This is a genomic window from Halodurantibacterium daqingense, from assembly GCF_042666235.1.
Classification (GTDB): domain Bacteria; phylum Pseudomonadota; class Alphaproteobacteria; order Rhodobacterales; family Rhodobacteraceae; genus Halodurantibacterium; species Halodurantibacterium daqingensis.
This window is the reverse complement of the sequence record NZ_JBHTFQ010000001.1, coordinates 279,159-666,187: the sequence shown is the minus strand read 5'-3', so window position 1 is coordinate 666,187 and position 387,029 is coordinate 279,159. Positions and strand designations below refer to the sequence as shown.

The following is a 387,029-nucleotide window of genomic DNA, read 5'->3' as shown; positions in this document are numbered from 1 at the left end:
CAAACTTTATTGCAGTCCAAGCCTTCCGGGCGAGACGACAGCGGCGACGTCAAGCCGACGTCAAGCCCCCTGAGCAATGGTCCAAAATCTCGCTTACGATGCATCCTCGCAGGGAAGACGTGTCGCGACCTGCGTCAGGCGCGCAGTTTGCTTCCTGCGCGCCTGTGCCGAACGCCAGCCGCTGCGCTGCCGATACCGGCCGATCAGCCGGCGATACGGGCTGCGAAATCGACCAGGCGGCGTGCCTGATGGGTGATGGCTGCCTTGTTCGCCTCGGTGAACTCGCCCACAGTGTGGCTGTAGCCATAGGGGTTGCCGCCCGACTCGGGAATCGAGCCGTCGGTGTAGCCCGGCGGGACGATCACGGCGCCCCAGTGCATGAACGTGGTATAAAGGCCAAGCAACGTTGCCTCCTGGCCACCGTTCACGTTCTGGGTGCTGGTCATCGCAGTGACCGGCTTGTTCGCCAGGGCACCCTTGGCCCAAAGCCCGCCAAGCGTGTCGATGAAGGCGCGCAGCTGCGACGGCGTGCCACCAAATCGGGTCGGGGCGGAGAACAGATAGGCATTGGCCCATTCCATGTCGTCGGGGGTGGCGACGGGGATATGCTCCATCCGCTCGGCCTGTTCTTTCCAGGCGTCCTGGGTTTCAACCACCTCTTTCGGCGCCGTCTCGGCCACGCGCAGCAGCCGGACCTCGGCGCCGGCGGCCTTTGCCGCCTCGGCCGCGATCTCGGCCATCTGATAGTTCGTGCCGTAGGTCGAATAATAGATGACGGCAAGTTTCACGGTCATGTTCGGGCTCCTTCGCAAATCTGTGCAGAACCTACGCCACCGGCGCCGCGCGCAACATTCCGCAGCGCCGCGCAGCCCATGTGCATGTCTGCACCCCGCCAACGCGGCGGCGCAGGAGTGGTTGCATCGCAGGCCGTTTTCGCCCCCCTCAACCCGGGTCGCGCCAGCGATTGACGATCGGATAGCGCCGGTCCAGCCAGAAGGCGCGCGGGGTAAGCCGCGTCCCGGGCGCCGCCTGGAACCGCTTGTATTCCGAAAGATAGACCAGATGCTCGACCCGCTGGACTGTGGCCACGTCAAACCCCCTTGCGACCAGTTCGGCCACGCTTTCGTCCCGGTCCACCAGCCCTTCAAGAATGGCATCCAGCACCTCGTAGGGCGGCAGGCTGTCTTCGTCCTTCTGGTCTTCGCGCAATTCGGCCGAAGGCGGCTTGTCGATGATCTGCGGCGGGATGACCTCGCCCGGCGGGCCCATCATCCAGTCGCGGTGATTGGCATTGCGCCAGCGGCAGATCGCGAACACCCGGGTCTTGTACAGATCCTTGATCGGGTTGTAGCCGCCCGCCATGTCCCCATAGATCGTCGCATATCCGACCGCGACTTCGGATTTGTTGCCGGTGGTCAGAAGCATCTCGCCGAACTTGTTCGACAGGGCCATCAGCAACAGGCCCCGCAGGCGGGACTGCAGGTTCTCCTCGGTCAGGTCGGGGGCGGTGCCGGCGAAAAGCGGCGCCAGCGCTTCCGTCACCGCCTCATGGGGGCCACTGATCGGAACGGTCTCCAGCCGCGCCCCCAGGGCGCTGGCTGCCGCCTCGGCATCGGCCAGCGACGCGGCGCTGGTATAGCGTGACGGCAGCATCACGCAGCGCAGGTTCCGCGGCCCGACGGCATCGGCCGCAATCGCCGCGACAAGCGCCGAGTCCACCCCCCCCGAGAGACCGAGAAGAACCTTGGCAAAGCCGCTTTTGCGCAGATAGTCGCGGAGCGAGTCCACCATGGCGCGATAGTCCTGCTCCCATTCATCCGGCAACGTCGCCCGCTCGCCTTGCAGGATTTCCCAGCCTGTTTCGCCCCGCCGGAAATCGACATGGGCCAGCGCAGTATCGAAGGCCGGAAGCTGCAGCGCCAGTTGCCCGCCCCGGTTCAGCGCGAAGGATGCCCCGTCGAATACCTGATCGTCCTGCCCCCCCACCATGTTCAGATAGACCAGCGGCAGGCCGGTTTCGACGACGCGCGATACCATCAGGTTCAGCCGCACGTCATGCTTGCCACGGTAATAGGGCGACCCGTTGGGCACCAGCAGGATCTCGGCGCCCGATTCGGCCTGCGCCTCGGCCACGTCCTCGTGCCAGGCATCCTCGCAGATCGGCGTTCCGATCCGCAGCGGCCCGATGCGATAGGGCCCAGAGATCTCACCCGGGGTGAAGACCCTGCATTCGTCAAAGACACCATCATTGGGCAGGTGGTGCTTGTAGATCCGCGCCTGCACCGCACCGCCGGACAGGATGCAATAGGTATTGTGAACGCGCCCCGCCTCGGTCCAGGGCGTGCCGATCCCGATCGCCGGGCCCTCGGCGCAATCGCGTGCCAGTTTCAGGACATGGGCCATCGCATCCGCCACGAAGGCCCGCTTGAGCACGAGATCCTGCGTCTGATAGCCGGTCAGGAACATCTCGGGCAGCGCCAGCATCTGCGCCCCGGCCGCGCGGGCGCTTTCCCAGGCGTTGCGCACCTGCTCAGCATTGCCGGCCAGGTCACCGACTGTCGGATTCAGCTGCGCCAGTGTCAGGCGAAAGGTCTCGGCCATGAAAGTCCCCTGCTTTGGTATCGAATATCTAGCAGCTTGTTGCGCACATGAAAGCCCGGCGGCAAAGTTGCGCCGCCCGGCCTTGCCAGCGCCGCCCCGCCTCCACTAGGCTGCGCGCCAAATGACCGGCAGGGGATACGGGATGATCGGCAAGGGCAGACTTATGATCGGCGGATCGGTGCTTGCGCTCGTGTTCGCGGGACTGGTTCACGCACAATCGGGCGAGATCATCGCAAAGCAATACGAAGACGGCAGCTTCTACGAGGGCACGTTCAAGGACGGGAAGCAGCACGGTCAGGGGCTGTACCGCCTGCCCAACGGCTATGAGTACAGCGGCGACTGGGTCGAGGGCGAGATCTCGGGACAGGGCACAGCGCGATTTGCCAATGGCAGCGTCTATGAAGGCACCTTTGCTGGCGGTGCGCCCCATGGGCGGGGCCGAATGACCTTCCCGGACGGCGGCAGCTACGAAGGCGATTGGGACGCCGGCCAGATGACCGGCGAAGGCCGCATGACCTATGCAAGCGGCCAAGTCTATACCGGCGGCTTTCTGAACGGCACCCATCACGGGCGCGGCGCGCTGGAAGCAGAGGGCGGCTTTCGCTATGAAGGCGACTGGGTCAACGGGGTTCAGACAGGAACGGCCCGCATCGTCTATGCCGATGGCACGATCTACGAAGGCGCGGTGCAGGGCGGCCAGCGCCACGGCCATGGCCGGATGGAGATGGCCGACGGCCTGACCTATGAGGGCAGCTGGGAGAACGGCCAGATCAGCGGCGCCGGCACGCTGACCCAGGCCAATGGCGATGTCTATGAAGGCACCTTCGCCGATGGACAGCGCGAGGGCGAGGGCCGGATCGCCTTCGCCAATGGCGACAGCTATGAAGGTGGCTTCCATCAGGATCGCCGGCACGGCCAGGGGATCTTCCGGTCAGCGGAAGGTTTTGCCTATGAAGGCACATGGGTCAACGGCTGGATGGAGGGCGAGGGCCGCGCCACCTATCCCGACGGGTCGGTCTATGTCGGCAGCTTCGCGCAGGATGCGCCCGACGGGCAGGGAGTCATCACCTATGAGGACGGCGGCAGCTATGACGGAAGCTGGCGCGCCGGCGTGATCGAGGGCCGGGGTATAGCGCGCTATGCGGACGGCATTGTCTATGAAGGCGAGTTTCTTGCCGGACGGCTGCATGGCAATGGGCGGATGACCTGGCCCGACGGCTACAGCTATGATGGCGACTGGGAAAACGGTCAGCGGCACGGCAAGGGCATCGCGGCCTATCCCGACGGCACGATCTACAGCGGCGATTTTGTCGAAGGCGAACGCCACGGCCGCGGCACGATCGAGATGGCCGACGGCTTCCATTATGAGGGCGACTGGCTGAACGGCGAGATCAGCGGCGAAGGTATGGCAACCTATCCGACGGGCGACGTCTATGAAGGCGCGTTTGTCGCGGGGCGGCGTCATGGTGCCGGCGTGTTGCGCTATGCCACCGGTCAGGTGGTCTCGGGTCTCTGGGCCGAGGGCGATCTGGTCTCGGTCACTCCGCTCCCGCCGGAAGGCGCGTCGCCGGCTGGCGGCGCCGACACCAGCCCGGACGCACCGGCCGCAGAGGAAGGCGCGCCGGCCTCGGTCGCGGACTGACCAACGCGGGCGATCCGCACGCAGCGCGTCTCGCACGGCGCCCGGGTCCTACCACGGCACCGGCAGGCCCGCCGAGTCGAAGAATCCGCCGGTCTGCGCTGGTCCGAGAGCGTCGAGAACATCGAGAAGCCTCCCGGCCGCCTCCTCGGGCGTGAGCTTGCCAGGGCGCGGAAAGCTTGCAGTGAAGGGGGTGGCGACCGTGCCGGGGTGAAGCGCGACACACAGCGCCTTCGGATGGCTGCGTGCAAGCTCGATCGCGGCGCTGCGCAGGATCTGGTTCAGCGCTGCCTTGGACGCGCGGTAGGAATACCAGCCGCCCGTCGCGTTGTCGCCGATCGACCCGACCCGCGCCGACAGAACCGCCACCACCGTGCGCCGGTCGCGCGGCAATAACGGCAGCGCGTGTTTCAGCACCATTGCCGGCCCGATCGTGTTCACGGCAAGAACCCGCGCCATCGCCTGCGCATCCAGCGCACGCAGCGACTTTTCGGGCCCCTGCCCTTCAGGGGCAAGCGCACCAGTCGCCACCACAACCGTCTCGATCGGGCCGAGGCGCGAAAGATGGCGGGCAACGCTGTCCTCATCGGTAATGTCGAAGCCGTTCTCTGAACGGGACAAAGGGACGACCTCGTGCCCCCGCGCCCCAAGCTCTGCCGCCAGCGCCCGCCCGATGCCGCCCGACGCCCCCACCACAAGTGCCTTCATGCCCTGCCCTTTCCTGTTCCGGGGTTTTCGCAGCAGGTCACGGCCCGGATCATTTTGCATCTTTTCTTTTGCAGATCGGGGCGGCATAGTCCGGCCCATGGCACGGATTACGCATATCATCGCGTCCAGTGGGGCAGTTCTGCCCCTGAACCGCCGTGGCCTCCTTCTCCTTAGCTGCCTCTGAGCGTGCCTTTGGGCGCGACCGCTCGGAGGTGACCAGCGCCCGGATCCGCAGCCAAGGAAACAAGTGAGACATCCCATGACCACCCCGATTGCCGAACAGGATCAGGTCCTGATCTTCGACACCACCCTGCGCGATGGCGAACAATCGCCCGGCGCAACCATGACCCATGACGAAAAGCTCGAGATCGCGGCCCTGCTGGATGAGATGGGCGTGGACATCATCGAAGCAGGTTTTCCCATCGCCTCGGAGGGCGATTTCGAAGCCGTCTCGGATATCGCGCGCCTCGCCCGCCGATCGGTGATCTGCGGGCTCGCGCGGGCCAATCCCGGGGATATCGACCGCGCCTGGGAGGCGGTGAAACATGCCGCGCGACCCCGGATTCACACCTTCATCGGCACCTCGCCCCTGCACCGTGACATCACCAAGCTGTCGCAGGATGCGATGGCCGAACGTATTCACGCCACGGTCAGCCATGCGCGCAACCTCTGCCCGGATGTGCAATGGTCGCCGATGGATGCAACGCGCACCGAACATGACTACCTGTGCCGGGTGGTTGAAATTGCGATCAAGGCCGGCGCGACCACCATCAACATCCCCGACACGGTGGGCTATACTGCCCCGCGCGAAAGCGCGGCGCTGATCCGCATGCTGCTGGAGCGTGTTCCGGGCGCCGATCAGATCATCTTTGCCACCCACTGCCACAACGATCTTGGCATGGCGACGGCCAACGCGCTGGCCGCTGTCGAGGCGGGTGCCCGCCAGATCGAATGCACGATCAACGGTCTTGGCGAACGGGCCGGCAACACTGCCCTGGAAGAGGTGGTGATGGCCCTGAGGGTGCGCAACGACATCATGCCCTACCGCACCGGTATCGACACAACCAAGATCATGAACATCAGCCGCAAGGTCTCCACCGTTTCGGGGTTTCCGGTACAGTTCAACAAGGCGATCGTCGGCAAGAACGCCTTCCTGCACGAAAGCGGCATCCATCAAGACGGTGTGCTCAAGAACGCCGAGACGTTCGAGATCATGCGCCCGGCAGATATCGGCCTGAACGATACCAATATCGTGATGGGCAAGCATTCGGGCCGCGCAGCACTGCGCGCAAAGTTGCGGGATCTGGGGTTCGAACTGGCCGATAACCAGCTCAACGACGTGTTCGTGCGCTTCAAGGCGCTCGCCGATCGCAAGAAAGAGGTCTATGACGACGACCTGATCGCGCTGATGCAGGACAGCACCACCAGCGCCGAGCATGACACGATCCAGGTCAAGCGCCTGCGCGTGATCTGTGGCACCGAGGGCCCGCAAGAGGCCGAGCTGACCCTGACCATCGACGGCGAGGACCATTCGGTCGATGCGACCGGCGATGGCCCCATCGACGCGGCCTTCCATGCGGTCAAGATGCTGTTCCCGCACAGCGCGCGGCTTCAGCTTTATCAGGTCCATGCCGTAACCGAGGGCACCGACGCACAGGCCACCGTTTCGGTGCGGATGGAGGAGGACGGCAAGATCGTCACCGGGCAATCCGCCGATACCGATACCGTGGTTGCAAGCGTGAAGGCCTATGTCAACGCGCTCAACAAGCTGATCCTGCGTCGGCAAAAGACGAAACCTGCCGCAGAGGCAGGGACGGCCTGACGCCGCACCGCAAGCCTGATCCGGCACGGGCCGGATCGGGAAGGCCGCCTGCGGCATCGCCGGCGCGTAAGCGGAGATTTCGGCCACGCGTCCCGAAGCCTCGGGACGCGTGGCGGGCGCCCGCCTGAAATCCGGAGCCGGGATAGCGGCGTCGGGTGGACGGCCGGGCGAAAATGCGCCACCCGCCGACATGCGGCCCCTTTGCGCTTTGCAGCTTTCCTGCCTATAAGGACCAGGGCCCGCGTCCGAAAGAGTCGCGGGCCATCAATTTTGGCGCATAACGGGAAGTCGGCAGGATGGTTGGGTTTTCAGGTCTGTTTTCGTCTGACATGGCGATCGACCTCGGGACGGCGAATACGCTGGTCTATGTCAAGGGCAAGGGCATCATCCTGAACGAACCGTCGGTGGTTGCCTACCACGTCAAGGACGGCCGCAAGCAGGTTCTTGCCGTGGGCGAGGATGCAAAGCTCATGCTGGGCCGCACCCCGGGCAGCATCGAGGCAATCCGGCCGATGCGCGACGGCGTGATTGCCGATTTCGACGTGGCCGAGGAAATGATCAAGCATTTCATCCGCAAGGTCCATCGGCGCACCACCTTTTCCAAGCCCAAGGTCATCGTCTGCGTTCCCCATGGCGCGACGCCGGTGGAAAAGCGGGCCATCCGCCAATCGGTGCTGTCGGCAGGTGCACGGCGGGCGGGGCTGATCGCAGAACCCATCGCCGCAGCGATCGGCGCGGGCATGCCGATCACCGACCCCACTGGCAACATGGTGGTCGATATCGGCGGTGGGACGACCGAAGTGGCGGTTCTGTCGCTGGGCGATATCGTCTATGCGCGGTCGGTCCGGGTGGGCGGTGACCGCATGGACGAAGCGATCATCAGCTACCTGCGCCGCCAGCAGAACCTGCTGATCGGCGAATCCACCGCCGAACGCATCAAGACCCAGATCGGCACCGCCCGCATGCCGGATGACGGACGGGGCGCAAGCCTTGTCATTCGCGGTCGCGACCTTCTGAACGGCGTGCCGAAGGAGATCGAGATCAACCAGGCGCAGGTGGCCGAGGCCCTCTCGGAAACCGTGCAGGCGATCTGCGAGGCGGTGATGATGGCGCTTGAGGCGACGCCGCCCGATCTTGCGGCCGATATCGTGGACCGGGGCGTGATGCTTACCGGTGGCGGCGCGCTGCTGGGCGAACTGGACCTCAGCCTGCGCGAACAGACCGGGCTCTCGATCTCGGTGGCGGACGAGTCACTGAATTGTGTGGCGCTCGGTACCGGTAAGGCGCTGGAATACGAAAAACAGCTGCGGCATGTGATAGACTACGACAGCTGAGCGCGCCCGATCCCCTCCGGCGGCACTTCAGAACGGAGCTGCTGTGGCAAACGACAAGACAGCGCAGGAACATTACGTTCGTCCGGTCAGGCGTATCCTGATCGGCGGGCTGGCGCTGTGCCTTCTGGCGTTCTTCCTGGTGTGGCGCATCGATAATCCGCGTGTCGAACAGTTCCGCGCCGCCCTTGTCGACCGCATCGTGCCCAACATGGAATGGGCGATGGTTCCGGTAACGCGGACCCTGGGCTTGATCGACAATTTTCGCGCCTATGCGCGGCTTCACGAACAGAACCAGGAGTTGCGGCGCGAATTGCAGCAGATGCGCGCCTGGCGCGAGGCCGCACTGCAGCTTGAACAGAAGAACGCCAAGCTGCTGGATCTGAACAATGTGCGCCTCGATCCGCGGCTTACCCATGTGACGGGCGTGGTGCTGGCGGACAGCGGGTCGCCTTTCCGGCAGTCGGTGCTTCTGAACGTCGGTGCCCGCGACGGCATCCGCGACGGCTGGGCCACGATGGACGGGCTGGGGCTTGTGGGGCGAATCTCGGGGGTGGGACGAACCTCGTCACGGGTGATCCTTCTGACCGATTCCGCCAGCCGCATCCCGGTGACCATCCAGCCTTCGGGCCAGCGCGCGCTTCTGTCGGGCGACAACACCCCCGTTCCGGTGCTGGAGTTTCTGGAGAAGCCGGAACTGGTGCGGCCGGGCGACCGCATCGTCTCCTCGGGCGACGGAGGGGTTTTTCCGGCCGGGCTTCTTGTGGGACAGGTGGCACAGGGGCCCGACCGCCGGCTTCGGGCACGGCTCTCGGCCGATTACGAGCGGCTGGAGTTCCTGCGTGTGCTGCGCAGCCCGGGGCTGGAACGGATCGAGGACCCCGGAAACCTCGTGATACCGATGATCGAACTGCCGCGGCCCGATCTGTTTCCCGATGGGAATGCCGCCGAAGCCCCGGGAGAGACTGCCGATGGCTGAGCAGCTTGCAACGCTGCGCTGGGCCTATCGCGGGCTTTATCTTCTGCTGGCCGCGGCGATCTTCTTCTTCAAGCTTTTGCCCATATCCAGCCTGCCGCTGGGTATTCCGGGGCCGGATGTCATGCTGTGCATCACGCTTGCCTGGGTGATGCGCCGGCCCGATTACCTGCCGGCCGCTCTGATTGCCGCGGTCTATCTGCTTGAGGATCTTCTGTTCATGCGCCCGCCGGGGCTTTGGGCCTTCGCGGTCCTGCTGGGAAGCGAGTTCCTGCGCAGTCGCATGGCGCTTCTGCGCGAGGTGAGCTTTGCGATGGAATGGATCATGGTCGCGACCGTCCTCGTGGCGATGGGCCTTCTGAACCGGCTTGTGCTCACGCTTGCGATGGTGCCGCTGGTCGGCCTGGGCCCGGCGGTTGCGCAGATCGGGATGACCATTCTTGCCTATCCGCTGGTGGTGGCCCTGTCCGGCTGGGCCTTCGGCATGCGCAAACCGGCCACCGGCGAAGTCGATGCTTTGGGGAGACGGCTGTGAGACGGTCACAGAAGGACAATGAGGAAAGCGCGCGCCGGATCACGCGCCGCGCCCTGTTCCTGGGCGGTGCGCAGGCTGCGATCATTGCCGCGCTTGGTGTGCGGCTTCGGCACATGCAGGTCGAAGAGGCCGATCAATACCGGCTTCTGGCCGAGGAAAACCGGGTCAACATCCGGCTCATTCCCCCGGCGCGGGGGCTGATCCATGACCGTAACGGCGTGATCGTCGCAGGTAACGAACAGAACTACCGCATTGTCATCGTGCGCGAGGATGCGGGCGATGTCGAACAGGCGCTGAACCATCTGCGCAGCCTGGTCGCCCTTACCGACGAAGACATCGACCGCACCCTGCGCGAGATCCGCCGCCGCAGCGCATTCGTGCCGATCACCGTGGCCGAGCGGCTGTCCTGGGAAGATGTGGCGCGGGTGGCGGCCAACGCCCCTGCCCTGCCCGGCATCACGCCCGAGGTGGGGCTTTCGCGGCATTACCCCTTTGGCGGCGACTATGCGCATGTGGTGGGCTATGTCGGGCCGGTCAGTGAGAATGATCTGGCGCAGCTGGAAAGCCCTGATCCGGTGCTGCAGATTCCGCGGTTCCAGATCGGCAAGGTCGGTCTTGAAACCCGGCTGGAGGACGCGCTGCGCGGCAAGGCGGGATCGCGGCGGATCGAGGTCAATGCCGTGGGCCGGATGATGCGCGAGCTTGACCGGCAAGAGGGCGAACCGGGCGCGAGCGTACAGCTGACCATAGATGACCGGCTGCAGAATTTCGTTCAGGCGCGTCTTGGGCTGGAAAGCGCCGCCTGCGTGGTGATGGACGTCGATACCGGCGATCTGCTGGCGATTTCCTCTTCGCCCTCTTTCGATCCCAATCTTTTCGTGCGCGGCATCGGTGTCGCGGATTACCGCGCACTGATGGACAATGACCACCGGCCGCTTGCCAACAAGACCGTCCAGGGCGCCTATCCGCCCGGTTCGACCTTCAAGATGGTGACGGCGCTTGCCGCGCTGGAGGCGGGGCTGGTGGGGCTCAATGACACCGTCTATTGCCCGGGCCACATGGATGTTGCAGGGCGGCGCTTTCACTGCTGGAAACGCGGTGGCCACGGGCGCGTGGCGCTTGTCGCGGCGCTGGCGGAAAGCTGTGACGTGTATTTCTATGATATCGCGCAGCGGTGCGGGATCGATCGCATTGCAGAGATGTCCTATCGCCTGGGGCTGGGTCAGCGGCATGATCTGCCAATGTCGGCGATTTCCGAAGGGCTCAACCCGAACCGGCAGTGGAAACGCGAACGTCATGGCCAGGAATGGCGGGTGGGCGATACGGTCAACGCCTCGATCGGACAGGGCTATGTGCTCAGCACGCCCCTGCAGCTGGCGGTGATGACGGCGCGGCTTGCCTCGGGGCGCAGTGTCTCGCCACGGCTGGTGCGGGCCATCAACGGCGTCGAGGAACCGATCCACGCCGGAAGCGATCTGGGCCTCAACCCCGAATTCCTGCGCGAGATCCGGCGCGGCATGGCAGCCACGGTGAACAGCCAGCGCGGAACGGCCTACAGCAGCCGCGTGGAAGACCCGGCGATGCGCCTTGCCGGCAAGACGGGGACCAGCCAGGTGCGCAACATCACCGCGGCCGAACGCGCGCGTGGCGTTGTCCGCAACGAACAACTGCCCTGGAACCGGCGCGATCACGCGCTTTTCGTGGGCTACGCACCCGCCGAGGCACCGCGGATCGCCGTTTCCGTCGTGGTGGAACACGGGATGGGTGGATCGACGGCCGCGGCCCCCATCGGGCGCGACGTGGCGCTTTTCGCCCTCAACGAAGGGCTGCCGCCACTGTCGGCCTATCCGGCCTCGCAACGCACGCGGATCGAGAATGAGCGGCGCGAGCTGGTGCTGCGCCTTCCCGAAACGGCACAAAGCGGGCAGACGCGGGCATGAGTTATCTTGAATATGCCGTCAAGACGGTGCCCACCGGCCTGCGCAAGGTGCTGCACATCAACTGGGCGCTGGTGATCCTGCTGACGGCCATCGCCTCGGTCGGGTTTCTGATGCTCTATTCGGTTGCGGGGGGGCGAATGCATGTCTGGGCCGAGCCCCAGATGGAACGCTTTGCCTTCGGCCTTGTTGCGATGTTTGCGGTCGCCTTCGTGCCGATCTGGTTCTGGCGCAACATTGCCGGCGTCGCCTTTGGCCTGTCGCTTCTGCTGCTGGTCGCGGTCGAGTTCGTGGGCACGGTCGGCATGGGGGCGCAGCGCTGGATCGACCTCGGTTTCATGCGCCTGCAGCCCTCGGAGCTGACCAAGATCACGCTGGTGATGATCCTTGCCGCCTATTACGACTGGCTTGACCTCCGCAAGACCTCGCGCCCCTTCTGGGTGCTGGTGCCATTGGTGCTGATCCTTCTGCCGGTGGCCCTGGTGCTGCGTCAGCCTGATCTGGGCACCGCGATCCTGCTGCTGTTCGGCGGCGGGGTGATGATGTTCCTCGCGGGGGTGCATTTCCTCTACTTCGTGGTGGTCATCGCGTTGGGGGCAGGGCTTGTCGCGGCGGTCTTTACCTCGCGCGGGACGGAATGGCAGTTGCTGAAGGACTACCAGTACCGGCGCATCGACACCTTCCTTGATCCCTCGACCGACCCTCTTGGCGCGGGCTATCACATCAGCCAGGCCAAGATCGCGCTGGGTTCGGGCGGGTGGAGCGGGCGCGGCTTCATGCAAGGCACCCAGAGCCGGCTGAACTTCCTTCCCGAAAAGCACACCGATTTCATCTTCACGACCCTGGCGGAAGAGTTCGGCTTTGTCGGCGCCATATCGCTTCTGTCGCTTTACGTGGCCCTGATCGTGTTCACCGTCGCGGCCGCACTGCGCAACCGCGACCGGTTTTCATCGCTGCTGACACTCGGGGTCTCGGCAACGCTGTTCTTCTACTTCGCCGTCAACATGGGGATGGTGATGGGGCTTGCGCCGGTGGTGGGTGTGCCACTGCCGCTTGTATCCTACGGCGGGTCTGCGATGCTGGTGCTGCTCCTGGCCTACGGGCTGGTTCAGAGCGCGCATATTCACCGACCAAGGGGACGCACATGACCGCCACCGCCTATTTCGCAGCCGGACCTGCACGCTGGGATGCCTATCGCCCGCATCTGGAACAGGCCTTTGCCGAACTGGGTCTCGACGTCTCGCTGGTGAATACGGCGCCCGATCCTGCGGCGATCGACTACATCATCTTCGCGCCGGGGGGCGATGTCGAGGACTTCAGCCCCTTCACCCGGACGCGCGCGGTGCTGAACCTCTGGGCAGGGGTGGAACGCATCGTCGGCAACCCGACGCTGACGCAGCCGCTGTGCCGCATGGTGGACCCTGCGCTGACCGACGGCATGGTGGAATGGGTCACCGGCCATGTGCTGCGTCATCACCTCGGGATCGACGGGCATATCCTGCGGCAGGATGGCGTCTGGCGCGCGGGCGAGGTTCCGCCGCTGGCCCGCGAACGCCCCGTGGCGATCCTGGGGCTGGGAGAGCTGGGCCGTGCCTCGGCCGAAGCGCTGGCCCGCCTGAACTTCCCCGTGCTGGGCTGGAGCCGGTCAGCGCGGACCATCGAGGGCATCGACTGTCATTCGGGCGATGCGGGGCTGGAAGCCGTTCTGCGCCGGGCGGCGATCGTGGTCACCCTGCTGCCGCTGACGCCCGATACCGAAAACCTTCTGAACGCGACCCGGCTGGCATGGATGCCGCGCGGCGCAGTCATCATCAACCCCGGCCGTGGCCCGATCATCGACGATGAGGCACTGCTGGCGGCCCTCGACAGCGGTCAGATCGGCCACGCGACGCTTGACGTGTTCCGCGTGGAACCGCTGCCGGCCGGGCATCCTTTCTGGGCCCATCCCCGCGTCACGGTCACACCCCATATCGCCGCAGAGACCCGCCCGCCCAGCGCAAGCCGCGTGATCGCCGAGAACATTCGCCGCGATCTGGCGGGCGAGCCGTTGCTGCATCGCGTGGATCGGGATCGCGGCTATTGATCCGGCGCCGGCAGCACCTGCAGACGGGGATGCGGCGGCAAGGCGCCCTGCGGGCTTGGGCAATCCCGGGTCCGACAACGCCGCGTCTGGCAAACATCATGCGCTGGTGCGGCATGACACCCGGTAATGACTGCCTTGGCACCGACTGCACCTGATCCACCCGCCGCATTGCAGCCAGCCGCGACGGCCGGAAACCACCGGGAGTCGCGCCGATCGAGCCGTTCGTCGGTCCCGCCGGCGCGTTCCACCCGCGGTGCGGTTGACGGGGCGGAAGGGTCCGCTACGCTGAGCAGTTGATGATTTCCCCGGAGCTTGCCCGTGCCCTCGCGCCAACCCACCGCTTTCGTGACCGGATCCGCCGGCTTCATCGGCTTCCATCTCTGCCGGCGCCTTCTGAACGATGGCTATCGGGTCGTTGGCCTGGACGGGCTGAGCGATTACTACGATGTGCGCCTCAAACAGCGCCGCCACGAGATTCTGCGCCAGAGCGCCGCCTTTTCGGGCCACGAGGCGCAGCTTGAGGAACCGGGCCGCATCCTGTCAATCATGGCGGCAGAACGGCCCGATGTGGTGATCCATCTTGCCGCGCAGGCCGGGGTCCGCCATTCGATCGAGGCGCCGCGCAAATATGTGGAAGCGAACCTGATCGGCACGTTCGAGCTTCTTGAAGCCGCCCGCGCCCATCCCCCGGCGCATATGCTTCTGGCCTCCACCTCCTCGGCCTATGGCGCGAACACCGCCATGCCCTATGCCGAGACCGACAAGGCCGACAGCCAGATGTCCTTCTATGCTGCGACCAAGAAGGCCAATGAAGCGATGGCCCACAGCTATGCGCATCTTTACGATCTTCCGGTCACGATGTTCCGCTTCTTTACCGTCTATGGGCCGTGGGGCCGGCCCGACATGGCGCTGTTCAAGTTCACCCGCGCGATCCTGCGGGACGAGCCGATCGACATCTACAATCACGGCGACATGATGCGCGATTTCACCTATGTCGATGATCTGGTCGAAGGGATCCGGCGGCTGATCGATACCCCCCCCGTCCGGCCGAACGGCGAACCGCCCAAGGGCGACAGCCTGTCGCCCGTGGCGCCCTTTCGTGTGGTGAACATCGGCAATGGCGCGCCCGTCAGGCTTCTGGATTTCATCGAGGCGATCGAGGGTGCCACCGGCAGAACGGCCCTGCGCAACTACATGCCGATGCAGCCGGGCGATGTTCCCGCCACCTGGGCGGACACGACGCTGATCACCTCGCTGGTCGGGCCCCTGCCCCGCACCGACATCCGCGACGGCGTGGCCGCCTTCCTCCGCTGGTACAGGGACTACTACGGCGAATGACCAGACTGCACGCGCCGGCTAACGGCGCAGGGCGGATCCAAGCGCAACTGACAGGGCAAAAAGCACTGCGGCCACGGCCACGATGCTGGGGCCGGCAGGCGTATCCCACTGGAGCGATGCGCCAAGCCCGCCCAGCACCGCGATCACCCCGATCACCACGGCAAAGGCGGCCATCGCCTCGGGCGTGCGGGACAGGCTGCGGGCCGTCGCCGCCGGGACGATCAGCATCGCCGCGATCAGAAGCGCGCCGACCACCTTCAGCGCGACCGCCACCACCAGCGCCAGCGCCACCGTCAGGACCAGACGTTCCCGCCCCGGCCTCAGGCCCGAGGCATGGGCCAGATCCTCGCTCAGGGTCGCGGTCAGCAGCGCCTGCCAGCGCCAGATCAGCAGCGCCACCACCGTTGCCGCCCCCGCGGCGATCACAGCAAGATCAAGCCGCGAAACCGCGAGGATGTCGCCAAACAGATACGCCGTCAGATCCACGCGGACATTGGGCAGGAACGACACCGCCACAAGCCCGAAGGCAAGCGCCGAATGCGCAAGCACGCCCAGAGTCGTGTCCATTGTCCAGCCGCGCCCCGAAAGGCTGGCCACCGTCAGCGCCATCAGCAACGCCACCACCAGCGTTCCGGCATAGACGGACACCGAAAAGGCCAGCGCCAGCGCCACGCCCAGGATCGCGGCATGGGCGGTTGCATCGCCGAAATAGGCCATCCGCCGCCAGACCACGAAACACCCCAGCGGACCCGTCGCAAAGGCAACCGCCATGCCCGCCAGCGCCGCGCGCATCAGAAAGTCGTCCAGCATCAATCGGCCTTTTCCGGATGAGAATGAGTATGCCTGCCCCCCGAGCAGCCGCCCGGATGATCGCCTGCATGCTGCGGATGTCCATGTGCCGACGCGGCGCCCGCGGAAAGATCATGCGCATGATCGTGGACATGCTGGTAAAGCGCCAGCGCGCCGCCGGTGCCAAGGCCGAAAAGCGCCCGGTATTCGGGCGCGTTCGACACCACGCTTGGCGCGCCCTCGCAGCAGATATGCCCGTTCAGGCAGATGACACGATCCGACGCGCTCATGACCACGTGAAGATCATGACTGACCAGCAGCACCGCGCAGCCCAGTTCCCGGCGGACATCCTCGATCAGCCGGTAGAAGGCGGCGATCCCGGGCTGATCGAGGCCCTGCGTCGGCTCGTCCAGCACCAGGATTTCGGGCTGCGACAACAGCGCGCGTGCCAGAAGCACCCGCTGGAACTGCCCACCCGACAACCGCGTCATCTGCCGCTCGGCAAGATCACCCACGCCCGTCCGCGCCAGTGCGGCCTGCGCCGCCGGGGCCGAAACGCGGCGGGGCAGCGACAGAAAGCGCCGCACCGTCATCGGCAATGCCGGATCGATGTGCAGCCGTTGTGGGACATAGCCCACGCGCAGCTGCGGCTTGCGCCACACCCGTCCCTCCTGCACCGGCTGGATGCCCAGCAACGCGCGCAGCAAGGTGGACTTGCCCGAGCCGTTAGGCCCCACAACCGTCACGATCTCGCCCGCCGTAAGGGCAAGCGAGACCCGCGCCAGAACCGGCAGGTCCCCATGGCGGACGGTGACGTTCTCGGCCTTGATCAGGGTCATGCGCCGCGTTCCTGGCAGGCCGTGCAAAGGCCGAGGGCCTCGATATTGCTGCGCTCGATCCGGAAGCCCGCCTCGTGCGCCGCGCGGTCGAGGGCCGCGCGCACCGTTTCGCCCGCCGCCTCGGCAACCATCTTGCAGGCCCGGCAGATCAGGAAAGCCGGTTGATGCGCCTGTCCCGGATGCATGCAGGCCGCAAAGGCGTTCAACCGGCGGATGCGATGGACAAGGCCCAGTTCGGCCAGAAACTCAAGCGCACGATAGGCCACGGGCGGCTGGTTTCCGAACCCGTCGGCAGCCAGCCGGTCCAGCACGTCATAGGCCCCCAGCGCCTGATGCGATTCAAGCAGGATCTCAAGCGTCCGCCGTCGCACCGGGGTCAGACGTGCCCCCCGCTCACGCGCCAGCGTCTCGGCCCGGGCAAGCACGTCCTCGGCGCAATGGCTGTGATCGTGCTGGGCAAAGGCAAGCCCGGCATCGGGAGTATCATCGGACTGGGTCATGTTACCGCTCTTGACACGTTATGCTATAACATAAGATAGATGGCCCATCCCGCCAAGGAGGACTTTCATGCGTTATACCATTACCCTCGCCACGGCCAGTGCCGTCGCGGCGCTGACAACCGCTGCGGCAGCGGATGTGCCCAAGGTCGTGACTGACATCCCCCCCGTTCATGCCCTTGTGTCACAAGTCATGGGCGATCTCGGCACCCCGCTTCTGCTGCTGGACGGCAGCGCCGATGCGCACAGCTTCCAGTTGCGCCCGTCGCAGGCAGCGGCGCTGGCTGGCGCCGATCTGCTGTTCTGGATCGGTCCGGAAATGACCCCTTGGCTTGAACGCGCCGTGGCCGGCACCGGCATCAGCGGCACCTCGGTCGAGCTTCTGCACGTCCCGGGCGTCCGGATCCGCAGCTATGGCGCAGATGGGGAGCACGACCACGACCACGACCACGACCACGACCACGACCACGACCACGACCACGACCACGACCACGACCACGACGATCATGCACATGATCAAGGGCATGACCACAACCATGATCATGACGATGCGCATGCCCATCACGACCACGAAGAAGATGATCACGGACGCGACAACCACGGGCACAGCCATGACGGCCTTGATCCGCATGCCTGGCTTGATCCCGGCAACGCCCGCCTCTGGATCGAGGCGATTGCGTCCGAACTTGCGGCGCGTGACGCGGAGAATGCCGACACCTACCGCAGCAATGCTGAAACGGCGCTGGCCGGGATCGATGCGCTCGAGGTCGAAGTTTCCGCCATGCTCGAGGGCGTCCAGGGCCGGCCTTTCTACGTCTACCACGACGCCTATGGCTATTTCGCCGATCACTTCGGCCTGACGGTGGCCGGTGCCATCGCCGACGGCGATGCGGCCACGCCAGGGGCGGCGCGCCTTGCGGCGCTGCGCGCGGAGATCGCCCAGGGCAGCGGCGTCTGCATCTTTCCGGAAGTGCAGCATGATGCCCGTCATACGCAACAGCTTGGCGAAAGCGACGAGATCCGCATCGGCGGGGCGCTCGACCCCGAGGGAATGCAGCTTGCGCCCGGCGCGGGACTTTACGCCGATCTGCTGCGCGGACTGGCCACCACGATTGCGGATTGCGTGACGGCCAACTGAGCACCGCTTCCGCACCGGCGCCAGCCATGCTAGGCAACGGCCGGAACCTGGACCGGGGCGGACGGCATGACGGGCTTTGCATCGACGGACTGGATCGCAGTGGCGTGGGGGGAACACCCCCGCGCCTTTGCGATGACGACAGACGGTCAGATCATGGCGGAAGCAACGCTTGATTCGGGCGCCGCGCCGGAGAACCGGCTTGAGCCTTTGATCGGCCCCTGGCAGGCGCAGGGGCTTGCCGGCCCGGTGGTGATCGCCGGGATGGCGATGCCCGCCCTTGCCCGCCCCGTGCCTTGCACGCCGCTGGAGGCGCCTGTTGCGAACGAGGCCGGCCACCATCTTGTGCCAGGGTTGCGTCAGTCCCGCCCCGCCCCCGGTCTGACCCGGGGCGCAGAGACCTGCATCGCCGGCTTTCTTGATCGCGAACCCCAGTTTGACGGCGTGGTCTGCCTGCCCGGGGACGGGCCAGGTGACACGACGCTTTGGGCACAGCTGAGTGCCGGCGAGGTGGTGAGCTTCCAGTCCTTTCTTACGGTGCGTCTGATCAGCCAGCTTCTGCCCCCGGAGGACGAACCCGGCTGGGATGACGCGGCGTTTCTTGCCGCAGTGGACGACGCCCGATCGCATCCCGAACGGCTTGCTGCCCGGCTGGCGCAGGTCGAGGCTGAAAGCCAGCTTCAGCTGATCGGCCCGCCAGCGGCACGTGCGCGATATACCGGCCTTCTGATCGGGGCGGAACTGGCGGCAGCGCGGCCCTATTGGCTGGGGCAACAGGTGGCAATCCTTGCCGCCTCCCCTGCCGCCGATCCCTACCGTCACGCGCTGGCGGCGCTAGCCGTGCCGCTGCGTCTGATCTCGGCGACCGAGATGACGCTTGCGGGACTGACCCGCGCCCACCGCCTGCTGCGGGGCCAACCATGACCGTCCGGCGGCTTCCCTTCGGCATCACCGCCGATGGCCGCCCCGTCGAGGCGGTCCATCTGCAAGCCGGCGAGTTACGCGCCGTCGTCCTGACCTGGGGGGCCGTTGTGCAGGATCTGCGGCTTGCCGGTACGCCCTGGCCGCTGGCTCTGGGCAGCGATCAGCTTCAGGCCTATGAAGGCGTCATGGACTATTTCGGCGCCGTCGTCGGGCCGGTTGCCAATCGGATTGCCGGGGCCGAGGCCCGGATCGCGGGCCGGCCCTGCCGGTTCGAGGCCAATGACGGGCAGAATTGCCTGCATGGCGGCACGTGGGGCAGCCAGCGTCAGATCTGGGAGATCGAGGCAGTCGGGCCGGATCGCCTCACGCTCGTCCTGCGGCTGGCGGACGGGCACGGGGGATTTCCTGGCAATCGGGTGATCCGCGCCGCCTATCTGCTGGAATCACCCGCCCGAATGACGTTGCGGTTGATGGCGCAAACCGATGCACCGACCCTGATGAACCTTGCCAGCCACATCTACTGGAACCTTGACGGGCGGCCGGATATCGCCGGGCATCATCTGCAGGTGGCCGCCGATCACTATCTGCCAACGCGCAATGGCTTGCCGATCGGCGAGATCGCGCCGGTCACCGGCGCCTTCGATCTGCGCTCCGGCCGCAGCCTGACCCTGGAGGAACAGTTCGACCATAACTGGTGCCTTGCCCGCAGTCCGCGTGATCTGACGCAGGTTGCGGAACTGCGCGGCACGAAGGGCGTGCGGCTTCAACTGGAAACAACCGAGCCGGGGCTTCAGGTCTTCGACGGCGCGACGCTGGATACCCGTCCCTTCATCGGCCACGCGGGGCAGCCCTACGGCCCCCATGCGGGGATCGCGCTTGAACCGCAACGTTGGCCCGATGCGCCGCACCACCCGGAATTCCCGCCGGTGACGCTGGACGCGGGCGCAAGCTACACGCAAACGACGCGCTTCACCCTCAGCCGGAGCTAGCAGCGCGGAACCAGCGGATGATGGCTGCGCGTTCCTCCGGCTCCATGTAGGACAGGTTGGCGGGCGGCATCGCATGGGTCAGACCCGCCTGCAGATAGATGTCGCGCGCCGCGCGCGCCACCTGCGCTTCGGTCTCCAGCACCACGCCCTTCGGCGCCCAGTGCAGCCCCTGCCACACCGGTTCGGCCGCGTGGCACATCGAGCATCGGCCCACCACGATTTCATGCACCTGGTCAAAGCCCTCGGCCTGCGCAAAGCGCAGCGCGGCCCCCTGAAGCCCGGCCTCGGCGCGCTGGTGGAACATCGGGGCGGTGGAAAGCCACATGATGATCAGGAACAGGATCACCGTTGCACCCCAGGTCCAGTGCGGGCTGCCCTTCCCGGCGTGACGCGTGTTGAACCAGTGCCGGATCGTTACCCCCATCAGGAACACCAGCGCCGCGATCAGCCAGTTGAACTGGCTGGCAAAGGCCAGCGGATAGTGGTTCGACAACATCAGAAACAGCACCGGAAGCGTCAGATAGTTGTTGTGCGTCGAACGTTGCTTGGCAATCCGGCCGTATCTTGCATCCGGCACACGCCCTGCCCGCAGGTCCGCCACAACGATCTTCTGGTTCGGGATGATGATCAGGAACACATTGGCCGACATGATCGTGGCAGTGAAGGCCCCCAGATGCAGCAGCGCCGCCCGCCCCGAAAACACCTGGGTATACCCCCAGGCCATCGCCACAAGGATCACATACAGCAACAGCATCAGCCGCGTGTTGTCATTGCCGAGGCGGCTCTTGCAGATCGCGTCATAGGCAAGCCAGCCGAACCCCAGCGAGGCGAGCGAGATCAGAACCGCCTGCCAGACAGGAATATCAAGCACATCGGGATCAACCAGATAGAACTCGGCCCCGAGGTAATAGACCAGCACCAGCAGCGCGAAGCCCGACAGCCAGGTCGCATAGCTCTCCCATTTGAACCAGATCAGGTGGTCGGGCAGACGCTCGGGCGCGACGAGGTATTTCTGGATGTGGTAAAAGCCGCCCCCATGAACCTGCCATTCCTCGCCATAGGCGCCGGCCGGCAGGTCGGGCGATTTGCGCAGCCCCAGATCCAGCGCGATGAAGTAGAAGGATGAACCGATCCAGGCCACCGCGGTGATCACATGCAGCCAGCGCACCGCGAATTCGATCCATTCGCCCATCACTGCCAGATCATACACTGCCTGCCCCTTTCGTTTGCCCGAAGCTATACCAGCCCGGACCTTTTTGTTAATTCGTCAAATGACGGATCACTTTCAAAAATCGGGCGCGAATTTCCATGAGCTATGTGAAAAACATCCGCATGTTCCTGCGCGTCTATGATCTGGGCAGCATGAGCGCCGCAGCGCGCGACCAGCGCACCTCACCCGCCGTCGCCTCGGCGCGGATCGCGGAACTGGAGCGGCACCTGGGCGTGCGGCTGTTCAATCGCACCACGCGCAGCCTGCAGCCAACCGAGAATGGCCGCATCTTCCATGACGGCGCCCGCAAGGTGCTGGAGGCGATCGAAGAGGCCGAGGCCGCCGTGGTCGATGCGACCCGCAACCCGCGCGGCACCCTGTTCGTTGCGGCGCCGCTGGGCGTCGGGCGGCGCTTCATCGCGCCGCATGTCCCGGCCTTCAAGGACGACTGGCCTGCGATCGACGTGCGGCTGCGCCTGTCCGACCGGCTGATCGACGTAACGGCCGAAGGGCTTGATCTCGCCTTCCACATGGGGCCGTTGCCGGACAGCACCCTGCGGCTGCGGCGGGTGGCAGATTGCCCGCGCATCCTGTGCGCAGCACCCGCCTATATTGCGGCGCGGGGGATGCCGGTGCGGGCGGCGGATCTGCGCGATCACGACTGCCTGAACCTGCGTTTTCCCGGCGCGCGCGAGTTTCAGTGGACGCTGCAGACGCCCGAGGGTCCAAGACGCTTCGACGTGACGGGACCGTTCGAATCCGACGACGGCGATGTCCTGACTGGATGGGCACTTGACGGGCGCGGCATCGTGTTGAAACCGGTGTTCGAGGTAGCGGATCACCTGCGATCGGGGGCGCTGGTACCGGTTGCACGGCAGAGCCCGCCCCTGCCGACGCAGCTTGTCGCGCTGACACCGCCGCGGCGCGACCGCGATCCCAAGACGCGGCTGTTCAGCGACTTCATGGCGGCGCGCTGCAAGGCCGAACTGGCGCGGCAGATCGTGGGCATCGACCTTGGGGCGCTTCAGCTTCCGCGATAGGTGGAATAGCCATAGGGCGACAACAGCAGCGGCACATGATAATGGCCCTCGGTCATGCCGAAGCGGATCGGCACCTCGTCCAGAAACAGCGGCTCTGCCCCCGCCTGCCCGGTTGCGCGCAGGTAATCCCCGGCGTGAAAGACCAGCTCGTATCGGCCCGGCGTGAACGCCTCTTCGGGCAGGATCGGACCGTCGGTGCGGCCATCGGCATTCGTCACCCGTTCGGCCAGACTCTCGCGCGCACCCTCCAGCCGGTGAAGCGTGATGCGCAGCCCCGCGGCGGGGCAGCCGCGCGCTGTATCAAGCACATGGGTCGTCAGAAATCCGGGCATCTTTCCTCCATCTTTCGGGCATCATAGCGGCAGCGACGGCAAAAGCGCCATCAGCATCGGAAAAGGTCTTTCACGAATTTCGTGATAATGATCTTCATTCCCTTGCTCTAGACCAAGATCAAAGAGGGAGCCCGCGATGAACCGATACCCCCGCAACATGCAAGGCCACGGCCGGACGCCGCCTGACGCGCAATGGCCGGGTGGCGCGCGGATCGCCGTGTCGGTCGTCGTGAACTATGAAGAGGGCGGCGAGAACTGCATCCTGCATGGCGACGCCGGCTCCGAAGCCTTCCTGTCGGATATCGCCGGCGCCGCGCCCTGGCCGGGGCAAAGGCACTGGAACATGGAATCGATCTATGAATACGGCGCGCGCGCGGGTTTCTGGCGGCTGCACCGGCTGTTCACGGGAATGGAGATTCCGGTCACCGTCTATGGCGTTGCAACGGCGCTGGCGCGCAGCCCCGAACAGGTTGCCGCGATGAAGGAAGCCGGGTGGGAAATCGCCTCGCACGGGCTGAAATGGGTGGACCACCGCGACATGCCCGAGGACGAAGAGCGTGCCCAGATCGCCGAGGCGATCCGTCTGCATGCCGAGGTGGTCGGCGAGCGCCCGCGCGGCTGGTATACGGGCCGCTGTTCCGCCAATACCGTGCGTCTTGTGGCCGAGGAAGGCGGGTTTGACTGGCTGTCCGACACCTATGACGACGACCTGCCCTATTGGCTTGAGGTGGGCGACCGCGACCAACTCGTGATCCCCTATACGCTGGAGGCGAACGACATGCGCTTTGCCACCGCGCCGGGCTACATCACCGGCGAACAGTTCTTCCAGTATCTCAAGGACAGTTTTGATACGCTTCACGCCGAAGGCGGACGGATGTTTTCCATCGGGCTGCATTGTCGGCTGATCGGGCGCCCCGGCAAGATCGCCGGCCTGAAGCGGTTTCTGGAGTATGCGCGGGGCCAGGAGGGCGTGTGGTTTCCGCGCCGTATCGACATCGCCCGCCACTGGGCAGTGACCCATCCGCATCAGCGGCGCGAACGACCCAGCCAGATGGACCGCGACCGGTTCGTTGCCCGCTTTGGCGGGATCTTCGAGCATTCCCCCTGGATCGCAGAACGGGCATGGGCGCTGGAGCTTGGCCCAGCCCATGACACCGCCATCGGTGTTCACAGCGCCCTGACCCGGATCTTTCGCAGCGCGAGCCATGAGGAACGGCTGGGCGTCCTGCGCGCGCACCCCGACCTTGCAGGCAAGCTGGCCGCCGCCCGCCGCCTGACCGCCGAATCCACCGCCGAACAGGCCAGTGCCGGGCTTGACGCGCTGACGGATGCCGAACGTGCGTCCTTTCAGCAGCTGAATGCAGACTATGTCGCCAAGCATGGCTTTCCGTTCATCATTGCGGTGCGCGACAACACCAAGGGCTCGATCCTTGCGGCCTTCCGCACAAGGATTGCCAATGACACCGCGACGGAGTTCGAAACCGCCTGCCGAGAGGTCGAACGCATCGCCGAACTGCGCCTGAAGGACATGCCATGAGCAACTATCACTTCCCCGAAGGTGGCCTGCCGCCGCAAACCGCGATCCACACCGGCCGCGCTGTGTTCACGGAAGCCTATGCCGTGATCCCGCGCGGGGTCTTTTCCGACATCGTTACCAGCTTCCTGCCGGGCTGGGAGAAAACCCGCGCCTGGATCATCGCCCGGCCGATGTCGGGCTTTTCCGAAACCTTCAGCCAGTATGTGATGGAGCTTGCCCCGGGAGGCGGATCGCGCAGCCCCGAACCCGACCCGAAAGCGCAGGGTGTGATCTTTGTCACCGATGGCGAGGTCTGGCTGTCACTGGACGGACAGGAACATGAGCTTGGCCCCGGCGGTTATGCGTATGTCCCGGCCGGAACGGCGTGGCGACTGCGGAACGGCAGCGACCATCCCGCGCGGTTCCACTGGCTGCGCAAACGCTATGAACCGGCGCCGGGCGTGCCCGCCCCGACAGCCTTCGTGACCAACGAGACCGAGATCGCCCCGACACCTATGCCGGGCACCGAGGGCCGCTGGGCCACAACCCGCTTCGTCGATCCCGACGATCTGCGCCACGACATGCACGTCAACATCGTGACCTTCCAGCCCGGCGGAGTGATCCCCTTCGAGGAAACCCATGTGATGGAACACGGGCTGTTCGTGCTGGAAGGCAAGGCGGTCTATCGGCTCAATCGCGACTGGGTCGAAGTCGAGGCGGGCGATTTCATGTGGCTGCGCGCCTTCTGCCCGCAGGCCTGCTATGCCGGGGGGCCGGGGCGGTTCCGCTATCTGCTCTACAAGGATGTGAACCGGCATGTGAAACTCGGGGGCGCATGGGAAGGGCGCGGCGCGTGACGGAGCGTCAGATCATTGCGCGGCCCCTGACTCAGGCGGATTTCGCCCCCTTCGGCGATGTGCTGGACGCCGGGGGCGAGGCCGACCGCATCATCAATCAGGGGCTCTGCGGGCGCTATCATGACCGGGCGCGGCTGGATTTCGGCCCCGGCGGACGTGCCGGTATCAGCCTGTTCCGGGCCGAGCCCCGCACCCTGCCCTACCGGCTGGAGATGGTCGAACGCCACCCCGAAGGCTCGCAGGCCTTCATCCCCATGTATGAGGCGCCGTTTCTGGTGATCGTCGCGCAGGATCACGGCGGGCAGCCGGGCAACCCGCTGGCCTTCGTCACCACCCCCGGGCAGGGGGTGAACCTGCATCGCGGCACCTGGCACGGGGTTCTTACGCCGCTATCTGCACCCGGCCTCTTTGCCGTCGTGGACCGGATCGGTGCAACGCCGAACCTGCAGGAACATTGGTACGAGACGCCGTGGCAGGTGGTTCTACATCCGTAGCGCCATGTCCAGCATCCGGCAGGAAAAGCCCCATTCGTTGTCATACCAGCCAAAGACCCGCAACATCCCGCCCCGCGTCACCCGGGTTTCCGGCAGGGCCATGACGATGCTTTCGGGGCGCGCGCGCAGATCGGTCGAGACGAGCGGCGCCTCGGTCCAGCCAAGCACGCCGCCCGCCGCCTTCAGCACCGCGTTCACCTGATCGGCCGTCGGCACAGCGCGCAGCATCACCGTCAGATCCACCGCTGAAACGCTGGCCGTCGGCACCCGCACCGCGCTTCCCTCGATCCGGCCGGCAAGCTCCGGCAGAACCACGTCGAGGAGTCGCTGCGCGCTGGTCGTCGTCGGCACCATCGACAGGGCCGCCGCACGGGAACGGGCGTAATCGGCGGCGGGCGCATCCACCGTCGGCTGGCTGCCGGTGTAGCAGTGGATCGTGGTCATGTAGCCGGTTTCCACCCCCCATTCCGCCTCGATCAGCCGGACCAGCGGCGCAAGTGCGTTCGTGGTGCAGGAAGCGTTGGAGACAACCGCCTGATTGCCCAGCAGATGGTCGTTGGCGCCGATGACGATGGTCACATCCGCCGCCCGGGACGGCCCTGACACCAGCACCCGCCGCGCCCCGGCCGTCAGCCCGCGCCGAGCAACCTCCGCCGTATCGGCGCGGCCGGTGCATTCCATGACGATGTCGATGCCGGCCAGGTCGAGCCGGGAAAGATCGGGCTCGCGGGTCAGGGCAATCCGCCGGCCGTCCACCACCAGCGCCCCTTCCTCCAGCATCACCTGCCCCGGATAAGGGCCGAAGACGCTGTCATACTGGAACAGGTAGGCACACATTTCGGCTGCGGCGATGTCGTTGATCGCCACCACCTCGACGCCGGACGCGCGGCCCTGCAGCCAGGCGCGCAGCACTGTCCGCCCGATCCTTCCGAATCCATTGATCGCCACCCTGACCATGACTTCCCCCATGCCTGTGCTGGGGGAAGTGCTAGACCCGCGTCAGCACAGGTGCAAGATCAGCCCTGCAGGGTGCGGACGCCGATATCGCCTTCCTGCCGCGCCTTCATCGCCGCAACGGCGGCAATGCTGGCCGCTGCGGTGGTGAAGTAAGGGATCTTGTCATAAAGCGCGACCGCCCGGATATCGCGGCTGTCCTCGACGGCCTGTGTGCCCTCGGTCGTGTTCAGGACCAGCGTTATATCGCCGTTCTTGAGCCGGTCCACGATGTTCGGTCGGCCTTCATAAACCTTGTTGACCACCTCGCAGCCGACGCCGGCCTCCTTGAGGAAGGTGGCCGTGCCGCGGGTTGCCACGATGGTGAAGCCCAAGGCCACCAGATCGCGGGCGGCATCGGCCATCGCGGCGGTCTTGTCGGCGTCCTTGACCGACAGGAACACGCGGCCCCCTTCGGGAAGATGCGTGCCCGCGCCCATCTGCGCCTTGAGGAAGGCCAGCGCAAAGGTGCGATCCCAGCCCATGACCTCGCCGGTCGAGCGCATTTCGGGGCCAAGCAGCGTGTCAACGCCGGGGAAGCGGGCAAAGGGCAGCACCGCCTCCTTGACCGAGAACCAGGGCGTGATCGGGTCGGCAAGGGTCAGCGGATCGGCGAGCGGCAGCGGGTCGTCCGGACCCACGCCCGCCGGATAGGGCGCGCGCATCGGGAAGTTCGACAGCGGCTCACCGGCCATCAGCCGCGCGGCGATCGATGCGATGGCGCTGTCGGTGGCCTTGGCGACAAAGGGCACCGTCCGGCTGGCGCGCGGGTTCACCTCCAGCACATAGATCGTGCCATCCTTGATCGCGAACTGCACGTTCATCAGGCCGACGACGTTCAGCCCCAGCGCCATCGCGCGGGTCTGGACCTTCAGCTCCTCCACGATCTCGGGCGAGAGCGAATGGGGCGGCAGGCAGCAGGCCGAGTCGCCCGAATGGACGCCCGCCTCTTCGATATGTTCCATGATGCCCGCGACATGCACGTCCTTGCCATCGCAGAGCGCATCGACATCGACCTCGATCGCACCGGCCAGATAGCTGTCGAGCAGCACCGGGTTCTTGCCCGAGACATCCACCGCGTTGGTGATGTAGCGTTTCAGCTGGTCCATGTCGCGCACGATTTCCATCGCGCGGCCGCCCAGCACATAGGACGGGCGGATGACCAGCGGAAAGCCCACGCGTTCGGCGATCTCGATGGCCTGCGCATCGGACGAGGCGATGCCGTTCACCGGCTGCCGGAGGTTCAGATCGTTCAGAAGCTTCTGGAACCGCTCCCGGTCCTCGGCAAGGTCGATCGCATCGGGGCTGGTGCCGAGGATCGGGATGCCTTCTTCCTCCAGCGCGTTCGCGAGTTTCAGCGGCGTCTGGCCGCCGAACTGCACGATCACGCCGTGCAGGGTGCCGTTTTCCTGTTCGACCCGCAGGATCTCCAGCACATGCTCCAGCGTCAGCGGCTCGAAATAGAGCCGGTCCGAAGTGTCGTAGTCCGTCGAAACCGTTTCCGGGTTGCAGTTGACCATGATGGTCTCATAGCCGGCATCGGTCAGCGCGAAGCAGGCATGGCAGCAGCAATAGTCGAACTCGATCCCCTGCCCGATCCGGTTCGGGCCGCCCCCCAGGATGACCACCTTCTTGCGGTCCGATGGACGCGCCTCGCATTCCACCTCGCCCATCACGGGATGTTCGTAGGTCGAATACATGTAGGGCGTCTGGGCCTCGAACTCGGCCGCGCAGGTGTCGATGCGCTTGAAGACCGCCGTGACGCCCAGGTTGCGGCGGGCGCGGCGCACCTGCCCTTCGTCCCGGCCGGTCAGTTTCGCCAGCCGCGCATCGGTGAAGCCATACATCTTGAGCCGCCGCAGCCCGGCCTCGGTCGCGGGCAGGCCCTTCTTGCGGATCTCGGCCTCAAGGTCGATGATCTCGCGGATCCGGGCAAGGAACCACGGATCGAAGCTGGTCGCGGCCTGGATCTCGTCATCGCTCAACCCGTGGCGCATGGCCTGCGCGATCAGGCGCAGCCGGTCCGGGGTCTGGGCGCTGATCGCCTTGACGATGGCCGATTTCTCGGGGGCACCCTCGATGGCGATCTCGTCAAAGCCGGTCAGGCCGGTCTCCATCGAGGCCAGTGCCTTCTGCACGGATTCGTGGAAGGTGCGCCCGATCGCCATCGCCTCGCCCACCGACTTCATCGCGGTGGTGAGTTCGGGCTTGGAGCCGGGGAACTTCTCGAAGGCGAAGCGGGGGATCTTGGTCACGACATAGTCGATGGTAGGCTCAAAGCTGGCCGGCGTGACCTTGGTGATGTCGTTGTCCAGTTCATCGAGCGTATAACCCACGGCGAGTTTTGCCGCGATCTTGGCGATCGGGAAGCCCGTGGCCTTGGAGGCGAGCGCCGAAGAGCGGCTGACGCGCGGGTTCATCTCGATCACGACCATCCGCCCATCGGCCGGGTTGATCGCCCATTGCACGTTGGACCCGCCGGTTTCCACGCCGATTTCGCGCAGCACGGCAATCGAGCCGTTGCGCATGATCTGATATTCCTTGTCGGTCAGCGTCAGCGCCGGGGCAACGGTGATCGAATCGCCGGTATGCACGCCCATCGGATCGACGTTCTCGATGGAACAGACGATGATGGCATTGTCCGCGCGGTCGCGGACCACCTCCATCTCGTATTCCTTCCAGCCCAGCAGCGATTCATCCACAAGGATCTGCGCCACCGGCGAGGCATCCAGCCCCGAGCGGCAGATGCGTTCATAGTCGTCACGATTATAGGCGACGCCGCCGCCGGTGCCGCCAAGCGTGAAGGCGGGGCGGATGATCGCAGGCAGGCCCACATATTCGATGGCGGCCATTGCCTCGGCCACGCCGGCATTGATGTCGTACTTGCCATTGGCAAGCTTCGGCGCGGCAATGATCGTGGCCTTGGGATTTTCCAGGCCGATCCGGTCCATCGCCTCGCGGAACAGCTTGCGGTCCTCGGCCATTTCGATGGCTTCGCGATTGGCGCCGATCAGTTCCACACCGAACTTGTCCAGCACGCCCATGTCGGCCAGCGCGAGGCTGGTGTTCAGCCCGGTCTGCCCGCCCATGGTGGGCAGCAGCGCATCAGGACGCTCGGCCTCGATGATCTTGGCGACGACCTCGGGGGTGATCGGCTCGATATAGGTGGCATCGGCCAGTTCCGGGTCGGTCATGATCGTGGCGGGGTTCGAGTTCACGAGGATGACCCGGTAGCCTTCTTCGCGCAGCGCCTTGCAGGCTTGCGCGCCCGAATAGTCGAACTCGCAGGCCTGCCCGATGACAATGGGCCCGGCGCCGATGATCATGATCGACTTGATATCGGTTCTTTTCGGCATGACGGCCCCCATTGCGAAAATCCTCGCGGGTTATAGCCATGCGCGCTTGCGGCGCAAGCCCATAAGGGCGGATCGGTCGCGCAGCCGTGATGGCGACAGCCCGCCGCCCCGCTATATCTGAGCCATTCCTTCCCCGGCGGGAGAGAGCCCCACCCAAGGACGAGCCCGATGAGCACCACGAGCATCCCCCGCCCGCCCCGGAAACTGCCCCGGACGGGCCTGCGCCGGCTGCGGCTCTGGGCCGAGCTGATCCTGCTTTACCTTCTCGTGCCACTCACGCTGGCGCTGGTGCTTCCGGCCAGCTGAATGTTCCCGGTGCTTTTCGGGGCTACGGCGCTGGGGCTTGTGCTGCTTCATGTCACAAGCGATTTTTGCTGGTCAGAGCTGCTGCGCGGCTGGCGCCGGATCGGCTGGCTGCCTGTCGCAACCTTCGCAGTCCTGACCTTCGCCGTGGCGACGGCGGTAATGATGCTGACGAACCCCGGCGGCTATTTCTGGCTGGCACAGAACCGGCCTCAGCTCTTGCTGGCCATCGCCCTCCTTTACCCGGTATTTTCGGCGCTGCCGCAGGAGATCGTGTTCCGCCCGCTGTTCTTCCGGCGCTATGCGGAACTGCTGCCGGGCACGCCAGCCGCGATCCTTGCCAATGCCGCGCTGTTCGCACTTGCGCATCTTCTGTACTGGAACTGGATCGTCATTGCGATGACCTTCGCGGGCGGTCTGGTCTTTGCCTGGGCCTATGAGGTGCGGCGCAGTTTCCCCCTTGCGGTGGTTCTGCACACGGTTTCGGGGCTGATCATCTTCGCCGCGGGGCTGGGGATGTTCTTTTATACCGGCAACATCCAGCGGCCGTTCTAGCCCTCTCCCTTGACTTCTCAGCCTGCAAAGGGTGTATCGGCGCGGATACCGGAACACCCAAGGGGGCGCCTCATGCACGCTTATCGCAGCCATACCTGCGCGGAACTGAACAAGGCCCATGTGGGCAATGACGTGCGGCTTTCGGGCTGGGTGCACCGGGTGCGCGATCATGGCGGCGTGCTGTTCATCGACCTGCGCGACCATTACGGCATCACCCAGGTTCTGGCCGACAGCGACAGCCCGGCCTTTGCCGCGCTGGAAAAGGTGCGGGCAGAATGGGTGATCCGGATCGACGGCACCGTCAAGGCGCGCGACGAAAGCCTTGTGAACCCCAAGATCCCGACGGGTGAGATCGAGGTCTATGCCCGCGCGGTTGAAGTCCTTGGCCCGGCCGAGGATCTGCCGCTGCCGGTTTTCGGCGAACAGGACTACCCCGAGGAAACGCGCCTCACCTACCGTTTCCTTGATCTGCGGCGGGAAAAGCTGCATCGCAACATGATGCTGCGGTCGAACGTCGTGCGCAGCTTGCGCAACCGGATGTGGGACGCGGGCTTCAACGAGTTCCAGACCCCGATCATCACGGCGTCCAGCCCTGAAGGCGCGCGCGACTTCCTCGTGCCCTCGCGGCTGCACCCGGGCAAGTTCTATGCGCTGCCGCAGGCGCCGCAGCAGTTCAAGCAGCTGATCATGGTCGCGGGCTTTGATCGCTACTTCCAGATCGCGCCCTGCTTCCGGGACGAAGACCCCCGCGCCGACCGCTCGCCCACCGACTTCTACCAGCTTGACCTGGAGATGTCCTTTGTCGAGCAGGAGGACGTCTTTGCCGCCATCCAGCCGGTGATCCACGGCATCTTCGAGGAATTCGGAGGCGGCCGGAAGGTCGATACGAACTGGGAGCGGATCGCCTACAAGGACGCGCTGCTGTGGTACGGGTCCGACAAGCCCGACCTGCGCAACCCGATCAAGATGCAGGTGGTGAGCGAACATTTCCGCGGCTCCGGCTTCGCGATCTTCGCGAAACTGCTGGAGAACGAGGGCACCGAGATCCGCGCCATTCCCGCGCCAACGGGCGGCAGCCGCAAGTTCTGCGACCGGATGAACGCCTTTGCGCAAGCTCAGGGCCTGCCCGGCATGGGCTATATCTTCTGGCGTGAGGAAGGCGGCCAGATGGAAGCCGCCGGCCCGCTGGCCAAGAACATCGGGCCGGAGCGGACCGAGGCGATCCGCCAGCAGCTTGGCCTTGGCGTGGGTGACGCGGCCTTCTTCCTTGGCGGCAAGCCGGAGCAGTTTGAGGCCGTCGCTGGCCGTGCCCGCAACGAGATCGGGCGAGAGTTGGGGCTGGCCGAGACGGATACCTTCCGCTTTGCCTGGATCGTCGACTTCCCGATGTATGAGAAGACGGACGAAGGCAAGATCGACTTCAGCCACAATCCGTTCTCGATGCCGCAAGGTGGCCTTGAGGCACTGAATGGCGACCCGCTGAAGGTGCTCGGCTACCAGTATGACCTTGCCTGCAACGGATACGAGTTGATTTCCGGCGCGATCCGGAACCACAAGCCCGAGATCATGTTCAAGGCGTTCGAACTGGCGGGCTATCCCAGGGAAGAGGTCGAAAAGCGGTTTGGCGGCATGGTCAAGGCGTTCCGCTATGGCGCGCCGCCCCACGGCGGCTGTGCGGCGGGCATCGACCGGATCGTGATGCTGCTGGCGGATGAGGCGAATATCCGCGAGGTCATCATGTTCCCGATGAACCAGCGCGCCGAAGACCTGATGATGGGCGCGCCCAGCCTGCCGATGAACGAGCAGCTGCGCGAACTGGGCCTGCGGGTGATCCCGAAGGACTGAGCTGCATCACATGGGGAAAATCTTCAGCGGGTGTGAACCGGAAGGCTTCGCGCCCGTTGCCTTTTCGGCGTAGATGCAAAACGAACCCACCTGCGGAGGCCGGCCATGACCGATCACCTTGCTGGCAGCCCCCTGCCCGACTGGACTGCACCGGCACGCCCGGGTGCCGACCCCATCGAAGGGCACTACGTTGTTCTTGAGCCACTGAATGCCGAGGCCCATGCCGGCGACCTGTTCCAGGCCTTCTCGGCGGCCGATGACACGCTGTGGCAATTCATGGCACACGGGCCGTTCCACTCGGCCGCCGTTTTCCACCGCTGGGTCAAGGATGCCACAGCCCGGTCCGACATGGTCTATCATGCGCTGCGCGACACCGCGACCGGCCATCCCGGCGGGGTCGCCGCCTTCATGCGGATCACGCCCGAACACGGGGTGATCGAGATCGGCTCGATCACGCTGGCACCGCAGATGCAGCGAAGCCCCGCCGCCACCGAGGCCTTCGCGCTGATGATCGGGTGGGCTTTCGACGCCGGTTATCGCCGGGTGGAATGGAAATGTGACGCCCGCAACACGTCCTCGCGCCGCGCGGCACAGCGGCTTGGCTTTTCCTACGAGGGCACGTTCCGGCAGCACATGGTCATCAAGGGCCGCAACCGCGATACCGCCTGGTTCGCCGTGACCGACCAGGACTGGCCTGCCCTGCGCGAAGCCTATGGCGCCTGGCTGCGTCCCGGCAATTTCGACGCCGAAGGCCGCCAGATCGAGCGGCTTTCGGACATGACCAGCCTGGTACGTGTGGCCAGCGACCCGACGCTTTAAACCCGGTTTGGCGGCACCTGACCGGCAAAAAAGGCGCGCAGGTTCTCAACTGCCATCAGGCCCATCGCCTCGCGCACTTCAAGCGCCGCGGTGCCCAGATGCGGCAAAAGCGTGACGTTCTCCCAGCCGCGCAGCGCCGCTGGCACCACGGGTTCATGTTCATAGACATCAAGCCCCGCACCGCCGATCCGCCCCGATTCAAGCGCGGCGATCAGCGCCGCCTCGTCCACCACATCGCCCCGGGCAATATTGACAAGGATCGCATGCGGCTGCATCGCGCCCAGCACCTGCGCACCCACCAGATGGCGCGTGGCCGACCCTCCGGGCACGGCGACCACGACGATATCGACCGACGCGGCCAGTTCGGCGAGGGTTTCCATCTGCTGCGCCGGCACCCCGGGATCCGCCACCGCCGAGCGATTGAAGAACGACACCTCCATCCCGAAGCCGAAGTGGCAGCGCCGCGCGATGGCCTTGCCGATCCGGCCCATGCCGATGATGCCCACCTTCTTGCCGCTGACATGCAGGCCCAGCATCTGCGTCGGATGCCAGCCCTGCCACTGGCCCGAACGGACCAGCCGTTCGCCCTCGCCCGCGCGGCGTGCGGTCATCAGGATCAGCGTCATCGCGATATCGGCGGTGGCATCCGTCACCGCGCCGGGGGTATTGGTCACGACGATCCCCGCCGCCCGGGCCGCATCGACGTCGATGTGGTTGTAGCCCACCCCGAAATTGGCAAGAATCCGGCACCGCGGCTCCGCCACAGCCTGCAAAACCTCGCGCGAAAAGGCGTCGCCCAGCGTCGCTAGAATCGCATCCTGTTCGGCCAGCGCGGCGCGCATCTCGTTTCGGTCCAGCGGCGTGGTAAGCGGCCGGGCCGTCACCTCGAAACTCTCCCGTGCCGCGGCGATCACGCGGTCAGGCAGAGGGCGGGTGATCAGGAGCCGCGGCATCAGAACATCCGCCCGCCCAACGGCACCTCGAGATCGGGCGACAGGAGCACAACCTCGCCCGCAGCATCGGGCACACCAAGAACCAGAACTTCCGAGCGGACCGGCCCGATCTGGCGCGGCGGGAAGTTCACCACCGCCATCACCTGCTTGCCGATCAGGTCCTCGGGCCGGTAATGGGTGGTGATCTGGGCCGAGGAGCGTTTCTCGCCCAGGTCCGGGCCGAAATCGACCCAGAGCCGATAGGCGGGCTTGCGCGCCTCGGGGAAAGGCTCGGCCCGGGTGATGCGTCCGACGCGGATCTCCACGCGGGTGAAGTCGTCATAGCTGATGGTCATTGCCCAAGCTCCCGGCTGCGATCCGCTGCCGCCTGAACGGCGCGCTGCAACAACGCCGGAAACCCGGTGTCAGGATCCATCAGAACGGCAAGCGCGGCGGCGGTGGTGCCAGCGGGGCTGGTGACGTTCTCCCGCAGCTGCGCCGGCGTCTCGGCTGCTGTTTCGGCAAGCTGGCCGGCGCCGCCGACCGTTGCAAGGGCAAGGCGCATCGCCAGATCCTCGGGCAGGCCCTGGGCCACGCCAGCGGCGGCAAGCGTTTCGATCAGGTGAAAGACATAGGCAGGACCCGACCCTGACACTGCGGTCACCGCATCCATCTGCGCTTCGTCCTCCAGACGGACCGTCTGACCCACGGCCGACAGAAGCGTCTCGGCCAGATCAAGCGCGGTTTCGTCAGCATGGGCATTGCCCACAAGCGCGGTGATACCGCGACCGATGGCGGCAGGCGTGTTGGGCATCGCGCGGATCACCGGCGTCCCCGTGCCAAGAACCGAGGCGAAATGATCCAGCGAGGTTCCCGCCGCGACCGACAGGAACAGGGTAGGCCCGCCGCCCATCGCCTTCAGCGTGGGCAGCGCAGCAGCCATCATCTGCGGCTTGACGGCCACCAGAACGATCGCAGGAGCCTGCGGGAGGGGCTCGTTCACATGGACCCCCTGGTGCAACAGCCACTCCGAGGGATTGGGGTCGCTGACCCAGATCGCCTCAGGCGGAAGCCCTCGATCAAGCCACCCCTGCAGCATGGCGGAACCCATCTTGCCGCATCCAAGCAGCACCAGGCCGCGCGCCGAAATATCATTGAAAGTCATGGCACCCCCTTCGCACGGGGGCAGACTAGGCGCGGCCGTAAGCCTCTGCAATAGCGACCTGAAGCGCATCGGCCGGCGTGCGATCCGCCCATGCAACAAGCTGGAACGCCGGATAGAACCGCTCGCAGGAACTGACGGCGCCGCTTATCAGGCGATCCACCTGTTCGGGGCCAGCCATCTGCCCCCCCGCCAGCACGAGACCATAGCGCCAGACCATCAGGCGCTGCCCTGTCCAGAAGCTGAAGCCCCCACCCCAGCACAGATCGTTGGCGCCGTTCAGCGCCTCGTAAAGCGCGGGCAGGCGGTGTTCGGGGGGTTCCATCTCGAAGGTGCAGATCAGGCGCAGCATCTCGTCTCGGGCCGACCAGGCAAGGGTGATGGAATAGGTGCGCCACTGCCCTTCGACCGCCATGGCGATCTGGTCATCGGTCACACGATCAAATTCCCAATCATGGTGCTCGGCCAGAGTTTCGACGATGTCGATCGGGTGGATATCGTCACCATAGAGGAATTCTTCGGAAATCGACATGCCTGGCCCCCTTATGTGTAGCTTCTTGCAGGAGATGCCCACAACAAGCTGGGTCTGCGACAAGGTCCGGCGCAGTCTGACCGTCACCTTACAAGATATGGTGTGCCCAAAGCATCAGGCTGTAAAGTCATTTGTGGAAATATTCCTGTGGACAACCACCCGGAAGAATACAGCCCCGGCAGACGGGGCTGTGGTGAACGCGCTGCCCGACCCGTCGCAACGGGTGACGCGATCAGGATTTCGGCTTGTCCTCGGTCTTGGCAGCAGCCTTGGCGGCGGGTTTTGCCGCCGTCCTGGCCGCGCTTTGGGTCTCTGCCATCAGGTCCGGCTTCGCCTCCAGCACATCAAGCCGTGCCTTCAGCGCCTCGTTCTCTTCGCGGGCCTTCTGCGCCATCGCGCGCACGGCGTCGAATTCCTCGCGCGTGACGAAATCGCGGTCAGCCATCCAGCGGTCAATCATGCCCTTGAAGGCGGTTTCCGCCTCGGCCTTTGCACCTTGGGCCACGCCCATGGCGTTGGTCATCAGCTGCGACATGTCATCCAGGAACTTGTTGCGCGTCTGCATGATGGACTCCGTTGGCTTGGCCGGTCTGACGGTCAGGGGACTGGGTTTTCCGAGCGTTCCGATATATATGGGCGCGGCTGCAGGAAACCGCAAGGTTGACTTGCGTGCCGGCCCGGGGGCAGACACGGGCGCGCAATCAGGAGTCCGCCATGCTCGCCGCCATTCCGTTTCCCGACCTGAGCCCCGAGCTGTTCACGATCCGCTTCGGAAACTTCGAGTTCGCCCTGCGCTGGTATGCGCTTGCCTATATCGCCGGGCTTCTGTTCGGCTGGCGCCTGGTGGTGGCGCTGATGAAGCGGCCGGCGCTTTGGCCCGGTCAGGTGGCCCCGATGCAGCCGGCACAGGTCGAACAGCTTCTGACCTGGGTGATCCTGGGGGTGATCCTTGGCGGGCGCCTGGGGTTCGTCCTGTTCTATCAACCGGGCTATTACATCTCCTACCCGTCGCAGATCCTGCGGATCTGGGAGGGTGGAATGGCCTTCCACGGCGGCTTTCTGGGCGTGGTCGTCGCTACCATCCTGTTCTGCCGCCGCAACGGCATCCCGATGCTTCAAACAGCCGATGCCATGGCGGTCGCCACCCCGATCGGGCTCATGCTGGGCCGGCTTGCGAACTTCGTGAATGCCGAACTCTGGGGGCGGCCCACGACCCAGCCCTGGGGCGTGATTTTCCCGGGTGAGGCGGCGCAATCCTGTCCCTGGGACTGGGTCGGGCCCTGTGCGCGCCATCCTTCGCAGCTGTATCAGGCCATGGGCGAGGGGCTTTTTCTGTTTCTTCTGCTGGCCTTTCTGGTCTGGCGGTTGGGCTGGCTGCGTCAGCCCGGCCGGGTTCTGGGGGCGTTTCTGGCGGGCTATGGGCTCGCGCGTTTCGTGGTCGAATTCTTTCGCCAGCCCGACGCGCAGTTCGTGGCACCCGGCAATCCGCTGGGCCATGCGCTGCAACTGGGCGAGGCGGGCTTGACGATGGGCCAGCTTCTGTCGCTGCCGATGATCGCGTTCGGGATTGCGCTGATCCTGCTGGCCCGGCGCCCAGCCAGCGCCGCCGCATGACGGCGCTGACGAGGATCCTCGCGCAGCGCATCGCGGCTGCGGGGCCGCTGAGCATTGCCGACTACATGGCCGAATGCCTGCTGCATCCCGACCACGGCTACTACACCACACGCGAGCCCTTCGGCACCACCGGCGATTTCACCACCGCGCCCGAGATCAGCCAGATGTTCGGCGAGCTTCTTGGCCTTTGTCTTGCGCAAGCCTGGCTGGATCAGCAGGCCCCCACCCCCTTCGCCCTGGCCGAGCTCGGCCCCGGCCGTGGCACGTTGATGGCCGACATCCTGCGTGCGACGCGTGGCATCCCGGGCTTTCGCGACGCGCTGCAACTGCATCTGGTCGAGGCATCGGGGACCCTGCGCGCACGGCAGAAGGCGACGCTCGCAGGCCATCATGTCATCTGGCACGACGAGGTCACGACCCTTCCGGACCTGCCGCTGTTCCTGATCGCCAACGAATTCTTCGACGCGCTGCCGATCCGGCAGTTTCTGCGTCAGGGTTCCGGCTGGGCCGAACGTCAGGTGGGCTGGCGCGAGGGTCGTCTGGCCTTCGGCCTTGCGCAACCGGCACCGCAACCGGCGCTGGACCATCGTCTCGCCGATACGGCCGAGGGCGACATGGTCGAACACTGTCCCGGCGCCGCGCCGATCGTGACGCAGATCGCCGCGCGCATTGCCCGCCGCGGCGGCGCCGCGATCGTCGTCGACTATGGTGACTGGCGCAGCAGCGGCGACAGTCTGCAGGCCCTGCGCCGCCATCAACGCGACGATCCGCTGGCCCATCCCGGAGAGGCCGATATCACGGCCCATGTCGATTTCGAGGCCCTCGCCCTTGCCGCTGCCCCGTCTTGTCGCGTCTCGGCCATGGTCGCGCAGGGCGCCCTGCTTGAACGGCTGGGGATCAGTGCCCGCACCCGCACGCTTGCGGCCGGATTAAGGGGTGCGGCACTTCAATCCCATCTCGCGGCCCATCGGCGCTTGACCCACCCGGAAGAAATGGGAAACCTGTTCAAAGCGATTGCCCTCGGCCCCAAGGGCAGCCCCTTGCCGCCGGGATTTACCGAATGAGCCTCGAGATCGTCACCTCCCCTGCCCTTCGTGGCGTCACGCACGGGTTCTTCACCCGGAAAGGGGGCGCGTCGTCCGGGGTGTTTGCCGGGCTGAATTGCGGCGCCGGGTCGTCCGACATGCGCGAGGCCGTCGCCATCAACCGCGACCGCGTCGCGGCTGCGCTGGAGGTTCCGCAGAACCGGCTTGCCATGGTCCATCAGGTGCATTCGGCCGATGTGGTGACCGTCGCCGGCCCGCTGCCCGATGCCCCGCGCGCCGATGCGCTGGTCACGAACAAGCCCGGGATCGCTTTGGCCGTGCTGACCGCCGATTGTCAGCCGGTTCTCATGGCCGACCGGGACGCCGGCGTGATCGCGGCCGCACATGCCGGCTGGCGCGGGGCGCGGGATGGCATCCTTGAACGGACGGTTTCCGCAATGGAGGCCCTTGGCGCACGCCGCAGCGCAATCACGGCCGTCATCGGCCCGACCATCAGCCAGCGCGCCTACGAGGTCGGCCCCGAGTTTCTGGACGACTTTCTCGCCGACACTCCGGACAACAGTCGCTTCTTCACCAACGGCGCCGGAGACCGCTATCTGTTCGACCTTCCGGGCTACGGACTGCACCAGCTGCGGGCGGCAGGCGTCGGCCGGGCCGAATGGACCGGGCATTGCACCTATTCCGACCCGCAGCGGTTCTATTCCTATCGACGGTCGGTGCACGCCGGCGAAGCCGACTACGGGCGCCTGATCTCGGCGATCCGGCTTTAGACAACGGACTCAGGCCGACCGGCCCAAACGTTCTTCCAGAACCTCGAATGGCAGGCCCGGTTCGTCCTTGGCGCAACGGATAACAAGCGAGGTCTTGACGCTGGCGACATTCTCGGCCGCCGTCAGCTGCTGGGTGAGGAAGGTCTGGAAGGTCGAAAGATCGGGCGCCACGCATTTGAGGATGAAGTCGATCTCGCCGTTCAGCATGTGACATTCGCGCACCAGGGGCCAAGCGCGGCACTTCGCCTCGAAGGCGGCCAGATCGGGTTCCGCCTGGCTGTGCAACCGCACCATCGCAAAGACCTGAACCTCGAATCCCAGCTCCCTTGCGTTGATATCGGCATGATAGCCGCGGATATAACCCGCCTCTTCCAGCGTGCGGACCCGGCGCAGACAGGGTGGGGCGGAAATGCCCACCCGTTTGGCCAGTTCGACATTGGTCATCCGTCCGTCGGCCTGCAATTCGGCGAGGATCATCCTGTCGATCGGATCAAGCTTCGAACTGGCCATGTCTGCTCCTTGTTCTTGGCACGGAACTTACGGCGACATGCCGACCCGCGCAATAATATTTCCTGAACACCGCCCGATCCTGACGGTTGCGTCACCGCGACGGCAACAGGCAGGTGCCGGAGGGCCCCGCCGAATTTACCCTTCCCGTGCCGGGATGCCGCGCATATATCCGGCGCAATAGCAGAAGAGGGTTCGTCATGGCGGATACGCGACACACAAGGGTTTTGATCATCGGTTCGGGACCGGCCGGATATACCGCCGCCGTCTATGCTTCAAGGGCGATGCTCAAACCGATCCTCGTGCAGGGGATCCAGCCTGGCGGGCAGCTCACCATCACCACCGACGTCGAGAACTGGCCCGGTGATACCAGCGTGATGGGCCCGGACCTGATGGCACGGATGGAAACCCATGCCCGCGAAATGGGCGCCGAGATCGTGTCGGACCACATCTCTTCTGTTGATCTGTCGGTGCGGCCCTTCGTGGCGCAGTCCGACAGCGGCACCACCTATACCGCCGACGCGCTGATCCTTGCTACCGGTGCGCAGGCCAAGTGGCTGGGCCTTCCCTCCGAAGAAAAGTTCAAGGGCTTCGGCGTCTCGGCCTGCGCCACATGCGATGGCTTCTTCTATCGCGGAAAAGAAGTCGTGGTGATCGGCGGCGGCAACACGGCTGTGGAAGAGGCGCTCTTCCTGACCAATTTCGCCACCAAGGTGACGCTTGTTCATCGCCGTGATTCGCTGCGCGCCGAAAGGATCATGCAGGACCGTCTGTTCGCCCATCCGAAGGTCGAGGTTCTGTGGAACCACACCGTGGAAGAGGTGCTTGGCGACGAAAACCCTTTGGGTGTGACAGCAGTGCGTGCGAAGGATGTCATCACAGGCGTCACGCGTGACATTCCCTGCGCCGGCTTCTTCGTGGCAATCGGCCATGCGCCCGCCTCGGAACTGGTGCGCGATCAGCTGGAAACCCATCATGGCGGCTATGTGAAGGTCAAGCCGGGCACCACGGAAACCTCGGTCCCGGGGGTCTTCGCGGCCGGCGATCTGACCGACCACGTCTATCGCCAGGCGGTGACAAGCGCCGGCATGGGCTGCATGGCGGCACTGGATGCTGAACGCTTTCTGGCCGGACTGGCGGAATAAGGCCGGCATTTGCGGCAATTCTGCGCCAGTCTGGCGGTTTCCACCGCAAATCTGGCCCATCTCGCTTGAAAGCGGTGCGCAACTGCGTCTAAAGCGCCTGCTGAGGGCGGGCGCATCCCGCAGGTCATATCCGAGAGTATCATGTCAGCACCCAATCTTGTTCCGATTCCCGAGCTTTATGTTTCGTATGATTCAGCGCAGAAGCTGAAGGTTGAGGCTGGTGATCTTGTGTCCTGGGATCTGACGCCGCGTCAGGTGTGCGATCTGGAGCTTCTGATGAACGGCGGGTTTTATCCGCTCAAGGGGTTTCTGACCGAGGCGGATTATGACGGTGTGGTCGAGAACATGCGGCTGGCGGATGGCACGCTCTGGCCGATGCCGATCACGCTGGATGTGAACGAGGATTTCGCGGCGAAGGTCGAGCCCGGCCAGGACATCGCGCTGCGCGACCAGGAGGGCGTGATCCTTGCCATCCTGTCGGTGACCGACAAGTGGGAGCCGAACAAGGCGCGCGAGGCCGAGAAGGTCTTTGGCGCCGACGATCTGGCCCATCCGGCGGTGAACTACCTGCACCACACGGCGGGCAAGATCTATCTGGGCGGCCCGATCACCGGCATCCAGCAGCCGATCCACTATGATTTCAAGGCCCGCCGCGACACGCCGAACGAGTTGCGCGCCTATTTCCGCAAGCTGGGCTGGCGCCGCGTCGTGGCCTTCCAGACCCGCAACCCGCTGCACCGGGCGCATCAGGAACTGACCTTCCGCGCCGCGCGCGAGGCGCAGGCCAACCTGCTGATCCACCCGGTCGTCGGCATGACCAAGCCGGGCGACGTGGACCACTTCACCCGCGTGCGCTGTTATGAGGCGGTGCTGGACAAGTATCCGGCGGCGACCACCCACCTGTCGCTGCTGAACCTTGCGATGCGCATGGCCGGCCCGCGCGAGGCGCTGTGGCACTGCATCATCCGCAAGAACCACGGGCTGACGCATTTCATCGTCGGGCGCGACCATGCCGGCCCGGGCAAGAACAGCGCGGGCGAGGATTTCTACGATCCCTATGCCGCGCAGGACATGGTGCGCCAGTACCAGGACGAAGTCGGCATCGAGATGGTCGATTTCAAGCACATGGTCTATGTCGAGGAAAAGGCGCAGTATTATCCGGTGGATGAGGTGCCCGAAGGCTCGACCGTGCTGAACATCTCGGGCACCGAACTGCGCCGCCGCCTGCGCGAGGGGCTGGAGATCCCGGAATGGTTCTCCTTCCCCGAAGTGGTGAAGGAACTGCGCCGCACCTCGCCGCCGCGGGCGCAGCAGGGCTTTACGGTGTTCTTCACCGGCTTCTCGGGCTCGGGCAAATCCACCATCGCCAATGCGCTGATGGTCAAGCTGATGGAAATGGGCGGCCGCCCGGTGACGCTGCTGGACGGCGATGTGGTGCGCAAGCATCTGTCGTCGGAACTGGGCTTTTCCAAGGAACACCGCGACATCAACATCCGCCGCATCGGCTATGTCGCCTCCGAGATCACCAAGAACGGCGGCATCGCGATCTGCGCACCGATCGCCCCCTATACCGCGACCCGTCGCTCGGTGCGCGAGATGATCGAGGCCTATGGCGCCTTCGTCGAGGTCCATGTCGCAACCTCGATCGAGGAATGCGAGAAGCGCGACCGCAAAGGCCTCTACAAGCTGGCCCGCGAAGGCAAGATCAAGGAGTTCACCGGCATCTCCGACCCCTACGAGGAACCGGCAAACCCCGAACTCCGCCTCGACACCGCAGGCCTCGAAGTCGACCACTGCGCACACCAGGTCCTGCTCAAACTCGAAAGCATGGGCCTCATCAAGGCATGAAACGCAAAACGCCGCCGAAAAACGGCGGCGTTTGATACCCGATATGACGCCGCCGGAAACGGCGGCGTTCTGTTTTGCCCGACGTTCTGCGACGGGCTGAAGGAAAGCTCAGTGCGCGTTGACCGGCGCAAGATCATTCTGACGCGCAAGCGCAAAGGCCAGCCGGCGGTCGCGCACCAGCGCCAGGCGCTCGCCATTGGCACCATGCACGGCATAAAGCGTCGCGATGCCACTCGCCTGTTCGCGGATTTCCTGCGGCAGATCCGCCACTGCGATCGGGCGCACATAGACGATGCGATTGTCGGCGTCGGCGCCAAAGTCGAATTTCGTGTTCATGTCAGCCTTCCTTTCAGCCCCTGGAGATCCGGATCGTCTGCACCACGCTTTCTGGTGCCGCGCGTTTCAGATCGATGTGAAGCAGGCCATTTTCCATTGTGGCACCTGCCACCTCGACACCTTCGGCCAGAACGAAGGCGCGCTGGAACTGCCGCGCGGCAATGCCTCGGTGCAGGAAAACACGGTCTGCCCCGTCATCGCCCTGCCGCCCCCGGACCACAAGTTGCCGATCCTCCACGGTGATCGAGAGGTCTTCCTCGCGGAAACCGGCCAGCGCGAGCGTGATGCGATAGGCATGTTCGCCGCATTGCTCGATGTTGAAGGGCGGATAGCCGTCATTGCCGGATTTGGCGGTCCGTTCAACAAGGCGTTCCAGCTGATCGAAGCCCAGAAGGAAAGGATGGGCCGTAAAGGTCAGTTTCGTCATGTGGCAAGCCCTTGAAAAGCGACGTTGCAGAACGGCCCCGGAACCGGCGGCCTGACGTCAATATGGGAAGGAAAACGTCCTCCTGCAAGATCACCGCATCTTCCACGGCTTCCCCGAAAGCAGGAATGACGCTAAGGTAGTCGCCACGGACATAGCGACTCCCTGCCCGTCTGAACGAAGGCAAGCCATGAACGCCCCGATCGAAATGAACAGCGAAGAGGTTCTGCGCATCAAGCTTGAGGTGCTGCGCCGCGAACACCGCGATCTTGACGACGCAATTCACGCACTGGAAGGCGCCACGCGCCCCGATCAGCTGACGCTGCGCCGGCTCAAGAAACAGAAGCTTGCGCTCAAGGATCAGATCGCCCGGATCGAGGACATTCTGACCCCGGACATCATTGCCTAAGGCGGTGTCGCCGCTATAGTGCCCTTCCTGAAAACCGACCGACACAGGGCAGCATGGCAGAGATAAAGGTGGGGATCATCATGGGCAGCCAGTCGGACTGGCCCACGATGAAAGAGGCGGCGCTGGTTCTTGACGAACTTGGCATCACCCATGAGACGCGCATCGTTTCGGCACACCGCACGCCGGACCGGCTGTGGGACTATGGCCGCGCCGCGGCCGGGCGCGGGCTGCAGGTGATCATTGCCGGCGCGGGCGGGGCCGCACATCTGCCCGGCATGATGGCCTCGAAGACGCGCATCCCGGTGATCGGCGTTCCGGTTCAGACACGGGCGCTGTCCGGCGTGGACAGCCTTTACTCCATCGTTCAGATGCCCAAGGGCTATCCTGTCGCGACCATGGCCATAGGTGCCGCGGGCGCCGCGAACGGCGCCTTGCTGGCAGCCGGCATTCTTGCGCTGCAGGATCCTGCGCTGGCGGCCCGCCTCGATGCCTGGCGCGCGGCGCTCAGCGCCTCGATCCCCGAGGAGCCCGCCGATGACTGAGCTTGCTCCCGGCGCCACCATCGGCATTCTTGGCGGCGGCCAACTGGGCCGGATGCTGTCGGTCGCAGCCGCCCGCCTCGGTTTCCGCTGCCACATCTACGAGCCCGCCCCGCAGCCGCCCGCCGGCGATGTGGCGCATCGGGTCACGACGGCACCCTATGACGATACGGCGGCGCTGCACGCCTTTGCCGAATCGGTTGATGTCATCACCTACGAGTTCGAGAACATCCCCACCGCGGCGCTGGACCTGCTGGAAGCCCTGCGCCCCATCCGGCCGAACCGCCGCGCCCTTGCGATCAGCCAGGACCGTCAGAGCGAGAAGAGCTTTCTACAGGAACTGGGGCTGCGCACCGCGCCTTTCGCCGCCGTTGACGATGCCGAAGGGCTTCAGGCAGCACTTTCGGGCATCGGCACCCCCGCCATCCTCAAGACACGCCGCCTGGGTTATGACGGCAAGGGACAGGCGCGGATCATGGACCGGGACCAGGCCGCGGCGGCGCTTGAGGCAATGGCCGGCGCGCCGGCGATCCTTGAGGGGTTTGTTCGCTTCAGCCACGAGGTTTCGGTGATTGCCGCGCGGGGCCTGGGAGGCGACGTTGCCTGCTTCGATCCGGGCGAAAACGTCCACCGCGAGGGCATTCTGCACACCACCACCGTGCCCGCCCGGCTGACGGCGGCACAACGCACCGATGCCATCCTGCTTGCCGCACAGATCCTGAACGCGCTGGATTACGTCGGCGTCATGGGGGTAGAGCTGTTCGTGACCGATCAGGGCCTTGTCGTCAACGAAATCGCGCCGCGGGTCCACAACTCGGGCCACTGGACGCAGAACGGCTGCGCGGTCGATCAGTTCGAACAACACATCCGGGCGGTCGCGGGTTGGCCGCTGGCTGATGGCTCGCGCCATTCGGATGTCGAGATGCTGAACCTGATCGGTGACGACATCGCCCGCCTGCCGGATCTCGCCCGCGCGCCAGCCACCGCCATCCATCTTTATGGCAAGGGTGAGGCCAGGCCAGGCCGCAAGATGGGCCATGTGAACCGTATCATTCGTCCTGCGGCGCGCTGAAAACGCGGGCCACGGCCTCGGTCAAGGTCAGGTCGTGGTCGAAGCGTCCGTTGCGCAGAAACTCCAGAACCTGCGCAATGACCAGCGGATTGAGCATCATGAAGGTATGGGTGACGGGCAGCACGATGTGATCGTCCATCCCCTCGACCCGCGTACTCTCGACCGAGACCTTGCCATCATCCGGCCCCTCGATCATTGCCGAATAAAGCGGGTTGAGCGAGCGCTGCCCGGCGATGACACCCAGTTCGAACCGCACGGCGCCCAGCTGGTTCGGGATGCTGTCCTCGTCGGTGCCCAGTTCCAGCCCTGCCGGGCCATTGAGCCAGACAAAGGGATCGAGCGTGCCCAGCGTATCGACAAGCTCGGTGCCCTTGTTCGGCGGGGCCAGCATCACCACTCGGCCCATGTTCCTGGGTCGGTGATCCTCAAGCCAGTAGCGCAGGATCACGCCGCCCATCGAATGGGTCACGAAGTTGACCCGTTCCTCTCCGCATTGCGCGATCGCCTCGGGCACATAGGCCGCAAGATCCTCGATCGGCATCAGTGTGGATGGATAGCCGTCGTTCACGACATGATAGCCCTGTGCCGCAAGCGCCTCGGCCATAACGACCAGCGAGGCTTCGGTACGGGCAAGCCCATGCAACAGCACGATACATTCTGCCCGTGCAGGCTGGGGCAGCAACAAAAGCAGGAACAGGGCAAACCGGATCATGCCCCCTATCTAGGCGTGCTTTCGCGGCGCGACCAGCCCGGCACTGCATCCGCTGGCGCCCCGGAAGCACCAGGTTGATGATCGCCCGGCACCCGATCCGTCTTCGGCCTCCGCGCTTTCGGCCCGATGCCTCAGGCGCGGATGGTCTGTACGCTCTCGAATATCTCCAGCTCGGGCGGGCCGAGGTAGATGTTCGAATGGCCCCCCGCGCCTCGATGCGCCGCCCGGAACGCCTCGGACCGCGTCCAGTTCTCGAAGGCCTCCCTGTTTTCCCACAGCGTGTGCGAGGCATAAAGCACATGGTCCCCCTTGTCCGCGCCCTTCATCAGATGGAAGGCCACAAAACCCGGCACCTGCGGAAGCTGGCTGTCGCGGTTTTTCCAGATCGTCTCGAATGTTTCTTCCGCGCCGGGTTTGACCCGGAACCGGTTCATCGTCAGGTACATCGGCTGCCTCGTGTCAGACTGGGTGGCCCTGCGGTCGACGACCGCGGCCCGGGCTGGCAATCCGCGTCAGTTCAGGGCAACATCGGCCAAAGGTCAAGTCCCCACCGTGCCGCAGGGGGGCGCAGCAGAAAGGTGGCTTGATGAAACTCTTTGCCGGATTGGGCAATCCTGGACCGAAATACGCAGGCAACCGGCACAACATAGGCTTCATGGCCTTAGACCGGATTGCCGCCGATCACGGCTTCGGCCCCTGGCGCAACCGGTTTCAGGGTCTGGTCGCCGAAGGCCGGCTTGGCACTGAAAAGGTCGTTCTCCTGAAGCCCGAAACCTTCATGAACCTTTCCGGCCAGTCGGTGGGCGAGGCCTTGCGCTTCTACAAGCTGACCCCGGATGACCTGACTGTGTTTCATGACGAACTTGACCTTGCCCCCGGCAAGGTGCGGGTCAAGCAGGGCGGCGGCCATGCGGGCCATAACGGCCTGCGCTCGATCCACCAGCACCTGGGAGAAGGCTATTACCGCGTCCGGCTGGGTATCGGCCATCCGGGCCACAAGGATCGCGTCTCGGCCTATGTGCTGTCCGACTTTGCCAAGGCCGATCAGGACTGGCTTGACGATCTCTTGCGGGGGCTTTCGGATGGGGCTGCAGCCCTTGCGCGGGGGGATGCGGCCGGGTTCATGAATGCCGTGTCACTGCGCATGGCACCGCCGCGTTCCTCGACCACGTCAGCCCGACCCGGGGCCGCGACAAAGATGACTGTTCCGGCAGAGGCGGCCGCCGAGGGAAAGGTCCCTGACGCCGCGCCGCCTGCGTCGCCGCTGCAGCGCCTCATCGACAGGTTTCGCTGATGGCCCGTGCCCCCTCTCTGAACGTCCTCGGCGGCCCGCTTGAAAGCTGTTCGACCGATCCGATGACCGGCTTCTTCCGGACCGGCTGCTGCGATACCGGGCCGCAGGATACGGGCCGGCACACGGTCTGCGCCATCATGACGGCCGAGTTCCTGGCTCTGTCGAAATACCTCGGCAACGACCTCTCCACGCCGCGGCCCGAGTATCGATTTCCGGGGCTCAAGCCGGGAGATCAGTGGTGCCTCTGCGCCGCGCGTTTCCTGCAGGCGCACGAGGAAGGCGCCGCCCCGAAGGTGCGCCTCGGGGCCACCCACCTGCGAACCCTTGATATCGTGCCGCTCGAAATCCTCGAGCAGTACGCCGCGACCTGAGCCGCGCGTCAGCGCGGCCCGGCCCAACGGGATGAGGTGCGTCAGCACCGAAGACGGGCGGGAGCGCCCCGCCCCCGGCTAGGCCGTCAGATCAACGTTCAGTGCCTTGGCGACGGTAAAGATGTCCTTGTCGCCGCGCCCGCACATGTTCATCACGATCAGATGATCCTTCGGCAGCGTCGGTGCGATCTTGACCACATGCGCCAGAGCATGGCTCGGCTCCAATGCGGGGATGATCCCCTCCTGCTGGCAGCACAACTGAAAGGCAGCCAGCGCCTCGGCATCGGTGATCGAGACATATTCCGCGCGCCCGATGTCATGCAGCCAGGCATGTTCGGGCCCGATGCCCGGATAATCAAGGCCCGCAGAGATCGAATAGCCCTCAAGGATCTGCCCGTCGTCATCCTGCAGCAGGTAGGTGCGGTTGCCATGCAGCACGCCGGGCCGGCCTCCCGTCAGGCTGGCGCAGTGCTGCATCTTGTCGTCCACACCCTTGCCGCCCGCCTCGACACCGATGATCCGCACCTCCTTGTCGTCGAGGAAGGGAAAGAACAGCCCCATCGCGTTCGATCCGCCGCCGATCGCGGCGATGATCGTGTCGGGCAGCCGGCCCTCGCGCTCCAGCATCTGTTCCCGTGCTTCCTTGCCGATGATCGACTGGAAATCCCGCACCATCGCCGGATAGGGGTGCGGCCCGGCAACCGTGCCGATGCAATAGAACGTGTCATGCACATTGGTCACCCAGTCGCGCAGAGCGTCGTTCATCGCATCCTTCAGCGTGCCGCGCCCGGAGGTGACCGGGATCACTTCGGCGCCCAGCAGCTTCATGCGGAAGACGTTCGGCGCCTGCCGCTCCACATCATGCGCGCCCATGTAAACCACGCATTTCAATCCGAACCGCGCGCAGACGGTGGCCGTCGCCACACCGTGCTGGCCGGCCCCGGTTTCGGCGATGATCCGGGTCTTGCCCATCCGCCGCGCCAGCAGGATCTGGCCCAGCACGTTGTTGATCTTGTGCGCGCCGGTATGGTTCAACTCGTCCCGCTTCAGATAGATCTTGGCGCCGCCCAGATAATCGGTCAGCCGTTCCGCAAAATAAAGCGGGCTGGGCCGGCCGACATAGTGTTTCCACAGGTCGTCCATCTCGGCCCAGAAGCTGTCGTCGGTCTTGGCATGCTCATATTCCTCCTCAAGCGCGAGGATCAGTGGCATGAGCGTCTCGGAAACGAACCGGCCTCCGAAATTGCCAAAGCGGCCCTGTTCGTCCGGGCCGGTCATGAAGCTGTTCACCAGATCTTCGGCCATCTCATTCTCCCTGTGCTGCGCTGATGAAGCGCGCGATCATCTGTTCATCCTTCTTCCCCGGGGCGCGTTCCACACCCGAGGAGACATCCACCTGCCCTGCGCCCGTCAGCCGGACTGCCTCGGCCACGTTTGCGGCCGTCAGACCCCCTGCCAGCATCCAGGGTCGCGGCCACCGGCGCCCGGTCAGCAGCCGCCAGTCAAAGGTCAGCCCGTTCCCGCCCGGCAATTCCGAATGTCGCGGCGGCTTTGCATCGATCAGAACCTGGTCCGCCACAGCCATATAGGCGTCAAGCTGGCCAAGATCCCCCGCATCGGCAATTCCAACTGCTTTCATCACTGGAAGGCCATAGCGCCTCCGCACCGCTGCCACGCGTTCAGGTGCCTCGTGACCATGCAGTTGCAGCATGTCGATCGGCGCCTGCGCAAGGATTGCATCCAGCGCCGCGTCATCGGCATCGACCGTCAGCGCAACTTTCACCAGCCCCGGCGGCGCCGCAAGGCAAAGATCCCGCGCTTCGGCCGGTGACACGTTCCGCGGCGAGCGTTCGAAGAACACGAGGCCGAGATAGGCCGCCCCCGCTCGGGCCGCGGCCTCGATGTGGTCGGGGCGGGTCAGCCCGCAGATCTTGACGCGAATGTCCTGTGCCATGCGCCGGATCTAGCGTGCCCGCCGGTCATCCTCAAGGAGTGCGAGCACATCATCACGGGGTTCTGTCCCCTTTTCGCGGATCTGGCTCACTTCGGCCTCCAGCCGGCTCAGCCGTCGCTTGGCCTGTGTCGCCTCCGAGCGGATCCGGTACTCGCGCAGCCATTCCCAGATGAAACCGATCAGCAGGCCTGCGGCCACGCCGCCAAGGATGACCACAAACAGCGGCAGGTCCACCGTCCAGTTGTTGCGCGCCAGCCCCGCCAGATCGTCGGGCAACAGCCGCAACGTGACCGGGCCGCGATTTGCCAAGGCGACCGTGAGAAGCGCCAGCCCCAGCAGCGCGAGAACAACAATCTTGACGTATCTCATGTTTCGGCAGAGTCCTTGCCGTTAAGGCGATCGCGCAGAAGCTTGCCCGTCTTGAAGAACGGCACGCATTTTTCCTCGACATCAACCGCATCGCCGGTGCGAGGGTTCCGCCCCAGCCGCGCATCGCGCTTCTTGACCGAAAAGGCGCCGAAGCCGCGCAACTCCACCCGGTCGCCGCGGGCCATAGCCTCGATGATTTCCTCGAAGATCGTGTTCACGATCCGTTCGACGTCGCGTTGATAGAGATGCGGGTTTTCTTCGGCAATTTTCTGGATCAGTTCCGAACGGATCATGATGGCCCCCCGTGCGCGTCTTGGGACAAAGCGCTGCTTTGACAGACTATAGGCGGAAAACCCCACAGCACAAATGAAAAGCCATTGGAAAGACGGGAGAATCCTGAACCTTTGCCAATCAGGCATCCCGCCGCGGCCAAGATCGGCGAAACTTTGCCGGTCTGCCGCGCCCCCATGGGGCCACAAAGAAAAACGGCCCCGCCGAAGCGGGGCCGTTTCGTTACCGAAGCTGCCGGATCAGTTCCGGTCGCCCTTCAGTGCCGCGCCAAGGATATCCCCCAGCGATGCACCCGAATCGGACGAACCATACTGTTCCACGGCCTCTTTCTCTTCCGCGATCTCGCGTGCCTTGATCGACAGACCCAGACGGCGGGTCTTGGCATCAACGTTGGTCACGCGCACATCGACCTTGTCACCGACCTGGAAACGCTCGGGGCGCTGCTCCGAACGTTCGCGGCTCAGGTCGGAGCGGCGGATGAAGGACTTCATGCCGTTGTATTCGACCTCGATGCCGCCGTCCTCGATCGCGGTCACGTTCACCGTGATGATCGAGCCGCGCTTCACACCGTCAATGGCTTCCGAGAAGGTGTCTTCGCCCAGAGCCTTGATCGAGAGCGAGATACGCTCTTTCTCGACGTCAACCTCAAGCACTGCCGCCTGGACGACATCGCCCTTGCGATAGTTCTGGATGGCATCTTCGCCGCGCTGATCCCAGGACAGATCCGACAGGTGCACCATGCCGTCGATATCGTTGTCGAGGCCAACGAACAGACCGAATTCGGTGATGTTCTTGACTTCGCCTTCGATGGTCGAGCCGACCGGGTGGGTTTCGGCGAACACTTCCCACGGGTTGCGCATGGTCTGCTTGAGACCCAGCGACACGCGGCGCTTGGCGCTGTCGATTTCCAGCACCATGACGTCCACTTCCTGCGAGGTGGAGACGATCTTGCCGGGGTGCACGTTCTTCTTGGTCCAGGACATTTCCGAGACGTGAACCAGACCTTCGACACCGGCTTCCAGCTCGACGAACGCGCCGTAATCGGTGATGTTGGTCACGCGGCCCTTGTGAACGGTGCCCAGCGCATAGGTGCGCTCGACCGCATCCCACGGGTCTTCCTGCAGCTGCTTCATGCCGAGGCTGATACGGTGGGTGTCCTTGTTGATCTTGATGACCTGAACTTTCAGGGTCTCGCCGATCGACAGGATTTCCGACGGGTGGTTCACGCGGCGCCAGGCCATGTCGGTGACGTGCAGCAGGCCGTCAACGCCGCCCAGGTCAACGAAGGCACCATATTCGGTGATGTTCTTGACCACGCCGTCCACGACCATGCCCTCGGACAGCTTGCCGATGACTTCGGCGCGTTGTTCGGCACGCGATTCTTCCAGAATCGCCCGGCGCGAGACAACGATATTGCCGCGACGACGGTCCATCTTCAGGATCTGGAACGGCTGCTTCATGCCCATCAGCGGGCCCGCATCGCGCACGGGGCGCACATCGACCTGGCTGCCGGGAAGGAAGGCCACGGCGCCGCCGAGGTCAACCGTGAAGCCGCCCTTGACGCGACCGAAGATCGCGCCTTCGACACGCTCTTCTTTCTCGTAGGCTTTCTCGAGGCGATCCCAGGCTTCTTCACGGCGGGCTTTCTCGCGGCTGATGACCGCTTCGCCGCGCGCGTTCTCGACCCGGTCCAGGTAAACCTCGACCTCGTCGCCGACCGCGATCTCAGGGTTTTCGCCGGGATTTGCGAATTCTTTCAGATCGACGCGGCCTTCCATCTTGTAGCCGACATCGATGATGGCCTGGCCCGCCTCGATGGCGATGACCTTGCCCTTGACAACCGAACCTTCGTCCGGCGTGTCGATTTCGAAGCTTTCTTGCAGAAGGGCTTCGAATTCTTCCATGGTTGCTTTAGCGCACATGCGTCAGTCTATCCTTTTCAAGTGCTTTTCACTGGCCATGCGGTTGGCTCCGCCGGTCTTTGTTCCGTCTCGAAGGGCGCCATAGCTGACAAACACAACAGGGCCGTGGTTCAACCGCGACCCTGCCCCATCCGTCTTTTTATGGCTTCGCACGCCTTTTCGACTGCCGTGTCTATAGAGAGTTCTGTCGTGTCGATCAAGACCGCATCTGCCGCCGGCCGCAGCGGAGCCGTGGCGCGGGCAGTGTCACGGGCATCGCGGGCGCGCAGATCATCCAGCACCTGGGCTTCGGTGATCACGTCGCCCTGGGCGCGCAGTTCAAGCCAGCGGCGATGCGCGCGCACCTCGTCACTGGCGGTAACATACAGCTTCACCTCGGCATCCGGGCAGATGACGGTGCCGATATCGCGCCCGTCCAGGACCGCGCCCCCCGGCTGACGTGCGAAATCCTGCTGGAACCGGACCAGCGCGGCACGCACCTCGGGAATGGCTGCGACCTTGCTTGCCGCCTCGCCGGCGCCGGCGCTGCGCAGGTCACCCCGACCCAGATCCGCGGCCGAAAGCGTCTGTGCGGCCCGCACGGGGTCCCCGCCCTTTGCCCCCACGGCCCGGTAAAGCAATCCGGTGTCCAGATGTGCAAAGCCGAACCGCTCGGCCACGGCACGGCTGAGTGTTCCCTTTCCGGCAGCAGCGGGGCCGTCGATGGCGACAGTAAAGCTAGTCACGGTCAATATCGGCCCCCAGGCCGCGCATCAGCGGCTCGAACACCGGGAAGGACGTGGCGATCGGCCCGCCGTCGTCCACACGGATCGGCTGGCGCGCGGCAAGGCCAAGGCACAGGAAGCTCATGGCGATACGGTGATCCAGATGGCTGCGCACGGTGGCGCCGCCCGGAACGCCGCCCGCGCCAAGCCCATGCACGATCAGCAGGTCGTCATCCTCTTCGATCCGCACACCGCAGGCCTCGAGCCCCCGCGCCATGGCGTCGATGCGGTCGGATTCCTTGACCCGAAGCTCCTTCACCCCGCGCATCACCGTTGAACCTTCGGCTGTGGCGGCAAGCGCAGCCAGAACCGGATATTCATCAATCATGCTGGCGGCCCGTTCCGGCGGCACCTCGATCCCCTGAAGCGGCCCGAAGCGGACGCGCAGATCGGCAACCGGCTCTCCGCCCTCTTCGCGCGGGTTTTCAAAGCTGATGTCAGCACCCATTTCCACCAATGTCAGATAAAGACCATTTCGGGTAAGGTTCTGGCTGACCCCGGGCACGAAAATATCGGATTCCGGCACCATGAGCGCGGCGCAGACGGGGAATGCGGCCGAGCTTGGATCCCGCGGAACGGCCACCGTCTGCGGCCGCAGCTCGGGCTGGCCGGTCAGGGTGATGATCCGGCCCTCAGGTCCATCCTCGACGCTGACCTCGGCGCCAAAGCCACGCAGCATGCGTTCCGAATGGTCCCGCGTCGGCTCTTTCTCGATCACCACCGTCTGCCCTGGCGCGTTCAGCCCCGCCAGCAGCACCGCCGATTTGACCTGCGCCGAGGGCATCGGCGTGGTATAATGAATCGGAACGGGTGCCGCGGCCCCGACCAGCGTCATTGGCAGCCGCCCCCCGCTGCGCCCATGCGCCTGGGCACCAAAAAGTGCAAGAGGGTCCGTCACACGCCCCATCGGCCGCTTGTTGAGGCTCGCATCCCCGGTGAAGGTCGCGGTGATGGGGGTCGTCGCCATCGCGCCCATGATCAGCCGGACGCCAGTGCCCGAGTTGCCACAGTCGATTACCTGATCGGGTTCGGCAAAACCACCGACGCCGACACCATGCACCGACCAGCTTCCCGGCCCATGGCAGACCACTTCCGCTCCGAAGGCCCGCATCGCCTTGGCCGTGTCCAGAACATCCTGCCCTTCCAGCAGGCCGGCGATCCGGGTTTCACCGACGGCAAGCGCGCCCAGGATCAGCGCGCGATGCGAAATCGACTTGTCACCGGGAACCTCGGCCGTGCCGCGCAAGGGACCGGAGGCGCGGGCTGTCATCGGGATCGGTTCGCCGTGGCCGGACATGGGGCACCTTTCGCTGAGTGTCGGAGGCGTGATAGCGCAAGCGTCCGCCCCGGTCCAGCGTCAGAGCCTGCGGAAGGTCAGGTAGTGCGGCACGCGCCCCTCGCGCAGCGCTTTCTGTTCGTACCGGGTCGAAATCCAGTCGAACCACGGCTGATGGATGTCGCTTTCCACCCGCGCAAACCCGGCCTTCGGAACTTCGCGCAGTGCCTGCCGCACATAGTCGGGAATGTCGGTCGCGATCCGGAACAATGCGTCGGGTTTGAGAACGCGCGCCAGCGGAACAAGATGCTCGGGCGTGACAAAGCGGCGCCGGTGATGCCGCCGCTTGGGCCATGGGTCGGGATAAAGCAGAAAGGCGCGGCTCAGGCTCGCATCCGGAAGGACATCGAACAGGTCCCGCACATCACCGGGATGCACGCGCAGGTTCCGGACCCCCGCACGACGGATCTTGCCGAGCAACATCGCCACGCCGTTGATGAACGGCTCGCAGCCGATGATGCCCACGGCGGGGTGCAGCGCGGCCTGATGCACAAGATGCTCACCACCGCCAAAGCCGATTTCCAGCCAGAGATCGCGATCATCCCCGAATAGCGCCTTCGGGGCGATCGGCCGGCGCTCGGGGTTTTCCTCGCGCCGGATGCCCGGCGGGGCAAGCTCCGAAAGATCATTGGCAAGATAATCGCGCTGGCTCTCCTTCAGCGTCTTGCCATGCCGCCGGCCATAGAAATTGCGCCATCCCTCGGCGGTCTGATCGTCGCTGTGATCGCTGTCGGTCATGCTGCTGCCCTCGAAACCGGCGCGGGTTATGCTGAGGCGAGGGCGCAGGGTCAAGCCCCGCACCCCCCTTTTGGCCCTCAGATCGCCTTGCGCAGGGACTGAACCAGATCGGTTCTTTCCCAGCTGAACCCGCCATCCGCCTCGGGCGCGCGGCCGAAATGGCCATAGGCCGCCGTGCGTTGATAGATCGGACGGTTGAGGCTGAGGTGCTCCCGAATGCCACGAGGCGTCAGGTCCATCACCTGGGCCACGGCGCGCTCGATCTCGCTTTCGTGAACTTCGCCGGTGCCGTGAGTGTCGACATAGATCGACAGCGGCTTGGCCACGCCGATCGCATAGGACAGCTGCAAGGTGCAGCGCTGCGCCAACCCGGCCGCGACGACATTCTTGGCCAGATAGCGCGCGGCATAGGCTGCCGACCGGTCAACCTTGGTCGGATCCTTGCCCGAAAACGCGCCGCCCCCGTGCGGGGCCGCCCCGCCATAGGTGTCGACGATGATCTTGCGGCCGGTCAGGCCCGCATCCCCGTCCGGCCCGCCGATGACGAAAGTGCCGGTGGGGTTCACCCACCATTCGGTCCGTTCGGTCAGCCAGCCGTCGGGCAGGACCTCGCGGATATAGGGTTCGACGATCGCACGGATGTCGTCGCTGGTCTGGCTTTCATCCGCATGCTGGGTGGAAAGCACGAGCGACGTCACCTCGACCGGCTTGCCATCCTCATACCGCAGCGACAGCTGGCTCTTGGCATCGGGGCGCAGCGTCGGCTCGGCGCCGGATTTGCGCGCCTCGGCCAGACGGCGCAGAATCGCATGCGCATACTGGATTGGCGCCGGCATCAGATCGGGCGTTTCGTTCACGGCATATCCGAACATGATGCCTTGATCGCCCGCGCCGTCCTTTTCGACACCCTGCCAGATATGCGCCGATTGAGGATGCAGCATGTTCATCAGCCGCAGCGTGTTCCAGTGGAACTCTGTCTGCTCATAGCCGATGTCGCGCACGCAGTCGCGGGCGATGCTGTCGATCCGCCCCATGAACTCGGACAGGCGGTCCGGATTCGACAGGCCCACTTCGCCGCCCACGATCACGCAATTGGTCGTCGCGAACGTCTCGCATGCAACGCGTGCATTGGGTTCCTCTGTCAGAAAGGCATCGAGGATGGCGTCGGAAATGCGGTCGCAGACCTTGTCGGGGTGCCCCTCCGAAACCGACTCGGAGGTGAAGACGTAATTCTTGCGGCTCATGGGGAAGTGCTCCATTGGGTTAAACCACGCCACGCCAGGAAGCCGTTGTGACGGGTATCCGCTCAACTAGCCCGCCCGCAGCAGCGGGTCAACCAGAGTTGCGAAACCGGGTAAAGCCCAGCGCAACGAAGCTTGCCAGCAGCAGTAACCCTATTGGCAGATCGCCCAGCACCGCGTAGGGCGTTGGCGCAAGCGCCCCGGGCACTTCGGCGTCAATGAAGCCATGGCTGTCCAGCGGCAGCGACTGATGCAGCCGGCCCTTCGCGTCGATCACCCCCGAAACACCGGTATTGGCTGCCCGTATCAGCGGCAGGCCCTGTTCCACAGCGCGCAGTCGCGCCTGCGCAAGGTGCTGATAGGGGCCGACCAGCCGTCCGAACCAGGCGTCATTCGTGGCCTGCAGGATCCAGTCCGGCCGCTCTGGCGCCCGCAGATCCTGCGGAAAGACTGCCTCGTAGCAGATCAGCGGCAGCACCCGGCCCAAGGGCCCCAGATCCAGAACCGCGGGGCCGGGGCCGGCGGAATAGCCCTGCCCTTCGCGCGCGGCAAAACCACGCAGGCCAAAGCCATCCAGAAGGTCGCCGAAGGGCACATACTCGCCGAAGGGCACAAGGTGGTGCTTGTCATAAAGGGCCTGCACCCTTGCCTCCGGGTCGATCACCGCCAGGCTGTTGTAGAAGCGCCGCCCCTCGCGCCGCTGGATGCCCAGCGCAACCGGCACGCCGCCCGCTGCTTCGGCAATGATGTCGAGCCCCAGCTGATCTTCGAGCAGGAAATTCACCGCCGTTTCAGGCCAGAGAACCAGATCCGGCGCACCGCCTTCGCGCGCGGCCGACATCTCGAGCTGGCGCTGGAAGAACAGCGCCGCCATGTCGGGATCCCATTTCAGGTGCTGGGCCGCGTTGGGTTGAATGATGCGGACCGTCACCCCCTGCCCCGCCGGATCGGGTTCGGCGAGCCGCAAGAGACCGCCTCCCCAGGCCAGGCCCAGAAGCACCGCGGCGACCGGGAGCCCGCGGTGCAGCGACCGGATGGGAGCCGCGGCCACAAGGAGGGTGAAAAAGCTGAGCCCCGCCGGCCCCACATAGGCCGCCAGCTGCGCCACGGGCGTATCGATCCAGACATGTCCCAGCAGCGCCCAGGGGAAACCGGTCAAGGCATAGCCCCGCAGCAGATCGGCCGCCGTGAAGGCAAGGGCCAGCGCCACTGGCCCGCCCGCCCATGCCCCGAGGGCCGCCGCCCCGGCCCAGAACAGCCCCAGGCCAAGCGACAGGAACACCAGCGCGAAGGGCGCCATCCAGCCGTCGCGCGCCGCATCGACAAGGAACGGTTCCACGATCCAGAACATGGCGGCGGCAAAATAGGCCGTGCCGGCAACCCAACCCAGCCAGGCGGCCCGTGCCGCGCCGCCTGTCAACCTGTGGAGCAGAACCGAAAGCGCCGGCAGCGCCAACCACCAGAGCCCCCAGGGCGCCTGGCCCAAGGCCAGCGCCGCACCGCAGGCAGCGGCCAGTCCGGCCGGCGCAAGGCCGGGCCATGTCCGGGGCTTGCGCACGGTCAGCGCGCCGCAACCGCTTCGGGAAGGCGCACACGAAGGCGCTTGATCCGGCGCGGATCGGCATCGATCACCTCGAACTCGACACCGCTTTCGTGACGGATAACCTCGCCACGCGCGGGCACGCGGCCCGACAGGACAAAGACCAGCCCGCCCAGCGTATCGACTTCATCCTCGTCACCGCCCGCGACAAGGCTCAATCCGATCTCATGCTCGAATTCGTCAAGCGGCGCCCGGGACTGCGCGATATAGACACCAGGCTTTTCCAGCACCCACAGGCCGCCCTCGGCGGTGTCGTGTTCGTCGTCGATATCGCCGATCACCTGTTCGATCACATCCTCGATCGTGACCAGGCCATCGACCCCGCCATATTCGTCGATGACCAGCGCCATGTGGGTGCGTTCGCTCTGCATCTTCTGCAGCAGCACGGCAAGCGGCATCGAGGGCGGCACGAACAGGACCGGCCGCAACAGCCGCCGCAGTGTGAACCGGCCACCACTGCCGTTGAATCCGTGCTGAAGCGCGAAATCCTTGAGCAACACCAGCCCCAGCGGGTGATCCAGCGTATCGCGATAGACCGGAAGCCGGGAAAAACCGCTTTCGCGAAACACCTCGACCAGCTTGTCCCGGGTGATGTCTTCGGGGACGGCCGTGATCTCGACCTTGGGAACGGAAATATCCTCGACCCGAAGCCCGGCAAGGTTGTTCAATCCGGGCAAGGCCACGCCTCCGGCCCGCACAGACGGCGGCTCATCCGCCTCGTCCCCATCCGGTGGGGCAAGCGCACCCAGCAGGCGACCGAAAAAGCCCCGCCCGTTCTCTGCGCCATGTTCCTCATGATCCAGCGCGCCTTGCGCTGCCCTAGACCCGTCAGCAGATTCGCCCATCGTTCCTTTCCAACTTGTCGGGCATGTCGCCCGCATCCCCATATGGGTCACTCAGGCCCAATCCTGCAAGTATCCGGACCTCAAGCGCCTCCATCACCACGGCATCGCTGTCGCGGATGTGATCGAAACCCAACAGATGCAGCATACCATGCACAAGCAGATGGGTCACATGGGCGTCGAAGGCCTTCCCCTGTTCCTGCGCCTCGCGCTGGCAGGTGTCATAGGCGATGGCGACATCGCCCAGTTCCTGGGGCATGCTCGGATCACCCTGCGGCAGATCAGGCATTTCCCCTTCGGCGGCCGCACGATCCTCGGCCGGCCAGGAGAGGACATTGGTCGGCTGCGGCTTGCCGCGAAAGTCGGCGTTGAGCGCGGCGATCCGGTCATCATCGCAGCCCAGCAGGCTGATCTCGAACCCGGCGGGATCAAGACCCAACCCTGCGAGAGCCGCACGTCCCGCGCGTTCGGCCAGCGTCTCAAGCCCTGCCCGGTCCCATCGCGGGTCCTCGATCACCGTGTCAACCAGTTGAAAGCTCATCCTCGCGCTCATAGGCCTCGATGATCCGGGCGACAAGGGGGTGGCGCACCACATCGCGCGCGGTGAAGTAGTTGAAGGACACGCCCTTGACCCCTTTCAGGATGCGTTCGGCCTCGGCCAGCCCCGATGCGACCCCGCGCGGCAGATCGACCTGGGTGCGATCGCCGGTGATGACCATGCGCGACCCTTCGCCCAACCGCGTCAGGAACATCTTCATCTGCATCGAAGTGGCGTTCTGCGCCTCGTCCAGAACCACGAACGCATTGGACAGGGTGCGCCCGCGCATGAAGGCCAGCGGCGCGATCTCGATCCGCTTTTCCTCGAACAGCTTCTGAACCTGTTTCGAGGGCAGGAAGTCGTTCAGCGCGTCGTAGAGCGGCTGCATGTAGGGATCGACCTTTTCCTTCATGTCGCCGGGCAGAAAGCCAAGCCGCTCTCCGGCCTCGACCGCCGGACGCGACAGGATCATCCGGTCAACATGACCGCCGAGGAACATGGTCACCCCAACCGCGACCGCAAGATAGGTCTTGCCGGTGCCGGCCGGGCCGATGCCAAAGGCCATCTCGTTGGTGAAAAGCTCCTGCACATAGGCCTTCTGTGCCTCGGTGCGCGGCTCGATCACCTTCTTGCGGGTGCGCAGCTCGAACTTGCCGGCATTGAACATCTCAAGCTGTTCGCCGCCGGAAAGCGGCGCCGGAACCGTTCCCATGCGCAGGATGGCGTCGATATCGGCGGGTTCGAAGGGCCTGCCCTCTTCCAGTCGGGCATACAGCGCCTCGAGCACCATGGAGGCCTGCATCCGCGCCCCGTGATCGCCCATCACCGCAAGCCGGTTGCCGCGCCGATGGATGTTGACCCCGGTTTTCTGCTCGATCATCGCAAGGTTGCGGTCATATTCGCCGCACAGATCGATCAACAAACGGTTGTCTGCGAATTCCAGAAGCGTTTCCGTCGCGTCTTCTGGTCGGGGCGGGGGTGGCAGCGCGCTGATGCCCAAGAAAGACTCCTTTCAAGATGCCTGATTCAAAGGTGGTACCGCTGCGCCCCCAAGGCAAGAAAAGACTGCACGACGGCCGAACTTTGCCGCAAGCCGCACATCAATGCCACAGAGGGCCTCAGACCAGGCCAAGAACCTCGCCCGCAAGCGAGTTGGGACCCGAGGCGAGAATGCGCACCCGCGCGATATCGCCAATCGCCACCGCATCGCTGGTCACGTGAACCGCGTGCAGGTATTCGGATTTGCCGACCATCTGCCCGGCCATGCGACCCGGCTTTTCGAACAGCACCTTCACCTCGCGCCCCACCATTCCTGCCTGCGTCGCACGCTGCTGTTCGGTCAGCAGGGCCTGAAGCTGTTGCAGCCGCGCATCGGCCACATCGGGGGCAACGCCCGGTCGTTCCGCGGCAGGCGTGCCCGGGCGGGCCGAATACTTGAACGAATAGGCCTGTCCATAGCCCACGGCCCGCACCAGATCGAGCGTCGCCTCGAAATCCGCATCCGTTTCGCCCGGAAACCCGACGATGAAATCCCCCGACAGCAGGATATCGGGGCGGGCCGCGCGCAGCCGGTCGATCAGACGCAGATAATCGGCCGCGGTATGCTTGCGGTTCATTGCCTTCAGGATCCGGTCCGACCCGGATTGCACCGGAAGGTGCAGATAGGGCATCAGCTTGTCGCAATCCCCATGTGCGGCGATCAGGTCATCGTCCATGTCGTTGGGATGCGAGGTCGTGAAGCGGATCCGCGCCAGCCCATCGATGCGCGCAAGGTCCCGGATCAGCCGCGCAAGCGTCCAGGCCCCGTCCTGCGCCGCGCCGTGATAGGCGTTGACGTTCTGCCCCAGCAGCGTGATCTCGCGCACGCCGCGTTCCGCCAGGTCGCGTGCCTCGGACAGGATACGATCGACCGGGCGCGAGACTTCGGCCCCGCGTGTGTAGGGCACCACGCAGAAGGCGCAGAACTTGTCGCATCCTTCCTGAACCGTCAGGAAGGCCGTCGGCGCGCGGTTCGGCAAGGGGCGCCGGGGAAGGTGCTCGAACTTGTCCTCGGCCGGAAACTCCGTATCCAGCGCCTTCTGCCCGGCGCGCACCTGCGCCTCCATCGCCGGCAGCCGGTGATAGCTTTGCGGGCCCACGACCAGATCCACCACCGGGGCGCGGCGCATGATCTCCTCGCCCTCGGCCTGCGCGACACAGCCGGCGATGCCGATCTTGAGATCAGGGTTCAGATCCTTGAGCGGCTTGAGCCTGCCCAGTTCAGAATAGACTTTTTCCGACGCCTTTTCGCGAATATGACAGGTATTGAGCAGGATCATGTCCGCCGCTTCGGCGGTGTCGGTCATGACATAGCCCTGCGTGCCCAGGGCTTCGGCCATGCGCTCGCTGTCATAGACGTTCATCTGGCACCCGTAGGTCTTGATGAAGAGTTTCTTCGGCTCGGCCATGATCCCTCCATGCGCGCCCGGCAGGATCGCCGGGCCTTGCGCGTTCAGTCTCAGCGCCGCTCGTCTACAGAAAAGCCGAAGCACTCGCAACGCTTGCAATGCGGCAGGCGCTGCGCAAAGTTGGCGGCAGACATTCGAAGCGAGCTTGTATGATTTACAATAATCTGTCCGATTTCCTGACCCGCGGCAAGGCTTCGCTGGCCAAGGGGCCGGTCGCGATCATTTTCATCGAGGACATGACCGAGGTGGAATCGACCCTTCGGCACCATCGGACCCTTGGTTTTCCCACGCTGGCTGTCCTCAGCCCCTTCCCGCTTCCGGACCTGCCCGAACTTGCCCCCTGCCTGCATGAAATCCGTCATGATGTGCATCAGGAGGGCGCCGTTCCCCAGGCCGTCAACCGGATCAGCGAAGCTGCACCGGGCGTCTGGATGTACTACTGCTTCAACGCGGAATACCTGTTCTTTCCCTTCTGCGAGACGCGCAGCATCCGCGAGTTCGTCACCTTCCATGCCGAGGAACGGCGCGATGCGGTGCTTGCCTATGTGGTTGATCTTTACGCCGGCGATCTGGAGCGTTTTCCCAACGCGGTGGATCGTGACGGCGCGCTGATGGATCGGTCAGGCTATTTCGCGCTGGCGCGGACGGACCCTGACAACCACAACCATCCGAAGGAACGGCAGCTCGACTTCTTTGGCGGGCTGCGCTGGCGGTTCGAAGAACATGTGAACCCTGCCCGCCGCAAGATTGACCGCATCGCGATCTTCCGGGCGCAGAAAGGGCTGGAGCTGCGCGAGGATCACACCTTCAACATCGAGGAATACAACACCTACGCCTGCCCCTGGCACAACAACATGACAGCGGCAATCGCCTCGTTCCGGGCAGCGAAGGCACTGCGCACCAATCCCGGATCAGCCGCTGCGATCCGCGACTTCCGGTGGTACAAGTCCGTGCGCTTCGACTGGCATTCGCAACAGCTGATGGACCTAGGCCTGATGGAGCCGGGACAATGGTTCTGAAGTGACCCGCCGGCCTGGGCGGCCCCGTCAGCGGCGGCGCAGTCGTATCACCACATCGACGCGCGCGATCTCGGCGCCTTCCGGGGCCTTTGGCAGACGCGTGATCTCGAGTTCTTCCGCCGGGGCATCGGTCAGTTCGGAGGTATCTTCCCAGAAGAAGTGCGGATGATCGTCCATGCGCGTGTCGAAATAGCTTTTCGATCCGTCCACCGTTACCTCCTGCATCAGTCCCGCCTCGCAGAAGGCGCGCAGCGTATTGTAGACGGTTGCCAGCGAAACCTGTTCGCCCCCGTCCCGCGCCGCAGCATAAAGGCTCTCGGCGGTCACGTGGCGGTCATGGCCGTCGCCCACCAGCAGCGCGGCCAGCGAGACACGCTGCCGCGTCGGGCGCAGCCCGGCCTGGGCAAGCCAGCGGCTGCCGCGTTCGGCGGCATCGTCATGCGTGGCGTCCGAATGGGTAGCTTGCAATGCCATCTGTGCAACTTTCCTGTTCATACCACGTTATATAAAGGCCGCGCCGATGCCTTTTCAAACGAAAACAGGTGTCCGGCGCACCCGGGCCCTCGCGGACGCACCCTTGCCACTGCTCGGATGCGGGTGATAGAGGGAGAGAACTTCTGAATGTTGCGACCAAAGGAACCCGGCTGAATGCCCGATTATCCGACAAGCTTTGACAAGGCCGCCCTGCTGAAATGCGCAAGGGGGGAGCTGTTCGGGCCAGGAAATGCCCAGCTTCCCGAGCCGCCGATGCTGATGATGGACCGGGTGACCGAGATCTCTGCCGACGGCGGGATTCATGGCAAGGGCCATGTCGTGGCCGAGTTCGACATCACGCCGGACCTCTGGTTCTTTGCCTGCCATTTTCCCGGCGATCCGGTGATGCCGGGTTGCCTTGGGCTGGATGCTTTGTGGCAGCTGACGGGATTCAACCTGGGCTGGCGCGGCATGCCGGGCCGTGGCCGCGCCCTGGGCGTGGGCGAGGTCAAGTTCACCGACATGGTGACGCCCGCAACCCGCCTGATCACCTATCACGTCGATTTCACCCGCGTCATCGACCGCAAGCTCAAGCTGGGCCTTGCGAATGGCCGGATGTTCGCCGATGGCAAGGAAATCTATACCACGACCGACATGAAAGTCGGCCTTTTCACCGATTGACGCGCCCCTGGGGGCCGGATCCTGGGGCAAGAATGAGGAGGACAGACATGCGCCGTGTCGTCGTCACCGGAATGGGCATCATATCGCCCATCGGAAACAACGTATCCGAAGTCGAGGCGAGCCTGCGCACAGGCCGGTCGGGTATCGTCTTTGCCCCGGAATATGCCGAGCACGGCTTCCGCAGCCAGATCCACGGCATGCCGCAGATCGTGCTCGAGGATCACATCGACAAGCGCAACCTGCGCTTCATGGGGCCTGGTGCCGCCTACAACTTCCTCGCGATGGAACAGGCGATTGCCGACAGCGGGCTCGAGGAAAAGGACGTTTCGAACGAACGCACCGGGCTGATCATGGGGTCAGGAGGGCCGTCCACCTCGAACTTCTTCCAGGCCCATCAGACCGTGATCGAGAAGGGCAGCCCGAAGCGGATGGGTCCGTTCATGGTCACGCGCTGCATGTCCTCGACGAACTCGGCCACGCTGGCCACGCCGTTCAGGATCAAGGGCGTGAACTATTCGATCACCTCGGCCTGCTCGACCAGCGCGCATTGCATCGGCAATGCGGTGGAACAGATCCAGCTGGGCAAGCAGGATGTCGTCTTTGCCGGCGGCGGGGAAGAGCTCGACTGGACGCTTTCGTGCCTCTTCGACGCGATGGGCGCAATGTCGTCGAAATACAACGACAGCCCCGCAACCGCGAGCCGCCCGTTTGATGCCACGCGCGACGGATTTGTCATCGCCGGCGGCGGCGGTGTGCTGGTTCTGGAAGAACTCGAACATGCCAAGGCCCGCGGCGCACGGATCTATGCCGAGGTGACGGGCTATGGCGCGACGTCGGATGGCCATGACATGGTGGCCCCCTCGGGCGAAGGCGGCGAGCGGTCGATGCGGCTGGCCGTCGCCACGCTGCCCGAGGGACGGCGCATCGATTATATCAACGCGCATGGCACCTCGACCCCTGCTGGCGACGTGACCGAGGTGCAGGCGGTGCGGCGTGTCTTCGGCGAAGGCACCACGCCGCCGATCGCCTCGACCAAGTCGCTGACCGGCCACAGCCTTGGCGCCACCGGGGTGCACGAGGCGATCTATTCGCTTCTGATGCTTCAGGGTGGCTTCATCGCCGCTTCCGCCAATGTGACCGAGCTTGATCCGGCCCTGCGGGAGGACGAGATCGTGACAACGCTGCGCGAGAATGTCGAACTCGATTCGGTTCTCTCGAACAGCTTCGGGTTTGGCGGCACCAACGCCACGCTGGTTTTCAGCAAATATCTCGCTTGATCGGGGACAGGATCGCATGGCCGAATTGATGAAGGGCAAGCGCGGGCTCATCATGGGTGTCGCAAACGAGCGGTCGATCGCCTGGGGCATCGCCCGGGCGATGGCCGCCGAAGGGGCGGAACTTGCCTTCAGCTACCAGGGTGAAGCCTTCGGCAAACGGGTCGAGCCGCTGGCCGCATCGGTCGGATCATCGATCCTTGTGGATGTCGATGTCACCGACGACGCCTCGCTTGACCGCGCCTTTGAACGGCTGCGGGAGGAATGGAACACGCTGGATTTCGTTGTCCATGCCATTGCCTATTCCGACAAGAACGAGCTGCACGGCCGCTTCATCAACACGAGCCGTGACAACTTCAGCAATTCGCTTGTGATTTCGTGCTATTCCTTCATCGACATTGCCCGCCGCGCGTCAGAACTGATGCCCGAGGGCGGCACGCTCCTGACGCTGACCTATCAGGGTTCGAACCGGGTGACGCCGTTCTACAACGTCATGGGCGTGGCCAAGGCGGCGCTGGAATCGGCGGTGCGTTATCTGGCCAATGACCTCGGCCCGCAGGGGATCCGCGTAAACGCCATCTCGCCGGGACCGATGAAAACGCTTGCGGGTGCCGCCATCGGCGGCGCGCGCCGCACCTATCGCACGACCGAAATCAACGCCCCGCTGCGCAGCAACGCAACCCTGGAATCGGTAGGCGGAACGGCCGTTTATCTGGCATCCGATTACGGCGCCCATACCACCGGCGAAATCATCCGGGTGGATGGCGGCTATCACGTGCTGGGCATGGCTCAGGCTGAACATATCTGATTGCGCGGGCAACTGCGAGGTCCGGGAAAGGTTCTGCGCCTTCCTTGCGCGACGCGTGATTGCCACGCCATCATCATCAGGTCGGGCCGCTTCGGCCCGGCCCGACGCCTGGAAAGATGCGGTTTCCACCCTTGTTTCAAAGCGGCGCCGCAGCCCCTGCCGCTGCAACAGATCAGCCCCGGAGCCGTTGCCGGCCGGATATGGCCCCCTGCATGTCACCGGCCCTTCCGGCCCTCTCTGTCCCCCGGAAGGGCTCTGGCAGGCCCCGAAACGCCGGACGCATCACAACAGCCAAGACTGCCACGGTTCGCGAGTCGTTGCGGGGCAGCCCGGGTGCCGCTGCCACCCGGTAGCCTGCGCCGCCACCCCGACCCCTTGCGGCGGAACGGTGGTTGGCGGCCTCTCGCCCCAGCCGACCGATCTGGGCTGCGCCGCTGCCCGGGGTCAGTGGCGCAGCCCAACGTGCTTCGTCAGAGTCCCTTGGACCGGTAGCTGCGCGCCACCCGCTCGATGGCAACCATATAGGCTGCGACGCGCAGGTCGCTGACCTCTTCGCGGCTGTGCCAGACCTCGCGCATCGACTGGTAGGCGGTGCGCATCGTGTCATCCAGCCCCGACCGCACGAGATCCAGTTCGCTCGCGCCCTGCATGTACTTTCGCTTGAAGTCGGGCGACAGCTCCCACCCCAGGCCCTTGTCGGCCGAAAGCCGCTCCAGCTCATCCACCAGAAGCTGATAATGTGCCTCTTCCGAGCGGCGTTGCATCCGGCCGAAGCGGATATGCGACAGGTTCTTGACCCATTCGAAATAGGACACGGTCACCCCGCCGGCATTGGCGTAAAGATCGGGAATGACGACCGCGCCCTTGCGGCGCAGGATTTCGTCCGCCCCGGCGGTGATCGGGCCGTTCGCTGCCTCGATGATCAGCGGGGCCTGGATTCGCGCGGCATTGGTGAGGTTGATTACCCCTTCCAGCGCCGCGGGGATCAGGATATCGCACTCGGCCTCCAGCAAGGCGGCGCCGTCTTCCACATAGGTGCCGAAGGGGCAGTCACGTACGCCACCGTGTTTCGCGATCCAGTCGCGCAGCGCGGGAATATCAACCCCCTCGGGATCAACGATCGCGCCGTCACGCTCGATCACCGTGGTGATCCGCGCCCCATCCTCCTGCGACAGGAACAGCGCGGCGTGGTAGCCCACATTTCCAAGGCCCTGCACGATGATCCGTTTCCCGTCCAGGGTACCCGACAGCCCCGCCTTGGCCACATCCTCGGGGTGGCGGAAGAATTCGCGCAGGGCGTATTGCACGCCGCGCCCGGTCGCCTCGACGCGGCCTGAAATGCCGCCGCCGTGCAGAGGCTTGCCGGTGACACAGGCGCGCGCGTTGATGTCGGTGGTGTTCATCCGCGCATACTGATCGGCGATCCAGGCCATCTCGCGTTCGCCGGTGCCCATGTCCGGGGCGGGCACGTTCTGGCTGGGGTGGATCAGGTCGCGCTTGATCAGCTCATAGGCAAAGCGGCGGGTGATCTGTTCCAGTTCGTGTTCGTCATACTGGCGCGGGTCGATGCAGAGCCCGCCCTTGGAGCCGCCGAAGGGTGTTTCGACCAGCGCGCATTTGTAGGTCATCAGCGCCGCCAGGGCCTCGACTTCGTCCTGATGCACGTTCGGGGCATAGCGGATGCCGCCCTTGACCGGCTCCATATGTTCGGAATGCACGGCACGATAGCCCACGAAGGTCTCGATCTTGCCGCGCAGCCGAACACCGAAGCGGACGGTATATGTGGCATTGCAGACCCGGATCTTCTGCTCGAGCCCGGGCGACAGATCCATCAGCGCAGCTGCGCGATTGAACATAAGATCCACGGATTCCCGAAAGCTCGGCTCGGCGACGACGTTCATACGACACTCCTGTTCATTGGCGGTTTCGGCCGCACGGTGAGCCTAGGCGACAAAGCTGAAGAAAACACCCCAAAAGCACAAAGATCAGGCACCGACAGATTTGCGCACCATGTCCCAGTAGATCTGCCCTACCCGCGCCCGCGACAGCCGCCCACCTTCGCGATACCAGGTGGTGACGCCGGTCAGCATCGCGATCAGCGCCAGCGTGGCCAGCTTGGTGTCCGGCACCGCAAAGATGCCTTCGTCCACGCCCTCTTTCAGGATGGTTTCCAGTTCGGTTTCATAGGCCTTGCGCAACGCCTCGATCACGTCGAAATTCGCGGGTTCAAGGTTGCGAAGCTCCATGTAGGAGACAAAGACGGCATCGGGCCGTTCCAGGTTGAACCCGATGTGAAAGCGACAGAACGCCTCGAGCCGCGCCATCGGGCCGTCGCCCTTCGGCTCTTCCGCCCAGGCGGACAGAAGATCATCCATATGGCCCTTCATCAGATCGAACAGCAGGCTTTGCTTGTCGCGGGTGTAAAGATAAAGCGCCCCGGCCTGCACCCCCACCTCGGCTGCAAGGCCGCGCATCGACACCGCCGCATAGCCCTGCCGCGCGAACAGCCGCAGGGCCGCTTCGCGCACCCGGGGGCCGGTGATGTCGGAATGCGATCCGGTCTTGCGTGCCATGGCCGCAACCTAAACAAATCGGACCGTGGCACAATGCAAATCGCGCGGCAGATCGGCGATGTGCGTGTCGCGGCCGCCAGTGCCACGGGCCGGCGTGGATCGGCCGGCAGCCTTGCCCCCTGCCCCCCGCGCCCTGTAAGCTCGCGATCTCTGCCAAGGATGACCGATGCCCCGCTTTTCCGCATTTTTGCCGCTTTGCCTGTGCCTTGCAGGCTGCGCCGCGCCGCCAGACGGGGACTACCCCGCGCTGGTGCCGCTTGAAACGCTGACCGCACGGGCCGATGATGTCTCCATCGCGCCGGCGACGGCCGAAACGCTTGAGGTCCGCGCGGCGGCCCTGCGGGCACGCGCTGCCGCCCTGCGCCGCCCCGTTCTGCATCCCGACGAACGCTCGCGTCTGGAGGGCGCGCGCTGAGCGGTTCAAGCCGCGTTGCGCCGGATTGCGCAACAGGCTAACAACCCAGCGACAACCCTGATCGACGGAGACCCATCATGTCCGAACCCTTGCGCCTTGGCATTGCTGGCCTGGGAACCGTCGGCATGGGGGTGGTGAAGATCGTCCAGAACCACGCCGCGCTGATCGAGGCGCGGTCGGGCCGGCCGGTGACCATCTCGGCGCTTTGTGCCCGGGATCGCACGCGGGACCGCGGAGTTGATCTGTCGGCCTATGCCTGGGAAGACAGCGCCACCGCCGTCGCAACGCGCCCGGATGTGGATGTATTCGTCGAGTTGATCGGCGGCGACAATGGCCCCGCCAAGGCGGCGACCGAGGCCGCGATCGCCGCCGGCAAGGATGTGGTGACGGCGAACAAGGCCCTTCTTGCCCATCATGGCCAGACCCTTGCCGAAATGGCCGAGGCCGCGGGCCGGGTCATCCGCTTCGAGGCGGCAGTCGCGGGCGGCATCCCGGTTGTGAAAGCCCTGACCGAGGGCATGGCGGCGAACCAGATGCGCCGCGTCATGGGAGTGATGAACGGCACCTGCAACTATATCCTCACACGGATGGAGAATGCGGGCCTGCCCTATGACGAGGTTTTCGAGGAAGCCCGCGCGCTGGGTTACCTCGAGGCGGATCCGAACCTTGACGTGGGCGGCATCGACGCCGGTCACAAGCTGGCCCTGCTGGCCGCGATTGCCTTCGGAACCCGGGTCAGCTTTGATGCGGTTGAACTGGAGGGCATCGGGCGCATCGCGATCGAGGATATCCGGCACGCTGCCGACATGGGCTATCGCATCAAGCTTCTGGGGGTGGCGCAGATGACTGGCCGCGGCCTAGAACAGCGGATGAGCCCTTGCCTTGTTCCCGCCGACAGCCCGCTGGGCCAGTTGCAGGGCGGCACGAACATGGTGGTGCTGGAAGGCGACAGCGTGGGCCAGATCGTCCTGCGCGGCGCGGGCGCGGGCCAGGGGCCGACGGCCAGTGCAGTGATGGCCGATGTGATCGACATCGCGCGCGGCACGCGGCTTTCCACCTTCGGACAGCCCGCCGCCCGCCTGACGGAACCCACGCCCGCCAAGGCCGCCGTGGCCGCCCCCTTCTATCTGCGCATGACCCTGCTGGACAAACCCGGCGCGCTGGCCAAGGTGGCCGCAGCCCTGGGCGATGCGGGTATCTCCATCAACCGGATGCGGCAGTATGGGCATGATGAAACCACCGCGCCCGTACTGATCGTCACCCACAAGACCACCCGCGACGCCATTGATCACGCACTTCGCAGCTTTGCCGCGACGGGGGTGGTGCATGGCGATCCGGTCGCGATCCGTATCGAGGCCGTCTGACTTTTCGTACCCAGTGACCAACCAGAGGATATTCCCATGACCGCTCCTGTAGAATTCCATGACCGCATGTTGTCGCTGGGCCTCGCCCGAGTGTCCGAGGCCGCCGCCCTTGCCTCGGCTCGTTTCGTGGGTCGGGGCGACGAGAAGGCGGCAGATCAGGCGGCAGTGGACGCGATGCGCACCCAGCTGAACATGCTGGACATCAACGGCGTGGTGGTGATCGGCGAGGGCGAGCGGGACGAGGCCCCGATGCTTTACATCGGCGAAGAGGTCGGCACCGGCAACGGCCCCGCCGTGGACATCGCCCTTGACCCGCTGGAAGGCACGACCCTGACGGCCAAGGATATGCCGAACGCGCTGACGGTCATCGCCATGGGGCCGCGCGGCTCGATGCTGCATGCGCCCGACGTCTACATGGACAAGCTGGCGATCGGCCCCGGCTATCCCGTGGATGTGGTCAGCCTTGACATGTCGCCCGCCGAACGGGTGCGCGCGCTGGCGGCCGCGAAAAGCTGCGATCCGGCGGATATCACCGTCTGCATCCTTGAGCGCCCCCGGCACGAGGATCTGATCGCCGAGGTCCGGTCGACCGGGGCGGCGATCCGGCTGATCACCGACGGCGACGTGGCAGGGGTGATTCACTGCGCCGAAGCCGAAGTGACCGGGATCGACATGTACATGGGGTCTGGCGGCGCGCCGGAGGGCGTTCTGGCAGCGGCCGCACTGAAATGCATGGGCGGGCAGATGTGGGGGCGCCTTACCTTCCGTGACGATGAGGAACGCAGCCGCGCCAGCCGCGCCGGCATTACCGACTTCGACCGCATCTACACCCGCGACGAGATGGTGACCCAGGACGTGATCTTTGCCGCAACCGGTGTGACCGACGGCTCGATCCTGCCGGGGATCAAGCGCGAAGTGGGCTGGTTCACACTGGAAACCGTATTGATGCGCTCCAAGACAGGATCCGTGCGCCGGATGACCTACCGCACCCCGGCGAAGTGAGGACGCCCGCCTTTCTGGGCGTCGAGGCTTCGGCCCTTGGCCGGCGCTGGGTCGGCCCCGGCGCCGAGGACGACAGGCTGGCCGAGGCGATGGCCCAGCAGACGGGTCTTCCGGGCGCGCTCTGCCGCATTCTGGTGCGCCGCGGCGTGTCCGCGCCCGAGGCGGCGGGCTTCCTCGCCCCTGCCCTGCGCGACCTGCTGCCCGACCCGCTGGTCCTGCGCGACATGGGCGCCGCCGCGGCACGTTTCGTGGCAGCGGTGCAGCGCGGTGAACGGATCGCGATCTTTGCCGATTATGATGTGGATGGGGGCGCCTCGGCCGCGCTTCTTCTGTGCTGGCTGCGGCAGATGGGCCGGCAGGCCACGCTCTACATTCCCGACCGGATCGACGAAGGCTATGGCCCGAACGTCCCGGCGATGCAGATGCTGGCCGAGGCCCATGATCTCATCATCTGCGTCGATTGCGGCACCCTGAGCCATGAACCCATCGCTGCGGCCAAAGGCGCCGATGTGGTGGTGCTCGATCACCATCTGGGCGGCGAAACCCTCCCCGAGGCGCTGGCCGTCGTGAACCCGAACCGGCAGGACGAGGACGGCAGCCTTGCGCATCTTTGCGCGGCGGGCGTCGTTTTCCTGATGCTGGTCGAAGCGAACCGCCAGCTTCGCGGGGTCGGCACCCGGGGCCCGGACCTTCTGGCCATGCTCGATCTGGTGGCGCTGGCGACGGTGGCGGATGTGGCGCCGCTGGTGGGCGTGAACCGCGCGCTGGTGCGCCAGGGGTTGAAGGTCATGGCGGGGCGCCAGCGGCCCGGTCTTGTCGCCCTTGCGGATGTGGCGCGCATGGACGCGGCGCCCAATGCCTATCATCTGGGCTTCCTGCTGGGGCCGCGCGTGAACGCGGGCGGGCGGATCGGCCAGGCCGATCTGGGCGCGCGGCTTCTGGCCACCGAGGATCCGCACGAAGCCGAGGCGATGGCCCGCCGCCTGGACGAGCTGAACACCGAACGCCGCGAGATCGAAAACCGCGTTCGAGAAGAGGCGATGGCCCAGGCCGAGGCACGCGGTGTCGATGGCCCCCTTGTCTGGGCGGCGGGCGAGGGCTGGCATCCGGGCGTGGTGGGCATCGTCGCGGCACGGCTGAAAGAGGCGACCAACCGCCCCGCCGTGGTCATCGGCCTCGACAACGGAATCGGCAAGGGATCGGGCCGTTCGGTGACGGGCGTTGATCTGGGCGCGGCGATCCAGCGTGTCGCCGCCGAGGGGCTTTTGCTCAAGGGCGGCGGGCACAAGATGGCCGCCGGCCTGACCGTGACCCGCGAGTCGCTGGAACCGGCGATGGCGCGACTTGCCGATCTGCTGGCCCGCCAGGGCGCGGGCAGCATGGGGCCGCAGGATCTGCGGCTTGACGCCTTGCTGATGCCCGGCGCGGCAACGCCCGAACTGGTTGAGCAGATCGAGGCCGCGGGTCCCTTCGGCGCGGGCGCACCTGCCCCGCGCTTTGCCTTCCCGGACGTTGCGCTGACCGGGCTGCGGCGCATGGGACAAAACCATCTCCGGTTCTGCTTTACCGACGGTATGGGCGCCTCGATCGACGCGGTCTGCTTCGGTGCCTTCGACTGTGCGCTGGGTCCGATGATCGAGGGCCATGGCGGGCGACGGTTCCATGTCGCAGGCCGGCTCGAGATCAATACCTGGGGCGGACGCAACCGGGTTCAGCTCCGGCTTGAGGATGCGGCACTGGCGTGATCACGCGCGTCAGGATTTCGCAAGAATCGGGCTTGCACGGCGCCGCGCCCTGCCCTAAAAGCCGCGTCACGCCAACATGGCCCGTTCGTCTATCGGTTAGGACGCCAGGTTTTCAACCTGGAAAGAGGGGTTCGATTCCCCTACGGGCTGCCATGGTTTCCTTGCATTGCAATGGGCTGGCTGCTGGGCAGATCTCTCATGCCCATCCGTGCAACGCAATTCTCCAGCGAATGGGCGCAGGCTGCAAAGCGGTGCCCCGGCGATGAGCAGAAGACCACGCCGCGCCGCGCGAGATGATCGCAGAAGATTCTGCACCATGGACAGGCGTTTCGCCTGCAAGACACGACATCCGATGTCGATCGCATCCTCCTCCCTCAGAATGACGGCCTTCGCCGTGATCAATGCCCCTGCCAAGATGAACGCCAAACCTGTGCCAGACATGATATCATGAGAAATGTTCTCCATGGGCCCTCCCAAGGGTCAGCACGATATCCAGGGCGACGAGATGCGCGAGCAATGTCTCTGAACGCCCTGATTCTCGAGGCCGTCGATGCGCGCCGGTCGGGCGCAGAATACCCCAGGGGCGTATCGGCGCGCGGTCGCGCGAAATAACCCGGGTGATGCCAGATCGAAGCACGGTAGCTCGAAGACGACGCTGTCGTGATCCTGATCCCATGGGCATGCCTGCAACACCGACGCGCAGCGGACCTTGTCGCCGGCGGCTTCGCAGCCTTTGGATGACACTTGGAAACCATGTTCCGCGCGGAGGCCGCTGCAACATGCTCGGCCCGGAGAGCGTTCTGACAATCTGTCAGGCACCATCAACCTATCTTGGGGAAAGTGGCAGCCCGTAGGGGAATCGAACCCCTCTTTCCAGGTTGAAAACCTGGCGTCCTAACCGATAGACGAACGGGCCACGCTGGCGTGACGCGGCTTTTAGTCGAGCGTCGGGACCAGCGCAAGACCTTTCGCTCGGCGTCCAGGCAAAAAAACGCGCGATACGGGGCGGTTGCGGCGGGCGCAGAGGCGCGAGGCCGCGCGGCATGTCGCGCGATATCCACGGCAATGGGCTTGGCAGGGCGTTGCCACTTCGGAGCCGATGCGATGCCACGCCTTGATGGCACCCGCCCGAGAGGGTAAGCCCCGATGAAGACCAAACAGCACGGGATGCAGGACGTGACACGCTTTTCCATCGTCGTGCCGATGAAGAACGAGGCCGGCAACATCGCAGCCCTGGTCGATGAAATCGAGGCCGCCTGCACACCGCTGGGTCCGTTCGAGCTGATCATCGTCAACGACGGGTCCACCGACACGACCGAAACGCTGGCGCGCGACCTGGCGCGGGCGCGGCCCTGGCTGCGGGTTATACGGCACGAACGCTCGGGCGGGCAGTCTGCGGCGGTTCATTCGGGCGTGCTGCACGCCCGGGCGCCGATCGTGGCCACGCTGGACGGCGATGGTCAGAACCCCCCCGATCAGCTTCCGGCGCTGCTGGCGCCGTTGCTCTCGCCCGGGGCGCCGGCGGATCTGGCACTTGTGGCCGGCCAGCGACAGGGGCGCAAGGACACCTTTTCCAAGCGGATCGCCTCGCGTCTTGCCAACGGCTTGCGGGCAAGGGTGCTGGGGGACGGGACGCGCGACACCGGCTGCGGGCTCAAGGCCTTTCGCCGCGAGGCCTATCTGGCGCTGCCCTTCTTCAACCATCAGCACCGCTACCTGCCGGCGCTCTTCGCCCGGGACGGCTGGACCATTGCCCATGTCGATGTGACCCACAGGCCGCGACAGGCGGGACAATCGAACTATAACAACCTGCAACGCGCCCTTGTGGGCGTTCACGATCTTGTCGGCGTGGCCTGGCTTTTGCGGCGGCGCAAGCTGGTGCGGCCGATCGAGGTAACGGAAGGACAAGACCCATGAGCATCCAGCACCTGTGGTCCATCTTGAACGTGAACAGCTGGACCGAGTTCTGGTGGGTCCTGATCGGTCTGACCGGCCAGCTTCTGTTTACCGCCCGGTTTCTGGTGCAGTGGCTGGCCTCGGAACGTCAGCGGCGCTCGGTCATTCCGATGGCATTCTGGTATTTCTCGCTCGGCGGTGGCATGGTCCTGTTCAGCTATGCGCTCTACCGCGCCGATCCGGTGTTCATCCTGGGCCAAAGCACCGGCCTCGTCATCTATTCGCGCAATCTCTGGCTGATCCATGCCGAAAAACGTCACGCACACTGACCGCCGCTGGCTGAGCCTCGCGCTGCTGGCCATCCTTGGCCTGACGCTGTGGCGCGTGGCCCTGCTGCCCTTCTCCGGCATCGACCTGTTTGTCGACGAAAGCCAGTACTGGCTCTGGGGCCGGGAACTGGCCTTCGGTCATTATTCCAAGCCGCCGATGATCGGCTGGGTGATCCGCGCCACGACCTTCCTGACCGGCGCCGAGGAAGGGTTCGACATCCGCCTCGCGCTACCGATCCTGCACGGTCTGACGGCGGTGCTGATCCTGATCCTGGCCGAAGAGCTTGTGGATCTGCCCACGGCTGCCGTCGCCGCAATTAGCTATGCCACGCTGCCGGCCGTGTCGCTGGGCAGCATCCTCGTCTCGACCGACACGCCGATGCTGTTCTTCCTTGCGGCCGCGCTGGTGTGCTGGGTCAAGCTGCGGGCCGCGCCGTCGCTTGGCGGGGCGCTGCTGCTGGGGGCGTGCCTCGGTCTGGGCATGATGTCGAAATACGCGATGGCCTACGTGTTTGTCGGGCTGGGGCTGGTCGTGGCGCTGGTCCCGACATGGCGGATCGCGCTGCGCGACGGGGTGGTTGCGCTTCTGGTGGCCGGGCTGGTCGTGCTGCCGAACGTTCTGTGGAACCTCCAGCATGACATGGCGACGCTGCGCCACACGGCCGATAATGCCGCCTGGCAGGGGCTCCAGCTGAACTGGGGCAATGCGCTTCGTTTTCTTGCGGAACAGTTCGCCGTCGCCGGGCCGCTGGTCTTCGCAGCGATCCTTGCGCAGATCCTGTTCCTGCGTCGGACCTGGGAGGACGAGGATACACGCGCGCTTCTGCTGCTGGCCCTTCCCGCCCTGACGGTGGTGCTGGTCCAGGCGCTGATCTCGCGCGCCTATGCCAACTGGGCGGTGGGCAGCTATGTCGCGGGTGTGGTGCTGGCGGCGGTCTGGCTGTCGCATCGCGCACCGCGACTGATGATCGCATCGCTGGTCATCAACGGGCTGATCGCGCTGGCCTTGCCGGTTGCGGTGACGCAGGCCGAAACCCTGCGCCGCCCGGACGGAGTTCTGCTCCTCAAACGGCACCTTGGCCAGGAAGCCATCAGCCGCCGCGCGCTCGACGCCGCCCGAGAGTTGGGCCTTGACGTGATCGTCGCCCATGACCGCGGCCTGCTTGCCGATCTGTTCTACAGAACGCGCGACGGGGGGCCTTCGATCTATTCCCTGCCTCTGCGCAACCCGGTGCCGCATCACTACGCGCTGCTTTATCCGATCCCGCCTGGACTGGACCGGCCGATGCTCTACCTCACCTTCTCCGGGCAGGCACGCGCCTGCGACGATCCCGCAGTCGAACAGCGCGAAGTGCTGGGCTGGACCGCCGGCCCCGGCACGGCCGAGGGGCAGCGGCTGAGCCTGTTGCAGGTGCCGCCCGGCTGCTGGAACTGACCTGATCTGGACGAAGGCGTTCAGAAGCGGATAGATTGGGTGGACATGACCAACAGGCGGCCCCGGCCGCGGGGACGAACGTGCAGGCAGAAGACGGCTTCGACATCACGCAGACGGATCGGGGGATTGCGCTGACCGGTGCGCTCACGCTGCATGTCGCCTCGGCGCTGCACCGCGATCTTGCACGCACCCAGGCGGCCGAGATCGACTTGTCGGGCGTGACACGGATGGATACCGCCGGCGCCTACGTTCTGGCCGACCTGCGTCGCCGCCGCAGTGCCGATGGGACCGATCTGCACCTTGTGGGCCTTGGCGACCAGCGAGCCGCCCTTCTCGACACGGTCGCGGAAACCCTGCCCGATCAGACCGAACAGCCGCCGCGCCGCATGACGGCAACCGACCGTCTGGCAGCCCTGGGCGAGGCGATGGCCGGCGCGGCGCGGTACCAGATCGAACTGACGGCCTATCTCGGCATCTTCCTGGGGCGGCTTGTTCACAACCTGCTGCATCCGCGGGAATTGCGCATCACCTCGGTTGTCCATCATTGCCAGGAGGTCGGGCTGAAGGCCGTGCCCATCGTGGCCTTGATGGCCTTCCTGATCGGGGTGGTGCTGGCCTTCCAGGGCTCCGCCCAGTTGCGCCAGTTCGGCGCCGAGGTTTTCGTTGTCGACCTGATCGCGATCTCGATCCTGCGGGAACTGGGGATCCTGCTGACCGCGATCATCGTCGCGGGGCGCACCGCCTCGTCCTTCACCGCCGCGATCGGCGCGATGAAGATGCGCGAGGAAATCGACGCGATGCAGACGCTTGGCGTCAACCCCGCCGATGCGCTGATCGTGCCGCGCATTCTGGCCCTGCTGCTGATGCTGCCGATCCTGGGGCTGATCGCCAATGTCATGGGGATCTTCGGCGGCGCGCTGATGGCCTGGCTCGACATGGGCATTTCGCCCGGCATGTTCCGGGCGCGGCTGGTCGAGGATACGGATGTCTCGCATCTGCTGGTAGGCATGATCAAGGCGCCGGTCTTTGCGGTCATCATCGGCGTCGTCGGTTGCCAGGGCGGCATGAGCGTCAAGGGCGACACCGAATCCCTTGGCCGCAGGACATCGCAGTCGGTGGTCTCGGCCATCTTCACGGTGATCGTGGCGGATGCGCTGTTCTCGATCTTCTTCCAGAGGGTCGGAATGTGAGCGAGGATCTGGCCATCCGGGTGCGCGGGCTGGTGAACCGCTTTGGCCCCCATGTCGTCCACGACGGGCTGGACCTTGATGTGCGGCGCGGCGAGGTTCTGGGGATCGTCGGCGGATCGGGCACGGGGAAATCGGTTCTGCTTCGATCGATTGTCGGCCTGGTAAAGCCGGCCTCGGGCACGATCGAGGTGTTGGGCACCGACCTGCGCACCGCCGATCCCGAGACCCGCCGCGCCATCGAGTTGCGCTGGGGGGTGATGTTTCAGGACGGGGCCCTGTTTTCTTCGCTGACGGTGCGCGAAAATGTCGAGGTGCCGCTACGCGGCATCGAGGGGCTTGATCCAGACCTGCGCCGGGCGCTGGCCGACATGAAGATCGCCCTGGCCGGCCTGCCTGCCAAGGCCGCCGACAACTACCCGTCCGAGCTTTCGGGCGGGATGCGCAAGCGCGCGGGCCTTGCGCGCGCGCTTGCGCTTGATCCGGAAATCGTTTTCCTGGATGAACCCACGGCGGGGCTTGATCCGATCGGCGCCTCGGCCTTCGACGTTCTGATCCGTCAGCTCAGCCAGACGCTGGGGCTGACGGTATTTCTTGTGACTCACGATCTGGACACGCTGCACGCCTGCTGCGACCGGATCGCAGTGCTGGCCGAAAAGAAAGTGCTGGTGACGGGGACCATGGCCGATATGCTGCAGGTCGATCACCCTTGGGTCCACGAATATTTTCACGGGCCCCGCGCCCGCGCCGCACAGGATGCGCGCGAACCAGACGGAAGGGCAGGATAGCCATGGAAACACGCGCGAACTACGTTCTGATCGGGGCGTTCACGCTTGCCGGCTTTCTGGGCCTCTTGCTGTTCTTCATGTGGTTCGCCCGGTTCGAGCTGAACCGCCAGTTCGCCTATTATGACATCCGCTTCGAAACCGTTTCGGGCCTTGCCGCAGCGGGCACCGTGCGGTTTTCCGGGCTTCCTGTGGGTCAGGTCGTGTCGATGGGGCTTGATCCCAGCGGGGATGGCCGGGTGCGGGTGCGCATCGAGGTGGCTGCCGGAACCCCGGTGCGCGTCGACAGTATCGCGACGCTGGAATCTCAGGGTGTGACCGGCGTCTCCTATATCGCGATCACGCCTGGAAGCCCTGATGCGCCGCTCCTGTACGATGCAACAGATGAGGTGGTGCCGCTGATCCGGGCGGGACGTTCGGTGTTTCAGACCCTGACCGAGGATGCGCCCGATCTGATCGCCGAAGCCGTAGAGGTCATCCGGCAGGTGGGCGATCTTCTGGGGCAGGAAAACCAGCAGCGTGTCGCCAATATCCTGAGCAATCTGGAACAATCCTCCGGCGCGCTGGAGCAGGCGCTGGACGACTTTTCCGGAATCGCCGGCAGCATCTCGAGCGCGACGGGCGACATTGCCGATTTCACCTCGAACCTGAGCGAGATCGCCGAGGTCGCCACCACGACACTGCGCACGGCCGATACGGCACTCGAGGCATTCACCCGTTTTGCCGGCCGGGCCGAGGATACGCTGGATGCGGGCACGGGTGCGCTTGAGGCCGCCGAAGGGGCCTTCACCGAGGGCCAGCGCCTGATGCAGAACGATCTGCAGATCCTGATCGCCAACCTGAGCGAAGCTGCCGCCACGGTGCGCGGCGAAATTGCCCTGCTGTCAAGCGATGCGCGTGGAACGCTTGCCCAGTTCAGCGACGCCGGAGCCGCGGCGACGGCTCGGCTGAACCAGGCCGAGGCGACACTGAATGCCGCGAATGAAACGATCAGCGCCCTGAACCGGACGCTGGAAACCGTAGATGGCGCGGCGGCCCGGTTCGATACGCTGCTGGCAGACGAGGGCACCGCCCTTCTGAGCGAGGCGCGCGACGCGATCGCGGGCGCGAACACGCTGATGGACAACCTCGGCCGCATGGCGGAAACCGATCTGCCGCTGATCCTGTCGGATGTGCGCGCGACAAGTGAAACCGCGCGACAGGCGATCACCGATCTGAGCGCGGATCTTTCCGGTTTTACCGGCCGGCTTGATGGGCTTGCCGATGATGCCTCGGAGGCGTTCACCGTCGCAACCGAGACCTTTGCAAATGCGAATGAAACGCTTGTGGCGATTGAAACCGCGATGGCCGCGGCCGAAGAAACCCTTGCCACCGCCGATCAGGCCTTTTCCAGCGCCGACCGGGTGATCAACGACGAAGTGGGGGCGATTGCCGCTGATCTTCGCGCGACCCTGGCACGGATCGATGCCGCCGTTGCGCAGGTTGCCGATGATATTCCCGCCGCCACCGCAGATCTGCGGGCGATGCTGGCCCGCGCCAGCTCGACCATCGACGAGGTCTCGGGCGTGATCGTCACCTCAGGCGGCTCGATCCAGACCTTCGCCGCCACGGGCTTGCCGCAGTTCTCGCGGCTCGCCGAAGAGGCCCGTGGCCTTGTGCGCACGCTGGAACGTCTGACCAGCCAGATCGAGCGTGATCCTGCACGCTTCTTCCTGGGCCGCCAGACGCCCGAGTTCAGACGCTGAAAGGAATAGACGCCATGATGACCCGCTTTCTTCGTCCCCTTGCAGCGCTGGCGCTTGTGGCGCTGCTTCCGGCCTGTGCGGCGATCTCGGCCCTGGGTGACGCGGCCGAACCGCCCGATGTCTATGATCTGCGCCCGGCGCAGCTGGGCTTTGCGGCAAGTGGTGCCACGGGCCGCGACCTGGTGATCGAAGAGCCGAACGCGCGCGGGGCCCTGGATACCGACCGGATCCTGATCCGGCCCAATCCGCTGCAGGCCCAGTATCTGCCGAATGCACGCTGGTCCGATTCCACCCCCGCCATGGTGCAGACCCAGCTTCTGCGCGCCTTCGAGGATGCCGGCGCCTTGCGCTATGTCGGGCGCAGGCCGCTGGGCCTGTCGGGCGACTTTGCGTTGATCTCGGAGCTGACCGATTTCCAGGCCGAGTTGCAGCCGGACGGCCGCAGCGCGATGGTCCGCATCCGGCTTTCCGCGCGGCTTGTCCGGGAAGACGATGCCAGTATTCGCGGGGCGCGCGTGTTCGAGGCGACGGCCGCTGCCGCCTCGACGCAGACGCTGGACCTTGTCGCAGCCTTCGACGCGGCGGCCGGGCAGCTTGTTCCAGAGCTGACGGCCTGGGCCCTGCAGGCGATGGGGGTTGGCCTGCGTCAGGCGGTGCCCTGATCCGCCGCGGCCATCGCGGTCGCCACGACCGCGTAACCCGCATCGTTCAGGTGTATCGCATCCGACCGAAGCGACCGTGGGATGCGCCCTGCGGCGATATCGCTTGCGTCCCCCGCGGTGCCATCTCCGGCAGCCTGCAGCGCTCCGACAAGATTGACGAATCGCACCCCGTAGGCCGCAGCAAGATCCGCGTTCAGGGCCTGGATCATCGCCACGCCCGAAGCGGTGTCGTTCGCGCTGGGGAGTACTGCCCCCACCAGGAATCGTCCATGGCCGAGATGCGCAACCATGGCCGCTATATCGGCCTTGACGCGGGCGGGATCGGAGAAATTGTTGCGGCCGGCCCAGATCCAGGCGTCGTGATCGCGCAGGCTGACGGATTTCTCCGGCACGAACACGCTGTCTGCAGCAAGGGTGACCCTCGGCCCGGGGGTGCTGCGCGCGAAGGTCCAGTTACCGGCGGCATCGGTTGTGATCGTTCCGGAAACCCCGCCGATGCTGCCGTTGATACTGCCGCTGAAGGCGCCGCTGTTGGTCAGGACATTGACCGACTTGGCGCCCAGCCCCACCTGAGATCGGGTACTGATCCGCATGTCGCGGATGCGATAGGTGCCGACACGGGTATGGGGCATGACCAGCAGGCTGTTTGCGGTAGGTAAAAGGGCAGTGCCGACGGTGAAGGTCAGGCTCTTGCGTCCGCCAGATGAGAACCCGAGCGTCGCAGACCAGTCGCCCGAGGCATGGCCGGCCGAAGGGGCGTTGGCCAGCCCCACCTCGACCCAGCCACCGCCACCCAGATCGATGTCGAACTCTACCGTGCAGACAGTGCCTTGCGGCAGCGTTTCCCCCAGCCAGACCTGGGCCCCGGTCTGAGGTGTGCCCAGCGCCTCTATGACCAGGGCGCCGTTCTCGGTGCGAACCTGTGCCGGCGGGTTGGCGGCCGCCCTGCTCATCCAGCCCTGCAGCCCGCCAGAGAAATCCCATTCGCGCGCCAGCCGCAGAGGCAGCGGCCCCGTGGCAGTCACCAGGATCGGCACCGCGCCCTGTCGTGCCGCAATCTGCGTGGAGGTCTGGCCACCAATCCCTTCGTTGAGAATGGTACGCGGCGGCGTGAACAGACCGGAGGCGACAGCCGGATAACGTCGGCCCGCGCCCGTCACCCCGGCCCCTGCCGTCAGACTGTCTCCCCAGGCGACGACCGGTGGTTGCAGGTTACGGATGCGGTGCCGACGGCTCGCGGTTTGGACGGCAAGGCCGGTAAGGCTTGCACCGATTGCCAGAAACATGAGGGACCTCCGGTCGATGGGGAACTTCGCCCGGCCAGAGGCAGTTTGCGCCCCGTCTCCAGCCCGGCCATGGCGCCCAATCTGACGCAGAACCACTAACGGGCGCTTGTGCCACCGCATGGGTTGTTAATTATCTGGCAAGCTTTCGCGCCGACTCGGTCCGGTTCGACGGCGCAGCTGGCGGGCGGGGTTCCCGGCATGCACCGTCCAGTCTGGCAGATCGCGAAATGCAACGCCCCGCGCGCCCAGCACCGCCCCCTTGCCGACGATGACGCCCGGGCCTACGAAAGCCTCGGCACAGATCCACGCGTGATCGCCTATCCGGATCGGCTGTGTCACCAGCGCAAATCCGGGATCATCGACGTCGTGGCTGCCAGAGCAGAGATGCGCGCCTTGCGAGATGACGGCACGCCTCCCGATCTCGATACGGTCCATGCAATAGATCGTGCAGCGCGGCCCGATCACCGATTTCGCCCCCATCGACAGGTTGCGCGGCAACCAGATCCGCGCCGAAGCATAAACCACTGCATCCGGCGCCATCTCTGCGCCGAAGGCGCGCAGAATCAGGCGGCGCCAGCGCCATGCCGGCGGCGGCGTCCAGCGGGCGCACAGCATCCACACAAGCTGGAACAACGCGCGCGACAGCCTGTGCCGCAAGGTGAAGGTCGGCACGCCGCCAAACACGCCCGTGCCAGCATTGCGCAGCCCCTGGGTCATGCCCGCACCTCCGCCGCTTCCGCCAGCACCTCGGCCAGGGCATCGGCTGCGCGATGGATGTGAAACCGGCGCGCATGGCTTTGGCGCGCAGCGTGTCGCATGCCATTTCGGGCGTCAGGTTCCAGCGCGCGCCACCTTTCCAGCAACTGCTCCACACCAGCGGCGGTATCCGGCGCGACAAGGCCTGCCGCATCGGCCACGATCTCGCGCCAGATATTCACCTTGTCCGACAGAAGGACAGGTGTGCCACAGGCCAGCGCCTCGGCCACAGCGATTCCGAAGTTTTCCTGATGCGAGGGCAGGATGAACGCTTCGGCCCCGGCCAGGGCATCCCACTTGTCCTCACCAGTCAGCATCCCGGGCCAATGCACGCGCCCTGCAAGGCCCAGTGCTGTGGCCTGCTGCTGCAACTTCCGAATCAATCCGGCCTCGCCTTCGGGGCCGGCCATCACAAGCTCCAGCCCTGCACCTGCACGCGCAAAACCCTGGAGCAGAAGATCGCAACCTTTCTTGGAATGCACGCGCCCCATGAACAGCAGATACCGGCCCAGCGCGGGAAGACGCCTGCGAAGCCGCACCCCCGCAGACGGCCGTGCCGTTGGCCCCGCCGCGCCATAGGGAATCACCTGCGCCGGATATCCCGGGCCGAGAAACACCCCCTCTGCATCCAGACGTTCCTGTTCCGAGGTGAACAGGACCGCATGAGCCCGCGCCAGAACCCGCCCCTGCCCCGCCCACCATAACACCTGTTTGGCAAGATGCTTGGCCGGGTGGGCGCGTCTGAACCACGGGTCCATCATCCCGTGCGGAAAGACGACATGCGGCAGCCCCGCCTGGATCACCGCTGCGCCCCCGCCCACCGAGGCATGGTTCCAAAGCCCGTGCACCACCGCAACGTCGAACCGTCCGGCATTCATCGCGATCCAGCGCCCCACGGAGCGAGTGTATCCGTATTTGCGCGCCACCGGCCCCATGCCATGCACCGGAACCGCAGAAGGGCCGGCAAAGACACCGGGCGGATCAAGGCAGATCACCTCGGTTTCGTGGCTCAGCGCCGTCAGCCTTTCGGTACTGCGGCAAAGCCCCTCCACCGGGCCGCCCTGCCGTGGATCCATGCTGGCAATGATGCGCAGAAGTTTCATCCGCCCTCCTTCAGAAGCTGTCGCAGATTCTTGTCCAGATTCTCGCCCAGATAGGTGCCGCGGATCTTCCTCAGACCGGCATGGGCCAGGCGCCGCGCGCAGGCGTGATCCTGCGCCAGCCGCCTCATGCAGGCAGCGAGCTGTGCGGTATCTGCCGGGTCGACGATCAGCCCGTCGCGACCATCGTGCACGATCTCGGGTGCCGCGCCGGCGTTGCTGCAGATCACCGGCAGGCCATGCGCCCAGGCCTCGAGATAGACGATCCCGAAGCCTTCCTTGCTGGACGGCAGAACGAAGGCCTGTGCCGCATCGTAAAGCTCGGCGAGCCGCGCGTCGGGGACGCGGCCATGAAAACACACCCGCGCCGATAGTCCGAGATCCTGCGCCAGCCGTTCAAGCCCGGGCCGAAGCGGGCCGTCGCCGACGATCTCCAGCTTTCCCTCGGGCAGAAGCGCCAGAGCGCGCAGCACCTGATCCACGTGTTTTTCCCGATCATGCGCGCCCAGCCGCGTCACCGTCAGGAAGCCGTCGCGGCCTTCCTTTTCCGGCCTCGGGACATCAGGCAGATCGATCGTATTGGGGAAGATCCGGAACCGGCCCGGCGCCAGCCCATAGGCCTGGGCCATGCGCCCAGCGGTGTGGTGGCTTACGGCCGCAATATGGGTCACGCTGCGCAGCATGAGGCCTTCGCCGAAGCGCCGGCGGCGAAAGGCGGGTTCGCCCCAGACCTCGACGCCGTGGGCGAACAGAACCAGCCGAAGACCCGGGCGCAGGCGCTTGGCAAGCCAGGCCAGCGGCAGAAGGTTGACATGACCGATCAGAAGCACATCGCTTTTTGCCGCGCAGGCAAGGAAGGTCAGGAGCGTGCCCGGACGCAGGGTCCGCGCCAGGGGGCGCAGATGCGGGGGGATGTCCTCTGCCCTGTCGCCACGCAGAAACAGGCGCAGATGCCAGGCCTCGGCTTCGGCCTGACGCATCAGGCTGGTGACCAGTCTCTGGTTGAAGCGTTGCAGACCGCCGGTTCCGGAATAGGTCGAAAGGGCAAGGAACAGGATCCGCAACCCTCGGTCAGGCGTCAGCCCGCGGCCCGTGCTGCGCAACGCAACAACCGCCGGAAGGACGGTGGCCATATGCGCCACCAGAACCAGCAGGGCCAGTCGGACGGGCTGCGGATCAACGACGGCGATGGCCATCGCCAGCAGTGCCGCGGTCAGAAACCACCGCGCAACATGACGATGGGCGTTGACGGCCGCCACTGCTGAAAAGGCGGTCGTCCAGCCGATCTCGGCCACCACCGCCGCAACCAGAAGGCCGGCAAGCCACGGCTCGGCAACAAGCGTGCCCCGCGACAGATAGGCCACGCCCGCCGGAAGCACCACCGGCGCAAGGAAAAGATAGAGCGCGGTCCCGGCAAAGGCGGCCTGCAGGTGCCGCCGCGTCAGCGTCTGAAAGCGCGCTGCATCCCTTTGCCCGAAGGCGCGGCTGTATTCGGGTGTGAAGGCCTGCACCAGCATGTTGCCCCCGGCGATTCCCAGCCGCGCGACGGTCCGGGTCACCGAATAAAGCGCAATCACCGCGGGCTGGGCCACTGCCCCCAGCAGGATCACCGGGGCGTGCAGCAGAAGCGCATGCCCCAGCGGCACCGCCATATAGCTCAGCGAAGGGCCGGCAAGGGCGCGCAACTGTTCGGCCTGCGCCTGACGGACCCCCAGCCGAAGCCAAGGCGCCACCTGCCGGAGCCAAAGCCGTGTCACCACCAGAGCGCCCACGCGGGCAAGAAAGCCCGCAACTGCCGCCGGGACAAGCCCCGCCCCGGTCAGCGCCGCCGTCAGAACCGCCGCCGCCTCGGCCAGCCGTGCCGTGGCGGCAAGGCCCGCTTCGGTTGCCGCACGCCCTTCGCAGCGCAATCCGGCGCAGGACAGAAGGAAGAACTGGTAAAGCAACACCCCGCCGATCTGAAGCGTCAGAACCTGCCGGGCCGTGGCTTCGGAGTCTGCGCCCAGGTTGAACAGGGCGGCAAGCGGCAACAACCAGACCAGCGGCAGAAGCGCCGCCAGCAGCGCCCCGGACACCAGCAGAAGCAGCAGGAAAACGCTTTGATAGACGCGCTGCGCCCCGTCGCGGTCTCCGCGGGCAACCTGCATCGACATCTCGTTCTTGGCGACGAAGGTGAACCCGAAGTCGCAGAAGGCAAGGTAGGCGGGCACTGCCGTCAGCAGCAACCAGACGCCATAACGCTCAAGCCCCCAGGCCCCGATCAGCAGCGGCACGCTGCCCAGTTGAACGGCAAGCGTGACCCCCTGGCTGTACCCCTGCGCGGTCATGTTGCGGCCAAGCGCGCCCATTTCACGCCCCGGCGCTTTGCGGGACCCGAAGCCTCTGGGGGCCACGCCGCGCCAGAAGCCACAGGACGATCAGCATCAACACGAACGGGCGCAACGCAAAAACCGCCAGGGCATCAAAGGTCATCTCTGGCAGGATCCATCCTTGGGCCAACAGGAAGATGCCGATCGCCCGATGCGCAAGCGGCCCGAAGATCAGGTTACCGGTCAGCATCAGCGGAAAGGCGATCAGAACCGGCAGCAGCACCACGCCCCACATCCCCGCCGCCGCCAGCGCGCTGGCGGTAAAGCCGATGACCGGCCGGGCCGCGTTTCCGTATTGCCGGATCCCGTGTTCCCAGGCGACCAGATCCGCGCCGACCGCGTTGGTTTTCTGGATGAAGAGCGAAGGCAGAACCCCTTCCGCGATTTCCCGCAGAAAAGGCGTCAGGCCGATCGGCCCGTTCTGCGCCAATCCCCGCAGCACCTGATCAATGGGCAGGATCAGCATGAAACGGTCAAGGCTGCGGGTGCTGGGCCAGATATAGCTGCCGTTTTCCGACCAGGCATAGCCAAAGCCTGTCAGGAACTGGGCCTCGGCCAGCCGCAGGGCGCCGGGGCTGAACCGATGGTCCACAAGGATGTTAAAGGCAAGCTCCAGCCGACCGACGAGGCCCAGCCCGGCGGTCTGCCCGCGCATCAGATGAATCAGCGGCGCCACATAAAGCAGAAGAACCGCCCCGGCCACCGCAGCGCCAATCGCCATTGGCAAGCCGGGACGCTGGCGATAGATCAACAGCCCCGCCGCAAGAACCAGCACGAATTCCGCGAATTCGCGCCGCGTGTTGCTGGCAAGCGCCATCAGCAACAACGCGGCCCCCGCCGCAGCCAGCACCGCCCGCCCGCCCTGCCCGCGCATCGTCCGCGACACCCCAAGCGCCAGGGCAAGGATCAGCAGGAAGGTAAAGCTGCCAAAGCCGCCAAACCCCGGCCCCTGCTGCAGCACCGCGTCAACCATTCTGGGCCTCAGCGCCACATGAAGGCCAAGAATCAGAAGCCCCGACCCGAGCAGCGGCAGGAACAGGCGGCCCTGCAGCTCGGGGTTTTCGTAACAATCCGTCAAGGGAAACCGGGCACGGCCACGCGCGACAGTCCGCGCCGCAGCCGCCAGGCACCAGAGCACCAGAAAACCCGACAGCATGACGCCCGCGGCTTCCTGCGGGTGGTGCAGGTTCGTTTGCAGCGGCTGTCCCAGCGCGCCCTTGATGATCAGGGGCAGGAACCCGGAGTATAGCGCGCCCCCCGCCACCAGCAGATCACCGAACCACAGTCGCCCCGCCACCAGCCGATAGAACCCGAGCATCGAGATCAGGGCCATCACTGCCAGCATGAACGGATCAGAGCCGAGCCCGATGTGCCATGCGACCAGAAGGCCACAGGCGATTGTCAGTGCCCCTGGCCCTGCCACGACCGCCCTCCCGCCTCTGGCGCATGTTGGGCAAGAAGCGCTTCGGCATCCGCTTCGAAGCTGTCCAGAAGGCGCACACCATCCCAGCGCTCCTCGGCTCGGGCACGCGCCGCCTTGCCCAGCCGGGCGCAGAGCGCTGGATCCATGACCAGATCGCGTATGGCCTGCGCAAAGCCCTCCGGGTCTCCGGGCGCGGCAAGAAGGCCACAGCCGCTCACCTCGGAGGCAAGGGCAGTTCCGGGCGCAGCCGTTGCCACCACCGGCCGGCCCGAAGCCAGCATGTTGGTCAGCTTCGAAGGCAGCACAAGATCGGCAGCGCCCGCGCTTTGCGGCAGCAGATGCACCGTTGCCAGCGACAACAGGACCCCCAGACGATCCTTCGGCTGCAGCGGCTGGAACACGACGTTCAGACCTTGGCACAGGTGCTTCAACCGGGGCAGGAAGGGGCCGTCGCCGCAGACCAAGAAGGTCAGATCCACGCAGTCGCCAAGCCGCTGCGCCGCATCGGCAAGGAGCTCCAGCCCCTGCTTGTTGGCGATGTTGCCAGAGTAGAGCGCCACGTACCGGGTTCCGACCCCCAGCGACTGCGCAAGGCTCTGGTCGCGGGGCTGAGGTGTGACAGTTGCAAGATCTGCCCAGTTCCGAAGCTCTCGCAGCCGATCCGGCGCCACACCCTTGGCCTGCAACCGATGCAACATGGGCACGGAGATGGTGCTGACCCTGTCGAAGCGCCGCAGGATCCAGCCTTCATAGCCGCGCGCCAGCCGCGCGATCCAGCCGTTTCCGGGAAGCAAGCCTGTCGCAAAGGCCGCATCGACCTCAAGGTCCTGCACATGCAGCCAGGTCCGCGCCCCTGCCAGCCGCGCCATCAGAATCCCGGGCAGGGCCGAGATCAGCGACGGCGCGATCACCAGAACCAGATCGGGCCGCCGGCGCAGGATGGCCCCCACAAGGGCCGGCAGGGCCGCTGCCGCGAAGCTTGCATGGTGCAACAGGCGACGCGCGCCGCTGGGCCGCGCCGGAACATACAGCGGACAGCGCAAGATGCGCAGGCCGCCGCCGTCGCTTTGGCTGTATCGCCAGCGGGGATACCCCTGGAACACCTTCCAGCCGGGATAATAGGGCTGCGCCGTGACCACCTGCACCTCGTGCCCCCGGCGGGCCATTCCTTCAGCCATGTCGGCGGTATAGCGGCCAATGCCGATCATCTCGGGCGCGTAGTTCAGGCCAAGGATCAGCAGCCGCATTCTTTTGCCCGCCAGGCGGCATATGTCTGCGCGATCCCCACCTCAAGCCCGCGCGCCCCGGACCAGCCCAACCCCTCGATCAGGCTGCAATCAAGGCGCTTGCGCGGCGTTCCGTCAGGCCTGCTTGTGTCGAACCGCAGCCGCGCCTCGCAGCCCACGATCCGCGCGATGATCCCGGCAAGTTCCCGGATCGACACTTCATGCCCCGAGCCGATGTTCACCGGCACCGCGCCGGAATAGTGGCGCATCAGGAACACCAACGCATCGGCAAGGTCATCGACATGCAGGAACTCGCGCAGCGGCGTTCCGCTGCCCCAGATGGTCACCTCGCTTGCGCCCGAGATTAGCGCTTCGTGAAACCGCCGCAGCAGGGCCGCAAGAACATGGCTGCTGTCCGGGTCGTAATTGTCCCCGGGGCCATAAAGATTCGTGGGCTGCGCCGAGATGAAATCCGCCCCATGCTGCCGCCGATAGCTTTCACACAGCTTGATGCCGGCGATCTTGGCGATCGCATAGGCTTCGTTGGTCGGTTCAAGCGGGCCGGTCAGAAGCGCGCTTTCCGGGATCGGCTGCGGCGCAAGCCGCGGATAGATGCAGGACGAGCCGAGAAACAACAGCTTTTCCACCCCTGATGCGTGGGCCGCGTGGATCACGTTCGCCGCGATCATCAGGTTGTCATAGAGAAAATCGGCAGGCCGCGTCGCGTTGGCAAGGATCCCCCCCACCCGGGCGGCGGCAAGAAAAACCACTTGCGGACGTTCGCGGCCTATCCAGCCCCGGACCGCCGCAGGATCGGTCAGATCGCAGTCCGCGCGGGTCGCCGTCAGCAGGGTGACCTCTTCGCGCGCCAGCCGCCGCACCAGTGCTGCCCCGACCATGCCGCGGTGCCCGGCAACCCAGATCCGCTTGCCGGTCAGATCGAAGGTCATTCGAACCGGTCCCGGCGCGCAGCCTCCTGCCGAACCGCGTCCAGATCACTGGCGACCATTTCCGCGATCAGCGATGGCAGGGTCGCGCTTGGCTCCCATCCCAACCGTTTGCGTGCCTTGCTTGCATCTCCGACCAGCAGGTCAACCTCGGTCGGGCGGAAATAGCGCGGATCCACCTCCACCAGAACCCGCCCGGTCGTGGCGTCAAGGCCGCGTTCCTCCACCCCGCTGCCACGCCATTCGATCGCCATGCCCACGACGGCAAAGGCCGCTTCGACAAAGGCGCGCACGCTTTCGCTTTCGCCGGTCGCCAGGACATAGTCATCGGGCTGATCCTGCTGAACGATGCGCCACATCCCCTCGACATAGTCGCGCGCATGTCCCCAGTCGCGGCGGGCATCCAGATTGCCCAGATAAAGCCGCTCCTGAAATCCCAGGCTGATGGCCGCCACGGCACGGGTGATCTTGCGCGTCACGAAGGTTTCGCCCCGCAAGGGACTTTCGTGGTTGAACAGGATCCCGTTGGAGGCGTGCATGCCATAGGCTTCGCGGTAGTTCACGGTGATCCAGTAGGCGTAAAGCTTGGCCACCGCATAGGGCGAGCGGGGATAGAATGGCGTCGTTTCGCATTGCGGCACCGCCTGCACCATTCCGTACAGCTCGGAGGTTGAGGCCTGGTAGAAGCGCGTCTGCCCCTCGAGCTTGAGGATCCGCAGCGCCTCCAGAAGCCGCAGCGTGCCCAGCCCGTCGGCATTGGCGGTATATTCCGGCGTCTCGAACGACACCTGGACATGGGACTGCGCGGCAAGGTTATAGATCTCGTGCGGCTGCACCTCCTGCACCAGCCGGATCAGGTTGGTGCTGTCGGTCATGTCGCCGTAATGCAGGCGAAACCGCACATCGGGTTCGTGCGGATCCTGATAAAGATGGTCGATCCTGGCCGAGTTGAACGACGAAGCACGCCGCTTGACGCCGTGAACCTCATAACCCTTCTGCAGCAGCAGCTCGGCCAGATAGGCCCCATCCTGACCGGTGACACCGGTAATCAGCGCGCGTTTTCCCTGCCCCGGGGGCGCTTCAGGGACGTGCATAGACATCCTCGTACCGCGTGATGTCATCCTCGCCCAGATAGCTGCCGGTCTGCACCTCGATCAGCACCATTGGCAGCTTGCCGGGATTTTCCAGGCGATGCACCGCGCCCAGGGGGATATAGACCGATTCGTTTTCGCTCAGCAGGCGTTCTTCGCCGTTCAGGGTGATCCGCGCTGTCCCGCAGACAACCACCCAGTGTTCGGAACGGTGCATGTGGCTTTGCAGGCTCAGCACCCCGCCCGGACGCACCACGATCCGCTTGACCTGGAACCGGTCGGCGGCGGCAAGGGTTTCGAACCACCCCCAAGGTCGGTGGTCGCGCGCAAACGCCTCGGCTTGGCGCGCGCCCTTTTCGCGCAGCGCCGTAACAGCCAGCTTGACCTCCTGGCCCCGGGAGCGGTCTGCGATCAACACCGCATCGGGCATCGCCACGGCGATCATGTCGCGCAGGCCGATGCCCACCAGTTCCAGCCCTTCCGACTCGGACCGAAGCAGGCTGTTCCTGCAATCGATGGCCGTCACCGGACCCAAGACGGCCATGCCGTCGGCATCTGGCGACATCTCGCGCCAGATCGCGTCCCAGCCGCCCAAGTCCGACCAGCCACCACTGAAGGGCACCACCGACAGGTTGCCTGCCCGCTCCATCACCGCATAGTCGATCGAGATATCTTCGGCCCCCGCCCAGGCGTCGGGGTCAAGGCGCAGGAAGCCAAGATCCGGGCGCGCGCGCTCGACGGCGGCCGCGACCGGTTCCAGCAGTGCAGGACAATGGGCCTCGAAGGCCTCCAACAGGACCCGAGCCGAGAACAGGAATATCCCCGCGTTCCAAAGATAGCTGCCTGCCGCCAGCATCGCAGCGGCCTGCGCCGCATCCGGCTTTTCCACGAAACGGCGCAGCGGCACCGGGGAACCGGGCGCCGGATCCTCGCCAAGTTCAAGCCAGCCATAGCCGGTTTCGGCATGGGTGGGCCGGATGCCGAAGGTGACGATCCGCCCCGCCCGGGCAGCGGGAACAGCTGTCGCCACCGCCGCACGAAAGGCCTCCGGGTCGGGCATGACATGGTCCGAAGGCGCAACCAGCATCAACGCATCGGGGTCCGTCCGGGACATGTGCAGCGCCGCGGCCAGAATGGCGGGACCGGTGTTGCGCGCCGAGGGCTCGATGAGAATCGTCCCCGGATCCACCCCGGCCTCGAGCAGCTGTTCACCCACGACAAAGCGGAAATCGCTGCCGGTAACAACGACCGGCGCGCCGAAACCCACGCTGGCAAGCCGTTGCGCCGACGCCTGGAACAGGCTCTGGTTTCCGATCAGACGTGTGAACTGCTTGGGATAGCTTTTGCGCGAGACGGGCCAAAGCCGTGTCCCCGACCCACCGCAAAGCAAGACTGGCGTGATCATCATCAGGTTCTCCCGCAGGCCCAGGGAACAGGGCATCTGCGGCACAGTGCCGTCTTTCATACAGGCCTGCCAGCCGGATTGTCGAACCTCTTTCCGACGTTCGAGGACCTCTGCATCAGCCGCACTGGAAGAACCAACCATTCCTGCCCTCCTGGACCCGATCCGATTTGCACAACTTTAAATTGTATTTCATCCATCCATGCAAATGTTTTTCATGCACCTCGACGCGCCGAGCCGGGTCCGGACCTGCTGCCGAGCAATTCTCGACCCCGTTAGTCGCCACTGCGCCATCGTCATGGATCAGGGCCTTCTGGCTGGCAAAGCCGGCCCTTCACGGAGACGGGATGAGCAGGCCGCACCCTCTTCCCGGCGGGGGCGGGCTCGGCTATATGCGGCGCATGTCCACGAACCCGCCCAACCTCCGCCCCGATCTGGCGCCCGCGCCGGTCTTTGACACGACCCGCCGCGACAGTGCGCGTTCGGGCCAGCCGACCATCGGCATGGTCAGCCTTGGCTGCCCCAAGGCATTGGTGGACAGCGAACGCATCCTGACGCGCCTGCGGGCCGAGGGTTACGCGATCAGCCCCGATTATGCGGGGGCGGATGCGGTGATCGTGAACACCTGCGGTTTCCTCGACAGTGCCAAGGCCGAAAGCCTGGAGGCCATCGGCGAGGCGCTGCGCGAAAACGGCCGCGTCATCGTCACCGGCTGCCTGGGGGCCGAGCCCGACTATATCACCGGCGCGCATCCCCGGGTGCTGGCGGTGACCGGGCCGCATCAATATGAACAGGTGCTGGATGCGGTGCATGGGGCGGTTCCGCCCAGCCCCGACCCGTTCATCGACCTGCTGCCGGCCTCGGGCGTCAGCCTGACGCCGCGCCATTACAGCTATCTGAAGATTTCCGAAGGCTGCAACCACAAGTGCAAGTTCTGCATCATCCCCGACATGCGCGGGCGTCTGGTCAGCCGCCCTGTCCATGCCGTCCTGCGCGAGGCGGAAAAGCTGGTGCAGAACGGGGTGCGCGAACTGCTGGTGATCTCTCAGGACACCTCTGCCTACGGCGTCGACCGCAAGCATGACCTTCACCCGTGGAAGGGCGGCGAGGTTCGGACGCATATCACCGATCTGGCGCGCGAACTCGGGCAACTCGGCGCCTGGGTGCGGCTGCATTATGTCTACCCCTACCCGCATGTGCGCGACCTGATCCCGCTGATGGCCGACGGTCTGGTGCTGCCCTATCTCGACATCCCCTTCCAGCACGCGCACCCCGATGTTCTGAAACGGATGGCGCGGCCGGCGGCGGCGGCGCGGACGCTGGACGAAATCGCCCGCTGGCGCGCCGACTGCCCCGATATCACGCTGCGGTCGACCTTCATCGTCGGCTATCCCGGTGAGACGGAGGAAGAATTCCAGACCCTGCTCGACTGGCTGGATGAGGCGCAGCTGGACCGCGTCGGCTGCTTCAAATACGAAAACGTCGCCGGGGCGCGGTCGAACGCCTTGCCCGGCCACGTGCCCGAAGAGGTCAAGCAGGACCGCTGGGAACGCTTCATGGAAAAGGCGCAGGCGATTTCCGAGGCAAAGCTCGCCGCCAAGGTCGGGCTGCGGATGGACGTCATCATCGACGCCATCGATGCCGAGGGTGCGACCTGCCGCACCAAGGCGGATGCGCCGGAAATCGACGGAAACCTGTTCATCGACGAAGCATTCGAGGCGCTGAGTGTCGGACAGATCGTGACGGTCGAGGTTGAAGAGGCAGGCGAATATGATCTTTGGGGCCGTCTCGTCTGAGCGGGATCAGAACTCTCGCCATCAAAGACATCGCGGCAGGGCTATCAACCTATTGTCTGCGGGCAGGCCTCCTCAAGGCCCAACTCGTCGCCATGATCACCCGCATCGTCGGAGAGCACCGCCATTGCCGCCGCTGCGGGCGAGTTTCCTTCGTATTGCAGGGCGAAGATCATGACGCCGATCGTCTTGTTGCCACTGGGTGTGCCGGGGCATTCGCGCCGAAAAGCCCGGCCGCGTGGGTGAAATCGTGATTTCCGCAGTTCTGCGCGGCGCCGGCCATCAGTCGCGCGTGGCTGCGGGCTCCGCCCCGGCCTCCGTCAGCTGGCGGCCCCTCGTGAGACCTCGTGAGACGGCGGGCTTCCTGACTGGCCGGGTTCATTCGCCGGGCGGGCGCAGAGGCACAGACGTTCCCCGGCGGCCGCGCCAGACCCATCGCCCGAACCGCAAGCCGCGCGAAGTCTCCGCCGTATTCTCGGCATAATACCGCGACCTGCGGGCCGACTCGTCCTCCTGATTCAGGGCAAGGCACAATGCCGCTCCGGGGCGCATCGCCTCCTGCAGTTGTGCAACGCTCTGGCGCAGATCGCCCTGCGCCCTCTCGCCGGCACGGACCACCAGCACCACCGCATCCGCCAGCGGCGCGATATAGCGCGTATCGACAACCGGCAGGACGGGCGGGCTGCCCAGCACGATCACCTCGAAGGGCGCCCGCGCCTCGCCCAGAAGCGCAGCGAATCCCTCCGAGGCAAGCGAATGTCGCGCGCGCCCCACCCGGGGCGCACGCGCATTCTTGCGAAGGACTACATCCAGTAGGGATGAACCCCATAGTGGCGATGTGTCCGCTCTTCCCAGTCGCGGTTGCGATACCAGTCCGCGTCGCGGGCCGGCGCGCCTTCGAGCTGCTCTTGCGTCAGATCCGTCACATATCCGTCCTGGGTGATGTCGTAGCGCAGCTTGCCCCATGGGATCGGGTAATGATCTTCGCCCATCCCCAGGAAACCGCCGAAGCCCATCACGGCATAGGTTACCTTGCCGGACACCTTGTCGATCATCAGATGATCGATATGGCCCAACTTGTCGCCCGCAGGGCTGTAGACGTTGGTTCCGTTCACGTCGTTCGATGAAATCAGGCTTTGGCCAGAGGTTTGCATGTTGTTCTCCGTCGTTTCGAAGTCATGCCAGTCAACCCCTCGCCCGCGGCTATGTTCCGTCTCGGCAAGCCGATGCGCGGAACCTGGCCGGCGTCGAACGGACCTTGCGGCAGCTCGGCCTCAGCCGATGTGGCCGAGATAATGCCGAACGGCCTCCTGCACATGGCGGAAACGGTCGCCACCCAACCGCACCCCGCCGTACCAGCGGGTCACCACGATCAGATGATTGGTCACGGAGTCGCGCTCGAGCATCCGCAGGATCACGGCACCCGCACCCGCCTCGCCATCGTCGCCCTTCAGCGGCGTGATCTGCCCGTCTGCCTCAAGCAGCACGGCCCAGGTATTATGCGTGGCCCTGGCGAAGCGCTTGTCGCGCAGAAGCGCCTTCAGAAAGGCCTGAACGCCGGAGCGGCCGGTTACAGGGCCGCCGCTCATCGCATAGCGCGAACCCCGATCGCTGATGATGTTGTCGAACTGGCGCATTGGGGAGGTCATATGGCCTCCCTGGGCACAGAACCAGCCGGAAAGACGTGGGTCAGGGCTTCAGGCGCTCGAACAGGGCTTCATTGCGGCAATAGGCGGGTGCGGCCTCTGCACCTGCGCGATGATCCTCGAGCCAGCGATCGCAAGCGCTTTCGCTGCCGCAACCACAGCAGCGCAGCACCGCGCCGCGCAGTTCCTGGCCGCTCAGCCGCCCCTCGACCAGCGCCACCCCAAGATCGGCACCCAGCACGTCGCCCATCCGGTTCACAAGGCCCGCGTGAAGATCAAGCTTGGTCAATCCGAACATTGTCATCCTCCGTCATCCGCATTTGCCCAAGGGTGCGGCCGCAGCGACGGACGGGCCATGATCCAGATCAAGTCAGCGCAGTTGAGCCACCGTGCGCCGCACCACCTCGGCCCGCTGCGCATTCGGCGGATGGGTGCCCAGGAAGCGGTTGCCGGGATCGGGGATGCGGCTGAAGAATTCCGCGCCGCGTTCGGGATCGTAGCCCGCCCGCCAGGCAAGAATCGTCCCGAGTGCATCAGCTTCAAGCTCGAATTCGCGGCTGTAGCTTCGGGCGCCGATGGTTGCGCCGGCGCGTTCGAAATCGCGCACGGCCTCGGGCGAGGCACCGCCAAGCGAGGCAAGCGTGCCAAGGATCATGGCGCCCGTCACCGCCGACTGCTGCGTTCTGGGTATATGGCCGGCGATGTGATGGGCGGCCTCATGGCCAAGGATGAAGGCAAGCTCGTCCTGGTTGCGCGCCTCGGCGATCAGCGCCAGCGTGAAACCGATGACGGGACGCCCGTTGCGATCCAGCGTCTGAAAGGCGTTGGCTGGCGCGCCCGGCGTGCGATCCACCGTGATCAGGAAGTCGCAATCAACGTTGCGCGTGCGCGCCAGGCATTCCCGCTCGGCTACAGGTTCCATCCGGGCGACGACGGCGGTGAAATTGCGCGCGGCCGTTTCCGCGTCAAGCCGCTGCACCGGCTCGGGTTGCGCCACCGGCACGGGACGCGTCGATGGTGCAGGCGCAGGCACTGCCACCGGCAGCGGCGCACAGCCCGCAAGTATCCCCACCAGAACGAGCGCCATGCCCCGGATCATCATCTGCCTCATGCCTTGTTGATCACCCGTTTCTAGCACGCCCTCCTGCACGGAAAAGCCCCGGCGCACTCAAACTCGCGTCAACGCCATGTGTGTGCAGCATGTGGGGGCTTTTCAAAGCGCGCATCCCGGCCCATGCTGGGGCCATGTTTAGCATCGAGCACGATTTTGACGCGACTGTCATCACCCTCGTCGATGAAGGGGCTGCCCCCCTGCAGGAAGACGTGATCCTGCAGGCCTTCGAGGAATGTGTGACCGTTGAACAATACGACCCGCGCAAGGATGAGGTCGTCCGCATCACCCTTTCAAACGCCCAGGTGCGCGAGCTTGCGGCGGCACTGAACCTGCCCGAGGGCGTCTATCGCCTGACCCCGCGCCGCGAGGGCTGAAACCGGCTTTCCGCGCCACCGTCAAGATGCGGGGCACAACGAAGGAAAACGGCCTGCTGTTCCTGTGCCCCCTTACAGCAGGCGAAACAGCTTGTCGCGATGTTTCGCGCCGCGCAGCAGTTCCAGCCGGCCTGGCGCCACCCCAAGGGCGTCGGCCAACAGGCGGGTGACCGCACGGTTGGCCTTTCCGTCCTCTGGGGCACAGGTTACCTGGACGCGGATCATCCCCACCTCGTCAATCCGCACCAGGTTGCGCGCAGCCCTCGGGGTGACCCGCACCGCAATCTGCCCCGAAGGCTGGACAAGATGGCGAAGGTCAGGCGTGGGCATCGCGACGGTCCGGACTGGTCAAGGGCGCTCGGCTTCCTTAGGCTGGCGCGAAACAATCGCGGGCACAAGCCGGAGGCGAAATGGCAACAGGATTTTTCTGGGATGAACGCTGCTTCTGGCACGGCGGCGGCAACTATGCCTTCACCCTTCCGGTGGGCGGACTGGTTCAGCCGATCGCCGCAGGCGGCTTGCCCGAAAACCCTGAAACCAAGCGCCGGCTGAAGAACCTGATCGAGGCCACCGGCCTGATCCGGGATCTGGACGTGCGCGGCGCCGCACCGGCCTCGGACACCGACCTTGGGCGGGTCCATCCCGAAAGCTACCTTGCACGGTTCCGCGCCTTGTCGGATGCCGGCGGCGGAGAACTGGGTCCGCGCGCACCGTTCGGGCCGGGCGGGTATGAACTTGCCGCCCTCTCGGCCGGGTTGGCCCAGGCGGCATTGCGCGCCGTTCTTCGGGGCGAGGTGCAGAACGCCTATGCGCTGTCGCGGCCGCCAGGGCATCACTGCCTGCCCGATTACCCGAACGGTTTCTGCCTTTTGGCCAATATCGCCGTCGCCATCGAGGCCGCCCGTGCCGAAGGGCTGGCCCGCCGCTTTGCAGTGGTGGACTGGGACGTGCATCATGGCAACGGCACCGAGGCGATCTATTATCGCGACCCGGACGTGCTGTGCATCTCGCTGCACCAGGAGGCGAACTATCCCCTGGATACCGGCAGTATCGAGGCGCGCGGCGAAGGAACGGGGTTCGGCACGAACCTGAACATCCCGCTGCCGCCTGGTACAGGGCACGCAGGTTTTCTTGCCGCCTTTGATCGTCTGGTTCTGCCGGCACTAAAGCACTTTGCTCCGGATGTGATCATCGTTGCCTGCGGCTATGATGCCTCGGCCGTTGACCCGCTGGGCCGGACGCTGGCCACTGCCGACACCTTCCGCGAGATGACGCGACGCATCATGAAGGCTGCAGAACGTCTGTGCGATGGCCGGCTGTGCCTTGTGCACGAAGGCGGCTATTCGGAGGTGCACGTGCCTTTCTGCGGCCATGCCGTGCTGGAAGAGCTTTCCGGCAGTGCCGCCACCGCCCCCGACCCATTGGCCGCAACGCTTGCCGCGCGACAGCCCGGCCCCCGCTTCGATGCCATGATCGACGCGCTGCTGAGCGATTACGAAACGTTCCTCGCAACGTCCCCCGACACCACCGAACCAGACCGGAGAGACTGATGCCCACCCCCAATCCTGCCGCGCTCGAGTTCCTCCTCACGCGGCGGTCGCGCCCGGCCAAGACGCTGGCCCTGCCCGTGCCGGACCGCGCGGCGCTGGAGCAGATCCTGACTGCGGCCGCCCGCACCCCTGACCACGGCAAGCTGGAGCCCTGGCGCTTCATCGTGCTGGAAAAGGTCGCGCTGACGCGGCTTGCCGCGTTGGCCCGCAGTCGGGGCGCGTCGCTGGGCCTTGCACCCGAGCAGATTGACAAGGGGACGGCACAGTTTGCCGATGCAGATCTGGTGGTGGCGGTGATCGCCGCGCCGCAGCCCTCGCCCAAGATACCCGAGATCGAACAGATCCTGTCCGCCGGCGCGGTCTGCCTTGCGCTGCTGAATGCCGCGCTGGCTTCTGGCTGGGGCGCGAACTGGCTGACCGGCTGGGCCAGCCAGGATCGCGACTTCGCCACCGCAGGGCTGGGCCTGCAGCCCCATGAATTCGTTGCCGGGCTGATCCATATCGGCACCGAGCGCTCGGCCCCGCCGGACCGCCCGCGCCCCGATCTGGCCCGGATCACCACCTGGATGACGGAATGATCCTGATCGACATGCTCCGCGCCCTGGGCCAATGGTCCGACCCGCGCTTTCGCCGGGTGATCTGGCTGGGACTCGGGTTGTCACTGGCGCTGCTGGTGGCGGTCTATGCGTTGCTCCTGGGGCTGATCGGCTGGTTTGTGCCGGCGCAGATCGATCTGCCGCTGCTCGGCCCCTTTGGAGGCCTGTCTGCCCTTCTCTCGGTGGGTTCGCTTCTGGTGATGCTTGCCCTGTCGCCGATCCTGATGATGCCCGTGGCCTCGGCCTTTACCGGGTTTTTCCTGGACGATGTGGCCCAGGCGGTCGAGGACAGGCATTATCCCCACCTTGCCAAGGCCCCCGATGTGCCGCTTTATGACCAGTTGCGCGACGGGTTCAATTATTTCGCGCTGCTTGTGGGGGTGAACATCCTGGCCGGCGGCGTCTATCTGTTCAGCGGCCCGTTGGCGCTGCCGGTCTTCTGGGCCGTCAACGGTTACCTGCTGGGGCGCGAATATTTCCAGATGGTCGCCATGCGCCGCCTTGGGCGCCGAGGCGCCTCGGATCTGCGTGCGGCCAACTGGTTCACAATCTGGGCTGCCGGCACGATGATGGCCGCCCCGCTCAGCATTCCGATCGTGAATCTGTTTGTTCCGGTCCTGGGCGCGGCCAGCTTCACCCATCTGTTCCACCGGCTCAGTCCGGCAGCGGCGCCATCCGTCCGAACCAGTCAAGATCGCGGATGGTAATTCCCCCCCAGACGATGATCGAGGCGATCATGCACCACAGAACGATCGTCACCAACGTCGCGATCTTCATCTTGCGGGCGATACGGGCATCCGAAGGTGCCGACGAGGGCGTGCCCGGCACGACTGATCCGGCCTCGCCCTGCGACACAAGCCGCAGCGGAAGCACCACGAGAAGCACGAGAAACCACAGGACTGCGAAAAGAACGGCACCGCCGGTAATGGTCATTCAGATTTGCTCCAGTTCCACCAGCGTGCCGGTGAAATCCTTTGGGTGAAGGAAAAGAACCGGCTTGCCGTGGGCGCCGATCTTCGGCTCGCCTGAACCGAGGATACGCGCGCCCTTTGCAATAAGCTGATCACGCGCGGCGAGGATATCCTCGACCTCATAGCAGATATGATGGATCCCGCCCGAGGGGTTCTTTTCCAGAAATCCCGCAATCGGGCTGTTGTCGCCCAGCGGGTGCAGAAGTTCGATCTTGGTGTTCGGAAGGGTAATGAAGATCACCGTCACCCCGTGCGCAGGTTCATCCTGGGGCGGCCCTACATCGGCGCCCAGCGTGCCGCGATACTGTTCGGCCGCGGCCGCGAGGTCGGGCACGGCGATGGCAACGTGATTGAGACGGCCGATCATGACTCATGCTCCGCTGAAACCTGCGTCGGTTATGGGCACTGCGACTGCGCCGCGCAAGGGACCGAAGGACGCAGGGCGCCGGCGACGTTAACGATTCATTGACCTTCAACAAGGTTAAATGTGCCGTGACCAAGCGGAAAGGCGATTCCCATGACAGATGATCTTGGCGCGCTGATGATGACAAACACGCTGCCGTGCCGCCCGACACGTGACAAGCCGCTGATGGGCCTCACCCTGCTGGCCGTCGAAGACAGCCGCTTTGCAAGCGAGGCGCTGCGGCTTCTGTGCCGGCATTCCGGGATCCGGTTGCGGCGGGCAGACTGCCTTGCGGCGGCCTACCGGCATCTGGGCGTCTATCGTCCAGGGGCGGTTCTGGTGGACATGGGCCTGCCCGACGGGTCGGGCATCGATCTGGTCCGGGATCTTGCGCGGGCGCGGCCAAGGGTGCCCGTTCTGCTTGCCACCTCGGGCGACGTCACGTTGCAGGGGCCGGCGATGGCCGCGGGTGCAGACGGATTTCTGGCCAAACCGGTTGCCTCGCTGGCGGCATTCCAGGCCGCGATTCTGGAACAGCTTCCGGACATCACCAGCGGGCCGCGCAGCATTCCCGTGGAACCTCTGGCACCCGATCCGCTTGCGCTGCGCGATGACTTCAGCCGCGCGCTCGCGGCTCTGGAAGCGCCCGGGGGGCAAGCCTCGCTGGACTACGTCGCACAGTTTCTTGCCAGCCTGGGCCAGTCCGCGGAAGATCTGGTGCTGCGCGATGCGGCCCGCACAATCAGCCGCGACCGCGCCCTGGGGCGCGGCGCCGGCCGCGAAACCCTGCATCTGGCCGGAATGCTGCGCGAGAGGCTCAACCGTTACACCGCGATCTGAGCGAGGGGTCGCTGCCAGCCACCGCCTCACGCCAGTGCCGGCGGCAAAGCGAGACATAGGTTTCGTTACCACCTATCTGAACCTGGGCGCCATCCGTCACTACCCGCCCGTCGCCATCCTTGCGCACCACCATCGTGGCCTTCTTGCCGCAATGACAGATGGTCCGAACCTCGCGCATTTCATCCGCAAGTGCCAGCAGCGCGGCCGAACCGGGAAAAAGCCGTCCCTGGAAATCGACCCGCAACCCATAGCACATGACCGGCAGAGCAAGATCGTCCACCGCCCGCGCCAGTTGCCAGACCTGATCGGGTTCCAAAAACTGTGCCTCGTCCAGAAAGACACAGGCGCAGGCACTCGCGGAAAGCCGCGCGGTCAGACGCTGAAACAGATCATCCCCCGGCGCAAATGTGTCCGCCGTTTCACCGATCCCGATTCGTGATGCTATCCGTCCCGCCCCCGCCCGATGGTCAAGTTGCGCGGTGAGAAGGTAGGGTTCCATTCCCCGTTCGCGGTAATTATGCGCCGCCTGCAGCAGAATCGTGGATTTGCCGGCGTTCATGGTCGAGTAGTGGAAATAAAGCTTGGCCATGCGGGCTGATATCCCGCCGTGACCCTATACTGCAAGGTCGCCATGCGCACCCGACGATCAGACGGCAGGCAGCATGTTCCGGACCAGCCATTGCGGCCTGCAAAGAAGCGTCCGCACGGGAACCTCCCCGCGCGGACTGTCAGTTTCAAGCGGCGCTGCGACGGCGCTGCGGCCGGCTCTGATTGCGCCCGCCGAATTTCTGCCCGGCACCGGCCCCCGAAGGGCCGACCCCTTGACGACGACCCTGCGGGGCCTTGGGTTTTTGTGCAGGCTCATGGCGCATCTGGGCCATATGCTCTCCGCCCACCACCGGCAACGCGATCTTCATCAGCTTTTCGATCGCGCGCAGTTCGCCCACTTCGGCGGGCGAACAGAAGGCAACGGCGCGCCCCTCGGCCCCGGCCCGGGCGGTGCGGCCGATCCGGTGCACGTAGTTTTCAGGCACGTTCGGCAGATCGAAGTTATAGACATGCCGCACACCCGGGATATCGATCCCCCGCGCCGCGACATCGGTTGCCACCAGCACCTTGATATCGCCGTTGCGGAACGCCTGCAGCGTGCGCTCGCGCTGGCCCTGGCTCTTGTTGCCGTGGATCGATCCCGCGGCAAAGCCCCAGTGATCCAGCAGCTTCATCAGCTTTTCGGCGCCATGCTTGGTGCGGGAAAAGACCAGCGCCAGCTCATCGGCATGTTCTGACAGGTAGCCGCGCAGGACTGTGGCCTTGTCGCCCTGGGGCGTGAAGTGCACGCCTTGGGTGATCTTGTCCGCAGCCTTGCCGGGCGGCGAAACCTGCACCCGCACCGGCTCGCGCAGATAGGTGGTGGCAAGTTCTTCCATCTGCTTGGGCATCGTGGCCGAGAACAACAGCGTCTGCCGCTTTTCCGGCAGCAGCCGCGCGATGCGGCGCAGGGCATGGATGAAGCCGAGATCAAGCATCTGGTCGGCCTCGTCCAGCACCAGATAGCGGGTTTCGGCCAATGTCAGGGCCTGCCGTTCCAGCAGGTCCAGGAGCCGGCCGGGCGTCGCAACCAGAACATCGGTGCCGCGGGCCAGACGTTCCATCTGCTTGTTGATCGAGGCGCCGCCCACCACAACGGTGGTGCGGATATGGCTGCCGTGGCCGAACTTGCCGATATTGTCGGCAATCTGGTTCACAAGCTCGCGCGTTGGCGCAAGGATCAGCGCGCGCACGGTCCTGGGCTGCGGCGCCTTGCCGATCTGCATCAGGCGGTGCAGCAGCGGCAGGCCAAAGGCTGCCGTCTTGCCGGTGCCGGTCTGGGCCAACCCCATGAGATCGCGCCCCTCCATCACATGGGGGATCGCCTGGATCTGGATCGGCGTTGGAATGGTAAGCCCTTGACGTTCAAGTGCTTTCAGAAGGTTGGCGTGGAGCCCGAGGGCTTGGAAATCAGTCAATGTCTGGCCTTTCGCAGGCGGCCCGTGCCGCCAAAAGAGAACGCCCCGGCCGGACGCTCCGGACAGGACAAGCATGGTCGCGGCCAGCACCTTGGCGGCCGCAGGACCCCTGCGTGACATGGGAACCCGGAAGTGGCGCATCGCGCCGCACCGACGACTTTCGCGCAAGCGGCGCGGGCTGCTCACGCGGCAGCGGACGTCTGGTCTGGCCTCACATGGGGCTTTTGCGGCCCGAGGTCAAGCAAAAGCACGGCACAACTTCGCGCCCAGACGCAAGAACCCCGCCAGGGGGCGGGATTCTTGCGCCTGCGCGCGTGCAACCGGTCACGGCCAGGAGTGATGCGGATGCTCAGCGATCGTCATCGTCATCGTCATCTTCGTCAACCTGAGGCAGGTTGAAGAAGCTGTCGGCATCGCTGAAATCGGCCGGGCTCTTGTCTTCTTCCTTGCGGTCACCCAGCGTGAAGTTCTCGAACCCGGCGATGGACGAGGGCATCTTGGGCTCGGGCGCCATGCCCAGTGACTGTTCGGTGCTTACAAGTTTGCGGCGCTCGTCATCCGACATCACGACGCCCTCGGTCGCGCGCTTTTTCGCGGCCTGCTGGACGGCCGTGTCCAGTTCGGACTGACGGCAAAGCCCCAGCGCGACCGGATCGATCGGCTGGATGTTGTTGATGTTCCAGTGCGTCCGTTCCCGGATGGACAGGATCGTCGGCTTGGTGGTGCCCACAAGCTTGCCGATCTGCCCGTCCGACAGCTCCGGATGGAATTTGACCAGCCAGAGAATGGCCGCCGGGCGGTCCTGACGCTTGGAAAGCGGCGTGTAGCGCGGCCCACGACGTTTCTCCTCGCCCACGGCGGCGGCGTTGAACTTCAGCCGCAGCCGGTACATCGGATCGGCCTGACCCTTTTCGATCTCGATCGGGTCAAGCTGGTTGTTGGCGATCGGGTCGAAGCCCTTGACGCCGGCGGCGACATCGCCATCGGCAATGCCCTGCACTTCCAGCTCGTGCATGCCGCAGAAATCCGCGATCTGCTTGAAGGACAGGGTCGTGTTGTCCACCAGCCAGACCGCAGTCGCCTTGGCCATCAGAGGCTTGTTCATCGGATCACTCCTTCGCATATCTTTCCCGCGCCGGGAAAACGGCTGCGGCGGGTCGCCCCTTTCCGCGCATCCTCGTTTTCGGGGAATTCACCGGGCTATATAGACGCGGGCCGCGCCAGTGCAAAGCAAAAAAACTAGGCCACCTTCAGGACAATCTTGCCGATGTGCTCCGAGCTTTCCATCCGGGCATGGGCCTCGGCCGCGCGCTCGAGCGGGAATTCGCTGTCCAGGACCGGCGCCACACGCCCCGTCGTCAGAAGCGGCCAGACCTGCACCTCAAGCTCGCGCGCGATACGGGCCTTGGCCAGATCGGACTGGGGGCGCAAGGTTGATCCGGTGATCGAAAGGCGCCGGGTCATCATCTCGGCCAGGTTCAGCTCGACCTTGGCGCCCTGCAGGAAGGCGATCTGCACCAGCCGCCCCTCGTCCGCCAGCGCCCGCAGATTGCGCGCCACATAGCTGCCGCCCACCATATCGAGAATCAGATGCGCGCCGGCTTCATTGCGCATGACCTCCACGAAATCCTGGTCCCGGTAGTTGATCGCCCGTTCGGCGCCCAGACGTTCGCAGGCGGCGCATTTTTCGCCCGAGCCTGCCGTTGCAAAGACACGGGCCCCGAAGGCACGGGCCAGCTGAATCGCGGTTGTGCCGATCCCCGAGGAACCTCCGTGCACCAGAAACCGCTCGCCCGCCCGCAGCTCGGCCCGCATGAAGATATTGGACCAGACGGTGAAATGGGTTTCCGGAACGCAGGCGGCGGCGCGCAGATCCATGCCGCGCGGAAGAGGCAACGCATGTTCCGCTGCCGTCACCACATATTCGGCATAGCCACCACCGGGCAGCAAGGCGCAAACCTGATCGCCCTCTTCCCAACGCGCTACACCCTCGCCCACGGCCACGACCGTTCCGGAAGCCTCGAGACCCGGCAGATCCGAGGCGCCGGCCGGTGGCGCATAAAGCCCGGCCCGCTGCAATGCGTCCGGCCGGTTCACCCCGGCAAAGGCCACACGGATCAGAATCTGTCCTTGGCCCGGGCGCGGCACGGGACGTTCGCACAGGCGCAGCGCCTCGGGACCGCCGGGGGATGAAATCTCCACGGCGCGCATGGTCTCGGGTAGGTTCATGATCACTCCTGCATCTGCCCGCGCCATATACCCGGCAAATCGGCGGGCGGGAATTGTGCGGGCGCGCGCACCTGACGCGCAAGCCAGTTCGGCCCCGCCATCAGCGGCGCAAGCAGGGCATTCTTGCCGATCCCTGCCTTCAGCTTCTCAAAACGCATGACATCCTCGATCCTGCGGTCGATGAACTCCCAGGTCGCCTGATGGCCGACGCTGTCGTCGCCCAGCCAGAACAGCACGGCCGAGCCATAGACGCCCGACAGGATCGCCCGCTTGGAATACCAGTTCAGATCGTCGGACGTATCGCCCAGCGCCGTCCAGATCCGGTCGGCGGTGCGCCAGAGCGCGCGGGCCCCATCTGCCGAATGCTGCGGCAGGGCAAAAAGCGTTGCGCCGCGCCGCACCGCCTCGCGGTCCTCGATTACCTCGATCCGCAGCCGCACCGCCGCCGCCACCCGGTCCCGGAACCGCAGGGCCGACAGGTCTTCACTGCGCAGCCGCGCCAGCATCGCCAGGTCACCCCGTTCGTGATAGGCCAGCGCGAGATCGGGCGCGCCACGCGGAAACAGGGCCCGAACCAGGCCCGGTTCCACCCCTGCATCGACCGCGGCGGCCCGCAGTGTCGCCTCGCTCCAGCCGTCGAAGGGCACATGGACAAGCGCCGCATCCAGCAGCCGCTCCCTGAGATCGTCCGTTTTCTTCGCATCCGGCATCCGGGTCTCCATTCATTCGGCGGGACGGTAGACAAGCTAGTGCGTCTTTGCTATACGGCCACGTCCTGCGATTTACTCGTAACTCTAACTTAGGAAGGTGGTGAAAACCACATGCAGGTAAGTGTTCGCGACAACAACGTCGATCAGGCGCTTCGTGCGCTGAAGAAAAAGCTTCAGCGTGAAGGTGTGTTTCGTGAAATGAAGCTCAAGCAGCATTTCGAGAAACCGTCCGAGAAGAAAGCCCGTGAGAAAGCCGAAGCGGTCCGCCGTGCGCGCAAGCTCGCGCGCAAGAAAGCGCAGCGCGAAGGAATGCTTTAAGCCTTCCCGGCAGCGAACAGGCGGCGTGCCGTCCATGATGACCCCCGTGGCCCGGCCTCGGGGGTTTGTCGTTTCCGGAACCTGCTACAGCGGAATTGCGGTGGTCTTGCAGACCGTGCGCAACGCGAAGGACGACTGCATCTGCGCGACCCCGGGCAAACGCGACAGATACTGCCGATGGATCCGGGCGAAATCCTCGGTATCCTCGGCCACGATCTTGAGCAGATAGTCGGCCGTGCCGGCCATCAGATGGCATTCGAGCACATCGGGAACGCGGGCGACCTCGCGCTCGAAGGCGTCAAGCACGTCATCCGCCTGCCCTGACAGTGTTATTTCAACGAAAACCGTCGTGGGGCGGCCCAGCTTGCGCGGATCCAGCAGCGCCACGTAATCCCGGATGAACCCCTCCGCCTCAAGCCGCTGAACGCGGCGATGGCAGGCCGAGGCGGACAGGTTGACGCGTTCGGAAAGATCCGCGTTCGAGATCCGCCCCTGCTTCTGCAGGACAGAGAGAATCCGGCGGTCTGTGGCATCAAGGTTCATGACGGCGCAACTTTCTTCGAGCCAATACGATTTTGTTCGCAGCTTTTACCATGAATTCCCGCGCAGACCATCTGCGATCAGAATCCTCTTGCCCGCCACCTGCGGCATAATGGCGCAATAATAACCGACAACAGGAAGGACGTCCCATGAAGATCGGTTGCCCGAAGGAAATCAAGGCCCAGGAGTTCCGGGTCGGCCTCACGCCCCATGCGGCGCGCGAGGCCCTGGCCCACGGCCACGAGGTAATTGTGGAACGTGGTGCCGGCGTCGGTGCCGGATTTACCGACGAGGATTATGTCGAAGCTGGAGCCCGCCTCGCCGACACTGCTGAAGCGGTCTTTGACGAGGCCGAGATGATCGTCAAGGTAAAGGAGCCACAGGCGGTTGAACGCAAGCGCCTGCGGGATGGGCAGATCCTGTTCACCTATCTCCATCTCGCCCCCGATCCGGAACAGACCCGCGATCTGCTGGACAGCGGCGTCACCGCCATCGCCTATGAAACGGTGACGGATGCCAGTGGCGGCCTGCCACTTCTCGCGCCGATGTCCGAGGTTGCGGGCCGGCTTGCCCCGCAGGTCGGAGCCTGGACGCTGCAAAAGGCCAATGGCGGGCGCGGCGTGCTGCTGGGCGGTGTGCCCGGGGTTTCGCCCGCGCGGGTCGTGGTGATCGGTGGCGGGGTCGTGGGCACCCATGCGGCGCGGGTCGCGGCCGGCATGGGCGCGGATGTCACGGTGCTGGACCGGTCTTTGCCGCGCCTGCGCTACCTGGACGATGTGTTTTCGGGCCAGTTCAAGACGCGCTATGCCAGTGCCGGCAACACCGCAGAGCTGGTGGCCGAGGCCGACATGGTGATCGGGGCCGTTCTGATCCCGGGCGCCGCCGCGCCCAAGCTGGTAACCCGCGCGCAACTCGCCGACATGAAGCCGGGGGCCGCGATTGTCGATGTTGCCATCGATCAGGGCGGCTGCTTTGAAACCTCGCGCGCGACGACGCATCAGGACCCGATCTACGAGGTGGACGGGATCCTGCACTATTGCGTCGCGAACATGCCCGGCGCAGTCGCCCGCACCTCGACCCTGGCCCTGGGCAACGCCACCATGCCCTTCATGCTGTCCCTGGCCGACAAGGGCTGGAAACAGGCCTGCGAGGATGACCCCCATCTGCTGAACGGGCTGAACACCCATGCCGGCAAGCTGACCTATCACGCAGTTGGCAAGGCGCTCGGGATTGACGTGCTCTCTCCGCGTCTGGCGCTCAAGCTCTGACAGGACGCGGCGTCGTTGGGGTGGGGTGACATTTTTCTACTGTCACCCCCGCGAACGAGTCGCTAACTAGAGTTCGGACGCTTGGAATGCCCCAGTGGGGAAGAAAAGGGAGAAACCGCCGATGAAGGTTCTTGTGCCCGTGAAGCGGGTGATTGACTACAACGTGAAGGTTCGCGTCAAGGCAGACGGCAGCGGCGTGGATCTTGCAAACGTCAAGATGTCGATGAACCCTTTCGACGAGATCGCCGTAGAAGAGGCGATCCGGCTCAAGGAAAAGGGCGCGGCGACGGAAGTCGTGGTCGTGTCGATCGGCGTGAAGCAGGCGCAGGAAACCCTTCGCACGGCACTGGCAATGGGCGCCGACCGCGCCATCCTGATCGTCGCCGCCGATGATGTGCACCAGGACATCGAGCCGCTGGCGGTGGCCAAGCTGCTCAAGGCCGTGGTCGAGGCGGAGGCGCCCGGGCTGGTCATCGCCGGCAAGCAGGCGATCGACAATGACATGAACGCCACGGGACAGATGCTGGCGGCGCTGCTGGGCTGGAGCCAGGCGACCTATGCCTCGGAAGTGGCGGTCGAGGGCGATCATGCCGTGGTCACCCGCGAGGTGGACGGCGGCCTGCAGACCATCCGCGTCAAGCTGCCCGCGATCATCACCGCCGACCTGCGCCTGAACGAACCGCGCTATGCCAGCCTTCCGAACATCATGAAGGCCAAGAAGAAGCCGCTCGAGGAAAAGACTGCCGCCGATTACGGCGTAGATGTGTCCCCGCGGCTTTCCGTGGTCAGCACCGTGGAACCGGCAGGCCGCAAGGCTGGCATCAAGGTCGGATCGGTGGATGAGCTGATTTCGAAACTCAAGGACGAAGCGGGGGTGATCTGATGGCTGTTCTTCTTCTGGCAGAGGTCAACGGCGCTGATCTGGCGCTTGATGCCACCGCCAAGGCCCTGACCGGCGCAAAGGCGCTGGGGGATGTCACGGTTCTGGTCGCGGGTGCGGGTTGCGCCGGCGCTGCCGAAGCCGCCGCCAAGCTTGCGGGCGTCACCAAGGTGCTTTGCGCGGATGATGCGGCCTATGGCAAGGGCCTGGCCGAACCGCTGGCCGATCTCGTGGTCGGGCTGGCGCAGGGCTTCAGCCACATCGTCGCGCCCGCGACCGTCAGCGCGCGCAACGTTCTGCCCCGCGTCGCGGCACTTCTTGACGTGATGGTCATCAGCGATGTGACCGCCATCATCGACGCCGACACGTTCGAGCGCACGATCTATGCCGGCAATGCCGTGCAACGGGTTCGCTCTGCCGATGCGATCAAGGTGGCGACGCTGCGCACAACCAGCTTCGAGCTGGCGGGTGAAGGCGGCGCGGCACCAGTCGAAACCGTCTCTGCTGCCGGCGATCCGGGCCTTTCGGAATGGGTCGAGGACAAGGTCGCGGCCTCGGACCGGCCCGAACTGACCAGCGCCGGGATTGTCGTCTCCGGCGGGCGCGGGATCGGTTCGGAAGAAAACTTCGCGATGATCGAGAAGCTGGCCGACAAGCTGGGCGCGGCCGTCGGGGCAAGCCGTGCCGCCGTCGATTCGGGCTATGCCCCGAATGACTGGCAGGTTGGCCAGACCGGCAAGGTCGTGGCGCCGATGCTCTATATCGCCGTCGGCATTTCGGGCGCGATCCAGCATCTTGCCGGGATGAAGGACAGCAAGATCATCGTCGCCATCAACAAGGACGAGGAAGCGCCGATCTTCCAGGTCGCCGATTACGGCCTTGTGGGGGATCTGTTCCAGATCCTGCCAGAGCTGACCGAAAAGGTCTGATCCCGGGGGTCCGCCGTCCCGGCGGGCCGCCCTCACCACCGGCCGCCGGGCGCGCCGGCTTCGGAACTGACAGAACAGGCAAGAGGGATCGCAGATGGACATCCGTTCGGTAGGTATCGTTGGCGCCGGTCAGATGGGCAATGGAATTGCCCATGTCTTTGCCATGGCCGGGTACGAGGTGCTTTTGACGGACATTTCGCAGGCGGCGCTGGATGCGGCCCTGTCGCTGATCGATCGCAATCTGGAACGTCAGGTCAGCCGCGGCAAGATCACCGCCGAAGATCACGCCGCCGCGCGCGGCCGGATCCGCACGACCCTCACGCTTGCCGAGCTTGGCCAGTGCGACCTCATCATCGAGGCCGCGACCGAACGCGAAAGCGTCAAGGCCGCGATCTTCGAGGATCTTCTGCCGCATCTGAAGCCCGAAACGATCCTGACCTCGAACACCTCCTCGATCTCGATCACCCGACTGGCCAGCCGCACCGATCGCCCCGAAAAGTTCATGGGCTTTCACTTCATGAACCCGGTGCCGGTGATGCAGCTGGTGGAACTGATCCGCGGCATTGCCACCGACGAGGAAACCTACACCACCCTGCACGCCGTGGTGCAGAAGCTGGGAAAGACGGCCGCAAGCGCCGAGGATTTCCCGGCCTTCATCGTCAACCGCATCCTGATGCCGATGATCAACGAGGCGGTCTATACGCTTTACGAAGGCGTGGGCTCGGTTCGCTCGATCGACGAATCCTTGAAACTTGGCGCAAATCATCCGATGGGCCCGCTTGAGTTGGCGGATTTCATCGGCCTCGATACCTGCCTTGCCATCATGAACGTGCTGCATGACGGACTTGCCGACACCAAGTATCGTCCCTGCCCGCTGCTGACCAAATATGTCGAAGCCGGCTGGCTGGGCCGCAAGACCGGGCGCGGGTTCTACGACTATCGCGGCGAGGTTCCGGTTCCGACGCGCTGAGCGTCAGAAATCCTCGCCGAAACGATTGGCCACCAGCGCCTCGAGCTCGGTGGCCAGCTGTTCGGCCTGCGGCCCGGCAGTCTCGATCTCGATCGAGGTGCCGCGTGCCGCGCCCAGCATCAACAGGCCCATGATCGAATCGCCCGACACGCTCATGCCGTCGCGGCGAACCTCGACGCTTGCATCATGCGCCTCGACCACCTCGACAAACCGGGCGCTGGCGCGGGCATGCAGCCCCTTTTCGTTGATGATCCGCAATTCGCGCGTGATGCTCATCCGCCCTGCCCTCCGCCGATGTCCATGCTGTTTATATACTTGCGCCCCGCCTCGAGCGCGGCTTCCACCGCAGTGGCCACCGGCTGCCGGCGCGATTTGGCCAGTTTGATCAGCATGGGCAGGTTCGCCCCGTAGAGGATCCGCCGCTTCGGGCGCATGCAGGCCATCAGCGACAGGTTTGACGGAGAGCCGCCGAACATGTCGGTCACCACGATGACACCATCACCTTCATCAACCGCCTCGGCCGCACGGCAGATCTCGGCCTGTTTGGCGGCGCGGTCGTGGTCGTCCTCAATCGCGATGGCGACCACGCCCTTCTGCCTGCCGACCACATGCTCGACGGCGGCAAGATACTCTCTCGCCAAACCACCATGTGCGACGATCACGATGCCGATCACGCCCTTTCACCTGCCACAGTTCCGGGGACAATTCCGCCCCGCCGTTCCAATTCCCTGTGACGTTTAGACACCTGCCAACCGCCCTCTGCAAGGGTTGCGGCAAGTTTTTCGGCCATTGCGACGCTGCGATGCTGGCCGCCGGTACACCCGAAGGCGATTGCGACATGGGTTCGACCTTCTTCCAGTTGCGCAGGCAGGACAAGGCCGATCAGATCCCGCACCTGGTCAAAGAACGGTGCAAAGCGCGGATCCTGCGCGACATAGGCCGCAACCTCGGCATCCTGCCCGTTCAGCGGCCGCAGCGTCTCGTCCCAGTAGGGATTCCGCAGGAAGCGGCAGTCGAATACCATGTCCACGCCGCGCGGCACGCCGCGCTTGTAGGAAAAGGAATGCACCGAAACCGCGAGCCGCGCCATCGTGCCATTGTCGAACCATCGTGCAATCTCGGCCCGCAGATCATGCGGCGACATCTCCGAGGTGTCGATCAGCACGTCGGCCCTGGTCCGGACCGGGGCCAGAAGATCGATCTCGCGCGCGATGCCAAGCGCCGGCTGTTCGGCCGGTGACAAAGGATGACGGCGGCGCGTTTCCGAATAGCGCCGGATGAGCGTATCGGGGCTGCAATCGAGATAAAGCACTTCGGGCTGGGTTTCGGGCCCCCGCGTCAACCGGTCGATCAGCTCGATCATTCCGGTTGCGCTGAAATCCCGGTTGCGCACATCGACCCCCAAGGCCAGTGGCCGCGCAATCGGCGGCCCGTCCAGCAGCCGGGGCACCAGCGACAGGGGCAGGTTGTCGATCGCCTCATATCCCAGATCCTCCAACGCGTTGATCGCGGTGGAGCGGCCGGCACCGGAAGGCCCGGTGACCAGCACCAGGCGCTGCGCGCTTGGTTGTGACGGGATCAGTTCGGTCATCTCAGGCGCTCCGCCCCTCTTTCAGATACTGCAGCACGGCCGCTGGAAAGGCCGCGTGATCGACACGCCGGACGAGCGGGATCCTGCAGCCAAGCACCTGATGCTCCCGCGCGGGCGGCAGGCGCTGATCCTCAGCGTGATCCAGATCGACCGCAAGGACAAGCGGAACCGGCCCCTGCGGCACCGCGGACAGAAGTCCAAGCCCCCGCGCTTCGATCAAACCCGCGAGAGGCGGCGGCACCGAGGCCAGCAGCCTGCCTTCCCGGCGCACAACGACGGTGCGGTCATCCGCCACAAGCCCCGCCCCGAAAGCCATCAACTGAAGGGCAAGCGACGACTTGCCGGCACCCGAAGCGCCGAGGATGAGAAGCCCGCGCCCGCCCCATGCGACGGTGCTCGCGTGCAGGATCGCGGTCGCGCCGGGCTTCACACCGTCCTCTTGCCCGGCAGAAGCCACTCCTGGGGCCCCCGGGTTCCGCCTGCTTGCTTCGTTCGACATCGCCCTGATCCGGTTTCCTGTCGTTCCCAATCGTCCCGATCCCCGGACACAAGGCAAGCCCCGGCCGATCGATGCGCAACTTCGTGAGGCGAATCAGCCGCGTTGCGCCTCTTCAGCACAGCCGAACTGTGGTAAGCTTTAGTTAATATGCGCGGGCTTCTGCACATGGTTGCGCTAACCTGAAAATGGTTGCGCTAACGCAGCCAAAGCGTCCTGTTCCTTCGCGGAAACGACATGTTATAGGCCATGGGTCGGCACCCTTCACGGCTGCCGACCGGTGCTCCTTCGGCCCGGAGCGCCGAACTCTGATCTGTCAAAGCCGCCTCGACAGGCGGAACCGGGAGCTTGCAGATGACCAATGGACGCGTAAACCCAGCCCACCGCCTTGAAGATCAGGGCATCTCTGGTCTGGGCAATGTCTATTACAACCTCATCGAGCCCGCGCTTGTCGAAGAAGCGCTCAAACGTGGCGAAGGCACCTTGGGCAAGGGCGGCGCACTTCTGGTGACGACCGGCACCCATACCGGCCGCTCGCCCAAGGACAAGTTCGTTGTGCGGACGCCCTCGGTGGAGCATTCGATCTGGTGGGAAAACAATGCCCCCATGACGCCCGAGGCATTTGATGTGCTTCATGCCGACATGCTGGCCCATATGAAGGGCCGCGATTACTTCGTGCAGGATCTGTTCGGGGGCGCAGATCCCGCCTACCGCCTTGATGTGCGCGTCATCACCGAACTCGCCTGGCACGGGCTGTTCATCCGCCACCTGCTGCGGCGCCCGGCGCGGGATGAGCTTGACGGCTTCGCCCCCGACTGGACGATCATCAACTGCCCCAGCTTCACGGCCGATCCGACACGGCACGGCTGCCGCAGCGGCACGGTGATTGCCCTGAACTTCGACCGGAAGATGATCCTGATCGGCGGGACGGCCTATGCCGGCGAGAACAAGAAGTCGGTGTTCACCTTGCTCAACTACCTGCTTCCGGAACAGGGCATCATGCCGATGCACTGCTCGGCCAACCACGCCCCGGACAGCCCCGATGACACGGCGGTGTTCTTTGGCCTTTCGGGCACCGGCAAGACAACGCTTTCCGCCGATCCGTCCCGGGTGCTGATTGGCGACGACGAACACGGCTGGTCGGATCGCGGCACCTTCAACTTCGAAGGCGGCTGCTATGCCAAGACCATCAACCTCAGCGCAGAAGCCGAACCGGAAATCTTTGCCACCACCGAGAAATTCGCGACGGTGGTCGAGAACATGGTTTTCGATCCCGAGACAAAGGAACTGGATTTCAACGACGACAGCCTGACGGCGAATACCCGTTGCGCCTATCCGCTCGAATATATCTCGAATGCCAGCGCCACGGCGCTGGGCGGACACCCGAAGAACATCATCATGCTGACCTGCGACGCCTTCGGGGTTCTGCCGCCCATCGCGCGGCTGACCCCCGCGCAGGCCATGTATCACTTCCTGTCGGGCTTCACCTCGAAGGTTGCCGGCACCGAACGTGGCGTGACCGAGCCCGAGCCTACCTTCTCGACCTGCTTTGGCGCCCCCTTCATGCCGCGCCGCCCCGAGGCTTACGGCAAGTTGCTGCAGGAAAAGATCGCGGCCCATGGTGCAACCTGCTGGCTGGTCAACACCGGCTGGACCGGGGGCGCCTATGGCACCGGCAGCCGGATGCCGATCCGCGCCACACGCGCGCTGCTGACGGCGGCACTGGACGGCTCGCTCAACACAGTGCCATTCCGCAAGGATCCGAACTTCGGCTTCGAGGTTCCGGTCTCGGTGCCTGGGGTCGAGGATGGTCTTCTTGATCCGCGCGGAACATGGTCGGATCCCGCAGCCTATGATGCACAGGCGGCGAAGCTGGTGGCGATGTTTGCCGACAACTTCGCGCAATACGTCCCCTATATCGACGAAGACGTGAAGGCAGCCGCCATCGGCTGACATCATTCGCCCCGGCCAAAGGCCGGGGCAAGCGGCGCGGGCAGAGTGTCTTCCCGCTACAGGCTGCAACAGACCGGACCAGCCTCCAGGCCGCAGCCGCGCCCCCTGTCACACTGCGCCGTTCGCCCGAGTAATGACAGCAAGCTGCGCGAGATCGGTCACGACACCGGCGGCACAGTAACCGGCACCGTCTGACGCGCCGTTTCCAGCGCCTTCCTTGCCTGGCTGTGACGCACAAGGGCACAACGGGGCCCGCGCCCAGAACTCTTTCCTGCAGCCCCGCCATCGATGAGGTGCGCCGGGAGGAATCGCGCAGCGCAGCGTCTGAGTCAGGGACGCCGCCGTACCCGCCGCACCGCGGTCACTGCCCACGCGGCCAGGGCCACAAGCACGGCACGGGCGCGGCGGCTCAGATCTCCAGCGCGCGGCGGATCAGATTCAGCCCCGTGAGGGCCAGGACCACAAGTGTCCAGCGACGGAAGCGCAGCGCGTCAAGCCGGTCCTGGACGCCGTAGCCCAGCCAGAGCCCCAGCATGCCCGGAACGACCAGCAGGGCGGAAAACGGCACGGTCACCGCGTTCATCACCCCCGATTGCAGATGCGCGAGCAGAAGCACCACAGCTCCGATCAGGAAGATGACCCCCTGGACACGCACCGTCTCGGCCTTCTCCGCGCCGATTGAAATCAGGTAGACCAGAACCGGCGGCCCCCAGACACCCGAGATCCCGCCATAAAGCCCGCCGATGATCCCGGTCATGTACTCGGCCCTTGCCCGATGCTCGACCCGGAAACGCAGGTTCCGCCCCATGAGCTGTGTCACCGCGAACAGCACGATCGGCACACCGAGAATCATGTACATCGCCGCGGCGGGAATCATCAGCACGAATTGCGCGCTGACGATGATGAACAGCGCGATCATTGCGATCATGCGTCGATAGGCGACCACGGAGTGCCAGGCCGCTGCCGGACCCTGCCGGAACGCCTGGCTGATGTTGGTGACGAGCGTGGGCAGGATCAGTGCCGCCAGCGCCAGTTCGGCCGGCATGAAGGATCCGAAGCCCGAGATCATGATCATCGGCATCGCGAACCCGACCGCTCCCTTCACGAATCCCCCGAACAGGGTCACAGCAACTGCGAGCCAGAAGGCCCAGGGCTCCAGCCCGCCCATGAAGAAATCCATGCCTCATCTCCTGTTTGCCGCTGCTTATAGCGACTCGCTCGAGAGGCGACAGGGCGAATTTCTGCGGCACCCGGGAGGCCGCGCACCATGCCGCCAGTGCTAAGTGGTGCCGTCTCCGCCGCAGTTCGGACAGGCGCCCGTTCGGCCGCTGGCCGGAAGATACCGCCGCCTGGCGCCGAGGCGGCCGTTTCCCGCCGGCCGTCCTGCCCCAGCCTCGGTGTCGAACACCAGGCGGCGGCGGGGTGTCAGCGCGCCCGCCGATCAGGACGCGTGAGCTGCGCTTGCCGCGGTGCCCTGCAGCCTGGACACGCCACAGCGACCGCCGTGGCACGACGGCTTGCATGACGAACCGCCTGTCATTCGCCGCGCATCATCGGCCGCGACAGCAGATCCGCAAGACGGTGCCGTGCCGCGGGCAGCGGCCGATCGCCCAGAGCCGGCGCCAGGCGATGTTCGAGAAAATGCCCGGTAAGCGCGAGGCCGGCGGCAAGTTCCGCACCCTCGGCCGGTCCCTGCCCCATCAGGCAGGCCGGCAGCGGCAAGAGGCGCGGCGCCCATTCCCCCGCGCCGTTCCGGCTCACCGCCCTGCCGGTGCGCGGCGAAACATAGGCCAGATCGTCATGGCCGCCTGTCACTGCACACCGTGTCAGGTCCAGCCCGTAGCCCAGCTCCTCCAGCAGGCCCAGTTCCCAGCGCAGATAGGCGACGGGCCACGGCGCACCCTGAGAAATCAGGTCCAGCAGCGCTTCGGTGCCGGAATAAAGTGTCGGATGCGCCTCGCGCTCTGGCAAGGCAAAGGAAAGCAGCGCGCAGATCGCGGACAGCCCCGCAAGGGCCGTTCGATCACCCAGGATCATCGGAGCGCGCGCACGCACGGGTTCAACGGTAAAGGCGCCAAGATGATCCTCGAGCCGGGCGCGCCACGTCACGGAAAGCTGCGCACCTGGTTGAAGGATCGGAGCAAGACGCCGCCCGCCCCCGCCGCGCACGACGCCGGCGTGGCGCCCGTGGCTGGGCGTGAACATCTCGATGATTGCTGCCGTTTCACCATGCTTGCGCATGGCCAGCAGCACGCCCTGATCCTGCCATTCCATCGGCCCACTATGCGCGCCAATCCTGAAACGGCAAGTCTGCCCGATACCAAGGTCAAGCGCGCCGGATCCGGGTCGGGCGGGCGCGAGTGATCGTCATGCGGCTCTGCGCGCGCCGCTTCGGAACATGACGCCGCCTCTGGCCCTTAACCCTTGCGCAACTTGTCGGTTGAGACCCGCCGCGCCCTTGTCCATTCTGGCGGCGTTCAAGCGAGGCCCCATGACATCTGCCGACCGCCAGCCCCTGCCCGCCCCCGCGCGGGCCTGCGCCGCCCTTTTGGCCGGGGTTGGCGGCTGCGGCTTTGGGCTGCTGCTTCTGGCGCTGGAGGCAGCCGGGCATCCGGCCGGCTTGTTGGGGCGGCTCTGGTGGCTGCTTGGCTTCTATACGGTTCTCGCCAATCTTGCCCTCGCCATCCTGATGCTGCGGGCCGCATTCGGCGCCCCGGTTTCGGCGCGGCAGGCGGGTGGGGTCACCCTGTCGATGCTGGTGGTCAGCACCGTCTATCACTTTGCACTGCGATCGCTCTGGGATCCGGAGGGGCTGCAGTGGCTTGCCGATCTGATCCTGCACAGCCTGACGCCGGCCTTCGCGCTTGGCTGGTGGATGCTGTTCGCTCCGAAAGACGGGCTGGGGCTGCGCGATCTTGGCGCATGGCTTGTCTGGCCGCTCGCCTACGCGATCTACATGTTCCTGCGTGCCCTGCTGACCGGGTTCGCCCCCTATCCGTTTCTGGATCCCGCCGCGCTTGGCTGGACTGTGACACTGCCCGCCGCCCTTCTGGCCGGCACATTCGTCGGGATGGGGCTGGGGCTGATCGGCCTGTCACGAATCCTGCCTCAGTCGCCGAGGCCGGGTTCGTCCAGCAGCGTGCGCCCGGCACGATCCTCAAGCTCCAGCAGCCAGAGATCAGGGTCGCGCTGACGCTGGCGGGCCAGGGCCGCATCAACGGCCTCCTCGGCGCCTTCGGCAAATACCATCCAGCACCGCGCCCCCGTCATCGGATCAAAGCTGCGCTGCCAGGCCCGGGCCTGCCCGTCCAGCGTGGCCACCTTCACCAGAACCGCACCTGCAGTTTCATCGCCCCGCGCCGTGACATATGCCGGGATAGTCGCCAGCCGCAGCCGGGCAAGATAGGCCTGCACCCAGAACCCGGCCGTCAGACGCGCCACTCAGTTCCCGTCCTTGAAATCCAGCCCCATTTCCGAATACCGCTCGGATTCCTCCAACCAGTTCGGGCGCACCTTGACCTGCAGGAACAGATGCACCGGGCGGCCCAAAAACTCGGCCATCTCGGCGCGCGCGGCCTGGCTGATGGCCTTGATCGTTTCGCCGCGATTGCCCAGCACGATGCCCTTGTGGCCGTCACGCATCACGTAGATCAGCTGGTCGATCCGGGTCGAGCCATCGGGGCGATCTTCCCATTTTTCGGTCTCGACGGTCAGCTGATAGGGCAGCTCCTCGTGCAGGCGCAAGGTCAGCTTTTCGCGGGTGATCTCGGCGGCGATCATGCGCATGGGCAGATCGGCGATCTGGTCCTCGGGATAAAGCCAGGGACCCTCGGGCAGGGCCGCAGCCAGCCATTCCCGCAGATCAGAAACCCCATGGCCGCGTTCCGCCGAAATCATGAAGGTCTTTTCGAAAGGGAAGGCCTCGTTGAGCTTCTGGGCAAGACCCAGCAGCACCTCGGCCTGCACCCGGTCGATCTTGTTGATCGCCAGCGCCACCGGACGTTCGCCCACGCGTTCGCGCAGCGCGTCGATGATCGCCTGGGTGCCCTCGGTCAGGCCGCGATGCGCCTCGACCATCAGAACGACGATATCGGCGTCGGCAGCCCCACCCCAGGCGGCAGCGACCATCGCCCGGTCCAGCCGGCGGCGCGGACGGAAAAGGCCGGGCGTATCGACAAAGACGATCTGCGTCTGGCCCTCCATGGCAACGCCCCGGATCCGGGCGCGCGTGGTCTGCACCTTGTGCGTGACGATCGAGACCTTTGCCCCGACCATCCGGTTGAGCAGCGTGGACTTGCCCGCGTTGGGCTCTCCGATCAGGGCGACAAAGCCGGCCCGGGTGGTCTCAGTCATCCTTGTTCTCCATCCGCGCCAGAAGCGCCTTTGCGGCGGCCTGTTCGGCCTGACGCTTGGCCCCCGCACTCGCCTGTTCCATCTCGCCAGAGGCAAGCCGCGCCTCGACCGTGAACACAGGCGCATGATCGGGCCCCGAGCGCGCAATTTCAACGTAAACCGGCGGCGGCAGGCCCCGACCCTGCGCCCACTCCTGCAGCGCAGTCTTGGCGTCGCGGGCATCCGCCTCGACCTGGCCGACCCGGTCACCCCAGATCCGCAGCACCAGGGCACGCGCCGCCTCGAAACCCGCATCGACATAGACGGCGGCGATCACCGCCTCCATCGCATCGCCCAGCAATGCTTCCTTGCGCCGCCCGCCCGACATCATTTCGGACCGGCCCAGCTTGAGCACCTCGCCCAGACCCACCTCGCGCGCCACGGCCGCGCAGGTTTCCTTGCGCACCAACGCATTGAAGCGCGGGGCAAGCTGCCCCTCGGTTGCGCGAGTATCTGCCGCCAACAGGGCCTCGGCCAGAACAAGGCCCAGCACCCGGTCGCCCAGAAACTCCAGCCGCTGGTTGTCGGGCCGGGTCGGCGACGACAGCGAGGCATGCGTCACCGCCTGAACCAGAAGCCCGGCATCGGCAAAATGATGGCCGATACGGTCCTGGAACGCACGAAGATCGGCCGCCAGTTTCACTCGACCGCCTTGAAGAACCGGTCGGAGCGCCAGGTCCAGAAATACAGCATCGAGCGGCCGGCCGAGGAAAAGACGATCCGGTCCGCGCGGCCGATCAGGTTTTCGAAGGGCACGAAGCCCACGCCGCCGACGGCCTGGGCCACGCGGCTGTCCTGGCTGTTGTCGCGATTGTCGCCGACAAAGAAGAAATGCCCCTCGGGCACGGTGAACAGCGGCGTGTTGTCGGCCGCGCCACGTTCGTCGATATTGAGGATATTGTGGCTGCGCCCGCCCGGAAGGGTTTCACGGAACCGCGACTTGACGCAGATGCCGCCTTCACCGACGGGGCTGTTCTCACAGCGCGGATGGGTGCCCAGCGGGCCCTGGCGCTCGAAGACTTCTTCGAACTGGCCGGCAGGTTCTTGCGGCACCGGCTCGCCGTTCAGGATCATCACGCCGTCGCGCATCTGCACGGTATCGCCGGGCAACGCCACCAGACGCTTGATGTAATCTGCCCCCGACACCGGATGGCGGAATACCACCACATCCCCACGCTCGGGCTCCGAACCCAGGATGCGGCCGGTGATCGGGCAGATGGCAAAGGGACAGGAATAGCGGGAATAGCCATAGGCCATCTTGTTGACGAACAGGAAATCGCCGATCAGCAGCGTGTCCTTCATCGACCCCGACGGGATCCAGAACGGCTGGAAGAACAGGGTGCGGAAAACGCCTGCGATCAGCAGCGCATACACGACCGTCTTTATGGTCTCGACAATGCCATTGTCGCTGCCTGCCTTGCTTGCCATGGAACGTCCTGCCTGTTGTGATGGGGGCTTCATGCGGCGCGGGGCGCGGGGAGTCAAGCTGAAGGCCGGGCCTCGATCACCACGAAGGCCTGCGCCCAGGGGTGATCATCGGTCAATGTCACGTGAACGATTGCCTCATGGCCCGGCGGGGTCATTGCAGCCAGCCGGTCCGCAGCCCAGCCCGTCAGATGCATGACCGGTTGCCCGCTGCGAAGATTGCTGACGCCCATGTCCTTCCAGGAAATCCCCATGGCAAGCCCGGTTCCCAGCGCCTTGGAACAGGCCTCCTTGGCCGCCCAGCGTTTTGCAAGGGTGCCGGCCTCGTCGGCGCGGCGCGCGGCCTTGCGCAACTCGATCTCGGTAAAGACACGCGCGCGGAACCGGTCGCCGAACCGCTCCAGCGTCGCGCGGATCCGGTCGATATTGGCCAGATCGGAACCGATGCTAAGGATCATGACGCCCGCGCCGCATCCATGCGCCGGCGCATCTCGGCGATGGCCGGAGCGAGGCCGGAAAAGATCGCCTCGCCAATAAGGAAATGCCCGATGTTGAGTTCAACCACATCTGGCAGCGCGGCGATCGGGCCCACCGTGTCGTAGCTCAGCCCGTGGCCGGCATGAACCTCGAGCCCCAGCGCGTGCGCATGGGCGGCCATGTCGCGCAGCCGCGCGAATTCGGCGTCCCGCGCCACGAACTGGCCTTCGGCATGCAGATCGCAATAGGCGCCGGTATGCAGTTCGACCACAGCCGCACCGATCCGCGCCGCGGCGTCGATCTGGTTCGGGTCCGCCCCGATGAAGATCGACACGCGGCACCCGGCATCGCGCAAGGGGGCGATGAACTGCGCAAGGCGCGCCTCGTCGCGCGCCACTTCAAGCCCGCCCTCTGTCGTCCGCTCTTCACGCCGCTCGGGCACGAGGCAGACAGCATGCGGTCGGTGGCGCAGGGCGATCGCCTGCATTTCCTCGGTGGCCGCCATCTCGAAATTCAGCGGCAGGCTCAGCGCCTCCATCAGCGCCGCGATGTCGCGGTCGGTGATGTGGCGCCGGTCCTCGCGCAGATGGGCGGTGATGCCATCGGCGCCCGCTTCCGCCGCCAGTCGGGCGGCGCGGACAGGATCGGGCCAGGTGCCGCCCCGCGCGTTGCGCACCGTGGCCACGTGGTCGATGTTAACCCCCAGCCTCAGGGGGGCGGCGGGCGTCTGCTGGGTCATTGCCTCACTCCGATTTGGGCGGCGTCTCGTGCTCAACCTGCTCCACATGGGCGGGATCGGCAAGCTGTGGATCCTGCGCTGCAATCGCTTCGCGCAGCTTGTCGATCCGTTCGCGCAGCTTTTTCTTCCGGCGTTTCTGATAGGCGCCGATGACCGGCAGGCTCAGGTAATAGCAGGCAAGGCCGGAAATGATCCCGGGAAGGATACCGCCGATCAGATAGGGCAGGAACACGCGCCAGAAGAAGCGCGAAAGATTGTCCCAGTTTGCGACATCGTCGGTCACGGTGGCCTGCACATTGTGCCAGAATTCGACCGAGGCGCGGGCAAAGGCCGCCACCACCTGCGGCAGCGGCATCATGCCCGAATTCCCCAGCATCCAGTTCCCGAGCTCGATCGAAACGGTCATGATGATCGGGAAGGTCAGCGGATTGCCGAAGAACGTTGCCATCAGCGCCGCGATGATGTTCCCGCGCAGGGCCCAGGCCACCAGTGCCGCCAGAATGAAGTGAAACCCGAACAGCGGCGAAAACGACACCAGCACACCGGCAAAGATGCCCCGCGCGATCCGGTGCGGCGCATCGGGCAGACGTCCGAGCCGGTGGCGCATGTAGCTGAGCGCCCGGCGCCAGCCACCGCGCGGGTAGAAGAACTCGGTCACGGCCCGTCCCCAGGAGCGTTTGGTGCGCCGTCTGAAAACCAAGCTGTCCCCTTTCCGGCCCGGTCAGGGCTTTCTGCTCAGATCCCGGTGGCGCGACAGTTGCGCCACATCGCTTTCGGCCTCCAACGCCGTCATGACCGCGTGCAGATGTTCGACATCCCGCACATCCACCTCGATCAGCAGCCGGTAGTAGTCGGGCTTGCGATCAACAAAATGCAGATCCGAGATATTGGCCTTCTGCTCGCCTATCAAGGTGCATACCCGACCCAGCACGCCCGTGTCGTTGCTGATCGTCACATCCAGCGTCACCGTATGTGCGACGGGATGTCGCCCCCCCTGCCAGTGCAGATCGACCCAGCGTTCGGGCTGCTCCTCGAATTCCTCGAGGGCTGCGCAATCGATGGCATGGACCACGACGCCCTGCCCCCGATAGGTGATGCCGACGATCCGTTCGCCCGGCACGGGCTGACAGCAACTGGCACGGCGGAAGGATTGTTCGGGCGAGAGTCCCACCACCGGGCGCTTGGCGTCCACCTCGTCGGGGCGGCTGGCCGCCAGCTCGGGGTAAAGTGTCTCGATCACGCGGCGGGCGGTGATTTCGGCACTGCCCAGCCGCGCGAGCAGTTCGACCTCGTCCGCGAGGCCAAGCATCCTGGCGGCGGTGCGCAGGGCCTTGTCGCTCACCTTCTTGCCCACATGCTCAAAGGCAACCCGCGCCAGTTCCTGCCCCAACCGGATGAAGCGCTGGTTGTCCTCTTCGCGCAGGGAACGGCGGATCGCGGCCTTGGCACGGCCGGTAACCACGATGTCGATCCAGCTTGCCTGCGGGCGCTGCCCCTCGGCGGTGATGATCTCGACCGACTGCCCGTTCTTGAGCCGCGTCCAGAGCGGCACGCGCAGCCCGTCCACCTTGGCCGAGACGCAGGAATTGCCGATGCGCGTGTGGATCGCATAGGCGAAATCGAGCGGCGTCGCCCCGCGGGGAAGCTGGATCACATCGCCCTTGGGGGTGAAGCAGAAGACCTGATCGGAATACATTTCGAGCTTCACATGCTCGAGAAACTCGTCGTGATCCTCGGCCTGGTCGAACCGTTCGGTCAGGGTGGAGATCCATTTGGCGGGATCGACGGCAAAGGGGTTGGCGGTGCGCTCCCCGTCGCGATAGGCCCAATGTGCCGCAACGCCGGCCTCGGCCACCTCATGCATCTGCCGTGTGCGGATCTGCACCTCGACCCGCTTGCCGTCGCGCCCCGAGACGGTCGTGTGAATGGATCGGTAGCCGTTCGACTTGGGCTGGCTGATGTAATCCTTGAACCGCCCCGGCACGGCCCGCCAGCGGGTATGGATCAGCCCCAGCACGCGGTAGCAATCCGCCACGTCACGGGTGATGACCCGAAATCCGTAGATGTCGGAGAGACGGGAAAACCCCAGCTCCTTCTCCTTCATCTTGCGCCAGATCGAATAGGGCTTCTTGGCGCGCCCATAGACGTCGGCCTCGATCCCGGCCTTTTCCAGTTCAACGCGGATATCGTTGGTGATCTTGTGCACCACATCGCCGGTTTCACGCTGCAGCGTGATGAAGCGGCGGATGATCGAGTTGCGCGCCTCGGGGTTCAGCACCCGGAACGACAGATCTTCAAGCTCCTCACGCATCCACTGCATGCCCATCCGGCCGGCAAGGGGTGCGAAGATCTCCATCGTCTCGCGTGCCTTCTGCGCCTGCTTTTCCGGGTGCATGGACTTGATGGTGCGCATGCTGTGAAGGCGGTCCGCCAGCTTGACCAGGATCACCCGCAGGTCACGCGACATGGCGATCAGAAGCTTGCGCATGTTCTCGGCCTGCTTGGCCTCGGAACTGGAAAGCTGCAGATTGGTCAGTTTGGTGACGCCATCCACCAGATCGGCGATCTCGCTTCCGAAAAGCTCGGAAATCGCGCCCCAGGTCGATTTGGTATCTTCGATCGTGTCGTGCAGAAGCGCGGTCACGATCGTGGCATCATCCAGCCGCATCTCGGTCAGGATGGCGGCAACGGCAACGGGATGGGTAAAATAGGGCTCGCCCGAGTGGCGCTTCTGCCCTTCGTGCATCTGCGCGCCATAGGCATAGGCGCGGCGGATCAGGCCTTCATTGGTACGCGGATTGTAGTTGCGGACCAGGGCGATCAGGTCTTCGACGTCGATCATCTGGGCCGCATCCTGTCCGGGCGCCGAAGGCGCGCCCTCAGCCCTGCCCCTGTGCTTCCATCAGCGCGCGAAGCAGCTTTTCCTCGGACATGTCGTCCTGGGCGGGCCGGTCGGGCTCAGATCCCATGAGAAGCGCCATCTGGTCGTCCTCGGGCTCGTCCACCTCGATCTGGGTCTGGTTGCTTTCGATAAGACGTTCGCGCAGCGCCTCGGCCGATTGGGTTTCCTCGGCAATTTCGCGCAGGGCAACGACGGGGTTCTTGTCGTTGTCGCGGTCAACCGTGATGGGGCTGCCAGCGGCGATCTCCCGGGCGCGGTGCGCGGCGAGCATTACCAGTTCGAACCGGTTCGGGACTTTGTCAACGCAATCTTCGACCGTCACGCGGGCCATGGGCGACTCCAGTTGCTGGGCGTTATGGAAAAGCCCTTTTAGGGACTCGCTTCTGCCTTGACAAGCGAAGAATCCGGCGCTTCACGGCTGCGGGAGCATCCGCACCTCGGCACGATCCGTCGCAGGGAGGGCCGCAAGCATCTGCGCCACGGTTGCACCGATGACCGGATGGCGCCAACCGGGTGCAACATCGGCCAGCGGAACCAGCACGAAGGCGCGCTCCTGCATCCTGGGATGCGGCAGAATCAGCCGGTCCGGCGCGCAGCGTTGCTGATCTTCGGGCGTCAGCCCGCGCCAATGGGCCCATACATCCCGATCGGGCAGAACCCGATCCCCGCAGGCGATCAGATCCAGATCAATGGTGCGCATTCCCCAGCGTCCGGCGCGCATCCGGCCCAGATCCTGCTCGATCGCATGCAGCCGCTGCAACATGTCCTCGGGCCGGATCTGCGCCTCGATCCAGACGGCGGCATTGACGTAATCCGGCCCCGCGCCGGCGGGAAAGCAGGGTGTTGCATAAAGCGCACTTGGTCTCACGCGCGTTGCGATATCGCCCAAGCGGCGAATCGCTTCCTGAACAAGCTCGGCCGCCCCGAGATCCTGCCACGGCTGGTTCGAACCGATCGCGATCAGGAATGTGGGATTTGTAATACCGATTTTCGTGTTAGATATTGTCATTCGATCTTGCGACACCCGAAACTTTGCCTAGTGTACCGCACGTCCTGCCAATTCCGCATCGACAAACGCCACTCACGGTCATTGTTTGGCAGACTTTGCCACTCTGGAAGGGTTACCTATGTTTTACAAGGATGAACGGCTTGCGCTGTTTATCGATGGTTCGAATCTTTATGCTGCGGCAAAGGCCCTGGGGTTCGACATTGATTACAAGCTGCTGCGTCAGGAATTCATGCGGCGCGGTAAGCTGTTGCGCGCCTTTTACTACACGGCGCTGCTTGAGAACGACGAGTACTCGCCCATTCGCCCGCTGGTCGACTGGCTCCACTATAATGGGTTCTCGATGGTCACGAAACCGGCCAAGGAATATACCGACAGCCTTGGTCGCCGCAAGGTGAAGGGCAACATGGACATCGAACTGGCCGTCGATGCCATGGAACTTGCGCCGCGCGTCGATCACATCGTCCTGTTTTCCGGGGATGGCGATTTCCGTCCCCTGGTCGAGAGCCTTCAGCGTCAGGGTGTAAGGGTGTCGGTGGTCTCGACCATCCGCAGCCAGCCGCCGATGATCGCGGACGAACTGCGCCGCCAGGCGGACAATTTCATCGAGCTTGACGAGCTGCGCGATGTGATTGGCCGCCCGCCGCGCGAACCCCGTCAAGAACGCGACGACGCGGAGACAAGCGATCACTGACCGCTTGCGGCGGGGCCAGAACGGCCCCGCGCGCCTGACTGCTCTGGACGCGCGGCACGGTTCGTCTTACCTCAGACCCCAGCCCACAGCCGGAACCGCCATGACCAGACCCAACCTCACCCTCTATCTTGCTGCGCCGCGCGGCTTTTGCGCCGGCGTTGATCGCGCCATCAAGATTGTCGAGATGGCGCTGCAGAAATGGGGGGCCCCTGTCTACGTGCGGCATGAGATCGTGCACAACAAATACGTGGTCGATGGGCTGCGGGCGCAGGGGGCGGTCTTCGTCGAGGAGCTTGACGACTGCCCCGATGACCGTCCGGTGATCTTTTCGGCGCATGGCGTGCCGAAGTCGGTTCCCGCCACCGCCGAGGCGCGCAACATGGTCTATGTCGATGCAACCTGCCCGCTGGTCAGCAAGGTGCATATCGAGGCCGAGCGCCACCACCAGAACGGGCTGCAGATGGTGATGATCGGGCATGCCGGCCACCCCGAAACGCTGGGCACCATGGGCCAGTTGCCCGAGGGAGAGGTGCTGCTGGTCGAAACGCCGGCGGATGTCGAAACCCTGACCGTCCGTGATCCATCGCGCCTTGCCTACATCACGCAGACAACGCTTTCGGTGGATGACACTGCGGAAATCGTCGCGGCACTGCAGGCACGGTTCCCCGCGATCGTCGGCCCGCACAAGGAAGATATCTGCTATGCCACGACCAATCGGCAGGCGGCGGTCAAGGAAATCGCCCCGCGGATCGACGCGCTTCTGGTGATCGGCGCGCCCAATTCATCGAATTCCCGTCGTCTGGTCGAGGTTGGCCGCGCCGCCGGCTGCGCCTATGCCCAGCTTGTGCAGCGCGCAGCCGATATCGACTGGCGGGCGCTGGAAGGCGCGCGGGCCGTGGGGCTGACGGCGGGTGCAAGCGCCCCCGAAGTGTTGGTCAACGAAGTTATCGACGCCTTCGCACAGAGGTTCGACCTGCGGCAGGAACTTGTCGAAACCGCGGTCGAGCGGGTCGAATTCAAGGTGCCGCGCGTGCTGCGGACCGGCGCATGACCGACCTGATTGCCTTCACCGATGGTGCCTGCAGCGGTAACCCCGGCCCCGGCGGCTGGGGCGTGCTGCTGACCGCGCGCGACGGCGACACCGTTCTCAAAGAGCGTGAACTCAGCGGCGGCGAGGCCCTGACCACCAACAACCGGATGGAGCTGATGGCAGCCATCATGGCGCTGGAAAGCCTCAGTCGGCCCTCGACCATCACCGTGGTGACCGACAGCGCCTATGTGAAGAACGGCATCACCGAATGGCTGTGGGGCTGGAAGCGCAAGGGCTGGAAAACCTCGACCAACAAGCCGGTAAAGAACGATGATCTCTGGCGGCGGCTGGATGCGGCGCGCGAACGCCACGAGGTCCGTTGGGAATGGATCAAGGGACATGCGGGACATCCGGAGAACGAGCGCGCCGACGCGCTGGCGCGGGCAGGCATGGCACCCTTCAAGCCGGCGCGGGCCGTGCCGTGACGCTGGTCCAGTTTCTTGATCATGCGGCGGTGCTGGTCTTTGCCCTCACCGGCGCCCTTGTGGCCAGCCGCGCCCAGCTGGATATCGTGGGCTTCATCTTCATCGCCTGCCTGACGGCCGTGGGCGGCGGAACGGTGCGCGACGTCATCCTCAACCGCGATGCCGTCTTCTGGGTGACCGAGCCTACTTTCATCGCCCTTGCCTCTGCGGCAGCGGTGCTGGTCTTCTTCACCGCGCATCTGCTGGAAAGCCGCTACCGCGCGCTTTTGTGGCTGGATGCCTGCGCGCTCGCAGTCGCGGTTCCGGCCGGGGTGGGGGTAGCGATCGGTATGGGGCAGCCCTGGCCGATCGTGCTGATCATGGGGGTTGTAACCGGCTGCCTTGGCGGGCTGATGCGCGACGTGGTCTGCAACGAAGTGCCGCTTGTCCTGAAGCAGGGCGAGCTTTACGTCACCTGTGCCTTCGCCGGGGCCGGCGCCGCGCTTGTCGTTCTGACCCTGACGGATGAGCCACGGTTCGCACTTCTGGCCTGTGCCTGCGTGGTCTTTGCGCTGCGCGCGGGCAGCCTTGCCTTCGGCTGGAGCCTGCCGGTCTATCGCAGCCGCCCCCCGCGCCATTAGGGCATGGGCCAAGGCCCTTGCGGACCAAGCCGCGTACCAGGTGGGATGGACAGGCCGCGCAGTATTTCGCTGACCGGCATCGGGCGCTTGCCCTCACGCTGCGCCACCGTCACTGCGACGGCACCGCTGCCGCAGGCAACCACCAGCGCCCCCTGCCCCGTCTCGACCACCTGCCCGGGCTCCCCTCCCGCAGATGCGGCAACACGGCTTTCCAGCAGCTTGATCCGCTCCTCGCCCAGCGTGCACCAGGCCCCGGGAAAGGGCGACAGGCCACGGATGCAGCGATCAACCTCCGCCGCCGGCTTGCGCCAGTCGATCCGCGCCTCGGCCTTGTCGATCTTGGCCGCATAGGTCACGCCATCCTCGGGTTGCGGTTCCGGCACCAGCCCATCGATCCGCCCCAAAGCCTCAAGCACCAGCCGCGCGCCCATGGCCGACAGCCGGTCATGCAGGGCGCCGGTGGTTTCCGTGGGTCCGATCGGCGTCGCCTCTCGCAGCAGCACCGGGCCGGTATCAAGCCCCGCCTCCATCTGCATGATGCAGATCCCGGTCTGGCTATCCCCGGCCAGAATGGCGCGATGGATCGGCGCCGCGCCCCGCCACCGCGGCAGCAGCGAGGCGTGGATGTTCAGGCAGCCATGGCGCGGCGCATCCAGAACCGGCTGCGGCAGGATCAGCCCATAGGCGACCACCACTGCCACATCAGCCCCAAGCGCCGCGAACGAGGCCTGCTCCTCGGGCGATTTCAGGCTGACCGGATGGCGCACCGGCAAGCCCAGCGCCTCGGCCCGCGCCTGAACCGCGCTGGGGCGCGGTTTCTTCCCCCGTCCCGCGGGGCGCGGCGGCTGGCAATAGACCGCGATCACCTCATGGGCCCTGTGCAGCGCATCCAGCACCGGAACCGAGAATTCGGGCGTGCCCATGAACACGACCTTCATCCGCGCCTCCGCAGCTTTTCGGCCTTGGCGATCAGCATCTTGCGCCTGAGCGGCTTGAGATGGTCGAAATACATCCGCCCCTGCAGATGGTCGATCTGGTGCTGCACGGATGTCGCCCAGAGACCGACGAAATCCCGCTCTTCGACTGCGCCCTCGGCATTCAGGAACCGCACCGTCACCGCGCGCGGGCGAGATATGACCGCGGACACCCCCGGAAGGTTCGGGCTTGCTTCCTCATGTTCGCGGAACTGAACCGAGGCGTGAAGGATCTCGGGGTTGGCCAATACGACCGCCTGCCCCCGCGCGTCGGAACAATCCACCACCGCCAGCTGCTGCATGACGCCGATCTGGGGTCCGGCAAGGCCATAGCCCGGCATGGCGTCCATCGTCTCGATCATGTCGGCCCAGATCGCGCGGATGTCATCGGTAATCGCTGCAACCGGCGCGGCGGCCGTCCGAAGCCGCACATCGGGCCAGGGCACGAAGGGCCGGATGGTCACGCCCGCGCCCGTTCGCGCTTCAGCTTTTCCATCTTGCGCGTGATCATCTGCCGTTTGAGCGGCTTGAGGTAATCGATGAACAGCCTGCCGTTCAGATGGTCGATCTCGTGCTGAACGCAGGTGGCCCAGAGCCCATCGAAGGTTTCTTCCTGCCAGGCCCCGTCAAGGTCAAGCCAGCGCACTCGCACCTCGGCCGGGCGCTCGACCTCGGCATATTGGTCCGGGATCGACAGGCAGCCTTCCTCATGGATGTTGCGCGCCTCCGAGGCCCAGGTGACCTCGGGGTTCACAAGCACCATCGGGCGCGGCGGTGCTTCCGGGTCCTTGACGCAATCCATCACCAGGATCCGGCTCATCACGCCGATCTGCGGCGCGGCAAGGCCGACGCCCGGGGCGTCATACATGGTTTCCAGCATGTCCGCCGCAAGCGCACGTACCGCGTCGGTGATTTCCGGCACGGGGTCGCAGACCTTCTTCAGGCGCGGGTCGGGGTGAATGAGGATCGGTCGCAGCGTCATGCAGCGGATTTACGGTGCAGGCGGCGCTGTTGCAAGGGCCCGCATGGGTGATGACATTCCGGCCGCCGCCCGGCAAAGTGGCGCAAACAGCGAGGGATCAGCATGAATTTCGACGAGATCATCGAACGCCGCGGCACGCATTCGGTCAAATGGGACGGAATGGAGGCCGCCTATGGCGTTCCGGCCGCAAGCGGCATTCCGATGTGGGTGGCCGATATGGATTTCCGCCCGCCCGCCTGCGTGACCTCCGCCCTTCAGGGGATGATCGATCACGGGATCTACGGCTATTACGGCGATGACAGCAGCTATCGCGCGGCAATCCAGTGGTGGATGCAGAGGCGGCACGGCTGGACCATCGCGCCGGAATGGATCTTTACCACGCATGGGCTGGTCAACGGGACGGCGCTTTGCCTTGATGCCTTCACGGCACCGGGCGACGGGGTGGTCCTGTTCACCCCGGTCTATCACGCCTTCGGCCGCGTGATCCGCGCCGCCGGGCGCGACGTGGTGGAATGCCCGCTGCACCTGGCCGATGGCCGCTACCAGATGGATTTCGAGGCCTACGACGCGCAGATGACCGGGCGCGAGAAGATGGTCATCCTCTGTTCACCCCACAATCCCGGCGGCCGTGTCTGGACGCGGGAGGAACTTGCCTCCGTGGCGGAATTTGCGCGGCGTCACGATCTGATCCTCGTGTCGGACGAAATTCATCACGACCTGGTGTTTGGCGGCCATGCCCATGTGCCGATGGCGCTGGCGGATCCGGGGATCGCGGACCGGCTGGTGATGATGACCGCAACAACCAAGACCTTCAACATTGCCGGCGCCCATGTCGGCAATGTCATCATCGCCGATCCGGACCTCCGGGCGCGCTTCGGGCGGGAACTGGTGGCGCAGGGGATCTCGCCCAATTCCTTCGGGATGTTCATGGCCGAAGCGGCCTATTCGCCCGAGGGGGCGGCCTGGGTAGATGCGCTTGTGGAGTATCTTGAGGGCAATCGCGCGATCTTTGACGCAGGCATTGCTGCCATTCCCGGACTGCGCTCGATGCCGCTCGAGGCAACCTATCTGGCTTGGGTCGATTTCAGCGCTACCGGCATGAGCCACGACGAAATCCTTGCCCGCGTGCAGCAGGAGGCGAAGATTGCCGCCAATCACGGCGCCACCTTCGGAAGGGGCGGAGAGGCGTTCCTGCGCTTCAACTTCGCCACGCAGCGGGCGCGAGTGACCGAGGCCGTGGCGCGGCTGCAGGCGGCCTTCGCTGACCTTCAGTAAGGTCGCAGGTCGCTCGCAGGCGCAGTGGTGGCCGGCTCTGGGTAGGACACGACGTTCCTTCGCAAGTTCCCGAACCGGAGCGATCGCCGGGAACGGCCCAGTTCCTCAGGGCAGGCGCGCGACACCGCAGGTCGTTGGATCCTGCAGACCAGGTTCGTGAAGTCCTCGGGCGCGGAGTTCCGAAGCGCGCCGACTTCGGGCGGTTCAGTTCCGTCTGCAGAACGCGGGAACACCAGTGCCTGAAACGCCGCTCATGCCCGGCCCGCCTTCTGCCTTGTCAAACGGCGGCCAGGCCCCCGCCCTGACCGCCGCAACAGATGGGCCGTCTGGCACAGGTTCCGGCGGTCAGGCGACGGATCCGGTCCGGCGCGGCAATCCCGGTGGCTGCTCACGCCCGCGGGCGATGGCGCAAGGCGCGCTGCCTCGTGACACCTGCACCACGACGATCAGGGCCACCCTGGCCGATGAGGTTCCGCGCGGCGTGAACCCCGAGGAATGCGCAGGGCCCGCGATCGGGCACGACGATACGGCAAGCTCGCGCCCCTGAACCGGCCGACACAGGACCCATCGCCCATGCCTGCCTTCATGACATGGTGTTTCTGCGCGCCATGGGTGATCCGGCAGTCAGAACCGGGGCAAGAGACCCGAAGGTGCCTCGGTCTCACGGATGAAGTCGATGGGGGGGCGATCGCTGGCCAGGGTGGTGCGCTTGAGCTCGCAGATCACCTCGTCACCCTCTTCCAGCGAGGCAACGATCAGGCACTGGCAGAGATGCCGCGGCCCGTCATAGATATCGACCAGCCCCCGCAACTGGGGCGCTAGCCGCCCGTCCAGCGCGAAGCCGCCGTCCCACCAGCGCAGAATCGGGTAGACCGCCCCGCCGACATGCACGCAAAGCCGCGTCCGACGCATGCTCCTCCGCTGGGCCACGGCAAATCCGTCACGCAATTCCTTGGGAAGATATTCCAGCATGGCAGCAGCTCCGATTCCCTCTTTGTTCAGGATGGGCCGCAGAGTGTGAAAATCAAGTAAACTCGCACCGTTGCATGCCCCGCCGACCGGAAAACGCCGCGCCCGTCCCCGGGTTCCATCATCGCTCTGTGCATTTGCGCGCCGGACCTCTGCGGTTGCCGGGAATGGACGCGAGGCGTGGAAGGGCTACCCTCGGTCAGAACATGGATTGCAGCGGGAGGATCAAGATGGGCCAGTTGGTCGAGGGCGTCTGGAACGCCGAATGGTATGATACGAAAAGCACCGGTGGCAGGTTTGTCCGCTCCACCTCGCGGTTTCGCAACTGGATCACCCCTGACGGCAGCCCCGGCCCCTCGGGCGAAGGCGGGTTCGCGGCCGCCTCGGGGCGCTATCACCTCTATGTCTCCTATGCCTGCCCCTGGGCACACCGGACGCTCATATTCCGGGCGCTGAAGGGGCTGACCCCGCATATCGGCGTGTCGGCAGTTCATCCTGACATGCTGAAGGACGGCTGGACCTTCGGACAGGATTTCCCCGGCGCGACCGGGGATGATCTGTACGGCCTGCCCTTCCTGCGCGACATCTACATCCGCGCCAAGCCGGATGTTTCGGGGCGAGTGACCGTGCCGGTCCTCTGGGACAAGGAGCACGGAACCATCGTGTCGAACGAAAGCGCCGAAATCATCCGGATGCTGAACAGCGCCTTCGACGGCATCACCGGCAACACCGATGACTACTGGCCCGAATCCCTGCGCGACCGGATCGAGGAGATCAACACCCGCGTCTATGACGGGTTGAACAACGGCGTCTATAAGGCCGGATTTGCCACCAGTCAGGCCGCCTATGACGAGGCCGTGCATGGCGTATTCGATACGCTTGACTGGCTTGAGGATCATCTTGGCCGGAACCGGTATCTTGCCGGCGACCAGCTGACCGAGGCCGACTGGCGCACCTTCACGACCCTGGTGCGGTTTGATCCGGTCTATCACCTGCACTTCAAGTGCAATCGGCGGCGGATCATCGACTATCCCGCGCTCTGGTCCTATACGCGGGCGCTGTATCAACGCCCGGGCGTGGCGGAAACCGTGCGCTTCGATCACATCGTGCGCCACTACCATTACAGCCACGATACGATCAATCCGAACCGGATCATCCCGATCAACCCGGATCTGGATTTCAACGCGCCACACGACCGCGGCTGAGCCTGTGCGGCGACAGGCGCCCACAAGGGGCGAGGGCGCACGGACCCGAAAGGGTGGAACCGCCGGCCCAGCAGCTTGAACCGTGCCCGTGCCTCTGGGACAAGGCCTGCCAGACGCCGGGCGCGGGACAAGCGCGCCTCGCCGGCGCGCCCACCATCGACGCTGGGAGGTGTGACGCCCGAGGGCATGCAGCGGCTCCGCGGGGAATCCGCAGCAACAGGACGGACGGGCTACCACAGCTCGCCTGCGGAACCGAACCGATCAGCTGGCGCGCATCGCCGAGCGCGAGTCACCTGCGCGAAACGGGACAATGACCTCGCGCGAACGGGGGCAATCAGGCCTGCTGCAGAGCATGCGGACATCGCCGCATGGGCGCACAGCCATCTGAACATCGCAGTGTTCACGGATCACCGGCTGCGGGTGAAACTGCCGCGCGGAGCTTGTTCCGGGACAGTCCTCGCGCGGGCAGGCGCGGCCGGGCACGTTGGCGATGGGCCAGCAGACAGCCCCGCCTGCGGATGACCGGATTCGGCCGTGGCGCGTCGAACACCCGTTCGGCCGATCCGGCACATGGCTGGTCCGCCTGTCGGCACCGAAGCCGCATGTTCGCAAGATATCGCGCGGCATCCAGGCGATGTTGGCGGCGACGAAAGCCAATGGTTCCACGGCCGCCGCATGACGACGCTCCTGACCTCTTCACGCGACCATACGGGACGAAAGGAAGGGCGGCAGACTCAGGGGCAGGTGATCGCCGGCCTCCGGTCAGGCCAGCAACGAGGAGACAGAACCATCGCACGGCGCGCAAACCTGGCACGGGGCCTTGGGATCGGCACTATTCGTCAGCCAGTGCGTGGACGGCGGCACACGGACCTGACACAAGCAAGGCTCCGCTCAGACGCACAGAGACCTTTGGTCAGACCGTGCGGCATCCGCGAAGGCGCCGAAGGCCGGAGCGATCTAGGCAACCAGGCTTTCAGCCTTGCGCAGATCGACGCTCACGAGCTGGCTTACCCCCTGTTCAGCCATGGTGACCCCGAACAGCCGGTCCATTCGCGCCATCGTCACCGCGTGGTGTGTGATGATGAGAAACCGGGTTTCGGTCCGTCGGGTCATTTCGTCCAGCAGGTCGCAGAAACGGGTGACATTGGCATCATCCAGCGGCGCATCGACCTCGTCCAGCACGCAGATCGGCGCAGGATTGGCAAGGAACACGCCAAAGATCAGCGCCAGCGCCGTCAGCGTCTGCTCCCCGCCAGAGAGAAGCGACAAGGTGGCCAGCTTCTTGCCCGGCGGCTGGCACATGATCTCGAGTCCTGCCTCAAGCGGATCGTCGGATTCCACCAGCACGAGCCGTGCCTCGCCCCCGCCGAACAGATGGGTGAACAGCGTGGCGAAATTGGTGTTCACCTGTTCGAAGGCCGCAAGCAGCCGTTCTCGCCCCTCCCGGTTCAGCCCGGCAATGCCCGAGCGCAGCTTCTTCACGGCCTCCTCAAGATCGGCCTTTTCGGAACTGAGCGTATCGTATTCGCCCTGCACCTCGCGTGCATCTTCTTCGGCGCGCAGGTTCACCGCGCCCAGCGCATCGCGCGCGCGGCGCAGGCGCGCCACCTCGGTCTCAAGATCCTCGACCCCGGGCATCGCCTCCGGCTCTGCATCCAGCGTTGCGAGAAGAGCTTCGGGCGTCAGCTCGGTGTCCTCGCGGATCCGTTCGGCTGCCAGGGCACGGGTTTCCAGGGCGGCCTCAAGCCGCGCCTCGGCCCGGGCGCGGGCCTCGCGCGCCTCGCCGGCCAGCCGCTCGGCCTCACGTTCGGACCCAAGCGCCGCTTGCAGCGCCGTCTCGGCCCGGATCAGAGCCTCGGCGGCATTCACGCGCCGCGCCTCGGCCTCGGCGACAGCTTCGGCCAGTTCGGCGCGGCGCGCAGCGATCTCGGCAGGTGCCGCCATCGCCTCGGCCAGATCGCCTTCGGCTGCAACCTTGCGCGCCACCAGATCGGTCGTGCGCCGCTCGGCGGTCTCAAGCCGATTGCGCCAATTGGCCAGCTCCCTGGCCACTTCCTGCGCGCGGCGCACCCGTGCCTCGCCCTCGCGGCGAACTTCGTCATGAGCCGACCGGCGGGTCATCATCGTCATGCGGGCTGCCTCGACAGCGATGCGCACAGCCTCGACCTGCGACCGTGCCGCCTCCAGATCGCCAAGATCCTCGACCGCCGCCGCCGCCTCGGCAAGGCGCAGCCGGGCCGCCCCGGCCTCATCCTCGTGGCGGCGAAGGGCAAGCCGCGCCGCCTCAAGCTTTCCCGCGGCGATCGACCGGTCGGCCTCGGCGCGCGACAGGGCGCGATTCGCATCGCTCAGACGCCCATCCGCTGCGCGCCGATCGTCGCGCGCCTGCTGATCGGCGCGAGAAAGCTCGGCCAGCCGAAGCTGACGCGCCTCATGCGCGGCCTGCGCGGTTTCGGCACGGGCGGTCGCCTCTTCAAGCTCCCGCTCGAGCACTGCAAGTCGATTGAGTTGCTGAAGCCGCAGCGCCGCGGCCGAGGGCGCATCCGCCGCCGCAGCCCGCAGCCCGTCCCATCGCCACAGATCCCCCCCAGGGGATACCAGCCGCTGGCCGGGACGAAGGGACGACTGAAGCGCCGCGCCTCGTTCGGCATCGACCAGGCCGATCTGCGCCAGCCGCCGTGACAGAACCGGCGGCGCCGTGACATGCGCGGCAAGCGGCAGGGCGCCGTCGGGCAGGGCCTGCTGCTGATCATAATCCGGCAGCGTCACCCAACCCGATCCTGCGCCCTCGGTGACGGATGCACGAAGATCATCGGCAAGCGCCGCGCCCAGCGCCTGCTCATAGCCCGGTGCCACACGCAGCTGGTCAAGAAGCTGCGCCCCCGCCTGCGCTTCTCGGTTCACCAGCCGCGACAGGGCGGAAAACTCGGCACGCAGGGCATTGGCCTCACCCTCGGCGCCGGAACGTGCGGCGCGGGCCTCGGATTCCGCGCCCTGCGCCTCGGCCCGCGCGCCTTCGGCCTCGGCCAGCCGCGCCTCGGTTTCGCCGGCAAGATCCTGCGCGGCCCACTGCGCTTCTTCGGCTGCGGCAAAATCCGCATCCGCGCGCGCCTGCGCCGATGCGGCGGCCTCCTGCGCCAAACGTGCGCGCGCCGCCTCCTGTTCGGCCCGCTCAAGCGTTGCCCTAACATCCGCGAGCAGCCGATGCGCCGACTGGTGGCGGGCAGACAGCCGCGCGACATCCTCGGTCACCTCGCTCAGCGTGCTTTCGCGCTCCGACAGGATGGCGGCCGCAGCACGCGCGGCCTCGGCCGCCCCGGCAAGCCGCTCTTCATGCCCTTCGGCCGCGCGGGCAAGCTGGTCGCCCTCCCACTCCAGCCGCGCGATCGTGTCACCGGCGTCGCGGTTCAGCCCGGACTCGCGATCGATGTCCCGCGCGATCTGCGCCACCTGGGCGCGCAGCGCCTCCAGAGCGGTATGGGCACGCGTTTCTTCGTCGTGAAGCAGGTCCCGTTGGGCAACGAGGCGTTGAAGGACGGCCACGGCAATCGCCTCCTCCTCGCGCAGCGGGGGCAGGGCCTGCTCTGCCACAGCGCGGCAATCAGCGTCCTCGCGCGCCTGCCCCTCGGCCCTTGCTGCCTGCTGCGCCGCCGCGCGGGCGGTTTCCTCGGCCTGCCTGCGCGCCAAATCAGCCTCGCGCCAGCGGCGAAACAGCAGCATCCCCTCGGCGCGCCGCAACGCCGCGCCCACCTCGCGGTAGCGGGCGGCCTGACGGGCCTGACGGGCCAGCGATTGCAGCTGTGCCGCAAGAGCCTCGGTCACATCCTCGATCCGGGCAAGGTTCGTCTCGGTGGCATTCAGGCGCAGCTCGGCCTCGTGACGTCGCTGATAAAGGCCCGATATTCCCGCCGCTTCCTCCAGGATGCGCCGGCGCGCCTTGGGCTTGGCGTTGATCAGCTCCGAAATCTGCCCCTGCCGCACCAGGGCCGGCGAATGCGCCCCGGTCGAGGCATCGGCGAACAGCATCTGCACGTCCCGGGCCCGCACATCCCGGGTGTTGACCTTGTAGGCGGATCCCGCATCGCGGGTGATCCGGCGCACGATCTCAAGCGCATCGGCATCGTTGAACCCCGCCGGGGCCCGGCGGTCGGCATTGTCCAGCGTCAGCACAACCTCGGCGTAGTGCCGCGCCGACCGGGTGGCCGTGCCGGCAAAGATCACGTCTTCCATGCCGCCCCCGCGCATGGCCGAGGCGCGGTTTTCACCCATCACCCAGCGCAGCGCCTCAAGCAGGTTCGACTTGCCACACCCGTTCGGGCCGACAACCCCGGTCAACCCGTCGGCGATCACAAGATCGGTGGGATCCACAAAGCTCTTGAAGCCATTGAGCCGCAATCGGGTAAAGCGCAAGTTCGGTTCCGTCAGTCAGGGCAGTCCGCTATCCTTGGGAAAGCGGCCGGCAAAGTCAACCGGACAGCGCCACATCTGCCCGGGGCGCAGGCGCTTATCCACAAGATCTCTTGTCATTCAGACGAGGCTGAACCAGAACAGGCGAGCTCGCGCGTCCGCCGCGCGCAGCGCGGCACGGCCCAACGGGATGAGGCGCGTTGCGCGCCGAAGACGGGCGGGAGCGCCCCCGCCGCCGTCCGTCACAGCGGGCAATCGCACGTTCACCCTCGCTCACCCTCGAAGGCTCCCATGCGCTACACGATCACAGCCTCGTCGCCACTTACACCCAAAAGCCGCGCCCTGATCGACGACAGCCAGCACTTCCTGCAATCCGTCTTCCCCCCCGAGGAGATCTTCAGCTTTTCCGCGGAAGAGCTTGCCACCCCGAACACGACCTTCCTGGTCGCCGCCGATGATGAGGGGCCGCTGGGCTGCGTCGCGCTGGTGAACATGGACAGCTATGGCGAAGTCAAGCGCCTGTTCCTGCGCGACCGAGCCCGCGGGAGGGGAATCGGTCGCGCGCTGATGGAGGCCCTGGAAGCCCGTGCGCGCGCGCTGGGCCTTCCGGTCCTGCGGCTCGAGACCGGACCGGCCCTTGCGGCGGCCTGCGCCCTCTACCAGGCGATGGGCTATCGCCCCTGCCCGCCCTTCGGCGGCTATCCCGACATCCCGTCGAACCTGTTCATGGAAAAGACCCTCACCGCCCCCTGATCGCATCGGGAGCGCGAGCACATTCAAAGCCACCACAGGCAGCCACGGCGGTGCCATTCGGCACCGCGCCCGGTCCACCAGCAACGCAGCATCTGGGCGCGGGACGTGCCTGATCCTTCGTCCGAACCCGGCGGCAGTGACGCTGAACCTCCCGTGTCGGAGGGAAACGCGTAACGCGGAGGTCCCGGCAGTCTGCCGAAAGCAAGCCCGTCCGGCCGTTACGCCTTGCCCTGCGCGTAACAATCGCCTGCCAAGGCCACCGGGAACCATGACGAACAATGTCCGCGCTGCACGCCCGGCTCCGCCGGGCGTGCAGCGCCACCGGTTCAGGCGCCGGCCAACGCCTCGGCGCGGGTTTCGCTCAGGGTCTTGCCCGGGGTCAGCATGTCGGGGTCCAGCCGCAACTCGATCACCGAGGGCAGGCCCGAAGCCTCGGCCCGGGCAAAGGCATCCGCGAAATCCTCGGTCCGCTCGACCACTTCGCCGTGGCCGCCATAGGCCCGCGCAAGCGCCGCGTAATCGGGGTTGAACAGATCGGTGCCACTGACCCGGCCGGGATAATGCCGTTCCTGATGCATGCGGATCGTGCCATAGCGCCCGTTGTTCGCCACGATGGTGATGACCGCAGCGTCATGCTGGCGGGCCGTGGACATCTCGTTCAGCGTCATCTGGAAGCAGCCGTCGCCGGCCATGCAGATCACGGTGCGGCCCGGATGTTCCAGCTTGGCCGAAATCGCGGCCGGAAAGCCATAGCCCATGCTGCCGCTGGTGGGCGCAAGCTGCGCCGGAAAGGCCCGCGCACGATAATAGCGATGCAGGAAGGCGGCGTAGTTTCCGGCACCGTTGGTGACGATCGCATCTTCGGGCAGATGGTCGCTCAGCCAGCGCATCACCTGCTCCAGCTGCACGGCGCCGGGCGTCGGCACGGGCTGTGTCCAGGCCTCGTAATCGGCGCGCGCGGCACGGGTCCATCCCGACCAGACCGGCTGCCCCGGCCCTGCGCGGCCCGCAAGCCGCGCGATCACGTCGGGTGCCGGGGCGGCAATGGCCAGATCCGGGCGCCAGACCCGGCCCAGTTCATCAGGATCGGAATGCACATGCAGGATGGTCTTGCCCGGAGCGGCCGGGTCCACCAGTTCGTAACCATTGGTCGCGATGTCGCCAAAGCGAGAGCCGAGGATCAACAGGCAATCGGCCTCGCGCAGGCGCTGCGCAAGGCGCGGGTTCATGCCCACGCTCAGATCGCCCACATAGTTGGGGTGGCGGTTGTCCATCCGGTCCTGCCGACGGAAGCTGACCGCAACCGGCAGATCGAAGGCGCGGGCGAACGCAGCCAGCCCTTCGGCCGCGGCGCTTGACCAGACCGACCCGCCTGCGATGACCAGCGGCCGTTGCGCCTGGGCAAGCCGCTCCAGCAGCGCGTCGATCTGGTCCTCGCAGACCGAGGCGGGCTGCACGGCACGGGCCGGAATGTCGGGCACCTCGGCGCTGCCGCTCAGCATGTCTTCGGGCAGGGCCAGCACAACCGGCCCAGGCCGCCCCGAGGTCGCCACATGGAAGGCGCGGCTGATGTATTCGGGCAGACGCTCGATCTGGTCGATTTCGGTTGCCCATTTGGCGATGCCGCCGAAGAAGGCGCGGTAATCCACCTCCTGAAAGGCTTCGCGGTCACGATGGGCGCGGGCGATCTGGCCGACAAACATGATCATCGGCGTGCTGTCCTGACGCGCCACATGCACCCCGGCCGAGGCATTGGTCGCCCCCGGTCCCCGGGTGACAAAGACGATGCCCGGCTGGCCGGTCAGCTTGCCATGCGCTTCGGCCATCATCGCCGCGCCGCCTTCGTGACGGCAGACGATGTTTTCGATCCCGCTGTCATGCAAGCCGTCCAATGCGGCCAGAAAGCTCTCGCCCGGAACCGAGAACACCCGCCGCACCCCATGGATTGCCAGTTGATCCGCAAGGATCTTTCCGCCGTGTCGCATCATCATGCACCTTCCCGCTGTTTCGCGCCACTCTGCGTCAAGGGTCGGAGCGGGGCAAGAGGGCGCGCCGCGCGATCAGAGGCTCGCCTCGACCCGGAACTCCGGCGGGATGCGGTCGTGCCCTTCCAGCAACAGGTCGGCCATGACCCGCGCCACCCCCGGCGCCATGCCAAAGCCGATCTTGAAGCCGCCATTGGCGATGAAGTGCCCCGGCCGGCCGGGCCAATGGCCCAGCATGGGCGCCCTGCTTCGCGCGCGCGGCCGCACGCCTGCCCAGCGCGCCACCACCGGCGCATCGGCCAGCACCGGACAGGCAGCACGGGCGCGCTGTTCCAGAACGTCAAGCTGCGCGTCGGTCGAGGACGGGTCGCTGAACTCCCGCTCGCTGGTCGAGCCGATCGCGACCGTGCCGTCGCCATGCGGCACGATGTGAAGGCCCTCGACGAACAGTTGCGGCAGATCCTGCGCCGCATGACGAAGCGCCAGCGCCTGCCCCTTTACGCCCGTGCCCAGCGGACGGTTGAGCGCTGCACCCAGATCGGCCAACCCCTCGACGCCGGTCGCCCAAAGCACAGCGCCATCCGGCTTGCCGGTCTCCGGAATGGTGCCGATCACGATCTCGCCGCCAAGGGCCTGGATGGCCGCGGCAAGGGCGGCGCCGGCCTGTCGGGGATGCAGACGGGCGCTCAGCGTGTCGTGGATCAGAAGGCCCGTGGGGCTGGCAGGCGCCCAGGTGCCGAAACTGGCCGCCTCGACCACGCGCCACTGCGCCGCACCGCGCCACAGAAGCGCCGCCTCCTCAGCCCGCGCCCGCGCGCGCTCCACCGCGTGCTCATCCGCCAGGGGTTGCAGCCGCCCGGTGCGGGCATAACCCGGATCCCGCCCCGAAGCCGCCGCCACCCCGGCCCAGAAATCGGGGGCAAGCAGCAGGCTTTCCAGCTGAAAGGCCTTCTTGTCGTTCCAGTTTTCGGGCACATGCGGCGCCAGCGCGCCGACAAGCCCCCCGCTGGAGCCTGCACCGATTGCCGTTTTCTCGATCACCCTGACACGGGCGCCCCGGCGGGCGCATTCCCAGGCCACGGACAGGCCGAAGATGCCCGCCCCGTGCACTGTCACATCGGCCATTGCCATTGCCTTTTCCCATCCCCATTGTCGCCGCGAACGGGTTTAGGGCAAATCAGCATGAGCGACCAGAAGGCTGCATTGGAGTGGCGCGACGGAGACATCCCGGTTTCAACCCGGTTCGACGATCCCTATTTCTCGCTTGCTGACGGGCTGGCGGAAACGCGCCATGTGTTTCTGGCCGGAAATGACCTTCCCGCCCGGTTCCGCCCGGGGTTCCGGATTGCGGAACTGGGTTTCGGGACCGGGCTGAACATGCTGGCCGCGCTGATCGCCTGGCGCGCATCCGGGCAGCCGGGGCGCCTGATCTACACCAGCTTCGAGGCCTTCCCGCTGTCTGCCCCCGAGATCGGCCGCGCCCTGCGCGCCTTCCCCGAGGCCGAGGCGGTCGCCGCCCCGTTTCTGGCGCAGTGGGCCACCGGCGCGCGCCAGATCCTGCTGGACGACCTGGAGGCCGAGATCCTCATCGGTGATGCCCGGGAGATGCTGCCCCGATGGGGCGGCCAGGCGGATGCCTGGTTTCTGGACGGTTTTTCACCGGCCAAGAACCCCGAACTCTGGTCCGGGGATCTTCTGGCCGAGGTCGCGCGACATACCGCCGCCGGCGGAACCTTTGCCACCTATACCGCCGCTGGCAGCGTCAGGCGCGCCCTGTCGGATGCGGGCTTTGCGGTCGAACGCCGCAAGGGCCACGGCAACAAGCGCCACATGAGCACGGGACGGCTGAATACCGATGACTGAACAGAACACGCGCCTCGGCATCTGGCTGATGGTGGCAACCACGCTGGTCTTTGCCCTGCAGGACGGCGTATCGCGGCATCTGGCCGAGGAATACAACGTGCTGATGGTCGTGATGATCCGGTACTGGTTCTTCGCGGCCTTCGTCATCACGCTGGCCGCGCGCAAGGCCGGGGGCGTTCGCAAGGCGGCGGCGACGCGGCAGCCGCTGGTCCAGATCTTTCGCGGCCTGCTGCTGGCGGCCGAGGTCTGTGTGATGGTGGTCGCCTTCACACAACTGGGGCTGGTGGAAAGCCACGCGGTCTTCACCTCGTATCCGCTTCTGGTCGCGGCCCTATCCGGGCCGGTTCTGGGCGAAAAGGTGGGCTGGCGGCGCTGGACGGCGATCGGCATCGGCTTTGTCGGCGTCCTCATCATCCTGCAACCCGGCGTCGCGGTGTTTTCGCCGCTGGCGATGATCCCGCTGCTCGCGGCCTTCATGTTTGCGCTTTACGGGCTGCTGACGCGCTATGTGGCGCGGCAGGACAGTTCGGCCGTCAGCTTTTTCTGGACGGGCGTCACCGGGGCGGTGGCGATGACCGTCACGGGCCTGTGGTTCTGGGAACCGATGCAACCGGGCGACTGGGTCTGGATGGGCGTTCTGTGCTGCACCGCCGCGCTTGGCCACTGGCTGCTCATTCGCTGCTACGAGGTGGCCGAGGCCAGCGCCGTGCAGCCCTTCGCCTATCTGCAACTTGTCTTCGTCACGATCCTGGGCATCACCGTCTTCGGGGAAACGGTGCAGCTCAATGTGGCGATCGGCGCGGCCGTGGTGGTCGGCGCCGGGCTGTTCACGCTGTGGCGACAGCGGGTGCGAGGCTGAGGCGCCCCCTCAGCGCGCCTTCATCTCGGTGCTCATGGTGATCGGCACCGGCCCGCCGGCAAGCCGGGCGCGATAGATCATCCGGGATTCCATCACCCGCATGATGTAGTTGCGGGTTTCGGTGAAGGGCACCATCTCGACCCAGTCGATCACGTCCACATCGGGATGGCGCGGATCGCCCAGCGTTTCGACCCAGCGGCGCGGGCGCCCCGGCCCTGCGTTGTAGCCCGCCGCCACCAGCACCGGGTTCGAGCCGAACTCGCCGATCAACTCGGCCAGGTAGGCGGTGCCCAGCCGCGCATTATAGGCCGGATCGCGCGTGAGCCGCGCCAGGTCATAGGGCTCGCCCAGCCTGCGGGCCATCATCTCGGCCGTCCCGGGCATCACCTGCATCAACCCGCGCGCACCCGCCGGGCTGATGACCGTGTGGTCGAACTCGCTTTCGCGGCGGGCGATCGCAAGGGCCAGTTCGCGCCGGATCGGCATCTGCATCTCGCCCAGTTCCGTCAGGGGGAAATAGGGCCGGTGCAGGATGATGCCGCGTGCCGCCGCCTGCTTGGCAATCAGGACCGAGGTGTTCGCCTCGCCGATTTCCAGCGCCATGTCCGCAAGCTGCCCAAGTGCCGTCTGATCGAGCCCCTCGGCCAGATGCAGCATGAACCGCCGCGCAAGGGCGTGATCACCGGCACCGTGCAGCATCAGCGCCGCCTCCATCACGGTCGAGCGAAGGAAGCCTGCCTGCCGCCAGTCCCCGTAATCCTCGGTTCCGGCAAGGGCGGGATCCATCGGCAGGCCCGCCCTCTCGGCCGCAAGAAGGCCGTAGTAGCTTGTCTGATGCTGCGCGCCGAAAGCATAGGCCGCCTGGGCAGCGGCGCTGTTTCCCATCGCCTCGTGGGCGCGGCCCTCCCAATAGCCGGCACGCCCCAGGCTGATCGGGCTGCTCACAGCTTCGCGCAGGCGCGTAAAATGCTGCAGCGCCGTCTGCGGATCATCAAGCCGCCGCAGCGCGATGAAGCCGGCCAGCCATTCGAGATCGGCAAAATCTCCCCCGCCCTCAAGATGATGCTGCGCGGCGATGCGATAGGCGCGCACGGGATCGCCCTCGCGCATTTCGCGCCGCGCCAGCAGCGCCCGCCGATGGGCCCAGGCAGCCGGATCGCCGAGGGCCGCGGCCGAGGTGCTGTATTGCAGGATCAGATCCGTGGCGCCGTCATAAAGATCGTGAAACATCCGCCAGGCAAACCGGTCATGGGCCAGCCCGGGATCGTCAGCCAGCGCAGCCGGCACCGCCGCGATCAGCGCATCCACCCCCGGCACCCGTCCCTGCAGCGCCAGCCGCGCCTCGGCCAGCCGCCGCGGCCCCTCGGGCACAAGCGCCAGCATCCGCTGGGCATCCGCCCGCCGCCCAAGCCGCAGCATCGTTGCCAGGCGCGCCTCGTGATGCGGGGCAAGCGCCTCGGGGAAAAGCGCGAGCAGGTGGCCGTGTTGTTCCTCGCTCAGCGTGAAGCCCTGCCAGAGCCGCACAGCCTCCTGTTCGGCGCGAGTAAGCTGGCCCTCGGCCCGCAGCGCCTCGATCAGGGCAAGCCCGCCGTCGGCTGTGACCGGAAGCGCCTGCGCGAAATAGTCCAGGATCTCGTCGGGGCCGCGCGCCGTCGTCGCCATGGCTTCTTCGCCCTTCTGGCGCAGGAACGGCAGGCCGGGCCAGTCGGGGCGCCGCGCGAGAAAGGCCGAAACCTCGGCCACTGTGCCCTCGCCCGCGCGCAGCCGGTGCCATTCGACCAGATCGGCAGCGACGGGGCCGGCCTCTGCCGCACGTGCCGCGGCCGCCGGCCAGTCGCGCGCGGCGACGCGGGCCAGCGCCTCGGCCACGACCGCCTCGCTTGCCGGGGCGGCGGCAGGTGCGGTGAGGGACAGGCCAAGGATCAGGACAGAGGCGATGGCAAGACGGCGGATCACGGTGGCGAAGCTCTTGAAGGACGGGTCATTGCGCCCGAAGATGGCCTGCCGGGCGCCGGCCCGCAACCGCAAAGGCCCGCAACACACGAACTTGGCAAGTGCAGCGACTGCGGTTAGGTTCCGCGCGTTCCAACAGGGCGATTCACCGCCCCCGATCCAGCAGGAGAAGCGTGTCATGATCAAAGGGTCCATTCCAGCCCTGGTGACGCCGTTCAAGAACGGTGCTCTGGATCTTGCCACGCTCAAGGATCTGGTCGAATGGCAGATCGCCGAAGGCTCGTCCGGGATCGTTCCGGTCGGCACCACGGGTGAAAGCCCCACGCTGAGCCATGAAGAACATGAAACGGTGATCGAAGAGGTGGTCAAGGCGGTTGCCGGACGCGTTCCGGTGATCGCCGGAGCCGGATCGAACAGCACCACCGAAGGCATCCGCCTGATCCGCCATGCCGAGCGCGTCGGTGCCGATGCGGCGCTGGTCGTCACACCCTATTACAACAAGCCCACCCAAGCCGGCCTGATCGCGCATTTCACCGCCCTGCACGAGTGCTGCACCCTGCCGATCATCATCTACAACATTCCGGGCCGTTCGGTTGTTGACATGATGCCGGAAACGATGGGCGAACTGGCGCGGCTGCCGCGCATCATCGGCGTCAAGGATGCGACCGGCCGGATCGAACGGGTGTCGATGCAGCGGGAGACCTGCGGGCAGGACTTCATCCAGCTGTCAGGCGAGGATGCAACGGCACTGGGCTTCAACGCCCATGGAGGCGTGGGCTGCATAAGCGTGACCGCGAACGTCGCGCCCCGCCTCTGCGCCGAGTTCCAGGCCGCGACCCTTGCCGGCGACTATGCCGCGGCGCTGAGCCTTCAGGACCGTCTGATGCCGCTGCACACGGCGATCTTCCTTGAACCGGGGCTGGTGGGCGCCAAATACGCGCTCTCGCGCCTCGGCCGCTGCTCGGATGAAGTGCGGCTGCCCCTGACCCCGCTGACGGAGGCAACGAAGGGGCGGATCGACGCCGCGATGCGGCACGCCGGGCTGATCTAGGTAACAGCCCGCCCGACGGCATTCCGGCGGTCAGGGGCGACGCGCGACACGTCTCTGTCAGGGGCGCCCATGGTGGCGGCCAGCCGGTGTCGGCCGCTCCCGGATCCCGGTTCAGTTGCGAAAAGCGGGCGTTGTTTCGGGATCAGCGGCGGCGCATGCGCGAAGAATTTGAGCTGATGCCCGATGAGGACCGCGTGCGGATCGTGTTCGCTGAGGCCGGCTTTTCCTCTGCCTCTCCAATAAGCATTTGCGAATCCCATGTCGCGCCGGCGCGGATGGTTCCTGACCGGCGGAGATCACCGCCAGGCCGCCCGCATCGGGCGCCTGCGCCGTGACCGCAAGCGTGGCATCGATCCGCCGCGCGACGCGCGTCGGCCGAAGTTTCTTACGAACCCATCAACCCGCCGAATACCGAGGCTCTGCGCGCCGGACACGGCGGAATCAGAACCAGGCCGGCATCGCCCGCCCGACGACAAGATGCCTCACACGGTTGCACCCGTTGCCTGGCCTCCTCCTGCCCTGATCAGGGATGCGCCGGCGAGCGCCTGTCCTGCGCCCCGCGTGCCGGCCAGGACCCGCCCATAGGCAACGCCCGCGTCATCCGGACGACGCGGCGGAACCTCTGCTTCGGCAACGACAACATCGATGGTGATGATTTCACCGTGCCGCGCATGGTCAAGGTCCACCCCCACATCGTGCTGAGCGGCCAGCGCCCGGATGAGGCCCATCAAGACATGAGCATAATCCGCGCGGGCGGTACGACCGACAAGGCGCAACCGTCCCGGCCCCTGCTGCGTCAGCACGGTGGGCGGCAACGCGCAATCGGGCAGGGCAAGCGCGGCGCGGGCTGGCATCCTGTCCAGCGCGTGCAGCGCCTCGATGAAGGTCGCACCGCCTACCCGCAGCAGGCGGCGCAACGGATCGGCCGCGGGGCTGGTGATCAGATACTGGCCCAGGTCATGCAGGAACGCGTGACGCGGGCAGTGCAGCCGCGCCACCGCCACATCGATCAGGGCAAAGGTTTCGGCATCGTCATAGGCCAGCGACGGATCATATCCCGCCTCCGGCAGCTTCAGCCGTCTTGCCATATCGCCCCAGACGTCGGGACCATGAATATCTTGGACGAAATACTGGATGGTCCGATTGATCAGGCCATGCATGAAGGCTCTCCGGATCTCCCGCAGGAATGACTTGCTTCAAAAAAACGACTTCTCGAAAATCAGGGCGTCAGAATGATCTGCACTCCGGGCGACCGTAGCGCGTTCATCTCGGCTGGTTCAACCGAATAGTCGCCGGCATGGAGCGCGTCCAGAAGCGACAGGCCCTGTCCTTCAAGGCCCAGTCCCGCGGCGCGCAGCCGAATGCGCCCCCCCTGAGCCAGCTGGCCGAAGGCTTCCTGCCCGACAAAGCCGCCGCGGCTGCCATAGATCAGAAGCGCCTCCTCGCCCGGCAGGGCGGGAAGGAAGTCAGCGACGACCAGCGCGCAGCCCGGGTGGCCCGCAGGGCTGCGGATCTGGCATCCCTGCAGCCAGAGCCCCAGTTCCGCAGGATGAACCTCTGCAAGGATCTGCCGCACGACATCCTGCGCCTGCGGCGGGAACACGGGCATGAGCCGCAGCAGATCCGCCAGAACCTCGGCCTGCGAAAGCCCCCCATCAGGTGTTTCCGGCAGCGCGGCAAGGGCTGTGGCAAGCGCGGCATCGCCGCCTTCGGCCCTTTGGGCCAGGGCGGCCAGCCCGTCGCGGCCGGATCGCCCCCAGTTGTCGCGCATCTGCACAAGCGGCAGCGCCTCGGCCGTCACCGCCCCGCGGTCATAGCGCGCAAGCTGGCTTTGGGTCGCAATGCGTTCAGGCACGAACAGCGGGCTGAGCCAGAGCATCGCGAGAACCGGAATTGCCAGCGCCATGATCAGATTGGCGCGCCGGATACGCCGCATCCAGTGGGTGCGCGACAGAAGCGCCAGCGCGTAAGATGCACCATAGCCGCACAGCACCATCGCGAGCGCCGCAGCCATGAGCCTTTGTGGCGTCCAGCCCTCGTCGGCCACACGCAGCCAAAGCGCGTGCACCGCCAGGGCCGCCAGCACCGGAAGAAGCAGGGCAAGCCCCTGCGCAGAAAAGCGCAGCAGGGGCGTCTTGACGGCACCGTCATCCGATCCGTCCACGGCGCAGCTGACCAGCAAGGTGATGACCAGCGCCATGGTCAGCAATGTTGTCGCCACCGAAACGCCCGGCAGCAGCGATCGAAAACCTTGAAGCGGCAGTGCCACGACGAAGACCAGCACCACCACCAGCACCACCGGCAGCAGAAGCCGGAAAAGCCGCAGCATCAGATGGGCCGAGACATAGTCGGAATACTCATCGACCACCGCAAGCGCCAGCCCCAGCGTCAGCCCGGTCAGGATGTAGGGAAAGCCCGACAGCGCCCGCAGCCGCGCGATCAACTCGACTCCGGCCACCTGCAACAGAGACTCCGACAGCCACAGCGTCAGCCAGGCGAGCCCCACGAAAAGCAGGCCGGCCGCAAAGCGCGCCACGATCCCCCAGCTATGCGCAAACAGGGCCGCATAGTTTCGCCACCCCTCGCCCCGCCTGTGCCCGGCGATCAGGAAGGGAATGGGAACCGCCGCAAGAAGGAAGCCTGCGACGCCCGGATATCCCAGATCGAAGAACCGCGATGGCGAGTCATGGCGCAAGCTGGCCCAGGCCAGCAGCCCCGCCACGCCGGCGGCCAGACCAAGCGCCGGCAGGACGGCACGGCGACCCAGTGGCGCCAGCATCACCAGCAAGGCAGCGAAGAATACCAGCCCGAAGACATATGCGGCCACCGCAGCCGCACCCTGGCCCAGCCGGATCTGGAACACCTCGTTCAGAAGCCAGAAGAACAGCCCCGCCAGGGTCCCTGTCGCCGCAAGGATCAGACGCATGTTCAGCCGGTTCACGTTCTGCATGTCCCGTCCTCTTTTCTTGCCCGTGCTGATGCAGCAGTGGCTCAGGCGGAGTTTCGTGCCACTGCAGCCCGGTCAAGCCAGGCCGGCAGATGCCCGATGTCGGGCAGCACCACATCGGCCAGTGGCGCAAGCTCGGCCTCGGCGGCAGGTCCGGTAAGAACGGCGACGGTCCGCATCCCTGCAGCGCGTCCGGCAAGCAGATCATGGCGACTGTCGCCCACCATGGCCACGGCTCCGGGCGCGATGCCAAGGCGCGCCGCGAACGCCAGAAGCATGCCCGGCGCCGGCTTGCCGCCAAATCCGGAATCCGATCCGGCGACGAAGTCGAAGCAGGACAACACGCCAACAGCCCCCAGATGCGCCTTTGCCGGCCCTTCGGAATCATTCGTGGCCACCCCCAGCCGCAGGCCGCGCCGGCGCAGTCCCTGCAGAAGCGGCTGCAGAGGCACGGCCTCAGCCATCGGCGCGGCCGCGGCCAGTTCGTTCATTCGCGCGACAAGAGCCGCAAGCGTCTGTCCGGGCAGCTGCGGCAGAAGCTCGGCCGCGATCTCGGCCGGGGTGCCGGCAATGACAACACTGTCCCGCGCGAATCTGCCTGTAGCAAGATCATAGCCGACGCTGGCGCCCAGCCGTGCAGCATGGCTGTCGTCACCCTTCGCCAGTTCACGCATGAGACGCGCGGCCCAGGCGCTCCAGGTTGCGTGAAAGTCGAACAATGTGCCGTCCTTGTCGAACAGGATTCCCGAAACTGACGCCATGATGCCTCCGTGACTGCCCGCAACCTGACGCAGGGGTGACGTCTTTGCAATCGCCTGTTCGGCCGGCACGCAAGCTTCAGGATCATGCCGCACCTGGACCCCTTGCGGTTCGGCAGCATCGGGCACTCCCCCTCAGGGACAAACGCCCGGAGCGATCATTGACAAGCTCTGCCCGATATCTGACCGTGCGCGCATGAGCTTCCGCCCCCCCTACCGCCTTCACGCCTCGGTCCTGTACCAGATGACGCTGACGTCCCGCCTGCAGGAACGGCGGCTTGATGAGGCCCTGCGCACGCTGGGGCTGACCCGGATCACCTGGTGCACGCTGCTTGCGGTCGAGAATGAGGGCCTGACACAGCCGTCGGAAATCGCCGAGTTCATCGGCATCGACCGGACCGCAACGTCGCGCGCGCTGCGGCAGATGGAATCGGCCGGATGGGTTGCACGGCGATCGGGTGCGCCCGACCGGCGCACCACCACCGTCGCACTTACGGACGAGGGCCGGGCATTGCTGGCCCGCGCCACGCCACTGGCCGAGGAAAACGGCCGCCACTTCCTTTCCAAGCTCGCGCCCGGAGAGGCCGAGATCCTGCAGCGGCTGATGGCCCGCATGCGCGAGGGCGAGGCCCGGGCCCTGCCCAGCTTCTAGTTCAGGTTCGGTGGACGCGCTTCTGGATCAGGTCCAATGCACCTGCGCCCCGCCCGGAAGCGCGGCCCGCGCTTGGGCCAGCGTTTCGTAGCGCAGGCCCAGCGCGTCGGAACAGCCGATCACCCAAGCATCGTCCATCAGCAGGAAATCAACCACCGAAACAAGGAATTCCGGCTCTGCGGCTCGGTCGCGCAGGTCGGTCAGCGCCGTGCCTGTCGCACCCAGAAAGATCGGCAGCAATGCCTCGTTCCCGGCAAGCCAGGCAAGGGCGCGCAGTGCCACCGTTTCTGCCTGATCCTGGTTCATTTTTCGTTACCTCCTGCACACGGAAAGGATTCCTTAACCAAATCGGAGGCATCCTTAAACTTGTAATTGGGCATGCGGTGCGGAGTAGGACCATGGCCGGCAGGATTCTGATCGTGGACGACGGTGCGACCGGAAGAATCATCCTCAAGATGAAGCTGGTCGCAGCCTTCTACGACATTCTGCAGGCCGATAGCGGCGGCGAGGCGCTGCAGATCGCCCGCGGAAGCCTGCCCGATCTCATCCTGGTCGAGGACACGCTGGCCGACATGACGGCAACCGCCCTCTGCGCGGCGCTTCGGGCCGATCCGCTTACGGCGCGTATCCCGCTTATCCTGTTTGCCGCTGCCAGCGATGCAGGCTTGCGCATCCGGGCGCTCGAAGCGGGCGTGGACGAGGTTATCGTCAAGCCTTATGACGATTCTGCCCTGCTTGCCCAGATCCGAAGCGCCCTTCGCACGCGCCAAAGCCGCGACGAACTGCGCCAGCGCGTCGTGCCGTGCGATGCCATGGGGCTTGCCGAAACCGGGAACGACTTCGCGGTGCGCAGCCGGATTGCGCTGATCGCGCCGCATCCGCAGGCTGCCTTGGCCTGGCGCCGGGCCCTGGCCCCCTATGTGGATGATGATCTTCTGGTCATCGACCGCGCCCATGCCCTGTCCGAGAATGAGGGCGCAGCAGATCTCTATCTGATCGCGGCCGATCTGATCCGTCCGGGCGACGGATTGCAACTCATCTCCGAACTGCGCAGCCGCGCCGCCAGCCGCCACGCGGCGATCTGCATCGTGCTTTCGGCGCGCGCCCATGGCCTCGCGGCGATGGCCCTGGATCTCGGCGCCGACGCACTGGTGCCAGAGCGGTTCCATCCGCAGGAACTGGCCCTGCGGGTTCAGGCCCAGCTGCGCCGCAAACACGAGGCCGATCGCTTGCGCGCCTCGGTGCGCCAGGGATTGCGACTGGCGGCAACCGATCCGCTCACCGGCCTGTACAACCGTCGCTTCGCCCTGCCCCAACTCGCCCGGATCGAAGCCCGCGCCCGTGATACCGGCCGCGCCTTCGCGGTGATGGTGATCGATCTCGATCATTTCAAGGATGTGAACGACACCTGGGGCCATGCTGCGGGAGATGCGGTTCTCGTCGCGCTGGCACGGCGGATGCGGCAGATCCTGCGTCCGGGCGATCTGCTTGCGCGGGTCGGGGGCGAAGAGTTCCTGATGGCCATGCCCGACACCGATCTGAGCGAGGCGCGGGGGGCCGCCGAGGGACTCCGACGCATGGCCGAGGCGGCTCCCGTTCCGCTGCCGGGCGGCGGTTCCGTGCGCGTGACGTTGTCGATCGGGCTGGCGGTGGGGGGCGGCTGCAACGATCCCAACGATGGCGAGGGGCTGATGCTGCGGGCGGACCGTGCGCTGCTTGCCGCAAAGTCGAACGGCCGCAACCGCGTCACCATCGGCCTTCACGCTGCCTGAACGCGATCCTCGCCGCCGGGCTCACCCTTGTCGTCCGGTCGCGTCGCCACCTTGACCACCGCAGCGCGCCGTCACCAGGCCGCCTTCTGATCTCTTTCCACCTTCAGGTCAGGTGCCGCCTGCCACCGCATCAGGTTGCACTATGTGTAACGGCACGGAAGGACCGGCGGCCCCAGAACGGAGCAGACGGCTCCGCGGCCTGGGCACGACGGCCCGAGGACAGGCGGCAACGTGACCGACCCGTCGGGTGATCGAACTTCGTCCCGCCCTTGCGCGGAGAGGCAGGCGGCCAAGGTCGCGCCCGCCACTACCACGGCCTTCGTCCCGCCCTCGCGCAGACAGGCACCTGGCCAGAGAAAACGCGTAACCTGTGGCCATGTCGCGCGAAGCCGCCCGCGCGATGACTGCGCTGCGATCGCCCTTCCCATGCATCTGCGGCGCGTATCGCACCCGTGCGCGATCACGGCGCGCACTCTCGCATCCCCTCCTCGCCCGACACGGTCTCGCCCCCGCGCGCAGAGAGTGCCAGCAGGCTGGGCGATCGCGACGGGCACGCGGGCCCGTCCCCGCGCGCCTGGGAAGCGCCGGAGCGCTCGACGCCTCCCGTGCGCCTTTTCCCGCCCCCACGCGCACGCCGCCGTCCTGCCTAACAAGGGAGAGGATTACCCGGCGCGCGGAAAGCGCTGGAAATCACGCGAAACCTCGTTGCGCCAGAGACCCCGCTCTCCGGGCGCGATAAGCGCAGTCTGACCACTAGTCGTATTCACCGGCGTGCCGAACCGCCCTCCGCGCGCGAAAAGCTCTGTCTCAAAGCCGTCGCGCCGCATTCTTTCCACCCCGCCCCGACGCGCGGGCAGCGCCTAATGGTCAGGGGTCGCTGCGAGATCTGCTGGCCCCGCCTCCAGCGCGCGCGGGCAGCGCTCTGACATGATCCAAGTGTCGCCAGAGGTGGCACCCCGCGCCCCGCGCGCGGGCAACGCGATCCCGACGGTGTGATGGGGGCCGCGCGGATCCCCCGCGCCCCGCACATGCGGGCAGCGCTGGCAAGTGGTGCCTGCAGAAACCTGTTTCCTGCCCCCGCACCCCCCGCCTGCCCGGGACGCGCTTCTGCCGGGCGGCGAAACGGCGCCGCGCCATCCCCGCCCCCGCTCCGGCGCGAGAAAGCGCGTTGGTGCTTCCGGTCGTGCGGCTCCTGCCTTCTCCTGCCGCAGGCGCGCGGAAGGCGCCGTCATGCCGCCGGGCTGCCGGATCTGGTCACGGCCCCGTCCCCGGCGCGCGGAACGCGCAGCTTCAGCCGGGGTGTGACGTCCACCAGGCCCGCGCGCGGTGCGCGGACGGCCGGGCGGCGTTCAGGGACGACGCCTCCGGCATCCGGCTCCCGCCGTTTGTGCGGGCGCTAGACCGATGGGCGCGGTATTTGCGGTCCGATTGCATTGGCCTCTCGCCGATCAGGCACGAGCAGAGCGACGGAACGGTAAACGAGGTCACGCCCTGCTGCCTCCCCGCGCGGGCAGATCCGGCTTCGGCCCTCCAGGTCCTCGTGAGGGGGCAGGTCGGGGGAGTCCCATGTGCGCCCTGCTCATTGCGCCGCCCGTCCCGCACCGGCCTTTTCCGCGCGCGACAGAGCCATTTCGGCCGACCGGGGACACTCCATCGTGCTCCCCTTCGCCAGGCTATTGCGGCACCTGGGGCCGGGGATGCGGCGGGACGTGGCCGCGCGTCGGGAACAGATCCGCCCAGATGTGAATACCGGTTGCAAGCTCTGTCCCGCGCAAAACGGGATCAACCGCCCGCCCGCACGACCTTTTCGCCCGCGACGCGCAAGGGAAGGGCCGGGGTTGCCGGGGGCTCGATGCCCTCGGCAACCCCCAATGCTGATGGCATGCGCCCCTTAGCGCTCCCGAACGCGTGGATCCTCGGCCCTCCGCTCCCCATCAGCGCCACGCGGCCCGCGGCGCGGGCGGGACATCAACTCTTCCAGCCTGTCGGCATAGGCCGCCCGGGCCGCATCGCTCATCGTTCCGAGCCGGGTCACCAGCGCCCGCTGGCCAAGCTCGGCGCCCTGCATCATGCGCAACCGCTGCGCCGCGAGAATGTCCTGCACCGCATCGGGATCAAACGGCTGTGCGCGCAGCGCCTCGAGCAGGCGTTTCTGGTCCTCCTGCTGACTGCGGCGCAACCCATGCACCACTGGCGCGGCGCTCCGGAATGCCTGCCGCAATGCATCGCGATCCTCGGGCGCAAGCGCCTCTGTATAAAGACCCAGCGAAAGATCCCTCAGCACGGGCGGCGGCCCCGATCCGCGGTGCAACAGCAGCGTTCCGACCACCACCCCCAGAATGGCAAGATTGACGGCAAGCGAGCCAAGCAGTGCAAAGCGCATCCAGCGTGGGGCTGCGGCCTTTCCGTCGGTCTCAGTGGTCATGGCTCATCCCCCGCAAGAAGTTCCTCGTAAAGCGCAAGCTGGTCGCCCAGCTCAAGACTGACCGCCTCGCCCCAGACGCCATACGCCCAGCCTTCGGTCACACCGACAAAGGCAGCAGGGGGGCTGACACCGATCCAGAGCCCGGCCAGCGCCGCTGCCAGCAGGCCGCCCGCAGCCTGCCAGCCGCCCAAACTCTCGCAGACGCGGCGAAACCGTGCAATCGGGCCCCATTGTGATCGTCCCGCAGGACGGGGCGCACGGGGCTGCGCCGCCTCGGCATCCGCGAGAATGCGTCCCAACAGATCCGGTCCCGGCGCGCGCGTGACAGCGCGGGCCGCAGCAAAGAACTCTTCGATGTCCCGGTCTTGCCCGTTCTCAGCCATCGTCATACCCCAGTTCATCGCGCCTGCCCCGCAGGTTGGCCACGAGTGCCCGTTTGCCCCGTGCGGTGAGGCTTTCGACCGCTTCCAGCCCGATGCCCATCACCCCGGCGATCTCGGGGTTGGACAAGCCCTCAAGATGTCGCAACACCACCGCTTGCCTCTGGCGTTCCGGCAACCGCGCCAGCGCGGCATCGAGGGCTGCGGCGCGGTCGGCTTCCTCCAGTGACTGAAGGGCACCGGGCGCCTCATCCTCGGGTTCGGCCACTGCATCAAGCGCGACGGGTCTGCGCCGTCGCAACCGGTCAGTGCAGAGGTTCGAAGCCACGCGGTAAAGCCAGGTGCTGACCTGCGCCTCGCCCTGCCGCCAGTCCGGCGCGATGCGCCACAGGCGCAGCATCGCCTCCTGGGTCACATCCTCGGCCTCGGCCCCGTCGCCCAGCATCCGCGCTGCAAAGCTCAGAACCCTTGGCGCAAGGCGCAGCGTGAGGATCCGCGCGGCCGCCTTGTCGCCATTGGCGTAAAGCACCAGCAGGGCCTCGTCCGAGGCGTCGTTCAGGGCGTCGTAAGGCATGTCCATCCCGGCTGCGCGTAACGCGAAAGATCCTGCCCGGCAAGCGCGCCGCCGCAGCACCCCGTGGCGGAGCGGCGGCGCACCGATCGATCATTGCGCCGGCGGCGCCTCGACGGGCGCGCGGCTTGCGGGCGGCTGGCCCGGGCCCTCGCCGCGCATCATCGGCCGATGTTCGCGCCGCTGACCCTGTTGCCCGTCGCGCGCCCGTTGCTTTCCGTCGCGCATGGCTTCACGCATCGCCCGGCGACCGGCGTCGAATTCTGCCTCGCTGATCTGGCCATCCCCATCCGTGTCAAGACGCGCGATGTCGGGCAGCGGCATGCTGGGCACCAGCGCAACCCGGCTGGCGGCGAGTTCCGTGGCGCTGAGCAGCCCGTCGCCGTCGCGATCAAGCATCCCCACCAGCCCCTCGGCGCGGGCCTCGATCATCGCCTGCATCTGGCGCATGTGATGAGCTGCGATTTCCTCGGCGCTCAGCAGGCCGTCGCCATCGGCATCAAGCCCTTCGGTCTGACGTGCGCGCAGTGTTTCGATTTCTTCCGCGGTGATCTGCCCATCGCCATCAAGATCGAATTGCGCAAAGCCTGCCCCCGGGCCGCCCCGCATCTGCCCCGGCTGGGCCATCGCGATGCTGCCAAACGTCGCGGTGGCACCGACAGCGGCCAGAATCGCTGCGGTAATCAGGTGTTTCTTCCCAGTCATCGGTCTGTTCCTTTCGGCCTGTGACGCAGCCTATCGCCACGTTCTGAAGCTAAAACGCACGGGGCCGCGCTTTCCGTCGCTGATGCTTTCAACAAGTTGACCTGCGGCGATGTCGCAGATGGGGCTTTTCAACGCCGTCATGATCATTACCTTTGAACGTCAGGCCCCCTGTGGGCCGAAGCAAGAGAGTGAGCAGCCATGCACGGGGATGAGGAACGGCCACTTGGGCCAGCAGTGAAACGGGGGTGGCGCCGACGGTGCCCCAATTGCGGCTCGGGTGCGCTGCTTCAGGGGTATCTCCGGGTGCGGGACACCTGCCCGGAATGCGGCGAGGATCTGCATCATCACCGCGCCGATGACGGCCCGGCCTATCTGACCATTCTTGTCGTGGGCCATATCCTCGCGCCGGCGTTTCTTTGGGTCTATGCCGCCTGGCGTCCGGAACCCCTGGTGACGATCACCCTGTTTTCGATCGGGACGGTCGCGCTGTCGCTTTACCTTCTGCCCCGGCTCAAGGGTGTGATCGTCGGCATCCAGTGGGCCAAGCGGATGCACGGCTTCAGCCCCCATCGCGAACCGCAATCATGACATCCCGACAGATCGGCGCGCCGCCGATCCGCGATGCGGCCAGCGTCGTGCTGCTGCGAGAGGGGCCACAGGGCCCCGAGGTGCTGATGGGGCAGCGGGGCGCTTCAGCGGCCTTCATGCCTTCGAAATTCGTCTTTCCCGGCGGCGCGGTCGATGCAGCGGATGCGCGTGTCCCGCTGGCTGATCAATTGCCCGCCCCCTGCGCGGCCCGCCTGTCCGAAGGCGGTTGCAGTGCCACGGCTCTTGCAGTTGCGGCGATCCGGGAACTTGCGGAGGAAACCGGCCTGCTTCTGGCGCAGCCCGGCGCCTGGCCCGATGCGCCCCCGGGATGGGAGGCCTTTGCCGCGGCAGGTCTTCGTCCCAGCGCGGCGGCGCTGCGGTTTTTCTTTCGCGCCATTACCCCGCCCGGACGATCGCGCCGGTTCGACGCGCGTTTCTTCCTTGCCCGCGCCGAAGATGTCGCGGGCGATGCCGACGATTTCAGCCGCGCCTGCGATGAGCTGAGTTCCCTGCAATGGATCCCCCTGCAGATCGTGCGCCAGTTCGACCTGCCCTTCATCACCGAGGTGGTGCTGGCCGAGGTCGGCGAGATCCTGCTGGCCGGCGGACGGATCCCGAGCGTGCCGTTCTTCGACAGTTCCGGTGAAAGGTCGGTCTTTCGCCGGATCGCCTAGCGCCACCGCACGCCCGGGCGGAACGACCCGGAGGAAAGGCGAACCACCGCTTCGCCTGACAGCCCGACATGCCCGGCAACGCCCGGGCCGCGCGTTCAGTAAGGCAAGGGGTGTGCGCGATAGACCCGTGCGATATCCTCAAGCGCCTCGGGCGCAAGCTCCAGTCCTGCCGCGCCCAGCGCAACCAGAAGCTGCGACTGACTGGTTGCGCCCAGGATCGGAATGACCGGGAACGGCCGGCTGCGCAACCAGGCAAGGGCCATCTGCGCCGGATCCAGCCCGTGCGCCTTGGCAACGCCAAGATAGGCCGCCACCGCCTCGAACACGCGCGGCGTGATGCGTCCGCCCAGATCGGGGGTGCGGCTGCGGCGCGTGCCCTCGGGCACCACATCGCCTGCGTATTTCCCGGTCAGAAGCCCCGTCGCAAGCGGCGAATAGGCAAGAAGCGTCACATCCTCGTTCACCGAAAGCTCGGCCAGGTCGGTATCGAAGTGACGGCAGAGCAGCGAATATTCGTTCTGGATCGATTGCACCCGCGGCAGGTTCAGATCCTCTGACAGGCGCAGCCATTGCGCGGTGCCCCAGGCGGTTTCGTTCGACAAGGCGAAATGGCGGATCTTGCCGGCCTCGACCAGCCGCTGCGCGGTTTCGAGAATGTCCTGCATATGGGCCAACGTCACGGCCCGGTCCTGGGACGAAGGATCATAGCTCCAGTGCTTGCGGAAATGATAGGATCCGCGGTTCGGCCAATGCAGCTGATAAAGGTCGATCACATCCGTCCGCAGCCGCCCGAGCGAGCCTTCCACGGCCTCGACCAGCGTCGCCGGAGTTATGGGCGCGCCGGCGCGCACCGCCCCCTGTCCCTGGCCGGTGATCTTGGTGGCGATGATCCAGTCGTTCCGGCGCCCCGATTTCGCAATCCAGCTGCCGATGAATTCCTCGGTGCGGCCCATGGTTTCCGCAGACACCGGATTGGTCGGATACATCTCGGCGGTGTCCATGAAGTTCACCCCGTGATCCTGCGCCATGGCGATCTGCGCATGGGCCTCGGCCTCTGTGTTCTGCGTGCCCCAGGTCATCGTGCCAAGGCAGAATTCGGACACCATCAGGCCGGATCGGCCAAGCGGAAGCTGTTTCATCTCGGTTCCCCATCGATTGCGCGCCAGAGCCTAGCGAGAGTGGCCCCGAGGGCAAGAGCCATCGGTCAGATCGCGGCGCACCTTGCTGCAACCAGAGGCCGCAAGCGACGTGAAAATGTCGCCCAGGTGACAGACCGCCCGCGCCGCAGCGGGCCTTCTGGCGGGGTTGCCTGCCGGACGGACCCCATGCGCCTCTTGATCTCCTTTGCTGCCCTCTTCTGCTCGGTCGTGCTGTTGCAACTCGGTTCGGGTGGGGTGGCGCCGCTGGATGCGGTTTCGGGGGTGGTTCTCGGGTTTTCGGCGGTCGAAGTGGGGCTCTTGGGCTCGGCGCATTTCTTCGGCTTCTTCATCGGCTGCTGGTGGGCGCCCCGCCTGATGGGCGCGGTGGGCCATTCGCGGGCCTTCGCAGCCTTTACCGCCGCCGGCACCATCGGCATTCTTGCGCATATGCTGGTCATCGATCCCTATGCCTGGTCGCTGATGCGGATGGCCTCGGGGCTTTGTGTGGCGGGCTGCTACACGATCATCGAGGCCTGGCTTCAGGCAAAGGTCACCAATGAAACGCGCGGCCGGGCGATGGGCGTCTATCGGGTGGTCGATATCGGCGGCAGCCTTGGGGCACAGCTGTTGATCGGGGTGCTGGAGCCTGCCTCTTACGTCTCCTACAACCTGCTGGCGCTGTTTTGCTGCGCGGCGCTGTTTCCGCTGACCCTGAGTCGGGCCGAGGCGCCCGAAACCGGCGAGGCACCGCGGCTGCGCCCGCGGCTTGCCTGGGACCGTTCGCCCCTTGCCGCGGTGGGCGTGGTGGTCTCGGGTGTGACCGGCGCCGCCTTCCGGATGGTCGGGCCGGTCTATGGCCTGGCCGTGGGGCTTTCGGCCGATCTGATCGCGCTGTTTCTGGCGGCCTTCGTCCTGGGCGGCGCAATCGCGCAGGTGCCGGTGGGCTGGCTTGCCGACAAATACGATCGCCGTACCGTTCTGATCTGGCTGTCGGTGGCCTCGATCCTCGCCTGCGGCATCACCATCGCCGTCAGCACGGCCGGGGCGGTGGCGGTGTTCCTCGCGGCCGGTTTCTTCGGCTTCACGACGTTTCCGATCTATTCCGTCTCGGCCGCCCATGCCCATGATTTTGCAGAAACCGCCGAACGGGTCGAGCTTTCGGCGGCGCTCATGTTCCTTTATGCGGTGGGGGCAATCGCGAGCCCGCTTGCCGCATCGGTGCTGATCGGCGGCTTTGGTCCGGCGGGGATGTTCGTCTTCCTCGCGCTGGCACATCTGGGCCTGGTGTTCTTCGGCCTCGCGCGGCGGCAGGTCCGGCCGGCACCCTCGGGCCGCACGGGATATGTGTATATGCCGCGCACATCCTTCCTGATCGGGCGCCTTCTGGGGCGCGGGCCTGACCGGCGCTGAGCGGCTCGGCCGCTTTCACACCGCTTGATCGGCAGCACAAAGCGGTCAATCATGCCGCAAAACCAACTGGGAAGGAACGTCCATGCTGACCCGCCTGAAACTGAGCCTTGCTGCGCTGCTGCTCTCTGCCGCCCCCCTCTGGGCGCAGAGCGACAGCATCAGCATCGGAATGGTGCTTGAGCCGCCGAACCTTGACCCGACGGCGGGCGCCGCCGCTGCGATCCGCGAAGTGACCTATGCCAATATCTTCGAGGGCCTGACCCGCTTTGGCCCCGATGGCGCGGTTCTGCCGGCGCTGGCACAGGACTGGGAGATTTCGGACGACGGGCTGCGCTATACCTTCCGTCTGCGCGAAGGTGTGCAGTTTCACGACGGCACTGCCTTTTCGGCCGAGGACGTGAAGTTCTCGCTGGATCGCGCCCGTGCCGAAGACAGCACCAATGCGCAGAAGCAGCTTTTTGCCGCCATTTCCGAGGTGACGGTGGTTGATCCGGCGACGGTCGAGGTCACGCTTTCCGAACCCGACGGGGCATTCCTGTTCAACATGGCCTGGGGAGACGCGGTGATCCTGTCGCCCAGGAGTGCGGACAACAACGCGACCAATCCGATCGGCACCGGCCCGTTCCGCTTTCAGCGCTGGGTGCAGGGTGACCGGATCGAGCTGGAGCGGTTCGAGGATTACTGGGGCGAGGCGCCCGCCCTGGCCCGCGCCACCTTCCGCTTCATTTCGGACCCCAGCGCGGCCTATGCCGCGATGATGGCCGGCGACGTCGATGCCTTCCCGAACTTCCCCGCCCCCGAAACCCTGGCGCAGTTCGAGGCCGATCCGCGCTTTTCGGTCATCGTCGGCTCGACCGAGGGCGAGACGATCCTGGCGATGAACCATGCCCATCCCGCACTTGGCGATGACCGGGTCCGCGCCGCACTGGCCCATGCGATCAAACGGCAGGAAATCATCGACGGCGCGATGTTCGGCTATGGCACGCCGATCGGCACACATTTCGCGCCACACCATCCGGATTATCTCGATCTCACTGACCTGACGCCGCATGATCCCGACCGCGCCCGCGCCTTGCTCGAGGAAGCCGGGGCAACGGGGCTCAGCCTGCGCCTGATGCTGCCGCCCCCGTCCTATGCCCGCCGGGGCGGAGAGATCATTGCCGCCCAGTTGCGCGAGGTCGGGGTCGAGACCCAGATCACCAACATGGAATGGGCGCAATGGCTGGAACAGGTGTTCAACGGCAAGGATTTCGATCTGACCGTCATCAGCCATACCGAGCCGATGGACATCAACATCTACGCCCGGCCGGACTATTACTTCGGCTATGACAACCCCGAGATGCAGCGCCTGATGACCGAGCTGCGCGCAACTGCCGATCCCGAGGGCCGCAGCGCCCTGCTGCAACAGGCCCAGCGACTGATCGCCGAAGATCACGCCAACGGCTTCCTGTTCCAGCTTGCCAAGGCCGGCGTCGCCAATGCCGGAATCGAAGGGCTTTGGGAAAACGCGCCGGTGCCAGCGAACGATCTGACCGGTGTGCGCTGGCGCCAATAGGCAGACCATGAAGACGAAAAGGCCCCGGAACTGATCCGGGGCCCTTGTCCTGGCGCATCGCCTGAAGAAGCACCGTCCGCAGGCGCCCCAGGACCGGCTTTTCGTTTTCTTATCCCGCTATGGTCTTGCCCGGACGCAGATCCTCGACACTGTCGCGGCGGCGCACCTCATCTTGCGCACGGCGCAGCGCGCAGTTGAGGAAATGCAGCTTGCTGTGACTTCCGGCATCGGCGCCAACCGCGGCGCTTCCCGCAGGCTCGGCCTTGCCGCGAATTTCCCGCCGCTGGCGATTGGCAATGCTCCGCGCGCGGTCGCGACGCTCGCGCAGGCGCAGGATCAGATCCTGCAGATCGGCATCGGTCAGACGCCCGAGCCGCGGATAGCGGGCCGCCTGCGCCAGTTCACGCTCGTCCCGGCTCAGCGCCCGGGCCTCCTCCTTGCGATGATCTGCCATTGCCCCTCCTTGCCCGCATCCGTCACGCCCCTGACGCACCGGAGCGGTTGAATTCAGGACTGAAACGCGACGGCGCGCCCCAGGTTCCCCGAAATGCCCGGTTCTGCACCGGGCAGTGGATATCCCGCACGGAAAAGGGGCAGCGCTGCCGCTGCCCCCTCCTCGTTCTGAAGAATATCATTGCCGCGCCAGAGCTACCCGCCCGTCATGCCGCCGCGTGAAGCTGCCTCAGCGGGCGACGACCTCGAGATCCTGGATCACCGTCTCGGGCGGCTGCGGACCCTCCAGCCGGCGCGATTCCGCCTCGGAACGCACCCGCATCTGCGCGCCGCGCGGCACGCGGTCGTAAAGATCGAGGATATCCTGATTGAACAGCCGGATGCAGCCCGCCGAAGTCTGGTTTCCGATCGAGGCCACATCGTTCGTGCCATGAATCCGGTACATCGTATCGCGCCCGTTGCGGTAGAGATAAAGCGCCCGCGCCCCCAGAGGATTCTCCAGCCCGCCCGACATGCCGGCGCGATAGGGGCCGTAAATATCCGGATCGGTCCGGATCATGTTCGCCGTGGGCGTCCAGGCGGGCCATTCAGCCTTGCGCCCGACAGTGGCCGAGCCACGGAACCCCCTGCCCTCGCGCCCGACGGCGATGCGATAGCGCATCGCCTCGCCCGGCGCCGTCACCAGATAGAGGAACTTGGCATGCGGATCGACAACGATCGTGCCAGGACGCTCGGTGCCATTATAGGCCACCTGCTGACGCCGGTTGATCGGATCAAGATACTGCGGCGGCACCGCCGGGATCAGGATGTCCCCGTCCTGGATCGCCTCATAGCCGGGAACGACCTGCGGTTCGGGCGGGGCTTCCTGTTCCAGCGGGGGGGCGGAACAGGCCGCAAGGCCGACAGCCGCGGCGATAAGCAGCGCCCTCAGGGGGCCTCGGACGGTGAGAGTCATGGCAGAACGGATTCCTTTCGTAGCGACCCGGATAACCCCTTGGGGCAAGCGCGGTTCCGCCGAAAGCGTCACGAAACCTGTTGAGGGTCAAGTAGATCGTTGCCATTCCGCCACAGGGGTGCTCATGAAGTCACAGATCTTCTTCAGCTTCCTCTGCCCGCAGACCAATTCGCGTCTGGACCCGGAAGAGATGCGGTTCTAACGTGGCCGCGCAGAAATCCGAGGGTGCATGATCCGCTATACGCTCAGCCGGCTTTTATCGCTTGTCCTCAGCCTGATCGCGGCCAGTGTCGTGATCTTTGCGGTGATCGAAGTCATTCCGGGGGATCCGGCCTCGTACATGCTGGGGATGAACGCGGCGCCCGAAACCGTGGCGGCGCTGCGGCGCGATCTGGGGCTCGATGCGGGGCCGGTTGCGCGCTATCTGGGCTGGATCGGCGGGATGCTGACCGGCGATTTCGGCACGTCCTACACCTATCGCGTCCCGGTGGCCGAGCTTGTGCAGGCGCGGCTGGGCGTGTCGCTGCCCCTGACGCTTTACGCGCTTCTGTTGTCGGTGGTGATCGCCTTCCCGGTGGGCCTGATCGCGGCCAGCCGGCGGGGCGGCGCAGCCGACATCGGCATCATGGGCGTCACGCAGCTGGGCATCGCCATCCCCAACTTCTGGTTCGCAATGCTGCTGGTGCTGGTATTTTCGATCCACCTGCGCTGGTTTTCGGCGGGCGGCTTTCCGGGGTGGGACAACGGGTTCTGGCCCAATATCCAGGCGCTGACCCTGCCGGCCGTGGCGCTGGCCCTGCCGCAGGCGTCGATCCTGGCCCGGGTCATGCGCTCGGCCGTGCTCGAGGTGCTGGGGCAGGATTACATCCGCACCGCCCGCGCCAAGGGGCTCAGCCGCCGTCAGACGGTGTTTCGCCACGCCCTGCGCAACGCGCTGATCCCGGTGCTGACGATCATCGGTCTGCAGTTCTCATTCCTTCTTGCCGGAGCCATCATCATCGAGAACGTGTTCTTCCTTCCGGGGTTGGGACGGCTGATCTTTCAGGGCATCACCCAGCGCGATCTGATCGTGGTGGAATCGGTGGTGATGCTGCTTGTCTTTGCCGTGATCCTGGTGACCTTTCTTGTCGATCTGGCCTATGCCGCCGTTGATCCGAGGTTGCGCAAACGATGAAACTGCCGCTGTCGCTTGTCCTCGGGGCCGTTCTGGCCGGCATCGCGGCGCTTGCCGCGCTGGTTTCCTTTGTCTGGACGCCCTATCCCGTCACGGGGATGAACATCGCCGGGCGGCTCTTGCCGCCGGGGGGGGCGCATCTGCTGGGCACCGATCATTTCGGGCGCGACATCCTGTCGATGCTGATGGTCGGCGCGCGCACCTCGATTGCCGTGGCGATCGTGGCCGTTGGCCTTGGGGTTCTGCTTGGCGTGCCGCTGGGACTGGTCGCCGCCGCACGTCGGGGAAGCCTTGTGGACGAGATCATCATGCGCGGCAACGACCTGATCTTTGCCTTCCCCGCACTGGTGATCGCGATCCTGATCACCGCAGTCTTCGGCCCTTCGGCGGTCAATGCGATCATCGCCATCGGCATCTTCAACACCCCCGTCTTTGCCCGCGTCACCCGGGGGGCGGCGCTCTCGCTCTGGACGCTGGACTATATCCGCGCGGCCGAGGTGGCGGGCAAGGGCACCAGCCGGATCTCGGTTGAACATATCCTGCCCAATATCGCCAACATCCTGATCGTGCAGGGCACGATCCAGTTCTCGCTTGGGATCCTCGCCGAGGCAGGGCTGTCCTATGTCGGGCTGGGGGCGCAACCGCCCACCCCCAGCTGGGGCCGGATGCTGGCCGAGGCGCAGACGATGATCGGCCTTGCCCCGCATCTGGCGCTTCTGCCGGGCATGGCCATCGTGCTGACGGTGCTGGGGCTGAACCTGATGGGCGACGGTCTGCGCGACATTCTTGACCCCCGGCTGAGGCGCGCGCGATGAGCCTCCTGTCGGTCGAAAACCTTTCCGTGACGATTCACGACACGCCGATCCTGCGCGACGTGTCCTTTGCGGTGGAACCCGGGCAGGTTGTGGGCCTGGTGGGCGAAAGCGGCTCGGGAAAGTCGATGACCTCGCTTGCGGTGATGGGCCTTCTGCCGGCAGGTGCGCGGGCGACGGGGCGCGTGATGATGGGCGGGCAGGACCTGCTGTCCCTGTCGGACCCGGCGATGTGCCGCGTCCGGGGCAATCAGATCGGCATGATCTTTCAGGAACCCATGACCGCGCTGAACCCGGTGCAGACCATCGGCGATCAGGTTGCCGAAACCCTGGTGATCCACGGCGCTGCCCGCCGGAGCGACGCGCTCAAGATGGCCCGCGACCGGCTGGACCGCGTGGGCCTTGCCCGCTTTCCGCTGGAACGCTTCCCGCACGAGCTTTCGGGCGGGCAGCGGCAACGGGTCTGCATTGCCATGGCGGTTGCCCTGCGTCCGCGCCTGCTGATCGCCGATGAACCGACCACAGCGCTTGACGTGACCACACAGGCGCAGATCCTTGACCTGCTGAAGGGTCTGGTGGCGGAAGAGGGCATGTCGCTTCTGCTCATCACCCATGATCTTGCGGTGGTGGCGGGCGTGGCTGACCGGGTCGCGGTCATGCAATCGGGCGCGATCGTCGAGGCGGACGCGACCGAGCCGCTGTTCCGCGCCCGCCGGCACGACTATACCCGCCGGCTTTTCGCGGCCTCAAGCCATGTGCCAAAGCGGATCGCGCAGGCAACCGACCGGCCCCTGCTGCAGGTCGATGGCGCGGTGCGCGACTATACGCTGCCGCGCAGCAGCCTTTTCGGCCCGGCCCCGAAACTGCGGGCGGTGAAGGGCGCAAGCTTTACCCTGCATGAAGGGGAAAGCCTGGGCCTTGTGGGGGAATCCGGCTGTGGAAAATCCACCCTCACCCGCGCGATCCTGGGGTTGGAGCCGTTGCAGGCCGGGCGCATCACCCTTGACGGGGAACGGATCGTGGCGGGCCGTGTGCCGTCAGCGGTGCGGGCCAAGGTGCAGGTGGTCTTTCAGGATCCCTATGGCAGCTTCAATCCGCGCCACCGGGTCGAGCGCCTTGTGGCCGAGCCCTTCCACCTGGCCCCCGCAAGGGACCGGCGCGCACGGGTGGCAGAGGCGCTGACCGACGTCGGCCTCAAACCCGATGACATGGACAAGTATATCCACGAGTTTTCCGGCGGGCAGCGCCAGCGCATCGCCATCGCGCGCGCCCTGATCATCCGCCCCAAGCTCATCGTGCTGGACGAGGCTGTTTCGGCGCTGGATGTGCGGGTGCGGGCGCAGATCCTTGACCTGCTCGCCGATCTGCAGGGGCGGATGGGGCTGTCGTACCTCTTCATCAGCCATGACCTGTCGGTGGTGCGCGCCATCACCGACCGGGTGATGGTGATGAAGGCCGGTGAAATCGTGGAAAGCGGCGAAACGGGCGCGGTCTTTGACCGCCCGCGCCATGGCTATACCCGGGAGTTGCTGGCCGCCACGCCACAGATCCCGGCTGACTGGATGCGAAGGAGCGAGGATGAAGGAACTCTGGTTTGACCCGTCGCAGGTCTTCATCGACGGCAGGTGGCGCGGCGTCGCGGACCATCTGCCGGTGGTCGACCCTTCGACAGGCGCGACAGTCGCGCAGATCGCCCGCGGCACTGCCGCCGACATAGACGAAGCCGTCGCAGCGGCCGAAGCCGCGCTTGCCGGCCCGTGGGGCAGGATGACAGCCACCGAACGCGGCCGGGTTCTGGCGCGGATCGGCCAGCTTGTGACCGAACACGCCGAAACGCTTGCGCTGATCGAGGCGCAGGATGTGGGCAAGCCGCTCAAACAGGCGCGGGCCGACGCCCATGCCCTTGCCCGCTACATGGAGTTCTATGCCGGCGCCGCCGACAAGGTGATGGGCGAAACCATCCCCTATCTGGAAGGCTATACCGTCTATACGCTGCGGGAACCGCATGGGGTGACGGGCCATATCATCCCCTGGAACTATCCGATGCAGATCATCGGCCGTTCGGTCGGCGCGGCGCTGACGATGGGCAATGCCTGTGTGCTGAAACCGGCCGAGGAAGCCTGCCTGACCGCCCTTGCCTTCGCCGATCTGGCGCGTCAGGCAGGCCTGCCCGACGGGGCGCTGAACGTGGTGCCGGGCCTGGGCGCCGAGGCCGGCGCGGCGCTTTCGGGCCATCGCGGGCTGCACCACATCTCGTTCACCGGCTCGGTTCCGACGGGGATGGCCATCCAGGCGGCAGCGGCGCGAAATGTGATTCCGGTGACGCTGGAGCTGGGCGGCAAGTCGCCGCAACTGGTCTTTGACGATGCCGATATCGAGGCCGCGCTGCCCTTCCTCGTGAATGCGGGGATCCAGAACGCCGGCCAGACCTGTTCGGCAGGGTCGCGTATCCTGGTTCAGCGTGGGGTCTATGACCGGGTGGTTGCCGAAATGTCGGCGCGGATCTCGGCGCTGACAGTCGGGCCTGCGCTTGCCGACCATGACCTCGGGCCGATGATCTCGGCGCGGCAGAAGGGCATTGTCGAAGGCTTCCTGGCCAAGGCGGGCGATCTTCGGCTGGCCGCGCGGGGTCAGGTGGTGGCGGATGCGCCTGCGGGCGGATCCTATGTTGCGCCGGCGCTGCTTGCCGATGTCGCCCCCGACCACCTGCTTGCGCAGCAGGAGATCTTTGGCCCCGTTCAGGTCGTGATCCCCTTCGACACCGAGGAAGAGGCGCTGCAGATCGCCAATGGCACCGAGTTCGGCCTTGTCGCCTCGGTCTGGTCGGAAAACGGCGCCCGGCAGCTGCGGCTGGCACGGCGGCTGCGGGCGGGTCAGGTTTTCCTCAACAACTACGGCGCTGGGGGCGGCGTGGAACTGCCCTTTGGCGGCACCGGCAAATCCGGCCACGGGCGGGAAAAGGGCTTCGAGGCGCTCTACGGCTTTTCGACGCTCAAGACCGTCGCGGCAAAACATGGGTGAGACGATGAGACTTCAGGACAAGACGGCAATCGTGACCGGCGGCGGTTCGGGATTTGGGGCCGGGATCGTGCGGAAATTCGCCGCGCAGGGCGCGCGGGTCATGGTGGCCGACATCAACCTTGACGCGGCCGAGGCGATCGCCGCCGAGGTGGGTGCCATCGCGCAACCTGTGGACGTGGCCGATGATGCCAGTGTCCAGGCGATGACCGCCGCCGCCCTGGCGGCCTTTGGCGGTCTCGACATCCTGGTGAACAACGCCGGCATCACCCACCTGCCCCAGCCGATGGAAGAGGTGACCGAAGAGGAGTTCGACCGCGTGCTGCGCGTGAACGCGAAATCGGTCTTCCTGACCGCGCGCCACATCGTGCCGGGAATGAAGGCGGCCGGGCGCGGCGCTATTCTCAACGTGGCCTCGACCGCTGGCGTTTCGCCGCGGCCGCGTCTGAGCTGGTACAATGCCTCGAAGGGCTGGATGATCACCGCGACGCGCGCGATGGCGGTCGAGCTTGCGCCCCACGGCGTTCGGGTCAACGCGATCAACCCGGTCGCGGGCGAGACGCCGCTGCTGAAATCCTTCATGGGCGAGGACACGCCGGAAGTGCGGGCAAAGTTCCTTTCGACCATCCCGCTGGGCCGGTTCTCGACCCCGGATGACATGGGCAATGCAGCCGTGTTCCTGTGCTCGGACGAGGCCAGCATGATCACCGGTGTCGCGATGGAAGTCGACGGCGGGCGCTGCATCTGATGCGCCCGGGGCCGCGCAACCTGATCACCGATGTGGCGGGCCTGCGGGTTGGCAATGCCGAAGATCATCACATCCGCACCGGCAGCACCGTGCTGCTGGGCGAAAGGCCCTTCGTGGCCGGCGTGAACGTGATGGGCGGTGCCCCCGGAACCCGCGAAACCGACCTGCTGGCGCCGGACCGGCTGGTGCAGGAAGTGGATGCGCTGGTGCTGTCGGGCGGTTCGGCCTTCGGGCTTGATGCGGCCTCGGGTGTGGCGGACGGGTTGCGCGAGATGGGGCGTGGCTTTGCCGTGGCGGGGCAGCGGGTGCCGATCGTGCCCGGCGCGATCCTGTTCGATCTGGACAACGGCGGCGACAAGGCCTGGCGCGAAAACCCCTACAAGGGGCTGGGCCGCGCCGCCCTTGCCGGGGCAGCTGCCGATTTTGCCCTCGGCACGGCGGGCGCCGGCACCGGGGCGACAACGCAAGGGCTTCGGGGGGGGCTTGGCTCGGCCTCGGTGGTGCTGGAAAGCGGGCTGACCGTGGGCGCGCTGGTGGCGGTCAATGCGGTCGGTTCGGTCGTGGTGCCGGGAAGCCGCGCCTTCTGGGCCGCCCCGTGGGAGATGGGCGACGAGTTCGGCGCCGTCCCCCTGCCCCAACAGTTCCGGCCGAGCCATGAACCGGCCCCCAGCAAGGCGCCGGGTGCTGCAACGACCATCGCGATCGTCGCCACCGACGCCGCGCTGACCCAGGCACAGGCCACCCGTCTGGCCACGGCCGCGCAGGACGGGATCGCCCGCGCCATCGTGCCCAGCCACACGCCGCTTGACGGGGATCTGGTGTTTGCCGCCGCCACTGGGGCCAAGGCGCTTGCCGATCCGGGGGGCGATGCCTACCGGCTGGGCCATGCGGCGGCCGTCTGCCTGGCGCGGGCCATCGCCCGCGCCATCTTCCACGCAAGCCCCCTGCCCGAAGGCGACGGCTTTCCGGCCTGGTGCAGGCTCTAGATCCCGCCCAGGATCACCTGCATCAGCGGGCTGTCGGGCTGTTCCAGCCCCTCGATCACGTTGAAATGGTGCTGCCCCGGCGCGCGCGTCAGCGGGCAGTCCCAGGCCTCGGCAAGCCAGCGCGCCTGATCAAGGAAGGCCGGGCGTTCCGCCCCACCGACCCAGACATGCAGATCGACCGCAGGGCGTGGGTGCAGCATCGGGCTTTCCGTCGCGGCCTCGGTCGGATCAAGACCAAGATCGGCGTGCATCCTGGTCTGCATCAGCGGCCGCAGATCAGAAAGCGGCGATATCGGCACCACGCGGGCCACACGCCCCCTAACCGCCAGCCCCACATCCGCGCAGACCGCCCGCGCCACAAGATGCCCGCCCGCCGAATGGCCGGTCAGCACGATCGGCCCCGCCACCTTGGCGCCGATGATGGCAATGGCCGCGGCCACTTCACGCGTCATGTCGGCGATGCGGGCGGCGGGGGCAAGCGTATAGCCTGGCATCGCAACGGCCCAACCCACCTCCAGGGCCCCCGCCGCCAGATGCGACCAGTCCCGGGGGCCGAACGCCAGCCAATAGCCCCCATGCACGAAGATCATCACCCCGCGCGGCGCGCCCTGCGGCAGGAACAGGTCAAAGACCTGCCGCGCTGCGGGGCCATAGGCAATGCCGCAGCGCGCGCGTGGTCCCAGCCGGGCGCGCAGGGCGGCGGATGCCGCGGCCCAGCGCGGCGGGAAGGTCTCGGCGCCGGGAATGAAGGCCGCGTTGGCATAAGCGTCATCCAGGCTCATCCCGCCCCACTTTCTGTTCCGCCTGGCTGGACATCCTGTCCCGCCCCATGCTTTCAATCGACAAACAGGATGACCCGGAGGATTCCATGCTCGATTCCGTGACTGATCTGCGCTCCCTTCTAAAGGATCCCGCGCTGCTTGCCACCCGCGCCTATATCGCGGGCGAGTGGGTCGAAGCGGATGACGGCGCGACCTTCGACGTCCGCAACCCGGCGCGCGGCGATGTCATCTGCAGCGTTCCGGACCTGAGCCGCGCAGAAGCCGCCCGCGCCATTGCCGCAGCCGAAGGCGCCCAGAAGGAATGGGCCGCCCGCACCGCAAAGGAGCGTGCCAACATCCTGCGCACCTGGTTCAACCTGATGATGGAGAACCAGGACGATCTCGCCCGTATCCTGACCGCCGAAATGGGCAAACCCCTGACCGAGGCGAAGGGCGAGATCGCCTATGGCGCCAGCTTCATCGAATGGTTCGCCGAAGAGGGCAAGCGCATCTATGGCGAAACCATTCCGGGGCACATGCCGGACAAGCGCCTGACGGTCATCCGCCAGCCGATCGGGGTTGCGGCCTCGATCACGCCCTGGAACTTTCCCAATGCGATGATCACGCGCAAATGCGGCCCTGCCCTGGCCGCGGGTTGCGGCTTTGTCGCGCGCCCTGCGGCGGAAACGCCGCTTTCGGCGCTCGCGCTTGCGGTGCTGGCCGAACGCGCAGGCCTGCCTAGGGGGATCTTTTCGGTCATCACCTCCAGCCGCTCGTCCGATATCGGCAAGGAGTTCTGCGAAAACCCGACCGTGCGCAAGCTGAGCTTCACCGGTTCAACCGAAGTCGGCCGCATCCTGCTGCGTCAGGCCGCCGATCAGATCATGAAATGCTCGATGGAACTGGGCGGCAACGCACCCTTCATCGTCTTTGATGATGCCGATCTCGACGAGGCTGTGAAAGGCGCGATGGCTTCGAAGTTCCGCAACAATGGGCAGACCTGCGTCTGCGCCAACCGGATCTATGTGCAGGCCGGCGTCTATGACGCCTTCGCCGAAAAGCTGGCTGCGGCCGTGGACAAGATGCGCGTCGGCGACGGGCTGAAAGACGGCGTCGATGCTGGCCCTCTCATCAACGAGGATGCTGTCGGCAAGGTCGAACAGCACATCCAGGACGTGCTTGACCACGGCGGGCAGGTGCTGACCGGCGGCAAGCGGCACGATCTGGGCGGCACCTTCTTCCAGCCCACGGTCGTGACCGGCGTGACCCAGAAGATGCGCGTCGCGCATGAGGAAACCTTTGGCCCCCTCGCCCCCCTGTTCCGCTTCGAGACCGAGGAAGAGGCGATCCGGCTGGCCAATGACACGATCTTTGGCCTGGCTGCCTATTTCTACGCCCGCGACATCGGGCGGGTGACGCGGGTTCAGGAAGGGCTCGAATACGGGATCGTGGGCGTGAACACCGGCATCATCTCGACCGAAGTTGCGCCCTTCGGCGGGGTCAAGCAATCCGGCCTTGGCCGCGAAGGCAGCCGCCACGGGATCGAGGATTACCTCGAGATGAAATACATCTGCACCTCGATCTGAGGCGCAAAGGACCGGAATGCAAAAGGGCGTGCCTTGGCACGCCCTTCGTCGTCAACACCGGTTGCCGGTCAGTTGACCTGCCGGGCCTCGATCTGCGGGGCCGAGGCAATCTCGATCCGGCGCGGCTTCAGCGCCTCGGGCATTTCGCGCACGAGGTCGATATGCAGCATTCCGTCCGCATGGGTGGCGCCCGTCACGCGCACATGGTCGGCCAGGTGGAAGCGGCGCTCAAACGCGCGGGTGGCGATCCCACGGTGCAGATAGACGCGGCCTTCATCCTCGTCAGCCTTGCGGGCCGAAATATGCAGCGCGTTTTCCTTCACCTCGACCGAAAGCTCGGCCGCGGTAAAGCCCGCAACGGCCACCGAGATGCGATAGGCGTTCTCGTCGGTCTTTTCGATGTTGTAGGGCGGATAGGTGGGCTGGGCGACCTCACTGGTCAGAACCCGGTCCATCAGGTCGGCAACGCGGTCGAATCCCACGGTTGCCCGGTAAAGCGGCGACAGATCAAAGCTGCGCATGGTCATCCTCCTGAAGAAGCGATGTATGTGATGCCCTCCCAGCCGGGACGGGCAGAACCCCGGGCCCTTGTGGCACCCGGATACCGCTCAGGTGGGAAGCCTTGGCGCCCCTGTCAAGAGGTCAGCGCAGCGGGTTTCGGCCCGCCCATGGCCCAGTCCAGAAGCTCGACCGTATGCACCACCGGAATGCCCGTGCCCGAGCCGATCTGCATCATGCAGCCGATATTTCCGGCAGCGATGATGTCGGGCTTGCCTGCCTCCAGCGTCTGAACCTTGCGTGCCTTCAGTTGCGCCGAGATCTCCGGCTGCATGATGTTGTAGGTGCCGGCCGAACCGCAGCAAAGATGGCTGTCCGCAGGTTCCACCACCTCGAACCCCGCGCGTTTCAGCAGATCTTTCGGCGCGGTCTTGACCTTCTGGCCATGCTGGAGCGAACAGGCGGCGTGGTAGGCAACGCGCAGCCCCTTTGGGGCCCCGTCCGGCATCTCCAACCGCTCCAGCAGTTGCGACACGTCAAGGGCGAGCGCAGAGATCTGCGCCGCCTGATCGGCCAGCGCATCCTCGCGGAACATGTGGCCGTAATCCTTGACCGTGGTGCCGCAGCCCGAGGTGTTGATGACGATGGCATCCAGCCCCTCGCCCGCGATCTCGGCCCCCCAGGCACGGATGTTGGCGGCGGCAGACCGGTGGCTTTCTCCGGTTTTTCCCATGTGATGCGTCAGCGCCCCGCAGCAGCCCTGCCCCTTCGTCACCACGACATCGCAGCCCAGCCGACGCAGCAGCCGGATCGTCGCATCGTTGATGTCGGTGTTGAGCGCGCGCTGCGCGCAGCCGGTCATCAGTGCCACCCGCATCCGCCGGGGCGCGGTGGCGGGAAAGACCTGCGCATCGTCGTTCCGGCTGACCGGCGGGATGGTTTTCGGTGCCAGGGCCACCATGGCCCGCAGCCGTGCATCGGGCAGCACATGCGCAAGGGGCCGCACCAGTTTCGCCCCCAGCAGTGCGAGCCGGAACCGCATCGGGTAGGGGAGCACCCGCGCCAGCATCCAGCGGATCGCCCGGTCGCTGAAAGGGCGTTTGTAGGTCGCCTCGATATATTCCCGCGCGTGATCGACCAGATGCATGTAATGCACCCCCGACGGACAGGTGGTCATGCAGGAGAGGCAGGACAGGCAGCGATCGATATGCTTGACCGTCTTTTCATCTGCGGGGCGGCCCTGTTCCAGCATGTCCTTGATCAGGTAGATGCGGCCGCGCGGGCTGTCCAGCTCATCCCCCAGCACCTGATAGGTGGGGCAGGTCGCGGTGCAGAAGCCGCAATGCACGCAGGATCGCAGGATCTCGTTCGAGCGGGCGGTGGCGCTGTCGCGCAGCTGGTCGGCGGTGAAATTCGTCTGCATGTCAGACCCCCATGAGGCCGGGATTCAGGATGCCACGCGGGTCGAACTTTTCGCGCAGGCCCCGCGCCAGCGCGGCCAGCGGGGCAGGTTCGGGATGAAAGGCGCCAAGGCGGCGCCGGGTCTCGGCATCGGCGCGGATCAGGGTGGCATGACCGGCGAAGGGCATCAGCGCCGCGCGCAGGTCATGGCCCGGCGCCACCCGCGCCCAGATCAGGCCACCGCCCCAGTCAAGCGTCACCTCGCCCTCGATCCGGGCCACCAGCGCAGGCGCATCGGACGGCTTGACCGAGATACGCCATATGTCGCCCGCCACGGCGCCCAGCGCCGTCACGTCGCGCAAGGCAGGCCATGGATCGCCCTCGGCCCGGTGGGCGGTGCCGAAGGCTGCCAGCGCCGCCTCAAGCTGGCGTGCACGATAGGTGACGGAGCTTTCGAACCCCTCGATCCGCAGGCAGGTAATGCCCTGCGCCCAGGCGGCGCCCGTAACCTCGTAGGGGGTGCCCAGCGCCTTGGACATCAGGCGCACAGCCGTCGCGATATCGGTCCCGGGATACAGCAGCGTCGCCTGTGTTTCCGGGCGGGGCAGCAACTTGAAGGCGACCTCGGTCAGCACGCCCAGGGTGCCGTGGCTTCCCGCCAGAAGCTTCACAAGGTCATAGCCGGTGACATTCTTCATCACCCGTCCGCCATTGCGGATCACCGTGCCCGCGCCATCCACGAAGCGCACGCCGATCAGGCTGTCGCGGCAGGCCCCCGCCTGAAGCCTGCGGGGCCCGGAGACATTGCCCGCCACCACGCCCCCGATCGTCGGCTCGCCTTCCGTTCCCAGAAGGGGACGGTGGTCCATCGGCTCGAACGGCAGGCGCTGGTTCTCGTGATCGAGCGCCGCCTCGATCTCTGCCAGCGGTGTGCCGGCCTGTGCCACCAGCGTCAGGGCTCCCGGATCATAGAGCGTGATGCCGGTAAGCTCCGATGTGCTGATCGGCTCCCCCACCACAGGGCTGCCGATCGGGCGCGTGCCGCCCCCCAGGACGCGCAAGGGGGCGCGGGCGTCACGGATGGCCTCGGCCAGATCCGCCTCGGTTACGGGGCGCATCATGCGGCCCGGCGCGACGCTGTCGCCTCCAGCGGAAAGACCTTGGCGGGGTTCAGCAACCACTGCGGATCGAACACGTCCTTGATACGCAACTGCGCCTCCAGATCCTCGGGCGTGAACTGCACGGTCATCAGGTCGCGCTTTTCGATTCCCACCCCATGTTCGCCGGTCAGGCAGCCGCCCACCTCGACGCAAAGCCGCAGGATCGCAGCGCCGAAGGCCTCGCACAGCTCCAGATCGCCAGGCTTGTTGGCGTCGAACAGGATCAGCGGGTGCATGTTGCCATCGCCGGCATGGAACACGTTCGCCACGTCCAGCCCATATTCCTTCGACAGCTCTCCGATCCGGCGCAGCACGTATGGCAGGCTGGACACAGGGATCGTCCCGTCGAGGCACATGTAGTCGTTGATCTGCCCCATTGCCCCGAAGGCGGATTTGCGGCCCAGCCATATCCGGGCGCTTTCCTCGGCCGAGCGGCTTTCGCGCAGTTCCACCGGGTTGTGGCGGCGGGCGATTTCGGCAATCCGCGCCAGTTGTTCGTCTATTTCGGCGGGGCTTCCCTCCACCTCCACGATCAGCAAGGCCTCGCAATCCGGGTATCCGGCCCTGGCGAAATCCTCGCAGGCGCGGATGCAGGGACGGTCCATGAACTCGATCGCGACGGGCAGGATGCCGGCGCGAATGATATCGCTGACGCATTCCCCCGCCACCTCATTGGAGTCGAAGGCGATCAGCACCGGGCGCGCGCCCTCGGGCTTGGGCAGGATACGCAGCGTCGCCTCCGTCACCACGCCAAGCTGGCCTTCGGATCCACACAGCACCCCCAGCAGATCAAGGCCCGGCGCATCCATATGGGCGCCGCCGATTTCCACCACCGTGCCATCCATCAGCACGACGGTGGCGCCCAGCAGGTTGTTCGTCGTCACCCCATATTTCAGGCAATGCGCGCCGCCGGAATTCATCGCGATATTGCCGGCAATGGCGCAGGCCAGTTGCGACGACGGATCCGGGGCATAGAAGAACCCGTCTGCCTCTACCGCCCCGGTGACCGACAGGTTGGTCCGTCCGGTCTGCACCCGGATCAGGCGATTGGCGTAATCCGTCTCCAGCACGTGGTTCATCCGCGCGACCCCAAGGATCACGCTGTCAGCGGTGGGCAGCGCCCCACCGGCCAGCGAGGTGCCGGAGCCGCGCGGCACGACCGGCACGCCTTCTTCGTGACAGATCCGCAAAACGGCAGAAACCTCCGCGGTGCTGCGCGGCAGAACGACGGCCAGCGGCGGACAGCGATAGGCCGTCAGTGCGTCGCATTCATAGGCGCGCGTTTCGGCGCTGTCGTGGATCACCGCATCCTGCGGCAGAACCTCTTGCAAACGCGCAACGATCCTGTCCTTGCGGGCGAGGATCGCGAGGTTGGGCTGGGGCATCTGCATGAGGCTTCTCCTGAACTGGTAAAAACATATGACCAATTCGGAAGCCCCGCAAGCGACAAATCGGTTCCGCCCTGCGATCGGATCAGGTAGCTTCTGCGGAATGGATATTCCGGGCTACATTCACCTGTTCAGCGTTCTTGACGCCATTGCTCTGGCCCTGCTTGTGGCCAGCGCGATCGCCATCGGCTGGCGCATCGACCGGCTGGACACGCCGCACCAGTCGGTTGCCGTATTGATGGGCGCCTATCGTCGCGAATGGATGCGCCAGTTCGTTTCGCGCCAGCCCCGGATCTTCGACGCCAACATCATCGACAGCCTGCGTCAGGGCACGAGCTTCTTTGCCTCGGCCTGCATGATCGCGATCGGGGGCGGACTTGCGCTTCTGGGCAACAGCGAGCGACTGCTGGGGCTTGCACAGGATCTGACCCTGGAAACGGCCCCGGTGGTGGTGCTGGAGGTCAAGATCCTGGTGGTGATCCTGTTCATTTCGGATGCCTTCCTGAAATTCGTCTGGGCGCACCGGCTGTTCGGCTATTGCGCCATCGTCATGGCGGCGGTGCCCAACCAGCCCGAGGATCCGCTGGCCTATGCGCGCGCCGAACAGGCGGCCGACATCAACATATCGGCCGCCCGCAGCTTTAACCGCGGTCTGCGGTCGGTTTATTTCTCGCTGGCCGCGCTGGCCTGGATCCTGGGCGCGGTCCCGCTTCTGGTGGCCACTGCCATGGCGGTGCTGGTGCTGTGGCGGCGGGAATTCGCCTCGAACTCACGGGCAGTGATCCTGAAGGGAATGCCCGGAAGATGATGCTCTTGCCGGCTGGGGCAAAATGCATCAGCCTGCCTGCGGGCGCGTCGCCCGGCATGACAAGCAGGCACATCATGAACAGATTTCTTTCCGCGGCACTGGCGGTGCCGCTTGCCTTGGGAGCACAGGCGGCTGCGGCCGAGGGGATTTGCGGCCAACCCGCCGCCCTGACATCCGGCGCGCCCCTGCCGCTTGCCGCCGGTTTCGCGGCCCTGCAGCATGATCTGCGGCTGGTGCGGGGCGAACCGCGCTACATCGACTTTACCATGACGCAGGCGCAGGCACTGACCCTGCGCACCCAGGCGCGCGACGGCGCAGACCCGGTGCTGGTGCTTTACGGCGCCGACGGGCAGATGGTGGACTACGACGATGACAGCGCGGGCGGACTCGATGCGCTGCTGACGGTTTCGCTGCAGCCCGGCGGCTATTGCGCGCAGGTCCGACTGCTGGGCGGGATTCAGGACGAGGCGGCGGCTGTCGTGCTGTCGCTGGAACCGGCCGGGCAGGAAGGCCCGGCGCCCACGGCACCCGAGGCGCCCCTTTCGCCCGCCGGGGCCTGCGCATCGGCCCAGGAAATGGGCCGCCTTGGCAGCACCGGCAGGCTTGAGCACGAGGACGCGGCCTTGCCCAACGCGCCGCGCGCCCATCGGCTGGTCCTGACGGAACCGGTGATGTTGCAGATCGACGCGCAGAGCGAGGCCTTCGACACGGTTCTGACTGTCAGCGATGAAAACGGCCTGTTCCTTGAAAACGACGACCACGAGGGAACCGACAGCCGCATAAGCCTTCAGGCCGGCCCCGGCACGCTGTGCCTCGGCGTGCGCGCCTATGGCGAGGGCAGCGGCGGCCCCTACAGGCTGAGTGCTGCAGTGCAGGACCCGGCCGAGGTGCTGCGCACTGCTGTCGATGCCGGCGAAGCCATTCCCGGTGCGGACAGCGATGTGACGATCGAGGCGTTGGGGCCGCTGGGACAGTCGGCGCGGACCACCGCGGTCACGGCCGGAAGAACCCATTGGAGCAGCTTCAGCCTGACCGAACCCAGCCTTGTCCTCGTACAGGGCAGCACATTGTCCGACAGCTTCACGCTGGCTCTTTTCGCGGCCGACGGGCGGCTGATCGCGCGGCAATACGGCGAGGGGGCTCTGTCGGTCTCCAAGATCGCCGAGGAACTGCCGCCGGGCGACTATCTGGTCGCCCAGACCGTGATGCAGGAAAGCCCCGACCTCAAGATCCGGCAAGTGGTGCTGAACCGCTTCGTGCGCCCCGCCGAATGATCAGCGCCGGCCCTCGCGCAGCCAGGCCCCGATTGCCAGCGATGCCGCCAGCAAGAGGAACGCCCAGGCCGGCAACAGCGCCGAAACCTTCAGATCGGTGGTGAGATAGGCCTCGCGCGGGGTGAGGCCGATCCAGCCACGGCCGGCGGCACTGCGGCCTTCCCGGACCAGTCGCACATCCGGCAGCCCGTCCTCAAGCCGCTGGACCCCGCCCCGCGTTGCCTGCACGACCGGGGCAAGCAGATCGGGCGTGGCGATCGTCTGCTCGAATTCGCGCGGGGCCGAGGGGCCCAGCGCCACCACCGCATCGAGCGTGCCATCGGTCAGCCGGTAAAGCCCCATCGCCGGAGCTTCCCAATCGACGACAAAGCGGCCGGGGGCAATCTCGGCGAGCGGCAGTACCGTTTCGGTGCCATCCGGGGCGGTGACGGTGACATCGGCTGCGGTTTCGGCCAATGTGCGCCGGGTAACCGTCATCACCTGCCCCCGCGCCGTCGCGGTCAGCGCCTCTTCCTCCAGCTCGGGTTCTTTCATCATCCAGTGGGCAAGGCGGCGCAGCAGTTCAAGCTGCGGGCCGCCGCCTTCATGCCCCCGCCCCCAAAGCCAGGCATGATCCGAAGCAAGCGTCGCGACGCGGCCCTCTCCCGCCCGGTCCAGCAGCAGAAGCGGCCGATCATCCGCCCCCGACATGACCACCTGCCCCTGAGCGCTGAGGTCGATCAGGCGGAACCAGCGGCCCCAGGGGGCGCCTTCGTCGGCATCGCCATCAGCGTCGGGGTGCGACCACATCTCGGCCAGACCGCTGGTCACCGGATGCCGGGCACCCAGATCCGTCACCTGCGGGACAAAACCCCGCTCGATGATGCGGGCAGAGGGCAGGCCCGGCAGGATATCGGCAAGCCCGGTGCGGTAGATACTGTCGGCCGAGCCATATTCCGGCCCCGCCGCCACCAGAAGCGCGCCACCGCGCAGGACATAATCGCGGATATTGTCGAAATAGGCGCCCGGCAGGATGCCCCGCCGGCGATAGCGGTCGAAGATGATCAGATCGAATTCCTCGATCTTCTCCACGAACAGTTCACGCGTGGGAAAGGCGATCAGCGACAGTTCCGACACAGGCACGCCATCCTGCTTTTCCGGCGGGCGCAGGATCGTGAAATGCACAAGATCGACCGCCGCATCGGATTTCAGAAGGTTGCGCCAGACACGTTCTCCGGCGTGAGGCTCGCCCGAGACAAGCAGCACCCGCAGCCGGTCACGCACGCCGTTGATCTGCACCACGGCGGCATTGTTCCGGTCGGTCAATTCGCCGGGCTGTGCCGCCACCTCGAACTGCAACACATTCATTCCGCCCCGCTCAAGCGTGACCGGCAGCTGGAGATCCTGCCCTACAGGCACGGCAAAGACCTGCGGCGCACCGCCGTCGATCGAGATCGACAGCTCGGCCCTTCCCGCGACATCGGGGGGCACCACGCCCTGATCCTCGATCCGCAATGTCAGCGCGACCGGTTCGCCAAGAATGGCAAAGGCGGGGGCGTTGCGTACGATCAGCCGCCGGTCCCAATCCTCGCCGCGCCCGGTCAGCAACACGTGCAGCGGTGCGGGAAGGTCGGGGGCAAGCTCCATGTCATGCACCTGCCCGTCGGTCAGCAGGATCGCACCGGCGATCCGGCTGCGCGGCTCGCCGGCCAGGGCCTCTTGCAGGGCGGTCATGGCGCGGGTTCCGCTGTCGCCCTCGCCGTCACCCAGCCGGATCACCCGCAGGTCCATGTTCTCCAACGCGCCGATCCGGGCCGCCAGGTGGTCCAGGGCCGCGGCAAGTTGCGCGGGACGGTCCGACAGCGACTGGCTTGCGCTCTCATCCACCAGGATCAGCGCGATGTCACTCTGACCCATCCGCTCTTCGCTCTGGAGCGAGGGATTGGCCAGCGCCGCCAGCAGTGCAAGTGCCGCCAGTCCGCGCAGCCACCAACCAGAAAGCCCCTGCCAGAGCGCAAGCCCCACCAGCAGCAGCGCCACCCCCGCCGCGCCCCAGATCACCGGCCAGGGCACCAGCGGATCAAGAAGAATGTCGCCGTTCACTGGCCAAGCCTTTCCAGAAGTGCGGGCACATGCACCTGATCGGATTTGTAGTTCCCGGTGAGCACATACATGATCAGGTTGATGCCGAAGCGATAGGCCATCTCGCGCTGACGTTCGCCGCCATAGCCGCGCCCGACCGGCAGAAGCGGGAGGCCGCGATCGTCGATCGCCCAGGCCGCGGCCCAGTCATTGCCGCCGATCACCACCGGCGTCACCCCGTCATTGAGGTTGCGAAAGGGCATGCCCTCGACCGCCTCGGCATCGGCGGGGGCCGCCTCCACCCAGATGCCGCGCCCCATGTGGCGGCCCGGGAAATCCGAAAGCAGGTAGAAGGTCCGGGTCAGCACATGATCGTCCGGCAGCGGTTCAAGCGGCGGAATGTCGAGGGGCGCAGCGAGCGTCTGCAGATGCCGCCCCGCAGGCGTTCCGCCGCCATAGCCGGCCACATCGGCATCGCGGGTATCGAACAGGATCATCCCGCCGGTACGCAGGAACTGGTTCAACTGCGCATAGGCCCGGTCGGACGGGATCGGCTGAGCTTCGGTCACGGGCCAGTACAGGAAGGGGAAGAACGCCAGTTCATCCGTTTCCAGATCAACGGCGACCGGGGCCGCCGGCTCGACCGATGTGCGCTCCAGCAGCCGTCGGGACAGGCCGCGCAGGCCCGCTTCCGAGACGCGGTCAATCTGCGCATCACCGGTGACCACATAGGCCAGCACCAGTTCCCGCGTCGCCTCGATCGCACGGGCCTCGTCGGCCTGCGCTGGCCCCGCGGGCCAGGCGAGGGCAGCCAGAACCAGCAGCACCGAAGCGGTCCGCGCGCCGCGGCCCAGCCGCCCCGAAACGGCGAGCGCCGCCAGGACATCGATCGCGAACAGGCCCAGTGCCAGGGTCAGAAGCACACCCTTCAGGCCGCGCTCGGCCTGTTCCGCCATGCCTTCCACCTGAATCCGATCCGGCCACTGTGCCGGCGCAAGCCTGGTGTCCGAGGCAATGACGTTCAGGGCCACCCGTCGGTCATCCGCCGCGTAAAGGCCCGGCGGCATCATCGGCCCGGGCCGCCCTGCGGCCAGCAGCGCCCCGTCGATCCCACTCATCCGTCCGGCATCGGCCAGGCCGCCAAAAGCATCCAGAACCCGGTCCGCCACCCAGGTGACACCGGAGAGATCCCCGGCCTCGGGCGCGGCGGGCCGCGTCGAAACCGCAAGCCGTTCCAGCATCTGCACGAATAGCCCCGACAGCGGGATCGAGGACCATTCGGCGTTGGCGGTGACATGCACCAGAACCACCTGCCCCTCGCCCAGCGGCTTGCGGGTCACAAGGGGCGTCCCATCCGCCAGGGCTGCGATGGTGCGTTCGGCCAGCGCCGGATCGGGCTGGGCCACAACCTGCGCCGAGACCGTGACATCGGGCGGAACTGCCAGACCATGGAAGGGCGAGCCTTCCGGAAAGGGACGCAGACCCTGCGGCTCGCCCCAGCTCATCGTGCCGCCAACGGCCCGCCCGCCGGCGCGCAGCCGCACAGGCAGGAGCGGATCTTCCTCGGTCCGTGCCAGATCGCTTGCGGCAAGGCGCGGGCCGGCAAAGCGCAGCAGCAACCCGCCGCGTTCGACCCAGTCGTGCAAGGCGTCGCCATCGGCCATGCCCAGCCGCGCGACATCGGCCAGGATAATCACATCCGGCGCGGCCAGAAGGGCATCCGACAGGCTGCTCTCGATCAGTTCGGCAACAGGATCCAGCGCCTGCCGCAGGTAATGCAGCGGCGACAGAAGCTCCAGCCCCTCGCGATCGGCAGCACCGGCGATCAAAGCCACCTTGCGCTGGCGCAGACTGTCATCGGCAAGGCTGACCGCTGCCGCCGAACGCTGCGCTTCGATCTGAAAACGCAGGATGCGGTTGCGCAACTCGGTCGGAAGATCCAGCGTCGCGCGGGCCTCGGCGCCCCCTGCGGCAAAGGCCATGTTCACCCGCGCCAGTTCCCGTTCAATCCCCGCAGGGTCAGGGCCATGGGCGGTCACCGTTACGCTGGCCGCGTCGGCCGCCGGGCTGCGCAGCGCGGTAAGATGGATTTCCCCATCCTCAAATCCCGCCGGGCGCAGCGCCAAGAGCGGGCGCGGGCTTTCGAACACGGTGACGGGGCCGCGCGCCTCAAGCGCCGCAAGAAGTGGCGCCCTGCCATCGCGCGCAAGCCCGTCCGAAAGCCAGTAGGTCTCGCCCCCCTCGGGCAGGGCGGCGGCCCATTCGGCGACGGCCTCGGCATCGGGTTCCCAGGCGGCAGGCGAAAGGCCGGCAATGCGACCGGCCCAGACATCCGCGGGTAGAAACTCCGCCCCGCCCACCGGCAGATCGGTCAGCACCACGACCGCGACCGGTCGCGCGGCGCGGCCCGCTTCGGACAGCACCGCGGCGACACGTTCCTGTCGGGCGGGCCAGTCGCGCGCGTCAGCCCAGGTGCCATCCAGCAGGACCAGAAGCGGCCCCTGGCCTGCCCAGGGTTCCTGCGGGTTCAGGACCGGACCCGCGAACCCGAGGATCAGCGCCGCCACCGCGACAGTGCGCAACAGCAAGAGCCACCAGGGCGTCTTGTCCGCCTGCTGGTCGTCATCGCGAAGCCCCAGCAGCAGGGCGACCCCTGGAAAGCGCCGCCGGATCGGTGCTGGGGGGATTGCCCGCAGCAGGAACCAGATCACCGGCAGAAGGATCAGAGCACCAAGAAGCAGGGGCGCGGTGAAGCCGACTGGACCAAGCGACAGCATCAGCGGGGGTGCTCCATCGCACGATAAAGCCACAGAAGCGTCGATTGGGCGCTGTCGCCGGTGTGATGGCCGCCAAAGTGCCACCCGGCCGCACGGGCGAGATCCGCCAGGTGCGCCTTCCGCTCGGCCAGCCGGTCCAGATACTTCCGCCGCAGATCGCCCGCCTTGCGGGTTTCATGCGAAAGGGCGCCGCTCATGCTTTCGAAGATCGTGCGTCCCGCGTAGGGAAACAGCTCCTCGACCGGGTCCAGCACCTGCATCAGCACCCCACGCACGCCCCGGTCGGCGGCCATCGCCAGCGCCCGTTCGACCGGCGCCATATCCCCCAGGAAATCCGACAGGAACACCGCGCGCGACCGGGGTGCAAGCGCGGCAACATCCGGCACGCCGTAGTCCGCCGATGCAGTCCGGCCCAGCGCGGCCACCAGCCCCGCGATCTGGTTGCGCCCCGACCGGGGTGGAAGATCCGGCAACAGGCCCACCCGTTCGCCGCCCCGAAGCAACAGGATTGCCAGCGCCAGGCCCAGAAGGCGCACGCGATCCGCCTTGGCAGGCCGCGCAATGCTTCCGGAAAAGCCCATCGACTGCGCTTCGTCCAGCCAGAGCGAGACGGACTGCGCCGCCTGCCATTCGCGCTCGCGCACATAGGGCTGGTCCGACCGGGCCGAGCGGCGCCAGTCTATACTGCGGACGCCGTCGCCGGCGGTGGCCGGACGATACTGCCAGAACTCGTTGCCGGCGCCCGCGCGGCGGCGGCCATGTTCGCCAAGGATCAGGGTCGCGGCAAGATGCTCGGCCTCGGCCAGAAGCGCCGGCAGGCCGAGAGAGAGCGCCTCGGCCTCGGCGCGCCGCGGTGACCGCCCCATCTGCCCATCGGCCTGATCCGTGACGCCTGCCATCATTATGCCGCAAGCCCGGAACGACCGGTTTCCTCGGCCACCTGGGTGATGACATCAGCCAGCCGCACACCCTGCGCCCGCGCGGCAAAGCCCAGCGCCATGCGATGCGACAAGACCGGCGCAGCCATGTCGTGGACATCATCCAGCGAGGGTGCAAGCCGACCGTCCAGAAGCGCCCGCGCCCGCACCATCAGCATCAGCGCCTGCGCCGCGCGCGGCCCCGGCCCCCAGCTGACCGTTTCGCGCACGACGGCCGCGGCTTCGGGTTCCTGCGGGCGGCAGGCGCGGACCAGATCAAGGATCCGCTCGACCACTGCCTCTCCCACCGGCATTCGGCGCAACACGGTCTGTGCCGCCAGAAGCTCGGCCGCGGTGAAGACCTGATGCACCTCGTCCTCCTGCACGCCGGTGGTGGCCAGCAGGATGTCCCGTTCGGTAGTCCGATCGGGATAGGCAACATCGATCTGCACCAGGAACCGGTCCAGCTGCGCCTCGGGCAGCGGATAAGTGCCTTCCTGTTCCAGCGGGTTCTGGGTCGCCAGAACATGAAACGGATGGCCCAGCGCGCGATGCTGGCCGGCGATCGTGACCTCGCGTTCCTGCATCGCCTGCAGAAGGGCCGATTGCGTGCGGGGACTCGCGCGGTTGATCTCGTCCGCCATGAGGATCTGGCAGAAGATCGGCCCCGGGATGAAACGGAAGGCCCGGCTGCCGTCGGCGGCGGTCTCGAGCACTTCCGACCCCAGGATATCTGCCGGCATGAGATCGGGCGTGAACTGGATGCGGTTGCCGTGCAGCCCCATGACGGTGGCAAGCGTGTCCACAAGCCGCGTCTTGCCCAGCCCCGGCAGGCCGATCAGCAGCGCATGCCCCCCGCAGAGCATCGCACCCAGTGTAAGATCCACCACCCGGGTCTGCCCGATGAACCGGCGATTGATGCTGGCCTTCGCCGCCGCAAGCTTTTCGCCCAAGCTCTCGATCTCGGTGATCAGCGCGGTGGCATCGACCATGACATTTCTCCCCTCGGTGCTATATGGAGCCGTAATGCCATCTATGGCATAGCGCGTCCGGTCCAGAAAGCACGTCGGGACAAATGATCGTGACACAGAATACGCAAAACCTGCTGAGCGCCGCGCAAGAGGCCGGAAAGAACGGTCTGCCGCCAGTGCATCTTTGGAACCCGCCGTTTTGCGGCGATCTGGACATGCGGATCGCGCGTGACGGCACCTGGTTCCATGAAGGCACACCGATCGGCCGCCCTGCGATGGTGCGATTGTTTTCGACCATCCTGCGCAAGGACGGCGACAAGTACTTTCTGGTCACCCCGGTCGAGAAGGTCGGGATCACGGTCGAGGATGTGCCCTTCATCGCGGTGGATTTCGAGCGTGACGGCAGCGGCCGGGACCAGCGCGTGACCTTCGTCACGAATGTGGGTGACCGGGTGACGGCAGGGCCGGACAACCCGCTGCGGCTGGCAGAGGCCGGGGGCGAACCCGTGCCCTATGTGCTGGTGCGGGACGGGCTTGAGGCCCGTATCGACCGCAAGAGCTTCTATCGCCTGATCGAGATCGGCAGCCATGCGGATCATGACGGGGCAAGCTGGTTCGGACTCTGGTCCGACGGCCTGTTCTTTCCCCTTATCCCCTCGGCCGATCTGACCTGAGCCCCTGGCAGGCGGAAGCCTCCGCCACAAGGGGTTTGATGTTCAGCGCCAGAATGTGCCGCGGCAAGGTCCCCTATGGCGCGAAGGGAAGGGCCGGAACCACGCCGCGCCCTGCCTGCGGCCCCGCACTGGCAGGCCCAACGCCCGGCCAGCGGGAGGCGGGCCATTGGTGCGGCTGCCGTCCTCGTGCCGTTCGAACTGGAGCAAGACGAGGTTCCCGGTCTCGGCGAGGCGGCACGTGCCCGCCATCCGCGCCGGAACCGTACACCCCGGCCGCAGGCGCCGGCGCGTTAGGCAACCCCGCAGGCGCATGGGCCGCTGCAGGCGCGCTAGTGGGCCTCGGCCCAGCTGTCTCCCTGGCCGGCATCGACGACGAGCGGCACAGCCAGCCGCACCACGGGTTCGGCCGCCCGCTCCATGACGCCACGCACGACGGCGATGGTTTCCTCGACCGCCGTTTCCTCGACCTCGAACAGCAGTTCGTCATGGACCTGCAGAAGCATCTTCGCGGGAAGACGCGCTATGGCATCGGGCATACGCACCATGGCGCGGCGGATGATGTCGGCGGCACTGCCCTGAATCGGCGCGTTGATCGCGGCGCGGCGCGCGAAGCCGGCGGTGGGGCCCTTGGAATTGATCTCGGGCGTGTGGATCTTGCGGCCGAAAAGCGTCGTGACGAAACCCTGTTCCCGCGCCTCGGATACCGTCTTGTCCATATAGTCGCGGATGCCCGGGAAGCGTTCGAAATAGGTGTCGATGAACTTCTGCGCCTGATCGCGCGGGATGCGCAGGTTGCGGGCAAGCCCGAAGCCCGAAATCCCGTAGATCACGCCGAAGTTGATCGCCTTGGCCTGCCGGCGAATCGACGGATCCATCCCTGCCAGGGGCACGTTGAACATTTCCGACGCAGTCATGGCATGGATGTCATGGCCCTGACGGAACGCTTCGCGCAGGGCGGGGATGTCGGCCATATGCGCGAGGATCCGCAACTCGATCTGGCTGTAATCCAGTGCGATCAGCTTCTTGCCGGGATCGGCAACGAAGGCGGTGCGGATGCGGCGGCCTTCCTCGGACCTGATCGGGATGTTCTGCAGGTTGGGATCGGTCGAGGCGAGCCTGCCCGTATTCGCCCCCGCGATGGAATAGCAGGTGTGCACCCGGCCGGTTTCCGGGTGGATATGGTCCTGCAGCGCATCGGTATAGGTGCTTTTGAGCTTGGAAAGCTGCCGCCAGTCCAGCACCCGCGCCGGCAAGTCGTGCCCCTCGGCGGCCAGATCCTCGAGCACATCGGCGCCCGTGCCATAGGCGCCGGTCTTGCCCTTCTTTCCGCCCTGCAGGCTCATCTGGTCAAAGAGAATCTCACCCAGCTGCTTGGGCGAACCGATGTTGAAGGTGCAGCCGGCCAGTTCGTGGATCTCGGCCTCAAGCGCGGCCATCTTCTGCGAAAAGGCGTTGGACATGCGCGAGAGCACGTCGCGATCCACGCGGATGCCCGTGCGCTCCATCTCGGCCAGCACCGGCACCAGTGGGCGTTCCAGCGTTTCGTAAACCGTGGTGACCCGCACCTGGTGCAACTGCGGCTTGAACATCTGCCACAGCCGCAGGGTCACGTCCGCATCCTCGGCCGCGTATTTCACGGCCTCCTCGATCGGCACAAGATCGAAGGTGATCGCCGACTTGCCGCCGCCCAGAAGCGATTTGATCGGGATGCAGCTGTGCGACAGATACTGCTCGGCCAGCGTATCCATCCCGTGCCCGTGCAGGCCCGAATGCATGGCATAGGACATGAGCATCGTATCGTCGATCGGCGCGACCGTGATGCCATAGCGCGACAGGATCTTGCTGTCGTATTTCATGTTCTGCCCGATCTTGAGGATCGCCGGATCCTCGAGCACCGGGCGCAGCGCATCCAGCGCCGCCTGCATCGGGATCTGCCCCTCGACAAGCGTGCTGGCACCGAACAGATCGCCGGACCCGGTGCGATGGGCCAGGGGCACATAGGCCGCCTGGCCCGGAGCCACGCAAAGGCAGATGCCCACCAGTTCGGCGCGCATGTCATCAAGGCCCGTCGTCTCGGTATCCACCGCCACATAGCCGCGTTCGCGGATCATGCCGATCCACTCCGCCAGCGTCGGCTCGTCCCGGATGCAGGTATAGGCGGCGTGATCGAAGGGAAGCTGTTCAAGCGAAGGAACCGGCGCCGGCGCGCCCGGGGCCTCGGCCACCGGGACGGGCGACGGCAGCGGCGCATCCACGCCCAGCTTTTCGGCAACCCGCTTGGTAAGGGTGCGGAACTCCATCAGGTTGAGGAATTCGGTCAGCACCTGCGGATCCGGACGGCGGACCTCAAGCTCCTCCAGCGTAACCGGCACCGGCATGTCGCAATGCAGTTCCACCAGCTTGCGCGAGATGCGGATCTGTTCCGCGTGGTCCTGCAGCACCTGCCGGCGCTTGGGCTGCTTGATCTCGCCCGCCCGTTCCAGAAGCGTCTCCAGATCGCCATATTCGTTGATCAGCAGCGCGGCGGTCTTGACCCCGATCCCCGGCGCGCCGGGAATGTTGTCCACGCTGTCGCCGGCCAGCGCCTGCACATCGACCACCTTTTCGGGATAGACGCCGAACTTCTCGAACACCTCTTCGCGGTCGATGCGCTTGTTCTTCATGGCATCGAACATCTCGACCCCGTCCCCGACGAGCTGCATCAGATCCTTGTCCGACGAGATGATCGTGACCCGCCCGCCCGCGTCGCGCGCTTGGCAGGACAGGGTGGCGATGATGTCGTCGGCCTCATAATCCTCGACCTCGACGCAGGGGATGTTGAACGCGCGGGTCGCATCCCGCGTCAGGCTGAACTGCGGGCGCAGATCCTCGGGCGGTTCCGGGCGATGGGCCTTGTAGAGCGGATAAAGCTCGTTCCGGAAGGTCTTCGACGAATAGTCGAAGATCACCGCCGCATGGGTGGGCGCATCGGGGCCAGAATTGCCCTCGATATAGCGAAACAGCATGTTGCAGAAACCGGCCACCGCGCCCACCGGCAGCCCGTCGGATTTGCGCGTCAGCGGCGGCAGGGCGTGATAGGCCCGAAAGATGAAGGCCGAACCGTCGATCAGATGCAGATGGCTGCCCTTGCCGAATGTCATCGCGTACTCCCGGGCTCTGGGGGGAAGGCGGCCGCCCTGGGTCAGAGCCGGACCGGGAGGGGCAGACGGGGGTGCGGATCAGGCCGCGGCGGGGTCATCCTTGGCAAGGGCGGCCATGTAGGCCTCGTGCTGGGCGACATGATCGGCATGCACGAACCGCTTGTCGCAATAGCCGCAATCAACCCAGCCCACATCATGCGGGATCGGCATCCAGACGCGCGGGTGGCCCAGCGCGCCCTCACCCCCGTCGCAGCACACGCGATAGGTGGAAACGATCTGGGTTTCCGGCGGCGAAAGCGGGGCGGTCTTGCGCATGTTCAGGTCCGTTCCTTGTCGCGGGCGCCAAAGCGCCTTAAGTCCGGGTGCATGATAGCGATTGGCGCGGTGCGGGCAAGTCCCGCCGGCGCCACTTCCCGGAGGATTTCCCGTGACCCCTGCCACGCCCCAGACCAACGCCATCGAGATCGAGGCCCTGCGCAAGACCTATGGCGGCACCAAGGGCAGCGCCCCGCACGAGGCTCTGAAGGGGGTGGATCTTGCAATTCCTGCCGGGTCGATCTTTGGCCTGCTGGGGCCGAACGGCGCCGGCAAATCCACGATGATCAACATCATGGCGGGCCTGGTGCGCAAGACATCGGGCCGCGTGCGGATCTGGGGCTTCGATCAGGATGTGAACCCGCGCCAGAGCCGGGCCGCGATCGGCGTCATGCCGCAAGAACTGAACATGGACCCGTTCTTCACCCCGCGGGCCGCGCTCGAGGTGCAGGCGGGGCTTTACGGGGTTCCGGCCAGCCAGCGCCGCACGGACGAGATACTGGAACTGATCGGACTGTCCGACAAGGCCGATGCCTATGCCCGCAGCCTTTCGGGCGGCATGAAGCGGCGGCTGCTATTGGGCAAGGCGCTGGTCCATCACCCCCAGATCCTGGTGCTGGACGAACCCACCGCCGGCGTTGACATCGAGCTGCGCCAGATGCTGTGGCAGAACGTGCGCAAGCTGAACGAACGCGGCATGACCATCATCCTCACCACGCACTATCTCGAAGAGGCCGAACAGATGTGCGACGAGATCGCCATCATCAACCACGGTCAGGTGATCGTGCGCGACCGAACCGAAGCGCTGGTGGCACGCATGGACGGCAAGACCCTTGTCATTACCCCGGACGGCCCCGCCCCCGCAAAGATCGCGCTGCCACCGGGCGTCAGCCTTGACCGCCGCCGTGACGGCAGCCTGGCCTTCCACTACCGCCGCCGCGAAACTACTGCGAATGCGGTGCTGGACGCGGTGCGGCTGGCAGGCATCACCATCCGGGACGTGGCCACCGAGGAGGCGCATCTGGAGGATGTTTTCGTGGCGCTGACCACCGCCGGGGCCGGCAGCGGAAAGGCGGCCTGAGCGGCAGGCGCCTGCACGCCCAGCCCTTGGCGCCTCTCACCACGGCGCTCCGGCGCCCGGGTGGGTGGCGCCGCCACGTGATCTGCGCCGGTCAGGCCGGCTGAAGCATCCGCCCCAGAACCCGCCCGCCCAGGATGTGCACGTGCAGATGCGGCACTTCCTGCACGCCGTGGGCGCCGCAATTCGAAATCAACCGATATCCCTGCCCGTCCCGCGAAGGCTGCACGCCCAACATCTTGCAGACGGCGCCGATGGTGCGGGTAAAGTCGACGATCTCGGCCTCGGTCGCCTCAAGCGCGAAGTGGTCATAGTTCACATAGCGCCCCTTCGGAATCACCAGAACATGGTGCGGCGCTTGCGGCGCGATATCCTCGAAGGCAAGGCTGTGCCCGGTTTCAAGCACCGTCTTGTTCGGGATCTCGCCGCGCAGGATTCGCGCAAAGATGTTCTGATCGTCATAAACGTAGCTCATTCGTCCTCCGGTCAATCCGTGAAAAGATAGTCGATCTGCAGCAGGGTTTGCGCCTGATCCGCCGGCATGTCCAGAAACCGGCCCAGCGCAGTCGCGTTTTCCTCCGGGGGGCCGTCCTCGCGCAGCCGCGTGAGGTTCGGGAAATCGGCATCGCGAATCTGCTCGCTTTCAAACCGCATGTCGAACCTGATCGTCGGCAGCAGGCGCGCGAGAGTTTCCGGCGGAGTCGCAGGCCCCGCAAGCCCCACCCGCTGGGCGTGGCCGGCCAGATAGTCGTCGCTGAAGCTGCACTGGATCTCGATGATCCGTGTGGTGCAGCGATCGGAACAGAAATCGTGCAGCAGTTCGATATTGGCCGGATCTATGCAGATCACCATCCGGTTCGTGCCGTGGTAATCGAACAGCATCCGCATCAGCGCGCGGCGGTGCCTCGTCCTTTTGCTCAACGTGGTCTGGATGCCACCCAGATCGGGAAGCTCTGCCGCATCCTCGTTGAACAGATAATCCAGCGCCGGGACGTCGGTCATCTGCCGGATCCGCTCGGTCAGCCGCTTGGCGACATGCCACTTCTTGCACACGATCACCATCAGTTCACGTTCGCGGCCCAGGCTTGCCTCGGATTCCCAGAAGCGCGGCGCAAAGCGCCGCCCGACGCGGCCGCGTCCCGTCAGGAACCTGTACAGGTTGCGCCCTTCGTCCGAGATCTGGAATTGCGCGTCCGGCGTGACATAAAGCTCTGCCAGCTGCGCCTTCAGACGCTTTGCGTCCGGCGAAATCTTGCGGGCAAACAGATAGTTCTGGCTGATCAGCAGATCGAACTGATCGTCATAGAACACGGCCGGCATGCCATAGTCGGAAAACAGCAGGAACGTGAGCGTCCGAGTCCGGATCTCGCGGTCAGGCACCAGATGGCGCACCAGAGTCTGGAAGAATGTCTCGTCCGGGATCCAGGTAGTGCGGAAAAAGCGCATCACGTCGCGCCGGCTGCGGATGAAAGTCAGGATCGCCTCGATGGTCTGCCGGCGCAGGCACCACCATTGCGACCCGATCATCACCTCGATATCGGCAGGAATGTCACGCTCGAGCCCCAGGCGCTGCTGCAGGTTCATCGAGGCGTAGAACAGCCACTTGTTCTTGCGCTCGTTGAAGTAGTGACGATAAATCAGCCGCTCGCGCTTGATGCCGGTCTTGATCCAGTCCGATTTGAAGAAATCAAAACTCTCGATATAGTCCACATCGTCTGCATCGAGGAATTCACGCACGTATCGCGCCGACTTGATCGGCATGCAGTCGCCCGACAGCATGTAGAAATGCGACGCCCGCGGGAAGGCCGCGACAGCCGCCTCCACCGCGTTCAGCGTCGCCTGGACAAGCGACCATTCGCCCCAGCCACATTTCGCGCGCCGGCGCGCGAAGGTGACGGAGGGGTTGCCGTCCAAAGCCTCGCGCAGCCGCGCGTAATCGTCGGAACTTGCGTTGCCATCAAAGTGGATGGCAAGATAATCGCCGGCAGCGGTCAACCGCCTTGCCTGGGCGATGATCCCCTCCGGATCCTTGTGACACAACAGGATGAATGCAATCTGGGCCATGAAAAAACAATCCGAACCGGCAACCTTGACTTGATTGTTGCCATGAATAGCGTGATCACTCCTTGAAATGACAGTAATTGTTTGTGTTCAAGTCTGATTGCATCCGTGTTGTCACGGTTCCCACTTCGGAGGCAAAGGTTTCATGGGGTTTCCCGGTACTTGGATGACGCAAAGCGAAAGCATGGTCTATCGCGTCGTCCCGAAATGCGCCTGCTCGACCATCGGGCAGATCATGTATTACTCCGATCACGGAGTGTTCTTCGACGGAGACATCCATGATGCCACCTCCGGTCTGCACAAATGGTCGATGGAGGACAGCCAGCCACGCATCACCGCGAACGTCAAGGCGCACAAGTCCTTCGCCTTCACCTGCGTGCGCAACCCCTACACGCGCATCCTGTCTTCGTTCTTCGACAAGATATGCGGCATCCAGCGCAACGGCCGGCGCTATCGCGGCAACATGGTGCCACAGCTGATTCATCGCTACGGCATCGAGGTCGGCGGAGACGACGGCAAGCAGGAGTTCGACCAGATCGCCAGCTTCCGGCGCTTCCTGCTGTTCGCCCGTGACACCATTCGCTGGAAGAAACCGATGGAACCCGATATCCACTGGTCGGCAATGTCGGGCCATGTCGCGACGTTCATCGCCAATGGCGGGCGATATGACCACATCTTCTTCACCGAGAAGTTCAACGAGGGCATGCAGACGGTCCTCGACAGGACCGAGACGCCGCACAAGGTCGATCTCGCCACCATTCCGCGCTTCAACGAATCGGAAGGCCATGGCCCCAAGCGCGCGCATCCGGTCGAGGCCTATTTCGACGACCTGTCGATGCACCTCGTCTACGAAATCTACAAACGCGATTTCCAGCTGTTCAAATACGACTTCGAGAACCCCGGCAACAAGATGCCGCTCTCCGAGGTCGATCTGGACGAGGTTCACGCGAAACTGAAGGACTGAACGGCGACAGGGCCGGTCGCCGGATGGCGACCGCGGAATATCGCTCGCAACAGGGGCGGATCCGGGGGTCAGTGGCGCGCGGCCTTGGCCCTCCGCGGCAGCGGCGCGGCGCGACGGCCCCGCCGGGGCCCGAGCGTCGCGCCCCCCTCCTCGCCCTTGGCCCTGGCCCTAGCCCAGACCCTGTGCGGCGAACAGCGCGCGCAGATCGGCCTCGGGGCGGGCTCCAATATGGCTGATCACCTCCGATGCGGCGACGCAGCCCATCCGGCCGCTCGTGGGCAGGTCCTGCCCCTCGGCCAGCCCCCACAGGAATGCACCCGCAAACAGATCGCCAGCCCCGGTCGCGTCCTTGATCTGCGTCGGCACGGCCGGCACATGCCAGCGCTCGCCATCCGCCAGGATGTGCGCGCCCTTTTCTGATTCGGTGCAGGCCACCACCCGCACCTCGGCCGCAGCGCGCGCCAGCGCCTCGTCGAAATCCGCCGTCTGATACATCGACAGGATCTCGGCCCGGTTCGCGAACAGCAGATCGACATCCTCCCGGATCATGCGCCGGAAGGCATCGCGGTGGCGTTCCACGCAGAACGGATCCGACAGCGTCAGCGACACATGCCCCCCGCCCCGCTTGCAGGCAGCAATCGCCTTGGCGAAGGCCTCGTGGCTCTCCGGCCCGTCGAAGCGATAGCCCTCAAGATAGATCCACTCGGCCTCGGCCATCTGCGCCTCGTCGATATCGGACGGGCTGAGGAACTCGGTCACCCCGAGGTAGGTGTTCATCGACCGCTCGCCATCGGGCGTGACCAGAACGATGCAGCGCCCGGTTTCCTGCGGGCTGTCCTTCGGCGCCATGGGCGTGTCATAGCCCGCGCCCTGCGCTCGCAGGTCATGGGCAAAGATCGCGCCCAGCTGGTCATCCCGCACCTTGCCGACATAGGCCGTTCGCCCGCCAAGATGCGCAATCGCGGCGATCGTGTTCGCGGCCGAACCGCCGCTGATCTCGCGTGCGGGTCCGATGCGGCCGTAAAGATCCACGGCGCGCTCCATGTCGATCAGCTGCATGATGCCCTTCTTGACCCCCGCCTCTTCCAGAAAGGCCTCCGATGCCTGGGCGAGCACGTCGACCATCGCATTGCCGATGCCGACGACCTGGTATTTCTTCATATTGTCTTTTCCTCGTAGGGGCAGAGATCACGGATCAGGCAGATGCCGCATTTCGGCTTGCGCGCCACGCAGACATAGCGCCCGTGCAGGATCAGCCAGTGATGGGCATGCAGCTGAAACTCGGCCGGGACATGATCCTCGATTGCGCGTTCCACCGTATCGACATCCTTGCCAGGGCAGATGCCGGTCCGGTTGCCGATGCGGAAGATATGCGTATCGACCGCCTGGGCCGGGATGCGGAACCACATGTTCAGCACCACATTGGCCGTCTTGCGTCCTACCCCTGGCAGGGACTGCAGCGCCGCCCGGCTCGAGGGCACCTCACCCCCATAGTCTTCAACAAGGATCCGGCTCAGCTTCATCACGTTGCGGGCCTTGTTGCGGAACAGGCCGATGGTCTTGATATGGTCGATCAGGGCCTCTTCCCCCAGGTCGAGCATCTTCTGCGGCGTATCGGCGATCCTGAACAGGTCCCGCGTGGCACGGTTCACTCCGGCATCGGTTGCCTGCGCGCTCAGCGCCACGGCCACCAGCAGCGTATAGGCATTGACATGCTCAAGCTCGCCCTTGGGTTCGGGCTCGGCCGCCTGAAAGCGGCGGAAAATCTCGCGGATCGTATGATAATCAAGTTGACGTGCCATGCCCGAGCCTATGCCCGCTTGGGCCCGCCCCGGCAAGAGGATCGCGCGCATTGCGCAGAAAACGGGTCGCCTGTGTCGCGCGTCTGGCCTAGCCTTGGCGCAAGGAGAGCGACATGCAAGACGACAGCCCTGCCTATCACTATGCCACCATCGCCCGCGCCCTTGCGGTGATCGAAACCGAAGGGGCGTTGCCGCTCGACAACCTTGCCGCGCGGCTGGGCATGAGTCCCGCGCATTTCCAGCGCACCTTCAGCCGCTGGGTGGGCATTTCACCCAAGCGGTATCAGCAGTATCTTGCGCTGGATCACGCCAGGGCGCTGCTTGCCAACCGCTTCACCACGCTGGAAACCGCCCTTGCCACCGGCCTGTCCGGCACCGGGCGGCTGCATGACCTGTTCCTGCGCTGGGAGGCAATGAGTCCCGGTGACTTCGCGCGGCTTGGCGAGGGTCTGACCATCCGCTGGGGCTGGTTCACCTCACCCTTCGGCGACACGCTGGCGATGGGCACTGACCGCGGCCTTTGCGGATTGGCCTTCGCCGCCGAAACCGGGGCCGACGCGGCCTTTGCCGATCTGGCCGGGCGCTGGCCGAAGGCCAGCCTTGTCGAGGATGCGCCCGCGCTTGCAGGCTGGGTCGCCGCCGCGTTCGCACAGAAGGGAGAAGCCGCGCTGCATCTGATCGGCGCCCCGTTCCAGATCAAGGTGTGGGAGGCCCTGCTGCGCGTGCCCACCGGCCATGTGACGACCTATTCGGCGATCGCCCATGCGGTTGGCGCGCCAAAGGCCGTTCGCGCGGTCGGAACGGCGGTGGGGCGAAACCCCGTCTCCTGGCTTATTCCCTGTCACCGGGCCTTGCGCAAATCGGGGGCTTTGGGGGGCTACCACTGGGGTTTGCCGGTCAAGCGCGCGATGCTGGCCTGGGAGGCCGCGCGCGCGGATGGCGACATGCTCGCTTCAAGTTGATGAAGAAGGTCGCGCCCGCCAAGGCGGCACGCTAGGCGGCCCACGGAACTGGTGCTATAGCTTCGGCGTTATCCGTCAGGACCAATTTTGCGAGGCTTGTCCAATGCGTATCAGAACATCGTACTGCATCATCGGCCTGAGCGCGCTTGCGCTTGCCGCATGTGCCCCCACGCCCGGCGTCTACGACCCTGTGAGCGGCGGCTATGTGAACGAAAACCAGCGCGCCCAGACCGGCGCCCTGACCGGCGCGGCGATCGGCGCCGCGATCGGGGGCAGCCAGCGCGGCGGCAATCGCCTGGGTCAGGCCGCCGTCGGCGGCGTGATCGGCGCGGCGCTTGGTGGCGCCATCGGCGCAAACCTCGACCGTCAGGCGGCGGAACTGCGCAATTCGGTCGGCAGCAACATCGACGTGCGCAACACCGGGAACGAGCTGATCGTGACCATGCCGCAGGACATCCTGTTCGCCACTGACAGCGCCGTGGTGCGCGCCGACCTGCAACGCGACCTGCGCGCGATCGCCGGGAACCTGATCAGCTATCCCAACAGCACGATCCAGATCGTCGGCCATACCGACAGCACCGGAACTGCCGCCTACAACCAGAACCTGTCCGAGCGCCGCGCCAATGCGGTTGCCGCAGTTCTGCGCGATTCCGGCGTGCCCTCGTCGCGCATCGTGGCTTATGGCCGCGGTCAGGACCAGCCGGTGGCCTCGAACGCGACGGCGGAAGGCCGGATGCAGAACCGTCGGGTCGAGATCATCATCCGTCCGACCTCCTGATCGCCCGGTATCATCCGAAAGGCCGGGCCAGATGCCCGGCCTTTTCCATTGAGCTTTCCGCAATGCGGTCATATGTCTTGACCAATTGCGGGGACCACCATGCCATTCGAGAAGATTCAGGCCGAAAAGATCTCGCACTCGGTCATTCGTCAGATCGAGGAGCTGATTCTGCGCGGGGTTCTGCGCCCGGGCGAGCGCCTGCCTGCGGAACGCGACCTGTCCGAGAAATTGGGGGTTTCGCGCCCCTCGCTGCGCGAAGCCGTCGCCGAACTGCAGGAACGGGGCCTGCTGACCAGCCGTGCCGGTTCAGGCATCTATGTGGCCGAGGTGCTGGGGCCGGTCTTTGCCGCGCCGCTGGTGGCACTTTTCGCCACCCATGACGAGGCGGTGTTCGACTATATCGCGTTTCGCCGGGATCTGGAGGGCCTTGCCGCAGAACGTGCGGCCCGCGTAGGTTCCGCCACCGATCTTGCGGTTGTCGAGGCCGTCTTTCGCAAGATGGAAGCGGCGCATGACAAGCGCGATCCGACGGACGAAGCGCGCCTTGATGCCGAGTTCCATCTTGCCATCATCGAAGCCAGCCACAACGTCATCATGCTGCACATGATGCGCTCGATGTTCGAACTGCTGCGCGAAGGCGTGTTCTACAATCGGCAGACGATGTTCAAGAGCCGCACCACCCGCGACATGCTTCTGGATCAGCATCGCGCCATGAACGAGGCGCTTCAGGCGCGCGACCCCGCCGGCGCGCGGGCAGCGGTCGAAGCGCATCTGACTTATGTGGAACAGGCGATGTCCGAGATCCGCAAGGCCGATGCCAATGATGCCATCGCGCGGCGGCGACTTCAGCAGGAACGGGTGCGTCCCTGACGGCATCATCCGCGAGCGGCCTTGCCGTCACCGCAACCGATACGTTCTTGCGGCCGATCCCGCTGCGTCATGACCTCGCCGCGAGGGCGCGCGCGTCCGCATTCAAGGGTTGACGCCACAGGGCTCGGGCGGCAGGCGGGCACCGACAGCGTCGCGGCCGGTTATGACCCACAGGTTCCTGCGCGGATCGGGCGTGGCAAGCCGCCCTGCGGCCTCCTGATGAAGCGTCCCGCTCTGCCTGCCGGCGCTCCGCTTGTCACGTGCGGGAGTGATTTCGCCACCCCGGTCGCGGAGCGTTCATGCGGGTCCGGGTTCCCACGGCGGAGGGACAGACCGCGACATCCTTGTGGCAAGGCACTTCTTCAAACGAAGGCACCCGGGCCACGGCCCGGGTGTTCGCGTTTCATGAGGATGACGCCTAGTGCAGACGTTCCTCGACCTGACGGATCGAATCATCGATCAGCTTTGAGGCATCGGCCGCGCTCAGTTTCCGGGCGATCACCTCGCCGGCAACCGCGATGGCCACGTTGACCGCCTGGTTGCGCACTGCGGCAACCGCTGCCTGTTCGGCCGAACCGATCTGATCCTCGGCGGCCTGAAGGCGCCGAGCGATGGCGTGCTGCAGATCCGCCTTTGCCTGTTCGGCGGCGCGGTTGGCTTCGTCCTTGGCATTGGCCACGATCCGAAGCGCCTGTTCCTGCACTTCCTTCTGCTTGCGCTCATACGAGGCAAGCAGCGACTGGGCCTCTTCGCGCAGCGCCTTGGCTTCGGCCAGATCCGACCGGATCGAGACCGCCCGGTTGTCAAGCAGCCCCAGAACCTTTTGCGGCACCTTGAAGTAGGCAAGCACCGCGAGGAACACCAGGAAGCCGAGCAACACGACGAAGTCGGTGTTATAAAGCGACAGGAACGGGCCTTCCGCAGCGAAGGCCGGCGAGGCTGCAGCCACAAGAATCAGCGAGAGCTTTTTCATGGCCTACCCTTTCACCCGCGCGGCAACACCCGCAGCGATCAATTCCGCATCCGGCGCGACACCCATGGCCGAGACGATGTCCTGAGCGGCTTCGCGTGCGACTTCGGTCACGCTGGCAAGCGCATTTTCACGGATCGCCAGGATGCGTTTTTCCGATTCTGCGGCCTTGGCCGCGATCTCCGCATCGGCGCGCGCCGTTGCCGCATCCAGATCCGCCTGGATCTCGGCCCGGGCCGCGGCGATGATCCGCCCGGCTTCGACACGCGCATCGGCAAGAGCCTGGTTATAGGCAGCCTCGGCCTCGGTGGCCTTCAGCTTGAGCTCCTCGGCGGCGGCAATGTCGTTGGCAATCGTGCCCCGACGCTCGGCCAGAACCGCGCCGATACGCGGCAGCCCGATGCGGGTCAGAATGAAATAGATCACGACAAGCGTGACCAGAACCCAGAAGATCTGGTTCGGAAAGGTCGAGACGTCGAGCTGCGGGATCCCGCCCGGCTCGCTCGTGTACACCTCATGCTCCATGTCGTCCTCCTGGAACCCGAAAATCGACCGGACGGGCCTGATGACCCGTCCGCCCTTAAGAAGGGATTGTCAGGCTCAGACTGCGAACATCAGCAGCAGGGCGATCAGGAACGAGAAGATGCCCAGAGCTTCGGCAAAGGCGATGCCGACGAAGAGGTTTGCGGTCTGGCTCGGGGCCGCCGCCGGGTTGCGGAGCGCACCAGCAAGGAAGTTGCTGGCGATGTTGCCCACACCGATACCAGCGCCTGCCAGACCGAATGCGGCAAGACCGGCGCCGATGTATTTGCCCATAAGTGCGAGTTCGCCTTCCATGTCGTGCTCCTATTGGTTGGAATGGCTTGAGTAGAACCTGACCGGATCAGTGGTGCGAATGCAGCGCGTCGCGCAGGTAGACGCAGGTCAGGATAGTGAAAACATAGGCCTGAACCACTGCCACCAGCAGTTCGAGCGCATAGATGGCGGTGATTGCGAAGATCGGAACGACCGAGGCCAGGCCCAGCGCGCCGGCAAAGCCCGCGAACACCTTGATCACCGCATGTCCGGCCATCAGGTTGCCGCCAAGACGGATCGAATGGCTGACGGGGCGGACGAAGTAGGAAACGATCTCGATCACGGCAAGGACCGGGCGGATCGCCAGCGGCGCCGACGTCACCCAGAACATGCCCAGGAAGCCGATCCCCTGGTTTACGAAACCGAGGATCGTGACCCCGAAGAACACCAGCAGCGCCAGCGTCGCCGTCACGGCGATGTGCGAGGTCGAGGTGAAGCTGAGCGGCACAAGGCCGAGGACGTTGGCAAAGAGGATGAACAGGAACAGCGTCAGGACATAGGGAAAATACTTCACCCCATCCTTGCCGGTCACATCCTCGACCATCGAATAGACAAAGCCATAGATCAGCTCGGCCACCGACTGGCTGCGGGTCGGAACGATTGCACGGCGCCGCGTGCCCAGCACCATCAGCGCCGTCACGGCCAGAACCGAGAAGAACAGCCACAGCGTCATGTTGGTCGGCGTGTACCAATGGATCACATCGCCCCCGAACAGGGGCCTGATGATGAACTGGTCCATCGGGTGGATCGCGAAGCCTTCCGCCGCCATGCTAATTCCCTTCGTCCCTCGCGGATTGCTGATCCGCATCGCTCTTTTTCTGCATCTCGTGTGCCGACTGAAGCATGACCTTCACCCCGGCCACGAGGCCTATTACAACAAACAGCACCAGAAACAGCGGCCGCGTTCCGAAAAGCGCATCCAGCCCCATTCCGATGCCCAGCCCGATCACCAGACCGGACACAAGCTCGATCACCATCCGCCAGGCAACCTCGCCCTGCGAATAGCCCTGGGAGGCAGCGCTCCGCCTTGGTTCGGCAGCGGCGCGGGCCCGTGCGATCCGTTCTTCAAGCGCGCGCAGACGCTCCTGCTCCGGATCAACCGCCATGAATGGCCCCCCAAGGTCAGTCGGGCGGAACCTAGGGACATGGCTGCACCGAGTCAAGCGGCGATGTGCAGCCGCAGAATAAAGCCAAGCTCTTGAAATTGCATTGACTTTCAGGATCGCCATCCGGCATCCGCCCCCTTCGCCTCGCCGCAAGCTGCGGCCAGGAGGGGATTCCGACATTCAACCGGATGGTTGACCAATTTCGCGCGAAAGGTCATTGCTTTGCCATGACACAGGCCCTTGACCATGTCTTTGCCGCCCTTGCGGACCCCACGCGGCGCGCCATTCTCAGCATGTTGCTTGAGGATGACATGGCGGTCACCGATGTCGCGGAACCTTTCGAGATGTCGCTGGCGGCGATCTCGAAGCATCTTGCCATTCTGGCGGCCGCCGGCCTTATCAGCCAGGAAAAGCGCGGGCGCGTGAAATGGTGCAAGCTCGAACCGGATGCGCTGCGCCCGGCCAGCGTCTGGATGCAGGGCTTCGGCCAGTTCGAACCGCTGGATCTCGAAGCCTTCGAGCGGTTCCTGATCGTCGAGTTGCAGCAGCCCCCCGAGACGGAGGAGGCGGCGACGGACGAACCTGTCAGACCCGAGGGCCCCGGACGCCCTCATCCTTGAGCAGGATCATCAGCGCCACGGCCGACATCACCACCCCCGGCAACACCAGCCCTGAGGGCAGGCTGTTGCCAAGCGCCACTTCCCACAGGATCACGAAGCTTGGCACAAGATAGGTGTAGGCCATGACCTTGGCCGATGGCAGGCGCATCGCCGCGTATTGCAGCAGGAAGAAGGTCATGGCGCTGGCGAAGACCGCCACATAGATCAGCGTCACCCAGACGATCAGGGGCAGGGCAAGCCAGTCGGTCGCGCGCAGATCCGCCCAGCCCCAGACCAGAAGCAGAAGGAAGCCGCCACTCATCACCGCGAAGGTCGACACCAGCGCCGGCTCGCCGCGGTTCAGCAGGCGCAGCATCGGCGTGAACAGGGCATGGGCCGCGCAGCCCAGGAAATAGATCGCCTCGCCCCGTCCGACATGAAAGCCGAACAGCGCCGACATCTCGCCGCGGAAAATGACCCAAAGCGCCCCGAAGGCCCCTACTGCCAGCCCCAGAACCATGCGCCATGACAACACCTGACGCAGCAGCAGATAGCCGAACAGGGCTGTCATCAGCGGCGTGAGGGTAAAGACCGCGCTGGTCGCGACTGGCGGCGCGGTCTTGAGCCCTTCGAACATCAGGACGAAATAGGCGGCGAACAACCCGCCCAGCACCAGATAGCGCCAGGGGGCGTGGAACTGGCTGCGGTGAAGGCCCGGTCCCGCAAGGCAAAGAACCCCGAGCAGCGCCGCGGCGATCGCAAAGCGCGCCGCGTTGATGGCTGCCGGGGCAATCAGATTCGCCGCAAGAGCACCAAGGCTGAACGATCCCGCCACCATCACCGCAAAACCCAGCATCGCCAGATGCCCACGCGCCGGGTCCGAAAGGCCCCCCAGGGCTGCCGAAACACGCCCCGTCGCATCCCGCACGGTCATCATGAGAGATTCCAACCGCGCGCGGCCTCCTTGAGCGCGTGCAGCACGGCCTGAACCTTCGGAGTCCGGTGCAGGTCCACATGCGTGACCAGCCAGAGCGGCGCCGTCCAGGCATCGCGCGGCGCCGCGACCTGGACCAGCGCGGGATGACGCGCCGCCTCATGCAAGGGGAAAAAGCCGATACCCGCCCCGTTCAGCACCGCCTCCTGCATGGTTTGGGTATCGGTGCCGCGGAAGCTGATGGCCTGAGGCGGGAGGGTCTGGTGCATCCAGCGGAAGAACGGTGCGCGGGTTTCGCTGTTGCTGCCGACGAACCGGTGGTGAGAGAAATCCTCGTCGCTTTCGGGGAGGCCTGCCGCATCAAGGTAGTCGCGCGTGGCATAGAGGGCGTGGCGCAACTGCACGAAGGGCTGAACGACGTTGTCGGGCTGATCAGGCGCGGATCCGGCGCGAATGGCCACATGGGCCTCGCCATATTCAAGGCGGAACAGACGCTGATCGGTCAGAAACCGCACCAGAAGTCCGGGGTGGTCGCGCTGCAATCCCACCAGCGCCGGGGTGATGAACCCGCGCAATTCCGGCACCGAGGTCACGATCAGGTCGCCCGTCACACCGTCGCCCCTGCCGCGGATACGCCCGGCCAGCTGCGAGAACTGATCTTCGGTCGCCTGCGCAACCTGCAGAAGATCCAGGCCCGCTTCGGTGGGGGTATAGCCGCGCGCATGCCGCTGGAACAGCCGTGCGCCCAGGCGTTTCTCGAGCGCGTCGATGTGTCGGATCACCGTGGCATGATGGACGCCCAGCGCCTCGGCCGCACCCGAGACGGTACCCAGCCGCGCCACATGATAGGCCGTGCGGATCTCGTCCCAGGTTTCGACACTCATGTTTCGGATCCAGGTTCCCGGCCAGACTACACACTTTGCTCACAGACAGATCATGGTTTTGTCAATGAACGCAATCGCAAAAGCCGCGTTGGGTCGGCGAGCGGGTGAAAGACCCCGCGCCTGGAAGACCTCCCAACCTGACGCGGCCCGGCCGCGCACCACGAAAGGAGACTACATATGTTCAAGAAATCGATCATCGCCGCCGGCATGGCCCTTGTTGCAGCCCCCGCCCTTGCGCAGGCCGTGGAGCAGAATGCCGACATGGTGCCCCCGATGGCATCGGAAGCGCATAATGCCGCGCCGCACGGCGCCGTGCAACTGCCGACCGATGCGGACCCCAATGCTCAGGCGGCCTCGCCCGAAGCACCGGTCTTCGACTGGGGCTCGCATATCGATACGGCGGATGACCGCGGCGTTGTCACGCCGGGCAAGATCCAGCTTGCCGGCCCCCTGGGCGTCGATCCGGCCGCCTTTACCACGGCCGAACTGGTGGACATGTTCGCCCGGCAGATCGACGGCGTCTGAGCCATCCCCGACCACGCTGAAGCGTGGCCAAGGCGCCAGAACGTTCTGGCCGCAACCCCCGGCATCGTCCGGGGGTTTTGCGTGACATTCTCCATCAGTCCGAAGACGCGGCGTATCTCGTGCGCCACCCCCATGCCGAACCCGTTCCGGATCAGGCTGTCGCGGACAAGTGGGTTGTGCATCGCCCTGTTCCTGTCGCTGGTGCCGCTGCCGTCCCGGGGGCGCACATGATCGAGAGGCCCTGACGCAGGCCCCGGGCCGGTGTCGATGCCGACCGGGCTCCCGCTGCCGCAGGCTTTTCGCCGACTTCCCGCAAGGGCATCTGGCCGGCCTGCGCGCGGCATCGATGACGCCTTTGTCGGTGGCCCAGGTCTCACGTGCGCTTCCGAAGCCGCCGTCTGCCCTCCCCGGAAGCAGATGATCGCCATGCTGCACCACACGGGCCCTTGCCGCGTTCCGGCATGAAGGCCGGGCCGCCGGCGACGGGCGCAAGGGGGTCCTGCCTTGACTCTGGCCGCCACAGGGCGTATGGGCGCAGCAATTCCGGAGGTTCGTCAGCCTTCCGGTCCCGGCCCTGTGCCGGGATCGCCACCCGTCAGCGAGGTTTCGCCCGCGGGTGACATTGGCGTTTGGGCCGTTTTCCCTTATCTGGGAAAACATCGTGTGGCAAAGGGTCAAGGAGGACCGCGCATGTTCGAGAACCTGTCAGAACGCCTTTCCGGCGTCTTCGACCGGCTGACCAAGCAGGGCGCGCTGTCCGATGAGGATGTGGCAACCGCCCTGCGCGAAGTGCGCGTCGCGCTTCTGGAAGCCGATGTGTCGCTTCCCGTGGCCCGCGACTTCGTCAAGGCTGTGCAGGACAAGGCGACCGGCCAGGCAGTGACGAAATCGGTCACGCCCGGCCAGCAGGTCGTCAAGATCGTCCATGACGAACTGGTCGCCGTGCTGAAGGGTGCCGAGGATCCCGGCGCGCTGAAGATCGACAATGCGCCCGCGCCGATCCTGATGGTGGGCCTACAAGGCTCGGGCAAGACGACGACAACCGCAAAGCTGGCCAAGCGCCTGAAGGACAAGAACGGCAAGCGGGTGCTGATGGCCTCGCTCGATACGAACCGCCCTGCGGCGATGGAACAGCTTGCCATCCTGGGCAAGCAGATCGGCGTGGACACGCTGCCGATCGTCAAGGGCGAAAGCGCGGTGCAGATCGCGAAACGCGCCAGGACGCAGGCAAGCCTTGGTGGCTATGACGTCTATATGCTGGATACTGCCGGTCGGCTGCATATCGACGAAGTGCTGATGGACGAGGTTCAGGCCGTCCGCGATATTGCCAACCCGCGCGAGACGCTGCTGGTGGTCGATGGTCTTACCGGTCAGGACGCGGTGAACGTCGCCAAGGAATTTGACGGCAAGATTGGCATCTCGGGCGTCGTGCTGACGCGGATGGACGGCGACGGGCGCGGCGGCGCGGCGCTGTCGATGCGCGCGATCACCGGCAAGCCGATCCGCTTTGTCGGCCTTGGCGAAAAGATGGACGCGATCGAGCCGTTCGAGGCCGAACGCATCGCCGGCCGGATTCTGGGCATGGGCGACATCGTGGCCCTTGTGGAACGCGCGCAGGAAACGCTTGAGGCCGAACAGGCCGAGCGGATGATGAAGCGATTCCAGAAGGGTCAGTTCAACATGAACGACCTCAAGATGCAGCTGGAACAGATGCTGCGCATGGGCGGGCTGGAAAGCATCATGGGCATGATGCCCGGCATGGGCAAGATGTCGAAACAGGCGGCCGATGCCGGTTTCGATGACTCGGTCCTGCGCCGGCAGATCGCGCTCATCAACTCCATGACCAAGAAGGAACGCGCCAACCCCGACCTGCTGCAGGCCAGCCGCAAGAAGCGGATCGCCGCCGGCGCGGGGCTTGAGGTGTCGGAGCTCAACCGTCTGCTCAAGATGCACCGGCAGATGGCCGATGCGATGAAGAAAATGGGCAAGATGGGCAAGAAGGGGATGCTCAAGGGCGCCATTGCCCAGATGTTCGGCAAGGGCGGCGTGCCCAAGGAACTGGCCGGAATGGACCCGGCCCAGCTCGCGCAACAGATGCCTGGGCAGCTTCCGCCCGGGCTTGCGGGTCTGGGCAAGGGCCTGCCCGCCGGGCTTTCCGGGCTGGGGATGAAGAAGAAGTGAGCATCGCGCTGAGCAATACCCCGGTCCTGAGGACCGAGCGGCTGGTCCTGCGTGCCCCCGGCCCGCAGGACTGGGAAAGCTGCGCCGCCTTCATGGCCAGCGATCGTGCGCGCTACGTGGGCGGCCCTCTGTCCCGCGACAAGGCCTGGCGCAGCTTTGGCCACCTGATCGGTCACTGGGTGCTGCGCGGCTGGGGCATGTTCGTGTTCTGTGACGGCGCCCGCCCGCTGGGCATGGTCGGCCCGTGGTTTCCCGAGGGCTGGCCCGAGCGCGAGATCGGCTGGAGTGTCTGGGCCCCCGAGGCCGAGGGCAAGGGCTATGCCGCCGAAGCGGCCCGTGCGGCGCGCGATCATGCCTTCACCACGCTTGAATGGAACACGGCGGTCAGCTACATCGACCCCCCGAATAGGCGGTCCGTCGCGCTGGCCGAACGGTTGGGTGCCCGGCTTGATCCGCAGGCCACACCGCTCCCCGGCGGGCCTTGCCTCGTCTACCGTCACACAGCTTCCGGAGCCTCTGCATGACCGACGTGATTGAACGCGCCCAGGCCCTGCTCAAGGGACACCGCGAAAGCATCGACCGGCTGGACGCGATCCTGGTCTATACGTTGGCCGAGCGGTTCAAGCACACGCAGGCGGTGGGCCGGCTCAAGGCGGAACACGATCTGCCTCCCTCGGATCCGGCGCGCGAGGCACGCCAGATCGAACGTCTGGAATGGCTTTCCAAAGAGGCCGATCTGGACCCCGAATTCGCAAAGAAATTCCTGAACTTCATCATTTCCGAAGTCATCAGGCACCACGAGAAACTTCAGAAATAGGCGGTGTATCCGCCTTCAGGCCAAATCAAGGAGACATCAGTCATGGCTATGAAAATCCGTCTTGCCCGCGGCGGCTCGAAAAAGCGCCCCTTCTATGCGATCGTCGCATCGGATTCGCGCATGCCGCGCGACGGCCGCTTCCTCGAGAAGCTGGGCACCTACAACCCGCTGCTGGCCAAGGACAGCGAGGACCGCATCAAGATGAACATGGACCGCGTTCAGTACTGGCTGGATCAGGGCGCACAGCCGACCGACCGCGTCGCACGCTTCCTTGAAGCTGCCGGCACCCTGCCCAAGACCGAGCGCAAGAACCTCAAGAAGGCCGAACCCGGCAAGAAAGCCAAGGCACGCGCCAAGGAAAAGGCTGACAAGGCCGCAGCCGCCGAAGCTTCGGAATAAGGGGCTGCTCCACGGGCCTGCCGCCCGTGGAGCCCACAACGGAGGTGCAGGTGGCACAGGATCGTGTCTGCGTCGGCGCCATCGCGGGCGCCTTTGGCGTCAAGGGCGAGGTGCGGCTGAAAAGCTTCTGCACCGATCCCGGCGCAATCGCCGGTTACGGGCCGCTCTGGACCGAGGACGGCCGCCGGAGTTTCGACATCCGCATCACCCGCGCGGTGACCAATGGCCTTGCCGCGCGCCTGTCGGGCGTCGCAACCAAGGAGGATGCCGATGCGCTGAAGGGCGTGCAGCTTTATGCCGATCGCAGTCGCCTGCCGGGCCTGCCCGATGACGAATTCTATCACGCCGACCTGATCGGCCTTGCGGTGTTCGACACCGGGGGCACTGCGCTTGGCACCGTGCGCGCCATCCATAACCATGGCGCGGGCGACATCCTTGAAATCCACGCGCCCGGCCGGCGCGAGGCGTTGCTGCTGCCCTTCACGCAGGCGGCGGTGCCCACGGTCGATGTCGCCGCCGGGCGTATCGTCGCCGATCCGCCCGAGGCCGACGAATGATCCGCGTCATCGTTCACGCGGGCTTTCACAAGACAGGCACGTCCAGTCTTCAGCTTTATTTCGAAACCCATCGCCGCGCGCTCGGCCCCTGGCTCAGCTATTACGGCAAGGCCGACTTCCCGCTTGCCGGAACCTTGGCGCGCACCTATGCCGAACGGCCCTTTGCCTGGCGGCGCCGCGCGTTTCGCCATGCCTTCCGCCAGTTCCTTGCGCCCATCCCCGCAGCGCCGATGATCGTCCTGTCGCGCGAAACCTTTGCCGGGGTGATGCCGGGCCACCGCAACTGGCTGGGTCGGACAGTCAAGGGCTATGCCTACAGCGCCGTCCCCATCTGCGGCGAAATCCGCACCGAACTGATGCGCCGCTTCGGCCCCGACACGCAGGTGGAGTTCCTGCTGACCACGCGCGAGCGAGAAAGCTGGATCCGCTCGGTCTATGGCCATCTGCTGCGCTCGATCCATCTGACCGAGGATTACGAAGCCTTTCGTGCCCGCCTGCCCGCCACGCTTGATCTGCAGCACGAGGCCGCAGAGATTGCCCGGCAGCTTTCGCCCGTCCGGGTGCATGTCGCCGCGCTGGAGGATTACGGCACATGCCGCGAAGGTCCGGCAGCGGCGCTTCTGGATCTTGCGGGTGTGCCTCTTGATCTCCGCAACCGTCTTCCCCCGGCGCGCCGCGCCAACAGCGGCCAGTCGCCCGAGCTGATGGCCGCATTTCTGCGCATGAACCGCGAGGGCCATCCGAAGCAGGATCTCAAGCGGCGCAAGGACCGCATGATAAACGAGAGGGCATCATGACCGACAGCCCCAGATCCCACGGCCGTCTGTCCATCTCGGCCTCGGTCAAGCCACGCGAGCTGATCACCCCGACGCCGCGCATCAAGGGGGCCTGGACAGCCCGGATCATCACCCTGTTTCCCGAGGCCTTTCCGGGCACGCTGGACCTGTCGCTGACCGGCAAGGCCCTGGACCAGGGCCTTTGGGCGTTGGAAACGATCGATCTGCGCCCCTTCGGCCTGGGGCGGCACAAGAATGTCGATGACACCCCCGCGGGCGGCGGCGCCGGCATGGTATTGCGCCCGGATGTGGTGGCGGCGGCGCTTGATCAGGCGGCTGTGGGCACGCCGGCCGACCGGGCGCAGTGGCCGGTGGTCTACCTTTCGCCCCGCGGCACGCGCTTTGATCAGGCCATGGCCCGGCGCTGGTCCCAAGGCAGCGGCCTGACCCTGCTCTGCGGCCGCTTCGAGGGCGTCGACCAGCGGGTACTGGATCATTACCGGGTCGAAGAAGTCAGTCTGGGGGACTTCGTCCTGACCGGCGGCGAGATCGCGGCACAGGCCTTGATTGACGCGACAGTCCGCCTTATACCCCGCGTACTCGGGAATCAGGCCTCGACCGAGGAGGAATCCTTCTCCGACGGTCTGCTTGAACATCCGCAGTATACCAAACCCGCCGTCTGGGAGGGCCGAGAGATACCGGAAATTCTCCTTTCCGGCCATCACGGCAAGATCGCTGCCTGGCGGAAGGCAATGGCCGAAAGGCTGACCAAGGAAAGACGACCTGATCTCTGGCGGGCATATCGTGCGGCGCATGGCATGGACCCGATGGACGACCAAGAGCTCTGAGGGCGCGCCAACCAGCGGGAATACCCGCGCAACGCAAAGGATATCGCGATGAACCTGATCGCGCAGATCGAAGCCGAGCAGATCGCAGAGCTCGGCAAGACCATTCCGGATTTCAAGGCCGGTGATACCATCCGCGTCGGTTACAAGGTGACCGAAGGCACCCGTACCCGCGTGCAGAACTACGAGGGCGTCTGCATCGCGCGCAAGGGCGGCGGCATCTCGGCCTCGTTCACCGTGCGCAAGATTTCGTTCGGCGAGGGCGTGGAGCGCGTGTTCCCCCTCTATTCGACGAACATCGATTCGATTGAGGTGGTTCGCCGTGGCCGTGTGCGCCGCGCGAAACTCTACTACCTGCGCGAGCGTCGCGGCAAATCGGCCCGTATCGCCGAAGTCACCAACTACAAACCCAAAGCCGAAGCCTGAGGAACGGGACGATGAAAAAAGACATTCACCCCGACTATCACATCATCGACGTGAAATTCACCGATGGCACCGTGGTCCAGATGAAATCGACCTGGGGCAAGGAAGGCGACCAGATGGCGCTGGACATCGATCCCACAGTGCACCCGGCCTGGACCGGTGGCTCGACCAAACTGATGGATGCGGGCGGCCGCGTCTCGAAGTTCAAGAACAAATACGCCGGGCTTGGTTTCTGATCAGTCGGCGCTTTCCCTTGGGAAAGACACAACATATAGTGCAGACGCGCCGGCTTCCGGCGCGTCTTTTCTTTTGGCGGCAGAGGTCTGGACGTGGCGCATATCATCGTCGTTGGCAATGAAAAGGGCGGGTCCGGCAAATCGACCACCTGCATGCATGTCGCCACGGCGCTTGTGCGCTCGGGCTTCCGGGTGGGTGCGCTTGATCTCGATCTGCGCCAGCGCAGCTTCGGCCGGTATATCGAGAACCGGGCGGCCTTCATGCAGCGCGAAGGCGTGACCCTTCCCACCCCCGATTACCGCCCCCTGCCCGAAGTCGACCCGGGCGAGCTTGCCCCCGGAACCAATGCCTTTGATCACCGGCTGTCGGCCGTGATCTCGGAGCTTTCGCCCCAGAGCGATTTCATCATGATCGACTGCCCCGGTTCGCACACACGGCTGAGCCAGGTCGCGCATACCATGGCTGACACGCTGATCACGCCGCTCAACGACAGTTTCGTCGATTTCGACCTGCTGGCCCGGATCGATCCCGAGAGTGGCAAGGTACGCGGGCCGTCGATCTATTCGGAGATGGTGTGGAATGCCCGGCAGATGCGCGCCCAGGCCGGGCTGAAGCCGATCGACTGGATCGTGCTCCGCAACCGCCTTGGCGCGCAGCAGATGCACAACAAGAAGAAGGTTGGCCGCGCACTGGACGAATTGTCGCGCCGGATCGGCTTCCGCGTCGCAGCAGGGTTCACCGAGCGGGTGATCTTTCGCGAGCTCTTTCCCCGCGGCCTTACGCTTCTGGACCTCAAGGACGTCGGGGTCGAGAACCTGAACCTCTCCAATATCGCCGCGCGGCAGGAAGTCCGCGATCTGGTGAATGAACTGGCACTTCCGGGCGTTACAGTGGATTTCTGATCGCAGCCAGCGGCTTTCTGCGCCGCAGTGCAGCATGGGGTTGAAACGGCGGGCGTTTCGTCGCAACCCTGCGCTGAAACCGAGCTTGGGGGACGGAATGGGCAAGAAGATCCTGTTGACGGGCGGCGCAGGTTACATCGGGTCGCATACCTATGTAGCCTTGGTCGAGGCGGGCCACGAGGTCGTCATCCTCGACGACTTTTCCAACGCGCGCGAGGATGTCCCCGAACGGCTCGAACTGATTACCGGCAAACCGGTCACCTTTCACCGCGGCAATCTGCTGGATCCGGCAACGCTGGACAGCGTCTTTGAAAGCCACAAGATCGATGCAGTGGTTCATTTCGCGGCGAAGAAGGCTGTGGGCGAATCGATGCAGATCCCGCTCGAGTATATCGAGGTAAACTGCGCCGGCCTGATCGCGCTTCTGAAGCGCATGCAGGCGGCAGGGTGCTTCCGGCTGGTCTTTTCCTCGTCCGCAACGGTGTACGGGGAACCCAAGGTGGTTCCGATCCCCGAGGAAGCCGAACGTTTCTATACCAGCACCTACGCTTATACCAAGCTGATGGGCGAACAGATTCTGGAACAGCTTGCCGCGGCCGATGATCGCTGGGCCTTCGGCACGCTGCGGTATTTCAATCCGGTCGGTGCGCATCGATCAGGGCTGATCGGCGAAGACCCCAACGGCATCCCCAACAACCTGATGCCCTATATCGCCAAGGTCGCGGTAGGTGAACTGCCTGCCCTGAACGTCTTCGGCAACGACTATGACACGCCCGATGGCACCGGCCTTCGCGACTACATCCATGTCGAAGATCTGGCGCGGGCCCATGTCCTTTCGCTTGAGGCGCTGATGGAGCGGGGCGAGGGCCATGTCCTGAACATCGGCACAGGCCAGGCCTATTCGGTCCTGGAGATGCTCAAGGCCTATGAGAGGGCCTGCGGCAAGCACCTGCCCCACGTGATCGCGCCGCGCCGCCCCGGTGACGTTCCGGTGCTTCTGGCACGGGTCGAACGCGCAGCGCAGGTGCTTGGCTTCCGGGCCGAACATGGGCTGGACGACATGTGCGCCTCAAGCTGGGCCTGGATCTCGCGGCTTCGCAACGCGAAAGCGCGCTAGCCCACGATCAGCGCGTGAATGCCGGCGGCCGTGGTTCCGGTCTGCATCACGCGTCGCACGCCAACGGGCAGGATCGAAAAGTCGGCGACAGCCACCTGCCGCGCCTGGCCCTTGGCCGAAACGAAAGCCAAGGTCCCGCCCGTCTCCACATAAAGCGCCACTGCCACTGCGACGAGATCATTGGAGTTGTTGGGCGTCACCGGCAGCATGTCATAGGCGGGGCCTGACAAAGACAGCGTGCGGTTGGCAAAGGGGTTGGTCATGGAGGATCATCCTTTCGGTTCGGGCCGTTCCTGGCCGTGCGGTGGGATGAACCTAACGACAGGCGCCTAAGGGCCAGTAACCGCAGCGCGCGCAGCTTTGCTCGCCCACGCAACGGCTTGGGGGCCCACGAGGGGCCCCCCTTTGTTCATGTCCCGCAGCTCATCCCACGGGGTTTGAAGTCCGCGCGCCTCGCATCTGCGAGACCCGCAGACGCGCCCACGTGGGCAGGCAAGCCGGCCGCCGCGCAACCGGGAGCCTGCCGCATATGATGCCGACAGCGTAGACCGCAGGCGCGCGGTCACGGCCCAAGGTTATCGCCGGCTAATGCCCCAGAATCTGGCTCAGGAACAACTTGGTCCGGTCCGAGCGCGGATTGCGGAAGAACTCTTCGGGTTCGTTCTGCTCGACGATCTGCCCCTGATCCATGAAGATCACCCGGTTCGCAACCTGACGTGCGAAACCCATTTCGTGGGTCACGCAGATCATCGTCATGCCCTCTTCGGCAAGCTGGATCATCGTGTCCAGAACCTCCTTGATCATCTCGGGATCAAGCGCCGAGGTGGGTTCATCGAACAGCATGATCCGCGGCTTCATGCACAGCGAGCGCGCGATCGCCACGCGCTGCTGCTGGCCGCCCGAAAGCTGGCCGGGGTATTTGTGCGCCTGCTCGGGGATCTTGACCTTCTCCAGGAAATGCATCGCTGTCTCTTCGGCCTCGCGCCGCGGCACCTTGCGCACCCAGATCGGCGCCAGCGTGCAGTTTTCGAGGATGGTCAGGTGTGGAAACAGGTTGAAGTGCTGAAACACCATCCCGACCTCGGAGCGCACCTTGTCGATGTTCTTGAGATCGCTGGTCAATTCGGTCCCGTCCACGATGATCTGACCGGACTGATGTTCTTCCAGGCGGTTGATGCAGCGGATCAGCGTCGATTTTCCCGATCCCGAAGGCCCGCAGATCACGATCCGCTCGCCCCGATGCACGGTCATGTTGATGTCGCGCAGGACATGGAACGTCCCGTACCACTTGTTCATTCCGGTAATCTGGATGGCGACTTCGTTCGAGATCTTCACGCGGCTCAGATCAACGGGCCGATCGACGGCAGCTTCGGGAAGGATATTGGTCATGGGGGTCCCCTTAACGGTGATCGGTCTTCAGCCGGCGCTCCAGGTGCTGGGAATAGCGCGACATGCCGAAGCAGAAGATGAAGAACAGAAGGCCGACGAACAGGAAAAGCTCCCAGTAGATCCCGTTCCAGTTCGTGTCGGCACGGATCGCATTGGTCAGGCCAAGCGGATCCAGAAGCCCGATGAACACAACCAGCGTGGTGTCCTTGAATAGCCCGATGAAGGTGTTCACGATCCCGGGGATCGCGATCTTGAGCGCCTGCGGCATGATGATCAGCCGCTGCGCCTTCCAGTAGTCAAGGCCCAGTGAATCCGCAGCTTCGTACTGCCCGCGCGGCAAGGCGGCAAGGCCACCGCGGATCACCTCGGCCATGTAGGCGGCGGCAAAAAGCGTGACCATGATGATGACGCGCAGGATGATGTCAAAGCTCGTGCCCGGCGGCAGGAAGTAGTTCAGCAGCAGCGAGGCCGTGAACAGCAGGGTGATCAGCGGCACCCCCCGGATGAACTCGATGAAGCCAACGCACAGCGTCTTGACCAGGAACATGTCGGACTTGCGTCCCAGCGCCAGGATGATCCCCAGCGGCAGCGACAGCGAAATGCCGGTCACGCCGATGATGATCGACAGCATGAACCCGCCGAAGCGATCAGACCTGACGGGCTGCAGGCTGGCCGGAACAAGCGATTGCAACAGTCCCGCCAGGGGTGCCGAGACCACGGCCCACCAGAGCACCGGCACAAGAACGGCGGCGATGGCCGCGACGATGGCATTGAGGTTCCGCGTGGCGCGCCAGGCGAGATAGCCCGCGGCAAAGCCCAGAAGGACACTGATCGGGAACCAGACCGTCCCGCCCCACAACAGCCAGTAGGCCAGGGCGGGATAGGTGGCCGAAAACCAGAACAACCGGCGGGGGACGGAAGGAAACAGAAGTGGTGCAAAGGCCACGAACATCAGGACCAGCGCAAGGTTGGGCCGCCAGTACAGATGAGCGGGATAAAATCCGTACAGCAACTGCTGCCAGCGATCGACGATCACCGCAAAGCAGGCGCCGGTCTGGCCCTCCAGGATCTGGCGGCATTCGGCAAGCGAGCCGGCATTCCAGACCGAATTCAGGAACCAGGGCCCGATGTGAAGCGCCAGCCAGAAGACGACATAAAGCGACGCAATCGTCAAAAGGCTGTTCAGCCAGCCTGAGAACAGGTTCTCGCGCATCCAGCGCACCGCGCCAAGTTGGGTGACGGGCGGTTGCTCGGGCGGCAGCATCGTTTCGCGGACAAATCCGACGGTTTGCGCGTGGGTATCGCTCATCTCAGCGCTCCTTCAGCCGGACGCTGCGGTTGTAAAGGTTCATCGCTGCGGAAATCAGCAGGCTGATGATCAGATAGATCAGCATCATCAACAGCATCGCCTCAAGCTCCCGCCCGGTCTGGTTCAGCGTGATGCCCCCCAGCGTCGAGCGCAGGTCCATGTAGCCGACCGCCAGCGCAAGCGAGGTGTTCTTTGTGATGTTGAGATACTGTGAAATCAGCGGCGGAATGATGACCCGCATCGCCTGAGGCAGGATCACCCGGTTCATCGTCGTGCCAGGACGCAGCCCAAGGGCATAGGCGGCCTCGGTCTGACCACGCGAGACTGCAAGGATACCGGCCCGGACGTTTTCGGCGATGAAGGCCCCGGTATAGATTGACAGCGCAAGCCACATCGCGATCAGCGAATTGCGCAGATGCACCCCGCCGGCAAAGTTGAAACCCGAGAGTTCGGGATAACCGAAATGGAAGCCGAGCCCCCAGAGCAGCGCGATCAACGGCAGGAACAGCACGATCAGGCTTTTCCACCAGGTCACCGGACGGTCGCCGGTCGCGTTCTGAATGGCTTCCGCCTGGCGCTGCAGCCACCGATGGCCCAGATAGCCCGCGATCATGACAGCGACGATCGCCAGCAGGTCAAGGCTGATCATGAAGATCCCGAGATCGAGATTGCCAAGGCTGCGCGCGAACAGCGGCTCGGGCACATAGACACCGCGGTTGGTGATCGCGACGGAATCGAAAAACAGCATCGAGGCCGCGGGATCATCCCCCCGGAAGGCAGACGGCGCCGGCATGCTTTCGGACATGACCGCGCCGAACACAAGGATCCAGAGCAGGGTGGGGATATTCCGGAAGGCCTCGACATAGACCGTCATCAGCCGCGCGACGATCCAGTTGCCCGACAGCCGCAACACGCCGGCGATCACGCCGATCACAGTCGCCAGCACGCAGGACATCACCGCCAAGAGCAGCGTGTTCAGCAGCCCGACCAGTAACGCGCGCCCGTGGGTGCTGTTGCTGTCATAGGCGACCAGCCTCTGGTTGATGTCGTAACCGGCGCGGACGCTCAGGAACCCGAAGTTGAAGTCCTTGCCAAGCGTGCGCAGGTTCTGGATTGCATTGTCGATGAGCCAGGCAGCCCCGGCCATGACCAGAAACAGAACGACCACCTGTATGGTCAGCGACCGATAGCGCGTGTCGTATATGAGCATGCTTGGCCGAAAGCTGGGCTTTGGCCGGTCGGGTATCGAAGTCATGGAAATTACCCCCTGCTCCTGTGGCTTCTGATTTTTCTGACCGCCCTTGGGGCGGTGCCACGGGATATCTGGTTAGAAAGGGCGCGCCCTTCCGGGCGCGCCCAAGTGATCAGCGGAAGGGCGGAGCGTAGAGCAGGCCGCCCTGGGTCCATTGTGCGTTCAGGCCGCGGGCAAGACCGATCGGCGTCGCCTCTCCGATCGTGGCCGAGAAGATCTCGCCATAGTTGCCGCCAGCGGCGATGGCGCGCTTGGCCCAGTCGTTGTCCAGACGGAACATCGCGCCAAGTTCACCTTCGAGACCCAGAAGGCGGTTGATTTCGGGGTTGTCGGTGCCGCGGGCAAGTTCATCGATGTTCTGCGAGGTGATGCCGTATTCCTCGGCTGCGATCAGCGCAAAGAGGGTCCACATCACGACATCCGACCATTCGTCATCGCCGTGGCGCACCAGCGGTCCCAGCGGCTCTTTCGAGATGATTTCGGGCAGCAGGATGTGGTTCTCGGGATCGGCAAAGGTCGCCCGCGTTGCGGCAAGGCCCGACGCGTCCGTGGTGTAAACGTCGCAGGCGCCGGCCAGATACTGCTGCTGCGCCTCGGCATTCGTTTCGATCGGTACCGGTTCGTAGCTCATGTTGTTCGCCCGGAAATAGTCGGCGAGGTTCAGCTCGGTCGTCGTGCCGGTCTGGATGCAGACGGTCGCGCCATCAAGCTCGCGCGCCGAGGAAACACCCAGATCGCGGCTGACCATGAAGCCCTGGCCGTCGTAATAGTTCACGCCGGTGAAGGTGAACTTGAGGTCCACATCGCGCGAGAAGGTCCAGGTCGTATTGCGGGCAAGCATGTCGATTTCGCCCGAGGACAGGGCCGAGAACCGGGTCTGGCCCGTGGTCGGGACGAAGGTCACGGCCATCGGATCGCCCAGAACCGCCGCCGCCACGGCACGGCAGACGGCGACGTCAAAGCCTTGCCACACGCCGTTCGCATCGGGTGCCGAAAACCCGGCGAGACCGGTGGACACGCCACAGCTCAGCTCTCCCCGCGCCTTCACGTCGTCAAGGGTCGCCGCCTGGGCCGCGCCGGCCCCGAAGCCTGCGGCCACAAGGGCGCCAAACATTACGGATTTGTTCATGCTTACCTCTTCCTGATTCCCGCCTTGATTCGACGGTCTATTCAATCCTGTGATCGGATCGATGAAAACCTGTGAAGCTTCAAGCTCACAGTGGGTCGAGCATGCGGGAATCAGGAAGAAAACGTCAAGCTTCGTGGTTACCCAGGCATCGCTTAGCTCAAAAATTGAGCATATGCACAAGAAAAGTGCCTGTTCCTGAGCAGTCTGACAGGCCCCTGTCAGGGCGCGCGCACGAGATCGACAAAGGCCGCGGCGTCCTCGAAGGCGCGTTTTTTCAGGAGCGCCGCTTCCGCCGCTTCGGCGTCTTCGCCCCAGACGCTGGCCTGATAATCCTCATCCACGCGCGCCGTTTGCCAGAGCTGTCCAACGGAAGCCCATTTTTCAAGCGCTGCAAGTCCGATCACGAAGGATCCGGGCAGGGTCACGAGATCATGGAATCCCGACAGTTCGAAGGCATCAAGCCCGGCGACGCGCTGGCGCAGGCGCGCCACGCTGTCCTCGGGCTGCGCAACAGGGATAATGCCGCTTGTCACACGTAATGGCGCGCCAAGCGCCTCGGCCCAGGCCACGAGCGGATCCCAGAGCTCGGCCTGCCGCAAAACCAGGGCTGCGGGGCCCTCTGCACGATAGCAGATCAGATCCGTTTCGATATAGGCGGCCAGCAGATTGACCACCTCCTCGACCTGCGGGCGCACCTTGTCGATGACGGCGTTGGCGCCCCGCGTGATTGGCATTGTGCGCGGATCCACTTCGCCGTCCTGCGCCTGCCATTCGGCGGCAATGGCCACCGCAAGGGCGCGGCTAGGCACCACCAGCGGCGCCTTCGCTGGCGTTCTGAGCGGCCGGCCATCCAGATCGACGCCAAACCCGCCCTCGCGTTCCACGACAACAGCCTCGCTCCAGAAGCGTCTGGCCTTCCAGCCCGTCATGCTCAGTACTCCCACATCCCGTCAAGCACATCCGACAACTCCGCGAAGCTGTCGATCAGCACATCCGCGCCCGCGTCGCGCAGCATCTGGCTGCCGTGGTATCCCCAGGTCACGCCGATGGTCCGAAACCCGGCGGCCCGCCCCATCGCGATATCATAGGTCGTATCCCCGATCATCGCGCCCTGCCCCGCCTGAAGGCCCGTGTCCCGAAGCGTCGCCATCAGCATCGAGGGATGCGGCTTTGACGGGTGATCGTCAGCAACCTGACGCGTGATGAAGACGCCGTCCAGACCATGCGCAGCAATCAGATGGTCAAGGCCGCGGCGCGATTTTCCGGTGGCGATTCCAAGCAGGTGATCCGGTGCGGCGTGCAGGCGGTCCAGCACATCGCGCGCCCCCGGATAAAGCGCCGGCGCACTGTGGCTGCGCCGCTGCATGAAGCCGGTTTTGTAATGGGCGACGATCAGGTCGATTTCCGTATCCGGCAATGATGGCGCAAGCACCCGCACCGCCACCGGAAGCGACAGTCCCACGATGGAAAGGATGGCCTCGCGTGCGGGCGCCGGATGGGCTGCAGCGGCAAAGGCCGCCGTCATGGCGTCGGTGATATGATCCTGGCTGTCGACAAGCGTGCCATCCACATCAAAAACGATCAGCTTCAGGTCCATCCTTCCTCCGGCGCGAACGGATCGGCCGGCACATCGCCGGCGTGCCAGTCGAGGGTCTTCCAGGTACGGGCCATATGCTCGGGCAAGGGTGCTGTGATCGTCAGCATGGCGCCACTGACTGGATGTTTGAACGTGATCGAGCGCGCATGAAGATGCAGCTTGCGGCTGATATCGCCCCCCAGCTGCGCGCCCCAGCCGTCGCCCAGATTCTCCTGCCCCGAACCGCCGTATTTTCCGTCGCCCACAATCGGATGCCCGATTTCGGCCATGTGGGCGCGCAGTTGATGCGTGCGGCCGGTCACCGGCACAAGCGCCATCCAGGCGGCGCGTTTGGCAAGCGAAGTCAGCACCGCATAATCGGTGGTGGCACGTTTGGCTCCCTCGACATTTGCTACCTCTGCGGGATGGATGCAGCGCATCTTCTCGCCTTCGCCCTTGCCGCCGCCGGGCGCCTTGACCAGGCCGAAGCGGATCGTGCCCATGCGCGGATGCGGCACCCCTGCCACAGCAGCCCAGTAGATCTTGCGGGTATTGCGGTGGCGGAACGCCTCGGACAGAAGCCGTGCGGCTTTGGTCGTCCGGGCCAGCAGCAGCACACCCGAGGTATCCTTGTCCAGCCGGTGCACCAGCGACGGCCGTTCCGCCAAGCCGAATCGCAGTGCTTCGGAAAGGGCATCGACATGGCGGTTGCCAAGGCCGCTCCCGCCCTGCGAGGGCAACCCCGGCGGCTTGTTCAGCGCGATGACATGGTCATCCCGGTAAAGCACCGCCGCCTGGATCATCCGGGCGTCCGCCTCGCTGATCGTGCTGCCGGTGGCTGCGGGGGCGTCGCCCTTGGGAAGGGGCGGAAGCCGCACCACCATTCCCGGCGCAACCCGGCTCGAAGCCTTGACACGGCCGCCATCGACGCGGATCTGTCCGGTTCGGCACATCTTTTCCACGGCGCCCTGCGTGACCTGCGGAAAGCGCCGCTTGAGCCAGCGGTCCAACCGCTGTTCTCCTTCATCGGCCGAAATCGTAAGAACCTTCACACCACTCATCCCGGCAATCCCCGCATTGCGGCCACGCCTGCGATCAGCGCAGCAATAGAAAGTCCGACCGAAGCCAGCACATAAAGGGCAGCCATCCCGGTCGCCCCCCGTTCATAAAGAAGCAGCACGTCCAGCGAGAAGGCGGAGAAGGTGGTAAAGCCCCCAAGGATCCCTGCCATAACGAACGGCGCCAGGCGCAGCGCGTCTCGGTCCGTCAGCCAGACGAAAGCCAGCCCCATCGCAAACGATCCCAGCACATTGGCGATCAAGGTCCCCCAGGGGAAACCCGCGCCAAGAACGCGCGCCGCGCCATATACCATGCCGAAACGCCCCAGCGCTCCGATCGCGCCGCCCAAGGCCACCTGTGTCAGGGTCCAGATCATCGCTTCCCTCTCGGGCAGGGGACAGCCAAAGTCAACTCTCTGCCCGCCCCTGACGCTGTTCGCGCAGGCGCGCAAAATACTCGACCCGCTTCTTCAACTCGCGCTCGAAGCCACGTTCGGGCGGATGATAGAAGACCGGCCGCTTCATGGTCTCGGGGAAATAGTTCTGGCCCGAAAACCCGTCCTCGGCATCGTGATCATAGGCATAGCCCGCGCCATAACCCTGTTCCTTCATCAACCGCGTGGGCGCGTTGAGAATGTGCTTGGGCGGCGGCTCCGATCCGGTCTGCCGCGCCGTTGCGCGCGCCCCCTTGTAAGCCACGTAGCCCGCGTTCGACTTGGGCGCCAGCGCGAGATAGATCACCGCCTGCGCCAGCGCAAGCTCTCCCTCCGGGCTTCCCAGCCGCTCGAACGTCTCCCAGGCGTGCAGGCAGACCGTCTGCGCCTGCGGATCGGCAAGGCCGATGTCCTCGACCGCCATCCGAACGAGCCGCCGGCCCAGGAAGCGCGGATCCTCGCCGCCCTCCAGCATCCGTGAAAACCAGTAAAGCGCCGCATCCGGGTCCGATCCGCGCACCGACTTGTGCAGCGCCGAAATCAGGTTGTAATGCCCGTCGCCAGACTTGTCGTAATTCGCCGCCCGGCGCATCAGCCGCTGGGCAAGGGCATCAGTCTCCAGCGGCGCCGTCACTTTCCAGGCCGCCACCTGCTCGATCAGGTTCAGAAGCGCGCGCCCGTCCCCGTCCGCCATTTCCAGCAGCGCCTCGCGTGCGGGCCCCTTCAGTGGCAGCGCTTGGCCCAGTTCCCGTTCCGCGCGCTGCGCCAGCCGCTCCAGATCTACCAGCGACAGCCGTTCAAGCACGATGACCTGCGAGCGCGACAGCAGCGCGGCGTTCAGCTCGAACGAGGGGTTTTCCGTCGTCGCACCTACCAGAAGGATCGTCCCATCCTCCATATGCGGCAGAAACCCGTCCTGCTGCGCCTTGTTGAAGCGGTGGATCTCGTCCACGAACAGCAGCGTCCCCTGCCCGTTCCGGTGTCGCAGCCGCGCCGCCTCGAACACCTTCCGAAGCTCGGGCACGCCCGTGAAGATGGCGCTGATCTGCACGAAGGTCAGATCGGTCTCATCCGCCAGAAGCCGCGCGATCGTGGTCTTGCCCACTCCCGGCGGCCCCCAGAGAATCAGCGAGGAAAGGCTGCCGGCGCTCAGCATCGCGCCCAGGGGGCCTTCGGGCGAAAGCACCTTTTCCTGGCCGATAACCTCGGCCAGCTTGCGGGGGCGCAGACGGTCCGCGAGGGGCCGCGGGCCTGACGGCTCTGCCGCTTCACCGATCTGATCGAAAAGATCCGCCATATGCTGAACCTAAGGATCGGCACCGCAGCGTGAAAGATGGCCCGGGCCTGAAAATGGAAAAAGCCCGCCGGCGCGGCGGGCTTCTGAAATCGTGCCGGATCGATCAGGCTTCGGCAGCGTCTTCCTCGGCAACGCGAGCCTTGTCGGCTGCGCCCTTGGCATCGACGTCACGATCAACAAATTCGATGATCGCCATCGGCGCCATGTCGCCATAGCGGAAGCCGGCTTTCATGATCCGGATATAGCCACCCTGACGCTCCTTGTAGCGCGGACCCAGGATGTCGAAAAGCTTGGCCACATAAGCGTCCTGCTTGAGCTGCGACGCCGCCTGGCGGCGCGCATGCAGATCGCCGCGCTTTGCGAGGGTGATCAGCTTTTCGACGATCGGACGCAGTTCCTTCGCCTTGGGAAGGGTGGTCTTGATCTGTTCGTGTTCGATAAGCGAACCGGCCATGTTGGCGAACAGCGCCTTGCGGTGTTCATGGGTGCGGTTCAGGCGGCGGTATCCGCGAGCGTGACGCATGAGTATTCTCCTTGATCTTCTCTTGCTTTGTCCGGTGGTCCCTGGTCCTGGGCCCACTCACCTTGGGGCGTTGTGCCCGGTCATTCCCCGGCTGAACCGGGCATTTGGGGGCCGTTTAGGCCACGGCCCCCGAAACTGTCAACTCAGAACTGGTCCTCGAAACGCTTGGCCAGATCCTCGATGTTCTCCGGCGGCCAGTCCTCGACATCCATGCCAAGATGCAGACCCATGCCCGAAAGCACTTCCTTGATTTCGTTCAACGACTTGCGGCCGAAGTTCGGCGTCCGCAGCATTTCGGCTTCGGTTTTCTGGATCAGATCCCCGATATAGACGATGTTGTCGTTTTTCAGGCAGTTTGCCGAACGCACCGAAAGCTCCAGCTCATCGACCTTCTTCAGCAGCAGCGGGTTGAACTCCAACCCATCGTCATCCGACTGGGCCGAGGCGCTTTCCGGCTCTTCGAAGTTCACGAAGACCTGCAGCTGATCCTGAAGGATGCGCGCAGCAAAGGCCACGGCGTCATCCGGAGTGATCGAGCCGTCGGTTTCGATCTTGAGCGTGAGCTTGTCATAGTCAAGCACCTGCCCCTCACGGGTGGGCTGAACGTCATAGCTGACCTTCTTGACCGGCGAGTAGATCGCATCGATCGGGATCAGACCGATCGGCGCATCTTCCGGACGGTTCTTGTCGGCCGGCACATAGCCCTTGCCGGTGTTGACCGTCAGTTCCATGAACAGGTCGGCCCCGTCATCGAGATGGCAGATCACATGCTCCTTGTTGAGCACTTCGATCCCGTTGCTTTCCGAGATGTCGCCGGCGGTGACGACACCCGGCCCCTTGGCCGAGATCGACAGACGCTTCGGCCCTTCGACTTCCATCCGCAGCGCAACGCCCTTCAGGTTCAGCACGATGTCGGTCACGTCTTCACGCACGCCGGCAACGCTGGAGAACTCGTGCAGCACATTGTCAATCTGGACCGAGGTGATGGCGGCGCCCTGAAGCGACGACAGCAGCACCCGGCGCAGCGCGTTGCCCAAGGTCAGGCCGAAGCCGCGCTCGAGCGGTTCCGCCACGACGGTGGCGACGCGTGCGGGATCGGCACCCGGCTTGACCGCCAGCTGCGTCGGTTTGATCAGTTCCTGCCAGTTCTTGTGGATCATGCGTGTCGCCTCCATACCTGTCCTTGGCCCATGTCCCAAGCCAACGACGCCCGAGGATCAATGACGAAACCGGGCCGCGCAAACATGGCGCGGCCCGGCAAATTTCTGAACGATCAGACCCGGCGACGTTTCGGCGGGCGGCAACCGTTGTGCGCAATCGGCGTCACGTCGCGGATTGCGGTAATGTTGAAACCGACAGCCGCCAGCGCACGGAGCGCCGATTCGCGGCCCGAGCCGGGGCCCTGCACCTCGACCTCGAGGGTCTTCACGCCATGCTCCTGCGCCTTGCGGCCAGCGTCTTCCGCAGCCATCTGCGCCGCATAGGGCGTGGACTTCCGCGAGCCCTTGAAGCCCATGGTGCCGGCCGAAGACCAGGAAATCGCGTTGCCCTGAACGTCGGAAATCAGGATCTTGGTGTTGTTGAAGGACGAGTTCACATGCGCCACACCTGCGGCGATGTTCTTGCGTTCCTTGCGCTTGATACGAGTCTTGTCGCGTGCCATGTCTCGATCCTCCCCTTACTTCTTCTTGCCGGCGATCGGCTTGGCGGGGCCTTTGCGGGTCCGCGCGTTGGTGTGCGTGCGCTGGCCGCGCACAGGGAGGTTGCGCCGATGGCGCAGGCCACGATACGAACCAAGGTCCATGAGCCGCTTGATGTTCATCTGGACTTCGCGGCGCAGGTCGCCTTCAACCGTGAAGTTCGCGTCGATATGCTCACGGATCGAGAGCACTTCGGCATCCGAAAGCTCGTTCACGCGACGGGTCATATCGATACCGACGGCTTCGCAGATCTTGGCGGCCGCATCCGGGCCGATGCCGTGGATATAGGTCAGTGCGATGGGGACCCGTTTCCCCGTCGGAATGTTTACGCCAGCAATACGTGCCACGCGGGTGTTCCTTTCGTTGCGGTTCCGTAACGCCGGAACCTTTTTTCACAACGAGACTCCGTGGCAGAACCGCCGGGCCCGTCTATGTTTCTACATGGCAACACCCCGGCCGAAGCCAGGATGATTCCAATTCGAGAGGTGTCTGCTAGTGCCTTTTGCCGGTGCCGTCAAGCGGCATCCGGGGCTGGCCGGTCAAGAATGGCCGCGATCGCCGCAGCCACCTCGTCCACCTCGGCCAGACCATCCACAGGCCGCAACAGACCTAGCGCATGATAGTATCCGACAAGGGGAGAGGTCTTCTTGTAATACTCCATAAGCCGCTGTCGCAGGCTTTCCTCGTTGTCGTCAGCGCGCCGGCGCAGATCCTGCGATCCGCAGACATCGCAAACCCCCGGCTTTGCCGTGGGCCGCGTGACATCGTGATACACCTCGCCGCAGTTTCCGCAGGTGTAACGGCCGGTAATCCGCGCAACAAGCGCCGCATCATCGACACGCATCTCGATCACCGCCGCCAGTGGCTGCCCCATCCTGTTCAGAAGCCCGGTCAGCGCATCCGCCTGCCCCAGGGTGCGCGGGAAACCGTCGAATATGAAACCTCCGCCGCGTTCGCCGGTCAGCTTTTCCTCGATCAGGCCGATGACGATCTCGTCGGTCACCAGCTCGCCCCGGTCCATCACCTCGGCCACACGACGCCCCATCTCGGTGCCGCTCGTGCGGGCTTCGCGCAGCATGTCACCGGTGGACAGCTGGATCATGCCGCGCTTCTCGACCAGACGGCGAGCCTGCGTTCCCTTCCCCGCCCCCGGGGGCCCAAGCAGAATGATGTTCATCGACGTGCCGGTGCCTTCCTGCCACCCCGTTTCTTGCCGCGCAGCTGCGAGCGTTCGAGCAAGCCCTCATACTGATGGGCCAGCAGATGCGACTGCACCTGATTGATCGTATCCATGGTCACCGACACCACGATCAGAACCGAGGTTCCCCCAAAATAGAACGGGATTGCGAACTGGTTTCGCAGAACTTCGGGCAGAAGGCAGACCAGTGCCAGATAGGCAGAGCCAACCACCAGAAGCCGGTTCACCACATAGTCGAGGTATTCCTGCGTCCGCTTGCCCGGCCGGATCCCCGGCACGAAGCCGTTCTGGTTCTTGAGGTTGTCAGCCACATCCTCGGTCTTGAAAGCGACGTTGTGCGTATAGAAAAACGTGAAGAACACGATCATCGCCGTGAAGAACAGCAGATAAAGCGGCTGCCCCGGCCCGAAATAGGCAAGAATCGTCGACATCACCGGGCCGGTTTGCTGCCCCGAGAAGGTGGACACCGTGACCGGCAACAACAGGAGCGAAGAGGCAAAGATCGCCGGAATCACGCCCGCGGGGTTTACCTTGATCGGGAGATGCGACGAGCCACCATCGTAGACCTTCATGCCGACCTGCCGGCGAGGATACTGGATGTGGATCTTGCGCAGCGCCCGCTCCATGAACACCACAAAGCCGATCGTGACGATGACCATGAGGATCACGCCGATGATGACGGCCGGGCTGATGGCCCCCGATCGACCTTGACTGAAGAACTGCGCCAGGGCGGCCGGGATCTCGGCAATGATGCCCACGAAGATGATCAGCGAAATGCCGTTACCGATGCCGCGGGCGGTGATCTGCTCACCCAGCCACATCAGGAACATGGTGCCGCCGACCAGGGTGATGACCACCGACAGGCGGAAGAACATGCCCGGGTCATGCGCGAGATCCCCGGCCTCTAGGCTCATGGCGATGCCCCAAGCCTGGAAGATCGCGAGGAAAACCGTGCCATAGCGCGTGTACTGGTTGATCTTCTTGCGTCCTGCCTCGCCCTCTTTCTTGAGCTGCTCAAGTGAGGGGACCATCGCCGTCATCAGCTGAACGATGATCGAGGCGGAAATGTAGGGCATGATCCCGAGGGCAAAGATCCCCATCCGGCTGATCGCGCCGCCGGTGAACATGTTGAGCATGCCACCAATCCCGGCTGCCGCTTCATCCATGAATTCACGCAGCGCGAGACCGTCAATGCCCGGCACAGGAATGTAAGTGCCGATGCGATAGACGATCAGAAGCCCGAGAGTGAAGAAAATCCGGTGACGCAGGTCGGTTGCCTTGGCCAAGGCGCCCCAACTTGTGTTCGCCGCCATTTGCTCTGCAGCAGATGCCATGCCCTGTCTCTTTCATGACAGCGCCGCCGATCCGTTTTCCGGTTCGGCGGCGCAGGAAAACTTGGTCCTGATGTAAGCGGCCTTGCCGGCGCCTACAACCGTTATTCGGTCGCCGCTTCGGCCTTGGGCGCCGTCACGGTCAGCGAACCACCGGCCTTCGAGACAGCCTCGATCGCCGAAGCCGATGCCCCCGACACTTCCAGTTGAACCTTGGCCGTGATCTCACCCTTGGCAAGAACGCGGATCCCGTCGAGCTTGCGCCGCACCAGACCGGACGCGACAAGCACGTCTTCGTTGATCACGGCGCCTGCTTCGAGCTTGCCGGCATCCACGAATTTCTGGATCAGACCCAGGTTGATCACCGCCCAGGACTTGCGGTTCGGCTTGTTGAAGCCGCGCTTGGGAAGGCGCTGATAAAGCGGCATCTGGCCGCCCTCATAGGCATTGAGCGCAACGCCCGAGCGCGATTTCTGACCCTTGACGCCACGCCCTGCGGTCTTGCCCTTGCCCGAACCCGGGCCACGGCCAACACGCATGCGTTTCTTGGTTGCGCCTTCGTTATCGCGAAGTTCATGAAGCTTCATGTCGCTTGCTCCTTCGCCGGAGAGATACGGGAAGCGACGCCCGGACCCACACGGCCTGTTGATGAAGAAAGGGCAGGATCACCCTGCCCCGAAGTGAACGGCCCCTCGATACAGCGAAGGGCCGTCAGGGAAAAGCGTTATTCGCGCTCTTCGATGATCTGCACCAGGTGCGGGATCGAGTTCACCATGCCACGGATGGACGGTGTATCCTCAAGCTCCCGCGTCCGGTGCATCTTGTTGAGGCCAAGACCGATCAGCGTACGGCGCTGAACGTCCGGGCGGCGGATCGGCGAACCGATCTGCTTGACGACGATGGTTTTTGCCATGTGTCCCGTTCCTTACGCTTCGACCGTTTCGGCTTCCGGCTTCTTCAGGATATCGGCCACCTTCTTGCCGCGACGCTGCGCGACCTGGCGGGGGCTGCCTTCCTTCTTGAGACCGTCAATCGTTGCACGGATCATGTTGTAGGGGTTCTGGCTGCCGAGCGATTTCGCCACGACGTCCTGAAGACCCAGCATTTCGAACACGGCGCGCATCGGACCACCGGCGATGATACCGGTCCCCGCAACAGCCGTCCGCATCACCACTTTACCAGCGCCGTGACGGCCCTCGATATCATGGTGCAGGGTACGACCATCGCGCAGCGGCACGCGGATCATCTGCCGCTTGGCCTGCTCGGTCGCCTTGCGGATCGCCTCGGGCACTTCTTTCGCCTTGCCCTTGCCGAAGCCTACGCGGCCGCGCTGGTCGCCAACCACAACGAGTGCGGCAAAGCCGAAGCGCTTCCCGCCTTTCACGGTTTTCGACACGCGGTTGATCGCCACGAGACGATCGGCGAATTCCGGGGTTTCGTCGCGCTCGCGACGGTCCCGACGATTTTCACGTTCTGCCATCTTCGTCTCCTTAGAACTTCAGCCCGCCTTCACGCGCAGCGTCGGCCAGAGCCTTCACCTTGCCATGAAAGAGGAAACCACCACGATCGAAGTAGCACTCTTCGACACCGGCCTTCTTGGCCCGCTCGGCGATCGCCGCACCGACCTTTGTCGCGGCATCGACGTTGTTCTTGCCAACCACGCCCAGATCTTTCTCGAGCGTCGAAGCCGAAGCCAGCGTCACACCGTTGACGTCGTCGATCAGCTGCACGCTGATGTTCTTGTTCGAGCGATGAACCGAAAGGCGCGGACGCCCGTTGGCCATGGCCCGCAGTTTGTTCCGGACGCGCAGGCGGCGCTTGAGGAACAGCTCTCTCTTGTTGTTCGCCATTGTCGCGCCCCTTACTTCTTCTTGCCTTCCTTGCGGAAGATGAACTCGCCCTTGTAGCGGATGCCTTTGCCCTTGTAGGGCTCGGGCGCACGCCACTCGCGGATGTTGGAAGCAACCTGCCCCACCACCTGCTGGTCGATACCTTCCACAACGATTTCCGTCTGCTTCGGCGTCGTCACCGTCACACCGGCGGGAACCTCGAAGTTCACTTCGTGGCTGTAGCCAAGCGACAGCTTCAGAATGTTGCCTTGAACCGCAGCCCGGTAACCGACGCCCTGGATCTCAAGCTCTTTCTTGAAACCTTCGGAAACGCCGGTTGCGAGGTTCGCCACCATGGTCCGGGTCATGCCCCACTGCGCGCGGGCGCGCTTGGAGGTGCCACGGGGGGTCACGGTGATCGCGTTGCCATCGAGCGCGATGGTCACGTCGTCGGTCGCGGTGAAGCTGCGGGTGCCTTTCGGCCCCTTCACTTCGACGGTCTGGCCGGACAGGGACGCGGTAACGCCCTTGGGCAGCTCGACCGGTTTCTTGCCAATACGAGACATACCACCCTCCTCAGAAGACCGTGCAGAGCACTTCGCCGCCGACATTGGCGGTCCGTGCTGCTGCATCAGACATGACGCCTTTCGGCGTGGAGACGATCGAGACACCGAGGCCATTGCGGACGCTCGGGATGTCCTTGACACTCATGTACACGCGGCGGCCGGGCTTGGAGACGCGCTTGATTTCGCGGATCACCGGGGCGCCATCGTAGTACTTGAGGCTGATCTCGAGTTCGGCATGGCCGTTGTCAGAGGTCACGCGCTCGTAGCCGCGGATATATCCTTCCTCGCCGAGCACGTCGAGCACCCAGGCGCGGAGTTTGGAGGCAGGCGTGCGAACCGTGGATTTACCGCGCAGCTGAGCGTTGCGGATACGGGTCAGCATATCGCCGAGAGGATCGTTCATCGACATGTCCGCCTCCTTACCAGCTCGACTTCACCATGCCCGGGATCTGGCCGAACGAGGCCAGTTCACGAAGCATGATCCGCGACACTTTGAGTTTACGATAATACGCATGCGGGCGCCCGGTCAGCTGGCAGCGATTGTGCAGCCGGGTCGGCGACGAGTTGCGCGGCAGTTCGGCAAGCTTCAGGCGCGCCTTGAAGCGCTCTTCCATCGGCTTGGAGTCATCGTTCGCGATTTCCTTCAGCGCGGCGCGCTTGGCAGCATATTGCTTGACCAGGCGCTGGCGCTTCAGCTCGCGTTCGACCATGGATTTCTTAGCCATATCTTCTCTCTCCCGCGATCAGCTGTTGAACGGCATGTTGAAATGCTTCAACAGCGCCTTGGCTTCCGCGTCGGTCTTCGCGGTGGTGCAGATGATGATGTCCATGCCCCAGACCTCATCGACCTTGTCGAAGTTGATCTCGGGGAACACGATGTGCTCTTTCAGGCCCATCGCATAGTTGCCACGGCCGTCAAACGAGGTGCCTTTCACGCCGCGGAAGTCGCGGACGCGCGGCAGCGCCACGGTGACAAGACGGTCAAGGAACTCATACATCCGGTCGCCGCGCAGCGTGACCTTGACGCCCAGCGGCATCTCTTCACGCACACGGAAGCCCGCGATCGATTTCTTTGCCTTGGTGATGACAGCCTTCTGACCAGCGATGGCGGTCAGGTCTTCCTGAGCCGACTTCACCTTCTTGGTATCCTTCACCGCCTCGCCGATCCCCATGTTCAGCACGATCTTGTCGAGCTTGGGGAGCTGCATCTGGTTCTTGTAGCCGAACTCTTCCATGAGCGCGGCGCGGATACGGTCACGATAGTCCGTCTTGAGGCGCGGGGTGTAATTTGCAGCGTCAAGCATCAGATTGCATCCCCTGTCGTCTTGGCAAAACGCACCTTCTTGTCGCCTTCAACGCGGAAGCCGACGCGGCTGGGTTTGCCATTCTTGTCAACGATCGCCAGGTTCGACAGATCGATCGGCATCGCCTTGGGAAGGCGGCCGCCCTGGCTGGTCTGGCTCTGCTTGGTGTGACGGATCGCGATGTTCAGCCCATCGACAACAGCCTTGTTGTCCTTGGGATTCACCGAGGTGATCTCGCCGGTCTTGCCCTTGTCCTTGCCGGTCAGGACGATGACCTTGTCACCCTTCTTGAGTTTCGCAGCCATCAGAGCACCTCCGGAGCCAGCGAAATGATTTTCATGAAGTTCTTCGCGCGCAGCTCACGCACAACGGGGCCGAAGATACGGGTACCGACCGGCTCGTTGTTGTTGTTGAGGATCACGGCAGCGTTCCGGTCAAAGCGGATCGCGGTGCCGTCTTCGCGGCGGACTTCCTTGGCGGTGCGCACGACAACGGCCTTGCGGACGTCACCTTTCTTCACGCGGCCGCGCGGGATGGCTTCCTTCACCGACACCACGATGATGTCGCCCACAGAGGCGTAACGGCGATGGGAACCACCCAGGACCTTGATGCACTGCACCCGGCGCGCGCCGGAGTTGTCAGCGACATCCAGATTGGTCTGCATCTGGATCATTTGGTTTCTCCCGACCTTTGGGAACGAGTCCCAGGGTTTCGATCAAGTCGTGGAAGTCAGGCCGATGCTTCGGTCACAACTTCCCAACGTTTCGTTTTCGAGACCGGCGCACATTCCTGGATACGGACGGTATCGCCAACCTTGAACTGGTTGTTCTCATCGTGAGCCCGGTATTTCTTGGACTTACGGATGGTTTTCTTCAGCACCGGGTGGGTGAAGCGGCGCTCGACCAGAACCGTGACGGTCTGCTCGTTCTTGTCGCTCGTCACGGTGCCTTGCAGGATGCGTTTGGGCATGTGCGGGCTCCTTACTTCGCCGCTTCGCGGGCTTTTTCGTTCAGCACGGTCTTCACGCGAGCAACGTCACGACGGACGGTGCGCATGCGGGCCGTGCCCTCAAGCTGAGACGTGGCCTGCTGGAAACGCAGGTTGAACGCCTCTTTCTTCAGCGCAACCAGCTGATCGCGCAGCTGATCGGGCGTCTTGTTTCTCAGTTCCTGGGCGTTCATCGCCTCATCCTCTCATCAGAAGTCGCCAGATCGGCCGGCGCTTTTCCAACAAAAGCCGAACCCCCGCCTCACGCGGGGGTTCAGCCGAATTTCCTACCAGTCCTCGCGGACAACGACCCGGGTCTTGATGGGCAGTTTCATCGCCGCCAGACGGAGCGCTTCCCTTGCCACAGACTCACCCACCCCGTCAATCTCAAACATGACGCGGCCGGGTTTTACCTTGCAGGCCCAGAAGTCGACCGAACCCTTACCTTTACCCATCCGGACCTCGGTGGGCTTCGAGGTCACCGGCGTATCCGGGAAAACCCGGATCCAGACCCGGCCCTGACGCTTCATGTGGCGCGTCATGGCCCGGCGGGCGGCTTCGATCTGGCGGGCGGTGATCCGCTCCGGCTCGGTTGCCTTCAGGCCATAGGTGCCGAAGTTCAGGTCAAACCCGCCCTTCGCTTCCCCGTGGATGCGGCCCTTGTGCATCTTGCGGAACTTTGTGCGCTTTGGTTGCAGCATCGTTCTTCTCCTGTCTCAGGGCTCAGCGACGCTGCTGACGCGGTGCCGCGCCATCCTGCGCGTCCGACTGCCGACGATCGCGCGCCTGAGGATCGTGTTCCATGATCTCGCCCTTGAAGATCCACACCTTGACACCGATGATGCCATAGGGGGTGGACGCCTCCGAGGTCGCATAGTCGATATCGGCGCGCAGCGTGTGCAGCGGCACGCGGCCTTCGCGGTACCACTCGGTCCGGGCAATCTCGGCGCCGCCAAGACGGCCACCAACGTTGACCCGGATGCCCAGGGCGCCCATGCGCATGGCGTTCTGAACCGCGCGCTTCATCGCGCGACGGAACGACACCCGGCGCTCAAGCTGCTGAGCGATGCTTTCAGCCACCAGCTGTGCGTCCAGCTCGGGCTTGCGAACCTCCACGATGTTGAGGTGCAGCTCGGACTTGGTCATGTTGGCAAGCTTCTTGCGGAGCGTCTCGATGTCCGCGCCCTTCTTGCCGATGATGACCCCCGGGCGGGCGGTGTGGATCGTGACGCGGCACTTCTTGTGCGGACGCTCGATGATCACACGGCTGACGCCAGCCTGCTTGCACTCTTCCTGGATGAACTCCCGCATCTTGACGTCTTCAAGAAGCAGATTGCCGAAGTCCTTGCTTTCCGCAAACCAGCGGCTGTCCCAGGTGCGGTTGACCTGGAGACGCATACCGATCGGATTGACCTTCTGACCCATTACGCTTTCTCCTCGACCTGACGCACCTTGATGGTGAGCTCGGAAAACGGCTTCATGATCTTGCCGAACCGCCCACGTGCACGCGGACGGCCGCGCTTCATGACGAGGTTCTTGCCGACGAAGGCCTCTGCGACCACCAGCTCGTCAACGTCGAGCCCGTGGTTGTTCTCGGCGTTCGCGATTGCCGACTGAAGGCATTTCTTCACGTCGATGGCGATGCGCTTCTTCGAGAAGGTCAGGTCGGCAAGCGCCTTTTCCACCTTCTTGCCGCGGATCAGGCCGGCGACGAGGTTCAGCTTCTGCGGGGAGGTGCGAAGCATCTTGGCTTTCGCCAGCGCCTCGTTCTCGGCCACGCGGCGCGGATTTTTCTCTTTACCCATGGCGCTTACTTCCGTTTCGCTTTTTTGTCGGCCGCGTGACCATAGTAGGTCCGCGTCGGCGAATACTCACCGAACTTCTGGCCGATCATGTCCTCGGTCACGGCAACGGGGATATGCTTGTGCCCGTTGTAGACGCCGAACGTCAGGCCGACGAATTGCGGCAGGATCGTCGAGCGGCGCGACCAGATCTTGATGACGTCATTACGACCGGACTCGCGTGCCTTCTCCGCCTTTTTCAGGACGTAGGCATCAACGAAGGGGCCTTTCCAAACAGAACGTGCCATGTCTTAGCGACCCTTCTTCCGAGCGTGACGCGAACGGATGATAAGCTTGTCCGTTGCCTTGTTCCGGCGTGTCTTGTTGCCCTTGGTACCCTTGCCCCAGGGCGTCACCGGATGACGGCCGCCCGAAGTCCGGCCTTCACCACCGCCGTGCGGGTGATCGATCGGGTTCATGGCGACACCGCGCACCGAAGGACGAATGCCCTTGTGGCGATTACGGCCAGCCTTGCCGAGGTTCTGGTTCGAGTTGTCCGGGTTCGACACGGCGCCGATGGTGGCCATGCATTCCTGACGGACCATGCGCAGTTCGCCCGACGAGAGGCGGATCTGGGCATAGCCACCGTCACGGCCAACGAACTGGGCGTAGGTGCCTGCGGCGCGCGCCAGCTGGCCACCCTTGCCGGCCTTCAGCTCGACGTTGTGAACGATCGTGCCCAGCGGCATGCCCGAAAACGGCATGGCATTGCCCGGCTTCACGTCCGTCTTGGCGCCGGCGATCACGGTGTCGCCCACGGCCAGACGCTGCGGAGCCAGGATATAGGCCTGCTCGCCGTCTTCATATTTGATCAGCGCGATGAACGCGGTGCGGTTGGGATCGTATTCGATCCGCTCGACGGTCGCCGCGACGTCGAACTTCGTGCGCTTGAAGTCCACGATACGATACAGACGCTTTGCGCCACCGCCTTTGCGGCGCATCGTGATCCGTCCGGTGTTGTTCCGACCGCCGTTCTTCGTCAGGCCCTCGGTGAGGGACTTGACGGGGCGACCTTTCCAAAGCTCCGAACGGTCGATCAGAACCAGCCCACGCTGGCCTGGCGTCGTCGGTTTATACGACTTGAGTGCCATGCTTTCTGTCTTCCGTTAGCCTTGGACCAATGGTCCAGTTGTCGTTCAGGCCTTGCGACCCGTCCAAATGATCTGCGGCCCCGGAACCCGGGGCCGCAGATTCGGTGCCTTCTATCAAAGGCCGGTGGTGACGTCGATAGCGTTTCCGTCTTCGAGTGTCACATAAGCCTTCTTGACGTCGTTCCGGGTGCCGATGCGGCCGCGGAATCGCTTGACCTTGCCCTTGGTGATGGTGGTGTTGACCGCCTTCACCTTCACGCCAAAGAGCGCCTCGACGGCTTCCTTGATCTGGGGCTTGTTCGCATCGATCGCCACTTCGAACACGACCGCATTGGCGTCAGACGCCATGGTCGCCTTCTCGGTGATGATCGGCTTGCGGATCACGTCGTAATGTTCGGGTTTCGCGCTCATTTCAGGCGAGCCTCCAGAGCTTCGACAGCCGCCTTCGTGAGCACGAGCGTGTCACGCTTGAGGATGTCATACACATTGGCCCCGATCGACGGCAGAACATCGATCCCCTCGATGTTCCGCGCGGCCTTGGCGAAGTTCTCGTTCACCTCGGCACCGTCGATGATCAGGACCCGCTTCCAGCCCAGCTCCTTGGCGGCCTTTGCCAGCACCGCCGTCTTGGCTTCGGCAAGTTCCGCCGCTTCTAGAACGATCAGGTTGCCTTCGGCCGCCTTGGCCGAAAGCGCGTGCTTCAGGCCAAGCTTGCGGAACTTCTTGGTCAGGTCATGGGCGTGGCTACGCGGGGTCGGACCCTTGTAGACACCGCCGTGACGGAAGATCGGCGCGTTCTTGTCACCATGACGGGCGCCACCGGTGCCCTTCTGGCGATACATCTTCTTGGTCGAATAGCTCGTCTCCGACCGGCCCTTGACCTTGTGCGTCCCGGCTTGGGCGGCTGCACGCTGCCACCGCACCATGCGGTGCAGGATGTCGGCGCGCGGCTCCAGGCCAAAGATCGCATCGTCAAGATCGATCGAGCCCGCCTTGCCGGCGTCCAGCTTGATCACATCAGCTTTCATTGTCGCCTCCTTCAGGCGCAGCAGCCTCGGCCTCGGCCTGCTCGATCGCAGCCTGTTCGGCCTCGAGCGCGGCGACGCGTGCGGCTTCTTCCTCGGCGGCTGCGGCAGCAGCCGCTTCCTCGGCAGCCTTGCGGGCAGCCTCGGCTGCGGACTTCAGCGCGGCCGGAAGAATGACGTTTTCGGGAACCGGTTTCTTCACCGCGTCCTTGATCGTCACCCAGCCACCTTTCGAACCGGGAACGGCGCCCTTGATCATGATCAGGCCGCGTTCGCTGTCGGTCTTGACGACCTGCAGGTTCTGCGTGGTCACGCGGGCAGCGCCCATGTGGCCGGCCATCTTCTTGCCCTTGAACACCTTGCCCGGGTCCTGACACTGACCGGTGGAGCCGTGTGAACGGTGGCTGATCGACACACCATGCGACGCCCGCAGGCCGCCGAAGTTGTGCCGCTTCATCGCACCGGCAAAACCCTTACCGATCGAGGTGCCTGCCACGTCAACGAACTGACCGGCAAAATAATGATCGGCGGTGATTTCCTCGCCGACGTTGATCAGGTTCTCGGGGCTTACCCGGAACTCGGCCAGCTTGCGCTTCGGCGCCACATTCGCCTTCGCGAAATGGCCACGCATCGCCGCCGTCGTCCGTTTCGCCTTCGCCTCGCCCGCGCCGAGCTGAACGGCCGAGTAGCCGTCCTTGTCAGCGGTGCGCTGCGCGACCACCTGCAGATTGTCCAGCTGAAGAACGGTCACCGGCACTTGCCGCCCGTCCTCCAGGAACAGCCGGGTCATGCCCAGCTTCTTTGCGATAACTCCAGAGCGCATCTCTCGGGCTCCTTAAACCTTGATCTCGACATCCACGCCGGCGGCGAGGTCGAGCTTCATCAGCGCGTCCACGGTCTGCGGAGTGGGGTCGACGATGTCGAGAAGACGCTTGTGCGTACGGATTTCCCACTGGTCGCGCGACTTCTTGTCGATGTGCGGACCACGGAGAACCGTGAACTTCTCAATCTTGTTCGGCAGCGGAATCGGTCCGCGCACCGTTGCACCGGTCCGTTTGGCCGTGTTGACGATTTCCTGCGTGCTGGCATCCAGAACGCGGTAATCGAAGGCCTTGAGCCGGATGCGGATATTCTGACCTTGCATGTGCTTGCCCTCGGTCGGGGATGCGGAGGGAGACCCTCCGCACCGCGCCCATTACTCGATGATTTTCGACACGACGCCTGCGCCGACGGTGCGGCCGCCTTCACGGATGGCGAAGCGCAGCTTCTCTTCCATGGCGATCGGCGCGATCAGCTCGACGTTGAACTTCAGGTTGTCGCCCGGCATCACCATCTCGGTGCCTTCCGGCAGCATCACCGTCCCGGTCACGTCCGTGGTCCGGAAGTAGAACTGCGGACGGTAGTTCGCGAAGAACGGCGTGTGGCGACCGCCTTCCTCCTTCGTCAGGATGTAGGCTTCGGCTTCGAACTTGGTGTGCGGCTTGACCGAGCCCGGCTTGCAGAGAACCTGACCACGCTCCACGCCGTCACGGTCGATCCCGCGCAGCAGCGCGCCGATGTTGTCGCCGGCCTCTCCGCGGTCCAGAAGCTTGCGGAACATCTCCACGCCGGTGCAGACCGATTTGCGCGTCGGGCGGATGCCGACGATCTCGACCTCGTCACCCACGTTGATCGCGCCACGCTCCACGCGGCCGGTCACGACCGTGCCGCGGCCCGAGATCGAGAACACGTCCTCGATCGGCATCAGGAACGGCAGGTCAACCGCACGCTCGGGCGTCGGGATGTAGCTGTCGACAGCCGCCAGAAGCTCGCGGATCGAGTTCTCGCCGATCTCGGGATCGCGCCCTTCCATCGCAGCCAGCGCCGAACCCTTGATGATCGGAATGTCGTCGCCGGGGTATTCGTAGGACGACAGAAGCTCGCGCACTTCCATCTCCACCAGCTCCAGAAGCTCCGGATCGTCCACCTGGTCAACCTTGTTCAGGTAAACCACCATGTAGGGAATGCCCACCTGGCGGCCCAGCAGGATGTGCTCGCGCGTCTGCGGCATCGGGCCGTCAGCGGCGTTCACAACCAGGATCGCGCCGTCCATCTGCGCAGCACCCGTGATCATGTTCTTCACATAGTCGGCGTGACCGGGGCAGTCCACATGCGCGTAGTGACGGTTCTCGGTCTCGTATTCCACATGCGCCGTCGAGATCGTGATCCCCCGCGCCTTCTCCTCGGGTGCGCCGTCGATCTGGTCGTAGGCGCGGAACTCGCCGAAATACTTCGTGATCGCTGCCGTCAGCGTCGTCTTGCCGTGGTCAACGTGGCCGATCGTGCCAATGTTGACGTGCGGTTTCGTCCGTTCAAACTTTGCCTTTGCCATGATGGCCTCCTATTGTCCTGGATTCGTAAGGGCCGGAGCCCTTACGCGTATTTCTTCTGAATCTCGTCCGAGATGTTCTGCGGAACCGCATCATAGTGGTCGAAGAGCATCGTGAAGTTCGCACGACCCGACGACATCGACCGCAGCGTGTTGATGTAGCCAAACATGTTTGCCAGCGGCACGAAGCTGTTGATCACCACGGCATTGCCGCGCGCTTCCTGGCCGGTCACCTGCCCGCGACGGCTGGTGAGGTCGCCGATGATGCCGCCGGTGTATTCTTCCGGGGTCACCACTTCGACCTTCATGATCGGCTCGAGCAGCTTGGCGCCGGCCTTTTTCAGACCTTCGCGCATCGCGGCGCGGGCAGCGATCTCGAAGGCCAGGACCGACGAGTCGACGTCGTGGAAGGCACCGTCGATCAACGCGACCTTGAAGTCGATCACCGGGAAGCCCGCGAGCGGACCCGAGTCCATCACCGACTTGATGCCTTTTTCGACACCCGGGATGTATTCCTTCGGAACCGCACCGCCGACGATCTTGGATTCGAACGAATAGCCTTCGCCCGGCTCGGTCGGGGTGATGACCATCTTCACGCGCGCGAACTGGCCGGTACCACCGGTCTGTTTCTTGTGCGTGTAGTCGATCTCGGCTTCGCGGCTGATCGTCTCGCGATAGGCCACCTGCGGCGCACCGATATTCGCCTCGACCTTGAACTCGCGCTTCATGCGGTCGACGAGAATGTCGAGGTGAAGCTCGCCCATGCCCTTCATGATGGTCTGACCCGATTCGAGATCGGTCTCGACGCGGAAGGACGGGTCTTCGGCTGCCAGGCGCTGAAGGGCGAGGCCCATCTTCTCCTGGTCGGCTTTCGACTTCGGCTCCACGGCGATCTCGATCACCGGCTCGGGGAAGGTCATGGTTTCGAGAACCACGGGTTTCGCCGGGTCGCAAAGCGTGTCACCGGTGGTGGTCTCTTTCAGACCGGCCAGCGCGATGATGTCGCCCGCGAATGCCTCTTCGATCTCTTCGCGGTTGATCGCGTGCATCATCATCATACGACCGACGCGCTCACGCTTGCCTTTGGTCGCGTTGAGCATCTGATCGCCCTTCTTGATCGCGCCCGAATAGATGCGCGTGAAGGTGAGCGAGCCGACGAAGGGGTCGTTCATGATCTTGAAGGCCAAGCCCGAGAAGGGTTGCGCATCATCGGCCGAACGCTCGATGTTGCGGGTCTCGGTCTCGTCGCCCGGGGCAAAGCCCATGTAGGCGGGAACGTCGAGCGGGCTCGGGAGATAGTCGATGACGGCGTTCAGAAGCGGCTGGACACCCTTGTTCTTGAAGGCCGAACCGGCGGCCACGGGAACGAAGGACAGCGACAGCGTGCCCTTGCGGATCAGCTTGCGCAGCGTCGCCTCGTCGGGCTCGGTGCCTTCGAGATAGGCTTCCATGGCCGCATCGTCCTGCTCGACTGCAGTCTCGATGAGGTTGTGACGCCATTCCTCGGCCAGATCCTTCAGCTCGTCGCGGATGGGCTGACGTGTCCAGGACGCGCCCAGATCCTCGCCTTTCCAGGTCCACTCTTCCATCTTGATGAGGTCGATGATGCCTTCCAGCTTGTCTTCGGCCCCGATCGGAAGGGCGATCGGCAGCGGGGTCGCACCGGTGCGGTCCTTGATCATCTTCACACAGTTGAAGAAATCGGCGCCGATCTTGTCCATCTTGTTGACGAACACGATCCGCGGAACCTTGTAGCGGTCGGCCTGACGCCAGACGGTCTCGGTCTGCGGCTCGACACCGGCGTTGGCGTCAAGAAGGCAGATCGCGCCATCGAGAACGGCAAGCGAACGCTCCACCTCGATCGTGAAGTCCACGTGGCCGGGCGTGTCGATGATGTTGAAGCGGAACTTCGTATCCGACGTGCCTTCGGCGGTCGGGTCTTCCTGGCGCTGCCAGAAAGTCGTGGTCGCAGCCGAGGTGATGGTGATCCCCCGTTCCTGCTCCTGCTCCATCCAGTCCATCGTCGCAGCGCCATCATGCACTTCGCCGATCTTGTGGCTCTTGCCGGTGTAGAACAGGATCCGCTCGGTCGTCGTGGTCTTGCCCGCGTCGATGTGAGCCATGATCCCGAAGTTGCGGTAGCGCTCGAGGGGATAGTCGCGTGCCATTGGGTCAGTCCTCAGGCTAAAGGTTACCAGCGGTAATGGCTGAACGCTTTGTTCGCGTCGGCCATCTTGTGGGTGTCTTCCCGCTTTTTCACGGCGGTGCCGCGCGAGTTCACTGCATCCAGAAGCTCGCCCGCAAGGCGCTCTTCCATCGTGTTCTCGTTACGCTTGCGAGCGGCGATGATCAGCCAGCGGATCGCCAGCGCCTCGCGGCGCTCGGGGCGCACTTCGACAGGAACCTGATAGGTAGCACCGCCGACGCGGCGCGAACGCACTTCGACCGAAGGCTTCACATTGTCCAGCGCCTCGTGGAACACCTCGATGGGTGCCCGCTTCAGCTTGCCCTCGACGCGCTCGAGCGCGTTGTAGACGATGCTTTCCGCGACCGACTTCTTGCCGTCGATCATCAGGTTGTTCATGAACTTCGTCAGAACCCGGTCACCATATTTGGCATCGGGCAGAATCTCGCGCTTCTCGGCGGCGTGACGACGGGACATCTACGTCTCTCCTTACTTCGGACGCTTTGCGCCGTATTTCGAACGGCGCTGACGACGGTCTTTGACGCCCTGGGTATCCAGCACACCGCGCAGGATGTGATAGCGGACACCCGGAAGGTCTTTTACCCGGCCGCCACGGATCAGAACCACCGAGTGCTCCTGAAGGTTGTGCTTCTCGCCGGGGATATAGCTGATGACTTCGAAGCCGTTGGTCAGACGGACCTTGGCAACCTTCCGCATGGCCGAGTTCGGCTTTTTCGGCGTCGTGGTATAGACGCGCGTGCAAACGCCGCGCTTCTGCGGGCAGGACTCCAGGTGCTGAGACTTGGAGCGTTTCACTTTAGGCTGCCGCGGCTTGCGGATCAGCTGTTGAATAGTCGGCATTCCGGTTCCCCGTAGTTGCAACCTGTTCAGTTCGCGCCCGATTGGCGCCGTATTCGTTCCGCATTTTGCGCCATGCATGACCGCAAAACGCCAAAACCGCATGCGTTCCCTGTTCGCGGGAACGACGCGGTGGAATTCCAGAGGATCGGGGCCGGGGCCCGGATCTTGACCACTAGTTAGTTCGTAAGCCTGCAGGAATGGACGAACCAGTCCTCAGGTCGCCGCCGTATATGGGGAGTCGCGGCCCTTGTCAACACCTGCCACCCCCTGTCGCCCGCCGTCAGCTCGGGTCGCGCAATGCCGAAGCCTTGCGGCGGCCTGTCGCTCGTTCGCGGAACAAGGTGAAAAGCCCCGTCGTCACGATGATCGCCGCGCCCATCAGCGTCAGCCCGTCCGGCCAGTCACCGAAGATCAGGAGACCCAGGACCAGCGCCCACAGGAGCCCCGTATAGCGGAAAGGCGATACAAAGCCCAGATCCCCTGCCCGCACCGCAGTCACCGACAGGATGTAGCCCGCCACCACGAAAACCGCCGCGCCAGACAGAAAGCCCAGACCCGCAGCGGACGGCATCGCCCAAGGCACCCAGAGCGACGCGATGCCCGCACTTGCCGTCACGCCGATTCCCGCACAAAGCGCCACGACAATCGAGGGCACGCGGTCCGAGAGGCGGCGCGTTGCCAGATCGCGCAGCGTGACGCACGCGACCGAGGCGAGCGCCATAAGCGCATAGATGTTGAAACCGTCGGGCCCAGGGCGGATGATCAGCATCACACCAAGGAAGCCCACCAGAATTGCAGTCAGCCGCTTCCAGCCCACCGGCTCGGCCAGGAAAAGTGCGGCGGCAAGTGTCACGGTCAGCGGCAAGGCCTGAAGAACCGCCGTTACGTTCGCCAGCGGCATGTTGAACAGGGCCGTCAGAAAGAAATAGGCTGCGCCGACCTCGCCCGTGGTGCGCAGCCCGATCAGGATCCAGTCGCGCCGTCCGAAGTCGAAGCGCAGGCCACCCATCCAGCCGCTCAGACAGAGGAAAGCGGCAACCGATGCGATGCCCCGGATGAAAAGCGCCTGGAACAGCGGAATCTCGGCTGACAGGAGTTTCATGAAAGTGTCATTGATCGTGAAGGCGGCCATCGCCAGCATCATGAAGATTGCGCCGCGCGCGTTATCCGTAAGCATCTGACCTGCCACAACCGTTCCGCCGAGCCTTAGCAGCGCCACCCCGCAACCACCAGCCCCGTCTGACCGTGCCGCGGAACACCCCCCGATGACTGCCTGCCCCGGCACAGAGCAAGCGCCCGTTGTTGGCCCCACCGGCCTGTGCCGCCCCACGCCTTGACACCGGGACGCGACGGGAAACCCGTGGGGGCCCGGGCAGCCGCACGGCACATCGGCACCCGTGCTCATGTTTCAGGGCCATCATCCTCGTGCCGCGCCCGGAAGCGGGATCAGGCCACGCCCCTGTCGCTCGGCATCCGCCCCTGACGGCCGTCAGGATGGCGGGCAAGGTTTGACATGAAAGGACCCCCGGCGTGGCCGGGGGTCCCAAGGTCGTTCAACGGCGATCAGTTGCCGCTTTCGGGGGTCTCGACCAGGCTGGTGTCCGCATCTTCGCCGAACACATCCTGGCCGGGGGCGGCAAGCGCCGCTGCCGCTTCTGCCTCGGCCCGCCGCGCCTCGAGAACGACATTGTCGCGCTCGGCGGCGATACGACGCACCCGCGAGGTCGCGCCACCGGTACCGGCCGGAATCAGCCGGCCGACGATGACGTTTTCCTTCAGCCCGACAAGCTTGTCGCGCTTGCCCTGAACCGAAGCCTCGGTCAGCACGCGCGTCGTCTCCTGGAAGGACGCCGCCGAGATGAAGCTGCGGGTCTGCAGCGACGCCTTGGTGATACCCAGCAGGATCGGTTCGCCCGAGGCCGGACGCAGGCCGTTGGCAATGGCCTTTTCGTTCATCTCGTCGAACTCGGCCTTGTCGACATGCTCGCCCTTCAGCAGCGTGGTCTCGCCGCTGTCGAGGATCTCCCACTTCTGGAGCATCTGACGGACGATCACCTCGATGTGCTTGTCGTTGATCTTCACGCCCTGCAGGCGATAGACGTCCTGCACCTCGTCGATCAGGTAGTTGGCCAGCGCCTCGATCCCCATGATCCGCAGGATGTCATGCGGCGCCGGGTTCCCGTCCATGATGTAGTCGCCCCGCTGGACGAAGTCACCTTCCTGAACCGGAATGTGCTTGCCCTTCGGCACCATGTACTCGACCGGCTCCATGCCTTCGACCGTGGGCTCGATGGCGATGCGGCGCTTGTTCTTGTAGTCCTTGCCAAAGCGCACATAGCCGTCGATCTCGGCGATGATGGCGTGATCCTTCGGACGACGGGCCTCGAACAGTTCCGCCACGCGGGGCAGACCCCCGGTGATGTCCTTGGTCCGGGCGCCTTCGCGCGGGATCCGTGCCACCACGTCGCCGGCGCGGACCTCCTGGCCATCCTCGACCGAAAGGATCGCATCCACCGACATCGGATAGGTGACCGGGTTGCCCTGTTCCGTACGCACCGGCTCGCCCGTCTCGGGATCCATGATGATGATCTCGGGCTTCAGCTCGTTGCCCTTCGGCACCGAACGCCAGTCCGACACGATCTTCTGGGTCATGCCCGTCGCCTCGTCCGTGTCTTCCCGAACCGAAAGACCCGAGACAAGATCGACGAAGCGGGTCACACCTGCCTTCTCGGCGATGATCGGCAGGGTGTACGGGTCCCATTCGAACAGCTTGTCGCCCCGCTTGACCTCGGCCCCCTCGGCCACGAAGAGCTTGGTCCCGTAGGACAGCTTGTGGCTTGCCCGTTCCTGACCATTCTCGTCGATGATCGCCAGGGTCATGTTGCGGCCCATGACGATCTGTTCACCGTTGGCATTCGCGAGCGTGTTGGGGTTGCGGAACTCGATCCGGCCCGGTTGGCTTGCTTCCTGGAAGGACTGCTGGCCGCCCTGCGCGATGCCGCCGATGTGGAAGGTCCGCATCGTAAGCTGCGTGCCAGGCTCGCCGATCGACTGGGCTGCGATGATGCCGACGGCCTCGCCGATGTTGACCAGCGTGCCGCGGGCAAGGTCACGCCCGTAGCACGAGGCGCAGACACCTTCCTCGGCCTCGCAGGTCAGCGGGCTCCGGATCTTGACCGAGGCAATGCCGGCGGTTTCGACCAGATCGGCCTTGCGCTCGTCGATCAGCTCGTTGCGCTTGACGATCACCTCGTCCGTGCCGGGACGGATCACATCCTCGGCGGCGACACGTCCAAGCACACGCTCGCCCAGCGACGCCACGACCTCGCCGTCATTCACGGCGGTCGAGGCCGTGATGAACCGGTCGGTGCCACAGTCATTGGTGCGCACGATACAGTCCTGCGCGACGTCAACCAGACGCCGGGTCAGATAGCCGGAGTTCGCCGTCTTGAGTGCCGTGTCGGCCAGGCCCTTCCGCGCGCCGTGGGTGGAGTTGAAGTACTCCAGCACGGTCAGACCTTCCTTGAAGTTCGAGATGATCGGCGTCTCGATGATCTCGCCCGAGGGTTTGGCCATCAGACCGCGCATCCCGCCCAGCTGCTTCATCTGGGCCGGCGAACCCCGGGCGCCCGAGTGCGACATCATGTAGACGCTGTTCGGCTCTTTCTCGGCGCCGGCATCGTCATAGCGGACCGCCGAGATATCGGCCATCATCGCGTTGGCCACCGCATCCGAGCACTTGGACCAGGCATCGACAACCTTGTTGTACTTTTCGCCCTGAGTGATCAGGCCGTCCATGTACTGTTGTTCGAATTCCTTCACCTGCTCGCGCGTCTCGTTGACGATCGACCACTTGGTGTCGGGGATCAGCATGTCGTCCTTGCCAAAGGAAATCCCGGCCTTGAACGCCTCGCGGAAGCCCATGGTCATGATCTGGTCGCAGAAGATCACCGATTCCTTCTGGCCGCAGTAGCGGTAGACGGTGTCAATGACGTTCTGAACGTCCTTCTTGCGCAGCAGCCGGTTGACCAACTCGAACGGCGCCTTGGCATTCAGCGGCAGAAGCGCACCAAGCCGCACCCGGCCGGGCGTGGTTTCATAACGCTTCCAGACTTCGTTGCCTTCGGCGTCGATCTGCTTGACCCGTGCGGTGATGCGGCTGTGCAGATGCACCGCACCGGCAGCCAGGGCGTGCTCCACTTCCTCGACATTGGCGAAGGCCATGCCTTCGCCCGGCATGCCCTTCCGCTCCATCGTGGTGTAGTAGAGGCCAAGCACCATGTCCTGCGACGGAACGATGATCGGCGCGCCGTTGGCAGGCGACAGGACGTTGTTCGTCGACATCATCAGGACGCGCGCTTCCAGCTGGGCCTCAAGGCTCAGCGGAACGTGCACGGCCATCTGGTCGCCGTCGAAGTCGGCGTTGAAGGCGGAACAGACCAGCGGGTGAAGCTGGATGGCCTTGCCCTCGATCAGCACGGGTTCGAACGCCTGGATGCCCAGACGGTGCAGCGTCGGCGCGCGGTTCAGCAGAACCGGGTGCTCGCGGATCACCTCGTCAAGGATATCCCAGACCTCGGGACGCTCTTTTTCGACCAGCTTCTTCGCCTGTTTGACGGTAGACGAAAGCCCCTTCGCCTCAAGCCGCGAGTAGATGAACGGCTTGAAGAGCTCCAGCGCCATCTTCTTGGGCAGGCCGCACTGGTGCAGCTTCAGTTCCGGCCCGGTCACGATGACCGAGCGGCCCGAAAAGTCCACCCGTTTCCCCAGAAGGTTCTGGCGGAACCGGCCCTGCTTGCCCTTCAGCATGTCCGACAGCGACTTCAGCGGGCGCTTGTTGGTGCCCGTGATGACGCGGCCGCGACGGCCGTTGTCGAACAGTGCATCGACCGCTTCCTGCAGCATCCGCTTTTCGTTGCGCACGATGATGTCCGGCGCCCGAAGCTCGATCAGGCGCTTCAGACGGTTGTTCCGGTTGATCACCCGGCGGTAGAGGTCGTTGAGGTCCGATGTGGCGAACCGGCCGCCGTCCAGCGGGACCAGCGGGCGCAGTTCCGGCGGGATCACCGGAAGCACGGTCAGGATCATCCATTCCGGGCGGTTGCCGGATTCCAGGAAGTTCTCGACGATCTTCAGCCGCTTGATGATCTTCTTGGGCTTCAGTTCTCCGGTGGCTTCCTTGAGTTCCTCGCGCAGGCGCTCTGCCTCGGACTCGAGGTCGATCGCGGCGAGCATCTCCCGGATGGCCTCAGCGCCGATGTTGGCGGTGAAGGCATCGGCGCCGTACTGGTCTTGCGCATCAAGGAACTCCTCCTCGGTCATCAGCTGACCATAGGTGAGGTCCGTCAGCCCCGGCTCGATCACCACGTAGTTCTCGAAATACAGGATCCGCTCCAGATCCCGCAGCGTGATGTCGAGCATCAGGCTGATCCGGCTCGGCAGCGACTTCAGGAACCAGATGTGGGCCACGGGCGCGGCCAGTTCGATATGGCCCATACGCTCGCGCCGCACCTTCTGGAGCGTCACTTCCACGCCGCATTTCTCGCAGACGACGCCGCGATACTTCATGCGCTTGTATTTGCCGCACAGGCATTCGTAATCCTTGATCGGGCCAAAGATACGCGCGCAGAACAGGCCGTCGCGTTCCGGCTTGAACGTGCGGTAGTTGATGGTTTCCGGCTTCTTGATCTCGCCGAAGGACCACGAGAGGATCCGTTCGGGCGAGGCCAGCGAAATCTTGATCTCGTCAAACTGCTTGGGCTGCGCCAGCGGATTGAACGGATTGGTGGTAAGTTCCTGGTTCATCTTGCGTCCTTCACATCAGTGGGTGGGAGGAGGGCGAAACCGCCCTCACTCATCCTCCGCATCCAGGAGTTCCATGTTGAGGCCGAGGCCACGGACCTCTTTGACCAGCACGTTGAAGCTTTCCGGAACGCCGGCCTCGAAGTTGTCCTCGCCCTTGACGATGGATTCGTAGACCTTGGTCCGGCCCGCCACGTCGTCCGACTTGACGGTGAGCATTTCCTGCAGCGTGTAGGCCGCGCCATAGGCTTCGAGTGCCCAGACCTCCATCTCGCCCAGACGCTGGCCACCGAACTGGGCCTTACCGCCAAGCGGCTGCTGGGTGACAAGGCTGTAAGGCCCGGTGGACCGTGCGTGCAGCTTGTCGTCAACAAGGTGGTGCAGTTTGAGCATGTATTTCACCCCGACCGTCACCGGCCGTGCGAATTGCTCGCCCGTGCGCCCGTCAAAGACGATGGACTGACCGCTTTCGTCGAATCCTGCCCGCCGCAGCGCGTCGTTCACATCGGCCTCTTTCGCACCATCAAAGACGGGCGTCGCGATGGGAACGCCCTTGCGGACGGCACCGGCGGCTTCAAGAAGGGCGTTTTCGTCCATATTGGCGAAGGCTTCGTCATAAACCTCGTCGCCATAGGCATGCCGCATCTTCTCGCGCACCGGCGTCATGTCGCCCGAGCGGCGGTATTCCTCGAGCGCCTCATCGATCTGGATGCCCAGACCACGCGCAGCCCAGCCCATGTGGGTTTCGAGGATCTGCCCGACGTTCATCCGCGACGGCACGCCCAGCGGGTTGAGCACAAAGTCCACGGGGGTTCCGTCGGCGAGGAACGGCATGTCCTCGACCGGAACGACCTTGGAGATGACGCCCTTGTTCCCGTGACGACCGGCCATCTTGTCGCCGGCCTGAAGCTTGCGCTTCACCGCCACGAACACCTTGACCATCTTCATCACGCCCGGGGGCAGATCGTCGCCACGGCGGACCTTTTCGACCTTGTCCTCGAACCGGGCCTCCAGCGCACGTTTCTGGATGTCGAACTGCTGATGCAGCGCCTCGACCTCCTGCGCAGCGCCTTCCTCGCCCAAGGCAAGCTGCCACCACTGGCCGCGGCTCAGGGTCGCAAGCAGGTCCTCGGTGATTTCGGAACCGGGCTTGATGCCCTTCGGCCCCTTGACCGCCTCCTTGCCGAGGATCAGCGCCCGCAGACGCGCGTAGATGTTGCGCTCGAGGATCTCCAGCTCGTCGTCGCGGTCGCGGCTCAGGCGTTCGACTTCCTCACGCTCGATCTGCAGCGCACGTTCGTCCTTGTCGACGCCATGGCGGTTGAAGACCCGCACCTCGACGATCGTGCCATAGGCACCCGGCGGCAGACGCAGCGAGGTATCGCGCACGTCGGATGCCTTTTCGCCGAAGATGGCGCGCAGCAGTTTTTCCTCGGGCGTCATCGGGCTTTCGCCCTTCGGGGTGATCTTGCCCACCAGGATGTCGCCAGGCACGACTTCGGCCCCGATATAGACGATGCCGGCCTCGTCGAGGTTGCGCAGCGCCTCTTCGCCCACGTTCGGAATGTCGCGGGTGATTTCCTCGGGGCCAAGCTTGGTGTCCCGAGCCGCCACCTCGTATTCGTCGATGTGGATCGAGGTGAAGACGTCGTCCTTGAGGATCCGCTCGGAAATCAGGATCGAGTCCTCGTAGTTGTAGCCGTTCCAGGGCATGAAGGCGACGATCACGTTCCGCCCCAGCGCCAGTTCGCCCATATCCGTGGACGGACCATCGGCGATCACCTCGCCGCGGCCGACGGTATCACCCACCTTCACCAGCGGGCGTTGGTTGATGCAGGACGACTGGTTCGAGCGCTTGAACTTGCGCAGACGATAGATGTCCACGCCCGGCTCGCCGGGTTCCAGCATTTCGGTCGCACGGACAACGATCCGGGTCGCATCGACCTGGTCGATCACCCCTGCCCGGCGCGCCATGATCGCGGCACCCGAGTCACGGGCAACAACGCTTTCGATCCCGGTGCCAACGAAGGGCGCGTCCGACTGCAACAGCGGCACCGCCTGACGCTGCATGTTCGAACCCATCAGGGCGCGGTTGGCGTCGTCGTTTTCCAGGAACGGAATCAGCGAAGCTGCAACCGAGACGAGCTGCTTGGGCGAGACGTCGATCAGGTCAACCGCATCCGACGGGTTCAGCGTGAACTCCCCCGCCATCCGGGTCGAAACCAGGTCGTTCACGAAGCGGCCGTTCTCGTCCAGCTGGGCGTTGGCCTGCGCAACCGTATGCCGCATCTCTTCGGTGGCCGAGATATAGACAACCTCGTCCGTCACCTGGCCATCGACCACCTTGCGATAGGGAGTTTCGATGAAGCCATACTTGTTCACCCGCGCAAAGGTCGCGAGGCTGTTGATGAGACCGATGTTCTGGCCTTCCGGCGTCTCGATCGGGCACATCCGGCCATAGTGGGTCGGGTGAACGTCGCGCACCTCGAAGCCCGCGCGTTCGCGGGTCAGACCGCCCGGCCCAAGCGCCGAAAGACGCCGCTTGTGCGTGACTTCCGACAGCGGGTTGGTCTGGTCCATGAACTGCGACAGCTGCGAAGAGCCGAAGAATTCGCGCACCGCCGCCGCTGCCGGCTTGGCGTTGATCAGGTCCTGCGGCATCACCGTATCGATTTCGACCGCCGACATACGCTCCTTGATCGCGCGCTCCATGCGCAGCAGACCGACGCGATACTGGTTTTCCATCAGCTCGCCGACAGAACGCACGCGGCGGTTGCCGAGGTGGTCGATGTCGTCGATCTCGCCCTTGCCGTCTCGCAGCTCAACAAGTGCCCGGATACAGGCGATGATGTCTTCCTTGCGCAGCGTGCGGTGGGTGTCGGGCGCATCGAGATCAAGGCGCATGTTCATCTTGACCCGGCCAACGGCGGACAGGTCATAACGCTCGGCATCGAAGAACAGCGTGTCGAACAGGGCGGCTGCCGCATCCACGGTCGGCGGCTCGCCGGGGCGCATCACGCGATAGATGTCCATCAGCGCGGTGTCGCGGCCCATGTTCTTGTCGGCGGCCATCGTGTTGCGGATGTACGGGCCGACCTGCACGTTGTCGATGTCGAGCACCGGGATCTCGGTGATACCCTGATCCAGCAGCGTCTTGAGCGTGCCGCCCGTCACTTCGCCGTCGCGATCGGTGTCCCAGGTCAGTTCGTCACCGGCCTCGACCCAGATCTCGCCGGTTTCCTCGTTGATGATGTCCTTCGCGACATAGCGGCCAAGGATCTGGTCGAAAGGCACCAGAAGCTCGGTCACATTGCCCTCGTCGATCAATTTCTTGACCATGCGTGGCGTCATCTTGTCGCCGGCCTTGCAGATCACCTCGCCGGTGGCCGCATCGACCAGATCGAAGGCCGGTCGGGTGCCGCGCACACGCTCGGGGAAGAAGCGCGTGACCCACCCGCGGTTCTTCTCGAGCCGGTAGCTCACCGTCTCGTAATAGGCGTCCATGATCGCTTCCTGATCCATGCCAAGCGCATAGAGCAGCGTCGTCACCGGAAGCTTCCGGCGGCGGTCGATCCGGGCAAAAACCTGATCCTTGGCATCGAACTCGAAATCGAGCCACGACCCACGGTAGGGAATGATCCGGCAGGTGAACAGCAGCTTGCCCGAGGAATGGGTCTTGCCCTTGTCGTGGTCGAAGAACACGCCGGGGCTGCGGTGCATCTGGGAAACGATGACCCGCTCGGTGCCGTTCACGACAAAGGTTCCGTTCGCCGTCATCAGGGGCATGTCGCCCATGAACACGTCCTGCTCCTTGATGTCCTTGACCGACTTGGCGCCGGTATCCTCGTCGACATCGAACACGATCAGGCGCAGCGTGACCTTCAGCGGCGCTGCATAGGTCATGTCGCGCTGCTGGCACTCGTCCACATCGTACTTCGGCTTTTCCAGCTCGTATTTCACGAACTCGAGAACAGCCGTTTCATTGAAATCCTTGATCGGGAAGACGGACTGGAACACGCCTTGAATCCCCTCGCCGTCCAGCGGCTTCGGGCCATCGCCCGATTTCAGGAACAGGTCGTAGGAGGATTTCTGAACCTCGATGAGGTTCGGCATTTCCAGCACTTCGCGGATTTTGCCATAGTACCGGCGGATGCGCTTCTGGCCAACGTAGCTCTGAGCCATGCTCGTGGTCACCTTTCATCTTTTCGCGGGCGCACGGACCGTCGGGCCTCGGCCGTCGCCGCTTGCGAAACAGGGGGTCTGGGTTCCATTCCTGCCGACCGTCCCACCGGCCAGCTCCCGAACCGTCAACCTTCCCCTGGACAAGACTTCCTCAGAAGCCCTGACCAGGAAAAGTGTTCCAGACAGAGATGGCTGGGCCCGAAAAAGCTTCGGACCCAGCCCAGGTTCAGCGGTTGAGGGCCACGGCCCCCGCCCGATTACTTCAGTTCGACCTTGGCGCCGGCTGCTTCCAGCTTCGCCTTGATCTCTTCGGCTTCGGCTTTGCCTGCAGCCTCTTTCACCTTGCCGCCGGCTTCGACCAGGTCCTTGGCTTCTTTCAGGCCAAGACCGGTGATGCCGCGCACTTCCTTGATCACGTTGATCTTCTGTGCGCCCGCGTCGACGAGAACCACGTCGAACTCGGTTTTCTCTTCGGCGGCTTCAGCCGGGCCAGCAGCCGGGCCAGCCATCATGACGGCGCCACCGGCAGCCGGCTCGATGCCGTATTCGTCTTTCAGGATGTTTTTCAGTTCCTGAGCTTCGAGAAGCGTGAGGCCCACGATCTCTTCGGCGAGTTTCTTCAGATCAGCCATTGTACTGTTTCCGTTCTTTCAGTTGTGTTCCAACATGGCGGGTTTAAACCCTACGCATGTCCGACCTTTGCTCACGCGGCTTCCCGCTCCTCAAGCGTCTTGAGGATGCCCGCGATGTTCGAAGCAGGCGCGCCAATGGCCCCGGCGATGTTCGAAGCAGGTGCGCCGATGCAGGACACGACCTGAGCGATGAGCTCTTCGCGCGACGGCATCGAGGCAACGGCTTTCACACCGGCCTGGTCCAGAGCCGTCTCGCCCATTGCGCCGCCAAGGATCACGAACTTGTCGTTCGTCTTGGCATAGGCGTCCGCGACCTTCGCTGCTGCGACAGGATCTTCGGAATAGGCAAGAACGGTCATGCCCGAAAGAAGGTCACCGATGCTTGCGCAGGGCTTACCCTCAAGGGCGATCTTGGCGAGCTTGTTCTTGGCGACGCGTACGGACCCACCAACCTGGCGCATCTGCGCCCGCAGGTCCTGCATCTGAGCAACTGTCAGACCTTCGTAGTGTGCAACCACAACCACGCCAGAGCTTTCGAAGATCTGGCCGAGTTCCTCGACCACTTTCTCTTTCTGGGCTCTATCCACAGTTCTACTCCAAGTTTGAGAGGCTTGCGCCTCCCGGCTCTAGTTGACCGGGAGAGTTCCCGGCCGTTCGGGTCCGTGAAGGGTCCCGAGGCCAAATCGCCCGAGGGTCAGCCCCCGGAAATTTCGTCTCGTTTCCCATCTCAGGCAGGTTATTAAGGCCGCATGGCCCCCCACCGTCTCGGACAGGACGGGGCGTTTCCGCCCCGCCATTCGACCGGGGTTTCCCCCGGCGGAATTCTCAGTTTCCGGTCGCCGAGGCCAGATCGACCGAAACGCCGGGGCCCATTGTCGAGGACAGCGATACCTTGCGCATGTAGGCGCCTTTGGCCCCCGACGGCTTGGCGCGCGACACCGCATCCACGAAAGCGCGGACGTTTTCGGCCAGCTTGCCATCGTCGAACGAGACCTTGCCGATACCGGCATGAATCACACCGGCTTTTTCGACCTTGAACTGCACTTCACCGCCCTTGGCGGCTTCGACGGCGGCCTTCACGTCCATCGTCACCGTGCCGACCTTGGGGTTCGGCATCAGGTTGCGCGGACCGAGGATCTTGCCCAGACGGCCGACCAGCGGCATCATGTCCGGCGTTGCGATGCAACGGTCGAACTCGATCTTTCCGGACTGGATGGTCTCCATCAGGTCTTCGGCGCCGACGATATCCGCACCGGCGGCCTTGGCCTCGTCAGCCTTGGCACCGCGCGCAAAGACAGCGACGCGGACAGTCTTGCCCGTGCCGTTCGGCAGGGTGACCACACCACGAACCATCTGGTCGGCGTGACGCGGGTCAACGCCGAGGTTCAGCGCGATTTCCAGCGTTTCGTCGAACTTGGCCGAAGCCACCGACTTGATGAGCTTGACCGCTTCCTCGACCGACAGGCTGTCCTTGCCGGCAAAGGCTTCGCGTGCGGCGCGGGTCCGTTTTCCGAGCTTTGCCATGGCTTAACCTTTCACCTCGATACCCATCGACCGGGCCGAGCCCAGGATGATCTGCATCGCGCCTTCGATGTCGTTGGCGTTCAGGTCCTTCATCTTCGCCTGGGCGATTTCCTTGACCTGCGCAACGGTTACGGTACCAGCAACGTCACGACCCGGCTTCTTGGAGCCCGAGTTCAGCTTGGCCGCCTTCTTCAGGAAATGCGACGCCGGCGGCGTCTTGATTTCCATCGAGAACGACTTGTCCTGATAGTAGGTGATGATCACCGGCGTCGGGGCGCCCTGCTCCATCTCCTGGGTGCGGGCATTGAAGTCCTTGCAGAACTGCATGATGTTGATGCCGCGCTGACCCAGAGCCGGGCCTACCGGCGGGGACGGGTTCGCCTGCCCCGCCTTGACTTGCAGCTTGAGCTGCCCGATTACTTTCTTGGCCATCTGGCCTCTCCTTTGTCACCGGCCCCGAAAGGGGCACATGGTTTAGTGGTCCGGCGCAATGCCTCCCACGGATGCACGTCAGGCGCCCTTGGACACCTGCGTGAATTCCAGCTCGACCGGGGTCGCCCGGCCAAAGATGGACACGGTCACCTTGAGGCGGTTGTTGTCTTCATCCACCTCTTCGACCATGCCCGAAAACCCTTCGAACGGGCCGTCGGTCACCTGCACCTGCTCGCCGATCTCATAGCGGATCAGGTTGCGCGGTGCGGCCTCGCCCTCTTCCACGCGGTTGAGGATCGCATTGACCTCGGCGTCGCGCATCGGCATCGGCTTGCCCTGCGGGCCAAGGAAGCCGGTCACCCGGTTGATCGACGAGATCAGGTGATAGCCACGATTCGTCATCTCCATGCGCACCAGCACGTAACCGGGCATGAAGCGACGCTCGGACGTGACCTTCTTGCCGCGGCGGACCTCGATCACCTCCTCGGTGGGCACAAGCACTTCCTCGATTTCGTCCTCAAGGCCGTTCTCCGCGACGGCTTGCTTGATCTGCTCGGCGACCTTCTTTTCGAAGTTCGAAAGAACGCTCACCGAATACCACCGCTTCGCCATCACTTCTTACCCCGCATCTTCCGGCGATCGCGTCACCGTCCGTTCATTCTTCCAGGCGAAACTTCCGCCCCCTCCGGAACAAAAAACAGCGCGCATACCGAATCGATGCACGCCGGTCCCAGGATCGCGCCCTGCCATACAGGCCATGCTGTCCAAGTTCAAGGCCGGATATGGCTGACAACCCCGAGATGGGGTTAACCGAAGAACCCCAGCAAGGTGCTCAGCCCGGTGCGGATCACGAAATCCACAAGGAAAAAGAACACGGACGCCAATGCCGCCATGATGAAGACCATCACGGTGGTCAGCGTGACCTCGCGCCGGTTGGGCCACGAGACCTTGGAAACTTCAGCCCGCACCTGCTGGATGAACTGAAGGGGGTTTGCCTTGGCCATGATCTACGTCCGTTTCCCTGAATGGGGTGCAGATATCCGGTCGGGCCGGGGTTTTCAAGCCTTACCGGCAGAGTCGGGTTCGAGGTCCAGAAAGGTCACGGCCCTCCTCCGTCTCAGAGCGTCCAGATCCCGCGCATAGGCGCGCGCGCTTCGGGCCAGCACATGAGGCGAAAGCGGCGCGATGCCCGGGTCGGTTGCGGATTTCGGGAACATCGCGCGGGCGACCAGGGCCGGATGGGCATGATCCGGGCCGCCTCCTTCCTCGTGCCACCGCTGCAACTGCGCAAAGGCGCGCTGGGACAGGCCGGCGTGGCTTGCCTCCGGCAAGGGCGCGATCTTTCCGGGCCAGGGCTCCGGCAAGGCGCGGCGAAGAACGGCCGGAAAGACCTCCGGGTAATCCTCGTAGCGCCAGATTGTCACAGATCCGATCCGCGCAATCGGCAGCAACCGCGCGACCAGATCGCTCCACCGCAGCGACGCGACATCCACGCCGGCGGCGAACACGTCGAACGGCAGAAAATCCCCTACGAGAAGCCGCTGCCCATAGGCCGAGACCAGAAGATACGCAGGGTCGCGCACCGCCAGCAGAACCTCGGTATCGCGCAGGTCAAGCGCCGTCAGCACCTTGCGCAGTCGATGGGTCGCATCAGGATACAACATGTCGTCGCGGATCTGCCCGTCGCCATAAGCGAAGCCCAGCATGTTCTCCTCGCTCAGGAATACATGGCGCCTTGTGCGGCACATCGCGGCAAAACCGGGGGCCACCACTGCACGCAGGGGTCCGAGCGGCCCCGGCCAGTTCAGGATGCGCTGAAGCGGCAGGTCATCGTCCCGGCGCAGAGCCCGCGGGCCAAGGAAAAGAACCCCGTCCGCGGCAAGTGCAGCGGCATGGGCATCGATGCTTTGCTGAAGATGGGTGGTCGCGGTCTTGTGCGCACCGACATGCAGCACGACGCGGCCCCTGTTTACGGGTCCCGTCACTACTGATCCTGTCGGAAAACCTTGGCAGGGGCAGCAGGACTCGAACCCGCGACCCTCGGTTTTGGAGACCGATGCTCTACCAACTGAGCTATACCCCTCTGCCTGCCCGCGACCTACGAGTTTTGCGCGCCAAGATCAAGAGAGATTCGCAGGGCCAGCCCCATTTCAGTGGCCCCAATGAACAGGGGCCGCCCCGGCGGGACGGCCCCTGAACCTTGCTCCACGAGGCGGAGAATTACTCGATGATTTTCGACACGACGCCTGCGCCGACGGTGCGGCCGCCTTCACGGATGGCGAAGCGCAGCTTCTCTTCCATGGCGATCGGCGCGATCAGCTCGACGTTGAACTTCAGGTTGTCGCCCGGCATCACCATCTCGGTGCCTTCCGGCAGCATCACCGTCCCGGTCACGTCCGTGGTCCGGAAGTAGAACTGCGGACGGTAGTTCGCGAAGAACGGCGTGTGGCGACCGCCTTCCTCCTTCGTCAGGATGTAGGCTTCGGCTTCGAACTTGGTGTGCGGCTTGACCGAGCCCGGCTTGCAGAGAACCTGACCACGCTCCACGCCGTCACGGTCGATCCCGCGCAGCAGCGCGCCGATGTTGTCGCCGGCCTCTCCGCGGTCCAGAAGCTTGCGGAACATCTCCACGCCGGTGCAGACCGATTTGCGCGTCGGGCGGATGCCGACGATCTCGACCTCGTCACCCACGTTGATCGCGCCACGCTCCACGCGGCCGGTCACGACCGTGCCGCGGCCCGAGATCGAGAACACGTCCTCGATCGGCATCAGGAACGGCAGGTCAACCGCACGCTCGGGCGTCGGGATGTAGCTGTCGACAGCCGCCAGAAGCTCGCGGATCGAGTTCTCGCCGATCTCGGGATCGCGCCCTTCCATCGCAGCCAGCGCCGAACCCTTGATGATCGGAATGTCGTCGCCGGGGTATTCGTAGGACGACAGAAGCTCGCGCACTTCCATCTCCACCAGCTCCAGAAGCTCCGGATCGTCCACCTGGTCAACCTTGTTCAGGTAAACCACCATGTAGGGAATGCCCACCTGGCGGCCCAGCAGGATGTGCTCGCGCGTCTGCGGCATCGGGCCGTCAGCGGCGTTCACAACCAGGATCGCGCCGTCCATCTGCGCAGCACCCGTGATCATGTTCTTCACATAGTCGGCGTGACCGGGGCAGTCCACATGCGCGTAGTGACGGTTCTCGGTCTCGTATTCCACATGCGCCGTCGAGATCGTGATCCCCCGCGCCTTCTCCTCGGGTGCGCCGTCGATCTGGTCGTAGGCGCGGAACTCGCCGAAATACTTCGTGATCGCTGCCGTCAGCGTCGTCTTGCCGTGGTCAACGTGGCCGATCGTGCCAATGTTGACGTGCGGTTTCGTCCGTTCAAACTTTGCCTTTGCCATATTCCGGGGCGTCCCATGGTTAAGGGGGTCCTGTGGACCCGATTCAACATCGCGGGCGATGTATCGGCCCGGGCAAAGAAAATCAAGCGCGACTTGTTCTGTTTGCCGGGACTGCGGCCATTTGGCGACGGCCTCGCGCCGCCTATATCACCGGGGCAAGGAATGAGGTGCCCGATGTCCGATGCCGCCGTGTCCGATACGACTGTCCCGGTCCAGGTCCCGCTGGCCCGTGAACCCCGCGGGATCTGGGGCTCTTTCCTCACGGCGCGCAGGAACCTGCTCGAACTCATCCCCGAGCTTGCGATCCGCCAGCCGATGGTTTCGGGCCGCATGGGCAAGCGCTGGCACATGGTGATGGACCCCGAGGCGAACCGGCGCATCCTGCGCGACGCGGTCGATGACTATCCCAAATCGGATGTCACCAAGCTTATTCTGCGCCCGGCGATCGGTGAAAGCCTGTTTGTGGCCGAGGGGGCGCATTGGCGCTGGCAAAGACGGACGGCGGCGCCAGCCTTTGCGCTGCGAAATATCCAGAACCTTGGTCCCGTGATGACCGCGGCGGCGGAACGGTCGGCAGAACGGCTGGCGGCTGCCTCGGGGCGCGCGGCGAATGTCTTTGACGAAATGGTCACGGCCACGTTCGAGGTGATCTCGGACGTGACCTTCTCGGGGGACGAGGGCTTCGATCGCAGCGCGGTGCATGATGCCATCGACAATTACATTGCCCAGACGGCGCGGGTGTCGCTCCTGGATATTCTGGGGGCGCCGATGTGGGTGCCGCGACCGAACAGGATGCTTGCCACCTCGGCCCTGCGAGAGATGAAACGCGTGGCCGACAGCGCGATCGACGCGCGCCGCGAAACCGGTCCCCGACCGGTGCCCGACCTGCTTGATCTGCTGCTGGAGGGTGAGGATCCGAAATCGCAGCGGCGCATGACGACGGCCGAGCTGCGCGACAATCTGCTGACCTTCATTGTCGCGGGGCACGAGACGACGGCACTGACGCTGGCCTGGGCGCTTTATCTTTGCGCCTTCGATCAGGACGTCCAGGCGCGGGCGCGGGCCGAAGCACAGGTCGCACTGGGCGACCGCGCCGCAACCGTTGCTGACCTGCCTGCCCTGCCTTACATCCGGCAGATCGTGGATGAAACCCTGCGCCTGTATCCGCCCGCGGCTTTCCTCTCGCGCACCGCACAAAAGGCCGACCAGTTGTGCGGCCGCGAAGTGCGCCCCGGCGACACGATCATGCTGCCGATCTATGCGCTGCATCGCAACCATCTGCTCTGGCCCGATCCGCACCGCTTCGATCCGGCGCGTTTCGCCGACCCCAAGGCGATCGACCGCTTTGCCTACCTACCCTTCGGCGATGGCCCGCGCGTCTGCATCGGCGCCGCCTTCGCCCTGCAGGAGGCGGTGGTGATCCTGGCCACCCTGCTCGCGCGCTTTCGCTTCACGCAGGTGCCGGGGCGCACCCCCAAGCCGGTGCTCATCCTGACCCTGCGCCCCGAGGGCGGCGTCTGGCTCAACATCGAGCGCGCCTAGGTAAAGCGGTTGTCGCGGGGAAATCCGCGCGGTGCCATCCGGCCGGCCGTGGCGCGTTTGCCCAGCCATTCGCTCACGTCAGGCTCGGTGCGGGTGCGGCCAGCCGGATCCTTCCAGGCAAGACCAGCGGAAAGGGTAAAGGTCGTGAGGTCCGACAGTCCGCCGTCCTTGTACTTCTGCAACCGGACGCCCTTGCCCCGCGCCATTTCCGGCAGTTCGTCCAGCGGGAAGACCAGAACCTTGCGGTTGTCCCCCACCACCGCGACATGATCGCCGGCAACCGCGCGGCAGACCTTGGCGCGCACGCCGTCCTTGACGTTCAGCACCTGCTTGCCGCCCCGGGTCTGCGCCAGAATTTCATCGGCGGCGACAAGGAAGCCATCGCCGTCGGACGAGGCGACGATCAGTCTTGCCCCCGCCCGATGCGCGAAGATGCCGACGATATCGGCGTCATTCGGAAGATCGACCATCAGGCGCAGCGGCTCGCCCATGCCGCGCCCGCCGGGCAGGTTCGCCCCAAGAATCGTGTAGAACCGGCCGTTGGTGCCGAAGATGACGATCTTGTCGGTCGTTTCGGCGTGGAAGATGAACCGCCCCTCATCGCCGTCCTTGAACTTGAGCTCCTGGTCCAGCGGGATATGGCCCTTCATCGCCCGCACCCAGCCCATCTTCGAACAGACCACGGTGATCGGCTCCCGCTCGATCATCGCCTCGAGCGGCACGTCCTCGACCTGCGCGGCCTCGGCAAAACGGCTGCGGCGGGCGCCGCCGGGCGCCGTGCGGCCGAACTTCTCGGCGGTTTCGCGCAGCTGATCGGCAATTCGCGCCCATTGTACGGCCTCGCTGGCCAACAGGATTTCCAGATCGGCACGTTCGGCCGTCAGCTCATCCCGTTCGCGGCGCAGCTCCATTTCTTCCAGCCGCCGCAGTGACCGGAGGCGCATGTTCAGGATCGCCTCGGCCTGCACATCCGTCAGGCTGAACTCGGCCATCATCACCGGCTTCGGCTCATCCTCGGTGCGGATGATCTCGATCACGCGGTCAAGGTTGAGGAAGGCGATGATGTAGCCTTCCAGCACCTCCAGCCGGTGATCGATCTTTTCCAGCCGGTGCTGGCTGCGGCGGACCAAGACCTCGCGCCGGTGATCAAGGAAGGCGCGCAGCACTTCGCGCAGGGAACAGACCTTGGGCGTGCGACCGTCGATCAGCACGTTCATGTTGAGCGAGAAGCGGATCTCCAGATCCGAGTTCCGGAAGACCATGCCCATCAGCATTTCCGGGTCCACGCTCCGCGACCGTGGTTCAAGGATCAGCCGGATATCCTCGGCCGATTCGTCGCGCACATCGGCAAGGATCGGGATCTTCTTGGTCTGGATCAGTTCGGCCAGCTTTTCGATCAGCTTGGACTTCTGGACCTGATAGGGGATTTCCGTGACCACGATCTGCCAGGTGCCGCGGCCCAGATCCTCGACCTCCCATTTCGCCCGCAGCCGGAAGGCGCCGCGGCCGGTGCGATAGGCTTCAAGGATATTCTCGCGTGGCTCGACGATGACGCCACCGGTGGGAAAATCGGGGCCGGGCACCAGCGCGACCAGGTCCTCGTCGCTTGCGTCGGGCCGGTCCACCATCAGCAGGCAGGCATCGACCAGTTCGCCGATATTGTGCGGCGGGATATTGGTCGCCATGCCCACGGCGATCCCGCTTGAGCCGTTCGCCAGAAGGTTCGGGAACGAGGCCGGCAGCACGATGGGTTCTTCCAGCGTGCCGTCATAGTTCGGACGGAAATCGACCGCGTTTTCCGCCAGCCCTTCCATCAGCGCCTCGGCGGCGGCCGTCAGGCGGGCTTCGGTGTAGCGGGCGGCGGCGGGATTGTCGCCGTCGATGTTGCCGAAGTTCCCCTGGCCATCCACCAGCGGGTAACGGACGTTGAACTCCTGCGCGAGCCGCGCCATCGCGTCATAGATGGCGGCATCCCCGTGGGGGTGATAGTTGCCCATCACATCGCCCGAAATCTTGGCCGATTTCCGGAACCCGCCCGTTGACGAAAGCCGCAATTCGCGCATCGCATAGAGGATGCGCCGGTGAACAGGCTTCAACCCGTCCCGCGCATCCGGCAGCGCCCGATGCATGATCGTGGACAGGGCATACTGCAGATAGCGTTCGCCAAGCGCACGGCGCAACGGCTCGGACAGGGCTGCGGGTTCTTGTTCCGGGGTGTCGATGGTATCGGTCATGCTTCCCCTGTAAACGGGGCGGGAAATCGGGTCCAGTGGGGATTGCGTAATGACGGCACCGAAAACCATTCTCATCACCGGATGCTCTTCCGGCATCGGGCATGACGCGGCGCACAAGCTGGCGGCGCGGGGATGGCGGGTGTTTGCCACATGCCGGCGGGAAACCGATGCGGCCCGGCTGCGTGCAGAAGGGCTTGAAAGCTTCGTGCTGGATTATGCCGACGAACACAGCATCCGTGCCGCCGTGGCCGAAACCCTGTCGCGCACGGATGGCCGGCTTGATGCGCTTTACAACAACGGCGCCTTCGCCCTTCCCGGCGCGATCGAGGACCTGCCCCGCGAGGGCTTGCGCGCGATCTTCGAAACCAATCTGTTCGGCTGGCATGATCTCACGCGCCAGATCATCCCGGTAATGCGGGCGCAGGGCGGCGGCCGCATCGTCAACTGTTCGTCGGTTCTGGGGATCGTGCCGATGAAATGGCGCGGCGCCTATGTGGCCACAAAATTCGCACTGGAAGGGCTGACGGATGTGCTTCGGCTGGAAATGCGCGATACGCCCATCCATGTCTCGCTGATCGCGCCAGGACCGATCACCTCCCGCATCCGCGTGAACTCGATTTCCCCGTTCGAGCGCTATATCGACTGGGAGGCTTCGGCCCGCGCCAACGAATACCGGGCGAGCCTTCTGAAGAGGCTTTACGCCGAACGCGGCCCAGATCGGTTCGAGCTTCCGCCCGCAGCGGTCACGGCGCGGCTGATCCATGCGCTCGAATCTCCGCGCCCCCGCGCGCGCTATCACGTCACGACACCCACGCATCTGATGGCCGCGCTGAAACGTATACTTCCGGTCCGGCTTCTGGATGCCCTGATCGCCCGCGGCTGAGCCATCCGCGCGCGGCGAAATAGCCATTCGCGTTCCAGCGGTGCAGGGCTTACAACCGGGGAAAGACAAGGGAACCAGCAATGACACAAGACCCGGTATTCATCGTCGGCATGCTCGCATCCTTCGGCGTTCTCGTGATCCTGATGATCGGGATCGGAGGCTTTGCCAAAGGCGGCGAATTCAATCGCAAGCATGGCAACAGGATCATGCGCTACCGGATCATCGCGCAGGCGGTCGCGGTGGCCCTGGTGCTGGGATTCGTCCTGCTGCGCCAGATGGGGAACTGACATGGTCGTTCTGAACAGGATCTACACCCGCACCGGCGACACCGGCGAAACCGCGCTTGGCAATGGCGCCCGCGTCGCAAAACATGACGCACGGGTCGAGGCCTATGGCACGGTGGATGAGACGAATGCCACCGTGGGCCTTGCCCGGCTGCATGCAAGCGGCGATCTGGATGCGCAGCTGGCGATGATCCAGAATGATCTGTTCGATCTGGGCGCGGATCTCTGCCGCCCCGATATGGCCCGCGACCACGAGGCGGGATACGTGCCACTGCGCATGATCGCCACGCAGGTGGACCGGCTTGAAGCCGAGATCGACGCGATGAATGCTGCGTTGCAGCCGCTGCGCAGCTTCATCCTGCCGGGCGGCTCGGCCTTGGCCGCACATCTGCATCTGTGTCGCACGGTCTGCCGGCGGGCGGAACGGCTTGCCGTGCGGCTGGCGGCAAGCGAGGATGTGAACGAACACGCGATCACGTATCTCAATCGCCTGTCCGACTGGTTCTTCGTCGCGGGACGCATCGCCAACAATGACGGCCGCGACGACGTGCTCTGGGTTCCGGGGGCGAATCGTTAGCGCGGCTGCGACTTCAGCAGATCACGGATTTCGGCCAGCAACTCTTCCTGGGTAGGTCCGGCCGGCGTGCTTGGCGGGGCTTCGGGGGCGGCAGCGCGATCACGTACTGCCGCCTCCTTCATCTTGTTCACGCCCTTGACCAGCAGGAACACGACCCAGGCGATGATCAGGAAATTGATGACCGCCGTCACGAACGACCCGTAACGGAACACCGCGACACCCGCGGCTTCGGCTGCGGCCACCGAGGTGTATCGTTCGGTCGAAAGCGCAAAGAACAGGTTCGAGAAATCGATGCCGCCGGTGAAGATCCCCACCAGCGGGTTGATCAGATCCTGCACCAGCGAATTGACGATGGCGGTAAACGACGCGCCGATGATGATCCCGACGGCAAGCTCCATGACGTTGCCGCGGGCGATGAAATCCCTGAACTCTTTCAACATCTCGCTCTCCAGCTCGTGTTCCTGCCGGCGCCCGTCACGCCGCCACGGTCAGCCCCGAAGGGCGCCGCCCGTGGCCTTGGTGACCTTCTCGATCACCTTCTTGCTGACCGCCTCGATCTCTTCTTCCGTCAAGGTCTTGGCAAGCGGCTGCAGCCTGACCGTGAAGGCGAGGCTTTTCTTGCCCTCGCCCATCTGCGCCACGGCCTTTGGCCCGCTGAATTCGTCAAAGACCCGCACGCTCTCGATCAGGGCCTTGTCGGCCCCCTGTGCGGCATTCACCAGTGTCAGCGCCTCGACCCGTTCGTCCACCACGAAGGCGAAATCCCGTTCCACTGCCTGAAGGCCGCTGGCCGTCAGCGCCGGACGGGTGATCGCCCGCGCCTTGGGGAAGGGCGGGTTTTCCAGAAGCACGGTGAAGGCGACGGCCGGCCCCTTCACATCCAGCGCCTTGAGCACCTTGGGATGCACCTCGCCAAAGGTGGCAAGGACAAGCTTCGGCCCCAGCGTCATCTGCCCGGCGCGCCCCGGATGGAACCAGCCCGGCACGTTGCGCCCGATCTGCATCTTCGCGGGCGCGCCGATCGCCGCCAGCACCGCCTCGGCATCGGCCTTGGCGTCAAAGATGTCGAGGTTGCGACGGCTGCCGAAGGGATCGCGTGCCGCCGCGGCCCCGACCAGAAGACCCGCCGCCTGCAGATGTTGTTCGCCGGGTTCGCCGCCGGTAAAGGCTGCGCCCACTTCGAACAGCGCAAGATCCATGAAGCCCCGCGCCTGATTCCGCGCCGCGGCCTGCAAGAGGCCCGGCAACAGATCGGGGCGCAGATGCGTCATCTCGGATGAAATCGGGTTCTGCAGCCGCACCTCGTCGCCGCCACCCCCGAACAGTTCCGCAGAAGCCCCGTCGATAAAGCTGTAGGTCACGCATTCATTATAGCCAAGGCCCGCAAGCTGCCGCCGCGCCGCCTGTTCCCGGCGCTGCATCGGCGTGAGGATCGGGCGCGGCACGCCCGCCTGCGCCCGGGGCAAGGGCCGCCCCTTGAGCTTGGTGAGGCTGGCGATCCGCGCAACCTCTTCGATCAGATCGGCCTCGCCCAGCACATCGGGGCGCCAGCTGGGCGGGATCGCCTGATCGCCCTCCAGCCGGAAGCCAAGCGCCTCAAGCGTCGCGCGCTGATCGGCCTCGGGGATCTCCATCCCGACAAGGCTGATGACGCGCGCCGGGTCGAACCGATAGCGGCGCGTGGTGTCGGGCACTGCGCCGTCCATCACCACCTGCCCCGGCTCGCCGCCGCAAAGCTCCAGCACCATCTTTGTTGCAAGTTCCAGCCCCGGCAGCGTGAATTCCGGGTCCACCCCACGTTCGAACCGGTAACGCGCATCGGAATTGATCCGCAGCGCGCGGCCCGTGGCGGCAATGGTGATCGGGTCCCAATAGGCGGATTCCAGGAACACATCCACCGTTTCCTCGGTGCAGCCGGAATGTTCGCCGCCCATGATCCCGGCAAGGCTTTCGACGCCCTGATCGTCCGCGATCACCATCTGACCTTCGCCCAGGGAATAGGTCTTGCCGTCGAGCGCCAGCAGGCTTTCCCCCTCGCGCGCCGGACGGATGTGCAGATTGCCCTGCACCTTGGCCATGTCAAAGACGTGAAGCGGGCGGTTCAGGTCGAAGGTGAAGAAGTTGGTGATATCGACCAGTGCCGAGATCGGCCGCAGCCCGATGGCGCGCAACCGCTTCTGCAGCCACTCGGGGCTGGGCCCGTTCCTGACGCCGCGGATCACACGGCCGGCGAACAGCGGGCAGCCCTTTTCCTTCAGGCCCAGGTCGATGCTTACCGTGATCGGGCTGTCGAAACGCCCCTCGACCGCCGGAACCTCTTGCGGTTTCAGCCGCCCCAGCCCCCGTGCCGCCAGATCGCGCGCGATGCCACGCACGCCAAGCGCGTCGGGCCGGTTCGGCGTGATCTTGATATAGATCATCGGGTCGTTGAGGCCGCGATAGTCGATGAAGCGCGCGCCCAGCGGCGCGTCCTCGGGCAGGTCGATGATGCCGTCATGGTCGTCCGACAGCTCCATCTCGCGTTCCGAGCAGAGCATCCCGTTCGATTCCACGCCCCGGATCACCCCCGGCTTGAGGTCCACGCCCGTGCCCGGAACATGCGTCCCCACCGGCGCAAAGACCCCCACAAGGCCCGTCCGCGCATTGGGCGCACCACAGACGACCTGAACCTCTTCCATCCGGCCGCCGGGGCCGTCGGGATAGGTCGCCACCCGGCAGAGCCGCAGGCGGTCGGCATTGGGGTGCTGCACCGCCTCGATCACCTTCGCGATGCGAAAGGCGCCCAGCTTTTCGGCCGGGTCCGAGACCTCCTCGACCTCCAGCCCCAGATCGGTGAGGGCGTAAAGAATGTCATCCAGCGACGCCTCGGTCTCGAGGTGGTCTTTGAGCCAGGAGAGGGTGAATTTCATTCTATGCTCCGCAGATAGCTGTGTGCAACACGCCGAAAGCCAGAGAGGATAATGCAAGTATCACGAAAAAATTCCCCAAGAAGTGCAGGCTCTCACATTTTCTGATGAATCCTGCGACGTCACGCTCCCACTCTTCTGGCGTCTTAGAGCCAAACTTTCCGCAGTGTTCTTTAGTTACAGGCATGTGCCTCATCGAAGCCATAAATGCGGCAATTGCAGCAAGAAGTAGACACAGCGCGAGCAGCGCAGGAATGTAGAAAGTTGGGCTATCCAGCCTAAAAGCTACAATCAGTCCGCGCTCACTCAATAAGGACACACCACTCAAGATGCCGAACAAAGCAGTTACAGTCGCAGCACTTCGTGCGGAACGGGACTGCGTATTCTTCAATATCTGAAGGGCCCTATCCACAAAATTAGGCGTTTTGATCGACTCGGAACCGACACCGTCACATAGGGGGCATTTAGCTGAATAGTTGTCCGAACTATCGCAAAATCCACCGTGCATGAAGCAGAGGTATCGGCCACGATTAACTAGAAGATAGTGCATATTCACCTGCTCAGCCCCCCCGGCAGGCCCGGCATGTCGAGCGCCGCGAAGCCGTAGTTCCGCAGCCAGCGCAGGTCGCTTTCAAAGAAGGCGCGGAGGTCGGGGATGCCGTATTTCAGCATGGCGATCCGGTCGATGCCCATGCCAAAGGCAAAGCCCTGCCATTCGTCCGGGTCGATCCCGCCGGACCGCAGCACATGCGGGTGCACCATGCCGGACCCGAGGATCTCCATCCAGCTGTCGCCCTGCCCGATCTTGAGCTGCCCGCCTTCCCAGGAACAGCGGATATCGACCTCGGCCGAAGGCTCGGTGAAGGGGAAGTGGCTGGCGCGGAAGCGCAGTTCGACCTGATCGACCTCGAAGAACGCCCGGCAGAATTCCTCCAGCACCCATTTCAGGTTGGCCATCGACAGATCGCGGTCGATCGCCAGCCCCTCGACCTGGTGGAACATCGGCGTATGGGTCTGGTCCATGTCCATGCGATAGACGCGGCCCGGCGCGATCACGCGGATCGGCGCGCCCTGCGCCAGCATCGCCCGCACCTGAACCGGGCTGGTATGGGTGCGCAGCACATGCGGCGGGCGGTTGTCGCCGGGGGCGCGGTGCATGAAGAACGTGTCATGCTCCTGCCGGGCCGGGTGTTCCGGCGCGATGTTGAGCGCGTCGAAGTTATACCAGTCGCTTTCGACCTGCGGCCCCTCGGCCACCGCAAAGCCCATGTCGGCGAAAATGGCGGTCAGTTCTTCCATCACCTGGGAAACGGGATGGATGGTGCCCATGCGGCGCGGGCGGCCCGGAAGCGTCACGTCCAGCCATTCGGCCTTCAGCCGTTCGTTCAGCGCGGCATCGGCAAGCCCGGCCTTGCGGGCCTTGAGCGCGGCGTCGATCTCGTCCTTCAGCGCGTTCAGGGCCGGACCCGCTGCCTGGCGCTCCTCGGGCGACATCTGGCCCAGTTCCCGCATTTTCAGGCTGATCTCGCCCTTCTTGCCAAGCGCGGCCAGACGAAGCTCTTCCAAGGCGGCCTCATCGGCGGCAGCAAGGATGCCTTCCAGGTATCTGGCCTTCAAACCGTCGAGATTGTCCATGGCGCCCTCATCATTCGTCCGGCGCCGGGATAGCACAGAGCGCCTTGATTGCAAGCGCGCGCCACAAGAAAAACCCCGCGCGCCAGAGGCACGCGGGGCTTTCACTGTCCGTTGTTCGCGACTGGCCTCAGGCCATTGCCGCCTTCGCCTTGGTCACGATCGCGCCGAAGGCTTCGGGCTCGTGCACGGCCAGATCGGCCAGAACCTTGCGGTCCACCTCGATGCCGGCAACCGCCAGCGCGTTGATGAAACGCGAATAGGTCAGCGCCGGATCGATCGCGCGCACGGCTGCGTTGATCCGCTGGATCCACAGCGCACGGAAATTGCGCTTGCGGTTCTTGCGGTCGCGGGTGGCGTATTGATTGGCCTTGTCGACCGCCTGGGTAGCCGTGCGGAAGTTGGTGCCCCGCGCGGCATAATAGCCCTTTGCAGCCTTGACGACCTTGCGGTGACGGGCGTGGGTAACAACCCCGGATTTAACGCGTGCCATTGTCCAGCCTCCTTAGCGGTCGTAGGGCATGTAGGTCTTGACGATCTTGGTGTCGGGCGCCGAAAGCACCGTCGTTCCACGAGCGTCACGGATGAACTTGGTCGTCCGCTTGATCATGCCATGCCGCTTGCCGGCCTGACCGACCTTGACCTTGCCGGTCGCGGTCATCTTGAAGCGCTTCTTGGCGCTGGACTTGGTCTTCATCTTGGGCATTTCCATCTCCTTTTCAGGCGGTTTACACGCGACTCGGCATGCCACATAGGCCGGACGCGCGGGGTATCGAGCGCGCCGTATAGGCGGCGCCCGAGGGTTTGGCAACCGAAAAAGGTCAGTTCACGATCCGGGCCGCGACATGAACGAAGGCAAGCGGCAGGCTTTCCCAGCGGAAACCACCCGGCTGACGCCAGGCCCCAGCCAGAAGGAACGCGACGCCGATCAGAACCAGCAGCGCCGTACCACGCGGACGGCGCCGTTCGCTGTGGTCCGAGACGACACCGACGCACCCAAATCCTGCAAGAACCACACCGACGACAATCAGCAGATCCGCAGCCATCGCGCCTCCTGCAGGAGAGATTACCGGTAAGATTCCAGGGCCATCATTCCGGATCAGTCCGGTAGATCAGGCGTTCCTCGCAGGGAGCAACGCGCAGGATGTTCGTCGTGCCTTCCACGTTGAAGGGCACACCCGCCGTGACGACGATCTGATCGGCTTCGGTTGCGAAGCCGTATTCGCGCGCGGCGCGGGCTGCGCTGACCACCGCGCCCTTGAACCGATCTACCGGCGGGACCATCACGCAATGGGTGCCCCAGGTGAGGCACAGCCGCCGTGCCGTCCGCGCCAGCGGCGTAAGCGCGATGATGGGCACGCGGGGCCGTTCGCGCGCCACCAGCGATACCGTGGTGCCGCTTTGGGTAAAGCAGCAGATTGCACGGATCTCGGTGGTTTCGGCGATTTCGCGCGCAGCGGCGACGATGCCGTCGGCGATGGTCTTGCGCTCGGCCTTGCGGCTGGCCTCGATGACGTCGCGATAGGTCTGATCGCTCTCGACCTCGATTGCGACGTTGTTCATCGTCGTGACCGCCTCGACCGGGAAACTTCCGGCGGCCGACTCCGCCGACAGCATCACCGCATCCGCGCCCTCATAGATCGCGGTCGCCACATCCGACACTTCGGCGCGCGTGGGCATAGGGCTTTCGATCATGCTTTCCAGCATCTGGGTTGCCACGATCACCGGCTTGGCCGCCGCACGCGCACCGCGGATCAGACGCTTCTGGATCGGCGGCACATTCTGAACCGGAAGTTCCACGCCCAGATCACCACGGGCGACCATGATCCCGTCCGAAACGGCCAGGATTTCAGGGAAGGCCTTGACCGCGGCCGGCTTCTCGATCTTCGAAAGGATGGCTGCGCGACCGCGGGCCAGCGCACGCGCCTCTTCGACATCGGCGGCGCGCTGCACGAAGGACAGCGCCAGCCAGTCCACGCCCAGCTCACAGACGAACTCCAGATCGCGCCGGTCCTTGTCCGACAGCGCGGCAAGCGGCAGCACCACATCCGGCACGTTGACACCCTTGCGGTTCGAAATCACGCCACCGGCGAGAACCGTGCAGTTGGCGAAATCCTTGCCACACTCCTCCACCCGCAGGCGGATCTTGCCGTCGTTGACCAGAAGGGTCGCGCCGGGCTCAAGTGCTGCAAAAATCTCGGGATGCGGCAGCGTCACGCGCCGGGCGTCGCCATCCGCCGGATCGAGATCAAGCCGGAACGCCTGCCCGACGGCCAGATCCTCTTCCCCGCGCGCGAACTGGCCGCAGCGCAGTTTCGGGCCCTGCAGATCGGCCAGGATGGCAATCGGGCGACCGGTGTCAGCCTCGATCCGGCGGATGATCTCGTGGCGCGCGCGGATTTCGTCATGGCCGCCGTGGCTCATGTTAAGGCGGAACACATCCGCCCCCGCTTCGAACAATGCGCGGATTGTTTCGTAGTCGTTCGATGCCGGGCCCAAGGTGGCCACGATCTTCACGTTGCGAAGGCGTCTCATCCTGCCTCGTACCCCTGTTTCTTGTCATCGTAATCGCGGTGGGCCACGGTCTGTATGGCCGAAATCTGCCCCTTGGGCAACTGGCGCTTTACCCCGGGATTGGTTAAAGGCCTGTGACGATCCGGGGAAAACCATGCCATATCAGCCCTTCCACATCATCGGCGCCGACCGCCCATCCCGCTGGCTTGTGACCTGCGATCACGCCACCAATACCATCCCCGACTGGGTCAATGGCGGCGACCTCGGCATCACTCCCGCGGACATGGGCCGCCACATCGCCTATGACCTGGGCGCGGCAGGGGTGACCCGGGCGCTGGCCGAACGGCTGAATGCGCCGGCCATCCTGTCGAATTTTTCCCGGCTGGTCATCGATCCGAACCGGGGCGAGGATGATCCCACGCTGCTGATGAAGCTTTATGACGGGACCATCATCCCCGCCAACCGCCATGCCGGCCCGGAAGAGCTTCAGCGCCGGCTGGAACGCCTCTACCGGCCCTATCACGACGCGCTGGCCGATCTCGCCGCGCGACGTTCCGATACGGCCATCGTCGCGATTCACAGCTTCACGCCCCGTCTCAGAGCGCGTAGCCCGCGCCCCTGGCACATTGGCATCCTTTTCGGACGCGACGACCGGCTCGCGCGCCCGTTGATCGATCTGCTGCGGGCAGAACCCGATCTCTGTGTGGGTGAAAACCAACCCTATGCCGGGCATCTGCCGGGCGATGCCATCGACCGTCACGCGCTGCAGACCGGGCGGCCCAATGCGCTTGTCGAACTGCGCCACGATCTGATCGCCACGCCGGCACAACAGCAGGCCTGGGCAGATCGTCTGGCCCCGCTTCTTGAAGCCGCACTTGGGCAAGCCAATCTCTGACGAAAGGGAGACATCACATGGACAAAGCCACACGGACCGAGCTTGAAGCCGCGGCGTTCCGCCGGCTCATGGAGCATCTGCTGGAAAAGCGGCCCGAAGTTCAGAACATCGACCTGATGAACCTGGCCGGGTTCTGCCGCAACTGCCTGAGCCGCTGGTATCAGGAAGCAGCGAATGAACGGGGCATCGAGATGGGCAAGGATGAAGCCCGCGAGATCGTCTATGGCATGCCCTATGACGATTGGCGCGCGCTGCACCAGCGCGAGGCGAGCGAAGATCAGAAAGCTGCCTTCGATGTCGCCTTCCGCGAGAATGTCGGCGACGGGAACAAGGGCTGATCCAGGGCTGCCCCCTGGAATGGCTGAAGGCCGCGCGGGGCGCGGCCTTCCTGCAAAACCGGGGCGTCGGCTTCTTGCGTCAGATCAGACGGCCGCCTTGCGCATCTCGTCGAGATAGATCTCGCGCAGGCGCAGGGCCACCGGGCCGGGCGTGCCGGCGCCAAGGCTCACGCCGTCGATCTGCACCACCGGCATGACGAAGGCCGAGGCCGAGGTGATGAAGGCCTCATCGGCCGCCTTGGCCTCATCCACCGTGAAGGGGCGCTCCTCGACTTCCATCTGCGCCTCGCGGGCAAAGCGCAGCACCGCCGAGCGGGTGATGCCATGCAGGATCTCGTTGCCCAGGTGCCGCGTGATGATCTTGCCGCCCTTGACGATATAGGCGTTGTTCGATGTGCCCTCGGTCACCTCGCCGTCCTCGACCATCCAGGCGTCGTCGGCACCGGCCTTCCTGGCCATCATCTTGCCCATCGAGGGATACAGCAGTTGCACCGTCTTGATGTCGCGCCGCCCCCAGCGGATGTCGGGGATCGAGATCACCTTGATGCCCACTTTCGCCGTCGGGTTATCAGCCAGACCCGGCTTCGACTGGGTGAACAGTACCACCGTCGGCTCGGCATTTTCCGGAAACAGGAAATCACGATCGGTGGCCCCGCGCGTGATCTGCAGGTAGATCATCCCGTCCACGAGATCGTTGCGGGCCACCAGTTCGCGATGGATGGCCAGCAGCTCGTCTTCGGTGAGCGGGTTCTTCATCTCCAGCTCCGCGAGCGACCGGGCCAGACGCCGCGCATGGCCCGCAAAATCGATCAGCTTGCCGCCCAGGACGCTCGTCACCTCATAGACGCCATCGGCCATCAGGAAGCCACGGTCGAAAACCGAGACCTTGGCCTCTTCCTCGGGCAGATAGAGACCATTCACATAGACAGTCCGGCTCATCGTGTCGTTCTCCGTTCAGTTTCGGGCGGATCAGCCCCAGAGGGCAGGTGTCGAAGGATGTACCCCGGCTGAATCGAACAGCAGCGGGTCTTCGCGGTCTTCGGCCAGAAGCAGCGGCCCGTCAAGATCGGTCACCGCCGCGCCCTGTGCCACCAGCACCGCCGGCGCCATCGCCAGCGACGACCCGACCATGCAGCCGACCATGATCTGATAGCCTTCCGCCAGCGCCTGTTCCTTCAGCGCCAGCGCCTCGGTCAGCCCGCCGGTCTTGTCGAGCTTGATGTTCACCATGTCATACTTGCCCTTCAGCCCCGGAAGGCTGTGACGGTCATGGCAGCTTTCGTCGGCGCAGACCGGCAGGGGGCGGGCAATTTCGGCCAGCATGTCGTCCGCGCCCGCCGGTAGCGGCTGTTCGACCATCGCCACACCCAGCCGCAACAGATGCGGCGCAAGTTCGGCATAGACCTCGGCCGTCCAGCCCTCATTCGCATCGACGATGATCCGCGGCTTGGGCGCGCCGGCGCGCACCGCTTCCAGCCGCGCCATGTCATCGGGGGTTCCAAGCTTGATCTTCAGCAGCGGACGATGGGCGTTGCGCGCCGCCGCCTCGCGCATCCGTTCAGGCGTGTCCAGCGACAGGGTAAAGGCCGTGAGTTCGGGCCCCGGCGCGGCAAGGCCCGCCAGTTCCCACACCCGGCGGCCGGTTTGACGCGCCTCCAGATCCCACAGCGCACAGTCCACCGCATTGCGCGCCGCGCCCGCCGGCAGCGCCGTCTGCAGCGAATGGCGGTCCAGCGGCAGGGCCAGCGCCTCGATCTGGGCCGTCACCGACTCAAGCGTTTCGTCATAACGGGCATAGGGCACGCATTCGCCGCGGCCCACCTGCCCGGCGTCTTCGATGTGCAGCGTCAGCACGCGGGCCTCGGTGCGGCTGCCGCGGCTGATCGTGAACACCTCGGCAAGGCGGAATGTATCGGGGGTGACCGTCAGGCGCATGGTATCTCCTCTGGGAAGCAGGCCCGGCCCTGGCACATGGCCGGACGGGCCGGGGCCACGACCGGGCGCAGCGGGCGGCCCGGCCATTGGCAATCGTGATGCAGCAGATCAGATCGCGGCAAGCGCGTCCACCAGCCGTCCGGCACCATGGCGGAACGGATCGACCGTCGGAAGGCCCATCTCGGACTCGACCTTGGCCAGATAGGCGCGGGCCTCCTCGTCACCCATATGCTGGGTGTTGATCGAGATACCCACCACCTTCACATCCGGGTTTGCCACCCGCGCCATCAGAAGCGCCGCATCGCGCAGCGCCTCGAGCGTGGGAAGCTGGTAGTCCGGAAGCCCGCGCATGTGCGGCCGGGTCGGTTCGTGGCACAGCACCAGTGCGTCCGGTTGTCCGCCATGGATCAACGCCAGTGTCACGCCGGAATAGGAGACGTGGAAAAGGCTGCCCTGTCCCTCGATCAGGTCCCAGTGATCCTCGGCGTTATTGGGCGTCAGCCATTCGATCGAGCCGGCCATGAAATCGGCAATCACGGCATCCAGCGGGACACCATCGCCGGTGATCAGGATCCCGGTCTGGCCCGTCGCGCGGAAGGTGGACTTCATGCCCCGCGCGCGCATTTCCTTGTCCATCGCAAGCGCCGTGTACATCTTGCCAACCGAACAATCGGTTCCGACTGCAAGCATACGCTTGCCGCTGCGTCTGCGCCCGTTCGCGATCGGATATTCGACCGAAGGCACCCGCACGTCATAAAGGTTGCAGCCAAAGCGCGCGGCCGCCTCCACCAGGACAGGTTCGTCACGCAGCAGGTTGTGCAGGCCGCTGGCCAGGTCGAACCCTTCAGCCAAAGCCTCGACCAGCACCTTGATCCAGCTTTCCGAGATCACGCCGCCCCGGTTCGCCACGCCGACAACCAGCGTCTTGCAGCCGGCCGCCCGCGCCTCGGCCAGGGTCATGTCCGGAAGCTTCATGTCGGCCCGGCACCCCGGCATGCGAAACTGGCCCAGGGCATATTCGGGTCGCCAGTCGCGGATGCCTTGGGCAACCTTCGCTGCAAGCTGGTCCGGAGCATCTCCAAGGAAAAGAAGATAAGGGGTCTCGATCATCGCGTGCCTCTCGTTGATTTCCGGCAGGATGCGCCAAGGCGCGTGAAATGTCTTGGGGTTTTCCCTTCATAACCTGGCCAACCAAGCAAGAATCCGCGGCAAATGGCCTATCTGGCCGAAACTTTGTGCGCCAAGGCCGCTTCTGTCGCAAGTCAACAAATCACCTTCAGCGGTGATGAATGCCCTTGCGGCAGGCCGCGCATGTAATTAACAATTCGTGACAGCCTGGCGACACTTTGTTGCGTCGCGCCGATCGATCCTGCCGATCGGATGATGCGCTTCGGTCGCCCGCTGTGGAATCCGTCCTGCCAGCCGGGGAGGGTCAGGCAGGAAACGGGAGGAGGCACGCCCCGGGTCACTCCGGGGCGTTGCTGCATCCACCGTCCACCCGCAGATCCACCGGCAGGGGCGCGGGCGACATGCTGCCGGGGGGCGCCCGGCGCGCCGTTGCAAATCCGGCCCTGCAGCGTCATATAGCAGCGACCAACCTCTGGAGTGCATGGCATGAATTATCTCGAGTTCGAAAAGCCGCTGGCCGAAATCGAAGGCAAGGCCGAGGAACTGCGGGCCATGGCCCGCGCGAACAAAGAGATGGATGTCGAAAAAGAGGCGGCGGCGCTTGATCGCAAAGCCGAGGCGATGCTCAAGGATCTCTACCGCGATCTGACGCCCTGGCGGAAGTGCCAGGTGGCGCGCCATCCCGACCGGCCGCATTGCAAGGACTATATCGAGGCGCTGTTCACAGAATATACGCCGCTCGCCGGCGACCGCAATTTCGCCGATGACCATGCGGTGATGGGCGGGCTGGCACGGTTCGGCGATCAGCCGGTGATGGTGATCGGCCATGAAAAGGGCCATGACACCAAGACGCGGATCGAGCGCAATTTCGGTATGGCGCGCCCCGAAGGCTATCGCAAGGCGATCCGTCTGATGGACATGGCGCACCGTTTCCGCCTGCCGGTGATCACCTTGGTCGATACACCCGGCGCCTATCCCGGCAAGGGAGCCGAAGAGCGGGGCCAGAGCGAGGCCATCGCCCGATCGACTCAGAAATGCCTTGAAATCGGTGTGCCGCTGATCTCGGTCATCATCGGCGAGGGCGGTTCGGGCGGGGCGGTGGCCTTCGCGACAGCCAACCGCATCGCGATGCTTGAGCATTCCGTCTATTCGGTGATCAGCCCGGAAGGGTGCGCCTCGATCCTCTGGAAGGATGCCGAGAAGATGCGCGAAGCGGCCGAGGCGCTGCGCCTGACGGCGCAGGACCTGCACAAGCTGGGCGTGATCGATCGCATCATCAAGGAGCCGCTGGGCGGCGCCCACCGCGCCCGCAACGAAACGATCGCCAGTGTCGGACGGGCCGTCGAGGTCATGCTGAAGGAATTGTCGGCAAAGAAACCCGATGCGCTGATCCGCGACCGGCGCCAGAAGTATCTGGACATGGGCACCAAGGGTCTTGCCGCCTGAGGCGAGGGTACCGGTTGGCGCATGACGCACTGCCATCTGGAGGCTGTGCGCCTGCTGCCCGTCCCGCGTATGCGGCCCGGCGGATTTGACTGTCGTGAAGGGCGGCCGATGATTGCCCCCCCCTTCCAATACTCTGCGGCCAAGGGTCAGCACGATTGACCACGATGGCCGCGAATCCAGGTCACGCTGGCTTCACGCATCCGCCAGATCCGGCCGTTACCTGCCCGGGTGCGGAAGGCCTGCCAGTGCGTCACCACATGGTGGTGCGGGCGCGCTCGGGCCAGGCGCTGTCGTAGGCGGCGCCGTCAAAGCGGCCTTCGGAAAGCTCGCGCAGGATATCACCCATGGAGGGAAGGCTCCGGGCGTGATGCTCGGCGGTCCAGAGCCGGCTGCGCAATATTGCGCGGGCGCATTGCGCGTAGACCTCCTCGATCACAAGGACAATCACACTGCGCGGCAAATGCCCGCCGCGGGCGAAGCTTTCGCGCAGCGCCGCGTCCGCCGTCACCCGGGCCTGCCCGTTCACCCGCACGACATTGCTGGCGCCAGAAATGAAAAACATCAGCGACACCCGCCCGTCCGCAACGATGTTGCGGAGCGAGTCGATCCGGTCATTGCCCTTCCAGTCGGGCAGCGCCAGCGTGCCTGGGTCCATCACCCGCACGACCGGACCGTCGTCGCCGCGCGGGCTCGCGTCCGTGCCGCCGGGGCCGACCGTGGACAGGATGCAGAACCGGCTGGCCTCGATCCAGGCCTGATAGGCGGGTGTGAGCCGTCGCGCCACCTTCAGAAGCGCCGCCTCGGATGGTGTGCCGTAAAGCGCCTCAAGCGCCTCGGGGGTCGTGACATAGTCCATCAGCCTTGCTCCTTGTGCCGCGCCTCGGCGATCAGACGGTCCGAGGCCGTCTCGATCATGGATTCGAGGCTTGCCATGAAATCCTCCCGGGGGAGGCTCGCCGGCAATCGCGGCAGGAATTCGACCACCGCACAGCCGGGGCGGCGATAGATTCCGTGGCGCGGCCAGAACATGCCCACGTTGGTGGCGGCAGGAACACATTCCTGCCCAAGCTCTTCATAAAGCGCGGCAGTGCCCTTCTTGTAGGGATGCCTTGCCTCCGGCGCAACGCGCGTGCCCTGCGGAAAGATGACAAGCTGTCCAGGATCCTGCCGCCCCGCCCGCACATCGGCCAGCATCTGCCGGATTGCTGCGCCCCGCTTGCCACGATCAACCGGGATGCAACCCATGCGCAGGGCGTACCATCCCAGGATCGGCGCCCATTTCAGTTCTTTCTTCATGATGAACTTGGGGCGCGGCAGGACGCTGACGATCAGGATGATGTCCAGAAACGACTGGTGTTTGGAAGCTACAAGAACCTCATCCTGCGGGACCGGGCCGCGCACCTCGGTGTGCAGACCGACCATCCAGCGCGCCGAGAACCGGACCCAGCGGCAGTAGGCGTGGACCGCGTCGAAGACGGCCTGCCGCCGGAACAAGGCAAAAGGCGTGAACCACAGCGCAAGGACGGCCATCGCCACATACATCTGGATGATGAACAGAAGCGACCGGACCCACTGCAGCGCAGCCATCTACTGCAACTCCCGAAGGGCGCGTTGCGCCGCGGCCCGGGTTGCCAGATATCCCGCGACAGCCGAGAGCAGCGGAATGGCAAGCGGCCAGAGCCAGTGCCAGCCCTGAAAGCCAAGCCCTGTCAGGAAACCGCCCGCCTCGTCGGCGGCGGGCAGCAGGAAGATGCCGAGCATCCCCAGTGCCGTGCCCAGCGCCGCGCCGCCCAGCGCCCGCAGCGTGAAGCGCCGCACGAAGGCCTGCGCGATGAAGGCATCGCGCGCGCCCACCAGGCGCAGCACGCGGATGACCTGAGCATTTGCCGACAGTGCCGCACCCGCCGCCAACGTGATCATTGCCGCAACCGACCCCGCAATCAGAAGAATCGCCGCTGCGCCCAGCAGCCGCAGCCGGTTCGCCGCGCTGACCAACGGCCGTCGCCACCGGGTGTGATCGTCAAAGATCGCGCCCGGCGCTTCGGCCGCAAGGCGCAAGCGCAGCCCTTCCGTATCATAGGTTTCGCCAAGAACCTCGATCAGCTGAGGCAAGGGCAATGTCTCGACCGGCAGGTCGGGGCCGAACCAGGGCTCCAGAAGCGCGCGCTGTTCCTCGGGTGGGATGATCCGCGCCTGCGTCACCCCGGGCGTCGTGCGTAAAACCTCCAGCACCGCCGCCGTCTGTGCGGCAAGCTGATCCTCGGGCGCGGCAAGACGGATCGTGGCGCTTTTCGCAAGCGCCGTCTCCCAGCGGTCGGCCAGCCGCCCCGAGGCCAGCGACAGCGCCATGGCAAAGACCGCCAGAAACGCCATCGCCGCAGCGGTAAAGGTGGTCAGACGCGCGGTATAGCCGGTGGGCGGCACGATCCGGTCGGCGGGGCTTGCCCCCATCTGCAACAGCTGGAACAGACGGCTCATAGATCTGCCCCCGCCAGTTGCAGTCGCCGGTTCTGGATCCGCAACACCCGCGCCGCGACCTGCGCCTTGGCGCTGCGGATCAGGTTGAGGTCGTGGGTGGCGATCAGCACCGTCTTGCCCATCCGGTTCAGTTCGACCAGCAACGCCAGAAGCCGCATCGACATCTCCCAGTCCAGGTTGCCCGTCGGTTCATCCGCCAGGATCACATCGGGCGACATGATCACTGCCCGCGCAAGTGCGGCGCGTTGCCGTTCGCCTCCGGAAAGCTGGGGCGGCAGCGCCTCGGCCTGGGTGCGCAGGCCGACCCAGTTCAGCAGGTCGCGCAGATCGTCGGGATGCGGCTCCATCCCCGCCACCATCAGCGGCAAGGCCACGTTCTCAGCCAGGGTAAGATGATCGAGGAAGGCACAGTCCTGATGGACGACGCCGATCTTGCGGCGCACCGTCGCCACCTCGTCGCGCGACAGGTTGCGCCCGTCGCGGTTGAAGATCTGGATATGGCCGGCGGTCGGCTGAAGCTCGGCATAGCAAAGCTTCAGGAACGTGGTCTTGCCGGCGCCAGAAGGCCCGGTGAGGAAATGGAACGACCCGGGTGCGAGGCGGAAGGTAATGTCGGAAAGCAGCTCGCCCCCGCCATAGCTGTAGGCGACATTCTGTAGGTCGATCACGCAGCGCTCCTGGTAGTGTCGGCGGCAATGTCGCGCAATGCGGCGCGGCTTTCAATCGCCCTCGCCACAAAGGCTTGGATAAATTCCAGCCAGTTGCTACAACATGCCGAGGCCCGGGGCCACAGGGGCAGACGGGCCAGAGGGATCTGAACCATCACATGCGGTTGATCTGTCCGAACTGCACCGCCCAGTATGAAGTCGGTGCGGATGCCATTCCCGAAGCCGGGCGCGAAGTACTGTGTTCGGCCTGCGACTTCCGGTGGTTTGCCGCCCCGCCAACCGCGCCGGGACAGGCGGCAGAGACAGCCGCCCAACCGTCGCACAAGACGATCCCGTCCTTGCCGCATCCCTCGCCCCCGCCCCAGACCGGGGCCCCGGCAACCGCCAGCCCCGAGGGGGCGTCGCGGACCCGCCGCCGCGCGCTTGACGATGCGGTCGTCAGCATCCTGCGCGAAGAGGCGGAACGCGAAGCCCGCGCCCGTCAACGCGATCCCGTCGCTTCGGTGGATATGACCTCATTCTCCCCGCAGGCAGAGCCGATCCCGGAGACAACGCCGGCCTCGCAATCCGACCGGATCCCGCATGCCGTGCCGCCCCACCGGGAGCCTGCCATTGCCACTCGGCCCGCGCCCGGCGCCGCCGCTCTGCCCGAGCAGTCCGGGCCGGACGCGGCACGCGCGAATGCCCCGCACCCGGAACCCGAAGCGGCTCCTGTCCCGACGGGCGGTCCGCACCAGCCCGAGGAGGAAGCGCCTCAAGTTGCCCTTCGCGCGGCACGTTTGCCCGCGCAGCCGCCCCTGACTGCGCCGCTGCCGGACATCGCGGAAATCACCTCGGCGCTGCACGCGACCGCACGGATCCGCGCCACGACCCGTCGGGAAGGGCAGCGGCGCGGCTTCCGGCTTGGCTTCGGTTTCGTGGCGGGTGCAGCGGCAGCGCTTGTCGCGCTTTATGCCCTGTCACCCATCATCCGCACCGAATGGCCTGCGCTGGCCCCCGCGCTCTCGGCCTACGAAACGCAGATCAACCTGGGCCGCCAGTGGCTTGACGCGCAGCTGCGCTGATCAGAAGCGGTCCAGCAGCCGGCGCAGGTAATCCAGCTCATGCGCAGGGCGGTCCTGTTCTCCGGACCGGCGGCGCAGTTCCTGCAACAGCTCATCGGCGCGACGGCGGATATCGCCCCCCTCAAGCACGTTGTCGTCGCTGCCCAAGTGGCCTGTCGCACCCGATTGACGGCCCAGCGGATCGCGCTGGCCTTCCGGATCCGACCGGCCCGCCTGACCGCTTTGCTGCCCGCCCTGATCGGGCTCTTGTCCGGCGAGGGCTTCGCCGAGGCTGCGCATCCCTTCCCGAAGAGCCTCCATGGCTTCGGCCTGACGATCCAGCGCCTCGGCGCCATTGCCCTCGCGCAGGGCGCGCTCGGCCTGCTCCATCGCGCGGCCTGCCTCGTCCAGCCGCCGGCGCGCCTCTTCTCCCTCGCGGCCGCCCTGGCCGGGCAGACGTTCCCCCTGATCGCGCAGCCGGTCGCGCAGGGCGCCCTGCCGGTCGGGCAGTTCGTCACCCCCGGCACCCTCGCCGCCCTCGCCAAAGCGCTGCTGAAGATCGCGATAGGTGTCGTCGTTCAGCCCTTGCTGATCTCGCAGCATGTCACCCAGGTCGCGCATCGCATTGCGCCCGTCTTCGCCCTGACCGCCCTGCCCCTCGACGACCTGCATGTTTTCCATCATCTGCCGGAGCATCTCGAGCAATTCCGCCGCCTCGGCCATGCGGCCCTCTTCCATCAGCCGCTGCAATTCTTCGAGCATGTCCTGAAGCTGATCGCCCGTCATCGTTGACTCGGGGGGAGCGTCGGCAAGGTCCCGCTCGGGGTCATTCCGCTGCTCTTGGGCAAGCTGGCGCATGTAATCCTGCAGCGCCTCACGGTATTCCTGCATCAACTCGGCGATCTCGGAGTCGTCGGCACCATTGCGCATCGCCTCGGACAGCCGATCCTGCGCCCGGTCCAGACGTTCGCGCGCAGAGTCAAGATCACCCGCCTCGATCAGTTGCGCAACTTCCCAGAGCGCCGCGGCAATCTCGTCCCGTGCCTCGGGCGTAAGTCCTGCGGCCAGCGCGGCGTCAAGCTGCCGCATCACCACGCGTAGCTGCAGGAATGCCCGCTCGTTGCGGATGAAGCTTTCCGGGCGGTGGGTCACGGCGCGCAGCAGTTGCGCGACGCGCGGCGCGCTCTCGCGTGTCCACAGAAGATCACGCCGCAATTCCACGATCGCCGCAGCGAGCGGATCGAAGAACCTCTGCCCGGGCAATACCATGTCGGACAACGCGGTCTCGCCTTCCTGTCCGCGTGCGTCCACGGCGACCAGACGGATCTGCACCGGCAGGTTTGCCCAGGGGTGATCCGAAAGGTTCTCGACCAGCGCCTCGTCAAACTCTGCCCGGCTGCCCGACAGAGGCATCGGCAGGTCCAGCACCAGGGGCGCGCGCGGTTCGGGCGGCGGTGCAAGACCGTGCTGGCGCTGCACTGCGGGCAGGTTCAGCGTGATCTCGGCCCGGCCCGCGACGATGCCGTAGTCGTCGCTGGCCGAAAACGCCTGCCGCATCTGCCCGGCAGCCTCGCGGGTCACAGGGCCTGCGAGGGTGATGATCGGCGTTAGATCCGGGATGACGATGATCTGCCATTCCCGCCCCCCCTGACCCAGAATGGCGATCCGACCGTCACGCATCGTCTCGAACTCGGTCGCATCCTCCTGATCGGCAACATCCTGTTCGACCCGCACCCCCGAGGCGTCGCCCCCGTAAAGGCGGACCGTCACCGCGCTGCCTTCGGGCACCCGAAGTGGCCCTTCCGGGGCTTCATTGAGGTAGATCACCGGCCGACCGGTATAGGCAGGGGGGCGCAACCAGGCCTCCCAGCCGGGTCCGGCCAGCGCCGCCTCGGCACCGCCGCGCGGGGCCGCGAGATCCGCAAGCTCGGCCACCCGCGTGGGCGCACCAAAGATCAGCGCCATTACCAGGGCCAGAAGCGCCGCATATCGCAGCGCATAGGGATCACGTTCGGCAAGCCGCAGGTCGGGCGCAGGGGCGCGGGCCGCAGAAAGACGCGCTGCCATCCGGGCGATATGCGCCTCCCACACGGCCCGGACGAAGGGATCATCACCGCCGACCGCCTGATGGTCATTCAGGGCCGCGATCGGACGCCCCGGCATCGTCCGGTCCAGCCGATCAAGCGCCTGCGACAGGCCTGGCGCCCGATAGCGCCGCCAGGCATGGACACCGGCACCCAGAAGCCCTGCCAGAACCGCACCGCCCAGAAGCGACAGCAGGCGATCGCTCGCAATATCCTGCAGCCCGAAGGCAAGCGCCGCGATAACCAGGAACGCGAGGCTCCAGAGCGGCCAGAACGCGCGCAGCAGCATTTCGGCCCACATGCCGGCCAGGGTCATGCGCAGCGGCCATTTCAGCGGCGACGGGATCGCCACCGCAGTCGCCCGGGCCCGGGCTGAGGTCGATGCGATCCGAGGCTTGATCATGCTCCCTTTCCGGCCCTCTGCGCCCGCGCGGGCGGGGATTGCCACCATCCCCTCATGGCCGTCCGTTACAGGCGATCCGTCACAGGCCGCCCCGTCGCCTGCCCACCTCGCCGAACGGACGCAGAAACGGCGCAGAGGCGGTTACAGCCAGTGAGGCATGGTATCCCGGTTTATGATTTCGTCAAATGTCGGGCGTGGTCGAATGACGGCGAATTGATCGCCCTTGACCAGCACCTCCGGGACCAGGGGGCGGGTGTTGTATTCCGATGCCATCACCGCGCCATAGGCCCCAGCGGACCGGAAGGCGACAAGATCCTCGGCGGCAAGGCGCGGCAGATTCCGCTGCTTCGCGAAGGTATCGCCGGTTTCGCAGACCGGGCCGACCACGTCATAGGGCTGCTGCGCGGCCCCCGGGGCGGGCTCGTGCACCGGCACGATGTCATGATGCGCTCCATAAAGCGACGGGCGCATCAGATCGTTCATCGCCGCATCGAGGATGAGGAAGTCACGTCCCTCGCCGTGCTTCACATAGATCACCTGCGACACAAGCACCCCGGCATTGCCCGAGATCAGGCGGCCGGGCTCGATCTCGATCTCGCAGTCCAGGTGGCCCAGCGTCTCCTTGATGAGCTGGCCGTATTCGGTCGGCAGGGGCGGCGCACTGTTCGAGCGTTCGTAAGGGATGCCCAGGCCGCCGCCCAGGTCGAGCCGCCGGATGACATGACCGTCAGCGCGCAAAGCGAGGGTCAGTTCGGCCACCTTTTCATAGGCCTGCCGGAAGGGCTCCAGATCCGTCAGCTGGCTGCCGATATGCACATCGACCCCGACAACCTCGATGCCCGGAAGCCGGGCGGCAAGCGCATAGACCTCGCGGGCGCGGGCGATGGGGATGCCGAACTTGTTCTCCGATTTGCCGGTGGCGATCTTTTCATGCGTCCTGGCATCGACATCGGGATTGACCCGCACCGCGACTGGCGCCCGCAGGCCCAGACCATGCGCGATTTCGGACAGGGCCAGAAGCTCGGGCTCGCTTTCGACATTGAACTGGCGGATGCCGCCGGTCAGTGCCTGGCGCATTTCGGCCCGCGTCTTGCCAACCCCGGAAAAGACGATCCTGTCGCCAGGCACGCCCGCGGCCCGGGCGCGGAGATATTCGCCCCCCGATACGACGTCCATCCCCGCACCCAGTTGCCCAAGCGTGCGGATCACTGCCTGGTTGCTGTTCGACTTCATCGCAAAGCAAACCAGATGCGGCAGGGGTGCCAGCGCCTCCTGGAACAGACGGAAATGGCGTTCCAGCGTGGCGGTCGAATAACAGTAGAACGGCGTGCCGACAGCGGCGGCAATCTTGGTCAGCGCCACGTCTTCGGCGTGCAGAACACCGTTGCGGTAAAGGAAATGGTCCATCAGGTCACCGGGCGGGTTCTGAGAAAAAGATAAAGCGGCAGCCCGCAGGACAGGCCGATGCCGAAGGTGGCGGGAATGGCGATCAGCGCAAACCAGTTCTTGCGCACCCAGGTTTCGGCGAGGATGAACACAGTCAGCGCCACCGCGGCAATGGTCAGATCCCAGACCAGCCCCGAGGTCGCGGCGTTGGCATGCCAGGCCTCGACCATGCCGCCAAGGCTCCAGCCATGGCTCCGGAACCAGCCGATGAAGTAATACATCGGATGGATCGCGCCCCAGATCGCCAGCGCGAGATACAGAAGCCGAAGCGGCGACATCAGAGCCGCCCGACGACGCCGATCCGCGCCTCGCCCGAAACCGAGACGCCGGTACGATTGTCGGCGTTCAGGACGATGTCGGTTCCCGTGGCGCTGCGGGGGCCCTGCGTGCGCCAGGTGGCGCCAACCTCGCGCGGGGGGCCATCGGCGCCGCAGGCCGCAACCAGCAGCACCGACAGCAGCGCAAACACCAGCCGCGAACCTGCGTTCATCCCAGCACCTCTTTCCAGCGGGCAACCTGTGCCCGCACCTGATCGGGCGCGGTGCCGCCATAGCTCTGGCGGCTTGCGACCGAGTTGTGAACCCCCAGAACGGCAAAGACATCCTCGGTGATGCCCTCGTGAACCGTCCGCATATCGTCCAGCGACAGCGCGGGCAGGTCAACGCCCTTTTCCTCGGCCATGCGCACCAGCGTGCCGGTGACGTGGTGTGCCTCGCGGAAGGGCAGGCCCAGCGCCCGCACCAGCCAGTCGGCCAGATCGGTCGCGGTGGAAAAACCGGCGCTGGCGGCCGCTTCCAGCGCCGGGCGGTTCGCGGCCATGTCCCGCACCATGCCCTCCATCGCGGCAAGCGACAGCATCAGCGTATCCGCCGCGTCGAAGACCTGTTCCTTGTCTTCCTGCATGTCCTTGGAATAGGTCAGCGGCAGGCCCTTCATCACCGTGAACAGCGCCACCATCGCGCCAAGGATCCGGCCGATCTTGGCGCGCAGCAGTTCTGCGGCATCCGGGTTCTTCTTCTGCGGCATGATCGACGATCCGGTCGAGAACCGGTCCGACAGGATCACGAAGCGGAACTGCGCCGAGGACCATATCACCAGTTCTTCGGCAAGGCGCGACAGATGCATGGCGCAGATCGCCGCCGCCGACAGGAATTCAAGCGCGAAATCCCGGTCCGACACGGCATCCAGCGAATTCGCCGCCGGGCGATCAAAGCCCAGCGCCGCCGCTGTCATGTGCCGGTCGATGGGAAACGAGGTTCCGGCCAGCGCCGCCGCACCCAGCGGGCATTCGTTCATCCGCGCCCGCGCATCGCGAAAGCGCGACAGATCACGGCCCAGCATTTCCACATAGGCCATCATGTGGTGGCCCCAGGTCACCGGCTGCGCCGTCTGCAGATGGGTGAAACCGGGCATCACCCAGTCGGCACCCCGGTCGGCCTGGTCCAGCAGGGCGCGCATCAGCGCCTCGATCCCCGCCATGGCCGCGTCGGCCTGATCGCGAACCCACAGCCGGAAGTCGGTGGCCACCTGATCGTTGCGGCTTCGGGCCGTGTGCAGGCGGCCCGCCGGTTCACCGATGACCTCTTTCAGCCGCGCCTCCACATTCATGTGAATGTCTTCCAGTTCGGTGCGGAAGGGAAAGTTTCCGGCCTCGATTTCTGACAAGACGGTGAGCAGGCCTTCCCCGATGGCCCTGGCATCGCTATCGCTGATGATGCCTGTCGCTGCCAGCATGGCGGCATGGGCGCGCGAGCCTTGGATATCCTGCGCGTAAAGCCGTTTGTCGAAGCCGATCGAGGCATTGATCGCCTCCATGATCGCATCGGGACCGGCGGCAAAGCGCCCGCCCCACATGGCGTTCGAGGATGTCTGGCTTGTGCTGGTCATGTGTCCGGCCCTTCGGAGGGAAAATGCGTCTGATCCGTCTTGCCGTCCTCTACACGGCCCTTGCCCTTGGTGCAAATGCTGCAGCGGCCCAGGAGTCTCTCCAGGCGTTGCGGGACGGCGACATGCGCAAGCTGTCATTCCACGACATGCCTCGCATGGTCCCTGATATTGCGCTTCTGGATGCCGGGGATGCCGAACAGCGTCTGTCCGATTATCACGGCAAGATCGTTGTCCTGAACTTCTGGGCGACCTGGTGCGCCCCCTGCAGACACGAGATGCCCTCGCTCGACCGGCTCGAGGCCGCGCTGGGCGGTCCGGATCTTGCCGTCGTGCCCGTGGCAACAGGACGCAATCCGGTCCCGGCGATCGAACGTTTCTTCACCGAAGCCGAAGTGACCCGGCTTCCGATCCTGCGCGACCCGCGCTCGGCGCTTTCGCGGGAAATGGGCGTTCTGGGACTGCCGGTCACGGTGATCCTGGATCGTGACGGACGCGAAGTCGCGCGTCTGACCGGGGATGCCGACTGGGACAGCGCCTCGGCCAAGGCCATTCTTGCTGCTCTGATCGCGCAGTGACGCTGCGGCAGGCCCGCCAGTGCCGCGCCAGTTAAGATTTTGGTAAGATCCGGCAGGCAAGCTGAAGGAAAGCCAGCAGGCATCCATGGGGCATGGGCATGTCAGGATCATATGACCTCGGAGCGGGTGGCGACTCCAGCCCGCTTTCCTTCGCACTGGCCGAACGGGATCGCGAAACGCTGACCCTTGTGCGCCGGGCGGTCGAGGCGCGGCGGGTAATGCTTGCCTTTCAACCCGTCGTGCAGGCGCGCCGCCCGGATCGTCCTGCCTTCTATGAGGGCCTGGCGCGGATCATGGACAGCAATGGCAGGGTCATCCCCGCGCGCGATTTCATCGATGTCGCAGAAACGACCGAACTGGGGCGGATGATCGATTGCCTGGCACTGGAACTGGGGCTTGAAACCCTGGCGCAACAGCCGGGGCTTCGGCTCTCGATCAACATGTCCGCACGCTCCATCGGCTATCCCCGCTGGCTGAGGACGCTCGAAGCCGGGCTCGCCCCCGATCCGACCATTGCCGAACGGCTGATCCTCGAGGTGACGGAATCCTCGGCCATGGCCGTCCCCGATCTGGTTTCGGTCTTCATCGATGATCTGCATGCCCGGGGGATCACCTTTGCCCTTGATGATTTCGGCGCGGGCTACACCGCCTTCCGCTTCTTCAAGGAGTTCTTCTTTGACGTGCTCAAGATCGACGGGCAGTTCATTCGCGGCATCCATGCCAATACGGACAATCAGGTTCTCACCAAGGCGCTCATCTCCATCGCCCGGCATTTCGAGATGTTCACGGTGGCGGAATCCGTCGAATGCGCCGAGGATGCCGCCTACCTGACCAGCATCGGCATCGACTGCATGCAGGGCTACTACTTCGGCAGCCCGAGCCTTTCTCCCGTCTGGCTTTCCCCCACGGCAGCAACCGGCGGCTGAGCCTCTGCATTTGCCTTGACGCGCGCAGCGCCTCGGGCATGCTGAGCAACAGGTTTGAAGGCGTGCAGCTTGCGCGCGCCTGTTGCGAGGGAGAGGACCTCTATGACGAATGTCGTTATCGTTTCAGCCGCCAGGACAGCCGTCGGCAGTTTCAGCGGGGCGTTTGCCAATACGCCGGCGCATGATCTGGGCGCGGCGGTACTCGAGGCCGTCGTCGCCCGCGCCGGGATCGACAAGGCAGAAGTCTCTGAAACGATCCTGGGCCAGGTCCTGACGGCGGGTCAGGGCCAGAACCCGGCACGGCAGGCGCATGTCAAGGCGGGCCTGCCGATCGAAAGCGCAGCCTGGAGCATAAACCAGGTTTGCGGGTCCGGCCTGCGTGCCGTGGCCCTCGCGGCACAGCACATCCAGTTGGGAGATGCCGCCATCGCCGCAGCGGGCGGTCAGGAAAACATGAGCCTTTCGCCCCATGTCGCGCATCTGCGCGCGGGGCACAAGATGGGCGACATGTCCTTCGTCGATTCGATGATCAAGGACGGTCTGTGGGATGCCTTCAATGGCTATCACATGGGTCAGACCGCCGAGAACGTCGCGCAGCAGTGGCAGATCTCGCGCGAGATGCAGGACCAGTTCGCGCTGGCAAGCCAGAACAAGGCCGAAGCCGCGCAGAAGGCGGGCAGGTTCGCCGACGAAATCATCCCCTTCACCGTCAAGACCCGCAAGGGCGACACGGTGGTGGATCAGGACGAATATATCCGTCACGGGGCCACGATCGAGGCGATGCAGAAACTGCGCCCCGCCTTCGCCAAGGACGGTTCGGTGACCGCCGGCAATGCAAGCGGCATCAATGATGGCGCCGCCGCCGTGCTGCTGATGCACGCCGACGAGGCCGAGCGCCGCGGCCTTACCCCGCTGGCGCGCATCGCCTCCTATGCGACGGCGGGGCTTGATCCCTCGATCATGGGCGTCGGGCCCATCCATGCCAGCCGCAAGGCCCTGCAGAAAGCCGGCTGGAAGCCGGAGGATCTGGACCTTGTCGAGGCAAACGAAGCCTTCGCCGCCCAGGCCTGTGCAGTGAACAAGGACATGGGCTGGAACCCCGAGGTGGTGAACGTCAACGGCGGCGCCATCGCCATCGGCCATCCGATCGGCGCGTCGGGATGCCGCATTCTGAATACGCTGCTGTTCGAAATGCGGCGCCGGGAGGCCCGGCGCGGGCTTGCGACCCTCTGCATCGGGGGTGGAATGGGCGTCGCCATGTGTCTGGAGCGGCCCTGACCACCCAGTCGATCCGGCGAATCCGTGCGCAACATTATTGCGCACGGCCTTAGGCTGGTGTAACTAGATTTCATGCTGAGCGGGAGGAAAAATGGCAAAGGTTGCACTCGTCACAGGCGGTTCGCGCGGCATCGGCGCCGCGATTTCCGTTGCCCTGAAGGCTGCAGGCTACGAAGTCGCCGCGAACTATGCCGGAAATGATGAAGCAGCGGCGGCCTTCACCGCAGAGACCGGCATTCCCACCTACAAGTGGTCGGTGGCCGATTACGATGCCTGCGTCGAGGGGATCAGGCGGGTCGAGGCCGATCTGGGCCCGATCAGCGTTCTGGTCAATAATGCCGGGATCACCCGCGACGCGATGTTCCACAAGATGACCCCGCAGCAGTGGAAAGAGGTTGTCGATACCAACCTCACCGGGCTTTTCAACATGACCCATCCGGTCTGGAACGGGATGCGTGACCGCAAGTTCGGCCGGGTCATCAACATCAGCTCGATCAACGGACAGAAGGGACAGGCGGGACAGGCGAATTACTCGGCTGCGAAGGCGGGCGATCTGGGCTTTACCAAGGCGCTTGCCCAGGAAGGCGCCCGCGCCGGCATAACCGTCAATGCGATCTGCCCCGGCTATATCGGGACAGAGATGGTCCGCGCAATCGACGAAAAGGTGCTGAACGAGCGGATCATCCCGCAGATTCCGGTCGGACGGCTTGGTGAGCCGGAAGAGATTGCCCGCTGCGTGGTGTTTCTTGCGGCCGATGATGCGGGCTTCATCACCGGAGCGACGATTTCCGCGAACGGCGGTCAGTTCTTCGTCTGAACCGGGCCGCCGCCCCTTGCATCGCACGGCAGATCGGGCATGTTCGGGCCGGAGGACCAGAACCCCATGACCCTACCTGCCGTTTCCCGCCGCAAGGCCACACTGACCGGCTTTGCCGCCATCCTGCTCTGGTCGCTACTGGCCCTGCTGACGGTCGGTTCCGCACCGGTCCCGCCTCTTTTGCTGAACGCGATCTGTTTTGCCATCGGCGGCGGCATCGGGCTTGTCTGGGCTTTTCGCACTGGCGGGCTGAGGCGCCTGCGGGCCGTGCCCTTGCGGGTATATGCCTTCGGGACACTGGGTCTTTTCGGCTATCACCTGCTTTATTTCTCGGCGCTGCGCATGGCGCCGCCAGCCGAGGCGGGCCTCATCGCCTATCTCTGGCCGCTGCTGATCGTGCTGTTCTCGGGCCTTCTTCCGGGGGAACGGCTTGTTGCCCGGCATGTTCTGGGCGCGCTCATGGCGCTGGCGGGAACCGCGCTTATCCTGCTGGGTGGGGACAGAGGCGGGCCGCTTTCGGCCACAGCGCTGCCCGGATTCGGCCTCGCGTTCATTGCCGCCCTGACCTGGGCCGCCTATTCCGTGCTGTCGCGCAGACTGGGGGCCGTGCCGACGGATTCGGTGGCCGTGTTCTGCATCGCCAGCGCGGTTCTTTCGGCCATCGCCCATCTCGCGCTTGAAACGACAGTCTGGCCACAGGATGGCATTGGCTGGCTTTGTGTCATTGCATTGGGTCTGGGGCCTGTAGGCCTTGCATTCTATGTCTGGGATATCGGCATGAAGCATGGCGACATTCAGATGCTCGGCGTCGCCTCCTATGCCGCACCTCTGCTTTCGACGCTTGCGTTGATCGTGGCGGGCGCGTCCGAGCCTTCCGCCACGATCCTGCTTGCAGCCCTTCTGGTGGCTGGTGGCGCGCTGATCGCGGCGCGCGCCAGGGACAACGCAGCTAGGCTTGCGACAGACGGGTGATTTCTTCCTTCAGGCGCAGTTTCTGCTTCTTGAGCTGCGCGATTTGAACAGGATCGGTCGAGGGGCGTTTTTGCGCCTGTTCGACCTTGTCGGAGAGAGTCTGGTGTTTCCGGCGGAGCTCTTGCAGATGCGACGTCAGGCTCATGGTCTTCTCCTCTCGGGTTTCATCCATGTCACAATTCCAACACAATACCCGAGTCGCGTCACGCAAAACCGTAGGGGCCGCGATCAGGGGCGCGTTTCCGCCCGAACCTGCAAGTCAAGCGGCGCCCCTTCGCGCAGAATGGCCTGAGCCGCCGGGCTATGGGCCTCGCCATCACCTTCGTGGCGGCTGCCCCGGTGCAGGACAAGGGGTGCAAGCAGCCGCAAGGGCGATCTGCCCTGTTTCCGAACCTGCACGATCACTCTTCCCGCGGCCCGGCCCAGGCGCGGTGCGATCGGCAGCACGGTGACAGAGCCCGCCCCATCAAGCGCAACCAGCAGATCCGAAAGGCGATCTGCCGCCTGGATCATCGTCAGCCAACCCCGCGGCCTGAGCCGGCGCAGGGCGCATGACGTCCAGAGCTTCAGCGGCGTTTCCTCGCGCAGTGCCGCCTCGCGCCCGGCATCCCGGGCCGGGGTGCCGGCTGCGGCAGGATAATAAGGCGGGTTGGCCAGAACGTGATCAAAGCTGCGGTCCCGCAGATCGGAGGGAAGCATCTGCAGATCGGCGCAGACCACCGTCAGGGGGGCCCCGTTCTCCGCGGCATTTCGCCGCGCAAGATCGGCATAAGCCGGCTGCCGCTCGACTCCTGTCAACGATAGGCCTGGCACCCTGCTGGCAAGACAGAGGCTTGCGACCCCCGCTCCGCACCCCAGTTCAAGAAGCTCTTGCCCCGGCCGCGCCGGGACCGCGGCCGCCAGCAGCACCGGATCCATTGCCGCGCGATATCCCCGTCTGGGCTGGAACGCCCGCACCCTGCCGCCCAGGAAGGCGTCAAGCGTCAGGTCCTCGGACGGAAAAAGTTCCTCAGGCGGGGATGATGTCATGATCGGCCAGAATCGAACGGGCGCGGAAGTGATCCTGGTCACGTACCATCAGCCGCCGGGGCAGGATACCGATCGATCCCTCGAGAACGCTCATGTGGACGTCCATTGCAAAGACGGTTATATCCTCGCCCTCGAGGATCGCTGTGGCAAAGGCGATCACTGTCGGGTCGTTGGTGCGCAGAAGTTCCTTCATGCCCGACACTATGAACGAACCGCTCCTTTTGTCGAGACAGGTAACGGAACAGGCATGAGTTTGGATACCGCAGCGCAGACCCCGGCCGCGAAACCGCATGAGCGTCTGGCCAGCTTCCTGGCGGATGACCTCGTGGCGGTGGATACCCTCATCCGTGCCCGCATGGCCTCGGAACATGCGCCGCGCATTCCGGAAGTGACCGCGCATCTGGTCGAGGCCGGCGGCAAACGCCTGCGCCCGATGCTGACCCTGGCCGCAGCGCGGCTTTGTGGTTATGGCGGGCCCTATCACGTGCATCTGGCGGCCACGGTCGAATTCATTCACACGGCAACGCTTCTGCATGACGATGTCGTGGATGAAAGCGAACGTCGGCGCGGGCGGCCCACCGCGAACCTGCTGTGGGACAACAAGTCGAGCGTGCTTGTGGGCGATTACCTCTTTGCCCGGTCGTTCCAGCTGATGGTTGAAACCGGCTCATTGCGCGTTCTGGACATTCTGGCCAATGCCAGCGCCACGATTTCGGAAGGCGAGGTTCTGCAACTGACCGCGGCGCAGGATCTGGCGACGGACGAGGCGATCTACCTCAAGGTGGTGCGCGGCAAGACGGCGGCGCTGTTTTCAGCCGCAACCGAGGCAGGCGGCGTGATCGCGGGTGCGGACGAGGCTGTGGTCAGCGCCTTGCACACCTATGGCGATGCGCTGGGCATCAGCTTCCAGATCGTCGATGACCTGCTGGATTACGCCGGCAGTGCCGATGCGACGGGCAAGAACATCGGTGATGATTTCCGCGAACGCAAGCTGACGCTGCCGCTGATCAAGGCGGTGGCCAGGGCCGATGATACGGAACGGGCCTTCTGGGTCCGCGTCATCGAGAAGGGCGATCAGCGCGACGGCGATCTGGAGCACGCCATGTCCCTGCTTGCCCGCCATGCGGCACTGGACGAAACACGGGCCGAGGCCATGGCCTGGGCGGCCCGCGCGAAAGACGCACTGGCACCGCTGCCGGATCATCCCTTGCGGGCGATGCTGGTCGATCTGGCAGATTACGTCGTGGCACGCATCAACTGAGGGCAAACCGACAGGCCGCGATCCACCAGCCGGGCCGTTGCGCACGCAGGTCTGCTTCCGCTTCCCGCGCAGCGGCCTCATCCGGATAGATCCCGAAACAGGTCGCCCCGGAGCCGGACATCCGCGCCAGAAGGCACTGCCCTGTGGCCGACAAGGCGGAAAGAACCGCCGCGATGGACGGCAAGACGGCAATGGCCGGTGCCTCGAGATCGTTGCGCTGATCGGCAAGCCACAGCGCCAGTGCCCTTGCATCGGCAAAGGCCGGAATCCGGGGCGGCATCGGCCGGTTGTCCTTCCGCGTCAGAGCGCGGAACACCGCCGGGGTCGAAACCTCGGCCCGCGGGTTTGCCAGAACCGCCCAGACCGGCGGCCCGAGGCGCAGCGGTTCCAGCCGCTCTCCGATCCCCTGAAGGCGCAGCGGCGCGGCCAGAAGGCAGGCGGGCACATCTGCCCCGAGGGCCAGCACCTGTTCGGGCTTGGGCAAGGCACGCCCCGTCAGACGCGCCAGCAGTCGCAGCGTCGCCGCAGCATCTGAAGATCCGCCGCCGATGCCCGATGCCGGCGGCAAGTGCTTTTCAAGCGTGATCCGCATCGGCACCGCATCCATGGCCCGCGCGGCGCGCATCACCAGATTGTCCTCGCCGGCGGGTATGTCAGCGCCGAACGGACCCGCCAGATCAAGCGTCATCGTTTCGGAGGGCGCGGCCTGCAAGCGGTCGCCGATATCGGCGAAAACCACCAGACTATCCAGAAGATGATAGCCGTCGGGCCGCTGACCGATCACATGCAGGCAGAGGTTGATCTTCGCCGGGGCGAAGCCGTCAGTTTCCATTCAGCGTGACCCGAAGCGGCGGCGCGCCCTCTTCCGCCAGCACCGCATCCAGCCCGACCTCGAGCTTGCGGCGGATGCGGTGTTCATCCTCGGGCTCGGGATTGAACGACAGGGCGCGGCGCCACTGGAACTGGGCCTCGAGCCGGCGCCCCACGGCCCAGTACACATCGCCGAGATGGTCGTTGATGATCGGATCGGTGGCCATCAATTCGGCTGCGCGCTCCATATGGCCAACCGCCTCGTCATACCGCCCCAGCCTGTAAAGCACCCAGCCGAGGCTGTCGGTGATATAGCCATCGTCGGGCCGGGCCGCGACGGCTTCTTCGATCATCGCAAGTGCCTCGTCCAGGTTCTCGTTACGCTCCACATAGGAATAGCCAAGATAATTCAGCACCAGCGGCTGGCCGGGACGCAATTCCAGGGCCTTGCGGAAGTCGGCCTCGGCCTGCGGCCAACGCTTTTCACGCTCGTGCGCGATGCCGCGGCTGTAAAACAGCGCCCAATGCTGCTCGCCCGGCGTCTCGATCAATGCGATCGCCCGGTCATAGGCCCGGGAAGCGGCATCAAACCGCTCCTCGCGACGCAGCATGTCGCCAAGCGCGGTATGGACCACGGGCAGATCCGCGTGGCTCCGGGCAAGCTGCTCCAGCGCCTCGATCGCGGCATCGATGCGGCCGCCATGGTAGAGCGCATCGGCGCGCCCCAGTTCGGCGGCATGAAAGGCGGGATCACTGCGTGGAATCTCGTTATAGGCGGCCGTGGCAAGATCGTATTGCCGCAGATCCTCAAGCAACGCCGCCGTCAGCAGCCGCGCATCGACGTGATCCGGACGGACATGTTCCGCGATCCGCGAATAGACCAGCGCGATCGTGTCCCCCGCCTCGGGGGCAAGCGCCATGGCGACCGTAAAGAAGACCTCGGCCACACCATCTGCCGGATCCTGCACCAGGCTGAAGGGTAGCGGCTCGCCCGCCAGGACACGATCGCGCAGCGCCGCAAGCACCGGATCGCCGCCCGTCGCCAGCACCCCGTCAATCAACTCCAGCGCGTCCTCATGACGGTCCAGTTGTGACAGAACCTCGACATGAGCGCGGACACCGCGCCGGGTCATGCCCAGACCGCTTGCCGCCTGTTCTGCCAGAAGCGCCTCGGCCCCGCCGAAATCCCCGACCGAGGCAAGCGCTAGTGCCTTGTGATAGCGCGCGATCGCGCCAAGACCCTGAGCCTGCGCCAGCGCATCGAATTCGGACAGCGCCTCGGACATTCGCCCAAGGCCGACCTGTGTCCAGGCCGCGACCAGCCCATCGACCAGCGCGCCGGTGTCGCGGCCCGGCTGATCCGCGGCAATCTCGGCCCATGCGCCGCGGTCAAGCTGATCGGCGAGGATCACGATCTGCGCCACTGCACTGGGCTGGCCCGCAGCCATCATCTGGCGCGCGACCGGCAGCGCCGCCCCGACCCGTCCCAGCGCGACCTGCGCAAGAAGCAGGCTTTCCCTCAGCAACGCCGAATCCGGATCGCGGGCCACCGCAGTGGCGAGGAAAGGTGCGGCGGCAGCAAAATCATTGGCCATCAGCGCCTGTCGCCCCGCCAGATAGGCGCCGGGAAGGCTCTGGTCCTGCGCCCATCCCGGGGCCGTGCCCGCCACGATCGCCGCCAGTGCCCAGGCAGCAAGTCTCGGTCGAGATGTCATCCTTCCGCCCCGTTTGCTGAACTTCCGAAAAAGCCTAGTGCGCCGGTCACTGCAAGGCAATGCGCCCGCCGCGCCCAGAGCCCCGCTCGCGGAAATGTCATGTATTGGGGTAGTTTGGCCCGTCGCCGCCCTGGGGGGTTACCCAATTGATGTTCTGCGATGGATCCTTGATATCGCAGGTCTTGCAATGGACGCAGTTCTGGAAGTTGATCACGAAGCGCGGATCCTTTCCGTCCTCCTGCACCACCTCATAGACTCCCGCGGGGCAGTATCGCTGCGCCGGCTCGGCGTATTTCGGCAGGTTGACCGCGATCGGAATCGTCGGGTCACGCAACTGCAGATGGCAGGGCTGGCTTTCCTCATGGTTGGTGAAGCTGAAGGCAACGTTGGTCAGCCGGTCGAAGGACAGTACGCCATCGGGCTTGGGATAGACGATCGGCTTGTGATCTGCGGCCAGACCAGTCGCGGCGGCGTCGCTTTTACCGTGCTTCTGCGTGCCCAGCGGGTTCATGCCGAAAAGGTTGGCAACCCACATGTCGAAGCCGCCCAGCGCAAGCGATCCGGTAAGGCCATATTTCGACCAGAGCGGCTTGACGTTGCGCACCCGCTTCAGATCCTTCGCCACGGGACCCGAGCGCAGATCGGTCTCGTAGTCCGTCAGCTCGTCCGAGGCCCGACCGGCGGTGATGGCGGCATGCGCGGCCTCGGCCGCCGCCTTGCCCGACAGCATCGCATTGTGGTTGCCCTTGATGCGCGGCACGTTGACCAGCCCGGCCGAACAGCCCAGCAGCGCGCCGCCGGGGAAGACCACCTTGGGAATGGATTGCCAGCCGCCCTCGCTGATCGCGCGCGCACCATAGGCCACGCGCTTGCCGCCTTCCAGAAGCGGCGCCACCGCCGGGTGATGCTTGAAGCGCTGGAACTCCATATAGGGGTAAAGATAGGGGTTCTCGTAGTTCAGATGGACCACGAAACCGATATGCAGCTGGTTGCCCTCGGCGTGATAGATGAACGCCCCGCCACCGGCATTGCCGCCCAACGGCCAGCCCATCGTGTGAACAACGGTGCCGGCGCGGTGCTTTTCGGGGTCGATCTCCCAGATCTCTTTCATGCCGAGACCGTATTTCTGCGGCTCTTTCCCGTCCGAAAGGCCGTAGCGCGCGATCACCTGCTTGGACAGCGATCCCCGCACGCCTTCCCCCAGCAGCACATATTTGCCGCGCAACTCCATCCCCGGTTCATAGGAGGGGCCGGGGCGGCCGTCGGCCTCGCGCCCAAATTCGCCGGCCACCACGCCCAGAACCTCGCCCGCCGGCCCGAAGACCAGTTCGGAGGCGGACATGCCCGGGAAGATCTCGACCCCAAGCGCCTCGGCCTGTTCGGCCATCCAGCGGCAGACATTCGCCATTGAGACGATGTAGTTCCCGTGGTTGTTCATCAGGGGCGGCATCGGCCAGTTCGGGATGCGGATCTGCCCCGCCTCGCCCAGAAGGTAGAACTTGTCCTCGGTCACGGGCACGTTCAGCGGGGCGCCCCTCTCGCGCCAGTCGGGGATCAGCGCATCAAGGCCGCAGGGGTCCAGCACGGCCCCCGACAGGATATGCGCGCCAACCTCAGAGCCCTTTTCGAGAACGACCACCGACAGATCGGCATCCAGCTGCTTGAGACGGATCGCCGCCGAGAGGCCCGCCGGGCCCGCCCCGACGATGACCACGTCATATTCCATCGATTCCCGCACAACTTCGGTCATGGCTACCCCCTATGCCCGCCCCGGCGGGCGGCTGGCTTGCGATCTTCTGTTCTGAACCCGTCCTCGGTTATATTGATGCCCGACACAGGGTCAATCGTGACGCTGCATCCTTCGCCGGCACGATGGCGCGGATGGGGTCAGGATTCGCAACGCACCCTCTTGCAATCCAAGGCCCCGTCGGGTCAGGTGCTATGAAAGAGGCTGGGTGTCGCATGAGGACTGCGGCACCTTTGTTATATCGAGCGAGAAGAGCCGATGGAAAAGATACCGATGACGCGGGCGGGGCATACCGCGCTCGAAGAAGAACTCAAGACCCTCAAGTCGGTCGAACGGCCGGCGGTGATCCGTGCGATCGCCGAGGCACGCGAACATGGGGACCTTTCGGAAAACGCCGAATACCACGCGGCCCGCGAACGTCAGAGCTTCATCGAAGGCCGGGTCAAGGAGCTTGAAGGCCTGCTGTCGCTTGCCGAGGTCATCGACCCGGCCCGCCTGTCGGGCGCGATCAAGTTCGGGGCCACAGTCACCCTGGTCGATGAAGATACCGATGAGGAAAAAACCTATCAGATCGTCGGCGAGGCCGAGGCCGATATCGAGAAGGGCCTGCTGAACATCCGTTCGCCCCTGGCGCGGGCCCTGATCGGCAAGGAGGAAGGCGACAGTGTCGAGGTCAAGACCCCGGGGGGCGACCGCAGCTATGAGGTGCTGCGCATTCGCTATGTCTGAGCAAGGCGGGACTGACTGATGCCGGATCTTCAACAGGACGACGGCCCGCAACTCGGCATGTTCCGGCGCCCGGAAAGGCGCGCGGGATTGGCCGTCTCCGACCTTGTGGCGATCGGGCTGAGCCTGCTCTGGCTTATCGTGCTTGCGGTGACCTGGGGCACGGCCGCAGAGGAAAGGCCGGCTCCGGGGTTCGCCCTTGGCTTCATCCTGGTGGTGGTGCCGCTGGCGCTTATCTGGGTCGCGGCCGCCACCGCGCGATCCCTGCGACAGATCCGCGGCGAGGCGGCACAGCTTCGCGCCACCATCGACGCCCTGCGGCACGCGCAGATCGCACAGCAGCAGGCGCTGCCCCGTCCCCGCAACGAACCGGCCGGAAGCGCAACGCGCGCGGCGGCGCAGGCGGGTACGCCCGAACCGCAGGTCGCGCCCGAAGCCGACCGGGACCTGCATGACCAGCCCAGCTTCGACCTTCCCGAGGATCCGCCGAGATCGACGCTTGACCTTGATGATCTGACACGCGCGCTCGACTTTCCCGATGGCCCCGATGACCACGAAGGCATCGAGGCGCTGCAACGGGCGCTTGCCGATCACCGCACCGCCAAGCTGGTACGCGCTGCACAGGATGTGCTGACACTTCTGGCGCAGGACGGGCTTTACATGGACGATTTTGTGCCTGATCGCGCCCATCCGGACCTGTGGCGACGTTTCGCGGCCGGCGAGCGTGGCCGTCCGGTCGGAGCAGTGGGAGGCATCCATCACCGCGAGCCCCTTGCAGCAGTGTCGATGCGGATGCGGCAGGACCCGGTGTTCCGCGATGCGGCGCATCACTTCCTGCGCATGTTCGATCGTCTCTTCACAGATTTTGCGATGGTCGCCGAGGACCGGCAGATCTACGACTTTACCGGAACGCGCACGGCCCGGGCTTTCATGCTCGTGGGGCGGGCCAGTGGCACGTTCGATTGATCATGGCTGTCGCACCCGCCTTGCGCCGCGCCTTCTTCTCGGGTTTCCGGGGCGCCGCGCCTTTCGTTCTTGTCGTGGGGCCTTTTGGACTTCTGTTCGGCGTGGTCGGCACCGAAGCCGGCCTGAATCTGATCGAGGTGATGGGTTTTTCGGTGCTGGTGATCGCTGGTGCCTCCCAGTTCGCCGCGCTGCAACTGATGACGGAAAACGCGCCCACGCTTGTCGTTCTGGGCACCGGCCTTGCCGTCAACATGCGGATGGCCATGTATTCGGCTGCGCTCGCGCCGCATCTGGGCCGTGCCCGGTTGTGGCAACGCGCGCTGGTGGCGTATCTTCTTGTCGATCAGGCCTATGCGGTCAGCGCCAATGAATACGAATTGCGCCCCCAGCGGCCGCTGAGCGAAAAGTTCGCCTTCTTTCTGGGCGCGATCACCCCTACCTGCCTGCCCTGGTATCTCGCCACTCTGATCGGCGCAACGGTCGGACAGGCCATCCCCGAAGGGCTCGCGCTGGATTTTGCCGTGCCGATCACATTCCTCGCGATGATCGGTCCGATGCTGCGGACGCCCGCCCATATCGCGGCAGCACTGGTTTCGATCACGCTGGCGCTGCTGCTTGCGGGCTTGCCCTTCAACGCTGGCCTGATGGTGGCGGCAGTGGGCGCGATGGCAACAGGTGCGCAGGTTGAGCTCTGGACAGAGCGGCGGCGGAAATGAACTACAGCACCCTGGAGATCTGGTTCATCATCGTCGGGCTCGGCGTGGGAACCTTCCTGCTGCGCTTTTCCTTCCTCGGGATGATCGGCAACCGTGATCTGCCGCCCTGGGTTTTGCGGCACCTGCGCTATACCGCCGTCGCGGTGCTGCCGGCACTGGTTGCCCCGCTCGTGCTGTGGCCGGCCGCGACAGGCGGCGCACTCGACCTGCCGCGGCTTATGGCGGCCGTGGCAACGCTGGGTCTGGGCTATTTCACCGGAAATGTGATCGTCGCGATCACAGGCGGGGCCGGAACGCTCTACCTGCTGCTGTTTCTACTGGGCTAGCTGTCGATTTCCCGCGCCTCGTTCGCCAGCATGATCGGAATGCCGTTCCGGATCGGGAAGGCCAGCTGTGCCGCCCGCGACACAAGCTCCTGACGCTCGGCATCATAGCTCAGCGTGCTGTAGGTGACGGGGCAGACAAGCGCCTCCAGCATGCGCCGGTCAAAGTTCACCTCGTTCATTGCAGGATTTCCTCATTGTTGCCGCCGCGAAGCGCGAATTCCAGCAGGGTTACCAGTGTCTCGCGCCGGGTCTGAAGGGACGGTGCTTCAAGCAAGGCCTGCTTGTCTTCGGGCGCGAAGGGACAAAGCATCGACAGCGAGTTGATGAGCAGTTCGTCCTCGGCCTCCTTCAGGTTGCCCCAATCGGTCGACAGGTTCTGCGATGCAAAATACCGGCCCAGCAGGGACAGGAACGGCGCGCGGCAAAAGCTCGGGTCGCTCTCGGGTGGTCCCAGATCGCGCTCGAAACCGGCCCAGGTGACCTCTGCCTTGATATAGGGCGCGAAACCCGGGACCTCGCGCAGGATCCGAAAGCGGGAAATACCACTCAGCGTGATCATGTAGCGCCCATCCTCGGTTTCGGAAAACCCCGTCAACCGGCCGGCGCAACCGATTGCGTGCAGGCGACGGGTTTCGGATCCCGGCACCTCGCGCGGCTGGATCATGCCGATCAGCCGGTGCCGCGTCTTCATCGTGTCATCCAGCATCGCCAGATAGCGCGGCTCGAAGATATGGAGCGGAAGGCGCGCTCTGGGCAAGAGCAGCGCCCCCGGCAGGGGAAAGACGGGCAGGGTTTCCGGCAGATCCGATGCTCTGAACATGGGCTGCAACCTAGACCGGCAGCAGCGTCAGGCAAATATCATCGAGCTGAGACGGCGCCTGCCGCGCAGCACGATCGGATCCTGCGGCTTGAGCGCGTCGAAGATCTTGAACAGCTGCGCGCGCGCCGCACCTTCGTTCCACTCGCGGTCCCGCCGGAAGATCTCGAGCAGCTCGTCCACGGCCTCTTCCACTTGCCCCGCCGCATGCAGCGCCAGCGCCAGATCGTACCGCAGGGCAAGATCCTCGGGCGCGGCATCTACCGCAGCGCGCAGATCAGCCACCGGGCCCGCGCTTTCAGCCTGCCGCGCGAGGTCAAGCTGCGCCCGCGCCGCCTCGACCTCTTGCGCGCCAGCGATCGCTGCAGGCGCGTTGTTCAGAAGGGCTTCGGCCTGATCGAGGTTTCCAAGCGCCAGATGTGCCCGTGCGAGACCGCCGAAGGCTGCCGCATTCTCGGGCTCTTCCCCCAGGATCGCCGCAAAGGTCTCGGCCGCATCCACAACGGCACCTTCCGCAAGCATCTGCTCGGCCGCCTCGATCGCCTCGGCCAGACCGCCATCGCCGGCAAGCGCCGCGACGCGCTCCACGAAGCTGCGAAGCTCCCCGGGCGGCAAGGCCCCCTGAAATCCGTCCACAGGTTGCCCTTGCCAGAAGGCATAAACCGTCGGGATCGACTGCACCCGCAGCTGCGCCGCGATCATCTGATTCTGATCCACGTCGATCTTGACCATCCGGACCTTGCCACCCGCAGCCGTGACGGCCGCCTCGAGCGCCGGACCCAGCGTCTTGCAGGGGCCACACCAAGGCGCCCAGAAATCCACGATCACCGGAACTTCGCGGCTGGCCTCGACCACATCGGCCATGAAGCTTGCTTCGGTTCCGTCCTTGACCAGTTCCTTACCGGCCGGCGCCGCGGCCTTGTTGCCAAATTCCAGCATGATCATCCCCGGCTGTTGCAATCTGCGACCTATATGTGCGGGACGCGGCCAAAGGCCAAGAGGAATCCGAGCCGGAAAATCGGTGCAAGCGGGTTGCGGGCGCCATGGCCCGGCGGATCGCGCCCTTGACGCCAGGACGGAGCCAGGCTCGCGCGTTCGGCATCCGGTCACACGCGCGGGCTCGGCAGATTGGCTCATGGCTATGGCGGAGAGAGGCCATGCCCAGATGCGGGGCTGCTTTGACTGCCAGGGCGCGGCGATATGGGTGCCCGTGCACGCCTGCTCCGTGGTAAAATGGCGCATGGCAGGCCGCGGGCAGCGCCGTCAGTGGTGCCGGCCTCTGCAACGTCAGCCGGCCGTGGCCACCGCTGGCACAGGCGTAAAAAAAAAGCCCCGGCAATCTGCCGGGGCCTCGATCTCCGCAAGGTGCGGAAAATCAGCTGTCGTCGCTCGACGAGGACGAAGCGGCCACTGCGATGACGGCAAGAGCCAGCAGACCGCCGACGATCGCGCCGGTGCCGAGGGTGCCGCGTGCAGCAACCGGAGCCGGAGCAACCGGAGCCGGCTCAACAACGACGGGGCTCAGGCCGCCAGCGAAGGCCGAGGATGCGCCAGCGAGGATCATCGCGGAAGCCGCTGCAGTGGTGATGATGCGTTTCATCGTTATTCTCCATTTGGTTGACTGATGATGACCTTAACATCGTCTCCTGCACCCGAAAAGCCAGTTATGCATGTGTCAAATCGAAAGATCGGCAAGTTGCAAAAAACCCACATCAGTCCCAAGCCACTGAATAGACTGGACAATACTTCCACCTCCATCGATCCAGTAACGGTTGACGAAGGCATGTTCGCTGCTGCTGCAGGTCTCCTTGACTTCATGCACGGCATAACGGCGCTCGATGATGTCCACAGGTTCGGACGCATGGCGGCTCAGCACGCAGGTGAAATCGGCCCGCTGCGTCTGGTCTTCTCCGTCCAGCGTGAAGTAGCTGCGATTGTGGCTTCCCGATCCGGAAAGAACCTGCGCGGCCGTCGGCACCGCCGCCGACATCAGGTCATTCCCAAGACCGCGTGACGCAACCAGAATGCCGTCCCGCAAGCTCAGTGTACTGGCATCGGCGGTGGAATAGATGGCCACCCCCCGGTTGCGTCCAACCTGATACAGAAGTGCCTGCGCACCCCGGCTGGGAACCAAAGCCATCAGCATCGGCACATCCGAGGACTCGATCATCGCGCGGGTCACTGGCTCCGCCGGTTCCACAGCCCCCCCGCCGCCCAGCAGGCCTCCGGCGAGGGCCTTGATCGTATCGACGATCGGATCGCTGGTTTGCTGATTGCCGCAGGCAGCAAGCACAAGTGCCGCCGTCAGAGCGAAAAGGCCAGTTGCTTTCTTCACCGCCAGAACCTTCCCCATTGCCCGTCGATGCCACCCTGATGATAGCCGCGGACCGTCTCGTACAACCGCCCATCCACCTCGAGCCGGGCGCCGCCGTCCCGCGTCAGGGGCCGGATCGTTGCCGTCTGGACGTTGCGGGTGGGCGTGCCCAGCACCCATGTAACCGGGATCGACACGCGGATCCCCTTGTCGAACGATCCCTCGCCAAAGGCTTCCGAGGGCACGTCGGTAAATGTCGCAAAGGCGCCCACGCGCCAGCCATTCGCGAATTCCCGGTCAAGCGAGAGGGTGGTGCCCCAGTCCTCGGCCAGGTAACGCCCCACGTCGATCTGCGCATGATAGCCCGCGCCAAGGTCGTAATAGGCCGACACATGGCCCGTCACGACCGAATAATCCCGAAAGCCGAGACCTTGGTTGAAGCTGCGTTGCTGAACATAGTTCAGTTCCGCCCCCAGCCCCAGCCGGCTTGTGGCAGGCTTCCACAGCACCTCGCCCGAGACGCCGCCAAACATCCGCTCCAGATAACCGACGGTGATGCGGCTGTAGATGTCGGCCGCCGGTTTCGCATACCAGGCCATTGTCAGGGTTTCGAGCGCGGGATCGCCCTTGCTGTCGTAAAGTCGGGTTTCCGACCGCACCCGCTGCAAGTCCGACGAAGAGTCGAAGAAACGCGTCTGCTTGTCGAGGTTGCTGACCAGGTTCTTGGTCACCGATCCGGACAGGACGAACCCGGGCGCGATGTCATAGCGCGCGCGCAGACGTGCACCCAGCGCACCGCGCACCGGCTCGTCGGGATCGAAAAGCCCGAGCCGGGCATAGGGGCCGATCGACCAGGTGAAGCGCGGATAGAGATCGGTCGAGGTCAGCGCCCCGGGCGGAAGCGCCCCGGCATCGGCCAGACCGCGCCGCGCCTGCATGGCCGCGGCCGCATCAGGGGCGTGTTCAAGGGCCTCGACATCGCTGCGGCGCAGGCTTACCGAGGCCGCCGGCATCCCCTCGACCACCGGAATCAGCTCGAATGTCTCGACGCTCGCGGGCAGCGTATGGGTCAGGATGCGCGCAGCCCGGCCGATCGATTGGCCCACCGCATCATAACGCAGATTGCGATAACGCAGCTGTACATGCGTGGCACTGACCGTCAGCGCCTCGAGCCGCATCCCGTCCGCCTCGAGGTATTTGGCGACATTATCCCGCAGGATCGCGGCGGAATCCGGGTGATCCGCCCAGCTGGGCGACCAGGCTTCGGCGTCGCGCTCGGGGGAGGGGCGCAGACGGACCGGGATCGGCCCGGCGTCCTGGATCCCCATGTTCCCGGGGCGGCGGCGAGGATTGAGTGCCACCTGCAAGGAGGCGCCGAACTCCGAGCCGTAAAGATAATACCCGCCCAGACGGACATTTTCCGTTATCTGGTACTCGGCGCCGAAATTGAAACGGCTCTTGCGCTCGAACACGCCGCGACGGCCGGCCTCTTCGTCATAGCCTTCCGAGGAATACTCGACCTTGAGGCCAAGCCGCTCGCTCGCCTGCCACTCCACGCCACCAAAGGGCGCCATGGGTCCGCGGAACATCTGGCTGAAGGTCGGCTTGCCGCCCTCGCCGAAGTCGATGTCAGGCCGGCTCCCGAAGGGCGAGCCAAGCGCCCCCCGCGCTCCAAGACGCCCCCAGCCAAGGCCGCCGGTGACACGGAGCCGCGGCATGATTTCCTTGGTCGCGGCAAGATACTCGCCCGACAGGATGCCTGTGCCGATGAAATCCTGAAATCCGAGCGTGACCGCAGGCAGATTGGCACTTTCCTCAAGCAGCAGGAAGCGCAGGTCAAAGCTGCGGTCGTAATAGGTTTCGTAGCCATCCTGTTCCGAGGGCGGCAGGTTGCGGTCCCAGTTGCGGATCGACAGGTATCGGAAGCTGGCGGTGATCCGCGGGCTGAACTGGAAGCTGCCCGTGGTTCGGGTGATCCCGCCGAAATACGAGGTCACGGCTGTCACTTCGGCATCGGGGAGGGCGGCGCCGCCGGGCATGTCGATCAGCCCGGGCACGCCCTGAAAGTTGAGTGTCGGCCCCTGCTGCGCGGCAGCCGGGAACGCTGTCAGAACCAGCGCCGCAGCGCCTGTCAGGCAGGAGGCACGCAGCCCCACGCGCCGACGGCTGCCCAGTGGCTTGCCGTCGTGAATTTCACAGGGCCCGGACCGTGCTGCCGCCGCTCCCGGCCCCAGCGGCCATGTCACCTGCCCGGTTGTCTTACCGCCTGCCATCTTGCCCCCCGCCTTTCCTGTCTTTCTAGGCCGCGTTGTCTCGTTGAACAAGCCTTGGCAGGGCCAGCGGCCCCATTACTGCGCGCGTTGCCCGGGCTCGGCACCGCTTGCGGCGGACGGAACTTCGCTGCCAGCACCGGGAACCGCGGGCTCATAGCCCCGCACCCAGCGGCGGATCACGCCGCAGGCCGCATCGGCATCCCCCAGCGCCACCGCGTCGCGCAGGCTGCGCAGGGCGGCGGCAATCTCCAGTTCGGACAGGCCTTCTTCCTGTGCGCGCAGGATCTTGGGATGCGGCGTGGTCAAAAGACCTTCGCCGATCAACAACTCCTCGTGCAGCTTTTCGCCCGGACGCAAGCCGATGGTGACGATCTCGATATCGCCATCCGGCTGATCCGGCCCGCGGACACGATAGCCCGCTGCCTCGATCATCTGACGGGCAAGATCGCGGATGCGGATCGGCTCCCCCATATCCAGCACAAACACGTCACCGCCGCGGCTGCCGCCCTGGTCCTGTGCCGAGAACGCACCCGAAAGGATCACGAGTCGCGCGGCTTCGCCGATGGTCATGAAATACCGCGTCACTTCCTCGTGGGTGAGCGTGACGGGCCCGCCACGCGCGATCTGCGACTGGAACAACGGAATGACGGAACCGGACGAACCGAGGACATTGCCGAAGCGCACCATCGAAAAGACCGTATGGCGCGACCGCCTGGCGAGATCCTGCACCACCAGTTCGGCCAGCCGCTTCGAGGCGCCCATGACATTCGTCGGGCGCACGGCCTTGTCGGTGGAAACGAAAATGAAGCTGTCAACCCCCGCCTCATGCGCCGCTTCGGCCAGGACCCTGGTGCCGAGCACGTTGTTGGCCAGCCCCGCAACGGGATTGGCCTCGACCAGGGGCACATGCTTGTAGGCCGCCGCATGAAAGACCACCTGCACCTTGTGCCCGGCCATGACCATCCGCACAAGGCGGCTGTCCATGACCGTGCCGAGGACAGGCACGATCTCGATCCCGCGGCGCCCGATCTTGTCGCGCAGCTCCTGCTCGATGGTGTAGAGTGCGATTTCGCTGACTTCGAACAGGATGATCCGGGCCGGAGCGCAGTGCAGAAGCTGCCGGCACAGTTCCGACCCGATGCTGCCACCGGCCCCGGTCACCAGGATAGTGCGGCCGCGATAGGCTTCGTCGCCGCGCCGCAGTTCCTGCTCAAGCTGCCGACGGCCAAGGAAATCACCCGGTGCAACCGGCTTGAGCCGCTCCATCAGCTCTTCCTCACCGACAAGCTGCGCGAAGGACGGCAGGGCCAGAACCTCCAGCGACATTCCCCGCAGCCGGTTGAGGATCTGCATATGCCGGGCGGGCGGAGCAGACGGCATGGCCAGAAGAACGCGTCGCACCGCATGTTTGCGCACGATGTCCGGCAGGCTCTCGCTCGGCCAGACCCGCAGCCCGGCGACGGTCAGCCCATCCAGCGCCGGATTGTCGTCGATGAAGCCCACCGGAACGATGGTGTGGTGGGTGCGCAGCGCCGCGGCCAGCTGCATGCCGGTGCTGCCCGCCCCATAGATCAGCACCGCGCGGCGGTTCTGCCCGGCCCGGCACGCCCAGAGCAGCAGATGCAACATCGCAAATCGGAGGCCAACCGAGAGGACGAAGTAAAAGACCGCGAAGACCACAACCCCCGCCAGTGGCCGCTGCACCCCCGCCTGCCGCGCCAGCGCGAAGGCCAGAACCCCCAGCAGAAGGGCAAGCAGGGCCGTGCGGATGATGGCGCTCGTCTCGTAGGCGTTGAGCTTGACGGCATGAATGCCAAGCCGGACAGACAGAAGGCCCGCCGCTGCCCCGAGGATCAGGATGCCCCAGAGGGCACGCATTCCGCTGAGCTCAGGCTCGGATACCAGCGCGGCAGCGCCCAGCGCCAGCGGCACCAGGGCAACGTCCAGCGAGAGCAGCACCAGGCGTTTTCTCGGCCGCGACAGCGCCTCCGAAAGATGAAAGAGCATCACGCCAAGCCTGGACATCATCTGCTGCACTGGCATCTTCCATCTATGACAGCCGCACGGACCGGCCGCGTGAGAGCCCAGAGCCCGAAAACCAGGACCCGCAACTTTCGGTTATCCCGTTCACGCCACCCTTTCAACCACTGCGTGCGCAGTTGCTACAGATACTGGTTGAGTATGACCATCAAGCCACTGCTGCGGCAAGAGCCAGGAGAGGGCAGACCTTCTTGTGGCAGATCAGAGATCGAAACGCGCCAGGACCGGCGCATGATCCGAAGGCTGATCCCAGCCCCGGGCATCGCGCAGGATCCGGCTGTCATGCCCTGCCGCAGCAATGTCGGAGGTCGCCCAGACATGATCAAGCCGCCGCCCCTTGTCAGCCGCGCTCCAGTCTGGCGAGCGATAGGACCACCAGCTGTAAAGCTGCCCCTTCGGAATGTTCTGGCGGGTCACATCCACCCAGCCGCCCGCCTCCTGCACCTGCGCAAGGTGATCGACCTCGATCGGGGTATGGCTCACGATGCGCAGTAGCTGCTTGTGGTTCCAGACATCATCCTCGCGCGGGGCGATGTTCAGATCCCCGACAAGGATGGACTTGTGCGGGCGCGCGGCGCGGAACCAGTCGCGCATGCCGGTCAGGTAATCCAGCTTCTGCCCGAACTTCACGTTCACCGTCCGGTCCGGAACATCTCCCCCTGCCGGCACATAGAAGTTATGGATCACGACACCGTTCTCAAGCCGGGCCGCAACATGGCGGGCATGGTTCAGCCCGGCAAAATCGCGATCGCCTGCATCCTCGATCGGCAGGCGTGACAGGATCGCCACGCCGTTATAGCCCTTCTGCCCGCGCGCGACAACATGGGCATACCCAAGGCTTCGGAAGGCCTCGAGCGGCATCTTGTCCACCGGGCTCTTGCATTCCTGCAGGCAGAGCACATCCGGCGCCTCTTCCTGCAGGAACCGTGCAACAAGCCCCTCGCGAAGCCGGACCGAATTGATGTTCCAGGTGGCAAGCGTGAACGACATCGGATGTCCCCTTTCCGGCCCTTTTCTGCGGCGCTGACCGGCCCCGTTCCTTCAGCTTCCCTGAGGGGATCTGATCTCGAGGCGGATCTTTTGGCCCTGTCTAGGGTGCAAGCCGAGGCCATGCAATCACAAGTCGAAGGCGGGAGGGAGCCAACCGTGTGACGAACCTGCGTCACGGACGGCGCATGACGCCCGTGAGGGGCCGGTCGTCGGAACAGTGGCCCACGTTGCTGATCGACGCCGGTCGCGGCCTTCCACGGAACACCAGGAAAAACCGCGGCTGCCGCGTCTGGGCAGCACCCAATCGGGCGGCGCCGGGCAGCGCCGGCGATGACTGCAGCGCCACACGGCACCGGCTCCGGTCAGGAAACCAGCCGGTATCCCCCCGATTCCGTGACCAGAAGGCGCGCGTTCGAGGGGTCGGGCTCGATCTTCTGGCGCAGGCGGTAGATATGCGTTTCAAGCGTATGGGTCGTGACGCCGGCGTTATAGCCCCAGACCTCATGCAGCAGCACGTCCCGCGGCACTACCCCATCCGAGGCGCGATAGAGGAACTTGAGGATGTTGGTTTCCTTCTCGGTCAGCCGGATCTTGCGCTCTTTCTCGTCGATGAGAACCTTCATCGACGGCTTGAACGTATAGGGGCCGAGTTGGAACACCGCGTCCTCGGATTGTTCGTGCTGGCGCAACTGCGCGCGAATCCGCGCCAGAAGCACCGGAAACTTGAACGGCTTGGTCACATAGTCATTCGCCCCGGCATCAAGGCCCAGGATCGTATCGCTGTCGCTGTCATGCCCGGTCAGCATGAGGATGGGGCACTTGACGCCCTGCTTGCGCATCCGCCGGCACAGTTCGCGCCCGTCGGTATCGGGCAGGCCCACGTCCAGAATCGCCAGGTCGAAGTGCCCGGCCTTGACCTTTTCCATCGCCTCGGCGCCGTTTCCCGCCTCGAAGACATCGAAATCCTCGGTCATGACGAGCTGTTCGCTCAGCGCCTCGCGCAGGTCTTCCTCGTCGTCAACCAGCAGGATTTTCTTGAGATTTGCCATGGTCTGCCCTCCATCTTTGCGCCAGACATGCGGCGGAGGCGCCCGGGCGGCAAGAATTGCAACAAAAACTCACGCGGACGTGTGGACAGGGCAGCTTATGTTTCAATTCTTTGCAGCCACAGGTAAAGATCGGCGCAAAGGAAGGGTGTCATGACGCTTGGGCCAAGCACAGTGGAATGGATCAACCGCGCGCGGGCCGATCTGCGTATGGGTGTGCCGGTCGTGCTTGTTCAGGATGGCGCGGCAGCCATTGCCGTCGCGGTCGAGGCGCTGGACGCTGCGCGGCTTGCACAACTGCGGGTGATGGGCGGCGAGCTGGTCCTTGCCATCACCGCCCATCGCGCTGCCACGCTCAAGGCGCGGGCCTATGATGGTGATCTCGCACGCGTGCTGGTCCCGCAGGATGCGCCGCTGGCATGGCTGCGCAACCTGGCCGATCCGGCGGATGACCTTGCCGCGCCGCTCAAGGGCCCGCTGCGCACGCAGCGCGAGGGCGACGCCGGTCTGCACCGCGCCGCACTGCTGCTGGCGAAATCGGCGCAGCTTCTTCCCGCGGCGCTGGTGCTTCCCGTGGCCGATGGCGCCGCGCTGGCCACCGCCAACGGGCTGACACTGGTGCGGGTCACGGATGTGCTGGATGCACATGACCAGGGCGCGGCGCTCTTGCCGGTGGTCAGTGCCCGCTTGCCGATGGAAGCCACCGAAGCTGGCCGGGTGCATGTTTTCCGCCCCGATGATGGCGGTGTCGAGCATTACGCGATCGAAATCGGTCAGCCCCCGCGGGACAGGCCGGTTCTGGCGCGCCTGCATTCGGCCTGTTTCACCGGCGATGTACTGGGCAGCCTGAAATGCGACTGTGGCCCGCAGCTTCGCGCGGCACTGGCGCAGATGGGCGCCGAAGGGGCCGGGGTTCTGCTCTATCTCAACCAGGAGGGACGCGGGATCGGCCTTGCCAACAAGATGCGCGCCTATTCGCTTCAGGATCAGGGCTTCGACACGGTCGAAGCCAATCACCGCCTGGGGTTCGAGGATGATGAACGCGATTTCCGCATCGGCGCGGCGATCCTGCGCAGGATGGGCTTCACGCAGATCCGGCTCCTGACGAACAATCCGGCCAAGATGCGCATGCTGGCAGCCAACGGGCTGGAGGTAGTCGAACGTGTGCCACTGAAGGTCGGCGAAACCCGGCACAACGCGCATTATCTTGCGACCAAGGCCGCCAAATCCGGGCATCTGCTGTGAACGGGGAGCTTCGCGTCACGCGCTGGGGCTGCCGGTTCCACGGGCGCCACCTGCCCTGCGCCATCGGCCGTGGCGGCATCACCGGGGACAAGCGCGAAGGCGACGGGGCAAGCCCGCGCGGAACACACCGGATCATGGGCATGATGTTCCGGCCGGACCGGCTTCCGGCGTCGGCGCTGCCGCTCTGGGCACGCCCGATCGGGCCGGCGGATCTCTGGTCGGATGATCCCGGCGATCCCTGCTACAACCATCTGGTCCGCGCGCCGCACGGCCATTCGCATGAACGGCTGCGGCGCGGCGATCCGATGTATGACCTTGTGCTTGTGACCGACTGGAACTGGCCCGAGGCACAGCCAGGCGCCGGTTCGGCAATTTTCGTGCACCAGTGGCGGCGGCCCCGGTATCCGACCGCGGGCTGTGTGGCCTTCCGCCGGGATCACCTTCTGTGGGTTGCGGCGCGGGTGACACTCGGCACGCGGCTGGTGATTTCCTAACCCCGGCTAGGCCCGCGCCCCGAAGATGGCCGAGCCGACGCGAACATGTGTGGCCCCCAGCGCGACGGCCGCCTCGAAATCATCGCTCATACCCATGGAGAGGCCTGTCACACCGCTGCGTGCGGCCATGTCTGCCAGCGCCGAGAAATGGCTGGCAGGGTCCTGGTCCACGGGGGGGATGCACATCAGCCCCACAACCGGAAGGTCAAGCGCGCGACAATCGGCGACCAGCGCATCCAGATCCTCTGGCAGGACGCCGGCCTTTTGCGGCTCGCGCCCGGTATTGACCTGGATGAACAGGTCCGGGCAGCGCCCCAGATCCTGCGCCAGCCGCGCAAGCGTCTGTGCAAGGCGCGGGCGGTCCAGCGTGTGGATGGCGTCGAACAGCTCCATCGCCTGCCGGGCCTTGTTGGTCTGAAGAGGGCCGATCAGATGCACCTCGGTGCCCGGAAAGGCCGCGCGGAAGCCGGGCCATTTCGCCGCCGCCTCTTGCACGCGGTTTTCGCCGAACAGACGGTGGCCCTGATGCAGCACCGCCTCGACCCGCGCGTCGGGCTGCAGCTTGGACACGGCGATCAGCCGCACGGCGCCTTCATCCCGCCCGGCGGCCTTTTCGGCCGCGCGCAGCCGTCTGGTGATCTGGTCAAGGGACATGCCATGCCTTTCCGTTGCTGTTCCGGCGCAAGAAGCCACAGGCAGCACAAAAAGAAAAGAGCGGGCCATAAGGCCCGCTCTCTCCGCGAGGATCCGGTGGGATCAGAAGCGGAAAGTCACACCGAAATCACCATAGGTGTCGTCAGTGCCATCGGCGAGATCACGGTAGCCAATACCGCCGACGAGCGCGGCACCGCCGCCAAGGTCGTAGCGGCCACCAAGACCGTAGTAGGTGTTCGTATTACGACCGGTCGCGGTATCCTGACGGGTTTCACGAGCAAAAGCCGTCACCGTAATCAGATCAAAGGTTGCAGAACCCGAGATGCCATATTCTTCGTAGTCGAAGGTGCCGGCAGCGACACTGCGATCACCGTTGGCATAGATCGCGCGCAGCGTGAAGTCACCGAAGGTCGCGTCACCGCCCAGAACCCACTGCTCCTGACGGCCATAGGTTGTCAGTACCGCAGGATCGCCAACAAGATTGGTCACTTGCGACGATTCAAAGCCAGCAGCAATCTTGAAGTCGCCGGCAGCCCAAGCCAAACCAACGCCGTAATCTTCCGAGCCTGTGCTGAGGGCAGGGTTCTCGACGCGACCACCGCGGTCACGACCGTCGCTCGCCGAAGCGTAGAACGTCACGTCGCCGAACGTGTAGGAATAGAGCACCGTCGGGTTCCACGGACCGCGGATTCCGTCGCCGTCACCAGTCAGATAATTGACTTCGTTGTAGAAACCCAGACCAGTCAGACCGACTTCGTGCAGGTCACCAACCGCAGCTTCTGCTGCGCCGGCGGGAGCGCCCATGGCCAGACGACCAAACGGACCTGCAATAAACACGGTCCCACGCGAGCCTTCCGAAGCAAGACGACGCCCGTCTCCGGTGTTTGCGCCGCCTTCGTCGTTCACGCGGAACGAACCGCCGAAGGTCAGGCCGCCATCGGTTTCACCCGACAGGTTGAACTGAACGCGGGCGCGGCTGGTGAAACCCCACTCATTTCCATCATAGAGAACGCCCATCCGGGCATCACCCCGCACAGCGACATCGGCAGCAGCAGCAGCGCCGGCCGTCATCACGAGCGCGGTCGTCGCGAAAAGAATCTTTTTCATCGTTTTCCCTCGTTGTCTTTAAGGTGCGGCCCAACTCAGGGGAATCCGAATTGGGTATGCGTCTATTTCCTGCCAACCCGGGATCAAAGCAAGGCGAACTCCTGCCGGCCCGGGAAAGTCATGGCGGATGATGCAGCTTTGCCACAGTTTGCCAGCAGCGGCGCCCGGCAAGGGAACCGGATCGGCCAGGCGCCGGGCGCGGCGCGAAATGGTGCCGCAACGCGGCGAAGGCGGCGCCTCGGCAGGTTGGGCGCAGGCCGGGGAAAAGGCGCTTGTTCGGTCAGGGCGGCTCGGCTAGACAGACCAAAAGCAAACGGGGGACCGAGGTGATGACCTTCGACACCAAGATGCGCGCCTTGCTTCTGGCAGGCTCTGTCCTCGCGCTCGGGGCCTGTTCGGGCAGCGGCGCCAATCAGAACGCGACGCCCATTCCGCTGACGGACGGGGACGAACTTGTCACCGATCCGAATGCCCCGCGCCGCGAGGGGATTCTGGACCTGTTCACCAACCAGGCCGACGCCAACACCTCGCTCCGGGTGAACCGGTATATCTGGAATGCCTCGCTTGACGTGCTGAACTTCCTGCCGATTGAATCGGTCGATCCGTTTTCAGGCGTGATCGTCACCGGTTTCGGCACCCCGCCGGGCGGCGGCCGCGCCTATCGCGCGACGATCTATGTGCAGGACCCGGCGCTTGACGCGCGCTCGCTCAAGCTGGCGCTGGTGTCGCAGGGCGGCGGCCCGGTCGCGACCGAAACGGTGCGCGCGGTGGAGGACGCGATCCTGACGCGGGCGCGGCAGCTTCGGATTCAGGATGGCAGGCTCTAGACCCTGCGCCACGGGAAAGCTACACAGACCGCCGGGCCGTGTGCCCGGCGTCTGACGATCAAGGACCAGCACATGCAGCGTTACGACCCCCGCACCCTTGAACCGAAATGGCAGGCCGCGTGGGAGGAGGCGCAGGTGTTCCGCGCACGGCGCGATCCGGCCCGACCCAAGTATTACGTACTCGAGATGTTCCCCTATCCGTCGGGGCGCATCCACATGGGGCATGTGCGCAACTATACCATGGGCGATGTGGTGGCGCGCCAGAAGGCGGCCGCGGGCTTTGCGGTGCTCCACCCGATGGGGTGGGACGCCTTCGGGATGCCGGCGGAAAACGCGGCGATGGAGCGCGGCGGCCACCCGAAGGACTGGACCTATGGCAACATCGCCGACATGCGCGCGCAGATGAAGCCGCTGGGCCTGTCGATCGACTGGAGCCGCGAATTCGCGACCTGTGATCCGGAATATTACGGCCAGCAACAGGCCATGTTCATCGACATGCTGGAGGCCGGGCTGGTTTACCGCAAGAACGCCGTGGTGAACTGGGATCCCGTCGACATGACCGTGCTGGCCAATGAACAGGTGATCGACGGCAAGGGCTGGCGTTCGGGCGCCGAGGTGGAACGGCGGGAGCTGACCCAGTGGTTCTTCCGGATCTCGGACTATTCGGCGGAATTGCTGGCGGCGCTGGACGGGCTGAAGGACTGGCCGGAAAAGGTCCGCCTGATGCAGAAGAACTGGATCGGCCAGTCGCGCGGCTTGCAGTTCGCCTTCTCGACGGTCGATGCGCCGGAGGGATTCGAGCGGCTGGATGTCTATACCACCCGTCCCGACACGCTGATGGGCGCAAGCTTTGCCGCGATTTCCCCCGACCATCCGCTGGCAAAACATCTGGAACGCCATGATCAGGACGTGGCCTCCTTCGTCGCCGAATGCCGCAAGATCGGCACGAGCGAGGAAGCGCTGGAAAAGGCCGAAAAACGGGGCATGGATACCGGCATCCGTGTCCGGCATCCGTTCGACAATGCCTGGGAACTGCCGGTCTATATCGCGAACTTCATCCTGATGGATTATGGCACCGGCGCAATCTTCGGCTGCCCCGCCCATGACCAGCGCGATCTGGATTTCGCGCGGAAATACGGCCTGCCGGTGCTCGACGTGTTCGAACCTGCGGAAGGTGGTGCGCCGGTTGCGGATGAGGCCTTCGTGCCGCTGAAGACCGAGCCCGTCCGCTATATCCGCGGCTTCGCCGGCGACGAGATTCAGACTGGCGAGACGGCCGTCGAGACGGCGATCGCCTTCTGCGAGGAACACGGCGTCGGCCATGGCGTCACCAACTACCGCCTGCGGGACTGGGGCATTTCCCGCCAGCGCTACTGGGGCTGCCCGATCCCTGTCGTGCATTGCGACAGCTGCGGCGTGGTGCCCGAGCGGAAGGAAAACCTGCCGATCCGCCTGCCCGATGACGTGACCTTCGATGTGCCGGGCAACCCGCTCGACCGCCACCCGACCTGGCGCGACTGTGCCTGCCCGAAATGCGGCGCGCCCGCGCGGCGGGAAACCGACACGATGGACACCTTCGTGGACAGCAGCTGGTATTACGCCCGCTTCACCAGCCCCCATGCGGCGACGCCCACCGAGGCGGCCGAGGCCGACTACTGGATGAATGTCGACCAGTATATCGGCGGCGTGGAACATGCGATCCTGCACCTGCTCTATTCCCGCTTCTTCGCGCGGGCGATGGCCAGGACGGGGCACCTGCCGCAAAAGGCGATCGAGCCGTTCAACGCGCTGTTCACGCAGGGCATGGTGACGCATGAAATCTACATGACTCGGGACGAGGCGGGCCGGCCGGTCTATCACCTCCCCGAGGATGTGGAGGGCGGCAAGCTCAAGGCGACGGGCGAGGCGGTCGAGATCATCCCCTCGGCCAAGATGTCCAAGTCCAAGAAGAACGTCGTCGATCCGGTCAGCATCATCGAGGCCTTCGGGGCCGATACCGCGCGGTGGTTCGTGCTGTCCGACAGCCCGCCCGAACGCGATGTGGAATGGACATCCGCCGGGGCCGAGGCCGCGGCCAAGCACTTGGGGCGCGTCTGGCGGATCGCCGCGGAAATCGCCGAGAGCGATACCGCCCCGAACGATCAGGACGCGGCGCTGAAAAAGGCCACCCACAAGGCCATCCATGAGGTAACGCAGGGGATCGAGGGCTTTGCCTTCAACAAGGCCGTTGCCAAGCTTTACGAGCTGACCAACACGATCCAGAAATCGGCAGCCGGCACTGCCGCGCGCCGCGACGCCATGCGCATCCTTGCCCAGCTTTCGGCCCCGATGGTTCCGCATCTGGCCGAAGACATCTGGGCCATGCTGGGCGGCGAGGGGCTTGTGGCGCAAGCACCCTGGCCCAAGGCCGATCCGGCGCTGCTGGTCGATGACACGATGGTGCTGCCGATCCAGATCAACGGCAAGCGCCGCAGCGAGATCGAAGTGCCGAAGGACATGCCGCAGGCCGAGATTGAACGTCTCGCGCTGGCCGATGAAACCGTGGCCAAGGTTCTTGCCGGGGCGGCCCCCAAGAAGCTGATCGTCGTGCCGGGGCGTATCATCAATGTCGTGGTCTGACCGCCGCCACCTGCTGCGCGTGCTGGTGCCGGGGCTTCTGGCCGCTTCGCTCTCCGGCTGTGGCTTTCAGCCGATGCTTGCGCCCGGCAGTCCCGGCGCGGCACTTTCCGGGCGGGTTCTGGTCGATGCGCCGACCGATCGGGCGGCGTTCGATCTGGTGGACAGGCTGGAGCAGCGTCTGGGCCGTGCCGAGACGCCTGCCTACCGCCTGAGCTATTCGATCAATCTGCGTGAACAGGGGCTTGGGGTGACGCCCGAAGGCGCCACGACGCGCTATAACCTTGACGGCAGCATCACCTATGCGCTGCGCGAGATCGGCGGCGATGCCATTGTCGCTTCGGGGCGGGTGGAGAGTTTTACCTCCTGGTCGGCGACCGGCAGCACCCTGTCCACCCTGGGCGCCGAGGAAGATGCGCGGCAGCGGCTCATGCAGATCCTCGCCGATCAGATCGTGACGCGGTTGCTTGCGGCAGCGCCATGAAGCTGGCGGGCGCCGAGGCCGTCCGGTATTTCGCACGCCCCGATCCCGCGCGGGCGGGCCTTCTGATCTATGGCGCCGACGCGATGCGCGTGGCCCTGCGGCGGCAAGAGGTCATTGCGGCGCTGATCGGCCCCGAGGGCGAAGCGGAAATGCGGCTCACGCGGATCCCGGCAACCGATCTGCGCAAGGATGCGGCGCTGCTTCTGGATGCGATCAAGGCGCAGGGGTTCTTTCCCGGTCCGCGCGTCGCCTTCGTGGAAGACGCCGCAGACGGCCTGGCCGCAACGATCACCACGGCCCTGACAAATTGGCGGCCGGGTGATGCGCAGATCGTGGTGACGGCAGGGGCGCTTGCGGCAAAATCCGCGCTGCGCAAGGCCTTCGAAGCCAATGGCAATGCTTTTGCCATCGGCATCTATGATGATCCCCCCAGCCGCGAAGAGATCGAGGCGACCTTTGCCAGGGCGGGTCTGAGCCGGATCGCGCCGCAGGCCATGACCGACCTTCTTGCGCTGTCACGCAGCCTTGATCCGGGCGATTTCCGCCAGACGGTCGAAAAGCTCGCGCTGTACAAATGGGGGGATGAGGCGCCGGTGTCGCCCGAGGACGTAGCCGCCTGCGCCCCCGCGACGATCGAGGCGGGTGTGGATGACATCCTCCATATCGTCGCCGAGGCGCGGCTCGCGGAGGTTGGTCCGATGATGCGGCGGCTGGAGGGACAGGGCGTGACCCCGGTCGGGCTTTGCATCAACGCCACCCGGCATTTCCGTACGCTGCACGGCGCGGCGGCCGATCCCGGCGGGGCGGCGCAGGGCATCGCGCGCGTGCGCCCGCCGGTGTTCGGGCCGCGCCGCGACCGGATGCTGCGCCAGGCCCAGCACTGGGGGATGCACCGGCTTGAACAGGCGCTGGCCCTGCTGCACGACACCGACCTGACCCTGCGGTCGGCCCAGCGCGCACCCGCGATGGCGGTGATGGAACGGACACTGATCCGCCTTGCGATGCTGGCGGCGCGCTAGGCGCGGCACGTCGCAACTGCGCCCCTGGCCACTGCCTTCAGCCCGTGGGCCGCCCAGGGCGTTCCCGGGCGCGACATGCCTCGGCGTCAAAGGGCAGGGAGGCTGGTCGGGCAAGCCATACGAGGCAGAGCTTCCCCACCCCCGCGCATGCTCCAACGGTGATCTTGCCCACTGGCCGCAGTGCCGCACCCCTCTTTCCCCGCGCGGAACGCGGCAACAGCGATGCCCAGCCGGATGGACGGCGTGCGACGTTGCCCACCTGCGCAGACAACAGCCGTGCGGCCTCTTGCCACCCCGCCGCCGCTCCTTGAGCTTGAGAATCTCCTTGGCGTGCAGCGCGATGTCGGTCGCCTGGCCCTGGAAACCGCCCGAGGGCTGGTGCACCATGATCCGGCTGTTGGGCAGCGAAAAGCGCATGCCCTTTTCACCTGCCGCCAGCAGAAGCGAACCCATCGACGCCGCCTGCCCGACCACGAGGGTCGAAACCTTCGGGCGGATATACTGCATCGTGTCATAGATCGACAGGCCCGAGGTCACGACACCGCCGATATACACCGAGGTTTCCTGGGACGGATTCCCGGCCTCGAGGTGCAGAAGCTGCGCCACGATCAGCGACGACATCCCGTCATGCACCGGGCCCGACCGGAAAATGATCCTTTCCTTCAGAAGGCGCGAGAAGATGCCATAGGCGCGCTCGCCGCGGCGCGGACGTTCCGGGGTCCGTCATCCTGCGTCCGGCCTGCACAGCCGCGGGCGCCCCACTACAGGCTTCACATCCACCGCCGGGTTCCTAGATAAGAGGAAAGCAAAGGATCCAGCATGCTCCCCTATTCCCTTCTCGATCTTGCGCCCGTGCCGGAGGGCAGCAGCGTGGCGGCGGCGCTTGCCAATGTCACTGATCTTGCCCGCCACGCCGAGGCGCTCGGCTATCACCGATTCTGGCTGGCCGAACATCACAACATGACGGGCATCGCCAGCGCCGCCACCGCCGTCATGATCGGACAGGTTGCCGGAGCGACGCGCAGCATCCGCGTGGGGGCGGGCGGGATCATGCTGCCGAACCATTCACCGCTGATGGTGGCCGAGCAGTTCGGCACGCTTGCCACGCTTTTCCCCGACCGGATCGATCTTGGTCTTGGCCGCGCTCCGGGAACCGACGGGGCCACCGCGCAGGCCCTTCGGCGCAACCGCAGCGTCGAGGATCATTTTCCCAACGACGTCGTGGAACTGATGTCCTACCTGGGCGATCCCGATCCCAAGGCGCCTATTCGCGCGGTTCCGGGCGCGGGCACTCATGTTCCGATCTGGATCCTTGGCTCGAGCCTTTTCGGGGCGCAACTGGCGGCCTATCTGGGGCTGCCCTATGCCTTTGCCTCGCATTTCGCGCCCGCCGCACTGCACGAGGCGGTGAGCGTCTATCGCCAGGGCTTCCGTCCCTCGGCACATCTGTCGAAGCCGCGCTTCATGCTGGCCGTCAATGTGTTTGCGGGGGAAAGCGATGCCGAAGGCGCCTATCTGCGCAGCTCGATGATCCAGGCCTTTGCCAATCTGCGAACAGGTCAGCCCGGCCCCCTGCCCCGGCCGGTCGAAGATCTGAGCGCGGTCCTGCCGCGCCACATCCTGCCCGCCGTCGAACAGGCACTGGCGATTACCGCGGCGGGCAGCGCGGCCACGGTGCATCGCCAGCTTTCCGGCTTCATCGACACCTTCGCCCCGGACGAGGTAATCCTGACGGGGCAGATACACGACCACGCCGCCCGCAAGCGCAGCTTCGAGATCGCGGCCGAGGTCATGTCGGCGCTCAGGACAGCCGCCTGAGCGCCGACCGCCCGGCCCAGCGCCCCGTCGCAAGGCAGGCGGTCAGAAGGTAACCGCCTGTCGGGGCCTCCCAGTCCAGCATCTCGCCGCAGGCAAAGATGCCGGGCAGCGCCCGCAGCTCGAGTCCCTCGGTCAGGGCACTCTGGCGGATGCCTCCGGCGACCGAAATCGCCTCGTCCAGCGGGCGCGGGCCGGCCAAGGGCACAGGCAACGCCTTGATCCGCCGTGCAAGCTCGGTGCCCTGCGGCAGGGGGCGGCCGAATTCCTGCAACAGCGCAAGCTTCACGCCCTCAAGTCGCAGGGCCTTGCGCAGATGATTGGCAAGGCTTTGCCGCCCCTGTCCCGCAAGGCGGTGCGCGACATCCTGCAAGGACATGTCCGGCAAAAGATCAAGGTGCAGCAAGGCACCCTCGCGCAAGGGACGGGAAAGTGCATAGACCCCCCCACCCTCGATGCCACGGGCCGAGATGACAAACTCGCCGCGGCTGCGCTGATCGCCGGCACGAAGCACCACGCCCTTGACCGGTTGCCCGAACCAGCGCGCCATATGGGCTGACCAAGGCAGGCAAAAGCCCATGTTGGCAGGCGCGAAGGGGGCGATATCGACCCCCTGCGCCGCAAGGATCGATGCCCAGGCGCCATCCGAGCCCAGCCGCGCCCAGCTTGCCCCGCCCAGCGCCAGAACCGTGGCAGCGGGGCGCGACACGATCTGCCGTCCCTCGGGCGTGTCGAAAACGGGGTCCGCGCCTGCAAAGCCTTGCCAGCGCCAACGCCGGCGCAGCACCACGCCGCGCCCCTCGAGCCGCGCAAGCCAGGCCCGCAACAAGGGCGAGCCCTTCATCGCCACGGGAAACACCCGCCCCGAGGAGCCCGCGAACACATCCTGCCCCAGATCCCGCGCCCAGGCCTGCACCTCATCGGGTCCGAAAGCCTCGATCATCGGGCGCAACCAGTCCGCAGCCTCGGCATAATGTGCAAGGAAATCGGCAACCGGTTCATCCTTGGTCAGGTTCAGCCCCGACTTGCCGGCCATGAGAAACTTGCGCGCCGCGCTGGGCTTGGCTTCGGCAACCACAACGCTTGCGCCGCCCGCCGAAAGTTCCTGCGCGGCCATCAATCCTGCCGGGCCTGCCCCGATCACCAGCGCATCCATGCTTGCCCTTTCCCTGATCCGCGCCATCCTTTCGCACAACATGCCTGCCGACGACATCCCGATCTGCCCCTTGTGCCTGCGCCCCATCCCGCCCGATGTGCCGCAAAGCCTGCATCATCTTGTTCCGCGCCTGAAGGGCGGCAAGGGTTGCGAAACGGTGCTTCTGCACCACCTCTGCCACAAGGAGATCCACGCGGCGCTCACGGAGGCCGAGCTGGCCCGTCGCTTCAACACGATCGAGGCGCTGCGGGGCCATCCCCGGCTTGCGCGTTTCATCGACTGGGTGGCCCGGCGCCCGCCCGGATTTGCCTCACGCACGACGGGCGGCCACCGGCGCCGGCGCTAGCGGCAGAGCGCCTTGAGGGCTGCGACATGCTCGGCCGAGGCGGCGCAGGCGGCGGCGGTCAGGTCCCGTGCGGTGGTCAGCAGGTCTTCGGCGGGCACGATCCGGTCCACAAGTCCCCAGGCAAGAGCCTCCTCGACCGGGATCTTGGCGCCGGTCATCAGGATCATCCGCGCCCGGGCCGGCCCCACCAGCGCGACCAGCCGCCCCGGGTCCGATGGCGGCGGACGAAACCCCAGCCGCATCACCGGATAGAAGAAGCTGGCGCCGGGCACGGCCAGGCGCAGATCGCAGGCCAGCGCCATGCCGAAGGCACCCCCGGCAAGCGTCCCGTTCAGCGCGGCAATGGTCAGACAGGGCAGCGACGCGACGCGGCCCGACAGGTCTTCCCAGACCGGATCAAGCGCCAGTCCGGCGCGTGCCTCGTCCAGATCGGCGCCGGCGCTGAACACCCGGCCTGTGCCCGTCAGGATCAACGCATGCGGCGCTTCGCGATGGGCTGCCTCGGCGATATCGGCCAGGTCGCGCAGCATGGCAGCGGTCAGGGCATTGGCCTTGTCGGGGCGGCGCAGTGTCACCGTCCAGACCGCCCCGTTCCGTTCGAGCCCGATCATGCAGCAAGGCCGATGCGGCGCCGCACCGTCTCGTCGCGCAGCGAAACCTCGGCGCCAAGGAAATCATCCGCCTCGGGGGTGCACATCCAGACAAGCGCCCGTGCCGGCCATTCCGGCGGAATATGCACCGACCAGTCAAGCTGGCTGACCGGGTTGATGCCGCTGCGGCGGATCGCATCCTGCATGTCGGTGGCAACGGTTCCGGGCGAAAGGCTCAGCGCGCGAATGCCTTCGGCGCGTGCCTCCTGATCCAGCGCGCGGGTCAGCATGAAGGCCCCGGCCTTGCTGCTGCAATAGGCGCTCCAGCCTTCCTGCGGCGCATGGGCCGCGCCCGAACCGACGGTCAGGATCGTGCCACCCCCCTGTGCGCGCATGACCGGAAGCGCCGCGCGCATCCCGTGAAAGACGCCCTTCAGGTTCAGGTCTATCGCCCGGCCCCAGTCCTGCGGGCTGCTGGCGGCGAGTCCAGCGATCGGTCCGATCACGCCCGCATTGTTGACCAGAACGTCAAGCCGGCCAAAATGCGCACAGGCGGCGCCGACCGCGCGTTCGAGATCCTCGGCCTGGGCAACGTCGCCCTGTAGCACAAGCCCCCCCGTATCCTCGGCAAGCGCCGCGATCGAGGCCGCGTCCCGCGCCAGAAGCGCCACCTGCGCCCCAGCGCCCGCGAAGGCGCGCACTGCTGCCGCCCCGATCCCGCGGCTTGCGCCGGTCACCAACACCACCTTGCCCGTCAACGCATCCATGCGCCCCTCCTTGATCCTGCGCCGAAATCCTAGCGAAACCCCGCCTCCGCCACCAGCCCGGGCGGTTATCCCTTGACCATCCGGGGCCGTGGCCTGATGCTGGAAATCGGTTCTGACGCTTGCAGGTAACAAATGATCCACATTCGGCATATCGGTTTCGGCGCAGCCATTGCGGCACTCATGGGCAGCACGGCAGTGGCGGATGTCACACCCGAAGAGGTCTGGGCCGACTTGCAGAGGCTTTACGTTGATCTTGGCTATTCGGTCGAACCGGGGACCGAAGCGCGCGAAGGCGACACGCTTGTGGTCCGCGATGCCGCTCTCCTCATGGCGGCCGAGTCTGATGACGACGACGCTGGACTTTCCGTTTCCTTTACCCTGCCCGAACAGCGTTTCCGCGACCTTGGCGACGGTCGGGTGGAAGGCACCGCATCGCCGAACCTGCCCGTCATCGTGACGCTGCGGTCCGAGGAAGAGGAAACGGTCACGTTCGAACTTGACATCGAGATGACCGATTTCGTCACCCTTGCAAGCGGAACGCCCGAGGCCGTCATCTATGACTGGAGCGCCGCGCAGATGGTCGTTGCCGGGGCCTTTCCGCTGCAGGACCCTGACAGCGAGGATGAAGCGGGTGAAATCCTGATCGATGCGCTGGCGGGCGGGTTAACGGGGCGCATCTCGCGCACGGACGACGGGCTGCTGCAGTCTTCGTCGGACACCGAAACGATCAGCGTGGAGGCGTTAGGCACCGGGCCCGCGGGCGAACACTTCGACATCGCCTTCACCATGCAGGATGTGCACAGCGATCAGATCACGCCCCCGGGCATGGGGGAAAGCGCGCTCGGTTTCTTTTCCTCGCTCTCCAGCAACCGCTTCGCGCGGGGTGAAATGCGCTTTGGCCCAATGACGGTTGAAGCCGAGTTCGACGACCCGGAGACCGGCAGCGGCAACTTCACCTTCGCCGCCGACGCGGGCACGTTCACGTTCGACCTGTCGCAGTCCGGCCTGCACTATGCCTCGGCGACCGAGGGAATGACTTTCGCACTGACCGGCGCCCAGTTGCCTGTGCCCGTGTCCGGCAGTCTTGCGGAAAGCGGCGCGACCATCATCTTTCCGATGGCGGAAGGCCCCGAACAGGATTACGGGCTTGGCCTTCGCCTGGTCGATCTGACCCTCAACGACGAAGTCTGGGCGCTGGTTGATCCGGCAGGCGCGCTGCCGCGGGATCCTCTCACCGCCATCATCGACGCGTCGGGCACGGCAACGATCTTCGTGGCGCTGACCGACGAAGCGGCAATCCTGGAGACAGACGCGCCGCCCGCACAGCTGGACAGCCTCAGGCTGAACGAATTGCGCATCGAAGGCATCGGCGCCCGGGTCACCGGCACCGGCCAGTTCACCTTCGACAACAGCGACATGGAAACCTTTGACGGTTTTCCGCGGCCGCAGGGTGTGCTGGATCTGACGCTTGTCGGGATCAACGCGCTTATCGACCGAATGGTGCAACTGGGCGTCGTGCCTCAGGATCAGGCAATGGGCACACGCATGATGATGTCGATGTTCACCCGTCCCGGATCAGACGCGGACACTCTGGAATCGACGATTGAGGTGCGCGAGGACGGCGGCGTCTATGCCAACGGCCAGCGCATCCGCTGACCCTCTCCACAGCATTCGGCAAGGGCCGCCCCTCGGGCGGCCCTTCACGTTCGAGAACCCGCACCCGTCGGGCCGCTTGAACCTTGCAAGCGGCTCGCCGGCACTCTAGGTCCCTGACAGGCAAAGGGGGACCCGCGATGACTGAACCGCTCGAGACGTTGACGGCCGATCTGCTGAGCGCCGCCCGGCGCGCCGGGGCTGATGCTGCGGACGCAATTGCCATCGGGGCAAGTTCGGTTTCCATCGACGTGCGCGCAGGGCGGCTGGAGCAGGCGGAACGATCAGAATCGATCGAAATCGGACTGCGGGTGTTGATGGGCCGGCGACAGGCCTGTGTTTCGGCATCCGACACGCGGCCGGAGACGCTCGCCGCCATGGCCGAGCGGGCGGTGGCAATGGCGCGCGAGGCCCCGGAGGATCCCCATGCCGGCCTTGCCGACCCGGGGCAGATTGCCCGAGGCCTGACGGCCGAGGCGCTTGAGCTTTTCGATCCTGCACCAGAGCCCTCGCCCACCGCGCTGGAAGAGGATGCCCGCCGCGCCGAGTCGGCGGCGCTGGCGGTGCCGGGTGTATCCCTGGTTCAGTCGGCAGGGTCAGGATACGGAGTCCAGCAGGTGCATCTTGCCGCGACCAATGGATTTTCCGGCGGTTACCTGCGCAGTTCGCGCGGGCTGTCCTGCGTCGCCATCACCGGCGAAGGCACAAAGATGGAGCGCGATTACTTCGGCGACAGCCGCATCTTCCAGAAAGACCTCATGTCGCCCGAGGAGATCGGGCGTATTGCCGGGGAACGCGCGGTGGCCCGGTCCGGCGCGCGCAAGCCGCCCACCGGCAGCTTTCCGGTTCTTTATGACGAACGGATCTCCTCGGGGCTGATCGGGCACCTTCTGTCGGCGATAAATGGCAGCACCATTGCCCGCGGCTCGGGCTGGTTGCGCGATGCCCTGGGCCAGGAGGTGCTGCCCCGGGGCCTTTCGCTGCGCGAGGATCCGCATCGCCGCCGCGTCTCGGCCTCGCGCCCCTTCGACGCCGAGGGGCTGGCGACCGCGCCGCGCGACTGGGTGCGGGACGGCGTGCTGCAGGGCTGGGTACTTGACCTTGCCACAGCACGCAAACTGGGAACGGAAAGCACCGCCAATGCGATGCGCGGCACCTCCTCGCCGCCGGCGCCGGGGACGACCAACATCACCCTGACCGAGGGTCACCAGAGTCGTGATGACCTGATCCGCGACATGGGCCGAGGCCTTCTGGTGACATCGCTGCTGGGCGCCTCGATCAACGCGACGACCGGGGATTATTCGCGCGGGGCATCGGGCTTCTGGGTTGAAAACGGGACAATCGCCTATCCCGTGAACGAATGCACGATCGCCGGAAACCTGCGCGACATGCTGCGGCGGATCATTCCCGCCAATGATGCACGCCACCATCTGTCCACCGTGGTGCCCAGCCTTCTGGTTGATGGAGTCACCGTTGCCGGCGGATGATCTGACCCTGCTGCACGAGGCCGCCGAAGCTGCCGGGCGTATTGCCGCGCGCCACTTCGGCGCCGGCCCCGAGAGCTGGGACAAGGGCAACGGCCAAGGCCCGGTCAGTGCCGCCGATCTCGAGGTTGACCGGATGCTGCAGCATGAGCTTCTTGCGGCGCGGCCCGATTACGGCTGGCTGTCGGAAGAAAGCGCCGACACGCCGGAACGGCTGCAGGCAGAACGGGTTTTCATCGTCGATCCGATCGATGGAACCCGTGCCTTCCTTGAGGGCCAGCGCGGCTTTGCGCATGCCCTGGCCATCGTCCGCAACGGCGTGCCAGAGGCCGCAGTAGTGCACCTGCCGCTTCTTGGCCTCACCTACGCCGCGACACTAGGTGGCGGAGCCACGCTGAACGGGCGCCCCGTCCGCACCCCGGCCCGCGCAACGGTCAGCGGTGCGCGGATCCTCGCGACGCGGCCGCAACTGGCGCCGGCGCTCTGGCCCGGCGGCGTTCCCGATGTGTCGCGCCATTTCCGGCCCTCGCTTGCATGGCGGCTGTGCCTGGTGGCCGATGGCAGCTTTGACGGAATGCTGACGCTGCGCCCCGCGTGGGAGTGGGACATCGCCGCGGCATCGCTGATCGCCACCGAGGCCGGCGCGCAGGTCAGTGACCGAAGCGGCATGGCCTTGCGCTTCAACGCGCCCCATCCCCAGACGCCGGGGGTGCTTGCCGGCCCCGAGGGCGTGCATCGCGGCCTTCTGGAGCGGCTTCTTCCGGGCGGCGCCGCTTGACGCCGAGCCGGGTTTGACTAGGCTGCGGCCGCGTCCCATCGGCACCGACTTCAAGGAGCGACCCATGACACAACGCCTGCATCTGGTTTTCGGGGGCGAACTCGTCGACCCTGCGAAAACCGTTTTCAAGGACACGAAGGACATCCATATCGTCGGCATGTTCCCCGACTATGCCAGTGCCCATTCGGCATGGAAGGCCGAGGCGCAACGCACCGTGGATGACGCGCATATGCGCTATTTCATCGCCCATATTCACCGGTTGCGCGACGAAGAGCAACCGGCCAGCCCCACCGAGGAACTCGGCCGCTGAGGCCCGGAGGAAGGACACCTACCCATGTCGCTGGGGCTTGCGCTCTATCTGCTGCGCTCGGGCCAGCGCCACCGAGCCGCCCTGGCCGGACTTGCGACCGAGGCGCATGTCGCCTCCGAAGGCGAGACGCGGGCGGACGGGCCGCTGGTCTGGATGCACGCCGCGGATGACAGCGGTGCGGCAGCGGTGGCCGAACTTGCCCCTGCCCTGCGGCGCGCCGGCGGTCCTGCGGTCCTGCGCACGGGCGTCGGCACGGCACAACAGCTTCCCCCGGATACGCCGGCGGCGGCGGCACGGTTTCTGGACCGCTGGCAACCCGCCCTGGCGGTGCTGGCGGGTGCGGCGCTGCCCGCTGCATTGGTAACCGAGGCGCACCGGCGCGACATTCCCATATTCCTGATCGATTGCGGCGGCCTGCCGCATGTGGTCGGCGGGCGCTGGTATCCAGGCTTGCTGCGTGGCCTGCTGCACCGCGTAACCCGGGTCATGGCCCGCGACGCGCCACGGGCAGAGCTTTTCCGCAGACTTGGCGTTCCGCCGAGCCGCATCGTGGTTACCGGGCGGGTAGAACCCAGCCCCCGCGCCCTTCCCTGCACCGAGGCAGAGCGCGCAGCCCTTGCCCATGGGCTGCACTCCCGACTGGTCTGGCTTGCCGCCGCCGTGACCGAGGAGGAGGAAGAGGCGATCCTCGCCGCCCATGGTGCGGCCCTGCGCCTGTCGCACCGGCTGCTGCTGATCCTTGTGCCACAGGATCCGGCGCGCGGCCCCGCCCTGGCGGCGCGGGCCGAGGCGCAGGGGCTTTCTGTCGCCCTCCGCTCGCGCGAGGATTACCCCGATGACGAGGATCAGATCTATGTGGCCGATACCGAGGGCGAATACGGCCTCTGGTATCGGCTGGCCAACCTCTGCTTTCTTGGCGGATCGCTGCACGGCCCGGGGCCGTTGCGCAATCCGCTCGAGGCGGCGGCGCTGGGCGCGGCGATCCTGCACGGCCCCCACAGCGGCGAACATGCCGAGATGCTGGCTCGGCTGGACGCGGCGCGGGCGGCACGGATGGTCAGCAGTGTCAGCACATTGTGCGACGTGATCGGCGAGCTGCGTGCCCCGGACCGGGTCGCGCTTCTGGCACATAACGCCTGGGTGGTCGCCTCGAGCGGCGCCGACGTGACCGAACGCGTGGCCCGCGACCTGCGCGAGGCCATCGCCGCGCCGAGGGCAGCCTGATGCGCGCGCCGGACTTCTGGTTCACCCCGCCGGATCGGCCCGATTGGCGCGCGCAGCTGCTGGCGCCGCTTGGTGCGCTTTATGCAATGGGAACTGCACGCCGCCTTGCCCGTGGAGACGGCTGGCAGGCGCCGGTGCCGGTGATCTGCGTCGGCAACATCAATGTTGGCGGCACTGGCAAGACGCCGACGACCATCGCGCTTGCGCAGCTTCTTGCAGGGCGGAATGTGCATGTCGTCTCGCGGGGACATGGCGGCGCGCTTGCCGGGCCTGTCCGGGTCGATCCCCGTGCCCATGACGCAGCTGCAGTAGGGGATGAACCGCTGCTCCTGTCGGCCTTCGCCCCGACCTGGATCGCGCGCGACCGGGCTGCCGGAGTTCGCGCCGCAGTGGCGGGCGGGGCCGGTGTGGTGCTCATGGACGATGGCTTTCAGAACCCTGCGGTGCGCAAGGATCTGTCGGTAGTCGTGGTGGATGCGGCGCGGGGGTTCGGCAACGGGCGTTGCCTTCCCGCAGGCCCGCTGCGGGAAACTGTTGCCACCGGCCTGAGCCGCGCCAGCCTTCTGCTGTCGATCGGCCCACCCGAGGCTCAGGCGATCTTCCGCAACATCTGGGGGCCCTTTCCCTGCCCACAGCTTGCCGCGCGGCTTGAACCGCTGGAAACCGGCATGGACTGGGTAGGGCTGCGGGTGCTGGCCTTCGCCGGTATCGGCCATCCGGACAAGTTTTTCGCGACGCTAAGGGGACTTGGCGCCGATCTCGTGCGGCATGAGGCGCTGGACGATCATCAGCCCCTGACCGATTCCCTGCTGCGACGGCTCGAAACCGAGGCGCGGCTGCGCGGGGCGCAACTTGTCACGACCGAGAAGGACGCGGTGCGGTTGCCGCCCGCCTTCCGGCAGAAGGTCCTGACGCTTCCTGTCCGGCTTGTGGTGGAGGATCTGCCGGCCCTGCGGCAGATGCTTCACTCGGCCGGTGTGATGCCCAGTTCCGACAGCACCTCGTCCTGATGTTCGCCCAGACGGGGTGAGGGACGATCGACCGAAAGCCCCGCCTCGGAAAACCGGAACGGAGACCGGACGCCCGGCACGCCGCCGATATCAAGCCGCAGCCCCCGCGCCACGACTTGGGGATCGGCAAAGACTTCCGACATGTCGTTGATCGGACCGGCGGGTATGCCCTGCGCCTCGCAGCCGGCAAGAAGGCTGGCCTTGTCCCAGCCCCGCGTCACCGACGACAGGAGATCCGACAACTGCGCGCGGTTCCGCACCCGATCGGCATTCGTGCGATAATCGGGCGCCTCGGCCAGCGCGGGCAGGCCCAGCAGCCCGCAAAGGCGCTGGTACTGGGCATCATTCCCGGTGGCGATGATGATATGGCCATCGGAACAGGCGAAAACCTGATAGGGGGCAAGGTTCGGATGGGCATTGCCCAGCCGCGAGGGCGCATCGCCTGTCGCCAGATAGTTCATCGCCTGGTTGGCCATGATCGCCACCGCCGAATCCAGCAGCGCCATGTCCACCTGCTGGCCGCGGCCGGTTGTGCCACGTTGATGCAACGCAGCAAGAATGGCCGTGGCCGCATAGACGCCGGTGAAGATATCGGTGACGGCCACCCCCACCTTCTGCGGCAGGCCCGAGGGTTCGCCGGTGACCGACATCAGCCCCGACATGCCCTGGATGATATAGTCATAGCCGGCGCGCGTCGCATAGGGGCCGTCCTGCCCGAAGCCGGTGATCGAGCAATAGACCAGGCGCGGATTGACCTTGCGCAGGCTTTCATAATCAAGCCCGTATTTCACAAGCCCGCCAACCTTGAAGTTCTCGATGACCACATCCGCCTGGGCCACAAGGCGGCGCACGGTCTCCTGCCCTTCGGGGCTGCGGAAATCGACGCAGATCGACCGTTTTCCGCGGTTGCAGGCGTGGAAATAGGCGGCTGTCCGTTCGCCACCGGCCTCGATGAACGGCGGGCCCCAGCGGCGGGTATCATCGCCTTCGGGGGCCTCGACCTTGATGACGTCCGCGCCCAGATCGGCAAGCGTCTGGCCGGCCCAGGGCCCGGCCAGGATGCGCGCAAGCTCGACCACCCGGATCCCTGCAAGCGGCGCACTCATGTCATTGCGCCAGCAGCGAATCGAGCAGCGCCGAAAGATCGGCATAGGACATGTTGCCGTGCTTCTGCCCGTTGACGATCAGGGTCGGGGTCGAGTTGACATCGTCCGCCTCGGCATTCGCCTGATAGACACCAACCATCGCCTGCGCCATCTCGCCATTCTCGAGGCAGGCGTTCAGCTGGTCGTCGTTCAGCCCGGCGGCACGGCCAAGACGACGCAGCTGTTCCACAGCCACAGCCGGGTCCTGATGGCGCGCCCAATCCGACTGGGTGCTGTAGATGCGGTCGGCCAGTCCGAAATAGCGCATCTCGCCACCGCAACGGGCAACCATCGCCGCCCACAGGCCGTAGCGGTCGAAATACACCTCGCGGTGGATGAAATGCACCTTGCCGGTTTCGATGTAATTGGCCTTGAGCTGCGGCAGCACCTGCGCATGGAAGGTGGCGCAATGCGGGCAGGTGAACGAGGCATATTCGATGATGGTGATCGGCGCATCGGGATCGCCCAGCGCCATGTCAGGCACAAGGCTGGCATCCACATCGGCGGCAGGGCTTGCCGCAGTCTGCGCGCCCAGCGCGTTGATGCTGGTCTGCGAGGGGCCGCCGGTTCCCGAAGTGAACCACCAGGCCCCTGCTGCGACCACGGCCAGCGCGGCCAGCGCCGGAATGAGTTTCTTGACCATCATCAAAAGCCTTTCTGTCTTTTCGGACGAGATAGAATGTTCCTGCCCAACGCTTCAAGTGCCGCGCGCAAGCCGTCGTCCTGAACAACCCCTGCAGCCGCAGCCGCGCGGGCGGTGATCGCCGGGTCCGGCGCTTCGGACCCGACACTCCGAGGGGCCGCGGAAAACTCAGCCTGTCCCTCGGCAAAGCCGCTTGGGGCAGTCTGGGTCAGGGTTATGCGCGAAATCGCATTATAACCATAGCAGGCGTTGACCTTTTCACGGATGCGCGGAAGCTGCATCTGCACCATCGGTGCCTCGGGGCCAAGGGCCAGAAGCGTCAGCGTGGCCCCCATGCCATCGCGGCCATAGCCGATCCGGATCGGGCGCGTGCTTCGGGCGATGTCCTCGCCGACGATTTCGGGCCAATGCGTCAGAAGCCGCGTCACCGCAAAGCCACGCTTTTCGCCAGCGCCGCGGATCCGGTCGCGCAACAGGTTCGCTGTCTGCTCGAATCCGCGCATTCTGCGCTTTGTGAACTGGGGCGGGCGCGTCATCTCTGGCTCATTCGCGACTGTCGCCCTATTCTATGGCCTGTGGCGGCACTTGCCAGCGGAATGGACGAATTGAGAGCATAAAGATTGCGTGACGCCCGGGTGAGTGAACTTCTGCAGTGGTATGACCGCCATGCCCGCGTCATGCCATGGCGGATCGGCCCCGCTGATCGCGCCACGGGCCAAAGGCCCGATCCCTATCGCGTCTGGCTGTCCGAAGTCATGCTGCAACAGACGACAGTGGCGGCGGTGCGCGACTATTTCCGTCGCTTTACCGCCCGCTGGCCGGATGTGGCTGCCCTTGCCGCTGCGCCTGACGAAGACGTCATGGGCGAATGGGCGGGGCTGGGCTATTACGCCCGGGCACGCAACCTGCTGAAATGCGCGCGGGCCGTCGTTTCGCAGCACCATGGCCATTTCCCCTCCACGCGCGAGGGGTTGCTGGGCCTGCCTGGCATCGGTCCCTATACCGCCGCAGCGATCGCGGCGATTGCCTTCGATGAGCCGGCGGTCGTGGTCGATGGCAATGTCGAACGGGTGATGGCGCGCCTGCATCTGGTCGAAACCCCGCTGCCCCCGGCCAAGGCCGAGCTGATCGCCTTGGCGGCGGCCCTGACGCCCGATCACCGCCCCGGCGATTATGCCCAGGCGGTGATGGATCTTGGCGCGACCATCTGCACGCCGCGCAATCCCGCCTGCGGCATCTGCCCCTGGGCGCAGCCCTGCGCGGCACGGGCGGCCGGTGTGCAGGGCGAACTGCCGCGCAAGCTGGCCAAGGCCGCCAAACCGCTGCGCACCGGCGTTGCCTATCTCGCGCGCCGCGCCGATGGCGCCTGGCTGCTCGAGCGGCGCCCCGACCAGGGACTTCTGGGCGGGATGCTGGGCTGGCCGGGCAGCGACTGGGCCGCATCGCCCGCCGATCAGCCGCCCCTTGCCGCCGACTGGCGCGATCCGGGCGCCGAGGTGCGCCACACCTTCACGCATTTTCACCTGCACCTGGCGCTTCGCATCGCCGAGGTGCCGCTTGATGCCGCGCCCGAGCGGGGGTTTTTTCTGCCCTCCGCAGATTTCCGGCCGTCGGCCCTGCCCACCGTCATGCGCAAGGCCTATGATATTGCGCGCAGCATCTTGTGACGAAAGGAACCGTGATGACCGAAGATCTCTCTGCCACCGATGGCTACGTGCTGACCCACACCATGCTGCGGATCAAGGATCCTGCCCGCGCCCTGCCCTTCTACGAACAGGTGCTGGGCATGCGGCTGGTAACCCGGTTGGATTTCGAGGAGTGGAAGTTCTCGCTCTATTTCCTGCAACCGCGCGGGCACGAACCGGCCGACGGCAGCCTGACCCAGACCTTTTCCCGCCCGGGCCTTCTGGAGCTGACTCACAACTGGGGCTCGGAAGAGGATGACACCCCGATGCACAGCGGCAACGAGGCGCCGAAGGGCTATGGCCATATCTGCATCGCAGTGCCCGATATCGCCGCCGCCTGTGCACGGTTCGAGCGCCTCGGCGTCACCTTCCAGAAACGTCTGGGCGAAGGCGGCATGAAAGAGATCGCCTTCATCCGCGATCCGGACGGCTACTGGCTGGAAATCGTGCAGCCGGATCAGATGGAGGCCGTTCTCGGCCGCTATCGCAGCGCCACCTGAGCTCGGATCCAGGGGGTCAGACTCGGGCTGTCATCATCCGTCCATGACGTAACGCTGCTTCCCCTCTGTGCGGGACGGCGCGCCAGGAGCGCACTGCCGGCACCACCGCGGGCGAAACTTCCTTCGCCAGACTGATCGCCCCCGTAACACCCCGCGCAGCCGCCGCGGGCAGCGCCCGCGGCCAGGCCCAACGGGATGAGCCTGCCGAAGGCGGGCGAAGACGGGCGGGAGCTTCCCGGTCCTGTCTCTCGAAACAGGTGATGGCATGATCCCTGCGATCATTGGCCCTGCCACCGGGGCTTTGATCATGCCCCGCATCGGATTAAGATGCCTCTGGTTGTGCGCTGTGCGAGGTATCGATGAAAACTGCCGAGGAAATCCGCAGGCTGAAGAACGCCCTGCCCTTCTGGCTGTCGCTGGGCATGATCCCGCTGGCGATCGCCGGCGGCTGGTTCGGCGGCTGGACCGTGGCACTGCTGCCGGTCTATGGCTGGCTTCTGGTGACGATCCTTGATGCCATCACCGGGCTGGAAGAAGACAACCCCGACACGCTGATCCCGGAAACAGATCTGTTCTGGTACCGGCTGATCACGATGATCTGGTTCCCGATCCAGTTCCTGACCGTATTCGGCATGATCTGGTGGGTGACCCATACCGATCATCTGAACATGACGGAAATCCTCGTGCTCATGTTCGGGATGGGGGTGATTTCCGGCACGGTCGGCATCGTCTATTCCCACGAGCTTCTGCACCAGAAGAACCGGTTGGAGCGGTGGCTGGGCGACCTGCTGCTGGGCATGGTGCTTTACAGCCACTTCCGTTCGGAACACCTTCTCGTCCATCACCGTCATGTCGGCACCCCGCGCGATCCGGTGACGGCGCGCTACAATGAAGGGTTCCACCGCTATTTCTACCGGGTGCTGCGGGATTGCCCGCCCTCGGCCTGGAAAGCCGAGGCGCAGATGCTGGCGCGGCGCGGTCTGCCCCTCTGGCACCGGCGCAACCCGTTCTGGCGCTATGCGGCGCTGCAGGGGGCCTTCCTCTTGCTTGCCGCGGCGATTGGCGGCTGGATGGGGCTGGGACTGTTCGTGTTTCAGGCCTTCGTCGCGGTCTGGCAGCTGGAACTGACCAACTATATCGAGCATTATGGCCTGACGCGCCGGCATCTGGGGGATGGCAAATACGAACATGTCCTGCCACGCCACAGCTGGAATGCGGCGCACAAGGCGTCGAACTGGCTGCTCATCAACCTGCAGCGCCATTCGGACCATCATTACAAGCCCGACCGCCGCTTCCCCCTTCTGCAGACCTATTCCGAGGATGAGGCGCCACAGCTTCCCTATGGCTATCCGGCCATGACCACACTGGCCATGATCCCGCCCCTGTGGCGGCGCGTGATGAACCCCAAGGTCCGGCAGTGGCGCCGCAAGTACTATCCCGACATCGAAGACTGGAAGCCCTACAACACGGGCACAAACCCGCCGCCGCGCCACGTCTGAGCAACAAAAATGCCCCGCCACGGCAGCATGGCGGGGCCAGTTCGTGCCCTGCATTCGCAAGGCACCGGCGGTAACGCGCTGAAAGGGATCAGTTGGGCCGCTCGCCCATCTCGGCCCGGATCTGCTGGCGCAGAAGGTCGATCGGGATGGTCTTGCCGTCACGCTTGAAATGCCAGTAGGTCCAGCCATTGCAGCTGGGTGCACCCTCAAGCGCCGCCCCAACCTGATGGATCGAGCCCTTCACGTCATTGCCGATCAACGTGCCATCCGCACGGACCTTGGCGCTTTTGCCGTTCGGGGACACCAGAACCTCGCCCGGCCGCAGCATGCCCCGCTCGACCAGCTGGCCGAAGGGAATGCGCGGCTCGGCGCGCTTCGACCCGGTTACTTCCAGCGCGGACCGGTCATAGGCGCGAATCCGGTCGATCCGGCGCCGCGCCACCTCCCGATAGTTGTCCTCGCGCTCGATTCCGATGAAATTGCGGCCCAGCATCTTGGCAACGGCGCCGGTGGTGCCGGTGCCGAAGAAGGGGTCCAGCACCACATCGCCCGGGTTGGTCGTCGCCACCAGAACCCGGTGCAGCAGGCTTTCGGGCTTCTGCGTCGGATGGGCCTTGTCGCCATTCGCATCCTTCAGCCGTTCGTGCCCGGTGCAGATCGGCAGGTGCCAGTCGGACCGCATCTGCACGCCTTCGTTCAGCGCCTTCAGCGCCTCGTAGTTGAAGGTGTATTTGCTCGCCTCGGCCTTCGACGCCCAGATCAGCGTTTCATGCGCATTCGTGAGACGCTTGCCGCGGAAATTTGGCATCGGGTTCGACTTGCGCCAGACCACATCGTTCAGAATCCAGTAGCCTTCATTCTGCAACGCCGCGCCGACACGGAAGATGTTGTGATAGCTGCCGATGACCCAGATCGCGCCATTCGGCTTCAGAAGGCGGCGCGCGGCCTTCAGCCAGTCACGGGTGAAACGGTCATAGACCTCGAAGCTGGAAAACTGGTCCCAGGCATCATCCACCGCATCGACCTTCGAGTTGTCGGGACGGTGCAGATCCCCACGCAGCTGCAGATTATACGGCGGGTCGGCAAAGATGAGGTCTACCGAGCCTTCGGGAAGGCTGTTCATCACCTCGATGCAGTCACCTGCAAGTATTTCGTTCAGGGGAAGCGTTTCCGCCCCCGCTGCCTTGGTTCTGGTTGTCATCACTGCCTCGTTTATCCCGCGCATTTTGCGTCGTTGATTGTGGATAAAGATGAGTCATCCGCGAATCGTCGTCAATTTGTTTATTTGAATCAACGACTTGCAATTATGCTTGATACAAGATGTTGTGGACCGGCGCGAAGGAGCGTCTATGGTGTGGGGTAACCCCAAGATGTTGAAGAGCCTGACAATGCTCTTTGGTGCCGTAGCCGGCGTTGCGTTCCCAGCCATAGCCAGGATGCTGTTGCGCCAAATCCACCATGATCCGGTCGCGCATCACCTTCGCCACGATCGAGGCCGCGGCAATCGACAGGCACAGCGCATCGCCCTTCACGATTGCCTGCCCCGGGCAAGGCAACCCCTCCGGCACGCGATTGCCGTCGATCAGCGCGAAATCCAGCGGTCCCAACCCCTCAAGTGCGCGGCACATGGCAAGGTGGCTGGCCCAGAGGATGTTGAGCCGGTCGATCTCCTCGACACTCACATGGGCCACCGAAACCTCGGCCACCTGCATCAGTTCGGCACAAAGCGCCTCGCGGCGGCGGGCGGTCAGCGCTTTCGAGTCGCGCAACCCCTCGGGGATGCGGCCGGGCAGCAGACGCACCGCCGCTGCCGTCACCGGCCCGGCAAGCGGCCCGCGCCCCACTTCATCGACACCGGCCACCCGCAGGTAGCCACGTGCGGCAGCGGCGGATTCGAAACTGTCGTCGGGGGCAAGGCTCATCAGCGTCATCATGCCCTTTTCTAGCCGAACGGCGGGCCACGAAAAAGGGGCGGGGTGCCTCTCCCCCGCCCCCGCTGCCCCGCCGGGGACTGTCCGGCCCGGACGCGGTTATTCCGGCTTACCGCCAGCCGCGCCGCTCGGGCTGGTAGCCTGCCTGTTGCAGGCAGGCGCCGCTGAGCATCGTACGACCGCGGTCGCGCGGGTTGCCCATGCGAACTTCACAGCGTCCCGGCAGATTGCGAAAGCCCGCGCGGCGCAGGCACTCGGTTTCGTAGAACGTCTCCCAGCCGTTGCGGGTGCGTTCGTCGCGGGCGCAGCTTGCCGGCAGGGCCGCGGCGCGATGTGGGTTGCCGCCCCGCGAGGGCGCGGCCTGCGCCTGGTTCTTGCGCCCTTCGTTCAGAATCAGCCCAAGTGCGGCGATGCCTGCTGCACCATAAAGAAGGCGTTGCAGATCCTGATTGGTCGCGGCCTGGGCGGGCGTGGCCACTGCGGCCGACAGCGCGATCGCAACGGCTGCGGCGGTGGCAGTGATTTTGGGAAACAGGGCCATGATCTCATCCTTTCGTTTGCCGAACTGGCGGAACCGCGTCCCGACCGGTTGCGGCGCTGAAGCCGGTGTCGGCCTCGGAGCGTATTCGGGGCCGGCGGTGACAGGATCAGGCTGGGGGCGAGGCGCGCTGACAGGCAATGACCGCAGGCTGTTATCCGATAACGGGGGGCGGAAATCCGCTTTGTTATTGAATATCTGCGGGGCTGGCCGCAGTCTTGGCGCATGAAGATGCGCCACGTCCTTGTCCTTTCCGCAGTGCTTGCCATGGCCGCGCCCGTGGCCCAGGCGGCCTGCTATGCCGACTACAAGGCCAAGCGGGACAATCCGCTTCGTCTGCATTACGGGGTGATCGAACTGCCGGACCGCGCCTGTTCCGGGCAGCAGGCGGCGGCGCAGGCAATATCCGGCCGAATTGCACGCGACGGCTGGACGCTGCTCAATGTCCTGTCCATCTTCGGCCCCGACGGGCTGACCGAGAGGAGAGCGAGTGCGGGACAATTCTATCTCCGCTACTGAGGCGTTGCGGGCCGGACACCGGGCAGTGACGCTTGGCGTCGTGGCGGTGGTGGTGATCCTGGCGGGGGCGGCAGCGCTTCTGTTTCTCAACCTGCCCAGCGCCGACGCCTTCAACCAGAAGGTCGAGCGGATCTTTGTTGCCAACGACGCCCTGACCGCCCCGACCGAGATCCGCCTGCTGGAGATCCTTGCCGAATCTGCCACCTCGTTTTCCGAGGTTCTGGCGTCCTATCGCATGGTGATCTTCGTGCTGCTGGTGTTTTCCACCGCGCTTCTTGGCGCGGCGCTGGCGTTCCTGCTGATGATCGTGGCGCTGAACCGGCGAATGACGCAGATCAAGCAGGCCGGGATCGAGGTGTCCTCGCTTGTCATCGCGCGGGCAGAGAACCTCGTGTCGCTCAACAACATGGACTTCCGCCTGACCCCCGCCGCGATCGAGACGCTGGCGGTTCTGGCCGAGGCGCGGATGGATGACGAGGTTCTGAGCGGCGCGCAGATCGAGGCGATGATCTCGGGCCGCGATGCGGCAGACTGCGATGAAGCCGCCGGCGCCACCCGGATCAAGCGGCTGCGCGACAGCCTGGGGAACCAGATGGTCAGCGAACTTCTGGTGCGCAATATCGCGCGCCAGGGCTACATGCTGTCCATCGACAAGGACGTGATCCGGATGGTCTAGCCGGCGCTGGCCTCGGCGGCAAGTTCCGCCGCGATCTGGGCGCGGCTTTTGCGGGCGCGTTCCGTCGCGGATTTCAGCTGTCCGCAGGCCGCCATGATATCCTCGCCGCGCGGGGTGCGGATCGGGCTCGCGTAGCCGGCCTTGTAGATGATATCGGCAAAGGCCTTGATCCGGCTCCAGTCCGACCGCTGATAGGCTGAACCCGGCCATTCATTGAAGGGGATGAGGTTGATCTTGGCCGGGATCCCCGAGATCAGCTTGACCAGGCGCCGCGCATCCGCGTCAGAATCGTTCACATCCTTCAGCATCACATATTCAAAGGTGATGCGTTCGGAATTCGAAAGCCGCGGATAATCGCGCAGCGCGTTCAGCAGCGTCTCGATGTTCCACTTCTTGTTGATCGGCACCAGTTTGTCGCGCACCTCGTCGGTGGTGGCGTGGAAGGACACCGCAAGCAGGCAGCCGATTTCCTCGGCGGTCTTGGCGATTTCAGGCACAACACCGCTGGTCGACAGCGTGATGCGCCGCCGCGAGAGCGAGATCCCTTCGCCATCCATCGCAATCCGCATCGCGTCGCGGACATTGTCGAAGTTGTAAAGCGGCTCGCCCATCCCCATCAGCACGATATTCGAGATCAGCCGCGTTTCGTCCTTGGGCGCGCCGGGAACCGGCCATTCGCCCAGATCGTCGCGCGCCAGCATGATCTGGCCGACGATTTCCGCGGCCGTCAGATTGCGCACCAGCTTCTGCGTTCCGGTATGGCAGAAGCTGCAGGTCAGCGTGCAACCGACCTGGCTGGAAATGCACAGCGTTCCGCGCCCCTCTTCGGGGATATAGACGGTTTCGACCTCGTGGCCGCCGGCGATCCGCACCAGATACTTGCGCGTGCCGTCCTCGCTGATCTGGCGGCTCACGATCTCGGGGATGGTCACGGTGAAGGCCTGATCCAGCAGCGCGCGATATTCCTTGGCAAGGTTGGTCATCGCCGCAAAATCGCGCACGCCCCAGTGGTAGATCCATTGCCAGATCTGACCGACGCGCATTTTCGCCTGTTTTTCGTTGGTTCCCGCAGCGATCAGCGCATCGCGCATCGCTTCGCGGGTCAGGCCGACAAGGTTCACCCGCCCTTCCTCCGGCAAGTTGCGGGGGATGGTCAGCACGTCCTGCGTGATCGGGGCCGAGGCGCCTTGGCTGGTCATGGTCGTCTCCGTTCAGGGATGCGTTTCCATATAGGAAAGCGCTGCACGAGAAAACAGGTTTCGCAATGCAAAACGCCCCGGACCGGCCGGGGCGTTGCAAGGGTTGCGCGGGCGGTCAGCCGGCGCAGCGGTTCTCGGCCTCGGTCATGGCGGCGGTAAACCCCATGAGCGAGAAGGTGTCCTGCGTCTGCGTGCCGCGCGCCGACCGCGCCGTCAGCACCGCCTCGGACCCGCGCCGCATGGCCGCAAGAATGCGCGCGTCATCATCGGCATTGGCAGGCCAGGCCCAGTCGCCATCGGTGAACAGCTGGAACGCATCCGACCCGATCCGCATTTCGACGTTGGAGCCATCGGCAAAGGGATAGCCGCCGGTAAAGGAAACCTCGCCACGCGATCCGGCACCGGGGCGGAATGTCACGAACAACAGGATGTCACCGCGCCGCACCTCGACCGGTTGGCCGTTGCGGGTGTTGCGCACCTGCTTGGGGCTGGAAACGCCCCAGCATTCCCTCGGGGATTCTTCGACGAACACGCTCCAATCCGTGCTGGAGGCGACGCGGTTCGTCGATTGTTGCGCCATGCCTGCTGTTGCGGTCAGCGCGATCAGGGCCGCGCCCACTCCCCGCAGAATCCATGATGTCATTGTCCCACAGCCTCCGGCCTGTCTTTGTCTTGTTCCGCCCTGGGGGCCCTGAGCGACCTTTTCCTGTGGCGGCGGATTTTTCAACTCGATATGCGGGTCATAACGCAATTGTGGCGCGTGATGAAACCCCTCTTGGCGGGAAATCGCGCAGCTGTGACGGAGGACGGCATGACGAAACCGGTGGCGATGGCGGAACTGTGGCGCGGCGGGATGCTGGAAAGCCAGCACCTCGGCCATGCGGTGATCTGCGACGATACCGGTGAGATCGTCGAGGCCTGGGGCGATCCGCAGGCGGTGATCTTTCCGCGCTCCTCCTGCAAGATGCTGCAGGCGCTGCCGCTGCTGGAAAGCGGCGCGGCCGAGGCGGCGGGCCTGAGCGAGGCGCAGCTTGCCCTTGCCTGCGCAAGCCACCAGGGCGCGGCGATCCACCGCGACATGGCGACGCGCTGGCTTGCCGATCTGGGCCTGTCGGATGCGGACCTGCGCTGCGGCGTGCAGGAACCTTCCGACCGCGCTGAACGTAACCGGCTGATCAAGGCCGACGGCAGCCCCTGTCAGGTGCACAACAACTGCTCGGGCAAGCATTGCGGCTTCCTGACGCTGAACCGGCATCTTGGCGGTGGCCCGGAATATGTGGCGCTTGACCACCCGGTGCAACAGGCGGTGAAGGCCGCGTTCGAGGAGGTAACCGGCCAGGACAGCCCCGGCCACGGGATCGACGGCTGTTCTGCCCCGAACTTCGCCACCACCGTCACGGGACTTGCCCGGGCGATGGCCTTCTTTGCCAAGGCAAACCCCGAGGGCGATGGCCGCAACCGTGCCGCCGCCCGCCTGACCCGCGCCATGACCGCCTATCCCGAACTTGTCGCCGGCGAGGGGCGCGCCTGCACCGAGCTGATGCGCGCCATGGGCGGCAAGGTCGCGATCAAGACCGGTGCCGAGGCGGTCTTTGTGGCCATCCTTCCGGAACGCAGGCGCGGCATCGCGCTCAAGATCGTCGATGGGGGCACCCGCGCGGCCGAGGCGGCGATCTGCGCCCTTCTGGTGCGCGAAGGCGTTCTGGAGGCGGGCCACCCCGCAACCCTGAAGCGCCTTGATGCGGTGCAGAAGAACTGGCGCGGCATCGAGGTCGGGATCATCCGCAAGTCGGAAGGGTTTGCCTAGATCAGATCCCAGATCAGGCGCAGGGCCAGCGCGGTCGAGGTAATGACCAGCAGCGGCTTGATGACCCGCGCACCGATCCGCATGGCCACCAGCGCCCCCACCCGGGCGCCCGCCATCTGCGCGATGCCCATCGCGATACCCGTGGCCCACCATGGTGCGCCGAAGACGGCAAAGGCGACCAGCCCACCCAGGTTCGAGGCGAAATTCAGAAGCTTGGTATGCGCCGTGGCCTTCAGGATGCCATAGCCTGCCAGCGTCACGAAGGCGATCATGTAGAACGCTCCGGCGCCGGGCCCCAGAAGGCCGTCATAGGCACCGATCAGCGGCACGACGGTCGCTGCAAAGGCAGCCGGCCGCAAGCGTTCGACCCGGTCAAGATCGCCCAGCCCCGGCTTGAGGGCAAAGAACAGCGCGATCCCCACGAGGAGAACCGGCAGGCCCAGCCGCAACAGGTCGGTGGGCATCACAGTCGCCAGCAGTGCGCCGGCAATACCGGCGGCAAAGGCCAGCAGCGCCGGGCGTGCCTGCTGCCGCAGATCCACATGCCCACGCCCCGCATAGGACAGTGCCGCCGTGCCCGAGCCGAAGATCCCCTGCACCTTGTTGGTCGAGAGCGCCTCGACCGGGTTGGCGCCGGCCAGCAGCAACACCGGAACCGTGATCAGCCCGCCGCCCCCGGCGATGGAATCGATGAACCCCGCAACGAAAGCGGCGCAAAGCAGCAACAGCAGGATCTGGTAGGTCACTTCGAACAGCATGGGTCCTCACGGAACGGGCCGCAGCCACAGCTGCCCCTCGGGAAGGGAAGTGAAAGGCGCTCAGGCGCCCCGGAAGGCCTCGGCGCGGTAACCCTGGATGTAGAGCAGGGCGGTCAGGTCGCCGTGGTTGATGCGGATGTCGCATTGCGCCGCAACCGCGGGCTTGGCGTGCAGCGCAACGCCCATGCCTGCGCGATGCAGCATGCCCAGGTCATTGGCGCCATCTCCCACGGCAATTACCTCCTCCGGGGTGAGGTTCAGCCGCGCCGAGATTTCCTCGAGTGCGGCCACCTTGGCGGCCCGGCCAAGGATCGGCTCGGCCACGGTGCCCGTCAACGCACCGTCCTGAACATGCAGGACATTGGCGCGGTTTTCGTCGAAGTTCAGATGCCGCGCGACGGCTGCGGTGAAGGCCGTGAAGCCCCCCGAAACCAGGGCCGCATAGCCCCCATGGGCCTGCATTGTCGCGATCAGTTCGCGTCCGCCCGGCGTATAGGTGATCCGGCTTGCGAGCACCTTGTCGATCACGCCCAGATCAAGCCCCTTGAGCAGGGCCACACGCTCGCGCAGTGCGTCCTCGAACTCCAGCTCACCATTCATCGCCCGCGCGGTGATCGAGGCGACATAGGCGCCCACGCCAGCCTCATCGGCCAGCTCATCAATGCACTCCTGTCCGATCATCGTGCTGTCCATATCCGCCAGAAGCATCTTCTTGCGCCGACCCTCGGCCGGGACGACGACCAGATCGATCCCCAGCGCCTGCAGGCCTTCCCATGCCTCCCACCGGTTCGCGGGCATCGCTTCAAGCGGGAACTCGGCCGCCACGCCCGGGTTCAGCCACTCCGCATCGCCCCCGCCCCAGGCGTTGCGAAGGCTCTCGACCGTTTCGCGGTCAAGATTGGCGCGGGCGGGGCTGGCAAACAGAACGGCAGTGAACATGGGAAAAGTTTCCGATAGTGGACAGCTGCGGCATTTTTGCCGCCGGCAGCGGCGCCTTAGCGCAATTTTCCTGCTTGCACCAGAGCCTGCGGCCCCGTATTTCCGGCAGCGGGACACCCCTCCCCAACGAGGGGCGTTTATCTGGAAGGATACCATGACCGATCTGACGACCCCGGCCGCGCGGCCGGCCAATCCGCGTTTTTCCTCTGGCCCCTGCGCCAAGATCCCCAATTTCTCGCTGGACATGCTTGCCGACGCGCCGCTGGGCCGGTCGCACCGTGCCGCTGTCGGCAAGGCCAAGCTGAAGCAGGCCATCGACCTGACGCGCGAGGTTCTGGGCGTTCCCGCTGATTACCGCATCGGCATCGTGCCGGGTTCGGACACGGGCGCCGTGGAGATGGCCTTGTGGTCGCTTCTGGGCGCACGCGGCGTGGAGATGCTGGCGTGGGAGAGCTTTGGCGCAGGCTGGGTCACCGACGTGGTCAAGCAGCTGAAGCTGGATGCGACCGTCCGCACTGCCGACTACGGTGACATCGTCGACTTCGCGCAGGTCGATTTCGACCGCGACGTGGTCTTTACTTGGAACGGCACCACCTCGGGCGTGCGCGTGCCGAACGGCGACGCGATTCCCGCCGAACGCGCCGGCCTGACGATCTGCGACGCGACCTCGGCCGCCTTCGCGATGGACCTGCCGTGGGACAAGCTCGACGTCGTGACGTTCAGCTGGCAGAAGGTGCTTGGCGGCGAAGGCGCGCATGGCATCCTGATCCTGTCGCCCCGCGCGGTAGAACGGCTGGAAAGCTATACGCCCGCCTGGCCGCTGCCCAAGATCTTCCGCATGACCAAGGGCGGCAAGCTGATCGAAGGCATCTTTGTCGGCGAAACCATCAACACGCCCTCGATGCTCGCGGTCGAGGATTATCTGGTGGCGCTGAACTGGGCGAAAGCCATCGGCGGCCTGCCGGCGCTGGTGAAACGCGCCACGGACAATGCTGCCGTGATCGACGCCTTCACCGCAAGGCACGACTGGATCGCCAACCTTGCCAATGATCCCGCGACGGCCTCGACCACCTCGGTCTGTCTGAAATTCACCGATCCGCGCATCACCGATGGCGCCGCCTTTGCCAAGGCCGTTGCCAAACGGCTGGAGAAAGAGGGCGTGGCCCTCGATATCGGCGCCTATCGCGATGCACCCCCCGGCCTTCGGATCTGGTGCGGATCGACCGTCGAGACAGCCGATCTGGAGGCGCTGATGCCCTGGATCGAGTGGGCGTTCAATGCCGAGATCGCGGCGCTTCAGGCAGCAGCCTGAAGCCACCCCCCTTCCCCAGACGAATTTCCAAGGAGCCTGACAATGGCACCCAAAGTACTCGTATCCGACAAGCTTTCGGAAACCGCCGTCCAGATCTTCCGCGACCGCGGGGTCGAGGTCGACTACCTGCCCGACCTGGGCAAGGACAAGGACAAGCTGCTGGAGGTCATCGGCCAGTATGACGGCCTCGCCATCCGTTCCGCCACCAAGGTAACGGAAAAGGTGCTGCAGGCCGCGACCAAGCTAAAGGTGATCGGCCGCGCCGGGATCGGTGTCGATAACGTGGACATTCCCGCCGCCTCGAAAAAAGGCGTGATCGTGATGAACACGCCCTTCGGCAACTCGATCACCACCGCGGAACACGCCATCGCAATGATGTTCGCCGTCGCGCGCCAACTGCCCGAGGCAAGCGCCTCGACCCATTCCGGCAAGTGGGAAAAGAACCGCTTCATGGGCGTGGAGCTTTTCAACAAGACGCTGGGCGTGATCGGCGCCGGCAATATCGGCGGCATCGTCTGCGACCGCGCGCTCGGCCTGCACATGAAGGTCGTGGCCTATGACCCGTTCCTGAGCGAGGAACGCGCCACCGCCATGGGCGTGACCAAGGTCGAACTGGACGAACTGCTCGCCCGCGCCGATTTCATCACGCTCCATGTGCCGCTGACCGACAAGACCAGGAACATCCTGTCGCGCGAAAACCTCGCCAAGACGAAAAAGGGGGTGCGCATCATCAACTGCGCGCGTGGCGGGCTGGTGGATGAGGCGGCGCTGGCCGAGGCGCTGAAATCGGGTCACGTCGCCGGCGCGGGCTTTGACGTGTTCGAGACCGAGCCCGCGACCGACAGCCCGCTTTTCCATCTGCCGAACGTGGTCGTCACGCCGCATCTGGGGGCCTCGACCACCGAGGCGCAGGAGAATGTGGCGCTGCAGGTGGCCGAGCAGATGTCGGACTACCTGCTGACCGGCGCGGTTCAGAATGCTCTCAACATGCCGTCGGTCACGGCCGAAGAAGCCGCGGTGATGGGCCCCTGGGTCAAGCTTGCGCAACATCTGGGCGCCTTCATCGGCCAGATGACCGACGAGCCGATCAAGGCCATCAACATCCTTTACGATGGCACGGTCGCCACGATGAACCTGCAGGCGCTGAACGCCGCCGCAATCGCCGGCATCATGAAGGCCACGAACCCTGACGTGAACATGGTTTCGGCCCCTGTCATCGCCAAGGAACGGGGTGTGCAGGTCTCGACCACCCGGCAGGAAAAATCCGGCGTGTTCGACGCCTACATGAAGATCACCGTGGTAACCGAAACGCGCGAACGTTCGATTGCCGGAACTGTCTTCAGCGATGGCAAGCCGCGCTTCATCCAGATCAAGGGCATCACCATCGACGCCGAGATCGGCGCCAACATGCTGTACACCACGAATGAGGACGTTCCAGGCATCATCGGCACGCTGGGCCGCACCCTGGGCGAAAACGGAGTGAACATCGCGAACTTCACCCTCGGCCGCTCGGGTGTGGGCAAGGACGCGATCGCGCTCCTTTACCTCGACGAACCTGCGCCGCAAAAGGCGCTGGACGACCTCGCGGCAACCGGCGTCTTCCGCCAGATCAAGCCGCTTGCCTTCGAAGTGGCCTGAGAAACCTCCGGCTTGCTCCGCCCCTCAGAAGGCCCCGGTTCCCGGGGCCTTTTCCGTTCCTGCGCGCCCCGCGCAAGCTCCATTCCCATGCGCATTCACGCGCAAGGAGGCGGCGCAAGGCTGTGATCGGCCGCGCCATGGCCCCTGCAGACTCGGCGACAGCAGCGGCTGAGGTCTTGCTGCAACGTCGCGCAACGCAGGCGTCGGCCCTCGCCTCCGCTCACGGAGCGGAACCGGAAATGATGGCGAAGCACAGCGTTCGGCATGCGGCGCAATCAAGCCTGTGCATGGTGCGTTGCAGGTGGAGAGGCATGTCTCCAAGTCCCGCGAGTGGGTTCAGGAGGGCGCGATAGCCCCCTGATCGGGTCCAGCGCCTATACGCTGGCGGCATCCAATCCGCGCAAGGTTGGTCGATGGGAGGTCCAGTGAGGGAGAGCGAAGTCTCCCTCCTGGTCAGGGTCCAAGGGGCTCGAAGGCTCATGGTCGATGGGATGTCCGGTGATGGTCGAGTATTTCTACACGCTCGACATGGGCAAGACCTACGGGCCGAAGCTGCAACGCCTGGCGGTCGAGGCGGGCTACGACGATGTCGAAGCCTTCGCCGCCATGATCGTCGCCGATGCCATCGATGCAATCGAGGCGTGTGCTATGGAAATGGCCTCATCAGAAGATGACGGGCCGGAGAACGGCAGAGCGAAGGGCTCTGACGGCAGGAGAATGCTGGATGACGGCATTCCGTTCTAAGTGGCGGGATTTTCGGAGTTTCTCTCAAAGTTGTAAAATGAGAATGGGTATTTGATGCCCATCTCCAGATAGGAGAAGAACATGAAAGACGATCTTAGAACTTCGGGACGCGGCGGCGTTTTCGACAACACTGCAACGCCGTCGAGGCCGACGGTGTCCGTAAATGTGGAACGCTATCAGGCGTTTCTTGACGGATCGGACATGACCGAGGCGCAGAAAGAAGAGTTTCTGCAAGCCCTGTGGTCGATCATTGTCTCGTTTGTCGAGTTGGGCTTCGGGGTGCATCCGCTGCAAGAAGTCTGTGGAAAACCACCGGAAGTCGGTGCTGACGGTGCCCAAAAAGACTTCGATGCGGTATCCTCAGAGCAACCCGGCGAAGACGGAAGTAACAATGGATTCAAGCCCTGACGGGGCTGGTGGTGAGCAAAATGCAGAGTTTCGAGAATATAGAACAGGAAATAACAAAGGCCGTCATTTATTGCCGCGTATCGAGTGCGAAGCAAACGGTGCGCGGCGACGGCCTCGGCTCACAGGAAACCCGCTGCCGCGAGTTTGCGAAGTACAAGGGCTATGAGGTCGCCGAGGTCTTCCGCGACGACACGTTTGGCAGCCTCACGTCCCGCCCCGGCATGCAGGCCATGCTGGCTTCCTGAAATCGCTTCGTAAGGAGCAGCATGCTGTCATCATCGATGACATCAGCCGACTCGCGCGCGGCCTGATGGCGCATTTCGAGCAGCGCGTGAAGATCAGCGATGCGGGCGGCGTCCTGGTTAGCCCCTCTATTGAGTTTGGTGAGGGTTCGGATTCCCAGCTTGTCGAAAACCTGCTGGCCTCAGTCTCGCAGCACCAGCGCCAAAAGAACGGCGAGCAGACCGTGAACCGCATGCGGGCACGGGTGCAGAACGGTTATTGGGTTTTTCAGGCTCCAATCGGCTACAAGTATGAGCGCGTGAGCGGTCACGGGAAGCTGCTGGTGCGTGATGAGCCCAATGCATCCATCCTGCAAGAAGCGCTAGAAGGCTATGCCACCGGGCGCTTCGAAACGCAGGTCGAGGTGAAGCTCTTCCTGGAGCGGCAACCGTCATTCCCGAAGGACTTGCCGAACGGCGAAATCCGTAATCAGCGCGTCTATGACATGCTGACGCGCGTCGACTATGCCGGGCATGTTGAGGCTCCGAATTGGGGGATCGGGCTACGGAAGGGCACCATGAGGGCCTTATCACTTTCGAGACCTTCGAGATGATCCAGAAGCGGCTGAAGACCACGGCGAAGGCTCCTGCGCGTAAGGACATCAGCGCGGACTTCCCGCTGCGGGGATTTGTCCTGTGCAATGACTGCGGCAAGCCTCTGACGGCCTGCTGGTCACAAGGCAAGAATCAGAAATACCCTTACTATCTCTGCCCGACCAAGGGCTGCGAGAGCTATCGCAAGTCGATCAAGCGCGATGAGCTTGAAGGCGAGTTCGAGGGCGTTCTCCAGCGCCTGGAGCCGTCCGAGACCATGTTCGGCCTCGTGAAGGCCATGTTCAAGGACGCCTGGAATATGCGCCTCCAGCAAGGTGCGGAGGCGACGAAGTCGCTGAAGGAAAGCGTCCGCAGTATTGAGAAGCAGATCGACCAGCTGCTCGACAGGATTGTCGAAGCGACCAGCTGCTCGACCGGATTGTCGAAGCGACCAACGACTCGGTCGTAGCCGCTTACGAGAAGCGGATCGCCAAGCTGGAGCGTGAGAAGGTGCTCGCGCTTGAGAAACTGTCCTCAACCGGCAAGCCGAAGCATACCTTTGAGGAGTCGTTCGAACACGCCATGCGATTCCTCGCAAACCCGTGGCATGTATGGGATAATTCAGATCTGGTGATGAAGAAAACGGTCCTGAGACTGGCTTTTGCAGAGCCTTTGCCCTACTGCCGGAATCAGGGACTTCGAACACCTAACTTAGCCTTCCCATTCAAGACCTTACGTGGAATCTGTAGTGGAAAAACTGAAATGGCGCGCCCGAAAGGATTCGAACCTCTGACCCCCAGATTCGTAGTCTGGTGCTCTATCCAGCTGAGCTACGGGCGCGCTGTGAGGGGTGGATTACCGGCACTGGGCGGGGGATGCAAGGGGGAAAAGACAGAAAAACCTCATTGTGCGGCGACTTCAAGCGCGGCGGCCGTTTTCGGCAGGCGGATGATGAATTCGGTACCTTCCTCGTCAGTGCGGACAAGCTCCAGCCGGCCGCCATGGCCGCGTACCAGTTCGGCGGCAATGGCAAGACCGAGCCCGAAGCCCCCCTTGCGGGCCCCGCCTTGGAAGGGGGTGAAAAGATGTTCGCGGGCGCGTTCGGGCAGGCCGGGGCCCGTATCGCCGATCCGGATCCACCAGGCGCCCTCATCTTCGCCCGCGCCGATCTCGATCGTGCCCTGTTCGCCGGTTGCCTCGATGGCCTGACGCGCGTTGCGAACGAGGTTGGACAGCACGCGGTAAAGCTGCTCGGGATCGGCGCGCAGGGTCAGCCCCGCCGGCACATCCAGCAGAAAGGCGATCCCATCCCCCTGGGTGGAAAGCCGCTCGCTGTCGATCACATCTTCGGCCAGCGGGCGCAGGGCAAGCCGCACCAGACGCGGCGGCGGCTCTTCGGCCTTGCCGAAAGCCAGCGTGCTTTCGCAGAGATTCACCGCCCGGGCAAGGGATCCGACAAGCTTGGGCGCAGCACGGGCGACGGCGGGATCGTTGCTGTGTTCCATCCGGTCGGCGAAAAGCGTGGCGGTGGTCAGGATGTTGCGCAGGTCGTGGCTGACCTTGGCCACCGCGCCGCCCAGTTGTGCCAGACGCTCTTTCTGGCGCAGGGCACCGGTCAGCTGGGTCTGCATCGATTGCAGGGCTATTTCGGCATCGCGCACTTCGCGCACCCCTGCGGTCGGTTCGATGATAAGGCGCGCATCCTCTGGCGCCTCGGCATAGGCGGTCATGTGGCTGACTACGCGCTTGATCGGCGCCACGAGCAAAATCCGTACAGCCACGAAAAGAAGAAAGGCGGTGACAACCGAGATGATGGCCGACAGCAGCAGGATGCGCAGCCCGTATTCGATCATCGTGGCCCGCAAGGGTGCGGTTTCCGTCGTGACCTCGATCAGGAGGCCCGCCGCCTGAACCGGGTTGCCGATAACCCGGATCACGCGATTCTCCCGGTCCAGAAGGACCGCAACCGCATCGCGCACCAGTTCGACCGGGCCGGCATCGCGCAGATCATAGGTCGCATGGATCGGCGCAGGAATGGGGGAGGACAGCACAAGCTGGCGCACCTCGTCCCGGCGAAGGACCACGTTGAATACCCCGGCATTCGCCAGAAGCTCCCGCTCCAGATCCTCCGAGATCATCTCGTCGGTGGCAAGAAGCGCAAGCGATGCGATCTGCGCCCGCTCAAGGCGCAGAAGCAGGTAATCCTCGCGATAGCGCGCGATGGACGGAAGAAAGATCAGGATCTCGGCCAGCATGATGAAGACAACGGTCAACATCAGGAACCTGCCAGAGAGGGTATTCAGAAACATCCGCCCGCCTTGTGACCAAAGGTCCGACCACAGGGTTCAGGGCAGGAGGCGCTGCACGATCCCCACGATCCGTCTGACCAGACCGTTATCAAAGAGTTTCGGGGAAAAATAGGCTCCTGCTGCCCGTTTGCTTAGTTCCGACAACGTGGGATAGGGCAGAACGGTTCCCGACAGGGCGGAAAGCCGCGCGCGCGACGAAATCATGAAGGACCACAGCGCGATCAGTTCGCCCGCCTGCGCCCCCACGATTGTCACGCCGATGGGCCGCCCCCTTCGCACGACGAGTTTCAGAAAGCCGGTCTCCTGCCCTTCGGCGCGGGCCCGGTCGTTGTCGGCGTAAGGCAGGCGCAGCACCGTGACGCTAGCGCCATGGGCCTTTCGGGCCTCGGCTTCGGTCAGGCCGACCTGCGCCAGTTCGGGGTTGGTATAGGTGACGCGCGGCACGTGGTCATCGCGCAGACGCACCGGCAAGCCCAGCACCGCCCGCCGAACCACGAGCCCGGCGTGATGATTGGCAAGATGGGTGAACTGTCCTCGCCCCGCCACGTCACCCACGGCAAGGATGCGCCGATTGCTGCTGCGAAGGCGCGAATCGGTGGTGATGCCGGTGCGCTCATGCGCGACACCCGCCGCCTTCAGGTTCAGTCGCTCCAGGTTCGGGGCGCGCCCCACTGCCACCAGAAGGTGCGACCCGCGCAAGGTTTCGCCCTCCAGATGGAGAAGGATATCATCACCCTCGCGCGAAACGCGCTGCGCCGCCGCACCTTCGCGGACATCGACGCCCTCGGTGCGAAGCTTCTCGAGCACGACGGCCGCGGCCTCGGGGTCTTCGCGGCCAAGGGCTTTTCCCGCCTCGATCACGGTGACCTCGGCGCCAAGCCTGCGATGGGCCTGCGCAAGTTCGAGCCCGATCGGCCCCCCGCCGATGACAAGCAGATGGCGGGGCGTTTCGCGCAGGGCAAAGACGGTCTCGTTGGTCAGGAAGGGAACCTCGGCAAGGCCCGGGATCGGCGGCACGACGGGCGAGGAGCCGGTGGCGACGACAAAGCGCCGCGCGGTGATCACGCAGCCGCCGGCCTCGAGCTCGGTTTTCGAGACAAAGCGCCCCCAGTCCCGAATAACGATGACGCCAAGGCCCTCGAACCGCTCCTGGCTGTCCATCGGGGCGATGGCGGCAATCACCGCCTGGATCCGGTCGGCGACCTCCGCCATGTTCTGCCCCGGGACCGCCCCGGCCTCTGCCAGGACATGGGCGCGCCTGGCGGCCGCGATCAGGGTCTTGGACGGAACACAGCCGTGGTTAAGGCAATCGCCCCCCATCTCTGCGCCCTCGACCAGCACCACCGAGGCGCCCAACTGCGCTGCTCCTGCCGCAACCGTGAGTCCGCCCGAGCCCGCGCCGATGACGCAGATATCCGTTCTGATCCGCTTCACGCCGCTTTCCTTCCGCGCCACAGGCGGACGGCAATCGGCAGGGCCGCCAGCAGGCACAGCGCCAGAAGCGGCCCGAGGACATGGTGCTCTCGCAGGATGGACAGGTTTGGCGTCTCGCCCCGTGCCAGAACCTCGCTCAGGCCTGCACCTACCCAGGTGTAGACAGCCGTTCCGGGAATGATCCCCACCGCCGTGGTCGCGATGAAGCGCGCGGTGCCGACCCCCACCAGCGCCGGCAGGACATTTGCAACGACGAAGGGCACCGCAGGAACCAGCCGCAGCAACAGAAGGACCTGAACCTCGTTTTCGCGCATGCGCTGCACAATCCCCCGGGCCCGGCCGCTGTGCGCGTCCAGCCGCGCCGCACATCGTGCCCCTAGTCCACTGCGGACCGCCAGAAACAGCAGCGCTGCCCCGATCGTGGCTGCCGTAACGTTCAAGACCAGCCCCGCCCCAAGGCCGAACAGCAACCCGCCGCTCAGCGTTGCGACCAGCGCCGGAAGCGAACACACGACGATGGCGACATAGGCCGCGACAAAGGCGAGCGACAGCACAAGATAATGATCGTCGCGCAACCGCTCCAGCGCCTCGTGATGCTCGCGCAGGAGGCTGGGATCGAGCTGGTCGCGCAGCAGGACAGCCGCCGACAGCGCCGCAACCACCAGCAGGACCAGCGGAACCTTGCGCCAGTGGCGCACAGATGTCGTGCTGGTTCCTTGGTCCTGGTGCACCGGCGCCTCTCGATCCTGGTCCGATCCTGGTGCAATGTGCAGTTCGGCACCGCGCAGGGCCAGTGGTATCACGCCAGTGTTATCACAAGCGGGTGAACGGGTGCTGCGCTACTGGCACCTCCCGCCGCCATTCCGAACGTCAGCAAGCCACGGGTCATGCGCATTTTGCACCGATCGCGAATTGACTTGCCGGGCAAGCTCCCTTATCTGACGGGCCTTGATTGAACATGGCCTTCGAATCCGTCCGGATTTGGGCTGCCCTAGACGGAGTGGAGCGATGAAACGCACCTTTCAACCGAGCAACCTCGTCCGCGCCCGCCGCCACGGGTTCCGCGCACGTATGGCCACCAAGGCCGGCCGCAAGATCCTGAACGCGCGTCGCGCCAAGGGTCGCAAGGTCCTTTCGGCCTGATACAGGCCGCACGGCTTGGCATGACACCGTCGAAATCCCCCTTGGCAGGCCGGTGCGCCATGACCAAGGAGGAATCGGCGGTTTTTCCATGCCGGCTGCAAATTCTTACCCAGCGCGCCGATTTCCTCCGCGCCGCCCAGGCACGCCGCCAGGGAACGCCGGGCTTCATGCTGCAGGCGCGCGAGCGGCGCGCAGGCGAGGCGGAGCCCGAGGCCATCCGCGTCGGCTTCACCTGCTCGAAGAAAGTCGGAAATGCCGTGACGCGCAACCGTGCCAAGCGCCGGCTGCGCGAGATTGCGCGTGCGATCCTGCCCCGGCGGGGTCTTACCGGCTGGGATTACGTTCTGGTCGGCCGCCCGGGTGCGACGGCGACGCGCTGTTTCGATCTGCTTCTGGCAGATCTGCAACGCGCGCTTGATCTGATCCACGGGCCGGATGCTCGCAACGCGCCTCACCGGGGGGCCAATTCCCCGGACGATGGCGAGCCAGGCAGCGGAGCACGGGAATGAGCCCGCTCGCCCGCCTCTTCGCATTGCCTGTGCGGGGTTATCGGCTGGTCTTCTCGCCCTGGGTGGGCCACAATTGCCGGTATCAGCCGACCTGTTCCGCCTATGCGCTCGAGGCACTGGATCGTCACGGCGCGCTCCGCGGCGGCTGGCTGACCCTTCGGCGCATCTGCCGCTGCCATCCCTTCGGCCAGTCAGGCTATGACCCCGTCCCGGAGAAGCACGATGCTTGACGATACCGATGACATCCATCCGCTGTTCAAGGATGCCCCCTCAAGCACCGAGTTCAAGAAGCTTCGCAAGCGGATCGTGCGCGAGGTGCGTGAGGCGATCGATCACTACGGCATGATCGAACGCGGGACGCGCTGGCTGGTCTGCCTCTCGGGCGGCAAGGACAGCTACACGTTGTTGGCGGTTCTGCACGAACTGCAGTGGCGCGGTCTCCTGCCGGTCGAGCTTCTGGCCTGCAACCTTGACCAGGGGCAGCCGGGCTTCCCCGCGACCGTCCTGCCGGAATTCCTGAGCCGCATGGGCGTGCCGCACCGGATCGAGTATCAGGACACCTATTCGATCGTGAAGGACAAGGTCCCGCAGGGGCGCACCTACTGCGCGCTGTGCTCGCGGCTGCGGCGCGGCAATCTCTATCGCATCGCAAGGGAAGAGGGCTGTTCGGCCGTCGTTCTTGGCCATCATCGCGACGACATCCTCGAAACCTTCTTCATGAACCTGTTTCATGGCGGGCGTCTGGCGACGATGCCGCCCAAGCTCGTGAACGAGGAGGGCGATCTGTTCGTCTATCGCCCGCTTGCCTTCGTGGCCGAAGCCGATTGCGAGAAATTCGCCCGCGCCATGAACTATCCGATCATTCCCTGCGATCTCTGCGGCAGCCAGGACGGATTGCAGCGCCAGCAGGTCAAGCAGATCCTCGATGGTTGGGAAGCCCGCAGCCCCGGCCGGCGCCAGGTGATGTTCCGCGCCCTGATGAATGCCCGCCCGTCGCATCTTCTCGATACGGCACTTTTCGATTTCGTGGGGCTGACGCGTCAGGGTGATTACAAGTTTACGGAAGATCATCCCCCCGAATTAACCGAGAAGTGAGAGACGCGCTTCAAGACTGCCCCGGTGCGAACCCACGCATGCATACCGGGAGCCGCCATGGACCACGCGTCAGAATTTCCGCCATCCCGCCTCATCCGGGGCTTCTTCCGGCGGCTGCGCCGCCCCGAGCTTCTGGCCTGTCTTCCCGCATTGACGCTCGGGGCCTACCTGCTGGGGGGCGAACGGCTTCTTTACGCCGCATCCCTTGGCCTGCCGTTTCTGATCGGGCTTGCCGCGCTTCTGTCCAGCCGGCCAGAGACGGCCGAGGACATGCGCGATGGCGTCACCGGCCTTCTGCTGCGCGATGCTCTGCTCGAGGCGCTGGATGATGCGCTGGACCGGGCGCGCAGCGGCGGGCGCGGCACCGCCTGTATCGTCGTGACGCTGGACGAACCCGACAGCCTCATAGACCGCTTCGGCCATGCCTGTTTCCGTCAGATCCTGCGCCATTGCGCAGAACGGCTGGGGGAGCGCTTGCGTGAGGGAGATACGATCGCGCGGTTGCCCGGAGCAAGCTTCGCGATCGCGCTGATGCCGTCGCGGCGTCAGGATCTGGAGACCACGCTGCAGCTCGCCGCGCGCCTCCAGCACGCGCTGTCACTGCCGATTCCGGCTGGCAAACGCAGCCTTGTCGCCTCGGTCTCGGTCGGGTTCTGCCTTGGGGAACGTGCGCCGGCGCCAGGCGGTGCGGCCCTCCTGGCGGCCGCCGAGCTTGCGGCCGAAAACGCCCGTCGCCAGGGACCGGGCGCGATCCGCGCCCATGCCCCCGAAATGTCGGTGCCCGCGCCGGATGCTCTCCTGGATGACCGCATCAGCCTCGCCCTTGAAAACGGCGAGATCCGCGCGCATTTTCAGCCGCAGATCAGCACCGACACGGGGGAGATCTCTGGCTTCGAGGTTCTGGCACGTTGGCAGCATCCCAGTCGCGGCCTGATCGCCCCGGGGGATTTCCTGCCGGCGCTGCTTGAGGCAGGCCTTTCGGAACGGCTGAGCGAGGTCATGCTGGTTCAGGCCCTTGCCGCACTGCGCAGCTGGGACAATGCCGGCCTGCATATTCCCACGGTTGCCATCAACCTGTCCGGCGACGAACTGCGCAACCCGCGCCTGCCCTCCAAGCTGAAATGGGAACTCGACCGATTCGACCTTGCGCCGTCGCGCCTCACCGTCGAGATCCTGGAAACCGTCGCCGCGGATGCTCAGGATGACGTGATCGAACGAAACATCGCCGCCCTGGCCGCCATGGGCTGTGGCGTTGATCTTGACGATTTCGGCACCGGGCAATCGGCGATTTCCATCATGCACCGCTATGCGATCCGACGGATCAAGATCGACCGCTCGTTCGTCACTCGGGCGGACGAGGACCGCGACAAGCAAAGGATGCTCTCGGCCATTCTTGCGCTGGCAGAACAGCTTGGCCTTGAAACCCTTGCCGAAGGGGTCGAGACTCCGGGCGAACATGCGATGCTTGCGCAGCTGGGATGTGGGCATGTGCAGGGCTTCGGCATCGCGCGGCCGATGCCGCTTGCCGAAACCGCCGTCTGGATCGAGCGGCACCGCGCGAAACTCGACCACACGCCACTGCTTGGCAAGCACCTGCGCTGAGGCGCGCGGCCGCTTCGCCCGGACAAAACCGCTTGACCTTTCCGCCCCGGGTCTGTTGAACCGGCGCTGCAATCAAGGACAGGTGGTGGTCCCTCATGGGTGATCAGAACAAGAATCTCATCCTCGCCACGGCGCTCAGCTTCATGGTGATCCTCGTCTGGTTCCTGCTTTTCCCGCCGGAACAGCAGGCCATGGACCCGGCAGCCGATGGCGCGGTGGCCCAACAGGCGGGCGGCGTCGCGCCGGCGCCGCCGGCAGGTCTGGATGGGACACCCCTGCCGCCGGACGCGCCCGAAGCGGTCGCCGCCGAAATGCCCCGTATTCCGATCGAAACACCCCGGCTGAAGGGCTCGATCTCGCTTCAGGGCGGGCGCATCGATGATCTGTTGCTGAAGGATTACCGGGAAACAACCGCGCCCGACTCTGAAATCGTGCGCCTCCTTGAACCGGTCGGCGGCCGCAGCGCCTATTATGCCCTCTACGGCTGGTCGCCCAGCGGCGCGCTTGGATACGAGGATGTTCCGGACGCCAGCACCGAATGGTCGCTGATCTCGGGAGAGACGCTGGCGCCGGGGCAACCGGTGGTGCTTGGCTGGGAAAACGACAGCGGCCTGACCTTCACGCGGCGGATCGAGGTGGACGAAAACTACCTCTTCACCATCACCGACGGCGTGCAGAACGCCGGCGACAGCGCCGTGCGCATGACGCCCTATGGCATCGTTGCCCGCCATGGCCGCCCGGACACCGTCGATTTCTTCATCCTGCACGAAGGTGTCGTGCAGATGAGCGACGGCAGCCTGAACGAATCCAAATACAAGCGCATGGTCGAATACCCGGTTATCGAGCGCGAGCGTGCCCGCGCGACGATCACCGAGGTCGCGACCAATGGCTGGATCGGCTTTACCGACAAATACTGGATGACGACGCTGATTCCCACGCCCGGCCAGCCCTTCACCGCCGTTTCGAAATACGTGCCGGGCGCCGAGATCTACCAGACCGAGACGCGGATGCCCGCCGTGACCGTGGAACCCGGCCAGGCTGCCGAAGTGCAGAACATGCTGTTCGCCGGAGCGAAGGAATGGGAGACAATCCGCGCCTATCAGAACAACCTGGGCATCGACCGCTTCATCGACTCGATCGACTGGGGCTGGTTCTTCTTCCTGACCAAGCCGATCTTCGCGGTGCTGCACTGGCTGCACGGATTCATCGGCAACATGGGCTGGTCGATCATCGCACTGACGCTTCTGCTCAAGGCGGTGCTGTTCCCGTTGGCCTACAAATCCTATGTCTCGATGGCGCGGATGAAGGAACTGCAGCCCGAGATGGAGAAGATCAAGGAGCGCGCCGGCGATGACCGCCAGAAGCTCCAGCAGGAGATGATGACGCTCTATCGCGAAAAGAAGGTGAACCCGGCCGCCGGCTGCCTTCCGATCCTGCTGCAGATCCCGATCTTCTTCTCGCTCTACAAGGTGATCTTCGTCACGATCGAATTGCGGCACGCGCCGTGGATCGGCTGGATCGATGACCTTTCGGCGCCGGATCCGTCCTCGATCTTCAACCTGTTCGGCCTTCTGCCCTGGGCTGCACCCGAACCGACCAGCTTCCTCGCGCTGATCTTCATCGGGGTGATGCCGATCGCGCTGGGCGTGTCGATGTGGTTGCAGCAAAAGCTGAACCCGGCCCCCACCGATCCGACGCAGAAGATGATCTTTGCCTGGATGCCCTGGGTGTTCATGTTCATGCTGGGCAGCTTTGCCTCGGGGCTGGTGCTGTACTGGATCGCCAACAACATGATCACCTTCACGCAACAGTACATCATCATGCGCAGCCACGGTCACAAGCCGGACCTGTTCGGCAACATCGCGGCGGGCTTCCGGCGCAACAAGCCTGCGGCCAAGTGACAGGGCTGCTGGCACATATCTGCCGTCATCCGGTCAAGTCGATCGGATACGAAGAACTCGAGGGCGCGCTTCTGGAACAGGGGCGCGCCCTGCCCCATGACAGGCACTGGGCCATCGCCCATGAGGCGGCGGAGACGATCGAGGGCTGGGCGCCCAAGATGAACTTTGTGCGCGGCGTCGCGGGGCCCGAACTGATGGCCATCCGCGCGCAGCTTTCCCGGGGGCACCTGACGCTTCATCATCCGCGGCAGGGTGACATCACGCTTTGCCCCGATACCGAGGGCGCGCGGCTGATCGACTGGATCCGCCCGCTCTGGCCCGAGGGGCGGCCGGCGCCCGCGCGCGTGGTCCATGTCCCGGGGCAGGCGCTGAGCGACGTTCCCGAACCCTATGTCGCGGTGCTGAACCTCGCCAGCAACCGCGCGCTTTCGGCGCGCATGGGGCAGGATCTCTCGATCCACCGTTGGCGCGGAAACCTGTGGCTCGAGGGGCTGGAGCCGTGGCAGGAATTCGACCTGATCGGCCAGCGGCTGAAGCTCGGCGAGGCTGTGCTGCGGATCGTCCGGCCTATCACCCGCTGCAAGGCTACCATGGCCAATCCGGAAACGGGCGCGGTCGATGCCGATACGCTCGGGGCGCTTCGGGCGGGCTATGGGCATCAGGATTTCGGCACCTATGCCCTGGTCGAGCAAGGCGGCTCCATCTCGCTTGGCGACCGGGTGGAGGTTCTGTGAACGGTCCGGATCCGCAGACGCTGCATCCCATGCCCGGCTTTCCGCGCGTGGTCTTCCTTCAGCCGCTTGCGGAAGGGCGCCGCAACGTCACGGTCGGGCCCTACGCCTATTATGATGATCCCGACGCGCCGGAGACGTTTTTCGATCGCAATGTCCTGCACCACTTCGATTTCATCGGCGACCACCTGACGATCGGACCCTTCTGCGCCATCGCCGCGGGCGTGCGGATCATCATGAACGGCGCGAACCACGCCATGGGCGGCTTTTCGACCTATCCGTTCAACATCTTCGGAGCGGGGTGGGAAGCAGGCTTTGATCCCGCGACCTGGGCTGCGGAACTGCGTGGCGACACCGTGATCGGCCCCGATGTCTGGATCGGCGGCGAGGCCTGGATCATGCCCGGCGTGACCATTGGCGCAGGCGCCATCATTGCCGCGAAATCGGTGGTGACGCGCGATGTCGCGCCCTATACGGTCGTTGCCGGCAATCCCGCGCGCGAGGTACGCCGCCGCTTTGACGAACCGACCAGCGCCGCCCTGCTGGACATCTGCTGGTGGGACTGGCCGGCGGACAAGATCACCCGTAATCTGAATGCGATCCGGGGTGCCGACCTCGCCGCCTTGAAAGCTGCCCGATGACCCTGCCCTTCCCCCTTGTCGATACGCCCGATGCCGCAGCCCTTGAGCGCGGCCGCCTGATGTTCGCCGGCCCGGTCGAGTTCCTGAAAGGTGTCGTTGCCATGGACGGCCTGCCCCCGGCCGACCGCATCGAAGTCTGCTTTGCGGGGCGTTCGAATGTGGGCAAGTCCAGCCTCATCAACGCGCTGACCGGGCGCAAGGCTCTGGCGCGCGCCTCAAACACCCCCGGCCGCACGCAGGAGATCAACTTCTTCACTGTGGGCGAAAGTCATTATCTCGTCGATCTTCCCGGCTATGGCTATGCCGAGGCACCCGTGGCCGTGGTGGCGAAATGGCAGCAGCTGCTGAAGGCCTATCTTTCCGGCCGCCAGACCCTGCGCCGCGCCTTCGTGCTGATCGACATGCGCCACGGCGTCAAGGCCGTGGACGAGGAGATCATGACCCTGCTGGACCGCTCGGCCGTGACCTTCCAGGTGGTGATGACCAAGGCCGACAAGATCAAGACAAGCGATCATGCGCAGGTGCTGGATCAGGTGCGGCGCGCGCTGGCCAGGCACCCTGCCGCCTATCCCGAAATCGTGCTGACCTCGTCCGAGAAGGGGCTGGGGATCGAGACGCTGCGCGCCATCATCGCCACGCTGGAATGATCAGACGTGCTGGGCGCCGTTGACCTCGATCTCGGCGCCGGAAATGTAGCTCGATTCATCCGAGCACAGGAAATAGATCGCCGCTGCCACCTCTGAAGGTTGACCAAGGCGCTGCATCGGCAACTTTTCGACAATCTTGTCGGTTCCGGGGGACAGGATCGCTGTCTCGACCTCGCCGGGGGCGATGGCATTGACGCGCACCCCGAGGGGCCCGAAATCATGCGCCATTTCCCGCGTCAGCGCCGCCAGCGCTGCCTTTGACGTGGCATAGGCTGCCCCGGCAAAAGGATGCACGCGGCTGCCGGCAATCGAGGTGACATTGACGATCGATCCTTTCGCGGCCGCAAGCTCATCCTTCAGCCCGCGCGCCAGCACCACGCTTGCGAAGAAGTTGACGTGGAACACCTGCCCCCAGGTCCGCAGATCGGTCTCAAGGGTGTTGAGCCGGCTGCCCCCCGGACCCTTGGGCGAAATCCCGGCATTGTTGACCAGCGCATGCAGCTTGCCGCTCAGCTTGCTGCGGATGACTTCCAGTGCCGCTATGGTCTTGGCGGGATCGGCAAGGTCGATCTCGATATGGTTTTCCTCGCCCCCGGGCCAGGGGCAACGGGCATCGAAGGGTTGGCGGGAACAGGTCAGCACCCGCCAGCCTTCCGCCGAGAACCGTTTGACCGTGGCATGGCCGATCCCCCGGCTTGCCCCCGTCAGCAGCATGGTCTTCAGCTCCGGCATGTCCGATCTCCTGATGGATGCTGCATCCTAGCCGTTCCCCTGCTGATGACAATGGGGCCGAGTGGCCCCTTGGCAGGGCCGGCCCCACAGGCTACCACAGGGGCGCAACCACGGACCGTCCCATGAAAAAGCAACTTGCCATGATGCGTGACTCGATCGCCACCGCCAGAACACTCTCCGAGGCGCTCCCCTATCTTCAGCGCTACACGGGGGCCGTCGTCGTCATCAAGTTCGGCGGCAACGCCATGGGCGACGATGAGGCAATGGCCGAGTTCGCGCGGGACATCGTGCTGATGCGCCAGGTTGGCGTCAATCCGGTGGTGGTGCATGGCGGCGGACCGATGATCAACGATCTGCTGGGCAAGCTGGGCATCGCCTCCGAATTCCGGCGCGGCAAGCGCGTGACCGACAAGGCCACGGTCGAAGTGGTCGAAATGGTGCTGTCGGGGCTGGTAAACAAGCGGATCGTACAGGCCATCAACGACCAGGGCGGCAGGGCGGTCGGCATTTCCGGCAAGGATGACGATCTGATGGTCTGCGTGGCAGATGATCCCGAACTGGGCTTTGTCGGCAAGCCGGTCGAAATGAACGTGCAGGTGCTGCGCGATCTTTACAACGCCGGGATCATCCCGGTCGTGGCACCCGTGGGCACTGGCGTGGAGGATAACGAGACCTTCAACGTCAATGGCGACACCGCCGCCGGGGCGATTGCCGGCGCGCTCAAGGCCGACCGGCTGCTGCTTCTGACCGACGTATCGGGGGTAAAGGACGAAACCGGCGCGGTCGTCACGCAGCTGTCGCCGGAACAGGTGCGTGAGCTGACGGCGCGCGGCGTGATCGCGGGTGGAATGATTCCCAAAACAGAAACGGCACTTGCCGCGCTTGAGGCGGGGGTGCGGGCGGTGGTGATCCTTGACGGCCGCATCCCGAACGCCTGCCTGCTCGAACTGTTCACCGATCATGGTGCGGGCAGTCTCATCCGCTCGACCGAGCCGCGGGTCAAGCCGCGCGGCTGAACGGTTCCGGGCAGCGTTGTTGCGCGTGTCCTTCAGCACGGGCAGCCGGCCGCACATGCCTTTACCGGCCGGCTCTGCGCGGCGCACTTCCGTGCGGGCTTGCCGCGCCTTGCAAAGCTGTGGCAGGCTGATGGACAACCGGCCTTTCATTTGCGGCACCTTCATTCATGAGCCTGCGCCTTCTCCTCATCCGCCATGCGAAATCCGCCTGGGATGATCCCGTCTGTGCCGACCGCGACCGCCCGCTGGCCGCGCGGGGACAGCGGGCCGCCCCGCTGATCGGACGCTGGATTGCCGATCAGGGCCATGCGCCCGGCCAGGCGCTGGTTTCTTCGGCACGGCGGACATGCGAAACCTGGTCGCTGCTCGCGCCCTTGCTGGGCGACCCGCCGGCAGTTTTTCTTGACGCACTTTATCACGCCCCGCCCGACGTGATGCTGCGCTGTCTGCGCAGTGCCGAAAGCCCGGTAGTGGCGCTGGTCGGCCACAACCCTGGCATCGCCGAATTCGCGGCCCAGATGCTTGCACGGCCGCCCCGCAATGCGGATTTTCTGCGCTTTCCCACCTGTGCGACGCTGATTGCCGAGTTTCCGGCCGCGGACTGGGCGGAACTGCGCCGTGGAACGGGCCGGCTGATCGCCTTCACGACGCCTCGCACACTGGACAGTGCGGCATAGCTCGCCTAAGTCGTCAGCATGTCCAGGAAGTCAGATCCGAATTACAAGATCATCGCCGAGAACCGTCGCGCGCGTTTCGATTACGCGATCGAGGAGGATCTCGAATGCGGCATTATCCTGACCGGATCCGAGGTGAAAAGCCTGCGCAGGGGACAGTCCAACATCGCCGAAAGCTATGCGAACGTGGAGCAGGGCGAACTGTGGCTCATCAACTCGTATATCGCACCCTATGCGCAGGCGGGCGTGTTCGGGCATGAGGAACGCCGCAAGCGCAAGCTTCTGGTCAAGCAGCGCGAACTGGCGCGGCTGTGGGCAGCCACGGCCAAGCAGGGAATGACGCTGGTGCCGCTGGTCATGTATTTCAACGACCGCGGTCTGGTGAAGCTGAAGATCGGGATCGCCAAGGGCAAGAAGCTGGCCGACAAACGGGCCACCTCGGCCGAGCGGGACTGGAACCGGCAGAAACAGCGCCTGCTGAAAGAGCACGGCTGACGCTGCCTTGCCCGCTCTGGTCCGCGGCGTTATTCCGGAACAAATCTCAGGAGGGGCGCAATGCAGGACGATCCGAAAACCCTGGTATCCACCGCGTGGCTGGCCGCGCATCTGCGCGACCCGGACCTGCGGATTCTGGATGCTTCCTGGTATCTGCCCGACGCGGGCCGTGACGCAGGGGCCGAATACGCCGAGGCGCATATTCCCGGCGCGCGCTTCTTCGACATCGACGAGGTGGCCGATCTGCGCTCGGAACTGCCGCATACGGCGCCGCCGCCGGAAAAGTTCATCGCGCGGCTGCGGGCAATGGGCGTGGGCGACGGCCATCAGGTGGTGGTCTACGATGGGGCAGGGCTGTTTTCCGCGGCGCGGGTCTGGTGGCTGTTTCGCCTGATGGGCAAGACCGACATCGCCGTGCTGGACGGCGGCCTGCCCAAGTGGCGTGCCGAGAACCGCGAGCTTGAGGACATGCCCCCGGTAATCCGCGATCGCCACATGACCGTCAGCCGCCAACCGAACCTGATCCGTGATGTGACCCAGGTTGCCGCCGCCGCCAAGCTGGGCGATCACGAGATCGTTGACGCCCGATCCCCTGCCCGCTTTCGCGGCGAAACCCCCGAGCCGCGCCCCGGGCTCCGGGCCGGTCATATCCCCGGGTCGAAGAACGTGCACTACGCCAGCCTTCTGAACCCGGACGGGACGATGAAGGCACCCGAGGCGCTGCGCGCGGTATTCCTCGCCGCCGGGGTCGATCTGAACAAGCCCGTCATCACTACCTGCGGATCGGGCGTCACCGCGGCGATCCTGAGTCTGGCGCTTGAACGGATCGGCCATCGGGATCATGCCCTTTACGATGGCTCCTGGGCGGAATGGGGCATGTATGGCGACCTCAGGGTCGAGAAAGGCTGAACAATGTTCGAGACGCTGACGCCCCAGACCCCCGACAAGATCATCCGCCTGATGCAGATGTTCTGCGACGACGCGCGTATGGGCAAGATCGATCTTGGCGTGGGCGTCTGGAAGAACGCCGCCGGCCAGACCCCGGTCATGGCTGCCGTCAAGGATGCCGAGCGCCGCCTTGTCGAGACGCAGGACAGCAAATCCTACATCGGCCTTGCCGGCGATCCTGCCTTTCTGAACGCCATGTGCGGCCTGCTGCTGGGGCCGGATGCCGATGCGGGCCGCATTGCCGCCGTGGGCACCCCAGGCGGGACAGGCGCGGTGCGTCAGGTGCTTGAGCTTGTCCGCCTTGCGCGGCCCGGCTGCACGGTCTGGATCAGTGCGCCGACCTGGCCCAACCATCCCGCGCTCATCGACACTGTTGGGCTGCAACGGCGGGACTACCGTTATTACGATCCCGCAACGGGGGCCGTTGATCGCAAGGGCATGCTGGCCGACCTGGGCGCGCTGCAACCCGGCGATGTCGTGCTTCTGCATGGCTGCTGCCACAATCCCGCCGGGGCAGACCTTGCCCGCACGGAATGGGAAGCCCTGGCATCAGTTCTGGCAGAACGCGGCGCGGTTCCTTTCGTGGACATGGCCTATCAGGGCTTCGGCGCGGGGCTTGACCAGGATGCAGCCGGGTTGCGGATCCTTGCCGCACGCCTGCCCGAAGTGCTTGTGGCAGCAAGCTGTTCGAAGAACTTCGGGCTTTACCGGGATCGGGTCGGCATGGCGATGGCACTGTGTGCCGATGCGACCGCACGCGACACGGTACAGGGGACGCTGGCCTGGCTGAACCGTCAGAACTTTGCCTTCCCCCCCGATCATGGCGCGCGTGTCGTGCAAACCATTCTTGACGACGCCGCCCTGTGCGACAGCTGGAAGACCGAGCTTGAGGCGATGCGCCTTGCCATGGAGGCCAACCGACGTGCACTGGCAGATGCGCTGCGCGATGCCACGCGCTCTGATCGTTTCGGGTTCCTGGCCGCACATCAGGGCATGTTCTCGCTGCTCGGCCTTACGCCGGGACAGGTTGCGCGCCTGCGCGACGATCACGGGATCTATCTTGTGGACGACAGCCGCCTCAACATCGCCGGCCTGACCGAAGCGACCATACCGGTCGTCGCCGAGGCGGTGGCAAAGGTTCTCTGACAGCGAACGACGGGCCGCACCGCCGCACAGCCGCCTCCTGTCCGCGCATGTGCGCGCCCAAAGGCGGGGGTGGCCGGAAGCGACACGAAAAAGGCCCGGTTCCGCGAACCGGGCCAGTCTTCAGGCTGACAGGAAGGTTGGTCAGCCCTTGGTAAAGTCGGGATAGGCCTCCATCCCCAGTTCGGCCATGTCGAGGCCGTTGATCTCGGTTTCCCGGTCCACCCGCAGTCCGACCACGGCCTTCAGCACGAACCAGACGATGCCCGAGGTGATGACCACGAAGATACCCGTCGCGATGATTCCGGTCAGCTGTCCGCCAAGCGATGCGTCGCCGTTCGAGAGAACCACCGCCAGCGTCCCCCAGATGCCCGCGATCAGGTGCACGGGGATCGCGCCGACCACATCGTCGATCTTCAGCTTGTCCAGCATCGGCACCGCCAGAACCACGACCACGCCGCCGATCGCACCGATGAAGGTGGAAAGGCCAAGGCCGGGCGTCAGCGGTTCCGCCGTGATCGACACCAGGCCGGCAAGCGCACCGTTGAGGATCATGGTCAGGTCGGGCTTCTTGTAGAGCAGCATCGTCAGGAGCATCGCGGCGATCGCCCCGCCGGCTGCAGCGGCATTGGTATTGGCAAAGATACGCGACACATCTGCAACATCGCCGATCGTGCCCATGGCAAGCTGCGACGCGCCGTTGAACCCGAACCAGCCCATCCAGAGGATGAACATCCCCAGCGTCGCCAGCGCGAGGTTCGACCCGGGCATCGGGATGGTGCGCCCGTCACGATAGCGGCCAACCCGCGGCCCAAGGATCAGCGCCCCGGTCAGCGCGGCCCAGCCGCCGACCGAATGCACAATGGTCGAACCCGCGAAATCCGAGAAGCCTGCCGCATCAAGCCAGCCGCCACCCCAGGTCCAGGATGCCTGGATGGGATAGATCAGCGCGGTCAGGATCACCACGAATACCAGGAAGGGATTGAGCTTGATCCGCTCGGCCAGCGTTCCCGACACGATCGAGGCGGTGGTAGCGCAGAACATCAGCTGGAAGAAGAAATCGGACCCGACCGAGGCATATTCGACATCCACAGCCTCATCAGCGCCAATGCCCACCGCTTCCAGCACCGTGGTGCCCAGCGCGCCGATCCAGCCCTCCATCATCCAGGCGTCGCCCGGATACATCAGGTTGAAGCCAATCAGATAATAGAAGAAGGCGGCAAGCGAGAACAGCGCCACGTTCTTCGTCAGCTGCATCGTCACGTTCTTGGAGCGGACGAGCCCGGCTTCGAGCATCGCAAAGCCGGCCGCCATCCAGAACACCAGCAGCCCGCCAATCAGGAACAGCAGGCTGTTGAAGATGAACACCATCTCGGTGTTCAGCGCGGCCAGGCCCGCCGCGCCGATGTCTTCGGCCGCCTCGGCCGCTTCGGTGGCCTCCTGGGCCAGCCCCAGCGCCGGAACTGCAGCCAGCAGGGCGCCCGTCATCAGGTATTTCGTCAGTTTCATCGTCAAGGTCCCTCTCCTCGATGCGGTCGCGTCAAAGCGCGTCGTCGTTGATTTCGCCGGTCCGCACCCGCACTGCCTGCTGCAGGTCAAGAACGAAGATCTTTCCGTCGCCGATCTTGTCGGTTCTGGCTGTCTTCTGGATGGTATCGACAACCTGGTCGGCCATGGCCGAGCTCACTGCGATCTCGAGCTTGACCTTGGGGACGAAGTTCACGGCATACTCGGCGCCGCGATAAATCTCGGTGTGACCGGACTGCGACCCGAAGCCCTTGATCTCGGTGACCATCATGCCGCGCACGCCAATGGCGGTCAGCGCCTCGCGGACCTCCTCGAGCTTGAACGGCTTGATTGCTGCAATGATGAGTTTCACGTCGTTACCCTTCCTCTCAGGTGCCCTGCGGCTGACGCCACACGGCCAGAAGGCGCCGGAGCCGGTCATCACACAAGAAAGCGCAGGGGGATGAGACTGCCTGAAAACCGGGTTTTTGCACAATTTTTGCACAAACAACTACTATTGCTTTTTTTATAGGCACACATAAAACCGAATCGTGAAGCCAAGTTGCTCCACATTTTGCGCCGCAGCGGGTAAGCTGGCGCAAAGCAGGAAATGCGGGCAGAGAGATGAGTGGGTCGGGCAAGAAGCCGCCGTTGGTGGCGGAAAAGCGGTATGGTGCGCAGACGCGGGCGGCAAGGCCCGAGCAGCGCAAGCCCCAAGCCCGCAAGACCCCCGCCAGGAAGGCACGGGGTGGCAATCTGCTTAGCCGTCTGGTCGGGGGCATCTTCCGGCTTGTGTTCCGGATCGTCTGGGGCGTTGCCTGGCGGACAGCTGCCGTGGTGGCGCTGTTGCTTGGCCTGGGCACCTTCTACTATTATTCGACCCTGCCGCCAGTCGGCGCGCTGCTGGATGGCCGCACACGCGGATCGGTAACCCTGCTTGACAATGAAGGCCAGGTCTTTGCCTGGCGCGGCGAGACGTTCGGCGGTCAGATCACGGTTGAAAACGTCTCGCCCCATCTCAAGAACGCCGTCGTCGCCACCGAGGATCGCCGGTTCTACCAGCATTTCGGCGTCAGCCCGCGCGGCATAGCCGGCGCGATCCGAATCAACATGCGCGAGGGGCGCAGCCCTCTGTCGGGCAATGGCGGATCAACGATCACACAGCAGGTGGCCAAGCTTCTCTGTCTGGGCGTGCCCTACGATCGCACCAGCGGGCAGACAGAGGCGGAATACGAGGCCGACTGCCGCAGATCCTCGGTCTGGCGCAAGATCAAGGAAGTCCCCTATGCCCTGGCGATGGAAGCCAAGTACAGCAAGGATGAGATCCTCACCATCTATCTGAACAGGGCCTACCTGGGCGCCGGGGCGCGCGGGTTCGAAGCAGCGGCGCAGCGCTATTTCGGCAAGTCCGCCAATCAGGTGAACCCGGCCGAGGCTGCCATGCTGGCCGGGCTTCTGGTGGCGCCGTCGTATTACGCGCCGACCCGCAGCCTGGAACGCGCGCAAGGGCGCGCCAACGTGATCCTCGGCCTCATGGCCGAACAGCGGTACCTTACCCAGGCCCAGCTTGCCGAAGCCCGCAGCAATCCGGCCCGTCTGTCCGAGGCTGCCGAGGCGCGGGCCGGCGGGTATTTCGCCGATTGGGTGATGGAGTCGGGCCCCTCCTTCCTGACGCGCGAAACCACCGAGGACGTCATCATCCGCACGACGCTCGATCAGCGAATCCAGCGCGCCGCCGAGTCGGCGCTGGCGCATATCTTCGAAACGAAGGTGCGCGAAGGGTCCGAGGCGCAGGCCGCCATCGTCGTGATGTCGGCCGACGGCGCCGTTCGGGCGATGGTCGGCGGGCGGCGCACGCAGGTGTCGGGCGCTTTCAACCGCGCCACCCAGGCCCTGAGACAGACCGGCTCCAGCTTCAAGCCCTTCGTTTTCGCGGCAGCCATGGATCTGGGCTACAATCCCAGCGACTGGGTCGAGGATTCGCCGCTGACCCTGAACATCCCCGGCTCGGGCCCCTGGTCGCCGCGCAACTATACCAATGACTTCCGCGGTCAGGTCACGCTGACCGAGGCCTTCAAGCATTCGCTCAACATTCCCGCCGTGCGGGTGTCGGAAAGCGTGGGGCGTGACAACATCCGTCGCGTCGCGGCCGAGTTCGGGATCAACAGCACCCTCGCGCAGGGGCCGGCACTTGCGCTTGGCACGTCGGAATCCACGCTTGTCGAGATGACGGGCGCCTATGCCGGCATTCTGAACGGCGGCAATGCGGTACGGCCCTACGGGCTTGTCGACCTGCGGCTTGTGGGGGACAGCCAGCCGCTGATCGGTCAGGAAGGCGGCATCCAGAATCGCGTGATCTCGCAACAGGCGGCGGCGCTGACGACCTTCATGATGCGCGAAGTGATCGAATCCGGCACCGGCACCCGCGCCAAGCTTCCCGACCGCGAGGCCGCCGGCAAGACCGGCACGACCCAGGCCGCCCGCGATGCCTGGTTCATCGGATTCACGGCGGATTATGTCGCCGGGGTCTGGATGGGCTATGACGACAACACGCCGCTGAACGGTGTCACCGGGGGGGGCCTGCCCGCCGAGATCTGGCGTGAGGTGATGGTGCGCGTCCACCAGGGACTTCCCGCAAGACCCCTGCCACTTGAGGTTCCGCCGCCGCCGGTGCCGCTGGAAACCGTCGTTCGCCAGCACACCGGGCGGGCGGTCGCGGCCGAGTCGCCGCGAAACGAGCCGGCGGAAAACCCGATCGACCAGATCCTGCGCGAGGTTCTCGGGCCGCTCATGCCGGGCAACTGACTCCGCTCAGAACACTAGCCGCCAAGGCGCCGGATCAGGGTGTCCAGATCGCCGCCACCCTGCGCCAGAAGCGCCGCAACCTCCTCCCGGCCCTGAGCGATGAGGTTTACCTGGCCCATCAGAAGGTTGAAGAAACGCATCCGCCCGCTGCGGTCGGAGACATGCCACCGCAGTGTCAGCCGCAGCCCCGCCCCTTCGGCAAGGGCGGTCACCTCGTGAAAGCGCCGGACGGGCTGAACACCCTGAAGACGCACCCGGCCGCCCGCAAGCGGCATCAGCCGTTCGGCCGCCGTGGCCGACATGTGCCCCAGCCAGAGGCTTGCAAATCTGCGCAGTTGCTGCGGCTCGGCAGTCTGCGCGACAACCCCCAGAACCGACTGTGCAATGACTGCCGCGTCCGCATCTTCGGCAAAATGGCTGCGCATCGCGGCGGGAAGCCCGCCTCCCCCTGTCACGAGCGCGCGATCAAGCCGCGCCACGATCTGTTCACCGAAGGCCATGGCAGGCGCGGTGCCCTGCGCAGCGCCGAGCCGCGGCATCGCCATGACAGAGACAAGCCCCGCCATCGCCGCGCGGCGGGTGGTTCGGGCCTGTGCCATCAAAGCCTCCTTGCGTCCCCGCTCTCGACTGTGCAGCAACACCGCCAAAAGATCGTAACGACTTATTCGCCACTTTATGCAATGCAACAAGGGAAACTGTCGCATAACTGCGGACATCCTTCCGCATCCCGGCATCGCTTTTGCACGTCTATCGCCGCAACTTGGGCCCGAAAACATGTCCGCACAAGAACCGCATAACGGCGACCACGAACTGCGGCAGGTCCGCAACGCCAGCCGCAGCTTGCTGGCAACGGTCTTTTTGTTCAGTGCGGCAGTCAACATCCTGATGCTGACTGGCCCGATCTTCATGCTGCAGGTTTATGACCGGGTTCTTGTCAGCCGCTCCGAGGCGACGCTGGTCGCCCTTTTTGCCCTCGTCGCCTTTCTGTTTCTGATGATGGGGGTCCTGGACTATGCGCGTGGACGGATCATGTCCCGGGTCGGCGCGAGGTTTCAGGATCAACTTGACCGCCGTGTTTTCGCGGCAGCTCTGCGGCGCAGCGGAACGGTGCCCGACGACCCTGCGGCCAATGCCGCGCAGGCCGATCTTGAGTCGATCCAGCGCTTTCTGTCATCGCCGGTCTTCATCGCCTTGCTGGACATGCCCTGGGCGCCGCTGTTCGCCGCGGCAATCTTTGTCTTTCACCCGATGCTGGGCGTGCTTGCGCTTGGCGGCGGGCTGCTGCTTGTCGTCCTGACGTGGATCAATCAGCGGCTGACCCGGCGCGGCGCTGCCATGGCAGCGCAGAACGGGCTGCTGGCCGAACGTTTCGCCAGCCAGATCCGGACCGAAGCCGACACGGTTCAAAGCCTCGGCATGCGCGGCAGTGCCTTTGATCGTTGGCAGGATGCGCGAGGCGCGGCCCTCGCTGCTTCGGTTGCGGTCGGCGACCGGGGCGCGGCAATCAGCGTGACGATCCGCACGTTTCGCCTGTTTCTGCAGTCGGCGATGCTGGCCCTGGGGGCGTGGCTGGTGCTTCAGGGCGAATTGACGCCCGGCGCCATGATTGCCGCCTCGATCCTCATGGGCCGGGCGCTGGCGCCGGTCGAATCGGCGCTGGCGCAGTGGCAGGTCTTTCAGCGGGCGCAGGAAGGCTGGCGCCGGTTGTCCGGCCTGCTGGCGGCCATGCCTGCCGGGACACCGCGCACGGCACTTCCTCGGCCAAGGCCCGTTCTTGACGTTCATCACCTGACGGTGGTCCCGCCTGGCGAACAGCAGGCGGCGCTGCGCCTTGTGTCATTCCGGGTCGAACCGGGGCAGGCGGTGGGCGTCATCGGTCCCTCGGGTGCGGGCAAGAGCACACTCGCCCGCGCGCTGACCGGGCTCTGGGTGCCCGCTGGCGGGCGGGCGCGGCTGGATGGCGCGGCGCTTGACCAATACGATCCCGATGTCCTGGGTCAGCACATCGGCTATCTTCCGCAGCGCGTGACGCTTTTCGATGGCACCATCGCCGAGAACATCGCCCGCCTTGCCCCGAACCCGGATGCCGCGCAGGTGGTTGCTGCCGCCCGCAAGGCTGCCGCGCATGACATGATCCTGTCATTGCCCGAGGGCTATGACACCTACGTCACCGCCAGCGGCAGCCGGTTGTCAGGGGGGCAGATCCAGCGGATCGGTCTGGCCCGCGCCATGTTCGGCGATCCTGTTCTGCTCATTCTGGACGAACCCAACTCGAATCTCGACAATGATGGGTCAGCGGCCTTGAATGCGGCAATCCGCGCGGCCAAGGCGCAGGGATGTTCGGTCCTGATCATGGCCCACAGGCCAGCCGCCATTCAGGAATGCGATCTTCTTCTGGTGCTTGAGGGTGGATCCCGCCGCGCCTTCGGACCGCGCGATCAGGTGCTGCGCGACATGGTGCGCAACCATACCGACATCCTGCGAAGCGCCGGGCCGGGGGGTGTGACATGAACCCGCGCAAATGGCCTGTGCGGGGTCCGGTCGTCCTGGGCATGGTGGCACTTGTGCTTCTGGTCGGCGGGTTCGGTGCCTGGTCGGTGCTGTCGCGGATCGCCGGCGCGGTCATTGCCTCGGGCCAGATCGAGGTCGAACACCACCGCCAGGTCGTGCAGCACCCTGATGGCGGGGTGGTTGCAGCGATTCTTGTCACCGAAGGCGCGCATGTCGCTGCCGGCGATCCTCTCATCCGGCTGGACGGGGCGTTGCTGCGGTCGGAATTCGCCATCGTCGAAAGCCAGTTCCACGAGATCCTGTCGCGCCGCGGACGCCTTGAGGCGGAGCGGGACGAAAGCAACGAGATCGTTTTCCCGCCCCTGCTGCGTGCTGCCACGGCGCTTCCCGAGGTTCAGGATCTGATGGAGGGACAGCAGCGCCTGTTCGATGCCCGACGCGAAACGCTTGACCGGCAGCTTGAACAATTCGCCAAGCGCAGCGGCCAGATCCGCAGCCAGATCGATGGGCTTGATGCCCAGCTTGACGCCCTGGCGACGCAGCTTGGCCTGATCCAGGGGGAACTGGTCTCGCAACAAAGCCTGCTGGACCGGGGGCTGACGCAATCGGCCCGGGTTCTGGCCCTTCAGCGCGACGAGGCCGGCTTGCGCGGCAGCCTGGGCGAACTGACCGCCGCCCGGGCCGAAGCCGAAGCCCGCATCACCGAGATCGAGATCGAAGCATTGCGGCTGCGCAGCCAGCGACGAGAGGATGCCCTGACCCAGCTGCGGGATCTGGGCTTCCGCGAGCTTGAGCTGGCCGAGCGGCGACGCGCCCTGCAGGAACGGCTGGAGCTTCTGGAACTGCGTGCCCCGGTGGCGGGCATCGTGCATGGGCTGCAGGTCACCACGCCGCGCGCCGTCATCCGCGCGGCCGAGCCGGTGATGTTCCTGGTGCCGCAGGACCGGCCGCTGGTTGTGTCGGTGCGGGTGGCTCCGCTGGAAATCGATCAGGTCTTTGTGGGGCAGGAAGCGCACCTTGTCTTTCCCACCTTCAGCGCCCGCACCACCCCCGACATTCTGGGCCGCGTGGTGCTGGTATCCTCCGATGCCTTCACCGACGAACGTAGCCAAGCGAGCTTCTACCGGGTCGAGATCGCGCCTCTTCCCGGCGAGCTCGAGAAACTCGAGGGGTTGACCCTCTTGCCCGGCATGCCGGTCGAGGCTTTCATCCAGACCGAGGCACGCACGCCGCTGGCCTATCTTGTCAAGCCGCTGACCGACTATTTCGATCGCGCGTTCCGGGAAAGCTGATCGGGGCTTTTCGTTGTCGATGCGCTTGGTTAGCCTGACGACAATCAACAGGAGCCTCAGCATGACCGATATGATCGACGCCCGCCTTGCGGACCTGGGCCTGCAGCTTCCGCCGGCCCCCGCGCCCGCCGCCAACTACCTTCCGTTCGTGCGCACGGGATCACAGGTGTTCGTCTCAGGGCAGATCAGCCAGGGCCCGGAAGGGCTGATCAAGGGGCGGCTCGGGCAGGATATGGATGCGGCAGCCGGCGCCGAAGCGGCCCGGCACTGCGCGCTGAGCCTCATCGCGCAGCTGCGCGCAGCCCTGGACGGTGATCTGAGCCGGCTGGTGCGGGTGGTAAAACTGACGGGTTTCGTCAACTCCACCGCCGATTTCACGGACCAGCCCGAGGTGATCAACGGCGCCTCGGACCTGTTTGTCGCGCTTCTGGGGGATGCCGGGCGGCACAGCCGCTCGGCCGTGGGTGTGGCGGCCTTGCCCCGGGGCGTGGCGGTCGAGATCGAAGCTGTTTTCGAGGTGCGCTGATGCCCCGCCTCCCGCAGGGGTTCCTGAATCGGCCCATCGCCCACCGGGCGCTGCATGACAAGGCCGACGGGCGGCCCGAAAACTCGCTTGCCGCGGTGCGCGCGGCGGTCGCCGCCGGATACGGTATCGAGATCGATCTGCAGATCTCCTCGGATGGCGAGGCGATGGTCTTTCATGATTACACCCTGTCGCGCCTGACGCAGGCGAAAGGGCCGCTGCGCGCCCGCACGGCCGCAGAACTTGGCACGATCCGCCTGCGCGACAGCGACGAGACCATCCCTACCCTTGCGCAGGTGCTGAAAACCGTCGCGGGGAAGGTGCCGCTGCTGATCGAGATCAAGGATCAGGACGGCGCCCTGGGGCCGAACGTCGGCCGGCTTGAGGCCGCCACAGCACGCGCGCTGGAGCGTTATGAGGGGCCGGTGGCGCTCATGTCCTTCAACCCGCATGCGGTGGCCGAGATGCAGCGCCTCTGCCCGCAGCGACCGCGCGGCCTGACCACCAGCGCCTACCGGCCCGAGCATTGGGCGCTGGTGCCGGCCGAAACGCGGGACCGTCTGCGCGACATCCCGGACTATGAGCGCACCGGCGCCTGCTTCATCTCGCACGAATGGCGCGATCTCGACCGGCCGCGGGTGCAGCAGTTGCGCGACGCGGGTGCGGCCATCCTGTGCTGGACGATCCGCAGCCCCGAGGCCGAGCAGGAGGCGCGCCGGATCGCCCAGAACATTACCTTCGAGGGCTATGCCGCAGCGCAGTCTTGACGGCCGCGCCGGCTGCACCATGTCCGAAGGGTCCAAGCGCAGGGGCAGCATGACCGCTCAGATCGAGATCACGGCCGTCGACAGAATCGCCGCCATCGGCCCGTCTGACTGGGATGCCTGCGCCTGCCCCGAGACAGCCGATGGCGGCAGGCCGGTCGACCCGTTCACGACCTACCGCTTTCTGCACACGCTGGAACGCTCGGGCTCGGTCGGGCCGGGCACGGGCTGGCAGCCGCACCATCTTGTTGCGCGGCAGGGCGGCGACATCATCGCGGTGACACCGCTCTATGCCAAGGGCCACAGCCAGGGCGAGTATATCTTTGACCACAGCTGGGCCACGGCATGGGAAAGGGCCGGCCAGCGGTATTACCCCAAGCTGCAGGCGGCCGTGCCCTTCACGCCCGCCACCGGACGCAGGCTTCTGTGTCGCCCGGGCCAGGAGGAGATCGGCCGGCAGGCGCTGCTGGCGGGCATCGCGCAGATCGCCGCGCAGAACCGCCTCTCCTCGGCCCATGTCACCTTCTGCACGGCAGAGGAGGCCGCGACCGGATCGGCGCAGGGATTTCTGCACCGCATCACCCAGCAGTTCCACTGGACCAACGCGGGCTACGCAAGCTTTGATGGTTTTCTCGCTTCCCTCTCCTCGCGCAAGCGCAAAACGATCCGCAAGGAGCGCGCTGCCGCCCAGGGCTTCGGAGGCACAATTCACCTTCTGTCAGGGCAAGACATCGAACCCGAACACTGGGATGCGTTCTGGACCTTCTATCAGGACACGGGCGCCCGCAAATGGGGCCGCCCCTACCTGACGCGCGCGTTTTTCGATCTTGCACATCAGGACCTGCGCGACGACATCCTGCTGGCGATGGCCCGGCGCAACGGGCGCTGGGTTGCGGGCGCGCTGAACTTCATCGGGCGCGACACGTTGTTCGGGCGCTACTGGGGCGCGACCGAGGATCATCCCTTCCTGCATTTCGAACTGTGTTACTATCAGGCTATCGACCATGCGATCGCACTGGGCCTGTCGCGAGTCGAGGCCGGGGCACAGGGCGAACACAAGCTGGCGCGCGGCTATCTTCCGACGCCGGTTCATTCGCTGCACTGGATCGGCGACCCCGGATTTCGTGCCGCCGTCGCCAGATTTCTGGAAGAGGAGCGCGCGACGACCGATGAAGAGATCGAGATCCTGACCGCCTATGGTCCCTTTCGCCGCGGACCCACACCAAGCGAGGCCGAGGAATGACCACCCCCGCAAGCGAGGAAAGCCGCCGTCGCCTTGCCGAAGCCGGCTGGGCCACGACAGAGGGGCGCGACGCGATCACCAAGACCTTCCGGTTCGCGACGTTCCGCGCCGCCTTCGCCTGGATGACCGAGATCGCGCTGTGGGCCGAGCGGCTGAATCACCACCCGGAATGGCGCAATGTCTATAACCGGGTCGATGTCACGCTGACCACGCATGACGCGGGCGGACTGACTGACCTGGATGCCGAACTTGCGCGCCGCATGGATGAGGCTCAGGCAGCCCGCACCACCTGAGCCCGCGGCATTACAACGTGGCGAGCAGTGCCTCGCCGCCCGAGATTTCGCAGGTACCCGGCGACTCCTCCTGGTTGAGCACGCGCACCACGCCATCCTCGACGATCATGGCATAGCGTTTCGAGCGCCCGATAAGGCCAGCCGCGGCTGCAGTGAAGTCCATGCCGATCGCCTTGGTAAAGCTGCCATCCGCATCCGACAGCAAGTGAATGCCCGCCCCGGTTGCGCCGGTCGCCTCGCCCCAGGCTTTCAGGACGAAGGGGTCGTTGACCGAAATGCAGATGATGTCATCAATGCCTTTTTCAGTGAAGGCGCTGTAGGTGCGGATGAAGCTGGGAACATGAGCGGAATGGCAGGTTGGCGTGAACGCCCCCGGCACCGCAAAGATCACCACCTTGCGCCCCTGAACCAGGCTGTCCAGCGCGACCTGTTCGGGCCCGGAGGCCCCCATGCGGACAAGATTGACCGACGGCAGCCGGTCGTTGACAGAAATCGACATCAGAATCCCTCGTGCGTTGCGTTTTCCCTGACCACAGATATAGGCTCGCTCCGAAACAGCGACCAGAGGGGGGGTTCGCCATGGGGGGAATTGTGGTTGTGGGTGCAGGGCAGGCCGGGGCCGCGCTTGTGGCCCGGTTGCGCAGCCGAGGCTATGATGGCCCGCTGACGCTTGTGGGCGCCGAAACGGTGCCACCCTATCAACGCCCACCGCTGACCAAGGGTTACCTGACCGGCGACATTCCCCTGGAACGCCTGTTCCTGCGCCCGACCAGCTTTTACGCGGATCACAATATCACGCTGCGGCTGGGCGAGTTCGTCACCGGGATCGATACGGCCCGTCGCCGACTCAGGCTGGGGCCGGACGAGCTTGCCTACGATCAGCTTGCGCTGACCACCGGATCGACGCCGCGGCGCCTGCCAGAACATCTCGGCGGCAGCCTCGGGGGCGTTTATGTCGCGCGGGATCTGGCCGATACCGATGCAATGGCGCCAGAGCTCGTTCCGGGCCGGAAGGTGCTTGTGGTCGGCGGAGGCTACATCGGGCTCGAAGCCGCGGCGGTTGCAGCCAAGCGCGGGTTGGATGTGACGCTGGTCGAAATGGCGCCGCGCATCCTGCAACGCGTTGCCGCACCCGAAACCTCGGACTTCTTCCGCGCCCTGCATCAAGGCCATGGGGTCAGGATCTGCGAAGGCATCGGGCTCGAGACGCTGGTGGGCGAAAACGGACGGGTCGCGGCTGCGCGCCTGTCCGACGGGCGCGAACTGCCGGTGGATTTCGTGATCGTCGGCGTGGGGATCGTTCCGAATGTGGCACTGGCCGAGGCCGCCGGCGTGGTGATCGACAACGGCATCGCCACCGATGCGATGGGGCGCACCTCGGATCCGGCGATCTGGGCGGCGGGCGATTGCGCCTCGTTCCCATGGGGCGCGGGCCGGCTGCGGCTGGAAAGCGTGCAGAACGCGATCGACCAGGCCGAGCTTGTCGCCGACAACATGATGGGGGCCGGTCGCCACTATGCGCCGGTGCCCTGGTTCTGGTCGGATCAGTATGACGTCAAGCTGCAGATCGCCGGGCTGAACAGCGGCTATGACCGGTTGATCCGGCGCGATGCGGCGCCGAAGGGCCTGTCCTTCTGGTATTTCCGCGGCGACCGTTTCCTTGCCGTCGATGCAATCAATGACCCGCGGGCCTTCATGGTCGGCAAGCGCCTGCTGGAGATGGGCCGAGCACCCTCGCCCGAGGCGCTGGCGGCGCCCGAGACCGACCTCAAGACGCTGCTGGCCTAGATGCGGATCATCGGCGGAATCCATCGCGGGCTCGGGCTTGCCAGCATCGGCAAGGGAGACAAGGCGGCGCATCTGCGCCCCACGGCCGACCGGGTGCGGGAAAGCATCTTCAACCTGCTGATCAATGGCGGCTATGGCGACCCGGTCAGCAATGCGCGGGTGCTTGACCTTTTTGCCGGCACCGGTGCGCTGGGGCTTGAGGCGCTGTCGCGCGGCGCCGCGCAGGTGACATTTGTCGATGACGGCACTGCAGCCGGTGCGCTGATCCGGCGCAATATCGACACGATGCGCGCCAGTGGCGCAGCCGACCTGCATCGACGCGATGCTACGCGGCTGGGGCCAAATCCGGGCGCGCCCTTTTCGCTGGTGTTTCTGGATCCACCCTATGGGCGCGGCCTCGGCGAAAAGGCCCTGGCCGCAGCGCTTGCCGGCGGCTGGCTTGCCCCGGACGCCCTGGTGGTCTGGGAGGAAAGCACGCAGCCGCTGGTCCCGCCTGCGCTCCGGCAACTTGACCAGCGGCGCTACGGAGATACGCTGGTAACTATTTTGCGCCATGATGGGCCGTAAATTGCAGCTTACCGGATGGATGCCATGCCCCGCCATATCCTTGCCGCCGTTCTTCCCGGTCCGCGCGCGGCCCATGTGCTTGAACGGGCACGGCTGATCGCGGCCAGTCGTGGATCGCGTCTGACGGTGCTCACGGCGCTGCACACGGGGCCGGTTCAGGCAACAGGTCTTGCGATTGCCGCGCGCAAGGCGGCGCAGGACGCCGTTCTGGCCGAGCTTGCGCCCCTGATGCGTGACGCAGGGCTTTCCGGCGCACCCGTGGTGCGCTTTGGACGCCCCGCCGTGGCGATCGAGCGTGCGGTTGAAGAATTCGGTGCCGACTTCATCGTCATGGGGCCGAACGAACGGCGCAACCTGCGCACGCAGATGATCGGATCGACTGCTGATCGGGTACTGCGGCGCACACATGTTCCGGTCCTGATCGCGCGGCGCCAACCCCCGGGTGATTACTATAACGTGCTTGTGGCGGTGGATTTCTCGCCTGCCTGCAGCGCCGCCGCCCAGATCGCCAACCGGATCTTCCCGCAGGCGCGCATTCAGCTGGCACATGTGGCCGAACTGCCTGCGGACATGGAACAGGCGCTGCTGCTTTCCGGCCAGACACAGGACAGGATCACCGCCTTCTACCACGAGCTGATGGAGGCGGGCCGAGCCGAGCTTGCCCTCTTTGCCAAGCCCTGGCCCCGCGCCCGACAGCGGGTCTTTGCCGGCGCCCCGGCCGAGGTTCTGACCCAGCTTTCCCGCACCCGCGGGGTGGACCTGATCGTGATGGGCACCCGCGGGCTGGACACCGTGATGACAAATGTTCTGGGCAGCATGGCACAGAAAGTCATCCGCGACGCGGCAAGCGATGTTCTGATCGTTCCCGCAGATGCGCCGCCAGAGCCGGAACCCGGGCACAGCCGGGGTTAAGCTTGCGCCGGGGCCGGAATTTGGGCCTTATGTCGCCATGACGCAAGATTTCCGGCCAAGGCCCCGCAGATGAACAGCAGTGACGCAACACTTCCGATCCTGACGCCGCCCCGGCCGCCCGCACAGCTCTATTCGGATGCGGCCGACGCGGTCGCGCAACTCGAGGAGCTTTACGCCACCGCCACCGCCTTTCTTGTCCAGCATTTCAGCGAAACCGTGACCGGCGGGCGCCCCGAGGCGCGGTATCGCGCCTTCTATCCCGAGATCCGCATCACCACGACCAGCTTTGCCAAGGCCGACAGCCGGCTCAGTTTTGGCCATGTGCCGGGGCCCGGCACCTATGCAACCACCGTGACCCGCCCTGACCTGTTTCGTGACTATCTGCGCCAGCAGATCGACCTGATCATGCGCAACCACGGGGTCGAGGTGCAGATCGGCGTTTCGGAAACACCGATTCCCGTGCATTTTGCGGTGGCCAGCAACCCGGACATCAACGTTCCACAGGAAGGGGTGCTGGACTTTTCCTTGCGCGATGTATTCGATGTCCCGGATCTTGCAACCACGAATGATGATATCGTCAACGGCTTTTCGGTACTCAATGCCGATGGCTCGGTTCCGCTGGCACCCTTCACGGCCCAGAGGGTCGATTATTCACTGGCCCGGCTCAGCCACTACACCGCCACCGGCGCCGAGCATTTCCAGAACCACGTCCTGTTCACCAACTACCAGTTCTACGTCGATGAATTCGAGGCCTTTGCCCGGCAGGCCCTGGCGGATCCCGACAGCGGCTATACCGAGTTCGTCGGCCCGGGGAATGCAGTCATCACCGATCCCGACGGGCTGATGCCCACGCTCATGAAACTGCCGCAGATGCCCAGCTATCACCTCAAGCGGGAGCATGGTGCCGGCATCACCCTGGTCAACATCGGCGTCGGCCCCTCGAACGCCAAGACCGCGACCGACCATATCGCGGTTCTGCGTCCACATGCCTGGCTGATGGTCGGGCACTGCGCGGGGCTGCGCAACAGCCAGTCTCTGGGGGATTTCGTTCTGGCTCATGCCTATCTGCGCGAGGATCACGTGCTGGATGACGACCTTCCGGTCTGGGTGCCGATCCCGGCCCTGGCCGAGATCCAGATCGCGCTGCAGGAAGCCGTTGCCGAGGTGACGGGGCTGGGCGGCTATGACCTCAAGCGGATCATGCGCACCGGCACCGTCGCCACGATCGACAACCGCAACTGGGAGCTGCGCGACCAGTCCGGCCCGGTGCAGCGGCTGTCGCAGTCGCGGGCCATCGCCTTGGACATGGAAAGTGCCACGATCGCCGCCAATGGCTTTCGCTTCCGCGTGCCCTATGGCACCCTGCTGTGCGTCTCGGACAAGCCCCTGCATGGCGAGCTGAAGCTGCCGGGCATGGCCACCGATTTCTACAAGACTCAGGTGGCCCGGCATCTGCGGATCGGAATCCGTGCGATGGAGCGGCTGCGCGACATGCCGCTTGAGCGGATTCACAGCCGCAAACTGCGCAGCTTTGAAGAAACCGCCTTTCTTTGATGGCGGGAAACAGCCTAAATTCGGTGAAATTTGCTTGCGCAGATCACTAAAAGATTGTGTAGCAGGCGAATGTGCCGCGATATAACGCGGCGAAACCATAACAGACGCCCCAGAGTGAGCCGGGGCCGAGACGAGGAGACGAGAATGTCGAAACCGATGACCAAGACGCAGCTTGTGGCCGCTCTGGCCGAGGAAATGGGCGCCGACAAGAAGGCAGCAAGCTCGGCCCTTGATGCGCTGACCACGCTCATCACCCGCGAAGTGGCCGAAGGCGGCGCCGTGACGCTGCCGGGCCTGGGCAAGTTCGCCTGCCGCGCCCGCCCCGAACGCATGGTGCGCAACCCGGCAACCGGCGAGCAGATTTCCAAGCCTGCCGACAAGGTCGTCAAGGTCACGATCGCCAAGGCGCTCAAGGACAGCGTCAACAACTGATCGGCCCGCAGGATCAGCCCTGCCTGCCGGAAGCATGGGGTCGCCTTCGGGCGGCCCTTTTCGTCCGAGCACCGGAGATGTCATGGACCTGCGCGCGATCCTGATGGGCCTGGCCTTTGCCGCCATGTGGTCATCGGCCTTCACCTCGGCACGCATGATCGTGCAGGATGCGCCACCGCTGATGGCGCTGTCGCTGCGTTTTCTTGCCTCGGGGCTGATTGGTATCGCGATCGCCGCCGCACTTGGGCAAAGCTGGCGGCTCAACCGCGCGCAATGGCGGGCGACCATCCTGTTCGGATTGTGCCAGAACGCGCTTTATCTGGGGCTCAACTTCATTGCGATGCAGCGGATCGAGGCGTCTCTTGCCGCGATCATCGCCTCGACCATGCCGCTTCTGGTGGCACTGGCCGGCTGGCTCGTCTATCGCGACAGGCCGCAGCCACTGGCGATCGCGGGCCTTGCCGCGGGCGTGGCAGGGGTCATGCTGATCATGGGTGCGCGGCTGTCGGGGGGCGTTGACCTGACGGGGGTGGTGCTGTGCGGGATCGGCGTGCTTGCCCTGACTTTCGCCACCTTGGCCGTGCGCGGCGCCTCGGCGGGCGGGAACCTTCTGATGATCGTCGGGCTGCAGATGCTGGTGGGGGCCGCCATCCTTGCGGTGCCGGCGCTTGCCTTTGAGGCGCCCGAGATCAACTGGAACGTGCGACTGGTGCTGGCCTTCCTTTATACGACGCTGGTGCCGGGCCTTGCCGCAACCTGGGTCTGGTTTCTTCTGGTCAACCGGATCGGCGCGGTACGCGCCGCGACATTCCACTTCCTGAACCCCTTTCTCGGGGTGGCCATCGCTGCGGTCCTGCTTGGCGAACAGCTGGGCGTGCTGGACGTGGCGGGCGTCGTGATCATCATGCTGGGTATTCTGGCCGTGCAGCTTTCCCGGCAAAAGCCCGGCTGATCATCCGATCCGCCCACGCGGCCCCTCGCCCACCTGCCCACGGTGCAACAGAAGGTGGTCAAGGATCACGCAGGCCATCATCGCCTCGGCCACCGGCACGGCGCGGATGCCGACGCAGGGGTCGTGGCGGCCCTTGGTCACCAGGTCGGTGTCCTGTCCCGACCGCGTCACCGTGCGCCGCGATGTCAGGATCGACGAGGTCGGCTTGACCGCGAAGCGCACCACAACATCCTGCCCGGTCGAAATCCCGCCCAGAATGCCGCCCGCGTGGTTCGAAAGGTATTCCGGTCCGTCAGCGCCCATCCGGATCTCATCGGCATTTTCGGTCCCGGTCAGGGTGGCGGCGGCCATGCCGTCTCCGATCTCCACGGCCTTCACCGCGTTGATCGACATCATCGCCGCGGCAAGGTCGGTATCCAGCTTGCCATAGACCGGCGCGCCCAGCCCCGGCGGCACCCCGCGCGCCACAACCTCGATCACCGCGCCGACCGAGTTGCCGGATCTGCGCAATTCATCCAGATACTGCGCCCAATCCTCGGCCGCCCGCGCGTCCGGCGTCCAGAACGGGTTCTTCGGGATCTGGTCCCAGTCAAAGCGGCTGCGTTCGATCCCGCGCGCGCCCATCTGCGTCATGTAGCCGGTGATCCGCACCGCCGGCGCCAGCACCGCGAGTGCTGCGCGCGCAACCCCGCCGGCCGCCACCCGTGCGGCCGTTTCGCGCGCACTGGATCGCCCGCCGCCGCGATAGTCACGGATCCCGTATTTCTGCCAGTAGGTGATATCGGCATGGCCAGGGCGGAAGGATTCGGCAATCTCGCCATAATCCTTCGACCGCTGGTCGGTGTTGCGGATCATCAGCTGGATCGGCGTGCCGGTGGTCTGGCCGTCGAATACACCGGACAGGATCTCGACCGCGTCGGGTTCGCGCCGCTGGGTCGTGTATTTGTTCTGGCCCGGTTTGCGCAGATCAAGCCAGTGCTGGAGCTGTGCCGCATCCAGCGGGACACCCGGCGGGCATCCATCCACCGTGGCCCCCAGTGCCGGGCCGTGGCTTTCGCCCCAGGTGGTGACACGGAACAGATGGCCGAAGGTGTTGAACGACATGGGCGCCTCCCTTTGCGCCTCCCTTAGCGGTGCGGGACGCGGCGCTCAAGCGTTTCCGCTTGTTCCGGGCCGCGCCTGCAGCTAGGCTGCGCCAACCTCGGGGTGCCCGTTCGGGCTGAGACGCAGGCTGCGAACCCGTTGAACCTGAACCGGTTAACACCGGCGGAGGGAAGGTGGCACATGCTCGTCCTCCCGCCCGTCGCAGATGGAGGATGTGATGCGTATTCCGGTATTCGCCCTGGCCGCGGCACTGGCCAGCCCCGCGATGGCGCAGATGCCCGTGCTGACCGTCTACACCTATGACAGCTTCGTGTCCGACTGGGGGCCGGGGCCGCAGGTCAAGGCGGCGTTCGAGGCAACTTGCGGCTGCACGCTGAACCTTGTCGGCGTCGGGGACGGCGCGGCCTTGCTCGCGCGGCTGCAGCTTGAAGGTGCCCGAAGCCAGGCCGACGTGGTGCTTGGCCTTGATACCAACCTGACCGCCGCGGCCGAGGCGACCGGCCTTTTCGCACCCCATTCCGTAAGCGCCGACTATGATCTGCCGGTCGCCTGGGAGGATCCGCTGTTCGTGCCTTTCGACTGGGGCTATTTCGCCTTTGTCCATGATCGGGATCTTGCCAGCCCCCCTGCGAGTTTCGAGGAACTCGTGGCGTCGGACCTGCGGATCGTGATCCAGGATCCGCGCTCCTCGACCCCCGGACTGGGGCTGCTGATGTGGGTCAAGGCAGCCTATGGCGAGCGTGCCGCCGAAATCTGGGAAGGGCTTGCCCCCCGGGTTCTGACGGTCACCCCGGGCTGGAGCGAGGCCTATGGCCTGTTCCTGAACGGCGAGGCAGACATGGTGCTGTCCTATACCACCTCGCCCGCCTATCATCTGATTGCCGAAAAGGATGACAGCAAGACTGCCGCGATCTTTTCCGAGGGTCATTATCTGCAGGTCGAGGTGGCAGGCAGACTTGCCGCCGCGCCACAACCCGAGCTTGCCGAGCAATTTCTCGAATTCGTGGTGTCCGACAGTTTTCAGGCAATCATTCCCGAAACCAACTGGATGTATCCGGCACGCATCCCCGCTGCGGGTCTGGCCGACGGCTTTGGAAGCTTGCCACAACCCGAACGCGCGCTGCTGTTCAGCGCCGAGGAAGCGGCCAGCCTGCGCGGCCCGGCCCTGTCCGAATGGCTGAACGCACTCAGCCGCTAGCGGCTTCCTGCGCCCGCGCTCCAAAAGGCTGGGCTGGCAGCGATATCGCTGGCGCTGGATTGGCGGGGGCAGTCTGGCCGGGGGCGGGCGTCGCGACCTTCCTTGTTCTGCTGACGCTCGGGGCAGTTGTCGCGGTGGCGTTGCGGGCGGGCAGCGGTGGTGCGCTTGCAGCCTCGGACTGGGCGGCGGTCAGGTTCACGCTGGGACAAGCGCTTGTCTCGGCGCTGCTGTCGGTCGCGCTGGCCGTTCCCCTTGCGCGGGCGCTGGCGCGGCGGCGGTTCTTCGGGCGCGGGTTGGTCATCACACTGCTGGGCGCGCCCTTCCTGCTGCCGACGCTGGTTGCCGTCCTCGGGCTTCTCGCGGTCTTCGGGCGCAACGGTCTTGTCAACAGCTGGCTTGCGATGCTGGGCCTCGGGCCGGTGCAGATCTATGGACCTCAGGGTGTGGTCCTGGCGCATGTGTTCTTCAACCTGCCGCTGGCCACCCGGCTGATTCTTCAGGGCTGGCTTGCGATCCCGTCCGAGAGGTTCCGCCTTGCCGCCTCGCTTGGCTTTGCCCCCGGCGATCTGTTTCGGCGTCTTGAATGGCCCATGCTGCGCGAGGTGCTTCCGGGCTGCCTGCTGGTGATCTTTCTCATCTGCCTGACCAGTTTTGCCGTTGCGCTGACGCTGGGCGGAGGTCCGCGCGCCACGACGATCGAATTGGCGATCTATCAGGCCTTCCGCTTTGATTTTGACCTGGGCCGCGCGGCGCGCCTTGCGGCACTGCAGTTCCTGATCTGCGCGGCAGCCGCCGTTGTGGCGCTATGGGTCACCACGCCTGCCGCGATTGGCGGTGGATTGGACCGGACAGTGCAGCGCTGGGATGCGGGGCGTCTCTGGCCGTGGGATGCGCTGATCATTGCGGCTGCGATGCTGTTCCTGATGCTGCCGCTGGGGACGGTGGTCGCAGCGGGTTTGCCACAGCTCTTATCGCTGCCCGAGGTCGTGTGGCGGGCTGCGGGGCGCTCCGTGCTGGTCGCACTGGCCTCGACGGCGCTTTGCCTTGCCATGGGGCTGGTGCTTGCGCTGGCGATCCTGCAGGTGCGGCGGGGGGCGGGGGTGCTCCTTGACACCGCGGGCATGCTGTCGCTTGCGGCTTCGCCGCTGGTTATCGGAACGGGGCTGTTCCTGATCGCCTATCCGCTGGTTGATCCGTCGCGCCTTGCCTTGCCCGTCACGGCACTGGTGAATGCGGCAATGGCCCTGCCCTTCGCCCTTCGGGCGCTGCTTCCCGCCCTGCGGCAGGCTGAACGCGATTTCGGGCGGCTGGCGACCAGTCTGGACATGACCGGGATCACGCGACTGCGGCTGGTTCTTCTGCCGCGGATACGCCGCCCGCTCGGTTTTGCCGGTGGGCTGGCAGCAGCCCTGTCGATCGGCGATCTGGGAGTCATCGTCCTGTTCGCAGAGACGGGGAGTGCGACGCTGCCGATGCAGTTGCAGCGCCTGATGGGGGCCTATCGCATGGCCGATGCGGCCGGGGCGGCCCTGCTTCTGCTGGTGTTGAGCCTTGCGGCTTTCTGGATCCTTGACCGAAGCGGACGTGCCAATGCTGCAACTTGAAGCCCTTTCCCTGCGTCTCGGCACCTTCAGCCTGTCGGCCGATCTGTCGGTCAAAGCCGGCAGCCGCGTGGCGCTGATCGGCCCGTCGGGGGCCGGAAAATCCACGCTTCTGGGCGCCATCGCGGGTTTTGTGCCAGCGGTGCGCGGTCGGATTCTCTGGCACGGGATCGACTTTGCCGGACAGGCGCCGGGGCAACGCCCGCTCAGT

The 387,029-nt window shown here is 65.3% G+C and carries 406 protein-coding genes, 4 tRNA genes, 2 pseudogenes and 2 riboswitches (1 of these 414 only partly in view); of the genes and pseudogenes, 178 read left to right on the top strand and 234 right to left on the bottom strand.

Translation table 11 applies throughout. From position 1 onward, the window contains the following. Positions 1-203: 203 nt before the first annotated feature. On the bottom strand, positions 204-794 hold the full coding sequence (gene wrbA / locus ACFQXB_RS03395) for an NAD(P)H:quinone oxidoreductase (protein WP_377399093.1): 591 nt from the start codon (positions 792-794) through the stop codon (positions 204-206). Positions 795-942: 148 nt separating this feature from the next. Further along, positions 943-2,601 (bottom strand): NAD+ synthase, encoded by a 1,659-nt coding sequence (locus ACFQXB_RS03390; RefSeq protein ID WP_377399090.1) that lies wholly within the window; start codon positions 2,599-2,601, stop codon positions 943-945. 142 nt (positions 2,602-2,743) lie between these two features. On the opposite strand from ACFQXB_RS03390, the gene ACFQXB_RS03385 reads away from it, so the two are divergent. Then, positions 2,744-4,243, top strand: a complete 1,500-nt coding sequence (locus ACFQXB_RS03385) for an MORN repeat-containing protein (RefSeq protein ID WP_377399087.1) — start codon at positions 2,744-2,746, stop codon at positions 4,241-4,243. A gap of 48 nt (positions 4,244-4,291) precedes the next feature. Here the strand turns inward: ACFQXB_RS03385 and ACFQXB_RS03380 are convergent, their stop codons facing one another. Beyond that, positions 4,292-4,948 carry an SDR family NAD(P)-dependent oxidoreductase gene (locus ACFQXB_RS03380; protein ID WP_377399084.1) on the bottom strand — a complete coding sequence of 219 codons (657 nt, stop codon included), beginning with the start codon at positions 4,946-4,948 and terminating at the stop codon, positions 4,292-4,294. Between the two features lie 259 nt (positions 4,949-5,207). Here ACFQXB_RS03380 and ACFQXB_RS03375 point away from each other — a divergent pair, with 259 nt between their 5' ends. From ACFQXB_RS03375 to ACFQXB_RS03340, 8 genes are all read left to right on the top strand, one after another. Then, complete coding sequence (locus ACFQXB_RS03375; protein ID WP_377399081.1) at positions 5,208-6,770, top strand: 2-isopropylmalate synthase; 1,563 nt, start codon at positions 5,208-5,210, stop codon at positions 6,768-6,770. Between the two features lie 296 nt (positions 6,771-7,066). Further along, a complete protein-coding gene (locus ACFQXB_RS03370; protein WP_377399078.1) occupies positions 7,067-8,104 on the top strand; it encodes a rod shape-determining protein in 1,038 nt (345 codons plus the stop codon). Between the two features lie 43 nt (positions 8,105-8,147). Then, positions 8,148-9,080, top strand: a complete 933-nt coding sequence (gene mreC, locus ACFQXB_RS03365; protein ID WP_377399075.1) for a rod shape-determining protein MreC — start codon at positions 8,148-8,150, stop codon at positions 9,078-9,080. Continuing rightward, on the top strand, positions 9,073-9,612 hold the full coding sequence (locus ACFQXB_RS03360) for a rod shape-determining protein MreD (RefSeq protein WP_377399072.1): 540 nt from the start codon (positions 9,073-9,075) through the stop codon (positions 9,610-9,612). The genes mreC and ACFQXB_RS03360 overlap by 8 nt, the downstream gene beginning before the upstream one ends. Further along, positions 9,609-11,552, top strand: a complete 1,944-nt coding sequence (gene mrdA / locus ACFQXB_RS03355) for a penicillin-binding protein 2 (protein WP_377399069.1) — start codon at positions 9,609-9,611, stop codon at positions 11,550-11,552. Before ACFQXB_RS03360 ends, mrdA begins: the two co-directional genes overlap by 4 nt. Then, positions 11,549-12,697, top strand: a complete 1,149-nt coding sequence (rodA, locus tag ACFQXB_RS03350; RefSeq protein WP_377399066.1) for a rod shape-determining protein RodA — start codon at positions 11,549-11,551, stop codon at positions 12,695-12,697. Before mrdA ends, rodA begins: the two co-directional genes overlap by 4 nt. Continuing rightward, positions 12,694-13,632 carry a 2-hydroxyacid dehydrogenase gene (locus ACFQXB_RS03345; protein ID WP_377399063.1) on the top strand — a complete coding sequence of 313 codons (939 nt, stop codon included), beginning with the start codon at positions 12,694-12,696 and terminating at the stop codon, positions 13,630-13,632. The genes rodA and ACFQXB_RS03345 overlap by 4 nt, the downstream gene beginning before the upstream one ends. Positions 13,633-13,950: 318 nt before the next feature. Further along, positions 13,951-14,970, top strand: coding sequence for an NAD-dependent epimerase/dehydratase family protein (locus tag ACFQXB_RS03340; RefSeq protein WP_377399060.1), 1,020 nt, complete (start codon positions 13,951-13,953; stop codon positions 14,968-14,970). 18 nt (positions 14,971-14,988) lie between these two features. Here the strand turns inward: ACFQXB_RS03340 and ACFQXB_RS03335 are convergent, their stop codons facing one another. The 3 genes from ACFQXB_RS03335 to ACFQXB_RS03325 are packed head-to-tail and all read right to left on the bottom strand — an operon-like array spanning position 14,989 to position 17,098. Beyond that, a complete protein-coding gene (locus tag ACFQXB_RS03335) occupies positions 14,989-15,780 on the bottom strand; it encodes a metal ABC transporter permease (RefSeq protein ID WP_377399057.1) in 792 nt (263 codons plus the stop codon). After that, positions 15,780-16,598: an ATP-binding cassette domain-containing protein gene (locus ACFQXB_RS03330; RefSeq protein WP_377399054.1), complete on the bottom strand. Its 819-nt coding sequence runs from the start codon at positions 16,596-16,598 to the stop codon at positions 15,780-15,782. The genes ACFQXB_RS03335 and ACFQXB_RS03330 overlap by 1 nt, the downstream gene beginning before the upstream one ends. Further along, the gene (locus ACFQXB_RS03325) at positions 16,595-17,098 is read right to left on the bottom strand and encodes a transcriptional repressor (RefSeq protein ID WP_377399051.1); all 504 of its coding nucleotides are present in this window, start codon (positions 17,096-17,098) and stop codon (positions 16,595-16,597) included. The genes ACFQXB_RS03330 and ACFQXB_RS03325 overlap by 4 nt, the downstream gene beginning before the upstream one ends. Positions 17,099-17,165: 67 nt before the next feature. Between ACFQXB_RS03325 and ACFQXB_RS03320 the strand changes: the two genes are divergently transcribed. From ACFQXB_RS03320 to ACFQXB_RS03310, 3 genes are all read left to right on the top strand, one after another. Further along, entirely contained in the window at positions 17,166-18,233 is a 1,068-nt protein-coding gene (locus tag ACFQXB_RS03320; protein ID WP_377399048.1) for a zinc ABC transporter substrate-binding protein, read from the top strand. A 66-nt stretch (positions 18,234-18,299) separates the two neighbouring features. Then, on the top strand, positions 18,300-19,154 hold the full coding sequence (locus ACFQXB_RS03315; protein WP_377399045.1) for a 2-dehydro-3-deoxygalactonokinase: 855 nt from the start codon (positions 18,300-18,302) through the stop codon (positions 19,152-19,154). Next, the gene (locus tag ACFQXB_RS03310; protein WP_377399042.1) at positions 19,151-20,143 is read left to right on the top strand and encodes an aldose epimerase family protein; all 993 of its coding nucleotides are present in this window, start codon (positions 19,151-19,153) and stop codon (positions 20,141-20,143) included. Before ACFQXB_RS03315 ends, ACFQXB_RS03310 begins: the two co-directional genes overlap by 4 nt. On the opposite strand, the gene ACFQXB_RS03305 is transcribed toward ACFQXB_RS03310, so the two are convergent. Continuing rightward, positions 20,130-21,353: a urate hydroxylase PuuD gene (locus tag ACFQXB_RS03305; RefSeq protein ID WP_377399039.1), complete on the bottom strand. Its 1,224-nt coding sequence runs from the start codon at positions 21,351-21,353 to the stop codon at positions 20,130-20,132. The genes ACFQXB_RS03310 and ACFQXB_RS03305 overlap by 14 nt on opposite strands. Before the next feature lie 98 nt (positions 21,354-21,451). Between ACFQXB_RS03305 and ACFQXB_RS03300 the strand changes: the two genes are divergently transcribed. Then, positions 21,452-22,393, top strand: a complete 942-nt coding sequence (locus tag ACFQXB_RS03300; RefSeq protein WP_377399036.1) for a LysR family transcriptional regulator — start codon at positions 21,452-21,454, stop codon at positions 22,391-22,393. Here the strand turns inward: ACFQXB_RS03300 and uraH are convergent. Continuing rightward, a complete protein-coding gene (uraH, locus tag ACFQXB_RS03295) occupies positions 22,378-22,725 on the bottom strand; it encodes a hydroxyisourate hydrolase (protein ID WP_377399032.1) in 348 nt (115 codons plus the stop codon). The two genes, ACFQXB_RS03300 and uraH, sit on opposite strands and share 16 nt — an antisense overlap. 136 nt (positions 22,726-22,861) lie before the next feature. Here uraH and puuE point away from each other — a divergent pair, with 136 nt between their 5' ends. From puuE to ACFQXB_RS03280, 3 genes are read left to right on the top strand one after another with little or no spacing between them, the layout of a single operon-like run. After that, positions 22,862-24,262, top strand: a complete 1,401-nt coding sequence (gene puuE / locus ACFQXB_RS03290) for an allantoinase PuuE (protein ID WP_377399029.1) — start codon at positions 22,862-22,864, stop codon at positions 24,260-24,262. Then, positions 24,259-25,098, top strand: a complete 840-nt coding sequence (locus tag ACFQXB_RS03285) for a bifunctional allantoicase/(S)-ureidoglycine aminohydrolase (RefSeq protein WP_377399026.1) — start codon at positions 24,259-24,261, stop codon at positions 25,096-25,098. The genes puuE and ACFQXB_RS03285 overlap by 4 nt, the downstream gene beginning before the upstream one ends. Then, complete coding sequence (locus ACFQXB_RS03280) at positions 25,095-25,592, top strand: ureidoglycolate lyase (protein WP_377399023.1); 498 nt, start codon at positions 25,095-25,097, stop codon at positions 25,590-25,592. Before ACFQXB_RS03285 ends, ACFQXB_RS03280 begins: the two co-directional genes overlap by 4 nt. On the opposite strand, the gene ACFQXB_RS03275 is transcribed toward ACFQXB_RS03280, so the two are convergent. Continuing rightward, positions 25,581-26,549: a type I glyceraldehyde-3-phosphate dehydrogenase gene (locus ACFQXB_RS03275; RefSeq protein ID WP_377399020.1), complete on the bottom strand. Its 969-nt coding sequence runs from the start codon at positions 26,547-26,549 to the stop codon at positions 25,581-25,583. The genes ACFQXB_RS03280 and ACFQXB_RS03275 overlap by 12 nt on opposite strands. 59 nt (positions 26,550-26,608) lie before the next feature. After that, entirely contained in the window at positions 26,609-29,941 is a 3,333-nt protein-coding gene (gene carB / locus ACFQXB_RS03270) for a carbamoyl-phosphate synthase large subunit (RefSeq protein WP_377399017.1), read from the bottom strand. Positions 29,942-30,109: 168 nt separating this feature from the next. On the opposite strand from carB, the gene ACFQXB_RS03265 reads away from it, so the two are divergent. The 4 genes from ACFQXB_RS03265 to ACFQXB_RS03250 all read left to right on the top strand — a co-directional run bounded on the left by ACFQXB_RS03265 (position 30,110) and on the right by ACFQXB_RS03250 (position 33,463). Then, positions 30,110-30,247 (top strand): hypothetical protein, encoded by a 138-nt coding sequence (locus ACFQXB_RS03265; RefSeq protein WP_377399014.1) that lies wholly within the window; start codon positions 30,110-30,112, stop codon positions 30,245-30,247. Beyond that, entirely contained in the window at positions 30,248-30,799 is a 552-nt protein-coding gene (locus ACFQXB_RS03260) for a CPBP family glutamic-type intramembrane protease (protein WP_377399011.1), read from the top strand. A 72-nt stretch (positions 30,800-30,871) separates the two neighbouring features. Continuing rightward, the gene (gene aspS, locus ACFQXB_RS03255) at positions 30,872-32,644 is read left to right on the top strand and encodes an aspartate--tRNA ligase (RefSeq protein WP_377399008.1); all 1,773 of its coding nucleotides are present in this window, start codon (positions 30,872-30,874) and stop codon (positions 32,642-32,644) included. A gap of 105 nt (positions 32,645-32,749) precedes the next feature. Next, positions 32,750-33,463, top strand: a complete 714-nt coding sequence (locus ACFQXB_RS03250) for a GNAT family N-acetyltransferase (protein WP_377399005.1) — start codon at positions 32,750-32,752, stop codon at positions 33,461-33,463. Here the strand turns inward: ACFQXB_RS03250 and ACFQXB_RS03245 are convergent. The 5 genes and pseudogenes from ACFQXB_RS03245 to ACFQXB_RS03225 form a co-directional block, all read right to left on the bottom strand. Beyond that, positions 33,460-34,416, bottom strand: a complete 957-nt coding sequence (locus tag ACFQXB_RS03245) for a 2-hydroxyacid dehydrogenase (RefSeq protein WP_377399002.1) — start codon at positions 34,414-34,416, stop codon at positions 33,460-33,462. The genes ACFQXB_RS03250 and ACFQXB_RS03245 overlap by 4 nt on opposite strands. Next, positions 34,416-34,751 (bottom strand): tRNA-binding protein, encoded by a 336-nt coding sequence (locus tag ACFQXB_RS03240; protein ID WP_377398999.1) that lies wholly within the window; start codon positions 34,749-34,751, stop codon positions 34,416-34,418. The genes ACFQXB_RS03245 and ACFQXB_RS03240 overlap by 1 nt, the downstream gene beginning before the upstream one ends. Continuing rightward, the gene (gene proC / locus ACFQXB_RS03235) at positions 34,748-35,560 is read right to left on the bottom strand and encodes a pyrroline-5-carboxylate reductase (protein WP_377398996.1); all 813 of its coding nucleotides are present in this window, start codon (positions 35,558-35,560) and stop codon (positions 34,748-34,750) included. Before proC ends, ACFQXB_RS03240 begins: the two co-directional genes overlap by 4 nt. A 25-nt stretch (positions 35,561-35,585) precedes the next feature. After that, positions 35,586-36,089, bottom strand: coding sequence for a type III secretion system chaperone family protein (locus ACFQXB_RS03230; RefSeq protein WP_377398993.1), 504 nt, complete (start codon positions 36,087-36,089; stop codon positions 35,586-35,588). Positions 36,090-36,417: 328 nt separating this feature from the next. Further along, positions 36,418-36,654: pseudogene (locus ACFQXB_RS03225) on the bottom strand (accessory factor UbiK family protein); the annotation flags it as partial. A gap of 149 nt (positions 36,655-36,803) precedes the next feature. Here ACFQXB_RS03225 and lgt point away from each other — a divergent pair. Genes lgt through pgeF form a run of 3 tightly spaced genes read left to right on the top strand, consistent with a single transcriptional unit; the run spans position 36,804 to position 39,519 of the window. Continuing rightward, a complete protein-coding gene (gene lgt, locus ACFQXB_RS03220; RefSeq protein WP_377398990.1) occupies positions 36,804-37,703 on the top strand; it encodes a prolipoprotein diacylglyceryl transferase in 900 nt (299 codons plus the stop codon). After that, positions 37,700-38,767, top strand: coding sequence for a class I SAM-dependent methyltransferase (locus ACFQXB_RS03215; RefSeq protein ID WP_377398987.1), 1,068 nt, complete (start codon positions 37,700-37,702; stop codon positions 38,765-38,767). Before lgt ends, ACFQXB_RS03215 begins: the two co-directional genes overlap by 4 nt. Continuing rightward, complete coding sequence (gene pgeF, locus ACFQXB_RS03210) at positions 38,764-39,519, top strand: peptidoglycan editing factor PgeF (protein WP_377398985.1); 756 nt, start codon at positions 38,764-38,766, stop codon at positions 39,517-39,519. The genes ACFQXB_RS03215 and pgeF overlap by 4 nt, the downstream gene beginning before the upstream one ends. Positions 39,520-39,528: 9 nt before the next feature. Here pgeF and ACFQXB_RS03205 read toward each other — a convergent pair whose 3' ends face one another. Further along, complete coding sequence (locus ACFQXB_RS03205) at positions 39,529-40,029, bottom strand: Lrp/AsnC family transcriptional regulator (protein WP_377398982.1); 501 nt, start codon at positions 40,027-40,029, stop codon at positions 39,529-39,531. A 197-nt stretch (positions 40,030-40,226) separates the two neighbouring features. Between ACFQXB_RS03205 and trxB the strand changes: the two genes are divergently transcribed. Together trxB and ACFQXB_RS03195 are read left to right on the top strand one after the other, a co-directional pair. Next, on the top strand, positions 40,227-41,171 hold the full coding sequence (gene trxB, locus ACFQXB_RS03200) for a thioredoxin-disulfide reductase (RefSeq protein WP_377398979.1): 945 nt from the start codon (positions 40,227-40,229) through the stop codon (positions 41,169-41,171). Positions 41,172-41,312: 141 nt separating this feature from the next. Next, a complete protein-coding gene (locus ACFQXB_RS03195; protein ID WP_377398976.1) occupies positions 41,313-43,019 on the top strand; it encodes a bifunctional sulfate adenylyltransferase/adenylylsulfate kinase in 1,707 nt (568 codons plus the stop codon). A gap of 108 nt (positions 43,020-43,127) precedes the next feature. On the opposite strand, the gene ACFQXB_RS03190 is transcribed toward ACFQXB_RS03195, so the two are convergent. Together ACFQXB_RS03190 and ACFQXB_RS03185 are read right to left on the bottom strand one after the other, a co-directional pair. Further along, positions 43,128-43,355, bottom strand: coding sequence for a DUF1150 family protein (locus ACFQXB_RS03190; protein ID WP_377398973.1), 228 nt, complete (start codon positions 43,353-43,355; stop codon positions 43,128-43,130). A gap of 13 nt (positions 43,356-43,368) precedes the next feature. After that, positions 43,369-43,782 carry an Hsp20 family protein gene (locus ACFQXB_RS03185; protein WP_377398970.1) on the bottom strand — a complete coding sequence of 138 codons (414 nt, stop codon included), beginning with the start codon at positions 43,780-43,782 and terminating at the stop codon, positions 43,369-43,371. Between the two features lie 187 nt (positions 43,783-43,969). On the opposite strand from ACFQXB_RS03185, the gene ACFQXB_RS03180 reads away from it, so the two are divergent. From ACFQXB_RS03180 to ACFQXB_RS03170, 3 genes are read left to right on the top strand one after another with little or no spacing between them, the layout of a single operon-like run. After that, entirely contained in the window at positions 43,970-44,188 is a 219-nt protein-coding gene (locus tag ACFQXB_RS03180) for a YdcH family protein (RefSeq protein ID WP_377398967.1), read from the top strand. A 53-nt stretch (positions 44,189-44,241) separates the two neighbouring features. Then, positions 44,242-44,730 carry a 5-(carboxyamino)imidazole ribonucleotide mutase gene (gene purE / locus ACFQXB_RS03175; protein ID WP_377398964.1) on the top strand — a complete coding sequence of 163 codons (489 nt, stop codon included), beginning with the start codon at positions 44,242-44,244 and terminating at the stop codon, positions 44,728-44,730. Further along, on the top strand, positions 44,723-45,799 hold the full coding sequence (locus ACFQXB_RS03170; RefSeq protein ID WP_377398961.1) for a 5-(carboxyamino)imidazole ribonucleotide synthase: 1,077 nt from the start codon (positions 44,723-44,725) through the stop codon (positions 45,797-45,799). The genes purE and ACFQXB_RS03170 overlap by 8 nt, the downstream gene beginning before the upstream one ends. On the opposite strand, the gene ACFQXB_RS03165 is transcribed toward ACFQXB_RS03170, so the two are convergent. Together ACFQXB_RS03165 and ACFQXB_RS03160 are read right to left on the bottom strand one after the other, a co-directional pair. Continuing rightward, entirely contained in the window at positions 45,777-46,511 is a 735-nt protein-coding gene (locus ACFQXB_RS03165; protein WP_377398958.1) for an esterase/lipase family protein, read from the bottom strand. The two genes, ACFQXB_RS03170 and ACFQXB_RS03165, sit on opposite strands and share 23 nt — an antisense overlap. Before the next feature lie 131 nt (positions 46,512-46,642). After that, a complete protein-coding gene (locus ACFQXB_RS03160; protein ID WP_377398955.1) occupies positions 46,643-46,957 on the bottom strand; it encodes an antibiotic biosynthesis monooxygenase family protein in 315 nt (104 codons plus the stop codon). A 140-nt stretch (positions 46,958-47,097) separates the two neighbouring features. Here ACFQXB_RS03160 and pth point away from each other — a divergent pair, with 140 nt between their 5' ends. Both pth and ACFQXB_RS03150 read left to right on the top strand, forming a co-directional pair. Next, the gene (gene pth / locus ACFQXB_RS03155) at positions 47,098-47,805 is read left to right on the top strand and encodes an aminoacyl-tRNA hydrolase (protein ID WP_377398952.1); all 708 of its coding nucleotides are present in this window, start codon (positions 47,098-47,100) and stop codon (positions 47,803-47,805) included. Next, on the top strand, positions 47,805-48,176 hold the full coding sequence (locus ACFQXB_RS03150) for a DUF2237 family protein (RefSeq protein WP_377398949.1): 372 nt from the start codon (positions 47,805-47,807) through the stop codon (positions 48,174-48,176). The genes pth and ACFQXB_RS03150 overlap by 1 nt, the downstream gene beginning before the upstream one ends. 78 nt (positions 48,177-48,254) lie before the next feature. Here the strand turns inward: ACFQXB_RS03150 and trpB are convergent, their stop codons facing one another. The 14 genes from trpB to miaB all read right to left on the bottom strand — a co-directional run bounded on the left by trpB (position 48,255) and on the right by miaB (position 62,218). Beyond that, entirely contained in the window at positions 48,255-49,481 is a 1,227-nt protein-coding gene (trpB, locus tag ACFQXB_RS03145; RefSeq protein WP_377398946.1) for a tryptophan synthase subunit beta, read from the bottom strand. Position 49,482: 1 nt separating this feature from the next. Then, positions 49,483-50,130, bottom strand: a complete 648-nt coding sequence (locus ACFQXB_RS03140; protein ID WP_377398943.1) for a phosphoribosylanthranilate isomerase — start codon at positions 50,128-50,130, stop codon at positions 49,483-49,485. 9 nt (positions 50,131-50,139) lie between these two features. After that, a complete protein-coding gene (locus ACFQXB_RS03135) occupies positions 50,140-50,499 on the bottom strand; it encodes a LapA family protein (protein WP_377398940.1) in 360 nt (119 codons plus the stop codon). Continuing rightward, positions 50,496-50,792, bottom strand: a complete 297-nt coding sequence (ihfB, locus tag ACFQXB_RS03130; RefSeq protein WP_377398937.1) for an integration host factor subunit beta — start codon at positions 50,790-50,792, stop codon at positions 50,496-50,498. Before ihfB ends, ACFQXB_RS03135 begins: the two co-directional genes overlap by 4 nt. Positions 50,793-51,029: 237 nt before the next feature. Further along, a complete protein-coding gene (gene rpsA, locus ACFQXB_RS03125) occupies positions 51,030-52,712 on the bottom strand; it encodes a 30S ribosomal protein S1 (RefSeq protein ID WP_377398934.1) in 1,683 nt (560 codons plus the stop codon). Between the two features lie 110 nt (positions 52,713-52,822). After that, positions 52,823-53,437, bottom strand: a complete 615-nt coding sequence (locus ACFQXB_RS03120) for a (d)CMP kinase (protein WP_377398931.1) — start codon at positions 53,435-53,437, stop codon at positions 52,823-52,825. Then, positions 53,430-54,773, bottom strand: a complete 1,344-nt coding sequence (gene aroA, locus ACFQXB_RS03115; RefSeq protein ID WP_377398928.1) for a 3-phosphoshikimate 1-carboxyvinyltransferase — start codon at positions 54,771-54,773, stop codon at positions 53,430-53,432. Before aroA ends, ACFQXB_RS03120 begins: the two co-directional genes overlap by 8 nt. Before the next feature lie 60 nt (positions 54,774-54,833). Continuing rightward, positions 54,834-55,550, bottom strand: coding sequence for a tRNA (guanine(46)-N(7))-methyltransferase TrmB (gene trmB, locus ACFQXB_RS03110; protein ID WP_377398925.1), 717 nt, complete (start codon positions 55,548-55,550; stop codon positions 54,834-54,836). Positions 55,551-55,627: 77 nt separating this feature from the next. Continuing rightward, positions 55,628-56,794 (bottom strand): methionine adenosyltransferase, encoded by a 1,167-nt coding sequence (gene metK, locus ACFQXB_RS03105; RefSeq protein WP_377398921.1) that lies wholly within the window; start codon positions 56,792-56,794, stop codon positions 55,628-55,630. Between the two features lie 7 nt (positions 56,795-56,801). After that, positions 56,802-56,851: riboswitch (SAM-SAH riboswitch) on the bottom strand. Between the two features lie 31 nt (positions 56,852-56,882). Continuing rightward, entirely contained in the window at positions 56,883-58,349 is a 1,467-nt protein-coding gene (gene lnt / locus ACFQXB_RS03100) for an apolipoprotein N-acyltransferase (protein WP_377398918.1), read from the bottom strand. Positions 58,350-58,351: 2 nt separating this feature from the next. Beyond that, positions 58,352-59,236, bottom strand: coding sequence for a hemolysin family protein (locus tag ACFQXB_RS03095; RefSeq protein ID WP_377398915.1), 885 nt, complete (start codon positions 59,234-59,236; stop codon positions 58,352-58,354). Beyond that, positions 59,220-59,774, bottom strand: a complete 555-nt coding sequence (gene ybeY / locus ACFQXB_RS03090; protein ID WP_377398912.1) for an rRNA maturation RNase YbeY — start codon at positions 59,772-59,774, stop codon at positions 59,220-59,222. Before ybeY ends, ACFQXB_RS03095 begins: the two co-directional genes overlap by 17 nt. After that, positions 59,755-60,771 (bottom strand): PhoH family protein, encoded by a 1,017-nt coding sequence (locus ACFQXB_RS03085; RefSeq protein ID WP_377398909.1) that lies wholly within the window; start codon positions 60,769-60,771, stop codon positions 59,755-59,757. Before ACFQXB_RS03085 ends, ybeY begins: the two co-directional genes overlap by 20 nt. A gap of 118 nt (positions 60,772-60,889) precedes the next feature. Further along, complete coding sequence (gene miaB / locus ACFQXB_RS03080) at positions 60,890-62,218, bottom strand: tRNA (N6-isopentenyl adenosine(37)-C2)-methylthiotransferase MiaB (protein ID WP_377398906.1); 1,329 nt, start codon at positions 62,216-62,218, stop codon at positions 60,890-60,892. A gap of 149 nt (positions 62,219-62,367) precedes the next feature. Between miaB and ACFQXB_RS03075 the strand changes: the two genes are divergently transcribed. Beyond that, on the top strand, positions 62,368-63,237 hold the full coding sequence (locus ACFQXB_RS03075; RefSeq protein ID WP_377398903.1) for a hypothetical protein: 870 nt from the start codon (positions 62,368-62,370) through the stop codon (positions 63,235-63,237). Positions 63,238-63,264: 27 nt separating this feature from the next. Here the strand turns inward: ACFQXB_RS03075 and irrA are convergent, their stop codons facing one another. Beyond that, a complete protein-coding gene (gene irrA, locus ACFQXB_RS03070; RefSeq protein WP_377398900.1) occupies positions 63,265-63,711 on the bottom strand; it encodes an iron response transcriptional regulator IrrA in 447 nt (148 codons plus the stop codon). 174 nt (positions 63,712-63,885) lie between these two features. Here irrA and fabA point away from each other — a divergent pair, with 174 nt between their 5' ends. From fabA to ACFQXB_RS03055, 3 genes are read left to right on the top strand one after another with little or no spacing between them, the layout of a single operon-like run. Then, positions 63,886-64,392, top strand: a complete 507-nt coding sequence (gene fabA / locus ACFQXB_RS03065; protein WP_377398897.1) for a bifunctional 3-hydroxydecanoyl-ACP dehydratase/trans-2-decenoyl-ACP isomerase — start codon at positions 63,886-63,888, stop codon at positions 64,390-64,392. Positions 64,393-64,439: 47 nt separating this feature from the next. Next, on the top strand, positions 64,440-65,669 hold the full coding sequence (gene fabB, locus ACFQXB_RS03060; protein ID WP_377398894.1) for a beta-ketoacyl-ACP synthase I: 1,230 nt from the start codon (positions 64,440-64,442) through the stop codon (positions 65,667-65,669). A 16-nt stretch (positions 65,670-65,685) separates the two neighbouring features. After that, positions 65,686-66,474 carry an enoyl-ACP reductase FabI gene (locus ACFQXB_RS03055; RefSeq protein ID WP_377398891.1) on the top strand — a complete coding sequence of 263 codons (789 nt, stop codon included), beginning with the start codon at positions 65,686-65,688 and terminating at the stop codon, positions 66,472-66,474. Positions 66,475-66,944: 470 nt separating this feature from the next. Here the strand turns inward: ACFQXB_RS03055 and ACFQXB_RS03050 are convergent, their stop codons facing one another. Both ACFQXB_RS03050 and ACFQXB_RS03045 read right to left on the bottom strand, forming a co-directional pair. Then, positions 66,945-68,375 carry a Glu/Leu/Phe/Val family dehydrogenase gene (locus tag ACFQXB_RS03050; RefSeq protein ID WP_377398888.1) on the bottom strand — a complete coding sequence of 477 codons (1,431 nt, stop codon included), beginning with the start codon at positions 68,373-68,375 and terminating at the stop codon, positions 66,945-66,947. Between the two features lie 84 nt (positions 68,376-68,459). Then, entirely contained in the window at positions 68,460-69,047 is a 588-nt protein-coding gene (locus ACFQXB_RS03045) for a TetR/AcrR family transcriptional regulator (RefSeq protein WP_377398885.1), read from the bottom strand. Between the two features lie 166 nt (positions 69,048-69,213). On the opposite strand from ACFQXB_RS03045, the gene ACFQXB_RS03040 reads away from it, so the two are divergent. The 5 genes from ACFQXB_RS03040 (at position 69,214) to ACFQXB_RS03020 (ending at position 73,726) form a co-directional block, all read left to right on the top strand. Next, the gene (locus tag ACFQXB_RS03040; protein WP_377398882.1) at positions 69,214-69,462 is read left to right on the top strand and encodes a hypothetical protein; all 249 of its coding nucleotides are present in this window, start codon (positions 69,214-69,216) and stop codon (positions 69,460-69,462) included. A 77-nt stretch (positions 69,463-69,539) separates the two neighbouring features. Further along, positions 69,540-70,826, top strand: a complete 1,287-nt coding sequence (locus tag ACFQXB_RS03035) for a homoserine dehydrogenase (protein WP_377398879.1) — start codon at positions 69,540-69,542, stop codon at positions 70,824-70,826. 36 nt (positions 70,827-70,862) lie between these two features. Beyond that, positions 70,863-71,828, top strand: a complete 966-nt coding sequence (gene glpX / locus ACFQXB_RS03030; RefSeq protein WP_377398876.1) for a class II fructose-bisphosphatase — start codon at positions 70,863-70,865, stop codon at positions 71,826-71,828. Then, entirely contained in the window at positions 71,825-73,573 is a 1,749-nt protein-coding gene (gene recJ, locus ACFQXB_RS03025; RefSeq protein ID WP_377398873.1) for a single-stranded-DNA-specific exonuclease RecJ, read from the top strand. The genes glpX and recJ overlap by 4 nt, the downstream gene beginning before the upstream one ends. Before the next feature lie 78 nt (positions 73,574-73,651). Continuing rightward, a tRNA-Glu gene (locus ACFQXB_RS03020) sits at positions 73,652-73,726 on the top strand. A 688-nt stretch (positions 73,727-74,414) separates the two neighbouring features. On the opposite strand, the gene ACFQXB_RS03015 is transcribed toward ACFQXB_RS03020, so the two are convergent. Then, positions 74,415-74,489, bottom strand: a tRNA-Glu gene (locus tag ACFQXB_RS03015). A gap of 230 nt (positions 74,490-74,719) precedes the next feature. On the opposite strand from ACFQXB_RS03015, the gene ACFQXB_RS03010 reads away from it, so the two are divergent. The 7 genes from ACFQXB_RS03010 to ACFQXB_RS02980 all read left to right on the top strand — a co-directional run bounded on the left by ACFQXB_RS03010 (position 74,720) and on the right by ACFQXB_RS02980 (position 81,612). Continuing rightward, a complete protein-coding gene (locus tag ACFQXB_RS03010) occupies positions 74,720-75,490 on the top strand; it encodes a glycosyltransferase family 2 protein (protein ID WP_377398870.1) in 771 nt (256 codons plus the stop codon). Beyond that, positions 75,487-75,798, top strand: a complete 312-nt coding sequence (locus ACFQXB_RS03005) for a lipid-A-disaccharide synthase N-terminal domain-containing protein (RefSeq protein WP_377398867.1) — start codon at positions 75,487-75,489, stop codon at positions 75,796-75,798. The genes ACFQXB_RS03010 and ACFQXB_RS03005 overlap by 4 nt, the downstream gene beginning before the upstream one ends. Further along, the gene (locus ACFQXB_RS03000) at positions 75,773-77,233 is read left to right on the top strand and encodes an ArnT family glycosyltransferase (RefSeq protein WP_377398864.1); all 1,461 of its coding nucleotides are present in this window, start codon (positions 75,773-75,775) and stop codon (positions 77,231-77,233) included. Before ACFQXB_RS03005 ends, ACFQXB_RS03000 begins: the two co-directional genes overlap by 26 nt. An 80-nt stretch (positions 77,234-77,313) precedes the next feature. Next, positions 77,314-78,423, top strand: coding sequence for an ABC transporter permease (locus tag ACFQXB_RS02995; protein WP_377398861.1), 1,110 nt, complete (start codon positions 77,314-77,316; stop codon positions 78,421-78,423). Continuing rightward, positions 78,420-79,208 carry an ABC transporter ATP-binding protein gene (locus ACFQXB_RS02990; protein ID WP_377398858.1) on the top strand — a complete coding sequence of 263 codons (789 nt, stop codon included), beginning with the start codon at positions 78,420-78,422 and terminating at the stop codon, positions 79,206-79,208. Before ACFQXB_RS02995 ends, ACFQXB_RS02990 begins: the two co-directional genes overlap by 4 nt. A 2-nt stretch (positions 79,209-79,210) precedes the next feature. Then, entirely contained in the window at positions 79,211-80,950 is a 1,740-nt protein-coding gene (locus ACFQXB_RS02985; RefSeq protein WP_377398855.1) for an MlaD family protein, read from the top strand. A 14-nt stretch (positions 80,951-80,964) separates the two neighbouring features. Beyond that, positions 80,965-81,612, top strand: coding sequence for an ABC-type transport auxiliary lipoprotein family protein (locus ACFQXB_RS02980; protein ID WP_377398852.1), 648 nt, complete (start codon positions 80,965-80,967; stop codon positions 81,610-81,612). Here ACFQXB_RS02980 and ACFQXB_RS02975 read toward each other — a convergent pair. The 9 genes from ACFQXB_RS02975 to ACFQXB_RS02935 form a co-directional block, all read right to left on the bottom strand. Next, positions 81,597-82,898 (bottom strand): hypothetical protein, encoded by a 1,302-nt coding sequence (locus ACFQXB_RS02975; protein WP_377398849.1) that lies wholly within the window; start codon positions 82,896-82,898, stop codon positions 81,597-81,599. The two genes, ACFQXB_RS02980 and ACFQXB_RS02975, sit on opposite strands and share 16 nt — an antisense overlap. 126 nt (positions 82,899-83,024) lie before the next feature. Then, the gene (locus ACFQXB_RS02970) at positions 83,025-83,615 is read right to left on the bottom strand and encodes an acetyltransferase (protein WP_377398846.1); all 591 of its coding nucleotides are present in this window, start codon (positions 83,613-83,615) and stop codon (positions 83,025-83,027) included. Then, positions 83,612-84,757 carry a glycosyltransferase gene (locus ACFQXB_RS02965; RefSeq protein ID WP_377398843.1) on the bottom strand — a complete coding sequence of 382 codons (1,146 nt, stop codon included), beginning with the start codon at positions 84,755-84,757 and terminating at the stop codon, positions 83,612-83,614. The genes ACFQXB_RS02970 and ACFQXB_RS02965 overlap by 4 nt, the downstream gene beginning before the upstream one ends. Continuing rightward, positions 84,754-87,102 (bottom strand): glycosyltransferase, encoded by a 2,349-nt coding sequence (locus ACFQXB_RS02960; protein ID WP_377398841.1) that lies wholly within the window; start codon positions 87,100-87,102, stop codon positions 84,754-84,756. The genes ACFQXB_RS02965 and ACFQXB_RS02960 overlap by 4 nt, the downstream gene beginning before the upstream one ends. Before the next feature lies 1 nt (position 87,103). Next, entirely contained in the window at positions 87,104-88,546 is a 1,443-nt protein-coding gene (locus ACFQXB_RS02955) for a hypothetical protein (protein WP_377398838.1), read from the bottom strand. Then, positions 88,525-89,793 (bottom strand): WcaI family glycosyltransferase, encoded by a 1,269-nt coding sequence (locus ACFQXB_RS02950; protein WP_377398835.1) that lies wholly within the window; start codon positions 89,791-89,793, stop codon positions 88,525-88,527. Before ACFQXB_RS02950 ends, ACFQXB_RS02955 begins: the two co-directional genes overlap by 22 nt. Continuing rightward, positions 89,781-90,722: a GDP-L-fucose synthase family protein gene (locus tag ACFQXB_RS02945; protein WP_377398832.1), complete on the bottom strand. Its 942-nt coding sequence runs from the start codon at positions 90,720-90,722 to the stop codon at positions 89,781-89,783. The genes ACFQXB_RS02950 and ACFQXB_RS02945 overlap by 13 nt, the downstream gene beginning before the upstream one ends. After that, a complete protein-coding gene (gmd, locus tag ACFQXB_RS02940) occupies positions 90,719-91,813 on the bottom strand; it encodes a GDP-mannose 4,6-dehydratase (RefSeq protein WP_377398829.1) in 1,095 nt (364 codons plus the stop codon). The genes ACFQXB_RS02945 and gmd overlap by 4 nt, the downstream gene beginning before the upstream one ends. Further along, positions 91,800-93,215, bottom strand: a complete 1,416-nt coding sequence (locus ACFQXB_RS02935) for a mannose-1-phosphate guanylyltransferase/mannose-6-phosphate isomerase (protein ID WP_377399164.1) — start codon at positions 93,213-93,215, stop codon at positions 91,800-91,802. The genes gmd and ACFQXB_RS02935 overlap by 14 nt, the downstream gene beginning before the upstream one ends. Before the next feature lie 398 nt (positions 93,216-93,613). On the opposite strand from ACFQXB_RS02935, the gene rimO reads away from it, so the two are divergent. Further along, a complete protein-coding gene (rimO, locus tag ACFQXB_RS02930; protein ID WP_377399161.1) occupies positions 93,614-95,008 on the top strand; it encodes a 30S ribosomal protein S12 methylthiotransferase RimO in 1,395 nt (464 codons plus the stop codon). A gap of 44 nt (positions 95,009-95,052) precedes the next feature. On the opposite strand, the gene ACFQXB_RS02925 is transcribed toward rimO, so the two are convergent. The 6 genes from ACFQXB_RS02925 to ACFQXB_RS02900 form a co-directional block, all read right to left on the bottom strand. After that, complete coding sequence (locus ACFQXB_RS02925; RefSeq protein ID WP_377398826.1) at positions 95,053-95,181, bottom strand: hypothetical protein; 129 nt, start codon at positions 95,179-95,181, stop codon at positions 95,053-95,055. A 202-nt stretch (positions 95,182-95,383) separates the two neighbouring features. Beyond that, the gene (locus ACFQXB_RS02920; protein WP_377398823.1) at positions 95,384-95,779 is read right to left on the bottom strand and encodes a hypothetical protein; all 396 of its coding nucleotides are present in this window, start codon (positions 95,777-95,779) and stop codon (positions 95,384-95,386) included. A gap of 29 nt (positions 95,780-95,808) precedes the next feature. Continuing rightward, complete coding sequence (locus tag ACFQXB_RS02915; protein ID WP_377398820.1) at positions 95,809-96,159, bottom strand: PRC-barrel domain-containing protein; 351 nt, start codon at positions 96,157-96,159, stop codon at positions 95,809-95,811. A gap of 120 nt (positions 96,160-96,279) precedes the next feature. Then, on the bottom strand, positions 96,280-96,642 hold the full coding sequence (locus ACFQXB_RS02910) for a YigZ family protein (protein ID WP_377399158.1): 363 nt from the start codon (positions 96,640-96,642) through the stop codon (positions 96,280-96,282). 52 nt (positions 96,643-96,694) lie between these two features. Beyond that, positions 96,695-96,949: a DUF6455 family protein gene (locus tag ACFQXB_RS02905; RefSeq protein ID WP_377398817.1), complete on the bottom strand. Its 255-nt coding sequence runs from the start codon at positions 96,947-96,949 to the stop codon at positions 96,695-96,697. 72 nt (positions 96,950-97,021) lie between these two features. Beyond that, a complete protein-coding gene (locus tag ACFQXB_RS02900; RefSeq protein WP_377398814.1) occupies positions 97,022-97,762 on the bottom strand; it encodes a M48 family metallopeptidase in 741 nt (246 codons plus the stop codon). Positions 97,763-97,896: 134 nt separating this feature from the next. Here ACFQXB_RS02900 and ACFQXB_RS02895 point away from each other — a divergent pair, with 134 nt between their 5' ends. Then, positions 97,897-98,139: a hypothetical protein gene (locus tag ACFQXB_RS02895; protein ID WP_377398811.1), complete on the top strand. Its 243-nt coding sequence runs from the start codon at positions 97,897-97,899 to the stop codon at positions 98,137-98,139. A 72-nt stretch (positions 98,140-98,211) separates the two neighbouring features. Here ACFQXB_RS02895 and ACFQXB_RS02890 read toward each other — a convergent pair whose 3' ends face one another. Then, on the bottom strand, positions 98,212-98,469 hold the full coding sequence (locus ACFQXB_RS02890; RefSeq protein WP_377398808.1) for a DUF167 domain-containing protein: 258 nt from the start codon (positions 98,467-98,469) through the stop codon (positions 98,212-98,214). Between the two features lie 80 nt (positions 98,470-98,549). Here ACFQXB_RS02890 and ACFQXB_RS02885 point away from each other — a divergent pair, with 80 nt between their 5' ends. Genes ACFQXB_RS02885 through ACFQXB_RS02875 form a run of 3 tightly spaced genes read left to right on the top strand, consistent with a single transcriptional unit; the run spans position 98,550 to position 100,992 of the window. Continuing rightward, positions 98,550-99,689 (top strand): class II histone deacetylase, encoded by a 1,140-nt coding sequence (locus ACFQXB_RS02885; RefSeq protein ID WP_377398805.1) that lies wholly within the window; start codon positions 98,550-98,552, stop codon positions 99,687-99,689. Further along, entirely contained in the window at positions 99,689-100,267 is a 579-nt protein-coding gene (locus tag ACFQXB_RS02880; RefSeq protein ID WP_377398802.1) for a nitroreductase family protein, read from the top strand. The genes ACFQXB_RS02885 and ACFQXB_RS02880 overlap by 1 nt, the downstream gene beginning before the upstream one ends. After that, the gene (locus ACFQXB_RS02875) at positions 100,264-100,992 is read left to right on the top strand and encodes an EI24 domain-containing protein (RefSeq protein ID WP_377398799.1); all 729 of its coding nucleotides are present in this window, start codon (positions 100,264-100,266) and stop codon (positions 100,990-100,992) included. The genes ACFQXB_RS02880 and ACFQXB_RS02875 overlap by 4 nt, the downstream gene beginning before the upstream one ends. Here ACFQXB_RS02875 and ACFQXB_RS02870 read toward each other — a convergent pair. Both ACFQXB_RS02870 and mce read right to left on the bottom strand, forming a co-directional pair. Continuing rightward, positions 100,940-101,218, bottom strand: a complete 279-nt coding sequence (locus tag ACFQXB_RS02870; RefSeq protein WP_377398796.1) for a DUF1467 family protein — start codon at positions 101,216-101,218, stop codon at positions 100,940-100,942. The genes ACFQXB_RS02875 and ACFQXB_RS02870 overlap by 53 nt on opposite strands. Then, complete coding sequence (gene mce, locus ACFQXB_RS02865; RefSeq protein WP_377398793.1) at positions 101,219-101,623, bottom strand: methylmalonyl-CoA epimerase; 405 nt, start codon at positions 101,621-101,623, stop codon at positions 101,219-101,221. Positions 101,624-101,773: 150 nt separating this feature from the next. On the opposite strand from mce, the gene ACFQXB_RS02860 reads away from it, so the two are divergent. Then, complete coding sequence (locus tag ACFQXB_RS02860) at positions 101,774-102,499, top strand: response regulator (protein WP_377398790.1); 726 nt, start codon at positions 101,774-101,776, stop codon at positions 102,497-102,499. On the opposite strand, the gene ACFQXB_RS02855 is transcribed toward ACFQXB_RS02860, so the two are convergent. The 5 genes from ACFQXB_RS02855 to ACFQXB_RS02835 form a co-directional block, all read right to left on the bottom strand. Then, entirely contained in the window at positions 102,477-103,088 is a 612-nt protein-coding gene (locus ACFQXB_RS02855; RefSeq protein ID WP_377398787.1) for a thymidine kinase, read from the bottom strand. The genes ACFQXB_RS02860 and ACFQXB_RS02855 overlap by 23 nt on opposite strands. 145 nt (positions 103,089-103,233) lie before the next feature. Continuing rightward, positions 103,234-104,505: a DEAD/DEAH box helicase gene (locus ACFQXB_RS02850; RefSeq protein WP_377398785.1), complete on the bottom strand. Its 1,272-nt coding sequence runs from the start codon at positions 104,503-104,505 to the stop codon at positions 103,234-103,236. Positions 104,506-104,854: 349 nt separating this feature from the next. Further along, positions 104,855-105,610, bottom strand: a complete 756-nt coding sequence (locus ACFQXB_RS02845; protein ID WP_377398782.1) for a DUF1013 domain-containing protein — start codon at positions 105,608-105,610, stop codon at positions 104,855-104,857. 134 nt (positions 105,611-105,744) lie between these two features. Next, positions 105,745-106,734 (bottom strand): NAD(P)H-quinone oxidoreductase, encoded by a 990-nt coding sequence (locus ACFQXB_RS02840; RefSeq protein ID WP_377398779.1) that lies wholly within the window; start codon positions 106,732-106,734, stop codon positions 105,745-105,747. Positions 106,735-106,736: 2 nt separating this feature from the next. Next, complete coding sequence (locus tag ACFQXB_RS02835; RefSeq protein WP_377398776.1) at positions 106,737-107,444, bottom strand: COQ9 family protein; 708 nt, start codon at positions 107,442-107,444, stop codon at positions 106,737-106,739. Positions 107,445-107,555: 111 nt separating this feature from the next. Here ACFQXB_RS02835 and rpsU point away from each other — a divergent pair, with 111 nt between their 5' ends. Continuing rightward, complete coding sequence (gene rpsU / locus ACFQXB_RS02830; protein ID WP_188483398.1) at positions 107,556-107,762, top strand: 30S ribosomal protein S21; 207 nt, start codon at positions 107,556-107,558, stop codon at positions 107,760-107,762. Positions 107,763-107,846: 84 nt separating this feature from the next. Here rpsU and ACFQXB_RS02825 read toward each other — a convergent pair whose 3' ends face one another. Beyond that, positions 107,847-108,305 carry an Lrp/AsnC family transcriptional regulator gene (locus ACFQXB_RS02825; protein ID WP_377398772.1) on the bottom strand — a complete coding sequence of 153 codons (459 nt, stop codon included), beginning with the start codon at positions 108,303-108,305 and terminating at the stop codon, positions 107,847-107,849. Between the two features lie 146 nt (positions 108,306-108,451). Here ACFQXB_RS02825 and ald point away from each other — a divergent pair, with 146 nt between their 5' ends. The 4 genes from ald to ACFQXB_RS02805 all read left to right on the top strand — a co-directional run bounded on the left by ald (position 108,452) and on the right by ACFQXB_RS02805 (position 112,349). Continuing rightward, entirely contained in the window at positions 108,452-109,570 is a 1,119-nt protein-coding gene (ald, locus tag ACFQXB_RS02820) for an alanine dehydrogenase (protein ID WP_377398769.1), read from the top strand. A gap of 121 nt (positions 109,571-109,691) precedes the next feature. Further along, positions 109,692-110,453 carry an electron transfer flavoprotein subunit beta/FixA family protein gene (locus tag ACFQXB_RS02815; protein ID WP_377398766.1) on the top strand — a complete coding sequence of 254 codons (762 nt, stop codon included), beginning with the start codon at positions 109,692-109,694 and terminating at the stop codon, positions 110,451-110,453. Then, the gene (locus ACFQXB_RS02810; protein ID WP_377398763.1) at positions 110,453-111,379 is read left to right on the top strand and encodes an electron transfer flavoprotein subunit alpha/FixB family protein; all 927 of its coding nucleotides are present in this window, start codon (positions 110,453-110,455) and stop codon (positions 111,377-111,379) included. The genes ACFQXB_RS02815 and ACFQXB_RS02810 overlap by 1 nt, the downstream gene beginning before the upstream one ends. A gap of 94 nt (positions 111,380-111,473) precedes the next feature. Then, entirely contained in the window at positions 111,474-112,349 is an 876-nt protein-coding gene (locus ACFQXB_RS02805) for a 3-hydroxybutyryl-CoA dehydrogenase (protein WP_377398759.1), read from the top strand. Positions 112,350-112,352: 3 nt separating this feature from the next. Here the strand turns inward: ACFQXB_RS02805 and ACFQXB_RS02800 are convergent, their stop codons facing one another. From ACFQXB_RS02800 to ACFQXB_RS02785, 4 genes are read right to left on the bottom strand one after another with little or no spacing between them, the layout of a single operon-like run. Beyond that, entirely contained in the window at positions 112,353-112,625 is a 273-nt protein-coding gene (locus tag ACFQXB_RS02800) for an HPr family phosphocarrier protein (protein ID WP_377398756.1), read from the bottom strand. Further along, complete coding sequence (locus tag ACFQXB_RS02795; RefSeq protein WP_377398753.1) at positions 112,622-113,023, bottom strand: PTS sugar transporter subunit IIA; 402 nt, start codon at positions 113,021-113,023, stop codon at positions 112,622-112,624. The genes ACFQXB_RS02800 and ACFQXB_RS02795 overlap by 4 nt, the downstream gene beginning before the upstream one ends. Beyond that, entirely contained in the window at positions 113,020-113,940 is a 921-nt protein-coding gene (rapZ, locus tag ACFQXB_RS02790; RefSeq protein WP_377398750.1) for an RNase adapter RapZ, read from the bottom strand. Before rapZ ends, ACFQXB_RS02795 begins: the two co-directional genes overlap by 4 nt. 1 nt (position 113,941) lies before the next feature. Then, complete coding sequence (locus ACFQXB_RS02785; protein ID WP_377398747.1) at positions 113,942-114,370, bottom strand: HPr kinase/phosphorylase; 429 nt, start codon at positions 114,368-114,370, stop codon at positions 113,942-113,944. Positions 114,371-114,790: 420 nt separating this feature from the next. On the opposite strand from ACFQXB_RS02785, the gene ACFQXB_RS02780 reads away from it, so the two are divergent. Next, positions 114,791-116,389, top strand: a complete 1,599-nt coding sequence (locus ACFQXB_RS02780) for a phosphoenolpyruvate carboxykinase (RefSeq protein WP_377398744.1) — start codon at positions 114,791-114,793, stop codon at positions 116,387-116,389. A gap of 409 nt (positions 116,390-116,798) precedes the next feature. Here ACFQXB_RS02780 and ACFQXB_RS02775 read toward each other — a convergent pair whose 3' ends face one another. Next, on the bottom strand, positions 116,799-117,569 hold the full coding sequence (locus ACFQXB_RS02775; RefSeq protein ID WP_377398741.1) for a sulfite exporter TauE/SafE family protein: 771 nt from the start codon (positions 117,567-117,569) through the stop codon (positions 116,799-116,801). A 356-nt stretch (positions 117,570-117,925) separates the two neighbouring features. After that, on the bottom strand, positions 117,926-118,663 hold the full coding sequence (recO, locus tag ACFQXB_RS02770) for a DNA repair protein RecO (protein WP_377398738.1): 738 nt from the start codon (positions 118,661-118,663) through the stop codon (positions 117,926-117,928). 217 nt (positions 118,664-118,880) lie between these two features. Here recO and ACFQXB_RS02765 point away from each other — a divergent pair, with 217 nt between their 5' ends. Next, positions 118,881-119,582 carry a Pr6Pr family membrane protein gene (locus ACFQXB_RS02765; RefSeq protein WP_377398735.1) on the top strand — a complete coding sequence of 234 codons (702 nt, stop codon included), beginning with the start codon at positions 118,881-118,883 and terminating at the stop codon, positions 119,580-119,582. On the opposite strand, the gene ACFQXB_RS02760 is transcribed toward ACFQXB_RS02765, so the two are convergent. From ACFQXB_RS02760 to folK, 10 genes are all read right to left on the bottom strand, one after another. Then, complete coding sequence (locus ACFQXB_RS02760; protein WP_377398732.1) at positions 119,498-119,830, bottom strand: DUF1491 family protein; 333 nt, start codon at positions 119,828-119,830, stop codon at positions 119,498-119,500. The genes ACFQXB_RS02765 and ACFQXB_RS02760 overlap by 85 nt on opposite strands. Further along, a complete protein-coding gene (gene era / locus ACFQXB_RS02755) occupies positions 119,831-120,742 on the bottom strand; it encodes a GTPase Era (protein ID WP_377398729.1) in 912 nt (303 codons plus the stop codon). After that, positions 120,735-121,424 carry a ribonuclease III gene (rnc, locus tag ACFQXB_RS02750; RefSeq protein ID WP_377398726.1) on the bottom strand — a complete coding sequence of 230 codons (690 nt, stop codon included), beginning with the start codon at positions 121,422-121,424 and terminating at the stop codon, positions 120,735-120,737. The genes era and rnc overlap by 8 nt, the downstream gene beginning before the upstream one ends. Continuing rightward, positions 121,421-122,209 (bottom strand): signal peptidase I, encoded by a 789-nt coding sequence (gene lepB, locus ACFQXB_RS02745; RefSeq protein WP_377398723.1) that lies wholly within the window; start codon positions 122,207-122,209, stop codon positions 121,421-121,423. Before lepB ends, rnc begins: the two co-directional genes overlap by 4 nt. 53 nt (positions 122,210-122,262) lie before the next feature. Next, on the bottom strand, positions 122,263-122,664 hold the full coding sequence (acpS, locus tag ACFQXB_RS02740; RefSeq protein WP_377398720.1) for a holo-ACP synthase: 402 nt from the start codon (positions 122,662-122,664) through the stop codon (positions 122,263-122,265). Beyond that, positions 122,661-123,422, bottom strand: coding sequence for a pyridoxine 5'-phosphate synthase (locus ACFQXB_RS02735; protein WP_377398717.1), 762 nt, complete (start codon positions 123,420-123,422; stop codon positions 122,661-122,663). Before ACFQXB_RS02735 ends, acpS begins: the two co-directional genes overlap by 4 nt. Positions 123,423-123,426: 4 nt before the next feature. Further along, a complete protein-coding gene (locus ACFQXB_RS02730; RefSeq protein ID WP_377398714.1) occupies positions 123,427-124,080 on the bottom strand; it encodes a DUF2062 domain-containing protein in 654 nt (217 codons plus the stop codon). A 63-nt stretch (positions 124,081-124,143) separates the two neighbouring features. Then, positions 124,144-126,264, bottom strand: coding sequence for a RelA/SpoT family protein (locus ACFQXB_RS02725; RefSeq protein ID WP_377398711.1), 2,121 nt, complete (start codon positions 126,262-126,264; stop codon positions 124,144-124,146). A gap of 37 nt (positions 126,265-126,301) precedes the next feature. After that, positions 126,302-126,655 carry a DNA-directed RNA polymerase subunit omega gene (rpoZ, locus tag ACFQXB_RS02720; protein ID WP_377398708.1) on the bottom strand — a complete coding sequence of 118 codons (354 nt, stop codon included), beginning with the start codon at positions 126,653-126,655 and terminating at the stop codon, positions 126,302-126,304. A gap of 81 nt (positions 126,656-126,736) precedes the next feature. Continuing rightward, entirely contained in the window at positions 126,737-127,333 is a 597-nt protein-coding gene (gene folK / locus ACFQXB_RS02715) for a 2-amino-4-hydroxy-6-hydroxymethyldihydropteridine diphosphokinase (RefSeq protein ID WP_377398705.1), read from the bottom strand. A gap of 118 nt (positions 127,334-127,451) precedes the next feature. Here folK and ACFQXB_RS02710 point away from each other — a divergent pair, with 118 nt between their 5' ends. From ACFQXB_RS02710 to ACFQXB_RS02695, 4 genes are all read left to right on the top strand, one after another. Continuing rightward, a complete protein-coding gene (locus ACFQXB_RS02710) occupies positions 127,452-128,024 on the top strand; it encodes a LabA-like NYN domain-containing protein (RefSeq protein ID WP_377398702.1) in 573 nt (190 codons plus the stop codon). A 100-nt stretch (positions 128,025-128,124) separates the two neighbouring features. Further along, complete coding sequence (ispH, locus tag ACFQXB_RS02705) at positions 128,125-129,075, top strand: 4-hydroxy-3-methylbut-2-enyl diphosphate reductase (RefSeq protein WP_377398699.1); 951 nt, start codon at positions 128,125-128,127, stop codon at positions 129,073-129,075. After that, positions 129,072-129,539 carry a ribonuclease HI gene (gene rnhA, locus ACFQXB_RS02700; RefSeq protein WP_377398696.1) on the top strand — a complete coding sequence of 156 codons (468 nt, stop codon included), beginning with the start codon at positions 129,072-129,074 and terminating at the stop codon, positions 129,537-129,539. The genes ispH and rnhA overlap by 4 nt, the downstream gene beginning before the upstream one ends. Then, on the top strand, positions 129,536-130,159 hold the full coding sequence (locus tag ACFQXB_RS02695; protein ID WP_377398693.1) for a trimeric intracellular cation channel family protein: 624 nt from the start codon (positions 129,536-129,538) through the stop codon (positions 130,157-130,159). The genes rnhA and ACFQXB_RS02695 overlap by 4 nt, the downstream gene beginning before the upstream one ends. On the opposite strand, the gene fmt is transcribed toward ACFQXB_RS02695, so the two are convergent. Genes fmt through def (ACFQXB_RS02680) form a run of 3 tightly spaced genes read right to left on the bottom strand, consistent with a single transcriptional unit; the run spans position 130,156 to position 132,115 of the window. Beyond that, the gene (gene fmt / locus ACFQXB_RS02690) at positions 130,156-131,097 is read right to left on the bottom strand and encodes a methionyl-tRNA formyltransferase (RefSeq protein WP_377398690.1); all 942 of its coding nucleotides are present in this window, start codon (positions 131,095-131,097) and stop codon (positions 130,156-130,158) included. The two genes, ACFQXB_RS02695 and fmt, sit on opposite strands and share 4 nt — an antisense overlap. Continuing rightward, on the bottom strand, positions 131,094-131,597 hold the full coding sequence (def, locus tag ACFQXB_RS02685; RefSeq protein ID WP_377398687.1) for a peptide deformylase: 504 nt from the start codon (positions 131,595-131,597) through the stop codon (positions 131,094-131,096). The genes fmt and def (ACFQXB_RS02685) overlap by 4 nt, the downstream gene beginning before the upstream one ends. After that, positions 131,594-132,115, bottom strand: a complete 522-nt coding sequence (def, locus tag ACFQXB_RS02680) for a peptide deformylase (protein WP_377398684.1) — start codon at positions 132,113-132,115, stop codon at positions 131,594-131,596. Before def (ACFQXB_RS02680) ends, def (ACFQXB_RS02685) begins: the two co-directional genes overlap by 4 nt. Before the next feature lie 102 nt (positions 132,116-132,217). Between def (ACFQXB_RS02680) and ACFQXB_RS02675 the strand changes: the two genes are divergently transcribed. Then, positions 132,218-133,390 (top strand): MalY/PatB family protein, encoded by a 1,173-nt coding sequence (locus ACFQXB_RS02675; protein WP_377398681.1) that lies wholly within the window; start codon positions 132,218-132,220, stop codon positions 133,388-133,390. Positions 133,391-134,014: 624 nt separating this feature from the next. On the opposite strand, the gene ACFQXB_RS02670 is transcribed toward ACFQXB_RS02675, so the two are convergent. Continuing rightward, positions 134,015-134,362, bottom strand: coding sequence for a hypothetical protein (locus tag ACFQXB_RS02670; protein ID WP_377398678.1), 348 nt, complete (start codon positions 134,360-134,362; stop codon positions 134,015-134,017). 227 nt (positions 134,363-134,589) lie between these two features. Here ACFQXB_RS02670 and ACFQXB_RS02665 point away from each other — a divergent pair, with 227 nt between their 5' ends. Beyond that, positions 134,590-135,564: a glutathione S-transferase family protein gene (locus ACFQXB_RS02665; RefSeq protein WP_377398675.1), complete on the top strand. Its 975-nt coding sequence runs from the start codon at positions 134,590-134,592 to the stop codon at positions 135,562-135,564. A gap of 957 nt (positions 135,565-136,521) precedes the next feature. Here ACFQXB_RS02665 and smc read toward each other — a convergent pair. Further along, positions 136,522-139,974: a chromosome segregation protein SMC gene (gene smc, locus ACFQXB_RS02660; protein WP_377398672.1), complete on the bottom strand. Its 3,453-nt coding sequence runs from the start codon at positions 139,972-139,974 to the stop codon at positions 136,522-136,524. Positions 139,975-140,262: 288 nt separating this feature from the next. On the opposite strand from smc, the gene ACFQXB_RS02655 reads away from it, so the two are divergent. After that, entirely contained in the window at positions 140,263-140,724 is a 462-nt protein-coding gene (locus ACFQXB_RS02655) for a GNAT family N-acetyltransferase (RefSeq protein WP_377398669.1), read from the top strand. A 326-nt stretch (positions 140,725-141,050) separates the two neighbouring features. Here the strand turns inward: ACFQXB_RS02655 and ACFQXB_RS02650 are convergent, their stop codons facing one another. Together ACFQXB_RS02650 and ACFQXB_RS02645 are read right to left on the bottom strand one after the other, a co-directional pair. Beyond that, positions 141,051-142,709, bottom strand: a complete 1,659-nt coding sequence (locus tag ACFQXB_RS02650; protein WP_377399155.1) for a thiamine pyrophosphate-binding protein — start codon at positions 142,707-142,709, stop codon at positions 141,051-141,053. A 75-nt stretch (positions 142,710-142,784) separates the two neighbouring features. Then, positions 142,785-143,840 (bottom strand): NAD(P)/FAD-dependent oxidoreductase, encoded by a 1,056-nt coding sequence (locus tag ACFQXB_RS02645; protein WP_377398666.1) that lies wholly within the window; start codon positions 143,838-143,840, stop codon positions 142,785-142,787. 51 nt (positions 143,841-143,891) lie between these two features. Between ACFQXB_RS02645 and mnmD the strand changes: the two genes are divergently transcribed. Together mnmD and ACFQXB_RS02635 are read left to right on the top strand one after the other, a co-directional pair. Beyond that, complete coding sequence (gene mnmD / locus ACFQXB_RS02640; RefSeq protein WP_377398663.1) at positions 143,892-144,572, top strand: tRNA (5-methylaminomethyl-2-thiouridine)(34)-methyltransferase MnmD; 681 nt, start codon at positions 143,892-143,894, stop codon at positions 144,570-144,572. Then, the gene (locus tag ACFQXB_RS02635) at positions 144,565-145,431 is read left to right on the top strand and encodes a DMT family transporter (RefSeq protein WP_377398660.1); all 867 of its coding nucleotides are present in this window, start codon (positions 144,565-144,567) and stop codon (positions 145,429-145,431) included. The genes mnmD and ACFQXB_RS02635 overlap by 8 nt, the downstream gene beginning before the upstream one ends. A 9-nt stretch (positions 145,432-145,440) precedes the next feature. On the opposite strand, the gene ACFQXB_RS02630 is transcribed toward ACFQXB_RS02635, so the two are convergent. After that, complete coding sequence (locus ACFQXB_RS02630) at positions 145,441-147,387, bottom strand: lytic transglycosylase domain-containing protein (protein ID WP_377398657.1); 1,947 nt, start codon at positions 147,385-147,387, stop codon at positions 145,441-145,443. Positions 147,388-147,562: 175 nt separating this feature from the next. Between ACFQXB_RS02630 and dapA the strand changes: the two genes are divergently transcribed. Continuing rightward, entirely contained in the window at positions 147,563-148,435 is an 873-nt protein-coding gene (dapA, locus tag ACFQXB_RS02625) for a 4-hydroxy-tetrahydrodipicolinate synthase (RefSeq protein ID WP_377398654.1), read from the top strand. 482 nt (positions 148,436-148,917) lie between these two features. Here the strand turns inward: dapA and ACFQXB_RS02620 are convergent, their stop codons facing one another. The 3 genes from ACFQXB_RS02620 to ACFQXB_RS02610 are packed head-to-tail and all read right to left on the bottom strand — an operon-like array spanning position 148,918 to position 152,143. Next, complete coding sequence (locus ACFQXB_RS02620) at positions 148,918-149,595, bottom strand: heme NO-binding domain-containing protein (RefSeq protein WP_377398651.1); 678 nt, start codon at positions 149,593-149,595, stop codon at positions 148,918-148,920. A 59-nt stretch (positions 149,596-149,654) separates the two neighbouring features. Continuing rightward, positions 149,655-151,385, bottom strand: a complete 1,731-nt coding sequence (locus tag ACFQXB_RS02615) for a DUF4153 domain-containing protein (protein WP_377398648.1) — start codon at positions 151,383-151,385, stop codon at positions 149,655-149,657. Between the two features lie 41 nt (positions 151,386-151,426). Next, positions 151,427-152,143, bottom strand: a complete 717-nt coding sequence (locus ACFQXB_RS02610) for an HAD family hydrolase (protein ID WP_377398645.1) — start codon at positions 152,141-152,143, stop codon at positions 151,427-151,429. A gap of 193 nt (positions 152,144-152,336) precedes the next feature. On the opposite strand from ACFQXB_RS02610, the gene ACFQXB_RS02605 reads away from it, so the two are divergent. Further along, a complete protein-coding gene (locus ACFQXB_RS02605) occupies positions 152,337-152,792 on the top strand; it encodes a MarR family winged helix-turn-helix transcriptional regulator (RefSeq protein ID WP_377398642.1) in 456 nt (151 codons plus the stop codon). Positions 152,793-152,819: 27 nt separating this feature from the next. On the opposite strand, the gene ACFQXB_RS02600 is transcribed toward ACFQXB_RS02605, so the two are convergent. Beyond that, positions 152,820-153,098, bottom strand: coding sequence for a DUF3572 domain-containing protein (locus tag ACFQXB_RS02600; RefSeq protein ID WP_377398639.1), 279 nt, complete (start codon positions 153,096-153,098; stop codon positions 152,820-152,822). A gap of 92 nt (positions 153,099-153,190) precedes the next feature. Here ACFQXB_RS02600 and ACFQXB_RS02595 point away from each other — a divergent pair, with 92 nt between their 5' ends. After that, entirely contained in the window at positions 153,191-154,564 is a 1,374-nt protein-coding gene (locus tag ACFQXB_RS02595) for a diguanylate cyclase (protein WP_377398635.1), read from the top strand. A 1,891-nt stretch (positions 154,565-156,455) separates the two neighbouring features. Here the strand turns inward: ACFQXB_RS02595 and ACFQXB_RS02590 are convergent. The 4 genes from ACFQXB_RS02590 to ACFQXB_RS02575 all read right to left on the bottom strand — a co-directional run bounded on the left by ACFQXB_RS02590 (position 156,456) and on the right by ACFQXB_RS02575 (position 158,645). Further along, positions 156,456-156,989 (bottom strand): periplasmic heavy metal sensor, encoded by a 534-nt coding sequence (locus ACFQXB_RS02590; protein WP_377398632.1) that lies wholly within the window; start codon positions 156,987-156,989, stop codon positions 156,456-156,458. Then, complete coding sequence (locus ACFQXB_RS02585; RefSeq protein ID WP_377398629.1) at positions 156,986-157,372, bottom strand: dihydroorotate dehydrogenase; 387 nt, start codon at positions 157,370-157,372, stop codon at positions 156,986-156,988. The genes ACFQXB_RS02590 and ACFQXB_RS02585 overlap by 4 nt, the downstream gene beginning before the upstream one ends. After that, positions 157,365-157,949: an RNA polymerase sigma factor gene (locus tag ACFQXB_RS02580; protein ID WP_377398626.1), complete on the bottom strand. Its 585-nt coding sequence runs from the start codon at positions 157,947-157,949 to the stop codon at positions 157,365-157,367. The genes ACFQXB_RS02585 and ACFQXB_RS02580 overlap by 8 nt, the downstream gene beginning before the upstream one ends. An 84-nt stretch (positions 157,950-158,033) precedes the next feature. Continuing rightward, entirely contained in the window at positions 158,034-158,645 is a 612-nt protein-coding gene (locus tag ACFQXB_RS02575) for an EF-hand domain-containing protein (RefSeq protein WP_377398623.1), read from the bottom strand. A gap of 198 nt (positions 158,646-158,843) precedes the next feature. Between ACFQXB_RS02575 and ACFQXB_RS02570 the strand changes: the two genes are divergently transcribed. Both ACFQXB_RS02570 and ACFQXB_RS02565 read left to right on the top strand, forming a co-directional pair. After that, positions 158,844-159,233, top strand: a complete 390-nt coding sequence (locus tag ACFQXB_RS02570; protein ID WP_377398621.1) for a DUF983 domain-containing protein — start codon at positions 158,844-158,846, stop codon at positions 159,231-159,233. Then, positions 159,230-159,907, top strand: coding sequence for an NUDIX hydrolase (locus tag ACFQXB_RS02565; protein ID WP_377398618.1), 678 nt, complete (start codon positions 159,230-159,232; stop codon positions 159,905-159,907). Before ACFQXB_RS02570 ends, ACFQXB_RS02565 begins: the two co-directional genes overlap by 4 nt. 95 nt (positions 159,908-160,002) lie before the next feature. Here the strand turns inward: ACFQXB_RS02565 and ACFQXB_RS02560 are convergent, their stop codons facing one another. Beyond that, positions 160,003-161,046 carry an aldo/keto reductase gene (locus tag ACFQXB_RS02560; protein WP_377398615.1) on the bottom strand — a complete coding sequence of 348 codons (1,044 nt, stop codon included), beginning with the start codon at positions 161,044-161,046 and terminating at the stop codon, positions 160,003-160,005. 186 nt (positions 161,047-161,232) lie between these two features. On the opposite strand from ACFQXB_RS02560, the gene ACFQXB_RS02555 reads away from it, so the two are divergent. Both ACFQXB_RS02555 and ACFQXB_RS02550 read left to right on the top strand, forming a co-directional pair. Further along, positions 161,233-162,456 carry an MFS transporter gene (locus ACFQXB_RS02555; protein WP_377398612.1) on the top strand — a complete coding sequence of 408 codons (1,224 nt, stop codon included), beginning with the start codon at positions 161,233-161,235 and terminating at the stop codon, positions 162,454-162,456. A gap of 82 nt (positions 162,457-162,538) precedes the next feature. Next, the gene (locus ACFQXB_RS02550; RefSeq protein ID WP_377398609.1) at positions 162,539-164,011 is read left to right on the top strand and encodes an ABC transporter substrate-binding protein; all 1,473 of its coding nucleotides are present in this window, start codon (positions 162,539-162,541) and stop codon (positions 164,009-164,011) included. Between the two features lie 109 nt (positions 164,012-164,120). Here the strand turns inward: ACFQXB_RS02550 and ACFQXB_RS02545 are convergent, their stop codons facing one another. Continuing rightward, positions 164,121-164,465, bottom strand: a complete 345-nt coding sequence (locus ACFQXB_RS02545; protein WP_377398606.1) for a hypothetical protein — start codon at positions 164,463-164,465, stop codon at positions 164,121-164,123. 228 nt (positions 164,466-164,693) lie between these two features. Beyond that, positions 164,694-165,419, bottom strand: a complete 726-nt coding sequence (locus ACFQXB_RS02540; protein ID WP_377398603.1) for a L,D-transpeptidase — start codon at positions 165,417-165,419, stop codon at positions 164,694-164,696. Between the two features lie 229 nt (positions 165,420-165,648). Between ACFQXB_RS02540 and ACFQXB_RS02535 the strand changes: the two genes are divergently transcribed. The 6 genes from ACFQXB_RS02535 to ACFQXB_RS02510 are packed head-to-tail and all read left to right on the top strand — an operon-like array spanning position 165,649 to position 172,157. Next, complete coding sequence (locus tag ACFQXB_RS02535) at positions 165,649-166,593, top strand: ABC transporter permease (protein WP_377398600.1); 945 nt, start codon at positions 165,649-165,651, stop codon at positions 166,591-166,593. Continuing rightward, on the top strand, positions 166,590-167,408 hold the full coding sequence (locus ACFQXB_RS02530) for an ABC transporter permease (RefSeq protein WP_377398597.1): 819 nt from the start codon (positions 166,590-166,592) through the stop codon (positions 167,406-167,408). Before ACFQXB_RS02535 ends, ACFQXB_RS02530 begins: the two co-directional genes overlap by 4 nt. Then, positions 167,405-169,003 carry an ABC transporter ATP-binding protein gene (locus ACFQXB_RS02525; RefSeq protein ID WP_377398594.1) on the top strand — a complete coding sequence of 533 codons (1,599 nt, stop codon included), beginning with the start codon at positions 167,405-167,407 and terminating at the stop codon, positions 169,001-169,003. Before ACFQXB_RS02530 ends, ACFQXB_RS02525 begins: the two co-directional genes overlap by 4 nt. Continuing rightward, on the top strand, positions 168,984-170,426 hold the full coding sequence (locus tag ACFQXB_RS02520; protein WP_377398591.1) for an aldehyde dehydrogenase family protein: 1,443 nt from the start codon (positions 168,984-168,986) through the stop codon (positions 170,424-170,426). Before ACFQXB_RS02525 ends, ACFQXB_RS02520 begins: the two co-directional genes overlap by 20 nt. A gap of 4 nt (positions 170,427-170,430) precedes the next feature. Then, on the top strand, positions 170,431-171,171 hold the full coding sequence (locus tag ACFQXB_RS02515; protein WP_377398588.1) for a glucose 1-dehydrogenase: 741 nt from the start codon (positions 170,431-170,433) through the stop codon (positions 171,169-171,171). After that, on the top strand, positions 171,171-172,157 hold the full coding sequence (locus ACFQXB_RS02510; protein WP_377398585.1) for a P1 family peptidase: 987 nt from the start codon (positions 171,171-171,173) through the stop codon (positions 172,155-172,157). The genes ACFQXB_RS02515 and ACFQXB_RS02510 overlap by 1 nt, the downstream gene beginning before the upstream one ends. Here ACFQXB_RS02510 and ACFQXB_RS02505 read toward each other — a convergent pair. Then, a complete protein-coding gene (locus ACFQXB_RS02505; RefSeq protein WP_377398582.1) occupies positions 172,154-172,939 on the bottom strand; it encodes an alpha/beta hydrolase in 786 nt (261 codons plus the stop codon). The genes ACFQXB_RS02510 and ACFQXB_RS02505 overlap by 4 nt on opposite strands. Positions 172,940-173,025: 86 nt before the next feature. On the opposite strand from ACFQXB_RS02505, the gene ACFQXB_RS02500 reads away from it, so the two are divergent. Continuing rightward, entirely contained in the window at positions 173,026-174,504 is a 1,479-nt protein-coding gene (locus ACFQXB_RS02500) for an NAD-dependent succinate-semialdehyde dehydrogenase (RefSeq protein ID WP_377398579.1), read from the top strand. 68 nt (positions 174,505-174,572) lie between these two features. Here the strand turns inward: ACFQXB_RS02500 and ACFQXB_RS02495 are convergent, their stop codons facing one another. From ACFQXB_RS02495 to ACFQXB_RS02480, 4 genes are all read right to left on the bottom strand, one after another. Beyond that, positions 174,573-175,025, bottom strand: a complete 453-nt coding sequence (locus ACFQXB_RS02495; protein ID WP_377398576.1) for an Hsp20 family protein — start codon at positions 175,023-175,025, stop codon at positions 174,573-174,575. A gap of 113 nt (positions 175,026-175,138) precedes the next feature. Further along, on the bottom strand, positions 175,139-176,425 hold the full coding sequence (gene glcF, locus ACFQXB_RS02490) for a glycolate oxidase subunit GlcF (protein WP_377398573.1): 1,287 nt from the start codon (positions 176,423-176,425) through the stop codon (positions 175,139-175,141). Between the two features lies 1 nt (position 176,426). After that, a complete protein-coding gene (gene glcE, locus ACFQXB_RS02485) occupies positions 176,427-177,521 on the bottom strand; it encodes a glycolate oxidase subunit GlcE (RefSeq protein WP_377399153.1) in 1,095 nt (364 codons plus the stop codon). Continuing rightward, a complete protein-coding gene (locus ACFQXB_RS02480) occupies positions 177,521-178,954 on the bottom strand; it encodes an FAD-linked oxidase C-terminal domain-containing protein (RefSeq protein ID WP_377398570.1) in 1,434 nt (477 codons plus the stop codon). The genes glcE and ACFQXB_RS02480 overlap by 1 nt, the downstream gene beginning before the upstream one ends. Before the next feature lie 100 nt (positions 178,955-179,054). Here ACFQXB_RS02480 and ACFQXB_RS02475 point away from each other — a divergent pair, with 100 nt between their 5' ends. Beyond that, positions 179,055-179,759 (top strand): DUF599 domain-containing protein, encoded by a 705-nt coding sequence (locus ACFQXB_RS02475; RefSeq protein WP_377398567.1) that lies wholly within the window; start codon positions 179,055-179,057, stop codon positions 179,757-179,759. Between the two features lie 74 nt (positions 179,760-179,833). Then, positions 179,834-181,033 (top strand): hypothetical protein, encoded by a 1,200-nt coding sequence (locus tag ACFQXB_RS02470; protein ID WP_377398564.1) that lies wholly within the window; start codon positions 179,834-179,836, stop codon positions 181,031-181,033. Here the strand turns inward: ACFQXB_RS02470 and ACFQXB_RS02465 are convergent, their stop codons facing one another. The 4 genes from ACFQXB_RS02465 to ACFQXB_RS02450 are packed head-to-tail and all read right to left on the bottom strand — an operon-like array spanning position 181,034 to position 187,780. Beyond that, the gene (locus tag ACFQXB_RS02465) at positions 181,034-183,115 is read right to left on the bottom strand and encodes a hypothetical protein (RefSeq protein ID WP_377398561.1); all 2,082 of its coding nucleotides are present in this window, start codon (positions 183,113-183,115) and stop codon (positions 181,034-181,036) included. Further along, the gene (locus ACFQXB_RS02460; RefSeq protein ID WP_377398558.1) at positions 183,112-185,871 is read right to left on the bottom strand and encodes a DUF4159 domain-containing protein; all 2,760 of its coding nucleotides are present in this window, start codon (positions 185,869-185,871) and stop codon (positions 183,112-183,114) included. Before ACFQXB_RS02460 ends, ACFQXB_RS02465 begins: the two co-directional genes overlap by 4 nt. Then, on the bottom strand, positions 185,871-186,770 hold the full coding sequence (locus ACFQXB_RS02455; protein WP_377398555.1) for a DUF58 domain-containing protein: 900 nt from the start codon (positions 186,768-186,770) through the stop codon (positions 185,871-185,873). The genes ACFQXB_RS02460 and ACFQXB_RS02455 overlap by 1 nt, the downstream gene beginning before the upstream one ends. Positions 186,771-186,772: 2 nt before the next feature. Next, complete coding sequence (locus ACFQXB_RS02450) at positions 186,773-187,780, bottom strand: AAA family ATPase (RefSeq protein WP_377398553.1); 1,008 nt, start codon at positions 187,778-187,780, stop codon at positions 186,773-186,775. 83 nt (positions 187,781-187,863) lie between these two features. On the opposite strand from ACFQXB_RS02450, the gene ACFQXB_RS02445 reads away from it, so the two are divergent. Then, on the top strand, positions 187,864-188,433 hold the full coding sequence (locus ACFQXB_RS02445) for a DUF1285 domain-containing protein (protein WP_377398550.1): 570 nt from the start codon (positions 187,864-187,866) through the stop codon (positions 188,431-188,433). Between the two features lie 329 nt (positions 188,434-188,762). On the opposite strand, the gene polA is transcribed toward ACFQXB_RS02445, so the two are convergent. Beyond that, complete coding sequence (polA, locus tag ACFQXB_RS02440) at positions 188,763-191,573, bottom strand: DNA polymerase I (protein WP_377398547.1); 2,811 nt, start codon at positions 191,571-191,573, stop codon at positions 188,763-188,765. A gap of 78 nt (positions 191,574-191,651) precedes the next feature. Further along, positions 191,652-191,888: a zinc-finger domain-containing protein gene (locus ACFQXB_RS02435; protein WP_377398543.1), complete on the bottom strand. Its 237-nt coding sequence runs from the start codon at positions 191,886-191,888 to the stop codon at positions 191,652-191,654. Between the two features lie 112 nt (positions 191,889-192,000). On the opposite strand from ACFQXB_RS02435, the gene ACFQXB_RS02430 reads away from it, so the two are divergent. Then, positions 192,001-192,969, top strand: a complete 969-nt coding sequence (locus ACFQXB_RS02430; RefSeq protein ID WP_377398539.1) for an ABC transporter ATP-binding protein — start codon at positions 192,001-192,003, stop codon at positions 192,967-192,969. Positions 192,970-193,060: 91 nt separating this feature from the next. On the opposite strand, the gene ACFQXB_RS02425 is transcribed toward ACFQXB_RS02430, so the two are convergent. Both ACFQXB_RS02425 and ACFQXB_RS02420 read right to left on the bottom strand, forming a co-directional pair. Then, the gene (locus tag ACFQXB_RS02425) at positions 193,061-193,441 is read right to left on the bottom strand and encodes a histidine triad nucleotide-binding protein (RefSeq protein WP_377398536.1); all 381 of its coding nucleotides are present in this window, start codon (positions 193,439-193,441) and stop codon (positions 193,061-193,063) included. 11 nt (positions 193,442-193,452) lie between these two features. Beyond that, positions 193,453-195,030: a DUF5928 domain-containing protein gene (locus tag ACFQXB_RS02420; protein WP_377398534.1), complete on the bottom strand. Its 1,578-nt coding sequence runs from the start codon at positions 195,028-195,030 to the stop codon at positions 193,453-193,455. A 142-nt stretch (positions 195,031-195,172) separates the two neighbouring features. Here ACFQXB_RS02420 and ACFQXB_RS02415 point away from each other — a divergent pair, with 142 nt between their 5' ends. After that, positions 195,173-195,991, top strand: a complete 819-nt coding sequence (locus tag ACFQXB_RS02415) for a sulfotransferase family protein (protein ID WP_377398531.1) — start codon at positions 195,173-195,175, stop codon at positions 195,989-195,991. Positions 195,992-196,159: 168 nt separating this feature from the next. Here ACFQXB_RS02415 and ACFQXB_RS02410 read toward each other — a convergent pair whose 3' ends face one another. Next, positions 196,160-197,152, bottom strand: coding sequence for an adenosine kinase (locus ACFQXB_RS02410; protein ID WP_377398528.1), 993 nt, complete (start codon positions 197,150-197,152; stop codon positions 196,160-196,162). Then, positions 197,149-197,793 carry an endonuclease III gene (nth, locus tag ACFQXB_RS02405; RefSeq protein WP_377398525.1) on the bottom strand — a complete coding sequence of 215 codons (645 nt, stop codon included), beginning with the start codon at positions 197,791-197,793 and terminating at the stop codon, positions 197,149-197,151. Before nth ends, ACFQXB_RS02410 begins: the two co-directional genes overlap by 4 nt. A gap of 113 nt (positions 197,794-197,906) precedes the next feature. Between nth and ACFQXB_RS02400 the strand changes: the two genes are divergently transcribed. The 3 genes from ACFQXB_RS02400 (at position 197,907) to ACFQXB_RS02390 (ending at position 200,403) form a co-directional block, all read left to right on the top strand. Further along, the gene (locus tag ACFQXB_RS02400; protein ID WP_377398522.1) at positions 197,907-198,755 is read left to right on the top strand and encodes a methylated-DNA--[protein]-cysteine S-methyltransferase; all 849 of its coding nucleotides are present in this window, start codon (positions 197,907-197,909) and stop codon (positions 198,753-198,755) included. Positions 198,756-198,858: 103 nt separating this feature from the next. Further along, positions 198,859-199,533, top strand: a complete 675-nt coding sequence (locus ACFQXB_RS02395) for an OmpA family protein (RefSeq protein ID WP_377398519.1) — start codon at positions 198,859-198,861, stop codon at positions 199,531-199,533. Between the two features lie 99 nt (positions 199,534-199,632). Continuing rightward, the gene (locus ACFQXB_RS02390; RefSeq protein ID WP_377398516.1) at positions 199,633-200,403 is read left to right on the top strand and encodes a FadR/GntR family transcriptional regulator; all 771 of its coding nucleotides are present in this window, start codon (positions 199,633-199,635) and stop codon (positions 200,401-200,403) included. A gap of 418 nt (positions 200,404-200,821) precedes the next feature. On the opposite strand, the gene ACFQXB_RS02385 is transcribed toward ACFQXB_RS02390, so the two are convergent. The 5 genes from ACFQXB_RS02385 to ACFQXB_RS02365 all read right to left on the bottom strand — a co-directional run bounded on the left by ACFQXB_RS02385 (position 200,822) and on the right by ACFQXB_RS02365 (position 203,334). Further along, positions 200,822-201,376, bottom strand: coding sequence for a F0F1 ATP synthase subunit B (locus ACFQXB_RS02385; RefSeq protein ID WP_377398513.1), 555 nt, complete (start codon positions 201,374-201,376; stop codon positions 200,822-200,824). Positions 201,377-201,379: 3 nt separating this feature from the next. Next, positions 201,380-201,898 carry a F0F1 ATP synthase subunit B' gene (locus ACFQXB_RS02380; protein ID WP_377398510.1) on the bottom strand — a complete coding sequence of 173 codons (519 nt, stop codon included), beginning with the start codon at positions 201,896-201,898 and terminating at the stop codon, positions 201,380-201,382. 75 nt (positions 201,899-201,973) lie between these two features. Next, positions 201,974-202,210 (bottom strand): F0F1 ATP synthase subunit C, encoded by a 237-nt coding sequence (locus tag ACFQXB_RS02375; RefSeq protein ID WP_150420883.1) that lies wholly within the window; start codon positions 202,208-202,210, stop codon positions 201,974-201,976. Between the two features lie 46 nt (positions 202,211-202,256). Beyond that, on the bottom strand, positions 202,257-202,997 hold the full coding sequence (locus ACFQXB_RS02370) for a F0F1 ATP synthase subunit A (protein ID WP_377398506.1): 741 nt from the start codon (positions 202,995-202,997) through the stop codon (positions 202,257-202,259). A 1-nt stretch (position 202,998) separates the two neighbouring features. Continuing rightward, a complete protein-coding gene (locus tag ACFQXB_RS02365; protein ID WP_377398503.1) occupies positions 202,999-203,334 on the bottom strand; it encodes an AtpZ/AtpI family protein in 336 nt (111 codons plus the stop codon). Between the two features lie 227 nt (positions 203,335-203,561). Here ACFQXB_RS02365 and ACFQXB_RS02360 point away from each other — a divergent pair, with 227 nt between their 5' ends. Then, a complete protein-coding gene (locus ACFQXB_RS02360; RefSeq protein ID WP_377398500.1) occupies positions 203,562-203,954 on the top strand; it encodes an ArsR/SmtB family transcription factor in 393 nt (130 codons plus the stop codon). On the opposite strand, the gene ACFQXB_RS02355 is transcribed toward ACFQXB_RS02360, so the two are convergent. Together ACFQXB_RS02355 and ACFQXB_RS02350 are read right to left on the bottom strand one after the other, a co-directional pair. Further along, on the bottom strand, positions 203,920-204,870 hold the full coding sequence (locus tag ACFQXB_RS02355; protein WP_377398497.1) for a DMT family transporter: 951 nt from the start codon (positions 204,868-204,870) through the stop codon (positions 203,920-203,922). The genes ACFQXB_RS02360 and ACFQXB_RS02355 overlap by 35 nt on opposite strands. Next, positions 204,867-205,751, bottom strand: coding sequence for a LysR family transcriptional regulator (locus tag ACFQXB_RS02350; protein WP_377398494.1), 885 nt, complete (start codon positions 205,749-205,751; stop codon positions 204,867-204,869). The genes ACFQXB_RS02355 and ACFQXB_RS02350 overlap by 4 nt, the downstream gene beginning before the upstream one ends. Positions 205,752-205,928: 177 nt before the next feature. On the opposite strand from ACFQXB_RS02350, the gene ACFQXB_RS02345 reads away from it, so the two are divergent. The 12 genes from ACFQXB_RS02345 to galE all read left to right on the top strand — a co-directional run bounded on the left by ACFQXB_RS02345 (position 205,929) and on the right by galE (position 214,530). After that, the gene (locus ACFQXB_RS02345; protein WP_377398491.1) at positions 205,929-206,276 is read left to right on the top strand and encodes a hypothetical protein; all 348 of its coding nucleotides are present in this window, start codon (positions 205,929-205,931) and stop codon (positions 206,274-206,276) included. Between the two features lie 690 nt (positions 206,277-206,966). After that, the gene (ffh, locus tag ACFQXB_RS02340) at positions 206,967-208,457 is read left to right on the top strand and encodes a signal recognition particle protein (protein ID WP_377398488.1); all 1,491 of its coding nucleotides are present in this window, start codon (positions 206,967-206,969) and stop codon (positions 208,455-208,457) included. Then, a complete protein-coding gene (locus tag ACFQXB_RS02335; RefSeq protein ID WP_377398485.1) occupies positions 208,454-208,981 on the top strand; it encodes a GNAT family N-acetyltransferase in 528 nt (175 codons plus the stop codon). Before ffh ends, ACFQXB_RS02335 begins: the two co-directional genes overlap by 4 nt. Next, positions 208,978-209,274: a chorismate mutase gene (locus tag ACFQXB_RS02330; RefSeq protein ID WP_377398481.1), complete on the top strand. Its 297-nt coding sequence runs from the start codon at positions 208,978-208,980 to the stop codon at positions 209,272-209,274. The genes ACFQXB_RS02335 and ACFQXB_RS02330 overlap by 4 nt, the downstream gene beginning before the upstream one ends. A 42-nt stretch (positions 209,275-209,316) precedes the next feature. Next, complete coding sequence (gene rpsP, locus ACFQXB_RS02325) at positions 209,317-209,673, top strand: 30S ribosomal protein S16 (protein ID WP_377398478.1); 357 nt, start codon at positions 209,317-209,319, stop codon at positions 209,671-209,673. A gap of 50 nt (positions 209,674-209,723) precedes the next feature. Then, on the top strand, positions 209,724-210,230 hold the full coding sequence (rimM, locus tag ACFQXB_RS02320) for a ribosome maturation factor RimM (RefSeq protein WP_377398475.1): 507 nt from the start codon (positions 209,724-209,726) through the stop codon (positions 210,228-210,230). Beyond that, positions 210,227-211,027 carry a hypothetical protein gene (locus ACFQXB_RS02315; RefSeq protein WP_377398472.1) on the top strand — a complete coding sequence of 267 codons (801 nt, stop codon included), beginning with the start codon at positions 210,227-210,229 and terminating at the stop codon, positions 211,025-211,027. Before rimM ends, ACFQXB_RS02315 begins: the two co-directional genes overlap by 4 nt. Next, on the top strand, positions 211,024-211,854 hold the full coding sequence (gene trmD / locus ACFQXB_RS02310) for a tRNA (guanosine(37)-N1)-methyltransferase TrmD (RefSeq protein WP_377398469.1): 831 nt from the start codon (positions 211,024-211,026) through the stop codon (positions 211,852-211,854). Before ACFQXB_RS02315 ends, trmD begins: the two co-directional genes overlap by 4 nt. Positions 211,855-211,902: 48 nt before the next feature. Continuing rightward, positions 211,903-212,277: a 50S ribosomal protein L19 gene (gene rplS / locus ACFQXB_RS02305; RefSeq protein ID WP_377398466.1), complete on the top strand. Its 375-nt coding sequence runs from the start codon at positions 211,903-211,905 to the stop codon at positions 212,275-212,277. 11 nt (positions 212,278-212,288) lie between these two features. After that, the gene (gene rpmE, locus ACFQXB_RS02300) at positions 212,289-212,510 is read left to right on the top strand and encodes a 50S ribosomal protein L31 (RefSeq protein WP_377398463.1); all 222 of its coding nucleotides are present in this window, start codon (positions 212,289-212,291) and stop codon (positions 212,508-212,510) included. Positions 212,511-212,603: 93 nt separating this feature from the next. After that, the gene (locus ACFQXB_RS02295; protein WP_377398460.1) at positions 212,604-213,413 is read left to right on the top strand and encodes a division plane positioning ATPase MipZ; all 810 of its coding nucleotides are present in this window, start codon (positions 212,604-212,606) and stop codon (positions 213,411-213,413) included. Positions 213,414-213,510: 97 nt separating this feature from the next. Further along, on the top strand, positions 213,511-214,530 hold the full coding sequence (gene galE, locus ACFQXB_RS02290; RefSeq protein WP_377398457.1) for a UDP-glucose 4-epimerase GalE: 1,020 nt from the start codon (positions 213,511-213,513) through the stop codon (positions 214,528-214,530). Here the strand turns inward: galE and ACFQXB_RS02285 are convergent. The 53 genes from ACFQXB_RS02285 to tuf (ACFQXB_RS02025) form a co-directional block, all read right to left on the bottom strand. After that, entirely contained in the window at positions 214,527-214,793 is a 267-nt protein-coding gene (locus tag ACFQXB_RS02285) for a spike base protein, RCAP_Rcc01079 family (protein ID WP_377398454.1), read from the bottom strand. The genes galE and ACFQXB_RS02285 overlap by 4 nt on opposite strands. Before the next feature lie 322 nt (positions 214,794-215,115). Continuing rightward, on the bottom strand, positions 215,116-215,919 hold the full coding sequence (locus ACFQXB_RS02280; RefSeq protein WP_377398451.1) for an amino acid ABC transporter ATP-binding protein: 804 nt from the start codon (positions 215,917-215,919) through the stop codon (positions 215,116-215,118). 10 nt (positions 215,920-215,929) lie between these two features. Then, positions 215,930-217,228 (bottom strand): amino acid ABC transporter permease, encoded by a 1,299-nt coding sequence (locus tag ACFQXB_RS02275; protein ID WP_377398448.1) that lies wholly within the window; start codon positions 217,226-217,228, stop codon positions 215,930-215,932. A gap of 1 nt (position 217,229) precedes the next feature. Then, the gene (locus ACFQXB_RS02270) at positions 217,230-218,483 is read right to left on the bottom strand and encodes an amino acid ABC transporter permease (protein ID WP_377398445.1); all 1,254 of its coding nucleotides are present in this window, start codon (positions 218,481-218,483) and stop codon (positions 217,230-217,232) included. Positions 218,484-218,592: 109 nt separating this feature from the next. Then, complete coding sequence (locus ACFQXB_RS02265) at positions 218,593-219,609, bottom strand: amino acid ABC transporter substrate-binding protein (RefSeq protein ID WP_377398442.1); 1,017 nt, start codon at positions 219,607-219,609, stop codon at positions 218,593-218,595. Between the two features lie 218 nt (positions 219,610-219,827). Next, a complete protein-coding gene (locus ACFQXB_RS02260; RefSeq protein ID WP_377398439.1) occupies positions 219,828-220,538 on the bottom strand; it encodes an ATP12 family chaperone protein in 711 nt (236 codons plus the stop codon). A 2-nt stretch (positions 220,539-220,540) separates the two neighbouring features. Beyond that, positions 220,541-221,206, bottom strand: coding sequence for an HAD-IA family hydrolase (locus ACFQXB_RS02255; protein ID WP_377398436.1), 666 nt, complete (start codon positions 221,204-221,206; stop codon positions 220,541-220,543). Then, positions 221,197-222,246, bottom strand: coding sequence for an RluA family pseudouridine synthase (locus ACFQXB_RS02250; RefSeq protein ID WP_377398433.1), 1,050 nt, complete (start codon positions 222,244-222,246; stop codon positions 221,197-221,199). The genes ACFQXB_RS02255 and ACFQXB_RS02250 overlap by 10 nt, the downstream gene beginning before the upstream one ends. Next, entirely contained in the window at positions 222,243-222,620 is a 378-nt protein-coding gene (gene crcB, locus ACFQXB_RS02245) for a fluoride efflux transporter CrcB (RefSeq protein WP_377398431.1), read from the bottom strand. The genes ACFQXB_RS02250 and crcB overlap by 4 nt, the downstream gene beginning before the upstream one ends. A 31-nt stretch (positions 222,621-222,651) precedes the next feature. After that, complete coding sequence (locus ACFQXB_RS02240) at positions 222,652-223,974, bottom strand: replication-associated recombination protein A (protein WP_377398428.1); 1,323 nt, start codon at positions 223,972-223,974, stop codon at positions 222,652-222,654. A 103-nt stretch (positions 223,975-224,077) separates the two neighbouring features. Beyond that, positions 224,078-224,497, bottom strand: coding sequence for a 50S ribosomal protein L17 (rplQ, locus tag ACFQXB_RS02235; protein WP_377398424.1), 420 nt, complete (start codon positions 224,495-224,497; stop codon positions 224,078-224,080). Between the two features lie 143 nt (positions 224,498-224,640). Beyond that, positions 224,641-225,657, bottom strand: a complete 1,017-nt coding sequence (locus tag ACFQXB_RS02230; RefSeq protein ID WP_377398421.1) for a DNA-directed RNA polymerase subunit alpha — start codon at positions 225,655-225,657, stop codon at positions 224,641-224,643. Between the two features lie 113 nt (positions 225,658-225,770). After that, positions 225,771-226,160, bottom strand: a complete 390-nt coding sequence (rpsK, locus tag ACFQXB_RS02225; protein ID WP_377398418.1) for a 30S ribosomal protein S11 — start codon at positions 226,158-226,160, stop codon at positions 225,771-225,773. A gap of 15 nt (positions 226,161-226,175) precedes the next feature. Then, a complete protein-coding gene (gene rpsM / locus ACFQXB_RS02220) occupies positions 226,176-226,544 on the bottom strand; it encodes a 30S ribosomal protein S13 (protein ID WP_377398415.1) in 369 nt (122 codons plus the stop codon). Between the two features lie 167 nt (positions 226,545-226,711). After that, entirely contained in the window at positions 226,712-227,374 is a 663-nt protein-coding gene (locus tag ACFQXB_RS02215; RefSeq protein WP_377398412.1) for an adenylate kinase, read from the bottom strand. Beyond that, complete coding sequence (gene secY, locus ACFQXB_RS02210; RefSeq protein ID WP_377398409.1) at positions 227,371-228,729, bottom strand: preprotein translocase subunit SecY; 1,359 nt, start codon at positions 228,727-228,729, stop codon at positions 227,371-227,373. Before secY ends, ACFQXB_RS02215 begins: the two co-directional genes overlap by 4 nt. A gap of 101 nt (positions 228,730-228,830) precedes the next feature. Further along, a complete protein-coding gene (gene rplO / locus ACFQXB_RS02205; RefSeq protein ID WP_377398406.1) occupies positions 228,831-229,313 on the bottom strand; it encodes a 50S ribosomal protein L15 in 483 nt (160 codons plus the stop codon). Positions 229,314-229,450: 137 nt separating this feature from the next. Next, positions 229,451-229,639, bottom strand: coding sequence for a 50S ribosomal protein L30 (rpmD, locus tag ACFQXB_RS02200; protein ID WP_150420921.1), 189 nt, complete (start codon positions 229,637-229,639; stop codon positions 229,451-229,453). Positions 229,640-229,651: 12 nt separating this feature from the next. Continuing rightward, entirely contained in the window at positions 229,652-230,206 is a 555-nt protein-coding gene (gene rpsE / locus ACFQXB_RS02195) for a 30S ribosomal protein S5 (protein ID WP_377398403.1), read from the bottom strand. A gap of 10 nt (positions 230,207-230,216) precedes the next feature. After that, positions 230,217-230,576 (bottom strand): 50S ribosomal protein L18, encoded by a 360-nt coding sequence (gene rplR, locus ACFQXB_RS02190; protein ID WP_377398400.1) that lies wholly within the window; start codon positions 230,574-230,576, stop codon positions 230,217-230,219. A gap of 11 nt (positions 230,577-230,587) precedes the next feature. Then, complete coding sequence (gene rplF / locus ACFQXB_RS02185; RefSeq protein ID WP_377398397.1) at positions 230,588-231,121, bottom strand: 50S ribosomal protein L6; 534 nt, start codon at positions 231,119-231,121, stop codon at positions 230,588-230,590. A gap of 10 nt (positions 231,122-231,131) precedes the next feature. Further along, positions 231,132-231,530 (bottom strand): 30S ribosomal protein S8, encoded by a 399-nt coding sequence (rpsH, locus tag ACFQXB_RS02180; RefSeq protein ID WP_377398394.1) that lies wholly within the window; start codon positions 231,528-231,530, stop codon positions 231,132-231,134. Between the two features lie 10 nt (positions 231,531-231,540). Beyond that, complete coding sequence (rpsN, locus tag ACFQXB_RS02175) at positions 231,541-231,846, bottom strand: 30S ribosomal protein S14 (RefSeq protein ID WP_377398391.1); 306 nt, start codon at positions 231,844-231,846, stop codon at positions 231,541-231,543. 18 nt (positions 231,847-231,864) lie between these two features. Continuing rightward, complete coding sequence (gene rplE / locus ACFQXB_RS02170; RefSeq protein ID WP_377398388.1) at positions 231,865-232,425, bottom strand: 50S ribosomal protein L5; 561 nt, start codon at positions 232,423-232,425, stop codon at positions 231,865-231,867. Beyond that, entirely contained in the window at positions 232,425-232,730 is a 306-nt protein-coding gene (rplX, locus tag ACFQXB_RS02165) for a 50S ribosomal protein L24 (protein WP_377398386.1), read from the bottom strand. The genes rplE and rplX overlap by 1 nt, the downstream gene beginning before the upstream one ends. Continuing rightward, a complete protein-coding gene (gene rplN, locus ACFQXB_RS02160) occupies positions 232,730-233,098 on the bottom strand; it encodes a 50S ribosomal protein L14 (RefSeq protein ID WP_009574016.1) in 369 nt (122 codons plus the stop codon). The genes rplX and rplN overlap by 1 nt, the downstream gene beginning before the upstream one ends. A gap of 56 nt (positions 233,099-233,154) precedes the next feature. Further along, entirely contained in the window at positions 233,155-233,394 is a 240-nt protein-coding gene (gene rpsQ / locus ACFQXB_RS02155; protein WP_377398382.1) for a 30S ribosomal protein S17, read from the bottom strand. A gap of 11 nt (positions 233,395-233,405) precedes the next feature. Beyond that, complete coding sequence (gene rpmC, locus ACFQXB_RS02150) at positions 233,406-233,606, bottom strand: 50S ribosomal protein L29 (protein ID WP_377398379.1); 201 nt, start codon at positions 233,604-233,606, stop codon at positions 233,406-233,408. Positions 233,607-233,699: 93 nt separating this feature from the next. Then, a complete protein-coding gene (gene rplP / locus ACFQXB_RS02145) occupies positions 233,700-234,113 on the bottom strand; it encodes a 50S ribosomal protein L16 (protein ID WP_377398376.1) in 414 nt (137 codons plus the stop codon). A 22-nt stretch (positions 234,114-234,135) separates the two neighbouring features. Next, the gene (gene rpsC, locus ACFQXB_RS02140; RefSeq protein WP_377398373.1) at positions 234,136-234,837 is read right to left on the bottom strand and encodes a 30S ribosomal protein S3; all 702 of its coding nucleotides are present in this window, start codon (positions 234,835-234,837) and stop codon (positions 234,136-234,138) included. Next, entirely contained in the window at positions 234,837-235,217 is a 381-nt protein-coding gene (gene rplV / locus ACFQXB_RS02135) for a 50S ribosomal protein L22 (protein WP_377398370.1), read from the bottom strand. The genes rpsC and rplV overlap by 1 nt, the downstream gene beginning before the upstream one ends. A 5-nt stretch (positions 235,218-235,222) precedes the next feature. Further along, positions 235,223-235,501, bottom strand: coding sequence for a 30S ribosomal protein S19 (gene rpsS, locus ACFQXB_RS02130; RefSeq protein WP_377398367.1), 279 nt, complete (start codon positions 235,499-235,501; stop codon positions 235,223-235,225). Between the two features lie 3 nt (positions 235,502-235,504). Continuing rightward, a complete protein-coding gene (gene rplB, locus ACFQXB_RS02125; protein ID WP_377398364.1) occupies positions 235,505-236,344 on the bottom strand; it encodes a 50S ribosomal protein L2 in 840 nt (279 codons plus the stop codon). Positions 236,345-236,458: 114 nt separating this feature from the next. Beyond that, on the bottom strand, positions 236,459-236,755 hold the full coding sequence (locus tag ACFQXB_RS02120; protein WP_377398361.1) for a 50S ribosomal protein L23: 297 nt from the start codon (positions 236,753-236,755) through the stop codon (positions 236,459-236,461). After that, positions 236,752-237,372 carry a 50S ribosomal protein L4 gene (rplD, locus tag ACFQXB_RS02115; protein WP_377398358.1) on the bottom strand — a complete coding sequence of 207 codons (621 nt, stop codon included), beginning with the start codon at positions 237,370-237,372 and terminating at the stop codon, positions 236,752-236,754. The genes ACFQXB_RS02120 and rplD overlap by 4 nt, the downstream gene beginning before the upstream one ends. Beyond that, positions 237,362-238,192, bottom strand: coding sequence for a 50S ribosomal protein L3 (gene rplC, locus ACFQXB_RS02110; RefSeq protein ID WP_377398355.1), 831 nt, complete (start codon positions 238,190-238,192; stop codon positions 237,362-237,364). Before rplC ends, rplD begins: the two co-directional genes overlap by 11 nt. Before the next feature lie 12 nt (positions 238,193-238,204). Beyond that, the gene (rpsJ, locus tag ACFQXB_RS02105; protein WP_071797400.1) at positions 238,205-238,513 is read right to left on the bottom strand and encodes a 30S ribosomal protein S10; all 309 of its coding nucleotides are present in this window, start codon (positions 238,511-238,513) and stop codon (positions 238,205-238,207) included. 51 nt (positions 238,514-238,564) lie between these two features. After that, positions 238,565-239,740 carry an elongation factor Tu gene (gene tuf, locus ACFQXB_RS02100; protein ID WP_377398316.1) on the bottom strand — a complete coding sequence of 392 codons (1,176 nt, stop codon included), beginning with the start codon at positions 239,738-239,740 and terminating at the stop codon, positions 238,565-238,567. A gap of 41 nt (positions 239,741-239,781) precedes the next feature. Then, entirely contained in the window at positions 239,782-241,905 is a 2,124-nt protein-coding gene (gene fusA / locus ACFQXB_RS02095; protein ID WP_377398352.1) for an elongation factor G, read from the bottom strand. A 23-nt stretch (positions 241,906-241,928) separates the two neighbouring features. Continuing rightward, positions 241,929-242,399, bottom strand: a complete 471-nt coding sequence (gene rpsG, locus ACFQXB_RS02090) for a 30S ribosomal protein S7 (protein WP_377398349.1) — start codon at positions 242,397-242,399, stop codon at positions 241,929-241,931. Positions 242,400-242,411: 12 nt separating this feature from the next. Continuing rightward, positions 242,412-242,783, bottom strand: a complete 372-nt coding sequence (gene rpsL / locus ACFQXB_RS02085; protein WP_150420941.1) for a 30S ribosomal protein S12 — start codon at positions 242,781-242,783, stop codon at positions 242,412-242,414. Between the two features lie 280 nt (positions 242,784-243,063). Further along, complete coding sequence (locus ACFQXB_RS02080; RefSeq protein WP_377398346.1) at positions 243,064-243,960, bottom strand: DMT family transporter; 897 nt, start codon at positions 243,958-243,960, stop codon at positions 243,064-243,066. A 386-nt stretch (positions 243,961-244,346) separates the two neighbouring features. Beyond that, on the bottom strand, positions 244,347-248,588 hold the full coding sequence (rpoC, locus tag ACFQXB_RS02075; protein WP_377398343.1) for a DNA-directed RNA polymerase subunit beta': 4,242 nt from the start codon (positions 248,586-248,588) through the stop codon (positions 244,347-244,349). A gap of 45 nt (positions 248,589-248,633) precedes the next feature. Next, positions 248,634-252,767, bottom strand: coding sequence for a DNA-directed RNA polymerase subunit beta (gene rpoB / locus ACFQXB_RS02070; RefSeq protein WP_377398340.1), 4,134 nt, complete (start codon positions 252,765-252,767; stop codon positions 248,634-248,636). A 257-nt stretch (positions 252,768-253,024) separates the two neighbouring features. Next, positions 253,025-253,399, bottom strand: coding sequence for a 50S ribosomal protein L7/L12 (gene rplL / locus ACFQXB_RS02065; RefSeq protein ID WP_377398337.1), 375 nt, complete (start codon positions 253,397-253,399; stop codon positions 253,025-253,027). A 71-nt stretch (positions 253,400-253,470) separates the two neighbouring features. Then, positions 253,471-253,986, bottom strand: coding sequence for a 50S ribosomal protein L10 (rplJ, locus tag ACFQXB_RS02060; RefSeq protein ID WP_377398334.1), 516 nt, complete (start codon positions 253,984-253,986; stop codon positions 253,471-253,473). Positions 253,987-254,224: 238 nt separating this feature from the next. After that, on the bottom strand, positions 254,225-254,923 hold the full coding sequence (gene rplA / locus ACFQXB_RS02055) for a 50S ribosomal protein L1 (protein WP_377398331.1): 699 nt from the start codon (positions 254,921-254,923) through the stop codon (positions 254,225-254,227). A 3-nt stretch (positions 254,924-254,926) separates the two neighbouring features. Beyond that, positions 254,927-255,355: a 50S ribosomal protein L11 gene (gene rplK / locus ACFQXB_RS02050; RefSeq protein WP_377398328.1), complete on the bottom strand. Its 429-nt coding sequence runs from the start codon at positions 255,353-255,355 to the stop codon at positions 254,927-254,929. Between the two features lie 78 nt (positions 255,356-255,433). After that, on the bottom strand, positions 255,434-255,967 hold the full coding sequence (gene nusG / locus ACFQXB_RS02045) for a transcription termination/antitermination protein NusG (protein WP_377398325.1): 534 nt from the start codon (positions 255,965-255,967) through the stop codon (positions 255,434-255,436). 194 nt (positions 255,968-256,161) lie between these two features. Continuing rightward, on the bottom strand, positions 256,162-256,359 hold the full coding sequence (secE, locus tag ACFQXB_RS02040; protein ID WP_377398322.1) for a preprotein translocase subunit SecE: 198 nt from the start codon (positions 256,357-256,359) through the stop codon (positions 256,162-256,164). Between the two features lie 54 nt (positions 256,360-256,413). Beyond that, on the bottom strand, positions 256,414-257,340 hold the full coding sequence (locus ACFQXB_RS02035) for a hypothetical protein (RefSeq protein ID WP_377398319.1): 927 nt from the start codon (positions 257,338-257,340) through the stop codon (positions 256,414-256,416). A 22-nt stretch (positions 257,341-257,362) separates the two neighbouring features. Next, a tRNA-Trp gene (locus ACFQXB_RS02030) sits at positions 257,363-257,438 on the bottom strand. 137 nt (positions 257,439-257,575) lie between these two features. Continuing rightward, positions 257,576-258,751, bottom strand: coding sequence for an elongation factor Tu (tuf, locus tag ACFQXB_RS02025; protein ID WP_377398316.1), 1,176 nt, complete (start codon positions 258,749-258,751; stop codon positions 257,576-257,578). 174 nt (positions 258,752-258,925) lie between these two features. On the opposite strand from tuf (ACFQXB_RS02025), the gene ACFQXB_RS02020 reads away from it, so the two are divergent. Further along, positions 258,926-260,293, top strand: a complete 1,368-nt coding sequence (locus ACFQXB_RS02020; protein WP_377398313.1) for a cytochrome P450 — start codon at positions 258,926-258,928, stop codon at positions 260,291-260,293. Here the strand turns inward: ACFQXB_RS02020 and parC are convergent. Then, a complete protein-coding gene (gene parC, locus ACFQXB_RS02015; RefSeq protein WP_377398310.1) occupies positions 260,290-262,527 on the bottom strand; it encodes a DNA topoisomerase IV subunit A in 2,238 nt (745 codons plus the stop codon). The two genes, ACFQXB_RS02020 and parC, sit on opposite strands and share 4 nt — an antisense overlap. Positions 262,528-262,576: 49 nt before the next feature. Here parC and ACFQXB_RS02010 point away from each other — a divergent pair, with 49 nt between their 5' ends. The 3 genes from ACFQXB_RS02010 to ACFQXB_RS02000 all read left to right on the top strand — a co-directional run bounded on the left by ACFQXB_RS02010 (position 262,577) and on the right by ACFQXB_RS02000 (position 264,271). After that, positions 262,577-263,410, top strand: coding sequence for an SDR family oxidoreductase (locus ACFQXB_RS02010; protein ID WP_377398307.1), 834 nt, complete (start codon positions 262,577-262,579; stop codon positions 263,408-263,410). An 80-nt stretch (positions 263,411-263,490) separates the two neighbouring features. Continuing rightward, complete coding sequence (locus tag ACFQXB_RS02005; RefSeq protein WP_377398304.1) at positions 263,491-263,697, top strand: twin transmembrane helix small protein; 207 nt, start codon at positions 263,491-263,493, stop codon at positions 263,695-263,697. A 1-nt stretch (position 263,698) separates the two neighbouring features. Then, complete coding sequence (locus ACFQXB_RS02000; RefSeq protein WP_377398301.1) at positions 263,699-264,271, top strand: cob(I)yrinic acid a,c-diamide adenosyltransferase; 573 nt, start codon at positions 263,699-263,701, stop codon at positions 264,269-264,271. On the opposite strand, the gene mscL is transcribed toward ACFQXB_RS02000, so the two are convergent. The 8 genes from mscL to pyk form a co-directional block, all read right to left on the bottom strand. Then, positions 264,268-264,711 carry a large conductance mechanosensitive channel protein MscL gene (gene mscL, locus ACFQXB_RS01995; protein WP_377398298.1) on the bottom strand — a complete coding sequence of 148 codons (444 nt, stop codon included), beginning with the start codon at positions 264,709-264,711 and terminating at the stop codon, positions 264,268-264,270. The two genes, ACFQXB_RS02000 and mscL, sit on opposite strands and share 4 nt — an antisense overlap. A gap of 48 nt (positions 264,712-264,759) precedes the next feature. Next, a complete protein-coding gene (gene pheT, locus ACFQXB_RS01990; RefSeq protein ID WP_377398295.1) occupies positions 264,760-267,180 on the bottom strand; it encodes a phenylalanine--tRNA ligase subunit beta in 2,421 nt (806 codons plus the stop codon). 1 nt (position 267,181) lies between these two features. Continuing rightward, entirely contained in the window at positions 267,182-267,727 is a 546-nt protein-coding gene (locus ACFQXB_RS01985; protein ID WP_377398292.1) for a hypothetical protein, read from the bottom strand. A 2-nt stretch (positions 267,728-267,729) separates the two neighbouring features. Further along, the gene (gene pheS, locus ACFQXB_RS01980; RefSeq protein ID WP_377398289.1) at positions 267,730-268,812 is read right to left on the bottom strand and encodes a phenylalanine--tRNA ligase subunit alpha; all 1,083 of its coding nucleotides are present in this window, start codon (positions 268,810-268,812) and stop codon (positions 267,730-267,732) included. Positions 268,813-268,939: 127 nt separating this feature from the next. Continuing rightward, the gene (gene rplT / locus ACFQXB_RS01975; protein WP_377398286.1) at positions 268,940-269,302 is read right to left on the bottom strand and encodes a 50S ribosomal protein L20; all 363 of its coding nucleotides are present in this window, start codon (positions 269,300-269,302) and stop codon (positions 268,940-268,942) included. Positions 269,303-269,314: 12 nt separating this feature from the next. Continuing rightward, on the bottom strand, positions 269,315-269,515 hold the full coding sequence (gene rpmI / locus ACFQXB_RS01970) for a 50S ribosomal protein L35 (protein WP_377398283.1): 201 nt from the start codon (positions 269,513-269,515) through the stop codon (positions 269,315-269,317). Between the two features lie 115 nt (positions 269,516-269,630). Beyond that, positions 269,631-269,855 (bottom strand): hypothetical protein, encoded by a 225-nt coding sequence (locus ACFQXB_RS01965; RefSeq protein ID WP_377398280.1) that lies wholly within the window; start codon positions 269,853-269,855, stop codon positions 269,631-269,633. Positions 269,856-269,898: 43 nt separating this feature from the next. Further along, positions 269,899-271,344, bottom strand: coding sequence for a pyruvate kinase (gene pyk, locus ACFQXB_RS01960; protein ID WP_377398277.1), 1,446 nt, complete (start codon positions 271,342-271,344; stop codon positions 269,899-269,901). A gap of 133 nt (positions 271,345-271,477) precedes the next feature. Here pyk and ACFQXB_RS01955 point away from each other — a divergent pair, with 133 nt between their 5' ends. After that, positions 271,478-272,218 (top strand): N-formylglutamate amidohydrolase, encoded by a 741-nt coding sequence (locus tag ACFQXB_RS01955; protein ID WP_377398274.1) that lies wholly within the window; start codon positions 271,478-271,480, stop codon positions 272,216-272,218. A 17-nt stretch (positions 272,219-272,235) separates the two neighbouring features. Beyond that, entirely contained in the window at positions 272,236-272,556 is a 321-nt protein-coding gene (locus tag ACFQXB_RS01950; RefSeq protein ID WP_377398271.1) for a DUF1244 domain-containing protein, read from the top strand. A gap of 84 nt (positions 272,557-272,640) precedes the next feature. On the opposite strand, the gene ACFQXB_RS01945 is transcribed toward ACFQXB_RS01950, so the two are convergent. The 3 genes from ACFQXB_RS01945 to dgcN all read right to left on the bottom strand — a co-directional run bounded on the left by ACFQXB_RS01945 (position 272,641) and on the right by dgcN (position 275,601). Beyond that, on the bottom strand, positions 272,641-273,495 hold the full coding sequence (locus tag ACFQXB_RS01945; protein WP_377398268.1) for a D-amino-acid transaminase: 855 nt from the start codon (positions 273,493-273,495) through the stop codon (positions 272,641-272,643). A gap of 30 nt (positions 273,496-273,525) precedes the next feature. After that, positions 273,526-274,491: an N-acetyl-D-Glu racemase DgcA gene (gene dgcA / locus ACFQXB_RS01940; protein WP_377398265.1), complete on the bottom strand. Its 966-nt coding sequence runs from the start codon at positions 274,489-274,491 to the stop codon at positions 273,526-273,528. A 108-nt stretch (positions 274,492-274,599) separates the two neighbouring features. Continuing rightward, entirely contained in the window at positions 274,600-275,601 is a 1,002-nt protein-coding gene (dgcN, locus tag ACFQXB_RS01935; protein WP_377398262.1) for an N-acetyltransferase DgcN, read from the bottom strand. 504 nt (positions 275,602-276,105) lie between these two features. On the opposite strand from dgcN, the gene ACFQXB_RS01930 reads away from it, so the two are divergent. Beyond that, entirely contained in the window at positions 276,106-277,065 is a 960-nt protein-coding gene (locus tag ACFQXB_RS01930; RefSeq protein WP_377398259.1) for an acetyl-CoA carboxylase carboxyltransferase subunit alpha, read from the top strand. 250 nt (positions 277,066-277,315) lie between these two features. Here ACFQXB_RS01930 and ACFQXB_RS01925 read toward each other — a convergent pair whose 3' ends face one another. The 4 genes from ACFQXB_RS01925 to ACFQXB_RS01910 are packed head-to-tail and all read right to left on the bottom strand — an operon-like array spanning position 277,316 to position 280,211. Next, positions 277,316-277,921: a pyridoxamine 5'-phosphate oxidase family protein gene (locus tag ACFQXB_RS01925; protein WP_377398256.1), complete on the bottom strand. Its 606-nt coding sequence runs from the start codon at positions 277,919-277,921 to the stop codon at positions 277,316-277,318. Then, positions 277,921-278,652, bottom strand: a complete 732-nt coding sequence (locus ACFQXB_RS01920) for a lysophospholipid acyltransferase family protein (protein WP_377398253.1) — start codon at positions 278,650-278,652, stop codon at positions 277,921-277,923. The genes ACFQXB_RS01925 and ACFQXB_RS01920 overlap by 1 nt, the downstream gene beginning before the upstream one ends. Continuing rightward, entirely contained in the window at positions 278,653-279,543 is an 891-nt protein-coding gene (locus tag ACFQXB_RS01915) for a cell division protein FtsX (protein ID WP_377398250.1), read from the bottom strand. It abuts the gene before it with no gap. After that, the gene (locus ACFQXB_RS01910; RefSeq protein ID WP_377398247.1) at positions 279,540-280,211 is read right to left on the bottom strand and encodes a cell division ATP-binding protein FtsE; all 672 of its coding nucleotides are present in this window, start codon (positions 280,209-280,211) and stop codon (positions 279,540-279,542) included. The genes ACFQXB_RS01915 and ACFQXB_RS01910 overlap by 4 nt, the downstream gene beginning before the upstream one ends. Positions 280,212-280,369: 158 nt before the next feature. Here ACFQXB_RS01910 and ACFQXB_RS01905 point away from each other — a divergent pair, with 158 nt between their 5' ends. Next, complete coding sequence (locus tag ACFQXB_RS01905; protein WP_377398244.1) at positions 280,370-281,275, top strand: zinc-ribbon domain-containing protein; 906 nt, start codon at positions 280,370-280,372, stop codon at positions 281,273-281,275. Here ACFQXB_RS01905 and ACFQXB_RS01900 read toward each other — a convergent pair whose 3' ends face one another. The 5 genes from ACFQXB_RS01900 to argH form a co-directional block, all read right to left on the bottom strand. After that, positions 281,276-283,741: a DUF4175 domain-containing protein gene (locus ACFQXB_RS01900; RefSeq protein ID WP_377398241.1), complete on the bottom strand. Its 2,466-nt coding sequence runs from the start codon at positions 283,739-283,741 to the stop codon at positions 281,276-281,278. It lies immediately after the preceding gene. A 141-nt stretch (positions 283,742-283,882) separates the two neighbouring features. After that, on the bottom strand, positions 283,883-285,148 hold the full coding sequence (gene lysA / locus ACFQXB_RS01895) for a diaminopimelate decarboxylase (protein ID WP_377398238.1): 1,266 nt from the start codon (positions 285,146-285,148) through the stop codon (positions 283,883-283,885). Then, a complete protein-coding gene (locus ACFQXB_RS01890; protein WP_377398235.1) occupies positions 285,148-285,465 on the bottom strand; it encodes a DUF2834 domain-containing protein in 318 nt (105 codons plus the stop codon). The genes lysA and ACFQXB_RS01890 overlap by 1 nt, the downstream gene beginning before the upstream one ends. Continuing rightward, the gene (locus ACFQXB_RS01885) at positions 285,465-285,677 is read right to left on the bottom strand and encodes a hypothetical protein (protein WP_377398232.1); all 213 of its coding nucleotides are present in this window, start codon (positions 285,675-285,677) and stop codon (positions 285,465-285,467) included. The genes ACFQXB_RS01890 and ACFQXB_RS01885 overlap by 1 nt, the downstream gene beginning before the upstream one ends. Beyond that, on the bottom strand, positions 285,674-287,074 hold the full coding sequence (gene argH / locus ACFQXB_RS01880) for an argininosuccinate lyase (protein ID WP_377398229.1): 1,401 nt from the start codon (positions 287,072-287,074) through the stop codon (positions 285,674-285,676). Before argH ends, ACFQXB_RS01885 begins: the two co-directional genes overlap by 4 nt. A 23-nt stretch (positions 287,075-287,097) precedes the next feature. Here argH and ACFQXB_RS01875 point away from each other — a divergent pair, with 23 nt between their 5' ends. The 5 genes from ACFQXB_RS01875 (at position 287,098) to yddG (ending at position 291,642) form a co-directional block, all read left to right on the top strand. After that, entirely contained in the window at positions 287,098-287,649 is a 552-nt protein-coding gene (locus ACFQXB_RS01875; RefSeq protein ID WP_377398226.1) for a TlpA disulfide reductase family protein, read from the top strand. A 92-nt stretch (positions 287,650-287,741) separates the two neighbouring features. Further along, a complete protein-coding gene (locus ACFQXB_RS01870) occupies positions 287,742-288,575 on the top strand; it encodes an EAL domain-containing protein (protein WP_377398223.1) in 834 nt (277 codons plus the stop codon). 102 nt (positions 288,576-288,677) lie between these two features. Continuing rightward, positions 288,678-289,853 carry an acetyl-CoA C-acetyltransferase gene (locus tag ACFQXB_RS01865; protein ID WP_377398220.1) on the top strand — a complete coding sequence of 392 codons (1,176 nt, stop codon included), beginning with the start codon at positions 288,678-288,680 and terminating at the stop codon, positions 289,851-289,853. Positions 289,854-289,944: 91 nt separating this feature from the next. Beyond that, entirely contained in the window at positions 289,945-290,670 is a 726-nt protein-coding gene (phbB, locus tag ACFQXB_RS01860) for an acetoacetyl-CoA reductase (protein ID WP_377398217.1), read from the top strand. A 66-nt stretch (positions 290,671-290,736) separates the two neighbouring features. Beyond that, entirely contained in the window at positions 290,737-291,642 is a 906-nt protein-coding gene (gene yddG, locus ACFQXB_RS01855) for an aromatic amino acid exporter YddG (protein WP_377398214.1), read from the top strand. Here the strand turns inward: yddG and ACFQXB_RS01850 are convergent. The 3 genes from ACFQXB_RS01850 to ACFQXB_RS01840 all read right to left on the bottom strand — a co-directional run bounded on the left by ACFQXB_RS01850 (position 291,620) and on the right by ACFQXB_RS01840 (position 292,864). Next, entirely contained in the window at positions 291,620-291,787 is a 168-nt protein-coding gene (locus ACFQXB_RS01850) for a YdcH family protein (protein ID WP_377398211.1), read from the bottom strand. The two genes, yddG and ACFQXB_RS01850, sit on opposite strands and share 23 nt — an antisense overlap. Before the next feature lie 83 nt (positions 291,788-291,870). Next, the gene (locus ACFQXB_RS01845) at positions 291,871-292,671 is read right to left on the bottom strand and encodes a tRNA1(Val) (adenine(37)-N6)-methyltransferase (RefSeq protein WP_377398208.1); all 801 of its coding nucleotides are present in this window, start codon (positions 292,669-292,671) and stop codon (positions 291,871-291,873) included. After that, positions 292,652-292,864: a putative signal transducing protein gene (locus tag ACFQXB_RS01840; RefSeq protein ID WP_377398205.1), complete on the bottom strand. Its 213-nt coding sequence runs from the start codon at positions 292,862-292,864 to the stop codon at positions 292,652-292,654. The genes ACFQXB_RS01845 and ACFQXB_RS01840 overlap by 20 nt, the downstream gene beginning before the upstream one ends. A 54-nt stretch (positions 292,865-292,918) precedes the next feature. Here ACFQXB_RS01840 and ACFQXB_RS01835 point away from each other — a divergent pair, with 54 nt between their 5' ends. Then, positions 292,919-293,932, top strand: a complete 1,014-nt coding sequence (locus ACFQXB_RS01835) for a polyprenyl synthetase family protein (protein WP_377398202.1) — start codon at positions 292,919-292,921, stop codon at positions 293,930-293,932. Here ACFQXB_RS01835 and ACFQXB_RS01830 read toward each other — a convergent pair. The 3 genes from ACFQXB_RS01830 to ACFQXB_RS01820 all read right to left on the bottom strand — a co-directional run bounded on the left by ACFQXB_RS01830 (position 293,925) and on the right by ACFQXB_RS01820 (position 298,207). Continuing rightward, positions 293,925-294,764, bottom strand: coding sequence for a 4-(cytidine 5'-diphospho)-2-C-methyl-D-erythritol kinase (locus ACFQXB_RS01830; RefSeq protein WP_377398200.1), 840 nt, complete (start codon positions 294,762-294,764; stop codon positions 293,925-293,927). The genes ACFQXB_RS01835 and ACFQXB_RS01830 overlap by 8 nt on opposite strands. Continuing rightward, entirely contained in the window at positions 294,754-296,457 is a 1,704-nt protein-coding gene (locus ACFQXB_RS01825) for a tetratricopeptide repeat protein (protein WP_377398197.1), read from the bottom strand. The genes ACFQXB_RS01830 and ACFQXB_RS01825 overlap by 11 nt, the downstream gene beginning before the upstream one ends. Positions 296,458-296,554: 97 nt before the next feature. Continuing rightward, positions 296,555-298,207, bottom strand: a complete 1,653-nt coding sequence (locus ACFQXB_RS01820) for an electron transfer flavoprotein-ubiquinone oxidoreductase (RefSeq protein ID WP_377398194.1) — start codon at positions 298,205-298,207, stop codon at positions 296,555-296,557. 255 nt (positions 298,208-298,462) lie between these two features. Here ACFQXB_RS01820 and greA point away from each other — a divergent pair, with 255 nt between their 5' ends. Genes greA through ACFQXB_RS01800 form a run of 4 tightly spaced genes read left to right on the top strand, consistent with a single transcriptional unit; the run spans position 298,463 to position 300,938 of the window. After that, positions 298,463-298,933 (top strand): transcription elongation factor GreA, encoded by a 471-nt coding sequence (greA, locus tag ACFQXB_RS01815; RefSeq protein WP_377398191.1) that lies wholly within the window; start codon positions 298,463-298,465, stop codon positions 298,931-298,933. 18 nt (positions 298,934-298,951) lie between these two features. Further along, a complete protein-coding gene (locus ACFQXB_RS01810; protein ID WP_377398188.1) occupies positions 298,952-299,896 on the top strand; it encodes a hypothetical protein in 945 nt (314 codons plus the stop codon). A gap of 2 nt (positions 299,897-299,898) precedes the next feature. Beyond that, positions 299,899-300,612: an AzlC family ABC transporter permease gene (locus ACFQXB_RS01805; protein ID WP_377398185.1), complete on the top strand. Its 714-nt coding sequence runs from the start codon at positions 299,899-299,901 to the stop codon at positions 300,610-300,612. Continuing rightward, complete coding sequence (locus tag ACFQXB_RS01800) at positions 300,609-300,938, top strand: AzlD domain-containing protein (protein WP_377398182.1); 330 nt, start codon at positions 300,609-300,611, stop codon at positions 300,936-300,938. The genes ACFQXB_RS01805 and ACFQXB_RS01800 overlap by 4 nt, the downstream gene beginning before the upstream one ends. Here the strand turns inward: ACFQXB_RS01800 and ACFQXB_RS01795 are convergent. From ACFQXB_RS01795 to ACFQXB_RS01755, 9 genes are all read right to left on the bottom strand, one after another. Beyond that, the gene (locus ACFQXB_RS01795) at positions 300,935-301,117 is read right to left on the bottom strand and encodes a Trm112 family protein (RefSeq protein WP_377398179.1); all 183 of its coding nucleotides are present in this window, start codon (positions 301,115-301,117) and stop codon (positions 300,935-300,937) included. The two genes, ACFQXB_RS01800 and ACFQXB_RS01795, sit on opposite strands and share 4 nt — an antisense overlap. Then, positions 301,114-301,758: an LON peptidase substrate-binding domain-containing protein gene (locus ACFQXB_RS01790; protein ID WP_377398176.1), complete on the bottom strand. Its 645-nt coding sequence runs from the start codon at positions 301,756-301,758 to the stop codon at positions 301,114-301,116. The genes ACFQXB_RS01795 and ACFQXB_RS01790 overlap by 4 nt, the downstream gene beginning before the upstream one ends. Before the next feature lie 27 nt (positions 301,759-301,785). Continuing rightward, the gene (locus tag ACFQXB_RS01785) at positions 301,786-302,694 is read right to left on the bottom strand and encodes a tetratricopeptide repeat protein (protein ID WP_377398173.1); all 909 of its coding nucleotides are present in this window, start codon (positions 302,692-302,694) and stop codon (positions 301,786-301,788) included. Positions 302,695-303,130: 436 nt separating this feature from the next. Then, on the bottom strand, positions 303,131-303,355 hold the full coding sequence (locus ACFQXB_RS01780; protein ID WP_377398170.1) for a hypothetical protein: 225 nt from the start codon (positions 303,353-303,355) through the stop codon (positions 303,131-303,133). 75 nt (positions 303,356-303,430) lie between these two features. Further along, positions 303,431-304,108, bottom strand: a complete 678-nt coding sequence (locus ACFQXB_RS01775; protein ID WP_377398167.1) for a YjbF family lipoprotein — start codon at positions 304,106-304,108, stop codon at positions 303,431-303,433. Further along, positions 304,087-306,342 carry a YjbH domain-containing protein gene (locus ACFQXB_RS01770; protein ID WP_377398164.1) on the bottom strand — a complete coding sequence of 752 codons (2,256 nt, stop codon included), beginning with the start codon at positions 306,340-306,342 and terminating at the stop codon, positions 304,087-304,089. The genes ACFQXB_RS01775 and ACFQXB_RS01770 overlap by 22 nt, the downstream gene beginning before the upstream one ends. Before the next feature lie 75 nt (positions 306,343-306,417). After that, positions 306,418-308,367, bottom strand: coding sequence for a polysaccharide biosynthesis protein (locus ACFQXB_RS01765; RefSeq protein WP_377399150.1), 1,950 nt, complete (start codon positions 308,365-308,367; stop codon positions 306,418-306,420). Between the two features lie 216 nt (positions 308,368-308,583). Further along, positions 308,584-309,372, bottom strand: coding sequence for an exodeoxyribonuclease III (locus ACFQXB_RS01760; protein WP_377398160.1), 789 nt, complete (start codon positions 309,370-309,372; stop codon positions 308,584-308,586). Between the two features lie 362 nt (positions 309,373-309,734). Further along, positions 309,735-310,421 (bottom strand): response regulator transcription factor, encoded by a 687-nt coding sequence (locus tag ACFQXB_RS01755; RefSeq protein ID WP_377398157.1) that lies wholly within the window; start codon positions 310,419-310,421, stop codon positions 309,735-309,737. A gap of 150 nt (positions 310,422-310,571) precedes the next feature. On the opposite strand from ACFQXB_RS01755, the gene ribA reads away from it, so the two are divergent. Both ribA and ACFQXB_RS01745 read left to right on the top strand, forming a co-directional pair. Further along, positions 310,572-311,663 carry a GTP cyclohydrolase II gene (gene ribA / locus ACFQXB_RS01750; RefSeq protein WP_377398154.1) on the top strand — a complete coding sequence of 364 codons (1,092 nt, stop codon included), beginning with the start codon at positions 310,572-310,574 and terminating at the stop codon, positions 311,661-311,663. After that, complete coding sequence (locus tag ACFQXB_RS01745) at positions 311,660-312,157, top strand: L,D-transpeptidase family protein (protein WP_377398151.1); 498 nt, start codon at positions 311,660-311,662, stop codon at positions 312,155-312,157. Before ribA ends, ACFQXB_RS01745 begins: the two co-directional genes overlap by 4 nt. Before the next feature lie 6 nt (positions 312,158-312,163). Here ACFQXB_RS01745 and ACFQXB_RS01740 read toward each other — a convergent pair whose 3' ends face one another. Together ACFQXB_RS01740 and ACFQXB_RS01735 are read right to left on the bottom strand one after the other, a co-directional pair. Next, positions 312,164-312,811 carry a YggS family pyridoxal phosphate-dependent enzyme gene (locus ACFQXB_RS01740; protein WP_377398148.1) on the bottom strand — a complete coding sequence of 216 codons (648 nt, stop codon included), beginning with the start codon at positions 312,809-312,811 and terminating at the stop codon, positions 312,164-312,166. Positions 312,812-312,913: 102 nt separating this feature from the next. Continuing rightward, positions 312,914-313,918 (bottom strand): porin, encoded by a 1,005-nt coding sequence (locus ACFQXB_RS01735; RefSeq protein WP_377398145.1) that lies wholly within the window; start codon positions 313,916-313,918, stop codon positions 312,914-312,916. A 329-nt stretch (positions 313,919-314,247) separates the two neighbouring features. On the opposite strand from ACFQXB_RS01735, the gene ACFQXB_RS01730 reads away from it, so the two are divergent. The 4 genes from ACFQXB_RS01730 (at position 314,248) to holA (ending at position 318,864) form a co-directional block, all read left to right on the top strand. After that, positions 314,248-314,745 carry a DUF3576 domain-containing protein gene (locus tag ACFQXB_RS01730; RefSeq protein WP_377398142.1) on the top strand — a complete coding sequence of 166 codons (498 nt, stop codon included), beginning with the start codon at positions 314,248-314,250 and terminating at the stop codon, positions 314,743-314,745. 72 nt (positions 314,746-314,817) lie between these two features. Next, positions 314,818-317,364, top strand: coding sequence for a leucine--tRNA ligase (gene leuS, locus ACFQXB_RS01725; RefSeq protein WP_377398139.1), 2,547 nt, complete (start codon positions 314,818-314,820; stop codon positions 317,362-317,364). After that, positions 317,351-317,845: an LPS assembly lipoprotein LptE gene (lptE, locus tag ACFQXB_RS01720; RefSeq protein ID WP_377398136.1), complete on the top strand. Its 495-nt coding sequence runs from the start codon at positions 317,351-317,353 to the stop codon at positions 317,843-317,845. The genes leuS and lptE overlap by 14 nt, the downstream gene beginning before the upstream one ends. Further along, complete coding sequence (holA, locus tag ACFQXB_RS01715) at positions 317,842-318,864, top strand: DNA polymerase III subunit delta (RefSeq protein ID WP_377398133.1); 1,023 nt, start codon at positions 317,842-317,844, stop codon at positions 318,862-318,864. Before lptE ends, holA begins: the two co-directional genes overlap by 4 nt. A 300-nt stretch (positions 318,865-319,164) precedes the next feature. Here holA and ACFQXB_RS01710 read toward each other — a convergent pair. Next, a pseudogene (locus ACFQXB_RS01710) lies at positions 319,165-319,578 on the bottom strand (ATP-dependent Clp protease proteolytic subunit); the annotation flags it as partial. Between the two features lie 105 nt (positions 319,579-319,683). Here ACFQXB_RS01710 and ACFQXB_RS01705 point away from each other — a divergent pair. Then, positions 319,684-320,682, top strand: a complete 999-nt coding sequence (locus tag ACFQXB_RS01705; protein ID WP_377398130.1) for an LLM class flavin-dependent oxidoreductase — start codon at positions 319,684-319,686, stop codon at positions 320,680-320,682. Here the strand turns inward: ACFQXB_RS01705 and ACFQXB_RS01700 are convergent. Then, positions 320,666-321,835, bottom strand: coding sequence for a TIGR03862 family flavoprotein (locus ACFQXB_RS01700; RefSeq protein ID WP_377398127.1), 1,170 nt, complete (start codon positions 321,833-321,835; stop codon positions 320,666-320,668). The two genes, ACFQXB_RS01705 and ACFQXB_RS01700, sit on opposite strands and share 17 nt — an antisense overlap. Between ACFQXB_RS01700 and ACFQXB_RS01695 the strand changes: the two genes are divergently transcribed. Then, entirely contained in the window at positions 321,834-322,181 is a 348-nt protein-coding gene (locus tag ACFQXB_RS01695; RefSeq protein WP_377398124.1) for an HNH endonuclease, read from the top strand. The genes ACFQXB_RS01700 and ACFQXB_RS01695 overlap by 2 nt on opposite strands. Here ACFQXB_RS01695 and ACFQXB_RS01690 read toward each other — a convergent pair. Further along, positions 322,178-322,792, bottom strand: coding sequence for an enoyl-CoA hydratase/isomerase family protein (locus ACFQXB_RS01690; protein ID WP_377398121.1), 615 nt, complete (start codon positions 322,790-322,792; stop codon positions 322,178-322,180). The genes ACFQXB_RS01695 and ACFQXB_RS01690 overlap by 4 nt on opposite strands. Further along, a complete protein-coding gene (locus ACFQXB_RS01685) occupies positions 322,789-323,538 on the bottom strand; it encodes an SDR family oxidoreductase (protein WP_377398118.1) in 750 nt (249 codons plus the stop codon). Before ACFQXB_RS01685 ends, ACFQXB_RS01690 begins: the two co-directional genes overlap by 4 nt. 132 nt (positions 323,539-323,670) lie before the next feature. On the opposite strand from ACFQXB_RS01685, the gene ACFQXB_RS01680 reads away from it, so the two are divergent. From ACFQXB_RS01680 to lpxK, 6 genes are all read left to right on the top strand, one after another. Continuing rightward, positions 323,671-325,194 carry a DUF2125 domain-containing protein gene (locus tag ACFQXB_RS01680; RefSeq protein WP_377398116.1) on the top strand — a complete coding sequence of 508 codons (1,524 nt, stop codon included), beginning with the start codon at positions 323,671-323,673 and terminating at the stop codon, positions 325,192-325,194. A 137-nt stretch (positions 325,195-325,331) separates the two neighbouring features. Next, positions 325,332-326,678 (top strand): TldD/PmbA family protein, encoded by a 1,347-nt coding sequence (locus ACFQXB_RS01675; RefSeq protein ID WP_377398114.1) that lies wholly within the window; start codon positions 325,332-325,334, stop codon positions 326,676-326,678. After that, positions 326,665-327,453, top strand: coding sequence for a 3'(2'),5'-bisphosphate nucleotidase CysQ (locus ACFQXB_RS01670; RefSeq protein ID WP_377398111.1), 789 nt, complete (start codon positions 326,665-326,667; stop codon positions 327,451-327,453). Before ACFQXB_RS01675 ends, ACFQXB_RS01670 begins: the two co-directional genes overlap by 14 nt. Before the next feature lie 64 nt (positions 327,454-327,517). Further along, the gene (locus ACFQXB_RS01665) at positions 327,518-327,763 is read left to right on the top strand and encodes a DUF4170 domain-containing protein (RefSeq protein ID WP_377398108.1); all 246 of its coding nucleotides are present in this window, start codon (positions 327,518-327,520) and stop codon (positions 327,761-327,763) included. A 24-nt stretch (positions 327,764-327,787) separates the two neighbouring features. Continuing rightward, on the top strand, positions 327,788-328,987 hold the full coding sequence (locus ACFQXB_RS01660) for a 3-deoxy-D-manno-octulosonic acid transferase (protein WP_377398105.1): 1,200 nt from the start codon (positions 327,788-327,790) through the stop codon (positions 328,985-328,987). After that, positions 328,987-329,997: a tetraacyldisaccharide 4'-kinase gene (gene lpxK / locus ACFQXB_RS01655; RefSeq protein ID WP_377398102.1), complete on the top strand. Its 1,011-nt coding sequence runs from the start codon at positions 328,987-328,989 to the stop codon at positions 329,995-329,997. Before ACFQXB_RS01660 ends, lpxK begins: the two co-directional genes overlap by 1 nt. Here the strand turns inward: lpxK and ACFQXB_RS01650 are convergent. Genes ACFQXB_RS01650 through ACFQXB_RS01640 form a run of 3 tightly spaced genes read right to left on the bottom strand, consistent with a single transcriptional unit; the run spans position 329,952 to position 332,321 of the window. Beyond that, a complete protein-coding gene (locus ACFQXB_RS01650) occupies positions 329,952-331,103 on the bottom strand; it encodes a CaiB/BaiF CoA transferase family protein (protein WP_377398099.1) in 1,152 nt (383 codons plus the stop codon). The two genes, lpxK and ACFQXB_RS01650, sit on opposite strands and share 46 nt — an antisense overlap. Before the next feature lies 1 nt (position 331,104). Continuing rightward, positions 331,105-331,785, bottom strand: coding sequence for a DsbA family protein (locus tag ACFQXB_RS01645; protein WP_377399147.1), 681 nt, complete (start codon positions 331,783-331,785; stop codon positions 331,105-331,107). 2 nt (positions 331,786-331,787) lie between these two features. Further along, positions 331,788-332,321 (bottom strand): DUF721 domain-containing protein, encoded by a 534-nt coding sequence (locus ACFQXB_RS01640; protein ID WP_377398096.1) that lies wholly within the window; start codon positions 332,319-332,321, stop codon positions 331,788-331,790. 141 nt (positions 332,322-332,462) lie between these two features. Here ACFQXB_RS01640 and ACFQXB_RS01635 point away from each other — a divergent pair, with 141 nt between their 5' ends. The 3 genes from ACFQXB_RS01635 to ACFQXB_RS01625 all read left to right on the top strand — a co-directional run bounded on the left by ACFQXB_RS01635 (position 332,463) and on the right by ACFQXB_RS01625 (position 335,469). Beyond that, positions 332,463-333,452 (top strand): A/G-specific adenine glycosylase, encoded by a 990-nt coding sequence (locus tag ACFQXB_RS01635; RefSeq protein WP_377399144.1) that lies wholly within the window; start codon positions 332,463-332,465, stop codon positions 333,450-333,452. Positions 333,453-333,466: 14 nt separating this feature from the next. Next, positions 333,467-333,970 (top strand): lactoylglutathione lyase, encoded by a 504-nt coding sequence (gloA, locus tag ACFQXB_RS01630; protein ID WP_377398093.1) that lies wholly within the window; start codon positions 333,467-333,469, stop codon positions 333,968-333,970. A gap of 359 nt (positions 333,971-334,329) precedes the next feature. Continuing rightward, on the top strand, positions 334,330-335,469 hold the full coding sequence (locus tag ACFQXB_RS01625; RefSeq protein WP_377398090.1) for an alkane 1-monooxygenase: 1,140 nt from the start codon (positions 334,330-334,332) through the stop codon (positions 335,467-335,469). Positions 335,470-335,557: 88 nt separating this feature from the next. On the opposite strand, the gene ACFQXB_RS01620 is transcribed toward ACFQXB_RS01625, so the two are convergent. The 3 genes from ACFQXB_RS01620 to ACFQXB_RS01610 all read right to left on the bottom strand — a co-directional run bounded on the left by ACFQXB_RS01620 (position 335,558) and on the right by ACFQXB_RS01610 (position 337,941). Then, positions 335,558-336,670, bottom strand: a complete 1,113-nt coding sequence (locus ACFQXB_RS01620) for a site-specific DNA-methyltransferase (RefSeq protein ID WP_377398087.1) — start codon at positions 336,668-336,670, stop codon at positions 335,558-335,560. Between the two features lie 103 nt (positions 336,671-336,773). Then, positions 336,774-337,391 carry a ribonuclease HII gene (locus ACFQXB_RS01615; RefSeq protein WP_377399141.1) on the bottom strand — a complete coding sequence of 206 codons (618 nt, stop codon included), beginning with the start codon at positions 337,389-337,391 and terminating at the stop codon, positions 336,774-336,776. 118 nt (positions 337,392-337,509) lie between these two features. Beyond that, positions 337,510-337,941: a hypothetical protein gene (locus ACFQXB_RS01610; RefSeq protein WP_377398084.1), complete on the bottom strand. Its 432-nt coding sequence runs from the start codon at positions 337,939-337,941 to the stop codon at positions 337,510-337,512. 222 nt (positions 337,942-338,163) lie between these two features. On the opposite strand from ACFQXB_RS01610, the gene ACFQXB_RS01605 reads away from it, so the two are divergent. Next, a complete protein-coding gene (locus tag ACFQXB_RS01605) occupies positions 338,164-338,457 on the top strand; it encodes a hypothetical protein (RefSeq protein ID WP_377398081.1) in 294 nt (97 codons plus the stop codon). Continuing rightward, positions 338,429-339,133 carry a winged helix-turn-helix domain-containing protein gene (locus ACFQXB_RS01600; protein WP_377398079.1) on the top strand — a complete coding sequence of 235 codons (705 nt, stop codon included), beginning with the start codon at positions 338,429-338,431 and terminating at the stop codon, positions 339,131-339,133. Before ACFQXB_RS01605 ends, ACFQXB_RS01600 begins: the two co-directional genes overlap by 29 nt. Here the strand turns inward: ACFQXB_RS01600 and rlmN are convergent. After that, a complete protein-coding gene (rlmN, locus tag ACFQXB_RS01595) occupies positions 339,130-340,332 on the bottom strand; it encodes a 23S rRNA (adenine(2503)-C(2))-methyltransferase RlmN (protein WP_377398076.1) in 1,203 nt (400 codons plus the stop codon). The two genes, ACFQXB_RS01600 and rlmN, sit on opposite strands and share 4 nt — an antisense overlap. 115 nt (positions 340,333-340,447) lie before the next feature. Continuing rightward, a complete protein-coding gene (locus ACFQXB_RS01590; RefSeq protein WP_377398074.1) occupies positions 340,448-340,975 on the bottom strand; it encodes an invasion associated locus B family protein in 528 nt (175 codons plus the stop codon). 168 nt (positions 340,976-341,143) lie between these two features. On the opposite strand from ACFQXB_RS01590, the gene ACFQXB_RS01585 reads away from it, so the two are divergent. Then, the gene (locus ACFQXB_RS01585) at positions 341,144-342,139 is read left to right on the top strand and encodes an asparaginase (protein ID WP_377398071.1); all 996 of its coding nucleotides are present in this window, start codon (positions 341,144-341,146) and stop codon (positions 342,137-342,139) included. Here ACFQXB_RS01585 and ACFQXB_RS01580 read toward each other — a convergent pair. Together ACFQXB_RS01580 and serB are read right to left on the bottom strand one after the other, a co-directional pair. Further along, positions 342,136-342,894, bottom strand: a complete 759-nt coding sequence (locus tag ACFQXB_RS01580; protein ID WP_377399138.1) for a TSUP family transporter — start codon at positions 342,892-342,894, stop codon at positions 342,136-342,138. The two genes, ACFQXB_RS01585 and ACFQXB_RS01580, sit on opposite strands and share 4 nt — an antisense overlap. 63 nt (positions 342,895-342,957) lie before the next feature. Then, entirely contained in the window at positions 342,958-343,836 is an 879-nt protein-coding gene (serB, locus tag ACFQXB_RS01575; protein ID WP_377398068.1) for a phosphoserine phosphatase SerB, read from the bottom strand. Positions 343,837-343,990: 154 nt separating this feature from the next. Between serB and ACFQXB_RS01570 the strand changes: the two genes are divergently transcribed. The 7 genes from ACFQXB_RS01570 (at position 343,991) to ACFQXB_RS01540 (ending at position 349,222) form a co-directional block, all read left to right on the top strand. Further along, positions 343,991-345,148 carry a phosphoserine transaminase gene (locus tag ACFQXB_RS01570; protein ID WP_377398065.1) on the top strand — a complete coding sequence of 386 codons (1,158 nt, stop codon included), beginning with the start codon at positions 343,991-343,993 and terminating at the stop codon, positions 345,146-345,148. A gap of 42 nt (positions 345,149-345,190) precedes the next feature. Beyond that, entirely contained in the window at positions 345,191-346,786 is a 1,596-nt protein-coding gene (serA, locus tag ACFQXB_RS01565; protein ID WP_377398062.1) for a phosphoglycerate dehydrogenase, read from the top strand. A gap of 501 nt (positions 346,787-347,287) precedes the next feature. Further along, positions 347,288-347,530 (top strand): hypothetical protein, encoded by a 243-nt coding sequence (locus ACFQXB_RS01560; RefSeq protein ID WP_377398059.1) that lies wholly within the window; start codon positions 347,288-347,290, stop codon positions 347,528-347,530. Between the two features lie 81 nt (positions 347,531-347,611). Then, on the top strand, positions 347,612-347,938 hold the full coding sequence (locus ACFQXB_RS01555) for a hypothetical protein (protein ID WP_377398056.1): 327 nt from the start codon (positions 347,612-347,614) through the stop codon (positions 347,936-347,938). Positions 347,939-347,958: 20 nt separating this feature from the next. Next, the gene (locus ACFQXB_RS01550) at positions 347,959-348,183 is read left to right on the top strand and encodes a recombinase family protein (RefSeq protein ID WP_377398053.1); all 225 of its coding nucleotides are present in this window, start codon (positions 347,959-347,961) and stop codon (positions 348,181-348,183) included. After that, positions 348,180-348,773: a recombinase family protein gene (locus tag ACFQXB_RS01545; RefSeq protein WP_377399135.1), complete on the top strand. Its 594-nt coding sequence runs from the start codon at positions 348,180-348,182 to the stop codon at positions 348,771-348,773. Before ACFQXB_RS01550 ends, ACFQXB_RS01545 begins: the two co-directional genes overlap by 4 nt. Next, the gene (locus tag ACFQXB_RS01540) at positions 348,770-349,222 is read left to right on the top strand and encodes a zinc ribbon domain-containing protein (protein ID WP_377398050.1); all 453 of its coding nucleotides are present in this window, start codon (positions 348,770-348,772) and stop codon (positions 349,220-349,222) included. The genes ACFQXB_RS01545 and ACFQXB_RS01540 overlap by 4 nt, the downstream gene beginning before the upstream one ends. A 294-nt stretch (positions 349,223-349,516) precedes the next feature. Here ACFQXB_RS01540 and ACFQXB_RS01535 read toward each other — a convergent pair. The 4 genes from ACFQXB_RS01535 to ACFQXB_RS01520 all read right to left on the bottom strand — a co-directional run bounded on the left by ACFQXB_RS01535 (position 349,517) and on the right by ACFQXB_RS01520 (position 353,194). Beyond that, positions 349,517-349,593: transfer RNA gene (locus tag ACFQXB_RS01535), tRNA-Arg, on the bottom strand. A gap of 62 nt (positions 349,594-349,655) precedes the next feature. Beyond that, entirely contained in the window at positions 349,656-351,029 is a 1,374-nt protein-coding gene (locus ACFQXB_RS01530) for a sensor histidine kinase (protein ID WP_377398047.1), read from the bottom strand. Positions 351,030-351,098: 69 nt separating this feature from the next. Then, entirely contained in the window at positions 351,099-352,496 is a 1,398-nt protein-coding gene (locus ACFQXB_RS01525) for a dihydrolipoyl dehydrogenase family protein (RefSeq protein ID WP_377398044.1), read from the bottom strand. Further along, positions 352,493-353,194 carry a TVP38/TMEM64 family protein gene (locus ACFQXB_RS01520; protein ID WP_377398041.1) on the bottom strand — a complete coding sequence of 234 codons (702 nt, stop codon included), beginning with the start codon at positions 353,192-353,194 and terminating at the stop codon, positions 352,493-352,495. The genes ACFQXB_RS01525 and ACFQXB_RS01520 overlap by 4 nt, the downstream gene beginning before the upstream one ends. A 310-nt stretch (positions 353,195-353,504) precedes the next feature. Here ACFQXB_RS01520 and rpmH point away from each other — a divergent pair, with 310 nt between their 5' ends. The 9 genes from rpmH (at position 353,505) to yihA (ending at position 360,765) form a co-directional block, all read left to right on the top strand. After that, complete coding sequence (gene rpmH, locus ACFQXB_RS01515; RefSeq protein WP_108851087.1) at positions 353,505-353,639, top strand: 50S ribosomal protein L34; 135 nt, start codon at positions 353,505-353,507, stop codon at positions 353,637-353,639. Between the two features lie 59 nt (positions 353,640-353,698). Beyond that, positions 353,699-354,148: a ribonuclease P protein component gene (gene rnpA, locus ACFQXB_RS01510; RefSeq protein ID WP_377398038.1), complete on the top strand. Its 450-nt coding sequence runs from the start codon at positions 353,699-353,701 to the stop codon at positions 354,146-354,148. Further along, on the top strand, positions 354,145-354,378 hold the full coding sequence (gene yidD, locus ACFQXB_RS01505; RefSeq protein WP_377398035.1) for a membrane protein insertion efficiency factor YidD: 234 nt from the start codon (positions 354,145-354,147) through the stop codon (positions 354,376-354,378). The genes rnpA and yidD overlap by 4 nt, the downstream gene beginning before the upstream one ends. Continuing rightward, complete coding sequence (gene ttcA / locus ACFQXB_RS01500; RefSeq protein WP_377398031.1) at positions 354,371-355,243, top strand: tRNA 2-thiocytidine(32) synthetase TtcA; 873 nt, start codon at positions 354,371-354,373, stop codon at positions 355,241-355,243. Before yidD ends, ttcA begins: the two co-directional genes overlap by 8 nt. Before the next feature lie 57 nt (positions 355,244-355,300). After that, on the top strand, positions 355,301-356,845 hold the full coding sequence (locus tag ACFQXB_RS01495) for a putative bifunctional diguanylate cyclase/phosphodiesterase (protein WP_377398028.1): 1,545 nt from the start codon (positions 355,301-355,303) through the stop codon (positions 356,843-356,845). A 95-nt stretch (positions 356,846-356,940) separates the two neighbouring features. Beyond that, positions 356,941-358,746, top strand: a complete 1,806-nt coding sequence (yidC, locus tag ACFQXB_RS01490) for a membrane protein insertase YidC (RefSeq protein WP_377398025.1) — start codon at positions 356,941-356,943, stop codon at positions 358,744-358,746. Further along, positions 358,743-359,480: an MOSC domain-containing protein gene (locus ACFQXB_RS01485; RefSeq protein WP_377398023.1), complete on the top strand. Its 738-nt coding sequence runs from the start codon at positions 358,743-358,745 to the stop codon at positions 359,478-359,480. Before yidC ends, ACFQXB_RS01485 begins: the two co-directional genes overlap by 4 nt. A 29-nt stretch (positions 359,481-359,509) precedes the next feature. Next, on the top strand, positions 359,510-360,118 hold the full coding sequence (locus tag ACFQXB_RS01480) for a CatB-related O-acetyltransferase (protein WP_377399132.1): 609 nt from the start codon (positions 359,510-359,512) through the stop codon (positions 360,116-360,118). Then, positions 360,115-360,765 (top strand): ribosome biogenesis GTP-binding protein YihA/YsxC, encoded by a 651-nt coding sequence (gene yihA, locus ACFQXB_RS01475; protein ID WP_377398020.1) that lies wholly within the window; start codon positions 360,115-360,117, stop codon positions 360,763-360,765. The genes ACFQXB_RS01480 and yihA overlap by 4 nt, the downstream gene beginning before the upstream one ends. On the opposite strand, the gene ACFQXB_RS01470 is transcribed toward yihA, so the two are convergent. Next, positions 360,766-361,497 (bottom strand): SDR family NAD(P)-dependent oxidoreductase, encoded by a 732-nt coding sequence (locus tag ACFQXB_RS01470; protein ID WP_377398017.1) that lies wholly within the window; start codon positions 361,495-361,497, stop codon positions 360,766-360,768. Positions 361,498-361,637: 140 nt separating this feature from the next. On the opposite strand from ACFQXB_RS01470, the gene argB reads away from it, so the two are divergent. The 5 genes from argB (at position 361,638) to ACFQXB_RS01445 (ending at position 365,776) form a co-directional block, all read left to right on the top strand. Then, complete coding sequence (gene argB / locus ACFQXB_RS01465) at positions 361,638-362,513, top strand: acetylglutamate kinase (protein WP_377399129.1); 876 nt, start codon at positions 361,638-361,640, stop codon at positions 362,511-362,513. Positions 362,514-362,680: 167 nt separating this feature from the next. Continuing rightward, the gene (locus tag ACFQXB_RS01460) at positions 362,681-363,190 is read left to right on the top strand and encodes a SixA phosphatase family protein (RefSeq protein ID WP_377398014.1); all 510 of its coding nucleotides are present in this window, start codon (positions 362,681-362,683) and stop codon (positions 363,188-363,190) included. Positions 363,191-363,208: 18 nt separating this feature from the next. Next, positions 363,209-363,682 carry an SsrA-binding protein SmpB gene (gene smpB / locus ACFQXB_RS01455; protein WP_377398011.1) on the top strand — a complete coding sequence of 158 codons (474 nt, stop codon included), beginning with the start codon at positions 363,209-363,211 and terminating at the stop codon, positions 363,680-363,682. 60 nt (positions 363,683-363,742) lie between these two features. After that, complete coding sequence (gene sseA / locus ACFQXB_RS01450; protein ID WP_377398008.1) at positions 363,743-364,591, top strand: 3-mercaptopyruvate sulfurtransferase; 849 nt, start codon at positions 363,743-363,745, stop codon at positions 364,589-364,591. Between the two features lie 3 nt (positions 364,592-364,594). Next, entirely contained in the window at positions 364,595-365,776 is a 1,182-nt protein-coding gene (locus tag ACFQXB_RS01445) for an amino acid aminotransferase (RefSeq protein ID WP_377398005.1), read from the top strand. Positions 365,777-365,917: 141 nt separating this feature from the next. Here the strand turns inward: ACFQXB_RS01445 and amt are convergent, their stop codons facing one another. Both amt and ACFQXB_RS01435 read right to left on the bottom strand, forming a co-directional pair. Next, positions 365,918-367,282 (bottom strand): ammonium transporter, encoded by a 1,365-nt coding sequence (gene amt / locus ACFQXB_RS01440; RefSeq protein WP_377399126.1) that lies wholly within the window; start codon positions 367,280-367,282, stop codon positions 365,918-365,920. A gap of 31 nt (positions 367,283-367,313) precedes the next feature. Next, entirely contained in the window at positions 367,314-367,652 is a 339-nt protein-coding gene (locus ACFQXB_RS01435) for a P-II family nitrogen regulator (protein WP_377398002.1), read from the bottom strand. 251 nt (positions 367,653-367,903) lie between these two features. Here ACFQXB_RS01435 and ACFQXB_RS01430 point away from each other — a divergent pair, with 251 nt between their 5' ends. Next, positions 367,904-370,084 (top strand): transglycosylase domain-containing protein, encoded by a 2,181-nt coding sequence (locus tag ACFQXB_RS01430; RefSeq protein WP_377397999.1) that lies wholly within the window; start codon positions 367,904-367,906, stop codon positions 370,082-370,084. Between the two features lie 14 nt (positions 370,085-370,098). On the opposite strand, the gene ACFQXB_RS01425 is transcribed toward ACFQXB_RS01430, so the two are convergent. After that, positions 370,099-370,683 carry an ABC transporter substrate-binding protein gene (locus ACFQXB_RS01425; RefSeq protein WP_377397996.1) on the bottom strand — a complete coding sequence of 195 codons (585 nt, stop codon included), beginning with the start codon at positions 370,681-370,683 and terminating at the stop codon, positions 370,099-370,101. 175 nt (positions 370,684-370,858) lie between these two features. Between ACFQXB_RS01425 and ACFQXB_RS01420 the strand changes: the two genes are divergently transcribed. The 6 genes from ACFQXB_RS01420 to ACFQXB_RS01395 all read left to right on the top strand — a co-directional run bounded on the left by ACFQXB_RS01420 (position 370,859) and on the right by ACFQXB_RS01395 (position 376,710). Further along, positions 370,859-372,595: a type I secretion system permease/ATPase gene (locus ACFQXB_RS01420; protein ID WP_377397994.1), complete on the top strand. Its 1,737-nt coding sequence runs from the start codon at positions 370,859-370,861 to the stop codon at positions 372,593-372,595. Continuing rightward, positions 372,592-373,887 (top strand): HlyD family type I secretion periplasmic adaptor subunit, encoded by a 1,296-nt coding sequence (locus tag ACFQXB_RS01415; RefSeq protein ID WP_377397991.1) that lies wholly within the window; start codon positions 372,592-372,594, stop codon positions 373,885-373,887. Before ACFQXB_RS01420 ends, ACFQXB_RS01415 begins: the two co-directional genes overlap by 4 nt. Positions 373,888-373,948: 61 nt before the next feature. Further along, positions 373,949-374,413, top strand: coding sequence for a RidA family protein (locus ACFQXB_RS01410; protein ID WP_377397988.1), 465 nt, complete (start codon positions 373,949-373,951; stop codon positions 374,411-374,413). Next, positions 374,413-375,177 carry a glycerophosphodiester phosphodiesterase family protein gene (locus tag ACFQXB_RS01405; RefSeq protein ID WP_377397985.1) on the top strand — a complete coding sequence of 255 codons (765 nt, stop codon included), beginning with the start codon at positions 374,413-374,415 and terminating at the stop codon, positions 375,175-375,177. Before ACFQXB_RS01410 ends, ACFQXB_RS01405 begins: the two co-directional genes overlap by 1 nt. 49 nt (positions 375,178-375,226) lie before the next feature. After that, positions 375,227-376,417 (top strand): GNAT family N-acetyltransferase, encoded by a 1,191-nt coding sequence (locus ACFQXB_RS01400; RefSeq protein WP_377397982.1) that lies wholly within the window; start codon positions 375,227-375,229, stop codon positions 376,415-376,417. Continuing rightward, the gene (locus ACFQXB_RS01395) at positions 376,414-376,710 is read left to right on the top strand and encodes a 4a-hydroxytetrahydrobiopterin dehydratase (RefSeq protein WP_377397979.1); all 297 of its coding nucleotides are present in this window, start codon (positions 376,414-376,416) and stop codon (positions 376,708-376,710) included. Before ACFQXB_RS01400 ends, ACFQXB_RS01395 begins: the two co-directional genes overlap by 4 nt. 10 nt (positions 376,711-376,720) lie before the next feature. Here the strand turns inward: ACFQXB_RS01395 and ACFQXB_RS01390 are convergent, their stop codons facing one another. Then, positions 376,721-377,209 carry a peroxiredoxin gene (locus ACFQXB_RS01390; RefSeq protein ID WP_377397976.1) on the bottom strand — a complete coding sequence of 163 codons (489 nt, stop codon included), beginning with the start codon at positions 377,207-377,209 and terminating at the stop codon, positions 376,721-376,723. A gap of 80 nt (positions 377,210-377,289) precedes the next feature. Here ACFQXB_RS01390 and ACFQXB_RS01385 point away from each other — a divergent pair, with 80 nt between their 5' ends. From ACFQXB_RS01385 to ACFQXB_RS01360, 6 genes are all read left to right on the top strand, one after another. Further along, a complete protein-coding gene (locus ACFQXB_RS01385; protein ID WP_377397973.1) occupies positions 377,290-378,498 on the top strand; it encodes an NAD(P)/FAD-dependent oxidoreductase in 1,209 nt (402 codons plus the stop codon). Then, the gene (rsmD, locus tag ACFQXB_RS01380) at positions 378,499-379,065 is read left to right on the top strand and encodes a 16S rRNA (guanine(966)-N(2))-methyltransferase RsmD (RefSeq protein ID WP_377397969.1); all 567 of its coding nucleotides are present in this window, start codon (positions 378,499-378,501) and stop codon (positions 379,063-379,065) included. A 24-nt stretch (positions 379,066-379,089) separates the two neighbouring features. Then, positions 379,090-379,977 (top strand): universal stress protein, encoded by an 888-nt coding sequence (locus tag ACFQXB_RS01375; RefSeq protein ID WP_377397966.1) that lies wholly within the window; start codon positions 379,090-379,092, stop codon positions 379,975-379,977. A 69-nt stretch (positions 379,978-380,046) separates the two neighbouring features. Continuing rightward, positions 380,047-381,531 (top strand): AMP nucleosidase, encoded by a 1,485-nt coding sequence (locus ACFQXB_RS01370; protein WP_377397962.1) that lies wholly within the window; start codon positions 380,047-380,049, stop codon positions 381,529-381,531. A 144-nt stretch (positions 381,532-381,675) separates the two neighbouring features. Continuing rightward, complete coding sequence (locus ACFQXB_RS01365) at positions 381,676-381,963, top strand: HU family DNA-binding protein (protein WP_377397959.1); 288 nt, start codon at positions 381,676-381,678, stop codon at positions 381,961-381,963. Between the two features lie 82 nt (positions 381,964-382,045). Continuing rightward, entirely contained in the window at positions 382,046-382,915 is an 870-nt protein-coding gene (locus tag ACFQXB_RS01360) for a DMT family transporter (RefSeq protein WP_377397956.1), read from the top strand. Here the strand turns inward: ACFQXB_RS01360 and aroC are convergent, their stop codons facing one another. After that, on the bottom strand, positions 382,916-384,019 hold the full coding sequence (gene aroC, locus ACFQXB_RS01355; protein ID WP_377397953.1) for a chorismate synthase: 1,104 nt from the start codon (positions 384,017-384,019) through the stop codon (positions 382,916-382,918). It abuts the gene before it with no gap. An 88-nt stretch (positions 384,020-384,107) separates the two neighbouring features. After that, positions 384,108-384,207, top strand: a riboswitch (TPP riboswitch). A 29-nt stretch (positions 384,208-384,236) separates the two neighbouring features. Between aroC and thiB the strand changes: the two genes are divergently transcribed. The 3 genes in view from thiB to ACFQXB_RS01340 are tightly spaced (each overlapping or abutting the next) and all read left to right on the top strand, a layout consistent with a single transcriptional unit that may run on beyond the window. Further along, positions 384,237-385,217, top strand: coding sequence for a thiamine ABC transporter substrate binding subunit (gene thiB, locus ACFQXB_RS01350; RefSeq protein ID WP_377397950.1), 981 nt, complete (start codon positions 384,237-384,239; stop codon positions 385,215-385,217). Beyond that, positions 385,193-386,821, top strand: a complete 1,629-nt coding sequence (locus ACFQXB_RS01345) for a thiamine/thiamine pyrophosphate ABC transporter permease ThiP (RefSeq protein WP_377397947.1) — start codon at positions 385,193-385,195, stop codon at positions 386,819-386,821. The genes thiB and ACFQXB_RS01345 overlap by 25 nt, the downstream gene beginning before the upstream one ends. Next, positions 386,808-387,029, top strand: the start of a protein-coding gene (locus ACFQXB_RS01340) for a thiamine ABC transporter ATP-binding protein (RefSeq protein WP_377397944.1). It continues 474 nt past the right edge of the window; only the first 222 of its 696 coding nucleotides appear in the window; the start codon lies at positions 386,808-386,810; its stop codon lies off the right edge, out of view. The genes ACFQXB_RS01345 and ACFQXB_RS01340 overlap by 14 nt, the downstream gene beginning before the upstream one ends.

What these genes read in the sequence shown, in the direction of transcription:
- wrbA (WP_377399093.1), bottom strand. Translation starts at nt 794, where the DNA reads ATGACCGTGAAACTTGCCGTCATCTATTATTCGACCTACGGCACGAAC.
- ACFQXB_RS03390 (WP_377399090.1), bottom strand. Translation starts at nt 2,601, where the DNA reads ATGGCCGAGACCTTTCGCCTGACACTGGCGCAGCTGAATCCGACAGTC.
- ACFQXB_RS03385 (WP_377399087.1), top strand. Translation starts at nt 2,744, where the DNA reads ATGATCGGCAAGGGCAGACTTATGATCGGCGGATCGGTGCTTGCGCTC.
- ACFQXB_RS03380 (WP_377399084.1), bottom strand. Translation starts at nt 4,948, where the DNA reads ATGAAGGCACTTGTGGTGGGGGCGTCGGGCGGCATCGGGCGGGCGCTG.
- ACFQXB_RS03375 (WP_377399081.1), top strand. Translation starts at nt 5,208, where the DNA reads ATGACCACCCCGATTGCCGAACAGGATCAGGTCCTGATCTTCGACACC.
- ACFQXB_RS03370 (WP_377399078.1), top strand. Translation starts at nt 7,067, where the DNA reads ATGGTTGGGTTTTCAGGTCTGTTTTCGTCTGACATGGCGATCGACCTC.
- ACFQXB_RS03360 (WP_377399072.1), top strand. Translation starts at nt 9,073, where the DNA reads ATGGCTGAGCAGCTTGCAACGCTGCGCTGGGCCTATCGCGGGCTTTAT.
- rodA (WP_377399066.1), top strand. Translation starts at nt 11,549, where the DNA reads ATGAGTTATCTTGAATATGCCGTCAAGACGGTGCCCACCGGCCTGCGC.
- ACFQXB_RS03345 (WP_377399063.1), top strand. Translation starts at nt 12,694, where the DNA reads ATGACCGCCACCGCCTATTTCGCAGCCGGACCTGCACGCTGGGATGCC.
- ACFQXB_RS03335 (WP_377399057.1), bottom strand. Translation starts at nt 15,780, where the DNA reads ATGCTGGACGACTTTCTGATGCGCGCGGCGCTGGCGGGCATGGCGGTT.
- ACFQXB_RS03330 (WP_377399054.1), bottom strand. Translation starts at nt 16,598, where the DNA reads ATGACCCTGATCAAGGCCGAGAACGTCACCGTCCGCCATGGGGACCTG.
- ACFQXB_RS03325 (WP_377399051.1), bottom strand. Translation starts at nt 17,098, where the DNA reads ATGACCCAGTCCGATGATACTCCCGATGCCGGGCTTGCCTTTGCCCAG.
- ACFQXB_RS03320 (WP_377399048.1), top strand. Translation starts at nt 17,166, where the DNA reads ATGCGTTATACCATTACCCTCGCCACGGCCAGTGCCGTCGCGGCGCTG.
- ACFQXB_RS03315 (WP_377399045.1), top strand. Translation starts at nt 18,300, where the DNA reads ATGACGGGCTTTGCATCGACGGACTGGATCGCAGTGGCGTGGGGGGAA.
- ACFQXB_RS03310 (WP_377399042.1), top strand. Translation starts at nt 19,151, where the DNA reads ATGACCGTCCGGCGGCTTCCCTTCGGCATCACCGCCGATGGCCGCCCC.
- ACFQXB_RS03300 (WP_377399036.1), top strand. Translation starts at nt 21,452, where the DNA reads ATGAGCTATGTGAAAAACATCCGCATGTTCCTGCGCGTCTATGATCTG.
- uraH (WP_377399032.1), bottom strand. Translation starts at nt 22,725, where the DNA reads ATGCCCGGATTTCTGACGACCCATGTGCTTGATACAGCGCGCGGCTGC.
- puuE (WP_377399029.1), top strand. Translation starts at nt 22,862, where the DNA reads ATGAACCGATACCCCCGCAACATGCAAGGCCACGGCCGGACGCCGCCT.
- ACFQXB_RS03285 (WP_377399026.1), top strand. Translation starts at nt 24,259, where the DNA reads ATGAGCAACTATCACTTCCCCGAAGGTGGCCTGCCGCCGCAAACCGCG.
- ACFQXB_RS03275 (WP_377399020.1), bottom strand. Translation starts at nt 26,549, where the DNA reads ATGGTCAGGGTGGCGATCAATGGATTCGGAAGGATCGGGCGGACAGTG.
- carB (WP_377399017.1), bottom strand. Translation starts at nt 29,941, where the DNA reads ATGCCGAAAAGAACCGATATCAAGTCGATCATGATCATCGGCGCCGGG.
- ACFQXB_RS03265 (WP_377399014.1), top strand. Translation starts at nt 30,110, where the DNA reads ATGAGCACCACGAGCATCCCCCGCCCGCCCCGGAAACTGCCCCGGACG.
- ACFQXB_RS03260 (WP_377399011.1), top strand. Translation starts at nt 30,248, where the DNA reads ATGTTCCCGGTGCTTTTCGGGGCTACGGCGCTGGGGCTTGTGCTGCTT.
- aspS (WP_377399008.1), top strand. Translation starts at nt 30,872, where the DNA reads ATGCACGCTTATCGCAGCCATACCTGCGCGGAACTGAACAAGGCCCAT.
- ACFQXB_RS03250 (WP_377399005.1), top strand. Translation starts at nt 32,750, where the DNA reads ATGACCGATCACCTTGCTGGCAGCCCCCTGCCCGACTGGACTGCACCG.
- ACFQXB_RS03245 (WP_377399002.1), bottom strand. Translation starts at nt 34,416, where the DNA reads ATGCCGCGGCTCCTGATCACCCGCCCTCTGCCTGACCGCGTGATCGCC.
- ACFQXB_RS03240 (WP_377398999.1), bottom strand. Translation starts at nt 34,751, where the DNA reads ATGACCATCAGCTATGACGACTTCACCCGCGTGGAGATCCGCGTCGGA.
- proC (WP_377398996.1), bottom strand. Translation starts at nt 35,560, where the DNA reads ATGACTTTCAATGATATTTCGGCGCGCGGCCTGGTGCTGCTTGGATGC.
- ACFQXB_RS03230 (WP_377398993.1), bottom strand. Translation starts at nt 36,089, where the DNA reads ATGTCGATTTCCGAAGAATTCCTCTATGGTGACGATATCCACCCGATC.
- lgt (WP_377398990.1), top strand. Translation starts at nt 36,804, where the DNA reads ATGCTCGCCGCCATTCCGTTTCCCGACCTGAGCCCCGAGCTGTTCACG.
- ACFQXB_RS03215 (WP_377398987.1), top strand. Translation starts at nt 37,700, where the DNA reads ATGACGGCGCTGACGAGGATCCTCGCGCAGCGCATCGCGGCTGCGGGG.
- pgeF (WP_377398985.1), top strand. Translation starts at nt 38,764, where the DNA reads ATGAGCCTCGAGATCGTCACCTCCCCTGCCCTTCGTGGCGTCACGCAC.
- ACFQXB_RS03205 (WP_377398982.1), bottom strand. Translation starts at nt 40,029, where the DNA reads ATGGCCAGTTCGAAGCTTGATCCGATCGACAGGATGATCCTCGCCGAA.
- trxB (WP_377398979.1), top strand. Translation starts at nt 40,227, where the DNA reads ATGGCGGATACGCGACACACAAGGGTTTTGATCATCGGTTCGGGACCG.
- ACFQXB_RS03195 (WP_377398976.1), top strand. Translation starts at nt 41,313, where the DNA reads ATGTCAGCACCCAATCTTGTTCCGATTCCCGAGCTTTATGTTTCGTAT.
- ACFQXB_RS03190 (WP_377398973.1), bottom strand. Translation starts at nt 43,355, where the DNA reads ATGAACACGAAATTCGACTTTGGCGCCGACGCCGACAATCGCATCGTC.
- ACFQXB_RS03185 (WP_377398970.1), bottom strand. Translation starts at nt 43,782, where the DNA reads ATGACGAAACTGACCTTTACGGCCCATCCTTTCCTTCTGGGCTTCGAT.
- ACFQXB_RS03180 (WP_377398967.1), top strand. Translation starts at nt 43,970, where the DNA reads ATGAACGCCCCGATCGAAATGAACAGCGAAGAGGTTCTGCGCATCAAG.
- purE (WP_377398964.1), top strand. Translation starts at nt 44,242, where the DNA reads ATGGCAGAGATAAAGGTGGGGATCATCATGGGCAGCCAGTCGGACTGG.
- ACFQXB_RS03170 (WP_377398961.1), top strand. Translation starts at nt 44,723, where the DNA reads ATGACTGAGCTTGCTCCCGGCGCCACCATCGGCATTCTTGGCGGCGGC.
- ACFQXB_RS03165 (WP_377398958.1), bottom strand. Translation starts at nt 46,511, where the DNA reads ATGATCCGGTTTGCCCTGTTCCTGCTTTTGTTGCTGCCCCAGCCTGCA.
- ACFQXB_RS03160 (WP_377398955.1), bottom strand. Translation starts at nt 46,957, where the DNA reads ATGTACCTGACGATGAACCGGTTCCGGGTCAAACCCGGCGCGGAAGAA.
- pth (WP_377398952.1), top strand. Translation starts at nt 47,098, where the DNA reads ATGAAACTCTTTGCCGGATTGGGCAATCCTGGACCGAAATACGCAGGC.
- ACFQXB_RS03150 (WP_377398949.1), top strand. Translation starts at nt 47,805, where the DNA reads ATGGCCCGTGCCCCCTCTCTGAACGTCCTCGGCGGCCCGCTTGAAAGC.
- trpB (WP_377398946.1), bottom strand. Translation starts at nt 49,481, where the DNA reads ATGGCCGAAGATCTGGTGAACAGCTTCATGACCGGCCCGGACGAACAG.
- ACFQXB_RS03140 (WP_377398943.1), bottom strand. Translation starts at nt 50,130, where the DNA reads ATGGCACAGGACATTCGCGTCAAGATCTGCGGGCTGACCCGCCCCGAC.
- ACFQXB_RS03135 (WP_377398940.1), bottom strand. Translation starts at nt 50,499, where the DNA reads ATGAGATACGTCAAGATTGTTGTTCTCGCGCTGCTGGGGCTGGCGCTT.
- ihfB (WP_377398937.1), bottom strand. Translation starts at nt 50,792, where the DNA reads ATGATCCGTTCGGAACTGATCCAGAAAATTGCCGAAGAAAACCCGCAT.
- rpsA (WP_377398934.1), bottom strand. Translation starts at nt 52,712, where the DNA reads ATGTGCGCTAAAGCAACCATGGAAGAATTCGAAGCCCTTCTGCAAGAA.
- aroA (WP_377398928.1), bottom strand. Translation starts at nt 54,773, where the DNA reads ATGTCCGGCCACGGCGAACCGATCCCGATGACAGCCCGCGCCTCCGGT.
- trmB (WP_377398925.1), bottom strand. Translation starts at nt 55,550, where the DNA reads ATGACCGACAGCGATCACAGCGACGATCAGACCGCCGAGGGATGGCGC.
- metK (WP_377398921.1), bottom strand. Translation starts at nt 56,794, where the DNA reads ATGAGCCGCAAGAATTACGTCTTCACCTCCGAGTCGGTTTCGGAGGGG.
- ACFQXB_RS03095 (WP_377398915.1), bottom strand. Translation starts at nt 59,236, where the DNA reads ATGGGCGAATCTGCTGACGGGTCTAGGGCAGCGCAAGGCGCGCTGGAT.
- ybeY (WP_377398912.1), bottom strand. Translation starts at nt 59,774, where the DNA reads ATGAGCTTTCAACTGGTTGACACGGTGATCGAGGACCCGCGATGGGAC.
- miaB (WP_377398906.1), bottom strand. Translation starts at nt 62,218, where the DNA reads ATGGCCGAGCCGAAGAAACTCTTCATCAAGACCTACGGGTGCCAGATG.
- ACFQXB_RS03075 (WP_377398903.1), top strand. Translation starts at nt 62,368, where the DNA reads ATGATTTACAATAATCTGTCCGATTTCCTGACCCGCGGCAAGGCTTCG.
- irrA (WP_377398900.1), bottom strand. Translation starts at nt 63,711, where the DNA reads ATGGCATTGCAAGCTACCCATTCGGACGCCACGCATGACGATGCCGCC.
- fabA (WP_377398897.1), top strand. Translation starts at nt 63,886, where the DNA reads ATGCCCGATTATCCGACAAGCTTTGACAAGGCCGCCCTGCTGAAATGC.
- fabB (WP_377398894.1), top strand. Translation starts at nt 64,440, where the DNA reads ATGCGCCGTGTCGTCGTCACCGGAATGGGCATCATATCGCCCATCGGA.
- ACFQXB_RS03055 (WP_377398891.1), top strand. Translation starts at nt 65,686, where the DNA reads ATGGCCGAATTGATGAAGGGCAAGCGCGGGCTCATCATGGGTGTCGCA.
- ACFQXB_RS03050 (WP_377398888.1), bottom strand. Translation starts at nt 68,375, where the DNA reads ATGAACGTCGTCGCCGAGCCGAGCTTTCGGGAATCCGTGGATCTTATG.
- ACFQXB_RS03045 (WP_377398885.1), bottom strand. Translation starts at nt 69,047, where the DNA reads ATGGCACGCAAGACCGGATCGCATTCCGACATCACCGGCCCCCGGGTG.
- ACFQXB_RS03040 (WP_377398882.1), top strand. Translation starts at nt 69,214, where the DNA reads ATGCCCCGCTTTTCCGCATTTTTGCCGCTTTGCCTGTGCCTTGCAGGC.
- ACFQXB_RS03035 (WP_377398879.1), top strand. Translation starts at nt 69,540, where the DNA reads ATGTCCGAACCCTTGCGCCTTGGCATTGCTGGCCTGGGAACCGTCGGC.
- glpX (WP_377398876.1), top strand. Translation starts at nt 70,863, where the DNA reads ATGACCGCTCCTGTAGAATTCCATGACCGCATGTTGTCGCTGGGCCTC.
- ACFQXB_RS03010 (WP_377398870.1), top strand. Translation starts at nt 74,720, where the DNA reads ATGAAGACCAAACAGCACGGGATGCAGGACGTGACACGCTTTTCCATC.
- ACFQXB_RS03005 (WP_377398867.1), top strand. Translation starts at nt 75,487, where the DNA reads ATGAGCATCCAGCACCTGTGGTCCATCTTGAACGTGAACAGCTGGACC.
- ACFQXB_RS03000 (WP_377398864.1), top strand. Translation starts at nt 75,773, where the DNA reads ATGCCGAAAAACGTCACGCACACTGACCGCCGCTGGCTGAGCCTCGCG.
- ACFQXB_RS02985 (WP_377398855.1), top strand. Translation starts at nt 79,211, where the DNA reads ATGGAAACACGCGCGAACTACGTTCTGATCGGGGCGTTCACGCTTGCC.
- ACFQXB_RS02980 (WP_377398852.1), top strand. Translation starts at nt 80,965, where the DNA reads ATGATGACCCGCTTTCTTCGTCCCCTTGCAGCGCTGGCGCTTGTGGCG.
- ACFQXB_RS02975 (WP_377398849.1), bottom strand. Translation starts at nt 82,898, where the DNA reads ATGTTTCTGGCAATCGGTGCAAGCCTTACCGGCCTTGCCGTCCAAACC.
- ACFQXB_RS02970 (WP_377398846.1), bottom strand. Translation starts at nt 83,615, where the DNA reads ATGACCCAGGGGCTGCGCAATGCTGGCACGGGCGTGTTTGGCGGCGTG.
- ACFQXB_RS02965 (WP_377398843.1), bottom strand. Translation starts at nt 84,757, where the DNA reads ATGAAACTTCTGCGCATCATTGCCAGCATGGATCCACGGCAGGGCGGC.
- ACFQXB_RS02960 (WP_377398841.1), bottom strand. Translation starts at nt 87,102, where the DNA reads ATGGGCGCGCTTGGCCGCAACATGACCGCGCAGGGGTACAGCCAGGGG.
- ACFQXB_RS02950 (WP_377398835.1), bottom strand. Translation starts at nt 89,793, where the DNA reads ATGCGGCTGCTGATCCTTGGCCTGAACTACGCGCCCGAGATGATCGGC.
- ACFQXB_RS02945 (WP_377398832.1), bottom strand. Translation starts at nt 90,722, where the DNA reads ATGACCTTCGATCTGACCGGCAAGCGGATCTGGGTTGCCGGGCACCGC.
- gmd (WP_377398829.1), bottom strand. Translation starts at nt 91,813, where the DNA reads ATGCACGTCCCTGAAGCGCCCCCGGGGCAGGGAAAACGCGCGCTGATT.
- ACFQXB_RS02935 (WP_377399164.1), bottom strand. Translation starts at nt 93,215, where the DNA reads ATGATCACGCCAGTCTTGCTTTGCGGTGGGTCGGGGACACGGCTTTGG.
- rimO (WP_377399161.1), top strand. Translation starts at nt 93,614, where the DNA reads ATGTCCACGAACCCGCCCAACCTCCGCCCCGATCTGGCGCCCGCGCCG.
- ACFQXB_RS02925 (WP_377398826.1), bottom strand. Translation starts at nt 95,181, where the DNA reads ATGATCTTCGCCCTGCAATACGAAGGAAACTCGCCCGCAGCGGCGGCA.
- ACFQXB_RS02915 (WP_377398820.1), bottom strand. Translation starts at nt 96,159, where the DNA reads ATGCAAACCTCTGGCCAAAGCCTGATTTCATCGAACGACGTGAACGGA.
- ACFQXB_RS02910 (WP_377399158.1), bottom strand. Translation starts at nt 96,642, where the DNA reads ATGCGCCAGTTCGACAACATCATCAGCGATCGGGGTTCGCGCTATGCG.
- ACFQXB_RS02905 (WP_377398817.1), bottom strand. Translation starts at nt 96,949, where the DNA reads ATGTTCGGATTGACCAAGCTTGATCTTCACGCGGGCCTTGTGAACCGG.
- ACFQXB_RS02900 (WP_377398814.1), bottom strand. Translation starts at nt 97,762, where the DNA reads ATGAGGCAGATGATGATCCGGGGCATGGCGCTCGTTCTGGTGGGGATA.
- ACFQXB_RS02895 (WP_377398811.1), top strand. Translation starts at nt 97,897, where the DNA reads ATGTTTAGCATCGAGCACGATTTTGACGCGACTGTCATCACCCTCGTC.
- ACFQXB_RS02890 (WP_377398808.1), bottom strand. Translation starts at nt 98,469, where the DNA reads ATGCCCACGCCTGACCTTCGCCATCTTGTCCAGCCTTCGGGGCAGATT.
- ACFQXB_RS02885 (WP_377398805.1), top strand. Translation starts at nt 98,550, where the DNA reads ATGGCAACAGGATTTTTCTGGGATGAACGCTGCTTCTGGCACGGCGGC.
- ACFQXB_RS02880 (WP_377398802.1), top strand. Translation starts at nt 99,689, where the DNA reads ATGCCCACCCCCAATCCTGCCGCGCTCGAGTTCCTCCTCACGCGGCGG.
- ACFQXB_RS02875 (WP_377398799.1), top strand. Translation starts at nt 100,264, where the DNA reads ATGATCCTGATCGACATGCTCCGCGCCCTGGGCCAATGGTCCGACCCG.
- ACFQXB_RS02870 (WP_377398796.1), bottom strand. Translation starts at nt 101,218, where the DNA reads ATGACCATTACCGGCGGTGCCGTTCTTTTCGCAGTCCTGTGGTTTCTC.
- mce (WP_377398793.1), bottom strand. Translation starts at nt 101,623, where the DNA reads ATGATCGGCCGTCTCAATCACGTTGCCATCGCCGTGCCCGACCTCGCG.
- ACFQXB_RS02860 (WP_377398790.1), top strand. Translation starts at nt 101,774, where the DNA reads ATGACAGATGATCTTGGCGCGCTGATGATGACAAACACGCTGCCGTGC.
- ACFQXB_RS02855 (WP_377398787.1), bottom strand. Translation starts at nt 103,088, where the DNA reads ATGGCCAAGCTTTATTTCCACTACTCGACCATGAACGCCGGCAAATCC.
- ACFQXB_RS02845 (WP_377398782.1), bottom strand. Translation starts at nt 105,610, where the DNA reads ATGAACAAGCCTCTGATGGCCAAGGCGACTGCGGTCTGGCTGGTGGAC.
- ACFQXB_RS02840 (WP_377398779.1), bottom strand. Translation starts at nt 106,734, where the DNA reads ATGAACCTACCCGAGACCATGCGCGCCGTGGAGATTTCATCCCCCGGC.
- ACFQXB_RS02835 (WP_377398776.1), bottom strand. Translation starts at nt 107,444, where the DNA reads ATGCCGGATGCGAAGAAAACGGACGATCTCAGGGAGCGGCTGCTGGAT.
- rpsU (WP_188483398.1), top strand. Translation starts at nt 107,556, where the DNA reads ATGCAGGTAAGTGTTCGCGACAACAACGTCGATCAGGCGCTTCGTGCG.
- ACFQXB_RS02825 (WP_377398772.1), bottom strand. Translation starts at nt 108,305, where the DNA reads ATGAACCTTGATGCCACAGACCGCCGGATTCTCTCTGTCCTGCAGAAG.
- ald (WP_377398769.1), top strand. Translation starts at nt 108,452, where the DNA reads ATGAAGATCGGTTGCCCGAAGGAAATCAAGGCCCAGGAGTTCCGGGTC.
- ACFQXB_RS02815 (WP_377398766.1), top strand. Translation starts at nt 109,692, where the DNA reads ATGAAGGTTCTTGTGCCCGTGAAGCGGGTGATTGACTACAACGTGAAG.
- ACFQXB_RS02810 (WP_377398763.1), top strand. Translation starts at nt 110,453, where the DNA reads ATGGCTGTTCTTCTTCTGGCAGAGGTCAACGGCGCTGATCTGGCGCTT.
- ACFQXB_RS02805 (WP_377398759.1), top strand. Translation starts at nt 111,474, where the DNA reads ATGGACATCCGTTCGGTAGGTATCGTTGGCGCCGGTCAGATGGGCAAT.
- ACFQXB_RS02800 (WP_377398756.1), bottom strand. Translation starts at nt 112,625, where the DNA reads ATGAGCATCACGCGCGAATTGCGGATCATCAACGAAAAGGGGCTGCAT.
- rapZ (WP_377398750.1), bottom strand. Translation starts at nt 113,940, where the DNA reads ATGACCGAACTGATCCCGTCACAACCAAGCGCGCAGCGCCTGGTGCTG.
- ACFQXB_RS02780 (WP_377398744.1), top strand. Translation starts at nt 114,791, where the DNA reads ATGACCAATGGACGCGTAAACCCAGCCCACCGCCTTGAAGATCAGGGC.
- ACFQXB_RS02775 (WP_377398741.1), bottom strand. Translation starts at nt 117,569, where the DNA reads ATGGATTTCTTCATGGGCGGGCTGGAGCCCTGGGCCTTCTGGCTCGCA.
- recO (WP_377398738.1), bottom strand. Translation starts at nt 118,663, where the DNA reads ATGGAATGGCAGGATCAGGGCGTGCTGCTGGCCATGCGCAAGCATGGT.
- ACFQXB_RS02765 (WP_377398735.1), top strand. Translation starts at nt 118,881, where the DNA reads ATGACATCTGCCGACCGCCAGCCCCTGCCCGCCCCCGCGCGGGCCTGC.
- era (WP_377398729.1), bottom strand. Translation starts at nt 120,742, where the DNA reads ATGACTGAGACCACCCGGGCCGGCTTTGTCGCCCTGATCGGAGAGCCC.
- lepB (WP_377398723.1), bottom strand. Translation starts at nt 122,209, where the DNA reads ATGGCAAGCAAGGCAGGCAGCGACAATGGCATTGTCGAGACCATAAAG.
- acpS (WP_377398720.1), bottom strand. Translation starts at nt 122,664, where the DNA reads ATGATCCTTAGCATCGGTTCCGATCTGGCCAATATCGACCGGATCCGC.
- ACFQXB_RS02735 (WP_377398717.1), bottom strand. Translation starts at nt 123,422, where the DNA reads ATGACCCAGCAGACGCCCGCCGCCCCCCTGAGGCTGGGGGTTAACATC.
- ACFQXB_RS02725 (WP_377398711.1), bottom strand. Translation starts at nt 126,264, where the DNA reads ATGATCGACGTCGAAGACCTGATCGCCCTGGTCCGCAACTACAATCCG.
- rpoZ (WP_377398708.1), bottom strand. Translation starts at nt 126,655, where the DNA reads ATGGCCCGCGTGACGGTCGAAGATTGCGTTGACAAAGTCCCGAACCGG.
- folK (WP_377398705.1), bottom strand. Translation starts at nt 127,333, where the DNA reads ATGACAATATCTAACACGAAAATCGGTATTACAAATCCCACATTCCTG.
- ACFQXB_RS02710 (WP_377398702.1), top strand. Translation starts at nt 127,452, where the DNA reads ATGTTTTACAAGGATGAACGGCTTGCGCTGTTTATCGATGGTTCGAAT.
- ispH (WP_377398699.1), top strand. Translation starts at nt 128,125, where the DNA reads ATGACCAGACCCAACCTCACCCTCTATCTTGCTGCGCCGCGCGGCTTT.
- rnhA (WP_377398696.1), top strand. Translation starts at nt 129,072, where the DNA reads ATGACCGACCTGATTGCCTTCACCGATGGTGCCTGCAGCGGTAACCCC.
- fmt (WP_377398690.1), bottom strand. Translation starts at nt 131,097, where the DNA reads ATGAAGGTCGTGTTCATGGGCACGCCCGAATTCTCGGTTCCGGTGCTG.
- def (WP_377398684.1), bottom strand. Translation starts at nt 132,115, where the DNA reads ATGACGCTGCGACCGATCCTCATTCACCCCGACCCGCGCCTGAAGAAG.
- ACFQXB_RS02675 (WP_377398681.1), top strand. Translation starts at nt 132,218, where the DNA reads ATGAATTTCGACGAGATCATCGAACGCCGCGGCACGCATTCGGTCAAA.
- ACFQXB_RS02670 (WP_377398678.1), bottom strand. Translation starts at nt 134,362, where the DNA reads ATGCTGGAATATCTTCCCAAGGAATTGCGTGACGGATTTGCCGTGGCC.
- ACFQXB_RS02665 (WP_377398675.1), top strand. Translation starts at nt 134,590, where the DNA reads ATGGGCCAGTTGGTCGAGGGCGTCTGGAACGCCGAATGGTATGATACG.
- ACFQXB_RS02655 (WP_377398669.1), top strand. Translation starts at nt 140,263, where the DNA reads ATGCGCTACACGATCACAGCCTCGTCGCCACTTACACCCAAAAGCCGC.
- ACFQXB_RS02650 (WP_377399155.1), bottom strand. Translation starts at nt 142,709, where the DNA reads ATGCGACACGGCGGAAAGATCCTTGCGGATCAACTGGCAATCCATGGG.
- ACFQXB_RS02645 (WP_377398666.1), bottom strand. Translation starts at nt 143,840, where the DNA reads ATGGCAATGGCCGATGTGACAGTGCACGGGGCGGGCATCTTCGGCCTG.
- mnmD (WP_377398663.1), top strand. Translation starts at nt 143,892, where the DNA reads ATGAGCGACCAGAAGGCTGCATTGGAGTGGCGCGACGGAGACATCCCG.
- ACFQXB_RS02635 (WP_377398660.1), top strand. Translation starts at nt 144,565, where the DNA reads ATGACTGAACAGAACACGCGCCTCGGCATCTGGCTGATGGTGGCAACC.
- dapA (WP_377398654.1), top strand. Translation starts at nt 147,563, where the DNA reads ATGATCAAAGGGTCCATTCCAGCCCTGGTGACGCCGTTCAAGAACGGT.
- ACFQXB_RS02620 (WP_377398651.1), bottom strand. Translation starts at nt 149,595, where the DNA reads ATGCATGGCCTGATCAATCGGACCATCCAGTATTTCGTCCAAGATATT.
- ACFQXB_RS02615 (WP_377398648.1), bottom strand. Translation starts at nt 151,385, where the DNA reads ATGCAGAACGTGAACCGGCTGAACATGCGTCTGATCCTTGCGGCGACA.
- ACFQXB_RS02610 (WP_377398645.1), bottom strand. Translation starts at nt 152,143, where the DNA reads ATGGCGTCAGTTTCGGGAATCCTGTTCGACAAGGACGGCACATTGTTC.
- ACFQXB_RS02605 (WP_377398642.1), top strand. Translation starts at nt 152,337, where the DNA reads ATGAGCTTCCGCCCCCCCTACCGCCTTCACGCCTCGGTCCTGTACCAG.
- ACFQXB_RS02600 (WP_377398639.1), bottom strand. Translation starts at nt 153,098, where the DNA reads ATGAACCAGGATCAGGCAGAAACGGTGGCACTGCGCGCCCTTGCCTGG.
- ACFQXB_RS02595 (WP_377398635.1), top strand. Translation starts at nt 153,191, where the DNA reads ATGGCCGGCAGGATTCTGATCGTGGACGACGGTGCGACCGGAAGAATC.
- ACFQXB_RS02590 (WP_377398632.1), bottom strand. Translation starts at nt 156,989, where the DNA reads ATGACCACTGAGACCGACGGAAAGGCCGCAGCCCCACGCTGGATGCGC.
- ACFQXB_RS02585 (WP_377398629.1), bottom strand. Translation starts at nt 157,372, where the DNA reads ATGGCTGAGAACGGGCAAGACCGGGACATCGAAGAGTTCTTTGCTGCG.
- ACFQXB_RS02580 (WP_377398626.1), bottom strand. Translation starts at nt 157,949, where the DNA reads ATGGACATGCCTTACGACGCCCTGAACGACGCCTCGGACGAGGCCCTG.
- ACFQXB_RS02575 (WP_377398623.1), bottom strand. Translation starts at nt 158,645, where the DNA reads ATGACTGGGAAGAAACACCTGATTACCGCAGCGATTCTGGCCGCTGTC.
- ACFQXB_RS02570 (WP_377398621.1), top strand. Translation starts at nt 158,844, where the DNA reads ATGCACGGGGATGAGGAACGGCCACTTGGGCCAGCAGTGAAACGGGGG.
- ACFQXB_RS02565 (WP_377398618.1), top strand. Translation starts at nt 159,230, where the DNA reads ATGACATCCCGACAGATCGGCGCGCCGCCGATCCGCGATGCGGCCAGC.
- ACFQXB_RS02560 (WP_377398615.1), bottom strand. Translation starts at nt 161,046, where the DNA reads ATGAAACAGCTTCCGCTTGGCCGATCCGGCCTGATGGTGTCCGAATTC.
- ACFQXB_RS02555 (WP_377398612.1), top strand. Translation starts at nt 161,233, where the DNA reads ATGCGCCTCTTGATCTCCTTTGCTGCCCTCTTCTGCTCGGTCGTGCTG.
- ACFQXB_RS02550 (WP_377398609.1), top strand. Translation starts at nt 162,539, where the DNA reads ATGCTGACCCGCCTGAAACTGAGCCTTGCTGCGCTGCTGCTCTCTGCC.
- ACFQXB_RS02545 (WP_377398606.1), bottom strand. Translation starts at nt 164,465, where the DNA reads ATGGCAGATCATCGCAAGGAGGAGGCCCGGGCGCTGAGCCGGGACGAG.
- ACFQXB_RS02540 (WP_377398603.1), bottom strand. Translation starts at nt 165,419, where the DNA reads ATGACTCTCACCGTCCGAGGCCCCCTGAGGGCGCTGCTTATCGCCGCG.
- ACFQXB_RS02535 (WP_377398600.1), top strand. Translation starts at nt 165,649, where the DNA reads ATGATCCGCTATACGCTCAGCCGGCTTTTATCGCTTGTCCTCAGCCTG.
- ACFQXB_RS02530 (WP_377398597.1), top strand. Translation starts at nt 166,590, where the DNA reads ATGAAACTGCCGCTGTCGCTTGTCCTCGGGGCCGTTCTGGCCGGCATC.
- ACFQXB_RS02525 (WP_377398594.1), top strand. Translation starts at nt 167,405, where the DNA reads ATGAGCCTCCTGTCGGTCGAAAACCTTTCCGTGACGATTCACGACACG.
- ACFQXB_RS02520 (WP_377398591.1), top strand. Translation starts at nt 168,984, where the DNA reads ATGAAGGAACTCTGGTTTGACCCGTCGCAGGTCTTCATCGACGGCAGG.
- ACFQXB_RS02515 (WP_377398588.1), top strand. Translation starts at nt 170,431, where the DNA reads ATGAGACTTCAGGACAAGACGGCAATCGTGACCGGCGGCGGTTCGGGA.
- ACFQXB_RS02510 (WP_377398585.1), top strand. Translation starts at nt 171,171, where the DNA reads ATGCGCCCGGGGCCGCGCAACCTGATCACCGATGTGGCGGGCCTGCGG.
- ACFQXB_RS02505 (WP_377398582.1), bottom strand. Translation starts at nt 172,939, where the DNA reads ATGAGCCTGGATGACGCTTATGCCAACGCGGCCTTCATTCCCGGCGCC.
- ACFQXB_RS02500 (WP_377398579.1), top strand. Translation starts at nt 173,026, where the DNA reads ATGCTCGATTCCGTGACTGATCTGCGCTCCCTTCTAAAGGATCCCGCG.
- ACFQXB_RS02495 (WP_377398576.1), bottom strand. Translation starts at nt 175,025, where the DNA reads ATGCGCAGCTTTGATCTGTCGCCGCTTTACCGGGCAACCGTGGGATTC.
- glcF (WP_377398573.1), bottom strand. Translation starts at nt 176,425, where the DNA reads ATGCAGACGAATTTCACCGCCGACCAGCTGCGCGACAGCGCCACCGCC.
- glcE (WP_377399153.1), bottom strand. Translation starts at nt 177,521, where the DNA reads ATGCGCCCCGTAACCGAGGCGGATCTGGCCGAGGCCATCCGTGACGCC.
- ACFQXB_RS02480 (WP_377398570.1), bottom strand. Translation starts at nt 178,954, where the DNA reads ATGCAGATGCCCCAGCCCAACCTCGCGATCCTCGCCCGCAAGGACAGG.
- ACFQXB_RS02475 (WP_377398567.1), top strand. Translation starts at nt 179,055, where the DNA reads ATGGATATTCCGGGCTACATTCACCTGTTCAGCGTTCTTGACGCCATT.
- ACFQXB_RS02470 (WP_377398564.1), top strand. Translation starts at nt 179,834, where the DNA reads ATGAACAGATTTCTTTCCGCGGCACTGGCGGTGCCGCTTGCCTTGGGA.
- ACFQXB_RS02460 (WP_377398558.1), bottom strand. Translation starts at nt 185,871, where the DNA reads ATGCTGTCGCTTGGTCCAGTCGGCTTCACCGCGCCCCTGCTTCTTGGT.
- ACFQXB_RS02455 (WP_377398555.1), bottom strand. Translation starts at nt 186,770, where the DNA reads ATGGCAGGCGTCACGGATCAGGCCGATGGGCAGATGGGGCGGTCACCG.
- ACFQXB_RS02450 (WP_377398553.1), bottom strand. Translation starts at nt 187,780, where the DNA reads ATGGTCGATGCCACCGCGCTGATCACCGAGATCGAGAGCTTGGGCGAA.
- ACFQXB_RS02445 (WP_377398550.1), top strand. Translation starts at nt 187,864, where the DNA reads ATGATCGTGACACAGAATACGCAAAACCTGCTGAGCGCCGCGCAAGAG.
- polA (WP_377398547.1), bottom strand. Translation starts at nt 191,573, where the DNA reads ATGACATTCGGCAAGGGCAGCCATCTGCATCTGATCGACGGTTCGGCC.
- ACFQXB_RS02435 (WP_377398543.1), bottom strand. Translation starts at nt 191,888, where the DNA reads ATGCGCAAGACCGCCCCGCTTTCGCCGCCGGAAACCCAGATCGTTTCC.
- ACFQXB_RS02425 (WP_377398536.1), bottom strand. Translation starts at nt 193,441, where the DNA reads ATGAGCTACGTTTATGACGATCAGAACATCTTTGCGCGAATCCTGCGC.
- ACFQXB_RS02420 (WP_377398534.1), bottom strand. Translation starts at nt 195,030, where the DNA reads ATGGCCCAGATTGCATTCATCCTGTTGTGTCACAAGGATCCGGAGGGG.
- ACFQXB_RS02415 (WP_377398531.1), top strand. Translation starts at nt 195,173, where the DNA reads ATGGGGTTTCCCGGTACTTGGATGACGCAAAGCGAAAGCATGGTCTAT.
- ACFQXB_RS02410 (WP_377398528.1), bottom strand. Translation starts at nt 197,152, where the DNA reads ATGAAGAAATACCAGGTCGTCGGCATCGGCAATGCGATGGTCGACGTG.
- nth (WP_377398525.1), bottom strand. Translation starts at nt 197,793, where the DNA reads ATGGCACGTCAACTTGATTATCATACGATCCGCGAGATTTTCCGCCGC.
- ACFQXB_RS02400 (WP_377398522.1), top strand. Translation starts at nt 197,907, where the DNA reads ATGCAAGACGACAGCCCTGCCTATCACTATGCCACCATCGCCCGCGCC.
- ACFQXB_RS02395 (WP_377398519.1), top strand. Translation starts at nt 198,859, where the DNA reads ATGCGTATCAGAACATCGTACTGCATCATCGGCCTGAGCGCGCTTGCG.
- ACFQXB_RS02390 (WP_377398516.1), top strand. Translation starts at nt 199,633, where the DNA reads ATGCCATTCGAGAAGATTCAGGCCGAAAAGATCTCGCACTCGGTCATT.
- ACFQXB_RS02385 (WP_377398513.1), bottom strand. Translation starts at nt 201,376, where the DNA reads ATGAAAAAGCTCTCGCTGATTCTTGTGGCTGCAGCCTCGCCGGCCTTC.
- ACFQXB_RS02380 (WP_377398510.1), bottom strand. Translation starts at nt 201,898, where the DNA reads ATGGAGCATGAGGTGTACACGAGCGAGCCGGGCGGGATCCCGCAGCTC.
- ACFQXB_RS02375 (WP_150420883.1), bottom strand. Translation starts at nt 202,210, where the DNA reads ATGGAAGGCGAACTCGCACTTATGGGCAAATACATCGGCGCCGGTCTT.
- ACFQXB_RS02370 (WP_377398506.1), bottom strand. Translation starts at nt 202,997, where the DNA reads ATGGCGGCGGAAGGCTTCGCGATCCACCCGATGGACCAGTTCATCATC.
- ACFQXB_RS02365 (WP_377398503.1), bottom strand. Translation starts at nt 203,334, where the DNA reads ATGGCGGTTGATCCGGAGCAGGAGCGTCTGCGCGCGCTTGAAGAACGG.
- ACFQXB_RS02360 (WP_377398500.1), top strand. Translation starts at nt 203,562, where the DNA reads ATGACACAGGCCCTTGACCATGTCTTTGCCGCCCTTGCGGACCCCACG.
- ACFQXB_RS02355 (WP_377398497.1), bottom strand. Translation starts at nt 204,870, where the DNA reads ATGATGACCGTGCGGGATGCGACGGGGCGTGTTTCGGCAGCCCTGGGG.
- ACFQXB_RS02350 (WP_377398494.1), bottom strand. Translation starts at nt 205,751, where the DNA reads ATGAGTGTCGAAACCTGGGACGAGATCCGCACGGCCTATCATGTGGCG.
- ACFQXB_RS02345 (WP_377398491.1), top strand. Translation starts at nt 205,929, where the DNA reads ATGTTCAAGAAATCGATCATCGCCGCCGGCATGGCCCTTGTTGCAGCC.
- ffh (WP_377398488.1), top strand. Translation starts at nt 206,967, where the DNA reads ATGTTCGAGAACCTGTCAGAACGCCTTTCCGGCGTCTTCGACCGGCTG.
- ACFQXB_RS02330 (WP_377398481.1), top strand. Translation starts at nt 208,978, where the DNA reads ATGACCGACGTGATTGAACGCGCCCAGGCCCTGCTCAAGGGACACCGC.
- rpsP (WP_377398478.1), top strand. Translation starts at nt 209,317, where the DNA reads ATGGCTATGAAAATCCGTCTTGCCCGCGGCGGCTCGAAAAAGCGCCCC.
- ACFQXB_RS02315 (WP_377398472.1), top strand. Translation starts at nt 210,227, where the DNA reads ATGATCCGCGTCATCGTTCACGCGGGCTTTCACAAGACAGGCACGTCC.
- trmD (WP_377398469.1), top strand. Translation starts at nt 211,024, where the DNA reads ATGACCGACAGCCCCAGATCCCACGGCCGTCTGTCCATCTCGGCCTCG.
- rplS (WP_377398466.1), top strand. Translation starts at nt 211,903, where the DNA reads ATGAACCTGATCGCGCAGATCGAAGCCGAGCAGATCGCAGAGCTCGGC.
- rpmE (WP_377398463.1), top strand. Translation starts at nt 212,289, where the DNA reads ATGAAAAAAGACATTCACCCCGACTATCACATCATCGACGTGAAATTC.
- galE (WP_377398457.1), top strand. Translation starts at nt 213,511, where the DNA reads ATGGGCAAGAAGATCCTGTTGACGGGCGGCGCAGGTTACATCGGGTCG.
- ACFQXB_RS02285 (WP_377398454.1), bottom strand. Translation starts at nt 214,793, where the DNA reads ATGACCAACCCCTTTGCCAACCGCACGCTGTCTTTGTCAGGCCCCGCC.
- ACFQXB_RS02280 (WP_377398451.1), bottom strand. Translation starts at nt 215,919, where the DNA reads ATGACCAATATCCTTCCCGAAGCTGCCGTCGATCGGCCCGTTGATCTG.
- ACFQXB_RS02275 (WP_377398448.1), bottom strand. Translation starts at nt 217,228, where the DNA reads ATGAGCGATACCCACGCGCAAACCGTCGGATTTGTCCGCGAAACGATG.
- ACFQXB_RS02270 (WP_377398445.1), bottom strand. Translation starts at nt 218,483, where the DNA reads ATGACTTCGATACCCGACCGGCCAAAGCCCAGCTTTCGGCCAAGCATG.
- ACFQXB_RS02265 (WP_377398442.1), bottom strand. Translation starts at nt 219,609, where the DNA reads ATGAACAAATCCGTAATGTTTGGCGCCCTTGTGGCCGCAGGCTTCGGG.
- ACFQXB_RS02260 (WP_377398439.1), bottom strand. Translation starts at nt 220,538, where the DNA reads ATGACGGGCTGGAAGGCCAGACGCTTCTGGAGCGAGGCTGTTGTCGTG.
- ACFQXB_RS02255 (WP_377398436.1), bottom strand. Translation starts at nt 221,206, where the DNA reads ATGGACCTGAAGCTGATCGTTTTTGATGTGGATGGCACGCTTGTCGAC.
- ACFQXB_RS02250 (WP_377398433.1), bottom strand. Translation starts at nt 222,246, where the DNA reads ATGAGTGGTGTGAAGGTTCTTACGATTTCGGCCGATGAAGGAGAACAG.
- crcB (WP_377398431.1), bottom strand. Translation starts at nt 222,620, where the DNA reads ATGATCTGGACCCTGACACAGGTGGCCTTGGGCGGCGCGATCGGAGCG.
- ACFQXB_RS02240 (WP_377398428.1), bottom strand. Translation starts at nt 223,974, where the DNA reads ATGGCGGATCTTTTCGATCAGATCGGTGAAGCGGCAGAGCCGTCAGGC.
- rplQ (WP_377398424.1), bottom strand. Translation starts at nt 224,497, where the DNA reads ATGCGTCACGCTCGCGGATACCGCCGCCTGAACCGCACCCATGAACAC.
- ACFQXB_RS02230 (WP_377398421.1), bottom strand. Translation starts at nt 225,657, where the DNA reads ATGATCCACAAGAACTGGCAGGAACTGATCAAACCGACGCAGCTGGCG.
- rpsK (WP_377398418.1), bottom strand. Translation starts at nt 226,160, where the DNA reads ATGGCACGCGACAAGACTCGTATCAAGCGCAAGGAACGCAAGAACATC.
- ACFQXB_RS02215 (WP_377398412.1), bottom strand. Translation starts at nt 227,374, where the DNA reads ATGAACATCATTCTGCTTGGGCCCCCGGGGGCGGGGAAGGGAACGCAG.
- secY (WP_377398409.1), bottom strand. Translation starts at nt 228,729, where the DNA reads ATGGCATCTGCTGCAGAGCAAATGGCGGCGAACACAAGTTGGGGCGCC.
- rplO (WP_377398406.1), bottom strand. Translation starts at nt 229,313, where the DNA reads ATGAAGCTTCATGAACTTCGCGATAACGAAGGCGCAACCAAGAAACGC.
- rpmD (WP_150420921.1), bottom strand. Translation starts at nt 229,639, where the DNA reads ATGGCAAAAACCATCGTCGTCAAGCAGATCGGTTCGCCGATCCGCCGC.
- rpsE (WP_377398403.1), bottom strand. Translation starts at nt 230,206, where the DNA reads ATGGCAGAACGTGAAAATCGTCGGGACCGTCGCGAGCGCGACGAAACC.
- rplR (WP_377398400.1), bottom strand. Translation starts at nt 230,576, where the DNA reads ATGGCGAACAACAAGAGAGAGCTGTTCCTCAAGCGCCGCCTGCGCGTC.
- rplF (WP_377398397.1), bottom strand. Translation starts at nt 231,121, where the DNA reads ATGTCTCGTATTGGCAAGAAACCGGTCGAGCTGCCCAAGGGCGTTACC.
- rpsH (WP_377398394.1), bottom strand. Translation starts at nt 231,530, where the DNA reads ATGTCGATGAACGATCCTCTCGGCGATATGCTGACCCGTATCCGCAAC.
- rpsN (WP_377398391.1), bottom strand. Translation starts at nt 231,846, where the DNA reads ATGGCTAAGAAATCCATGGTCGAACGCGAGCTGAAGCGCCAGCGCCTG.
- rplE (WP_377398388.1), bottom strand. Translation starts at nt 232,425, where the DNA reads ATGCTTGACGCTGCAAATTACACCCCGCGCCTCAAGACGGACTATCGT.
- rplX (WP_377398386.1), bottom strand. Translation starts at nt 232,730, where the DNA reads ATGGCTGCGAAACTCAAGAAGGGTGACAAGGTCATCGTCCTGACCGGC.
- rplN (WP_009574016.1), bottom strand. Translation starts at nt 233,098, where the DNA reads ATGATCCAGATGCAGACCAATCTGGATGTCGCTGACAACTCCGGCGCG.
- rpsQ (WP_377398382.1), bottom strand. Translation starts at nt 233,394, where the DNA reads ATGCCCAAACGCATCCTGCAAGGCACCGTGACGAGCGACAAGAACGAG.
- rpmC (WP_377398379.1), bottom strand. Translation starts at nt 233,606, where the DNA reads ATGAACGCCCAGGAACTGAGAAACAAGACGCCCGATCAGCTGCGCGAT.
- rplP (WP_377398376.1), bottom strand. Translation starts at nt 234,113, where the DNA reads ATGCTGCAACCAAAGCGCACAAAGTTCCGCAAGATGCACAAGGGCCGC.
- rpsC (WP_377398373.1), bottom strand. Translation starts at nt 234,837, where the DNA reads ATGGGTCAGAAGGTCAATCCGATCGGTATGCGTCTCCAGGTCAACCGC.
- rplV (WP_377398370.1), bottom strand. Translation starts at nt 235,217, where the DNA reads ATGGGTAAAGAGAAAAATCCGCGCCGCGTGGCCGAGAACGAGGCGCTG.
- rpsS (WP_377398367.1), bottom strand. Translation starts at nt 235,501, where the DNA reads ATGGCACGTTCTGTTTGGAAAGGCCCCTTCGTTGATGCCTACGTCCTG.
- rplB (WP_377398364.1), bottom strand. Translation starts at nt 236,344, where the DNA reads ATGGCACTCAAGTCGTATAAACCGACGACGCCAGGCCAGCGTGGGCTG.
- ACFQXB_RS02120 (WP_377398361.1), bottom strand. Translation starts at nt 236,755, where the DNA reads ATGAGCGCGAAACCCGAACATTACGACGTGATCCGCAAGCCGATCATC.
- rplD (WP_377398358.1), bottom strand. Translation starts at nt 237,372, where the DNA reads ATGAAAGCTGATGTGATCAAGCTGGACGCCGGCAAGGCGGGCTCGATC.
- rplC (WP_377398355.1), bottom strand. Translation starts at nt 238,192, where the DNA reads ATGCGCTCTGGAGTTATCGCAAAGAAGCTGGGCATGACCCGGCTGTTC.
- rpsJ (WP_071797400.1), bottom strand. Translation starts at nt 238,513, where the DNA reads ATGCAAGGTCAGAATATCCGCATCCGGCTCAAGGCCTTCGATTACCGC.
- tuf (WP_377398316.1), bottom strand. Translation starts at nt 239,740, where the DNA reads ATGGCAAAGGCAAAGTTTGAACGGACGAAACCGCACGTCAACATTGGC.
- fusA (WP_377398352.1), bottom strand. Translation starts at nt 241,905, where the DNA reads ATGGCACGCGACTATCCCCTCGAGCGCTACCGCAACTTCGGGATCATG.
- rpsG (WP_377398349.1), bottom strand. Translation starts at nt 242,399, where the DNA reads ATGTCCCGTCGTCACGCCGCCGAGAAGCGCGAGATTCTGCCCGATGCC.
- rpsL (WP_150420941.1), bottom strand. Translation starts at nt 242,783, where the DNA reads ATGCCGACTATTCAACAGCTGATCCGCAAGCCGCGGCAGCCTAAAGTG.
- ACFQXB_RS02080 (WP_377398346.1), bottom strand. Translation starts at nt 243,960, where the DNA reads ATGCTTACGGATAACGCGCGCGGCGCAATCTTCATGATGCTGGCGATG.
- rpoC (WP_377398343.1), bottom strand. Translation starts at nt 248,588, where the DNA reads ATGAACCAGGAACTTACCACCAATCCGTTCAATCCGCTGGCGCAGCCC.
- rpoB (WP_377398340.1), bottom strand. Translation starts at nt 252,767, where the DNA reads ATGGCTCAGAGCTACGTTGGCCAGAAGCGCATCCGCCGGTACTATGGC.
- rplL (WP_377398337.1), bottom strand. Translation starts at nt 253,399, where the DNA reads ATGGCTGATCTGAAGAAACTCGCCGAAGAGATCGTGGGCCTCACGCTT.
- rplA (WP_377398331.1), bottom strand. Translation starts at nt 254,923, where the DNA reads ATGGCAAAGCTCGGAAAACGGACCCGCGCCGCACGCGAAGCCTTTGCC.
- rplK (WP_377398328.1), bottom strand. Translation starts at nt 255,355, where the DNA reads ATGGCCAAGAAAGTAATCGGGCAGCTCAAGCTGCAAGTCAAGGCGGGG.
- nusG (WP_377398325.1), bottom strand. Translation starts at nt 255,967, where the DNA reads ATGGCGAAGCGGTGGTATTCGGTGAGCGTTCTTTCGAACTTCGAAAAG.
- secE (WP_377398322.1), bottom strand. Translation starts at nt 256,359, where the DNA reads ATGGCCAAGGCAAACCCCCTTCAGTTCATCCAGCAGGTGCGGGCTGAA.
- tuf (WP_377398316.1), bottom strand. Translation starts at nt 258,751, where the DNA reads ATGGCAAAGGCAAAGTTTGAACGGACGAAACCGCACGTCAACATTGGC.
- ACFQXB_RS02020 (WP_377398313.1), top strand. Translation starts at nt 258,926, where the DNA reads ATGTCCGATGCCGCCGTGTCCGATACGACTGTCCCGGTCCAGGTCCCG.
- parC (WP_377398310.1), bottom strand. Translation starts at nt 262,527, where the DNA reads ATGACCGATACCATCGACACCCCGGAACAAGAACCCGCAGCCCTGTCC.
- ACFQXB_RS02010 (WP_377398307.1), top strand. Translation starts at nt 262,577, where the DNA reads ATGACGGCACCGAAAACCATTCTCATCACCGGATGCTCTTCCGGCATC.
- ACFQXB_RS02005 (WP_377398304.1), top strand. Translation starts at nt 263,491, where the DNA reads ATGACACAAGACCCGGTATTCATCGTCGGCATGCTCGCATCCTTCGGC.
- ACFQXB_RS02000 (WP_377398301.1), top strand. Translation starts at nt 263,699, where the DNA reads ATGGTCGTTCTGAACAGGATCTACACCCGCACCGGCGACACCGGCGAA.
- mscL (WP_377398298.1), bottom strand. Translation starts at nt 264,711, where the DNA reads ATGTTGAAAGAGTTCAGGGATTTCATCGCCCGCGGCAACGTCATGGAG.
- pheT (WP_377398295.1), bottom strand. Translation starts at nt 267,180, where the DNA reads ATGAAATTCACCCTCTCCTGGCTCAAAGACCACCTCGAGACCGAGGCG.
- ACFQXB_RS01985 (WP_377398292.1), bottom strand. Translation starts at nt 267,727, where the DNA reads ATGCACTATCTTCTAGTTAATCGTGGCCGATACCTCTGCTTCATGCAC.
- pheS (WP_377398289.1), bottom strand. Translation starts at nt 268,812, where the DNA reads ATGGACAATCTCGACGGTTTGAAGGCCAGATACCTGGAAGGCATCCTT.
- rplT (WP_377398286.1), bottom strand. Translation starts at nt 269,302, where the DNA reads ATGGCACGCGTTAAATCCGGGGTTGTTACCCACGCCCGTCACCGCAAG.
- rpmI (WP_377398283.1), bottom strand. Translation starts at nt 269,515, where the DNA reads ATGCCCAAGATGAAGACCAAGTCCAGCGCCAAGAAGCGCTTCAAGATG.
- ACFQXB_RS01965 (WP_377398280.1), bottom strand. Translation starts at nt 269,855, where the DNA reads ATGGCTGCGGATCTGCTGATTGTCGTCGGTGTGGTTCTTGCAGGATTT.
- pyk (WP_377398277.1), bottom strand. Translation starts at nt 271,344, where the DNA reads ATGAGACGCCTTCGCAACGTGAAGATCGTGGCCACCTTGGGCCCGGCA.
- ACFQXB_RS01955 (WP_377398274.1), top strand. Translation starts at nt 271,478, where the DNA reads ATGCCATATCAGCCCTTCCACATCATCGGCGCCGACCGCCCATCCCGC.
- ACFQXB_RS01950 (WP_377398271.1), top strand. Translation starts at nt 272,236, where the DNA reads ATGGACAAAGCCACACGGACCGAGCTTGAAGCCGCGGCGTTCCGCCGG.
- ACFQXB_RS01945 (WP_377398268.1), bottom strand. Translation starts at nt 273,495, where the DNA reads ATGAGCCGGACTGTCTATGTGAATGGTCTCTATCTGCCCGAGGAAGAG.
- dgcA (WP_377398265.1), bottom strand. Translation starts at nt 274,491, where the DNA reads ATGCGCCTGACGGTCACCCCCGATACATTCCGCCTTGCCGAGGTGTTC.
- dgcN (WP_377398262.1), bottom strand. Translation starts at nt 275,601, where the DNA reads ATGATCGAGACCCCTTATCTTCTTTTCCTTGGAGATGCTCCGGACCAG.
- ACFQXB_RS01930 (WP_377398259.1), top strand. Translation starts at nt 276,106, where the DNA reads ATGAATTATCTCGAGTTCGAAAAGCCGCTGGCCGAAATCGAAGGCAAG.
- ACFQXB_RS01925 (WP_377398256.1), bottom strand. Translation starts at nt 277,921, where the DNA reads ATGGACTATGTCACGACCCCCGAGGCGCTTGAGGCGCTTTACGGCACA.
- ACFQXB_RS01920 (WP_377398253.1), bottom strand. Translation starts at nt 278,652, where the DNA reads ATGGCTGCGCTGCAGTGGGTCCGGTCGCTTCTGTTCATCATCCAGATG.
- ACFQXB_RS01915 (WP_377398250.1), bottom strand. Translation starts at nt 279,543, where the DNA reads ATGAGCCGTCTGTTCCAGCTGTTGCAGATGGGGGCAAGCCCCGCCGAC.
- ACFQXB_RS01905 (WP_377398244.1), top strand. Translation starts at nt 280,370, where the DNA reads ATGCGGTTGATCTGTCCGAACTGCACCGCCCAGTATGAAGTCGGTGCG.
- ACFQXB_RS01900 (WP_377398241.1), bottom strand. Translation starts at nt 283,741, where the DNA reads ATGATCAAGCCTCGGATCGCATCGACCTCAGCCCGGGCCCGGGCGACT.
- lysA (WP_377398238.1), bottom strand. Translation starts at nt 285,148, where the DNA reads ATGGACCATTTCCTTTACCGCAACGGTGTTCTGCACGCCGAAGACGTG.
- ACFQXB_RS01890 (WP_377398235.1), bottom strand. Translation starts at nt 285,465, where the DNA reads ATGTCGCCGCTTCGGCTTCTGTATCTCGCGCTGGCGATCTGGGGCGCG.
- ACFQXB_RS01885 (WP_377398232.1), bottom strand. Translation starts at nt 285,677, where the DNA reads ATGAACGCAGGTTCGCGGCTGGTGTTTGCGCTGCTGTCGGTGCTGCTG.
- argH (WP_377398229.1), bottom strand. Translation starts at nt 287,074, where the DNA reads ATGACCAGCACAAGCCAGACATCCTCGAACGCCATGTGGGGCGGGCGC.
- ACFQXB_RS01875 (WP_377398226.1), top strand. Translation starts at nt 287,098, where the DNA reads ATGCGTCTGATCCGTCTTGCCGTCCTCTACACGGCCCTTGCCCTTGGT.
- ACFQXB_RS01870 (WP_377398223.1), top strand. Translation starts at nt 287,742, where the DNA reads ATGGGCATGTCAGGATCATATGACCTCGGAGCGGGTGGCGACTCCAGC.
- ACFQXB_RS01865 (WP_377398220.1), top strand. Translation starts at nt 288,678, where the DNA reads ATGACGAATGTCGTTATCGTTTCAGCCGCCAGGACAGCCGTCGGCAGT.
- phbB (WP_377398217.1), top strand. Translation starts at nt 289,945, where the DNA reads ATGGCAAAGGTTGCACTCGTCACAGGCGGTTCGCGCGGCATCGGCGCC.
- yddG (WP_377398214.1), top strand. Translation starts at nt 290,737, where the DNA reads ATGACCCTACCTGCCGTTTCCCGCCGCAAGGCCACACTGACCGGCTTT.
- ACFQXB_RS01850 (WP_377398211.1), bottom strand. Translation starts at nt 291,787, where the DNA reads ATGAGCCTGACGTCGCATCTGCAAGAGCTCCGCCGGAAACACCAGACT.
- ACFQXB_RS01845 (WP_377398208.1), bottom strand. Translation starts at nt 292,671, where the DNA reads ATGACATCATCCCCGCCTGAGGAACTTTTTCCGTCCGAGGACCTGACG.
- ACFQXB_RS01840 (WP_377398205.1), bottom strand. Translation starts at nt 292,864, where the DNA reads ATGAAGGAACTTCTGCGCACCAACGACCCGACAGTGATCGCCTTTGCC.
- ACFQXB_RS01835 (WP_377398202.1), top strand. Translation starts at nt 292,919, where the DNA reads ATGAGTTTGGATACCGCAGCGCAGACCCCGGCCGCGAAACCGCATGAG.
- ACFQXB_RS01830 (WP_377398200.1), bottom strand. Translation starts at nt 294,764, where the DNA reads ATGGAAACTGACGGCTTCGCCCCGGCGAAGATCAACCTCTGCCTGCAT.
- ACFQXB_RS01825 (WP_377398197.1), bottom strand. Translation starts at nt 296,457, where the DNA reads ATGACATCTCGACCGAGACTTGCTGCCTGGGCACTGGCGGCGATCGTG.
- ACFQXB_RS01820 (WP_377398194.1), bottom strand. Translation starts at nt 298,207, where the DNA reads ATGACCGAAGTTGTGCGGGAATCGATGGAATATGACGTGGTCATCGTC.
- greA (WP_377398191.1), top strand. Translation starts at nt 298,463, where the DNA reads ATGGAAAAGATACCGATGACGCGGGCGGGGCATACCGCGCTCGAAGAA.
- ACFQXB_RS01810 (WP_377398188.1), top strand. Translation starts at nt 298,952, where the DNA reads ATGCCGGATCTTCAACAGGACGACGGCCCGCAACTCGGCATGTTCCGG.
- ACFQXB_RS01805 (WP_377398185.1), top strand. Translation starts at nt 299,899, where the DNA reads ATGGCTGTCGCACCCGCCTTGCGCCGCGCCTTCTTCTCGGGTTTCCGG.
- ACFQXB_RS01800 (WP_377398182.1), top strand. Translation starts at nt 300,609, where the DNA reads ATGAACTACAGCACCCTGGAGATCTGGTTCATCATCGTCGGGCTCGGC.
- ACFQXB_RS01795 (WP_377398179.1), bottom strand. Translation starts at nt 301,117, where the DNA reads ATGAACGAGGTGAACTTTGACCGGCGCATGCTGGAGGCGCTTGTCTGC.
- ACFQXB_RS01790 (WP_377398176.1), bottom strand. Translation starts at nt 301,758, where the DNA reads ATGTTCAGAGCATCGGATCTGCCGGAAACCCTGCCCGTCTTTCCCCTG.
- ACFQXB_RS01785 (WP_377398173.1), bottom strand. Translation starts at nt 302,694, where the DNA reads ATGCTGGAATTTGGCAACAAGGCCGCGGCGCCGGCCGGTAAGGAACTG.
- ACFQXB_RS01780 (WP_377398170.1), bottom strand. Translation starts at nt 303,355, where the DNA reads ATGAAACGCATCATCACCACTGCAGCGGCTTCCGCGATGATCCTCGCT.
- ACFQXB_RS01775 (WP_377398167.1), bottom strand. Translation starts at nt 304,108, where the DNA reads ATGGGGAAGGTTCTGGCGGTGAAGAAAGCAACTGGCCTTTTCGCTCTG.
- ACFQXB_RS01770 (WP_377398164.1), bottom strand. Translation starts at nt 306,342, where the DNA reads ATGGCAGGCGGTAAGACAACCGGGCAGGTGACATGGCCGCTGGGGCCG.
- ACFQXB_RS01765 (WP_377399150.1), bottom strand. Translation starts at nt 308,367, where the DNA reads ATGTCCAGGCTTGGCGTGATGCTCTTTCATCTTTCGGAGGCGCTGTCG.
- ACFQXB_RS01760 (WP_377398160.1), bottom strand. Translation starts at nt 309,372, where the DNA reads ATGTCGTTCACGCTTGCCACCTGGAACATCAATTCGGTCCGGCTTCGC.
- ACFQXB_RS01755 (WP_377398157.1), bottom strand. Translation starts at nt 310,421, where the DNA reads ATGGCAAATCTCAAGAAAATCCTGCTGGTTGACGACGAGGAAGACCTG.
- ribA (WP_377398154.1), top strand. Translation starts at nt 310,572, where the DNA reads ATGACGCTTGGGCCAAGCACAGTGGAATGGATCAACCGCGCGCGGGCC.
- ACFQXB_RS01740 (WP_377398148.1), bottom strand. Translation starts at nt 312,811, where the DNA reads ATGTCCCTTGACCAGATCACCAGACGGCTGCGCGCGGCCGAAAAGGCC.
- ACFQXB_RS01735 (WP_377398145.1), bottom strand. Translation starts at nt 313,918, where the DNA reads ATGAAAAAGATTCTTTTCGCGACGACCGCGCTCGTGATGACGGCCGGC.
- ACFQXB_RS01730 (WP_377398142.1), top strand. Translation starts at nt 314,248, where the DNA reads ATGACCTTCGACACCAAGATGCGCGCCTTGCTTCTGGCAGGCTCTGTC.
- leuS (WP_377398139.1), top strand. Translation starts at nt 314,818, where the DNA reads ATGCAGCGTTACGACCCCCGCACCCTTGAACCGAAATGGCAGGCCGCG.
- lptE (WP_377398136.1), top strand. Translation starts at nt 317,351, where the DNA reads ATGTCGTGGTCTGACCGCCGCCACCTGCTGCGCGTGCTGGTGCCGGGG.
- holA (WP_377398133.1), top strand. Translation starts at nt 317,842, where the DNA reads ATGAAGCTGGCGGGCGCCGAGGCCGTCCGGTATTTCGCACGCCCCGAT.
- ACFQXB_RS01705 (WP_377398130.1), top strand. Translation starts at nt 319,684, where the DNA reads ATGCTCCCCTATTCCCTTCTCGATCTTGCGCCCGTGCCGGAGGGCAGC.
- ACFQXB_RS01695 (WP_377398124.1), top strand. Translation starts at nt 321,834, where the DNA reads ATGCTTGCCCTTTCCCTGATCCGCGCCATCCTTTCGCACAACATGCCT.
- ACFQXB_RS01700 (WP_377398127.1), bottom strand. Translation starts at nt 321,835, where the DNA reads ATGGATGCGCTGGTGATCGGGGCAGGCCCGGCAGGATTGATGGCCGCG.
- ACFQXB_RS01690 (WP_377398121.1), bottom strand. Translation starts at nt 322,792, where the DNA reads ATGATCGGGCTCGAACGGAACGGGGCGGTCTGGACGGTGACACTGCGC.
- ACFQXB_RS01685 (WP_377398118.1), bottom strand. Translation starts at nt 323,538, where the DNA reads ATGGATGCGTTGACGGGCAAGGTGGTGTTGGTGACCGGCGCAAGCCGC.
- ACFQXB_RS01680 (WP_377398116.1), top strand. Translation starts at nt 323,671, where the DNA reads ATGATCCACATTCGGCATATCGGTTTCGGCGCAGCCATTGCGGCACTC.
- ACFQXB_RS01675 (WP_377398114.1), top strand. Translation starts at nt 325,332, where the DNA reads ATGACTGAACCGCTCGAGACGTTGACGGCCGATCTGCTGAGCGCCGCC.
- ACFQXB_RS01665 (WP_377398108.1), top strand. Translation starts at nt 327,518, where the DNA reads ATGACACAACGCCTGCATCTGGTTTTCGGGGGCGAACTCGTCGACCCT.
- ACFQXB_RS01660 (WP_377398105.1), top strand. Translation starts at nt 327,788, where the DNA reads ATGTCGCTGGGGCTTGCGCTCTATCTGCTGCGCTCGGGCCAGCGCCAC.
- lpxK (WP_377398102.1), top strand. Translation starts at nt 328,987, where the DNA reads ATGCGCGCGCCGGACTTCTGGTTCACCCCGCCGGATCGGCCCGATTGG.
- ACFQXB_RS01650 (WP_377398099.1), bottom strand. Translation starts at nt 331,103, where the DNA reads ATGAGTGCGCCGCTTGCAGGGATCCGGGTGGTCGAGCTTGCGCGCATC.
- ACFQXB_RS01645 (WP_377399147.1), bottom strand. Translation starts at nt 331,785, where the DNA reads ATGGTCAAGAAACTCATTCCGGCGCTGGCCGCGCTGGCCGTGGTCGCA.
- ACFQXB_RS01640 (WP_377398096.1), bottom strand. Translation starts at nt 332,321, where the DNA reads ATGACGCGCCCGCCCCAGTTCACAAAGCGCAGAATGCGCGGATTCGAG.
- ACFQXB_RS01635 (WP_377399144.1), top strand. Translation starts at nt 332,463, where the DNA reads ATGCCATGGCGGATCGGCCCCGCTGATCGCGCCACGGGCCAAAGGCCC.
- gloA (WP_377398093.1), top strand. Translation starts at nt 333,467, where the DNA reads ATGACCGAAGATCTCTCTGCCACCGATGGCTACGTGCTGACCCACACC.
- ACFQXB_RS01625 (WP_377398090.1), top strand. Translation starts at nt 334,330, where the DNA reads ATGAAAACTGCCGAGGAAATCCGCAGGCTGAAGAACGCCCTGCCCTTC.
- ACFQXB_RS01620 (WP_377398087.1), bottom strand. Translation starts at nt 336,670, where the DNA reads ATGACAACCAGAACCAAGGCAGCGGGGGCGGAAACGCTTCCCCTGAAC.
- ACFQXB_RS01615 (WP_377399141.1), bottom strand. Translation starts at nt 337,391, where the DNA reads ATGAGCCTTGCCCCCGACGACAGTTTCGAATCCGCCGCTGCCGCACGT.
- ACFQXB_RS01610 (WP_377398084.1), bottom strand. Translation starts at nt 337,941, where the DNA reads ATGGCCCTGTTTCCCAAAATCACTGCCACCGCCGCAGCCGTTGCGATC.
- ACFQXB_RS01605 (WP_377398081.1), top strand. Translation starts at nt 338,164, where the DNA reads ATGAAGATGCGCCACGTCCTTGTCCTTTCCGCAGTGCTTGCCATGGCC.
- rlmN (WP_377398076.1), bottom strand. Translation starts at nt 340,332, where the DNA reads ATGACCAGCCAAGGCGCCTCGGCCCCGATCACGCAGGACGTGCTGACC.
- ACFQXB_RS01590 (WP_377398074.1), bottom strand. Translation starts at nt 340,975, where the DNA reads ATGACATCATGGATTCTGCGGGGAGTGGGCGCGGCCCTGATCGCGCTG.
- ACFQXB_RS01585 (WP_377398071.1), top strand. Translation starts at nt 341,144, where the DNA reads ATGACGAAACCGGTGGCGATGGCGGAACTGTGGCGCGGCGGGATGCTG.
- serB (WP_377398068.1), bottom strand. Translation starts at nt 343,836, where the DNA reads ATGTTCACTGCCGTTCTGTTTGCCAGCCCCGCCCGCGCCAATCTTGAC.
- ACFQXB_RS01570 (WP_377398065.1), top strand. Translation starts at nt 343,991, where the DNA reads ATGACCGATCTGACGACCCCGGCCGCGCGGCCGGCCAATCCGCGTTTT.
- serA (WP_377398062.1), top strand. Translation starts at nt 345,191, where the DNA reads ATGGCACCCAAAGTACTCGTATCCGACAAGCTTTCGGAAACCGCCGTC.
- ACFQXB_RS01560 (WP_377398059.1), top strand. Translation starts at nt 347,288, where the DNA reads ATGGTCGAGTATTTCTACACGCTCGACATGGGCAAGACCTACGGGCCG.
- ACFQXB_RS01555 (WP_377398056.1), top strand. Translation starts at nt 347,612, where the DNA reads ATGAAAGACGATCTTAGAACTTCGGGACGCGGCGGCGTTTTCGACAAC.
- ACFQXB_RS01550 (WP_377398053.1), top strand. Translation starts at nt 347,959, where the DNA reads ATGCAGAGTTTCGAGAATATAGAACAGGAAATAACAAAGGCCGTCATT.
- ACFQXB_RS01540 (WP_377398050.1), top strand. Translation starts at nt 348,770, where the DNA reads ATGATCCAGAAGCGGCTGAAGACCACGGCGAAGGCTCCTGCGCGTAAG.
- ACFQXB_RS01530 (WP_377398047.1), bottom strand. Translation starts at nt 351,029, where the DNA reads ATGTTGACCGTTGTCTTCATCATGCTGGCCGAGATCCTGATCTTTCTT.
- rpmH (WP_108851087.1), top strand. Translation starts at nt 353,505, where the DNA reads ATGAAACGCACCTTTCAACCGAGCAACCTCGTCCGCGCCCGCCGCCAC.
- rnpA (WP_377398038.1), top strand. Translation starts at nt 353,699, where the DNA reads ATGACCAAGGAGGAATCGGCGGTTTTTCCATGCCGGCTGCAAATTCTT.
- yidD (WP_377398035.1), top strand. Translation starts at nt 354,145, where the DNA reads ATGAGCCCGCTCGCCCGCCTCTTCGCATTGCCTGTGCGGGGTTATCGG.
- ttcA (WP_377398031.1), top strand. Translation starts at nt 354,371, where the DNA reads ATGCTTGACGATACCGATGACATCCATCCGCTGTTCAAGGATGCCCCC.
- ACFQXB_RS01495 (WP_377398028.1), top strand. Translation starts at nt 355,301, where the DNA reads ATGGACCACGCGTCAGAATTTCCGCCATCCCGCCTCATCCGGGGCTTC.
- yidC (WP_377398025.1), top strand. Translation starts at nt 356,941, where the DNA reads ATGGGTGATCAGAACAAGAATCTCATCCTCGCCACGGCGCTCAGCTTC.
- ACFQXB_RS01480 (WP_377399132.1), top strand. Translation starts at nt 359,510, where the DNA reads ATGCCCGGCTTTCCGCGCGTGGTCTTCCTTCAGCCGCTTGCGGAAGGG.
- yihA (WP_377398020.1), top strand. Translation starts at nt 360,115, where the DNA reads ATGACCCTGCCCTTCCCCCTTGTCGATACGCCCGATGCCGCAGCCCTT.
- ACFQXB_RS01470 (WP_377398017.1), bottom strand. Translation starts at nt 361,497, where the DNA reads ATGCCGGAGCTGAAGACCATGCTGCTGACGGGGGCAAGCCGGGGGATC.
- argB (WP_377399129.1), top strand. Translation starts at nt 361,638, where the DNA reads ATGATGCGTGACTCGATCGCCACCGCCAGAACACTCTCCGAGGCGCTC.
- ACFQXB_RS01460 (WP_377398014.1), top strand. Translation starts at nt 362,681, where the DNA reads ATGAGCCTGCGCCTTCTCCTCATCCGCCATGCGAAATCCGCCTGGGAT.
- smpB (WP_377398011.1), top strand. Translation starts at nt 363,209, where the DNA reads ATGTCCAGGAAGTCAGATCCGAATTACAAGATCATCGCCGAGAACCGT.
- sseA (WP_377398008.1), top strand. Translation starts at nt 363,743, where the DNA reads ATGCAGGACGATCCGAAAACCCTGGTATCCACCGCGTGGCTGGCCGCG.
- ACFQXB_RS01445 (WP_377398005.1), top strand. Translation starts at nt 364,595, where the DNA reads ATGTTCGAGACGCTGACGCCCCAGACCCCCGACAAGATCATCCGCCTG.
- amt (WP_377399126.1), bottom strand. Translation starts at nt 367,282, where the DNA reads ATGAAACTGACGAAATACCTGATGACGGGCGCCCTGCTGGCTGCAGTT.
- ACFQXB_RS01430 (WP_377397999.1), top strand. Translation starts at nt 367,904, where the DNA reads ATGAGTGGGTCGGGCAAGAAGCCGCCGTTGGTGGCGGAAAAGCGGTAT.
- ACFQXB_RS01425 (WP_377397996.1), bottom strand. Translation starts at nt 370,683, where the DNA reads ATGGCACAGGCCCGAACCACCCGCCGCGCGGCGATGGCGGGGCTTGTC.
- ACFQXB_RS01420 (WP_377397994.1), top strand. Translation starts at nt 370,859, where the DNA reads ATGTCCGCACAAGAACCGCATAACGGCGACCACGAACTGCGGCAGGTC.
- ACFQXB_RS01415 (WP_377397991.1), top strand. Translation starts at nt 372,592, where the DNA reads ATGAACCCGCGCAAATGGCCTGTGCGGGGTCCGGTCGTCCTGGGCATG.
- ACFQXB_RS01410 (WP_377397988.1), top strand. Translation starts at nt 373,949, where the DNA reads ATGACCGATATGATCGACGCCCGCCTTGCGGACCTGGGCCTGCAGCTT.
- ACFQXB_RS01405 (WP_377397985.1), top strand. Translation starts at nt 374,413, where the DNA reads ATGCCCCGCCTCCCGCAGGGGTTCCTGAATCGGCCCATCGCCCACCGG.
- ACFQXB_RS01400 (WP_377397982.1), top strand. Translation starts at nt 375,227, where the DNA reads ATGACCGCTCAGATCGAGATCACGGCCGTCGACAGAATCGCCGCCATC.
- ACFQXB_RS01395 (WP_377397979.1), top strand. Translation starts at nt 376,414, where the DNA reads ATGACCACCCCCGCAAGCGAGGAAAGCCGCCGTCGCCTTGCCGAAGCC.
- ACFQXB_RS01390 (WP_377397976.1), bottom strand. Translation starts at nt 377,209, where the DNA reads ATGTCGATTTCTGTCAACGACCGGCTGCCGTCGGTCAATCTTGTCCGC.
- ACFQXB_RS01385 (WP_377397973.1), top strand. Translation starts at nt 377,290, where the DNA reads ATGGGGGGAATTGTGGTTGTGGGTGCAGGGCAGGCCGGGGCCGCGCTT.
- rsmD (WP_377397969.1), top strand. Translation starts at nt 378,499, where the DNA reads ATGCGGATCATCGGCGGAATCCATCGCGGGCTCGGGCTTGCCAGCATC.
- ACFQXB_RS01375 (WP_377397966.1), top strand. Translation starts at nt 379,090, where the DNA reads ATGCCCCGCCATATCCTTGCCGCCGTTCTTCCCGGTCCGCGCGCGGCC.
- ACFQXB_RS01370 (WP_377397962.1), top strand. Translation starts at nt 380,047, where the DNA reads ATGAACAGCAGTGACGCAACACTTCCGATCCTGACGCCGCCCCGGCCG.
- ACFQXB_RS01365 (WP_377397959.1), top strand. Translation starts at nt 381,676, where the DNA reads ATGTCGAAACCGATGACCAAGACGCAGCTTGTGGCCGCTCTGGCCGAG.
- ACFQXB_RS01360 (WP_377397956.1), top strand. Translation starts at nt 382,046, where the DNA reads ATGGACCTGCGCGCGATCCTGATGGGCCTGGCCTTTGCCGCCATGTGG.
- aroC (WP_377397953.1), bottom strand. Translation starts at nt 384,019, where the DNA reads ATGTCGTTCAACACCTTCGGCCATCTGTTCCGTGTCACCACCTGGGGC.
- thiB (WP_377397950.1), top strand. Translation starts at nt 384,237, where the DNA reads ATGCGTATTCCGGTATTCGCCCTGGCCGCGGCACTGGCCAGCCCCGCG.
- ACFQXB_RS01345 (WP_377397947.1), top strand. Translation starts at nt 385,193, where the DNA reads ATGGCTGAACGCACTCAGCCGCTAGCGGCTTCCTGCGCCCGCGCTCCA.